Below are 460,024 nucleotides of genomic sequence, written 5' to 3' on the forward strand. Positions count from 1 at the left end.
TAAAAAGGCGGGGACTTATGGAAGACTGGGGAACGTACTGCACCGGTGCAAGCAATGCGTTCATGAATGTTCAGATTGAGAACGAAAGGCCTAATTCTGTTATTCTTTGTTCAGAGCCTAAAAAACCGGCTTAGGTTGGCGGAATAGGCCAACTGGCTTGATTGGCAACGATCAAGAGCTGGGCAGCAGCAGTCGCATGAGAGTAGTCTCAAGGCAACTGCAGCACCACACTCCCCTCGTCGAGAGGTGTCGCGGCGGTTCTCGTCTCGTTTGAGTGATTCCCAAAGGAAGTTCGCAGCATTTATGTTGTAGAGCGCCTTTTGGGAGCTGTTGCGGCTCTATTCCCCAAAAGGCGTTCGTTCTAAGGAGAGAACACCTTGACAAAGGAATTATGGAAACGAGCGGACCTCTTGAGAGTGCTCCGCTGCGGACGAACCTCTTTGTGGAAACTTGAGAACGACCCGACAGCTCAATTCCCCGAGCCATCTCGCCTGCTGTCTGCACAAGGCCTGCCAGGCAAAACCCGTTACTGGGATTCTGCTGATGTCCTCCAGTGGATAGACAGCCGGATGAAGGAATCCAAAAAGGGCTTCAAGCTCCCGGCCGAAATCGCTCAGCATGCAAATGCTGGCTTGTACGGCGCATTTCAGCGAATACACAGCAACAGCGATAGCGCCCCTGGAGAGCAAGGCATGGCCGACTAGCACTGGTACTCAATTCAGATGATAGAGATGAGGGTTGCAATCGAACCCTCTTCCCCCTCACAAAGAACTTGAGTCGAATGAGTGTGTAGCTATTTATTTTTCAGCTTTTTCAAAAAAGGTTGAAAAAACAATACACGCCACTCACACAACTCACCCCCCGCAGTCACAGCCTCAACTGAGGCACTACTGCACTTTCCTTATAGGAAAACAAATGACAACATCTACAGGCATGCTTAGTTGGGACGATGAGGTCGTACCGGCTTTTAAGAAGATGGTGAATGCCGTACATGGTCCAGATGTACCTTTCACCGTGGTTGCCATGGACCGTGATCAAGCCACCAAGCAGGTAAAGACCACGACAGCTTACTACGGCACTGGTGAAGAACACCTGCGCCGAATGAAACGGCACAAGCAGTTGATGCATGAGCAGAATGAGTCGCATGAGCTCTATATGTCGCTTGGCCTCACGTACAGCGAAGATCAGACTGTTCAGGGTGTCACCGGGTCTTGGGTCGTTGGCGTCGATTTTGACAACGGATTGCCTGACCTCTGCCGCCCCGGTCAGCCGTTGGCACCTACTTTGGTTGTGGAGACTTCGTTTGAGCGTTTCCATGCCGCCTGGGTCATGGACGCCCTGATGACGACCGACGAGATGCAGCACCTGTCCAAGGCCATGGCTGCACGGCTGGATGGTGATATGTCCTATGCGCGCGTCAATCAAAAGATGCGTCTGCCCGGATATGTCAACTATAAGTACGGTACACCCGTCCTCTTGCGTGAGGATCTGTCCAGCGGCAAAACCTACAACCACGCATGGCTCAGGCTGGCCATTGACGCGGATTTGTATGAAGCCTGGGTCAAAGCATCCAGCCCGAAGTTCAACCACCTGACCAAGAACCCCCTGTGCGACAAGCCTGAGGTGGCACTGAAACACCTTGAGTTCGCATTGGACCACCTCAAGAGCCGTGGTTACGCCGGACCGTACGAACTGTGGATCAAGGTCATGCTGAATCTGGCCGCGCTGGGCAGCCAGGGGCACGATCTGGCGCTGCGATTTTCCCAAGGCGCATCCAGCTTTGACCCGCAGGAGTTTGAGCGCAAGTGGGAAAACGTCCTGAAAACCAACACAGGAGCTGTTTCGACCATCATCTCCATGGCTATGCGCGAAGGTTGGACGAACCCCGGCTGGGCCGATGCGGAAGGTGGTGACATTGCCCGGCTGCCCTCCGACCGTGACTTCGGGGCTGAAATCGCCCGCCAAGCCTTAGACACGCTCGCAGCAGTTGAGCCACCTGAACTCAGCCGTCAGAAACAGCCGCCGACGTTTTCCGAGTGGACGGGCGATGGCTACCGCCCGCTCGATCCCCGTGCAAAACGCGCCCGAATCGCGGAAGTCGCAGCTACGGTGCTCAAACGCAAGAGCGAAGGCGGTGGAGCGCAGGCCTGGGCAGGCATGGCAAAAAAGCTTGGCAGCAACAAGTCGCTGGAAGAGGTGGCTGAGCACGTCGCGGAGGCACTGGTTCCGCTGTCGCAGCCAAGGGTGGTCTCCGGATACCCTCACCTGCCGGTGGCCAACGGTGTGCTCAATCTGCTGACGATGCAGTTGGTTCCACACCGCTACAAACCAATTCCGATGCAGTCCTGCCCTGTCGTTTTCGACCCTGCAGCCACCGCTGAACGCTTCGAGCGCTTTCTGGATCAGGTTCAGGAAGGCGACCAGGAAATGATTCGTTTTGTGCTGCGTACCTTGGGTTATGCGCTGTTGGGCAGGCCCGTTGAGCAGGTCATGATTGTCTTGCTCGGCCCCAGCAACAACGGTAAGTCCACGTTGATGGAGGTCATCAAAGCCATGCTGGGACCTTTCGCCATACGCATGAAAACTGAGTCGCTGATGCAGAAATCACACGTCAATGATGGCGCCAATCCGGCAATGTCTGGCCTTGCACATAAACGCCTGGTACTCATTGCGGAACCCAACCCGAACCACAAGCTGGACACTAGCCTCGTCAAACAGCTTGCCGGTGAGCGCTCGATTCCGGTGCGTGGCCTCTATTCAGACGGCAGTGACATGCAGATTGAATTTTGTATGTTCATGACGGCCAACTTCATGCCCTTTGCGACCGCGGATGACAAGGGCCTCTGGCGTCGAATGCTGATCGTGCCGTTTACCCGCGTGATTCCTGCGGACGAGATCGACAAGGACCTGGCAGATTCGTTGATCGCTGAAGGCTCAGGTGTCCTGAACCTACTCCTTGCGGGGGTTACAGACTACCAAGCGCAAGGGCTCAATCCGCCGACTAAGGTAACAGACGCCGTCAACGTGCGCCGACAGGAGTCCGATTCGTTTGAAATGTTTTTGCTGGGCTGCGCTGAATTGCAACCTCTGGCGGTCACTCCGCTGAAGGAGCTCTGGGCTGCGTATCAAGATTGGGCGAAGGAAAACCCCAAATTCCGCCCCATGCTGAAAAGTGAGTTGCAAGCCCGTTTGGAGGCCAAATTCGAGCGCAGGACAATCGGCCACTTGCCGGTCTTTATCGGGCTCAAGCTGGCTTCACCGATGAACTAAGAAATAGCAAAAACAGCATGCTCACGGTGTTGTAAGCACCGTGAGCATGCTACCAACGTCAATTTTCGCGTGTGTAGCCATTTGGCTACTCATGAAAGGATTCACGTGGTCACGCTTGGTCTCTGGAACGCGCACACGCTTGCGCTACGCATACCCCAACATATTGTCCGTGCGGCGTCGCTGCGCCCAGGTCTAACGGCATCCCTGCGCCTGAGGGACGATGGTTCTATCGTGGTAACCATCCTCGGCGCTGCCGCCCGCGCAAGTGCGGCCGTAGAGCCAGCCTCGCTGGCCGCGAGCCCGTCCATAGCGGGGGAGGCGCTTCAAAAATGGTAAACCCCTTCTTGCCTCAGCCCACTGACCGCCTTTGGATCATCGGGCAGAGTCCCTCTCAACAGGTCCAAGACGTGATTCACCTCGTGTTGCGGACCTTGCTGTTACTGACGCCTGCGGGAGGTTTTTGATGAGTTATGACCGGAACAAATCGTTCAGTGGGCATGATAGGAATTGCAGGAAGGCACCGCTTCGCAATGTCCAAACCATAGCTTTTTCTGGCCGACTACACCGCGTGTATTTGCTGGGTTGCGACCCCTGCAATATGGTGGAAGAGGAGCAGTGTTGGAACTTGGTTCACGACTGGCTTCGAGTGAATGTTCCTCCAGAGATTTGTCAACTGGAGCAGATTCAGCCACTGACTGACTGCACGCCAGCGGAACTCTTAGCAACAATGCCGAAACCCCTCTTTCACGTCAAGCTTCTGCCCGGTCAGGCGCGCGCCTTCCTGCGAGACTTTGCTGCGCCAGATCTCGCACGTCAGACTTCGTCGCTTGTTTTCGTCACGATTGATCTGCCGCCATGGCTTCCAAATGGCCGACGCATTGATCAAACGTCGGATAGCCCAACCTAACTACGCTTTTTTCGGGATTGGTTTGCGAAGAGGTTTCTTTCACGGGCTCTGCGGCCAAGTAGATGTCGTTGGTTTTCGGTGCGAGCCCGCCAGCTAGAAAGGGCCATGGTGAGCGCCGTCCTGCAACTGGTGGACGGGTGGTGGGTAGAACAGCCGAGCGGTTTGGTTGTGGATTTGAAGTCTGCAAGGATGCCCCCTCTTTCTTTTTCTTTCTTTCCTGAAATCGTATCCGGCTGGCGTATTTCAAGAACACGTCACAACGAAATAACCCTTCGATGCGCGCCGGCACCGCAGGCTGCGATAGGACCAGCCTCCAGCTTTACTACGCCCCAGTCCTGGATGACACTTTGATGCTACCGAAATGCGAGAACACCTTTTCTGCCGGCGTTTCGGGCACCAGGCGAACCTCGCGTGAATCGTCAACGCACACCGCTCCAGGATGCTCGCGCTTGATTGCTTCTTCGCTGAACCTGGTGTGGGTAAGCATCCAGCGAGCAGCCCAGCGGATTTGCCAGAAGTAAACTTCTTGTTTGATCATGGCCCAATATACTGTATTTTTATACAGATACCAAGGCGCTTAGAGCCGTCTTTGTGCGATGGTTTAACCCGTATTCATGGCGCACTCAGCGGAGGCATGCACTTTGCATGTGTTTCCATCAGGTGTCGCACGGCGCCGCTGAGATGCGGTTTTTGGCTCGCTATGACTATGACGTTGGTCAGCATCAACGAGAGTAGGTTTCGGTTTTGCAGTACCGAAACCAGATTCTCTGGCGGATACCCCCTCAACGAGTGAACAACAAGATGCGCTCCACCGTGCACAAAAGAGTGCATCACTTTTACGGTTCCGTAGAGCTTCCGAAGTTCAGATTCGGCCTGCGGTGCAGCAGGTTTGATCGCGTCAAGCATGGACGGTATCGGTGGCCCCAATTGCGGTTCGGCAGTGTCTCCATTTGGCACCGGCTTTGAGAAGTTTGTCAGCCACTCATCTTTGGCGCCGTGCAGGACCCAGGCCGCACGCACAACGGTTTCGTAGTGAAGCCGTATGAGGCTAAGTGCGGTGCCGTTCAGGCCTACTTCGATAAGAACTCTTTGACTGATCGCATGCTCGGTCGCTGCTTTGCAAAAAGCCATGCAGGTCGCCAAACGCAACGAGGAGGTGTTCCATGCTTCATCCAGGAGCACGCCGAGGTCATCATCAAATTCACCAGACGACTGCAGCATTAGAGCCAATGCCACCCTCCCCTCGTCCCCTTCCCCTTGCATAGCTCCTCCCGTTCCAGATTGCCAGTCGCGTCCATAATTCTCCTAGAGGAAATGCGCGCTCGACAGACCGTGTAGCTAACAACCTGAATTAATCACATCGCAGCCTTGCGAGCGCTTTCAGTTGCTAGAAACCGCTCGTGCCGAGTTCGAAGATTCGCTGCCGACGGCTGTTGCTCCATGATTGTCGGTAGCACGAGTAGGTCCACGCCATGGTACCTCCGGTACTCGCTCACTTCTAGAGAGTTGGAAAGATGGATGCGATAGCGGTCGTCGATGGACAGCAAAAGCAGGTCGTAGAGTGTGTGAATATCTGCACGCAGCAGCAATCCGTTGGAGGTTCGGTAGTTCGTACCTTCAGCATGGGGATGGATGTGCGCAGCTTCTAATAGATCGACTATGCGCGAGCCTGTCACCGCACATCTCCCGCCATATGCGCCGATCAAGGATGCCCTAAAATTCGCTTGGCCTCGACGGATTTTTATTGTGCCCAAGCGGCGAATGTCGTCGGCACCTGGTGACTGATCTCCGTCATCTGGTTGGATACTCCCTTCGTGGCTCGTCCCCAACGGCACGCCACGCACTAAGAGCCAACGGCCCTCGTTTTCTTGATACGCATGGACGTACCAGCGCTCCTCGTCTAATGCTCGCGATTCGACACTGGAGGCGGTGTCTGGGATCTCCTCGCGCAAACGCTGTCGCCCTTCGTTGACTATGACTCGCAACGGTAACCCTCTACGCCAAGATTGCTCAATAGCGGACTCGAAAGCGCGGGCACGCCGTATTTGTTGATTCAAGCGGCTCCGCTTGCGGGCATCACCTCCCGCATTGTTGCGGGCTTCTTCCAATACCTTGAGGTGGTTGCTCACCCAGTTGTTTGAGAAGACTCGGTCGTCTCCCTCCTCCAAGTCGCCGTGCCATAGACATAGTAGAAATCCCTCCTCTACTGTTCCAAAAGACCAGTCATAGCAGTAGTTGGGATTTGCGCGAGGGTTATCAACTACGCGGCCATCAGCAGTGAAGTGCCATTCGGATACGTCGATTCCCGCGCGCTCAACCAAGTCCATAACAGGCTCTCTGCCTATGGGCTTCAGGTCTGGAAGGCGCGACTTTAAAGCAGATGGAGCCGGCGCCACTACCTCCAAATCCTTTTGCTCACCGAAGGGACCAAAACGCATCATCAGTTTGTCTGAGGGAGCAAAAAGGGCATCGAACCGACGGTTCGGTTGATCAGCCAGGAGATCAATGAAACCCGCTCGAACAAGGTCGCTGGTCACCCCCATCCACGCCCCCATGCCAAAAACTCGCACCTCTCGGTAGATCGATTTCAGGTCTGATGCGACGAATCCAATCGCCATCTCATTCCCAGACATACCCCAGGGATCATGGTTTTCATCAAGTACAGCGTCAATGATCAAGTCGTACACCGGCCGGTCGGCTTGTTGTGCGTACCCATCGCTACCAAATATATGTGGCCCGACTAAATCAATTTGCAAATGTTGAAGATTCATCCCACGATTTTGCCCAGCTAAATGCAAAACGCGCAATGCAAACGACGACTGTCAAGTTTGATAGAACGACAATACATCTTCGCAGTTCACCCGAAACGTCTGCAAGCGCTCGTTAGCGACAAAGTTAAGACATTGTTTTGGGCGCTGCCGCACTAGATCCTTTTGAAGCTTCAGGCGTGGGTCACAGTGTGTACGCAATCCTCCCACGGCAAGACATGGCATCCGCAATGCGCCACCTCGACAATGGGTTTAGTTATGACGGCTGAGTCAACTACTCGCTGTGCAACGCTTTTCTTTCTCAGCCCTAGCGAGTGACTCGCCGATGCAGGGTCTCTAGCGGTGGCAGCAACGTTTGGAATCCAGCGCAAGAAAGGCGTAAGGTCATCAACATCGATGATGTACCACCGCTTTTGGACAGGGTCCCATCTAGCCCCGAGAGCCTTTGCCTCATCTTTTTCGGCGAAGGGCGTCACTAAATTGATTCTCATATGACGAATACCCAGAATGGCCACTTGAGCAGCCGTGCATCTTGAATACGACCACTAACTGCATCACCCGTTAAACTGCGAGGTTAGCTTAAAAAACAACACTTGCTTATGGCAACAAATCCCTACTCCAATATTCCACTAGATCACATGAAGGTCGAAGCTGCACTACTGCAGGCAGGAGTGGCTGATTTAACCGAGAAGCAGTTGAATGGCGGCAAGCTGATTCAATACGGGGGGACCTTTAAGACAGTCCGGTTCTTGATACAGATTTTTCTGAACAGCAAGGGCAAGTGCACAATCGGCCATAGCACCGGGTTCGATAAAGGCACTTTCGAAGCCCTTGCAGAGCTAATCGCGAAACACTGCCGATATGGTGAAAAGGAACGCCTTGAGCTGTCCGTACCGAATTTTGACCTAGCAAAGCAGGCCCCTTTTCTGGAATTCCTTGGAAGCTTAGGCGCAAAAGTCGAGACCGACGAAAATCACGGCCACTTCCGGCAACTTCGAATAAAGGGGCCGAATGGGGACATTTTGACGGTCAAGTTTTTCTCGAACTTGACCATTCAGCTTCAAGGTAGCCACGCCCAGTTGGCGGTATGGTCCCTGGATTTTCTACGGACAGTATTGCCGCTTGATCAAGTCCTAGAACAACAAAAAGCCGTTTACAAGATACCAGTAACCATCGCAGACATGAAAACTGCGCTTGTTGCGCGTATCCCAAATGCTCACGATGCTCTAGCAGATGAGGTGCGCATACAGCTATCGTCGGGTCTTGCGATGACAAAAGTAGGCATTGAATTGGAGGACTACGCAACCGTCGCGTTTCCTGCCTTGCGTGGGCTCGAAGGCTTTTGTTTTCAGCTACTGCGCGAAAAATGCAAACTCAATCCCCTACAGAACATGAAACTCGGGGAATATTTTGAAATGGCCAATGGCAATTGGGCAATGCGGACCCCACATTCGAATGGTGTAACAATTCTGCTGCAAAATTTGCTCGTTAAATGCTATAAAACATGGACAGAGCAGCGTCACAGACTGTTTCACATGGACGGCACGCTCGAAACGACTCGAATTCTTGAGGACCGAAATGTGGCCATTGCAATTGTGAACGACGTTCTAGATGCGATTGATCAAGGCTATGCTGCCATCCAAATGGCAGATCGAAAGCCATGAAACACTATGTTGTTTGTACCTCCCCTACCGACCAGTTTTCTGCGGTGGTAATTGCAACTGGGATTGCAGGTCCACAAGAGGAGTTGGAACACGTAGCAGCGGAGTTGCGTCGGCGCCACGTCAGCGGACAAGTTGTTTTCGACCTTCTCACGGCAAATGGAACTAGAACACGCCGGTTTTTTTCAATCGGTTTTGATGGCAATTGCTTCCCAACCATGCAGTTCCGAAAAGTTGAACCGGATGATGCCGTAAAACGAGCATCAGCTCGATTCTTCTGCGAGCATCTCAGTGAAGTAAATCTCTCGCTGCTGTCCCCAGCAATGCGGTTTGCGGTGAGTAACGGTATGGACGTATAAAACGTAGTCCAGTGCCAGTCTTCTCTGCCAGCAAGACCTCCAACCATACACCTGAGTGATCCTACAAAGATTGCACGGCCTGTCGCCTAGTCTGCTCTGCCATCCACCGGGGACTCCTTCTGATATCGACAGTCTCGGGTTATCGTATAGCCTCCACTTTGCCTGACGGAGCCTTCACGAACGATTTATCTCAACTACTGGATGTTGCATCGTTCGCGGCCCGGCGCCACTGGGATCAGCGCCGCAACGATGTGGAAAAGAGTGCAAGCCAAGTTGGTCAACGAAAGCTCTCAACTTGTTGCAGGAAAATGGGCAAGAAATGTTGAGCCGCTAAAGTCGATGCGCGCTACCGCTTTGACGCTACTATTCATCCAAAACCTCGTCTCCAACGCGGTAGGTTGCCGTGTACTCATTAGATTCGCCAAATTGTTGGTAGCACCTTTTTAGGAGATCGCAGAAGTTATTCCCGACGCGGTCAATGAACTTCATCTCACCCGAAAACTCCGCATCGCGAACCGCGTTAATAACCACAGAATCAAATTCGAATCTTTGTGTGTTGCGGAAGGGGAAATTCGGTCTCTTTGGCAGCGTGACGATGATCGTCGTTGCATTTCCGCTGTATTCAGTACCGTCAGGGTGAACGACTGCTGCCTGAAGATAAGACTGCATAAGTTCCACGATGGTTGCCATTTGGGTCTCCCTTGCATGAGCCCCCCAGTATGTCCGATTTCTTCATATCAGCGGACATCGCTGCAGCCAGCACAGTTAAACTTTTCCTGATTGCTAACTAACCATTAAGGGGAGTTAATGAAGGTATCAGCGCAATACAAAGTGAACAGTCTGCCGTGGTTGCTTGCCCGTTGCAGTGAAGGTTCTTGCTTACCAGGCGATATCCCACCCGAGCATCAAACAATTGTTTTAAGAAAATGCGCACGCGATGTTTGCGCACTTAAGGCAGATGAGATTGAGCTTGAGGTGACGGCGAAGAAGATGGCTAGGACATGTTCACGCAGGCCCACGACGCCGTAGCCGTTGCTCACCCCTTCGAACACGTTGCCGCAGGGCCGTGGCGAGGACGTCAAAGCGCTGCAAAGGGCGACGGTGCAGCATCGCGTATTGAAATGATGGTTGCCCGGCTAACTGCGTAGTTGATCGCCAAACTGCTAACCGTTGCACCTGCGGTCAACGCTTGACATATCGCCCGCCTTTGATCGACGGTGGTCTTTGATGGCCGCCCCATGTGTTTGCCCGCTGCACGGGCGCGCGCTTGACCAGCTTGAGTGCGTTCTACTATTAGGTCCCTCTCGAAGTCAGCGACTGCCGCAAGCATCTTGACCATTAATGCACCCGCCGAAGAAGTCAAGTCAAGGTTTCCAAGCTGAAGCACCACTAGTCTTATGCCCTCATCTTGGAACCGCTCAACAGTCTGTTGCACGTCAATAGAATCGCGCCCAATTCGGTCGAGTTTGGTAACAACCAAGGTGTCGCCCTCATCCATCCGCTCAAGAAGCCGCTGGAACCCGGGCCGTTGTGATGCTGGCACTGACCCGGATATCTGCTCCTCAATGAAGAACTTGGGTCTAATGCTGTAGCCCGCCATGGCGATTTGCTGGCGTTGGTTCTCAGTCAATTGCTCAACGGTGGAGACACGCGCGTACGCGAATACGCGTTGCGAACCGTCAGCAGGAGTGTTGGAAAGTGGTGTTGTCATGTTGGAGCATGTTGAAAATAGCCATAAGCTATGTTTCCAACAGTCAAGCGATGACTGTCAGAAAGTGGTCACTTGTTGACGCTATTAATTGCGCACTTGTGTTCTAGAAACACAAAAGCCACGACGGGTAAGGTCGTGGCTCAATTTGCTATCTGCAGCTTTTCGATGACCATCCAAAGCTCGGCATGGCACACATCGCTCAGTATGGTGAGCATACCGGGCCACGACAAAAGCTCAAAGCGCTGCATGACTTTGCGTAGGCGTCACGCAAGTCAAGCCTCACTGGCCTTGACGGAACACTGGCAGATGCATGACGACGGCGCTCAGCCAGTTAGATAAAAACCACTATCTAAGTATGGGATTGTGCTATCCGACCAATAGGAGTAATATTCACTCACTCATACAAATGAATGAAAGAATGAAAATCGTTGGACTCTGCGGTAAGAAGATATTCACCGGTGTATCCGGCGGCAAGAATATCTTGTCTAAGGTTGACCCGCTGCTTCAAGCCCACCCACTTGGCGCACCTGCAACCCTGGATTTTGCAGGGGTCGACGTTATCGGCGCAAGCTCGCTGCGGTATCTCTTTCACGGTATCCGCGAAATCCCTGCTTGCAGTCGGTCTGCACTGGTACTGGTCAATCTTTCTGAAGACACACAGGCCGATGCCGACGTGGTCGCTGAAGCTATGCACATACCGTACATCGTGGCACAGCTTGCTAATGGAACCCTGGTTAGGGCGAACGTCCGCGGCTTTCTAGATGAGAAGGCAGCTCAAACGCTGAGACTGGTCATCGATGCGAAAGAAGCCGATGCCCAAACCATCAGTGAAAAATCGGGTGAACGTACTGTTGTCACCGTTTGGAACAACCGCCTGGTTTCCTTGCATGCGATGGGCCTAATGCAAGAGCGCAAGGTAGGCAAACGAAAGTTCTATTCACCCATTATTGAGGGCATGACGTATGGGAACTGACTTCATCCGAAACAAGCGACAAGACCATGTCAAAGCATGGAGCCATCAGTATCTCCAGCGCGCTAGCGACATATTTGGGAACGCTGACCGGACTTCTGCATTTGTGTTTCGGGCCTCAATGGAGCAGGGTGTCGTGCTCCCCCCTAGTACCGAAGTGCTTATCCGCCGCCTCGACGACGGAACAGTTGCGATATCGCAGGATGTCTGTCAGGTTGGGCACGTTGCAACCCCTTCTCCCGACTTGCTGCACGCCCTAGAGGTCAGCGATGGAGTCCTCGCAGGTCATGTCTACGAGTCCTTTACGGACCTGGGCATCATGGACATTCAAATCGAGGAATAGCAAATGCTACCAGCGGAGGCACATGATGGCGTTTGGATACTCAAAGACATCGGTTCTTCCCAGGAGTTGATTGGATGCGGCAACTGCCTCGACCATAAACAATGTGGGGGGCTCCATCTGTCCAATGGAACGGCAATGCTGACGTGCATGGACCTATGCCGGTGCATTGACCAGAAAGCATGCGACTTAGTCTGTCCGAAAGCCCCCTCCCGCTTTACTCGCCGTGTTCACGAAGTCAGCGGTTTCTCACTGAACAACATTCCTCGTCGCAACCCCCTCGAACTGCCCAAGCTTCCCAATGTAGCTCCCATAGTCCAAGGCCGCATGTCCAAACGCCGCCCAGTGGAGATTGACTACGCGGCGATTCCACTATCTCATGCACTGACGGGAAAAGGCTTTACCCAACGCGCCAAGACAGCACAAGAACTCAAACTGGGCCATGGGCTCGCACCCAGAAAAGGTTGGCTACTCACCGGTACAGAGGATGACCGCTACGTGGAACGCTCGTGGCGGTTACCGAAAGTCAAAGAGACGTTCAAGGCGCTGGCGCAGGCCGGAGTCATCTTCGCTACTTCCCCAAACTACAGCCTATATGCCGACGTACCGAGGCACGACAACCTGCATGCAATCAAGAGAGTGGCATGGATGTGGTATCAAATGAACGAGGCGGGCCTGCCAACGGCCCTGCATGTGAACGCCCGCACGGACCATGATTTCGATTTGTGGGCACAATTCATAGCGGCACGCCCCGAAGTGACTTCGATTGCATTCGAGTTTCTGACCGGTGCAAAGCCAAGTGAAGACGCCGCGCGGTACATTGAACGTTTAGTTCGTCTCCGCCAACAGGTCGGGCGCCCGCTCCTTCTTGTTGTGCGCGGAGCAGCGAAGCATGCGAAGGAACTCGAAAACACCTATGAGCACGTTCTCTGGTTAGATACCGGCCCGTACTTCAAGGCCGTCAATCGCCAAGAACCTTCAATGAATTCGGGGCATGTCCCGAAGTATCACACCACGCAATGGGATGCATCTGTTGGTGCCCTGTTCAAGCAGTTGGCAACAGCTGCAGAACGCAGATACAACAACTATCACGCTGTTGTCATTCCCTCACCTCAAGGCAGCTTGGACCTGCAACCTGTCGAATTACCACCTCAAATGGGCGCTAACAACACATCCAACCAATGGGACTTGTTCACGGAATATCCACTTCCCGCCCAAAGCTAAGCCCTCAGTTTCTAGACTGCCGTCGCCGGTCCTGACGCGAAGAGATGCGTCCATAGAACTGAGAACGGCCAAAAGCTGGCGAAATCCCTGCCCTCGACCAGGCTCCCCAGTTGACGAACGGTGCTCTCTGACGGCAACCCTCAAGGCATCTCCAGTCGTTTTCACATCGTCGTGCGCCGCGTATGTCGCCAACATACCTTGGCCGCAATCACCAATGGCTATCCAAAGTGACTTGGCTTCAATCTGAAACGCTGCAATAGCATTCTCGCCTGGCCCTGCGTGTTGCCAGATGTTGTCGATCATTTCACCGGTGGCTCCGACAATCGCTTGAGCTGAAGTCGCTGCAACCTGCTCACTCCCCAGCCTTTTTCGCAAATCAAGCAAGAAGGTATGTTTAACGTCCTCGTCAGTGTCTGAGGCTTCGGAATGGGGCAAGCGTAGCACTCCAACTTGGCCGCTCCCAGTACATGCCCATTGGGCTCCAGTCGGAAGGAGCCTCAACGCTTTGAAGAAATCCGTTTTAGCGCCTTCGATTTTCAACTTGACCGACTGCGCAAGACTTCTCCGCCTAAACATCAATAGTTCAACGAGCGGTCCAAGCATTAAACGGGTACCGTCCAAGCGCACCTCACCAGAGGCAGCGGTGCAACTTAGGGTTGCACGGTCGACACCTTTGAAGTCAGAAATCATGCGGATATCTCATGTTTTTATCTACTACTCCCTGCATTTGAATGCTCTCACATGAAACAGAGTGTCAATACTTTGCCATCTTTACCCCAACCAAGTACGACGGTTGAGTCGTTTTCCCTGCCAAAATGGCCGAGACAACACGAACAGATTACGTGAATCTACATGACGCCCCTCTCCTCGCTGCTCGATCATTACCGCCAATCTTCCCAATCTGAACGCGAAAAGGGCACGTACTTCGAAGAGCTGATGCTCTGCTACCTACGCAATGAGGCAACCTACCGCGACCTCTACAGCGACGTCTGGACCTACGGCGAATGGGCGGCGCTCCAAGGCCTGGACAAACGAGATGCCGGCATCGACCTAGTTGCCAAGACCCAAGGCACAGGCGAAATCCACGCTATCCAGTGCAAGCTGTACGCCGAAGACTACCGGCTGCAAAAGAGCGACATCGACAGCTTCTTCACCGCCTCGGGCAAGAAGCCCTTCGCCCACCGCGTCATCGTCAGCACGACGAACCACTGGAGCACCCACGCCGAGGAGGCGCTGCGCGACCAGCAGCCGCCCGTCAGCAAGATCGACCTGAACGACCTGGAGAACAGCCAGATCGACTGGGCCAAGTACCAGCCCAAAGCCGCACCGGTGCTCAAGGTCAAGAAGCAGCTTCGCCCGCATCAGCAGCAGGCGCTGGACGGTACTCTGTCCGGCTTTCAAGCCTCCGACCGAGGCAAGCTCATCATGGCCTGCGGCACCGGCAAGACCTTCGCCAGCCTGAAGATCGCCGAAGCCCTGGCCGGCAAGGGCAAGCGCGTGCTGTTCTTGGTGCCCAGCCTGTCCCTGCTGTCGCAGACCCTGACCGAGTGGACCCAGGAGAGTGCCACGCCGCTGCACAGCTTCGCCGTCTGCTCGGACAGCGATGTCGGTAAGAAGCGCCTGAAAGACGACGACAGCGTCCAGACCTTCACCCACGAGCTGCGCTACCCCGCCACGACCGAACCAGGTCGCCTGGCCACCGAGATGGACAAGCGGCACGACGCCGCGCACATGAGCGTGGTCTTCAGCACCTACCACTCCATTGACGTCATCCACCGTGCCCAGCAGGGGCATGGCCTGGCTGATTTCGACCTCATCGTCTGCGACGAGGCGCACCGCACCACGGGCGCCACCTTCGGCGACGAAGACGAGAGCAACTTCGTCAAGGTGCACGACGCGGCCTTCATCCGTTCGGCCAAGCGCCTCTATATGACGGCCACGCCGCGCATCTACGGTGACAGCGCCAAGGCCAAAGCCGAACAGGGCAGCGTGGCGCTATGCTCGATGGACGACGAAGCCCTCTACGGCCCCGAGCTGTACATCATCACCTTCTCCGAGGCCGTCCGGCGCGGCCTGCTGGTGGACTACAAGGTTATCGTGCTGTCAGTGGAAGAAAGCCACGTCAGTCGCCGCATCCAGACCCTGCTCAAGGACCAGAACAACCAGCTCAAGGTGGATGACGCCGCCAAGATCATCGGCTGCTGGAAGGCGCTGGCCAAGCAAGGGCTCGCCGAGGAGCTGAATGGCGACCACGAAGCCATGAAGCGTGCCGTGGCCTTCTGCCAGGTCATCGAGGTGAGCAAGGGCGCGAAGACCCACAAGGTCAGCTCCAAGAACATCGCCGGCATGTTCCAGTCTGTTGTCGAGGCCTACCAGGCGACCGAGGAGGACGATGCCGCCTCGACGCTGGTCTGCGAAGCCGAGCATGTGGACGGCAGCATGAACGCCAGCGAGAAGGAGGCCAAGCTCGCCTGGCTCAAGGCCGACGCCGCCGACGACACCTGCCGCATTCTCAGCAACGTGCGCTGCCTGTCTGAAGGGGTCGACGTGCCGGCCCTGGATGCGGTACTGTTCCTGACGCCGCGCAACTCACAGGTAGACGTGGTGCAGTCGGTCGGTCGGGTCATGCGCAATGCGCCGGGCAAGAAGCGGGGTTATGTCGTTCTGCCTGTTGTCATCCCGACCGGCGTGGAGCCGCATGAAGCCTTGGCCGACAACAAGACCTATGCCGTGGTGTGGCAGGTACTGCAGGCTCTGCGCTCGCACGACGACCGCTTCGACGCGATGGTCAACAAGCTGGACCTTATCGGGCGCGACACCAGCAAGATGGAAGTCGTCGCCATCACCGACAAGATTCAGAAGAAGGCAGAGAAAGCCAAGGGGCCGAAGAACAAGGACGTCGGCAAGGGCGGCTTCACCATCGGCGAGCCGACGCCCAAGCGCTACGGAAAGGAAGACCAGACCTCCCTGCCATTCGAAATCGGAGAAATCGAGAAGGCCATCTACGCCAAGCTGGTGCAGAAGGTCGGCAACCGCCACCACTGGGAAGACTGGGCCAACGACATCGCCAAGATTGCCCGCACCCACATTGACCGCATCACCGGCATCGTCGCAGACCCGGCCAACGGGAAGGAGCGCGCCGCCTTCAACACATTCGCCGGAGAGCTGCGTGACGACCTGAACGGCAGCATCACCGATAGCGAAGTCATAGAGATGCTGGCCCAGCATCTCATCACCAAGCCAGTCTTCGACGCGCTCTTCGAGGACTACAGTTTCGCGCAGCACAACCCTATGTCACTGGCCATGCAGGGCGTGCTGGACGTGCTGCAAGAGCACCGGCTGGACAAGGAGGCCGACACCCTCCAGCGCTTCTACGACAGCGTGAAGATGCGCGCCGCGGGCATCGACAACGCGGCGGGGAAACAGAAGATCGTCGTCGAGCTTTACGACAAGTTCTTCCGCAACGCCTTCCCCAAGATGACCGAGCGGCTAGGCATAGTCTACACCCCCGTCGAGGTCGTGGACTTCATCATCCACAGCGTCGCCCACATCCTGCAGACCGAGTTCAGCCAGACGCTGGGCAGTAAGGGCGTCCACATCATCGACCCCTTCACTGGCACCGGCACCTTCATTACCCGACTGTTGCAGAGCGGCCTGATCGCGCCCGAGCACCTGCCGCACAAGTACAAGCATGAAATCCATGCCAACGAGCTGGTGCTGCTGGCGTACTACATCGCCGCCATCAACATCGAGGCGGTTTACCACGGCATCGTTGGCGGAAGCTACCAGCCCTTCGAAGGCATCTGCCTGACTGACACCTTCCAGATGTATGAGAAGGAAGACCTCGCGGACGCGCTGCTGGTGGACAACAGCGCGCGACGTAAGCGGCAAAAGAAGCTGGACATCCGGGTCATCATCGGCAACCCGCCATATTCCGTGGGCCAGCGCAGCGAGAACGACAACAATGACAACGTTTCGTACCCGTACTTGGATGGACGCATTCGTTCGACCTACGCCGAGCGTTCCGATGCGGTGCTGGCGAAGGGGCTCTACGACAGCTACATCCGCGCCATCCGGTGGGCCAGCGACCGAGTCGGAAGTAGTGGTGTCATCGGTTTTGTCACGAATGCAGGCTTCCTTGACGCCAGCACGGCTGATGGGTTGCGCCGATGTCTCGCTGATGAGTTCAGCAGCATCTACGTCTTTCACCTGCGCGGCAATCAGCGCACGGCAGGCGAACTGTCGCGCCAGGAGGGTGGAAAGATTTTTGGCAGCGGTAGTCGCGCGCCAATTGCCATCTCGCTTCTGGTAAAGAACCCGTCTGCCAAGCAGCAAGGGGAAATCCACTTCTACGACATTGGTGATTATCTGAGTCGCGAGGAGAAGCTTTCCAAGATCGAAACCTTGGGTAGTGTCTGTGGCATTACGCTAGCAGGGGGCTGGCAAATCATCGTGCCTGACGCCCATGGGGACTGGTTGAAACTACGCGACGAAAGGTTTGGTGAGCATATAGCGATAGGCGACAAAAGGGGTGATGCACCAAAGCTATTTGAAACATTCACGCAGGGGGTGCTAACGGCGCGAGATGCTTGGTGTTTCAACGCATCCAAAGCTAAAACGCGCGCCAACATGACCCGCATGATCGACTTCTATAACCGAGAGGTAGATCGTCTTGTTGGCGAGCACCCAGGGTTCGACAAGAAGCGACGAGACGCCCTGGTCGACGACTTTATTGATGCCAATGCGGCGTCGATTTCCTGGTCCCGTGCGTTGAAGCAGGACCTGGCGAAAGGTCGAAAGCATTCATTTGTTGCAAACGGGATGCGGCTTAGTCAGTATCGGCCATTTACGAAACAGTGGCTTTATTTTGATCGTCGGCTCAATGAAATGGTTTACCAGATGCCGCGCATATTTCCTACCGCTGAATCGGACAACATAGTCATCATGGTCAAGGCTCGGTGGCGGTTTGGGGAAGTTGCCCTCATCACGAACCAGCCTCCAGCGTTCTCTCCAGATGGCGGCGAACAGTGCTTCCCGCTCTACCTCTACGACGACCCGGAACCTAAGGCCGCAGAAACCGGCCCAGAGCAGTCCGTCCTATTCAGCGAAGCAGGTCAATCTGTACCAACCCCGGCCACCAGGCGCCGTGATGCCATCACGGCGGAAGGCCTGGCGCACTTCCAGTCGGCCTATCCCGGCGAAACCATCTCCCGTGAGGACATCTTCTACTACGTCTACGGCTTGCTGCACTCGGTCGACTACCGCGAGCGTTTCGCCGACAACTTAGGCAAGGAGCTTCCGCGCATTCCCCGGGTAAAGACGGCGCCTGATTTCTGGGCCTTCTCTCAGGCTGGCCGCAACCTGGCCGACCTGCACCTTAACTACGAGAACGTCGAACCCTACCCGCTAAAGATCGACAGCGGCGGTAGGAAGCTCGCTGACGCCGACTACCGCGTCGAGAAGATGCGCTACGGCAAGAAGGGAAAAGACAAGGACCTAACAACCTTGCACTACAACGATAAGATTACCTTGACCGGCATCCCGCTGGATGCCTTTGACTACGTCGTCAACGGCAAGCCGGCCCTGGACTGGGTGGTCGAACGCCAAGGCATCAAGATCGACAAAGACAGCGGCATCGTCAACGACGCGAACGACTGGGCGGTCGAGACCATGGGTAACCCGCTCTATCCTCTGGAGCTGTTTCAACGAGTGGTCACGGTCAGTCTGGAGACTCTGCGGGTGGTGAAGGGCTTACCTAAACTGGACCTGTAGTCAGCACGCCTCGCGCATGTAATCTGCACCCTCTACAAGGCTAGAAATACGCCATTTGGCATCGCAAATGGGTGATTCACCATGCGCGGCTACGTACCGTTTTAGCGACCGCTATGTGATTTTTTTGGTTTTGACGCAGCCTGCGCCGTTTTAGGCTGATGCCTGCGGCTTTTCAGCGGTGCTTGGCGCATCACCGGCCATGGCATAGTGTGTAAACGCGGCTGTCACGTCAAGACTAGTCGCCGCTAGCGGTCGGCCAATCTTTCAGGTTCACTAACTGTTTCAGGCTGCATGCGGCCGCTCAGTGTATAAACTCTCGGCGACCCGCTTACATGAGAGAGAGTTGACTATTGGGGCTGCTTGGCAAGTACCCGTGCGACCCTAAGCCGGCTTCCCGTCACGTTGGAATATTTGCCAGACCAACGAAAGGAAACATGACACGCATCCGTTACCTGGAAATTCGGAATTTCCGATCTATACAGAACCTGGATTGGGTACCTTCCAACGGCATGAACTGCCTAGTTGGCCCGGGTGACAGCGGCAAGTCGACCATACTCGACGCTATTGACCTATGCCTTGGAGCGCGGCGGAGCGCGCCTTTCAGCGATACGGACTTCTTTGGCCTGGACGTGACTCGGACCATTGTGATTGCAGTCACGCTCGGCGCGCTGCCAGATGCGTTGAAGAGTATCGACATCTACGGAGAGTTTCTTCGCGGATTTGACTCTGATATTGGGCTGATAGAAGACGAACCGCGGGCAGGTATTGAAACGGTTTTTACCCTGAGGCTGGAGGTCAAAGGGGATCTTGAACCGAGTTGGACACTCTTCTCGGATCGTGCCGCCCAACAGCAGCTGGAGCGGTCTTTGGCATGGAAGGACCGTAGCCTGCTGGCACCTGCCCGGATCGGCACCTACGCCAATACAAACCTCTCCTGGGCGAGGAATTCGGTGTTGAATCGACTCACAGAAGAGCGCGCTGATCTTGGCTCTGAGCTCGCCAGTGCGGCACGGGCGGCTAGGACTGCTTTCGGCGTGCAGGCCGGACCTCACCTTGCCCAGACCCTGCAGGTGGTGACAAAGACAGCTGCCGACCTGGGCGTAGCCGTCGGGGCGGGCGCCCAAGCACTGCTTGACGCTCATTCGGTGTCCATTGGCGATGGCGCTATTGCGCTGCACAGCGAGACCGGCATTCCTCTTCGGTCGCTGGGTACTGGTTCTGGGCGACTCCTTGTTGCGGGACTGCAAAGGGCTGCTGCTGCGGCGGCTACTATCGCCCTGGTGGATGAAGTCGAGTATGGGCTAGAGCCGCACCGACTCATGCGACTGCTCGACTCACTTGGTGCAAAGGACCCCTCCGAGCCGCTGCAGGTGTTTATGACAACCCATTCCCCGGTGACGCTCAGGGAGCTTGCTGGGGACCAGCTTTTCGTCTTGCGACGGAGTGCAGGGTCCCACATGGCCTTGTGCCCAGGCACAGACGACGGCATCCAAGCTACGTTGCGCAAGGCAGCGGAGGCTTTCCTGTCCAAATCAGTCATCGTCTGCGAAGGCGCGAGCGAGGTTGGGTTCGCCCGCGGTATGGACCAATGGTGGGTCCAGCATGGCGTGCCGTCATTCTTGGCTCACGGAGGCTCCTACGTGGACTCCGGCGGGGGTAGCCCAGACCAATGCTATACGCGGGGGGAGGCATTCCTCAAGCTGGGTTACCGCGTCCTAGTTTTTGTCGATGCTGACAAGCCTGTTACGACAGCCGGGCTGGTTGAGCGATTCTTGGCAGCTGGCGGCCAGTACATGATGTGGCGGCCCGGCCTGGCACTTGAGGATGAACTATTCCGCCATTCAAGCGATGACGCGGTGTTCGAGCTCCTGAAGAAAGCGGACAAGATGGTCGGACGAGAACTCATGGCCGAACACATCAAATCGAAGTCAAGTGGCCAAGTCACCTTGGAGGCCATTGAGGCCGAGCGGCTGAATGGCGGGTATACACCTGCGAGTCGAGCATTACTTGGACTTGCAGCCCGCAACAAACAGAATGGCTGGTTCAAATCAGTGAGTGGTTTCCAAGAAGTGACCAGAGACGTTGTTGGGCCTCACCTTGCAAACGCTGAACCTGGCTTCGTCCAAATTGTGAATGGTCAGCTCTGGGGATGGACGCGTGCCGCAGCCTGAAATCGACATCTTCCAAGCACGCCTCGGTTCAGTTACTGCTCCCGCCGGATGCGGCAAGACCCAGCTTATCGCGGATGCACTGAGTCAGCACACCAATACCAAGCCAATCTTGGTACTGACGCATACCAACGCTGGGGTCACAGCACTGCGCGCCAGGCTCCAGCGTGCTAGCGTCCCGAGTTGGGCGTATAAGGTGTCGACCATTGATGGTTTCGCGATGCGTCTTGCGGCCAAGTTCCCGCTCCGTTCGGGTCTCAACGCGGGGGTTCTTGCTTTGGCCAACCCGAACGCTGACTACCCAGCCATTCGACGTGCAGTGCAAGGCCTACTGCACGCAGGTCATATCAGTGACCCAATAGGCTCGACCTATTCGCGCCTGCTGGTGGACGAATATCAGGACTGCAACACCATGCAGCACGCTATTGTTTGCTCCTTGTCCCAGACACTGCCCACATGCGTCCTGGGTGACCCGATGCAAGCGATTTTCGGCTTTCGCGACCCATTGGTTCATTGGGAGGGCCAGGCTCAAGGTGCTTTTCCGCCCATCGGTGAGCTGCTGACCCCTTGGCGATGGCGCCTCGCAGGTATGGACGCATTGGGCGCCTGGCTGCTTCAGGCCCGTGCGCTTCTGCAAGCTGGCAAACCTGTGGACCTTCGAGGTGCTCCAGAAGGTGTTCAGTGGGTTCAATTGACCCGGGGCTTGGAAGTGCAGCAGCGACTGGTAGCCGCTCGGACGGAAGCCCCAAGTCGTGATGGCCGCGTACTGGTGATCGGCGACTCGATGAATGTCAACGGCCGCAATCAACTCACGATGCAGACGCCAGGTGCAACTTCCGTTGAGCCAGTCGATATGAAAGACCTAGTGGGATTCGCCCGGGCGTTCGACTTGGCGAGTCCCAATGCATTGCAACTGCTCGCCGAGTTCGCTGCGTCGATGATGACGGGTGTAGGGGTAGCGAATTTGCTTACGCGGGTCGATTCCTTTCGTGGGGGCCGGGCCCACAAACCCGCGTCTCCGGCAGAAGCTTCAGCGTTGGCGTTTTTGACAGCACCCAGCTATCCGGCCGTAATTGATCTACTTCAATCCCTTTCGGACCAAGCCGGAGCCCGCGTATACCGCCCCGAGGTTCTGCATTGCTGCATATCGGCTCTCAGGGCAGCAGGAGGCGACGGTGGGCTCATCGGCGCGGCGATGCAGGCACGTGAACGAAACCGGCATCTGAGTCGCCCGCTGGGCCGACGTGCGGTCGGCAGCACGCTGCTGCTGAAAGGGTTGGAAGCCGAAGTTGTGGTCATTCTTGAGCCAGAGCGCATGACGGCACAACACCTCTACGTGGCTCTCACGCGCGGCTCAAGGCGAGTAGTGGTTTGCTCATCGACGCCTTTGCTAACCGCCGCCGCAGGCCGCTAACGAGTGCTCGTTCAACAATCCAGCCCCGCTCCCACGCTGTTGCGCGCCTGCCGGCACTGCGCCGCCAAAGCCATCAGAAGCGCATTGAGCATGCCAAGCTCTGATAGCAGCCATCCAAGGGCTTCGACCGCATCTGAACTAACTGTTCCGTCCTCAATCGGCACTGCCGAATGTGCCATCAGTGCTCCAATGGCGGACAGGCCGAGATTCAGCGCCCCCGCTCCAGCTTCCGCATGCTCAGCCAGTTCAAGCAGTAGGCTCGGGGAACTGTGCAACAGGTCCAACTGGCCTGTGGCAGTTACGGCAATCAGCGGCAGATGGATCAATACCTGCTCAAGGGGATGGCCCACGTCATGAGCGGCCTCGCTGGTTTTCCTTGTAGCGAATGCGTACTGCGGTACTTTTCTTCCCATAGTGTTCATGCCGGACATCAGTGTTCCTCCGGGAACAGAATGCAGGAACTTGGCCGCTTCCCATCGTCCCCCACGGCTTCTGTCACGACCAACAGCCACTTTCCTTCCGTCCAGTACATGCTGAGAATTCGCCCACCGGACTGGACCGCCGCATCATTCTCGGCGCCGTCTGCTCCTTCAATGTATCCCCAGTCGCCATGCTGGTGACGGGACAACAGAGCCGCTGGATAAATCGCATGCTGCGCCAAGTGGTCAAGCACCGCTTTGCTAGCCACCACTTTTCCAAGTTGGAACAAGGGCCTGGTATTGGGAATGGGGTCTGGGGCGGGCACGTCTACTGTATCTTCAGGCATGGTTGCTCCTTGTGTTGAGAGTGGCTGGGTTAGAAAGAAGAAAAGCACGCTGACAGCATCCGGTGATGCCATAGCGTGCTTTTTGGGCGATGCCCGACCGTTGCTTACTGGACGGGCACGGAGAGGGAACGGTTAGCGGGCGGTGCTGACTGTACGGCTTGGGTTAGAGCTCATACCTACTTGGCCACCGGTTGTCATTGCCGCAGCTTGCGCTGAATGTCCGGCAATACAGATTCATAGTTGAAGCCGTTCTGCCCCGGCTTGATTTGCTGGGGAACACGCTGGTTCAGCCAGGCAACCAGGCTGGCGCGTTCAGCGTCCTGAACCAGCGGGTCGTGCGTCTTTCCGGGAACGATGACAACGGTAAGGTTCTGCGGCTGCGCGGTGAACTTGCGCTCGAAGGTCACATCCCGCACCGTTGATCCAGGCGGAACAACCCAAGGGTCATTCTCTTCCAGAGACTGCCAAAGTGGCAGTTGCGTGTTCCAGCGCCAAGTGTGCTCATAGTTGGGCTGGAGGCCCTGTTTGACGCAAATGCCGCCCACGACCTGCGGATCGGTGATGTGCATCGCATAGGTGGAACGGCATCCTTCGCTATGACCGGCAACCAGGATCGGCAGCTTGGTTTGTGGCTTGAGCCAAGCAATCAGGCCGGCTATGTCCTGGCCACGGGCAGCCAGCCGCGCCTGGTTGATGGCCTGATATGTCCCTTCGTTTGCACGCTGGCCCGCCATGCGCAATGCCTCTGCTTCATTCCCACCCGGGCAACCCGTCTTGTTGTCTTCGCGGCTCGGAAAGTCGGAGGTGATGACAGCAAAGCCCTGGCGGTACAGAAAGCTGGCTACCGTCGTTTCCCATCCCCATTGCCCTCCGCAACCGTGGTTGTAGATGATCACACCACGCAGGCTGGTCGGTGGCAGGGTCTTGAGCAGGACTTCGAACTTCTCGGGGAAGACTGCGCCAAACAGCGGCGTGAAGAAGACACTACGCCGCAGGACATTGGTTGCCTTGTCTGCACCGTAGGCTGGGGCATCTTTCCATTGCGTGGCTCCATCGGCGGTGGCCACGGTAGGGATGGCCTGTGCCTGGGCGGTGAATGCTGACAGGGCGGTGAATGCTGACAGGGCGATGGATGCTGCACCTAGCAGCAATTTTAGGATTGTTGTCATGTGTGTCTCTTGGTGCGAGTGGTTGCAGTGCGACAAGCTTTCTTGTTAGAGCTGAGTGTGCTCGTGGGGCCTTGCTACTGCGTGGTCGGCAGGCCACGGGCCTTGCGTTCTTCATAGAAGCTGAAGCTTGTAGAAGCAGAGTTCACCAATACGGCGTAAGCCTCTACGTCGATGCGGATTTCACCTTTGGGGCTTTCAAGCACCTGAATCCGATAGGGGGATCGAACACCCCTCTCGCCGTCTATGGGTGTACTTAGAACAAAGTCCGCAACACAAACTTGCCTGTTGCTCTTTGAGTCGAAGCCCTCTGTGGCAACGTTGCGCAAATCGAGTTTGACCTGCTTCAGGTACTCGTCGAGTGTAGCAAGCACTTCTTTGACCTTCTCAGGATCTGACTGCCAGATAGCTGTGCGCTCAAAGTTGCTGACAACCAGACCCTGCACGTCTTTGGGGAACAAGGCACTGATACGCTGAGCGATCTCCGGGCCGGAGCATGCGGGAGGCCTCTCACCGCACGCCGTCAGGAGCACCGCCATCGCACATGAAGTTGCCAATAGATGTTTTCTCACTTTGTCTCCTATAAACGATATAAGTTTGGTTGCTAGTTAGTTTGCCACATATCACACTCATATCGTGTGGTGCATATGAGTGTCTTTTTTGACACTTGATGGATGCCCCGCGTTACTGTTCCGAAGCTCCCCCTTGATCCCGTCTTGCAGAAGGAACAGGACAAATTGCTGGTCGAATTCGGGAAGGTACTGCGCAAATTCCGAAACGATCAAGAATTGAGTTTGGAAAGCACGGCAGACGCAGCCGGTGTGCACCCAAACTACTTGGGAGAAGTGGAGCGTGGACAGCGCAACATTTCTCTCTACAACATCTGGCGGCTTGCTGGTGCGCTGGACCTGCCGCCTTCTGCACTGCTTGAGGGGTTGCCCAAGCGCAAAACCAAACCTGCGGTGCTTCGTTGAGCAAGTTGCCCCACAGATCGAGCTACCTTTATTTCACCTTGCCGCTGTTACCGCCCTTGGGCGTGATCTCTATGTAGTGGGTTGGTGAAAAGCGCCTGTAGTCGGTTACGACCTGCTTTTCAGGTTCGGCTGCCCCATCCAGGCAATAGCTGAACGATGGGTACTTGTCGGGTAACCCCTTTACGTGGTGGAACACTATGGTTCTGCCCCATTCCAGGTCGCTTGGGTCTGCGTCAACCCAGAGCAAGGCTACGGTTGGCAGCGCGTCGAACGACGTGAACTCCTTCCAATGCGTTCCCACAAGGCTTCCGAGTTGCATCAGGAGCTTTGCAATGTGGTCCTCTGTTACGAAATACTGCCCGGCCTTGGGTAGGCCAATCTTGTACGCGGCAGCCCAGACTTCATCCAGGCTCTTGCCGGTCAGGGTTCCAACTGCTGCAAGTGCGCAATCGTGCCTGCTGGCTTGACTGACGACCTTGAATGGGGAGACAAAGCCCTCGGGTAGTTTGTCAGTTGTTGTGGGCTGAGATTTATTGGTTGCCATGGTGAAGTTCCTATCAGAGGTTGTGGAAGAAACGAGCACGCGCAGCAAAGCCACACCGGGACCCGGTGGGAATCCAAGAAAAGAAAGCTGAGGGGGTTGGATATGCAAAACGCGAGGTCAGAACCTCAGTTTGCTTCTAGCTGTGCAGTCGTGTGCTGGTCAAACCCAGTATTCGGCGAGCGAAAACTGCGATTCGGCAACTAAAGTTTAACCGCCTGCCCCGACTAGGGGGCGACAAAATAACTTTATCAGGCGTTGCGAGTTTTTCGCGTTCAACCTGCCCCACGAAAATGGGCAAAAAAAAGCCGCAAATTTTGCGGCTTGTGAGTCAGACTGTGAGTATCGCCAAATTTGACATCGTGAAAAATGACCTGTAAGCTAAAAAGCTTTATAAATCAATCACTTTTTTCAAATCGACTACCCGGCCAAACAGTAGGTTGGCGGAAACGGAGGGATTCGAACCCTCGATGAGGCTCTACACCCCATACTCCCTTAGCAGGGGAGCACCTTCGGCCACTCGGTCACGTTTCCTGAACAGCGCGCATTATCGCACGACTTTGCGCAGTTTTTTTAGTTGGAGGGCTGGTCCAGATCAAAAGCTTTGTGCAAAGCGCGCACGGCCAGCTCCATGTACTTCTCGTCGATGACGACGGAGGTCTTGATCTCGGACGTAGAGATCATCTGGATGTTGATGCCTTCTTCGCTCAGCACGCGGAACATGCGGCTGGCCACACCCACGTGGCTGCGCATACCGATGCCGACGATGGAGACCTTGCAAATCTTGGTGTCGCCCACCACTTCTTCGGCGCCCAGCTTGGGCAACACTTGGGTCTTCAACAGGTCCACCGTCTTGGTGAATTCGCCACGGTTGACGGTGAAGCTGAAGTCGGTCTTGCCGTCCTTGCTCAAGTTCTGGATGATCACATCGACTTCGATGTTGGCATCGGCCACGGCACCCAGGATCTGGTAGGCGATACCAGGCTTGTCGGGCACGCCCAGCACGGAGATCTTGGCCTCATCGCGGTTGAATGCAATGCCCGAAACAATGGCTTGTTCCATTTTCTCGTCTTCCTCAAAAGTAATCAGGGTGCCGGACTTGGCTTCCTCGTTGATGTCGATGTCCCAGTTGGTGAAGCTGGAGAGCACGCGCAGCGGCACCTTGTATTTGCCGGCAAATTCCACCGAGCGGATTTGCAGCACCTTGGAGCCCATGGATGCCATTTCCAGCATCTCTTCAAAGCTCACGGTGTGCAGGCGGCGCGCTTCGGGCACGACGCGGGGGTCAGTGGTGTAGACGCCATCCACATCGGTGTAGATCATGCATTCGGCCGCCTTCATGGCTGCTGCCACAGCGACCGCCGAGGTGTCCGAACCGCCACGTCCCAGCGTGGTGATATGGCCTTGTTCGTCCATGCCCTGAAACCCAGTGACGATGACGACCTTGCCATTGTCCAAGTCGGCGCGCACGCGGGCGTCGTCGATGGACTCGATGCGGGCCTTGGTGTAGGCGCTGTTGGTGCGAATGGGGACTTGCCAGCCGGCGTAGCTGACGGATTCCATGCCTTCGGCTTGCAAGGCAATGGCCAGCAATGCGCTGGAGGCCTGTTCGCCGGTGGCGGCCAGCATGTCCAGTTCACGGCCATAGGCCTCGCTCTGCTTGGACGGGGCCAGTTCCTTGGCCAGACCCAAGAGGCGGTTGGTCTCGCCGCTCATGGCCGAGGGTACGACCACCATCTGATGACCCGCGCGTGCCCATTTGGCGACGCGTTTGGCAACATTGCGGATGCGTTCCGTTGAACCCATCGACGTGCCGCCGTATTTGTGAACAATCAGTGCCATGAAAAAATGCGTAATTTTTGAAGCAAAACCTAGGGATTGTACCAAGTCAGAACATCGCTGCTGCGCTGCACAAAGCCGGTCCCTACTTTGATGTAGATACGGTGCCCGCGCGTAGTGCAATCCGCCACTTGGTCCAGCAGTTCCGACAGCTGCGCGGCGCTGGGTATGGCCTGCTGGCTTTGCTTGAGCCAATAGCGCAAGGCATTGGCCTGGCGCGGCCGGCTCAGGGTCTGCAAGGCCTTGATACGCGGCAGGCCGTCGGTGCTGCGGGCCACCGCCTGCAAATCTTGCGCAGCCACCTCATCCAGCACCTGCTGCCCCTGCGCGGCGTGGCTGGCGCTGCGGGCGAAGGTGTCCAGGAATTGCGGGAACGCCGCACGCAAGGTGGGCATCAGCCGCGCGCGGATGCGGTTACGCGTGAAATGCTCGTCTTGGTTGGTGGGGTCCTCGACAAAGGGGATGCCGCGCTGCGCCAGCCAGGTGCGGATATCGGCACCGGCGACGCCCAGCAAGGGCCGGTGGTAGTCCAGGCCATGGCGCTGCCAATGTGCCGGCATGGCGCTCAAGCCCGCCAACCCCGCGCCACGGCTCAGGGCCAGCAGCAGCGTCTCCACCTGGTCATCGGCATGCTGAGCGATTGCTATTGATTTAATAGTGGAAGTACCATATTCCACGAGGGTTAGCGTCGAGAAAGCCATATAGCGTGCTTGGCGGGCAGCATCTTCGGGGCTTTGGCCGGCCTGCTTACCGGCGTCCACCTTTTGCACCAGCAAAGGCACATTCAGTTGCGTGCACAGCGTGCGACAGTGGTCCTCAAACAGGGATGCTGCTGCTTGCAGACCGTGGTTGATGTGCATGGCACTCACCTGCCCCGGCCACTTCTCGGCGCAAGCCACCAGCAGGGCAACAGAATCGGCGCCGCCACTCAATGCCACGGCCAATGGCAAAGCGGGCTTGAAGCCCGCCATAGCTTGGTCAACGGATTGCGTCACAGCCGCCAGCCAACGCGCACGGTGCGCGCGTGGAAGGGCTTAGCGCCCAGCAGTCTTGGTGTCGGTAAAGCGCCCATAGCTTTGCAGGCGCTCGTAGCGGCGGTCCAGCAGTTCCTTGACCTTCAGGTCGCTGATCTGGCGGTAGGCATCGGCCAAGGCGCGCTTCAGGAAGGCGGCGGCCTGCTTCATGTCGCGGTGGGCGCCGCCAACGGGTTCGTTGACGATCTTGTCGATGACGCCGACAGCCTTCAGGCGGTGGGCGGTGATGCCCATGGCCTCCGCCGCGTCGGAGGCCTTGTCAGACGTCTTCCACAGGATGGAGGCACAACCTTCGGGGCTGATGACCGAATAGATGGAGTACTGCAGCATGATGACCTGATCGGCCACCGAAATGGCCAACGCACCGCCTGAGCCACCTTCGCCGATGATGGTCGTGATGATGGGCACTTCGAGCTGGGCCATCTCAAAAATATTGCGGCCAATGGCCTCCGACTGGCCACGCTCCTCGGCATCAATGCCGGGGTAGGCACCGGGAGTGTCCACAAAGGTAAACACCGGCAGCTTGAATTTCTCAGCCAGTTTCATCAAGCGCAGCGCTTTGCGGTAACCCTCGGGTCGGCTCATGCCGAAATTGCGCAGGCCACGCTCCTTGGTGTCGCGGCCCTTCTGGTGGCCCAGCACCATGCAGGGCGTGCCGTTGAAGCGGGCCAGGCCGCCAACGATGCTGAGGTCATCGGCAAAGTGGCGGTCGCCGTGCAGCTCGACAAAATGGGTGAACAACTCGTTGATGTAGTCCAGCGTGTAGGGGCGCTCGGCGTGGCGGGCGATCTTGGTGATCTGCCACGGCGTCAGATCGCTGTAGATGTCTTTGGTGAGCTGTTGGCTCTTCTTGCTGAGTTGCTCGATCTCGGCGGAAATGTCCACCGCAGACTCGTTCTGCACGTAGCGCAACTCTTCAATCTTGGATTCGAGTTCAGAGATCGGCTGTTCGAAATCCAAAAAAGTCTTTTTGGCCATGGTCTTTTCCTATTCAGTTTGGAGACAGCACACCGGGTTGGGTCCGTCTCGCAAGGTATCAGTAGTCCAATTGCACCGGGTCCAACGAGCGCCAAATATACCAAGTCGCTACGGTGCAATACGGAGCCCATGCGGCAGCCACTTCGCGCGCGTCGCTACGGCTCACCACATCGCCAGAGAAATAATTATGGCTGATGCCGGTGATCAGCCCCACATCGTCCAGTGGCAGCACATTAGGCCGCATCAGGTGAAAAATCAAGAACATTTCGGCCGTCCAGCGGCCAATACCCCGGATCGCCACCAGTTCGGCGACGATTTCGTCGTCGCTCATGGACTCCCAAGACTTGACGTGCAGGACACCATTGTCAAAGTGCAAGGCCAGGTCCACCAGGTATTCAACCTTGCGGGCGCTCAGGCCCGCAGCGCGCATATCGTCCACCTTGAGCTTCAGCACATTGGCTGGTGTCAGCTTGCGCGGCAGCAGCTCGAAGCGTTCCCACACCGTTTGCGCGGCCTTGACGGATATCTGCTGCCCAACGATGCTGCGCGCCAGCGTCACAAACGCATCGCCCCGGGTCTCCAGGCGCACGTCGCCAAACTGCGGAATCAGGCGCTTCATGACCCGGTCCTTCTTGACCAGGTGCTTGCAGGCTTCTTCCCAAAAATACGGCGTCTGTCGCTCGGCCGGCGGCTTCTTGACCGTCGCCATCACTGCACCGCTTCCCAGCTCGTTCCGGTAGGTGAGTCTTTCAGCACAATGCCCTGGGCCAGCAGGTCCTTGCGGATGCTGTCAGCCAGCGCGAAATCTTTGGCTGCCTTGGCAGCCGCGCGTTCCTGGATCTTGGTTTGGATAGCCGCCTCGTCCAGGCCTGCACCGGCCTGCAAAAAAGCTTTCGGATTGCCTTGCAGCAAACCTAGAGTCCCACCCAAGGCCTTGAGCAAACCAGACAGTTCCGCAGACTGGGTGCGATTCACTTCACCCGCCAAGTCAAACAGCACGGCCACAGCCTCGGGCGTGCCAAAGTCTTCGTCCATCGCCGCCTTGAAGCGGGCTGCGTAGCCTTGGGTCCAATCGATGCCGTTGGCCAGTTCGGCCGGCGCAACCAGGTCCAGGGCTGTGTAGAAGCGCTTGAGCGCATTGCGGGCGTCGTTCAGATGCGCATCGCTGTAGCCCAGATCCGAGCGGTAGTGGCCACGCACCAGGAAGAAGCGCACGGTCTCCGCGTCGTATTTGCTCAGCACGTCGCGAATCGTGAAGAAGTTGCCCAGGCTCTTGGACATTTTCTCGTTGTCCAGCTGCACCATGCCGTTGTGCATCCAGATCTGGGACATGGAGCGACCGGTCACGCCTTCGGTCTGGGCGAGTTCGTTCTCATGGTGGGGGAACTGCAGGTCAGCACCACCACCGTGGATATCGAAGGTCTCCCCGAGGGTCTGGCAACTCATCGCCGAGCACTCGATATGCCAGCCCGGGCGGCCCACGCCATAGGCATGGCCACTGGCGGCGCTGTCCCATTTGGCATCAGCAGGCTCTTCGGGCTTGGCGGCTTTCCACAGCACAAAGTCCAACGGGTCGTTCTTGCCGTCGTCGACAGCCACCCGCTCACCGGCGCGCAGGCTTTCCAGCGACTTGCCGGACAACTTGCCGTAGCCATCAAACTTGCGCACCGCGTAATTCACATCGCCAGAACTCGCCTTATAGGCCAGACCCTTATCTTCCAATTTGCGGATCATGTCCAGCATCTGCGGCACGTACTCGGTGGCGCGGGGCTCTACCGTGGGCGGCTCAACGCCCAGGCGGCCGATGTCTTCGTGCATGACGGCAATCATCTCGTCGGTCAGGGCGCGGATGGGGATGTTGCGCTCCAGCGCCCGGCGGATGATCTTGTCGTCGATGTCGGTGATGTTGCGAACATAGGTGACACGGTAGCCACTGGCCTTGAGCCAGCGCTGCACCACGTCAAAGGCCATGGCCATGCGGGCGTGGCCGATGTGGCACAGGTCATAAATCGTCATGCCACAAACGTACATGCGCACATGACCGGCTTCAAGGGGGGTAAAAGGCTCTAGCCCACGCGACAGCGTGTTATATATGCGCAAACTCATGGGTATTTCTCTGCCATTGCCCAGGGACAAAAGGTCTGGGAAACGGCTCTGCTCGTTCAGATCTGGTAAGGGTAAATCTCGGTCTCTCGCCTGGGGACGGGTCCACCCCCTCAGCTACAATTCAACGCAGTATAAAGCCCCTTCGACGCCCGTTCTGCGAGGGCTCTTCCAACGTCCCAGAATCTGAAAGCCGTATGACGCAATCCCGTTCGACTGTACTTGGCCCCCTGCGACTGATCGCTCTGGCTGCGGCCATGGTGTTTTCGGTGGCCCATGCCGATGAATATGCAGACGTTGCCCAATTGGTGCGAAGCGGCAAGCTGCCCGAGGCCTTGAGCAAGGCCGACCAGTATCTGGCCGGCAAGCCGCGCGACCCACAAATGCGCTTCCTCAAAGGCGTGATCCAGCGCGACGCCGGCAAGACCACGGACGCGATTGCGACCTTCACCCGCCTGACCGAAGACTTCCCGGAGTTGCCAGAACCGTACAACAATCTGGCCGTGCTCTATGCTGGTCAAAGCCAGTTTGACAAGGCCCGCACGGCCTTGGAGATGGCGATCCGCACCAACCCCAGCTATGCGACCGCGCATGAAAACCTCGGCGACGTCTACGCCAAGTTGGCCAGCCAAGCCTACAACAAAGCCTTGCAGTTGGATGCTTCCAACGCCGGCGTGCCGCCCAAGCTGGCCCTGATCCGCGAACTGTTCAGCCCGACGGGCGCCAAGAACCAGCGCCCCGGTGCGGCTCCTGCGGCCGTGCAACCCGTACCTACACCGCCGACGCCAGCACCAGCAGCCGCTGTGACCAAGCCGGCACCCGGATTGCCCGGCCCAGCCATCACCACGGCACCTGCCGTGAAGGCACCACCCACGGTAACCGCAGCAGCGCCGGTTGCCACGCAGACACCGGCAGCCGCAAGCACCACACCACCCGCGCCAACACCGTCGAGCACCACATCGGCGGCTACCGCGGCTTCTACGCCCGCCGCCACACCCGCACCGAGCAACACGTCGGCCAGCAGCGGCAATAGCTCCCGCGATGCCGAGAATGCGGTCATCGCCTGGGCCAAAGCCTGGGCCGCACGCGACGTCAAATCCTATCTGGCTGCATATGGCAAGGACTTCACACCGCCGGGCTCCTTGAGTCGCAACGCGTGGGAAGAAGAGCGCCGCCAGCGCATCACCAGCAAGTCCAAGATCACCGTGAAACTGGAGAACCTGACCGTGACCGCCTCGTCGGCCAATACCGCAGTGGCCAAGTTTCGCCAAGACTACAAAGCCAACGGCCTCGCAGTCTCCAGCCGCAAGACCCTGGACCTGGTCAAAATCGGTGACCGCTGGCAGATTGTCAAAGAATCCACCGGTACATGATGCCGCGATGGTTGGTGGTTGGCATGGATAGATTGCTTGTCAACGTTGCAATACTGGGTCTGGTGCTGGCCTGCGGTTTGCCCGCGCACGCCGTGAACGCAAAGCACAGCGCCACGAAGTACAAACCCGTACGCCAAGAAGTCCCGGTGGTCAAGGACCAGGACGGCGTCGCCGAGGCGCGCCTGATCGAAATCTACAAGCTCATCGGCCAGGCCCGCAACCGCGAGGCTTTGGCCAAGGCGGACCAGTTGGTGGCCGAGTTTCCGCACTTTCAGTTGGCGCAGTTGGTGCACGGCGATTTGCTGGCCGCGCAGATACGCCCCATCAAGACCTTTGGCGATCTGCCCGAATCCCTGGTGACGGGCAACAGCGCTGCCTTGGCCGAGTTGCGCGAAGAATCGCAGCGCCGTGTGCGGGCCCTGCGCGAGCGCCCTGCCCCCGGCACCCTACCGTCGCAATTTCTGGCGCTGTCGCAAAAGTCCAAACACGCCATAGCGGTCGATGCCTCGCGTTCGCGCCTCTACCTGTTCGAAAACACCGCCACGGGTTTGAATCTCGTCGCCGACTACTACATTTCGGTCGGCAAGGCCGGCACCGCCAAGACGGCTGAGGGCGACCAGCGCACGCCGCTGGGCGTGTACTACATCACCAGCAATCTGGATCCCAAGTCGCTGAAAGATTTTTACGGTTCCGGCGCCCTGCCCATCAGCTACCCCAACATGCTGGACAGCAAGCGCGGCAAGACCGGTGGCGGCATCTGGTTGCATGGCACACCGCCCAACCAGTTCTCACGTGCGCCACAGGCCACCGACGGTTGCGTAGTACTGGCCAACCCGGATCTGCAGCACATCATCCGCACAGTCGAGGTGCGCACGACACCCGTCGTAATCGCCTCGCAGTTGCAGTGGGTGGCACCGCAGAACGCGCGGGCCGAAAGCAAGCCGTTTGAAGACGCCCTGCTGGGTTGGCGCAATGCCAAGACCTCGGGAAACCTGCAGCAGGTGCTGACCTACTACACGCAAGACTTCAACAGCAACGGCAAAACGCTGAGCCAGTGGACCCCAATTCTGAAAACCGAAATCGACCAGACGCAAGGGCGTACTATCCAGCTCAAGGATGTGTCCTATCTGCGCTGGACCGACGCGGCCGACACCATGGTCGTGACCTTCGGTGAGGTAGCCGACGGTGCTCGCGTCGGCTGGACCAAACGGCAGTACTGGATTCGCCAGGAAAACCAATGGAAGATCTTTTTTGAGGGAGTGATTTGAGATGTCTATGCTTTGGAACACTTTGAGCCGCCGCGCCGCGTTGGCCGGGCTCGCACTGGCCACACTGACCGGTTCTGTTTTGGCCAATGAGGCCGCACCGCAGGTCAAGTTCGAGACCAGCCTGGGCAATTTCGTTGTCGAGGTCTATCCCGACAAGGCGCCCAAGACCGTGGAAAACTTTCTGCTGTACGTCAAGACCAAGCAATACGACGGCACCATCTTCCACCGCGTGATCCCCAACTTCATGGTGCAAGGCGGTGGCTACAACGCCAAATACGACGAGAAGATCGCACGCCCTCCCATTCCCTTGGAAGCGCAAAATGGTCTGAAGAACGAGACCGGCACCATCGCAATGGCACGCACCAATGACCCGAACTCGGCCCGCGCCCAGTTCTTCGTCAATGTCAAAGACAATCCCTTCCTGAATGCCAAAGGCCCTGCCGATGGCTACACGGTTTTCGGCCGTGTCATCTCGGGCATGGAAACCATCAACAAAATCAAGGACGTCCCCACAGGCTCCGGCGGCCCCTTCCCAACCGATGTGCCCAAGACCCCTGTTCTCATCAACTCCGCTACCCAGGTGAAATAAACCATGAGCAATCCACAAGTCGAACTCCACATCCATGACTACGGCGTCATCACGCTGGAACTGGACCAAGACAAGGCGCCCAAGTCGGTTGCCAACTTCCTGGCCTATGTCAACAAAGGCCATTACAACGGCACCATCTTCCACCGCGTCATTCCTGGCTTCATGATCCAAGGCGGCGGCATGGAACCCGGCATGACGCAAAAGCCTTGCGATGCGCCCATCCAGAACGAAGCCAACAACGGCCTGAAGAACGCCAACTACACCGTGGCCATGGCACGTACCGGTGACCCCCACTCCGCCACCGCGCAGTTCTTCATCAACGTGGCCGACAACGGCTTCCTGAACCACACCGCGCCCAGCAGCCAAGGCTGGGGCTATGCCGTGTTTGGCAAGGTGGTGTCCGGCTCCGAAGTGGTCGACAAGATCAAGACCGTGAAGACCGGCCGCAAGGGCTTCCATGATGACGTGCCCAAGGAAGACGTCGTCATCGAAAAAGCTGTCGCGCTGTAAATCGGGCAGCTTGCGGGATGGAACTGATCGCGCCGTCCCGTTGGAGTTGCATTGACTTCATCTCGGACTTGCACCTGCAAGCGTCCGAGAGTCTGACCTTCCAAGCCTGGAGCAACTACCTGCAGCACACCGCGGCCGACGCGCTCTTCATACTGGGTGACCTGTTTGAAGTCTGGGTGGGCGATGATGTGCTGTCATCCACAGAAGCCGGCTTCGAGCGGCAATGTGCCGAGGCTTTGCGTGCAGCGGCACGCCGCATGGATATCTACATCCTATGCGGCAACCGCGACTTTTTGATGGGCCAAGCCTTGATGGAGGCCTGCGGCTGCACGCTACTGGAAGAGCCCTGCGTTCTGACGTTCGCCCAGCAACGCTGGCTGCTGATCCATGGCGATGCCCAATGCCTGGACGATACCGATTACATGAAATTCAGAGCCCAGGTGCGCACGCCCCAATGGCAGTCCGATTTCCTGGCCAAACCCCTGACCGAGCGCCTGGCAATTGCCCGCGGCATACGCACCCAAAGCGAGGCCCGCAAACGCGACACCGAAACCGTCTATGCCGATGTGGACTTCACGGCTGCAAACGTGCTGCTGCAATCTCTGAATGCCAACCACATGGTCCACGGCCATACCCACCGCCCTGCCAAGCATGACTTGGGTGCAGGCCGCGAGCGTTTGGTACTGAGTGATTGGGATGTGGGTGCTCAGCCACCGCGTGCCGAGGTGCTGCGCCTGCGCAAGGCCGAAGAAACCCCGACTGCCAAGCACAACTTCACGATTGAGCGTATTCCGCCTGCCATGGCAACAGGCGCGCACGGCTAGTGCCTGGTTGTTCGACTTAAGTCCAGGCCCGCGCGTCCACCGTGTCGATCTGCCAGGGATCCAGGAACTGGTGGGCGTAGCGCAGATAAACGCCCTGCTCGACAAAGATATCGAAGAGATCCGGGTCGATATGCCCACCCGTCTTGAACTTGTGCATGATGCCCATGGCCTGGGATAGTTTCATGCCCTGCTTGTAAGGGCGGTCCTTTGCCGTGAGGGCCTCAAAGATATCGGCAATACCCATGATGCGGGCCTGCACCGACATCTGGTCCCGCGTCAGCCCCTTGGGATAGCCCTTGCCGTCCATGCGCTCGTGGTGGCCGCCGGCATACTCAGGCACATTCTTCAGGTGCTTGGGCCAGGGCAGTTGCTCCAGCATCTTGATGGTGGCCACGATATGGTGGTTGATGACATTGCGCTCCCCTGCCGTCAGCGTGCCACCACGGATGGTGAGGTTCTCAATCTCATCGGCGGTCAGCAGTTCAGACTCCAGGCCGTTGACATTGCGCCACGGCGTCTTGTGGCTGATGTCGCGCACGCGCTGCAAGTCGCCATCGTTCATCGACTCTGCGCCCTTGTTCACGTGGCGCAAGAAGTCGCGGTCCGCCTCCAGCGCGGCGATGTTGTCACGGCATTGCGCCCAGGCTTGGGCCTCGGCCGCTGCATCGGTTTGCTCGCGCAACTCCAGTTGTGCCCGCAGCGCGGCGATTTCCTGGTCGCGCTTCAAGACCTCAAAGCGCGTGTCGACCAGGTCAATGCGGTCAAACAAGGTCTGCAGCTTGGTGGCCTTGTCGACCACGTGCACCGGCGTCGTGACCTTGCCGCAGTCGTGCAATAGCCCAGCGATCTTGAGTTCGTAGCGGTCGCGGTCATCCATCGTGAAGGCCGCCAGCGGTCCTTCGCGGTGGGAGTTGACGGCCTCGGCCAACATCATCGTCAATGCCGGAACGCGCTGGCAGTGGCCGCCGGTGTAATGCGACTTTTCGTCGATGGCCAGATTGATGAGGCTGATGAAGGACTCGAACAGCGCCTCCAGTTGCGACATCAGGTTGCGGTTGGTGATGGCAATGGCCGCCTGCGATGCCAAGGACTCGGCCAAGCTCTGGTCGGCACTGGAGAACGACACGACTTCGGTGGAGTGCTTGCGCTTCGCGTTGATCAATTGCAAGACGCCGATCACATCGCCCTCGTGGTCCTTCATGGGCACGGCCAGGAAGGATTGCGAGCGGTAGCCGGTGCGCTCGTCGAACCTGCGCGTGCCGGAGAAATCGAAATTCGGCTCGGTGTACGCGTCCGAGATATTGACCGTCTGGCTGTGGATGGCAGCATAGGCCGCCACCAGCGAGTCATTGGGCCGCCCCTGGGCGTCGTGCAGCGGCAGATTGGGAAAGTCGATGGGCTTGCCCGACGTGCCACCCATGGCGATCTTCAGCGAATCGGTCTTGAGGATTTCGAAACGCAGCGCCTTGCCGTCTTCAGTGACGCGGTACAGCGTGCCACCGTCGGCATTGGTGATGGTTTTGGCTGCCACCAGGATGCTTTCCAGCAAGCGGGTGATGTCCCGCTCTTTGGACAGTGACGTGCCAATGTCGTTGAGTTGTTCCAGCCGCCGCAGCAGGTCTTCAATGGAGTCCACAGTTTCCCCTCGTACAAGAAGCCGAGTCCACCGCGGTGGACCGCCCATTCTTCCACAAACACCCGCTGCAGGGCAGTACTACTTGCTATTTCTTCAACAGAACCTTCAGCACATTTTGGACCCGGCGGGCGCTCTGGGCATTGAAAGGGCTGGCGAAAACAGCCGCTGTGTCCTGCCCCCAGGTTTGCACGGGTGCGGGATCGTTGCGACGGGTCAGCAATTGCAGCTGCAAAGCACGCCGTGCGCTCAGGTCTTCGGCTGGTGTCGGCACCTCGGCGGCCATTTCGAGGCGCAGCAGCGCAACGTGCGGGTCTGCCGCCTTGCCTGCCGCGCTGCCCGCGTCGCCCAGGGCTTGCAGCCAGGCATTGCGGGTTGCCGCAGGGGCCTTGCTGCCCAGGTCTTGTGCGCCCGGCACCAGGCTGGGGTCGCGCTTCTCCCAGGCGGTCAGCAGCTGGGTCAGTGCCTCGCCGTGGGCCTGCATGGCCAGTTTCTTCAAAGCCTGTTGGGCCTGATCCATTGCGTCGCGCTGGGCGCGGAAGGCCGCATCGCCCAGGCGTGGTGCTTCGGGCCGCGCCTCATAACCACCACGGCCACCGAAGCGGCCATCGCCGCGGGGGCCGCCTGCGCGGTCGTCCGAACGGGGGCCGGCCTTGCCATCGCGAGAACCACGTGCGGCACCGCCCTCTTTGCGATCACCCCACTTGCCAGCACCGCGCGGACCGGCGGTGGCAGGAGCTTCCTTCTTCATGCCAGGGCGGTCGTCGCCACGCATGGCAATGACGGGCTTGGGGGCAGGCTTGGCAGCGGGAGCGGGCGTTGCATCATCAGGCGCTACAGTTTCAGTAGCATCTGATGCAGATTCGACGAGGGCTGGCGCCGCATTTTCTGTGGCGTCACTGGCCTGCGCGGCAGCCTTGGCTTCGCTCTCCTGCGCGCCGGCGGTCTTCACGTCGGCTTGCGCTTGGGCTTGGCCTTGCAGCGCGGCTTCCAGCGCCGCCATAGCCGCGCGAATGGCCTGCGCGTCGCCGCCAGCGTTGGCGGCGTCCAGGGCCTTGGCCGCCTGCAGCACGGTGCGGTCACGTGCGCCCAGCGAGGCTTCAGCTTTTTCGCGGTCGGCGGTCTTGCGGTTAAAGGCATCGTCAATGGGCTTGCGGAAGGCATCCCATAGCTTTTGCTCCTGGCGGCGCTCCATGGGCACGCGGTGCGCCTGGGCTTGCCAGCGCTGCTGCAGCGCCTTGACCGCATCGATGCGCAGTTCGGGTGCGGCACCCAGAATCTTGGCTTCTTCAATCATGGCCTGGCGCAGGGCCAGGCTCTCGGCCTGCAGGGCCTCCAGCGGCGCGGCGGCATTGGCGATGGCAGCCTTCCACAGCGGCTGCAACTCGGCAAAGGCCTTTTCGCCCAAGTGTCCGGCTTCGCGCCAGCGGTCGCCGAATTGGTACAGGATGCGGTTGAAGCCCTTCCAGTCATCGTCCAGAGCCGTGCGGTTGGCGGCGGCCCAGGCATTGACCTCTTCGATCAGCGCCAGGCGCTGGGCCTTGTGCTCGGCGGATTCGGCGCGGACCTTATCCAGCCAGGCCTCCACCACTTTGTGGGCCTCGTTGCAAGCTTCGTCAAAACGCTTCCACATGGCGTGGTTGGGCGTGCCACCCTGGTCGGTCTGCTTCCACTGTTCGCGCAGGGAGCGCAGGGTCTCTTGCATCTTGCGGCCACCAATGGCCTGGCCTTCGGGGCGCTTGAGCAAGCCCTCGGCTTGTGCCACCAGTGCTTCGCGCAGTTGGTCGGCACGCCAGCGTTGCCAGCCCTCCAGCTCACCGGCGGCGGCCAGGGCTGCATGGGCCTGGTTTTCCAATTTGTCGTCGATCAGGCGACCGAATTCCTTGAGTGCATGGCGCAGCGCATTCGCAGCACCGGCACTGGCCTTGCCATGGCCTTCGGCAATTTCCTGCTCCAGCGTGGTCAGCACCTCGCGCACGCTGGCTGTGGCCTTGGCCCGCACTTCGGGGTCGATCTTGGGTTTGGCCGGCTTGGCCGCAGCGGTTTCCACCGGAATGCCGCGGGCAGCGCGCAACTCGTTGGCCCACATGGGCACGGGTGGCAAGGGGGCGGCGGCATCGGCCGCAGCGGCTACGGCCAGCCCCAGGGCACCCTGGAAGGCCTCCCACACCACGAGCAACTGACCGCGCGAGGCCTCCAGCAAAGGCGGGAATTTGGCATCGACACTGGTCCAGCTGGCATCGGCCACCAGTTGGGTAGCCTGGGTTTGCCATTGATCCACATCCACACGCAGGGCATCCAGCGCGGCTTGGGCGTCTTGTAGGGACTTGGTGGACAGCACTTCAATGCGCTGAGCCAGCAGCACGGCTGCTTCGCGCTGGACCTGGACCCGGCGTTGCAGGTCTTCGATGACGCGCACGCGGTCGGCCAATTGGGTTTTGAGCGACGTCAGCGGCTCGCGGCTCAAGGGCGCGCCGGCCTTGGCGGCATCGCGCTGCCAGGCGAGTGCATCGGCGATATTGAGTTTGGCCATGCCCAGCAGGGTTTGCGCCTTGCCAGCCCAGTCGGCCACGAGTGCCTCCTGGCCCTTAGCGCGCTTGGCTTCGTCGATCTTCTCGCGAACCAGCTTGGCGGCGCCCTTGTCCTTGACGCTCAGTTCTTTGAATACGTCAGCCAGTTGCTCGGCGCTGGGGCCGGTCAGCAGCCAGTCACGCACGCGGGCGGCCCGCTCCCCGGAGGTCTGGGCTGTGAAAGCGCCACCGGTCAGACTGTCTAGATGGGCAATATCGTTGTTTTTGGCGGTGGAAGTCGACGTCACGGTAGGCTCGAAATAGTTGGAATGGAAATCAGCAACCGCGTATTTTCGCCGCGAAATGAACCGGGGACCATGGTTTTTGTCCGTGTAGGGTCAAAGCGCCCGCGTACACCCCCTGTTTGACAAATGGCCACCAAGAAAAATCGGCTGTAGCCCTCGTCAAATCTATTTACATAGCTACTAAAAATATAGCATTCCAATTTTCAACCCAAGACCACCCCAATCTAGGTTTTCCCGCGCAGTCTCCTGGAGGCGCACAAACGCCCCATATATATAGTGTGCGCACCGTGCTTCTGGGGAACCCAACAAGAAGAAAGCCCGGCGCCCTAACCACAGGGTTAGGCCACCGGGCTCGACGGCTGACCAGAGGTCCATGCCGTCAGGGCTGGCATTGCGGGAGATTGAAGTCCCACACTGCACTAGAAGCAATAGATTGCCTCCTTAAGTTACCGGGGCCGCTTTATCACAGATACCTCCAAGGTACGGACTGGCTACTGCCGGAACAGAACCTGAATCAACAGGCAATGCCAGTCTAATTGGCACCCTGGGTGATTGCAAATAGGCTTTTCAATGGATTTTGGGCCGGTGATTGGGAGATTTTTCGGCTCCCGGCAACCCTCCGGCAGCCCGCGCCAGGCCTAGGATTGCCGCTATAAACGATGAAAAATAGAATAACAAACCTATTTAATATTGTTGACTCGGTATATTTGAGCCCCATAGAATCCGCCCCATTCCTAGTTTTGCCTAGGGATTACCCGCAACCGCTGCCGAACCCGGCATATTCAAATCGCTGCACATGTCGAACCGACGCCGCAGGATATTGATAGCGTACCAACCCAAACGTGGTGTCTGAAGTCTTGCCGCGCTGTTTCAACAGCGCGACGGAACCCAGGCGCCCGCCTAAGAAGGAAGAGCTATGACAGCGACCGAAAAATTCACCAAGGGCATGGCAACATTCGCCAGCGATATCGCCCAAGGTTTCTTTGAAATCACGCACAACGGTTTTGCCCTGCTGGGCTTGGCCGTGATGTTTGCCGTGATCACCCTGACCGCAAGGCCAGAAATCCGCCAGGCAGGCGAAGTCCAGTTGATGAGCTGGCTGCAAACCCGCCAGGCCAGCGTGACCGGCATCACGCCTGACACCATTGCCGTGGAGCGTACAACCGCTACCAACCCCCAAAGCCTGCCCAAACAGCAGGCTGCCGTAGCCTTCTGGCTCAGCAAAAAGTACAACGTGGCTCCCGAGCCGCTGAGTGCCTTGGTAGCCGAGGCCTTTGAGGTCGGCAGCCGTGTCAAGATTGATCCCACGCTGATACTGGCTGTGATGGCCATTGAGTCGGGCTTCAATCCTTTTGCCCAAAGCGCCGTCGGTGCCCAGGGCCTGATGCAAGTCATGACCAAGATCCACAGCGACAAGTACATGGGCTTTGGTGGCAAGCTGGCCGCCTTTGACCCCGTGTCCAACCTGAGGGTCGGCGTCAAAGTGCTGCAAGAGTGCGTGGCCCGCGCCGGTTCGATCGAGGGGGGTCTGAAGCTCTACGTGGGCGCGGGCAACCTGGACGACGACAATGGCTATGCTGCCAAGGTCATCGCCGAGCACAACCGTCTGTTGCAGGTAGCCAATGGTCGCAATGCGCCGATCACTGCACCGCAGATCGTGCCAGTGACCCACCCTGCAGCACCGCTGGAAGCCACTGAAACGGTTGCCAGCAACTATTTCAGCTCGTAATTCACGGGTATTCGCGAGCCATGGGCCCGGTTCACCGGGCAGCATCGGGTAAACTCCACAGCGCACGCGACTGGCGATAGGCGCCCAAACCCTGCGGTTCGGGGCGCTGACGTGGGTTCACCACGGGGAAGCGTGCCGCGGCACCTGCACAGGTGCATGCGTTCAGCCGTTCGCCTGGGCAGCCCTTGTCGTATTTCGTCTCACCGTTCGAATGACAACAAGGTTCATTGTCTTAAAGGACTGCCATGTACCACCGCAATATCCTCGTCGAGCAAGCTGACCCTGAACTCTGGGCCGCCATCCAGGCCGAGAACGCCCGCCAGGAAGACCACATCGAGCTGATCGCCTCGGAAAACTACTGCTCCCCCGCCGTCATGGCCGCACAGGGCAGCCAGCTGACCAACAAATACGCCGAAGGCTACCCCGGCAAGCGCTACTACGGCGGCTGCGAGAACGTGGACGTGGTTGAACAACTCGCCATTGACCGCCTCAAGCAACTGTTTGGCGCCAATTTCGCCAACGTGCAGCCCAACTCAGGCTCGCAGGCCAACCAGGGCGCGTTCTTCGCCTTGCTGCAGCCCGGCGACACCATCATGGGCATGAGCCTGGCCGAAGGCGGCCACCTGACACACGGCATGCCCCTGAACATGAGCGGCAAGTGGTTCAACGTCATCTCCTACGGCCTGGACGCCCAGGAAGACATCGACTACGACGCCATGGAAGCCCTGGCCCGCGAGAAGAAACCCAAGCTCATCATCGCGGGCGCTTCGGCCTTCGCGCTGCGCATCGACTTCGAACGCTTCGGCAAGATCGCCAAGGAAATCGGCGCCTACTTCATGGTTGACATGGCCCACTACGCCGGCCTGGTGGCTGCGGGCGTCTATCCGAACCCCGTACCCTACGCCGACGTGGTCACGTCCACCACGCACAAGAGCCTGCGCGGCCCGCGCGGCGGCATCATCCTGACGAACGACGAGGCGATTGCCAAGAAGATCAACTCGGCCATTTTCCCCGGCATCCAGGGCGGCCCGTTGATGCACGTCATCGCCGGCAAGGCTGTGGCCTTCAAGGAAGCGCTGACACCCGAGTTCAAGGCCTACCAGGAACAAGTGGTCAAGAATGCCAAGGTGCTGGCCGATACGCTGACCGAGCGTGGCCTGCGCATTGTCTCCGGCCGCACCGAAAGCCACGTCATGCTGGTCGACCTGCGCCCCAAGAACATGACCGGCAAGGAAGCCGAGGCCGTGCTGGGCCAGGCCCACATGACCTGCAACAAGAACGGTATCCCCAACGACCCGCAAAAGCCCATGGTCACCAGCGGCATCCGCCTGGGCACCCCGGCCATGACCACCCGCGGCTTCAAGGAAGACGAGGTGCGCGCCACCGCGCACCTGATCGCCGACGTGCTGGACAACCCGCATGATGCGGCCACTATCGACGCCGTGCGGGCCAAGGTGCATGCCTTGACCTCGCGCTTCCCGGTCTACGGCTGAGCCCATGGACTGCATGATCACTACATTTTTGATAGCTGATCATGCATGTTTGGCGAGGGCTAGCGCGAAGTTAACCATAACTGCCCTAGCCGACTCCCTATGAAATGCCCCTTCTGCAGCCACTCCGAAACCCAGGTCGTGGAGACCCGGATAGCCGAGGACGGGGACTTCATTCGCCGCAGGCGCCAGTGTGGATCGTGCGAGAAGCGCTTCACCACCTATGAGCGCCCCGACGTCAACTACCCTGCCATCGTCAAGAAAGATGGCCGCCGTATCGAATACGAACGCGCGAAGCTGTTGGCGTCATTCAACTTAGCGCTGCGCAAACGCCCGGTCAGCACCGAGCAAATCGACAGCGCTATTGAACGCATTGAAGAGAAGTTACTGAACCTGGGCCTGCGCGAAGTCCAGTCCGCACGCATTGGTGAACTGGTCATGCGCGAGCTGAAAAAGCTCGACAAGGTGGCCTATGTACGCTTTGCCAGCGTGTACCGGAGTTTTGAGGATATTGACGACTTCAAGACACTGGTGGATGAGGTGAGGCGGTAGGGGTTATTACCCACCCTGGACAGCCTCTCGCACTACTTCCAGCACTCTGCCACGGTGCCTGTACCTGACGTACCCTTTTCACCAGTGTGCTTCACCCAAAGCACTGCGCACTTGGTATCCGTCCCGTTCGGTGTTGCCTCCAACGCGTAGGCGTTCGCACTAACGGCTACACCAGAAGCAGAACTAGCCGTTCCCAACGCGATGGAGTATTTTGGTGACTCCTGCGGAACACTTGAAAATCGTGCTGGCAAGGCCGCTGAAGTAAACGAGTTGTTCGTCGCGTAATACCGCTCCATGAACTGCTGCGCCTCCAGCAAGGCGGACCGGGCCGCAGCACGGTCCCCACGCAGCACATACGAGCGATAGCTTGGCAATGCAATGGCCAGCAAGATACCAACAATGGCCACCACAATCATCAACTCGATCAGAGTGAAGCCCGAAATGGCAGGCTTCTTCATGCTACGTACTGTTGTATCGGGGTGAGCCATGATCAATCTCTTTCAGTAGGTTATCAGCGGATAGGTGGGTTGATGATACGACGCCAAACACGCGTTCCACCCGAGCCGACGGGAATACAAACCGGCAATCCCATCGTCGCAGATTGGATACTGGACAGACAAGTATTAGCCTCTGGGCACAAGGGACTGGCCACACACTTTTGGCCCTTCTTGGAGCAAACCGCACCTGTGCAATCACCCTCCGGACCACCACCACCTATATCGGTCAACCGATTGTTGCCGCTCACACCCGCACTGCTTACTACGGCGTCCACACCATCAGCTTTCGTCGTGTAACCAATACCGAGGTTATCGCTGCCATTGGCAATGCCGTCTCCATTGGTATCGAAACTGCGGTTGGTTGGGTTGCTCCCTTGCTCAACCGGCACCAGAAGATTCAATGCCGTACCGGTACCTGATTCACAAGCCAATGGCGTTCCCTGTACGGGGGCCACGGAGCTGACCAAGGCCGTTGTGTACCCAACGACCTGCGACGGATAGATCACACGGCCGCCGGTAATCGTCGGACTCAAATCCATATACCACCCGCGCGATGTGCTCGTATAGTCCACGGTTGCGCCCGTTGCGGAGACAAAGGTTGTGCCAGACGCAGCACCAGTCCCTGCGAACGTTGATAGGGTGCGCACAACAAGGTTCGACCGGGTCAACGGGCGAGGCACGGAGTCGGCAGCCGCCAAAGCACCTGCGTCTTTGTCCCATACACCATACACCGTCTGAGTAGATGTATCACTTGCATCCGCCGTGCTGAACAACTTTCCGGTGCCAAATATCACCATGTAGCCGCCCAGCGAATGCCTATAAACCACGGGGCTGGAAGTAATCGGCTGCGCTGCATTGAGTGAGTCTTTTGCAGCAAACAAACCAGACGTGCTGCTTGCGTCAACCTCAAACAAATTGGTTGTCGTGTTGTACTTGATCTTCCAAAGCTTGCCCTTCAGATCGCCCACATAAATGAATTCGGTGCGACCGGTAGTAATGTTCGGGGTGAGTGTCACCCCACCCAAGCCATTGCTGCCCGAGCTATCCAACACCAGCTTCTGTATGGCCGATGCACGGACGGCTGCACTGCTGCTAGCAGCGTTTTCTATATCAACCACAAACAAAACGGCTTTACCACTGCCGCTAGCATAGCCATTACCAAAAATAGCAACCCAACGACCGTTTGCAAGAACGCCCACTTTGATAGGAGTCAATACATACCCGATGTCGTCATCTTCACCATTGGACAGCTCCCAGCGCACGGAGCTTGCAGTCATACTGGTTGAATTTGTAACATCCAGGGCAAAGACAGCTCGGCCGCCGGAACCCAACGAACCGAACAAATAGTTGCGCCATGAGGCAGAAGAAGCTCCGGGTGCCTTTACATAAGCATCCGCTTCATGCAAAGGGCCATCGACAAAATATTGGTGCTGCAGCGCAGCCGTGGTGCCATAGTTGTAGTCTGTCAGCTTGTACAGATTAGGGTAAATCGTACGGGGCACATAGGCAAAAATCTCCTGCCCATCAGTTGATGCAGCAACCCCCTCGGTATCCTGGAAGGCATGCAGCATGCCATCATTACCGCCGGCGAAAAGCACCGCAGTACGAGCTGCCTTAGTGGTCTTGAAGCTTGCGTATGCACCTGTGCCACCAAAGGCAGGGTCTGTGTAGGCACCATCGAAGTTGCCTTTGATCAAGACGGGGTTGGAATTGACGATATCCCCCAAAATGAAGGGCTTCGCAGCCGAGTCCAAGCGCGTACGATACAGATTACTCACGCCTTCCTGGCTGTGATCGCCCTTCAGGTAATTCATGAACTCGGTTGGGTGCAGCGCGGCTACTGAGCCCATGGCAGTCTGACCAGTCAGCGGAATAGAGGCCCAGTCGAAAGAAATACCGGCCCAAGTGGATGCTGTGTTATCGAATGTCACGATATTGCGGCTGCTCCATACCGGCATTCTGGAAGAAGCTGTCCACTGAGCCGTCGTTACCTGACCTGTCGCATCCAATGCATACGCCGTGATATCGCCGTCCCAGTTTCCCGACTCGAATGTCGGAACATACTTCCGGTTACCGCTGGACAACAAGGTTGATGCCGTCGCCACGCCAGCAGTCGCGCCTGCGCCGCCCGTCGCACCTGCGAGTGCGGTACGAACCGCCGTGGCCAACTCTTGCGGATCCTTGGCACTAAAGTATTTTCCACGGCTATTGACAGCGGCGTGCCACAAATCGTCCACATTTGCCCCTGTGCCACCTGGCGTGGCTTGAGGCCATGTCTTGGTACCAGCAGTCAATGCAGGAAGGTCCGAATCAGGGTCCAGCGTTCCCTTTACACCCAAGCCCAGGGTAAAGACCGTCATGTTCTGCCAAAACGACGTGTTTTCTGCCACTGCAGGTACAGCATTGGTCGTGGAAGGTTGCAAATCGGCCTTCCAATACTTCATAGCGACGTCTGCAAGGGTATTGCTCCAATCATCCTTGTACGGCCTTGAAGCTATGTATTTATAGCTTGAACCTGTGCCGGTAATGGTAGTGCCGTCTGTGTTATCTACATTACCCACCGCTACGGTATCCGTCCAATAGCCGTCCGTCGACAAAATCGTGTAAGAGCGCCGGCAGGTTTTGTTGTTAGCCACCGTGTTACTGGAAACAGCGGGGTTGTCTGTCCAAGGCCCTTGGGTATCTGTGCGCGAGTAGTAAGTCCCAATCTTGTCCAGCGCCCCAACCAAGGGTGTACCACCACTGGCTGGCAGATCTTCCAGCCATTTGAACAAATTTGCCTTGCGAGCAAAATTGAAATCGCGCACCCCACCCCCGCCGTAGGTAGCACTGCTTTCAATGACCGCGGTGGACACACCATCTACAGTAGCAGCACCCTTATTGATTCGACCAAAGCCCAGGCGCATAGCGATCTGACGGGCAGTGCCTGTTCCTGTTCCCGCACCCGTGGCGGTAAAGACCGTATCGACTGTGTTAGCAGAAGCACCAATGGAAGTGAAGCTGGTTGTCCCTGTGCTGACGATGGCATAACTGGTACCCACGACAAAGGTCCCTGCTGTTACGGGCGCAGCCTCTACACCAAATGCCTCCATCAGCGCGCCACGTGCCAATAGATTTCTGTCGCGGTAGTACGTAAACCAGTTGGCAAAGTTTTGACGCTCATCGGCCTGGGTACAGGTGGCACCCGCGCAATCAGTACGATCAGTGTATTTTGTAAAGGCGTTTTGACTGGCTGTACCAGTGCCCGACCCGACTCCGGTTGCGGTGAAAATCGTACCAACCGCATTGGACGAAGCACCAATGCTAGTAAACGGGGTGGTCCCAGCTGTCGTAATCTTGTACTGGGTTCCAACCACGAAGGAGCCGGCCGGGACACTATTAACAGAAAACGGGGTGTAGTTGCTTGCAGTCGTGATAGGCGCATAGCCATTAGCTACACCGCTACCACTACCAACGCCGGTGGCAGTGAATGTTAAGCCCACCGTATTCGATGCGGCCCCCACAGCCATAAAGTTAGTGCTACCCACCGATACGATGGTATAGCTCTTACCAACGACAAAGCTACCGCCGGAAACGTCCTGTTTAGCCAGCCTGAAGTAAACGCCTGGATCGTTTTGAAATGTGCCGGTCGGGGCAGTACAGTCTGCATTGGCGGCATTGGCGAAACACCATGTAGCGTCGCGCGCAGTGCCCGTTCCAGTACCTACCCCAGTAGCCGTAAAAGTTGTACCAACATTATTATTAGCCGCCCCTATTGCAGTAAACGACGTAGTGCCCGAGGTTACGATGGTATAAGTTTTCCCCACAACAAAGGAGCCTGCCGCAAAAGTCCCATTCGTAGTTAAGGCCGTCAAATCAATAGTGGTGCCGGCCGCTAAAGTCCGAACCAGAGGATTAATATAGGCCGTGGCAACGGGAGAATTTGGCAAGCGGGTTACACCATCCGATGTCAACCAAGCCTTGTATTGAATTTCAGGGTTGTAGTAAATGGTGTTAGTGTCAGCAGAGCGTAGTGCTCGTAGCACGTAATTGGCGGACGTGATGATGCCTGGAACAACGCCCATTACGTTCGTCGTGTTCTGGTAATTGTCATTCTTATCCCAAAACACCGTGTTGCTATTTACCGGGTTGGCCGTTGCAAAGGTGCCGCCTGCAAAAACATTTTCGGGCATATGCCGGAATGCCATGGAGCCCGAATCATCCAGCGTCAGCATCACATTGGGAGCAACAGCCGCACCTGCCTTGGTCAGCAACGGCAACTGCGAGGGCGTCTGTGCGTGCACAACAGATGTGCTCACAATCAGCAAGGGCAGTAAAACGCGGGCTATGGTCTGGAGCCGGTTCGTGGGTTTAATAGCTGTCATGGGAAAACTCCTGTGTCAGGGGCACTGTTTCAATTTGTGATGGATTGCAGCCACACCACAGCACCTCCGGTAGTGGCCCCTGTTGTGGTGTTGTATGTGTAGTCAGGACTAAAGCCACGCGCGGTAATCACAACCCCAACACCGGTCATGTTCTCAGCCACACATTCAGGTCTTTTCGTCGGCAAATCAGTCGCGCTAGCGTTATCTTGTATGACCGAGTCCGGTACTGTGGTTCGAGAGCTAGAGGCCCGGCCGGTAGAGCCGGTCCAGGTAGCCGTATCTTCCCACCCCGAGGTCGAAGAAGTGTTTGTAGTGGTTGGAATATGGGCATTCTGCAAAGTCGCTGTACGCGCAGCGTCCGCTTTCTTCAACTCGTTTTCGCAGTAGCGAAGGGCTGCTTCTGCGTATTGCAGGGCCGTGGCTTCTACACGTTGGTTGTTGGTTGCACGCTGTTCAGACGTAGCGTTGCGCATCGCAGTGGCGGCGGTGATACCGATGATGATCATCATGATCAAAACGATGATCAACGAGACGCCCTGGCTAGCACGTCGCGTGGCAACAGAAGATATGTTTAAGGCCTTCATAGGAGTATCGCGTCGTTCAAGACGTCATCTTGGTGCGCACCGTGGCCGTAGTGAAATAGGCTCGGCGCAGGTACTTGTCATTCGAAGTTTGGGTTGTCGAACTGCAATCCGAATAGGTCAATGTATCCTCGGCAGTAAGAATAGGCTCGGGACTGCGCATCAACAAACAGATACGCACGCTGATGACGTTGCCCCATTCGGAAGCACCCTGGGCATTTACGGTATCAGCGGTCGTAGCATCCTTGCCCGCCTTGGCATAACGAACAATCTGCGTTGGAGCTGCCGACGTAGTGATGCCATACCACAACTGCATATCGTCAACGTTCTCAATCAGGGGCTGACCAGCGCTGACATTACTGGCGCAATAAAGCTCCTTGCGGGCTGTGGTGCCACTTCCAGTAGTGTTCAGAAAGTACCGATTTCTAGCGATGTAGAAACCTGAGGCCAAAGTCAACCCCAGTCCTTGACAGTCGGAAGGGATATTGGTTGATGTAGGAACCGTGGTCTTAGTATCCGCTTCGTACACAACCTCCAATCCCGACACTGTAGTACTGGAAGACGTATTACAAGTCAGGGTAGCCGTTGCGGCAGGATTGGTAAATGGCAGTGTCCCGCTCGTGGCATCACAGCCGAAGATACCGGAAGTCCCCAGTGTGTTGCCTGGGGCAACATAGCCCGCCAATTGAATCTCGCGCGACAACAGGTTCAAGCCTACTTGAGCCTCTTGGTTCATTTGCCCCACCGCCGCTTGATAACGGCTGGCTCTGCCAGACCCGATAAAACTGACTATGACGGCCCCCACCACCGCGATGCCAATGACCATAGAGATCATGAGCTCAATCAGCGTCAGCCCCTTGGCCTTACGAAAGGAACGCATGGCTTTCATATGTTGATCCTAAAGTAGACGCATCGAACACTCTGATCGGAGCTAAAACCACTCGGGCACTCTTTTGTGCTAGTGCCTCGCGCATCCGTCGTGTTTTCACTGGGGTTGGCGACAGCTGGATCACGCCAGGCGACCCACACATCGGCAGCCAAAACGGCAGTCGACGGCGTGATGAAAACCGACCCCTCGGGCAAGACGCTCCTTACCACCCGCCGCCAATTGGCCAAGTCATAAGCAGCAACGGAACTGCAAGTGCTGGAATACCCCTCGCAAGCGGTGCTTGCAGCGGGAAGACTGGCCTGAGTAGAAAAATTGTCAGACACAGCGTAATCTGCAAGCCCACCTTGATTGGAACGCATGCGCTCGGCCAAATCTGCCGCCAGCATGGTGGCAGTCGCCCGGTATTGGGACATTTTGGAGTACCGAATAGATACTACATTTGCCCCGGACAGGGCAAGTAGCCCAACGGAAGCCAGCAGCACAGATATCAAAACCTCGATCAGAGATGCCCCCCTTGCCCGCCCACGTTTGCGCAACTTTTCCCAACGATTAGATTTAAGAATTAGGGACATGCCGTGACTCCTTGTGCCTCCAAGTTGACGCGTCCAATAGGTCCTACACAAACCAATCGATCATTCACAGACGAACTCAACCTAGCTGGCTTAACTAATAGTGTTTCCGATGACGCTACCGCGATTCCATTGGATTGGTAGGTGAAAAAGCGCTTCGTGCTACTAGGAGTCGTAATTTGAGCAATAGAACCAATATTTGAAGGTGGTTGTTGCACCCGAACAATCTCCTCACCCGTTTCCCAGGTGCCTGGCGTAGCCCCTGTATCAACAAACACCATCCATCCATTTACCCATGCGGGTGAAGTAGAGCAAGTTGATGTACTGCCCGCCGCCAAACTGCAAATAGACACAGGAGCAGACCGACGCAACGCTTCGGATCGCGCATAGCGCATATCACTCACCAATGCAAGCGCCGCGCCCTGCGCCGACCGCTTCATTAGCATCGTAGTGAAGCTGGGTATGGCAATCGCAATGAGCACGCCGAGTATCGCAACAGTAATCAGCAGTTCAATAATAGTGAAGCCTGATGGGCGTTTTTTCATACCCTGGAGAGTAAACCAAGTACTTTTGCGCAGCAATCCAATCCGGACGTTCGGCGGCTCTACGCCGCCAAACGGTAAACTGCGCAAACTGCCTCCGAAGTACTCCCGTGCCCAATATTTACATTGAAAGAGCGCTTTCGCTCGCTGCCAATGCCCAAAATGCATGCCCACCAAATCCTGCAGTGGGCTGTGTGATCGCTGACAGCGACGGAGCCTTTTTGGGAGAGGGCCATACTCAACAGGTCGGAGGCCCCCACGCAGAAGTGATGGCATTACGCAATGCCCAAACGCTGGGAAACGACGTCACCGGCGCCACTGCCTATGTCACGCTTGAACCCTGCTCCCACCACGGACGAACCGGACCCTGTTGCGACGCGCTGATAGCTGCCGGCATCAAGAAGGTGGTTGCAACGGTGACCGATCCCAACCCCTTGGTCGCTGGGCAGGGCTTCGCCAAGCTACGCGCCGCCGGTGTGGAAGTTGAAGTTTTAAGCTCAACTGACCCACTGGCCATCCAATCCTGTGAGCTCAACATTGGCTTTTTCAGCCGCATGGTCCGCAAGACACCGTGGGTCCGCATGAAGATTGCAGCCTCGCTGGATGGGAAAACCGCGCTGGACAATGGCACCAGCCAATGGATCACCTCACCTGAGGCGCGGGCCGACGGCCACGCGTGGCGGGCCCGTGCTGGCGCCATACTGACAGGCATTGGCACTGTATTGCAAGACAACCCCCGGCTGGACGTGCGCGCCGTGCAAACCGACCGCCAGCCCCCAGTCGTCATTGTGGACAGTGCGCTACAGACTCCCATAGACGCCCCCATCATCATGGAAGGGCGCCCCACATTCATCTATGCTGCGATGCAGAATGACGCTCGCCAACAGGCATTAGAGGCATGTGGCGCCACGCTCATCCATCTTCCCGGTACGGGAGATGATGCCAGCCCTACAAACAAGGTAAATCTTGCTGCAATGTTGTTGGACTTAGGCCGCCGGGAAATTAACGAGTTGCATGTGGAAGCCGGCCATCGCCTGAATGGCTCACTGATCCGCGCAGGCTTGGTGGATGAGTTGCTGATGTATATGGCACCCAAACTGCTTGGCCAGGGTCGAGACATGGCCAGCTTTGGTCCCCTGGACGACTTGGGCCAAGCGCTGCAATTGGATTTTGTGTCCACAACCCTGGTCGGTCCAGACCTTCGGGTACTGGCTCGCGTACGCGGACGCGACGTTTTTTAAGCCCTTTTTCGGGCGCAGGTCCAATCCCTGCGAAAATCCCCCCATGTTTACAGGAATCATCACCGGCGTTGGACGCATTGCCGCCGTCAGCGCCTTGGGCGACTCGCCCACACACGGCAAACGTCTGACCATCACCTGCCCCGATCACTACTTGGACGATGTGGGTTTGGGAGACAGCATCGCGCTGAACGGCGCATGTATGACCGTCACCACACTGGACACTGCAGCCCGTCAGTTCACTATCGACATATCTGCTGAGTCGCTGGCAAAAACCGCAGGCCTGGATGATGTGGGCCCCATTAATCTCGAAAAGGCATTGCGCGCAAACGACCGATTGGGTGGGCACCTGGTATCCGGTCATGTCGACGGCATAGGATCCGTAACCCACTTCGCACCGGTGGGTGAGAGTTGGGAATTACGCGTTATGGCCCCCAAAGACCTGGCCAAATATCTGGCCTATAAGGGGTCCATCACGATCAACGGCGTCAGCCTGACGGTCAACCGCATCGCGGATTTGGCCGAAGGCTGCGAAGCCAGCATCAATCTGATACCGCATACCGTGGACAATACAGCCCTAGGCAACCTGAAACCCGGCTCCAGGGTCAATCTGGAAATTGATTTGATTGCGCGCTACGTGGAACGCATGCTTAGCAGCGACATGCCACCGTCAATTTGACATGCTAATGCGCTATACCGACACACAAATCCCACAAGGACAATAATGAAACGAGTAGACGACTTCCGCTTGCGGTTTGGAAAAAAAGAATACGTTCCCATCATGATCGGCGGCATGGGCGTTGATATTTCTACCGCGGAGTTGGCGCTGGAAGCAGCTCGTTTAGGCGGAATTGGCCACATTTCGGACGCAATGGTGCCAGATGTATCGGATCGGCGTTTTGATACTGACTTCGTCAAAGAGAAGACCAAGTTCTACAAATACAACATCGCCAATTCCGATAAGAGCGATATCAAGTTCGACCTTGGGCGCTTGGCCGAAGCGACCAAACTGCATGTAGGTAAGACCATGGAAGCCAAACGTGGCGACGGCATGATCTTCGTCAACTGCATGGAAAAGCTCACGATGAACGCGCCGCGTGAAACCCTGCAGGTGCGGCTGAATTCGGCATTGGATGCCGGCATTGACGGCATTACGCTGAGCGCGGGCCTGCATCTGGGCTCCTTTGCGCTAATGGCGGATCACCCGCGATTCAGAGACGCCAAGCTGGGCATCATTGTGTCGTCTGTCCGTGCCTTGCAATTATTCCTGCGCAAGACCTCGCGCCTGGGCCGATTACCGGACTACATCATCATTGAAGGCCCACTGGCCGGCGGGCACCTGGGATTTGGCATGGACTGGGCCGAATACGATTTGGCCACCATCGTGACCGAAATTGCCCAATTCATGAAGACCGAGCAATTGGACATCCCCCTGATTGCGGCAGGCGGCATCTTCACCGGCAGTGACGCCGTGTCGTTTCTGGAGATTGGAGCAGCAGGTCTTCAAGTGGCTACCCGTTTTACTGTGTCCAACGAATGCGGACTGCCTGCCAAGATCAAGCAGGAGTACTTCAGGGCCAGCGAGGAAGACATCATCGTCAACACCATCTCCCCAACAGGCTACCCGATGCGCATGCTGCGCAGCACGCCCGCCATTGGCGCCGGCATTCGACCCAACTGCGAAGCCTATGGCTATCTCCTGGATGGCAACGGTAGTTGCGCCTATATCACCGCCTACAACGAGCAAATCGTGATCCATCCAGATGGCAAAAACATCTCCGTGATGGATAAAACCTGCTTGTGCACCCATATGCGCAACTTCAATTGCTGGACCTGCGGCAGCACGACTTACCGCCTCAAAGACACTACGCGCAAGTTGGCCGACGGAACCTACCAAACCCTGAGTGCCGAACATATCTTCAAGGATTACCAGTTCAGCGTCGACAACCAGATTGCCCTACCGGACTAGTAACAGACGCGACGCTGTTTTGACAAGCCGCAGCCTGAGAATGGAATCCCACTGCGGCGCCCACTTCATCTGGGACAATAACGGGTATTCCCTGCCCTACCTTTGACACCATGAAACCCCAGACCCCTGTGCCTATTTCCCCAGTAGAAGACATCGTGGCAGACATGCGCGCCGGGCGCATGGTCATTTTGGTGGACGAAGAAGACCGTGAGAACGAAGGGGACCTAGTTCTCGCAGCCGACCACGTCACGGCAGATGCCATCAATTTCATGGCCCGTTTTGGCCGCGGTTTGATTTGTTTGACACTGTCCCGCGAACGCTGTGAAAAGCTGCAACTTCCGCCCATGGTTGCGCGTAATGGCGACAAAAAAGGTACGGCATTTACTGTCTCCATTGAGGCCGCAGAAGGCGTCACCACGGGCATTTCGGCTGCGGATCGCGCACGCACGGTACAGGCTGCGGTAGCCAAGAACGCGGTGCCTAACGATTTGGTACAACCTGGCCATATATTCCCCTTGCAAGCGGTGGACGGCGGCGTGCTCATGCGTGCTGGCCACACCGAGGCCGGTTGCGATCTGGCGACCATGGCAGGATGCTCCCCCGCGTCGGTGATCTGCGAAATCATGAAGGACGACGGCACCATGGCCCGTCTGCCCGACTTGCAATTGTTTGCAGGCGAGCATGGTCTCAAGATTGGCACGATTGCCGATCTGATTGCCTACCGCAGCCGCGTGGAATCCCTGATTGAGAACATGGGAACGCATGCCATCAACACGGCATTTGGTGAGTTCACTGCCCATGCATTCCGCGACACCACGGGTCGAGGCGTACACCTCGCCTTGGTTCGCGGCGAGTGGAATGCATCCGACACCATTCCAGTACGTGTGCACGAACCATTGTCGATACTGGACGCGCTCCAAGTGGGCCGCACCATGCACTCCTGGAGCCTGGACGCCACGTTGTCCCATATTGCAACAGAGGGCCAGGGCGTTGTGGTGCTGCTCAACTGTGGCGAAAGTGGTGAGCAGCTGTTAGCCCAGTTCGAAGGTACAGCACGCCCAGCACATGCGCCCGAGCGGGGCCGCATGGACCTACGCACCTATGGCATCGGTGCACAAATACTGCGCCAATGCGGTGTGCACAAAATGCGCCTGATGGGCAGCCCTCGACGCATGCCCAGCATGGCTGGCTATGGCCTCGAGATCACCGGTTACATCACGAAATAAATTGGCATGGAGATCGCTGCTAAGCCGTCTCCCATTGAAAGGAATTCTATGTTTGGCGCAGACAAGGGCCACGTTGCCACTACGGACGACCGCATGAATGGAAAGGGCCTCAAAATAGGCATCGTGCAGGCGCGGTTCAATGCCGACGTCACCAATGCTCTCACACAGGCCTGCAAAGCCGAGCTCATTGCGCTGGGCGTGGCAGAGAAAGACATAGAGCACTTGACCGTACCTGGCGCTCTGGAAGTCCCTGTTGCTTTGCAGGCTATGGCAGAAAAGACCAATTACGACGCCTTGGTCGCTATTGGCTGCATCATCCGCGGTGAAACCTATCACTTCGAGCTTGTAGCCAACGAGTCGGGCGCAGGCGTGACACGTGTTTCGCTGGATTACCAATTGCCAATTGCCAACGCAATTTTGACTACAGAAGACATGCCCCAGGCTGTCGCCCGCCAGATAGAAAAAGGGCGCGATGCCGCGCGTGTGGCCATAGAGATGGCGAACCTGTTGGAGGCCATGTAATGAGCACCATGAACGCCGCGTCCAAACGCCCTCCTCGCCAATCCCGTACCGGCCTTACCAGCACCGGCGCGCGCAAAGCCGGTAGCAAGTCAGACCGCAGCCGGTCGCGCGAGTTCGCGTTGCAAGGCCTTTACCAGCATCTGGTTGGAGGCAACGCAATTGACGACATCGACCGTTTTACCCGCGATCTGGCAGGCTTCAACAAGGCAGACGCCGTGCACTTTGATGCACTGCTGCAAGGCTGCATTGCGGAGGCCGTACAACTGGATGCCTTGATTACGCATTTGCTGGATCGGCCCATGTCGGAGATCTCACCCATTGAGCATGCGATTATGTGGATCGGTGCCTATGAATTGAGCCATTGTCTCGATGTGCCATGGCGCGTGGTGCTCAATGAATGCATTGAATTGGCCAAGGAGTTCGGTGGCACTGATGGGCACAAATATGTAAACGCCGTTCTCAATGGCATAGCGCCGACGCTGCGCGCAGTCGAAGTCGAAGCAGACCGCGCGCAAGCCAAAAAGCCGCGTAACTGATCGCGCACAGCCAATACATCCATGCAAATATCCTCGCGTGCACAAAAGATAGAACCCTTTTATGTGATGGAGGTGGCCAAGGCCGCCGCGAGTTTGGGCCAGTCAGTGGCGCACACCAATGCGCCCATGATTTTTCTGAACATCGGTGAGCCCGATTTCACAGCCCCACCCTTGGTGCAAGAAGCCGCAGAGCGCGCCATTCGTGACGGTCGCACGCAGTACACACCCGCAACCGGACTTCCGATGCTGCGTGAACGCATCAGCCAATGGTATGCCCAGCGCTTCGGCGTCGACATACCAGCCAGCCGGATTGTGGTGACGGCAGGCGCATCGGCTGCCCTGCACCTGGCATGCATGGCCCTGATCGAGCCCGGCGATCAAATCCTGATGCCCGACCCCAGCTACCCCTGCAACCGGCATTTTGTCAGTGCAGCGGAAGGCTATGCGGTGCTGGTGCCGACCACGGCCGAAGACCGTTTCCAACTCAGCGCCGATGCGGTGCGCTCTGAATGGGGTCCGCGCACGCGTGGCGTGCTGCTGGCGTCGCCCTCCAACCCCACAGGCACGTCTATCCACCCGGACGCCTTACGCGACATCCACCGCGTGGTGCAGATGCATGGTGGCATCACCATGGCCGACGAGATCTATCTGGGGCTGAGCTTTGAAGCCCAGTACGGGCAGACCGCACTGGCGCTGGACGACGACATCATCAGCATCAACAGCTTCAGCAAATATTTCAATATGACCGGCTGGCGCCTGGGCTGGATGGTGGTGCCGGAAAACCTGGTGCCCGTCATCGAGCGCCTGGCACAAAACCTGTTCATCTGCCCCAGCACCATTGCCCAGCATGCGGCTCTGGCCTGTTTCGAACCCGAAAGCCTGGCGCTGTACGAGCAGCGCCGCAGTGAATTCAAGGCCAGGCGCGACTACTTCATACCGCAGCTCAACGCCATGGGACTGACCGTGCCAGTGATGCCCGACGGCGCCTTCTACGCTTGGGCGGACTGTTCAGCGGCGTGCGCCAAGTTGGGGATCAAGGACAGTTGGGATTTCGCGTTTGAAGTCATGAACAAGGCCCATGTCGCCATCACCCCAGGGCGCGATTTTGGCTCTGCCCAAACACACAATTTCGTGCGCTTTTCAACGGCCAGTTCCATGGAACACTTACAGGAAGCCGTGGCACGTTTGCGCACGCTTCTGCTCTAATGTTGACCCAGTTACGGCCCCGCATCACCCTCCTGAAATTCCGCAATGAACCAAGACCTATCCATACTCCACCTGGTGCTCAACGCAAGTGTCGTGGTGCAAGCCGTCATGCTGCTATTGATGCTGGTGTCCATTACGAGCTGGGCAGCCATCTTCCGAAAATACTTTGCGCTGAACCGCGTGAAGTCACTCAACGAATCGTTCGAACGCGAATTCTGGTCCGGCGCCAGCTTGAACGACCTATTTACCGATGCATCCAAGCACGCCGGTAAAGGCGGTCCTATGGAGCGGATATTCGCCAGCGGCATGCGCGAATTCCAAAAGCTGCGTGAGCGTCGCATTACCGACATTGGTACATTGATGGACGGCGCCCGTCGCGCCATGCGTGCCAGCTTTCAGCGGGAGATGGATGTGATTGAAACCAACCTCTCCTTCCTGGCATCGGTCGGCTCAGTGTCACCCTACGTAGGTTTGTTTGGCACCGTGTGGGGCATCATGCACGCTTTTGTAGGCTTGGCCGCATTGACCCAGGTGACGCTGGCCACGGTAGCACCGGGCATTGCCGAGGCACTAGTCGCAACGGCGATTGGCTTGTTTGCCGCCATCCCAGCAGTTGTTGCATATAACCGCTTTGCCCGCGACATCGACCGCATTGCCACGCACCAAGAGACCTTTATCGAAGAGTTCTCCAACATTCTGCAGCGCAATGTTGGTGCGCAACCTACGACGAACACGCGGTAATCATGCCAGCCGTATCGCACCGTGGCCGAGGCCGCCGCACCATCAACGAAATCAACATGGTGCCCTTCATCGACGTGATGCTGGTGCTGCTGATCATTTTTATGGTGACGGCGCCTTTGATCACGCCCAGCATGATTGATCTCCCTAGTGTGGGTAAGGCGTCACGCCAGCCCGACCAGATCATTCAAATCGTACTGGGCAAGAATGACGGCCTGGAAATGAAGGTGAAAGACAAGACCACGGCCCTCAGCCTGAAGGAGCTCGCAGGTGCGGTCAAAGGTGCGCAGGGCGCGCGTGACGGAGTGACGGCCACCAATTCGGCTGTGGTGATTAGCGCCGATAAAAATGTGAAGTATGAAAGCGTAGTCAAGGTCATGGATACCTTGCAGCGTGCGGGTATTCAACGGGTCGGTCTGTCCGTGCAACTAGCCAATTGATAACTGATCTGACCCTCTGCAACCCGGTGCACCAGCCATGAATGCCGACCAAGCCCGCATGGAATTTGCCCCGCCGCCCACGCCGGGGCTGATGCGCGCCTTTGGCTTGGCCATCTTGGCGCATGCACTCCTGCTGGTCGTACTGTCCCTGGGAGTGCAATGGAAACGGGACACCACTCCGGTCACCGTGGCAGCGGAGCTATGGTCAGCACTTCCGGTAGAAGCAGCACCGCCGCCTATACCCGAACCACCACCCGAGACACCAGACCCGGTAAAAGCGCCGGTGCTCAAGGAAACTCCTGTACCGCCAACGCCTCTGCCCACAGTGCCCGACCCGAGCATTGCTATTGCGAAAGAAAAGGCACGATTGGAAAGGGAACGGCAGCAGGAGCAGGAACGCCTGGCTCTGGAAAAGCGTCAAAAAGAGGCCCTCAGAACCAAGAAGTTGGCCGAAGAAAAGGAAGCGCGTGACAAAGAGCAGCGCGAAAAATTAGCACGCGACAAGAAGGCACAGCAGGACCTGCAAAAGGCACAGGCCGCAAAATCAGAGACGGATGCCAAGCAAATCGCGGAGCTGCGTCGTCAACAAATCGAGCGCATGAACCGCATGGCCAACCAAGCAGCGGGTTCGGGTGATGCCAACTCCATGGGCTCTGCCAAGCAGTCCTCAGGCCCCTCCGCCAGCTACATGGGACGCATCATTGCGCGCATCAAACCCAACATCACTTACACGGAGTCCTTAGGTAGCAACCCCGTAGCTGATGTGGAAGTGCGCACCTCCCCTGATGGGACCATCATCAGCCGCAAATTGGTGAAATCCAGCGGCGTAAAGTCGTGGGATGACGCCGTCATCAACGCGATCGACAAGACTGAAAAGTTACCGCCCGACGTAGACGGTAAAGTCATACCGTGGCTGATTGTTGGATTCAGCTACAAAGACCGTTAGCTCAAGCTTGCACCACCGTCGTAACGCGCCGCCTGGCGCGCTCACGCAATGAGCATTCGCGCAGAGTGTCAGCCAGCTTTTCCAGATCTTGGACTCCGAAGATCACTACGGTTGAAAAATTGGAGTCGCTGGAACGCAATTGCAGCACGCAGTGACCCAGCAAGCGCATGCCCAGAGGTTTGAGCACATCGAAGTGATCAATGCGAAAAAGCTCCACGCTCTCTTTGGATTTGGAAAGGATGCCTTCTTCGATCCTGACCCGCTGTGTTGTGATTTCATACCGGGTCGACAGGCTCTGCACCCAGTAGTAAATGAAGGCGATGCCCACAGTCCCGACAACTACCAGCCATTGCCACATCGAAAAAATGATCGCCGGATGGGCCGCATATAGGACCCTTTCCGCCTCTGAGTCTTTGGCCGCAGCAAACGCTACCAAATCCGTATTGCAAAACCGACATTTGATGGCCGCCGATTTGATGGTTTCCGCACAAACGGGGCATGCCTTGGTATCGTCGCTCACAGGACTTCTCCTTGCATAAAAAAAGCCTGCTACCGTTTAGATAGCAGGCTTCATGTGTATCAGTTGGGGTGGCTGATGGGGCTCGAACCCACGACAACAGGAATCACAATCCTGGACTCTACCAACTGAGCTACAGCCACCGCGAGCACCAGATTATAGCCGGTGTTTTCCCCTATTCAACCAAAGTTTGTTGTCCGGTTGCACCGGGTGCGGGACGTGGGGCCTTGATGGCCACCTTGAATCGCTGGCTTAGCATCTTGTAGTAAGCCTTGTTTTCGGCGTTGGCTACCCATTGTGCATACTGTTTGCGCTCTTGCTCGGCGGTCGCAGCCACAGGCGCACTGCGGGGCAGCACCTTGCTGACACGCGCAACTACGTAGCCTTGAATACCCAGATCCACACCCACCCAGGCTGGCAACGTAGCGGTGTCTGCCTGCAATACTGCGTCCAACACAGGAGCGGGAACTGTTTGCGCGCCCTCACGTGAAACGGTCGCGGTTGCTGGCAGTTGCTCCGGCTCTTTGGTCTTCCACGCTGCGAGCTTCGCGGCGCCTTCCTTCTTCGCCAGTTCCGCGGATTGTTTGGCAACCAAACCGGCCTTCACAACAGCACGCACATCGGCCAAGGGTTGTGTGCTCGCGGGCGTGTATTGGGTGATGCGTGCAGCAGCCAATTGGTTCAAACCGACTTCAACCGCTTCGGTATTGCGTTTCTTCTCCAAGGAGTCCGCGCTGAAAACAGCCGCCAGAAACTTCGGATTGGCAAAGACACCTGTAACACCAGGAGCTGGTTTGCGCTGCAGATTGTTTGCCGTCTTGACCTCCAGTTTCAAACGCTCGGCAACGGACTTCAGGCTATCGGATTCTTCGTAGACGCCATTGGTGAATTGCTCGGCAACCTCGGCAAACTTGCGCTGCGCCTGTTGTTGCTTCAGATCGGCTTCTATGCTGGGGCGCAACTCTTCAAAACTGCGTTGCTTGGGTATTTTGGTGTCCGTCACCTTGATGATGTGGAAACCAAAGTCGGATTCCACTACATCGCTGATGTCACCCTTTTGCATAGCGAACGCAGCCTCTTCGAAGGGCTTGACCATGGCACCGCGGCCAAAGAAGTCGAGATCGCCGCCATTGGGCGCAGAACCTGGGTCCTGCGAATTCTTGCGCGCCACATCGGCAAAACTATCGGGTGCTTTGCGTACCTGGGCCAGCAAGGCATCCGCTTTTTCGCGGGCCTTTTTACGCTCATCTGCCGGCATATCCTTGGGCGCATTGATCAGAATATGGCTGGCACGGCGCTCTTCCTTACCACTCAGGCGTGTCACATTCTGGTCGTAATACGTCTTCACATCGGCTTCATTGAGGCTGATGGATTTCTTGACGATGTCCAGGTCGAGCACCACATACTCAATATTGGCAGACTCTGGCGACTTGAAGCTAGCCAAGTTGGACTGGTAGAAGGCTTCGATCTCCGCATCCGTGGGATTGACCTTGCTGGCGTAGTCTGTCGGGTTGAAACGTGAAATCTGCACTTCGCGCCGCTCATAAAACGCATTCAACGACACGTCAGGCAATGCTGCGGGAGAAAACGCGGTATTCACCACACCGGCTTCTACTTGCCGCTCAGACATTTGGCTGCGGACACGCGCTAGTAGGCCGTCCGAAGTCAGGCCCTGAGCCGCTGCCACTTGGCTGAAACGTTCGAGATCCAAAGCTCCGTCAGGCTTGCGTAGGCTGGAAAAAGCGGGGCTTTGTTGCAACTCTCGGGTCATGCGCGCATCGGCAATGTTGAGGCCCGCATCTTTGACGGCTTCGGCCAGCACACGCTCGCGCACCAGCCGTTCCAAGGTCATGTAGCGCGCCTCGGGCGACTCCAGCAACTTGGCATCCAGATTGGGCATTTGCTGGCGCAGACGATCCACTTCGTTTTTGTGGGCAGCGTCCCACTCGCCCTGTGTGATGCTGTGATTGGCTACTGTGGCCACGGCGTCACCGCCGGCACGAATGCTCTTGAATCCTTCAACACCGGTCACAACGAACGCGGGAATGATCAGCAAGAACATCAAAATCATCATGATTTTTGTGTGCTTGCGAACGTAATCGAACATGCGCTAACTCTCCAGTAAATAACAAAAAAGGCGAACACACTGTTCGCCTTTGTCTGAGTGCCGGTGGTGGGTGATGACGGGCTCGAACCGCCGACCTACGCCTTGTAAGGGCGCCGCTCTACCAACTGAGCTAATCACCCCACCTTAAACCAAAAAATCAATTCAGAGCATCTTTCAATGCCTTGCCAGGACGGAACTTGGGAACCTTGGCGGCCTTGATTTTAATCGCAGCGCCAGTGCGGGGATTACGACCGGTACGGGCCGCACGTTTTCCGACCGCAAATGTACCAAAACCTACCAGCGACACCGTGCCGCCTTTTTTCAAGGTGGTTTTTACCGCTCCAATAGTGGACTCCAAGGCGCGTGTCGCTGCGGCCTTGGAAATGTCGGCATGTTTTGCAATGTGCTCAATCAGTTCGGTTTTATTCACAAAGACCCCTTGTAGGAAGCAGAGTTAATCGAATTGTCTCTTCAAATATTGTTTTCACCGGACTCAGTTCTCTGGTTCTCTGCACATTGCGCAAACGGGCCGGAAGCTGGTCTGGATCACTTCAGTAGCAACCGCGGCTGCTGCTGCCCATTAAAGCCATGGGTCATTTCCATGTCAATACGCCATGCAGCTTTACAACGGTGCGGAGGCAGATTCTAGTCGCATTTGTTCTCAAAATTTGACCCAGAAATCAAGAATAAATGTGGTAATCGCGTGCGCACAAAAAGCCTCAAGACGGTGAGGCCAGCGCGGCAAAAAGGTGAGCGCTATTTGGCCCGCGCCCGGATTTCCGGCAAGGCTTTTTGCAGGTAATACACCATCGACCAGATGGTCAAAATCGCTGCCACCCAGATCAGCCAGACACCCCATTGATGGGTATGAACCAGACCAAACAAAACGCCGTCGAACAGCAGGAATGGAATTGCAACCATTTGTGCAACGGTCTTCAGTTTGCCAATCATGTGCACAGCCACGCTCTTGGATGCACCAATCTGGGCCATCCATTCGCGCAAAGCCGAGATGGCAATTTCGCGCCCGATGATGATCAGCGCTACGAACACATCGGCACGGCCCAAATGCACCAGCACCAGCACGCAAGCACACACTAGAAACTTGTCGGCGACCGGGTCGAGGAAGGCACCAAATGATGAGGTCTGGTTCAGCTTGCGAGCCAGGTAACCATCCAGCCAATCGGTGGCGGCAAACACCACAAACATGATGGTTGCCGTCAGGTTTTTCTCAGCTAGCGTTGCCACCGAATCGGGCAAATAGAAAACCCCCACGATGAGTGGGATCGCAAAGATCCGCGTCCACGTCATGATGGTCGGTATGGTCATAAACATGGCTTGATTGTGGCACGGCTTGCGTGCCGCCGGGCCGTCCCAAGACACGAAAGACCCCTTGGGGGCCGTGACCCGCGCAGCGACGGAGCGCAGGGGCGCTTCTATTAGTGCAAAGCGCGGTAGATTTCTTCCGCTAATTCTTTGGAGATGCCATCGACTGTTGCGATGTCGTCAACACTGGCCAGCGCCACGCCGCGCACGCCGCCAAAGCGCTGCAACAACTTGGCCCGCCGCTTGGGGCCAACTCCGGGGATCTCCTCCAACTTGCCTCCACCCACCCGCACCTTGGCCCGCGCGGCGCGCATGCCGGTGATGGCGAATCGGTGGGCCTCGTCGCGTATCTGGGCCACCAACATCAGCGCCGCGGAATCGGAGCCCAGGTAAACCTTTTCGCGCCCATCGGCAAAGACCAACTCCTCCAAGCCGACCTTGCGACCCTCACCCTTTTCCACTCCGACGATCAACGACAGATCCAGCCCCAATTGTTCGAATACCTCACGCGCCATGGACACCTGGCCTTTGCCGCCGTCTACCAGCACCAGATCAGGCAGTCGGCCCGTGCCAGATAGTGCCTGCCCCACATGCTTGGCCTCCTTGAGAGCTTCGGCCAATTTACCATAGCGGCGGGTCAGTACCTGCCGCATGGCGGCGTAGTCGTCCCCCGGCGTGATGCCATCGATATTGAAGCGCCGGTATTCAGAGTTCTGCATCTTGTGGTGGTGGAACACCACGCACGAGGCCTGAGTTGCCTCCCCTGCCGTGTGCGAGATATCAAAACACTCCACCCGCAAGCTGTCCAGGCTGTCCAACGTCAAATCCAACGCCTCGGCCAATGCGCGGGTACGGGCCTGCTGCGAGCCCTCCTCCGCCAGCAAGCGGGCCAGTTGCAAGGCGGCATTGGTTTGCGCCATTTCCAACCAGGCTCGGCGTTGCTCGCGCGGCTGGTGGATGGCGCTGACCTTGAATCCCACTTGCTCGGACAAGACCTTCAACAGTCCCTTGCTGACCGGCTCGCTGACGATGAGTGTGGGCGGCATGGCCACATCCACATAGTGTTGGGACAAAAAGGCCTCCAACACCTGAACTTCTACAGGTGGCAGTGGCGCATCACCCGCGTCATCGTCGGCCAGGCCGGCTGCATCTTCCACATGGACCGGAAAGTACGGCCTGTCGCCCAGATGGCGGCCGCCACGCACCATGGCCAAGTTGACGCAGGCCTTGCCGCCCTGCACCTTGACGGCGAGGATGTCCACGTCGCGGTCTTCCACGTTGTCCATCGCCTGCTGGTGCAGCACATTGGACAAGGCCGCCACCTGGTTACGCAGCTCAGCGGCCTGTTCGAACTCCAGCTTGTCGGCGTGGGCCATCATGCGGGCTTCCAAGTGGCGCAGAACCTCTTGCGCATCGCCGCGCAAGAATTTCTCGGCGTTGGCCACATCCTCGGCATAGTCCTGCGCCGAGATGTGACCGACGCAGGGCGCCGAGCATCGCTTGATCTGGTACAGCAAACAGGGGCGGCTGCGGTTGCTGAACACCGGATCTTCACAGGTACGCAGGCGAAAGACCTTCTGCATCAACAAAATGGCTTCCTTCACCGCCCAGGCACTGGGATAGGGGCCGAAGTAACGGTGCTTTTTTTCCACACTGCCGCGGTAGTACGAGACCCGTGCAAAGTCCGCGGCCAGTGCTGGGGCGGGTGCGGCGGTTCCGGGCATAGTCTCTACAACTGATCGCTTGGGCACGCCCGTCATCTTCAAATACGGGTAACTCTTGTCGTCCCTAAACAGAATGTTGTACTTGGGATTGAGCGTCTTGATGAGGTTGTTTTCCAGCAGCAAGGCCTCGGCCTCGGAGCGCACCACCGTGGTCTCCATGCGCACAATCTTGCTGACCATGTGGCCGGTGCGGGTGCCGCCGTGGTTCTTCTGGAAATAACTGGAAACCCGCTTCTTCAGGTTGATGGCCTTGCCGACATAGAGCAACTGGTCTTGCACATCAAAGTAGCGGTACACGCCGGGCAATGCAGGCAGCGCAGCGACTTCGCGCAGCAGTTCTTCGGAATGGGTTTCGTCAGCAAGCATGGGCAGTATTGTGCGTTCTTTGCCCCGGTGGACAATCGGACCCATGCAAAAACCCGCACCCCAAGATTCGCCAACGCCACCGCTGCTATGGGACGTGTTTTGCCGCGTCATCGACAATTTTGGCGACCTCGGTGTTTGTTGGCGCTTGTGTACCGACTTGGCCGCTCGCGGTCACCGCATGCGCCTGTGGGTGGACGACGCGCGCGGGCTGCAATGGATGGCGCCGAGCGCGCTGCAAGGCGCATGCGCGGGTATACAGGTGCTGGACTGGGCGGATTCGCAGGACACCAAGCATCTGGCCAACCTGCCGCCTGCGGATGTGTGGGTGGAAGGGTTCGGTTGCGAGATTGCTCCAGAATTTATAGCGCACTATTCAAGTATTACGAGGGCTATAGGCCAATCAGGCTTAAGCCAACCGATCTGGATCAACCTGGAATATCTGTCGGCCGAATCCTTTGTGGAGCGCTCCCATGGCCTGCCATCACCGGTCATGAGCGGTCCGGCCAAAGGCTGGACCAAGTATTTTTTCTACCCCGGTTTCACTGCACGCACCGGCGGTCTACTGCGCGAGCCGGGTTTGCAGCAGCGCCAACAGGCATTTGCCCAACCGGGATTTCGTGCAGCATGGTTGGAGAGGCAAGGCGTGCCGGATGCAACGGGCGAGCTGCTGGTGTCCTTGTTTTGCTATGAACCGGCGGCATTGCCTGCGCTGCTGTCCCAGTTGGATGCGTGGCCCGCACCAGTGCGACTCCTGGTCACGGCCGGGCGTGCGCAGGCGGCCATGCGGCAGGCCACTTCGAGCCTGCCAACAGGAAGCAACCTGCACATCCACTACCTGCCCGCCCTGACGCAGCACGACTACGACCACCTGCTGTGGGCTTGCGACCTCAACTTTGTACGGGGCGAAGACTCACTGGTGCGCGCCATCTGGGCCGACAAGCCCCTGGTCTGGCAAATCTATGCGCAAGACGATGCGGCCCACCTGCCCAAGCTGGAGGCCTTTCTGGACATGCTGGCCGCCCCACCTGGCTTGCGTGCTTTCCACCACCGCTGGAACGGACCGGCGGTTGCAGAGCCCCTCCCCGCCATTGATTTGCAGGCCTGGTCGCAATCCGTGCAGTCCGCACGCGAACGCCTGCTGGGCATGGACGATCTGGCCACGCAGCTGCTTCAGTTTGTGTGGAAAAAACGGTAAAATCCGAGGCTTTGCTGAATTTGCCCCGTAAACCGATGGCAAACCATGCTCCGCCGCCTGTCTATGGTGGCGTCTTCGCCGCCTTGTGCGGCCTATCACGCTGGCAGCACAGGCTGACAGTGACAACCGCTTAAAGCACATGAAAATCGCACAAGAAATCCGCGCCGGCAACGTCATCATGCACGGCAAAGACCCCATGGTCGTTCTGAAGACCGAATACGCCCGCGGTGGCCGCAATGCCGCCACCGTGCGCATGAAGCTCAAGAGCCTGATCGCCAACTTCGGCACCGAAGTCGTGTTCAAGGCCGACGACAAGATGGACCAGATCATTCTGGACAAGAAAGAGTGCTCCTACTCCTACTTCGCCGATCCCCTGTATGTGTTCATGGACACTGAGTACAACCAGTACGAAGTCGAAGCCGAAAACATGGGCGACGCACTGAACTACCTGGAAGACGGCATGACCACCGAAGTGGTGTTCTACGAAGGCAAGGCCATTTCCGTTGAACTGCCCACCAGCGTTGTGCGCGAGATCACCTGGACCGAACCCGCCGTCAAGGGCGACACGTCGGGCAAGGTTTTGAAGCCTGCCAAGATCGCCACCGGTTTCGAAATCGGCGTGCCAATCTTCGTTGCCCAAGGCGACAAGGTTGAAATCGACACCCGTACCGGTGAGTACCGCAAGCGCGTCTAAACTAGTGCCCCCGCGCTCCACCACTGCGTGGGTCGCTGCCCCCCAAGGGGGTGCGTTTCACCTTGGGGCGGCCCGGCGGTGAAACAACGCCCCGCTCTCAAAAAGGCTTCTTCGGAAGCCTTTTTTTATTTGTCACTGCGCAAACAGACGCTCCTGCAAGAAGGCTACAAAGGTGGCCGTCTTCAGAGCCAGCCAGGGCCGTGCTGGGTACACCGCATACATGGACTGCCCCGGCCGCAGGCCATAGTCACGCATGATCTCCACCAGTTCCCCACTGGCCAGTTCCTTGGCCACCATCAACCGGTCCGTTAGCAAAATACCGCCACCCGCGCAGGCCGCAGCAACAAGCGACATGCCGTCATTGAGTTGTATCTTGCCTTGCACGTTGACCAGCGTAGTCTGCCCGTCGTGGATGAACCCCCACTCGTCAAAGCTGCGCGCGCCATTGGTGTAGACCAGGCAATCGTGCTGGGCCAGATCGGCGGGCATGGTGGGCGTGCCACGGCGCTGCAGGTAGCTGGGCGCCGCCACCACCACGCGTGAGCTATCGGCCAGCTTGCGCGCCACCAGTGTGGAGTCCTCCAGATGGGCCACGCGGATGGCCACATCGATGTGCTCGGCAATCAGGTCCACCATGCGGTCCTCCACCATCAGCACCACATCCACCAGCGGGTAGCGCTGCGTGAACTCAACCAAGAGCGGCACCAGATAGCGCTGGCCCAATGGCATGGGGCAACTGACGCGCAGGCGGCCCTTGACCTCGCTCTGGTACTGCCCCGTCAATTGCTCGATATTGGACAGTGCGCGGTCGATCTGCTGGGCCTGCGCATAGACCTGTTCGCCAATCTCGGTCAGCGTCAGCCGGCGGGTGGAGCGCTGGATCAGGCGCGCACCCAACTCGGCCTCCAGCTTGGCCAATTGGCGTGACAGCACCGACTTGCCGCAGCCTAAGCCCAAGGCCGCCTTGCTGATGCTGCCCGCCTGCACGATGGCAGAGAAATTGGCCAAACGCTGGGGATTCATGACGGGTTTCATAATATTGTTGCCCTATAGACAACAATATTATGCATTTCAATGGTCTATTCAGCCAACTTATTGCTTTCTACACTTCAGCCCATGGTTTCAGCAATCTCGTTGAAAACCAAACAACCCCTTGTTTTCACACCCAGGAGATTTGCAATGAGCGCTACCGTCAACAACCAATTCAAACTCGCCGCCCGCCCCGCAGGCACCGTCAAAGCCAGCGACTGGAACCGCACCCAAGAGCCGCTGCGCGACCCAGTCGACGGCGAAGTCGTTGTCCAAGTGCTGTACATCTCGCTGGACCCCGCCATGCGCGGCTGGATGAATGACAGCAAGGCTTCTTACATCCCGCCCGTGGGCCTGGGCGAAGTCATGCGTGCGCTGGCCGTAGGCCGTGTCACCGCTTCCAAGAACCCCAAGTTCGCCATCGGCGACCACGTGACCGGTTTGCTGGGCGTGCAGGACTATGCCTATTCCAACGGCCAGGGTCTGACCAAGGTCGATCCCAAGCTGGCTCCCCTGCCCGTCTACCTCAGCACGCTGGGCATGCCCGGCATGACAGCCTACTTTGGTCTGTTGGAAGTGGGCCAGCCCAAGGCCGGTGATACGGTGGTCGTCTCCGGTGCCGCCGGTGCCGTGGGTGCGGTGGTAGGGCAGATCGCCAAGATCAAGGGCGCACGCGTCATCGGCATCGCCGGTGGTGCCGACAAGTGCCGCTACCTGGTCGAAGAACTGGGCTTTGACGCCGCCATCGACTACAAGTCCGAAGACGTGGCCGCCGCGTTGGCCAAGCATGCGCCCCAGGGCGTGAATGTGTACTTCGACAACGTGGGTGGCGACATTCTGGACGCCGTGCTGACCCGCTTGGCACGTGGTGCACGCATCGTCATCTGCGGTGCCATCTCGCAGTACAACAACACGACGCCCGTCAAGGGCCCAGCCAACTACCTGTCGCTGCTGGTGACACGCTCCACGATGACCGGCATTGTGGTCTCCGACTACTACGACCGCGCCATGGAAGCCGCGATGGTGATGGCTGGTTGGATCGCGTCCGGCAAGCTCAAGACACGTGAAGATGTGGTCGAAGGCCTGGACAATTTCCCCAAGGCCTTTGACATGCTGTTCACCGGCGCGAACAACGGCAAACTGGTACTCAAGTTGAACGCGAACTGAAGCCCGCGAACCGGGTGCATTCGGGTGTACCCTCGGGCCTGTGACGTTTAGCAAAAAGAAACTAGGACACCGCCCCTTGGATACCCCGAATACACCTGTACCCCGCACCCTGGCCGACGCATGGAGCGAACTCAAGGCCCATGCCGACGCAGGCACCCCACTGGAAGCCGACGCCTACCGCCTGGCCTTCGCCGACCCCGAATTCCTGCTGCGCCGCGAAACCCGCGGCATACGCATGCAGTTGGAAATGCTCAAGCCCGATCTGGCGCAATTGGAGCAAGGTATTGAAAACACGGTAGTCGTTTTTGGCAGTGCACGCTTCAGCTCCATGGAGGATGCACAGCGCATCATGGAACAGGCCCGCGCCAGTAAGGACCCGTCGGCCATCCGCTTGGCCGAGCGCCATCTGCGCAACGCGCACTACTACGAACAGGCCCGCGCCTTTGGCCACATCGTCGCCACGCACGGCGCCACGCTGCCCCCACGCGAACGCATCTATGTCTGCACGGGCGGCGGCCCCGGCATCATGGAGGCCGCCAACCGCGGCGCGTCCGAAGCCGGCGCCCCTACGGTAGGTCTCAACATTGCGCTACCGCATGAGCAGGCGGGCAACCCGTATCTCACGCCCTCACTGAGCTTCAAGTTCCACTACTTTGCGCTGCGCAAGATGCACTTCATGATGCGCGCCAAGGCCATGGTGGCCTTCCCCGGTGGCTTTGGCACGCTGGATGAATTGTTTGAAGTCATCACGCTGGTGCAGACCCGCAAGTCCCACCCCATTCCCATCATCTTGTTTGGATCGGAGTACTGGAAGCGCTTGTTGAACCTGGAGGTGCTGGTGGAAGAAGGTGCGATCTCGCCGGAAGACTTGGACCTGTTCCAGTACGCCGACGACCCGCAGCAAACCTGGGACATCATCCAGGGGTTCTACAAGGCCTGAGAGCTGTCGCCCGGCGCCCCCGGCCTGAGACGCCAGGCCATGGGGGCACCGGCGCCCACCATGCAGCCCACGGTCCAAAACACGACCGACACGCCCACCACCAGGCCCGCCGTACCAAACAGCATGGGCATCAGCACGCTGGACAGGTTCAAGGTCATCAGCCGCAGGCCGATGGCCTGACCATGCAGGGCATGCGGCGTGATCTGGTGCAGGGTGCTCAAGATCATGGGCTGCACGGAGCCCAAAGACAGGCCTAGCAGCACCGAGCACAAGCCCATACTCCAAGGCGAAAACATCAGCGGATAGATTGCAAACAACAAGGCCGTCACGACCATGGCACCGGTGACGACGACCCACTCGCGCAGGTTCGCAGCCACCAAGGGCATGGCAACCCGCACCACCGCGCCCGACACCGCCATGGAGCCCAGCAGCGTGCCGATGACCGACGCGCTGAAGCCGCGTTCATGGCCCAGCATGGGCACGACAAAGGTGTGCACGTCCCAGCAGGATGACAGCAGCCAGTTGACCAACAACAGGCGCCGCATCTGCGCATTGCGCAACAGATGCCAGACCCGGGCTTGCGTGGACCCTGGCGGCTGCTGAACTGGGGGTAACTCCTGCGTATGGCGCACCCAGAACCAGGTCAGCAGCGGCATGCACGCCATCAGCAGAAACGCGGCCCTGAAACCATTGCTGTCACCGGCCGTGCCACCCAGCAGCACACCCGCATGGTCGATCAGCAAACCGGCCGCCACCGGCCCCAAGAAGTTCGACACCGCGGGGCCAATGGCCAGCCAACTAAAAACTTGCTTGAGCTCGGTCGTGTCTTGTGCGGCCCGGCCCACGTGGCGCTGCAGGGCGATGATGGCCACGCCCGTGGCGCCGCCCATAAGCAAGGCGCTGAAGCACAACACAGCAAAGTATGGAAAGGCGGCGGCCAGCCCTGCGCCCAGCATGGCCGCGGCGACACCCAGGCCCATGGGTTTGAGCAAGCCATGGCGGTCCGCATAACGCCCGGCGGGAATAGCCAAAAACACCTGGGTCAGCGAAAACAAGGCCAGCAGCACGCCCACAGCCAGCGCGCTATAGCCCTCGCGCAGTGCCAGCAAGGGCGCGGCCATGCGCATGCCGGCCATGCTACCGTGCAGAAATATCTGGCCCAGTATCAACCGGGCCAGTTCCCAGGAGCGAGACGTGTCGGGTTCAGGCTGGGGTTCGGTTGCGAGGCTCATGCGCTGGCATCGGCATCGCGGTCAACGTCAGCATCACCCTCTGCCCGGTCAAAGTCCTTGTCGAAAGGGATCAGGGCTTGTGCTTGCGTATCGGGCAGGGCATCGACCTTTTTCAGCACCCGGCCCATGGCGCGGCTACGGGTCTCGGCACTGTCCAGCGTGTTGAGCACGGTCTGCGTTTGCGATTTGACTTTGGCCAGCACACCACCAAATTTCTCGAATTCGGTCTTCACCGCGCCCAGCACCTGCCAGACCTCGCTGGAGCGCTTCTCCAGCGCCAGCGTGCGGAAGCCCATCTGCAAGGAACTCAGCATGGCCAGCAAGGTGGTAGGCCCAGCCAGCGTGACACGGTGGTCGCGTTGCAGGCTTTCCATCAGGCCGGGGCGGCGCAGCACCTCGGCATACAAACCTTCGGTGGGCAGGAACAAAATCGCAAAGTCGGTAGTGTGCGGAGGCTCCACATACTTCTCGACCATGGACTTGGCCTCCAGCCGTATGCGCAACTCCAGCGCCTTGCCTGCAGCCTCGGCACCGGCCACATCGGCCCTGCCCTGCGCGTCCAGCAGGCGCTCGTAATCTTCATTGGGAAACTTGGCGTCAATCGGCAGCCACAGCGGCGCGCCCGAGTCGGACTTGCCGGGCAGCTTGATCGCAAAGTCGACGACGTTCTTGCTGCCAGGCCGTGTCGCAATCTGCACGGCGTACTGGTCGGGCACAAAGACCTGTTCCAGTAGGCTGGCCAGTTGCGCCTCGCCAAAAATGCCGCGGGTCTTGACGTTGGTCAGCAGGTGCTTGAGATCGCCCACGCCCTGGGCCAGCGTCTGCATCTCGCCCAGGCCTTTGTGAACCTGCTCCAGCCGGTCGGCGACCTGTTTGAAGCTCTCACCCAAGCGCGCTTGCAAGGTGGTCTGCAGCTTTTCGTCCACCGTGGCGCGCATTTCGTCCAGCTTGGCGGAGTTGGTGGTTTGCAGTTGCGCCAATTGTTGGTTCAAGGCGTCACGTACCGCCGTCATGCTGCGGGTATTGGTGTCGCTCAGCTCGGCCAGGCGGCGAGCCGTGGATTCGCCCATGCCGGAGAGTTGGGTATGCAAGGTGTCCGCCAGCGTCTTCTGCAGCAGCGACAGTTGCTGGCCAAAGGCGTCGATCTGCGTGTTTTGCGTACGCGTGGCCTCGGCCCCTTGCTGCGTCAGGGTTTGCTGGAAGGTGGCCAGGTTCTGCGTCAGTTCTTGGCGTGCGCCCTTGGACGATTCGGCAATCTCGCGGCGCAGTTCGCGCTCCAAGCGCTCGTTACTGGATTGCAGCAGGGTGCGCAGGTCTTGCAGCTCCTTGCGCTGCAGTTGCGCATCCATCCCGGCTTGCGTGTCACCTGCGCGTAGGCGACCCAGCGCGAAAGCCGTCCATGCGGCTACCGCCAGCGTCACCAATGTCAGCGCCAGCAGCGCCCAAACCATCCATCCATCATTCACCGTGAAACCGCCTTTTCAGCCAACATCGTATTGATAAAACTGGGCTCTAGCCCTCGTGAAATCTATGCATAGCGCTACCAATACAGTAGCAAATGCAAAGCTAGGCCGCCCCGCGCTGCGCCAACCTATCCGCATTGAGCGGCGTGACCGCCTTGTCATGCACCAGATAGCCGATCAGATTGTCCACTGCCAGCATGGCCATCGCGCGGCGCGTGCTCATGGTTGCACTGGCGATATGGGGCGTCAGCACCACATTGGGCACGGTCAGCAGATCCGGGTGGACCTTGGGCTCGCCCTCGTACACATCCAGCCCCGCGGCCGCAATGCGCTTGTCGCGCAGCGCAGCGGCCAGCGCGGCGTCGTCCACAATGCCGCCGCGGGCGATGTTGGTCAGCGTGGCGCTGGGTTTCATCAACGCCAGTTCGGCAGCACCTATGGTGTGGTGCGTGGCGGCAGAGTATGGCACCACCAGCACCACATGGTCCGCCGTTTGCAGCAGCTCTTGTTTGCTGACATAGCGGGCCTTGCATTCGGCCTCGATGGCGTCATCGAGGCGACTGCGGTTGTGATAAACAACCTGCATGCCAAAGCCCAAGGCGCCGCGGCGTGCTATGCCTTGGCCTATGCGGCCCATGCCGATGATGCCGAGCGTGGAGCCATGGACCTCCGCACCGGCAAACATGTCATAGCGCCAGTGCGTCCATTTGCCGGCGCGCAGAAAATGCTCGCTCTCGGCCATGCGGCGCGCGGTGGCCATCATCAGCGCAAAGCCAAAGTCGGCCGTGGTCTCTGTCAGCACATCAGGCGCGTTGGTGGCCAGCACGCCGGCGGCGCTCATCGCATCAAGGTCGAAGTTGTTGTAGCCAACCGCCATGTTGGCGCAGATCTTCAGGTCTGGACACTGGACCAGTAGCGCGGCATTGATGGGGACCGAGCCTGTCGTAAAGGCTCCCACCTTGCCCTGCAGGCGTTGAGCCAATTCGGCTGGGTTCCAGTTCGCATCCTCCTGGTTGGATTCCACATCAAAGTATTCGGACAGGCGCTCAATCACCTCAGGGAAGACGGCCCGGGTAATCAGTACGCGGGGGCGGTTTGGATTTGCAGCAGTCATGGCAGTAGTTCAGGTTGGAGCTTCGATTTCAAACACCTGGCGCAGATAGGCTAGGTATTTCTCGTCTTTGCACATGTTCTTGGCAGGCGTGTCCGACAGCTTGGCCACGGGCTGGCCATTGCAGTGGACCATCTTGATAACGATTTGCAGCGGCTCGTAGCCCAGGTCATTGGTCAAATTGGTGCCGATACCGAAGGCCAGTTGGCAACGGCCCCTGAACTGCTGGTACAGCTGTATGGTGCGGGGGATGGTCAAGCCATCGCTGAAGATCAGCGTCTTGGTGCGTGGGTCCACGCGGTTGCGCGCGTAGTGGTCCAGCATGCGCTCACCCCAGGCGAAAGGATCGCCACTGTCGTGGCGGGCACCATCAAACAGCTTGCAGAAAAACAGGTCGAAGTCACGCAGAAAGGCGCTCATGCCGTAGACGTCGGACAGTGCAATGCCCAGGTCACCGCGGTACTCCCGGGCCCAGGACTCGAAGGCATAGACTTGGCTGTCCCGCAGCCGTGGGCCCAAGGCCTGCGTGGCCTGCAGGTATTCGTGGGCCATGGTACCCAGCGGGGTCAGGCCCAGGCGCATCGCTGCCAGCACATTGCTGGTGCCAGCCAATTGGCCCGGTGTGCCACTGCCATGGCCTGTGCCTGGCACCGTGCCCAGGCGGGCCACCAGCACGCGCAGGACCTCGTCATGCCAGGCGCGGGAAAAGCGCCGGCGGGTGCCGTAGTCAGCAATCTTCAACTCGGCCAAGCCATCGGACCGCAGTTGGCTGATCTTGGTATCCAGGCGTTTGCGGCCCTCTTGGAAATCGGGCACGCTTTGGGTGTTGCGGAAATAGACCTCGTTGACGATGGCCAGCACAGGGATCTCGAACAGGATGGTGTGCAGCCAGGGGCCGACGATGGCGATCTCGATCTCGCCATTGGCTTGGGGAGTGACCGTGATGTACTTCTCGTTCAATCGAAACAGCGCCAAGAAGTCAACGAAATCGCTCTTGATGAATCGCAGCGATCGCAGATAGACCAACTCGCTGTCCTGGAAATGCAGGCCGCACAGGGAGCGTATCTCTTCACGGATGTCGGCGGCATGGGCCGCCAAGTCCACACCCGGGTTGCGGCACTTGAAGCGGTATTCCACCTGTGCACCGGGGAACTGGTGCAACACCGCCTGCATCATCGTGAACTTGTAGAGGTCGGTGTCGAGCAGGCTGGTGATGATCATGGTGTGGCCTCAGGGGCAATCGAGTGCGGCCCATCGCCGACGGGCCGCCCCAAGGCGATGACGGCCCCCTCGGGCGACAGGGAGCTACACGCAGTGAGTGACCGTGGGGGCAACATCTACTCCAGCCAGGTGGTGAAGTCTTGCGCTGGCACACGGGGCGTGTGGAAGCCGTTGACCAGTGCCGATTCATCCGCATGGCCCAGCGACATGCCGCAGACCAGCATCTCGTCCGGCCCCGCGCCAATGTGGGGCAAGATGATCTTGGCAAAGCCATTCCAAGCGGCCTGCGGGCAGGTGTGCAGGCCATGGCCGCGTGCAGCCACCATGATGTTTTGCAGGAAAGCCCCATAGTCCACGAGTGAGCCGCGCCCCAGCACGCGGTCCACGGTAAACATCAACCCAACCGGCGCGTCGAAGAAACGGAAGTTGCGCTGGTGCTGGGCATGCATCTTGTCCTTGTCGGCCTTGCCTATGCCCAGCAGGCCGTACAGGCCCCAACCGTTTTCGCGGCGGCGGTCGATATAGGGGCTGACCCATTTTTGCGGGTAGTAGTCGTACTCTTCCACATACTCGGCCGCCAGCGCCGGGTTGGCCCGGATCGCATCGTGGGCGGCGCATACTTGTTCCACCAGTTGGGCCTGCTTGGCACCCTGCAGCACATAGACGCGCCAGGGCTGGCAATTGGTGCCGGAGGGCGCGCGACTGGCCACCTGCAGGATGTGCTCGATCGTGGCGCGGTCGACCGCCTGCTTGGTGAAGGCCCGTACCGACATGCGGGAGGTGATGGCCGCGTCTACGGCGGCCGATGCTGTGGTCGTCATTGCAGGGCCTCCAAAACCGTTTTCAACCGTGCGGGCAGGGGCACCGGCCGGCGAGTCGCTTTGTCCACGTAGACGTGCACAAAATGGCCCTTGGCGGCCGTGGAATCCGAGTCCCCGAAGATGCCCACCTCGTAGCGCACGCTGGACGTACCCAGATGCGCCACCCGTATGCCCACCTGCACCGTCTGCGGGAAGGCCAGAGACGCGAAGTAGTTGCAGTGGGTCTCAATCACCAGGCCAATGGTCTCTCCACTGTGGATGTCTAGCGCCCCCTGCTCGATCAGGTAGGCGTTGACCGCCGTATCAAACCAGCTGTAGTAGACGACGTTATTGACATGGCCATAGGCATCGTTATCCATCCAACGGGTGGAGATCGGTCGGAAGGCCTTGTAAGCGCTTCGGGATTCGGGGCTGGGTTTGGGAGATGGATTCGGATTCGGCATGGCTTGATTCTGCCAGCCCCGTTTGCCCCCCATATTTGGTAGCTTGTGCGCGAGCCGCACAGCCTCGACACTTGTATGACCCGGTCATGACAAAGCCCGGTTTTAGAAAAATTGTTCTAAATTGTTGCAATGCAGCAAAAAAGACTTGCACTAGAGATCCGCATCCCTATAATTCGACTCATGCTGCGCTGCAACATAAATAAGCCATCAGGGTGGTTACGGAGCAGTGTTTATAGATTCTTACCCTAACTCTTGGAGATATTGACATGATGACCGTTGAACAACTGATTACTTCCCACAAGTCCAACATCGAAACACTGTTCGGCCTGACCAACAAGGCTTTCGAAGGCGTTGAGAAGATTGTTGAGCTGAACCTGACAGCCTCCAAGGCCGCTTTGGCTGAAGCCGGTTCCCACGCCCAGTCTTTGCTGAGCGTGAAAGACGCCCAAGAACTGTTGGCTCTGCAATCCGGCCTGTTCCAGCCCCTGGCCGAAAAAACCGCTGCCTACAGCCGTCATCTGTACGACATCGCTACCGGCACTTCCACCGAATTCGGCAAGGCCTTCGAAGGCCAAGCTGCCGATGCCCAGAAGAAATTCATGGGCTTGGTGGACAGCGCCGCTAAGAACGCACCGGCCGGTTCCGAGTCTGCTGTTGCCATCATGAAGAGCTCTGTGGCCGCTGCCAACAACGCACTGGAATCCGTGCAAAAGGCTGTGAAGCAAGCCACTGAAATGGCCGAAGCCAACTTCAACGCCGTGGCCGCTACTGCGACCCAAGCAACGAAGCAAGCCACCGCCAAGAAGCGTTAATTTCTGGCGAGGGCGCAAACCATCCCGTTTTGGAGCGCCTTCTCTAGCTGTCAAGGGAAAACCCTGACATAATTAATTCAATGCGGAAACACATGTGTTTCCACCGGTTGTCTCCTCGGGTCCTTTCGAAACCATCAGGTTCAGGGATCCCTTCAAGGCCTCGTTGCAAAACGGGGCCTTTTTTTTGGCCCTGCGCCCGCCGCGCCCCGTTTCTTCAGCGGGTCTTGGCGGCGATGGCGGCCCGCAGTTGGGGCATCGCTTGCAGCATGGCCAAACGCCCTGCTTCGATCGACTTTTTGCGGGAGCCAAAGTCTGCGCTGGACACGCCCAGCAAGGCGGGCTTGATCACCACATCGGCCTCCTTGAGCTCGAAGTAGTTGATGCTCTTGCTCATGATGGAAAAGGTCTGCAAGAGCACGTCCATGGCACCACCGGCCAGATTGCCCTCGGGTGGACTGGAAATGTCCACTGCAATCACCAACTCCGCACCCATCTGCCGCGCCGCCCGCACGGGCACGGGCGAGACCAGGCCACCATCCACGTATTCGTGACCAGCAATCTTGACCGGCTGAAAGACCGCAGGCACCGCGCTGGAGGCTCGCACGGCAGTGCCGGTATCGCCGCGCTGGAACAACATGCCCTGGCCGCTATTCAAATCGGTGGCCACAATGCCCAAAGGCAGGGCCATGTCCTCAATCAGTCGTGAGCTCACTTGGCCATTGACATAGCGTGCCAAGGCGTCGCCGCGCAACATGCCACGGTTGAACAGCGGCAGCGTCCAATCGGCAATTGTGGCTTCTTCCATGGTTTCGGCCACATGCTGGAGTTGTTTGCCGGTCTTGCCGCTGGCATAGAAGGCTGCAACGAGGCTGCCCGCCGAGGTGCCCGAGACCATGGAGGGGCGAATGCCCGCCTCTTCCAGCACCTGGATAACCCCCACATGGGCAAAACCGCGGGCCGCACCGCCACCCAACGCCAAGCCTATGCGCGGCGGAATCTTGGGCACCACCACAACAGGGGGTTGCACAACCGGTGGCTCCGGTGGGGTGGGAGTTTCCTTGGTGGGAAGGGAGACACAACCTATCAGCGCCAAGCTGAGGGCGATGGGGAACAAATACTTCATGGAAAGCCGAAATTCAACAAAACAGGGCTATTGTCGGCGAAGGCCTGACACTTATCGCAGCCCCTACAAACGACAAAGGCCCGGTTCACAAAGAACCGGGCCCTAAAGCCGCATCAACGTAGGCAAACCGCTTAGTCGGCGGTCGCTTCCTCCGGCTTGGATTTGCCCTTCTTCTCAGGCACGGGTTGTATATCCAACGTAACTTCAGTCTTGTTGGTGTCCGTATCGTCCAGGTCCACCGTCAGGCGTCCACCCTCGGTAAGACGGCCAAACAGCAACTCATCGGCCAAGGCACGGCGTATCGTGTCCTGGATCAGGCGCTGCATGGGTCGGGCGCCCATCAAGGGGTCAAAGCCCTTCTTCGCCAAGTGCTTGCGCAGCTTGTCGGTAAAGGTGACGTCCACTTTCTTCTCGGCCAGTTGGGTCTCCAACTGCAGCAGGAACTTGTCAACGACGCGCAAGATGATGTTTTCGTCCAGCGATTTGAAGCTGACGATGGCATCCAAGCGGTTGCGGAATTCGGGCGTAAACAGACGTTTGATGTCCGCAGCCTCGTCGCCTGCCTCGCGCGGGTTCGTGAACCCGATGCTGGCCTTGTTCATGGTCTCCGCGCCCGCATTGGTGGTCATGACGATGATCACATTGCGGAAGTCAGCCTTGCGACCATTGTTATCAGTCAGCGTGCCATGGTCCATGACCTGCAGCAGCACATTGAAGATCGCAGGGTGCGCCTTCTCGATTTCATCCAGCAGCAGCACGCAATGCGGCTTCTTGGTGATGGCCTCGGTCAGCAAACCGCCTTGGTCAAAGCCCACATAGCCCGGAGGCGCGCCAATCAGGCGGCTGACGGCATGCTGCTCCATGTATTCGCTCATATCAAAGCGAATCAGGTCTATGCCCATGATGTAAGCCAATTGCCGTGCGGCTTCGGTCTTGCCCACGCCTGTGGGCCCACTGAACAAGAAAGAGCCAATAGGCTTGTCGCCCTTGCCAATGCCAGAGCGTGCCATCTTGACGGCCGAAGCCAGCACGTCCAAAGCCTTGTCCTGGCCAAACACCACGTTACGCAGATCACGCTCCAGTGTCTTAAGCTTGCTCCGGTCGTCGTTGGACACATTCGCCGCAGGGATGCGGGCAATCTTGGCCACGATTTCTTCGACCTCTGCCTTGCTAATGGTCTTCTTTCGCTTGCTAGCCGGCAAGATACGCTGGGCAGCGCCCGCCTCGTCGATGACGTCAATGGCCTTGTCGGGCAAATGGCGATCATTGATGTACTTGGCGCTCAGCTCCGCGGCCGCCTGCAAGGCCGCCACTGCGTACTTGACGTTGTGGTGCTCTTCAAAGCGGGACTTGAGTCCCTTGAGTATCTCGACAGTCTGCTCCACGGTGGGCTCAACGACGTCGACCTTCTGGAAGCGGCGCGACAGAGCCGCATCTTTTTCAAAGATGCCACGGTACTCAGTGAAGGTGGTCGCGCCGATGCACTTGAGCGCGCCTGAGCTAAGGCCGGGCTTCAGCAGATTAGATGCATCCAACGTTCCGCCCGATGCAGCACCCGCACCAATCAATGTGTGAATTTCGTCAATGAACAGCACCGCATTGGGTTTATCCTTCAGTGCCTTGAGCACGCCTTTGAGGCGTTGCTCAAAATCACCGCGGTATTTGGTGCCCGCCAGCAAGGCACCCATGTCCAGCGAATACACAGTGGATTCAGCCAGGATTTCGGGCACGTCCGCCTGCGTGATGCGCCAGGCCAGCCCCTCGGCAATCGCGGTCTTGCCCACGCCGGCCTCACCCACCAATAGGGGGTTGTTCTTGCGGCGGCGACACAGAATCTGGATCACGCGCTCGACTTCGTACTCACGACCTACCAGAGGATCAATCTTGCCGTCCTTGGCCAGTTGGTTCAGGTTGACGGTGAACTGCTCCAGCGGCGAGGTCTTTTCGTTCTTCTCGCCACTGCCCTCTTCGCTTTCGACCGGGTTTTCGTTGGCCTTGGTCGACTCGGGCGGATCATTCTTCTTGATGCCGTGCGCAATGAAATTCACAACGTCCAGCCGGGTCACGCCCTGCTGGTGCAGGTAGTAGACGGCGTGCGAGTCTTTCTCGCCAAAAATAGCGACCAACACATTGGCTCCGGTCACTTCTTTCTTGCCACTGCCCGTGGATTGCACATGCATGATGGCGCGCTGGATCACGCGCTGAAAGCCCAGTGTGGGCTGGGTGTCCACGTCATCGGAACCAGCAACCTGGGGCGTGTTGTCTTTGATGAAATTCGACAGCGATTTGCGCAGATCGTCGATATTGGCCGAACAGGCGCGTAGGACTTCGGCGGCGCTGGGATTGTCCAACAGAGCGAGCAACAAATGCTCCACGGTAATGAACTCGTGACGCTGCTGGCGTGCCTCAACAAACGCCATGTGCAGGCTTACTTCCAATTCTTGGGCAATCATGTGATTTCCTTTAGCCTTGCGTTGATGAATAACTGTAAACCGTTTCCCGGCTGATTGTTCACTTGTTTCAATTTCACTCTACAACTCTACGGGTTCACAGATGCACTTGAGCGGATGCCCCGCCTTGTGTGCCGCATCCAGCACCTGGTCCACCTTGGTTACCGCGACGTCCTTGGAATACACGCCACACACCGCCTTTCCATCCAAATGGATTTTCAGCATGATGCGGGTCGCAGATTCCAAGTCCTTGCCAAAAAACTCCTGTATCACGACCACCACAAACTCCATGGGCGTGTAGTCGTCATTCAGCATGATCACCTGGTACATCTGGGGCGGCTTGACGCGCTGGGTCCGGCGTTCCAACACAACAGAGCCACCCTCGTCTGGGTTGGGCGGCTGAGCGGGCGGTTCTGGTGGTTTCGACGGGATATTTGTAGCCATGAAATCGATTCTATCGGTCACCCCAAAGGATTGCACCGCTCTGTTGAATTGGAGCCACTGTGGCCTGATTCAAGCCTGGACCCATAAAAAAACCGCCACGGACCCCAAAGGTCCTGGCGGCTACGCTAAACAGGCCCGCCGGGCGACCGCAAAGGCCGCCCTGCATCTTGTTTACATGTTGTCGATCATGACCTGTCCAAAGCCGGAACAGCTGACCTGAGTGGCACCGTCCATCAAGCGCGCGAAATCATAGGTGACTTTCTTGCTCTTGATAGACTTTTCCATCGAGCTGATGATGAGGTCAGCTGCCTCAATCCAGCCCATGTGGCGCAGCATCATTTCGGCCGACAGGATTTCGGAACCGGGGTTCACATAGTCCTTGCCCGCGTACTTGGGGGCGGTACCGTGCGTGGCCTCAAAGCAGGCCACGGAATCCGACAAATTGGCCCCGGGAGCGATGCCGATACCACCCACTTGGGCCGCCAGCGCGTCGGACACATAGTCACCATTGAGATTCAGTGTGGCAATCACGCTGTACTCGGCGGGGCGCAACAGGATTTGCTGCAGGAAAGCGTCGGCAATGCTGTCCTTGACGATGATTTCCTTGCCCGTCTTGGGGTTCTTGAATTTGCACCAGGGGCCACCGTCGATCAACTGCGCGCCGAATTCCTTTTGCGCCAGGTTGTAGGCCCAGTCACGGAAGCCACCTTCGGTGTACTTCATGATGTTGCCCTTGTGCACGATGGTCACACTGGGCTTGTCATTGTCGATCGCGTACTGGATAGCCTTACGCACCAAGCGCTCGGTTCCTTCCTTGGAGACCGGTTTGATGCCGATACCGGAGGTGTTGGGGAAACGGATCTTCTTCACGCCCATTTCATCTTGCAGGAACTTGATTATCTTCTTGGCCTTATCGCTCTCGGCTTCAAACTCGATACCAGCATAGATGTCTTCCGAGTTTTCGCGGAAGATAACCATATTGGTCTTGTGGGGCTCTTTGACGGGGCTGGGCACGCCGTCAAAGTATTGAATGGGCCGCAGACAAACATACAGATCCAGCTCCTGCCGCAGAGCCACATTCAGTGAACGAATGCCTCCACCCACCGGCGTCGTCAACGGGCCCTTGATGGACACCACGTACTCGCGCAGAGCTTGCAGGGTCTCTTCAGGCAACCACACATCGGGGCCATAGACGTTGGTCGATTTTTCGCCAGCATAAACTTCCATCCAGTGGATCTTCTTCTTGCCACCGTAGGCCTTGGCAACTGCTGCATCAACCACCTTCAACATCACAGGTGTAATGTCAAAGCCTGTGCCATCACCCTCTATAAACGGGATGATGGGCTGGTCGGGCACGTTCAAGGACATGTCCGCATTCACGGTAATTTTTTTGCCTTCGGCTGGGACTTTGATGTGCTGGTACATGGGGAAAGGGTCTCCGTTGATTTCTTTGGATCGCGAATACCTGAGAAGTTGTGCCTCAGACAGTGCGCAAATTCTATTCCTAAAAATTACTGCTTTCTGTCAAGTGTTTCAGTAGCGGGGCTGTGGCAAAAATCCCAATTGCAATGCGGAATAATGACCCACGGTTAGTACGTCAATTTTGAGGATATTTCAATGAACAAACTTCTTGCCACGCTGGTTGCTGGCTTTGTGTCCGTGGCTGCGTTTGCCCAAGCTGCAGCGCCCGTCGCGCCTGTTGCTCCTGCCGTCCAATCCGCGCCCGCCGTCACGTCAGCCCCAGAGAAGAAGATGAAGAAGCACAAAGCTGCCCACAAGGCCAAGAAAGCCAAGAAGGCCCACCACAAGGCTAAGAAAAAGAAATCCACCAAGAAGTAAATCATCTTTGGTGCTTTCCCTTCCCGGTGCCCGCTCACGCGGGCATTTTTCATGGTTCGGCCACAATAGCGCGATGAAAACCATTTTTTCTACCCTGTTGACCGCCCTGATGCTCTGCACCGCTGCTGCCCGTGCAGACGACGCCCCCCAGATGGATTTGCCACGCGAGAAGCTTTCAGTGGGCATCCACCAGATCGACACCCAACTGGCCACTACGTCCACCCAGCGCGAGGTCGGCCTGATGTTCCGCCAGGACATGCCGCAACACGAGGGCATGCTGTTCATTTTTGAGAGCCCCAGCCGCCTGTGTTTCTGGATGAAAAACACTTTGTTACCGCTGACTGCGGCCTTCATTGCTGATGACGGCACCATCGTGAACCTGGAAAACATGAAGCCTCAAACCACGGACTCGCATTGCTCAGCCAGGCCGGTGCGTTTTGTGCTGGAGATGAACCAGGGTTGGTTCACAAAAAAAGGCATCAAGCCCGGCACCAAGATTTCAGGACGCCCATTCAGTCCTTAGAGCAGGCGATGCATAAAAAAAAGCCGACCCAAGGTCGGCTTTTTGCTGTTTGGGTGCAGGGTACTCAGGCGAAATTGGCCTCTGCAAAGCCCCAGTTCACCAGCTTGTCGAGGAAGGTTTCAACAAACTTCGGACGCAGATTACGGTAGTCGATGTAGTAGGCATGCTCCCACACGTCCACAGTCAACAGCGCTTTGTCGGCCGTCGTCAGCGGTGTACCGGCGGCACCCATGTTGACGATATCCACCGAACCATCGGGCTTCTTCACCAACCAGGTCCAGCCGGAGCCGAAATTGCCGACCGCAGACTTGACGAACGCTTCTTTGAACGCGGCATAGCTGCCCCACTTGGCGTTGATGGCAGCAGCCAGCGCACCGGAAGGCTCACCGCCGCCAGCGGGCTTCATGCAGTTCCAGAAGAAGGTATGGTTCCAAATCTGGGCCGAGTTGTTGTAGATGCCGCCGCTGGACTTCTTGATGATGTCCTCCAGCGCCATGTTTTCGAATTCGGTGCCTTTTTGCAGGTTGTTCAAGTTCACTACATAGGCGTTGTGGTGCTTGCCATGGTGAAACTCCAGCGTTTCTTTGGAATAGGCGGGGGCCAGAGCGTCAATCGCATAGGGCAATGCGGGCAGGGTGTGTTCCATGGAGTCCTCTCGTTGGTTAGTAGAAAAACCGCTTGATTGTAGGAATTAATTAAGGCCTGGGCCGTCAACGGTCATGTCAACCGCGCCGTCAGCGAGGGTTGCTTTCACATGCTGGCCTGCAATTGCCTGCGCGACGTGCCCCAGGGTTTGGCCATTTTCCAGCGTTAGCCATGCATAACCGCGTTGCAATACCAGTGACGGGTCCAGCAGACCCAGGCGCAAGTCGGCACGCTGGCATCGCTCCCGCATACCCAACAATGCCCGTTGTACGCGGGGCTGCCAATCTTGTTGTTTGCGCAACAGGTCCGACTGGCGCACCTGAAAGGCCATGCGGGCGGCATGCTGCATGCGCTGCTCCATGGCCGCCAACAACATGCGCTGACGGTGCGCCAGTGAAGACGGCCGCCCCAAGCGCGATGCCGCCAAGTCCACGCGCTGAGACTGTTGGTCCGCGAAACGCCCCACCGCATCGCCCATGCGGGCTTGCATATCCTCCAGCAACCCCAACCAGACGGACGTGGGTTCTGACACCAATTCGGCCGCGGCGGTCGGTGTGGGTGCACGCAAGTCGGCCACAAAATCGGCAATGGTGAAATCCGTTTCGTGCCCTACTCCACACACGATAGGCACCGGGCTGCGGGCCATCACACGGGCCAGTTGCTCGTCATTGAAGGCCCACAGGTCCTCCATGGAGCCACCACCCCGCACCAGCACAATCACATCGATGGGGACCGTCGCATCTGCATTGGACGCCTGGGAGGCCAGGCTGTACAGGCTGGACAGCGCCTGCGCCAACTCGCGCGGGGCTCCGTCCCCCTGCACGGCCGCGGGAGCGAGCACGACAGGGATATGCGGCACACGCCGTTGCAAGGCCGTGACCACGTCATGCAAGGCTGCTGCGCCCAGCGAAGTCACCAGTCCAATGCCGCGCGGCAAAGGGGGCAAGGGCCGCTTGCGCGCTGCTTCGAATAACCCTTCTTGCTCCAGCTTGGCCTTGAGTTTGAAGAATTGCTCAAACAGCGTGCCCTGCCCCGCGGGACGCATGGCCTCCACGACCAATTGCAGTTCACCGCGCGGCTCATAAACCCCTAGACGGCCGCGCACCTCCACCCGATCGCCGTCGCGCGGGCTGAAGTTCAGCAAACTCGCTGCGCGGCGGAACATGGCACAGCGCAACTGGCCGGTTTCGTCCTTTAAAGAGAAATAGCAATGGCCGCTGGAGGCACGCGTGAAGCTGCTGATTTCGCCGCCGACAGTGACCGGGTTGAAGCGCGCATCCATGGCATCGGCAATGGCGCGGCACAACGCGCCCACCTGCCAAACACGTGTGGCGGAAGTGCTTGCTGGCTGCGGTTCAAACATATGAATATTTCCGCGGCCCAACACGGTAGTGCTTGCTAACGCTCCACAGATCGCGGCCAGCGGGGCCAGAGGAGCCTCTACCCCACGCAGTGCACGACGCGGCGTAATAAGTCTTTGATTTCATTGGATTTTTTATTGCTGCTTTTGTCATCAATCTGTCAAAACCACGCACAGATGCGGCTTCGCAGCCAGTGGGGGATTAGTTTTGCACAAACTTATCCACATGTTCTGTGGGTCGTCGCGTACGCCATAATCGCGGGGCATTGCATCTGTACGGAGTGACCATTTGTTTTCCATCATACAAGCCGCCGGTTGGCCCATCTGGCCCCTTATTGCCTGCTCCGTATTGGCCCTGGCCATCGTCATTGACCGCTTCATCAACCTGAAGGGCAGCAAGGTAGCCCCACCCCGTCTTTTGGATGAAGTGCTGAGTGTTACCCGCAACGCCATCCCCGCCCCCGACGTTGTAACCCAGTTGGAGAAAAATTCGGCCATGGGTGAGGTCTTGGCCAGTGGACTACGCGCCATCAACGCCGACCCCCGCTGTACCGAAGACGACCTGCGTGCCACCATGGAGAGCACCGGTCGCATCGTCGCGCACCGCCTGGAGTTGCGCCTCAGCGCCTTGGCCACCATTGCATCGGCCGCACCGCTGATGGGCTTGTTTGGCACCGTGGTCGGCATGATTGAGATTTTCGGCTCGCAGGCCCCGGGTGGCGCTACCGGTGGCAACCCTGCCCAACTGGCCCACGGTATTTCGATCGCGCTGTACAACACCGCCTTCGGTCTGATCGTGGCCATCCCCTCACTGATCTTCTGGCGCTACTTCCGCGGCCAGGTCGATGCCTACCTGTTGACGCTGGAATTGGCTGCCGAACACCTGGCACGCCATCTCAAGGTGTTCCGCAAGCCCTGAGCCCGCCATGAACTTCCGCGCCCGAACCACCGAAGAGCCCGAGATCAATCTGATCCCCTTCATTGACGTGCTGTTGGTGGTGTTGATCTTCTTAATGCTGTCCACCACTTACAGCAAGTTCACCGAAATGCAGCTCAAGCTGCCGGTTGCCGACACCGATGCGCAACGCGACTACGCCAAGGAATTGATCGTGGGCGTGAGTGCCGACGGCGCGTTCAGCATCAACCGCGTGCCCGTAGCCGGGCGCAGCCTGGAGAGCGTGGCCATGGCCATGACCGAAGGCGCCAAGGCTGGCAAAGACACGGTCGTCATCATTAGCGCCGACGCCAGTGCCAAGCACCAGTCGGTAGTGACGGTCATGGAAGCCGCACGCCGTTCCGGCCTGAACCAAATCACCTTCGCTACCCAGTCCTCCGCACAGGCCGGTGGCCGCTGAAGCCATGGCCGGTGCTTTGCGGCCCACGCTGCAAGGCAGGCTGCTGCGGGCCTGGACCCGGCGGACCGGTCTTGCCCTGCTGCTGTGGCCCCTCTCTCTGCTTTTTAAATGCCTGTCAGGGCTGCGGCGCCGGTTGTACCAATGGGGCCTGCTCAGGACGCAGCGCGCCGATGCCATCGTCATCGTCGTCGGCAATGTGGTGGCCGGCGGCGCAGGCAAAACCCCCACCGTCATGGCCCTGGTTCAGCACCTGCGTGCACAGGGGCACCCCGTAGGCGTGGTGTCGCGCGGGTATGGGCGCAAGAATGGCACGGTCTGCGCCGAGGTGCTGGAGGATGCCCACCCCGCCGATGTGGGGGATGAGCCTTTGCTGATCCGGCGCACAACCGGCATGCCGGTTTTCGTAGGTCCCACGCGCTATGCGGCCACTACGGCGCTGCTAGCCCGCTATCCACACACCCGCATCATCGTCTGCGACGACGGCTTGCAGCACTATGCGCTGTACCGCGACCTGGAGGTCTGCGTGTTCGACGACCGTGGATGCGGCAACGGTTGGCTGCTGCCAGCCGGCCCTCTACGCGAAGCCTGGCCCCGCCGCGCGGTAGCGCGTGTGGGCCAGCAATCCGATCGCCTGCTGGTGCTGCACACCGGCGCCCAGCCTGCTTTTGCCGGCTACACCGCGCGGCGCCAACTCGCGCCCTGGGTTGTCGAACGCGACGGGACGCAGGTGCCACTCAAAGACCTGAGTGCACCGGGCGCCAAACCCCTGCTGGCGCTGGCCGGTATCGCCCAACCCGAGACCTTCTTTGCCATGCTGCGCGCCCGAGGTCTGCAGCTGGTGCAGACGCTTGCGCTTCCGGATCACTATGATTTTGATAGCTTCTCATCCATATTTCACGAGGGCTACCGCCTGATTTGCACAGAGAAGGACGCCGCCAAGCTGTGGCCACTGGTACCCGACGCCCTGGCTATTCCATTGGAATTCACGCCAGAGCCCGCCTTCTTCCGCGCACTGGATGCGGCACTGCTGCCGCTATTGCCCGCGCCGCTATCATCCAGCCATGGACACAAGACTACTTGAACTCATCGTTTGCCCCGTGACCAAGGGCCCCCTGGAATACGACCGCGAAAAGCAGGAACTGATTTCGCGCAGCGCGCGCCTGGCCTATCCCGTGCGTGACGGCATTCCAGTTCTGCTGGAAAACGAAGCCCGCACGCTGACCGACACCGAACTCGGCCTGTGAACGCCACCAGCATGGGCTACACGGTACTGATACCGGCGCGCCTGGCCTCTACCCGTTTGCCCAACAAGCCGCTGGCAGATCTGGCTGGCGCACCCATGGTGGTGCGCGTAGCTGAGCGCGTGCGTTCGGGTGTGCCCGCAGGCACCCGCGTCGTCGTGGCCGGCGACCACCCCTCCATCGTGGAGGCTTGCCGCCAACACGGTATCGAAGCCATTCTGACCCGTGACGACCATGCTTCCGGCAGTGATCGTCTGGCTGAAGCCTGCGAACTGCTGGCACTGCAGGGTGAAGACATCGTCGTCAATGTGCAGGGTGACGAGCCCTTGATAGACCCGGCGCTGGTACAGGCCGTTGCCGACGTGCTGCGAACCCAACCTACGGCCAGCATGGGCACGGCTGCCCACGCCATCGCCAGCGTTGCCGATTTCGCGAACCCCAATGTCGTCAAGGTGGTGCTGGATGCCGCCGGGCTGGCGCTGTACTTCAGCCGTGCGCCGATCGCTTGGTGGCGTGATGGTTTTGCCCAAGGCATAGAGGCCCTGCCCCCAATCGCCGCACCCCTGCGCCACATTGGCATCTATGCCTACCGGGCCAGTTTTCTGCGCCAGTTCCCCCAATTGCCGCAGGCCCCCATTGAGATCATCGAAGCCCTGGAGCAATTGCGCGCCATGTGGCATGGGCACCGCATCGCAGTGCACGTAAGCCCCCATGCGCCGGGACCGGGTGTAGATACGCCAGAAGACCTGGAACGTGTGCGGGCCGCATTTATTGCCAATGCGGGCCGCGCTGTAAGTTAGCCAGGGGATGGTCCATGCTATTCTCGGGAGCAGCCGCGTGTCGTGGCGCGCCTGTAGGGCGCAGCCTGCCGGGCCAAAGGTTTTTTGTTCTATCCGAGGGTATCCATGAGACTTATTTTGTTGGGCGCGCCAGGCGCGGGCAAGGGCACGCAAGCCACGTTCATTTGCCAAAAATACGGCATTCCACAAATCTCGACCGGTGACATGCTGCGTGCCGCCGTGAAGGCCGGCACCCCGCTGGGCCTGCAGGCCGATGCGGTGATGAAGTCCGGTGGCCTGGTCAGTGACGACCTGATCATCAACCTCGTCAAGGAGCGTATTGCCCAACCCGATTGCGCCAAAGGCTTTTTGTTTGACGGTTTCCCCCGCACCATCCCCCAGGCCGATGCCATGAAGGCTGCAGGCGTGGCGCTCGACTATGTGGTGGAAATCGATGTCCCCTTTGACGCCATCATCGAACGCATGAGCGGACGCCGCTCCCACCCGGCATCGGGCCGTACCTACCATGTCAAGTTCAACCCACCCAAAGTGGAAGGCAAAGACGATGTGACCGGCGAGCCCCTGGTACAACGCCCCGACGATCAGGAAGAGACCGTCAAGAAGCGTCTGGATGTTTATAGCGCCCAGACACGGCCCTTGGTGGACTACTACTCCGGCTGGGCCGCCAAAGACCCGACTGGCGCCCCCAAATACCGCGCCGTCAGCGGCATGGGCGAAGTGGATGTCATCAAGTCGCGCGTTTTTGAGGCATTGGGCAGCTAACCGGCCGCATACGCGCTTCCAAAAGGCCGCCGATGCGGCCTTTTTTACGCCTGCATCAACTCCAGCATCAGGGCAATGCGGGCCTTGAGCGGAGACAGCCCCCCAGAATCCGGGATGTCCCCCTTCCCCTGGGCCGGGCCAACCACGATACTGCCGTATGCGCAGCGGCTAGCCCGCAACACCCGCACACCCTGGGCCCGAACCTCGTGCAGGGCTTTCTCCAAATCGCGGTGGATGGTGCCATTGCCGGTGCCCGCAACGATGAGGCCCCGCACAGCTTGCTCTGAGCCCACCGAAGGCGCCGCACACAGTGTGCGTACGGTGGCTCCGCATGCACCCGCGTAGTTGGTGACAATCTCAACGCGCGGCCATTGCGGATTGGACAGCGCTTCCATCGGAAAATCCTCAGCTTGTCCCTCCCGCACGGGGCTTGCGTGCAACCAACGTACCTTGCCCTCCTCCACATAGCCTAAGGGACCCGCATCGCCCGAATCAAAGGCATTGAGTCGATAGGGATGGACCTTCTGGACGTCCCGAGCAACGTGCACAACCCCGGCACACACCGCCAATACGCCTCGGGCCTGCGCCGACTGTGCCACCGCCACGGCGTCCAGCACATTCTGTGGCCCATCGGGTGACAGCGAAGACGCAGGGCGCATGGCACAGGTTAGGACCACAGCCTTCTCGGCCAACATCTGCCGGGGCAAAACCTGGGACAAAAAGAAGGCTGTCTCCTCCAGGGTGTCGGTGCCATGCGTCACCACCACGGCATCGATATCGGCCCGGGACAGATGGTGCTGAATGCTTTGTGCCAGTAAGCGCCACTGCTCCCATCCCATGTCCTTGCTGTCCACCTGCACGACCTGCTCGGCCACGAATGCGTGCGAACCCAGCGCCTGCTGCAGACGGGGAATGGCCTGCAGCAACTGGCCCACGCCCACCTGCGCTGCGGTGTACCCCACGTTGTCATCCGCCTGCGCAGAGGTGCCTGCAATCGTGCCACCGGTACCCAAAAACACCATCTTTTTCAACATATTTGCGCTTTCCACTTGCAAACAAAATAAAACTGGTTAAAAATACAGTCACTGGATGCCGAAACAGTGTGTATAGACCAACAGCCTAAGCGGCCCAGAACCAAGGAGTCAGCATGCTTGAAAGTCCCAAACTTACCGCACGGCAACAACAGATTCTGGACCTGATCCAAGGCGCCATCGCCCGCACCGGCGCTCCTCCTACACGTGCCGAAATCGCCAGCGAGCTTGGCTTCAAGTCCGCCAATGCCGCCGAGGAGCACTTGCAAGCCCTGGCCCGCAAAGGCGTTATCGAATTGGTCAGCGGCACATCCCGTGGCATCCGCCTCAGAGGGGACGCATTGCGGTCCATCAACGAGTCGCGCAGCAAACAATTCTCCTTGCCGATTCCGGGTTTGGCCCAATTAGCTCTGCCATTGGTAGGCCGGGTCGCAGCTGGTTCACCCATTCTCGCCCAGGAACATGTGGACCAAACCTATTACGTTGAAAACAGCCTGTTCCAACGTCAACCCGATTACCTGCTGAAGGTGCGTGGCATGTCCATGCGCGACGCCGGCATCATGGATGGCGACCTGCTGGCCGTGCAAGCCACCAAAGATGCCAAGAATGGCCAGATCGTTGTAGCCCGGCTGGGTGATGAGGTCACTGTCAAACGTTTCCGGCGCAACAAACATTTGATCGAACTGCACCCCGAAAACCCGGACTACCAAACCATTGTGGTCGAGCCTGGTGAGCCTTTTGAAATCGAAGGCTTGGCCGTAGGTTTGATACGCAACACCATGCTCATGTAATTCCGCACGAAAGCCATCCCATGAACACCGCTTTATTTGCCCATGCCGATTTCTTTGGCCCCTTGCAAGGCCTGATGCGCTGGTGGTCCGCCAGCCGGTTTTCGACTGCGGGGGTTTCATTGCCCAAGCGGGAGGCACCTGCATTTACTCCCAAAACTGTAGCAGCAAATGACCCATTGACGAGGGCTAGCGCTCCAATCATCAAAATGCCCAAGCCCCTGCGTGTAGTGCGCGTGGTCGAAAGCGGGCAGGCACGCGCCAGTGTCGGGCGCATGGTCATCTCCGGGCGCATGGCCGACGTCTGCGCCGAACTGGACCGTTTAGCTGCGCGAGAGGCTGCCCTCTCTTAAGTTGGCGGGGGTTTGCGCGCCGTACCGGCGCTTGGGCAGGGCACAATTGAGCCCATGAATATTGTGATTTTGGATGACTATCAGGATGCCGTACGCAAACTGGAGTGCGCAGCGAAGTTAGAGGCCTACCAAGCCAAGGTCTATACCAACACGGTGAAAGGCATTGGCCAACTCTCTGTTCGGCTCAAGGATGCAGATGTCATTGTCTTGATCCGTGAACGCACACATATCAACCGCCAGCTCATTGAAAAGCTGCCCAAGCTGAAGATGATTTCCCAGACTGGGCGCATCGGTGCTCACTTGGATGTGCAGGCTTGCACCGAGCGCGGCATTGCCGTCGCAGAAGGCCAGGGCTCTGGCGTGGCACCTGCGGAGTTGACATGGGCGCTGATCATGGCAGCGATGCGCCGTCTACCGCATTACATCGGCAACCTCAAGCACGGTGCATGGCAACAGTCCGGGCTGAAAGCCGGCTCAATGCCGGCCAACTTTGGCATCGGCAGCGAGCTGCGTGACAAGGTCTTGGGCATATGGGGCTACGGAAAAATTGGCCAAATGGTTGCAAGCTACGGGCGCGCCTTCGGTATGAAGGTTGTTGTCTGGGGTAGCGAAGCCTCGCGAGAAAAAGCCTTGCAAGACGGCTACGGCGCGGCCCCCAGTCGCGAGGCCTTTTTTGAGCACTGCGACGTCTTGTCCCTCCATCTGCGGCTCAGCGACAGCACGCGTAACCTGGTTGACCATACAGACTTGGCCCGCATGAAGCCCACCGCACTACTGGTCAATACGGCCCGCGCCGAGCTCTTGGACACCAACACCCTGATCAGCGCCTTGAACCGAGGCCATCCCGGTATGGCTGCCGTAGACGTCTTCGACAGTGAGCCCGTCCTACAGGGGCACGCACTGTTGCGGCTGGAGAATTGCATTTGTACGCCCCACATTGGCTACGTGGAGCAGACCAATTACGAAAAACTATTCGGAGCGGCCTTTGACAACGTGACCAATTTCATCAAGGGTACGCCCACCAATATCGTCAACCCCGGTGCCCTGCAGGTCCGGCGCTGAATCTTCACTCACCCGCGTTTCAGCGGGGCTTGTTCACACCGTTAGTCTGTGCCGATGATGACCAACCGCTGGCATCAAAGTCGATGAGGTTGTCGTCACGCGGCCGGGCAAGACCCGAGTCAACGTCAGCATCTCTCTCTGCTGCCATGTCCGTTGCGACGGGCACGGTTTTCGCAGCGCTAAAGGGCATAAAGCCCGAGTCGAACGATGATGAGGCGACGCGGCTAGCCACCCCGTGCAGCATCAGCAAGTCGCGGAAGGCTTCAAGGTCAAAGTCCTGGCTGCTGTTTTCCTTGGGGCCGCGCACCAAGCAGCTCGCAATATAGGACACAGCCTCTTCAGACGGCCATAGCGCGACGATGCGATTGCACACCGAGGGATAGGCCTCCAAGCCGCTGCCCGATTGGCTGAAGTCCGCATAGACCGGCAAGTGGCCATTGAAAATGGCATTGAATCCAGTGCGGTAGTGGTCATATTCCGCTTTGCGCCCCAAGCTGTGCAATACCCTGAACAACTCGAGGTAGACCAAAGGGTTGGCCTCGGCACCCGCATCCACACTCTCTCGTAGCAAGGTAATAGCCTCTTCATGCTGTCCCAAGGTCAGGAAGAACTCGGCCTGCTGGCGGACATCCAGCATCTCCTTGGTATTGACTGAGCGCAGGGTAGCCGACATGCTGTGGGCAAAGTCCATATGCCCCGACGTGGGCTGATGGTGTGCGGGCTGACTGCGGGTGGATTGCGCAGCGTGGACGGGCGCCGGTGGCAAAGCCGATTGCCCTGCGCCGCCTACCGGATCGTCCAGTTGGAGATCAATGTCCACCTCGGTAACGCCGGGCTGAGCCTTCGCAACTGTGGCAGCGGGACGCGGCGCAGCAGGCGGCGGGGTCAAATCATTGGCTCCCTCGCCCACACGGCCCAGCTTACTGGCTTGGGGCACGTCCGTGCCACCAAAATCCACGGTCTCCGACCTATCGCCTAAACCTTCACCTCTCCACCATGGCCCACCACGCGGCGCCTTATTCCACACAAAAGCTATCGCCAGGCCCAAAATAGCAGCTGCGGCCAGAAGTCCATAAACCAGCGGATTTGCGTAGCGTTCTGCCTCTGCCCTACCCAGGCGACGGCTCAGGTCCTCCAGAACCTGGCGGTTTTTGACCGTGATGTCGCGCAAGCCCTTGAGATCCGACTCCAGAGCCTGTTGGCGCCCTTCCGCCGCCAAGACTTCCTGCGGCGTTGCATTCAATGAGCGCCATAGTGCAACAGCGCGTGCGCGCTTCTGTGGGTCTTCGCCTTCTTCCGTAGCCAAGGTGTCGCTCGACTTCAATATGGGATCCCGGTCTTGGCCTAGGTCCAATGGAGTCAGCTTGAGATGCGGTCTGCGGACTTCCGCTTTCGGCGCTTTAAAGGCCTGCTTGATCGCCGGCACAGATGATTCCGGCTGCAGCTCAAGCGGAATGGGCTTGTTGCGTTTACGCGCCTTGGGCTCCGCCACATCTGCAGGGCGGCTCTCGGACGTGGGCACCACAAGTGGCGTACGCGGTGCAGACGAAACGATGGGAGCATGAACCGCGGCCGCTGTGGGTAGCGTGACGTTCGGCGCTGGCTCCGCCAGCATCACATAGCGCCGTGTGGTCTTGCCTTCACACCCTGCGCGCACATACACCGTTACCACCGGCTCATCAACCGCGGATCGGGCTACAACCGTCACCAAAGCAGCCTGCACCTGCAGTTCACTGCTGACGCTGACCCGGCTGGCGTCTTGGCGAGTATCGCCATAGAAGACGTCGGCTTCAAAACAGAGGGCGGAAGCTCCTTCCCCCATCTCCAACTGCACCGGTACGGTCAACTGGATTGATTGCCCCAAAAACACTGCGCCCTTGGCTCGCCCCAGCGTAAGCGCCGAACTGCTCATCGCAACACAGAAAGTTGCAGCGCCCAAGATCGCAAATAAATATTTTCTATGGGGTTTCATCTATACAGCAGATTTTCGCATAAGCACCTCGTGAACCCTACACCCTAAGCGCGGAAGAACGAAGCGAAAGGATCGCATTTCCGCCGCACTTGCCGTCGACGCAGATGCCCCTCTCAGACACGCAGGCGACAAACCCAGAGACAAGAGCCTGCCTCACAGGTGACAATGCCAGCGTCATACCCCACATGTGTAGTCACCAAAAAGACAAGCTATGGACGAACCCATCCTTACTATCGATGAACGGTCGGCAATCAATGGCGGCCGCTGGTTTTCTACATTGTCTCCCTCGCTCAAACACGACATTCTTCGATGCGCCTATGTCAAACGCCACAAAGACGGCGACCTGATATCCGCCCGCGGCGAACCGCCGGAGGATTGGATCGCCTGTGCCAAGGGCGCTGTGCGGGTGAGCTCCACCTCTATCTCTGGCAAGCAAATCACGCTGACCTATGTGGAGCCTGGTATCTGGTTCGGCGATGTGTCCATCTTCGACGGAGACCGGCGAACCCACGATGCCTATGCCCATGGGGACACCACCATACTGTGCGTCGCCAAGGCCGATTTCAAGAAGATATTGGCTACCCACGTCGAGCTGTACGAGGCCTTGCTGCGGCTACACGCGCGGCGCATTCGGCAACTGTACGGACTGGTGGAAGACCTCAACACGCTGCCCTTGCGTGCCCGATTGGCCAAGCAATTGCTGCACCTGGTGCGCAGCTATGGCGTGCCATCCCTCAGCGATGCCAGCGAAGTGCGCATAGGCCTTCAACTCGCCCAGGAAGAGCTGGCGCAGTTGCTGGGCGCGTCACGTCAACGGGTCAACCAGGAGCTGAAATCCATGGAACGCGATGGAGCGATCCGCATCGAGCAAGGTGGACTGGTGGTGCGCGATCGCGTGGCGCTGATGCACATCATTGATGCGGACAACTAACAAGCCTTTACGACTACTTGCCTGAAAGACCATGAGCGAATTTGACCACTTCCTGGGCACACGCCCTGTCAGCGAACAGCATGCATTTGACCTAGGTGCACTGAGTACATGGCTCGAAAAAAATCTCAGCGGCTTTGCTGGGCCATTGAGCGTGGAAATGTTCAAGGGCGGCCAATCCAATCCGACCTATAAGCTCAACACACCGAGCAGAAGCTACGTCATGCGGGCCAAGCCCGGCCCAGTGGCCAAGTTACTGCCGTCCGCCCACGCCATTGAGCGCGAATTCGCCGTCATGCAGGGGCTGCAAGATACCGATGTGCCTGTGCCGCGCATGTACTGCCTGTGCGAAGACGAGTCCGTCATTGGCCGGGCTTTCTACATCATGGAGTGCATGCAAGGCCGTGTGCTGTGGGACCAATCCCTGCCGGGCATGGACCGTACGCAGCGTGGCGCTATCTACAACGAAATGAACCGCGTGATTTCTGCTTTGCACAAGGTGGACTTCAAAGCGCGCGGCTTGGAGAGCTACGGCAAGTCAGGTAATTATTTTGAGCGGCAGATCGGACGGTGGAGCAAGCAGTACACCGCCTCCATCACCCAACCCATCGCCGAAATGGACCAGTTGATGGAGTGGTTGCCCAAAAACATTCCGGCCATGGCGCGCGACGACAACATGGTCAGCATCGTGCATGGTGACTACCGCCTGGACAACCTGATGTTCCACGCCGAAGAGCCGCGTGTGGTTGCCGTCCTCGACTGGGAACTGTCTACGCTGGGCCATCCACTGGCCGACTTCAGCTACCACTGCATGGCTTGGCACATACCACCGGGTGCCTTCCGCGGCATCGCAGGCCTGGATTTTGCTGAGCTGGGCATTCCCAGCGAAGACGAGTACATCCGCCTGTACTGCGAGAGAACTGGCTTGGCGACGCCTGCACAGTTGAAAGCCGATTGGAATTTCTACATGGCCTACAACATGTTCCGCATTGCCGCCATTCTGCAGGGCATCGCCAAACGGGTCGAAGCGGGCACTGCGTCCAGCGCGCAGGCCGTCAGCTCGGCGGCTGGCGCAAAGCCTTTGGCCCAGATGGCTTGGAAGTTCGCTCGCGCTGCATCCTGAACCCACCCGATTTTTTGAGACACCAACGGAGACCCCATGGACTTTGATTACTCCCCCAAGACGAAAGAGCTACAGGCACGTGTGCTGCGCTTCATGGATGAGCACATTTATCCCGCCGAGGCCGCCTACCATGCGGAAATCGCCGCGAACACTGCTGCAGGCAAACGCTGGACACCTTTGCAAACGATAGAAAGTCTCAAACCCAAGGCACGAGCCGCCGGTTTGTGGAACCTGTTCCTTCCCGTCGACAGCGCCCAGGCCTCCGGCTACGAAGGTGCAGGCCTGACCAACCAGGAATACGCACCTTTGGCCGAGATCATGGGCCGTGTCATGTGGTCCAGCGAGGTCTTCAATTGCTCAGCGCCGGACACCGGCAATATGGAGACCATCGCGCGCTATGGCTCCGAGGAAAACAAAGCCCGCTGGCTCAAGCCCTTGTTGGAAGGCCAGATCCGCTCCGCGTTTGCGATGACAGAGCCCGATGTCGCATCCAGCGATGCCACCAACATCGAAACCCGTATTGAACGCCAAGGGGACGAGTACGTCATCAATGGCCGCAAGTGGTGGACATCCGGTGCTGGCGACCCTCGCTGCGCCATCTACGTCACGATGGGCAAGACTGACCCAGAGGCGCCCCGCCATTCGCAGCAAAGCATGGTGCTGGTGCCCGCCGATACCAAAGGCATCACCGTGGTTCGCCCACTCAACGTCTTTGGCTATGACGACGCTCCCCACGGTCACATGGAAGTCTTGTTTGAGAATGTTCGCGTCCCAGTCAGCAATATTCTGTTGGGCGAGGGTCGGGGCTTTGAAATCGCCCAAGGTCGCCTTGGACCTGGGCGTATCCACCACTGCATGCGCCTTATCGGTTTGGCAGAACGCGCCCTGGAGTTGATGTGCAAACGTGCGTCGTCGCGCATTGCTTTCGGCAAGCCCATTGCTGCCCAGACCGTGACCCAGGAGCGCATTGCAGAGGCCCGCTGCAAGATCGACATGGCCCGTCTGCTGACGCTAAAGGCGGCATGGATGATGGATGTTGCTGGCAACAAGTTCGCTAAAAACGAGATCGCGATGATCAAAGTGGTAGCACCAACCATGGCCTGCGACGTCATCGACTGGGCCATGCAAGTCCACGGCGGTGGTGGCATGTGCGACGACTTCCCGCTCGCCTACAGCTACACCAATGCCCGCACGCTGCGTTTTGCCGACGGTCCGGACGAAGTACACCGCAACGCGATTGCAAAAGCGGAGCTGGGCAAGTACGCACTCAAGCCCCAAGCGGCCTGAGCCAAAGCGAGCGGGCCCCGTAACTGCTTGGCAAAGCCGGGCACCGTGCATGGCTTTGACTGGCTCACCAATGGGTCTTATTAAACCCCGACCATAGCTCATTGAGGTCAGCAAAACGCCACTTGGCGGGGTCCTCACGGCTCACGATCTTCTCCGTGACACTGGGGTGAGAGAGGTCTATCACTTCTGGTGGGATGCGCAGATTGGATTTAGTCGAGAAAAAGACCTTGACCGATGGCGTGGTCAACGACTTGCCCGTTTGCTCGACAACAACTCCCAAACGGCCCGAGGTTAACTTGACCAAGGACCCGATGGGATAGATGCCCAGGCTTTTGACAAAGGCCTGGAATACCTTGCCATCGAAGTGACCGTTGGCCCACTCCGCCATCTTGCGCAGAGATTCCGCAGGGTCCCAACCGGATTTGTAGGGCCGATTCGACGTAATGGCGTCATACACGTCACAGACCGCCCCCATCTTCGCGAACAAACTGATCTGATGTGCCTTGAGTCCCTTGGGATAACCCGATCCATCGGTTTTCTCGTGGTGGTGTAAGCACACGTCGAGTATCAGAGGATCGACATCAACCCCCGTCAGCAGCAATTTGTGCCCTGCCGATGGATGCGTCTTGATAACCTTGAATTCGTTGTCCGACAGCTTTCCGGGCTTGTTCAAAACCTCCATAGGCATCAGGGCCTTGCCAAGGTCATGCAGAAGCCCGGCCATGCCCGCTGATCGCGTCTGAGCCTCGTCCAATCCTAGTTGCTTAGACAGGCTCACCATCATGGCGCAGACCGCTACCGAATGCATATAGGTGTAGTCATCTGCCGTCTTCAAGCGCGCCAAACTAATCAATGCACCAGGGTTGCGTGAAACGGAATCCGAAATTTCCTCCACCATTTGTTTCGCCCCGCCAATGTCCACCGCCTTGCCCATGCGAGCTTCCTGGAACATCGAAATGACGGCTTGCTTGGACTGGTAGCAAATTTTTGCAGCCCGCTCCAGTTCCACACCAATCGACACGGGAGCCAGTTCGCGCTGCTCGGCGACAGCCAGCGTTTGCATTTGCGCTTCGACTTGGGCCTGCGATTCGACTTCCGATACAGCCGACTCGCCATCTGCGACATCAAAGCCCTTTCCGGTGTCTATCCATACTTCTTTGATACTGCTGCTGCGAACCGCTGCGATGTCTTTGGGATCCGAGATGACGAAACCTGTACGCCAAAAGGGATGCTCCATCCAGGATCCACAAAACTCCTTGAGGTGCATACCGACCATCAACTGTTCAACATGGATTTTTTTAAGCATGTTGAAAGTTCACAGCCTCAGCTCAAAGACTGGAAGGCCTGCGCCCGCCACCTATCACAGCAAAGGGGTTTGAAAGGCACAGATGACTCAGTTGGGTCATAGGCAAAACACTGTCAGTGCAAATGCCGTGGCTTGCGACCGCCACCATGACCACCACCGTGACCACCACCAGACCCGCTGGGAGGTTTCCCAAGTGCGAGCGAGCTGACCAAGGCGTCAAATCGCTGGGTGAACAACTTGTCAACCTCTGCAACCACCCCACTCAATTCGGCGCCATCGAAATGGCGCTCCATCAGACTGATGACGTCTTGCACCAACAAGTCACGCTGAACCTGCATGATCGCCGCGGGGTTGGGACCGACAAACAGCATCAGGAAATCGTCCCTAGACTCGTTGCCTGACTGGTTGTCTTCTTCGTCGAAGTCTGCGTCATAAAAGGTGACTTCTATGGCTGCCCCCGTATCAGCAATCTCATTCAGATTCATGCACAGCTCATCCAAGGTCTGGCGAAAATCATGATCACCAGCAACCGTCCAGCACATTTGCAACAAATGGTCTGGTGCGTCGAATTTGATGCCTGGCTCGTCTTCGTAAGAGCTATTAGCCCCATCACTCAGCGACCGCGCGCCTGCGTACTTCCATAGCGGTTTGAGCGCATCCTGCAACTGCTCAAACTGGACGTCCGAGCGCAAGGCAACCTGTCCATGGACATGGATCTCAAAGGGGGCGTTGTAGCGTGGCATAGGGTCAAGTGTACTGGTGCCCGAGACCGGAATCGAACCGGTACGCCCGTTATTCACGAAGCGGCGGATTTTAAGTCCGATGTGTCTACCTATTTCACCACTCGGGCACGTGTTCGGTCTATTGTGGAACAAAAATGCCCCGCCAGCGAACGTTGGCGGGGCATGCATGACCAAAATATTTGGAGGCGCGGTCCGGAGTCGAACCGGACTAACCGGATTTGCAATCCGGGGCATAACCGCTTTGCTACCGCGCCACTGTCTAGCTAGTGCAGAACCAATCTGGCCCTAATCCACTTAATGAAAAAGGGAAGCATGTCGCTTCCCTTTTCTGCAATATGGAGCGGGAAAAGAGTCTCGAACTCTCGACCTCAACCTTGGCAAGGTTGCGCTCTACCAACTGAGCTATTCCCGCGTTTCAAGCCTCAAATTATAGCGCGCTTTTTCACCTTTTTACTAGCCGGCTAAAAAAACCTTATTTTTAACCTTTAAGCGCGGCGCGATCAATGTTTAACTGATTCCTGCAAATCAACAACCGGGACGCTGGCACTCACAACCGGCTCGGTTGCTGCGGTTTCTTCTTCCGGCAAAGGCTCCGGTTTGGACTCCAACGCCAGCTCCAATACTTTATCTATCCAGCGCACGGGAATGATTTCCAGGCCATTTTTCACATTGGCTGGAATGTCTTGCAAATCCTTGGCATTGGCTTCGGGTATCAACACCGTCTTGATGCCGCCCCGCAGGGCAGCCAGCAGCTTCTCTTTCAAACCGCCGATCTCGGTTACTTCACCACGCAGGGTGATCTCGCCTGTCATGGCGACATCTCCCCGAACGGGAATGCCGGTCAGTGCAGACACAAATGCAGTGGTCATCGCAGCGCCTGCGCTAGGGCCATCCTTCGGCGTTGCCCCATCGGGCACATGGATGTGAATGTCCTTTTTCTCAAAGACCTCATCTTTGATGCCCAGGCGCCGTGCGCGGCTACGCACAACGGTACGGGCAGCTTCCACCGACTCCTTCATCACATCGCCCAGCGAGCCGGTGCGCGTGATCGCGCCCTTACCAGGTGTCAGGGCTGCTTCGATAGTCAGCAAATCGCCTCCCACTTCGGTCCAAGCCAAGCCCACGACTTGCCCTACCTGGTTCTGCTGCTCAGCGCGGCCATAGGTGTACTTGCGAACACCCAAGTATTCGTTGAGGTTGTCTGCTGAGACAATTACCTGCGGCTTAACTTTCTTCAGCAGCAAACCTTTTACCACCTTGCGGCAGATTTTGGACAGCTCGCGTTCCAGCGAACGCACACCGGCTTCACGAGTGTAGTAGCGCACGATGTCGCGAATGGCCTCATCGGTGATCGACAACTCCGTGTCCTTGACACCATTGCTCTTCATCTGCTTGGGCAGCAAATAGGTCGTGGCAATATTGGTTTTTTCGTCTTCCGTGTAGCCAGACAGGCGAATCACTTCCATGCGATCCAACAAGGCCGGTGGAATGTTCATCGAATTTGACGTTGCGACAAACATCACATCGCTGAGGTCGAAATCAACCTCTACATAGTGATCACCAAACTTGTGGTTTTGCTCCGGATCCAACACCTCCAGCAAGGCACTGCTGGGGTCACCGCGAAAGTCCGTACCCAGTTTGTCAATTTCGTCCAAAAGGAACAATGGGTTTCGTGTCCCCACCTTGGACAGGCTCTGCAACACCTTGCCCGGCATAGCGCCAATATAGGTGCGACGGTGACCACGGATTTCGGCCTCGTCCCGCATGCCACCTAGCGCCATCCGAACGTACTTGCGCCCAGTAGCTTTGGCAATGGATTGACCCAGCGATGTTTTACCCACTCCAGGTGGCCCGACCAAGCACAAGATAGGAGCCTTGAGCTTGTCAACACGCTGCTGCACAGCAAGGTATTCCAGAATACGGTCCTTAACTTTGTCCAAGCCGTAATGGTCTTCATTCAATACATCTTCGGCATTAGCCAAGTTGTGCTTGATCTTGGTCTTGGCCGTCCATGGCAGGCTCACCAGCACGTCAATGTAGTTGCGCACCACGGTCGCCTCAGCAGACATGGGCGACATTAGCTTGAGCTTCTTCAACTCGCCTTCGACCTTCTTCAACGCATCCTTGGGCATCTTGGCGGCCTTGATCTTCTTCTCGATCTCTTCGATGTCGGCGCCTTCTTCACCCTCGCCCAATTCCTTTTGAATGGCCTTGACTTGCTCATTCAAATAGAAGTCGCGCTGGTTCTTTTCCATCTGACGCTTCACGCGTCCGCGGATCTTCTTATCTACGTTCAGGATGTCAACTTCCCGCTCGATTTGTTCGAACAGGTTTTCGAGACGATCCTTGACACTGGAAAGACTCAACACCGCCTGCTTGCTATCTAATTTGAGCGGCAGGTGTGCAGCAATGGTGTCGGCCAGACGCCCCGCATCGTCGATGCTGGAAATAGACGTCAAAATCTCAGGTGGAATTTTCTTGTTCAGCTTGACGTATTGGTCAAACTGCTGCATAACGGCACGCCTCAAAGCCTCTACTTCGCTGGCCTTTCCTTTGCCCTTTTCAGGAAATTCTGGCAATACCGCAATAGGCGTGATGTTGGCAGAGAAAAAGGCCTCGCCTTCCTCGATCTTGTTGACCGTTGCGCGTTGATGGCCTTCAACCAGAACCTTGACCGTTCCGTCGGGCAGCTTCAGCATCTGCAATATCGTGGAGACACAGCCGACATCAAACATGTCAGACACCAAGGGATCATCTTTGGCGGCGGTCTTTTGTGCGACCAGCATGATGCGTCTATCGGTTTCCATCGCGGCCTCCAAGGCCTTGATACTCTTAGGTCGTCCCACAAACAGCGGGATGACCATATGTGGAAACACGACCACATCGCGCAATGGCAACAGTGGCAGATCAATGGGGGTGGCAGGCAGAGGGGAGTGGCCAGACATGGGGGACCTTTTTGTTACCTGTTGAATATGGACTGTGAATCCTGAATTTCAAGCGATCCGCCATTATCAAAGCTGCGACCACCCAAATACTCCGATATTCCGGCACAAAAGCCCGTCAAATCGGGCCATTGCGCTGAACAAGTATCACGCTTTCTTTGCAATCTCGCGGTAGACCAAGAGCGGTGGCTTGTTTTCGTCAATCGTAGACTCATCAACCACCACCTTTTCCACATTACTCGCGTTGGGTAGCTCGTACATGGTATCGATCAGGGATTGCTCGAGAATTGAGCGCAACCCGCGGGCACCTGTTTTCCGCGCCAAGGCCTTCTTAGCGATGGCCTTCAAGGCCGAAGGGCGAATTTCCAGTTCGGCGCCTTCCATTGCCAGCAGCTTCGTGTACTGCTTGACCAAGGCATTCTTGGGCTCAGTCAAAATTTGCACCAGCGCATCTTCCGTCAGTTCGGCCAATGCGGCCACTACCGGCATACGCCCCACCAGTTCGGGTATCAGGCCGAACTTGATCAGATCTTCAGGCTCTACTTCCTTGAACACATCAGTCAGGCTGCGTTGCTGCTTGCTTTTGACCGATGCGCCGAAACCCATACCCGAAGACTGCGTGCGGTTTTCGACAACTTTTTCCAAGCCCGCGAATGCACCGCCACAAATAAAAAGAATGTTGGTGGTGTCGATTTGTACGAAATCCTGGTTGGGATGCTTGCGCCCGCCCTGCGGTGGAACACTCGCCATCGTGCCTTCGATCAATTTCAACAATGCCTGCTGTACGCCCTCACCCGACACATCGCGGGTAATGGAAGGGTTGTCAGACTTCCGGGAAATCTTGTCGATTTCGTCGATATACACAATCCCGCGTTGTGCCCGCTCAACTTCGTAATTGCAGCTCTGCAGCAGCTTGAGCACGATGTTTTCGACATCTTCGCCCACATAACCGGCTTCGGTCAGGGTCGTGGCGTCGGCCATCACAAAGGGTACATCCAGCATGCGCGCCAAAGTCTGGGCTAAAAGGGTTTTGCCGGAGCCGGTCGGGCCAATCAACAAAATATTGCTCTTGGCAAGCTCAACTTCGTCCTTCTTGGCCTTTTCCTTGTGGCGCAGGCGCTTGTAGTGGTTGTATACGGCGACGGCAAGCGTTCGCTTGGCGGGCTCCTGACCAATGACGTAGTTGTCCAGGTTGGCCTTGATTTCGGATGGCGTCGGCAACTCACTCTTGGCGTCCTTGCCTTCGGTCGTGGCTGGCAACTCATCGCGAATGATTTCGTTGCACAGCTCAATGCATTCGTCGCAGACAAATACCGATGGGCCGGCAATCAGTTTTTTGACTTCGTGCTGGCTCTTGCCACAAAAAGAGCAGTACAGGGTTTTTTCGCTGGAAGAGCCTTTTTTTTCGGCCATGTGGTGCTCGCATTTTCGGTTGATGACCGAATGATACTCAAATAAAAAACGGTGCCCGCGTCCCGCAGAGCACCGCTGTCAAATGGGGGCAGTTCAATCAGGCGCGCTTGGCGATCACTTGGTCGATCAAGCCGTATTCCTTGGATTCTTCTGCCGTCATGTAGTAATCGCGCTCCGTGTCCCGGGCGATGCGCTCCAGGGGCTGGCCCGTACGCTCAGCCAAGACCTTGTTCAACTGCTCACGGGTCTTGAGGATTTCACGTGCCGCAATTTCAATCTCGGTCGCCTGGCCCTGGCTACCACCAGAAGGCTGGTGGATCATGACCTTGGAATTGGGCAGGCAGAACCGCTTGCCCTTGGCACCCGCAGCCAACAGGAAGGCACCCATGCTAGCCGCCATGCCGATGCACAGCGTAGACACTTCAGGTTTGATGAAATTCATGGTGTCAAAAATCGCCATGCCAGCACTGACCGAACCGCCAGGAGAATTGATGTAGAAGGAAATATCCTTGTCAGGATTTTCGCTCTCCAGAAACAGCAACTGGGCAACAACGAGGTTGGCCGTCTGATCATTGACAGGGCCGACCAAGAAAATTACACGCTCCTTCAGCAAACGGGAATAGATGTCGTAAGAGCGCTCGCCCCTGCCCGATTGCTCAATAACCATGGGGACCATGCCCAAAGCCTGCGTTTCCATACTGTTCGTGCGTCCGTAATTCACATTCATAGCGTCTCCAAAGAACTGTGTTGACTGTACCGAAAAATACCAAACCCTGAATGCAAATGGGGCTTGCCTGCAGGACTGCAAGCCCTGCCCAAGCCCCATCACACCAGAAATCTGTCCGCTGTTTTCAGCGAACCGACGCTCAGTTTTGACCCATCAACTCGTCGAATGTGATCGCTTTCTCAGTGACCTTGGCCTTCGCCAAAATGAATTCGGTCACATTGTTCTCAATCACGATACCTTCGACTTCCGCCATGCGGCGATTGTCGCCATAGTACCAACGAACGACATCAGCGGGCTTTTCGTAGCTGGCAGCCAACTCGTCAACGTGGGCCTTGATTTGCTCGGGCTTGGCATGCAGTGAGTTGGCACGCACCAATTCGGCGACAACCAGGCCCAAGCGCACGCGACGCTCAGCTTGGGGGCGGAAGATGTCGTCGGGGATAGGAGCCTTGTCGGCATCCTTGACGCCGCGTTGCTTCAGGTCTGCCCGTGCGCTTTCAACCATGCGGTCCAACTCAGCCTGCACACTGGATTTGGGCAAATCCAAATCAGCCTTGGACAAAAGCGCATCCATGGCGACTTGCTTGTTGCGCGACAACAAGCGGTATTTGACTTCACGTTCCAGGTTCTTGCGGATATCGCCACGCAGGCCTTCCACACTTGCTTCAGCAATGCCCAAGGATTTTGCCAAAGCGCCATCCACTTCGGGCAAATTCGCAGCTTCGATCTTCTTCAGCGTAACCATGAAGTCGGCAGTCTTGCCGGCGACGTCTTGGCCATGGTAGTCGGCGGGGAAAGCCAAGGGGAAAGTCTTGCTTTCACCCAACTTCATGCCGCGCACGGCCTCTTCAAACTCCTTGAGCATTTGGCCATCGCCAACGATGAACTGGTAGTCATCGGCCTTGCCACCGGCAAAGGGCTCACCGTCAATCTTGCCTTCGAAATCGACTACCACGCGGTCGGTGTCTTGTGCTGCGGCGTCTTTAGCGCGCAGAGCAAAGGTACGGCGCTGCTTACGCAGAATCTCAACGGTCTTGTCGATCGCAGCGTCAGTTACTTCGGCGCTGACCTTCTCAACGTCGGCACTGGCGAGATCACCGATCTTGACTTCGGGGTACACCTCAAAAATGGCGTCGAATGCCATCTGGCCCTCGGGAGACACTTGGCTCTCGGTGATGCGGGGCTGACCTGCAACGCGCAACTCGGCTTCATTGGCAGCGGAAGCAAATGCCTGGCCGACCTTGTCGTTCATGACTTCGTAATGCACGGAATAGCCATAACGCTGGGCCACCACATTCATGGGCACCTTGCCAGGACGGAAGCCGTCCATCTTGACGGTACGGGCCAGCTTGCGCAGACGGGAATCGACTTCGGTCTGGATGACACCAACCGGCAGAGTCAAGGTGATTTTTCGCTCCAGCTTGTCCAGAGTTTCTACAGTAACAGCCATGGTCAGTCTCCTAAAGGAAGAGTTTTAGACAGGGCGCGTCGCGATGCAACGGCGGACTGTCATTCATCAAATAAGTGGTGCGCGGGGGGGGACTCGAACCCCCACACTGTTGCCAGCGTCAGGACCTAAACCTGGTGCGTCTACCAATTTCGCCACCCGCGCAAAAAACAAAATGGGCGGTCAACCGTCCCTGTAGGAACCTACCCACAGGACGCCGACCACCCAATTGAAATTGGTCAACCCACTATTTTAGCCTGAGTCGCGGCGCCATTCCAAATTTCAAAATTGGCACCACTCGAACCTGCGGTTTGACGTTTTTTTAAGTCAAGCCCGAGCCGGCTTGGATTTGAAAATCCCCGTGCAACGTTGCCAATTGCGGCGAATAAAGGGCAGCACGTCAAAATGGCCGGCTGCATACATGGCCGGCAAAGCCAGCAGCGTGAGTACGGTCGCCACAATCAGGCCGCCCATGATGGCCACGGCCATAGGTCCCCAGAACACCGACCGCGACAGTGGAATCATCGCCAGAACAGCGGCCGCAGCAGTCAGCACGATGGGGCGCAGCCGGCGAACCGCAGACTCACGGATCGCATCCCAAACCGGCACGCCAGTCGCCCGATCTTGCTCAATCTGGTCAATCAGAATCACCGAATTGCGCTGGATCATGCCCATCAATGCAATCACGCCCAGCAAAGCCACGAAACCAAACGGACGGTTCAACACCAGCAAGGCACCTGCCACGCCAGCGATTCCCAACGGCCCGGTGATAAACACCAGCAAGGCGCGCAGGAAACTGTGCAATTGCAGCATCAGCAAGGTAAAAGTGATGAACAACATGATGGGCACTCCGGCCGCAATGGAGTCTGAGCCCTTGGAACTCTGCTCCACCGCACCAGCAACTTCCACACGGTAACCGCTAGGCCATTTCTTGCTGATCTCGGTCAACTTGGGCAACAACTCATTGGTCACCGTCGCACCCTGCATGCCTTCGATGATGTCGCTTTGGACCGTGATTGCGTAATCACGATTCTGGCGCCACATCACGCCCGGCTCCCAGGTGAACACCGGCTTGGCAATCTGCGTCAACGGAATGGACCTGCCAGAGGCAGTTGGCAAATAAGCATTACCAATGTCGGTAATGGCATTGCGTTCGTCCAAAGGCTGGCGCAACACGATGTCGATGAGCTTATCGCCTTCCTGGTACTGGCCAACAGTAGACCCCGTCAGTATGGTTCGCGAAGCTTGCGCGATGGACTGACTTGTCACGCCTAAGGCGCGGGCCTTGGCCTGATCTACTTCCAAACGTAACACCTTGACGGATTCGTTCCAGTTGTCATTCACGCCCCGTGTATTGGGACTGGTACGCATCGCCGCCTTTACCTCGTCGGCATAGGTCCGCAACGCGATCGGATCATCCCCCACCACACGGAACTGCACGGGGTATGGCACCGGCGGTCCGTTAGGCAACAGTTTGACGCGCCCGCGAATTTCGGGGAACTCCTGGGCCAGCAAGGCCGGCAGCTTCACCCGCAGCGACTCCCGTATCTTCAAGTCCTTGGGAATGATGATGAATTGCGACACATTGCTTTGCGGGAAAACCTGGTCCAGTGGCAGATAGAACCGCGGCACACCAGAGCCAACCCATGTGCTGACCGCCGTCACGCCTTCCTCTTTCAGGAAACGCGCCTCAACCCGCTTGGTCACGGATTCGTTCTCCTTGAACGAAGTGCCCTCCGGGAACCAGATGTCCACCAAGATTTCGGGACGGCTGGAATCCGGGAAAAACTGCTGCTGCACCTTGCCCATGCCGACGATGCCCAACGCAAAGATCAGGATGGTGATACCGATCGTGGCCCAGCGGTGGCCAATACACCAGTTCAGCACGCCCCGGAAGGCCTGGTAAAACGGAGTATCGAAGTGCTCATGCGGCCCATCATTGCCACCACTAGGATTGGCATGGGGCTTGACTTTGAGCAACAGCGTGCCGAGATAAGGCACAAAATACACGGACACCAACCAGCTCAGCACCAGCGCAATCACGGTCACCGCAAAAATAGCAAAGGTGTACTCGCCCACAGCGGAGCGTGCAATACCAATGGGCAGGAAACCGGCGGCCGTGATCAAGGTGCCCGTCAACATGGGCATGGCCGTTACTTCATAGGCGAAGGTAGCCGCACGCACCTTGTCGTAGCCCTCCTCCATCTTGCGCACCATCATTTCCACGGCAATGATGGCATCGTCCACCAGCAAACCCAGTGCGATGATCAAGGACCCTAGCGAAATCTTGTGCAGACCAATACCAAAGTAGTCCATGGCCAGGAAAGTCACCGCCAGCACCAGCGGAATCGTGATGCCCACTACCAGGCCCGGCCGCACGTCGACGTAATAGCGGCGCCACAGCGGGTGATTACCCTCACGACGGTGGAAGCCCAAGGCCACAAAGCTCACGGCCAACACAATCACCACGGCTTCAATCAGCGTGCGCACGAACTCGCCCACGGAGCCGGAGACGGCCTTGGGCTGATCCTGCACCTGTGTGATGGTGATGCCGGCTGGCAAATTCTTCTCGATCTTGGCGAAGGCAACCTTGAGGCTCTTGCCCATGCGAATGATGTCGCCGCCCTTGGCCATGGAGACACCCAGCGCAATCACTTCCTTGCCTTGGTGGCGGACCTTGATGGATGGGGGATCAATGTAGGCTTGCTTGATGTCCGCGATATCGCCCAGCTTGATTTGATTACCCGTGCTGCCGCGAATAGGCATGTCACGCAGTTGTTGTAACGCTTTGAACTGGCCCGCAACACGAACCTGCAATACATCCAGAGGTGCCTGCACTGTGCCGGCACTTTCCACCGCATTCTGCTGACCCAGCTGCTGCAGCACCTGGTTGAAATCCAGACCCAACTGCGAGAGGCGGCGCTGAGAAATCTCTATGAACACCTTCTCGTCTTGCACACCAAAGAGTTCCACTTTGGCCACATCGGTCACGCGCAACAATTGCTGGCGCACATCGTCCGCAAACGTCTTCAACTCAGCGCTACTGAATCCGTCAGCCTCTAGCGCATAAATCACGCCGTATACGTCACCGAACTCGTCATTGAAGAATGGCCCCTGCACGCCCTGGGGCAGCGTAAAACGCATGTCGCCAATCTTCTTGCGCACCTGGTACCACACATTGGGCACATCGCTGCCACGGGCGATCTCCTTGATTTCCAGAATGATCTGTGACTCACCCGGTTTGGAGTAACTGCGAATCTTGTCTGCAAATGGAACCTCCTGGATGGTGCGCTCCAATTTGTCGGTTACCTGCTCCGCCACCTGTTGGGCGGTCGCTCCGGGCCAATAGGTACGAACCACCATGGCGCGGAAAGTAAAGGGGGGATCCTCGTCCTGGCCCAATTGAAAGTATGCAGCTACCCCCAAAATCATCAACACCACCATTAAATACAGTGTCAATGGTCTGTGGTCCAGAGCCCACTTGGAGAGATTAAACCCCGATTTCGGCTGTTCCAGATTCATAGTCGGCTCACTTGGCGGGGGCTGTATTGTTGTTGGCATCCGCCACCTTGTCGGAGGCCGCTGGGGCCGGCGCGACTGCAGCAGCAGGCTCCTTGTAGAGGGACACCTTCTGATTGGGCGACAGAACGTGCACACCAGCAGAGACAACCGCCATGCCCGGCGTCAACCCGGAAACCACGACTACGTCGTTGCCATCCGCCGTGGCGATCTGCACGGGTTGCAGACGCACCGTCATGGTCTGCTTGTCCAACACCCATACCGACGACTTGCTGCCGTCCTTGATAAAGGCATTGGTGGGAAGCTTGATCACCGGGGTACCACTGCGCTCCATGGACTTAGGCAATACGGTGACCGTCGACCCCAAAGGAGGAGCCGTCGCAGCGTCCAGGCTGACCTTCACACTGAAAGTACGGGTAACCGGGTCTGTGCTGGCCGCCACTTCGCGCACCGTGCCCTTCAGCACGGTACTGGCCGCCCAGCCCTTGACATCGACCTCGGAGCCCACCTTGATCATGGAAATCTTGTCTTCGGGCACGGAGAACACAGCGTCGCGCGCGCCGTCTTGGGCAATGCGCACAACCGGCGTGCCCGCCGCAACCACCTGACCAGGCTCCGCGTCCACCGAGGTCACGACACCGGCCATATCCGCCACCAAGGTGGTGTAGCTAGCTTGGTTACCCTGCGCGGCCATTTGCGCCAAGGCCTGCTCCAGTTGGGCTTGCGCAGCCTTCAGCGTGGTGTCACGGCGCTCCAGCTCGGCGCTACTGATGAAATTCTGGTCGCGTAGGTCCTTGTAGCGCTTGAAGTCGGCAGCCGCCAGATCGCGGTTGGTCTGCGCGGCGGCAACCTGGGCTTTGGCCGCATCGGCAGCCAACTTGTAGTCTTGCGGATCGATCTGGGCCAAAACCTGGCCCACGCTCACCCTTTGGCCCAACTCCGCCTGGCGGCGCACCAGTTTGCCCGCGACCCGGAAACCCAGACGGGACTCTATGCGCGGCCGGACTTCCCCAGCAAACTCTGCACTCGATTGGATATTGCTTACACCCACCGTAACGATGCGGACGGCCCGGATGGGCTCCTCGGTAGGAACGGGTTTGGAGCAGGCGCTCAACAACAGTGCGGCAGCAACAAGCGTGAGCGCGGTGGGTAATTTTTTGGAGGGCATGGCAATACCACTAGGGAAAAGGTTGAAGATACCGAAATCAGTTTAATGACCAATCGGTTAGTAATTTAATCTAAACACCAAATTCTGTCAACCGCGGAACCTGCCCCATGACCTCATTCGTAGGCAATAACCGCCTTGCCTTGGTCCGCCTGAGCCCGCCATCCGGCCAGTGCAGCGTCGCTGGGGTAGAAGCGCGCACTTTCGCCCAATTGCAGTTCCGCCGTCGCACCTGTGCACGCCGCCGCATTCGCAGCGACCTGTTCGGCGCCGTCAATCACCCGCTGTACCGCCAAGCGCACAGCCAAGCCACGTACCAGTTCACCCTGCTCCGACATTTCGCGGCGTGCCGGGAATTCGCGCACCAAGCGCGCCACGTCGGGCGCTTGCGCACCACCCTCCGCGCTGACGGCCACGCGCAGGTACTTGCCAAAACGGCAGCGGGCCTGCTCCAGATCCCAGATCTGCTGCACGGTGAATTGCATGCCGCCCGAAAACCGGTCGGGTTGCGCCTTTCCCATGACGATGATGAGCTCGTCATCCTTCAGCAGATTTTTGTGCGTGTTGATCAGCGCCTCATCGGCCCGAGCCTCGATGACCGCGGACTTGTCGTCCAACTTGAACAAGGCCAACTTGCCGCGCTGGCCGTTGATGACACGGAAGTCGGTAACGATGCCGGCCAACAACTGCGGTTCGCGCGTATCCAAAATTTCTTCGATGGGGCGCTTGGCAAACCGGCGCACTTCCAGCGTCACCTCGTCAAACAAATGGCCGGACAGGTAAAACCCCACGGCCGTCTTCTCGAAGGTCAGCCTTTCCTTGATGCCCCATGGCATGGTTTCCACCAAATCAGGCTCTTGCGTGCTGGACCCATGGTCGTCCTCACCACCCATGTCAAACAGACCGACCTGGTTGGCATTGGCAGCACTGGCAGCCGCAAAATCAAAGGCCCGGTCTATGGACGCCGACAGCGCGGCCCGGTTGAGTTGTAGCGTGTCAAACGCTCCCGCCTTGATCAGTGCATCTACGCAACGCTTGTTCAGCCGGGTGCGGTCCACGCGACGGGCAAAATCGAAGAGGCTGGTAAACGGCCCATCCTCCGCGGTTGGGCCTTTGCCCTCACGCGCCGCCACGATGGCCTCAATGGCCTGCTGCCCCGTGCCCTTGATGGCACCTAGGCCGTAGCGGATTTCCTTGTTGGAAATAGGCTCGAAGCGGTAGACACCACGGTTGATATTGGGCGGCTCAAAGCTCAGCCCCATCTTCTCCGCGTCCTCAAACAAGACCTTGAGCTTGTCGGTGTCGTCCATTTCCACGGTCATATTGGCGCAGAAGAACTCGGCCGTGTAATGCACCTTGATCCAGGCTGTGTGGTAGGCCAACAGCGAGTAGGCGGCGGCGTGCGACTTGTTGAAGCCATAGCCCGCGAACTTCTCCATCAAGTCAAAGACTTCGTCCGCTTTTTCCTGCGGAATGCCGTGGGTAGCCAGGGCACCGGCACGGAACTTGGTCCGGTGCTCGGCCATTTCCTCGGCCTTCTTCTTGCCCATGGCCCGGCGCAACAGGTCGGCACCGCCCAGGCTGTAGCCGCCCAGAATCTGGGCCGTCTGCATCACCTGCTCCTGGTAGACCATGATGCCGTAGGTCTCGGACAGCATCTCGGCCACGGCCGGATGCGGATACTCCACAACCTCGCGCCCGTGTTTGCGAGCCACGAAGCTGGGGATCAGGTCCATGGGGCCGGGACGGTAGAGCGCGTTCAGCGCAATGAGGTCTTCCAGGCGCGTGGGTTTGGCATCGCGCAGCATGCCCTGCATGCCGCGGCTTTCAAACTGGAATACGGCTTCGGTCTTGCCCTCGCTAAACAGACGGTAGACCTTGGCATCGTCCAATGGCAGGTTCTCATAGGCAAACTTTTCTTGGCCCGCATGGCGCTTCATGATGAACTCGCGCGCAATCTCCAAAATAGTCAGCGTAGCCAGCCCCAAGAAGTCAAACTTCACCAGGCCGATGGCTTCCACGTCGTCCTTGTCGTATTGGCTCACCGCTGAGTCGCTGCCGGGCTGCTGGTACAGCGGGCAGAAGTCGGTCAGTTTGCCTGGTGCAATCAACACACCTCCGGCATGCATGCCGATATTGCGGGTCATGCCCTCCAGCTTGCGGGCCAGCTCCAGCAGGGTTCTGACGTCCTCTTCCTTGGATTCCCGCTCCGCCAATATGGGCTCGGCCTCGCTGGCATAAACATACTTGTCGTTCTTCTTGCCATCAGTAGGCGGCAATTGCAACGTAACGTTGGTACCCGGTTTGTTAGGAATAAGCTTGCTGATGCCATCGCAGAAGGTGTAGCTCATATCCAGCACACGGCCTACATCGCGCACCACGCCACGCGCAGCCATGGTGCCAAAGGTGGCAATCTGGCTCACCGCGTCCTTGCCGTATTTGTCCTTGACGTAATCGATGACCAGATTGCGGTTGGTCTGGCAGAAGTCAATGTCGAAGTCGGGCATGGAGACCCGCTCGGGATTCAAGAAACGCTCAAACAGCAGCTTGTAGCGGATCGGGTCCAGGTCGGTGATCTTCAGCGCGTACGCAACCAGCGAGCCGGCGCCTGAGCCGCGCCCCGGGCCCACAGGGCAACCGTTGTTCTTGGCCCAGTTGATGAAGTCCCCCACGATAAGGAAGTAGCCGGGAAAACCCATCTTTAGGATGGTGTTCAGCTCGAACTCCAGTCGCTCCACATACAGGGGCATCTGCTTCTCGCGCTCGACCGCATCCGGGTACAGATGCGCCATGCGCTCCTTGAGCCCTTCGTGCGAGGCGTAGCGGAAATAGTCCTCGGGCGTCATGCGCTCGCCATTGACCAACGGTGTTGGGAAATCCGGCAAGTAGTTCTTGCCCAGCACCAACGTCAAACTGCAGCGTTTGGCGATTTCCAGCGTGTTGGCCACCGCCGACGGCAGGTCGGCGAACAGCGCCTGCATCTGCTCGGCCGACTTGAAATACTGCTCCCGTGTGTACTTGCGCACGCGCTTGGCATTGCCAAGGATTTCGCCGTCGGCGATGCAGACGCGGGCCTCGTGGGCCTCAAAATCCTCGGGTGTCGTGAACTGTACGGGATGGGTGGCCACCACGGGCAACTTGACGCGGGCGGCCAGCTGCACCGCCGCCGCCACATGGGCCTCGTCATCTGCACGGCCCGCACGTTGCAACTCCAGATAAAAACGGTGTGGGAACAGTCCCGCCAACTGCAAGGCCACCTCCAATGCGCGGGCCTCATCCCCCTGCACCAAGGCCTGCCCCACCGGTCCCGCTTGGGCACCGGATAGGGCGATCAAGCCTTCGTTCAACTCCTGCAGCCACGCCAGCTTGATAACGGCCTGGTTCTTGACGATGTTTTGCGTAAACCCCCTCGCCAACAACTCCGACAGATTCAGGTAGCCCTGCTTGTTCTGCACCAGCAGCAGCATGCGCGACAAGGCAGTGGTGTCACCACCCAGTCCTTCCAGGAAAATCTCGGCACCGATCACCGGCTTGGTGCCCTTGGCGCGGGCCTGCTTGTAAAACTTGATGGCCCCGAACAGATTGCTCAGGTCGGTGATGCCGATAGCGGGTTGGCTGTCGGCCACAGCCGCGGCCACCACGTCGTCGATTCGGTTGGTTCCGTCAACAACGGAAAATTCGGTGTGCAGGCGCAGGTGTACAAACATGCGGAGATTGTAGGTTTGAAACCGCAAACAGCGGCTGTTAGCGCCCGCTATTCGCCCCATGCCTGCCTTTGCGTTTACCTATTGTTCGGGCACAGCCAGGAGCAGACCATGCCAACCCCAATGCCCACCCAATACGAGCTACGCTTTCAGTCTCTGTTCCACAGCGGACGCGCCTTTTCATTCCCCTGCGACAGCGAAGGGCATGTCAACCTGGACGACCTGGGCGACACAGCTCGGGAAAGCTACCTCTACGCCCGCGCCGTGGTCGGCCGCGAATTGGCCGCGCCAGCCGTGCTACCCAGTACGCTGCACTGAGCGGCAACGGCCGATCAGTCAGGCTGTCGCGCCCCAACGTGTAGCCAAAGCTGCAATCCGCGCACCAAACAAGCGGCCGGTTTCCAGGTCACCGGCATTCATTTCGGCGCCGCTGGCATCACCCGGCGTCTGCGCCATAGGCCCGGCGCTGGAGGCCAAATAGTTCACATCACTGCGCTGCGAGGCCTTGGTGTTGTTGTAGTTCAAGCCCGTTCCAGCCCACAAGCCGCCATGCTGCATGGCCAGCGTCATGAAATAGTGCAGTGTGGAATGCTTGTCGCCATTGACATTGGAACTCGCGGTAAAGCCGCCAAAGATCTTGTCCTTCCAGCTCTGCCGATACCAGGGCTTGCTACTGGCATCGGCAAATTTTTTGAACTGCCAGCTCACACTGCCCATGTAGGTGGGAGAGCCAAAAATGATGGCGTCCGCCGTGGCCAACGTCTCCCATGCGCCGTCTGGCAAATTACCGTCCGCATCAATCGCGATCAACTCCGCATCGGCCCCCTGCGCCACCGATTGCGCCAGGCGCTGGGTGTGGCCATAGCCCGAATGAAAAACCACCACTACTTTTGCCATTGGAATTACTCCTGAAAAGCACTAAGCCTGCAAATCAAAGAACAGAACCTCAGCATCCTTGGCCTGGTCCAGACGCACTTGCGCTTCGCTTTCCAGCAGCGCCGCGTCACCGCCCGAGAGCGCAACGCCATTGACCGACACAGCGCCCCGCACCACGTGCACATAGGCCTTGCGCGCAGGGTCCAGGTCCAGGCTGGCGGCCTGCGCACCATCGAACAGGCCGCTGTACAGCCGCGCATCGGCATGGATCAGCACCGAGCCCTCGGCTGCGTCGGGCGAGGCCACCAGGCGCAGCACGCCTTGCTTTTCGGCATCGCTGAATGCCTTTTGCTCGTAGCTGGGTGCGATGCCCGTCACATTGGGTTCGATCCAGATTTGCAGGAAATGCGTGGTGTCGTTGGGCGCATGGTTGAATTCACTGTGCTGCACACCACGCCCTGCACTCATGCGCTGCACATCACCCGGCGGAATGCCCTTGATATTGCCCATGCTGTCCTTGTGCGCCAGGTTGCCGGCCAGCACGTAGCTGATGATTTCCATGTCGCGGTGGCCATGCGTGCCAAAGCCCGTGCCGGGTGCAATACGGTCTTCATTGATGACGCGCAGATTGCCCCAACCCATGTGCTCGGGGTCGTAATAGCCAGCGAATGAAAAGCTATGAAAAGACTTGAGCCAGCCATGGTCGGCGTAGCCGCGGTCAGAAGATTTGCGTACGGTCAACATCGTGTATACCCCTTTCAATGCTTCGAATTTTGCGGCGGACACGCGCTGTTTCCATGCACCTTGATTGATGGCATCATTCAAATAAATTCAATTTATAAAAGCCCACCATGCAAACTGCTCGCGATGTCCTGACGCCAGACGCCTTGGCCATGCTGCAGGCCATTGAGGAGGCAGGCAGCTTCGCTGCAGCCGCCCGCGCCATGGGCATGGTGCCCAGCGCCCTGACCTACCGGGTGCGCCAGATCGAGGATGCGCTGGATGTGCTCCTGTACGACCGCAGCTCGCGCCAGGCCAAGCTGACCCGCGCCGGCGCCGAGCTGCTGCGCGAGGGCGCACGCCTGTTGCAAGACATCGATGCGGTGGCCAATCGGGTCAAGCGCGTAGCCACGGGGTGGGAGTCTCAATTGACCATCGCCGTGGACACCGTGATCTCCAAGGCCACCGTGATGGAGCTATGCGAAAGCTTCTTCAGCCTGAATCCGCCCACCCGCATCAAGCTGCGCGACGAAGCATTGACCGGCACGCTGGAAGCTTTGACCTCGGGCCAGGCCGATCTGGCCTTGGGCGTGGCCTTGGACGCCGCCAATATTGCCGGCATACAAGGCAAGTCCATGGGCAGCATGGAGTTTGTGTATGTGGTGGCTCCCCACCACCCTCTGGCCGAGGCACCAGAGCCTTTGAGCGACGCATTGATCCAGCAGCACCGCGCGGTGGCCGTGGCCGACTCCCTGCAGCGCGGCGCGGGTGCCACCTTCGGCCTGCTCAGCGGGCAGGATGTGTTCACCGTAGGGACCATGCATGCCAAGCTGGATGCGCAGCTGCGCGGCCTGGGTGGCGGCTATCTGCCGCACTGCATGGCGGGCCCGTATATCGAAACTGGCCGCTTGATCATCAAGAAGACCGAGCGTCCACAGCGCCAGGTGCCACTGAGTTTTGCATGGCGTGGTGCCACCACATCCACACAAGGCCGCGCGCTGCAGTGGTGGCTGCAGCAACTGGAAAGCCCGATGACACGCGCCGCACTGCTGGAGCAGCATCGTGGAAATTCCTGACCGCAGATCCCGAACCTCCGAAACCACCGTATAAACTGGCACAACAAACCAACAACTCTTGGAGACAACCCCCATGACCGCTTCCAGACACATTGCCATCGTTGGCGCCGGTATGGCCGCAGTCACTTGCGCGCGCACCCTGGTGCAAGCCGGCCATAGAGTCACCGTGTTTGAGAAGAGCCACACCGTAGGCGGCCGCATGGCCACCCGCAACAGTGCCTTTGGAACCTTTGATACCGGCGCGCAGTACTTCACGGTGCGCGACCCGCGCTTCATGCTGGCGCTGCAAACCACACCCGCCGTCAGCAAGCGCTGGAGCGCCAACACCGTCCAAGTGCTCGACGCCCATGGCCGTGTGGCCGCGGCCGGCTTGCCCGCACGCGAGGCCCATTGGGTACCCAGCCCCGGCATGAATACCCTGGTGCGCCGCTGGGCCCAACCCTTGGTGACCGCCCAGAGCCTGGAACTCAACACCCAGGTCACACAGATAGAGCACGACACGCTGAACAAAGCACAGTGGCAGTTGCGTACCACCGGAGCCGGCGACAGCACACATGTCTACGGCGGCTTTGATGCCGTGGTGCTGGCCATACCCTCCACGCAGGCCAAGACCCTGCTGGACACCGCGCCCAAGGCCGCCAATCTAGCGAAAAAGATCAGCAGGGTCACTGTGCACCCGTGCTGGACGCTGATGCTGGCCTTTCCCCAAGCCATGCAGCCGGGCCTGTCGGCACTGGGTCCACAGTGGAATGCAGCGCGCAGCACCCACCACCGCATCGCGTGGATGGCACGCGAGTCCAGCAAGCCCGGCCGCGGTGCCGTGGAGCGTTGGACCGTGCAGGCCAGTGCCGCCTGGTCGCAGGAACATCTGCACGACGACGCCAAGCGCGTACAGGCCAAGCTGACCAAGGCCTTTGCCGAAATCACTGGCATACGCGCCCAAGCAGCCCATGCCGACACCAAGCGCTGGCTCTATGCCAAAACCGACCAACCGCTGGGCCAGTCTCACCTGTGGGATGCCAAGGCCGGTATTGGCGTATGTGGTGATTGGTGCCTGGGACACCGTGTCGAAGACGCCTTCGTTTCGGGGCTGGAACTCGCTCTTTCCATCATTTGAGTCCTGCAACGATTTACCGAGGCCGATTCGCACCCTCCCCCACCGGCCCGCTGCATGAGGGCTCGCTGGTGGCGGCGCTGGCCAGTTGGCTGGACGCGCGGGCCCACGGTGGCCAATGGCTGGTGCGCATCGAAGACGTGGATGTGCCACGCACCGTGGCGGGTGCCAGCGAACGCATCCTGCAACAGCTCTCGGACTGCGGACTGGTATCCGACGAAGCCGCGGTCACTCAATCCATACGCTCAGCGCTGTACCAGCAGGCGCTGGACCAACTGATCGCCGCCGGGCAAGCCTACCCCTGCTGCTGCTCACGCAAGGACATAGCAGCCGCCATCCAGGCCCAGGGACACCACCGCGAGCGCCATGGCGAGCTGGTCTACCCAGGCACCTGCAGGCACGGTATGCGCCACCCATCTTCCGCAAGCCCTGCCTGGCGGTTCTTGACCGAGTCGCTTAAGGAAAATGAGTCTCCAGCCCTCGTAAAATCTACACATAACGCTATTAAAATAGTAGCAACCCAGGAAACACACTGGCAAGACAGGCTGTTGGGTGCGCAACACCAAGACGTAGCGCACGAGGTCGGCGACTTTGCGTTGAAGCGCGCCGACGGCTGCTACACCTACCAGCTCGCCGTGGTCGTGGACGATGGCGCGCAAGGCATCACCCACGTCGTGCGCGGCATGGACCTGGCAGACAACACGGCGCGCCAGGTCCTGCTGCAACAGGCACTGGGTCTGCCTACGCCACAGTACCTCCACACGCCCTTGGTGCTGGGCGCCAATGGCGAAAAGCTGTCCAAACAAAACGGCGCTCAGGCGCTGGATACCTCCAGCTCCGCAGCGGCTCTGGCCGCATTGCAGCAAGCCGCCCAGTCGCTAGGGCTATCGCCATACGACTATGCGGACATCCCCCAGGCCCTGGCTAGCTGGACGGCCGCCTGGCGGGATACCTACCGGGCGACCGCTGCGCGCATCGACCGCGCCACATAAAGCAGGCACAACACCGTCATCAGCGCGCCCACCAGCACCCCGGGCAGCACGCGGGCCAGTGTCAAGGCTTCCCCCTTCAACACCAACATCATCAAGGTGTTCTGGGCCAGACCGGGCACCCACAGGTACCAGGGCGCATCGCCCCCGGGATTCAGCATGCTGACCATGGGCGCCAGCCCCACCAGAGTGACCACCAGGGCGCTGCCAGCCTGCGCCTCCTTGAAGGTCTTGGAGCGTATGGCCAGGGCCATTAGCAAAGCTCCCAGGCCGGCCGCCAACGGCAATTGCAGCAGCAGGAAAGCCACTACCTCGGACCAACCGAACTGGAACATGGCTTGCAGGCTGTCACTCTGCAGCAGCCACTGTGCCGGTACAAAGCTGAGGTTGGCCAACAGCGCCACCGCCATACCCAACAAGGCCACCGCGCCCCACTTGCCCAGCACCAGCGCAAAATGCTGAACCGGGTTCATCAACAAAGGCTCCAGCGAACCGCGCTCGCGCTCCCCTGCTGTGCTGTCCAGTGCAGCCGTCAGTGCGCCATACAAAACGGCCATGATGATGAACATGGGAATGATGCCGGTCAGCCGCGCCGCACGGGCCTGGGTGCTGGCCAAGTCGCGCTCCTGCACATCCACCGCCTGCAGCAGGTCGACCGACACGCCGCGCAGGGCCAGGTTCAGCGTGGCCCGCTCGCGGTTGAAGCCCTGCAGCAGGCGCGCCAAGGTGGGCACACCGGCGCCAGCGCGCTGATTGGCACTGTCGCTGACCACCTCTACCGTGGGGCGCTCACCAGCGCGCAGTTCGCTCTCAAAGTCTTTGCCGATCACCATCACCGGCTCCAACAGCGTGGTTGCGCGCAAACGGGTCTCGTAGTCCGCTGGTGCCGCTTTGACGGTGTAGGTCTGGCGCTCCAAAAAATTGCGCAACGTGGGCGCATGCTCTATGCCGACCACCAAGACCTCGCGCTTCTCGGCCCGCTCCTCCAGTGACGAAATCAAGGCCGACAATGCCAGCAGCAGCAAGGGCCCCATCAGCACCGCGGGTACCAGTAAACGCAGCAGCGTGCGGCGGTCGCGCAGAGCGTCGGCCACCTCCTTGGACAACACAATCCAGAAACTTTTCAACAATACCCTGCTGTTCATAATGGCCCTTGATAGGGGTGTGCGGCAAAAGCCAGCTTGACGAAGGCATCTTCAAACTGGGTCTCACCAGCCTGCTCCAGCAACTCTGGCACCGTGCCCTGGGCCACACTGCGGCCCTGCGCGACCACGACCACGTGCTCACACAGCTGCTCCACCTCTTGCATGATGTGGGTCGAAAACACAATGCACTTGCTACCGCCCGCCGGGGAGCGCAAATGGCGCAAAGCCTCGCGCAGCGCGCGTGTAGCCAACACGTCCAGACCATTGGTGGGCTCATCCAGCACGATGTTGGCGGGGTCATGCACCAGGGCGCGGGCCAGCGCCGTCTTCATGCGCTCGCCCTGGCTGAAGCCCTCGGCACGCCGGTCCAGAATCTTGCCCATGTCCAGCAGGCGCGACAGCTCCTCGGCGCGGGCACTGGCGGCGTCGGCCTCCATGCCCTGCAGGCGACCGAAGTAGACGATGTTCTCGCGCGCCGACAGGCGGGGATAGAGCCCATGGGCGTCGCCCAAGATGCCCATGCGCGCCAGGGCCTGGCGCGGCGCCTGGTCCACTGCGATGCCGTCAACCACGATACTGCCTCCATCCGGCTGGAAGAGGCCACCCAGCATGCGCAACGTGGTGGTCTTTCCGGCACCATTGGGGCCTAAGAGGCCCGTGATGCAGCCGCTATCGGCTTGCACCGTGACACTCCGCACGGCGTGCACCGTCTGCTTGGGCGCACGCTTGAAGAGCGAACCACCGCTGCGCGACACAAAGTGTTTGCTGACATTGTGGATATGGATCATGGCTGCTGCCCTCCACGCTCGGACAGCGGTGTCACCGCAGCCGCCCCTCCCCCTTGGGCCGGCACAAACACCGAGGGACGTGGAATCTTGGTGGCGCAACTGGCATCCCGGGGCAATGCGGCGCTGTTGGCTTTGGCATCGATAAAGTGGAACAGCACTTCGGCCATACAGCCTACTGCAGCCACACCGTGGCCCGCCTGCGGCACGACGATGTGCTGCACCAAGGACCTGTCTTGCGCGCCCAGGGCCTGGGCTACACGCTCACCATGGCGCGGCGGCGTGGCGGGGTCGGCACCACCGCTGAGCACCAAGACCGGTGATCGTGTTGCGCCCACGGTGTAAAAACTCTGGGGCACATTACCCCGGGGCCAGCTCTGGCAAGCCTGTGCATAGAAGGCAGCATCGGCACTGCCAAAGTCCGCACCCGGCTTATCCGAGGCGCCCTGCAGGCGGGGCACATCCTCAGCACACACCACCGAGAAGTGCATGCCCAAGGCCACACGCATGCCCTTGCGGGCCCCCACGGAACTGCCGAGACCCAGCAAGCCCTCCCACCGCCCCTGGCTGGCCGCATCGATGGCGGCCGGCAGGGCCGCGGTCAAAGTGGGTACGTAGAGGGGCGCACGCAGGCTGCGCAGCAGCAATTCACGGGTCAGCGTAAAGCGTTCGGGTAGACCGGTGACGGGGTGGGTCACGCTGATGGCCTTGGGCAGGTTTTGCAGCAGGGTCGCCCACTGGGTGCGCAATTGGGGGTACTGTGTCTTGCATTGCGCATCTTGCTCACAGGCCAATACCGTGGCGTCCCAAGCGGACTGGCCATCGGCGGAGAAGCTGGCCGGTAACACCATGTCGGGCGGCGCCACGCCGTCCAGCACGGTACGCCGCACCTGGTCCGGGTACTGGCGCAGGTACTCCAGCGCCGCGCGCGTGCCGTAAGAGGCACCGACCAGATTCCACTGGGGCGCGCCCAATTGCTTGCGCACCGCCTCGAAATCCTGCATGGCGATGGTCGTGGTGTAGAAGCGCAAATCCCCATGCGGCAGGCGGCTGAGCGCCGTGCGGCATTGCTCCAGGCGACGGCTTTGGGCTACCGGGTCCAGCGCCTGCGCCACGGGCAGCTTGCTCTCGTCCTCACACTGCAGCGGAGCCGATTTACCGGTACCGCGCTGGTCGATGAAAACCAGGTCGCGGCGGTAGTTCAGCCGGGCGAATCGGGGCAGCACCGCCGGCGCCACACCGATCGCACTTTGCCCCGGGCCACCGGCCAGCAACAGTACTGGGTCGACTTGCTTGTTGCGGGCCATGGCAGGAACCACCAAGTAATGCACGTCGATCTGTACCCCCTCGGGGTGCTCGGGGTCCAGTGGGCGTTGGATGACGCCGCATTGCAACTCGTTGGGCATGCCCTCTATGCGGCAAGCCTGCAAACCGGCGGATGCGGGCTGCGTCGCGCATGCCGCACCGGACGACACCGTCAGCGCGGCCAAGCCGATACGCAAGAGAGATTGCAAAGAAGGTCTACAGGTAAGTGGCATGTCCAAACTGTTAGGGGTTGCAAAGGCACGCCATTATGTGGCGTGCCCAACGCCCTGCGCAGGCTGTCACTTCAACTCATCAAACAGAGAGGACGTGATGGGATAGTCCACGCCCTGGCGTTCCTTCCAACCCTCGGCCCACCGCAGCAGGTCTTCTGCCGGCATGGGGCGTGCAATGAAATAGCCCTGGGCCAGATCGCACCCGGTTTTTTGCAGAAAATCCCAATCGGCCCGGTCTTCCACACCTTCGGCCACCACCTCCATGCCCAGTTCCTTGGCCAAGCGCAGGCTGGCGAAAAAGATGGCCCGGTTGGTCTCGTTGTTATGCGCGCCATGCACGAAACTTTGATCGATCTTGAGCTCGTCAAAAGGTACGTCACGCAATTGCACCAACGACGAATGGCCCGTGCCGAAATCGTCGATGGACAGCTTGAAGCGGCGCATGCGCAAGCGTGTCAAGATTTCCAGCGGTGCCCGTATGTCCTTCATCAGTTGGCTCTCAGTCACCTCCAGCACAATGGACAGAGGCGGCACATCGGCAGCCAGCGCGTGGGCGGTTACCAACTCGGGAAACTCCAACGCCGTCAAGTTATCCATGGACACGTTGACAGCAACCTTGAGCTTCATGCCCTGGCTGACCCACAGCGCCGTGTCACGCAGGGCCTGACCCAACACCACATCGGTCAGCGCGTTGATCAGGCCATGGGACTCGGCCACGCCGATGAACTGATCGGGGAAAACCATGCCGTCTTGCGGATGGCGCCAACGCACCAATGTTTCCACACCGACCAATTGGCCACTGGCCACCGCGACCTTGGGCTGGTAGTAATTGACCAACTCGCCCTGGCGTATGGCCTGGTCCAGGCGTTCCGGGCCATAGCCTTTGTTGGGTGCACGCAAGGCCGCCTGGGCTCTGGGCACCCAATTTGCCAGCAGCTTGGACAGCATCTGGGGCGACACCGGCTTGTGCAGGCTGCCCAGCACCTGAATGTGATGCGCTTGCACCAGTTTCTGCGCGGATTGCAGTGTGCGCTCGTCTTCCCCGCTGACCAGAATCAAACTGCCGACATAGCCATGCTCCACCAGCTTGCGTATGAACTCCACGCCGTCCATACCGGGCATGTTCAGGTCGCACAAAATCAGTTGCGGTACATGGGCCGCATCGTCCACCAGATTCAGCGCGGTTTGGCCGTTGTCGCAGGTGACCACTTGGGAGAATCCCAGGTTGGCCAACAGATGCGCCAACAGCTTGAGCATGAATGGCTCGTCGTCCAATACGAGAACGGGGATGTCCGAGGGGCCAATCATGGATGTTGTCCTTCGTTATTGGTTTCGGGTAATAGCACCGCCAAATGGCCGTCGACGGTCGCCATCTCCAACTTGAAATGTTCAAAAGCCAGCGCCAGCGCATCCAACTGACCGGCTGATCCAGCCTGTTCCATGTCGGCACACAAGTCGCCCAATGCTATCGCCCCCACCGAGCGGGCTGCCGATTTGAGCTTGTGCACTTCGGCCACCGTCTTGGCGGCGTTGCCCGCACGGTAGGCCAACTCCACCTCGCGCGCAATGCGCGTGGCACTGGAGCGAAAGGCCTGCAGAAACTCCACGATGAACTGCGGATCATCCCCTACCAAGCTGCGCAACACCTGGAGGTCAATCGGCAATGGTGCTTTCCAGGCCGGGGCGGGCGTGTTGTCGGCGACTTGGGGGACATTGCTTGCCTGCGTCTTGGGCAACCACTTGTTCATCAGCGCCTGCAGATCGGCCAGCGGCGTGGGCTTGCACATGAAATCGTTCATGCCCACGGTCTTGCAGTGCTCGGCCTCGCTCTTCAAGGCATTGGCCGTCAGCGCCAGTATGGGTATCGGTGGACTCACCGGTTCTCCTGCACGCTGCTGCGCAATGGCGCGTTCGCTCTCCTCAGCCCGTATGGTTGTCGCCAAGGTGTAGCCGTCCATGCCGGGCATGTGCAGGTCGGTCGCTATCAGCGCATAGTCGCCGCTGCGCCAGCGTACCAGGGCTTGCAGGCCGTCACCGGCCAGATCTGCGGTCAGCCCGAGCAGGGCGAATTGCTGCATGATGACGCGCTGGTTGATGTCGTTGTCTTCCACGACCAGGATCAGGCGGCCCTGGCGGCGTGCCTCGTCGCGCGACAGCGCAACCGGTAGCGGCGGGGAGCGCATTGGCGCGGCGTCCTCTTGCTGATCGTCCTGGTACTGCAGGCGTCCTGCAGCTATGGCCACCGCCCGCAGCAGCGCGCTGCGGGTCAGCACATTGCCGTCTATCGACACCCGGTCGGCATCAAACTGCTGTGGGTAGCGGTGGGGGCCATGGCCTATGACAACGAAGCGGGTATCCAGGCCGGGGTTGGAACGTGCAATCGCCCGCAGGCTGTCCACCGACGTAGGGGCGTCCGCCTCGGTGTTGACTATCCAGATCCACAGCCCAGCAGGCAGCGCGGGTGCCAGTTGCATGGCCGCCGCCAGATCGGCAACCAAACGGGTCTGCGCGCCCGCATTGGCCAGGTAGGCCGCCAGATCGCTAGACTGGATGGCACCATGGCCCACGACCAGGCAGGACAGCCCAGACACCGTGCTCTCGGGTTGCAAGCCCTCTTCCGGCTGAGCGGCCACGCCAAAGGGCAGGCGCAGCGTGAAAGTAGCCCCCGCCCCCGGAGCGCTGACGACACTGATGGAGCCCCCCATCAGCCGGGCAAGGTTTTGCGAAATCACCAGGCCCAGGCCTGTCCCGCCAAAGCGCCGCGTTGTCGAGACATCGGCCTGACCGAAGGCTCGAAACAACCGGCCTTGGGTGGCGGCATCCATACCGATGCCGTTGTCCACCACCTGGAATTCGACCAAGCTGCGCGCGGCGTCCAGGCTGATCACCTGGGCACGCACCGCAACCCGACCTACCGTGCGGCCGTTGCCCGAGAACTTGATGGCGTTGTTGATCAGGTTGGTCAGCACCTGGCGCAAGCGCAGTGCGTCCCCCAGCACCACATAGGGTATGGCTGGATCGGTGAACAGTGTCAATTCCACGCCCTGCTTTTCGGCCAGCCGGTTGAGCATCGTGCAGACTTTCTCCACGACATCGGATACGGCAATGGGCTCGCTTTCAATCTCCAGCCGGCCCGCTTCTATTTTTGAAAAATTGAGGATGTCGTCGATGATGGTCAGCAGCGAAAAGGCCGATTCGCGTATCAGATCGACCATCGCCACCTGGTGCGTCTTCAGGCTGGACCGTGCCAGGACATCCACCATGCCGATGACACCATTCATGGGCGTGCGGATTTCGTGGCTCATCGCCGCCAGAAAATCGGACTTGGCCTTGGTGGCCGCATCCGCATCGTTGCGCGCCTGCTCCAACTCGGCACTGCGCTGGCGCTCCCGGCCATTGGCGTTGGCCAAGCCCAGGTAGAGGCGGCTGTTTTCCAGCAGCAGTACGACGAGGACAAAGGACGAGGCCAGCAAGCCGTACACGCGCCCGCCGTAAAAACCCAGGTCGAAGCGTTTGCCGTTCAGCACCGACGCCAAGCCGATGTCGAACAGCCAGGCGGTCAGGGTTACCATCAGCCACACATCCAATACGCTGTGGGGGCCTTTGCGCCACAGATAGACCAGAGCCACCAAGGAGACGGCCCAGGTGCACGCAGCCACCAGTTGCTTGCCCGAATCATCCAGGTTGCCCTTCATCAGCACCGGCAAAGCATCATGGCCTGCCGTAGTGAGCAGCACCAGCAAGGCGCTGAGGCCTAACGAGCCCAGTACCGCCCACACGGTTGAGCCGCCCCTCCCATCCGCAGCCCGTTGCGAACTCGGCACACTGCTGGCGGGGCCGTCTTTGCAGTAGGTATAACCCAGCACAAACAAGGGAAACCCTCCGTGCCACAGGAAATACAGCCAAGCCGTAGTCTGCGGCCCCGCACCAATGGCTCCGGTGGGCGCAAACAGCCCCGGAAAACTCAGAACATGGGCCGATGCCATGAAAGCGCAGAACAAATAGCCGCTGCCCAGCACCAAGAGCGCCCGCGAGCGTAAAAAAACGTATTGCCCCAGCAGCAACACGGAGGTGATGAGGTCATTCGTAACTAGCGCCGACTGGTAGATGGGAATAAAAGCCGGCACCTGCGGCAGGCTCACACGGGCGAATGGGGCAATTGCCAAGAAAATCGCAAAGGAGGCGCCCACGGCAATCTGCGCCATATGCCGATGGCGGGCATCGGCTGCCAGCGTAGACAGGAATTCCGAATGGTTTTCGGAAGGAATACCAAATGATTGCGCAATGGCCAACGCAGCCCTCCCCCTCTGCAGAAGATTCAGGCGCCGCCTGGACCTCTAGAGTGGGCCATCACGCACGCCGTGTGAGTTCGACTCTTCAACCAACTGACCGAAATCAGCTTAATACAAGTATTAGCTCGGGGCAAGGGAAATAAATACATGTTCCCAGGCGGACAGAGTCGCTGGGCTTGAGCCGGAAGCGCTCACTGCACGGTAATGCGCAGCATTTCGTATGTGGCGGCCTGCAAGGTCAGTACGCCATCGGGTACGGTGTCAAAGCCGAAGTACACGTCATAGCTGCCACTGGGTAGACGGGCATAGGGCAACTGCGAGATGGAAATGGCACTCATTGCACCGGTGTAGGTTGGAGCGATGCCAGTTTGCCAAGAGTTGGATGCGAGATCGAAGTGGTAATAGCTTCCCCCCGCTGCTGCGACCAACCACCAATCCACCATTTGGCCCGCCTGGGTGCCAGGCTTCATGCTGACTGACAGACGCAACAAATCGTTGGCGGCAGCAGCATAGGTCTGGCGATAACCATTGACCCGTACCTGCGGCGTGGCTGCGGTGGCGGGCGCTGCCAGCGTGACGTCCCACACGATGGGACGCCCCGTGGGCAGTTGCCCACCAGCACCCACGGTGACGGTGCCTGCATACCCGCCGCCTTGGCTTGTACCGGTAAAGGTGCTGGTGACATTGCTGACACTGGCCACCGTGGCCGAGCCGGTCAGGCTGAACGTCCCGTTAGCCGCAATGGTGCCGCTCAAGGGCAGCCAAGTCGCATTGCCATTGACAGTCATGCTGGTTCCGCTGACAGTTACCGAAAGCGTTGGCGGAGGCGCTGGTACACAGCAACTGTGACCCGCAGGGTCATCAGTGCGGGTAACCGTCTCAGTGACGGTGACCGGTGGTGGCACATATTTCTCGCACACCAATTGCCGCATCGTACGGTTGCGGAAGCTGTACTGGCCATTCGCATCTGCCGGCCCCAGGTACTCGAACTTCAGCCCCGCGGGGCCTGCCCCCTGGCTATCCGCATTGGGGTTGGCTGTGTCGGCCTGAATCAGGTCGGACGTGTGCAGGATCCAAGGCTGCCCTTTGTACTTGCCAGCGCCCACAATATCGACAGCATGGGCTCCTGCTGGGGGGCCGGTCCAACTGTAGATCATCTCGCAGTCCTGCCCCTCCTTCAGCGCAGCCAGCATCTGGTCGAAGTTGATGGTGTTGCCCATGGCGGTGGAAGTGGCGGTCACGCCATTGACGGTCACCGAGCCATTCATCCCAGCCCCATCAATGCCGAAGGAACCCCAATGCGTGGTGCTGATGCGCCCCACTAGATTATTCTTGGCCATGTAGGTCAGCTTGGGCGTCAACAAACCAGGCAATCCGTTGCCATGCTGCCTGTCGGTGACCGGCCGGCCCCCCGCTACATCGATCTGGCCCACCAGCGAGTCATCGCCGTTTTGCCCCGGCTTATGGGTATGCGGCAGGGACAAGCCCTGTGTGTCCTTGAGGTACTGCAGGCTATTCGCAATGGACATGGGCACGCATTGGTTCTTCGCCGTTTCGATATTCGGATGGTCCCATTGGATGGTGGAGTCGGTATCGCTGGGATTTGCGAACAAGATGTCTGTGAAGGTGGGCGGCACGACCGGCCCCCCTGCTCCGGCCCCGGCACCCCCTAACAACAGAGACAAGCGATTGACTGCGAATGGGGTTGCCGGTGTCACAGCGAAGCTGCTTACCGCGGTCTCAGCAAACTGCAAGGCCACGGGCAATTGCGTGACCGCGGTGCCCATCACATTGCCCAGGTCAAAGTCTGCATTGATGGAGGAATAAGGATAGGTGCTCTCAGCAAAGATTGGCAGATTTCTCACCACCCAGCCTTTGGCCGTAGCCAGGTTCAGATAACCTGAGGGAATGCCCGTCGCACTGCGAAGCATGTTGAGGTCGACGAACATGACGCCAATAGGCGTGTTCGCACTACTCGAATCATCTGAATAGCTGACCTGTGAAAAAGCGACGCCCTGACCCGGCACCACATCCACCGCCCATGCGGTGGGGCAACATGCCAGAAGACTCAAAAACAGGAAGAGTGTGCGAAGGACTTTCATGCTGACTCCTTGCGTTTGCATGCACAACCAAGGCCCGCACCCATAGCGGGCAGCGGTAGCGACGAACGGCATGCTGCCAAACCGGCAGGGCCAACGCTGGCATGGCGCTGAGTAAAGAGGAAGTTTATGGCGTGGTTTTCAAAAGTCAAAAAGCCGCGCGCACGTAGCACAGACGATTCGGCGCAACGCCGTGTAATTTCCCGTAATCGCCAAGCCCAGGTCCCATGTCCAGAATGGGGCGGTTCCATCAATTTGCGAGGGAACCGAGGACGCCGAAAATCGTTGAAGAGTAGGCATTGCGGAGACCGAAAAATGAAGAATGCAACGCTTGCTGCGCTGGCACTGCTACTAAGTGGCGCGGCCCTGGCCAAACCCAGCTATGACTTCCAACCCGGGTGGGATGACGATGGGAACAATGACCAGAACAACCCCGTGACTGCCCAGCCCTATACCGAAAGCGGCATCAAAACCTTCCTCGAGTCCAAGAAGGACAAGAATGCTGTCGATCTGGGCAGTCAACTACTGGCGGTTTGCGGTGAGGTTCAGGTACGCAAAGGCTGTCACCAAGCCGGTGCTCGCCATGTGACCATCCACGTGGACGCTCGCAAAAAAAGCAACCAGGTCAAAGCCTGTGCGGCAATCAACACGGACAGAGGCGTTCACGTGGACGGATGCTAGCTGGTTCAGCTGGCATCTCAGCGCCTGGCGCGCGTACAGGCTGCGGGGAACCGTATAGCCGCGTCCATAATGGGCGCGGCCATTCATCCACCCACCCCGTTTTTGACTGGAGGACCGTATGAACCCCCACACCACCCGCCTGAGCGCCCGCATCATCGCCACCCTACTGGGCCTGTTCTCCCTGGCTGCCCACGCCGAAGCCAGCAAAGAAACCGTGCACCTCGTCGTCACCGGTGGACCCAATGCGGGCACGTGGGAAGCCTCGTCAGAAAAAGGTGGTTGCTCGGCCGACTTGACTGGCCCTGGCTCCTGGGGAAACCAGCTGTCGCAGCCCAAGGAAAAAGATCCCACCAAGTTCAACAGCCTGCAGTTGATTGTTCCCGACGCCAAAAAGGCGGCCTCGGGCAGCAAGGAGTTCTTCATCCTGTTTCGCTTCGGGCCACTGATCGCCAAGAGCACCGAATACACCATTGAAACGCGACCCGCTGAGGCCAAGAAGAAAGGCAGCGGCACGGTCACTGTGGATGACAAGGGATCCACGGCCAAGGTCAGCTTCAATGTGACCAGCGCCGAAGGCTACAAATTCGAAGGCAGCATCGACTGCCATTCCGTAGCACGCGGCGGCTAGGCGCCAGCACCTTCAAGGCCCTCTGCCTTGCAAAACACTTCCAAGCTGACATACTGGCTTCAGCGCGGCATTCCATCGCCACGATAGACGCTCCGCGCAGATTGGATGTGTTGCTTCCATGGAGCCACGGCTAGCCCCTTTACAGTGCCTCGGTCGGCGGCCTATGCTGCTGGGTCGGTGGCTACGTCTGGGCGCCGCCGCTGGCCTAATCGAGTTCGCAATCATCATGGTGGTGCTGGGACTGAACACCCCGCCCGTCGCAGAATCAGCATTCGACACCAACAGCCACCGCATTGCGGTACCTTCGCCACCGGCTCCGTATCAGCAGGTGATGCCCCCGCCAGAGGTGGCAAAGCCAGCTGGTATTGCGCGCCTCCCTCTGAAGGTAGCTGCCACAGCCCTTCCGTACGAGCGCACAGAGGTCGAAGTGTGCGGCTACGGGACGGTAACGCTGCAGCCGGACAACCCCTACCCCCTGCAAACCATTCCCCAGGCCGTGCGCGAATCCGCACTGGACACTGCAGAAGCGCTGATGCTTGCCAGTGACGACATCCAGGTGCGCGCCGCGGCGTTGTGGATGGGCTTGCCGCGCGGCAAACGCGACGCCCGTGAGCGCATTGAGCACATGGCACGCCTGGCGACAGGCTCGCAAGACCCCGTGGTCTATGCGTTGGCTATCGAGGCTTGCAAAGGCTGGTCAGCAGACGAATCCGGAAGCTGCAGGCTTATAAGCCACGCACAATGGGCGCACCTGGATCCGGACAACGCCGTGCCTTGGTTGGAAGTTGCAGCACAGGCGCGACAAAACCATGAGCCCGACGCCGAAGAGACCGCCTCACGCATGGCCACCCACGCGCGCCACACCAACACGCAGGAGGGTCTATTGCCGACATTGGTGGACCGCGCCCTGGGCACGCGTGCCACGCCACTGCAACGCACCCTGGCGCTGAGCGAGAGCTGGAGCGCCCAGGCGATGTGGGCTTTATCGAGCGCGCAGCACTTGGGTGCGAGTATCACGAAGCCCGCGGAACGGCCGGCCGTTGACTTAGACCTCAGTTGCGCCACCGTAGACCGCATGCAGGACTGGATGCGCCAGCGGCAAAGTGCGGACAGGGTCCAGCTATCGCGCGCGCCCTGAGGTTCCTTGCGGCTGCGATTGCCAACGAAAATTGCCAGCCAAGCTGGCACCCAAAGGTTTGTTGCAATGCAAAGCTCCAACATAATGGGGCTCAACCCAAACTCGAAAAAGGTGGAGGGATGAACCGAGCGCGCCTTGCGTCAATCGTGGGCGGTATTTGCCTGTGCTTGCTGCAATCCACGGTGTCCGTTGCCGCGACGGCGCCTGAGCAGTCGCTTCTGGTCATTACAGAGGACTCCGGCCCCGGCAACCGGGTAGAAAACGGTAGACCAGCTGGTTTCAATGTGGAGGTCGTCCGGGAAATATTGAAGCGGGTGAACCACGTCGACAACATTCAGGTTTTTCCCTGGGCTCGCGCCTATTCCATGCTGCAGAACGACCCCGGCGTCGCGCTGTTTTCAACCACGCGAACGCCGGAACGGGAACAGCTATTCAAGTGGGTCGGCCCGACCAACATCAACACCTGGGTTTTGTACAAGAAGAAGGGCAGTACCTTGCGCATCACCAGTTTGGAGGATGCGAAAAAGGTTGGGGCCATCGGCGTGACGCGTGCCGACGCCAAGGAGAAGTACCTGCTGGACGAAGGTTTTACCAATGTGGATTCCGTCAATCTGGGCATGCAAAACGCGCAAAAACTGCTGCGCGGGCGGATTGACTTGTGGTTTACCGGCAACCTGGGTTTTTTAGCGGAGTCCGAGAAGGCCGGCATCGATAGGTCGGAGTTTGAACCGGTGCTGGTGTTGCGACGAAACTACCTCTATGTAGCCTTGTCCAAGGACACCCCGGATGCCACCGTTCACAAGTGGCAGGCCGCATTGGATGCCATGAAAAAGGATGGCACCTACAAATCCATACTATCCCGCGATCCAGCCGGTGTGCTGGCCATGACCTTTGACCCACCGACTGCTGCTGTGGCAGACGGGAAGAAATAGTGCTGGCATTTGGCCTGCGTTACCAACCGTTACCGATTCCACACCTCCAATACCTGGCGCAACAGCCTTCGTGGCAGACAATGCTCAGGCTCTGCATGCCTTGGGACAAGCCCTTGGGGCGATGTCAGGACTTCCACGATATTGAAGGGTGTCAGACCATGAGAATGATGATTTCAGCCCTGCTGCTGTTGACAATGTTGCCCGGCATCGCACACGCACAGGTGCGCAAGTGCATCCTCTCTGACGGCAAGGTGACCTACAGCGATGTCCTGTGCACCAAAGACACCGCAAAACAGGCTGATGTCAACCTGCTGGCCAACACGGTAGACAAATCACCCGAGCGCGCAGAGGCACGCAAATTCGCCATGGAAAGGCTCATCACCCAAGCCAGGGAGCGGGAGCCCAACCGGTGCCAGTTCAGCATAGAGCCTAGCATCCAAGGCGATGGCAAAGAACTGGCTGAAGCCGCCACGCATGAGTGCTTCTCCAACATAGTGGCCGAGCGAACAAGCCGCTCCACCCAGAACGAGGCGTTTGAACGCTGGTTTGAAAACCAGCAACTTGCAGAGGGCAAGCGCAGCGCCAGTGTTGCCGACCAGGCCCAACTGCTCCCTATTCAACGCGAAAAAGACCCCAACTGCAAGACCACCAAAGCCAATAGCGCTTGCAGCAAACGGGGAGCGCCGCGATCGTCATAGCCCGCCGCCATCACTGCTGGAATGACTGCTGTCAGGCCAATTGCCCCAGCGCCGCACGCACAATGCTGGCAGCATCCACCCCAAAGTAGCCCCGCAGCGCAGCCCGCGTATCGCTGCGGCCAAAGCCGTCCGTACCCAGCGTCAGATAGCTGCGGTCTGCCGGCAAGAAGGCGCGCACACTTTCCGGCACGGCGCACACATAGTCAGTGGCGGCGATAATAGGGCCGGCGCTGGCTTGCAGTTGTTGCTCGATGAAGGGCATGGGGGCCGACACGTCGCCGGCTATTTCGCGCTGTTGGCTGGTACGGCCATCACGTGCCAGCTCGCTCCAGCTGGTGACACTGAACACGGTTACGTCCACTCCCTGGGCCGCCAGTTGTTCAGCCGCCTTGATGACTTCGGTCAGGATGGCGCCGGAGCCCATCAGCGTGACAGCACTTTGTGATTTCGGCACCTTGCCCTCGTCAGCTCTACGTGAGTAGCTACCAAACTTGTAGCACCCCCTTACCACATCGCCCTTGGCACCCTCAGGCAGATCGGGCTGGGCGTAGTTCTCATTCATCAGCGTGACGTAGTAGAAAACGTCTTTCTGCTCGACCAGCATCTCGCGCATGCCGTGGTCGATGATGACGGCCATCTCGCCAGCAAAGGCCGGGTCGTAGGCCTTGCAGTTGGGTATCGTGGCTGCCACCAGGTGGCTGCTGCCGTCCTGGTGCTGCAGGCCCTCGCCACCCAGTGTGGTGCGGCCTGAAGTGGCGCCCAGCAGGAAGCCGCGGGCGCGCTGGTCTGCGGCGGCCCAGATGGCGTCACCCACGCGCTGGAAGCCGAACATGGAGTAGTAGATGTAGAAGGGCAGCATGGCCAGGCCGTGCACGCTGTAGCTGGTGGCCGCGGCCGTCCAGCTGGCGATGGCGCCGGCCTCGCTGATGCCCTCTTCCAGGATCTGGCCGTCCATGGCTTCGCGGTAACTGAGCACCGAGCCTATGTCTTCGGGCTCGTAGCGCTGGCCCACGCTGGAGTAAATGCCGACCTGCTTGAACAGGTTGGCCATACCAAAGGTGCGCGCCTCATCGGCAACGATGGGCACGATGCGCGGCCCAAGTTCCTTGTCCTTCAGCAGATTGCCCAGCATGCGCACAAAGGCCATGGTGGTGGACATTTCCTTGCCGGCCGCGGCCGTGGCAAAACCTGCATAGCCACCCAGCGCGGGCACCGGCACCACATCGGCCGCCGTCTCGCGGCGCGGCATATAGCCGCCCAGTTGCGTGCGTTTGCCGTGCAAGTAACGCATCTCGGCGCTGTCGTCCGCGGGCTTGAAGAATTCGAGGTTCGCAGCCTGCGCATCGGTCAGCGGCAGGTTGAAGCGGTTGCGGAATTCGATCAGCGCGGCCTCGTCCAGCTTCTTCTGGCTGTGTGTGGTCATCTTGCCCTGACCGGCCTGGCCCATGCCATAACCCTTCTTGGTGTGCGCCAGGATGACGGTGGGCTGGCCGGTGTGCTGGGCCGCAGCCGCATAGGCGGCGTGGATCTTGACGATGTCGTGGCCGCCGCGTTTGAGGCGGTCGATCTGCTCGTCGGTCATGCCCTGGGCCAGTTGCTTCAGCGCCTCGTTCTGGCCGAAGAAAGAATCGCGGTTGAAGCGGCCGTCCTTGGCGGCAAAGGTCTGCATCTGGCCATCGACCGTGTTGGCAAAGGCCTGCACCAGGGCGCCGGTGGTGTCGCGCGCAAACAGACCATCCCAGTCGCTGCCCCAGACCAGCTTGATGACATTCCAGCCAGCACCGCGGAACAGTTTTTCCAGCTCGTCGATGATGCGACCATTGCCGCGCACCGGGCCGTCCAGGCGCTGCAGATTGCAATTGACGACCCAGACCAGGTTGTCCAGTTTCTCGCGCGATGCCAATGTGAGCGCGCTCATGCTTTCGGGTTCGTCCATCTCACCGTCGCCAAACACGCCCCAGACTTTGCGGCCCGCGCAGTCCAGCAGCTGGCGGTGCGACAGGTAACGCATGAAGCGTGCGTGATAAATGGAGCTGATGGGGCCGATGCCCATGGAGCCGGTGGGGAACTGCCAGAAGTCGGGCATCAGCCAGGGGTGCGGGTAGCTGCTGAGGCCGCGTGCGCCCTGGTCTGGCGCGGTGATCTCCTGCCGGTAGTGGGCCAGGTCGGCCTCGTTCAAGCGCCCTTCCAGGAAGGCCCGTGCATAAACACCGGGTGCACTGTGGGGCTGGAAAAACACCAGATCACCACCGCGCGAACCTTTAAAGAAATGGTTGAAGCCCACTTCGAACAAATCCGCCGCACTGGCGTAGCTGGCGATATGGCCGCCCAGTTCGCCATAGGCGCCATTGGCACGGGCAACCATGGCCAAGGCGTTCCAGCGCATCAGTGAAGCCAACTTTTCTTCGATAGCCAGGTCACCGGGAAAGCTTCCCTGCTGCTCCACAGGAATCGTGTTGACATAGGGCGTGGCCAACTCGGGCGACCAGCCAACCTGCTCCGTGTGCGCCAGGCGCACCAGTTGGTCCAACACAAAGCGGGCGCGCTGGGCACCCTGGGTGGACACGACGGCCTGGAAGGCTTGCATCCACTCTGTGGTTTCAGTGGGATCAACGTCGATGGTATGTGTGGAGGATTGTGAAGTGTTCATGGGCTCTGACTATACAAATGCGGGCACCGAATGTGCTGCCAATCTACATCCAAAAAGCCAGGCTCAGCAGCACAAAATGCCAAAAAAGGTAGAAGCGTCAGCAGCATGCACCTGAAGTCGGTAGATGTGAAATCAAATGCCGCCGCTGTCTGGCGTAAAAAGTAATTGCACCGCATAGGGATGCGTCCTACACTGTTTTGCACCAGAACACAGTTTGCCTGGTCGCGCGGTACAACAACGAGCAAAGAAACCAACCTGCGTTGACCTCAACAGGAAGGGAGGCTATGTGCGTTGTCGTCCATTGTCTTACGCAGTCGTGTTGCTAGCTTGGCAACAACTGCCTGCGATGGCCCATGCGGCTTTGGTCGATACAAACGCGCTGGCCGACCTCAGCATTGAGGAATTGGCCGAGATTGAAATCACTTCGGTGTCCAAACGGGTGCAGCGGCTTTCGGACGCGGCTGCGTCTATCTATGTCATAACGGCGGAAGACATCCGTCGCTCCGGGGTCAGCAGCGTGCCGGAGGCCCTGCGCCTGGCCCCCAATTTACAAGTTGCCCAAAGCAGTTCCAGCGGCTACTCCATTAGCGCACGAGGGCTTGGTCAGAGCGCCAACAAATTGCTTGTTATGGTGGATGGACGGTCGGTTTACACGCCACTGTATTCGGGTGTGTTTTGGGACGTTCAGGACATGGTGCTGGAAGACGTGGAGCGCATTGAGGTGATCAGCGGTCCCGGCGCTACCCTATGGGGCGCCAACGCCGTCAATGGTGTCATCAATATCATCACGCGGTCCGCCAAGAGCAGCGTCGGCGGCCTGGTTTCAGCCGCTGCAGGCAACCGCGAATCGGGAGCCACGGTACGCTATGGAGGCAGCCTGGGTGAGAATGCCTATTACCGTGTCTACGGCAAGTATTTTGACCGCAACACCACGGAACTGGCGAATGGTAGATCGAAGGCCGACGGATGGTACAAGACACAGGTGGGGTTTCGGACCGATTGGGAACAGGCCACCGACCGTGTGATGCTGCAGGGCAATGCCTACGGCGGATCTGAAGGGCTCTTGAATGCGAGCCCGGTGACGGTGTCCGGCATCAACCTCGTGACCCGCTGGGACCGCGCCATGACCGACGGAGCCAGCCTTTCCGTTCAGGCCTATTTCGACAGAACCGAGCGAACCATTCCCGCGGTTTTTGGAGAACACCTCGACATCTTTGATCTGCAGGTGCTGCAGTCCGCTACGTATGCTGGCGTCCATGTAGTGAGTTGGGGACTGGGTTACAGGATTGCACAAGACCGTGTCACCAACACGCCGGTTTTTGCATTTCTCCCCGCAAACGTGGATCAGCAATGGTCCAGTGTGTTTGCCCAGGATGAGATCAGTCTTTCGAAGGACTTGCATTTGACCATTGGCGCGCGTCTGGAGCGCAACGACTACACCGGCAACGAGTCCCTGCCCAATATGCGTTTGGCCTGGAAGCTTGCTCCGGAACACCTGGTGTGGATGGCGGCCTCTGGCACCGTGCGAGCGCCTTCCCGTTTGGACGTCGACACCTACATACCCGGCAATCCGCCGTTTTATCTAGCGGTATTGGGCGGGCCCAACTTTGTCTCCGAAGTCGCCAAGGTGTTTGAGTTGGGATACCGGGGCCAATTCGGCCACTCCGTGACCTATTCCGCCACAGCCTTTCACGCGGACTACGATCGCTTGCGTACACAGGAAACTTCAGCGGACAAAACGTTCACGACTCTCGCCAATGGCATGCAAGGAACAGTGGATGGACTGGAGATGTGGGGAACCTACAAGGCCAACGACCGGTGGCGACTCAGCTTTGCCTGGAATACCCTGAGTGAGCACTTTCAACTCAAACCTGGCAGCAACGATGTAAAGGCTGTAGGCACGGCGGAGGGGGCCGATCCCAACCAGCGCTGGATGCTGCGATCATCGTTGGATCTTCTTCGAAACAGCGAGTTGGATTGCACGGTCCGTGGCGTCGCAGCCCTTAGCAACCCGGAAGTCCCTGCCTACGTTGCGTTGGATGTGCGATATGCCTGGCGCCCGCGTCCAGATCTGGAACTGTCGGTAACAGCCCGGAACCTGGGTGCTCGTCACGCGGAGTTTGCGAGCGAAACTACCCGCGCGCAGTTGTCCAGCGGTGTTCTCTTCAAGGCGGTAGCCCGATTTTGAGCAACCCGTATGCCTGATACCAGTCCACCTTCCGAGCCCATTGCAGGCCCCGACTACCACCGGCGCCTGCTGTGCCGGGCTTGTGTCGCGGTGTCTCTCGGGCTTGGCTTGGACGTCCGGAGCCTGGCACAGACCGAGAGCCAACTGGCAGAGAACAGGGTCAAGGCGGCCTATTTGTATAAATTTGCTGGCTACGTGCAGTGGCCCGCTTCTGCATTGGTCGAGCCCGACGGTGCCATCGTGATCGGTCTGCTGGGGGCCGACCACCTGGCCGACGAATTGGCCCAGATGGTCGCTGACAGGCATGTCGGTGCCCACCCGCTGCAGGTACGCAAATTGCGCCGCCGAGAGCCTATCACTGGCGTGCACATTTTGTTCATAGGGCGCGGCGAGGGCGCGGTTTTGAATGAAGTGCTGGGATCACTGCGCGGAAAGCCGGTGCTGCTGGTCACCGAAGTGGATGCAGGCTTTCCCGCAGGCAGCATCGTTAATTTTGTTCTATTGGACGACAAGATACGCTTCGACATGGCTCCCCGCCAAGGCGAATTGGCAAACCTGAAAATCAGTGCAAGGCTGCTGACCGTCGCGCGCAAAGTGATCGGAGACACATCATGAGTCTACGAACACTGAAAACATTGCGCACCAAGTTCTTGTTTGCCATTTTGTTGACAACCTTGGTCGCGGTCTTGGTGGCGCTGTGCGCGATGGTGGCCTACGATCTGCATCTCTACCACGACAGTTGGGTGTCGGACATGAACACGCAAGCCGAGTTGCTGGGACAAACCACAGCACCGGCGTTGGAATTTGACGACCCGAAGACCGCCTCGGAAAACCTCGTGTTGTTAAGACTCAGGCCGCAGATTCGATCTGCCGCCATCTACACGGCGCGCGGCACCCAGTTTGCGAGCTACGCCGCGGAAGCAGGTGGCGTGGATGCACCCAAACTGGCGGGATCAGACGGTGTCACGATCCAAGACCATATGCTGGTTGTCGTCAAACCCGTTCTGAAGAATGGTGAAATTCTAGGAAAAGTCTATGTGCGGGCCGACTATCCGCTGAACGACAGATTGTTGAGCTACGTCGGAATTGCCGCTGTGGCAACCTGCGTTGCGATGGTGATCGCCTATTTCATGTCAGCCCTGATGCACAGGGTTGCGACGAGACCGATCCTGGCCATGGGCGATGTGGCGAGAGAGGTTGAGCTCAGGCGCGATTATTCATTGCGTGCAGTCAAGACCAGCGACGATGAAGTCGGGCTGCTGGCTGACTCCTTCAACAAAATGCTGGCTGAGATTGAGGCCCGTGCCAACGAGAATCAGGCGGCATCCCATGCGCTGGCGTCGGAAATCGCTGAACGCCGGCGCAGTGAAGAGCAGGTCGTGCAACTCAATTCCCAACTGGAAGAGCGTGTTGCAAAACGAACCGCACAGCTTGAGTCCACGAATCAGGAGTTAATTGCAGCGCGGGAAGAAGCCGACAACGCCAACCAGGCCAAATCGGAATTTCTCTCCAGAATGAGCCATGAATTGCGCACGCCATTGAACGCCATCTTGGGATTTGGCGATATCTTGGTGTCCGAGCGAATAGCATCTACGCCGCAGCAGCGGACCGAGTTCACACAGCACATCTTGAAGGCGGGGCGGCATTTGCTCGCCCTGATCAATGAAATTTTGGACCTGGCGCATGTGGAGTCTGGCCGTTTGACGCTATCCATCGAACCGGTCTCGATTTTCGAGGTCTTGTCGGAATGTCAAGCGATCATGGAACCTTTGGGGAATCAGAGCAGCGTGCGGCTGATATTTCCAGATGACCATGGCTTGAATGTCATTGCTGATCGGATGCGGCTCAAGCAGATCATGTTGAATCTGTTATCCAATGCCATCAAATACAACCGCAAGGCAGGTGTTGTAGTGGTCGAGGCCGCACACGCGGGCTCGGATCGGCTGCGCATTTCGGTGCAAGACACAGGGAATGGCCTCCGCCCGGCGCAGGTGGAGGGTCTATTCCAACCATTCAACCGTCTAGGTCAAGAGAACGGAAGTGAAGAAGGCACAGGTATTGGCCTGGTGCTCACCAAACGTCTGGTTGAGTTAATGGAAGGAGAGATTGGCGTACATAGCAACCCCGGCATCGGAACCGTCTTTTGGATTGAATTGCCCGAAACGGCTCCCACTGCCTCCGTGGTCTCGGAGCTGCCAACTGCGCAAATCATACCCATTGCACGCGAAAACGACTTACCGATTCTCTTGTACGTGGAAGACAATCCCGCCAACCTCAAGCTGGTGCAGGAAATCATTGGATTTCGCGCCGACATTCGACTTTTGTCCGCGCCAGACGGAAAATTGGGTCTCGACTTGGCATTCGCGCACTTGCCTGATGTCGTTCTGCTCGACATCAATCTTCCTGGCATGAGCGGTTTTGAAATTCAGAAAATACTACAGACTGACCCGAGGACTTCCCACATTCCGGTTATCGCCCTCACGGCAAACGCCATGCAGCGTGAGGTGGAACGAGGGCTGGCAGCAGGCTTCTTCCGGTATTTGACGAAGCCCATCAATCTTGATGACTTCACGTCTGCGATTGAAGGCGCGCTGCTTGCTTCGGCCAGCGGACGTCCGCAGACGTCACCTGGGAGCGCGGCTGCATGATCACCATGGCCGACGTATTTGACGCCAAGATACTGATCGTCGATGACCAAGCGGCCAATGTCCTGCTGTTACATCACATTCTGGTTGGTTCGGGCTACAAGTCGGTTTCCAGCACCATGAACCCTTTGGAAGTGTGTGAGCTGCAACGTCGGGAGCGCTTCGATCTGATATTGCTGGACCTCAATATGCCGAAGATGGACGGCTTTCAAGTGATGGCCGCGCTGAAGGAGCAGTGCACCGACGACTACCTGTCCGTCTTGGTGCTGACCGCGCAACCCGACCACAAGTTGCGTGCGCTCGAAGCGGGTGCTAGGGACTTTGTTTCCAAACCCTTTGACCAGCTTGAAGTGCTGACCCGCATTCGCAACATGCTGGAAGTGCGGCTATTGCACAAGGAATTGCGCCACCACAATGAATTTCTGGAGCAGCGTGTTCGAGACCGTACTGCCGAGCTGCGCGAAAGCTACCGTGAAACCATTCATACCGTCGCGCGCGCAGCCGAGCACAGAGATGAAGACACGGGACTTCACATACAACGCATCAGTTACTACAGCCGTGATCTAGCCATGGTGTTGGGCATGGACGCCGAGTTTTGTGATCAGATCTTCTATGCCAGCCCGCTGCACGACATTGGCAAAATCGCGATACCTGACCACATACTGCTGAAACCAGGGGGGTTTACCCCTCCCGAATGGGAATTGATGAAGCAACACGTCACGACTGGGGCCGCCATACTGTCGGGCGGTCAATCGCCCTACCTCAAGATGGGGGCAGACATTGCACTTTGCCACCATGAACGATGGGACGGTGGTGGCTACCCGAATGGACTTTCCGGCACCGCCATCCCTTTGTCAGCCCGCATCATGAACATTTGTGACATCTACGATGCGTTGCGCAGCAAACGCCCGTACAAGGATGCGTTCGACCATGCGAAGACGATGAACATCATTTCGCGCGGCGATGATCGAACCGATCCATCCCATTTCGACCCGGAGATTCTTGCCGCCTTTGTACGCTGTGGTCAGATGTTCAACGACATATTTGAGGCACGGACCGAGCATCCTTAGGGTCGCTGCGAAATCCCTTTAGCTGGACATTCAGACGATCTGAGCCACCGGCATCACGCAGTTCAGTGCCTGCGTGATGTCGGCCACCAGGTCTTCAATGTCTTCCAGACCGATAGACAGGCGCACCAGGCCATCGCTGATGCCGTGGGCGGCGCGCTCTTCGGGCGTGTAGGTGCTGTGGGTCATGCTGGCGGGGTGCTGGGCCAGTGATTCGGCGTCGCCCAGGCTCACGGCGCGGGTCACCAGTTGCAGCGCGTCCATGAAGCGGATGCCGGCTTCCAGGCCACCCTTCAGTTCAAAGGCAATCATGCCGCCGAACTTGCGCATCTGGCGCTTGGCCAGGGCATGCTGGGGGAAGCTGGGCAGACCGGGGAAGTGCACAGCCGCCGTGGCGGGGTGAGCTTGCAGCAGCTCGGCCAGTGTTTGCGCGCTTTGGCAGTGGCGGTCCATGCGCAGCGACAGGGTCTTCAGGCCCCGCATCACCAGTTGCGCATCCTGCGCCGACATCACGGCACCGGTCATGTCCTTCAGGCCGACCAGACGCACCTTCTGGGCCAATTCAGCATCGGCAAACACGGCCGCGCCGGCGGTCAGGTCGCCGTGGCCGCCCAGGTACTTGGTCATGGAGTGCACGACCACGTCGGCACCCAGCGTCAGGGGCTGTTGCAGGTAGGGTGTGCAATAGGTGTTGTCCACCACCAGCTTGGCACCGCCTTGGCGGGCGATCTGAGCCACGGCCTCGATATCCACCAGGCGCATATTCGGGTTGGCCGGGGTTTCACAGTAGACGACCTTGGTCTTGGGGCCCATGGCCTGGGCCACCTGCTCGGGGTCGGTCATGTCCACATGGCGCACGGTGACGCCAAAACGGGTCAGGCCGTGGTTCATGAAAGCGAAGGTGCAACCGTAGAGCGTCATGTCGGCCAGCACTTCGTCACCCTGCTCCAGCAGGGACCACAGCGTGGCGGTGATGGCGCCCATGCCCGAGCCAAAGACCACGGCGCCGGCGCCCTGCTCCAGGCTGGCCAGCCGGCCTTCCAACAGCGCCAGCGTGGGGTTGGCAATGCGGGTGTAGAAGTAGCCCGGTTCGGTACCAGCGAAGCAGCGTGCGCCATAGGCCACGTCGGGGAAAGCAAAGGTGGACGAGGTGTAGATAGGCGGCACCAGCGCGCCATTGTGGTCGGCCGGGTTGTAGCCCCAATGGATGGCGCGCGTGCTGAAACCACCGGCCTTGGGCTTGGCGGCTGCGGGGATGGCATCGAATGGCAGGTCGTTGGCTTTCATGGGGCAGTCTCCTAAGCGTGGTGTTGTACGAATAGGAGAATTTTTATGCAGCACCGCTGGATAAATTTCGCAAAATCAGGGATCATCAACACCAATTGGGGTAAATTTCCTCGAAAAAACTAAATTCCAGGCAAAATTTACCCATGAAGCCTTTTGACAGCACCGACCAGGCCATCTTGCTCGCCCTGCAGCGCGATGCGCGCCAGACCATGGCCGAGCTGGCGGAGCACGTGTCGCTGTCGCAATCGCCCTGCTGGCGCCGCGTGCGCGCTTTGGAAGAAGCCGGCGTCATCACCGGCTACCACGCTGCGCTAAGCCGCAAGCAGCTAGGTTATGGCGTGACCGGCTTCATCCACCTGCAAATGCAAAACCACACGGCCGAGACCACGGCCGCCTTCGAGCGCGAGGTCATGGCCCTGCCCCAGGTGGTGTCCTGCCACAACCTGTCGGGCAACTATGACTACCTGATTGAGGCCGTGGAGGCCGATCTGGAAAGCTTCTCGGCACTGGTGCGCAACCAGATCCGCTGCCTGCCGGGTGTGAAGGAAATCGCCACCAGCTTCTCGCTGAAGGCCGTCAAATCCTCAGGCAGCTTGCCGGTGGGGGGCTAGCGCGGACCTGCGCTGCGCCGGCCTTCCCACCCACCTACTTACAATGCAGACCCGCCCGCAGACCACGCGGCGGCTCCTGAAAGACGACGAATGAGCAGCACCCAACTCACCCCAGCCGAGCCCCCCACCGAATCCCCCGCCACGCCTGACGCACCGGCACCCGCCGAAGCAGCCAAGCCCTTTATGCGCACCATCAAGAGCTTTGTGAAGCGCGCCGGCCGCACCACCACCGGCCAGGCCAAGGCGTTTGAGGAACTGGGGCCCAAGTTTTTATTGCCCTACCAACAGTCTACTATTGATTTTGAAGCGGCATACGCAGATTTCACGAGGGCTAGAGCCCAGAATGATCAAAGCCCCTCGCCCATCGTGCTGGAAATCGGCTTTGGCATGGGCGAGGCCACGGCCCATATCGCTGGCGTGCTGCCCGATACCCGCTTCCTGTGCTGCGAGGTGCATGAGCCCGGCGTGGGCGCGCTATTGAAGCGCATTGGCGAGCAGAACCTGCACAACATCCGCATCTGCGCCCACGACGCGGTCGAGGTCATCGACCACATGCTGCCCGAGCAAAGCCTGGACGGCGTGCACATTTTCTTCCCCGACCCCTGGCACAAGACCAAGCACAACAAGCGCCGCCTGATCCAGTCGCCGCTGGTGGCCAAGCTGGCACGCCGGCTCAAGGTGGGCGGCTACATCCACTGCGCGACCGACTGGGAGCCCTATGCGCAACAGATCCTGGAAGTGCTGACGGCCGAACCCTTGCTCAAGAACCGCGCGCTGGGCAGCAACCCTGAACTGCTGGGCTATGCCCCCAAGCCCCACTACCGGCCATTGACCAAGTTTGAAAACCGCGGCATCAAGCTGGGCCACGGTGTGTGGGACCTGGTGTTTGAACGCGTCTAACGCCCGGCACCGCACGCCTTCGGCGCGGGCTTGCTCAACACCATGAGCCTGCACCGTCCCAACCCACCACCGGATCGCCAGGGTGTCAGCCCCAGTTGCGTGGTCACGGTGCCTGGGCCTTGGGCCACGGTAAAGGCCTTCTTGGTTGAGCGCTTTGCCAGTGTGCCCGCCAGCGTATGGGACCAGCGCCTGGCCAACGGCGATGTGGTGGACGCACAGGGCCACACCATCACCACAATCACGCCCTTTGCGGTCGGCATGCGCCTGTACTACTACCGGGCGCTGGAGGCCGAGCAGCGCATCCCCTTCGAGGTGGACGTGCTGTGGCAAGACGAGCACCTGCTGGTCGTCGACAAGCCGCACTTCCTGCCGGTCGTGCCCTCGGGCAAATACTTGCAAGAAACCGTACTGATACGCCTGAAGAACGCTTTGGGGCTGCAAGATCTATCACCCATCCACCGCATAGACCGCGACACAGCAGGTCTTGTGCTGTTTGCCAAGCAGGCCGCCAGCCGCGGCGCCTACCAGCAACTGTTCCGTGCGCGCCAGGTGGACAAGACCTATGAGTGCGTCGCCCCGTGGAACCCTGACCTGCCCTGGCCGCTGACGCGCGAGAGCCGCATCGCCCCTGCCCCTCACTTCATGCAGCAGACCGAGGTGGATGGCGTGCCCAATGCCCTGACCCACATCACGCCCGTTGAGGTGCTGGGCAATCTAGCCCGTTATGCGCTCAAACCCGTAACCGGCCAGCGCCACCAGTTGCGTGTGCACATGGCAGCATTGGGCCTGCCCATCATTGGGGATGGCATCTACCCCATCCTGACGCCCGAAGGCAGCGCCGACTATGGCCAGCCACTGCAATTGCTGGCCCGCAGCATTGCCTTTGAAGACCCCATCAGCAGGGAGCCCCGCCACTTCACCAGCCAGCGGCGCTTGAGGCCACTGTCCGAGCTCGTTGGCTAAAACCCTGGCCTCGCTGCTCCGAAAAAACAAGCAGTGACAGCCGCCCATAAGCGCCGCACAATGTGTGTGAGCCCCAGGGTTCACAACCCAAAAAATAATGAATGAGGAGAGCACGCATGTTCCGTCTTCAGTCCATCTCCATCGCCCAGCGTCTGGGCTTGCTGATCGCCAGCTCCCTGCTGGGCATTGTGGTGTTGAGCGCCGTCTTCCTGTGGTCCGAACGATCGCTGGTCATGGAGGAACGCCAGTTGGGTGTGCGGCAGACCGTGGAAACCGCGCATGGCATGGTGGCCCATTTCCACACCCAGGTGGCCGCCGGCAAGATGCCTGAAGACGAAGCCAAGCAGCGTGCGCTGGCTGCACTCAAAGCCATGCGTTACAGCGGCAATGAATACTTTTGGGTCAACGACATGACACCGAAGATGGTGATGCACCCCATCAAGCCGGAGCTGGACAACAAGGACCTGACCGAGAACAAGGACCCCACCGGCATGCAACTGTTTGTGGAGTTTGTCCGCGTCGTCAAGTCCCAGGGTGCCGGCTTCGTCGTCTACCTGTGGCCCAAGCCCGGTAGCGACAAGCCGGTGCTCAAAGCGTCCTACGTCAAGGGATTTGAGCCCTGGGGCTGGATCATTGGCTCTGGCGTATATGTGGACACCGTGGACACAGCCATCGGAAAGCGTGTGCTGAATGCCGGTATGGGCACCGTTGTGCTGGCCGCCCTGCTGCTGGGCCTGAGCATGCTGATCACCCGCAGCATCCTGCGCCAACTGGGTGGAGAGCCGGGTGCCGCCGCTGAGATTACGCAGCGCATCTCGCAAGGCGATTTGACGGTGGACATTGCGCTCAAGCCCAACGACACGTCCAGCCTGCTGCATGCCATCGAAGGCATGCGCAACAGCTTCGCCGGCATCGTGGGCCAGGTGCGCAGTGGCTCGGAAAGCGTGGCCACGGCCAGCGCCGAGATCGCCCAGGGCAACAACGACCTGAGTGCCCGTACCGAGCAGCAGGCTAGCGCACTCGAAGAGACTGCCGCCTCGATGGAGGAGTTGGGCTCCACCGTGAAGCAAAACGCCGACAGCGCCCGCCAGGCCAATCAGTTGGCGCAGAGTGCCTCCACCGTGGCGGTCAAGGGCGGCGAGGTTGTGGGTCAGGTCGTAGAGACGATGAAGGGCATCAATGAGGCCAGCCGCAAGATTGCCGACATCATCAGCGTTATCGACGGCATTGCATTCCAAACCAATATCCTGGCGCTGAACGCCGCCGTGGAAGCGGCACGTGCTGGCGAGCAGGGCCGCGGCTTTGCCGTGGTGGCCAGCGAGGTGCGGTCCTTGGCCGGACGCAGTGCCGAAGCCGCCAAGGAGATCAAATCCCTGATCAACGCCAGCGTGGAAACCGTGGAGAAGGGTACGGCCTTGGTGGACCAAGCCGGTGAGACCATGACCGAGGTGGTCAGCTCCATCAAGCGCGTGACCGACATCATGGGCGAGATCAGTGCCGCCAGCAACGAGCAATCACTGGGTGTGTCGCAAGTTGGGGAAGCCGTGGGCCAGATGGACCAGGCTACGCAGCAAAATGCGGCGCTGGTCGAGCAGATGGCTGCGGCGGCGAGCAGCCTCAAGAGCCAGGCCCAAGACCTGGTGCAGGTGGTGGCGGTGTTCAAGCTGCGCTCCGATGGCGGCAGCGTCCACGGCGGTGGCGGCGGATTCGGCGGTGCACGGCCGGGCCCCAGCCGGGTTGGCGGCAGCAGCAGCTCAGCACCACGGCTCACCCGCGGGTAGTCCACTGACTGCGGATGGGCTTCAGTACCACCCAATAAAAAAAGGCCCCATGGGGCCTTTTTTTATTGGGTGACTTTGGGGCGTTTGATCAACCCCACTGCACCTTGTCCTTGCCACCATACCAGCCCTCTACCTTGGCGCTGACTTCGTTTTCGATACGGGCGCGGCGGATCTTCATCGTGGGTGTCAGCAGGCCGTTCTCAATGGTCCAGGGCTGCTGGGCCACAACGATCAGCTGCATCTTTTCGTGGCTGACCAGATCGGCATTCACTTCCTTCAGCAACTGCGTCAATTCGGCTTCGACATGCTTGCGGAAGGTGGCATCCTTCTGCTTGGGCCGCACATCTTCGGCCAGCACCACCAGGGCGTAGGCCGCGGGCTGGCCGGGTCCGGACACCATGCTCATTTCCACCAGCGGGTGCGCGTTCAGCTTGTTCTCGATGGGCGCGGGGGCCACGTATTCGCCCTTGGACGTTTTGAATATTTCCTTGACCCGGCCGGTAATCTTCAGCAGGCCATCGGCACGGCGTTCACCACGGTCGCCAGTGCGGAAGTAGCCGTCGGGGGTGAACACTTCGGCATCCAGGTCGGGGCGCTTGTAGTAGCCCACCAACTGGCCGGGTGACTTGATCAGAATCTCGCCCTCTTCGCTGATCTTGACCTCCACGCCCGGCAGTGGCAGGCCCACGCAGCCGGGAGCATTGATCTCGGGAGTGGAGTTGTGCGAGTAGGCAAAGTCTTCGGACATCGCATAGCCCTCCACCAGGTTCAGGCCCAGGCGGCGGTACCACTCGATCAGCTCGGCGGGAATGGGGGCCGAACCGCTACCGGCCAGCAGGGCTTCGTCCAGACCCAGGTTCTTCAGCACCTTGCGCTTGACGATGCCGCTCAAGATAGGGATCTTCAGCAGGCGGTCCAGCTTCTTGGGCGGCATCTTGGTGAACACGCCCTGCTGGAACTTGAGCCACAGGCGCGGCACCGAGATGAAGGTGGTGGGACGTGCACGGTTCAAGTCTTTGACAAAGGTGTCCAGCGACTCGGCAAAGAAGACGTGTGTCTTGCCATCGATCATGGATGCGCATTCCACCCAGGCCCGCTCGAACACGTGGGCCAATGGCAGGTAGGACAGGATGCGGTTGTCGTCGATGTCGCCGATGCGCGATTTGATGTCTTTGCTGATGTTCTCCGCCACCTTGGTGATGCGCTCAAAGCTGTGCATCACACCCTTGGGCGTACCGGTGGAACCCGAGGTGTAGAGCAGGATGGCGATGTCGCTGCCGGTGCGGGCCACGCGGCCGGTCATGGGTGCAGTGCGGGCGGTGACAGCGTCCCAACCCTCGTAGCTGGTCTTGGGCGCCAAGGGGAATGCGATGCAGGGCATGGATGGGGGCACACCGGGCTTCTGCTGCTCCCAGGTGTCCAGCTTGCCGACGAACAGCATGCTGGCGCCGCTGTGCTCCAGTACATAGCTGATGGTCTCGGCAGACTCCGTAGGGAAGATGGCGACCGTGGTGCAACCCGCCATCCAGATAGCCAATTCGGCCAGGAAGAAGTGTGCGCAGTTTTTGGACAGGATGGCAATGCGCGCACCCGGCTCGAAGCCCTGCGCCTTCAGGTGGGCTGCCATGCGGCGGGCCTGATCCAGGGTTTGCTTCCAGGTGTAGTCCACCACCTCGCCGCCACTCGTGGGCTGCGTCAGGTAAACCCGGTCCGCCAGTTTCGCTTCGTGGTCAAAGACATAGTCCAGAATCAATTTGGGTTTGGCCACCGCGTGTCTCCTTATTGGTTAAGACTACAGAATACCCGATTACATAACCACAACAGCTGTTAAAAGACTCCAAACAGTTTAGGTTCGAATCTCTGTGGCAGTGATTTGGTATTTGAACTGGTCGGGCTCGTAAGAATCGAGCCGGCCGGCGGCGTTTTCGGCCGTGGGGTACATGAAAAATCCCAGTACAGGGCCCTTGGATTGGGGTAGCCGCACGTCGTGGCCCATGTTGTAACCCACCCAGTTGCCCTCCCAGCCACCGAAAAGGTGGTGGTTGACGGGAGCCACCAATGGGTTCTGCGCCGACTTGATCCACTCCGGCGTCTCCTGGCGCATCACCTTGGCGACATCGGCCGGGTCCATGGCCACCCAGCCGTAGCCGGCCAAATAGACCTCGGCACGGCAATGCTGGGCGCCCTTGAGGCTGGCCGGATTGCCGCCCAGCTCGCGGTAGCCAAAGGCACTGGGGGCCAGACGCAGGCCATACACGTCGCGGGCGGGCAAGCCCACGGAGCGGCACAGACCAACGAACAGCGCGTTCAGGTCGGCGCACTTGCCGCCCAGGTTGCCGGTCTCCAGCATCGTGGCAATGTCGCCGGCACCGCAGCCGCGCACCTTGGGCTCGCGGTAGGTGTTTGTCACCACCCAGTCGTACAGCTTCTTGGCTTTCTCCACATCGGTCTTGGCGCCGCGGATGGCGGCTTGTGCGGTCTTGCGTACCAGGCCGTCGGTGGGGAGCAGCGCGGTGGGCCGGGTCCAGTGCTTCAGGTCGTCGGCGTCCTCTGCCCCAAACGCGCCTTTGCGGCTCCAGTCCTGCGCGCGGTTCTGGGTTTGCACAGCGCTGGTCAGCTCGATGAAGGGTTTGGCCTCGGTTTCGGCAAACTCCACGAACAGCATGCGCACGCCATGGCCATCGTCCACGAGACGAGCCGCGCCATTGCTGCTGTAGCTGCTGATCTGCGAGCGCTGCCAGTCGGTGTTGACCACGGGCACGGGCAGCCAGACCTTGGTCGTACCCTGGGGTTTGAGGATGTCCACCCGCGTTGTCAGCTCGAAAGTGCGCCAGCTGCCCGGCACGGGCCTAAAGCGGTGTTCACTTGGTGTCGGGTTTTGTGCAAAATTGATAGCAGGATATGCAGCACCGACGAGGGCTAGCGCCGAATTTTTCAAAAACGATCGGCGCCAGCCGGCCGCTGCCGGGGTGAAAACGGTGTTCATACAAAGAGCTCCGAATAGGGTGGACAGCGGGCGCAATCGGCGTAGGTCAAAATACCCCGAACTTGGCACGGGCCAACGCGGGGGATCAACCCCACGCTGACGGCGCATTATCACGCCGCACTTTCCCCGCATCTCTCTATTTTTTCTGGAAGCTTTTGGTTTGAGTTCTGACGATTTGGCCGGCCTGTCGCTGGCGGCTTTTGAGCGCGTGGTGGGCGCAACCCCCGGCTTTCGGCCCCGCGCGGGCCAGCATGCCATGGCCGCCTGCGTGGCCGACACGCTGGCCCGCGCCGATCTGGGCGAGCACCCTACCCCCACCAAGGCCATCGCCGTGGTGCAGGCCGGCACGGGCGTGGGCAAGTCGGCCGCCTATGCGTCGACCGCCATCGCCATGGCGCTGGAGCGCAAGACCCGGGTGTTGATCTCCACCGCCACCGTGGCGCTGCAGGAGCAGTTGATGAGCAAGGACCTGCCGGCCCTGGCCCAATCCATGGACCAGCCCTTTAGCTTTGCGCTGGCCAAGGGCCGCGGGCGCTATGTCTGCAAACTCAAGCTAGAGCGCCTGGTGGGCAGCGGCGGCACGGTGGACGACCTGTTTGATGCGGACGACGACGCGCCAAAACCCGCCAACACATTCGGCAGCACGCTGTCGGAAGAAGAAGCCGAAGAACGTCGCTTTCGCCTGTACGAAACCATGGCCGGCGGCCTGGCCACCGGCAGTTGGGATGGCGACCGCGACACCTTGGCCGAAGCACCCGACGGCCGCGACTGGGCCATGGTGGCGGCCGAGCGCCACACCTGCACCGTGCGCCATTGCCCGCGCTTTCGCGACTGCAGCTACTACGGCGCGCGCACCAAGCTGGCCGAGGCCAATGTCATCGTCGCCAACCACGACCTGGTGCTGGCGTCGCTGGGCATGAAGACCCTGCCCGACCTGGACAACTGCCTGGTGGTGTTTGATGAAGGCCACCACCTGCCCGCCGTGGCGCTGGACCAGTTTGCCAGCAGCATGGACTTGAGCAATCTGCGCTGGCTGGACAAGCTGCCCAAGATCGTCAACGAGGTCAGCAGCGCCCTGCACCTGCATGCCGGCGAAGACGTGGCCACGGTCACCAGCCAGCTCAAGGGTGCGCTGACCCAACTGGCACGCATGGCCATGGACTTGGTATGGGGGCAGACCGGCCAGAACGCGATGGGCGAAGGCCAGGATGGCACGCTGCGCTTTGCACACGGCGTGCTGCCGGAGGCGCTGACCGAGCCGGTCAAGCAGATCCAGGCCCAGGCCACGGGCCTGTCCAAGGTGCTGGAAGCCTTGGGCGTGGACATCAAGGCCATCGCCAAGGAAGACCCGGCCCAGGCCACGCTGTGCGCGCAGCTGTACGCCAAGTTGGGGGGGCTGGCCCCGCGCCTGGGCGCCATTGTGTCCACGGCCAACCTGCTGCTGGAGCATGGCGAGCAGCCCCTGGCCAAGTGGCTCAAGGCTGAGAGTGCGCACGGCTACCTGACGATGACCGCCCATGCCTGCCCCATCGTGCCTGGCGACCTGCTGCGCCAATTCTTGTGGAGCCAGGTGCGCGGTGCCGTGGTCACGTCGGCATCGCTGACCAGCTGCGGCAGCTTTGATTACTTTCTGCACGAAGCCGGTCTGGTTAACAAGCCCTATGTGCAGTCGCTGGAGGTGGCCAGCCCCTTTGACTACGCCAAGCAAGGCCTGCTGACTGTGGTGCAGACCGTGGCCGACCCCAAGCAGGCCGATGCCTATACCCGCGAGATGGTGGGCGAGTTGATGCAAGACCTGCAAGCCGTGGAGCGCGGCGCCCTGGTGCTGTTCACATCGCGCGCGCAGATGCGCACCGCGACCGAGGCCCTGCCCGCCAACCTGATGGAGGTGGTGCTGGTACAGGGCACGCAGTCACGCGCCCGCTTGTTGGCCACGCACATGGCACGGGTAGAGTCCGGCTTTCCTTCGGTCATTTTCGGCATGCAATCCTTTGGCGAAGGGCTCGATCTGCCCGGCAAACTGTGCGAGACCGTGTTCATCACCAAGCTGCCGTTCGCGCCCCCCTCCGATCCGGTGGACGAAGCGCGCGCCGAGTGGCTGCGCAAGGTGGGGCGCGACCCGTTCAACGAGCTGGTGATCCCTGCCACCGGCATCAAGCTCTTGCAATGGACCGGCCGCGCCATCCGCACCGAGGACGACCATGCCGCCGTCATCTGCTACGACAAGCGCCTGCTGCAGCAAGCCTATGGCCGGCGCATGCTGGCCGGGCTGCCGCCCTATCGCGTGGAGCAGCGCAGGAGTCGCGGTATTATTTAAACCACCTTCCGCGTTCCACAGGACCCATCCATGAAAAAACGCATTGCCCTGCTACCGCTGTTGCTTACATCCCTGCTGCTCGCGGGCTGCGAGTCCATGTCGGCCTCGGAGTGCAAGGTAGCCGATTGGGGCCGAGTAGGCCATGCCGATGGCACACGGGGTGAAAGCGACCGCCGCATCGCCGACTACACCGAAGACTGTGGCAAGGTCGGCATCGTGCCCAATGCGAAGCTCTACCGCTATGGTTGGGACCAGGGCATTGTGAACTTCTGCACCCCCGCCAACGGCTGGCGTGAAGGCACCGAGGGCCACTCCGGCAAGGCATCGGTCTGCCAGGGCCAAGCCGGCTATGCCGGGTTCTCGCGCTACCTGGAAGCCGGCTTGCAGGTGCACCGCACGCAGGAGCAAATGCACCGCAACACCCGCGAATCCGAACGCCTGCAAAAACGCTTGGAAGAGTCCAAGAGCGATGACGAGAAGAAAGACATCCGCAACGACCTGCGCCAGCTGGACCGTGACCAGGCCCGCCTGCGCAAGCAGTTGGCCGAGCAACAGTTGCTCGGCCCGTGAAGGATGATCAAGCTTTGTTGGTGTAGGCTGCGAAGCTGGCCTTGATGTCGGCCATGGTGTCCAGGCTCAAGCGATTGCCATACTGCGTGACGACGCGGCCTGCGGCCTGATTGGCCAGCCACGCGGCCTGGGCATGGCTGTGGGCGTGCGTCACGGCGTATAAAAAGGCTCCGGCAAACATATCGCCAGCACCATTGGTGTCCTTGGCGGTCACGGGGGCCGCCGGCACAGCCGTGTTTTTGTCACCCTCCAGCACCAGACAACCCTTGGCACCGCGTGTCAGGCAGACGGTGCGGGCCAGTTTGCTCAGGCGCGCGCAATTGGCCTCCAGGTCTTTGGAGTTGCACCAGACCTGGGCTTCTTCTTCATTGCAAAACAGATAGTCCAGTCCGTCGCCCAGCATGGCCTCCAGGCCTGAACGGCAGAAGTTGATCATGCTCATGTCGCTCAGCGTGGCGGCCAGGGCCACGCCCGCAGCCTTGGCAATGGCGCGGCCCTTCAAAGCAGCGTCCAGCCCTGTGGGGGAAGCGGCCAGGTAGCCTTCCATGTAGTAGACCTTGGAGCGGGCGATGTCCTCGGGGCGCAGCGACGTGTGGTCGATATCCGCCGTGGCACCCAGGAAAGTGCTCATGCTGCGTTCGGCATCGGGGGTGACCATGACCATACAGCTACCGGTCTGGCCAGCGGGCCACTGGCTGCTGGTCAGGTTGCTGGCCACGCCATTGGCGGCCAGGTCATCGCGGTAGAAGGCGCCCAATTCGTCATCGGCCACGCGGCAGGAGTAGAAAGCCTTGCCGCCCAATTGGGCCAGCGCCACAACGGTATTCCCGGCCGAGCCACCACCCGTGCGGCGTGAATGCATGCCCTGCACCTGCGACTGTAAATAGGCCTTGCGCTGCGCGTCGATCAGCGTCATGTGGCGCTTCTCGACCCCCATGGTCTGCAACTGCGCGTCGCTCACCTCGTATTCGGCATCGACCAGGGCGTTGCCGATGGCGTAGAGGTCATAGTGATGGGGGGTAGTCGTTGTCGTCATGCGGGCAGACAGTTCAGAAGGTAGGAGACAAATGAAAAGGCCCCGAAGGGCCTTTGGTATGGCTACGGAAGTAGCGAGTATCGCGCGGTTTCTGCGTGCTGGGCGCGTGTTTTACTGCTCAACGAAGGCGCGCTCAACGACGTAGTCGCCGGGCGATGTGGTGCTGCCTTCGACAAAGCCACGTGCGTCCAGCAGCTCACGCATGTCCTTGTTCAACGCTGGGCTGCCGCAGATCATGATGCGGTCGCGGGCGGGGTCCAGGGTGGGCAGACCCAGATCGGCCTCCAGCTTGCCGCTGGCGATCAGGTCGGTGGCGCGGCCGCGGTTCTTGAACGGCTCGCGGGTCACGCTGGGGTAGTACAGCAACTGCGCCTTGGCGAATTCGCCGAGGAACTCGTCGTTGGGCAGGTCGATGTTGATGAAGTCGGCGTAGGCCAGTTCATTGACTTCGCGCACGCCATGGAACAGGACCACCTTTTCATACTTCTCGTACGTAGCCGGGTCGCGGATCAGGCACAGGAACGGTGCCAGGCCGGTGCCGGTGCCGATCAGGTACAAATTTTTGCCGGGCAGCAGGTAGTCGATGAGCAGCGTGCCGGTGGGCTTGCGGCCGACCACAATTTTGTCGCCGACCTGGATGTGCTGCAGGCGCGAGGTCAGTGGGCCGTCCTGCACCTTGATGCTGAAGAACTCCAGATGGTCTTCGTAGTTGGCGCTGACGATGCTGTATGCGCGCAACAGCGGCTTGCCGTTCTCCTGGCGCAGGCCAATCATCGTGAAGTGCCCATTGGAGAAGCGCAGAGACTGGTCGCGGGTGGTTTTGAAGCTGAACAGCCGGTCCGTCCAATGGTGGACGCTCAATACGGTTTCTTCCTGGAATGCACTCATGGGTACCCTTGCAATGTGTCAAAACAACGAATTCGGGAAAACCCTTTAGTGTAAATCGTTCGGGAGTCCCTGCTGTCGCCAGGTTTACCGCGAGAACAACCGTTGTTCTGCATTCAACTCGCCCACAGAGGGCAAGACGGCTTGTTCACGACGGCGTGTCAGCAGTCGCCTACCGGCTCGCATGCCCGGTACTTCGACAAAAGAGTATGCCAAATGCGCCAAAACCAGGACCATCGCCATGGTCACACCACCCACCGCGAAAAATGCCCAGTCCCCTACGATGGCCTGCAAGGCAACGTACATTCGCTTGAGCCAGGGGTTGAAAACGCCAATCACCAGCGGATGCAACAGATAAATGCTGTAGCTGCGTTCTCCAACCCACAAAAGTGGGCGGGTTGCGAACCAGGGGCTTGGAAACAGGGCCTGCCAGATCGCTGTAGCGCCGAACAATACGCTCCAGACCATCAGATCGGGCCGACCAGGACTGGCCGCTGTGAAGCCGAAAGGCGCAAAGAGAGCGATGAGGCATATGCCGCAAACAACCGCACACACACCCTTCACGCCCCGCGCCGACCAGATACCGGTTTTTGTCTTTTCGCGGGCCAACTCGAACAACTTGAAACTAGCAAAGCCCGTCAGAAAGACGCCAATACTGGAAATGAATGCAAATTTTCCATAGTCGCCCGGTAGACCCGCGGTATCCAGCAGGGTTCTCGCACTGATGGATACGGCAATTCCGCCCAATGTGAGCACACCCAGCGCGCGCCGCCCCGGTAGCAGCAGAAAGACGGGGAACGTTACATAGAACAACATTTCAACACCGATAGTCCAGCTCGCCCAGACGATTCCTTCATGCTTTGCTGGGACAAGATTGAATAGAAAGGTCACATTCAGAATCCATGTGGCCAAATCAGGCTGAGCCCATCCTTTCAACGTGAAAAGCGAGATGTAAATTAGCACCATCAGATAGAAAAGCGGGGCAATGCGAAAGAATCGTTTTATCAAGTAATCCTGCACCCAACGTGCGCGCGACATGGTTGGAATGGTCGAAAAGGCCAGCGAAAACGCGCTGAGCACAAAAAACAGGATCACACCCGTAAAAAAGTGCCCGCCAACGGTGGCCTGCAGCGCGGGTGGCGGCAAGATGTCGGCGATATACCGGAGATGAAACAGCAGTATCGTCAACGCGGCAACTGCGCGGAGCGCATGGATGCCGGGAAGAAGCTGTGTGGCCGGAATGGAAGAAATACTTGAGCGCGGTGTTTTTGTCATCTTGTAATCCGTGCGGTAGTCTCGGCAACCCCCATAACCTCACATGCAGTTGACTGCCTCCCAGGCTGCCGTCCCCCGATTATTCCACTGCCACCGCTAGGCAAAAGCCGCGGCATTCGCCACAGCCAGCGCCGTCATGTTCACAACCCGGCGCACGGTGGCCGACGGCGTCAAGATATGCGCCGATGCTGCGGCGCCCAGCAGGATAGGCCCCACCGTCACCCCATTGCCCGCCGTCATCTTCAGCACATTGAACAAAATATTGGCCGAGTCCAGGTTCGGGCAAATCAGCAGATTGGCCTCGCCGTGCAGCGTGGTGTCGGCCAACGCCGAGCGGCGTACCGTCTCGGACAATGCTGCGTCGCCCTGCATCTCGCCATCGCATTCAATATCCGGCGCCATCTTGGTGAACAATTCGCGCGCTAGGCGCATCTTGCGGGCAGAGGGGCGGTCGGACGATCCGAAGTTGGAGTGCGACAGGAAAGCCACCTTGGGCGGCAGGCCGAAGCGGCTGACTTCTTGCGCAGCCATCAGCGCGATGCTGGCCAGTTGCTCGGCCGTAGGGTCCTCGTTCACATAGGTATCGGCAATGAACAGCGCGTATTTCTCCAGCATCAGCGCATTCATCGCAGCCAAGCCGGGGGCATTGGCGCGCAGGCCGATGATGTCGCGCACATGCTGCAGATGGACGTCGTACCGGCCCACCATGCCGCACAGCATGGCGTCGGCATGGCCCAGTTTGACGGACAGCGCGGCAATCGTGGTGTTGGAGCGGCGCACTGCGGCCTTGGCCGCCTCTTGCGTCACGCCGTGGCGGCCCATGATCTTGTGGTACAGCTCCCAGTACTGGCGGAAGCGCGGATCATCCTCGGGGTTGACGCAGTCCGCGTCTCGCCCCAGTTGCAGACGCAGGCCGGCCTTGGTCAGGCGGGCCTGGATGACGGCGGGGCGGCCAATCAAAATGGGATAGGCCAATCCTTCATCCACCGCCACCTGGGCGGCGCGCAGCACGCGTTCGTCTTCACCCTCGGCGTAGGCCACGCGCTTGGCGGCCGGCAGCACCGCCTTGGCGGAGCTGAATACGGGCCGCATGAACATGCCGGTCTGGTAGACAAAGCGCGACAGCTGCTGGCGATACGCCTCCATGTCCTGGATCGGTCTTGCGGCCACGCCAGAGTCCGCTGCAGCCTGCGCCACGGCGGGCGCTATGCGCAAAATCAGGCGCGAATCAAACGGTGTGGGGATCAAATAATCCGGCCCAAACACCAGCTCCTTGCCGGCATATGCATTGGCCACTTCTTCGCTGATGTCGGCCTTGGCCAGATCGGCAATCTGGCGCACGCAGGCCAGCTTCATGGCCTCGGTGATCTTGGTGGCGCCGCAGTCCAGCGCGCCGCGGAAGATGTAGGGGAAGCACAGGACGTTGTTGACCTGATTGGGGTAGTCCGAGCGGCCTGTGGCGATGATGCAGTCCGGCCGCGCGGCCTTGGCCAGCTCGGGACGGATTTCAGGCTCAGGATTGGCCAGCGCCAGGATGATGGGCTTGTCGGCCATCGTCTTGACCATTTCCACCGTCAAAACACCGGCGGTTGAACACCCCAAGAAGACGTCAGCGCCATTCACCACATCGGCCAGTGTGCGGGCCGTGGTGTTCTGCGCAAAGCGAGCCTTGGATTCATCGTAGCCACCGGGGCGGCCCTCGTAAATCACGCCCTTGGAGTCACACGCAAACACATTCTCCATGCGCACACCCAGGCCCACCATGACACCCAGGCAGGCCAGCGCCGCAGCGCCCGCGCCCGACACGGCAATCTTGACGTCCTCAATGCGTTTGCCAACCAGCTCCAGGCCATTGATCAAGGCGGCCGACGAGATGATGGCCGTGCCATGCTGGTCGTCGTGGAAGACCGGAATGCCCATGCGCTCGCTGAGCTTTTTCTCGATGTAGAAACACTCGGGCGCCTTGATGTCTTCCAGGTTGATGCCTCCCAGCGTGGGCTCCATGGCGGCGATGATGTCCACCAGCTTGTCGGGGTCGTTCTCGGCCAGTTCGATGTCGAACACGTCGATGCCGGCAAACTTCTTGAACAGGCAACCCTTGCCCTCCATCACCGGTTTGCCGGCCAGCGGGCCGATATTGCCCAGGCCCAGCACCGCCGTGCCGTTGGTGATGACACCCACCAGATTGCCGCGCGAGGTATAGTCCACCGCCAGCGATGGGTCGGCCTGGATGTCCAGGCAGGGGTAGGCCACACCGGGCGAATAGGCCAGCGACAGGTCGCGCTGGTTGGACAGCGGCTTGGTGGGTGTGACAGCAATCTTGCCGCGGGTCGGGGTGCGGTGGTACTCGCGGGCGGCTTCGCGCAGGGCTTTTTCGGCGGGGGACAGTTCGTTGTTCATGGTTTTTATTCTCCGGTTAATCGGGACGCAAGGTCAGGGGGACGGGGGTATGGGCAGGTACTTCGAGTCGGTACTAATCGCCCAGGCAGATGCCTAAATCGCGTGCGGTTTGCAGCGTGTCGCCATCCAGTGGTACGGCCTTCATGCGGCCAGCCACTTCTTCTAAGGGAACGTAATTTACATTGGGAAAGGCCAGCGCCACCATGACGCCAGTCAACCCGCTATCGAGGGCCCGCACGGCGGCGGCGCCAAAGCGCAGGGCGGCCAGGCGATCGAACGCCGTGGGGCTGCCGCCGCGCAACAAATGGCCCAAGACCACCACACGGGTCTCTTTGCCGGTGCGTGCCTCCAGGGCCTTGGCAACCTGCTCACCCATGCCACCCAGTCGCTCGGCATGGCCGGATTCGGCGGGCTCCTGCAGTTCGGCATGGCCGTCCCGGGGCGTGGCACCTTCGGCCACCACGACCACGGAATGCAGGCGCCCCTCACTGTCGCGGGCCTGGATGTGCTTGACCACCTTTTCCATATCAAAGGGGATTTCCGGCAACAGAATGGCATGGGCGTTGCCGGCTATGCCCGAGTGCAGCGCAATCCAGCCGGCATAACGGCCCATGACCTCCACCACCATGACCCGCTGGTGGCTTTGCGCCGTGCTGTGCAGGCGGTCCAGACACTCGGTGGCAAAGGCCACCGCGGTGTCGAACCCGAAGGTGGTCATTGTCTTGTCCAGGTCGTTGTCAATCGTCTTGGGGACGCCCACGATGCGCAGGCCCTTCTTGTGCAGCGCATCGGCAATCGTCAGTGAGCCGTCACCACCGACCGAGACCAGGGCATCGAGCTGGTGCTGGGCAAAATAAGTCAGGATTTCGTCCGAACGGTCCAGTTCATGTGTAACGCCGTCGGGCATGCGGGTCGCAATCTTGAACGGATTCCCCCGGTTGGTGGAGCCCAGCATGGTGCCGCCCAGGTGGCCTATGTCGCGCACCATGGCGCGCGTCAGGCGGGTCACGCCGCCCTCCACATAGCGCTCGGGGAACAGGATGCCGTTGAAACCATCGCGGATGCCATAACACTCCCAGCCCCGGTTGATGGCGGCCAGCACCACGGACCGTATGACGGCGTTCAGCCCCGGCGCATCCCCGCCACCGGTGCAGATGGCAATGCGACGAATGGGGGACGGGGGCATGCAGACGACTCCAACTCAAATACTGGATTATGGTCATGCTTGGGGCCGTATGGCATGCAAGTTGTTGATGACGCCATGCTCGGGTTTTACGGGTATTGTTCTGCGATCATTGTGCTATGCAGATTTCTTCGAATTCCACCCCACCAACGCCACCCCTGCTGGTGGCCTGCCTGTGCGCAGACTGGTGCGGCACCTGCCGCGACTACCAACCTAAGTTTGAGCAGCTCCAGGCCGCATTCCCCGGCATGCACTTCGTGTGGATCGACGTGGAAGACGAGTCCGAACTGGTGGACCCGATTGAAGTGGAAAATTTCCCCACACTGCTGATGGCCACGCGGGAGCGGGTGCAGTTTTTTGGCACCGTGATGCCGCACCTGGAGACTTTGCAGCGGCTGATAGAAACGCAGCTGGCGCCCGGAGCGCCGGCCCAGGCCCACGAGCCCATGCATGACGCGCTGGCAAAACGCCTGTGGGAGCGAATCGCTTAAGCCAAATTAGCCGCTAGCCCCCGTGAAATATATATACTTTGCTATAAATTCAGTAGCGCGCCAAATATCACCGAACGCTGCCCACTAAACCACCGGTTGGCGAATCGCTTTCTTTTCAATCTCTCGGCGCACGGCGGGGGACGGATTGTGGATGGACCGCTCCACCCATACCTTGAAGCGTATGTGTTCAGCGGTATGCGCCTTGCTCAACCACTGCAGCAAGGCATCGGCGCGCATGGCCAGGCGTTTGCCTGCCTCATCAAGCTCGGTGCGTTCGGGTTCTATCTGTCGCAAAGTGGCATCCTTGGGCAGGTCGTTCAATGTTCGCCGCACATCCGACACGCGCAGCCAGCGAAACCCCTCATCGTCTTCCAGAACCTTGATGGCGTTGCCGCGGTAGGCGAAGTAGTCCCCTTGCAGGTGGCGCAGAGCCAGCCAGCGTGCGGAACTGTAGCCAAAGGCCAGACCATCAAAAACCACTGGCGCCAGAAGCTTGCCAAGCACCGGAGCCACAAAGAGCAGCCCAATCCCGGTGTAGCCCTTGGACAGGTTCAAATAGGTCAGCAAGCTCGCCGCCAACCACCAGCCTCCGGCCAAGACTGCCGCAGCCAGCAAGATGCGGTAGACGTTGTCCCACTCGGTCGGCGATGGCAGTCGCATGGCCGACCCTGACGTCGGTGGCCTACAGTTTGCCGGCTACCCAGGCCTGCACACTGGCCAGGGCCGCGGGTAGCTTGGCGGGCTCGGTGCCACCGGCCATGGCCATGTCGGCCTTGCCGCCGCCCTTGCCGCCCACTTGTGCGGCGATGAAGTTGACCAGCTCACCGGCCTTGACCTTGGCGGTGGTGTCGGCGGTCACGCCCACGGCAATCTGCACTTTCTCGCCATCGACCACACCCAACACGATGACGGCGGTCTTGAGCTTGTCCTTGAGTTTGTCCATGGTGTCGCGCAGGGTTTTGACGTCCGCACCGTCCAGCTTGGCAACCAGCAACTTGATGCCGCCCAGGTCAATGGCTTGGCTCAGCATCTCGTCGCCCTGGGCGGAGGCCAGCTTGCCCTTCAGCGCAGCCACTTCCTTCTCCAGCGCCTTGACGTGGTCCATCACGTGGCCCAGCTTGTCGGTCAGCTCGGCCACGGGGGCCTTGACCACGGCTGCGGCCGCACCCACGGTGTCTTCCAGGTCCTGCAGGTAGGACAGCGCATTGGCACCGGTCACGGCTTCCACACGGCGCACGCCAGCGGCCACGCCGCTTTCGGCCACGACCTTGAACAGGCCGATGTCACCGGTGCGCTGCACATGGGTGCCGCCGCACAGTTCGCGGCTGCTGCCGATGTCCAGCACGCGCACGGTCTCGCCATACTTCTCGCCGAACAGCATCATGGCGCCGGTCTTCTGGGCGGATTCAATGTCCATGACGCGGGCCTGCGCTGCGGCGTTGGACAGGATTTCGGCATTGACGATGGCTTCGATGCGGCGGATCTGTTCGTCCGTCACCGGTGCGTTGTGCGCAAAGTCAAAGCGGGTGCGCTCGGCATTCACCAGCGAGCCCTTTTGCTGCACGTGCTCGCCCAGCACTTCGCGCAAGGCCTTGTGCATCAGGTGGGTGGCGCTGTGGTTGCGCACGGTGGCGGCACGCTTGGCGGCATCCACATGGGCAGTGACGGCGTCACCGACCTTCAGTGCGCCGGTCTTCAGCGTGCCGTGGTGGCCAAACACATCGGCCTTGATCTTTTGCGTGTCGCCGACTTCGAACAGGCCGGCATCGGAGAACACGGCGCCCTCGTCACCGACCTGGCCACCGCTTTCGGAGTAGAAGGGTGTGGTGTCCAGCACTACAACGCCGTTTTGGCCGACCTTGAGTTCGGACACCGGTGTGCCATCGGCGTACAACGCGACGATCTTGGCAGGCTGGGTCAGGTGGTCGTAGCCGACGAAGGTATTGCCGGCACCGCTGTATTCCAGTGCCTTGTCCATCTTGAATTTACCGGCGGCGCGGCCTGCGGCCTTTTGCTTGTCCATTGCGGCATCGAACCCGGCTTCGTCCACCGTCACATCGTTTTCACGGGCCACATCGTTCGTCAGATCCAACGGGAAGCCATAGGTGTCGTGCAGTTTGAAGGCCACGTCGCCCGGCAGCACTTTCACGCCACCAGCCAAGGCCTCGTCCAGGATCTGCATGCCGGTAGCCAGCGTTTCAAAGAAGCGCTCTTCTTCCACGCGCAGCACGTCGGTGATGCGGGCCTCCTGCGATGCCAGGTTGGGGTAGGCAGCGCCCATCACCTTGACCAGGTCAGCCACCAGCTTGTGGAAAAACGGTGTCTTCTTGCCCAGCTTGTAGCCATGGCGGATGGCGCGGCGCACAATGCGGCGCTGCACATAGCCACGGCCTTCGTTGCTGGGCAGCACACCATCGCTCACCAGGAAGGCGGTGGCGCGGATGTGGTCAGCGATCACGCGCAGGCTCTTGTTGTCCAGATCGGCGCAACCAGTCTCGCGGGCTGCGGCCTTGATCAGTGCGTCGAACAGGTCGATCTCGTAGTTGCTGTGCACGTGCTGCAGGATGGCGGCCAGGCGCTCCAGGCCCATGCCGGTGTCCACGCAGGGTGCGGGCAGCTTGACGATGCTGCCGTCGGCCTGCATGTCGAACTGCATGAACACGTGGTTCCAGATTTCGATGAAGCGGTCACCGTCTTCGCCGGGGCTGCCGGGGGGACCACCGGGGATGTGGTCACCGTGGTCATAGAAGATCTCGCTGCAGGGGCCGCAAGGCCCTGTATCAGCCATCATCCAGAAGTTGTCGGATTTGTACTTACCGCCCTTGTTGTCGCCAATGCGAATCACGCGCTCGGGTGGCAGGCCGATTTCCTTGGTCCAGATGTCGTAGGCCTCGTCATCGTCGATGTAGACGGTGGCGGTCAGTTTGTCCGCAGGCAGCTTGTAAACGGTGGTCAGCAGCTCCCAGCCCCACTTCAGCGAGTCGCGCTTGAAGTAGTCACCAAAAGACCAGTTGCCCAGCATCTCGAAGAAGGTGTGGTGGCGCGCGGTATAGCCCACGTTTTCCAGGTCGTTGTGTTTGCCGCCGGCGCGCAGGCAGGCCTGTACGGAGGCGGCGCGCACATAGGAACGCTTGTCGGTGCCCAGAAACACGTCCTTGAACTGCACCATGCCGGAGTTGGTGAACATCAGCGTGGGGTCATTGCCGGGCACCAGCGGGCTGCTGGCCACCACGGTGTGGCCTTTGGAGGCGAAGAAGTCGAGGAAAGACTTGCGGATTTCGGCGACGTTCATTACAGCTTGGGTCATGGCGTGGGCTCGTACAGGCAAATAGGGAATCGAAAGCTTTCTATTATCGCCGCGACTGGCAAGGTTACGCCCCTAGGCAGGGCCGGGTGTTGCGAAGTTGACTAACATTGCGACCTGACTTCGTTACAGTCAGCCCCCAAACACAATAAATCCTATATCCGAGAGACCCCATCCATGCCTGCAAACCTGTCCGGCCCTCTGGCCCCGCTCAAAGACCCCAGCATTTTCAAGACCGACGCCCTGGTCAACGGCCAATGGGTGGCCGGCGCCAGCCGCTTTGACGTGCTGGACCCCGCCACCGGCGAAAAGCTGGCCTCCGTCGCCAACCTGGGCGCTGCGGATGCCGAAGCGGCTATTACCGCCGCCAACGCCGCCTGGCCCGCCTGGCGCAGCAAGACCGCCAAGGAACGCAGCACCATCCTGCGCAAATGGTTCGACCTCTTGATGGCGAACCAGGAAGACCTGGGCCGCATCATGACCGCCGAACAGGGCAAGCCCTTTGCCGAAGCCAAGGGCGAAGTGGCTTACGCCGCCAGCTTTGTGGAGTGGTTTGCCGAGGAGGCCAAGCGCATCAATGGCGAGACCCTGCCCCAGTTCGACAACAACCGCCGCCTGATGGTCATCAAGCAACCCATCGGTGTTTGCGCAGCCATTACGCCGTGGAACTTCCCGTTGGCCATGATCACCCGAAAGGTGGCGCCCGCGCTGGCCGCCGGTTGCACCGTCATCATCAAACCCGCCGAGTTGACACCGCTGACCGCGCTGGCCGCGGCAGAACTGGCCCAGCGCGCCGGCATTCCGGCCGGTGTGCTGAACATGCTGTGCGCCGACAGCAGCAACTCGATTGCCGTGGGCAAAGTGCTGTGCGCCAGCGATGTGGTGCGCCACATCAGCTTCACCGGCTCTACCGAAGTGGGCCGCATCCTGATGGCGCAGAGCGCGCCCACGGTCAAGAAGCTGTCGCTGGAACTAGGCGGCAATGCGCCCTTCATCGTGTTTGACGATGCCGACGTCGACAGCGCCGTCGAAGGCGCCTTCGCCAGCAAGTACCGCAATGCCGGCCAGACCTGCGTCTGCACCAACCGCTTCTATGTGCAAGAAGGCGTCTACGACCAGTTCGTTGAAAAGTTCACTGCCAAAGTGAAAACCGCCAAGGTGGGCAATGGTTTCGAAGACGGCGTCAACCAGGGCCCGTTGATCGAGGAGGCCGCGCTGGTCAAGGTACAGCGCCATGTGGACGATGCGGTGGCCAAGGGCGGCCGCGTGGTGGCGGGGGGCAAGCGTTTGAAGTCATTGGGCTCCGGCCAATTCTTCGAGCCCACCGTGGTGGCCGATGCCACGTCCGACATGCTGTGCGCCCGCGAAGAGACCTTTGGCCCGTTTGCCCCGGTGTTCAAGTTCAAGACCGAGCAGGAAGCCATTGATGCCGCCAACGCCACCGAGTTCGGCCTGGCCAGCTATTTCTACAGCCGCGACATCGGCCGCATCTACCGGGTGGGCGAAGCGCTGGAGTACGGCATGGTGGGTATCAACGTGGGCATTCTGGCCACCGAGCACGTGCCCTTTGGCGGCGTCAAACAATCCGGCCTGGGCCGCGAGGGTTCACACTTCGGCATGGATGACTATGTGGAAATCAAATACCTGTGCATCGGCGATATTCAGAGCAAGGCCTGACTCGCAATTGCCCGCGTCCACGCCTATAACTCCATAGCAAGCAAGGGGATCAGCCGTGGCCACCAAGCGCAAGAATCCGACCAATACGCGGGACTACGACCAAGAGCCCAAGGTCTGGGTCACCGTACTGAAGCTGGTGGCCGGTGCGGTCGCGTTGATCGGTGCGGTGGGCTTGGCACTGTGGCTGGCGGCGCAGGGGCCCACGCACTCCCCCGCTCTGGAAGATGCCCTGCGAGACGTGCGCGCCAAGTCGTCCAAATCCTTGTCGCCAGACGGATCCTGGGGCATCTCCAAAGACTCTCCGCTGCGCAAATAGGGGATACCCGGGGGTGGCGCTAAGCGCCGTCGCCGCGCCCTACCCCATCCTATAATTTGGCCCTTGCGCGGGCGTCGTTCAATGGTAGGACTCTTGCTTCCCAAGCAAATAACGTGGGTTCGATTCCCATCGCCCGCTCCAGGTAGTGCCACAGGCTGCCACTACCCGCGTGCGACACACCGACCCCGCTTCTCTACGGCGCGTGCTGGCACCCCGAATTCCATCCACTGAGGACACATGATGATGGCTGATGAAACCCTTGCGTTTGACGCAAAGCTCGAACTATTTGACGCCAACCACGGAAGTTGCGCCCTGCTGACCATGCCTTCCCCCAGCGGCGTGAAGCGCATCATGATTGACTGCGGTCACAGTACGGCCAAGGGTGCGGTGAAGTGGTCGCCCGGGAGCTACCTTAAGAGCATTGGCGTCTCGCACCTGGACGTACTCTTCATGACCAACTACGACGAGGACCATGCCTCGGGTTATGTGGATTTGCTGGAAAACAAGATTGCGCTGGGCTGCATCTTCGGCAACCCGACCGTGCCCCCAGAAGCCATTTTGCAACTGAAGACCAGCGACGGCATGGGCCGCAACATCGCTACCCTGGCGGCATCGCTGGCCGAGCGCAAGAAGCTGGGCCATGCCGAGAATTTCCCTGTGGTGCCGGGCCTGGGCATTGGCTGGTGCTGCAACTCCTACCCCGAGTTCTCCGACGAAAACAACCTCAGCCTGGTTGTGACACTGGACATCCTGGGCATCAAGTTCTTGTTCACCGGCGACATGGAGCGCGCGGGCTTCAGCCGCCTGCTGCAAACCTATGAGCCCTTCAAGACCCTGGTCAAGGAGACCGACAACCTGGTGGTGGCCCACCACGGCCGCAGCAGCAATGTGTGTACCGAGTTGTTTGAGCAGCACGGCTGCAACCCCATCGTGGTCATCATCTCGGACGACTACCGCCAGTACGTATCGCAGCAGGTCACGAACTACTACGTCGACAAGGCCAAGGGTCTGAAGGATTTCCGAGGCAAAGGCCCTCGATCGGTGCTGACCAACCGCAAGGACGGCGTGATCACCTACACCTTCAACAAAGACGAAAGCTGCGTGATCAGCTGAAGCTCTTGCATCAAACCCAGCGAAGGGAGCAATATGCACACAGTCGTGGGGCGCCAGTCCATGGGCCGCCGTCTGGTGGCCAGTGGTTTGGCCTGCTTGGCGCTGCTGGTGCTGGGCCTGGCAGCAAAACCCGCCATGGCCAACGCCTGCGAGAAATCGCCAACCCTTGATGAATGGGTCAAGACCTATCTGGAGGGCCCCAGCGCCAGGGTCAAAGCGTTGGACGAGATCAGGCTTTGCATCACATCCAACACACAGGGGCAACTGACGCTGGACACCCTGGCCATCCTCAGCCTACAAGCGGCAGAGAAGGCGGAGGCGGGGACTCGGCGCGACAGTTTCATCCGCTTCAATGCGGACTTGCTCTGGATACTGGCCAAGAGCGGCTTTGCGGGTTCGCAACACAATCTTGCAGGCTTGCACAACGCCCGCCCCGGCACACCGACCCAGTTGGCCATCCGGCAGGACCCGCCACTCTTCCTGTACTGGACGCGAAAGGCTGCGGCACAGGGCGAGTTCAGAGCGCTCTTCAACCTGGCCGCACGCCTGTCCCGGGGCGTGCCCGAAGCAGACCTTCAAAAAGATACCGGACTGGCCTACAAGATTCTTCACAACCTCGAAGAAGGAGGCAAAGGCATTGGCGGTCAGATACCGGAGCTCTTGGCCGCGATACGCAGCGAGAAAGCCCGGGTGCTGGCCGAAGTTGGCAGTGTCAAGGCGGCAGAGCTGACCAAAGAGAGCTTGGACTTTGCGTCACTGGCACCCACCGGGCCACTGCCCTATTCGCAGTGGGACCACAAGTCCAACGCGGTCGAGAGCTTGCGCGCGCTGTACAAGCTGCGACGCAGCGAAGGCAGCGAAGCCGTTTGGAAGCAGCAACAGAAGTGCTACACGGAGTTGGAGGGCCTGAGAACCTTTACACGTGCGCATGAGGCCTGCATGCTCACGGACATCGCCAACACCCAGGTGGTAGCGGCGTTGCAAAGCCGCATGGATGAAGCAAACAAGAAAGCCCTGCCAGAGCAATACGAGAAGAAAGTCTTCGTCGAACGCCTGGCCCTTGCGCTGCTCAAGGCCGGATTTTCCTACACCGAAATGCTGGGGCAATTTGAAGCACTCAACGCCTTGCTGAACGGCGCCGCTGTCTCGGAAGCCGAGAAAGAAGCGAAAAAGTAACTCGGCACCACCGCATGGCGCAAGGCATGCGACGCTCTAGGACTGTTTCACATTCCTGAGCAGCAACACTGTCGGCATGAAGGTCATCCACGGCGACACATAAAACACCGTCAAGTACCAATATTGCAGCAGGTAGACCGCGCCGTGGCCCAGGTAGATGCCGCAGTACCAACTGTCCAGCACGGCAAAGGGCACGGTGTAATAGAACGACAGCCAGAAGGCCCGTGACATGCGGTGTTCGGGCCGCATGCGGGCCAGCAGAAAGATGGCCGCCAACGAGATCAGCACTGACAGCAAAACGCTGGCAACCCCCAAGGCTTCCGTTGAATACTGCTGGTAGTAGGCGGGCAGGCCCAATACCCAAAATCCTGCCCAGAGGCCGGTACCCTGGGCTAGCAAGCCGAGATGCTGGGTGAACTTCATATGGGCCACTCTCCTATAAATGGGCTGTCAACTGTGCCGCGTCAGACCCGCTCCAGCGCGCGGTGTGGCTCGGGCGGTAGCTGAACGCGTATCGCATCACCGGAGCTGACCATACCACCGGCCGCAACGACACCCATGATGCCGGCCTTGCGCACCAGCTTGCCATCGGCATCGCGATCCAGCACAGCGGCCGTCAAGCCTTGTTGAAAATTGTCCAATTGCGCACAAGGGTTGCGCAGACCGGTTATTTTGACGACGGCGGTGGCGCCGATATGCAGCTCCGCGTCAACTGGCAGAGCCAGCAAATCAATTCCTGCCGTTGTGATGTTCTCACCCAATTGCCCAGCCACCACCGCAAACCCCTTGGCCGTCAACTCGTCAAACAGTTCAGAGTGGATCAGATGAACCTGCCGCAGATTGGGCTGCGTGGGGTCTTGCGCGACGCGGGACCGGTGTTGGACCGTCACACCCAAGTGGGCATCCCCTTCTACGCCCAGGCCTTCGAGCAATTTGATGTGGTGAGCCCTGTCCTTGGAAAATGCATGCAGGGGGCTGAGGCTGACGGAGACAACGGCTGGCTGGGACATTCCGGGAATTTGCGCAAAGCCAGCATCTTAATGCGCGACCCGCCGAGGCCTATCGGTGCTACAGCTTGCCGAACTTCGACGAAGTGCCGCCCAGATGGTATTTCTTGAACAGCGCCGTGATCTCGGCCAGACACTCCTGTGCCACTTGCTCGCCTTGGGCGGCTGCCACCACATGCATCAGTTCGGGACGCAGGAACCAGAGTTCTGCGATCTCGCGGGCGAAGTTGATCTTCATGTCGAGGCGGTAATGGTCTTCGCCGCCATACTCTTCCACCACCAACAGCATGGCCTTGCGCACGCGCTCCAGCGCTACGTCTGGTGAATCTGACGTGTCACGACCCAATACGGCCCAAAAGCTATCTCGGATACCCATGCCAACAACAACTCGGGTGGTTGAAGCAACGGCAGAAGACCGTTGCGCAAACCGCCATTGTGCCCCCTTTGCATGACCGGTCGGTTACAGGGCTATCGGTGTACTGCTGGCGGCGCGCAAAGCACCTCCGCTGAAATGCCATTCCAACGGCACCAGCGCCAGCGTGGACGTCTTGTCCCCCATGCGCAATTGCACTGAACGGACACCGTCATAGCCCACTACTGTCAAGCGTAGTGGTTTCCAGCCGGTTTGCAAGGCCGAGACATCCAGTATCAGCACATCGCCCGCACGGCTGGCGGTCAGGCGGTAGACGCTGCGCGCGCCCCGCTGGTAGCCGTAGCTCAGGCCGTCGTCGGCCACATAGTCCAGCGTAGCTGTATCGATGCTGCCGGCGCCCAGGATCACATGGAGCTCGATGTCAGACAGATCATTGGCCGCCGTGGTGCGCACGCCAACCTGCATGGGGACCAGGCTGCCCTCTTTCAGGTAGATGGGCGTGCTTTCGGCATTGCTGGTCACATGGATATTGCGGCCACCGGCCAAGAAAGCGCCGGTGTTGACATCCATCCAACGACCGGTGCCAGGCAGCGCGACGGTGCGCTGCTGTTGGCCTTGCTGGACGATGGGTGCCTGCAGGATGGCCCGGCCAATCAGGAACTGGTCGTCGATACGGTCCAGCTCCATGGCGTCGGTGTTGGTGTAGTCGTGGAACAGCGGGCGCATGACGGCGGTGCCGTGTTGCTCCTGCTCATTCCATAGCTGGTACATATAAGGCAGCAGTTTGTAGCGCAGGCGCACATGGTGGCGAATGATCTGCAGCGCCTCGGGGCCAAAAACCCAGGGTTCTTGCCGCGCTGTGCCGGCATTGGCGTGGTTGCGCATGAAGGGGAACAGGCAGCCGGCCTTGTACCAGGCAACGGCCAGTTCCTTGTCGGCACTGGTGCCAAAGCCAGGTACATCTGGGCCATTGAATGGGATGCCCGACAGCGCCAGGTTCATGCTGCAGTGGATGCTGGTGCGCAGGTGGTGCCAATTGCTGTGGTTGTCGCCGGTCCACAGTGCGGTGAAGCGGCTGGAGCCGGTGTAGGCGCTGCGCGCCAGCAGGAAGGGCCGCTCGTCCGGCCGCGCGGCCAGGAAGCCATCGCGCGTGGCCTGGGCCATGCCGACGGCATATTGGTTGTGGTAGGTCCAGTGCGGCCAGATGCCGCGCTGGAACAGCATGTCGTCCACCTCGGCCGCGCCGGTGCTGGGGTCGTTCATGTCCAGCCAGGCACCGTCGAAGCCGGACTCACGGAAGGCTTTGGAATACTTGGCCCACCAGTCGCGCCCCTCGGGCAGCGAGTAGTCGGGGAACCAGGTGCGGCCCGGCCACACAAAACCCACGTAGGGCTGGCCTTCGGGGTTGTGGCAGAAGATGCCAGCAGCCGTGCCGCTCTCTGCCACTTCATAACCATCTTCCACCTTCACACCAGGATCCAGGATCGGCACGATGCGCCGGCCATTGGCCTGCAGTTTTTTCAGCTCGGCACCCAGGTCGCCAAAATGTTCGGGGCTGGTGGTGAAGACCTTGTAGCGGTCCATGTAGTCAATGTCCAGCCACAGGCCGTCTGCAGGAAATTCGTGTTCGGTGAAACCCGCATCCAGCGCATTCAGGTCCTTGGTGCCGGCGTAACCCCAGCGGCACTGGTGGTGGCCCAGCGACCACAGCGGTGGCAGCGGCGTGGTGCCCACCAGGCGTTGCAGGCGCTGGGTGACCGATGCGGCGCTGTCACCGGCAATCACATAGAAAGCGGGCACGCCTTCGTCTGCACCAAACCAGAAGGCCGGTGGCGCGTTCTGGTCGTCCTTGCCGGAGAAGAACCAGTTGGACCCCGTGTCCATAAACACCGCACCGGGATGGTCGACGAGGATACCGACCCAGCGCGCACCATGGCGCACCAGCAGGTAAGGCACGGCCGCGTATTGCGGGTCGGCCTGGCCGTTTTCAATAGTGTGCATGGCGTGGTCGGCCCACACGTCGGCGTTCCAGAACTTGGTGCGCTTGCCGGTCTTCTCCAGGCCGGTGGTTTTTTCACCCTGGCCGAAGAAGCGCATGTCGGTATTGCGTGCGAACTGCACCAGCCAGGCGCTGCCGCAGACGCCGATGCTGGCTTGGGCCACACCGCTGAGCAGTTCGGTGCCGTCAGCCGCTTTCAATGCCAGATGACCGGTGGAGGAAAGCGCGAGCTGGTATTGCGATTGTTTTGCTTTGAAGGCCGCGTCATGCAGCGGCAATACGCGCGCATCCAGTGGCCAACGCTTCGCATCGTTCAGCTCCAGGTGGAAGACGTCCTCGCCCAGATCGCGCACCATGGCCTGCACGGTTTTGGCACCCACGCTCAGCGTTTTGTTGGCATGTGCGGTGGCAAAGGTGAAGTTGGATGGGTGGCGGATTTTGTTGAAGTACATGGTCGCGGAGCGTGAGGGGTTGGGGCTAAGGATAGAGGCTGCGTTCAGGGTTGCAAGCGGTAGACCTGCACCGACTGCGCGGGCAAGCTCAGGCTGAGGGCGCCGCTTGCAGTGGCTGCAACAGGCTTGGCTTGTGCAGGATAGGCAGGCGCAAACGCCGCCTGCGGCTTCAGGTCTTTGAGCGTGAGCATGCTGGCTTTGGTGTCGTAGTTGAGAACAACCAGCGTGGTCTCCGCCCCCAGTGTGCGCCGGTAGGCCATCACCCTGCCCTGCACCACGGGCGCGTCATAACTGCCGCTGGCCAATGAGGGCAGGCTGTTGCGCAGCGCCAGCATGCTTTTGTAAAACGACAGCAAGGAGTTAGGGTCGGCCAGTTGCACCGCCACGTTGTAACGCGCCACATTGGGCGCGATGGGGCGGAAGGGTTTGTTGCTGGTGGTAAAGCCTGCGCCCTGCTTGTCCGCCGTCCAGCTCATGGGCGCGCGCAAGGGCTCATCACCGTCCAGCCCTTTGACGCCCGCCATGCCAATCTCTTCACCGTAGTAGATGAAGGGCGTGCCGGGCTGCAGCAGATACGACGCTGCGGCCAGCTTGTATTGCTCCAGGTTGCCGCGCAACTGGTCCCACAGCCGCTCACCGGCAAAGATGTCGTGGTTGGCGACAAAGGTGGCCATGGTCTGCGGCGCGGTGGTGAAGTAGTCCGCCACATAACGGATCGCCTTGCGGTCACCCTTGGCAGCGTTGACGATATTGCGCTCCAGCCCAAACGCAAAAGCGCTGCCGCAAATATCGGCCGCGGCATAGGCCTGCGGGTTGGCCGTGGCCTCACACACCACATGGCGCTGCGGGTAGCTGGTGATCAGCTTGCGCAGGTCACCGGTGACGCGGCGACTCTCAGGCTGGTCGTTCCAATCCTTGGCGCTGTTCTCCACCAAGTGCGGCACGGCATCCAGGCGGAAGCCGTCCAGCCCCCGGTTCAACCAGAAGCGCAGACTGTCCTGGTGGTAGGCCAGCACGGCCGGGTTCTTGAAATTGAAGTCCGGCATATGTTTGCCAAAGGTGCCGAAGTAGTAGCCGTTGTGCGTGCGGCTCCACGGGTAAGCGCCCCAGATATCCCAACCGGGGGGCGCATCCTTCTCCCACACATACCAGTCGTAAAACGGGCTGGCCGGGCCGTCTGCCAGCGCGCTGGCAAACATCGGGTGCGCGCGGGCACTGTGGTTGATGACGTAGTCCATGACCACACCGATACCACGCGCATGGGCCTGGCGCAGCAGCTCATCAAAATCTTCCAGCGTGCCGTAGGCCGGGTCTATGCCACGGAAGTCGGTCGTGGCGTAGCCGTGGTCGCCATCGGCGCTGGTGGTGATGGGCATCAGCCAGATGCCTTTAATGCCCAGGTCTTTCAGATAGTCCAGCTGCTGGGTCAGGCCCTTGAGGTCGCCCACACCGTCGCCATTGCTGTCCTTGTAGGCGCGGACAAAGATTTCCATGAAGGCGCCACGTTGCCAGTTGGTGGGTAGCGTGCTGGGCTGTATGGCTTGGGCGACGGGGCGGGTGTCGATGGCGGCACCGGAGACCTCAGCCGCAAAGCCGGACGCAGCACCGCACAGTCCCGCCAGCAATAGCAGCGCGGACCGGGCGGCGGCGCGCAGACCTGCGTATCGGGTAGTGGCAACCGTGGCTGCGGCTGAAGGCTGTGGCATTGAAACCTCTTTGTAGCAAAACTACTTATATGCATCAGGCCAAGAAAAGCCAAATACCATTGATTGTTCGGGTAATTCTACACAGTAGCGCGCCAATATGTAATCATACTACTCATACTTTATGAAATTCTTGTAGCAAAATTACCAAACTGCAGGCCAAAAGGAAACGCCCGGCGTTGGCATATATGCTATCCAATTGATAGCTACATCCGTATATTTGACGAGGGCTAGCGCCAGATTCTTTATATGACACTCGCCATAAACCCCAAATTGGGTATAAAACCCCCAAAAAAACCCTTGACCCATCTGGCGCACACCTGCTTGCTGGCGCTCACGGTGGCGGGGGGCGCCCAAGGTGCGGCGTCCACGCTCTCGGCGCCCTCTCCAACGGCTTCCGCTGCGCTGCTGGCGGCTTGCAATGGCGGGGATTTTCAAACCGCACTGCATACCTCGCCGCAGCCCGCCGCCGCTCTGGCACCGGCCCCACAGGCCGTGTGGCTGAACCGCCAACTGCTGCAATGGCCCGGCGCGGCCCAAGATGGGCGGTTCACGCTGTACCACTCGAGAGCGGGCCAACTGCGCGCGCCCACAGGCCAAATGGTCACCGGAGCAGACAACACCCTGGCGCTGGACCGCCACACGGGCGCCGTACCTGAGGAAGTGGCTCAGCGCTTTGCTTACGTCAAACCGGGTGCGCTGCTCGCCGTTCCAACCCACGACCTGCCACGCCTGCGCGCCCTGTACCAGGGCCAACTGCTGCTGGTGCAGGAGGATGCGGCCGGGCGCGTGCTGCACGCCACGTCCATCCAATCGGCCGGCGCCTTGGACGACGCATTCGCGGCCGCCACGCGCTTGACCGACCTGGGCGCCAGTGTTGGGACGCGCCGCACCCAACTCAAACTATGGGCGCCGACCGCCTTGCAGGTGCACGTCTGCCTGTTTGACAGCGCGCAGGGTGCGGCGGTGGCCGCACCGGCGCTGCAGCGCGATGCACTCACTGGCGCCTGGCGCTACCGGCACCGCGGCAACCTGACTGGCCATTACTACAGCTACCTGGTCGACGTGTTCGTGCCCGGCGTGGGCCTGGTGCGCAACCGCGTCACCGACCCGTATGCGGTCAGCCTGAATGCAGACTCCCAACGCGGCTATATCACCGACCTGGGCGACGCAAGGCTCAAGCCCGCGGGCTGGGACCAGCACGAGGCGCCGCAACGCATCCAGGCACCCGTGGACATGGCCATCTACGAGCTGCATGTGCGCGACTTCTCAATAGGCGACGCCACGGTGCCTGAAGCCCAGCGCGGCAAATACCTGGCCTTCGCCCACGCGGACTCCAACGGCATGCGCCACCTCCAAGTGCTATCGCGCGCCGGCATGACCGACGTGCACCTGCTGCCCATCTTCGACATCGCCTCGGTACCCGAGCGCGGCTGCACCACGCCCGCCATCGCCACACCCGAACAGGGCGACAGCGAAGCACCCCAAGCCGCCAGCACCGTCACCGCCGCCAAGGACTGCTTCAACTGGGGCTACGACCCGCTGCACTTCAACGCCCCCGAAGGCAGCTACGCCAGCGACGCCAACGACGGCGCCATGCGCGTCCGGGAACTGCGCCAAATGGTCATGGCCCTGCACGCCGCCGGCCTGCGCGTGGGCATGGACGTGGTCTACAACCACAGCAGTGCGTCGGGCCAACACGCGCAATCGGTGCTGGACCGCATCGTCCCCGGCTACTACCACCGGTTGGATGCGAACGGCATCATCGAGCGCTCCACCTGCTGCGACAACACCGCCACCGAAAACATGATGATGGGCAAGCTGATGGTGGACTCGGTCGTGCTGTGGGCCACGCAGTACCGCATCGACTCCTTCCGCTTCGATCTGATGGCGCACCAGCCGCGCACGGTGATGGAGACGCTGCAGGCCCGGGTGAACCAAGCCACCGGCCGCCATGTCAATCTGATTGGGGAAGGCTGGAATTTTGGCGAAGTGGCCAACGGCGCGCGCTTTGTGCAGGCCTCGCAACTGTCGCTGAACGGCAGCGGCATTGGCACCTTCAGCGACCGGGCGCGGGATGCCGTGCGCGGAGGCGGCGCGGGTGACAACGGCGATGCGCAGATCCGCAACCAGGGCTATACCAACGGCATGGTCTACGACCGCAACGCACTCTCCACCGCCACGCGAGAAGACCTGCTGCGCACGGCCGACATGGTGCGTGTGGGCCTTGCTGGGTCGATACGCAACTTCGAGATGGTGGCCTACACCGGCCAACGCAAAAAGCTCGCCGACATCGACTATGCGGGCCAGCCCGCGGGCTACGCCAGTGAACCATCGGAAGTGGCCAATTACGTCGAGAACCACGACAACCAGACACTGTTCGACAACAACGCCTTCAAGCTGCCCGCAGGCACCAGCACCGCCGACCGCGCCCGCGTGCAGATGCTGGCCATGGCCATCAATGCCTTCAGCCAGGGCGTGGCCTACTTCCACGCGGGGGGCGACATATTGCGCTCCAAGTCCATGGACCGCAACAGTTTTGATTCGGGCGACTGGTTCAACCGCCTGGACTGGGCCTACCAGACCAACTTCTTCGGCACCGGCCTGCCCCCCAGGGCCGACAACGGAGACAGCTGGCCGCTGATGCGTCCGTTGCTGGCCGATGCCAGTCTGCGCCCTACGCCGACGGACATCGCCTGGAGCCGCGACGTGTTCAAGGACCTGCTGGCCATTCGCGCCAGTTCCACGCTTTTCAGGCTGCGCACCGCAGATGACGTCCGACAGCGCTTGCACTTCCCCAACACCGGTCCGACGCAGAACCCGGTTGTGTTGGCAGGCCACATGGATGGTCGTGGCTACCCAGGCGCCAATTTCCAGGAACTGCTATACCTCATCAACGTGGACAAGGTGGCACAGACGGTCACGCTGCCCGATCAGGCCGGCAAAGCCTACCAATTGCACCCAAGGCAAGCGGCCGCTACCGCAGCCGATGCGCGGGTGCGCGACGCGGCGCACTTTGACCGCGCCAGCGGTGGTTTCGTGCTGCCCGCCCGCAGTGCCGTCGTGTTTGTTGTGCAATAAGGAACGCCATTTGCGGCACACTGTGTGCCATGCACTCTGACTCCACCCCAGCGGCCGATACCGGCGCCCAATTGCGTTCCGCCTATGCACCCCAAGGGGGCGTAGGCACCATCTTCTCAAACAAGGTCACCGACTATGTGGCGTCGCGGCCCGACTATCCCGCAGCGCTGTTCGACGTACTGCGCAGCCACTGTCGCCTGCAACTGGGCGCCGTGGTCGCCGACATTGGCGCGGGCACCGGCCTGCTAACCCAGGGACTTGTGGCGCAGGGATACCGTGTTGCGGCCATAGAGCCCAATGCCGGCATGCGCGCAGCCGCCGACCATGCCTTGGCCCACCACCCCGGCTACAGCAGCGCCGATGGCACCGCCGAGCACATGCCCCTACCCACCGCGAGCGTGGACCTCATCACCGCTGCGCAAGCCTTCCATTGGTTTGACGTCGCCGCCGCGCGGACCGAGTGCCTGCGTGTGCTCAAACCCCACGGCGCCGTCGCATTGATCTGGAACGACCGCCTGGGCAATGACCCGCTACACATCGCGTTGGACGGCATCTTTGCGCAATACGGTGGTTCCAAGCGAAGTGCCATGCTGGCGCATGACGAGCGCGGAGAAGTGCCCGCCTTCTTCGGGCGCCACACACCGCTGGAGTTGACATGGCCCCATGAACACCACCTCAACGAAGCCGCTCTACTGAGCCTGGTTTTCTCCCGCTCCTACATGCCCACCCGCGACTCGGCAGCCGGACAGCAAGCCAGCCAGCAGGTGAGTGCGCTGTTTCAAAGCCTGGCAGGTGACGGGCGCGTGTCTGTGCGCTACACCACGGTAGCGATCATCGGCAGGCCGCAGTGACGCATGCCCGTAGGCGCCACGACAGGTCTTACATCCTTTCACACTTACGCCCAGTAGCAGAAAGCGCAAAATAGCTATCATCTCTTTGAAACTTTTCCCGTCTTCGCACCTCGAACCTGCCATGCATACCCTATCCAAAGCCCTGGCCGCCGTTTCACTTCTGACGATGTTGTTTGGTCCCGCAAGCGCAGAAGAGGCTGCCGAGGCGCCAGCCGCGAAATCCTCGCCGGGCGTCGTCGACAAGGTGGCCCATGCGGTCAAACGGGGGGCCAGCGCCACCGCCAACGGCATAGAACATGGTGTGAAGGCCGCGGCCAAGGGCATTGAGCGCGGCGCAAAGGCCGCAGCCAAAGGCATCGAGCATGGCGCAGAGGCCACTGGCAAGGCCGCCCACCGCGTGGCAAACAAGATTGGCGGCTCGTCCGAGGAGCCCGCACCTGCAGCAGCAACCGGCAAGGAGCAATAGGTGATGAAACAGACAACACTCGTCGCAGCAGCAGCGTTGGTTGCCGGTTTGTCCTGGGTCGGCAACGCGTCGGCCCAATCCCTGGTTGGTCAGGCCGCACCGCAGTTCTCCGCAGTGGACACCGCCGGTAAAGCCGTGTCGCTGTCAGATTTCAAAGGCAAATACGTGGTGCTGGAGTGGACCAACCCCGACTGCCCCTTTGTACAGAAGCATTACAACAGCGGCAATATGCAGGCCACGCAAAAGCACGCCAATGGCAAGGGCGTGGTCTGGCTATCAGTCAACACCACTGGCGGAGCTGCGCCGGACCCCAAGCTGGCGATGGTGTTGGCCGAATGGACCAAGGCGCAAAAGTCGGCAGCCACTACGCTGCTGATGGACAACGGCAAGCTCGGCCATGCCTATGACGCCCGCACCACACCGCACATGTTCCTGGTGGACCCAACCGGCAAGCTCGTCTATGCCGGTGCCATCGACAGCAAAGCCAGCACCAACCCCGGCGATATCGCCGGTGCCACCAACTATGTGACGCAGGCCATCGACGAGACGGCTGCCGGCAAACCGGTCAGCAAGCCGGTGACGGCGGCCTACGGTTGCTCTGTCAAGTACGCCAGCGCTGGTTGACCCCTCCTCGGCATCGGCAGGCGACTTGTGTACCGTGGGTAACGCGCCTACCGTACCCAAACCAGAGTAGCAATAGCGGCCGCAGCACCTGCGAGCACCACCAAACGCCCCACGATTCGTGTTGGAAAGCGCGTTGGGCTTCATTGCGCATGGGACTCCTTTGTTGCTTCAACGCCCGGCACGCGCAGCAGGCGCAGGCCATTGCCCACCACCAGCAAGCTGGCCCCTACGTCGGCAAACACCGCCATCCACATCGTGCCCATGCCGGCTATGGTCAAGACTAGGACTACCGCCTTGATACCCAGCGCCAGCGCTATGTTCTGCACCAACAGCGCATGCGTGCGGCGCGACAGGCGCACAAAGCGGGGCAGCTTGCGCAGGTCGTCGTCCATCAGGGCCACGTCGGCGGTCTCTATCGCGGTGCCCGTGCCGGCTGCGCCCATCGCAAAGCCGATACTGGCGCGCGCCAAGGCCGGGGCGTCGTTGATGCCGTCCCCCACCATGCCCACCGTCCCGCCGCGATCCATCTTGGCTGCGATGGCCTGCACCTTGTCCTCCGGCAGCAGATCACCGCGGGCCTCGTCTATGCCGACCTGCGTGGCAATGGCCGTCGCCGTATGGGCGTTGTCGCCGGTGAGCATGATGGTTTGCAGGCCCAGTGCGTGCAATTCGGCAATGGCCTGGCGGCTACCGGGCTTGACCGTGTCGGCCACGGCAAAGATGCCGAGCACACGCTGCGCGTCGGCCAGCAAAACGGCGGTCTTGCCCTGCTGCTCCAGGGCAGTCAGCTGGGCCTCCAACGCGTCGGAGCACAGGCCGCGCGCATGGACCAGGCGATGGTTGCCCAGGCAGTACGGTATGCCACCAATCTGGCCCTGTATGCCGCGCCCAGGCAGGGCCTCAAAGCCCTCCACATTCTGCAGCGCAAGGCCCTGGGTCTGTGCCGCCAGGGCCACGGCCTGCGATACCGGATGGTCCGAACGCGCCGCCAGACTAGCCGCCAGCGCCTGCACCGTGGGCACATCCATGCCATCGCAGGCCACAGCATCCGTCTGCACCGGTCGCCCCTGGGTGATGGTGCCGGTCTTGTCCAGCGCCAGCCATTGCAGTTTGCGCCCCTCTTCCAGGTACACGCCGCCCTTGACCAGAATGCCCTGGCGGGCTGCGGCCGCCAAGCCGCTGACAATGGTCACCGGCGTGGAGATCACCAGCGCGCAGGGGCAGGCGATGACCAGCAGGACCAATGCCTTGTAGATCCATGCGAACCAGTCGCCCCCCATGAAAAGCGGTGGCAATACCGCAACGGCGATAGCGATGGCAACCACTGCCGGCGTGTAGACCTGTGCGAACCGATCCACAAAACGCTGCGTAGGTGCCCGTGCACCCTGGGCAGCCTCTACCGCGTGGATGATGCGGGCCAACGTGCTATTGCCCGCAGTGGCCGTGACCATGTATTCGAACGAGCCCGACATGTTGATGGTGCCGGCAAACACGGTGTCGCCTTCGGCTTTTTCGACCGGCAAGCTCTCCCCGGTAATGGGCGCCTGGTTGATGCTGGAGGCCCCGCTGGCGATGCGTCCGTCCAACGCGATGCGTTCACCGGGCTTGATACGTACACGCGCACCCAAGGCCACGGTCTCGGCGTCAACCTCGACCCATGTTCCGTCGGGCTGCAAGACCGTGGCCTGCTCGGGCGCGAGCTGCATCAGACCCTGGATGGCATGGCGTGCGCGGTCCAGCGAACGGACCTCGATCCATTCGGCCACGGTGAATAGCACCATCACCATCGCCGCCTCGGGCCATTGGCCCAACAGCAGTGCGCCGGTCACGGCAATGCTCATCAGCGCGTTGATGTTGAGGTTGGCGTTGCGCAGCGCAATCCAGCCCTTCTTGTAGGTGCTCAGCCCGCAGATCAACACAGCGGCCAAAGCCAAGACGGCGACCAGCGCAGTGGGTTGATTCAACCAATGGGCGACTTCAGCTCCAAGGCCCATGGCGCCAGCCAACGCCATGGGCCACCAGGGCTTGGCAGGCTCGTTGGCGGGCCGTACAGTTGCAGCCTGCGCAGGGAGAATCTCGGGCGTAAAGCCCAAGCTGCGGATAGCGGCCAGGATGCGGTCTGCGGCTTGGGGCGCGTGGGCCACGGTCAGCACGCGCTGCACGAGGTTGAATTGCAGACCCTCTATTCCTTCCACGCCACTGAGTTTTTTGCGCAGCAGGGCTTCCTCCGTAGGGCAGTCCATTTGCAAAATACGTATGGCCGTGTTGTCCATGCCCTCGCGCAGCGGTAGCAAAGCGTCCATGGGCTGCGGCGTAGGCGACGAGGCGCAGCAACTTCCATGGTCATGGTCATGGTCATGCAGCGTGTGGCCGTGCTGCGCGTCGTGGTCGTGATGGTGATGGTGGTTATGGGTGGACATGGTCTTTTGGCAAGCAACTCGTCCCATTACACAACCTGAAGTTACTATAGAGTCAACAACTTTCTGGAGCAGTCCCATGAAAATCGGGGAATTGGCGCAACGGGCCCAATGCACCGTGGAGACAGTGCGCTACTACGAAAAGGCCGGCCTGCTGGCCGAGCCAGAGCGCACGGCGGGCAATTTCCGCATCTATGGGCCAACCCACCTGGAGCGCTTGCGCCTGGTGCGCAACTGCCGCGCGCTGGACATGAGCCACGAAGAAATCCATGCCCTGCTGAAGCTGGCCAAAGACAGTGGCGACGACTGCACCGCCATCAACACCGTTTTCGACCAGCACATGACCCATGTGGACGAGCGTATACGCGAACTGACGCAGCTTAAGCAGCAATTGAGCGCGCTACGCCAGCGCTGCGAGAGCGGCACAGGGGTAGACGCTTGCGGCATCCTGCAAGGCTTGGCCGCGATGGAGACCGGCGCGCAACTGGAGCGCCATACACACCTCGGCTAGCCTTGGACGGCGCCCAACTTGGCCTGCACCAGTTGGGCGATCACTTCTTCGAGTTCGGATAATGCCATGGGCTTGACGAAGTGCCGGTCAAAACCCGCCTGCTGCGACATCTGCTTGTCGCCCGGCTGGCCCCAGCCCGTGATGGCAACCACCATGCGCACCTCACCGGCGGGCAATGCGCGGATACGGCGACAGACCTCATAACCGTTGAGCTTGGGCATTCCGATATCGAGTAGCACCAAGTCCGGGTTGACGCGAACCACTTCGCGCACCGCCGCCTCGCCGTCATGCACCTGGTGGACCGCATGCCCCATGGCCTGCAGCAGAAACGCCAGCGTGCCGGCACTGTCTTCGTTGTCGTCCGCAACCAATATGCACAGCCCGCCAGAGGCCGCCGTCTGCACGGCTGTGCTGTCCGGCGGCTCAACAGGTTTCGCATCTTGGCAAGCTGCCATTGGCAGACGCACCACAAATTCGCTACCGTGCCCGATGCCAGAGCTGATGGCCTGGATGCTGCCGCCATGCAATTCAATCAAGCGCCGCGTCAATGTCAAGCCAACACCCAGCCCCCCACGTGAGCGCTCCGAGGCCGACTCCACCTGCGCAAACAGGTCAAACACCCCGTGCAGGCGATCCGCAGCAATGCCTATGCCGTGGTCCTTGACGGTCACCAGCACATCTTCGTTTTCCTGCTGCACCCGCAGCTCGATGGACCCGCGCGCATCTGTGTATTTGGCGGCGTTGTGCAGCAGATTGGTAAAAGCCTGCGCGAGCCGAATGGGATCGGCGACAAGCCACATCGCCTGTTCCGGCATCTCTACCGACAACTGGTGCCCGCACTCGTCGATGAAGGGTCGGCAGGCGGTCACGGCATCCCGTAGCACAGGCGCTAGCTCGACACGCTCCAACTGAAGGTCAATCTTGTTCTGGGTGATGCGCGCTGCGTCCATCAGGTCGCCGATCAGACGGGTCATGGTCTGTATCTGGCGGTCAATGATCTCGGAAGCCCAAACCAATTGGGGCGTCGTCCCGCCCTCCTGCCGCAGTATCTGCACCGCATTGCGTACCGGTGCCAGCGGATTGCGCAGTTCATGGGCCAGCATGGCCAGGAACTCATCCTTGCGCCGGTCGGCCTCACGCAGCTGTGCCTCGCGGGCCAACAAGGCTTCTGTCCGCTCCTGCACGCGCCGGTCCAGTGTGACATTGAGCTCGCTGAGGCGCGCTTCGGCCAGGCGCCGCTCCGCAACTTCATCCACCAAGGCCGCATTGGCACGTTCCAGAGCCACTTTCTTTCGGTGCAGCTCCGCAAAGATGGCGACCTTGGAGCGCAGCACGGCAGGATTCACCGGCTTGTGGAGGTAGTCCACCGCTCCGCTGGTGTAGCCCTCCAGAATGTGCTGGTCCTCGTTGTAGTAGGCCGTCAGAAAAATGATGGGGACCCGGGCCGTCTTTCTGCGCTCTTTGACCATATGTGCCAGCTCAAACCCGCTCATGCCGGGCATGCGCACATCGAGCACCAGCACGGCGAACTCGTCTGCCATCAGTGCCAACAGGGCTTCGTCACCAGACGACGCCCTCACCAATCGGTAGGCCGGGTCGTCCAGCACCGCCTCCAGGACCGCGAGGTTACGTGGCTCGTCGTCCACCAGCAAGACATTGACCTGCATTTCCGCCAGATCGCCCGGTGTTCTTCTCTGCATGCTATTTGCCATTGCCGCGCACCCTCAGCGGTAGAGCCAGACCCGCATCAACGACAGCAGTTGGTCCGTGTTCACCGGCTTGGCGATGTAATCGCTGGCACCGGCGTCCAGGCATTTCTCGCGGTCACCTTTCATGGCCTTGGCGGTCAGAGCCAGAATGGGGAGTGTGCGAAAGCGTGGCTGCTTGCGTATCTCGCGCATGGTCTCGTAGCCATCCATCTCGGGCATCATGATGTCCATCAGCACCATTGACAACTCGGCTGTTGTTTCAAGGATGTCAATGGCTTGGCGCCCGTTGGTCGCACTGATCACATTCACTTCATGGTTCTCCAGCACGGACGTCAATGCAAAGATGTTGCGCGCGTCGTCATCGACCACCAGCACACTGCGCCCGCGCAATATTTCTGCCGAGTTGTGCAGCCGGTCCAGCATGGCCTGCTTATGGGGTGGTAGCGCGGTGACGACGCGGTGCAAAAACAAGGAGGTTTCGTCCAACAAGCGCTCCGGCGACTGCACATCTTTGAGCACGATGCTCTTGGCCATGGACTGCAAGCGGGACTGCTCGTCCTTGCTGAGGTCCTTGCCCGTGAACACCACCACCGGCACCGACGCCAGTTTCGGGTCGGCCTGAACCTGTTCCAGCAAATCAAAGCCACTCATGTCCGGCAGGCGCAGGTCCAGCACAACGCAGTCAAAACTCTTCGCACGCATGGCCGCCAAGGCCGCACCACCACTGCCCACTGCGACCGTCTCAATGTCGGCTTCGTCGAGCAACTCCACCACCGCATCGCGCTCAACACCATTGTCTTCCACCACCAAAAGGCGCTTGGTGCGTGGCGCGGTGAATTCCTTGATACGCTCGAAGGCGGCCTCCAGGTTGTCGGTCGTGGGCTCTTTGACCAGATAGGCATACGCCCCGTGTGAGAGACCATGCTGCCGCTCTTCTTCCAACGACAGAATCTGCACGGGGATGTGGCGCGTGTCCGGATCCAGCTTGAGCTGGTTCAGCACAGTCCAACCCAGCATGTCGGGCAGAAAAATGTCCAAGGAGATCGCGGTGGGCCGGTACTGACGGGCCAGCACGAGGCCGTGAGCGCCTTTGGTGGCAACAATGCCCTTGAAGCCCTTGTCGCGCGCCAGGCCCAGCAAGATGCGCGCGTAATGGGGGTCATCCTCAATGATCAGCAAGGACGGATCACCCGAGGACATATCGTCCCGGTCGTCCGCGATGTGCTCCTCCCGCGTCGACTGCAGTGCAATCACCGAGTGTCCCCCAATGGATGGCTCCTGCACGGTCTTTGCAGCCACAATGCCTTCCGCCCCGGCGTAGTGCAACGGCAGATACAGCGTGAACACGCTGCCCTCACCATGCACGCTGGTCAGCCGAATCTCACCACCCAATAACACAGCCAACTCACGGCTGATCGCCAGGCCCAGGCCGGTACCTCCGTACTTGCGCGATGTGCCGGCATCGGCCTGTTGGAAAGCTTCAAAAATGAGGCGCTGCTTCTCCGGTGCAACGCCAATGCCGGTGTCTTCCACGGCAAAGGACACCACCTGCTGTGCCTGCCGCAGTACCGGATGGTCGGCCGTCCAGCCCCGCGTTGCCAGCCCCACGCGCACCTCCACCTGCCCCTGCGACGTGAACTTGACCGCGTTGGACAGCAGATTCTTCAGAATCTGCTGCAAGCGCTTGGGGTCACTGTCCATGGCACGCGGCAGGTTGTCGGCGAAATTGATGTGGAATGGCAGACTCTTGGCCTCGGCAACGTGGCGGAAATTGCGGTCTATGTTGTCGCGCAGGCCCGAGAAGGAAATCTCTTCAATTTCCACCGTCACGGTGCCCGACTCGATCTTCGACAAGTCCAGGATGTCGTTGATCAGGTGCAGCAAGTCCGTGCCGGAGGAATTGATATTGCGCGAGAACTCAACCTGCTTGCCCGAAAGATTGCCCGGCGCGTTTTCCGCTAGCTGCTGGCTCAGGATCAAGATCGAATTGAGCGGCGTGCGCAGCTCGTGCGACATATTGGCCAGAAATTCTGACTTGTACTTCGACGTCAACGCCAATTCCGACGCCTTCTCTTCCAGCGCGCCGCGTGCCTGCTCCACCTCGGCGTTCTTGCGTTCCACCTCGGCATTCTGCTCGGCCAACAAGCGCGCCTTGGTGCCCAACTCTTCATTCGTTTGCTGCAACTCGCTCTGGCGCGACTGCAATTCCGCCGTCAATTGCTGAGACTGCGTGAGCAGCCCTTCCGTGCGCATCGTCGCTTCAATGGTGTTGAAGACAGCGCCAATATTCATTGCCAATTGGTCCAGAAAGTTCAGATTGACAACCGAGAACGGATGCAAAGAGGCCAGTTCAATAACCGCTTTGGTCTGGTTTTCAAACAGCACCGGGAGCACAACGACGCTGACCTCGCTGGACCGCCCCAGACTGGATGCAATGGTTACAAAATCGGGAGGCGCATTGGTCAACAGGATGCGCTTCTTCTCCAGGGCGCATTGGCCCACCAGCCCTTCGCCGAGGCGTAGCCGGCCCGCCAGACGGACGCTACCGTCCTGCGCATAACTCGACAGCAGTGCAAGCTCGCTGGTGCTTCCCTCTGTATTGAAGTGGTACACCGTGCCCTGGTGCGCACCCACCAGCGCGGCCAGTTCGGACAGCAGCATTTGCCCCACGGTGTTGAGTTCGCGCTGACCCTGCAGCATGCCGGTGAACCGCGCCAGATTGGTCTTCAGCCAGTCCTGCTCGCGGTTGCTTTCCGTGGTCTCGCGCAGGTTTGAGATCATCGTGTTGATGTTGTCCTTGAGTTCGGACACTTCGCCCTTGGCATCCACCTGGATGGAGCGGGTCAAGTCACCCTTGGTCACCGCGGTGGCCACCTCTGCAATGGCCCGCACCTGCGTGGTCAAGTTGGCGGCCAACAGATTCACGTTACCCGTCAAATCCTTCCAGGTACCGGCCGCGCCGGGCACATTGGCCTGGCCACCCAGTCGGCCATCCACCCCCACTTCGCGCGCCACATTGGTCACCTGGTCGGCAAAGATGGCCAGCGTATCCGTCATGCCGTTGATGGTGTCGGCTAGAGCCGCCACCTCGCCCTTGGCCTGCACGGTCAGGCGCTGCGTCAGGTTGCCGTCGGCCACAGCCGTCACGACCTTCACAATGCCGCGCACCTGCTCGGTCAGGTTGGAGGCCATGAAGTTCACGTTGTCGGTCAAATCCTTCCAGGTGCCGCCCACGCCACCGACCTGGGCTTGACCGCCCAACTTGCCCTCGGTACCCACCTCTCGGGCAACCCGCGTCACCTCGCCGGCAAAGGAGTTCAACTGGTCCACCATGGTGTTGATGGTGTTCTTCAGCTCCAGGATTTCACCCTTCACGTCCACGGTGATCTTGCGGTTCAAGTCGCCGCGTGCCACGGCGGTCGTCACCTCGGCAATATTGCGCACCTGTGACGTCAGATTGGCACCCATGGTGTTGACCGAGTCGGTCAAATCCTTCCAGGTACCGGCCACGCCCGGCACCACGGCCTGCACGCCCAGCCGGCCTTCGGTGCCCACCTCGCGGGCCACGCGCGTCACCTCAGACGCGAAGGAGCGCAACTGCTCCACCATGGTGTTGATGGTTTCTTTCAACTGCAGAATTTCACCGCGCACGTCCACGGTAATCTTCTTGGACAAGTCGCCATTGGCCACCGCAATCGTCACATCCGCAATATTGCGCACCTGGCCCGTCAGATTGGAGGCCATGGAGTTGACGTTATCGGTCAAGTCCTTCCACGTGCCGGCTACGCCCGGCACGGCGGCCTGGCCGCCCAGCTTGCCTTCGGTACCCACCTCGCGGGCCACCCGGGTCACTTCGGACGCAAAGGCCGACAGCTGGTCCACCATGGTGTTCATGGTTTCCTTGAGTTGCAGGATTTCACCTTTCACATCCACCGTGATCTTGCGGCCCAAATCGCCCCGCGCAATGGCAGTGGCCACGTCGGCAATATTGCGCACCTGGCCGGTCAGATTGTTGGCCATGGAGTTGACGTTATCGGTCAAATCCTTCCACGTGCCGGCCACGCCCGGCACCTGGGCCTGGCCGCCCAGCTTGCCATCGGTACCCACCTCGCGCGCCACGCGGCTCACTTCGGCCGCGAAAGAGCGCAACTGGTCCACCATGGTGTTGATGGTTTCTTTCAGTTCCAGAATTTCGCCGCGCACGTCCACGGTGATCTTTTTGGACAAGTCCCCATTGGCCACGGCAATCGTCACCTCGGCAATATTGCGCACCTGGCCGGTCAGGTTGGCGGCCATGGAATTCACGTTGTCGGTCAAATCCTTCCAGGTGCCGGCCACACCTTCCACTGCCGCCTGGCCACCGAGCTTGCCGTCGGTACCCACTTCGCGTGCCACGCGGCTCACTTCGCCGGCAAAGGCATTCAACTGGTCGACCATGGTGTTCATGGTCTGTTTGAGCTGCAGGATCTCGCCCTTGACCTCGACCGTGATCTTGGACGACAGGTCTCCCTTGGCAATGGCCGTGGCCACGTCCGCAATATTGCGCACCTGGCCTGTGAGGTTGGACGCCATGAAGTTCACGTTGTCGGTCAAGTCCTTCCATGTGCCCGCCACGCCCGGCACAGCGGCCTGACCGCCCAGCTTGCCTTCGGTGCCCACCTCACGGGCGACCCGCGTCACTTCGGAGGCAAAGCCGTTCAACTGGTCCACCATGGTGTTGATGGTGTTCTTCAGCTCCAGGATTTCACCCTTCACCTCCACGGTGATCTTGCGGCTCAAATCGCCGCGCGCCACGGCGGTGGTCACGTCGGCAATATTGCGCACCTGGCCCGTCAAATTGTTGGCCATGGAGTTCACGTTGTCGGTCAAATCCTTCCACGTGCCGGCCACGCCGCGCACCTGGGCCTGGCCACCCAGCTTGCCGTCCGTGCCGACTTCGCGTGCCACCCGCGTAACCTCGCCCGCAAAACCGTTCAACTGGTCCACCATGGTGTTGATGGTGTTCTTCAGCTCCAGGATTTCGCCCTTCACGTCCACGGTGATCTTCTTGGACAAGTCGCCGTTGGCCACCGCGGTTGCCACATCGGCAATATTGCGCACCTGGGCCGTCAGGTTGGACGCCATGGAGTTGACGTTGTCCGTCAAATCCTTCCAGATGCCAGCTACGTCCAGCACCTGGGCCTGACCGCCCAGGGCGCCCTCGGTGCCGACCTCGCGTGCCACCCGGCTCACCTCACCCGCAAAGCCATTCAACTGGTCCACCATGGTGTTGATGGTGTTCTTCAATTCCAGAATTTCGCCGCGCACGTCGGCGGTGATCTTCTTGGACAAATCCCCCCGTGCCACCGCCGTGGTCACCTCGGCGATGTTGCGCACCTGGCCGGTCAGGTTGGACGCCATGAAGTTCACCGAGTCGGTCAAGTCCTTCCACGTACCCGCCACGCCGGGCACAGCGGCCTGGCCGCCCAGCTTGCCTTCGGTACCGACTTCGCGCGCAACCCGCGTCACTTCCGACGCAAAACCATTCAACTGGTACACCATGGTGTTGATGGTGTTCTTCAGCTCCAAGATTTCGCCCTTCACGTCCACCGTGATCGTCTTGGACAGGTCGCCATTGGCCACGGCGGTGGTCACTTCCGCAATATTGCGGACCTGCCCCGTCAGATTGGATGCCATGAAATTCACGTTGTCGGTCAAGTCCTTCCAGGTGCCCGCCACGCCGGGCACCTGGGCTTGGCCACCGAGCTTGCCTTCGGTGCCGACCTCGCGGGCGACGCGCGTGACCTCAGACGCAAAGCCGTTCAATTGGTCAACCATCGTGTTGATGGTCTCCTTCAGCGCCAGAATTTCTCCCTTGACCTCCACGGTGATCTTGGAGGAGAGGTCGCCCTTGGCAATGGCCGTGGCCACACCCGCAATATTGCGCACCTGACCGGTCAGATTGGACGCCATGGAGTTGACGGAGTCCGTCAAGTCCTTCCAAGTCCCCGCAATGCCCGGCACTTGCGCCTGCCCGCCCAGCTTGCCCTCCGTGCCGACCTCACGCGCCACGCGGGTGACTTCGGCCGAAAAGCCGTTGAGCTGGTCCACCATCGTATTGATGGTTTCCTTGAGCTCCAGGATTTCGCCCTTCACATCCACGGTGATCTTTCGGCTCAGATCGCCACGTGCGACGGCGGTCGTCACGGTGGCAATGTTGCGCACCTGCAGCGTCAGGTTGTTCGCCATGGAGTTGACCGAGTCCGTCAAATCCTTCCAGGTACCGGCTACACCGGGTACGACAGCCTGACCACCCAGCCGGCCATCGGTACCGACTTCCCGCGCGACCCGCGTCACTTCAGACGCGAAGGAGCGCAATTGGTCGACCATCGTATTCGTGGCCTCCTTCAATTGCAGAATTTCACCGCGTACATCCACCGTGATTTTTTTGGACAAGTCGCCATTGGCCACCGCAATCGTCACATCGGCAATATTGCGAACCTGCGCGGTCAGGTTGTCGGCCATCTGGTTGACCGAATCGGTCAGGTCCTTCCACACACCGGACACACCCCGCACCTGGGCTTGCCCGCCGAGCTTGCCTTCGGTTCCTACCTCGCGGGCCACCCGCGTCACCTCGGATGTGAACACGGCCAGCTGCTCAATCATCGAATTGACGAGCTTGGCCGAGCGCAGGAATTCGCCTTTCAACGCGCGCCCGTCCACTTGCAAATCCATGGACTGGCTGAGATCACCTTTCGCCACGGCACCAATCGTGCGCGCGATGTCGATCGTGGGCCGCACCAGGTCGTCAATCAGGGTGTTCAGGGAATCGACTTGCTCCACCCATCCACCCGAGGCGCCGGGTACCGACATGCGCTGCGATAGCCGCCCTTCCTTGCCTACCGTGGCGCTGACACGAAAAGCCTCTTGCGTGATGCGTCTGGCATTGCCTATGGTTCTGTTGAACACCTCTGCAATGCGGCCTTCGGTGCCTGCCCAGTCCACCGGCAAGCGGACCGTGAAATCACCCTCCTCAAACGCCGTGAGTGCCGCCAATATCTGGCGCGAGCGCATCTCGCTGGGCTCTTGGGTCAATGAATGTGCAAGCGTTTGTGTCTCGCTTCCCGCAAGGGCTTTTTTGGCCGGCTTTGGGGGTGCCGTAACCGACTTTTTCTTTGGAATGGTCTTCTTGGGCTTTGCTTGAACGGCCTGATCCATAGCGTCTCCGTAGATAAAAGTGCCGGGGGTTCCGGCGCAGGCTCAGTCGGTGCCGGCTACAGGCCGCCCAGACGGGGCGACTGAACAAGGGACATCTTGACCAACCCATCGGGATGGCGCGTGAACCGAACGCCGTGGGCGCTCGCAAGCAGCTGAACGTCTTCCCACGTAATCAGACGGTAGGCCCCTTGCTGTGCACCAGACTCCCCGCCACCGGGGCACACATGCATGGCAATCTCCACGCCACTGGCGGCACCGGTCAGCGCCAGCTCTATGGTGTTCATGCCCTGGGCTTGGTCGGTGGCGGCAAACAACGCGGCCGTCACCACCTCGCGCAGCGCACATTGGTTCACCTGCACATTCATCTTGGGCTCTTCGTATTGGAAGACAAAGCCACGGAACGAGAAATTGCTGCGCACATTGGACAGGCACTCGTTGAAGCCCTGCACGGCATCGGCGGTCAGATCGGAATCGGCCGTCAACCAGGAGACCACATCCAGGCAGGATGCAATCGATGTATGCACCAGGCGATTGGCTTGGTCGACGGCATCGTGCATGGCCGCGACATCCACCGGAGCCGCGTTCAACCGGTGGTGCATGACCTGGCAGATCATGCTCAAGGGTTGCAGATTGACCACCAGATGGTGGCGGAATACAAAGCCCAACCGACGGATCAGTGCGTACCGAGAGGCCTCACTTTTGGTGGCATCTACGGACGGGGATATTTGCGCAAGCATGGCTCACCTCCCTTGTATCCACTCCACTTTACATCATCCACCGCGTTTTGCGCAGCGTGGCTTGTTTGCGGGCCACCAACCCTCGCCCGCTCAGCGCAAGCTCGGTGGTTCTGGTCGGCATCGGCTTGCACCGTGCAGCTACTATAAATATAGCAATATCATCAATATTGACGAGGGCTAGAGGCCTATTTTTAATATCAACCCGGTCAATAAACCCATAATGGGTAGAATTTACCCTAGGGCTAACCCCAGCGACGGGTTTGACAATGTAACAAGCCTCTTGAGCGCACCACGCAAGGCTACACTGCTCGCTTGTTTTGAGGAGTTCCATTGCCCCCGGTTCCACCCGCCGCCAACGGCTACGTCTACACCCGCCTGCGCCGCCTGGGCCTGTCGGAGGCGCTGGCTGCGCAGACCGCGCCCAGCGTGAAGGTGCAATCCTTCACGGCAGGCACCAAGATCTGGACCAAGGGTGGTGAGGTGCAGCACTGGCAGTACATCATGAACGGCCTGGTGTCGGCCGCCATCCCCACCACCAACTCCGAGTCCACCCCCATATCCATCTACGGCAAGGGCGCATGGTTTGGTGAACAGTCCATCATCAACCGCAAACCCAGCTTTGCTGACTATGTGTGCCTGACCGCCACCGAGGTCTTGCGCATGCCGGCCAGCACCTTTGACGCGCTGTTCGGCCAGGAGCCCGAGTTCGCCCGTTATGTGGCCAAGCTGATGGCCTGGCGGGTGCAGAAGACATCCGAAACACTGACGTTGATGAAGCTGGGCAACCCCTGCCTGCGCGTGGTGATGGGACTGGCCCAGTTTGCCGAGGCGCTGGCCTACCGCTCGGAGCGCCCTCCCACGGTGGCCATGGGCGAAGGGGTGGAGATTCCGATTGCGCAGAACACGCTGGCATCACTGTGCGGTGTATCACGCACCTTGTTTTCGGAATATGTGCAGCAATTGGCCCAGCAGGAATGGCTAAAGCTGCACTACGGCAAGCTGGAGATATTGAACATCACCACCTGGCACCGTTTTGCGCGCCGGCAGCGCGAGGACAGCGTCAGCAACCTCAACCCGACGATTGCCGAGTTGCTGGAAGTGCTGCGTGTGTTGAACCAGATGCAGCCCGCGCCTTAACTAAAAGCTCACAGCGGTCAGCACCGACTTGGCCCGCAGGTTCAGGCTGGTGATGGGGTCCGGCGCGGGGCTTCCCAGGAAGTAGCCCTGGCCCAGGTCCACGCCCAAGCGGCGCAGGGCGCGCAGTTCGGCCTCGACCTCTACCGCTTTCGCCAGCAGCAGGCATTCGTGGTTCTGGGCTTGGCGTACCAAGCTGGCCACCATGGCGCTGTTGTCGGCATCCGAATCCACCTTTTGCGTCCAACGCGGGGCCATCTTGACGATGGTGGGGAGCACTTTGGCCCACACCCGCATGCCCGACTCGGAGACCTTGAAGTCATCCAGCGAGACACTCATACCGGCCGCACGCAGGGGCTCTAATGCCTCGACCAGGGTCGTGACGCTGGAGACGCGGGTGTAGCCTGTGATGTCCAGTCCCATGCGCCGGGGTTGCAGCTTATGCTTGCGCAGCACTTGCAGCAGCATGTCGATACCACCTTCCGACTGCTTGAGATCGACCAGGGTCTGCGCGCTGAAATTGACGAACACCTGGCCGCCGGGCCGGTCGGCCAACCAGTGTTCAATGGCCAGCTCCATGCAGCCCATTTCGAATTCCCGCTGGCAGTGCTGCTGCTTGGCTGCACCCAGCAGGTCCTCGTAGCTCATTTCCCCCACGCTGCGCGGCACGCGTATCAGTGCCTCGTGGCCCATGACGGCGCCGGTGCGCAGGTCCACCATGGGTTGAAACACCACCGTCAGCGACTTTTTTTCCAGCAGCGCGCTGACCTTGGGTAGGCCATTGCTTTGCTCCCCGCCGCGGCGGGCGCTCCACCAGTGTTGAATGTTTTGGGTCCAGAGGCGCATGGAGGGAGTCTTCATTTCGGTCAGAGAGGTGAAAAAGTGAGCGGGGCCCGTGCGTGACAGCTTCAATGACACGATTACAAACAAATGCCCCACTGCCGACAAACCCAACCGTCCACCGCTGAACAATTCTGACAAAAATGTTCCAAAAAAAGCCAAAAATGGGCCGCTATGGACCGATTAGGTCCGTCCTGGCAGGGCTGCCGCCAGTTTTCCTAGCGTTTTGATGCCCTGCTCCATGTCACGACCCCAGGGGCGTGCCACATTCAGTCGCATAAAGTGACCAAATTTGTTTGCGCCCGAAAACAGTGCACCCGGCGTGAACGCAATGCCCCGCGCAACCGCCTGACGCAGCAGGGCCAAGGTGTCCGTGTGTTCGGGCAGCTCAATCCACAACCACCAGCCGCCCGCCGGGCTCACCACCTGGGTGCCCGCCGGGAAGTGCTGGCGCACGGCCTGCGCGGCCAGGGGCACATGGGTCGCCAGGTGGGCGCGCAGCTTGCGCAGATGCAGGGGCATGCCCCCACCCTGCATGAATTCGGCCAGCACGGCCTGGTCAAACAGCGGCGTAATCAAGGAGTTGCTGAGCTTCAGCGACTCGATGCGCGTCTGGTAGCGCCCGCCCGCTACCCAGCCCACGCGAAAAGCCGGCGCCACGCTCTTGCTGCACGAGCCGCAATAGATGACGCGGCCCTGCCGGTCCCAGGCCTTGATCGGCTGGGGGCGCTCTTGCTGGGGCGTGGTGGCATGCAGCAGGTCGCCAAATACATCGTCTTCAACCAGCGCGATGTTGTGCTGCTCGACCAGCTTGAGCAGGCGCTTCTTGTTCTTCTCGGGCATGGTGCAGCCCAAGGGGTTTTGAAAATTGGGCATGGCCACCACGGCCCGCACGCCGGGGTGGTGCTCCAGGGCATACTCCAGCGCCTCCAGGCTGATGCCGCTGCCGGGCACGCAAGGCACCTCTACCGCCTTCAGGCCCAGGTTCTCCACCATTTGCAGCAGGCCAAAGTACACCGGTGATTCGACGATGACCGCGTCCCCCGGCTGGGCCACGGCGCGCAGCGCCACGCTCAGGGCCTCGGTGCTGCCGTTGGTCACCAGCAGTTCCTCCTGCCGCAAATCCACGCCGCACTGGGCCAGGTTCTGTACCAATTGATCCTTGAAAACCGGCAGCCCCGTGCCGGTGGGATAGACGCCTATGGCCAAAGGGTCGTTGCGCAGTTGGCGCTGGGCAATGCGGGCCAGGGCCTCGCAGGCATACCACTCGGGCGCTGCGTTGGCCAGGTGCAGGCCCAGGTGCAGGGGCTGCGCAGTCAGCGAATACAGCTCGGTCATGCGGTGCTGCAAGGACACCAGCTTGTCGTATTCCACCGGCGCCCGCGCTGGGGGCTTGCGGGCCGCGTTGTCGGCCGCACGCCGCTGCGTTGTCTGCAAGGCCTTCCAGTCGGCCACATACATACCCGACTTGGAGCGGGCCTGCACCAGGCCCAGGCTCTCCAGGTAGCGGTAGCAACGGGTGGTGGTGGACACGCTGACGCCTTGCGCGGCGGCATAGCTGCGCACCGAGGGCAGGCGCTCGCCGATGGCGTAGCGGTGGGCCTTGATGTCCGCCATCAAGGAGTGGGCGAGTTGCTGGTAACTGTGCTGCATGACAGATTTTTAAATTGCGAATCTGTACAGCATATGCGATGGGCGTCTGCCCGCCCGCAATGGGGCGTTGTGCGGCACCATCCCCCGCATGACGACACCCACCACACCCCGCCATCCCTTTCCCGTCCCGGCCACTGGCCCGACCCCGAGCACCACAGGCTATGCGGGCGGCACGGGTCTGAGTGCCACCGCGCTGGACCTGTTCCCTGCTGTTGTGGCCGGCCTGATCGCCGTATTGATCTCCTACGCAGGGCCGCTGCTGCTGGTCTTGCAGGCCGCACAGGCAGCGCATCTGACGCATGCGCAGTTGGTATCCTGGGTCTGGTCCATCTCCATCGGCGCCGGCATTTGCAGCGCGGTGATGAGCTTCCGGCACAGGATCCCGGTCATCTGCGCGTGGAATACGCCGGGCGCCGCATTGCTGGTCACTGGCCTGGTCACCCTGCCCTACAGCCAGGCGATCGGTGCGTTTGTGGTGGCCGCCGCCGTGATGCTGCTGGTGGGTGTGACAGGCGTGTTTGAGCGCCTGATGGCCCTGATTCCCAAGAGCCTCTGCGCCGCCATGCTGGCCGGCATCCTGATGCGCTTTGGCGTGGATGCCTTTGCCGCGGCCCGCAGCACGGTCAGCGGCGCACCCTGGCTGGTGGGCACCATGTTCGTCGGCTACCTGGTGTTCAAGCAGCGCACGGCGCGCTATGCGATCCCATTGACCTTGCTGCTGGGCGTGGCGCTGTGGCTTGCCCTGGGCTGGGGTGCGGCTACCACCACCGCAACGCAGGCCAGCGCGCAGGGAGCGACCCTGTTAGCACTGACCCAGCCAGTGTGGACCACGCCGGAGTTCTCCGCCAACGCCATCATCAGCCTGGGTCTGCCGCTGGCTGTGCTGTGCCTGACCGGCCAGCAGGTGCCCGGCATTGCCGTGCTGCGCGGCGCCAACTTCGAGGCGCCCACCAGCAAGCTGGTGTCGGGCACGGGCTGGGCCAGCCTGCTGCTGGCGCCCTTTGGCGCGCATGGTGTCAACCTGGCCGCCATCACCGCCGCCATCTGCACCGGCCCCGAGGCCCACCACCAGCCCGGTAAGCGCTGGGTGGCGGGCGTGGCCTGCGGGGTGTTCTATATCCTGATTGGCAATTTTGCGGGCGCCATCACCTACAGCTTCTCCCACCTGCCACCGGCACTGGTGACCATGGTGGCCGGGCTGGCGCTGCTGGGCGCTATACAGGGGGGCCTGGTCAACGCGATGGCCGAACCCAGCGAACGCGAAGCCGCCTTGCTGACCTTCATCGTGACCGCGTCCAACGTCAGCTTGCTGGGCTTGGGCTCGGCCTGTTGGGGGATTGTGCTGGGGCTGCTGACGTACCTGGCCTTGCGGCCGCGTAACCGCACGGTGTAGATGTCTCTGGGCCTCTCTTGACCGAAAGGCCTTAAGAAAAATATGCCGCTAGCCCCCGTGGAATATGCTTGAGCAGCTATTCAATCAATAGCAATCCGACGGAGGGCGTTCTGCGCCAAACCAGGCATGCGCCAGTTTGACGACTTCGGCCGTAAAGCCCGGCTGTAGCGAGAAGTGGCCATAGTCGACCTCGGCATAGGCCCGCGGTCCGCCCAGGCGCTCGAATGACGCACGGGTCAGCGCGGGCCGCACCATGCGGTCGCGCACAGGGTTGATGACCAGCACGGGCACCAGTCGGTTCTGTTCGAACGCAATCGCTGCGGGCGTGTGCAGCATGCTGGCCAGGTAGCGCAGCGTCACCGTACGCAGCGTCAGCGGGTCGGCCCGCCACAGCTCATAGAAGCCGCTGGCCTGGTCCCGCACATCCACCATGGCGCGGAAGTTGGACATGGGCCGGTACGGCAGGCGCAGGCGCGGCAGCAGGCGGCTCAGCATGCGGGTGCTATGGCGTAGCAGAGTGGGCAGGCCTGGCACATGGGCCAGCCAGGCCATGCGCGTAAAAGCCAGCGCCGTGCGCGGATCACCAAAGTCATAGAGGTTGATGCACACGATGGCCTGGGGCGCCGTGCCTGCTCGTGCCAGCGCGGCCGCAGCGGCATAGGTCAGGCCACCACCGATGCTGCTGCCACCGATGAACAACGGGCCCAGGAAACACCCACGCGCCCAGGTGCAGACATTCACGATGTTTTGCACGGCCTCGGCCACCGTAAAGTCGCCCATGGCGCCGCCGGACCGGCCCTGCCCTTTCTGGTCTGGCACCACCACCGTGTAGCCCTCCGCATGGAAGGCCAGGGCCAAAGGCACAAACAGGCCGGCATGGCCGCCACCCCCGTGGTTGAAGACCAGCACCGGCGCGTCGGGCTTGGGCTGCGGGTAGACGTCCAGGTGCAGGTCCACACCCGTGGAACGCAGGTTGTGCGCCTGCACCACGGCCTGCATATGGGTCAGGGTGGTGGCGCAGTGGTAGCGGTGCCAGTGCGGTAAAGCAAAGGTTGGGATAGCGGCTTGCATGGCTTGCGGGGATCAGAGAAAAGGAAAGAACTGGTTTGCAGTAGTATGTGAATAATTATTCACATTGGCTATTCGCATTCCAACCCCATGCGCAAACCCTCGGCCAAGCCTCTGAAACAGCCGGTGCAGCAGCGCTCGCAGCACACGGTGCAGGCCATTTTGCAGGCCGCTATTCAGGTTTTCGAGCAGCATGGCTACGCGGCCGGCACCACCGCCCGCATTGCCGAACGGGCCGGTGTGTCGATTGGATCGCTGTACCAGTACTTCCCGAACAAGGACGCCATCCTGCAGTCACTGGCCGAGCAGCACCTGGCCGACGTGGCCGCGCTGGCGGCCTCCATGCTGCAGGCCGCACAGGTGCCCAACGCCGCGTTGGCGGACTTGGTGGAGCGCTTGGTAGAGGGTTTTGTGGCCATGCACACCCACAACCCCGGGGTGCATCGGCTGCTGCATGAAGACGGCTTGCTACCGGCCGACATGCAGCTCAAAGTCCGCCAACTGGAGGCCCACTACAGCGCCGAGTTGGCGACCTTCCTGGCCGCCCACCCGCAGGTGCGGGATGCTGATCCGGTGCTGATGGCCTACTTCGTGGTGCAAAGCCTGGAGCATTTCACACACCTGTTGGTCATCAACCCGCCACCCAAGACCATACGTGCCCAGGCAGCCCACGAGCTGCAGCAGATGCTGCTGCGCTACCTAGAGCGCTGACGTGCCCAGGCGCTGCAGAATGTGCGTCCAATGCGCCGGCTCCACCGGGGTGATGGACAGGCGATTGCCCTTCTTCAACACCAGCAGGTCTTGCAGCGCAGCATCGGCGCGCAGTTCGGGCAAGGTCAGGTTGCGCGTCTTTTGCACCACCTGCACATCCACCAGCAGCCAGCGCGGCGCCTCGGGCTTGGAAGCTGGATCGCAATAAGGCGACTTCGGGTCAAACTGTGTGGGATCGGTATAGGCACCCGATGCCACGCGGGCAATGCCGACAATGCCGGGTTCGGCGCAACTGGAGTGGTAGAACAGCACCCCATCGCCGATCTGCATGCCATCGCGCATGAAGTTGCGCGCCTGGTAATTGCGCACGCCGGTCCAGGGTACGGTGGCCTTGGGGGCGGCCAGCGCATCGTCCACGGAGACTTCGCCGGGTTCGGATTTCATCAACCAATATTTCTTCGTCATATCCTAGGTATCCCACCTGCTTTTTTTCTAGGCTCATTTATCCCACGGCCTGGCGCCTGCGCGCAAAGGCATGGGCACCGTGGGGCTGGTGGCGCGCCGCGGCCCTGCGCGCCTATCGTCATCCGGCCCGAGGACTGGCACCTTGGCCACCAGGGCCTTGCCAGTTTCCTTGTTGCTGACCACCCAACTGGCATGCAGCTCGTCGTACAGCTCTTCAATGCTTTGAAATTTGTCGGTGGCCTGGGCAATGGCCATATCCAGCACGATGGCGATGGGCTTTGCATCCGGCTGGTCTTTGCTGTGCACTTGGACCTCCACCTTGGGCGGGTCCCCCAACTGCTGCTTGAGCATGGCCGCCGCGCGGTCGGCCGTCACACCGGGCAACAGCAATCCGAATTCGACCGACTCGGTGCGCGCGGCAATGCCCTCACCCGACACGCCGGCCAAGCCACGCACCACTTGCGCAAACAAATCGTTGGCGACCTTGCGGCCCAGCAGCCCGGGCACATCCAGCAAATCGGCACCATTGAGCAGCACCATGCAAAACGGCCGCTGGCGCTGGCGACACTCGGCCATCAGCACTGCACCATGCACAAAGAAGCCGGCCTCGTTGTACAGCTGTGTGCGCTCATCGCGCAGCGTGGACTCGGTGCTTTCGTCCGACTGGCGCAGCGTGCGGCCGAACTCCATGGCCAGCGGCAAGACCAGCACCAGAAAGCCCGTGTAGGCCAACAACGCCTGCCACGGCACCGTGCTCAGGGTCAGCCAGCACGACAGGCCAAAGCACACCAGCACCCACAGCATCAGCACCGTAGCCCAGGCCGTGGACAACAAAAAGGCATAGAAGACCGCCGTCACCACCGGCAGCAAGGCATAGGGACCGACGGCAGCACCCGCCCCGGCAGACACCTGCAACAGCAGCGCGCCAGCCACCAGCAAGGCGGCGCGCACGAACATCACGGCCTGCTGGCGTGCCGGGTACACGCGGCTCCAGCTGCCCATGCAGGCCGCGCAAAACGCAACCAGCCAAAACGCCATGCCCGAGGCATTGGACACAATATTGAGCCACAGCGTGAAGCCCGCCAGCACCCAGGCCAGCAGGGGTTCCAGGCGCCGAACTCGGAAGGTCACGCCCGCGTAGCCCCGACCATTGCGATCCGACGATGCGCCCTGCTCCCTATCGCTGCGCCTGCGCCCCGGAGAGCGGCGCTTGTCGGCAGGAGACGTGGTGTCTTTGGCAGCAGCAGGCATGGCCGCAGTCTACCTGCTGGTGTGCGGCCTGCCAATGCGCTCGCTACAGATGCATCAACTGCTTGAAATCCACGGCGCGGCGGCGTGACATTTCGATGCGTGCACCATCGCCCAGCTGCAGCGTGAGCGCGCCGGTGCTGGACGGCGTGACGTTGGCCACGGCGTCGAGGTTGACGATGTGGCGGCGGCTGGCGCGGAAGAACAGGGCCGGGTCCAGGCGCTGCTCTAGTTGGTTCAGCGAGCGCAGCAACAGCGGCCGGTTGCCGTCGAAATACACGCGGGTGTAGTTGCCCTCGGACTCCAGCAGTGTGATGGTCTCCAGCTTCACAAACCAGCAGCGCTCGCCATCCTTGATGAATATCTTGCTGTCGCGCTGCACCGGTCGCTCCTTGGCACTACTGGGCGCGGCCTTGATCTTTTGCAGGGCCAATGCCAGGCGGTTGGGCTCTATGGGTTTGAGCAGGTAGTCCAGCGCATTGGCTTCAAAGGCCTGCATGGCGTAGCTGTCAAACGCAGTGGTGAAGATGACTTCGGGCGCGTCGGCCAACTGGCCCAGCACATCGAAGCCGGTGCCGTCGGGCATCTGGATGTCCAGGAACACTAGGTCCGGGCTCAGGTCTTCAATCATGGCTTTGGCGGATGCCACGTCGGCGGCCTCGCCCACGATCTCTAGGTCGGCATGGGCGGCCAGCAAGCGGCGCATTTCCATGCGGGCCAGGCGCTCGTCGTCGACGATGATGGCTTTCATCGGTTTTCCTCAGGTAAAGACAGGCTTGCAACCACCCAATCGTGGTCTTGTTGGATGTCCAGGCTGGCCTTGCCGTCAAACAGCAGAGCCAATCGTTTGGCGGTGTTGTTCAGGCCAAGCTGCGTGGAGTTGCCGGAGGTCTTCAACACACCCTGGTTGGCCACCGCGATACGTACCCGGCCGCTGCCTTCGCGCTGCGCGGAAATACGGATCTCGCAACCCTGGGCCCGCATTTCCACGCCGTACTTGACGGCGTTTTCCACCAGCGTCTGGATGGACAAGGCCGGCACGGCCATGCCGCCCAGTGTGTCGTCGATCTGCTCCATGACCACCATGCGGTCTTCAAAGCGCACCTTCTCCACCGCCAGGTAGCTGCGCACAGCATCCAGCTCGCGGGCCAGCGGCACCGTGTCGACCTGACCCATCTGCAGGTTGTAGCGCATCATCTCCGCCAGACGGTCCACTACCTGTGCGGCCGCGGGCACGTCCTGGTACATCAGCGCCCGTATGCTGTTGAGGCTGTTGAAGAAAAAGTGAGGGTTGACCTGGGCCTGCAGGGCGCGCAGCTCGGCGTCCTTGACCTGGATCTGCAACTGCAGTTGCTCGATCTCGGCCCGTTTGGCACGGCGTGCGGCCATCACCGCGCCGTAGAACACGGTCCAGCACACAAACATGAATAGCCAGAAGGCAGCCGCCGGTGGCAGCCATGCCAAATTACCCAGGCCCGTGTGCGCCGGCCATAGCATGAAGGCGCAGGCTACCGACGTGACCTGCAGAGCCGTCAACACCAGCAGACCCAAGGCCAGCCGCCCCAAGGGCAGCGCACGGCCGGGGGCAAAGACCGCATGGCGGTGCAGGTGGCGGCGCCAGCCATGGGACAGCACCACACCGCTGATACCACCCCATAGCGAGATCAAGATGAAGGGGTTGCGGATCTCGGGCGCATTGGCCAGCGAAAAGCTGACATTGAGCAGGGCCACCAGACCCCAGCCCAACACTTGGCACAGCCAATACCAGGGTGTGGCGCGCGAAGTGGCAGGCACCGCGGTTGCGCCAGAGCGCATTTTTTCGTTCGTCACAGTCACTTCAAGAATTCATCCATGCGGGCAAACATCCATTGTGGATCGTCGTACATGATGAAGTGTCGCCCAATGTCGGACATGGCCACCTGCACGCCTGGCAATTTGGCGTACTGGGCCTTGTAGTTGGCTTCAAATGCGGCCTTGGGCGCATAAGCCTTGTAGGCCACCCACGAGCCCAGCACCAGCGTGGGCGCCTTGATGCGTGCCACGCTGCGGCGCAGGTCGGTGGCAATGATGTCGTACATCGCATCGGCCACCACCGCGCGATCCGACTGCGTGCCCCAGGCGACGACACGGTCCACGTCTTGCGGGGCCGTGACCATGCCGCTGACAACGGTACGGCGATTCGCCTCTTGCGCGCTGGCGTCGCCAGCCAACATGCCTTCGCGCGTGCGTCGGGCCATGTCCTTCAACTGCTCGGGCGTGACATCGGGCATTTGCGCCGCACCCAGTGCGGGCAGTGAATCGACGATGACCAGCGGGCCTACCTTGTCCGGGAAATCGATGCCCAGCTTCAACGCCAGAAAGCCACCCAGGCTATGCCCCACGATGGCGGGGTGGTCCAAGTGCTGCTCATCGATATACGCGGCCAGCTCCTTCTCCACCGTTTCCAGCAAGGGCGCCCGCACGGCCGGCGCTCCGGCAAAGCCGGCCAGCTGCAGCACATAGCATTGGTAATGGGATGCGAAGTGCGCCACGGTGGAGTCCCACACCGCGCCCGACGAGGCCAGGCCGGGGATCAGGATCATGGGTTTGCCCTTGCCCGACACCTGCACCGAGAACGCCGTGGGCTGCGCTGCCTCGGCGGCCACACCCGCCGACAGCGCAATCACCATCATAAGACCCGACACCAATGGTTTCAAAACCCGCTTCACACTCAACATAGTCACTCCTTGGTTTGTTGATTGGTTGGTTGATGCGGGAATCGTATTTTTCGTGGCCTATGCCTTCCACTGGTTTGGGTTGAACGGTCGCAATCAGGGATGAGCGGATGCAGCAGCACATGCGCCATCTGCAAAGCAACTGCGCTAGGCCTTGAGCGGCTGCAGCGCGCGCCGTTCCTTAGCTTCTATCAGGCGTTGCACGACGGTGCACACCGTCTTGGCCTGGGTTTCGTTGACGTCGATATTTTCAATCACCGAGCGCTTGAATTTGATCCCACTGACGAAACCGCTGGTTTCAACAAAGCCCAGTGTCAAGGTGCGGTTCAAAAAGTAATAGATCAGCGCAACGACCAAGCCCGCCGCGCCGCAACCTAGCAGGATCGAAGCGCCGCTGCCGTGGGCGCCGTCTTGCATGGCGGCCGACATCATCGATGTGCCAAAGAACAGAAAAAACGCCACGATGCCGACCGCCGCCTTCCAGGGCTTGTGGTAGCCGTAGTAGGTGGAGCAGATGCTTTGCAGGGGGATCAGCCGCGACTGCGTACCCGCCAGCGACGAACTGGAAAACTCCACCCGGTCCATGCCCACGCGGATCGTGGTCGTGGGGTCTACGCCCAGCAGCGACAATATCCACGCAATAAGGCCGCTCTCACGGCCCGTGATGCTGACGTAGTTGTTCTTCTCGTCGATGGGTTTGCCTTCGGCTTTCCAGGCTTTGATGACCAGTGCGCTCATGGGTAAGGGTGTTTCTGTAGTCGGGTTAGATGGAATGGAGATTGTTTGGTCTGTTGGCGCGCCCACTCGCACAACAAGGGGCTAGAGGATAACCGGCCAATACCCGGACCGATGTAGCGGTCATACAGAGTTCAATATACGAACACCTAGGGTTTACCCTATACTGCACAGCAACATCACAACTTTCACAAAAAGGACCTGTTATGACCACCGCTACGTTGACGACCTCAACCATGGCCTCGCCCGAATCCGCTACCGTAGGATTTGCCCTGCAAGAACTCGGCACTGCAGCCCTGAACCTGGGCAAGGCGCTATGGGCCGCACTGGCCACCCGCTTCACCCGGGAACAGCACGAACCCACCGCCCAGGAAGCCGCCCAAGCCCTGCGCGTATTCGCCAGCTCCGTCGCGGCCAGCGACCCCGGCTTCGCCAGCGACCTGTTCGCCGCGGCTGACCGGCATGAGTTTGGCGACAACTCCTGATCGGCGTTCCAGCCGTCGGGACCCAAACTAAAAAACCAACCAATTGCTATAAAATTAGTAGCACTTTACGTATATTTGGCGAGGGCTACTGGTCAAGATAGCCACCATTCGCCTCACAGGATAGGCGATTAACCCCAATTTAGGGTTTTCAGCGGCTGTGCGACGTCAAGTGCGCCAGCGGCCCCGCGGCGCTGACACCCGGCCCCTTGCGCCGGGCGCCCTGTACCGCCTGCCCGCCGGGCGGCACCTCGTCCAACCCCACCGTGGCGTCGCTACCCAAGGCCGGCACGCTGGCGCCGCGGTGCAGCGTGACGCCCACCACCAGGATGTCCACCATCAAGAGGTGCAGGATGCGGCTGATCATGGGCACCTGGGTGGCGATGTCTTCCACGTGGTCGACGATCAGCGCCAGGTCGGCCTTGCGGGCCAGCGGCGACTGGCTTTCGGTGATGGCAATCACTTTGGCGCCGCGCTCCAGTGCGGTTTCGGCCACGGCCAGCAGTTCGGCGATGCGGCCGCTGCTGCTGATGATCAGCACCACGTCGTCGGATCGCAGCAGGCTGGCCGACAAGGTCTGCAAGCGCGGGTCGGTGTAGGCCACGGCGGACACTCCCACGCGCAGGAACTTGAACTGGGCATCGTTGGCGACTGCCCCATAGTGGCCCACGGCATAGATTTCCAGCCGGCGAGAGTCTGCAATCATGCGCATGGCGCGGTCCATGCTGTCGCGGTTCAGGTGGTCGCGCGCCTGCAAAATGGCCGATGCCGTGTTGCCCAGCACCTTGGCGCCCAACTCCAGCATGGAGTCACTGCCCGTAACCTGGGTGTGGGTGATAGGTATGGTGCCGGTCAGGCCCGAGGCCAGGCGCAGCTTGAAATCCGACAGCCCCTCGCAGCCCAGCGAACGGCAGAAGCGGATCACCGTGGGCTGACTGACATCGGCCGAGCGGGCAATGGTTGCAATCGGGTCGTTCAGCACCGAACGCGGCTGTGCCAGCACATGCTGGGCCACACGCTGCTCGGCGGGCGACAGGCTGGTCAATGCGCGGCGGATCTGGCCCAAGATGGCCGAGCCGTCGGCCCCATCCAAGCCGCGCAACTGCGAGGCCAAAATGACCGAAGCACCCACCAGCGTGGCATCTGTGGCCGTGATAACGAAGGTGGGGATGCCCTTCATGTAGTCGGTAAAGCGCCCCTTGTCCTCAAAACGCTGGCGGAATGGCGACTGGTCGAAATACAACCCCAGACGCGGCACGATGCCGCCGCCGATATAGATGCCGCCAAAAGCGCCCTGGCTGACCGCCAGATTCGCCGCCGCGGTGCCTAATATCGCGCAGAAAACATCAATCGTTTCCTTGCAGATGGCATCGCTGCCCTCCAAAGCCAGGCGGGTGATCTCGGGTGCGTCCAGCGTGCGCTGGGGCTGCCCCGCACGGTCGGTCAGCGCCTTGAAGATCAGCTCGATGCCGGTGCCGGACAACAAGCGTTCAAACGACACGTGGTCGTAGGTGCGCCAGGCGTATTGCAGGATGGCGATCTCGCGTTCGTCGTGCGGCGAGAAACTGGTGTGGCCGCCTTCAGTGCCCAGCGCGATCCAGCCATCATCCGCCGGGATCAGGCCCGAAACCCCCAGACCCGTTCCGGCACCGATCAGCCCCACGACGCTGCGCGGCACGGCAGCACCGCCACCGAACTGGCGGCGCTGTTGCGGCGTCAAACTGGGCAGCGCCATGGCCAGCGCCGTAAAGTCGTTGACGACCACCAGGTTGTCGAAATGCAGGCGCTCGCGCATCTGCTCGATCGAGAACTGCCAGTGGTAATTGGTCATGCGGACCTGGTCGCCCGATACCGGATTGGCAATGGCCACGGCCGCGTGCTTGATGTCGCCAGCGTTGACGCCCTTCAGCTTGGAGAGATACGCCGTGACCGCCGCATGGAAGTCTGCAAAGTCCTGGCAACGCAGGGATTCACTTTGCTCGAACACATGGGGCGCCACCTCCAGCGCGAACCGGGCGTAGGTACCACCGATATCGGCGATCAGGCGCGGGTGGTCAAAACGCGGTTCGGACATGTGAGCTTCCCTCTGTCAATTATTCGTCGGTCAGGGGTGGAAGCTTAACGGAAGAGAGGCCGCATTCTTGGCCTCCCCCCATGGCATCAAGACAGGGTGTCCAACGCGCAACTGGCCCCCACCAGCGCCGGTGTGGACGCGGTGATGACCCAGACCGGCAGCGTGGACAGCAGCTTGCGGTAGCGGCCCTTGTTCTCAAAGCTGCTGCGGAACACGGCAGCATCGAAGGCCGAGCCCAGGCGCGGCACAATGCCGCCGCCAATATAGACACCGCCCAGCGAACCCAGCGTCAGCGCCAGGTTGCCGGCCACATTACCCAAAAAACGGGTGAAGTAATGCACGGCCTGCACGCACTGCGCGTCGGTGCCGGCCACGGCCGCGTCGGTCACGTCGGCAGGCTCCAGCGCCTTGGCCGTGCGCCCCTCCATGGCGCAGATGGCCTGGTAGACATTGACCAGGCCCGAGCCGGACAGCACACGCTCGGCGCTGACATGCTCAAACTGCTTGCGCAGCAAGCCCAGCAATGCAGACTCCACATCGTCATTGGCCGATAACGTGACATGGCCCCCCTCGCCCGCCAAGGCGCTGTAACGGCCCGTCGCATCGGGCACCAGGCCGGACACGCCGAGGCCGGTGCCAGGCCCCAGCAGGCCGATGGTGGACCCCGCCACCGCTTGGCCGCCGCCCAGGGCGCGCAGGTCGGTGGGCTTCAGGGCCGGCAGGCTCATGGCCAGAGCCGTGAAATCGTTGACAACCAGGCAGCGCTCCAGCCCCATGGCTGTTTGGAATGCGGATATAGAGAAGCGCCAGCTGCTATTGGTCAGGCGCACATCGTCCCCGGTGATGACGGTGGCAATACCGATGCCCGCCCAACGCGGGTTCTTGTGGCCATGGGCCTGCAGGTAATTGGCCGCGGACTCCTGGATGGAGCCGCTGTCTTCGCAAGGCTGTACGGAGATGTCTTGCAGCTCGGCACCGGCCTCAGCCTGCCACGCCCAGCGGGCATTCGTCCCGCCAATGTCTCCCAACAACCTCGGATAACCCTGATTCATCCCATTACTCCCTTGTATTGCACGTGCAACACCGAAATGTAGTTAAACGACAAATAGTTTACAGCAGACCACAAACGACTACGCTAGGGAAAACGTTGATTTTTATAAATAAATCAACAAAATCCAGTTCTGCAGTGAATGTGCAATTTATCAAAACAACAAATTTATTCACTCACTTCTGTCAAAAACGCAGCAAGTCCACAGCAGCCATCGTCAAAACCGGCCTCCAAGCCAACACTCACCATGGCACAGACCACATTAAATGTAGCTTGACTACAGTTTTGATTTCAACTTCTGGAGCAAAGAAGGTTGTTGCACAATTTTTCAGCTAAATTTTGTTGCAATTTCGCAAAATTACCCTGATTTTGTGGCCAAACGATCATCTCAGCAGCAAAACTGGTACTAACCCCTATGTTTAGAAATATCTAGTTTTGATACAAACTGAGCTGTGAGTAGGGAAAACGCCGTCCCATTTACATGTTTTTTGCGCTCCCCCGCACAAAAGACGAATAGCCCGCCCCGAGACCAGGAGAAATATCAAAATGAGTTCAACCGTTCAGCGCTCCACGAGGACCACCCCCTCGCGCAGCTCCCTCTTCAAACTAGCCCCCGTGGCAGCCGGCTGTGCCGTGCTCATCGTGACCTCGTCTGCGGCCTTCGCGCAGTCAGCCGCGCCCGCATCCGACCTGAACACGGTGACCGTAGTCGGTATCCGCAAAGGTATCGAAGACGCGATCTCGGTCAAGAAGAACTCCACCTCCATCGTGGAAGCCATCTCGGCCGAGGACATCGGCAAGCTGCCCGACGTCAGCATCGCCGAGTCCATCGCCCGCATGCCCGGCCTGGCCGCCCAACGTGTGGCCGGCCGCGCCCAAGCCATCAGCGTGCGCGGTCTGTCCCCCGACTTTGCGACCACGCTGCTGAATGGCCGCGAGATGGTCAGCACCGGCGACAACCGCAGCGCCGAATTCGACCAGTACCCCTCCGAGCTGCTGAGCGGCGTCACCATCTACAAGACGCCCGATGCCGGCCTGGTCGGCCAGGGCTTGTCCGGCACGCTGGACATGCAGACTGTGCGCCCGCTGAACTTCAAAGAACGCACCGTATCGGTCAACCTGCGTGGCGAGAACCGCTCCATCGGCTCCATTGCCGACACCAAGGCCACCGGCAACCGCTTCAGCGTCAGCTACATCGACCAGTTTGCCGACCGCACCGTGGGCCTGGCACTGGGCTTTGCGCACCTGGACTCCCCCATCCTGGAAAACCAGACCGGTATTTACGAGCCCTGGAAGAAGGACACCCGCCCCGGCGTGCCCGCTGGCACCTACCTGCAAGACGGTATCAAATCCCTGGCCAAGAGCGGCAACATGAAGCGCGACGGCTTCATGGGCGTGCTGGAGTTCAAACCCTCCAAGAGTTGGACCAGCGTGCTGGATGCATACGCCTCCAGCTTCAAGCAGGTGGACACCAACAACCAGTTCGAAGTCAACTTGAGCGGTTACAACGGCACCAACCCCTACATCCCATTCACTTACGCCAACCCCGTCATCAGCAATGGCGTGCTCGGTGGCGCGCAGGCTATAAATGTCTACCCGCTGGTGCGCGGCCAGTACAACAGCCGCGAAGACACGATCAACGCCTACGGCTGGAACAACAAGTTCAAGTTTGACGGCTGGTCGCTGCTGGCGGACATCAACTACTCCAAGGCCAAGCGCACCGAGCTGTACAACGAAATCAACACGCAATTGGCATCCACACCCAATGGCGCGTCGTTGGACACACTGACCGTGAACTGGGCCAATGGCGGCTTCCCCACGATCAAGGGCGGCCTGAACTACAGCGACCCCACCAAGCTGTTCACCGGTAACTCCATCTATGGCCAAGGCTACGGCCGCAAACCCCAAGTGGAAGACGAGTTGAAGGGCTACAAGCTGGTCGGCACCCTGCCCATTGCCGGTGACTTCTTCAGCGGCGTGGACTTCGGTCTGAACCTATCGGACCGCACCAAGCGCAAGCGCCAGCCGGAAGGCCCGCTGGAAGCCATTGGCGCACCCAATATCTCCAACGACCTGTTGTACTCGCCCGTCGATCTGGGCTTCTCGGGAACGGGCACCATCCCGTCATTCAATGTGCCGGGCGTAGTGGCCAAGTACTTCCAGCCGTTCAACCCCTCCGAGATCAACCCCGGCGCCATCAGCCGTGCCTGGGACGTGAAGGAAAAGGTCACCACCTCCTTCGTCAAGGCCGACATCGACACCCAGTGGGGCTCGGTGGGCGTGCGCGGCAATGTGGGCGTGCAGGTCATCAACACCGACCAGTCCTCGTCGTCCGCCTACGTGGACAACGCCAAGGGCGGTGCGGTCATCCCATACACAAACGGCAAGACCTATACCGACGCGTTGCCCAGTATGAACCTGGCATTGGGTCTGTCCGACGGTCAGACCGTGCGTTTGGCGGCCGCCCAGCAGATCGCCCGTGCGCGCATTGACCAACTGCGCTCTTCGTTCGAATTCAACATCGACCAGACCACACGCCGTCCTTCTGCCAGCGGCGGCAATGCAAATCTGGACCCCTGGCGCGCCAATGCCTTTGACATCTCCTACGAGAAGTATGTCGGCAACAAGGCCTACTTCGCGGCTGCCGCCTACTACAAGGAGCTGAAGACCTACATCTACGAGGAGAGCCGTACGATGGACTTCTCACCCTTCATCCCACCGGGCAGCATCGCCATCACCAACGTGGGCCAGTACACCGCACCGTACAACGGCAACGGCGGCACCATGCGCGGCTTTGAGTTGTCGGCTTCTCTGCCCTTGAACATGCTGACACCGGCACTGGACGGCTTCGGTATCTCGGCCAGTATGTCGTACAACGACAGCGCCATCCGCGTGCCCACCAACGGCTTCAACAGCTCCACCGTGGGTACCGACACACCGCTGCCCGGCCTGTCCAAGAATGTGTCCAACATCACGCTGTACTACGAAAAGGGCGGATGGTCCACCCGTATCAGCCAGCGCAACCGTTCGGAGTTCATTGGTGAAATCGGCAACTTCGCTGGTGACCGCAGCCTGCGCTGGGTCAATGGTGAGAAGGTTGTCGACTTCCAAGTGGGCTACACCTTCAACGAAGGCAGGATGAAGGGCCTGGGCCTGGTGTTGCAGGTCAACAACCTGACCGATTCGCCATACAGCACCTACGCCGATGCACCGGACCATCCGTTGGAGTACATGAAGTTCGGAACCACTTACTTGTTTGGTTTGAATTACAAGTTTTAATTAGTCAGTTGGGTTCTCAATAGGTTTACCCCCATCGCTCACGCGGTGGGGGTTTTTTTACGTAGCAACTGTCAACGCGGTGCACCCCAGTCCAGCACGACTTTCAACAGGGCATTGGCCACTGCCGCCGAAGACACTGCGCTGTTCACTGCAACCGCCACATAGGCGCCCGCCGTAGGGTCGTAGGCCAGCGCCGCGTTGGCCGTGGGTATGCCGCCAAAGTGGCCCAGCCAGGTGCGTGAGCGCCCTGAGTCGTCGGTCCACTCCGTCAACATCACCCCCATACCAAACCATTGCATACCTTGCTGGGTTTCCACAGCCTGGGGCGCCAGCGCATGCAGTACCGCCCATTGCGATCGCACGGTGCCGGGAGCCAGCAGACGCCCCGACAACACCGCTTGCCAGAACACCGCCATGTCTTCAGCCCGCGCGACCACATTGCCCGCACCCAGGCGCGTCCACGCGGCGGGATCCGCTTGGGGCACTTGGCCTGCATGCGGTGTGGCCAGGGCCGCGGGCGCATTCTCACCCGGGCGCAGCATGCGCAGGTGCTGCAAGCCCAAGGGGCTGCGATGCGGCGCTCGACTGACCTGTATAAAGGTTGCTGCTCCATGGCCTCCACCACCAGGCCCAGCAACAGATAGCCGGCATTGGAGTAACTGACCTGGGTGCCAGGGCAAAACAGCAGCGGCGTTGTGGACAGCAGCACCAATTGCTGGGCAGGTGTCTCTGCACCCAAACCCGTCATGCTGTTCGCATTGCTTGGCAGGCCGCTAGTGTGGGACAGCAAATGCGCAATGCGGATGCGCTGCGCCTGCGGTATCTGCGGAAACCAACGCGACAAGGGGTCATCCAGTCGCAACCGCCCCTCTTCCACCAACTGCAAGACCAGCACCGCGGTCAGCGTCTTGGCGACACTGCCCCAATAGAACTCCGTATCCCCTGCAACGGCCTGTGCGGGCGCAGTCTGCGCCCAGCCTTGCGCGCTACTCCAACGCCCCAAGCCGGGCGCCACGATGGACGCCGTTATCGCCGGTGCGCCGGTCTTGCGCAGAACGTCGCGAAGCTGCTGGCCCAGCAAAAGGTCAAGCGCGTGTGGCATCGGAGCGTCCACATTCGCGGCATCGCTTGCAGCGACCGGGAAGGCATGGGCAGGCAGAGCAGCATGCGGCGCCTGCCCTACAAATGGCATGGCGGCCTGGCATGACGGACCGATAGCGCCCACGGCCACATGGGTGGCTGCGTCGCCATTGCCGCTACCACCACCGCAGCCCGCAGACGCCAGCGCGAGCAGCCATGCGGCAAAGGACCAGAATCGGGCCCTCACCGCTGTATCTCTTCAATGCTGTCTGCTGCATGCGCAGCGGCGGGTGGCGACGCGTTCTGCGCCTTGACACGCTCCTGCGTGTAGCGGTCATAGTCCAGCAGTTCGGCGCAGGGCGCATCGGTGGGTCGGCGTTTGAGCTGGCACTGCTCGTTGCCATAGCGCGCCCCCTGGTAGAAGGCCCGCTCCCAGTGCGTATCGGCGCAACCGGCCAGTGTCGCCAGTCCAGTAAACACCGCGAAAGCAGCGGATACCGCACGGCCTCCGTGAACCCAAACATGTGTGCCCCAAGCAAGCTTCTCCATGTGCAAACTCCCGATAAAATGAATGTAATATAGTAAATTATTATTGTTTTACGATAATTTTGTAAAGCCTTTTCTAGTATTTAGTTTTGGGGAGCACGCCATGAACATATTGCAGAACACCGCCGCCAGGGGTAGGCAGCAGGACCTGAGTCGGGTCTTGGCCTGGGCCTGTCTGGCCTTGGCCGTGTTATTGCCCGCGGCCACAATCACACTCGTGTTGCAGACCCCGCCAGTAGACATGCTGGTCCAGATGGGGGCACGCTTACCCCCGGGTACGCAGCCGAACAGCTTGGCCATTGTTGGTACTTGGCAGCATGCGCTGGCCGTCTGCATCAGCCTGCTGCCAGTCGGCGGTGTGGCCTATGCACTTTGGCGTGCGCACCAGTGTTTCAAGGGTTTTGCACGCGATGAAATATTCAGTCTGGCCACGGTGCGGCATTTACGCGGCTTTGCGGCAGGCCTGCTGGTGTCCAGCATTGCCGGCGTGGTCGTGCCCACCCTCGCTATCTTGCTGCTGACCGCGGGCTCGCCTGAAGGTGGGCAAGTGCTGAGCATCAACCTGGGGTCGCAGCAATTGCTGATGCTGTTGTTCTCCGGCATCGTGTGGCAGATGGGCCATGCCATGACGCGCGCGGTAGAGATCGCCGAAGACAATGCCCAAATCATCTAGACCGAACAGAACAGACCATCCCGCGCCGTGCCCATCATTGTCAAACTCGACGTCATACTGGCCGAACGCAAGGCCAAATCCAAAGACCTGGCCGAGTACATCGGCATCACGGAAGCCAATCTGTCCCTGCTCAAACAGGGCAAGGTCAAGGGCGTGCGCTTTGACACCTTGCAGGCCATTTGCGAATACCTGCAATGCCAGCCCGGCGACCTGCTGGTCTTCAAGCCGGACGAAGGCGATGGCTATAGCGATGGCGGCAAGGACAACCCCTGATCCGGGCCGCTACCATTGGTGGTTGGTACCTTGTCTATTCCACCACCCAGGAGTTGTATGAAACCCTTGTTCGTCTATGCGGGCCTTGCTCTAGCTTTCAGTTTGTCGACCGCCGCCGTGGCGCAGGTAACCGTTGTTCCACAAGCCAACCACGAGCAGCTATTGGCCGCTGCAGACACCCGTTTAGCAGCCAACAAGCGCTTGGTCTACGATTTCTGGCGCGAGGTCTTCGAAGGCGGCCACATGGAGCTGGCGGACAAGTACCTGGCCGAGGGCTACATCCAACACAACCCCAATGTGGCCACCGGCCGCGCGGGCTTCGTCGATGCCTTCTCCAAATGGGTCAAGCCCAAACCCATCGAGTCCAAGGTCAAGGCACCGCTGGTGGCCATCGCCGCGGAAGGGGACTTGGTCATACTGAGCTTCGTACGCGAAGCCATCGACCCCAAGGACGCATCCAAGAAGTACACGACCACGTGGTTCGACATGTTCCGCGTCGAGGCCGGCAAGATTGCCGAGCACTGGGATCCGGCACCCAAGTCCTAAGATGCACATCGGTCTTTGAACAGCACTACCCCTATGGACAAACAGGCATTCTTCTGGAAAATCGTGGCCGGCGAACTACCGGCCCCCAAGGCCGCCGAGACCTTGGGCATCGTCTTCCAACACATCGACGCCGAGGCCGGCACCATTGAAGTCGAGCTGCAAGGCAAGCCCGAGTTCACCAATCCGGCCGGCAACATCCAAGGCGGTTTTCTGGCTGCCATGCTGGACGACACCATGGGCCCCGCCCTGGCCGCCACGCTGAAGCAAGGCGAGTTCGCGCCCACGCTGAACCTCAACATCTCCTTCCATAAGCCCGCCAACGTAGGCCCCCTCACCGGCAAGGGCCGCGTTGTGCGCCGCGGTCGCGACGTGTGCTTTTTGGCGGGTGAGTTGTACCAGGGCGGTGAACTAATCGCCTCGGCCACCGCGACAGCCATCGTGCGTGCGATGGCGAAGTGACTCCCGTTCCGCGTTCTATTCAAGCATCCTCAGAATCACAAACACATGCCAACCGCTTCCGAACTCTCCGCCTTTCTCATCCAGGAATTCCCGCAAACCAAATGCACCATCGAAGCCGTTGGCGACATGGGGGCCACCATACGGCACCCAGTGGGGGCCGCCGAATTGCGACCTGGCGGCACGGTATCCGGCCCGGTGATGATGGCTGTGGCCGATGTAGCGCTGTATGTGGCCATCCTCGGTGAGATCGGCATCGTGCCCTTGGCCGTGACCACCAACCTGAGCATCAACTTCCTGCGCAAGCCTGCGGGTGACCGTGCCGTCATTGGCGTCTGCAAGCTTATGAAGGTGGGCAAGTCTTTGGCCGTGGGCGAAGTGTCGCTGTACTCCGAGGGTAGCGACGAGGTTGTGGCCCATGTGGTGGGCACCTACGCCATCCCCAAGGATCGGGTGCGGTGAGCAAAGCGCGTTCTCCACGGAGGACAATCCTGGCACCCAGGCTCGCATGGCTGGTGTTGTCTGCCTGCGGAATGCTGCTGCCGCAACACGACGCAATGGCCCAGGCCACAGGCGCCAACACCACGCTGCGAGAACGCATCAAGGAGCGCTGGCAGGCCAGGCAGCAAGCGAAATCAGCCGCGCAAACCGCAACGCCCGATACCACCGCCACGATAGACCAGCCCGGCGACTACAACTTCTCGCTGGTGCACGACGGTTTGCCGCGCAAGTACCGCGTGCATGTGCCGCGCAGCTACAACGCGGCCAACGCTACGCCGCTGCTGATGGCATTTCATGGTGGTGGTGGCGACATGGACCACCAGGCTTCGGACCAGCACTACGGGCTGATCGCCAAGTCCGAGTCTGCAGGCTTCATTGCCGTCTTTCCCAACGGCTTCAGCAAGCTGCCTTCGGGCAAGTTCGCCACCTGGAATGCCGGCAATTGCTGCGGTGATGCGCGCGACCGCCAGGTGGACGATGTGGGCCTTGTGCGCCAGATCCTGCGCAATCTGGACGGCCCGTTGCACATTGACCGCCGGCGCGTCTATGCCACCGGCATGTCCAATGGCGCCATGATGGCCTACCGCCTGGCCTGCGAGATGCCAGACACCTTTGCCGCCATCGCCGCCGTTGCCGGCACCGACAACACGGTGCAATGCACGCCCAAGGTGCCCATCTCCATCCTGCACATCCACGCCCAGAACGACGACCGCGTGCTCTACAACGGCGGCGCCGGCCGCAAGTTTGGCGATCCATCCCAGGTGACCGACTTCACATCTGTCCCTGCTACGGTGGCACGCTGGGTGCAACGCAACGGCTGCAGCAAACCCCAGGCGCAGCGCATCCTCACGGTAGCTGGCGCCTACTGCGAGCGCTATGCCCCCTGCCAGGGCCAGGCCGAAGTGCAACTCTGCGTCACCGAGACCGGTGGCCACTCCTGGCCCGGCGGATACAAGGCGCGGGGTGACGAACCTGCATCGCAAGCCATCTCGGCCAACGATGTGATGTGGGCGTTCTTCGCCCGGGTGTCGGATGCAAACGGTACGCAGCGCTAACGCTGGCGGCATCCAACAGGTGAAGTAGGCCAATTTATACCCAATATGGGGTTTTTAGGGTGTTTCAAACGGAATTCTTAGTAAAACCGGCCTATAGCCCTCGTGAATTGGTCACATTGCGCTACTAATAATGTAGCAGTGTCTACCCTCATCAATACCCATGAAGAAACCACCGCCCGCCAGACTCCACCTTCTGCCCGCCAAGGCCGCGCCCTACACCATCATCTTGCGGCGCAAGCCCACCGATTGGTTCCATGTGCTGCGCTGGAATACGCAGACCGATGCGCTGGAGCACGGCAGCTGGTACGCAGGCACGCTCTACCCCAAGCGGGCGGACGTGTCGTTCGACGGCAACTGGCTGGTCTTCCTGGCGATGGACCCGGGCTCCAACACCTTCAACCGCATTGTGCGGCCACCCTTGCTGACGCCGGTAGTCGAAGTTCCGGCGGACGGCACCTACCGGGGTGGTGGGTATTGGGCGTCTGCATCCGAGTTGTGCCTGAACGGCTGGTTCACCTATGCAAAGGGCCGACGTAAAAAGGTCGAAGACACACTGCCGCCGGGGTGGGATTTGGGTGAGTATGAAGACGAACTGGGCGACGACGGTGTGCTGTACCGGCGCCTGGCCCGTGACGGGTGGCAGCGCACAGGGGCTGTGGCCGATGCATGGTCGAACCAGCCAACCCCCGCCCACCCGGCCTTGCGCATGGAGTACACCGGCTACCAGAACGGAACCATGCAGTTCAGGTTCTGGCTAGTGGAGTTTCCGGCGTTGATTCCCGACACGGCGGAATGGGCCTGTTGGGACTGCGTGGGGCAGTTGCTGTTCGCTAACAAGGGGATGCTCTACAAGTTCAGGCCGGATTCGCTGGCGTCGGGCCAGCCGACAACCGTTATCGACCTGGAGCACTTGGCGCCCCCGCCTCCGCCATAGCACCGCCCAGGTAGTTCTTGGGCGTGGTCGCGTGCCGCTTTTTGAAATGACGCTGGAAATGCGCCTGGTCGGCAAAGCCTAACTGCAGTGCCACTTCCGCCAAACCGGCGCCCTGCTTGAGCAGCTTCTTGGCCCGGTTCAGGCGCTGGTCGATCTGGAAGGCATGGGGTGTTTGCCCGAAGGCTTGCTTGAATTTGCGAATCAGTTGGTAACCGCTCCAGCCGCTGGTCTGAGCCAGTTGCTCCAACGATAGATTGCTTTCCATCTGCGCGCAGATGAGGTCGCGCACCGCGTATAGCGCCTGGTCGTCCGCGCCGGGTGCTGCCGCGTCCCCCTTTGGCACCAATGCATGCTGGGCGATGAAGGTGAGCAGCCACTCGTCCACCTCCAGTGCGTCCCCTCCATGGCCGTCGGCCACCGCATCCGCAATGCGGCTCAGCGCCCGGTAGACCGCGGGCGCGTCGGTGGCGTGCTGGGCCAGTTTCAGGTGCGGCTTGTGCTGCTGTGCGGCCTCCACCGGCAGAAAGCTCTGGTGCACCCATTGCGCATCCACAAAGAGCATGCGGTAAGACCAGGCCTGGCTGGCATCGGGATTGCAGGCGTGGGCCAGGCCCGGCTCCATCATCACCGCCATACCGGGTCTTAGCGCTGTGCTGTGCTCGCCATGGCTGTAGATGGCCTGCCCCGCGTCGATGGCGCCAAACGAATACTCATCATGGGTATGGGTCTGGTAGCAATCGCGCGAACCGCTGGCCGTGCGCAGCTCCAGATGCGGCCACCGGGGGTCGCGGACAAAGTGGTGAGCGCTGAAGGGCTTTGGCATGCCCGGCATGCTAATCCCAAATGCGGGCATAACTGTGCCCCGCTAGGCCAGCATGCTGTAGACCGTGAACACCAGCAGCGCGGCCAGCACGCGGTTGAACAGCCTTTGGTAGGGTGCGTGGGCCAGCCAACGGCGGATGACCCGCCCCAGTGCCGCCCAGGCCGCTACCGACACAAAGCACACGACACCGGAAATGGCACAGAACGCCAGCAGACGCGCCGTACCATCCGCCCCCCGGGGCACAAACAGGCTGACACCGGACAGGGCCACGAGCCAGGCCTTGGGATTCAGCGACTGGGTCAGCACGCCTTGCAGCAGACCGCGCGACCAGGCCCTGAGCGAGCTTGCCGCGGGCGACTCCGCACCCGGTGCATCGGGCTGCGCCCGCGCAATGCGAACGGCCAAGTACAGCAGGTAGGTGGCACCCGCATACTGCGTGACCTGTGTAATCTGCGGATAGGCCAGCAACAGCATTTGCAAGCTGCTGCCCATCAGCCAGACCACCGCGCAATAGCTGAGCGTGGCGCCCAGCACATGGGGCAAGGCGCGCACAAAGCCCTGCGCCGCGCCCAGCGCCGACGCAATCACATTCACCGGCCCCGGGGAAATGGCCCCGGCCAAGGCGAACATCGCCATAGAACCCCACACCGCTTGCATATGCTGCCTCCACCCAAGTTGATCTGGTGGGCAGTATTGCGATGGGGCAGCTTTTTGTATTGAACGAAATTGCGTCTGGAGTTTTGCGCTCAGCCCTTGACCCCGCCCGACGTCAGCCCCGACACGATCCAGCGCTGCGCCGCCAAAAACACCAGTGTGATCGGCAAGCCCGACAGCACGGCCGCGGCGGCAAAATCGCCCCACAGGTAGCGCTGCTCGTACAGGTAGTACTTGGAGCCCACGGCGAGTGTCAGATTGGGCTCTTCGCGCAGTAGCACCGATGCAATGGGGTATTCGATGATGGTGCCAATGAAGGCCAGCACAAACACCACCATCAGAATGGGCACGGCCATCGGCAACAACACGCGGTAAAAGGCCTGCCAGGACGTGGCGCCGTCCACCTTGGCGCATTCCTCGATCTCGGTGGGTATGGTTTCGAAGTAACCTTTGATGGTCCAGATGTGCATGGCCACGCCGCCGATATAGGCCACGATCAGCCCACCGTGCGTCTCGATGCCCAGCCACGGAATGAAGCCACCAATGGCCTCAAAAATGGCATAGATGGCGACCAGCGCCACAGCCACCGGAAACATCTGCAAGAGCAGCATGCTGTTCAATATGGTGGACTTGAAGCGAAAACGCAGGCGCGCAAAGCCGTAGGCTGCGGTTGTCGAAATGCTGACGATCAGCAGCGAGGAAATGGTCGCGATCTTGATCGAATTCCACAGCCACAGAAGCACCGGGAACGGCGGCTGCACGACCACGCCGTCGGGCTGCGTGTGCGAGAAGCCCAGCGCCAGCTTCCAGTGCTCCAGGCTGATCTCGGTAGGGATCAGCGAGCCGGTCGAAAAGTTGCCGGGCCGCAGCGAGATGGACAGCACGGCGAGCAATGGGAACAGCGTGATGGCAATCAATACCCACAGCCCCACGTGGGCCGCAGTGATGCGCCAGCGCTGGCTCTTACCGGTAACAACAGCCATGGCTAATGCCCTCCCTTGCGTTGCGTGTCTTTGGACTGCGTCAGCTTCAGGTTGACCAGAGACATGATGGCCACCAGGAAGAAGATGACAGTGGAGATGGCCGCTGCCAAACCAAAGTTGGCCCCGGCATCGGTGAACGCAATGCGGTAGGTGTAGGACACCATGATGTCCGTGGTGCCGGCCGGCAGCTTGGTATTCAGGTAGTCAGGGCGGCCATCGGTCAACAGGCTGATCAGCACAAAGTTGTTGAAGTTGAACGCGAAGGCCGAGATCAGCAGCGGGGTCAGCGGCTTGGCGATCAGCGGCGCGGTGATGCGCCAGAAGTTCGTCAGGGGTTTGGCGCCGGCTATCGCGGAGGCCTCGTACAAGTCAGCGGGAATGGATTTGATCAGCCCCGTGCACAGCACCATGATGTAGGGGTAGCCCAGCCAGGTGTTGACGATCAGTATCATGACCTTGGCCAAGAGCGGGTCGGCAAACCACGCGGGCTTGACGCCGAACACGGCATTCAGGATGGCGTTGATCTCGCCAAAGTTTTGGTTGAACAGCCCCTTGAACACCAGGATGGAGATGAAGCCCGGCACCGCATAGGGCAGGAACAGCAGCGTGCGGTACAGCGTGCGGAATTTCAGTGCCTCCCAGTTCAGCAGTACCGCCAGCGTCATGCCAATGGCGGTGGAGAACAGCACGGTCAGGCCGGCAAAGGCCACGGTCCAGAAAAAGATGGAAACAAAGGGGCCGCGCATGTCGGCATCGCCAAACAGGCGGGTGTAGTTGGCAAAGCCCACGCCGACCTTGAAGCCGGGCTGCAGGCGGTCGCCGTGGGCGTCTTCAAAGTAACCGGTGTCGCGGTTGGGCTGGTACTGTGCACCATCGGCCAGGCGCTTCAGCCCCCCACCCGGCTCGGCCTGCCACAACGGCTCAAAGACGGCGAACTCGCGCAGACCGGCATACAGCAACGTGCTCGTCTGCATGCTCTTTGGGTTGGGCAGTTGCAAACGCAGGGCCATCAGCGCATCGCGGTGCTCTATGGTCTGGCGCAGCGTGTAGGCTTGGCCCAGGGTCTGGTCACCTTGCAGGGTCTGCATCACAACCGGTGTGCTGCTGGGCTTTTGCAGTGACAGCGATGGAGAGATGTAGCGCTCAACCGATTGCTGTGGTGCGCCCTCGCCCTGCGGGGCCAGCACCAGGCGCACCGTGTTGTCGCCATCGGCATGCACGCTGAAGGCATAGGCGCGTGACTCGTTGAATTCAGCCTGGTCCAGCAGGTAGCCGCGTGCGCGCTCTTCGCTGAGCAGGTTGTTGGCCGAGTAGTTGGTAAAGCCTATCTGTATGGTGTAGACCAGCGGAAAGGCCACAAACACCAGCATGGCCATGACACCGGGAAACAGGTAGCGCCAGGCCAGCGTTTTGGCCGAGACATAGACATACAGGCTCAGGGCGCCCAGACTCAGCACCAGGGCGGCCCAGACCGCCTGGCCGCTGGTGTAGATGGCAAACGTGAGCCACAGCAGGCCCAGCGCCACGCAGGCGGCCACGGCCTTGGAAACAGCAGAAGAGGAAGTGCTTGCAGTTGTCGTCATATCACTTCGCCAGCATGCGTGCGGCCGCGCCATCGAGTGCGTCCTTGGGGGATTGGCGGCCTTGGGTGATGGCCTCCAGCGCGGCGTCCACCGCCGTCATGAAGCGTCCCAGTTCGGGGATATTGGGCATGGGCACACCGGTGCGTGCGTTCTCCATCGTGGCGCGGATGTTTGCATCGCCCGACAGCTCCGCAAAATAGGCCTTGTTAGCCGGCGTGCCCAGCGGCACATCGGCAGAGATGGTCTTGAGGCTGTCGACACGCAGCATGTGGTTCTCGATGAACTCGCGCGCAATGTCCTTGACCTTGCTCGGTGCGGCCACCATGCAGCCCAACACCCCCACAAAGGATTTGGACGGTTTGCCGGGCACGACCGCCGGCACCGGCGCCACGCTGAAGTTGATCTTGGCCTTGCGCGCATTGTCCCAGGCCCAAGGGCCGGTGATCATCATCGCCACTTCGCCACGGGCAAAGCCAGCCTCCATTTCGGCATAGCGCGCACCGCGCGGCATGTAGCCCTCTTCGATCAAGCGCGACACCATCTGGGCGCCGACCACGGCCCCTTCGGAATTGACATTGACCACCGATGGATCGAGCTCACCACTGGGGGTGCGGCCGAATACTTCACCCGCGTTGCCGGCCAGCAGCGGCCACGTGAAATAGGCCTTGTTGTACTCCCATAGCAGGGCTTTCTTGCCGCGCTTGGCCAGTTCCTTGTCCAGCGCCATGACCTCGTCAAATGTCGTGGGCACGGTCTTCACCAGGTCGCGGTTGACGATCAGGCCCACGGCTTCGATGGCCAAGGGGTAACCCCAGACATTGCCCTTGTAAGTGAAGGCCTTCCACGCGGATTCGTCCACCGCATCGCGCACACGCTTGGGCGCATGGACGGGCACGATCAGGCCCGAGCGTGCCCACTCACCCGCGCGGTCGTGTGCCCAGCAAAAGATGTCGGGCCCCTTGCCGGCGGCGGCCGCGGCCTGGAACTTGTCTGGCGCGCCCTCGGGGTGCTGCACCACCACCGCGACGCCCGATTCCCTGGCAAAGGCGTCGCCCACCTTTTGCAGGCCGTTGTAGCCCTTGTCGCCGTTGATCCAGATCAGCAGCTGGGGGGCGTTTGCGGCGTGCGCCGGCAGTGCACACATAGCGGCCAGCGCGGCGGCCAAACCCATGGAAGCCAGCTTGAACATCATGCCGCCTCGTGCGCTGGAACAATGCGTTGGAAGGCCTTGCCGGCCACGTCGAACAGATAGCAGCGGTCCGGCTCCACGCCCAGCTCCAGCGTGTCGCCGGCCTTCACGCGCACCACACCGGTCAGTTCGCAGGTCAGGTCTTCCTGCACCCCGGGGAAGGCGCAATAGGCGTGGGTGACGCTGCCCAGGGATTCGACAAAGGTTACCTTCGCCACCAGGCGGTTGGCATAGGGCACACGGGTGATGTGCTCGGGGCGAATGCCCAGCGTGACCTTGTCGCCGGGTTTGGCACTTGGCGCTCTGACGGCGCACTGGATCAGCACACCATCGTTCAGGCGCACCGTCACGTCCGATGCGTTGCTGGATACAAACTCGGCGGCAATGAAGTTCATGCCCGGCGAGCCAATGAAGCCGGCCACAAACAGATTGTCGGGGTGCTCGTACAAATCCAGCGGCGACCCCACCTGCTCCAGCTTGCCGGCCGACAGCACAACGATACGGTCGGCTAACGTCATGGCCTCCACCTGGTCGTGCGTCACGTAAATCATCGTGGTCTTGAAATCGGTGTGCAGCTTGGCAAACTCATAACGCATGCGCACGCGCAACGCCGTGTCCAGGTTGGACAGGGGTTCGTCAAACAAAAACACCTCGGGCTTGCGCACAATGGCACGGCCAATGGCCACGCGCTGGCGCTGGCCGCCCGACAGGTCTTTGGGCTTGCGGTCCAGCAAGTGGTCTATGCCCAGGATCTTGGCCGCGTTGTGCACCAGGCGGTCCACTTCGTCCTTGGGCACTTTCTTCAATTGCAGGCCAAAGGCCATGTTGTCGTACAGATTCATATGCGGGTACAGCGCATACGACTGGAACACCATGGAAATACCGCGCTCGGCCGGTGGCACGTCGTTGACCAGGCGGTCGCCAATATGCAGCGTGCCACTGGTAATGTCCTCCAGGCCGGCAATCATGCGCAGGAGTGTGGACTTGCCGCAGCCGCTGGGACCGACAAACACGACAAACTCACCGTCACGGATGTGGAGATCAACGCCCTGCAATATCTTGGCGTCGCCAAACGACTTGCCCACACCCGATAACTTTACGTCCGCCACGTTGTACCTCCGTTCCGCACCCAGGCTGCGGTTTGCATTGATTCATCAGCCCGGTCGACGCGACACAAGGACAGCACTGAGTATACTCAGCAAAAAGTAGTAATACAACACAACAATAGTGCTGAATTTATGACGGAATTTCTGAAATTACACCGATAAATCAAGGGTTTTCCCTTATATTTTGTACTTAAACTACTCTACATCACAACAAATCACTACATCCCATGACACCAGCCCCCGCACCCCCGCCCCGCCACAAGCCCCATGTGCTGGCCATTGCCTGGCCACTCATGGCCGAACTGGTGCTGGGCTTTGGTGTGGGCTTTTTGGGCATGTGGCTGGTATCTACCGAATCCGACACGGCATCGGCCGCTTTTGGTTTGGCCAACCATGTGCAGGGTGCCTTTTTTCTGTTGTTTCGCATCATCAGCATGGGCGTGGGCGTGGTCATCACGCAAAACCTGGGAGCCAGCAATCGCCGCGATGCAGACCGCACCGCGCTAGCCAGTCTGGGCGCCAGCACCTGGCTGGGCCTGGGCAGCGCCGTCGTGCTGTTTGCCGCGACCGGGCCCTTGCTCAGTGCAATGCAGGCCACGGCTGCTGTGCGGGAATTGGCCACGCCCTATCTGCACCTGCTGGCCTTTGCACTGTTTCTGGACGCCTTCAATGCCAGCATGGCTGCTGTGATGCGCTCGCATCTGCACACGCGCGAAACCATGCTCAATATCCTGTCCATGCACGCGCTGCACATGGCTCTGTGCTTTCCGCTGATGCGAGGCGTGGGTGGCGCATGGGCGCCCATGGGCATGGTCGGCTTTGCGCTGGCCTTGGCCATCAGCCGCGGCTTTGGCCTGGGCGTGCACCTGTGGCTGTGGCGTACGGTGTTGGGTCTGTATCCCACGTGGCGCGATGCCGTGGCCGTGCGCTGGGCCACGCTGCGCAGCTCCATCGCCATTGGCCTGCCCGGCGCGGCGGAGAACATTGCCTACCGTGTCGCCATGCTGGTCTCGGTCACCGTGGTATCGATGATGGGCACGGCCGAGTTGGCCACGCAGGGTTATGCGATGCAGATCATGAATGTCATCGTACTGTCCACCGTGGCGCTGGGCTTTGCGGGCGAGATCCTGGTGGGGCATTTGATAGGCGCCGGCGAACTGCGTGCTGCCTGGAGGCTGGTGCGCAAATGCCTGCTGTGGGGACTGGTCGTGGCACTCAGCGTAGCCACTCTCACGGCCCTGACGGCGCCGTGGACACTGCGCCTGTTTACACACGACCCCGCCATCATTGCCCAAGCCACCACACTGCTGTGGATCACCGTGCTGCTGGAGCCGGGGCGCACCTGCAATATCGTGGTCATCACCGCGCTGCGGGCGGCGGGCGACGCGCGCTTTCCCGTTGTGGCAGGCGCAGCATCCATGGTGGTCGTGATGGGTTTTGGCTCATGGTTCTTGGGCATCCACTTCGGCCTGGGCCTGACTGGCGTGTGGATCGCCTACGCGCTGGACGAATGGGTGCGCGGCGGCATCATGGCGGCGCGATGGTTTGGTCTGGGTTGGGTCAAACAGGCGGTGGCTTCGCGCAGGCTGGTGAGCCGGCACGCTTAGGCCAGCAGCAGGCGCACGGCTGCGCATTTCAATCCAAACGCCTATAGAGAGAGATCTGCCCAACAACGTCCTGCTGGAAAAAGGTGTGGCGCGTGAGTTCGGGCCGGGTTCCATCGTCAGGGCGCAGCCGGTGCACGGGGATCTGAGTGCGCGCATAACCCGGCACAGCGGCGGGCGCCTGCGGTGCTTCGTGCAAAACCCATTTGGGACGCCCGCTGAAGCGCGACAACGCACCTTGTCCAATTTTTGCCCGCACTACGTTTTCTGCGGCACTACCCGGCTCTATGTTGGGGACAACGATGTATTCATCACCAAGGTAGAAAATAGCAACTTCTTGCAGCCACGAGGGAATGACCAGCAATGTGTCCATCCCATTGGTATTGTCGGCAGAGCCGCTGCGGATCGCAGCAGCGACCGCGTCCATCGCATCCGGCTGTGGGTTGAATATCTCTCGGTAGGTTGCTGGCCACCAGGAGACCGGGAGGCCCTTGTCGGCAGGGCTATTCCAAAAAGAGACCGAGGCCAGATTGGTCGCCGCGAGCGCCACACATACCAACGCAAAAATGCGCGCATCCTTAACCAGCTTACCCATCAAGATGTAGAGGGGCACCATGCCGAACACGATGAGATGCGGCATATAGCGAAGGAGCGAATGCTCTTCAGCGGTCTCCGTACCAAACAGCAGCGCCACTGCAAAGGTGTGCACCACCAGCGTTAGCACCACAAAGGACACCAAAGGATCCTTTGCGAATTCAACCAATCCACTCAGGCGCAATTTGAAAACCAGTCCCAGACCCAGCACCCAGGCCAGCAAAGGGATCCCTTGAACCGCGTCCAGATCGGCGAATGCCGCGCCCAGGTTACGCCCCAGTACCTTGAGCCACTCCATGGCTGCAAGGCCTTGAAAGTCCATGAAAAGTTGCGGGGCGACAAGGGTTGGGCCAACGGACACCGTCCACAGCCACCAGGAGGCAAACCCCGTTGCACAGGCAGCGAGATAGAGAGAGAAGAAATGGCGTCTCAGCCAAGCAGCATGAACCAACAGTGCAAGCCCACACGCCGACGCCGCTACAGGATGGACATGGAACAACAAAACCATGCAGACACTGGCCAGGCACAACCTTTTGGCTCTCGACAAGCCGTCAATACACACCAACCACACCAGCAGCGCAAAAACCAACGTCAGTGTCGAGTAGTAGCGGGCATTTCGATGGAACAACGCAACCTGAGGTGTGATGAGAATCAGCGTCGCAACAAAGAGGGGCAATGGCACCCTGGATCGCAAAGCTGCGCGCATGGGAACGAGGGCCGCCAGTCCCAACAACGCAAATACGGTGCGCAACCCTCCCGCGTCTTGGCCAAATACGTGTAGAGACAGCGCACCGAGATAAAACTGAACCCAGGGAATTTTTGCAACAACCAGATTCGCGTTCAGCTCCGCACCGCCGTCGTAGATAGACAGGTTACGCCCATCAAATCCTGTGGGGTAGCCAGAGTGCAGCACATTGCGGGCAAACAGGCCGGTACCTGCTTCATCGCCCCATAGCGGCGTTCCGCCCAACTGGTAGAGGTAGGCCGTACCCACCACCAGGATGGCCAGGGCCAGTGTGGCCCATTCTGTCCATGCCCAGCGCCTTCGTGTATCAGGCGCGGGCACTGCAATCCCGCTCAACCCATTGCAGCCGGCCCGCTCGCAGGCTTGGATTGCGCAGTGCTTCGCCCATTGGCGTTATTGTTCACCGACCAGGGAATGACCGTGGCCTGGTCCAGGGGTTTGGCCTTGGTGAACAGGGCCTGCCAGAAGAAGCCGCTCTGGAAGGCGATGACTTCAAAGAGGATGTAACTCTGCGAGCTGCTGGACAGCCACAGGTTGTAGGTGGGGTAGAAGACGATGGGCGACACCAGTAGCGGCAGGATGATGCGCTCCACCTGCACGGCGTCCAGGCCCTTGCCCATGTTGAACAGGTCCCAGTAGTAGTTGGAGAACATGCCCAGCGTCATCCAGCAGGCCAGGTGCCATACAAACACGATGCCGTGGTTGCGGGCCAAGAGGCCAATCCAGGGGGCGGAGCCTTCATCGGCATTCACGATCAGGACCATGAACGTACCCGTGGTCAGGAACACCACGAAGTAGATGAACATCAGGAATTTGAGTGCTCTAGACATGTATCCCCCGTGTAATAGTTCGCGCTATCTTACTCGGGGTTTTGACACCAAACAGGCATTCGGGAGGGGCCGACTCTAGTGGTCTTCCCCACCCACCTTCCCATCAACCAGACACATCAGATCAGCTTGACGCCCGTCTTGGCTTGCAGCTCTTCATGGCTCACGCCAGGCGCCAGCTCCACAACCTTCAGGCCTTGCGGCGTGACGTCCATCACGGCCAGGTCGGTGATGATGCGGTCCACGACGCCCACGCCGGTCAATGGCAGCGTGCAGTTGGGCAGAATCTTCAGGTCGGTCGTGCCGTCCTTCTTCTTGGCTACGTGCTCCATCAGCACGATGACGCGCTTGACTCCTGCCACCAGGTCCATGGCGCCGCCCATGCCCTTGACCATCTTGCCGGGGATCATCCAGTTGGCCAGGTCGCCCTTTTCGCTGACCTGCATGGCGCCCAGAATGGACAGGTTGATCTTGCCGCCGCGGATCATCGCAAAACTGTCGTGGCTGCCGAAGATGGACGAGCCCTTGAGCGTGGTCACGGTCTGCTTGCCGGCATTAATGAGGTCGGCGTCCACTTCGTCTTCGGTGGGGAACGGGCCAATGCCCAGCATGCCGTTTTCGGATTGCAGCCAGACCTCTTTGTCGGCGGGTACGAAATTGGCAACCAGCGTGGGGATACCAATGCCCAGGTTCACATAGAAACCGTCTTGCAATTCTTGGGCAGCACGTGCCGCCATTTGGTCTTGATTCCATGCCATGATCAAACTCCTGCCTTCTCTGTAATCGTACGTTTCTCGATGCGCTTCTCAGGATTGGCATTGAGCACAATACGGTGCACATAAATGCCAGGCAGATGCACCTGGTCGGGCACCATGGCACCGGTTTCCACAATCTCTTCCACCTCGACGATACAGACCTTGCCAGCCATGGCTGCGGCGGGGTTGAAGTTGCGCGCCGTCAGGCGGAACTGCAGGTTGCCGGACTTGTCGGCACGGTGCGCCTTGACCAGGGCCACCTCGGGCACCAGGGCGCGCTCCATGACATAGGTCTCGCCATTGAACTCGCGCAGCTCCTTGCCCTCTGCCACGATGGTGCCGACACCGGTCTTGGTGAAGAAGGCGGGAATGCCGGCGCCACCGGCGCGCAGCTTCTCGGCCAGCGTGCCCTGGGGTGTGAACTCCAATTGCAGTTCACCGGCCAGGTATTGGCGCTCGAACTCCTTGTTCTCGCCCACATAGCTGGAAATCATTTTCTTGATCTGGCGCGTCTCCAGCAGTTTGCCCAGGCCAAAGCCGTCGACACCAGCGTTGTTGGAGATCACCGTCAGGTCTTTGACGCCGCTGTCCTTCAGCGCATCGATCAGCGCCTCGGGAATGCCGCATAGACCAAAGCCGCCGACCGCCATCAACTGGCCGTCTTTGACAACACCGTCAAGCGCGGCCGCCGCGCTGGGATATATCTTGTTCATTGCACCTGTCTCCTGTGAAAAGATTCTCGACTGCCGTACGATACTACTTATCTATATACGTAGTTTTTCGTAAAGCCCAACCCTAGCTCGCTATGGATATCGACTACCGCCTCGCCTTCGACATGGCCCCCATAGGCCTGGCCCTGTCACGCAACCGCAGCATCATGGACTGCAACCAGCGCCTGTGCGAGATGTTTGGCACCACACGCGAGCAGTTGATAGGCCAATCCTTCCAGATGCTGTACCCCAGTGCCGACGAGTTCGAACGCACCGGCGCGCGCATCGCCCCCATCCTCAACCGCAATGGCACCTATGCGGACGACCGCATCATGCGCCGAATGGATGGGCGGCTCAAGGGGGAGGCCTTCTGGTGCCATGTATCGGGCCGTGCACTGAACCGCGACGCGCCGCATGAAGCCGGTATCTGGAGTTTCGAAGACCTGAGCGCGCAGCGCCCGGTCAGAGCCGAACTGACGGCCCGCGAACGCGAGGTTGCCGCCTACTTGCTGCAGGGCCTCACCTCCAAACAGATCGGCAAGACCTTGGACATCAGCCACCGCACCGTGGAAATTTACCGGGCGCGGTTGATGCGCAAGTACAAATCCTCAACGACCGCAGACTTGGTGCACAAGCTGATGGCGGGCTAGTATTGCGATTTCATGGTGTGCGTAGCATTGCCACTTCATCACCGGGTCAATTTAGAAACCACTTTTGCCCAACTACACTTTCGTCAGAATGGCTTCCATGCGATAACCCAACTTGTAGCTTAGCATCGATGAAACTAAAGGTAGAACCTCTGTGGGCCGGACTGGCCACCTTCGTTGCATGCCTCTATACATGGTGGGGCATGGAGCACATTTACGCGGACATGACCAGGGGTGGTGGCGCTGCCATCATGGTCTTTTACATTCTCTCCTTACTTATTTTTCCGGTGATCTTGGCCATCATTTTGTTACTCGCAATCGTGGTTCTGAGCTTGTCCGAGAACGTCCAGTTCAGGGCCATCGTGATTGCTGCGAGCACTGCCACGTTCTTCCTTCTGCACGGTGCGTTGGGGCCCATTGCCTTGCTGATCTGTGCCGCGATTTCTTGCTACATATACATTGACACGCGCAGAAAGTGGGAAGACGAGGAAGAGCTGAAAAGGTTTGAGTAAACCATGGCTGAAAAGAAAACTCCCCCCGAGGGCTTTCTAAGGCAGTTCAGCCATCCGCTGTGGAAGGCGGCCAAGCTCGACAATCTCCGAGCGCTGTCCATCGTCGAGGGCAGGCGTGATGCGTTCGCCTTTACGGTGCTCGAGCTTGAGCATTCCGGGACCGGGTTGCTTACCGATGAATCGAGCCGGGAAGTCTCGACAATCTTCATCATTGATCTCAACAAAGCGTCGTCTCTTTGGGCGATTACCCACACGCCGCCAGATGCCAAGGTCTGGGTAGACGATCGCCATGTCTACCTCTCCCACTTGGGCCAAAGAACACCCGTCAAAGACTGGTCGCACCTGCTTGAACAAGCCCTGTCTGTCGCCGAGACGCTGGTGGAGAGGCCGGCCGATGGTGTCAACGATGGAACTGCTTACAACCCGCCTCGGGTCAGCCAAGGCATGGATATCAAAACGGTCGCATTCTGGTTTGCTATCGCAGGAATCGTACCCTTTTTAGAGTGGATGATGGGTATCAACGTCCTCACCACTGTCTTGCAGAAAGGCTACTACGGCTACTGCCCTTCAGGGAGCCAGACCGCGGTATTGCGGGTGGGAGCCGATGCTTGGCTATTTGGGCTGGCACTGTGTTTGCCTTTATTGGGGCACTTCGCTGGCATAACTACAAGGGCTCGCTACTACGGTAGGCCTGGTTTCGGATGGCGCATGGCCATTGTCGGAGTGGCGACTGTGGTGCTGGCAATTGCCGGTATTGTTATTGCGTTAAAGCACACGGCTGAAGTGGATCATTTGAAGGACGGCACGACCGTGCCATGCTATCGCGTTGGCTGAGGCAAAGCCTTTTGATGCCACGTATCCGCCCCGCGCACTGAGCCGAGAGACACCGCACGTTCGAGACTCACCGGGCACGGTATATGCGCAAGTACAAGTCGTCAACGACCGGGGATTTGGTGCACAAGCTGATGGCTGGGTAGGGGTTTTTGTACGCGCCCGCAGCAGAGCTGGGGTAAGCGCCACCGTTCGTGTCCCCCGCCCGTTCCGGGCTCCTCCTTGACCTCACTATGGCGCTCACCCCAGCCCTGCCGCTCGAATCTCTTGTCCCGAGCTGGCACGCACGCCAACCAAGCCACGCCGTATCAGTCGGGTAGCGGGTTTTGCGTAGGTAAAAGGAGGAGGCCGAAGGCCGGGGGACACGAAGCAAAACCCGCTACCCGACTGATACACAACGAGGTCACCCCAATTCTGCTATCCGCCCCCTCTGTGTGGCCCAGCCGTAACTGCTTGGTACCAAAACCCCACAGCGCGAGGGGTTAGTTAAATCAAACGATTGATTTAACTAGGTTATCATCGCGCCCCATGTCCAAACCCCTGCCCTCGCCTGCTTCATCCAAGATCTTACGTAGCGACGGTGTCGAGGCGCGCAACCGCCTGCTGGACGCCGCGCTGGCCCTGTTTGCCGAAAAAGGTTTTGCCAAGACCTCCACCCGCGAGATCGCGCTGGCCGCGCAGATCAACATTGCCTCCATCAGCTACTACTTTGGCGACAAGGCGGGCTTGTACAAGGCTGTGTTCACCGACCCCCGCAGCAACCCCAGCGTGCCGCCCGAGCACATCGACAACCCCGACCACCCGCTGGAATGGGGCTTAAGCAACCTGATGCGCAGCTTTGTCGAGCCCCTCAAACGCGGCGACCTGATACAGCAGTGCATGAAGCTGCACTTCCGCGAAATGCTGGAGCCCACTGGCATCTGGCAGGAAGAGGTGGATTGCCACATCAAGCCGGCCCACGATGCACTGGCCTCCGCCCTGTGCCGCCACATCGGCGTGACCGAGGCGGACGACGAGATCCACCGGCTGGCCATGGCCATCAGCGGCCTGGGCGTGATGCTGCACATCTGCACCGACGTCACCAACGCCGTGCGCCCCGCATTGATCGCGTCGCACGCCGCACTGGACGTGTACTGCGACCGGCTGGTCGATTACGCCATGGCCCTGACGGAGGCCGAACGCCAGCGCCGCACGATCCCCAACACGCCCCCAGCCAGCAGTAACAAAAGCAAAGCCAGGCCCGCTGTAGAGAGCCCTGCTCATCCACCGCCGCTGTCACGGCGTTCCACCCGCAAGACAACAACACCAACATGATGATGAAGATGATGAAAAATAAGATGACGAAGAAGCCGCACACGTTTCGTACACTGATCCCCCTGGCCGCCGCACTGGCGCTGTCAGCTTGCTCCACCTTCATGCCGCCCACCCAGGTGGAGGCACCCACCCCCGCCCAATGGCAAGCCCCCCTGCCCCACCAAGGTAGTGTGGGCTCGCTGACCCAATGGTGGGACCAGCAGGGCGACCCGCTGCTGGTGGAGCTGATCGCTGCCGCCCAAACAGTCAGCCCCTCCATCTCGCAAGCGCTAGCACGGGTGGAGACGTCCCGCGCGCAGCAGGCCACCGCCCGCGGCGCACTGCTGCCCAACCTCAATGCCCAGTACGTAGCGAGCCGCGGTGTCAGCCAGCCCAACTTTCCGGTGACCACCACGCAGCAGCTTGGCCTGCAATCGGCGTGGGAGATTGACCTGGTCGGCGCCAACCGCGCCGTCAGCCGCGCAGCCGCCGCCAATGTGCAGGGCAGCCAGGCCCAGTGGCACGACGCCCGTGTGTCGGTGGCGGCAGAAGTGGCCAATCTGTACTACAGCCTGTCCACCTGCCGCTTGCAACTGGCACTGGCCCAACGCGACGCCGCCTCGCGCCAGGAGACGGCCCGCCTGACCGAGATCAGCGCCAAAGCCGGCTTCCAGGCGCCATCCGTTGCCGCCATGGCCCGCGCCAGTGCGGCCGATGGCAACAGCCGCCTGACCCAGCAAAGCGCGCTGTGCGACCTGGACACCAAGGCCCTGGTCGCGCTGACGGCCATTCCCGAGCCAACCCTTAAGGAAAAACTGGCTGCAGCCCCCGTGAAGCCAGTGCAGGCCGCTCCTATTTCCGTAGCAAGTGTCCCAGCACAGACGATTGCTCAGCGCCCCGACGTGTTCAGCGCAGAACGCGATGTCATGGTCGCCAGCGCCCAGGTCGGCAACGCCAAGGCCCAGCGCCTGCCGCGCTTGAGCCTCAATGGCTCGATCGCCGGCACGCGTCTGACCACGGACGGTGTCGACCAGAATGGCACGACCTGGTCTTTCGGCCCGCTGGCGATCAGCCTGCCGCTGTTTGACGGTGGCGCCCGCGCGGCAGCCGTCACGGCGTCCGAGGCCAATTACGCCGCTGTGGTCAGTGCCTACCGCGGCAAGGTGCGCCAGGCCGTGCGCGAGGTGGAGGAGGCTCTGGTCAACCTCAACAGCACCGAGGCCCGCACGCAAGACGCCATCGTCTCCACCAAGGGCTATGCCGAGTCCCTGGCGGCCACCCAGTCCCGCTTTGGCCGGGGCCTGGCCAGCCTGGTGGAACTGGAGGACGCACGGCGCAATGCGCTGGCGTCCGAGTCGTCCCAGCTCGCGCTGGCGCTGGAGCGCAACCGCGCCTGGGTGGCACTGTACCGCGCACTGGGCGGCGGCTTTGAGCCCGATGCCTTGACGGCGGCGACCAAGACCGCGGCCAACTGAGCCCCGGCCACCCCACTCCATCTCCTTTTATTTTTCGACGCGACACCACCATGAACCTCCAACAATCAACAACATCCATGATCCGCAGTCTCCCCGTCAAACCCGTCACGCTGGGCCTCATCGCCGCCAGCCTCATCACCGCGGCCACGCTGGGCCTGTCGGTTAGCCGCAGCTACGCGGCCGACAGCAAGCCCACCGCCTCCAAGCCCGCGCTGACCGTCACGCTGACCCAGCCCAAGAGCAGCATGCTGACCATCAAGCTCGCCGCCAATGGCAGCATTGCTGCCTGGCAGGAAGCCAGCGTGGGCGCTGAAGCCAATGGCCTGCGCGTGGCCGAACTGCAGGCCAATGTGGGCGACACCGTCAAGCGCGGCCAGGTGCTGGCCCGCTTTGCGGCCGAGAGCGTGCAGGCCGATGTGGCCCTGGCCCGCGCCGCGGTTGCCGAAGCCCAGGCCAATGCCGCCGAGGCCGTGGCCAACGCCGACCGAGCACGCGCCGTGCAGGGCAGCGGCGCCATCAGCGCCCAGCAGGTCAACCAATACCTGACGCAAGAGCAAACCGGCAAGGCCCGTGTGGCATCCGCCCAGGCCCAGCTCGACGCCCAGCTGCTGCGCCTGAAAAACACCCAACTGCTGGCACCTGATGACGGCGTCATCTCCGCCCGCACCACGACCGTGGGCTCCGTGGTCGGCGCAGGCACCGAGATGTTCAAGCTGGTCCGCCAGAACCGTCTGGAATGGCGCGGCGAAGTCACCTCCACCGAGATCGGCCGCATCACCGCGGGAACCGCCGTTGTTGTCACCGCGCCCAGCGGCGCGCAGCTCAAAGGCAAGGTGCGCTCGCTGGCCCCCACCGTGGATGCGGCCAGCCGCAACGGGCTGGTCTATGTAGACCTACCCAGCGCAGAGAAACCCATTGCCGCCAACTTCAAGCCCGGCATGTATGCGCGCGGTGAGTTTGAACTGGGCAGCTCGGGTGCACTGACCGTGCCACAAGCCGCCGTGGTGGTGCGTGATGGCTTCAGCTACGTGGTGCGCATAGGCGCCGACAACCGCGCGGCCCAGGCCAAGGTGCAGACCGGCCGTGTGGTCGGCGACCAGATCGAAATCCAAAGCGGCGTGAAACCCGAAGACAAGCTGGTGGCCAGCGGTGGCGGCTTCCTGAGCGATGGCGACCTGGTCAAAGTGGTGGATACCACCAAGCCCGCCACCCCTTCACAAAATAGTGCTCCAGCCCCCGCAAAACCTGCGTCGGCCGCTAGCAAATAAGGAGCAAATCCTATGAACGTTTCTGCCTGGTCCATACGAAACCCCATCCCGGCGGTCATGCTGTTTGTGCTGCTGACCCTCGCCGGCATCTTCTCCTTCAACGCGATGAAGGTGCAGCAATTCCCCGATCTGGAACTGCCCACCGTCACCGTGTCCGCCAGCTTGCCCGGTGCAGCACCCGCGCAACTGGAAACCGAAGTGGCGCGCAAGATCGAGAACGCCATTGCACCGCTGCAAGGCCTGAAAAACATCTACACCAATGTGCAGGATGGCATGGTCACCGTGACGGCCGAGTTCCGCCTGGAAAAGCCCACGCAGGAAGCCGTGGACGATGTGCGCAGTGCCGTGCAGCAGGTGCGCAGCGACATGCCCAGCGACCTGCGCGACCCCATCGTCAGCAAGATGAATTTGTCGGGCGCACCGATTCTGGCCTTCACCATCCGATCCGCGCGCATGGACGATGAAGCGCTGAGCTGGTTTGTCGACAACACCATCTCGCGCGCCCTCTTGGGTGTGCGCGGCGTGGGTTCGGTCGGCCGTGTCGGCGGCGTGACCCGCGAGGTGCAGGTTGCGCTGGACACGCTCAAGCTGCAAAGCCTGGGTGCCACCGCGGCTGACATCTCGCGCCAGCTCAAACAGGTGCAGACCGAGAGTGCCGGCGGCCGTGCCGACCTGGGTGGCTCCGAGCAACCCATGCGTACGCTGGCCACCGTGGCTACCGTCGAAGAGTTGTCCCGCCTGGAGCTGACGCTGAGCAATGGCAAGCACGTGCGCCTGGACGAGATCGCCACCGTCAAGGACACCGTGGCCGAACAGCGCAGCTTTGCCACACTGAACGGCAAACCAGTCGTGGGCTTCGAGATCACCCGCAGCAAGGGTGCCAGCGAAGTGGAAGTGGGCGCCGCCGTGCAAAAGGCGCTCGACGCTCTGAAGGCACAGCACCCCGATCTGGAGCTGACCCAGGCCTTTGACTTCGTGACCCCGGTGCAAGAAGAATTCGACGCATCCATGACCATGCTGTACGAAGGCGCCATCTTGGCGGTCATCGTGGTGTGGTTCTTCCTGCGCAACTGGCGCGCGACGCTGGTGTCTGCCGTGGCCCTTCCTCTGTCGGCGATTCCCGCCTTCATCGGCATGCACTACATGGGATTCACCACCAATGTGGTGACGCTGCTGGCTCTCTCATTGGTCATCGGTATTCTGGTGGACGACGCGATTGTGGAAGTGGAAAACATCGAACGCCACCTGCGCATGGGCAAGACGCCCTACCAGGCCGCGATGGAAGCGGCCGACGAAATCGGCCTGGCCGTGATCGCCACCACGTTCGCGCTGATCGCCGTGTTTTTGCCCACCGCCTTCATGAGCGGCGTGGTCGGCAAATTCTTCAAGCAGTTTGGCTGGACCGCCGTGTTTGCGGTGTTTGCATCGCTGGTGGTGGCCCGTGTGCTCACACCCATGATGGCCGCCTACCTGATGAAGCCATCCACCCATGTGCATGAAGAGCCAACCTGGATGCCGCTGTACCTGCGTGTCACCCGCTGGACGCTGAACCACCGCTGGATCACGATGTTCTCCGCCATCGGCTTCTTCATCGCATCGCTGATGCTGGTGCCTTTGATTCCCAGCGGCTTTATCCCGCCGGACGACAACTCGCAAACCCAGGTCTATCTGGAGCTGGCCCCCGGCACCACCTTGGCGCAGACCAGCGTGGCGGCCGAGCAGGCACGCGCCATGATCAGCAAGGTCAAGCACGTCAAAAGCGTCTACACCACAGCCGGTGGCGGCACGGTGGGTTCGGACCCGTTCCAGGGTGGTGCCAGCACCGAGGTGCGCAAGGCCACACTGACCGTGTTGCTGGACGAACGTGGCGAGCGCCCGCGCAAGCAGGTGATCGAGAGTGAAATGCGTACCGCGCTGGCCGAATTACCCGGGGCCCGCTTCAAAGTTGGCCTGGGTGGCTCGGGTGAGAAATACCAGTTGGCGCTGAAAGGCGAAGACCCAGTAGCTTTGGCCCAAGCCGCCGCCGCGGTGGAGAAAGACCTGCGCAAGATCCCCGGCCTGGGCAATATCTCGTCCAGCGCCAGCCTGACCCGCGCCGAAGTGGCTATCCGCCCGGACTTTGCCAAGGCCGCCGACATGGGCGTGACCAGTGCCGCCATTTCGGAGACGCTGCGCATTGCCACCATGGGTGACTACGAATCCGCCCTGCCCAAGCTCAACCTGAGCCAACGCCAGGTGCCCATCGTCGTCAAGCTGGCCACCGATGCCCGCAAGGATCTGGACCTGCTGGGCCGCCTGATGGTGCCCGGCGTCAAGGGCCCAGTCATGCTGAGCCAGGTCGCCACATTCGAGATGTCGGGTGGCCCTGCCATGGTCAGCCGTTTGAACCGCGTGCGCAATGTGAACTTCGAAGTGGAACTGTCGGGTGTGCCACTGGGCGAGGTGACCGAGGCCGTCGCCAAGATGCCGTCCATCGTCAACCTGCCAGCCGGCGTGCAGCAGCTGGAGATTGGCGACGCCGAGGTGCAGGGCGAAATGGTTGCCGGCTTTGGCATGGCCATGCTGACCGGCGTGCTGTGCATCTACATCGTGCTGGTGCTGTTGTTCAAGGATTTCGCACACCCCATTTCGGTGATCCCTGCGGTGATTCTGTCCTTCGGCGGCGCCTTCCTGGGCCTTTTGATCGCCAACAAGATGCTGTCCATGCCCTCCTTCATCGGGCTGGTGATGCTGATTGGTGTGTCGACGAAGAACTCCATCCTGCTGGTCGAATACGCCATCATGGCGCAGCGCGACCACGGCCTCAGCCGCTTCGACGCGCTGATGGACGCCTGCCACAAGCGCGCCCGCCCCATCATCATGACCACCATCGCCATGGTGGCCGGCATGCTGCCACTGGTGATTGGCCTGGGCCATGCCGACAACAGCTTCCGCGCACCGATGGCGGCGGCGGTGATTGGTGGTTTGATCACTTCCACGATTTTGAGTTTGTTGGTGACGCCCAGCTTCTTCTCCATCGTGGACGACATCGAGCATTTCATCGAGCGGGCCAAGGCCCGGCTGATGCCTAAGAAGGCGCTTCCCGCCGCGCAAGTGCCTGCCGCCGACGCGCACTAGGCACCTAGCGCTCCGCAAACCAAGCCGCCCCTGGGTCAACCAGCGGCGGCTTGGCTTTTTGGTGCAGGCTCGCTACACTGGTCCCGACGATCCAGCCCACTTTTAGGGGAGCACAGGATGTTTGAATTCCTTGGCCGCGGCAAACACAAGGCCGACAAGTCGGCCGAAGACCACGGCCCCTCCACGCTGTTGCAGACCGTGCAACTCAATGCCACGCAGATCGAAATGGTGCGCATGACGCTGCATGGAGTGCTCAAGCTACATGGCATTCCCGGTACCTGGATCAGCGGCGAGGTCATACCCGTGCGCATTCCGGGCCAGGGCGAAGCGCTGTTACTGCAACTGGAGGTGCGCCACTGGCACGATGCGCTGGTCTTGCACGCCCCGGCATTCCAGCAGGCCATGCTGGACGGGCTCAGGCGCTTTGACCCGCAAGCCGACCAGACCCACTACCTGTTCGCCTGGAAGTTCGCACCGGATTGCGGCTGCCCCCACATCCATTTGCCCGAGGCCAGCTTCTGGAGCACCAGCGAACGCGTGGTGTTGGCCCCCATCGCGGCGCCTTCGGCCGAGACCCTGGCCGCCCGCGCCCCGTCGACCGCGCATTTCGACCTGCCCGACGACCACAAGGACCGTGACGACGACCACGGCTTTGCTCCCACGCAGATCCGCGACATCGGCTGAGCGGGGCAGCGCTGCAGGCAATTGCTCCTCATTTAGGAGCACTACCGTGATATTTGACGAGGGCTGTCGGCCCGTTTAGTCTGAGGCACTTTCCTCGGAACCGCTGGTGCGCGGTGGCCGTGGTATTTTTTTGAAGCGAATGGCGCGGTCCAGTTCAATGGCGTCTTTCTTGACCTGGCGCTCGGCATCCAGTTTCTGGCCGTGGGCCAGCCATTGGGCGAACTCGGTCGGCGTCTCCAGTGTCGTGCGGCCGATGGCGCAACTGCGGAAGTCGTGTATCACCACCTCGGCTGCCTTCTGCTGGTTCACCTTGCCGCCGCTTTGCAGGGCGCCGCGCTTGCGGCCTATGGCATCGAGCAACTGCTCGTCGGTCTGTCCCGCTGCACCCTGCAGCTTGTAGCGCGCCTCCAACAGCGGAGCGTAGTGCTGGCGCAGGTAGTCCAGCAGCTCCAGTGCCACCTCTTGCTCGTCAAACGCGTTCTTGCCAATGGCGCCGCTGGCGGCCAGGTTGTAGCCGCTCTTGGCCACGATGATGCGCGGCCACAGCACGCCGGGCGTATCGAACAGGTAGAAGCCGTCTTGCAGCACGATGCGCTGCTCGATCTTGGTCACACCGGCCTCGTCGCCGGTCTTGGCGGCGCGCTTGCCTTTCAGCGTGTTGATCAGCGTGGACTTGCCCACATTGGGTATGCCGCAGATCAGCACCCGCATGGGCTTGGCCATGCTCTGGCCACGTGTGGGGGCCAGGGCGAAGCAAGCGTCTATCAAAGCGCGTGCGGGCGTCGTCATGCTGGCGTCCAACCCCAGAGCGCGGGTATCGGGCAAGGCGTTGTAGTGGGCTAGCCAGTCCTGGGTGCGCTGCGGGTCGGCCAGGTCCTGCTTGTTGAGCACCTTGAGCGCGGGCTTGCCTGCGGTCAGCTTGGCCAGCATGGGGTTGGCGCTGGAGCCCGGCAGGCGGGCGTCCAGCAACTCGATGACCACATCAATCTCCCGGATGCGCTCCTCGATCGCCTTGCGCGTCAGGTGCATATGACCTGGGAACCACTGAATCGCCATGTGCCTGAAACCTCTCTGTTGAATACCTACGGGGCAAGACTGGGATTGTCGGGCAGTTTGCAATAGGCCAAATGGCTAGACAGCGCACTCTAGGAAAACCCCCGGAATTAAGGTGCCCGCACTAGGACGACCCGACAGAATCCAAACCAGCAAAAAAGTTCTTCACCCCTTTTACTTTTCTTCAGGAGTATTCACATGGCCAATCCCAAACTCGCAACCGTTACCAACGAACTGATCGAATCCTATGGCAACACCGCCAAGAACGTGATCAACGCCTACCGCGTGGGCAACGAGCGCGCAGCAGTCTTCATGGACCAAAGCTTTGTGGCCGCCCTGGAAAAGGCCGGTTCGCGTCTGAGCGCTTCGGCCCGCAAGAACGCTTTGTCTGCAGAGCAAAAGCTGACCGCCTACTACGTCAAGGGCGTGGAAGTGACTTCCGCCAACGCCGACCTGGTCGTCAACAAGGCAGTTGAACTGGCTGGCAAGGGCGTGGAGCAAGTTGCTGCCAACGCAGGCCGCTTTGAAAAGTCCACCGGCGTGACCACGCTGAGCGCCCTGGCTACTGCCGCTGTGCCCGCTGCACAAGCCGTGACCAAGGTTGCCGCCAAGATCGAAGCCAAGTCCAGCGAACTGGCTACCAAGCTGGCTGGCAAGCCCGTGCGCGCCAAGGCTGCCAAGGCCGCGGCTCCCGTCAAGGCTGCTGCCAAGAAGGCTGCTACCCGCACCCGCAAGGCTGCTTAATCAGCGTCCCTGTTGCCGCCCCCGGGTGGCGACAGACACCAATTGAAAAAGGCCAACCGCACTGCGCGGTTGGCCTTTTTTATTGGTGCCGCCGGCTACGAACGGCCTCGCCGTGCTATTCGATGCGCTGCGGCTGGTGCGACACAAGGCTGTGGCCTTGCTTCGGCAGGGTCAGCGTCAGTACCCCCTGGGCGTAGTGGGATTGGATGGCCGTGGCATCTACCGCCTGGGCCAGGCCCACGCTGCTGGACACGCTGGAGCGGCTTTGCGACGTGGCGTTGCGTTGCAGTATCTGTGCCCGCAGCGTGACGCGGTTGCCCTCAATGGACACCTGCACATCCTCTTGCGCCACGCCTTCGGGTATGGTGGCCCGCAGCGTGTAGGCCCCCGCATCTTCCGTCATGCTCAAGCGTATGCTGGCCGCCGTCGATGTAGATGCGGCAGTGCTCACAGGGCCGCGCGAGATCAAGCTGTTGTTCATGGCCTGGCTCCTTCCATGTAAAGGCCAGCCTGCACCATTGGCGGCGCAGCTTGCCCCTCATACTCCCAGTATGGGGGCTGATCGGCGCCGCTTCAAGGCCTTCTTAGGCGGCTTTTGCGACGACCAGGCGCTTGTGGGACAAATATTCCTGTAAGTAGATGTCAAACGGCATGGTGTCGGATGCCTCAATCTTGCGCTGCGCGTCCCAGGATTCGCTTGCCAGAGTCTCAAAGTGCGCTTGCGACGCCGCAGACAAGGGCGTGGCCAGCATGGCCTGCTTGGTCTGCACCGATTGGGCCCGAGCAAAGGCGCCAAACGCCCCGTCGTACTCCCCGGTAATGGCTTGCAATACGCGGGCCGATGGCAGGATTTCGGCGTGCTGCAGACCGTGCAAGGCCGATTGCACGGCGGTGCTGTAGTCGGTGCTGCCATGGGCGGCATCCAGCTTGCGCGCGATGGGCACGAGTTGCTCGACCAATTCCAGCCCCCAGTCCTTCAGCGTGACCGTGCCCGCGCCGCGCTCCAGCAGCAGGCCCGGCTCGCGCCCACGTTCGGCGACGCGGTGCTGGTTCTGCGCCAGCGCGGCAATTTCTTGCGGAGAATCCGGGGGGCTGTCGCTGAACAGGCAGTGCAGCAAAAATACATCCAGAAAGCGCATGGTCTGGGCGTTGATGCCCACCGGCTCGAACGGGTCCAGGTCCATCAGGCGCACTTCCACATACTCCACACCGCGCTCACGCAGCGCATGCAAGGGGCGCTCGCCGGGGTAGATGACGCGCTTGGGGCGTATCGTGCCGTAGAACTCGTTTTCAATCTGCAAGAGGCTGGTGGCCAATTGGCGGTACGCACCGTCCGGGCCACGCACACCAATGGCCTCGTAGGCCGGGTAGGCTTGGGTCAGTGCCTCTTCCAACGAGCGGCCATAGCCCTGCAAGCTGTTGTAGCTGACCGCCAACGAGGCCTGGGCGTCGCTCTGGTAGCCCAGGCGCCCCATGCGCAACGAGGTGGCATGGGGCAGGTACATGGTGTGGGCATTGAGCGATTGCAACTGGTGCTGGCGCCCGGCCACAAAGGTGGAGCACACGGCCGGCGATGCACCAAACAGGTACAACAGCAAAAAGGCGTGGCGGCGGAAATTGCGGATCAGCCCGAAGTATTGTTCGCTGCGCACATCGGGCAAAGACCAGTTGTAGTGGATGCCCGAGATGGTCTGCATGCGCCGCCCGTAGCGGTAGCCCAGGCCCATGCGGTACACGGTCTTGGAGCGGCCCACGTTCGACGTGCCGTATTGCCCCAGCGGGATGGCATCGTCATCCGGCAATCGACAGGGCATGCTGGAGACCCACAGCATTTCATCCCCCAACGCCTGCACCGTGGCGCGCTGCACATCGGTCAGTTCGTCCAGACATTCCTGCACACCGGCATGCACACCGGTGATCAATTCCACTTGGGATTCACTGAAGTCGGTTGTGATGTTGGGGTGCGTCAGCGCCGACCCCAAAGCCTTGGGATGGGGCGTGGTGGCCAGGGCGCCATTGGGCGATGTGCGCAGGCTTTCTTTTTCCACACCGCGGCGTATGCCGTGTATGCGCGATTCTGTGAGCGACCCCAGGGCCTGTGAAAATGTGTGCATGGCGATGGCCCTTAGCTTTCTGTGGGGCGCAAAGTTACCACAGAGCAAAAATCGTTGCTGGCAAGGGATAAGTTTCACCATAATCCGCCATGAATTCTGCGGAACTCATCATCTGGTCGGCCATGCTGGGAGGTCTTGTCACACTGGCAGCCTTTGCTTTGGTCGACGCCGTGATACGGCGCAGCATCGCGTCGGGGCGGGCCGTTGTGTTCGTGGTGCTCAGCGGTACCGCCTGCCTGATGTTGACTGGGTTGCCACAGGTTTTGATCCCTTCCCTCTCCTTGCATGCACAGCATGTTTTGCAATGCAGCCTGGGCCTGTACAGCGGCGCACTGGCGCTGCGCTACCTGGGCCTGTGGATGGGCGTGGCAGCGGAGGACCGTGTGGTACGCCACACCGTGCGCTGGGGGGCCTGGGCACAGTTTCTGGCGGCCAGTGCCCTGGCGCTATGGGCGCTGATGAGTCCACCTGAGCAATGGCATGGCTTGTTGGTCATCACCGCGGCCATCCATGCCATGGCCGTGCTGCTGCCCTGCATCGCCTCGGCCCGCGCCGCAGCGCTGGGAGACCGCCTGGCCACCGGCATGCTGGCGGGCAATGCCTTGCTGGCCTGCATGGTGGTCGGCCTGTACGCGCATGCCCTGCACATCGACCTGGGCCTGACCATGTGGGTGGTCACTGCTGTTTGCACCGTCAGCTTCTTCATGCTGGGCACCTACCTGGGCCTGCGCCGTGACCGCGTCAACCGCAAGCTGGAACGCCTAGCGGGCCTGGCCCAGGGGGATGACCCGGCCACCGGCCTGCCCAAGGGCTCGGTGCTTTTATCCAAGATGGACGATGCCTTCTGGCGCAGCGCCCGCAAGAAGCAGGAGTGCACCGTGATCTGCCTGCACGTGCGCAATTTGTACGAGCTGGCCGAGGACGCGGGCCACAACGCCGACAAGCAGATCCTGTCGGCCATGACGGCACGTTTGCGCCGTTCGGTGGGATTTCGCAATGTCGTGGGGCTGTATCACCCTCGCTGTTTTGTCGTGGTGATATCCACCGACAGCACGACTCGCCTGGTAGAGAAAACCCTGCAGCGCCTGCACTACCTGATGGGCAAGCCGCTGCGCATCGTGGGGCCCGACGGCAACACCCACTCGTTTGTGCCCGTGTTTGGCATTGGCGCGGTTGCTGTTCACGCTGAGCAGGGCAACGCAGCCGAAATACTGGACCATGCAGAACACCTGGCCCTGGCCGCCAGCCAGCAGCCCGACGCCAAGCCCACCGTCGCCGGGCCGCTGGAGCCCGTATAACGCGCACCGGCCCAAGCAGGCGATCAAGCGCCACCCCACGGCGGGGGGAATTGTCACAATTCTCGTGTTCAATGCTGGCAGTAGCCCACACTGGCCCCTAGCCTTTCCCCATGTACAGCAGTCACGAGCGATTGATAGTCTTTGATGCCGATGGCACGATCATCGACGCATTCAACGCCATTGACCGCACCTTTTGCGCACACGGCATGGCGCTGGGCGACCTGGAGCGCTTTCAGAAGCGGCATAACTTGTTCAAGTACCTGGGCGGATTCAAAGAGTTCCCGTTCAATTTGAAACAACAGCTCGGCACGCAAAGCCGCAAGAAACTTCTGGCCACGCTGACCGAGGTCTACCGCGAAGAAGCCCAGCTCTACCCCGGCGTTGCGGACCTGCTGCGCACGCTACTGGCCACGCCCGGCATACGCGTGGGTTTGGTCACCCGCAACATCACCCATGAGCCTGAACAGACCATAGCCAAGCTGTTGGCACGCCACGCGATTGACCTGGATGCTTTTGACTTCATGGCCCATGTGGCGCTGAAGCTGGAGAAGACGGCGGCCTTCCAAACAGCCCGCAGCCGCTTCGATATCAACCCGGCGCGCTCCTTCGCCTGTGGTGACGAGCACAAAGACTTCAAGGCCGCCGTCGCCGCGGGCATGCACTGCTTCATGGTGTCCTATGGCTTTGAGGACTACGCCCGCCTGACCCAGAAATTCGGTGTACCCGAGGACGTGATCTCCCGAACACCGACAGAACTGTGCGCACGTGTTCTGCACGCGCTGGATATTCGGTAAAATCTAGGGTTTACCCTAATCTCGCTGCGCAAAACACATTGGAAGGCTTTCCACAGCCTCCCGCCCGCAGCGCAACCGATCCGCCCCGTGGCGGCAACCCCATGAAAACAGTTATTACCTCCTTGGCAATGGCATTGCTGCCCCTGTGCGCGATCGGTCAGACCGGAGCCAACGGCGCCGGAGCCACCTTTCCATCTGCCGTCTACCAACACTGGGCGCACAAGTATGAAAAGACCTTCAACAAGCCCGTCAGCTATGCCGCCACCGGCTCGGGCGACGGCATCAAGAAAATCATCGCACGCGAAGTGGTGTTCGGCGGCACCGACACCCCGCTGTCGGAATCGGAACTCAGCAAGAACAAGCTCGTGCAACTGCCCGTCCTGGTGGGCGGCGTGGTTCCTGTCGTCAACATCAAGGGCGTAACAGCCAATGAACTGCGCCTGAGCGGCGAAGTGCTGGCGGACATCTTCCGCGGCGACATCCGCACCTGGAACGACAAGCGCATTCAGGCCCTGAACCCCAACATCACCCTGCCCTCTACGGCGATTGCGCGCGTGGTGCGGGGCGAAAAATCGGGCACCACCGAGGGCTTCACCAAATACCTGGCCCAGGTCTCACCAGAGTTCAAGAAAGAAATTGGCGCCTCGGCATTGCCCGGTTGGAGCAAGTCCGGTACCGCCCTGCAGGCCGTGGAAGGCAGCGATGGCGTTGCCAAGGCGGTGCGCGAAACGCCCGGCGCCATCGGCTATCTGTCGTTTGACCGAGCGATCAAGAACGGCCTGAGCGCGGTACGCCTGCGCGCGGGTGATGGCACGGCGTTCGTGACCGCGAGTGAGGAAAGCTTCAAAGCCGCCGTCAAGGCGTCTGACATGAGCCGCTCCGGCGACGAGACGGCCAGTCTGTTGAATGCCCCGGCCGCCCACGCGTGGCCCATCACACTGGCCTCCTTCATCCTGGTGGATGCCCAACCCAAGACAGCCACATCGGTGGCCACGGCCATGCATTTTCTGTACTGGACGCAGCTCACCGGTGACGGGGCATTGAAGAACACCGGTTTTGCTCCGCTGCCAGCCGATGTGCAGGCCCGGTTTGCCACCCGCCTGATGAAGATCCAGGCGCAGGACGGCAAGCCGATAACGCTAATGTAAGAAAGCGCCTGCGGCCCAGGCCTCAGGCCAAGCGCTGCATCGCGCGGCTGACCTCATGCGTGCTCTGCGCGGAGCCGCTGCCCGGCACGGTCTCGCCCGTGCGGTCGCGCACGGCGTCCAGTTGGGCGGCCAGGCGCTCGGGCGCTTCGCTGCCCAGCCCAATCCAGTCGCCCTGGGTCATCGTGATGTTGGCGGCCTCTACGCTGCCAGCCCCGGCGCACAGGATAGTGCGCGTGGGCGCGTCCTCGGCCACCAAGACCAGCATCGCCGGCACCACAGCCTCGGGCTTGAGCGCGGCCAGCACGGCCTCGGGCATCAGGTCTTCGGTCATGCGGGTGGCTGCTGTGGGCGCCAGTGCATTGACGCGGATATCGGCCTTGGCACCTTCCAACGACAGGGTCTGCATCAGCCCCACCAGGGCCAGCTTGGCGGCACCGTAGTTGGACTGGCCAAAGTTGCCGTACAGGCCGGAGCTGGATGTGGTCATCAGGATGCGGCCGTATTTCTGCGCCACCATGTGCGGCCACACCGCCTTGCAGCAGTGCACGGCACCCATCAGGTGCACGTCCATCACCAGCTTGAAATCCGCCAGCTCCATCTTGGCAAAGCTCTTGTCGCGCAGGATGCCGGCGTTGTTGACCAGAATGTCCACGCGGCCCCAGGTGTCCACGGCCTGCTGCACCATGGCCTGCACGGCGTCCCAGTCGGTGACAGAAGCACCATTGGCAATGGCCTCACCACCGGCGGCACGGATTTCGGCCACCACGGCTTCGGCCGCGCTGAGCGAGCCACCTGAGCCATCGCGCGCGCCGCCCAGGTCATTGACCACCACCTTGGCGCCCCGTGCCGCCAAGGCCAAGGCATGTTCGCGACCCAGGCCACCACCCGCACCCGTCACAATGGCAACACGGCCTTTGAAATCTATCGTCATAGACACTCTTCCTTTTTTCTTGAAAAACGAAACACTGTAATTCACAGGGCCGCCCTGCCGCGTCAAAACCGAGACACCTGCACAACACCATGGAACTGAACTCCGAAGTCCCCACCGCCCCACCCCGTGACGCAGCCACCGTGGTCATGCTGCGCGATGCGCCCGCCGGCCTGGAGGTGTTTTTGGTCAAGCGCCACGGTTTGTCCGACGTGCTGGGTGGGGCCTATGTGTTCCCCGGCGGCAAGCTCGACGCCAACGACGGGCTGCTGGACGCTACCGCGCACCTGGACCAGGCCCCCGCATCCCTGCACGCTGCGCTGGGCGAGCCCACGTTGGCCGCCGCCACCGCAGCGGGCCTGTATGTGGCGGCGCTGCGCGAGGCCTTTGAAGAGTCCCGCGTATTGTTCACCGCCGACACCGCCAGCGCGCGCGCGGCGCTGCTGCATGACAAGGCCAAGCCCTTCAATGCGCTGCTGGCCGAGCTGAACGTGCGGCTGCAAACCCGCAACGTACTGCCCTGGAGCCGCTGGATCACGCCGCGCATGCCGTCCGTCACCAACAAGCGCTTTGACACGCGCTTCTTTGTTGCCGCCGTGCCGCCCGAGCAAGAAGCCACGCACGACGACCACGAGGCCACCGAGAGCGTTTGGCTGGCACCGCGCGCCGCACTGGAGCAATACTGGGCCGGCCAGATCGAACTGGCGCCGCCGCAGATCATGAGCCTGTCCCACCTGTCGCGCCACCGCACGGTGGCCAGCGTCATGGACGCCGCGCGCCAACAACCGCCGCCGCTGGTGCTGCCCGAGTCCTTTGACCAGGACGGTACCCGCGTGCTGTGCTACCCCGGTGACCCGCGGCACTCGGTACAGCAGCGGGCGCTACCGGGCCCGACCCGGCTGCTGTTTCGCAACAAGCGCTTCGAGCCGGAGCAGGGGTTTGAGGCGCTGTTGGGCTAAGGGGTTGGCAAAAGGCCTCCAAAAACCCCAAATAGGGTATTTTTAGCATCAAAAACTGAGACTCAGAAGAAAATTCGGCTATAGCCCTCGTCAGATATTCCTTGTTTGCTATTAAATAGATAGCAAACACAATTCCTAACCAACCACCACCAGCCGCGTTCCCGCAGCCTCCAGCCCCCTGGACATGTCCGCGGGCACGCCCGGCAGCACCAGCACCGCCGCGGCCTCAGCCACGGCCGCCACCACATAGGGTGATGCGGTGCCCAGCTTCTCGGTCGAGGCCAGCACGATGGTCTCGGCGGCCTGGGCATGCAGCGCACGCTTGATGGCGGCCTCTTCAAAGTTGCCCGTGCTCAAGCCCGCCGTGGTATGTACGCCGGTCACGCCCATGAAGTACAGGTCGGCCCTGAACTGGCCCACGGCCACCACAACAGCGGCGCCCACATTCACCATGGAATGCCGATACAGCGTGCCGCCCAGCATGACGATGTCCAGATGCGGTTTGGTGGCCAGCTCCACCGCCACAGTGGGGCTGTGGGTCACAAAGGTGGCGCGCAAATCGTGCGGCAGGTGGCGCGCCACTTGCAAGGCCGTGGTGCCGCCATCCAGAAACACCAGTTGCCCCGGCTTGACCATGGCGGCCCCGGCCCGGCCCAGGGCCTGCTTGTCGGCCGCCGCAATGTGCTGGCGCGCATCCAATGTGGCCAGCGCGGCCGAGGCCGGCAGCGCCCCGCCATGTACACGCTGTAGCTTGCCCTCTTGTGCCAGCTCGCGCAGGTCACGGCGAATCGTATCTTCGGACACACCCCACTCCTGGCTCAGGCTCTTGGCGATGACTTCGCCGGTTTGCAGCAGGCGCTCCTGGATCAGCTTCTTGCGTTGGGTGGTGAGCATGGTGTTTCTGGTTGAACTTGCGCTTGCACGAAATTATACTAAACTGCACGTTTTTGCACGAATCAACCGCCATGCCATCCCATACCGAAGATACCCCCTCCCGCGTCCGCATCGTGGATGAAAAGCTGTTGTCCGACAACTGGTATGTGCTGAAGACAACCACGTTCGACTACCTGCGTCGCGACGGTAGCTGGCAGCGCCAGAGCCGCGAGACCTATGACCGCGGCAACGGCGCGGTGCTGCTGCTGTTCAACGCCAGCCGCAATACCGTGGTGTTGACGCGGCAGTTCCGCTTTCCGACCTTTGTGAACGGCAATGCCGACGGCATGATGGTCGAGGCCTGTGCCGGCCTGCTCGATGGTGACGACCCCGAGACCTGCATACGTCGCGAGGCAATGGAAGAGACCGGCTTCCAGATCCGCAAGCCACGCAAACTGTTCGAAGCCTATATGAGCCCCGGCTCGGTCACCGAGAAGCTGCACTTCTTCGCCGCAACCTACGAGGCAGCCGACCAACTGTCGCAGGGCGGCGGCCATGCGCACGAAGGTGAAGACATCGAGGTGCTGGAACTGACACTGGCCGAGGCGCTGGCGCAGATTGGCACGGGCGCTATCCAGGACGGCAAGACCATCATGCTATTGCAGCACGCGGCGCTGGTGGGCTTAGATAAGCTGGGCTAGGTTTCATCGCAGGTGCGCATTCCGACTCCGGCGTGACTGATCACCCGTTCCGGAAATCATTGAGCGCCAGTCTTCAATTCTCTGCTTTGCGTACTGCTTGATCTTTGGAAGGTCCAAAGCAGGTGCGCGGCTGCTTCGGCCAGTAGCCGACATTGACCATCGTCCGCTTTCTAGAAGCGCAATCACTCGCGCCCAAGAAATACCGGAGTGGTAGGCAACAGACCCGCTTTTGGCGAAAACAGTCAAGATACCCGCACCAGCGGTCAAGTGTGAAGCACTCTAGGCAGGAGGGCGGGAGGCCCATTTGCGCTCACCGCTCCCTCCTAGATTCCCTCAAGCGTGAGTCTTAACGGCTATGCGCCGCGATATTGCCGTTTCCGACTTTGGCAGCTCGATGCGCAGTACGCCATCGCGGTAGCTTGCCTGGGTCTTTGCCGCCTGCACTGGCACGGGCAAGACCACGTCGCGACGGAAGTTGCCGTACGCACTCTGTACCAAACGCCACTGGCCGTGACCCAGCTCGCGGTCAACCCGCTTTTCACCCCAGACACTCAGCACCTCGCCATTTAGCGCGACGTTGAAGTCTTCTCTGCGCATTCCCGGTGCCTCAATGCGCACCGTCAGCTTGTCCGCGCTATCGAACACGTCGGCGCAAAGGAAGGCCCAACCGCCCATGCCAAGCCGTTTACCGGAAGGTGGCGTGTCCGGCCCTTTGTCCGCAGGGGCTTCCGCCGGCTGTGATGCTGTTGGCCAGAAACGTGTCAGCGCACCGGTAGCGCGAGAGCTGATCTCGCGCCACCCGTCCGACAACGACTCCCATGCCTGATCAGCTCCTTGCTTGATTTGCTGTGTAAGAGTGGTCATCGTCTCTCTCCTTTCATTCGAAGATATGGGAGGGTTTCCTGCCAAATGCCTCCTTCAACCCGCGGTAACGGCAATCCTGCGCGGCTGCGCGTGTGCCTGCTTCGGAATCCGCAAACGCAGGACACCATCCTTCAAATTGGCTTCTATACGAGTCGTATCCAACTCACGGCTCAACGTGAAGCTGCGGCGGTAGCGTGGCACCCTCACTTCCGCATAAATGGCCTCCAAGCCATCAGGCGTGCGTTGCTGCAGCCCACCTTCGATGAGCAGTGCATCGCCTTCGACATGGAGCTCCAGCTGCTCTTTGGATACGCCGGGCATATCGGCAAGCAGGGTAATGCCGGTCGCGTCCTCGAAGACATCGACCGCGGGTAGCACGGCCCGCTGCTCCTGCTCACTGCTTGCGGTGCGGGTGACTTGCTTGCTTGTGTTGGTGTTAGACATGGTCCTTTCTCCTTTGATTCGGTCTTTTTTCTTACTGCACAGCTATGCGCGTCGGTTGGCTCGACTCTCGACGCGCAATGGTGATTTGCAAAACACCATCGCGGTAGTTGGCATCCACTTTGGTCGGGTCGATGTCTTCTGGAAGGGAGACAGTTCGGGTGAAGCTGCCCGCCGTGCGTTCTCGCGCATAGATTTGTACTGGCGCGTCTTTTTGCGGGATTCCTGAGGCGCGCTCGCAACTGATCCGCAACACGCCGCGGTCCAAAGTGATATCAAGCTTGGACGAATCCAGTCCTGGAGCAAAGGCGTAAACCTCTACGCTGGTGGGCGTGCGGCCGACGTTAATCGCGGGAAAGGTTCCGGGCTTTACCGAGCGAATGCTGCTGGGCAGTCCGGAAACACCGAGCGCCTCATCCAGTTCTCGGCGCAGTAGTTCAAATTGGCCGAAAAGGGAGTTCGGCTGGTTCCACAAAGATACATACATGGTGCGTCCTCCTATGGTTTGAAATACACCGGCAGGAGACCCGTTCCTGCCGGTTCGAAACAAAAATTAAGGATTCAGAAAAGAATTTCAAGAGTGAATTTCGAGCGAGTTCAGGTGCCAATGCCGCTCCAAACTCATCCCTGAAAGCCAGGCTTAGCTACGCCCACGGAGGGTATAGCGCCGTGCCTGGACGGGCTATTTCAAGGCAGCACCGTGTCCACTGCGATTGCGGCCCACGGCTTGCCGGTCTTTCCGACAGGGTCGGAGGCCGTGAGCATGGTGGCTCCGCCAAGGGCAACCGCCATTGTCAGCAGGAAGATTTGGCGCGCTCGCAACAGCACTTTGTCGTTTTGCGAGGCCATGGTCAATCGTCCGGAAGCAATCGGTAGCCCATGTCGTGCCAACTTCTCGGCCCGACGGCCAGGGCTTTGATAGCCGCAACAAACTCGGCACGACTCTGTGCGAGTTGACCGGAATCCACCGCACGTTCCAGCAAACGATGCGCCTCAGCGCGTGTCAGCGCAATGTCACCGGCGAACCAGGCCGTCAGCCTATCCATGGCACCAGGCTGTATCGGAATCGGTTGGGAAACGCTATTCGAAGAAATGCTATGCCGACGCGTTGCATCGGCATGCGCGAAGGAATGGTTGTTTAACATGGCATTCACCCTTGGGTTTTGAAGAAGCCCGGGTGGAGGGCTCCTCCACCCGGCAGTTGCAGTACTACATTCAATAGTCCATATCGGCCGTCGCTGGCCAGAACCTTGTCGACAACGCACTGTCAGTTAGCCGAGGTTGATGGGGACGAAAATCCGATTGTTGTCCCGCAGCACAAGCACAGCCAAACGTTTGTCCGCACGATTGACCTTGGATCGCAGTTGCTCAACATTGGCAACCAGCTCACCGTTCACAGACAGAATGACGTCACCCGTCTGGATACCGGCCTTCTCCGCGGGACCTTCGTTAACCGTTTCCACGACCAACCCGGAAACCACCCGCGCCTCTTTACGCTCCTTATCGGTCAAGGGACGTACGGCAAGTCCCAGTTTGGCCTGGTCTTCGTTGGCGATGGCGGCCTTTGCCTCCGCAGTTTTTACTTCACCGACGGTCACGGTGATCTCCTTGGTCTTACCCTGCCGCAACAACGTGACCACGGCTTGCGATCCGGGTGTCACCTCGGAAACCAAGGGCGGTAGTTCTCCAGAGCGGTTGATCGATGTGCCGCCAAACTTGAGCAAGATGTCCCCTGGTTGGATACCGGCCTTGTCGGCTGGGCTGTCTCTCTCTACCGCACCGACAACGGCTCCCACAGGTTTGTCCAGACCAAAGGTATCGGCCAAGTCGGAGCTGACGTCCTGAACCGCTATGCCCAAAAGGCCGCGGCTTACCTTTCCGGTCTCGATCAGTTGACGCTCGACGTTCATCGCGACATCGATGGGGATGGCGAAGGACAGGCCCTGGTAGCCACCACTGCGACTGTAAATCTGGGAGTTGATCCCAATGACCTCTCCACGCATGTTGAACAGCGGGCCACCTGAGTTTCCAGGGTTGATGGCCACATCAGTTTGCAGGTAAGGCACATAGCCCTCGTCTGGCAAAGTGCGTGACTTGGCAGAGACGATCCCGGCAGTAACGGTATTTTCAAAGCCAAAGGGGGAGCCTATGGCCACCACCCATTCACCCACGCGACTCTCCTTGGGATTGCCTATCGTGACCGTAGGCAAACCTTTGGCGTCGATCTTCAGTACCGCTACGTCGGAGAGTTTGTCCACCCCTATCACCTTGGCTTTGAACTCGCGTTTGTCAGTCAACTTGACCGTGACCTCGTCGGCGTTGGCTACAACGTGCGCATTGGTCAACACTACACCGTCCTGTTTGACAATGAAGCCTGAACCGAAGCCCTGCGTAGGTACTTTCCCCTGGGGAGACGGGCCTTGGAATCGTTTGAAGAACTCCTGAAAGGGATCGTTGGGGTCCAGTTGTGGAAAGCCGGGGAACCCGGAGAGCCCGGTTTTTACCGTACCGGACACGCTGATGTTGACCACCGCTTGCCCTTGCCGAGCGGCAATCTCAGAAAAGTCCGGAAAAGACGTGCTTCTTGAGGCTGGCGACAGGCTGACCACTTCGGGCGCATGAGGCCTATCTGCATCGCTGGGGCGCGGGGCTTTTTGGGAATAGGCGTAGCCGCACAGCAGCGCGGTGGTTGTTAGGGCACCCAGGAAGACATAGCGAAATTTTTCAACAATGCTCCTCGACTCCATGGTGAATTACCTCCTTAAAGTTCACCAGACCATCTGGTGTTTCAAGGGCGAAATAGGGTCGCAGTTTTCTGTTTCAAGAGGGTTTTCTGGGTTGAAAGCCAGCCTGGAGTTTTGGCCTTGTTGTATCTGCAATTGGACGGAACTATTGAAATTTTTAGGCCCGCACCTATTTCGCGTTTTGACCGGCGGCGTGGTGCTGACCGGCACGAATCTACTGAATCGAAAGGGCACATCATGATGACGACATACATGCTGAGCCAACCGAACAGTGCATTCGGTTCATCCAATGGAACTGGCCGCGAGGGCTATGGCTGGCTACCCGCCATAAAGACGCTGGCTGCAGTTGCGCTGGGCGTTGGACTACTCGCGGCAGTGCCCTGCCTGGCCGCGGACTCACAATCTACAAGCAAGCTGCAGACGGGCTCCAATGCGGTGACCCAATCTGCAGTCGAAACGCAGACTTCTGCGGCCCTCGCAGAGAAACGGAAGCTGCTCTTGACCGATGCGGCTGACGCAATATCTCAGCCTTGGCAGGCGCTCAAGGCACTCGAAGACAAGAAAAGCGACGTTGCCCTGAATGCGTTGGCCGAGGCTACCGGCAAGCTTGAGCTCATTGTTGCGCGCGATCCAGCTCTGAGGTTTGCGCCAGTCGCGTCGGGGGTCGCGGTGCTTGACGTGTTTGCTGCCCCCCAGACGCTGAAGCTTGCCATCTCTGAAGCAAAGAAGACTCTGTCGGGCGGCGACATTCCAAAAGCTCGGGCAATGGTGGAAGCGCTGGCAAGTGAGACGCAGATCCGCACTACGAGTATTCCGCTTGCGACCTATCCCGCGGCGATCAAGGCGATAACTCCGCTGATAGATGCGGGAAAGATTGATGAGGCCAAGGTGCAACTACAAACTGCGCTCAACACAGTCGTGATCTCAAAGGACGTGATTCCGCTACCCAAGCTGCGCGCCGAAGCCCTTTTGAAAGAGGCGCAGGTACTGGCTGAGAAGAAGGACCGCAGCAAGAGCGACAACGACAAGCTCGCAGAGCAATTGCGATCGGTGCGCGAGCAGATACAGATGGCCGAGTTGCTGGGTTAGCGCGCCATAAGGGGGCCGAGAGCCACACGCTGTGAGCGAACGTGGGGGCTAAATCAGCTCGCCTGGCCCTGCGCTCAGCACACTCAGGTCCAGCGGACGTACCGCGCCCATCCACATCGCACGGTCGGTGTGGTCCATCAATTCGTTGTCGCTGATGGGGTGCACAAACACCACGAGGCCACCGCGGTGCATGGCCAGCCAAGGCACGACATCAGCAAACAGCGCCGGGCGAAAGGCCAACTGGCAGCTCCAGTCCGGGTGCGGCCCCACAGGCCTCTCGTGCACGCGGCCCATGGCCACATCAAAGCGCTGGGCCGCGGCCCCGCACAGCGTGCGAGCCTGGCCTACGGTTTCCGGTCCGAAGTAGATGTGGGCGTGGTAACCGCGGATAGTGGGTGTGGGCGCCTCTGCAAGTGGGGTTGTCATAGTCGAATCGTTCTTGGGTTTTCTCACCACATGATGACACGTTGCGCCGGCGGCACATACATCTTGTCGCCCGGCTGGATGTTGAAGGCCTCGTAGAAACCCGGCTGGTTGGCCACCGTACCGCGCACGCGAAACTCGCCGGGCGAGTGGGGGTCGGTCTTGACCTGCAGGATGGCCGCATCCTCGCGCTGCAGCGTGCGGTACTTGATGCCAAAGCCTATGAACAGCCGCTGCTCGCCGGTCAGGCCATCCAGCACGGGCGACGCCTTCCCATCCAGCGAGCGGCGATAGGCCTTGTAGGCAATGGCCACACCGGAGTTGTCGCCGATGTTCTCACCCAGCGTCAGCTTGCCGTTCACAAAGTAACCCGGCACAGGGCTGAAAGCCGAGTACTGCTGCACCAGGCCGGCGGCGCGGGTAGAAAAGTTGGCGCGGTCTTCTGCCGTCCACCAGTTGCGCAGATTGCCCAGGCCGTCGTACTGGCTGCCCTGGTCGTCAAAACCGTGGCTGATCTCGTGGCCGATGCTGGTGCCCACCGCGCCGTAGTTGACAGCGTCTTCGGCCTTGATGTTGAAGAACGGCGGCTGCAGCAGCGCGGCCGGGAAGGTGATGGCATTCTTCAGCGGGCTGAACTGCGCGTTGACGGTCTGCGGCAGCATGGACCACTCGCCACGGTCCACCGGCTGGCCCAGTTTGTTGACGCCGCGCTGGTAGGCAAACTGGTGCGCGGCGCGCACATTGGCCACCAGGTCGTTCTTGTCCGTCTTCAGGTCCGAGTAGTCGCGCCATTTGTCCGGGTAGCCGATGTTGGGCCTGAAGGCGGCCAGCTTGGCCTGTGCCTCTCGCTTGGTCTGTGGCCCCATCCAATCCAGTGCGTCGATGCCCTCGCGGAAGGTGGCCAGAAAATTGTCAACCATGGCCTGCACGCGGGCCTTGTTCTGCGGCGGGAAATACTTGGCGACGTAGAGCTTGCCGACCGCCTCGCCCATCGCGGAGTCCAGCCAGTGCTGCACCAGTTGCCACTGGGGCTCGTTCTCCGGCACACCGCGCAGGGTTTTACCGGTGAAGGCGAAGCGCTCTTCGACAAACGCCGTCGACAGGTACTGCGCGTTGCCGGCCAGCACATGCCAGCGCAGGTAGCTCTTCCAGGCATCGAGCGGCTGGCTGTTGACCAAGCCGGCCATGGCCGTGAGGTAGCTGGGTTGGCGCACCACCACAAAGCTGGTCTTGCCCATCAAGCCCGCAGCACCCAGATAGGCCTGCCAGTCAAAGCCGGGGGCCAGCTCGGCCAGTTGTTCGACAGGGACGGGGTTGTAGGTCTTGAGCGCGTCGCGGCTTTCCACGCGGGTCCACTGCGCTGCCGCCATTGCGGTCTCCAGCGCCAGCACCTCGGCTGCGTGGGCAGCGGCCTGCGCATCACCGCCCATGGTCAGCAAGGTTTCTACATGCTTTGCGTAGGCCGCACGCGCGGCCTTGAGCTTGGCGTCGTCATCCTTGAGGTAGTAGTCGCGGTCGGGCAAACCCAGGCCGCTTTGACTGGCATAGGCGGCATAGCGGGTGGCGTCCTTGGCGTCTTGGTACACATCCAGCACAAAGGGTGTGGCCACGCCGCTGCGGCTGAGGTAGGCCATCAGCGCCGGCAGCTCTTTCTTGTCGCGCAGCGCGGCGATACGGTCCAGGTCGCCCTGCAGGGGTTTGGCACCGCGGGCATCGCGCGCCTTCTGGTCGACAAAGCTCAGGTACAGGTCGGCGATCTTGCGGGTCTCGCTGCCCGCTGCACCGGGGTTCTTTACCGTGTCATCGAGGATGGTGCGCACCTGCTCTTGTGCCGTCTCGCGCAGTTGGTCGTAGGTGCCCCAGCGCCCCTTGCTGGCGGGGATGGGCGTGGTCTTGGCCCACAGGCCGTTGATGTGGCCGTAAAAGTCGTCCTGCACACGCACCGAGGTGTCAAAGGCCTTGGTATCTATGCCCGAGACCAGGGGTGCAGTCGATTGGGCCACTGCTGGCAATGACAGGCAAGCGGCGGCAAGGAGCAAAGACTTCTTCACAGGGGGATTCCTCCGGTGTGGGTGCGCTGGGTCAGCCGCCAGGCGGCATACCGCGGGCATTCTATGTCGGCCATAGTGGCAGCTGGCGCGTTCGACACGGTGGGGGCATGCGCCACCCCTAGCCCATCAACCGCTCTACCCGACCTCCGATGAAAAAAATCCTACTCTCCTTGGTTCTCGCCGGCTCCACCGTCTGCGCATCCGCAGGCCTGCTGGACTGGTACAACGGTGTCAAGCTGGACACGCCCCTGCCCGAGCACGATCTGCAGTTCATTGCCAGCACCAAGGCCCCCACCTTGGAGGGCAAGCTGGTGCTGATGGACTTCTGGGCCACCTGGTGCGCCCCCTGCCGGGACTCCTTCCCCAAACTCAACGCCTGGAACGCGGCCTACGGTCCCAAAGGCTTGGTCGTCGTCGGTGTGTCACCCGAAACGCAAGAGGTCGTCGCACCATTCGCCCAGCGTATGAACCTGCAATACGCAGTCGCAGTGGAAGGCAAGAAGAGCATCCAGAAGGCCTTTGGCATCAAGGGCCTGCCGTATGCCTTCTTTGTCAACAAGGCGGGCAAGATCGTGTGGCGCGGCCAACCGGCGGACATCACCGACCAGTTGATCGAGTCTTTGCTCGCGGGTTAAGCGCCCTACTCTGCGGAGCCGTTACTGGAGGCCGGGCAAGCGGGCAATTTACCGGGCGCGCGCATGGCCTTGACGGCCGCGGCATCCTCTGCGACCAGGTTGTTGTTGGTGAATTTGCAGCCGTACGCCGGATCGGCCACAGTCGATGCGGTGGCCACGTCATCGCCCGCAGGCTTGACGCCCTGCTCCACCCAGCGCGCCAGATCGGCAAAGGCGCGGGCCTGCTCCGCCACCGTGAAATCGCAATGGCCGGGTGCGCGGATGGCGCGCTGCACCAGCAGGTCCGCATGGCCCTTGGCGGTGGCCTTTGTCCGATAGGTTTTCTCCAGTCCAAAGGGCACATACATGTCACCCAGCGTATGGATGGTCAGCACGGGCACGCTGAAATCCCCGTGCACCTTGGGAATCCAGCGCAGGCCATCGCGGCGCAGGCGGTTGGCATCGGGCGCGGCCGTGGATCTGGCGATGGACGCGTTGAACGCAGCCACCACGGGCTCGGGCGCATCAAAGGTGTAACGCACATTGCGGGTATCGAAGACGCTGGCATTGAGCACGCCGCGCAGGGTTCCATCGTCGCCGAAGGCGCCCCAGACTACGTTCTGCAGGTAGTCGTTGGCAAAGCCCTGGTCGAACAGCGGCCGCTCGCCCCCGGTCAAATGCATGACCATGCTCTTGAGCAGCAGGCCCTGCTGTGTGGGTGTCGCAAAGGACGTGGTGCTGTTGAACATGCTGGTACGCACATGGCCCGCAATCTGTGGCCAGTTGCTGACGGGCACGGACGTGGCGGGCAGCCCCGCCAGCTGCTGTGCGGCCAACTGGTAGGCACCGAAGTAGGCCCACAGTTGCTCGTCGTCCAGCACACCGCAGGTGGGCACGGCGCCGTCGTAGCGGAACTTGTTCTTGGCAGTGGCCTGCGTCTCTGCTTCTACCGCGGCCGCGGCAATATGCCCGCCCATGGAGCGGCCAAAGATGTAGGTCTTGGTGGGTGGCGGCAGAGGGCGGCCATTGCGGGCGGCAATGTCGTTGAAGGCCAGGGCCAGCGCATTAGTGTCTTCCACGCCGGAGCGCACGTCGTAGTAATTTTTGCTGTAGCTGGACGCCGCCCAGGCGTAGCCGTTGTCGATCAGGTAACGGCGTATCGGCGGGTCTTGCACCGTGAGGTTTTTGCCGGTGCCGGTGTAGCCGTGCGCGTACAGGACCAGCTTGCCATTCCATCCAGCGGTGGGCACCTCGATGCGGTAGGCCGCGCCACCCAGCACACCGCTCCAGCGGTCGGTGGGCGTGGTGCTGTCGGCCATGGGGGCGAAATCGAAAACGGCGGGAGACGGCACAAAGTCATTGCGCGCATCGTGGGGCCGCGTCTCTTCAGCCAGGTTGCCGGTTTGTGCACAGCCTGCCAGCAGCAGGGACACGGTCGCGAGCAGTACAGCAGTTCTTGGAAACTTGGGCATGGTGGTCTCCCCGTTTTTTGTATATCGATGAAAAGCAGTGGCCATCATGGTACTGGCCCAGCCGTGATTCACGCGGCCGTGGGAGCCTGCAGCAAGGCCCAGTCGCGGGCCAGCAGGCCGTACAAGCCGGTGTCGGACACCTCACCATCCACAATCCAGCGCTCGCGCAAGTGCCCTTCTCTCTGGAAGCCCAGGCGCTCCAGGCTCTTGGCCGATGCCGCATTGCGCGGGTCTATGTCGGCCTCCACGCGGTTGAGATGCATGTCTGCAAACCCGTAGGTCAGTAAGGCGGTCAAGGCTTCGTGCATCAAGCCCTGGCCCTGGGCGGAGGAGCCCAGGCTGTAACCGATCTCTGCACGGCGGCACTGTTCCATCAGGTTGAACAGCGAGCACTCGCCCACCACCTGGCCATCGGCCTTGCGCTCCATCACCAGGCCCAGGTACTTGCCGCTGGGCAGGGCTTCGCGGTCACGGGCAATGCGCGCATGGGCAGCCTCCATGTCCGTCCAGGCAGGGCGGCTGAGGAAGCGCGCGACACGGGTGTCGGAGTAGATCGCAAACAAGGCCTCAGCATCCGCCTCGGTGGAGGGGCGTAGCCGCAATCGGTCGGTGTGTAGGATGGTGTGTTCAAACGAAGGCATAGGGTGTGGCGAAAATCCTTGGGCTGGGTATTCTGCTTCATGCCCGCCAAACACCCTGTTACCACCATGGGATGTACAAAGGCAGCGCAGGCGCAGTATATTGGCGCCGGTTCAAAAAAACAGACAGAAACAGGGAGTTTCTATGACACACAGCACACGCAGCTGGCGAGCCATTTCATCTTCTTTGCTGGCTCTCGCCGTCGGCACCACAACCCTCTTGAGCGCCTGTGGAGGCGGCGGTGATGACCGCAATCGTCCGGAAGCAAAAACAGGTGCCATCGACGAATTCCTGGTTGGCAACTTCGTGACCAACCTGGCCACCAAGGGCGGGACCTTTAATGCCAGCCGTACCGACGAGGGCGGCCGACGCATTGATACCAAAGTGGTCTACCGACCGGGTGCAGCCGGCTGGTTCTTGCGGGAAGAGACCGAGGCTATCAACGGCGTTGTAGCACCCACCACGACCACCAGCATCAACTACAGCCACGCGGGCAACGCGTTCCGTGTACTGGCATGGATAGACGACAAGAGCAACACGGCATCCAACTTGCAAAGCACGCCGCTGCCACAGGTGGGCAAGCCTGGCAACGGTGCAAAACTGTTTACAGCCGATTTGGTCATCCAGAACAATGGCCTGAATTTCTACGATATCGGCCGCACGCACAAGCTGACCTACGATTGGTCGGTAGCCAACCAAATTGCGGGGCTGGCCGATGTGTGCCTGAAGGTGACCGATACATCCGATGTCCTGACCAAGACTATCTTGGATTGCTTCCAGATTGACGGATCGGTCTCCGGCACGGTCTACGGGTTCAAGCAAAAGACGCTGCTGCTTGCAGACGGGGTCTTGGTGACCGCCCCGCAGTAGTAACACACGCCCTGCGCCGTGCCGCGATTGCCTGCTGCGCTGCGCAGTTTTTTAATTACCGATGCCCTGATCCAACTGGCTGAGCTCAGCGCGCTGGTGGTATTGCCCTGGTGGGTGACCAGCAGTGCCGGCGCCAGTGGCGTGGCCCTCTATGGCACGACGCTGGCCATCGCGATGCTGTTGGCGGTGCCGGTGGCATCACCCTTTGGCGACCGCATCTGCAAGGCCCGGCAAATCCAGTTCGGGCTGGCCGCGATGCTGTGCACTGCACTAGCCTATGGTCTGGTAGCAGCACTGGGCCTGTTCAGCCTGCCACTGCTGCTAGCACTGGTCGTTGCCCACGCATTGGCTGCAGCTTTAGTAGACCAAGCCCGTGCAAATACGCGGGTGGACGGCGGTGAACTTTGTGGTGTGGATCTTCCAAGGGCCGGCCGTCGGCATTCTGATCCCTATCAAAGTCCACGCCCTGGGCCTGGCCGGCAACTGGCTGGGCATCTGCCTGGGCGCGCTGTCAGCAGGCGTGCTCATGGGCAGCGTCTTTGGCTCGCAGGTATTGGTGCAACACTTTGGGCGCTACCGCGTGCGCCTGGGCTTGGGCTTTTGTGAGGGCATCGCCTTGGCCGTGGTCGGGTTTGCCACCACACCTTACCTGGTGGTTGCAGGCTTGGTGCTCACTGGCTTTTGCAATGCCTCCATGGGCCTGGTAGGCGCCACGCACCGCGCGCTGGCGATTCCGCAGACCCACCGGGTGCGCATCTTCGCGGCCTCGTCCATGGCCACGCAGGTGGCCGGTGCCCTAGGCCCTGCGGTGGTGGGCGTGGCCCTGGCGCATTGGCGTGTGGATACGGTCTACACCGCGTTTGGGCTGCTGATGGCGACTAGCGTGCTGGGCTTTGTATGGGTGCCGCGCCTGAAGGAGTTTTTGAGCCTGGGGCATGAGCAGGTGGTGGACTGGTATTTGCACCAGTACCCCGGAGCGTTTTCAAATAAATAGCCGCTAGCCCTTGTCAAATGGATCTAGTGCGCTACTAATTTTCTAGCACCCCATAGACGGACTTTTTTTCAGCGCAACTCCTTGCGCACCACGAGCTTGAGTCCCGACCACACCTCGGTGACCGCGCAGACTTTGATATCGACAAAACCCAAGGGCAATGCCAGCTCGCGGATGGTGTCTTCCGTCACCGTGGTCGGAACCTTGGCCGACTTCTTGGGCCAGGAGACCCACAGCGCCGCATCCACCTTCAGCGCCTTGCGCAGTGAGCCCAAGGCCTTGGCCAGCACGCCTCTGTCGGTGACGAAGATGTGCGCGATGTCGATGCTGGCATCCGCATGCCTGGCAAACTGCACACCGGGCGGCAACGGCGCCAAGAGCTTCTCGTAGTCCTCGGGGGCATCGGCCAGCAGGACGCGATACGCCTCCTTGATGCCCAGCTTTTTGGAAAGCGGGGTTCCGGAATAGCCGGGCGTGCCCGATGGCATATCAGACATGCCGGCGCGAGGGTTCGCGGACATGCAAGAACTTGGTCAGCAGATCGCGTGGCGGTGCCACCGAAATGTCTTTCAGTGTCTGGCCCACATTGCCGCGGTGGTATGACCCGTGGTTCAGCACATGGAACAGCATCTCCTCGCGGGTCATCGTCCCCGAGTCACCGTCGGTGAAGCGGAATACCAGGCCTTCCCGCAGCGCTTGATCACTCAAACCGGAAACATAGTTCTCGAACCAGGTATCCGTCTCGGCAACGGCGAAATGGAGTTCACCCAGTTCGGGTGTCTCGGGTGTGTTGGTAGCCGCATAGCCGTGCTGCTCGCCCAGCAAATGGGCGCGAAAGATCCGATCGACGACGTAGATGTGGTTGAGCGTACGAATCGCCTTGTGCAAGGGCTCGGCATGCGCGGTGGGTGATACCGAGGCCACCACATCAAACAGTTCACGATTGGCCCAGGCTTTCTGGGCAAAGAGAGACGACAGGATTTTCTGGGACATGTTTGTTCTCACTCCATGGTCTCGACAAGATGCGCCCGATTGGCTGGCGCTGCATAGGGTTCGGGCCAGTACTCGACCAGTCGCGTGATTTTGCCTTGTACGACGGTGAAGAAAGAAATCGCCTTGGCGGTCTGCACGCCATCGGTGACCGTGACCTCCGACACGGCCTCTGCATCCGAACCGAAGAGGCGATGGATCGTGAACCGCCAGGGGCCATGTGCTGGGTATTCGCTGTTCATCTGCGCAAACCGCTCTGCCCCGCGAATGCGCTCTTGGGATTGGGGCCATTCGAGCACGAAGCCGGGCGCCAGCACGGCCCCCACAGACTGAAAGTCGTTGGTAGCCATAAGGCGCCAGAAAGCTTGCGCAGCGTCAACTGCAATGCTGTGGGTTGTTGCTGCCATGTGTTCGTGTTGCGTTGGGCGCGTTGGTCTGCGCAGCCTACATCACTATCGAGAAGCGAAAGGCATTGTGCTCGGCGGGCAAGACCGCGTGCGCCACCGATGCGGCAAGGGGCATTCCGCGGTCGTTATTGGTGAAGATGGCGAATCCATCCTTGGACGCAACCGAGGCCATGGCGAAAGTGCGAAAGCCGGGGTTGTTACCCCATTGCCAAATGTAGGGGCCGCCCGGTGCGCGCTCTATGCCCCAGCCACGGCCCCACTGGAGCCCCAGCGCGGCGTCTACGTCGATGGGGCTCTCCAGCGTCAGGGCCAATATCTTGTCGTTCGCCAACAGCGCCGACATGAACTTCGCATAGTCCGCAGCCGTGGTGTACATCGAGGCTGCGGCCACAGCGTGCCGGAACCTGAGGCCCGGCCGAAACCCGAGTGCGGTCTTGCCGCGGACCAAGCGTTCTGCAAAGTCCTCCCGCCAAACCATGCTGGTATCGGACATGCCAAGTACAGCAAACACCTGCTGGCTGAGATAGGCCGAGAAGTCCTGGTTGGTGATGGCCTCCACCACCGCTTGCAACAGCACAAAGCCTTCGCCCGAGTAGCTCCAGCGCTTGCCGGGCGCCCCAGCGAAAGAGAGCGCGCCGCTGGCCCAGTTGGGCAGACCGGACGTATGGTTCAGCAATTGGGCGATCGTGACACGGCTAAGCGCATCGCTGGTGACAACATCGTGTGCGTCGTTCGCCGAGCGGGCCAATGCACTGTGAAAGTGTTTGTACCCCTGGGGTAGGTATTGAACAACAGGGGCTTGGAGGTCCAGCTTTCCAGCGAGCACCAGTTGCAGCGCGGCAAAGGCAGCGACTGGCTTGGTCAACGATGCGGCCTGGAATATGGCGTCGGCACGCGGACTCTCGGCATCGCACCCAGAGACGGCCATCGGCGCAGCGGGTATGCCAGCCCGTAGCACGGCATAGACCGACGCACACACGTCCCGGTCCTTGGCCAGCGCCGCGACCGGCTGTGCACGGAGCTGAGCGACATCACTTGCACAAGACGAGAACATGGGCACAGCGAGCCCGGCAAGCAACAGGTTTCGGCGATTGATATGCATAGGTAAGTGTGTGGAGGGATTGGCGTGGCAAGGCGTGGCTGAACGGCTATTGCGGCAGCACCAGTTGCTGAACAGAATCGACCAATGTGCGGGACCAGACATTGTCTCGGCTGCCGTTGTTCAGGTAAACAATAACGGTAGGGTCGTTGAGGTCTTTGCCAAACGCCAGACGCACGCGCACCTTGGCGCCACCATCGTGCCCGACCTCATGCCAGGCGCCGCTTTCGCCATATTCCCAGCCGGATGCGAAGTAGCCAGTGTTTCCGTTGGGAAAGGCATAGGGTTTCCACACGCGCATCAAGGTCTCGCGCGAGACAAATTGGCCTTGAACGACCGCGGATAGGAACGCAGCGATGTCGTTGGCCGTGCTGTAGAGATTGCCATGGGCACTGCTGTAAGCCGGCCAGGCGATCGGCACATCGGGCACCAGGCGCCCATTCTCACCGTGGTAGTCCGCCGCGAGTCGGTCACGCGGCACACTGTCGGGTCCGAGCCAGGTGTTGCGCAGACCGAGGGGAACAATGATGCGATCACGTACCAGCTGGCCGTAGCTGCGTCCTGTCACGGATTCGAGGATGGCCTCGATGACCAGAAAATTGGTGCCCGTGTAACGGGTCCGTGTGCCAGGTGGATCGACAAGCGGTTTATCGGCCAGATGCGCAAACACTGCGTGCAGGGATGGCGGGAATGGCTTGGCAAGGTCTGCGGCATCGTAGTACTCGGGGATACCCGAGACATGGCTCAGGAACTGCGCAACCGGTATGGCCCGCCAGGCGGACGGCAAGTCGCCTACGTAGCGCGAAGCAGGCGCACCAAGGTCCACCATCCCCTGCTCGGCAAGCTGCAAGAGCAGGGTTGCGGCGAACAGCTTGCTGACCGAAAAAACCTGAAAGATGGTTTCCGCATTGACCGGGCCTCCTCCGTCAACAGCGGTACGACCGGAAGCCAGGCGGTAGACAGGCTTGCCAGACCGCAGGATGACAACCGATTGCGCAGGGATGCCATGCTCCGCTGCATTGGCGGCGACCACGCGGTCGATAGCCGCATGCGTACTCGATTCGAGCGGCGCAGTGCAAGACGCCAGCGCCATGGCAACCACCCAGACCATCCCACATCCAACGGCTTTCGGCCAGCCGACGTGATGCGTGTTCATTCGTCCAAAAATTTCCAGGTGTCGGCGCCATCGAACTTGCGCACGCGGACCGATGCGATCAGCTTGGGATCGAAGTTGCCAAGGTTCACGCCATGTTTGCAACCCGGGGTTGGTTGCAACGGCTCCCAGTGTGTGACGCATCCGCAGGTCTTGCAATGGATGGTACGCAGCGTTTTGTCGCCCCAGATGTACTCTGCGGTGGCCTCCGGGTGCCCCGTGATTTCAACCGTGCCGAACTCAAAGTAAACCCACGGCCCACCGATGCGCCGACACTGCGAACAGTTGCAATCGGTAGCGACTTCGGGCGTGGAGGGCAATTTCATCCGAACTGCGCCACAGTGGCATGAACCTTCGTGCATGTGCAATCTCCCTGTGTGTAGAAAACCTGCCAATTAAAAACTACTGACCGCAACCGTTGTTAGCGGCCTGCGCCGATAACTGGCAAGTCAAGAAGTTCCGCAACGCGCTCCGCGTCTGCTAACGCCGCCTCCCAGTCGCTGACGTAGGCGCTGAAAGGCACCGGCTTCCCGCCTCCGCGCACGTTGATCCGAACAGCCGGATGGTAGCTCGTCCCCTTGGCACCAATCACCTTACGGACCTCCACGCTTTCCAGATCCTCGTAGGCCCATTGCGTTCGGGTGAAAGGTATGCCGAAGAACCTGCGCGTTTGTACCAAAGTTCGATCAGCCATGTTCGCGGTGTAGGCGGTTCGCACACCCGCAAACGCCAACCCCAAGCCGATCAGGAAGGTCTGAACCACCAGGGCAGCCACCCGCGTTCCGATTTCTGTTGATTCACCTTCCGATGCCTTGATAGTGCTGTAAGCAATGAACCAGAAGAACCCCGCGAGCAGCCAACCCCCAATCGAGCTGCCGGAGCGCCACACAATGACTTCGGGGTTCGATCTACGCATGACATTCTCCGATCAGCGCTGACAACTCAACGCGGGCTGGAGAAGGACTTTTGGAAAATAGCACCCCAGCCCCCGTCAAATATGACTATACCGCTACTGATTCAGTAGCACCTTCACTTTCCAATGCACCATGCAGCCGCAGCCACTGCGTCACCAACTCCGGGTCGTGCAGAGTACGCAAGTTGTCGTAGGCCTCCTGTGCCTCTGGGTACCGGTGGCGCATGAAATTGAGCCATTGCTTCAAGCGCCCGGCCTGCTGGCGGCGCTCCAGGCGGGCGACGACCAGTTGCCAGAAGCCGCCCATCAGCTGCAGTATGTCCGTCCAGGGCACCAGCGGTGCTGCGTCACCTCCCAGGTCACCACGAATGGCAAGTGCCAGCCCAGGGTCGGTCACCATGCCACGGCCCAGCATGATGCTGTCGCAGCCCGAGGCTTGGCGACAACGGCGGGCGTCGTCTACGGTCCAGATTTCGCCGTTGGCGACCACCGGGATCTTGACGGCCAAGCGGATGTCGTTGACGCGCTCCCAATACGCGGGCGGGCGGTAGGCGTCGGCCTTGGTGCGGGCGTGCACGACCAGCTCTTCGGCACCGCCCGCCTCCAACGCTTGCGCGCATTCCACCGCGCGCGAATCGTCGTTGAAGCCCAGGCGCATCTTGGCCGTTACTGGCATCTGTGCCGGCACGGCGCGGCGCACGGCACTGACAATGCTGTGCAGCTGTTCGGGGTATTGCAGCAGCATCGCACCGCCACCGTGGCGGTTGACCACCTTGGCCGGGCAGCCAAAGTTCAGGTCGATGCCATGCGGGCCAAACTCGGCCAAGCGTGCCGCGTTCTCGGCCATGCTCACGGGGTCAGACCCCAGCAGTTGCGCGCGCACCGGCACACCGGAGGGGGTGCGGCCGCCATTGGCCAGCTCGGGCATGATGCGTAAGAAGGTGCGCTCGGTCAGCAGCGTGTGGGTCACGCGGATAAACTCGGACACGCAGCGATCCACCCCACCCACACGGGTCAGGATGTCACGCAGGACAAAATCGAGAAGCCCCTCCATGGGGGCAAGATAGATGCGGGCGGGCAAGATGAAGGTGCGCTGACGGCGGTTTTGTTCTAAAGGAATGGCATGTGGGTTCTGACCCATTATCCTTTTGCCGGACTCCCTCTTCTCTCAGGTCTTCGACGTTGTGCACCATGCCAATCTCGCGTGGCGTGGCCAGATCATCGGTCTACGTCATAGTAGAAGTGATCGGCAGCAGCCCTATTCGTACCTTTCAACAAATCGCGAACCAATGAAGGATTGCGAAAGAGGTACCAATCGCCGAATGTGTCGAACTTGCGGCAGGAGGTGATGATGCCATACCTCCACAACGTGCCATAGCGGAGACCGAGCATGTTGCCGCGCCTCTTCAGGCGGGTAGCAAAGTCAAGGTCCTCAGCGCTAACAAGGCTCTCATCGAATCCGTTCAGTGCCTCAAATGTAGAGCGTTCGAACCAGAACATTCCAGCAGATACGCCCAGACGAAGCACATGTGGCACGACACGCGCCAGGCTGCAAACAATTCCAAATGAAAACCGCTCTGGAGTTATGGCACTTCCTCCGCCAACGAATCGGCCGCTATCAAATTTAGAGACCGCCGAAGAAATGGTGCCCCGCTTCACACGGCTGTCTGCGTCGATGGTGAGGACGAAGGGCTTGCTGGATGCGCGAACGGCCGCGTTTCGAACCGCAGCAATGCACTTCGAGTCTTCGACGACACACCGCGCGCCCATTTGCTCAGCAATCGCTCGGGTGCCGTCGGTGCATCGATTGAGTGCGACTACGATCTCAAGGGATACGTTGGCAAAACGGGCCGACTCGAGCAAGCTCTGGATGCAGGCACCAATCAATGCTTCCTCATTGTGCGCAGGGATGGCGACAGATACCGTGCGATCCATGTTGCTGGAGTAAAACACTTCAGGTTCAAAGTACAGGCAAACCAAGCCTGTCAATTAGGCAACCGCAGGCGTGCGAATCAGGTAATCAAAGGCACTCAATGCAGCCTTGGCACCATCACCAGCAGCAATGACGATCTGCTTGTACGGCACCGTGGTGCAGTCCCCCGCCGCGAACACGCCGGGCAGATTGGTGTGGCCTTTTGCATCTACCACGACCTCGCCGAACTTGCTCAGTTCCACCGTGCCCTTCAGCCACTCGGTATTGGGCACCAAGCCGATCTGCACGAACACGCCTTCCAGCTCCACCAGGTGCTCTTCACCGGTAGCGCGGTCCTTGTAGCGCAGGCCGTTGACCTTGCCATCGGCACCGGTGATCTCGGTGGTCTGGGCGTTGGTGTGGATGGTCACATTGGGCAGGCTCTTCAACTTGTTGACCAGCACAGCATCGGCCTTCAGCTGCTCGGCAAACTCCACCAGCGTCACGTGCGCCACGATACCGGCGAGGTCGATGGCGGCTTCCACACCCGAATTGCCGCCGCCGATCACCGCCGTGCGCTTGCCCTTGTATAGCGGGCCGTCGCAGTGCGGGCAGTAGGCCACGCCCTTGTTCTTGTACTCCTGCTCGCCGGGCACGTTGACATTGCGCCAGCGTGCGCCGGTGGACAAGACCACGGTCTTGGCCTTCAGCGTGCCGCCATTGGCCAGCTTGAGTTCGATCAGGCCGCCGGGTTGTGCTGCGGGCACGATCACGTCGGCGCGCTGCAGGTTCATGATGTCCACGTCGTAGGCGCGGGTGTGGGCTTCCAGGCCCATCGCAAACTTGGGGCCATCGGTTTCCAACACCGAGATGTAGTTCTCGATTGCCAGCGTGTCGTTCACCTGGCCGCCAAAACGCTCGGCCACGATGCCGGTGCGTATGCCCTTGCGCGCGGCGTACACGGCCGCTGCTGCGGCGGCAGGGCCACCTCCGACCATCAGCACGTCATACGGGGCCTTGGCCGACAGCTTTTCGGCATCACGCGCGGCGGCGCCAGTGTCGAGCTTGGCGACGATTTCTTCCAGGATCATGCGGCCGGAGCCAAACATCTGGCCGTTCAAAAACACCATGGGCACGGCCATGATTTCGCGCGCCTTCACTTCATCCTGGAAAGCACCGCCTTCGATGACCGTGGTCTTGACTTTGGGGTTCAAGATCGCCATCAGGCTCAGGGCCTGCACCACGTCCGGGCAGTTGTGGCAGGTGAGGCTCATGTAAACCTCGAAATTGAAGTCGCCCTCCAGCGCGGTGATCTGGTCGATGACGGGCTGCTCCACCTTGGGCGGGTGGCCGCCGGTCCACAGCAGGGCCAGCACCAGGGATGTAAATTCGTGGCCCAGCGGCAGACCGGCAAAGCGCAACGCGGTGTCAGTGCCGGTGCGTTGTACGGTGAACGATGGCTTGCGCGCGTCCTGGCCATCCAGTCGCAAGGTGATCATGTCGCTGCGCAGGCTTTGGATGGTTTGCAGCAGGCTCAGCATGTCGCGCCCGGTTTCGCTGTCGTCCAGCGATGCCACCATCTCAAACGGCAGTTTCACGCGTTCCAGGTAGCTGGCAAGCTGTGTCTTGAGTTCTTGGTCGAGCATGGTGGTTCCTTTTTCACTACTACTGTTTTGATAGCGATACACCCAGGTTTTACGATGGCTATCGCCAGTTTTTACAAACAACAAAGCCGGACGGCAAGGCGTTGCACGCCTTGACGCTGTCCGGCTTGTAACCGGGTCGAATGTTTGCGCCGACCCGCGATATTGGGGTCAGAGCCGTCTCCGCTTCGCTGCGCGGATCCGACCCCAAAATCGCTACTTAGATCTTGCCAACGAGGTCCAACGAAGGAGTGATCGTCTTGGCGCCTTCGTTCCACTTGGCGGGGCACACTTGGCCAGGGTGGGCGGCGGTGTACTGGGCGGCCTTCAGCTTGCGCACGGTTTCCTTGACGTCACGGGCGATTTCGTTGGAGTGGATTTCCAGCGTCTTGATCGTGCCGGTAGGGTCGATGATGAAGGTGCCGCGCAGTGCTAGGCCTTCTTCGTCGATGTGCACGTCAAAGGCGCGGGTCAGGGCGTGTGTGGGGTCGCCGATCAGCGGGAACTTGGCCTTGCCCACGGCGGGAGACGTTTCGTGCCACACCTTGTGCGCGAAGTGGGTGTCGGTGGTCACGATGTAGACCTCGGCACCGGCCTTCTGGAACTCTGCGTAGTGTTCAGCCGCGTCTTCCACTTCGGTGGGGCAGTTGAAGGTGAAGGCAGCGGGCATGAAAATGAACACGTTCCACTTGCCCTTCAGGGTCTCGTTCGTCACGGTGATGAACTTGCCGTTGTGGAAGGCTTCGTTCTTGAATGGCACGACTTGGGTATTGATCAAAGACATGGTTTTTTCCTCTTGAATTGCTTGTTCTGAAACTGAACAGGGTGAATCTTAGGCGTTCTGAATCATTTAGTGGGTTGATTGATCCAATGGTTTTGATTGCAAAAAGCTATTAATAGCCGTTTAGCCATGAAAAACCCGATGGTGCATGCGGCGCAGTGACCACCACACGCCGCCCGCGACCAGCGGAATGGCGGCTGCAGCCGTCAATTCGGCACTCCAGGGCCAACCCCAGTGCTGCGCGCCCTTGGCCAGGTAGCTGACCAGGCCGACGATGTAATAGGTGATGGCAGCCACCGACAAGCCCTCCACCGTGGCCTGCAGCTTGATCTGGATGTCTTGCCGGCTGTTCATCGTCGCCAGCAGGGCCTGGCTGCTTTGCTGCTGCTCAATCTCGACCCGGGTGCGCAGCAGGTTGCTGATGCGCGAGACGCGTTGCGACAGCGCGTCTTGGCGCCTTGCCGACCACGCACAGGTGCTGCGTGCGGGCGTCAGGCGCCGCTCCATGAATTCGCCGATGGTCTGCATGCCAGCCAGGCGTGACTCGGCAATGTCGGCTATGCGCTTGTCCAGCAATTCGAAATAGGCCGCGCTGGCGGAAAACCGTGAATGGGTCGCCGCATGCTGGCTCTCTACCGCGCCCGCCAGGCGGGTCAGGCGGTCCAACAGCAGGGGTTCGTCGTTGCGTGTGGCCGAGCGAATGGCCTGGGCCAGCTCGGCCAGTTCGCGCTCCGCGGAGGCCAGCACAACGGAGGCTTCGCGTGCGGCGGGCAGGCCCAACAGGGCCGCCATGCGGTAGGTTTCGATCTCCAGCAGGCACTGCACCAGACGGCCCAGGCGGCGCGGCGCCATGGTGCCGGCCAACAGCACCATGCGCGAAAAGCCGTCGGCATGCACGGCGAAGTCGGTGTAGACCTCGGCAAAACCATCGGCCACGGTAGAGGCAACCAGTGTGTCCTCGTACAACACGTTTTTGACCATGGCGCCCGACGATTCGAAGCTCGCGCTGGGCAGCACCCACAGGTGCAGGTTGGCCAGGCACTCGCCCGGCAGCGCGGCAAACCAGCGCTGGGGCACGGCGGCCAACGCGGTCTCGGGATCGCGCTCGCCAAATTGCGCCGCCGTGGGCTTGCGCATGAAGGTCCAGGTCACAAACTCGGTATGCAGCTCCCAGCGCACGCGGTAGGGGCCCATGTCCATGCGCACATGGGTGGACCCAGCCACCGGTTCGGGCAGGTGGTGGTCACGCGCCAATGCAGCCATATGGCCCCAGCTGGCCTCACGCTGGCTGGCATCACAGACCATGACCACGTGGGAAATACTGAGCGGGGCATCCATGGCCTCGGGCGGCCGGGCGTGGATCTCGTTGTGCAGCGCAACCCGCTGCGCGTGCTGGGGCATCACTTCAATCTTCAACAAAAGCTTCTTCCCGTTTGGATTTGACCGATGGCAGCAAAACCACCACCAAGAGCAAGACTGCCGCAAGCAATAGACCGGCAGAAATGGGGCGCTTGATGAACACGCTCCAATCCCCACGGAAAATCAGCATCGCGCGGCGCAAATACTCTTCCATCATCGGCCCCAGAATGAAGCCCAAGAGCAGCGGTGCGGGCTCGGCCCCCAGTTTGATGAACAGATACCCGATAAAGCCAAACAGGCCTACCAGCCAGATGTCGAAGGTGGTGTTGTTGGTGGAGTACACGCCAATCGCGCAGAACAGCACGATGGACGGGAACAACCAACGGTAGGGCACGGAGAGCAGCTTGATCCAGATGCCAATCAACGGCAGGTTCAAGATCACCAGCATCAGATTGCCGATCCACATGGACGCAATCAAACCCCAAAACAGCTCCGGGTTGTTGCTCATCACCTGCGGACCGGGCTGGATGTTGTGGATGGTCATGGCGCCGACCATCAACGCCATCACAGCATTGGGCGGAATGCCCAGTGTCAGCAGCGGGATGAACGAGGTCTGCGCACCTGCATTGTTGGCCGACTCCGGCGAGGCCACGCCGCGGATATTGCCCTTGCCCAATGGCAGTTCGCCGGGTTTCAACGGTGTCTTTTTCTCCAACGTGTAGGCGGCAAATGCCGCCATCACAGCGCCACCGCCAGGCAAGATGCCCAGCAGCGAACCCAGCGCTGTGCCACGTAAAACGGCGGGCACCATGTTCTTGAAATCTTCCTTGGTGGGCCACAGGCCGGTCACATTGGCGGTGAAGACCTCGCGCTCGCTCTCGTGCTTGCCCAGGTTGCTGATGATCTCGCCATAGCCAAACACGCCCATGGCAATGACGATGAAGCCAATGCCATCGCTCAGTTCGGGGATGTCAAAGCCAAAGCGCGGAACGCCCGAATTCACATCTGTACCCACCATGCCCAGCAGCAGCCCTAGAATGATCATCGCAATGGCCTTGAGCAGCGATCCCGATGCCAGCACCACCGCCCCCACCAGGCCCAAAATCATCAACGAAAAATACTCGGTCGGCCCAAACTGAAAGGCCAACTCGGTCAGCGGTGCCGCAAAGGCGGCCAGTATCAGCGTGCCCACGCAGCCAGCAAAGAACGAGCCCAAGCCGGCAGCCGCCAACGCAGGGCCCGCACGGCCATTGCGCGCCATCTGGTAGCCATCAATCGTGGTCACCACGGATGACGATTCGCCCGGCAGGTTGACCAGAATGGCGGTTGTGGAGCCACCATACTGCGCACCGTAATAAATGCCGGCCAGCATGATCAAGGCCGCGACCGGTGGCAGCGCATAGGTGGCGGGCAGCAGCATGGCAATGGTGGCCAAGGGGCCAATGCCGGGCAACACGCCAATGACGGTGCCCAGGAAGCAGCCAATGAAGGCGTACATCAGGTTGACCGGCGTGAACGCCACGCCGAAGCCCATCGCGAGGTTGTTGAACAAGTCCATGGAAGTCCTCGAATCAGATGAAGGCGGGCCAAACGGGGAATTGCAGATTGAGCAGCTTGATGAAAGCCAAATAGCTCAAGACCGCGAGGATGGTGGCCAGTAGAAAGGCCTCCTTGAATTTGAATTCGTCACCGGCCAGGCAGGATACGAAGGTCAGCGCATAGATACCCGCGATCAAGCCCATGGGGGGCAAATGGATGCTGGGCAGGCCACCGATCATGGCGCCAAACACCAAGTTGGCCAGGATGATGAAGATCAGCGGCTTCCACGCAAACGCACCTATCTTGTCACCGTCTTCCGTCTCCACCACCAGGGCCTTGAAGGTGATGATCCCCCCCAGCACGGCGAGCAAGATGCCCAGCACCAGCGGAAAGTAGCCTGGCCCCATCTTGGCACCGCTGCCAATGGTGTAGCCGCTGGCCCCCCACGCAAAGGCCACCCCTACACACATGAACATGAGACCGGAAAAAAAGTCTTTTTGGCTTTTGATATTCACGCAGGCATTCTCCTGAAGGTGTTCACAACGGCGTTGTACTTTTTTGCAGCGGCCCAGTGTGCCACAAAGGCCACCCCGATCCCTAAAAAAGCCGCCGCTTGCCGCCTTGTGGCTGTGCTACCCTTGCGCCCATTTCTGCAAACCCCAACCGCCATGCCCGACATCTTGCTCAGCGTCAACAACCTGCATAAATCCTTTGGCGAACGCCAGGCGGTCAAGGCCGTGTCGTTCCAGTTGGCCAAGGGCCAGACCCTGGGTCTGCTGGGGCCCAATGGTGCGGGCAAGTCCACGACGGTCAGCATGGTCAGTGGCTTGCTCAAGCCGGACCAGGGCGAAGTCACGCTAGGCGGCCACAAGGTCGCCCAGGGCAACAGCGCCGCCAAAAAAATGATGGGCCTGGTGCCGCAAGACCTGGCCCTGTATGACGACTTGTCGGCGCGCGAAAACCTGCGCATCTTCGGCGCGCTGTATGGGCTGACCGGCGCAAGCTTGAAGAGCCGCTGCGACAAGGTGCTGGACCTGGTGCAGCTGAGCGACCGTCTGGCCGACAAGCCCTCATCCTTCTCGGGCGGCATGAAGCGCCGCCTCAACATTGCCGCCGCGCTGCTGCACACACCCGAGCTGCTGATACTGGACGAACCCACGGTAGGCGTGGACCCGCAAAGCCGCAATGCGATCTTCGACAGCCTGGAAGAACTGAAGCGACAAGGCTGCGCACTGATCTACACCAGCCACTATATGGAAGAGGTGGAGCGTCTGGCCGACCACATTGTCATCATCGACCATGGTGTGGTGATTGCCGACGAATCCCCTGCCGCGCTGTACCAGCGCCTGCCGGCCCAGGCCGCGCTGCGCCTGACACCGTTGGCGCCGCTGGCCGAGCACACGCTGGATGCGCTGAAGTCGCTGGCGGCAGTGGCCGAAGTCACCGTGGACGGTGCAGACCTGCTGATTGGTTTGAGCGCCGCCGAACACGCGCAGGATGTGCTGCTGTGGCTGACCCAGCAGGGTTGCCGGGCAGCGCAGTTCTCCACCGCGCGCACCAGCCTGGAAGCCATCTTCCTGACCCTGACCGGCCGTTCGCTGCGCGACGCCTGATAGCGCCCCTCACCGCACCCCACATACCCAGAGAGCTCAACAACCATGACCGCCCTGATTGCACTGGTTCGCAAAGACCTGATCCTGTTCCTCGGTGACCGCCGCGCCCTGCTGCTCAACATCATCATGCCCATTGTGCTGGGCGCATTCTTTGGCTATTTGTTCGGCGGTGCCGGTGCCTCGAAAAATGCCAGGATCGAGATTGCCGTCGTGTCGCAAGACAACAGCACCACCAGCCAGAAGATCGTAGCCGGGCTCAAGGCCGACACCGCCTTGACCGTCGTCGAGTTGCCGCTGGAAGAGGCGCAGCAAAAGGTGCTCAAAGGCAAGCTCAATGCGGCGGTGGTCATACCCGCCGGCTTTGGCGATGCGGCAGGTGCGGCCCTGTTTGGCGTCAAATCCAAGCCTGAAATTGACGTCTATTACGACCCCTCGCAGTCCGCTGTCTTGGCCATGGTCAAGGGCATGCTGACCCAGCACGTGATGCAAACCGTCAGTGCCGAAATGTTCAGTGGCACCGGCAACCTGAAGCTCGTGGACGAAGGGATTGCAGCACTGGAGAAGGATGCCGCCAGCAACCCGCGCAGCGCCGAGGTGCAAGAATTTTTGAAGAGCGTGCGTACTTACCAAACCCGCAATGCCGCCGCACAAAGCCAGGTGGCTGCGGGTGGAACAGGTGATGGCAAGGCGCCCGAGACTGCCGGCCTGTCCATGCCCTTCAACACCGCCGACAAGCCCATGAGCGCCGGCCCCCATAAATACAACGGCTACGCCCACGCCTTTGCCGGTATGGCGGTGCAGTTCATTTTGTTCATGGGCATCGACGCCGGCATTGGTGTGCTGATGGCGCAACGCCTGGGGCTGTGGAACCGGTTGCTGGCCTCGCCCATCACGGTGCGCACGGTGCTGGCGGCGCGTGCCACGTCCGCCGCCTTGATTGCACTGGGCCTGTTGCTCTTCATCTTTACCGTGGCCAGCCTGTTCTTCCAGGTGGAGATTGCGGGCAGCATGCTGGGCTTCTTGGGTGTGGGTCTGAGCTTTGCGCTGGTGACAGCCACCTTTGGCCTGCTGATTGCCGCCTTTGGCCGCACGCCCGAGGCCGCGCGTGGCATGGCCACCTTTGCCACCTTGATCATGGTCATGCTGGGTGGCGCCTGGGTGCCGTCCTTCATGTTCCCGCAGTGGATGCAAAGTGTGACGCTGGCCGTGCCCACCCGCTGGGCCGTGGATGGACTGGATGCAATGACCTGGCGCGGACTACCGCTGGACGCGGCTATCGGCCCCATACTGGCGCAACTGGGTTTTGCGGCTCTGTTTGGTGCTTTGGCCTTGTGGAAGTTTGGCCGCCACAGCAGCAGTAGCAAGGCCTGATCCGCAGGCTTTTATCTGAATGTGCGCGAGGCACACAGCGTCAGCGAGAGGGATTGTTCTGCGTCTCTTCGCGCTTGCGCTCCATTTCCTTGAAGCGCGTGCATTCGCTGGTCTGGCGGAAGCGGTCTGTCTTGCACTGCTCGGCAATGCAGGCGATACGGAAAATGAAGACCTTATCGGCGCAGACCTGACCGGCTGCCGACGGCCCCGCACCGTTGCTGTGGGCAACGGCTGCCGGAGCCGACTCGCGCACCGGCGCCGGCCCGCTGGGCACCACCGTGGTAGCGGTCTGGGTTTGGCTGTCTGATCCCGCGGGTCCGTTGGTCTTGGGCTTGGACGCAGCCGGCTTGGACGCACTGGCCACCGCCGCCGAGGCCGCTGGCACAGGTTTCGATGCCTTGGCCGCGGGCGAAGACGCGGTAGAAGTGGTGGCCCCCGCCTTGGATGCCGCATTGGCAGGCTTGGCCACGGTCACATCGATGGAGTCCGATGCCGACTCCTCAATCATGGGTTCGGGTGGTTTCTGGGGGTGTGCCGCGGCAACCTGTGTAGGCGCGCGCGACAGCTCGGGGGCCGCGGGCGTGCTTGGCCTCAAAGCGACGCCCAGCGCCAGCACGCCAAGCACCACACCACCGGCCGCCAGCACGGGCCAGAGCTTGCGGCGCTGAGCAGGCTGTGCACCTGGCTGCGCCTTGGCGGCAGCTCCTTCTTTGGCGCCCTTGGACCCGGTAGCGGCTGAGCTCTTGCCGACTGCCGTCGCCTTGGGTGGCGGTGGGTCCGCAGGCAACGTGATGGCAAACGGTCCCATCGTCGAATCCAGGTCTTCCTCGTCGGGCGGCGGTGGCCGGAACTGTGGCTCCGTCCGCGCACGGGTTCCGGTGTTGTCCAGCGCCAACTGCTCCAGCCGCTGCTGCGCGCGGCGGGCATAAATGCCGGCCGGATAACGCTGCAGGTAGTCCAGAAAATTCTGGGAGACGGTGGAGTCCTTGATCCCGTTCCAGAAGCCCAGCTCTTCTTCGTGGTTGACCGTGGTTACCAGGGCCACATCCACCGCCGGACCAAAGATGCCGGTGCTGGAGCCGTCGCGCAGCGCCGCGGGCGAGGCAATCGGCAGGCGGTCGGCCATGATTTGGGACAACTCGGCCGCCACGTCGGCATTCGGGTTGCCAGACGTTGCGCCCATGTGCTGGGCCACAACACGCAGCGCCAGCCCGAACTCGCGTGCCGTGGCATAGCGCTCGTCAGGGTTCTTGGCCATCGCACGGGCAATGACCTCGTCCATCGCCGTGGGAATCTCGGCATTGAGCGTGCTGGGTGGCGCAGGCTCGTGGCCCACAATCTTGTGGATGACGGCAAACTGGTTCTCGCCATCAAAGGGCAGCGCGCCGGTCAGCAATTCATACAGCACCACCGCCGCCGAGAACACGTCGGAGCGGGAGTCCCCGCGCAAGCCCTTGGCCTGCTCGGGCGACATGTATTTGGGTGTACCCACCGCACCGCCGACCTGGGTCAGGTGGGTCTCGTCCGGCTCCTGGATGCGGGCCACGCCAAAGTCCGTCAGCTTGACCCGGCCGCTCTGCTCGATCAGCATATTGGCGGGCTTGATGTCCCGGTGCACCACGTTCTGCCGGTGCGCGTGGTCCAGCGCCATCAGCAGGTCGTGCACCATGACAATGGAGGAACGCACCGAAAAGCGGGCGCCGCACTCCAGGTGGTGCTTCAGGTCCTGGCCCTGGATGAACTCCATGACCAAGTAGGAGGTGTCGCCGTCCTGGCCCGAATCAAACACGCTGACGATGTTGGGGTGGTGCAGGCGGGCCGCCGAACGTGCCTCGGTGCGGAAGCGGCCGTCATACTCCAACGCGGCCTCGGGCGACAGGCTTTGCACCCGTATGGTCTTGATCGCCACCTGGCGGTCCAGGTTCGGGTCGCGCCCCTCATAGACCACACCCATCGCGCCCTTGCCCAGCACGCGGACGATGTCATATCTGCCTAATTTTTCAATATCCACCATATTTGGCTAGAAAACCTAGGAAAGCGTTGGAAAACAGCTCGGGTACGGGCATGCTAGCAGACAGGCTGGCATTCGATCCAGTTATATCCGGGCCACTGGGCGTTCTATTGCGCCGGGCAGTTGAACCGGATACGATCACCCAACCCTGCGCCAGTAGGCGCCATGCGCCTTACACCTCCCTGTCGAAAGCCCATTGATGCCTACCGTTGTCTTTGCCGATGTTGTTGGAAGCACGGGTTTGTTCGAACAACTGGGTGATGCCAATGCCTCGCTGCTGATGAACCGCCTGACCGGCCTGCTGGGCAGGGTGTTTGAGCAGCACCAGGGCCGGGTTGTCAAGCTGTTGGGCGACGGCGTATTTGCCGTTTTCCCGGATGCGGGCAGCGCCGTCAGTGCCTGCGTGACGCTGCAAACCCGGTTCAAGTCTGACCCAGTGATACCGGCGCCGGGGGCCTCCGCCATACAGATGCAGATGGGCGTGGAATCGGGTGAGCTGGTTGAAATCGACGGCGACTGCTTTGGCGATGCCGTCAACAGCGCATCCCGCCTGGCGGACCTGGCCGGAGCCGACCAGATTCTGACCACGCAACATGTATGGGAAGAATTGGTGGCGGCCCACCGCGCGATGTTGCGCAGCCTGGGGCCTATGCACCTGCGCGGCAAGGCGCAGACCTCTCACATATACCGCGTGGAGTGGCAGACCGACCGCGATCTGGACGCCACCGCGATGGGTATGTCCATGTACACCCCCAACCAACACCAGACCTTGGCGCTGACGCTGCAGGGCCGCACCCAGGTTTTCCAGCTCAATGCCAGCGGTATCACGATAGGCCGCTCCACCGAAGCCTCGCTGCCGGTGCTGGACCCGCGGGTCTCCCGCATCCACGCCACGATACGCAGCCGCGGCGGGCAGATCGTGTTGGCCGATGCCTCCAGCTTCGGCACCTGGGTGTACTTCGGCAACCAGGCCGAGGCGGTGGCGCTGCGGCGCACCGAATGCTTTTTGGTCGGCTTTGGGCAACTATCCCTGGGCTGCCAGATCCATGCGGACAAGGCGCCCTTGGTGTCGTTTGAGGTCAGCTAGCAGCCAGGCCGAGGTCGCTATACAAAAGGTAGCACTACAGGTTTATTTGACGAGGGCTAGCGTCCAGTTTTCCATAAGCCACTCCCGGAACGGCATCACACCAGCGGCGGGCGCGACTGGCTCACCCATAGCTGCACCGAGGGACGCTGCCATTGGTGGCGGGCATAGGCAAACAGCCTGTCTGGCACGGTATCCCCGTGCAGGGCCAGACGGTTGAGCATCAAGGCCAGGTCCACATCGGCGATAGACCAGGCTCCAAACAGGTTCTGCGCGCCCAAGGGCAACAGAGCCTCCGCTGCGGCAAAAAGCTTCTCGGCCGCCTGCGTGGCCGCCGCGGACAAGGCGGAGCCGGCAGCACCATAGAACACCACCTCGGTAGAGCGCTCTTGCCGAATCGACATCAGGTCGCTGCGCAGCCAAGCCTGCACCTGGCGGGCCCGGGCGCGGGCTTGGGGCTCGCGCGGGTACAGGGCCGGGCCGGGAAAGACCTCGTCCACATATTCAGCAATCGCCGACGACTCGGACAGGGCAAAGCCTTGGTGCACCAGGGTAGGCACCCGGCGCGTCAATGACAGGCCAGCATAATCCGCCATACGGTTGGCCTGGGCGGCCAGGTCCACCGTAGTCAACCCAAACGGCAACTGCTTCTCGTGCAGCGCGACGAAGGCCGACATCGCATAAGGGCTTGCGTACTGGGCGTCAACGTACAGGTGAAGGTCGTGGGGTTCCATGGGTGCGCAATGTGTGAGGGACAGCCAGTATAGAGACACCGACTCCCCAAATACCCTGTAGTCGGCCCTGCTGCCGGCATCCCCCGGAAGGCAGGGCCAAATCAGCTATCAGTACTGCCAGAAGATGCGTTGCAGTTCCTTGCTGTCCTGCGTCTGGGTCAACGCGACAGCGGCCAGAATGCGGGCCTTCTGGGGCTTCAGGTCATGGGCCACGACCCAATCGTATTTGTCATCCGGCTGCTCGGCATTGCGCAACACAAAGCCGTCCGGCACGCGGGACGAGCGAATGATCTGCACACCCTGGCTGCGCATCTCCTGCAAGGCTGGGACGATGCGGTCCGCTACCGAGCCATTGCCGGGTCCACCATGGATCAAAGCCTTGATGCCGGACTTGCCGGTGGAATCAAACAGCGTGCGCGGCACGTTGCCGTAGCTGTAGACAATGTCCACCGGGGCCAGTGTGTCGATGCTGTCGATGTTGAATTCCGACTGCGCAGTATGGCGCTTCACCGGCGCGCGGAACCAGTAGTTGTGTCCCTCCACCGTCATGCCCAGTGGACCCCATTGGCTCTTGAAGGCCTCGGTCTTGATGTTGACACTCTTGCTGACATCGCGCCCGCTCTGGATCTCGTCGTTCATCGTGACCAGCACGCCCTTGCCGATCGCGTCCTTGCTGCCGGCCACGGTCACTGCGTTGAGCAGGTTCAAGGCACCGTCGGCCGACAGGGCCGTGCCCGGGCGCATGGAGCCGACCACGACGATGGGCTTGTCGGTGTGGATGACCAGGTTCAAAAAATAAGCCGTCTCTTCCAGCGTGTCGGTGCCGTGGGTCACCACCACGCCGTCCACATCGGCCTGCTTGACCAGAGCCGACACGCGGCGGCCCAGCTTCAGCAGGTTGTCATTGGTAAAGCTCTCCGATGCGATCTGGAACACCTGCTCGCCCTTGACATTGGCCACGTTGGACAGCTCGGGCAGGCCGGCGATCAGCTTGTCCACTGGCACCTTGGCCGCGGCGTAGGTGGCGCTGTTGACGGTTGAGGCACCCGCGCCGGCAATGGTGCCGCCGGTGGCCAGTATCACCACATTGGGTTTGGCGGCCTGGGCCATGGCGCAACTGGCGGCGGCCGACAAAACGAGACCGGCAACGAGGTTTTGAACGTGTTGGGAAGATGTCAACAATTGGGTTTCTCCAGGTTTTTAATTGAGTTCCCTGCAGGCCGTGCCGCAGGGACGCCCATGGTAAGAAGCCTTTACTCCGGTAAACGCGGAATAATCGCCAGCAGGGTATGAGCAAAACTCACACCCCATTAGCGCCATGCAGCGGCACAATCCCGGGCATGAATCTGCGCCAACTCGAAGTCTTCCAGGCCGTTATGCAGACCGGCAATATGAGCGCAGCCGCGCGGCTGATCTGCATCACGCCCTCGGCCGTCAGCAAGACCATTGGGCATACGGAATTGCAACTGGGCTACAAGCTCTTCACCCGCAGCAAGGGGGCACTGCTGCCCACGCCAGAGGCCCAGGTGCTGTTCGCAGAGTCGGCCAGCATCCACCGCCAGTTGGACCAGTTGCGCAGCATTGCCGTCAACCTGCGCGAAGTGGACCAAGGCCAGGTGCGCCTGGCGGCCATTCCTTCCATCTCACATGAGTTTTTGCCCACGGTGCTGGCCCAGCACGCCGCACGCCACCCCCATGTGCGTCTGGAGGTGCGTACGCTGCACCAGGACCAGATGGTGGCCGTACTCAAGGACCGTAGCGTGGACTTTGCGTTGGGCTACTACCCCCACCCCCATCCGCAGGTGGAGAACCGCTTGCTGATCAGCGGGCGCCTGCACCTGGCCGTGACCCGCGAGATCTGGCTGCGCGCCGTGCGCGTGAAACGGGCCGACCCGATCTCCTTCATGTCCAACACGCCCTTGATACGCCTGGTGGGTGACGACCCTATGCGCGCCGTCATCGACGAGCTGGGCCAACGCCTGGGCGTCAATATGGCCTCGGGCATACAGGTGCAAACCTCGCGCTTGGCGCTGGAGTTGGTTCGCTTAGGGCTGGGCTGGACGGTCATCGATTTTCTGACCGCCAGCAACCTGGACCCCGCAACCATGGTGGCCGTGGAGCTGCACGAGCTGCCGGTCTTGCCGCTGTATGCGCACTATGCCAGCAGCGCACCGCCCGGGCGCCAGGCCGAACGCATGCTGGCCATGCTGCCAGGCTTGCTGACCCAGGCCATCAACCGCAAGCAGGTCCGAACTTAACTCAGCAGCTTGATCAGGAAGTCGGGGTGGATGCCCAGCCCCACCAGCCCCGACATGCCCATCAGCACACCAAAGCCGGACGGCACCAGGGCCACGGCAAACAGCCAAGGCAACTGGGTCAGCGAGGCCACGGCCAATAGTGAGATGGCGATCGCAATCAGCGCGTCGGACAGGTCGAACTGATCGTCTTTGAAATTGAGCGCATCGTAGGTAGCCTGGTCTTTCTCGGCCTGGGTTTTCAGCTCTTCCTTCTTCTGGTGCTGCTCCTTGGCCAATTGCTCGTAGGCTGCTATCTGCTCCTGGTAGGCCGCTTCCATCTTGGGCGGTGCGGACGCAGCCTGCAGGCGCAACTGCACCGCCGTGGACTTGGCGATTTCTTCGCGGATATTGCGGGCCTGGTAGAACTGCCAGTGGTCCAGCTTGTCGGCCTGGGCCTGCTGCATGGCCTGGACGATGTTGTCGTCCTTGACCTTGCAGATGCCCATGAAAGTGGCCAAGAGCGCCACAGTGATGGCTACGGCCGGGTTCAGCCAGGCGGCCTTCTTGGCCGCGGTGTTGGTGTTAGTGGGCTCGGGCTCGGCCTTGGCCGATTCCACGGCGCCCAGAGGATCGATGTCCATGCGTATCTCTGCCTTCCTTGCAATGCATGATGGTTAACCGGTGGCAAGCATAACCACAACCGCCACCGCCATGACGCCGGTCGCGGCCCAGCCAAAGATCCGGTGCCGCCGGGTGATCGTGTAGTCGCCCATCAGCCGCTGCGACTGCCCTATGCACATCAGCACCGCCATGATGGGCACCGAGATCACGCCATTGACAATGGCGCTCCAGACCAGCGCCTTCATCGGGTCCACCTCCAGGTAGCCCAGCAAGGTGCCGATGCCGGTCGCCGCCACGATGATGAGGTAGAAGCCCTTGGCCTCGTGGAAGCCGTGCGAAAGCCCGGCCTTCCAGCCATACAGTTCGCTGACCGCATAGGCGGCCGAGCCGGCCAGCACCGGCACCGCCAGCAGGCCCGTGCCAATGATGCCCAGCGCGAAGATGGCGAATGCAAACTCACCCGCCACCGGGCGCAGCGCCTCGGCCGCCTGCGCAGAGGTCTGGATGCTGGTGATGCCCTGGGCGTTCAAGGTCACCGCCGTCGCCACCACAATGCACAGCGCAATCACGTTGGAGAAGGTCATGCCCACCACGGTGTCCTGCTTGATGCGCGACAAGTGCTCGGCCGCGTACTCCGGGTGCAAGCGCAGTTCTTGTGCCTCGGGGCGGCGGTGGTTGTCCTCCACCTCTTGCGAAGCCTGCCAGAAAAACAGATAGGGGCTGATCGTGGTACCCAGCACCGCAACAACCATGGAGGCATAGTCTTTCAGCGAAATGTCCTTGGGCACAAAGGCCCAGGGCTGCACCGACTCGGTCAGGGCCACACGCCAAGGCACATTGACGCTGAGGATGACTGCTACATAGGCAAACAGGGCCAGCGTCAACCACTTGAGGATGCGCACCGTGCTCTCGTACGAGAAAAAGACCTGCATGCCAATGCACACTGCGCCAAAGGCAATCACATACAAGGGCAGCGAACCACCGGCAAACAGCCGCGCCGCCTCGCCCATGGCGCCAATGTCGGCCGCGATGTTGATCGTGTTGGCCACCACCAAGAGGGTCACCAGCGCCGTGGTCAGCCAGCGCGGGCACATCTTGTTGATGTTGGCTGCCAGGCCCTCGCCCGTGACCCAGCCAATACGGGCCGATAGCATCTGGATGCCAATCATCAGCGGCGTGGTGATCAGCAGCGTCCAGACCAGTGAGAAGCGGAACTGGGAGCCCGCTTGCGAATAGGTGGCGATGCCGCTGGGGTCATCGTCCGCCGCGCCGGTAATCAGGCCAGGCCCGAGTCTGCGAACAAATGCTTTTGCTTTTTGGGTCACCATTGCACATTCCCCTTGCGCCCTTGCACCATAGGCAAGGGCCAAAGACGCCCGTGCGAGCGTCTGGTTTTTTAACGACCTGGAGGAAATGCAGACTGGGGACCAACCCCTGAGCGAGCACATCGCCTGCCAGGCACATGAAGCGTGATGAAAGCCTCCGTGCCGGCGGGATGTACGTTGTAGACCACTACTCGGTGTCTAAGCGAACATCCACTGCGGTGGAGGCCTGGAACTGTCTGAGTTCATGGAAAAGGCCCGTTGTGGATAAGGGGCCTGAGTATAGGGAATACCCCGAAGATCGGGCCTCTTTTATTTGTAAACCGTGGGTAAAGTGGCTTCAAGTCAGGGGCGGCGTGGAGGTCAGCACCTCTTCGATGACGGTCTGCCCTTCAGCCACCCGCAGCGCGCCGGCCAGTCGCAGCGGACGCATGCCGTCGGTGATAGCCTGCTTGCGCAATGCGTCGATGCTGGGGTCGGCCGTGACCTTGGCCTTGAAGCCATCGGTCACCGTCAACAACTCATACAGGCCCATGCGGCCCATGAAACCAGTCATGCGGCAATCCACGCAGCCCACCGGCTTGTAGGGCTTGTAGCCGCCGTTGACCTGCCAGGGCTTGATCATCTCGGTCAGCGCATCACGGTTGGCCTCTTCGTCACGCACCTTGCAGTTCTTGCACAGCGTGCGCACCAGGCGCTGGGCCAACACGCCCAGGAGTGTGGCGTTGATCAGGTACTGCGGAATGCCCAACTCCATGAGCCGTGTCACGGCCGAAGGCGCGTCGTTGGTGTGCAGTGTGGAGAACACCAGGTGGCCCGTCAGCGCGGCCTGCACCGCCATCTCGGCGGTCTCCAGGTCGCGGATTTCGCCGACCATGATGATGTCCGGATCCTGCCGCATCAAGGCCCGCAGCCCCTGCGGGAAACCAAAGTCGATCTGCGGCTGCACCTGAGTCTGGTTGAAGGCGGTCTCGATCATTTCGATCGGGTCCTCCACCGTACTGACATTGACCTCTTCGGTGGCCACGCGCTTCAACGTGGAATACAGCGTCGTCGTCTTGCCCGAGCCCGTGGGACCCGTGACCAGGATGATGCCGTGCGGCCGCTTGACCAGCGCCTCCCAGCGCTGGCCATCGTGGCTGGAGAAACCGAGCGCGTCCAGGTCTTTGACCGTGGTCTCGGGGTCAAAGATACGCATCACCATCTTCTCGCCAAAGGCGGTGGGTAGCGTGGATATCCGCATTTCGACCTCATCACCGCTGGGGTTGCGGGTCTTGATACGGCCATCCAGCGGGCGGCGTTTTTCAATCACGTCCATGCGGCCCAAGAGCTTGATGCGCGCCGTCATCGCGTTGAGCACACCCATGGGCATCTGGTACACCGGGTGCAGCACGCCGTCGATGCGGAACCGGATCACGCCCTGCTCGCGCCGCGGCTCCAGGTGGATATCGCTGGCGCGCTGGTCAAAGGCGTATTGCCACAGCCAGTCCACCACCTGCACCACGCTCTGGTCATTGGCGTCCAGCTGTTTGTTGGACTTGCCCAGTTCCACCAACTGCTCAAAGCTGGCGCCGCTGTTGTTGCCAGCCTTGTTGGCAGCCTTGACCGACTTGGCCAGCGCGTAAAACTCGGCCGTGTAACGGTGGATCTCTTGCGGGCTGGCCAGCACGCGGCGCACACTGCGGCGCGACTGGCGCTCGACCTCGGCCACCCAGTCCACGACAAAGGGCTCGGAGGTGGCCACCGTGATCTCGCTGGCATTGAGGGCCACCGGCAGGATGCGGTGCCGCTCGGCATACACGGCGCCCATGGCATCGGCCACCTTGCTGACGTCCACCTTCAGCGGGTCGATGCGCAGATAGGGCATGCCCACCCGGTCGGCCAGCCACTGGGTCAACAGTTCAATATCCAGCACCTTGTTGTCGGACTCACGGCGCATGGAAACGGCCGCCAGGCGCACCATGGGGTGTTGCACACTCTCGGCCTGCGCGCAGCGGGCAATGGTCTTGCTGGCCTGCTCTTCCGAAATGATTCCGTCGGCATGCAACCATTCCACCAGCCGGCGCCAGTCTATGGGGCCGGCGTGGGTGCTGTGGTGCTTGGCGGTGGGCTGGTGATGGGGAGTATGTGTTTTCGTATTCATGTTGTCACCGGTTTAAAGACGCGGACCCACTTGTCTGCAGGCAAGCCCCACTGGCGCTGGATGGCTTCGGCCCGCTCCATCAGCACCGTGCGCGAGGGGCGCACCGGCGTGCGCTGCGCCAGCACCACGGTGTTGCCCTCACGCGTGGCCTTGAAGGCCCAGAGCGCGTCATCACCAAAGGCGGTAGCCATATTTTCCACACTTCGATTGAAGCTGGACGAGCGGCCGAACAGGTTGACCGTCATGCAGCCGTCGTCGGTCAGGGCCTTGCGGCAGTCGGCGTAAAACGCGGCACTGTCGAGCACTGGACCAGCCGCCTCCTGGTCGTACAGATCCACTTGCAAAGCATCTACTGCACCATGCCAATGGGCTTGCTTGATTTCCTGCTCGGCATCGGCCAGCACCACCTTCAAACGGTTGTCATCCGGCGGCAGCTTGAACCAGCCGCGGCAGGCGGCCAGCACCTGGGGGTTGAGCTCCACCGCCGTGGTCTTCATCCGCAAAATCTTGTGGCAAAACTTGGTCAATGAACCTGCCCCCAGACCTAATTGCAGGGCCTGGCGCTGGCCCACACTGGCAGGGTCTACAAACAACAGCCAGGCCATCATGCGCTGTATGTATTCGTGCACCAGCACCGTGGGGGCGCTGATCAACATGGAGCCTTGGATCCAGATGCTGTCCAGATGCAGGTGGCGTATGGGGCCTTCGTCGGAGAAATTGACTTCAGGCAGTGTGAGTAGTTCTTTTCTGACCATGGTTTTGGGGTTATACCAGCAGCCCTTGAAGTTTTGGTAAAGCCTGGCAGGCATTGTGGGTGCTGGCTTGCGCCAGGGTTTCTGCACTGATGCCGCGCAGGCCCGCCACTACCGCTGCTATGCGGGGCAGCTCACCCGGTGCATTGCGGCCCTGGGCAACACCGCGTTGGCGGTCCTGCTGGGTGGTGTACAGCCAGTGGGGCGGAATATCGGGGGCGTCGGTCTCCAGCACGATGGACTCCAGCGGCAGCGTCTGCGCCAGATGGCGCAGTTGTAGCGCCCGCTCAAAGGTGACGGCACCGCCAAAGCCCAGTTTGAAACCCAGCTTGATGAATTCCCGCGCCTGCGTCTCGCTGCCGTTGAAGGCGTGGGCGATACCGGACCATGCCGGACCGTTGCGGACCAGGTCGCGCAAATGCTTGAGCACACGGTCGGCCGAACGGCGCACATGCAGGACCACGGGCAAGCCAAACTGGCGGGCCAGCTTGAGTTGTGCGCGGTACATCAGCTCCTGCTGTTCGCGCAAAGGGCCTTGCGTCAGCTCCGGCACAAAATAGTCCAAACCAATCTCGCCCACTGCCACCAGGCGCGGATCAGCGTGGTGGGCCTGCAACTGGGCCTCAAGGGCCTGCAGATCCTCTGCAGTGGCGCGCGGGGTGCACAATGGGTGAATGCCCAAGCAGTAGCTATCACCGCCGACATGGGCCAGATTGCGCACCATGTCGAAATTGCTGCGCTCCACAGCGGGTATCACGCAATGGGCTACACCCGCCGACCGTGCAGCGGCGTGCACGGCAGCGCGGTCCGCATCGAATTCGGGGGCATCCAGGTGGCAGTGGGTATCGATCCAGAGGGGCATGGTGACCCCCTATTGTGATGGAGGTGCGCTGGCGCCGCCGCTGGCTAACCCAGCCGCCCCGTTCTCTGGCCTACAGGCGCTGACGGAACTGCAGGTAGTGCGCCAGAACCTGCGCCGGCGCCTCCGTCTGCGGGTAGTGGCCAATGCCTTCCAGCTGCACGCAGTCTGCACGGGGAATCAGCTCACGGTAGCGGGCCACCATGTGCGCGCCCGAGATGGGATCGACCGCACCGTCAATCACCCGCAGGGGCACCGTCGTGGCCTGCATGGCCGCCACCCAGCGGGCGCGCTGCTGTCGCCGCTCGGGGATGTAATGGATCAGGCGATGCATCACCCGCTGACCATGGTTGTGGGCAATGAGTTGCCAGAACGCATCCAACTCCGCATCACTGGCCTGGGTATGTGCCCCGAATATGGCGGAGAAATTGGCCGCCAGCCTGCGCCGGTCGAACTGCCGGCCCAGCAGCGCTCCCAGAGGACTGAGCAGCAGCTTCTGCGCCAGCACGGGGCGGTGCGTTTCGGGAAACAGCCCGCCGTTGAGGAACACGCAGCTGGCCAGACGGATGCCCTGCTCCACATGCCGTGCCACCAGTTCCTGCGCCACGCTGTCACCATAGTCATGGGCCAGCACATGCAGCGGTCGCGTTTCACCCAGGTGGGCCAGCAGGGCCTGCTGCAGGTCAGCCTGTTCCAGCAGGCTGTAGGCATGGCCTTGCGGCTTGGCGGAGTAGCCAAAACCCAGCATGTCGCAGGCGATCACCCGGTAGCGCTGCGCCAAGGGCTGCCACAGGTAGTGCCAATCCCAGCTCGCGGTCGGAAAGCCATGGATCAGCAGCAGGGGCTCGGCCGCCGGATCACCCGCCACCCAGTAGCGGATGGTGTGTGGGCCAAAGTGCAGCTCCTGGCCCTGGGCATACCAAGCGTCCAGCGCAATGCCCGGCAGCGACGTGGAATTGCTCACGCCAGGACCTCGGCAGAAGGCTTGTAGATGGTGTTGCGAGGTTGCGCCAGCACGCGGCGCACCAGGGGTTCGAATTCCGACAGCGGCAGCGTCTCGGCATGGGCGTCAAAGGCCGGGTCGTCGTACAGCGCGATGAATTCCTCGGTGCGTGCGTAGTGGGCATGGCCCTTGAACTGGTCGCGCATGTTGCGGTCCATGCCGATGTGGTGGAAGAAGTTGTAGCCCTGGAACACGCCGTGGTTCTGCACCATCCAATGGTTGGCCTCGCTAACAAAGGGCTTGAGGATGGCGGCGGCGATGTCGGGGTGGTTGAAGCTGCCCAGCGTGTCGCCAATGTCGTGCAACAGCGCGCAGACCACGTATTCCTCGTCGCGGCCATCGCGCAGCGCGCGTGTGGCGGTCTGGCGGCAGTGGCTCAGGCGGTCGATGGGGAACCCGCCGTAGTCGCCATCCAGCAGGCGCAGGTGGGCCAGCACACGATCTGGCAGTTTGCTGGCGAACTGCATGAATTCGCCGCCAATGAGTTGCCAGTCTTCGGCGGTACTGTCCTGCATGCGGGTAAAGTGGGCGCGGGCGTTCATGGCGGTGGTGTCTCCTGGGTTTCGAATGCTGCAATGTGCCGGGCAACGATACCCCCTACCACCCCATCGAACTGTCAGGTTTTGGACGATTTACGCGTATACCCTATATGAAACCCAACCCGACTGCGTTGCGTCAAACCCTGGCCACCAACCCCTGGTTTGCGGCTCTGCCGCTCACCGTGCAGGAGGACATGGTGGCCCGCTCCACGCTAGTGAAGCTGCAATCGGGCGAACAATTGTTCCGCCAAGGCGATATGCCGCGCGCTTGGTACGGCTTGCTGCGCGGTGCGGTGCGCCTGTCCACGCTGCGCGACGACGGCAAGGAGCACATCATGACGGTGGCAGAGACTGGCAGTTGGGTGGGCGAATCCGCGCTGGCCGTCCACCAGCCTTATCTGAACAATGCGACGGCCCAGGGGCCGGTGGAGGCGCTGGCGCTACCGGCCGAAGCCTTTGAAGCGCTGATGGAGCAAACCGCTTTCGCCCGAGCCATGGTGGCCCTGGTGACCGGGCGCTACCGCCTGCTGTATGAAGCCCTGGGCGACGTGGCGTTGCGCTCCACACGGGCACGCATTGCGCAGCGCCTGCTCTTGCTGACACGGGGTGATACGGCGGTAAGCGCAGAGCCTCGGCAGCGTGTGCCGGTGTCGCAGGAGTCCCTGGCCATGATGCTGGGCATTGCGCGCCAGACGCTGAGCAGCGAACTGCAATGGCTAGCCCAGCAGGGCATCATTCGCCTGGGCTACCGGAGCATTGAAATACTGTCCAGCGCGGAACTGCGCCGCATCAGCGAAGCTCCGGTTTAGCGAGGGGCTTCGGCCTGGGAGGTTGGGCGGCGGAGCGTTTTGCGCAGGTTAAAGGGGGAGCCCGGAACGGGCGGAGGACACGGAGCAAAACGCTCCGCCGCCCAGCCTCCTAGGCCAGCGCGAGCCGACCACCGTCCAAGCGCACCATGCGCCCACAACGTGCCGCCAACGCCGCATCGTGCGTGACCAGCACAAAGGCCGTCCCATGCACGCGGGCCAGCTCCAGCATCAGCTCGAACACACCGTCGGCCGTGCTGCGGTCCAGGTTGCCGGTGGGCTCGTCGGCCAGCACGCAATCGGGCCGTGTGACCAGCGCGCGGGCAATGGCCACGCGCTGGCGCTCGCCACCCGACAGCTCGGCGGGACGGTGGTGCATGCGGTCCTTCAGACCCACGCTTGCTAGCATTTCCGTAGCTGCACGTGTAGATTCTGCGAGGGCTACACGCCGAATCGTCAAAGGCATGGCGACGTTGTCCAGCGCGCTGAACTCCGGCAACAGGTGGTGGAACTGGTATACAAAACCCAGGTGCTTGTTTCGCAGACGGCCCTGCTGTGCCGCGCTTTGGCTGGCTAGGTCTTGCCCATGCAGGTGCACGTTACCGCTGGTAGGCGCATCCAGGCCACCCAGCAGGTGCAAGAGCGTGCTTTTGCCCGAGCCCGATGCGCCGACGATGGCCAGCGTCTCACCGCTGCGCACCTGCAGGTCTACGCCGTGCAGCACGGTGACATCCAACCGGCCTTCGCTGAAGCGCTTGGTCAGGCCCTGGGCGCGCAAGACCACATCGCCGATCTTGGCAGCGGGCGTTTCGGCGGCGCCGTTCAGGCCTGCCACCATGCGGTAGTGGGCAGCACCTACGGCCGCGGGGATGACAACAGTCTCATTCATAGCGCAGGGCCTCGGCGGGATTAACGCGGCTGGCGCGCCAACTGGGGTACAGCGTGGCGGCAAAGGCCAGGAACAGCGCAATGATGGCAATGGGAACGATGTCAGCCTGCTGCGGCTCACTGGGCATGCGGCTGATCAGGTAAATGTCTTTGGGCAGGAAGGTGGCGCCCAGCAACTGCTCCAGCGCCGGCACGATCACGTCGATGTTGAAGGCCACGCCCAGCCCCAGCAACAGCCCCACCAGCGTGCCGATGACGCCCACCATGGCGCCTTGCACCACGAAGATGCCCATGATGCTGCCCGGGCTGGCGCCCAGCGTGCGCAGGATGGCGATGTCGGCGCGCTTGTCAGTCACCGTCATCACCAGCGTACTGACCAGGTTGAAGGCCGCCACCGCAACGATCAGCGTCAGGATGATGAACATCATGCGTTTCTCCACCTGCACGGCAGCAAACCAGGTGCGGTTCTGACGGGTCCAGTCGCGTATGTAGAGCTCGCCGGTCAGCGTGCGGCTCAGTTCGTCGGCCACGCGGCGGGCGTCGTGCAGATCGCGCAGCTTCAGGCGCACACCCGAGGGGCCTTCCAGCCGAAAGACCTTGGCCGCGTCATCCACATGCACCATGGCCAGCGCCGAGTCGTATTCAAAATGGCCGGAGTCAAACGTACCCACCACCGTCATCTGCTTGAGCCGCGGCACCACGCCGGCCGGCGTGACCTGGCCGCTGGGTGCCACCAGGGTAACTTTGTCGCCCGTGCGCACGCCCAGGGAGCGGGCCAGCTCGGCCCCGAGCACCACGCCAAACGCACCGGGCCGCAGCTGGGCCAGCACGGCGGCCTGGGCGCCACTGGTCAGGTCGGTCACGGCGGGCTCCTGGGCCGGGTCCACGCCCCGCACCATCACGCCTTTCATGTCCTCACCCCTCGCCAACAGGGCCTGGGCTGCTATAAAAGGTGCAGCACCCACAACCTCAGGGTTGGAACGGGCCTGCTTCAGCGTCTGGGCCATATCCGGCAGGGCCTGGCCGTCCCGGGCGTAGACCTCGATATGGGATACCACCCCTAACATGCGATCCCGGACCTCTTTTTGGAAGCCATTCATCACACTCAGTACGATAATGAGCGCCGCCACACCCAAAGCGATACCGAGCATGGATACACCGGAGATGAACGAGATAAAACCGTTGCGCCGTGTGCTGCGTCCCGCCCGTGTGTAGCGCCAACCGATGGTCAACTCATAAGGAAATTTCAACATTCCCGGATTGTGGCATCCATGCGGGACAATCTAGCCATGCACCTGTTTATTTCCCATGCCGCCCCGACGGGCTCCAATTGCCAGGAAGCCATTGCCCAGCTGGCCGTGCCCAACCTCAATGAATTGCTGGCCCAACTCTCCCCCACCCCACCTCTGCTGGGTTCGCCCGACACGCTGACGCCGCTGGCCGAGCGCATACGCGCCAACAGCCTGGGCCTGCAGGGGCCGGACGGCCTGGTTCCCTGGGCTGCGACCGACGCACAACACCTGGGCCTGACCAAGATCCACGGCGATGCCGGCTGGGCCTGGATGACCCCCTGCCACGTGACCGCGCAGGCCAACCAGGTCTATATGGACGACCCACTGGATCTGCAGGTCAGCACATCCGAATGCGACACGCTGCGCGCCGCGATGAAGCGCTACTTTGAAGAAGACGGTGTCACGTTGCACCCGCTGACCAATGGCACCTGGCTGGCCTTTGGCAGCATCTTCAAGGACCTGCCCACGGCTTCGCTGGAGCGGGTGGCCTGCAACAGCATCGATGCCTGGATGCCCCGGCAAGAGCACGCCAAGCGCTTGCGCCGCCTGCTCAACGAGATGCAGATGTTGCTCTACACCCACGCCGTCAACGACAGCCGCACGGCCCGCGGCCTGGCCACGATCAACGCCTTCTGGATCAGCGGCACCGGCACCCCCGGCCCGGCCCCCGCCACGGCACCCGAGCGCATGGACCATGTGGACAGCCTGCGCAAGACCGCGCTGCAAGACGACGCCCACGGCTGGATGCAGGCCTGGCAAGAGCTGGACAGCACCCACCTGGCCGACATGCTGCGCCGCGTGAAGGCAGGCAAGGCCGAGCGGTTGACGCTGTGCGGCGAGCGCACGGCCGTCACGCTACAGACGCAAGACAAGCCCTGGTGGGGCCGCATCCAGCAACGCTTCTCGACCGCATCGTCGCAGCAACTGCTGCAAACCCTGTGAACATCATTCCCCGCGACATCCCGCCGCGCAGCGTCTGGGCGCTGGAGCAGGCGGGCATACACCCACTGTTGGCCCGCCTGTATGCGGCCCGTGGCGTTACCTCTACCTCCGAGCTGGACGACGCACTGGCCAAGCTGCTGCCCCCGTCCACGATGCGGGGCCTGCCCGAAGCGGCGGCATTGCTGGCCGACGCCATCGCACAGAACAAGCGCCTGTGCGTCGTGGCCGACTACGACTGCGATGGCGCCACCGCCTGCGCCGTGGCGATGCGCGGCCTCAAGATGCTGGGCGCCCAGCACGTGGCCTATATCGTGCCGGACCGCATTGTGGACGGCTACGGACTGACCGCACCCATCGCCCAGCGCGTCAAGGACAGCGGCGCCGATGTGCTGATCACCGTGGACAACGGTATTGCCAGCATCGACGGCGTGGCGCATGCCCGTGCGCTGGGACTGCAGGTGCTGGTGACGGATCACCACTTGCCTGCGGCCGAGTTGCCGAATGCCGATGTCATCGTCAACCCCAACCAACCGGGTTGCGAGTTCGCCAGCAAGTCCATTGCCGGTGTCGGTGTCATGTTCTATGTGCTGATGGCCTTGCGCGGCGAATTGCGTACGCGTGGGCTCTTTGACGCGGCGACCCAACCCAAGCTGGACGTGCTGCTGCCCCTGGTGGCCCTCGGCACAGTCGCCGACGTCGTCAAGCTGGACGCCAACAACCGCCGCCTGGTGGCCCAAGGGCTAAAGCGGGTGCGAGCCCTGGCCATGCCTGCGGGTGTAGCTAGCCTATTTGTAGCATCCGGCAGATCCGCCCCCGCGGCCACCACCTTTGATTTCGGCTTCGCCCTCGGCCCGCGCATCAACGCCGCCGGCCGCCTGAGCGACATGACGTTGGGCATCGAATGCCTGCTGACCGACGACACCGCGCGTGCCGATGAACTGGCCAAGATGCTGGACGGCATCAACCGCGAGCGCCGCGTCATCGAGGGCGATATGCGCGACCAGGCCATGGACATTGCCGAGTCCTTGTTTGACGAAGGTGACGAAGCACCGCCGGCCATTTGTGTATTCGACCCCGACTTCCACGAAGGTGTGGTCGGCATCGTGGCCAGCCGCATCAAGGACAAGCTGCACCGGCCCACCTTTGTGTTTGCCGCTAGCGCCGCGCCGGGCAAGGAACATGAACTCAAAGGCTCGGGCCGCTCCATCCCCGGTTTCCACCTGCGCGACGCGCTGGACCTGGTGGCCAAGCGCAACCCCGGCGTGCTGCTGCGTTTTGGCGGCCACGCCATGGCGGCCGGTTGCACCATCCACGAAGACGGCCTGGACGCATTTGAGCAAGGCCTGATCGAGGTCGCCCAGGAATGGCTGGACGCCGCCACGCTGACCCGCCGCCTGGAGACCGACGGCCCCCTGAACCCCGAGTACCGCCGCGTGGACCTGGTCGACACCCTGCACAAGGAGGTCTGGGGCCAGGGCTTTGCGGCGCCCACGTTCAGCGAAGAGGTCGAAGTGGTATCGCAACGCCTGGTCGGCGAGAAACACCTGGCTTTGAAGCTCAAGCACCAGGGTCAACCGGTCGACGGCATCTGGTTTGGCCATACCGAGCCCTTGCCAGCAAAAGTCACGCTCGCTTTCCGGCTGGATGCCGACGAATGGAACGGCGTGCGCCGTGTGCGCTTCCTCGTCGAAGGTGCGCAAATCTAGATTTTTTGCAACTAACAGGAGTTTCCCATGACCCGTGAAGTAGTCGTAGTCAGCGCCGTGCGCACCGCCATTGGTACCTTTGGCGGTAGCCTCAAAGACATCGCCCCCACCGAACTGGGCGCCCAGGTCGTGCGCGAATCGCTGGCCCGTGCCAATGTGGACGGCAAGGATGTGGGCCATGTGGTGTTTGGCCACGTCGTCAACACCGAACCCAAGGACATGTACCTCAGCCGCGTGGCCGCCATCAACGGTGGCTGTGGTGAAGGCACACCCGCCTACAACGTGAACCGCCTGTGTGGCTCCGGCCTGCAGGCCATTGTGTCGGCCAGCCAAAGCATTCTGCTGGGCGATGCCGACATCGCCATCGGCGGCGGTGCCGAGAACATGAGCCGCGCACCCTTTGCGTCGCTGAACACCCGCTGGGGTGCCCGCATGGGTGACACCAAGATGGTGGACATGATGATTGGCGCGCTGCACGACCCCTTCCACACCATCCACATGGGCGTGACGGCCGAAAATATCGCCGCCAAGTGGGGCATCAGCCGTGAAGAGCAGGACGCTATTGCGGTCGAAAGCCACAACCGTGCCCAGCGTGCCACGGAGGCCGGCTACTTCAAGGACCAGATCATGCCCGTCATGCTCAAGAGCAAGAAGGGTGATGTGGCCTACGCAACGGACGAACACTTCCGCGCCAACGCCACCATGGCCGACATGGCCAAGCTCAAGCCGGCCTTCCTGAAGGAAAACGGCACGGTTACTGCTGGCAATGCGTCCGGCATCAACGACGCGGCTGCGGCCGTGGTGCTGATGGAAGCCGGCGCCGCCAAGGCGCGTGGCGCCAAGCCGCTGGCCCGCCTGGTCGCCTATGCACACGCCGGTGTGGACCCCAAGTACATGGGCATTGGCCCCGTACCCGCCACGCAAGCCGCGCTGAAGAAGGCTGGATTGACCGTCCAGGACTTGGACGTCATCGAAGCCAACGAAGCCTTTGCCGCCCAAGCCTGCGCCGTGACGCGCGACCTGGGCCTGGACCCGGCCAAGGTCAACCCCAATGGCTCCGGCATCTCGCTGGGCCACCCCATCGGCGCTACCGGTGCGCTGATCACCGTCAAGGCCTTGTATGAGCTGCAACGCATCCAGGGCCGCTACGCGCTGGTGACGATGTGCATTGGCGGCGGCCAGGGTATTGCCGCGATTTTTGAACGCATGTAAATCGAGTCGCAGTGCATAGTGCTGCTATTTTTATAGCGCACTATTCAATGTATACGAGGGCTACAGCCCTATTTTCCGAATACGATCCAGGCCTGCACCCACCGCTGCAGGGGCGGGCGTGGGTAGCTCCGCCATCAGCGCGCGCAGGGTGTTCAAGCAGGTGTCCACATCCGTTGGCGCCACGCTCCCGTCCTTGGCCAGGTCATCCCACACACGCAGACGCCGCGCATCGCGCGCATGGGGCAAGGCGGCAAACTGCGCGGCCTCCAACGCAGACATGGGCCCGCCCTGCAACGCCAGACTGCGCATCGAATCTGCCGACAAACGCTCCGCATAGGCCGCCTGCGTAGCCACCAGGTAGCGCTTGGCCTGTACATGCAGTCGCACGGGCTCGGCTACGGCGTCGCCCCAGCGCTGGCGCAGTAGGACAGCGCCAAGGGCTTCATGCCCATCGTCCACACCGTGCAGCGTGGGGCTACCACTCAGGTCCGTCATCAGATGGCCGATGTCGTGCAACCAGCAGGCCAGTTGCAGGGCCGGCGCCGCACCCGCCTGGCGCGCCAACTGCCCGCATTGCCAGGCATGCTCCATTTGCGAGACCGCTTCACCGGCATAGGCCATGGAGCCGCGGCTGCGCAGCAGGTCCAGAATGTTGTCTACATCTACAGATTGCATGCGGCAACCCTAAGGTCGTGTTGAGACACGGCGATGACAAGCTCCACCAAACGCTTGTCATCAATGTTTCACAAGCCACCACGATGATGCCGGCCATGCAATCGTCCGCGTCCGTCGCCATCCGCATCCTTGATGCCAGCAAATCCTTTAACCGCCGCAGCAAGGCGCTCAATAGCGTCAGTGCCACGATACGCCCCGGCGAGTGCATAGGCCTGCTGGGCGCGTCGGGCTCGGGCAAGTCCACCCTGCTGCGCAGCATCTGCGGTCTGGAGCGCCTGGACGGCCACAACAGCAGCGTAAGCCTCTTCGGGGAGAACCTGCAGGCCGGGGGTCGGCTCAGCGGCAACATCCGCCAGCTGCGCCGCCAGACCGGCATCATCTTCCAACAGTTCAACCTGGTCGGCCGCATGGACGTGCTGCACAACGTGCTGACCGGCCTCTTGCCCCGCATGCCGCTGTGGCGATCACTGAGCGGCTACTTCACCCGCGACGAAAAACTGCAGGCTCTGGAGGCACTGGCCTCGGTAGGTCTGGCCGACTACGCCTTCCAGCGCGCGTCCACCCTGTCGGGCGGGCAGCAGCAGCGTGCCGCCGTGGCCCGCGCCCTGGTGCAGGGTGCGCGCATCCTGCTGGCGGACGAGCCCGTGTCCTCACTGGACCCCGAATCCGCGCGCCGTGTCATGGACCTGATGCACCACCTCAACCGCACACAGGGCATGACCCTGGTCGTGAGCCTGCACAACGTGGCAATGGCCCGCAAGTACTGCGACCGCATCCTGGCGCTGCGCGCTGGCGAACTGGTGTTTGACGGCCCGCCCATTGCGCTGGACGACGCCACGCTGCGCCACCTGTATGGCGCCAGTTCCGAAGAGTTGCTGGTCGATGCCCCCGCGCACGAAGCGCCTGCCGCCGTGCCACTGGCACCGGGCATGGCATTCGCCGCCTGAAATATTTTTTTCCCCCCTTGTCTTTGTATTGAACCCGGAGTTCGCACGATGAAAGCTTTGCACCTTGCCGCCGCCACCCTGTTGGCCACCCTCAGCCTGGGCAGCCTGGCCCAGGACATCAATTTCGGCATCATCGCCACCGACTCGGCCAGCGTGCAGCGCGAACGCTGGGAGCCCTTCTTCCGCGACATGGAGAAGAAGACCGGCCTGGCGGTCAAGGCCTTTTATGCACCTGACTATGCCGGCGTCATCGAAGCCATGCGCTTCAACAAGGTGCAGGTCGCCTGGTACGGCAACAAAGCCGCCATCGAGGCAGTGGACCGCGCCAGCGGCGAGGTATTTGCCCAGCTGATGTATGCCGACGGCACCTTTGGCTACCGCGCCCTGCTGATCACGCAAAAGGACAGCCCGTACAAGAGCCTGGACGATGTGCTGAAGAACGGCAAGTCCATCAACTTCGGCATTGGCGACCCCAATTCCACATCCGGCTTCCTGGTGCCCAGCTACTACGTGTTCGCGCAGAACAATGTGGACGCCCGCACCGCCTTCAAGACCATACGCAATGCCAGCCATGGCGCCAACATCCAGGCCGTGCTGGCCAACCAGCTGGACGTGGCCACCAACAATACCGAAGAGATGGACAAGCTCGAAGCCACCAAGCCCGAGCTGGCCGAAAAACTGCGCGTGATCTGGAAGAGCCCGCTGATCCCCAGCGACCCCATCGTCTACCGCAAGGACCTGGACCCTGCTGTCAAAGCCAAGCTCAAATCCTTCCTTATCGGCTATGCCAAGACCGATGCCGGCGAGAAAGCCGTGCTCAAGAACATCCTCAACTACGGTGGCTTTCGTGAGTCCAACAACGACCAGTTGATCCCTACCCGCCAGTTGGAGCTGTTCAAGGACCGCCGCAAGGTGGAGAACGACGAGCAATTGACCGCCGCCGACAAGAGCAAGCAACTGGCCGAGCTGGACAAGAAGCTGGCCGCCGTCGTCGCCAAGTAGACGGAAATACGGTCTCGCATGTCCTTCGCACACGCCTCCACAGCGCCGCAGCCCACGGCGCTGGAACTGCTCAACCAGCATGCCGCCGCCAACCGCGGCAGTTGGAAAGGCCCCCTGGTCTGGATAGGCCTGATCGCCATCCTGGCCTGGGCCTGGCGGGGGGCGGAGATCCGTCCGCTGGATTTGATACGCGACGCGGGCAATATGGGCACTTACGCCCGCGACTTCTTCCCGCCCGACTTCAAGGATTGGCGCCTCTACTTGGTAGAAATGGTGGTCACGCTGCACATCGCCCTGTGGGGCACGGTGCTGGCCGTACTGGCCGCCGTGCCACTGGGTCTGTTGAGCGCCAGCAATGTGGCGCCCGCGTGGATACACCAACCCACGCGCCGCATCATGGATGCCTGCCGTGCCACGAATGAGATGGTGTTTGCGATGTTGTTCATCGTGGCCGTGGGCCTGGGCCCGTTTGCCGGCGTGCTGGCCCTGTTTGTGCACACCACGGGCACGCTGGGCAAGCTGTTCTCTGAAGCGGTGGAGGCCATAGACCCCCGCCCGGTAGAGGGCATACGCGCCACCGGCGCCCACAAGCTGGCCGAGCTGGCCTATGGCGTGATCCCGCAGGTCATGCCGCTGTGGCTGTCGTATTCGCTGTACCGCTTTGAGTCCAATGTGCGTTCCGCCTCGGTGGTGGGCATGGTCGGCGCCGGCGGCATCGGCGTGATCCTGTTTGAGGCCATTCGCGGCTTCCAGTATGCGCAGACCTGCGCCGTGCTGCTGATGCTGATCGTGTCGGTGTCCTTGATTGACTTGTTCTCCGCATGGCTGCGCAAACGCTTCATCTGAACTGGTTCAACCCGGTTCGCATCCACTTCGGCCCCGGTACCCAGCAACACATTGCCACCGCCACCCAGCCCGTGGTGGTGCTGGCAGACCCGGTGGCGTTGGGCGCTGCAGGCAGTGAACGGGTGCACGCGCTGCTGGACGCCCGCTGCCTGGCCTGGCGCAACGTCGCGCCCGGGCTGTCCACGCTGGAGCAGGCCGAGCAGCATTGCCAGGCCCTGTGGCCCGAGTTGCAGCAGCACCCCGACGCGCTGGTGCTGGCCATCGGTGGCGGCACCACGCTGGACCTGGCGAAGGTGCTGCGCTGGCGCATGCCACTGTGCACAGCAGACGACGTGCGTGCCCATTGGCGTGCCAGCACTTTGCCCAAAACGGCCATGCGCCACACGCTGTGGTGCGTTCCCACCACGGCGGGCACCGGCAGCGAGGTCACGCGCACGGCCACCGTGTGGGACACCAGCGCGGAGCCGGCACGCAAGCTGGCCTGGGCACCCGAAATGGGCTTTGCCGATGTGGCGCTGGTGGACCCTGCACTGACCATAAGCTGCCCCGCATCCATCACGCGCGACTGCGCGCTGGACAGCCTGGCCCATGCGCTGGAGGCGTTGTGGAACCACCGCGCCTCACCGCTGACTACGGGTCTGGCGGTGCAGGCCGCGCAAGACATCGTGCGCGCACTGCCACAGGCCCTGGCCCAGCCGCAAGCGCTGGAGCCACGCACCGCGCTCAGCCGCGCCAGCCTGATGGCGGGCCTGGCCATGTCGCAAACCCAGACGGCGCTGGCCCATGCGCTTTCGTACCGGCTGACGCTGGAGGAAGGCCTGCCGCACGGCCAGGCCTGCGCCGTGTGGCTGCCCATGGTGTGGGAATTGGCCCTGGGCCATAGTGCCGAATGTGAGCATGCTTTGGCGCAAATATTTGCCCAGTCCGAGCCCTTGAGCAGCCGTGCCTTGCACGAGTGGCTGCGGGCGCTGGACATCACCCCGCGCGACCTGCGCACCGACGCGGCAGGCCAGCACCTGCTGCAGACCGAAATGCAATCACCCCGTGGAAGGAATTTCATTGCAAGCCCCGCATAAAACCGATGTGCTCGTCGTGGGCAGTGGCATGGTCGGCATGGCCGTGGCCTGGGCCGCGCGCCAGCAGGGCCTGAGCGTGCAGGTGGTGGAGCGCGACACGCTGTGCGTGGGCGCTTCCATCCGCAACTTCGGCTTCATCACCGTCACTGGCCAAGGCAGCGGCACCACGTGGCGGCGCGCCCTGCGCTCACGCGACATCTGGGCCGCCGTCGCACCCCAGGCGGGCATTGCCATCGAACACTCCGGCCTGCTGACACTGGCCCAGCGCCCTGAGGCCGAAGACGTGCTGCGCGAACTGCTGGACACGCCGGAGGGCCACCGCCTGGAGTGGCTGGATGCCGCTGCGCTGCGTGAACGCGCACCCCACCTGGCCCACGCCCATGTGCGCGGCGCGCTGTACAGCCCGCATGAGTTGCGCATCGAATCGCGCGTGGCCGTCGAGCGGCTGCGCCTGTGGCTGGCGGCCCAGGGTGTGCAGTTCCACATGGGTCAGGCTGTGCGCCAGGTCGAAAGCGGGCGTGTATACGTCGACAACCGCTACCTGGAAGCCGAGCGCATCGTGGTGTGCCCGGGGCCGGACATCCGCACGCTGTTCCCGCAGAGCTTTGTGCAGCGCCAGACCCAGCTGTGCCAGTTGCAGATGCTGCGCGTGCGCCCGCCCGCCGGCTACCGCCTGGGCGCCGGCGTCATGGGCGACCTGAGCCTGGTGCGCTACCGCGGTTATGCCGAGCTGCCCGGTGCCCAGCGCCTGCACGACCGGTTGCGCACCGAATGCGCGGCCGAGCTGCACCATGGCATACACCTCATCGTGGTGCAGAGCGCCGACGGCTCGCTGGTGGTGGGCGACTCCCACCACTACGGTGACGCCGTGCTGCCCTTTGCGCAAGAAGAAGTGGACACCCTGATCCGCGCCGAGATGCAGCGCCTGCTGTGCCTGGGCCACTACCAGGTGCTGGAGCGCTGGACCGGCATCTACCCCAGTGCGTCTTCACAAGACGCTTTCATCGACACCGTGCTGCCCGGCGTGCAGTTGCTCAGTGTGGTCAGCGGCACCGGCATGAGCACCGCCTTCGCGCTGGCCGAAGAAGCCCTCACGGGTAAGGAGACACAACCATGACCGTACGCGCCGTTGTATTCGACTGGGCCGGCACCATCATCGACTTTGGCAGCCTGGCACCCATGGGGGCATTCGTCTCGCTATTCGCCAGCCATGGCGTGTGCATCAGCATCGACCAGGCCCGCGTTCCCATGGGCCTGCCCAAGCTGGCCCACATCCAGGCCCTGGGCGCCATGCCCGAGGTGGCCGCGCAGTGGCAGACCGTCAAAGGCCGGCCCTTCACCGCCGCCGATGCCGATGCGCTGCTGCGCGAGTTCGAGCCCATGAGCGCCCGCGCGGCGCTGGAGCACAGCGACTTCATCCCCGGCTTTCTGGACACCTATGCCAGCCTGCGCGTGCAGGGCGTGGGCGTGGCCACCACCACGGGCTACACGCGCAAGATCATGACCCCGCTGATCGCCGAGGCCGCCTCTGCTGGCTTTATCCCGGCCGCCGTGGTCTGCTGCGACGACGTCACCCACAGCCGCCCCAGCCCCGAAGGCATGCAGCACTGCATGACCGTGTTGGGCGTGGCCGATACCCCTGGGCATGTCGTCAAGGTGGATGACACCGCGCCCGGCATCGCCGAGGGCCGCAATGCCGGCTGCTGGACCGTGGGCGTGGCCGCCAGCGGGAATGCATTGGGATGGTCGTGGGACGAGTGGGTGGTTGCCAGCGAAGACGAGCGCGCGGTGGCGATGGAGGGCGCGACCCAGCGTCTGCGCGATGCCGGTGCCCACGAGATCGTAGAGTCCGTAGCCACACTGCACCAGGCATTGCGTACCATAGAGGCCCGCATCCTCAATGGCGAGCAACCCTGAAATCCTCTTCCGATCACCCGCTTCCCGCTAGTGCTCTAGCCTTCCGCGACGCGCTGGGTGCCGCCGGGCGTTCCCACTTGGCGCAGTTGCTGGTCCAATGCCAGCAAGCCCCACCCACAGGCTGGGTGGCTTGGCGCACGCCAGACCAACACTTGGGTTTGCTGCCTCCCGACCGAGCGGAGTTGCTGCTGGCATTGCTGCCAAGCTGCCGACAAGACGAAAGCGGTTTGATCTGGGACTGCTTGAAGTGGAGCGGTGCTGAGCGCAGCGACTACTTGCAACAGTTCTTGCAAGCCTGCCATGCCCAAGGGCTGATCCCCGGCTGGCGCAACGAGCGCTTCGCCTTCTGGTACGACGGCTGCACCGAGCCCGCGCTAGCACAGCCCCCGCTATGGGCCGTAGAACGCGCCGGCTTTCGCTTTCTGGGGCTGATGAGCCATGCTGTCCACATCAACGGCTTCACACCCGACGGCAAGCTGTGGTGCGGGCGGCGCAGCGCCAGCAAGGCCACCGACCCCGGCCTGCTGGACAACATCACCGCTGGTGGCCTGCCAGCTGGCGAATCCCCGCTGGTCTGCGCCCGGCGCGAACTATGGGAAGAGGCCGGTTTGCACTGGCCGAAAGACGGTACTGCGCTGTTAGATTCCGGTTGGGTACGCACCCGGCGTGCGGAGCCCGAGGGCTGGCACGATGAGACCCTGTTGGTGTTCAACCTGACGCTTAAGCCGCAACAGCGACTGAGCAATCAGGACGGCGAGGTGCAGGAGTTTGTGTGCCTGGATGCTCAGGAGGTGCTGGGCCGGCTGCGCGAACAGGCGTTTACGCTGGATGCGGTTGCATCATTGGCGCGAGGGTTGGGGTTGTGATCAGATATTCCTACTGACCCACCACAATCTGATTCCGCCCCTGGTGCTTGGCCTTGTACAAGGCCTCGTCGGCCTGCTTGACCAGAGCTTGGGCGCTGATACCGGGCGCCAGCTGCGCAATGCCGCAAGAGAAAGTACAGGCAAACGATGTCGCTTTGACCGGGTGGTGGAATTTCGAGAAATCCACGCGGATGCGGTCCAGCAACTGGGCGGCCCGTTCCGCATCGGCTTGCGGCAGTATCACCATGAATTCTTCGCCGCCGTAACGGCCCACGGAGTCGGTCTTGCGCAAGCGCTGTTTGAGTAGCCAGGCCATGCTGCGTATCACCTGGTCGCCCATGGGGTGGCCGTAGGTGTCGTTGACCTTTTTGAAGTGGTCGATATCGATCATGGCCACGCACAGCGGCGTGTTGTCCGCCAACGCCGTGTTGACCGAGGTGTCCACCCGTTGCTTGGAGCTTGTGTGGTTCAACAGCCCGGTCAAGCTGTCCAAGTACATGGAGCGGCGCAGGATGCGGTAGCGGTCGATCTTGCTGCGAACCACCGCGTTGAGCACCACCGGGTTGAAGGGCTTGGTCAGAAAATGGTCGCCGCCCAGGCGCAGTGCATCCACCTGCAGTGCGATGCTGGTGTCGGCCGACAGATAGACCACCGGCGTGGACAAAAACTCTTCGTGCTGGCGTATCACACGGGTCACCTCCACACCGGTGCAGCCCGGCATGTACATGTCCATCAGCACCAGGTCGGGCTGGAACTTGGCCAGGGCCGTCAGCACCTCTTGCGGCTTGGAAATGGCCATGGATTCCACTCCGGATTCCTTCAGCGTGCGCTGAATCAACGTGCTGGCCGTCTTGGAATCTTCCACCACCAGCACCTTGTAGGGCGGCTCTTCCTCGCTGCCGCAGAGTTTGACGATGCGGGCCATAACGGCCGACTGCGCCGTGCCCACCGGGAAGCAAAAATCACAACCCACGCGCAAGGCGAGCTTCAAACCTTCAAAGTCCGACGGCAGGTTCAGGCCGACGATACTGCTGGCCGAAAACCGGCCGCGCAAGGCCTGGACCCGCACGATGAAGGCCGTAGGCTGCAAGCCATTGGCATCGACCAGCACGATGGTGGGGTCCTGTGTGGCCTTTTGGTCATAGACCGGGCCGCAGACCTCGACCTGGATATTGAAGTACCCCGCCTGGGTAACCACCTCTTTCCAGGACTCGGGCACCGACGTAACCAGCCAGATTTTTTTGACCGGCAACAAATCGGTGACGACCTCGCTCTCCTGGTGCAGGCGCCGCTCGGGGTTGGGATCGTTGTTCTCGTCCAGGAAGGCCTGGATGCGCAGGCTGAATTCGGTGATCTGGCCATCCAGGTCGCCCATGGGGGCGTCGGGTACGGGGTCGCTGTTCCAGCGGTCGAACTGTGACAGCACCTGCTGTTCGACGGCGCGTGCACTTTGGTGCAGGCCCGGCAGGCCCTTGGCGTCCAGAAACTCGGTGAAGCTCGATACGGCGACCGCAAACTCCACAAACCCGTCAATGCCGGGGTGGTCCTTGCAAGCTCTCCATTTGGATAAAAATTCGTCGCTTTTCTTCTTGAGCTCAGCGGGCGAACACGACATAGGGTTCCTCTTTTGACCGGTTATTCCGGCTCTGCAGACATTCTAGGGGGCCTATCGTCTTGGAATCCATGGGCGCGCAGGGTAATGACCAGCGTATCGCGGTGACCACCGACCTCCAGCGGCTGGATGGGTGTGGACTCGTGGATGACGCGGGCATCATCCAGCAATAGCAGCGACCAGGGCTCGGTCAAGGTGAACCGCTGGCCGTTGGGGCCTGCCGCTTCAAACACGCGGGTCTCGCCGCCCTTGACGCCATGGCGCCCCACCAGAAAGACCGCCACCACATCAACGCCGTCGCGGTGCGCGCCTTCGGGCGTGGGGCGACCAATGCCGTCGGTGGTATCAATGCGGAACTGGTGCGCCTCCACAAACCAGGTTTGGGCACCCTTGAGCGATGACGACACCCCGCCCAAGAACCGCATCAGGCCATTCCAGGCGGTCAACGCCGATGTATCCGCGGTCACGGGTTCAAACCAGCGCTGCATGCCGCCGTGCAGGGCGTTGTAGTCCAGCGGCTGCCAGTGGGCACGGTGGGGCACTGCCTGTACTGTGTCACCTTCCACCTGGTAGCTGGCATGGCGGCGGCGGCGGTAGCGGCCACCGTCCTTCAGGTACTGGTCCGGTGGTAAATCGTTCCAGCCGGGCAGCAAGGCATTGAGGTTAGCCAGTGACAGTTGGGCAAGTGTGGCCACGCTCTGCGCGTCAAGCACGGCATAGCCCTGCCGGTGCAGGGTTGGAATCAGCGCGTCGGGCGCAATACAGGGCGGCAAAAAGCTATTGGTCGTCATGCCAATAGCTTAACAAGAGCTTATAAAGCCTTGCGCCCAATCAGGCCACCAATGCGGCGCACCAGCCACTTGGGCGTGCCGCGCGACGCGATCATGGCCGCCTGGTTGATGACGCCGGGCACGCAGATGGCATCACCCTTCATCGTGGCGGCAAAAGCCATGTCGGCCACCTGCCGCACATCGCCGATCAGGAAGCTGGGCAATTGGCCCAGCTTATCGTTGGCGCCGGCCGCCTGGGTCAGCATATTGGTGGCCGTGATGCCGGGGCACAACGTGGTGACAGTGACGCCGGTACCGCGCAGCTCTTCTGCCAGCGATTCGGACAGCGACAGCACATAGGCCTTGCTGGCTGCGTAGCTGGCCAGCGTGGGCACGGGTTGGAATGCTGCGACCGAGGCCACATTCAGCACCCGCCCACGCCCACGTTCCACCATGCCGGGCACAAAGGCGCTGAGCATGGCCGTCAACCCAGAAATGTTGAGGTCGATGATGGCTTGGTGCTTGGCGTGGTCTATGCCCGTGAACGCGCCCTGCTCCAGCACGCCGGCGCAGTTGACCAGCACGTCAACGCCGCGGCTGTGCTTGCGCGACAGCGCGGCCAGCAATTGCGCGGCGGCTCCGGGTTGGGACAGGTCGGCAGGCTGCACACTCACCGCGACACCATGTTCACTGGCCAGCTTCTCCGCCAGGGCCTTGAGCTTGCCTTCGCTGCGGGCTACCAGAATGACGTCGTGCCCATCCGCAGCGAAGCAACCAGCCAAGGCCTCGCCAATACCCGACGAGGCGCCGGTCACCAAGGCGGTAGGCCGGGAAGAGGAGGAAGTACTTTTCTTGGGCATGGTGGAGCGTCCTTTGCGTGGGTGGAACTATACGGACGCATCTTAAACACCCACGCCGCCGGCCGCTCGGCCGCCCTTACAAGATATGGCAGGGGGCCTAGGCGCTACCCACCCGCCGCGGACCTTCGGCAGTGGACAAGGCCCGCTCGCCATGCATCGGCAGCACCGTGCCCAGTTGCGGGTCGACCACGGCCCGCGCGTGAATCTCCGGCGCGTGGGATTGCACCGTGCCGAATATCGTGGCGAAGGCCGCGTCAGCCGCGTCGCGCGCGGTGCCAAAGCGCACCAACCCCATCGGAATGGCCGTGCCCGACGGATCGAAGATATACCAGCGGTCGCCCAGATAGACCTCCACGTAGGCGTGGAAATCCGGAGGGCCTAGCGTGGGATCGGCACCGTAGTCGGTACCGGTGGTGAAGCGCGCCGGTATGTTCAAAGCCCGACACAGCGCCACCATCAGGTGGGCGAAGTCACGGCAGATGCCCACCCGCTCGACCAGCGTGTCCACGGCCGAGGTGTTGCTGGTGGAGCTGTTGGAGGTGAAGGTGACATGCTGGTGCACCCAGTCGCAAATGGCCCGCACCCGACCATAGCCACGCGGCAGCGCACCAAAGGTGTCGCTGGCCAGCTTGAGCAGCCGGTCGGATTGGCAATAGCGGCTGGGATAGATGTAGGCCATCACCTCAGCCGGCAAATTGCGCACCGGCACTTCATCCACCGTATCGGGGTCGGCGAAGTGGTGGGTCAGGTCTATCGTGGCGGCATAGGACACATTCAACTCCCCCGGCTGGGCATGCAGGCGCATATAGCGGTTGCCGCAGAAGGGATCGGTGTACATATAGGCCTCCACGGGCTGGCTCACGCGGATTTTTTCCGACACCACCTTTTGGCTCGCGGTTTGCGCGGCGTGGATGTTGAATACAAAGTCGGCGCCCCACTGGTCCACCTGGTAGTTCAGTGCAAGCTGTAGTTCAATTCGGACCATAGTGCCGCCCAGTATGCTCCGCGCCCGCTACCGGGTCTGTGGGCCCGCGCACCAACCAGGCAGCCCGTAAACGGTTTACGGCATACTTCAGGGCAGTGAGCCCTCTATCCGAATCCCCTGCCCTTGTTGCCGCCGTGCCAGAGCAATTGCCGTCCGTTCCTGACCTAGCCCATGCGCCCCGCAGCGCGATGCCCGGGCACTTCGACGAATTGCGGGAGCGGGTTTCCGCCGCAACCCCAGCCACAGAGGGCGCTAGCAAATCCATAGCGGAAGACGCAGATATCTCGGGGGCTTGGCAGCATTTTTTTGAGAAGGCCGAGTCCGACGGGCTGGGCGACATGAACCTGCGCTCGGACAATCTGGCGCGCCAGATTCGAGACAACGGCGTCACCTACAACGTCTATGCCGACGCCGAAGGCCCGCAGCGCCCCTGGTCGGTAGGTCTTTTCCCGCTGATCATTTCCGCCGACCAATGGCAGCATCTGGCCGCGGGCATTGCGCAGCGCATGCGCCTCTTGGACCGGATCATGGCCGATGTCTACGGTCCGCAAGAGCTGTTGGCCCAGGGCCTGATTCCGCCCGCCTTGGTGCAGGGCCACCCCGGCTACCTGCGCGCCATGCATGGTGTCAAGCCCGTTGGCGGCTCGCACCTGCACATCGCCGCCTTTGACCTGGCCCGTGGGCCGGACGGCAATTGGTGGGTGGTCTCGCAGCGCACGCAGGCGCCATCGGGCCTGGGCTATCTGCTGGAGAACCGGCTGGCGGTGTCACGCCTGTTCCCCCAGGCATTTGAGAGCCTGCAGGTGCAGCGCCTGGCCAGCACCTACCGCGCCTTGATTGACAGCATCAAGGCCATGAGCCCGGTGGGGCAGGACGCACACATCGCGCTGCTGACCCCCGGCCCCTACAACGAGACCTATTTCGAGCACGCCTACCTGGCCCGCTACCTGGGGCTGACGCTGGTGGAGGGCAATGACCTCATCGTGCGTGACCAGCGACTGTTCTTGAAGACCCTGCGCGGCCTGGTGCCGGTACACGGCCTGCTCAAGCGTCTGGATGACCAGTTCATGGACCCGCTGGAACTGCGCTCCGATTCCACACTGGGCGTGCCGGGCCTGCTGCAGGTGATTCGCGCCGGCAATGTGCTGGTGGCCAATGCGCCGGGCACGGCCTTTCTGGAGTCGCCCGCCCTGTTGGGTTTTATGCCAGCCTTGTCCCGCCACTTGCTGGGTGAAGAACTGCTGCTGCCCGCCCTGCCCACCTGGTGGTGCGGCGAACGCTCGGCCATGGAAGCCGTGCTGCCCCGCTTGCAAAGCTGCGCGATCAAGCCCACCTACCCCGGCTCGGCCGTGCATGGCAATTTCGACGCGGTGCTGGGCCGCAAGCTCTCGGAGCGTGAATTGGCCGAATGGGCCGGCCGCATCGCGCTGCATGCCGACGACCACACCGTGCAAGACTACATGCCCTTGTCGCAAATGCCCACCTGGCAGCGCGACGAAAAGGGCCAGGGCATCGTCCCGCGCTCGGTGATGCTGCGGGTGTTTGCGCTGTCGCAAGGGCCACAGTCCTGGGGCGTTTTGCCCGGTGGCCTGGCCCGGGTAGCGGGTGGCGCCGGGGTGGATGTGGCCTCCATGCAGCACGGCGGCAGCAGTGCCGACGTCTGGGCCATCACCGACGGCCCGGTCGACAAGACCACGCTGCTGCAGCCACCGCTGACCCCGGCCGCGCTGGCTTTGCGCAAGCGCCAGGTCACCAGCCGGGCTGCCGAAAATCTGTTCTGGCTGGGCCGCTACACCGAGCGTGCGGAGAACTCCGTGCGCCTGGCCCGGCTGACTCTGGAGAGCTTGGCCGGTGAAGACCAGTCGTCTCCCACCTTGCTGAACTGGCTGGGCCAGATGGCGCTGAACAACAACCTGGTGCTGGCTGGTGTGCCAGCCCCCACGCCCGCGCCCCAGGCCCGCCGCGTATTCGAGCGCTCACTGATCGCCAGCCTGGGCAGCAGCAATCAGGCCACCAGCGTGGGCTACAACCTGCGCGCCGTGCGCCTGGCCGGTGCCGCCGTCCGCGACCGCCTGTCGCAAGAGCACTGGAGCCTGATGCAGCGCACCGAAGTAGCCTTCTTCCAAAGCTGCGCCCACACGCCCACCGGTGCCGACTACTCGGCCCTGCATGCGCTGACCGCCCTGAAGCGCGCCAGCGACCATCTGGCCGCCGTCACCGGCCTGCAGACGGACCGCATGACGCGCGACGACGGCTGGCGCCTGCTCAGCATTGGCCGCCATGTGGAGCGGTTGGGCTTCTTGTCCCGCGCGCTGCAGACCGGCTTTGCAACCGAATCGGTGCACCAGGATGGCGGCTTTGAAGCCATGGTGGCGTTGTTTGACAGCACCATCACCTTCCACGGCCAGTACCAGCAAAGCCATGCCATTGCGGCCCTGGTGGAACTGCTGGTGCTGGACCGCGACAACCCCCGCGCCCTGGCCTGGGTGGCGCACACACTGCGCGGGCGCCTGGCCAAGCTGGCCGGCAGCGCGCCCGACCAGCTGGGCCTGCTGTCGCACAGCGTGCCCAACCCCAACCTGTGGGAACTGGAAGCCCTGTGCGAGGCCGGCCCCGGCCTGCAATACGCCGCCCTGACCGACCTGCTGCAGGGTTGCAACGAGGCGGCCTACCAGGTGTCCGAGGAAATCGGCGCCACCTACTTCACCCATTCGGGCGAAGGCGGCCAAAGCCTGGGCGCGTAGAGGGATCGGCCATGCAACTGCAGATCACCCACGAGACCTGTTACGACTACACGCCGGCGGTGGACATTGCCCAGCACATGGCCTACCTGCAGCCCCGCTCCACGGCCACCCAGCAGCTGCTGAGCCACGCGCTGTTCATCACGCCAGAGCCGGCCCAGCAGACCGCCACACAAGACGTGTATGGCAATACCCGGGCCTTTTTTTCGCTGCAGGCCGCGCATACCAAGCTGCAGGTGGTGGCCCGCAGCCTGGTGTCCACCCAGGCGCCGGCGGAGCGAGAGAACGCCATCGCGTGGGAGAGCGTGCGCGAGCACTTCCGCTACGGCGCAAAAAAGACCTTTGATGCCGCCGCCGACTTTGTTTTTGCATCGCCCTATGTGCCGCGCCACAGCGACTTTGCCACCTATGCGCGCCCCAGCTTTGCCAACCAGCCCAAGCTGCAACTGGCGGTGCGCGACCTGATGCAGCGCATCTACCACGGCTTTGAATACGACAGCCACAGCACCGAGGTCAATACCCCCGCCCTTCAGGCCCTGGGCCAGCGCAAGGGTGTGTGCCAGGATTTTGCCCACATCATGATTGCCTGCGTGCGCGCCTATGGCCTGCCGGCGCGCTATGTCAGTGGCTACCTGTTGACCCAACCAGCACCCGGCCAGCCGCGCCTGGTGGGCAGCGATGCGTCACACGCCTGGGTGTCGGTCTACCTGCCCGCACCCGAGGGTGCTGACTGCGGCGATGGTGCTTGGTGCGACTTCGACCCCACCAACAACCGCGAAGGCTGGGGCAGCCCCGGCGAGGACTATGTCACACTGGCGCTGGGGCGCGACTATGCGGATGTGTCCCCGCTGCGCGGCGTCATCCACGGTGGCGCCCACCACCGGCTCAAGGTGGCTGTGACCGTGGAGCCAGCCGACCACAGCGACTGGGCAGCCCCCGGCGCCAACCCAGACTCGGCCCCGGCTCAGAATCAGTCACAATCGCAGTCTCAGTCCACGTAGGGCCGCCGGCGCATTCACTATCAATTGGATAGCGCACCATGTATATCCGACGAGGGCTAGCGGCATATTTACCAAAACACACTTCGCCAAGGAGACCCCCATGAACGTTTACGACACCCTGTCCAGCCTGGGTATCACGCTGCCACCCGTGGCCATTCCCGCAGCCGCGTATGTGCCCTTCGTGCAGACCGGCAACCTGGTCTTCTTGAGCGGCCATATCGCCAAGAAAGATGGCAAGCCCTGGGTGGGCCAACTGGGCAAGAACATCACCACCGAAGAAGGCAAGGCGGCCGCCCACGCTGTGGCCATCGACCTGATGGGCACGCTGCACGCCGCCGTGGGCGACCTCAACAAGGTCAAGCGCATCGTCAAGCTGATGTCCCTGGTCAACTCCACACCCGACTTCACAGAGCAACACCTAGTCACCAATGGCGCCAGCGAGCTGATTGGCAAAGTCTTTGGTGGCGAAAAGGGCGCCCACGCCCGCAGCGCCTTTGGCGTGGCCCAGGTCCCGCTGGGTGCCTGTGTCGAGATCGAACTGATCGCCGAACTAGCCTAATCTGGTCATCCACGGCCGTTGCCACCCAGGCGACGGCCGGTGCCTTACTGCCGCCATAGGGCATTTCCATCCAGCGGTGAAACTGGCACACTGCTGCCATGCTCGCGAACTGCCTGGCCCTGCTGTTGTATGCGCTGGCACTGGCATTTGCGCAGCCGGTGGCCGCGAGCCCCAGCGCGGCCTTGGGCAGTGCCAATTTTCCGGCTTTTGAATTCAATTCCGACGGCCCCGGCCGGTTCGAGCTGGGCACCCGCATGGGTGTCCTGGTGGACGGCACGGGCACCAGGGACCTGGAGCGGGTGCGGGCCGAGAAGGATGGCTGGCAGCCCATCACCCGCCAATCCCCCAACTTTGGTTTCACTGCGGATAGCTACTGGTTTCGCTTCCAGTTGTACAACCGCGACCCGCGGCCGCTGGCCCGCTTCATCGAACTGCCCATCCCCTTTCTGGACGACGTGCGGCTCTACCACTTCGTCGGCAATACGCTGCAAACCCGCTACAGCCTGGGCGACGAGCAACCCTTTGTGCAGCGCGCCGTGCGCCACCGCAACTTCGTGATGCCGGTGCAATTGGCACCCGGCAATAACGAGATCTACCTGCGCCTGGCTTCCACCGGCACCATAGAGGCGCCACTGCGCATCTGGGACCCGGTGCAATTCCATGCCGCCAGCAACGACGAAAACCTGGCCCAGGGCGCCGTCATCGGCATCCTGCTGATCATGGTGGTCTACAACCTGTTTGTGTGGATATCCACCCGCGACATCAACTACTTCTACTACATCAGCTTTGTCGCCAGCTATTTGATGTTCCACCTGACGCTGACCGGCTACACCTTTGCCTATGTGTGGCCGGAGGCCGTGCGCTGGAACAGCTTTGCGATATCCACCTTCGCCGCCAGCTCGGCAGTCTTTACCTGCCTGTTCACCGACAGCTTTTTGAAGCTGCGCAGCTTCTCGCGCCCCGCCTACTACCTGGTACGCGGCCTGATGGTGCTGAGCGCCGCGCTGTTTGTGCTGAGCTTTGTGCTGCCCTATAGCTGGACCATACGGGTGGCTGCGGCCATCACCTTGCCCATTACCATCACCGCCCTGTTCCTGGGCTACTGGCGCTGGTTGCAAGGCGCCCGCTTCGCACGCTTTTACTGCCTGGCCTGGACCGCCATCTTGATTGGCATTGCCGTGCTCAATGCCAGCAAGTTTGGCTGGATACCGACCAATCTGTGGACCGAAAACGCCTCGCAGATCGGCATCGTCATGCTGGTGATGCTGCTGTCGTTCACGCTGGCCGACCGCATCAACAACGACCGCACGCTGCGCCTGAACGCCCAGGCCGTGGCCCTGGGCCATGCGCGCAAGGCCCGCGCCAGCCAGGCCGCGCTGATACGTGCCAAGGAGCAGGCCAACCAGGAGCTGGAGCAGCGCGTGCTGTCTCGCACCAACGACCTCAATGCCGCCATGGAGCAACTGCGAATGGCCAACGAGCGGTTGCAGCTGCTGTCCACCACCGACGGCTTGACACAAATCGGCAACCGCGCATTCTTTGACGGCGCAGCCCTGACCGAGCTGCGCCGGGCCGAACGCCAACAGGCCCACATCAGCATCGTTCTGCTGGACATCGACCACTTCAAACGCATCAACGACACCTTCGGCCACCCGGCGGGCGACGCCTGCCTGCGCGCGCTCGCCGACATGCTGCGCCCGCGCATAGACCGGGCCGGGGACATACTAGCCCGCTATGGTGGCGAAGAGTTTGTCATCGCGCTGACCCGGGTAGACCTGCCCGGCTCCTTGGCCTTGGCCGAGGAGTTGCGCAGGGCCACCGACCGGCTGCGCGTGGAATGCGACGGCAAACCCCTGCGCTTCACCGCCAGCTTTGGCGTGGTGTCCGTCATACCCCATGCCTCGCTGAGCCTGGAGGATCTGGTCGCAGCGGCCGACCGGGCCCTCTACGACGCCAAGCGCGACGGGCGCAACTGCGTGCGCCACACCAGCATCACCTGACCGCCAAGCCCCGCTGCTGCTGTTGGTGCTGCTCGGGCACGCGGAACACCGCCACTGCCTGCTTCATGCTGTCGGCCTGCTCGCGCAGGCTTTCGGCGGCGGCGGCACTTTGTTCCACCAAGGCGGCGTTTTGCTGTGTCATCTGGTCCAGATTGCCAATGGCCTCGTTGACGCCGGCAATGCCGACGCTCTGGGTATTGGCAGCCGACGTGATCTCGCCAATGACATCGGCCACGCGGCGCACCGATTGCACGATGTCTTCCATCGTGGCGCCGGCGTCGGTGACCAGGCGTGTGCCGGATTCGACCTTTTCTACCGAGGTATTGATCAGACCTTTGATCTCCTTGGCCGCCTCCGCGCTGCGCTGGGCCAGGCTGCGCACCTCGCTGGCCACCACGGCAAAGCCGCGGCCCTGCTCACCGGCACGCGCGGCTTCCACCGCGGCATTGAGCGCCAGGATATTGGTCTGAAACGCAATGCCATCGATGACGCTGATGATGTCGGCAATCTTCTTGCTGCTGGCGTCGATCTCCTGCATCGTGGTGACCACTTGGGTCACCACCTCACCGCCGCGCTGCGCCACCATGGATGCATTGGCCGCCAGCGCGCTGGCTTGGCGCGAGTTGTCGGTGCTGTGCTGCACGGTGGCAGTCAGCGCATCCATGCTGCTGGCGGTGGACTGCAGGTTGCTGGAGGTCTGCTCGGTGCGCTGGGCCAGGTCGTTGTTGCCGCTGGCGATCTCGGCGCTGGCGGTGGCGATGTTGTCGGTGCTCAGACGCACCTGGGCCACCATGCGCCCCAGCGAGTCGTTCATCGTCGCCAATGAGCGCAGCAGGTTGCCAAACTCATCCTGCCGCTGCGTGCTGATGCGGGCGCTCAAATCGCCTTGGGCAATACGCGCAGCAATGTCATTGGCCTGGTCCAGCGGATCACGAATGGAGCGCACCAACCAGACCGTGCCCGCCGCGATCAGCGCCACAACGATAGCAAGCCCCAACAGGATGCCCACGCTATTGGCCTGGCGGCGGCTCTCCGTTTCGTTCTGCACATCGACGACCCGCTTCTCTTGCATCTTCACCAGCTCTTTTTGCGCGGCGATGTAACTGGCCATGGCCGGCAGGTATTGGCTGTTGAGGACTTGCAGGGCGTCCTCCGCCTTGCCGTCCGCCCGCGCGGTTCGGGCCTTTTCGCGGAAGGCGATCACCGACTTGCGCAGCTCGGCAATCTTCTGCAGTTGTGCCTTGTCGGCATCGGTCAGCGGCAGGCTCTCCAACTGCTTTTGCATCTCGGAGATTTCATTGGTGGTGGCCGTGACCGCATCCTTGAAGGTCTGCCCCACCACCGGGTCACTGCTGACGATGATGGCCAGGTTGCGTGCCGCGTTGGTCTCGGTCAAACCATTCCAGCGCGTAGCCACCTGCACCATCTGGTAGGCCACCAACTGCTGCGCCCGCCCCTCGCCCAGGATGCCGGCACTACGCACCAGCCCCACACCCGCAATGCTGACCAGCAACAACAAGATCAGACCAATGAAGAGCCACAGCTTGGTGGCGATCTTGAGACGGTTGAGGTCCATGGTGTCTGCTCCTTGTAGGGCGCCTACGTGCGGCTTGTCTCTTCTTTTGCCGAGAATAGCACCATAGGTGTGCGGGGCACAACTGTGGGGTGGACCTCAAGGGATGGGAAGGCTAGGCGATACGATTTGGATTCCACGGATTCACATCGCGCCGGCGGCCTCGCCCAATTTGCTGCGCGGCGTCGGGGAAAAGGTACACCAATGGAACGCCCTTGCGATTGCTCAGCGATTCAACCCATGGGACCGCAGTGGCGGAACGCTGGACGAAGCGACGAAGCTCCCTCCACCAAGCGCTAGCGGCCGGATGAGCAGGTTTTCCTATCGACTTGTAACTATCGCCCGACCAAGAAAACTCCGACCTCGCAAGGCTGCCCGGAGCCTCGCATCCATCTTCAGCAATCGTAAAGCTATAGGGCCCCGGCAGATTACCTCCGAACCACGGACACGTTGCTCCGGAGTAGCCAAGTTCCTGACTCCACCCTTGAAATGGATCGTCTACCAGGGCATCGTCAACACCAACAGTTCCTGATGGCACGTTGAGAGGGCCGCTCTTGGTGTGCCACAACGCATACTGCTGCTGTCGCACCTGGTCTACTTCCGCCACTGCTCTCCATTGGTAGTGGCAATCTTTTTCTTGATCTTTTACGATCCACGCCACATCGATCGTTTCGTTAATCCAAGCGCGAATTGTGTCGGCGTCAATTCTTGTCGCATAGAGCATCAGACTTGGCATATTGGCCTATTTGAAAGCGAAAACGAACTCTTGCGTTGCCCAGACTACGCCGGGATCCCCTGTGCATTCGTAGCCCAAGATCGCGGCACGCACAGCTTCGTGAAAGACTCTCGGGCCCGAAATAATAAAAACTTCTTTCACCACACCATCAACGATCTTGATAGAGGCCTTTACGGTGCCCACAACACCCGCCTGGATAGCTTCTTTTGGTATTTCGGGAGAAACTTGTTTTGGGCACTGAACCCGTATATCAACACCTTTGCTGGGCGCAGCTATAACAGGAACGTTGTCTTCCGAGTGTGCAATAGCAATAGAGCAGTAGACGCTCAGCAGCGCTAGCACTGTAATGAACCGAGTCAAGTCCGAACTCCTAAAGAACAAAAGCCAAATAACACGAGCAGAGGGCGACTGGAGGCTCCTGGTGCTACCGCTTCCAAAGCCTTCCGCACATTACGACTGGGCTATTTCAATTTTTGAAATAGCCTGATGCCCCACTGTGCGCAACTGCTCCGCAGACACCCGTCGCGGTGCAACCTCCGCCAACGGCAACAACACAAAGGCGCGTTCCCACATGCGGGGGTGCGGAACACTGAGGCTGGGGCTTGCTATCTGTGCGTCACCGTACAAGAGGATGTCCAGGTCCAATGTACGCGGTGCATTGCGGTACGGGCGTTCACGTCCCGCGGCGGTTTCTATGCTCTGCAGACGGGCCAGCAGCGCAGGCGCCGTCAGCGAAGTGCGCACCTCAACGACGGCATTGGTGTAGTCCGGCCCGCTGGAATCGATAGGCGCAGTGCGGTAGTACGACGACTGGGCCGTGACCGTGATGCCATCGGTCGAATCCAGTTGCTGCACGGCAAGCGCCAGGGCCACTAGGGATTCGCCTAGGTTGGCGCCCAGGCCCACATACGCGGTAACGGATTCACGCATGGGTAACAACAACGCCGAAGCGCTTGCTCAAGCGCCGGAGGATTCGCCCCCACTATCGCCGCTATTCGGGCTACCGCCTGTGGCGCCCTTGGCCGCACCGGTGCGGCGGCGACGGCGGCGTTTGCGGGGGGCGCCTGCATCGCCACCACCTTCAGGGTACGGTGCAGATGCGGACTCTGAGGAAGCAGCTGAATGGTCTGAGATGGCTACGCCATCACCACCAGCAGGCGCATCCGTCCTGGGCGCGCGCACTACGCGCGCCGGGCGTGGGCGCTTTTGCTGCTCTTCACGCACTTGGTCCACCAAGTCCTGGCGCTGCACGTCAGAGGCCATGCTGAACTCTTGCCACCAGTCGGCCAGCACCTCTTCCACCTCGCCAATGTCGGCGCGCAGGCGCATGAAGTCGAACGCGGCGCGGAAGCGGGGTTGGTCGACCATACCGAATGGTGAACTGCCGACGCGCTTCTCGAAGCGGGGCTGCATGACCCAGATCTCGCGCATGTCGCCGGCCAGCTTGCCGCCGCCCGACACATCGCCAATTCGGGCGTGGAACACCTCGTCGATCGCCTCCATCAGCGCCGGATGCGGATGCTGGCGTTGCGCCAGGCGGCGATTCCAGCCCTCGCGCACATCAGCCCACAGCACGCAGGCCAGCAGGAAGCTGGGCGCCACCGGCTTGCCCTCGCCGACGCGGCGGTCGGTGTCCTTCAAGGCTGCGCTGACAAAAGGCTGCTCTGCGCGCTCCACCACCACGTCCAACAGCGGGTAGATGCCGCGCGCCAGGCCCAGCTTCTTCAACGTTTCGATGGAGGCCAGCGAATGGCCGGTCTGCAGCAGCTTGAGCATCTCGTCAAACAAACGGCTTTGCGGCACATCGGCCAGCAGCTCTTGCGACTTGACCAGCGGGGCCGAGGTCTTGGCTTCCAGCGCAAAGCCCAACGGGCTCAGCTTGGCGGCAAAGCGCACGGCGCGGATGATGCGCACCGGGTCTTCGCGGTAACGCGTAGCCGGATCGCCGATCATGCGGATGACCCGGTTCTTCACGTCCTTGAAACCATTGTGGTAGTCCACGACGATCTGGGTCTGCGGGTCGTAGTACATGGCGTTGATTGTGAAATCGCGGCGCACCGCATCTTCTTCCTGCGGGCCCCAAACGTTGTCGCGCAGCACGCGGCCGCTGCTGTCCACGGCGTGTTTCATGCCGGCCAGTTCGCTACGGCTGGTCTGCTCGTTGCCCGCAACCTGCTCGGCCGCGGCGTTGTCCAGGTATGCCCGAAACGTGGAGACCTCGATGACTTCATGTTCGCGCCCACGGCCATAGACCACGTGGACGATGCGAAAACGCCGACCGATGATGAAGGCGCGACGGAACAGGCCCTTGACCTGCTCGGGCGTGGCATTGGTGGCCACGTCAAAGTCCTTGGGGCGCAGGCCCACCAGCAGGTCGCGCACGGCACCGCCCACCACATAGGCTTCAAAGCCAGCATCTTGCAGGGTACGCACCACGTTGATGGCCCGCTCGTCCACCAAATTGGGGTCTATGCCGTGGGTTGCCACCGGCACGTCCACCCGCTTGCCAAACTTGGCCTTCTTGCCGCCAGCACCGCCCGTGGTCTTGCCCAGCAATTTGTCGATAAATTTCTTGATCATTCTTTTTTCTCTTGCGCAACGGATCGCTGCTGTATGTGTAGCAAGCTTGCGCCGCGACTGTCTTTCTTCCACCAACCGGGGCACAAGGCCCCTCAAAATCTATCAACTACTACCTAAAAAAGGTCGAGTATGCGCCATCCGCGCTCCTGGGCCAATGCGCGCAGCCGCGCGTCGGGGTTGGTGGCCACGGGGACCGTGGCCTTTTCCAGCAGGGGCAGATCGTTCATGGAGTCTGAATAAAAGGTGGTGTGGACCTGGTCCCAACCCAGGCCGCGCGCCTGCAGCCAGGCCTCGACCCGCACGACCTTGCCTTCGCGGAAAGACGGCACGCCGCGGATGGCACCGGTATACCAGCCGCTGCCGTCACCGGTGGCGCTCTCGCGCTCCAGCTCCACGGCAATCAGCTCGTCCACGCCGAAGGCCTGGGCAATGGGGCGGGTGACGAACTCATTGGTGGCGGTGACTATGGCCACCACGTCCCCCGCACGCTGGTGCTGGCGCACCAGCTCCAGCGCCTGCGGCTGTATGGATTTTTGGACGGTAGCCCTCATGAAATCTGCATGAGCAGCTATTGAATTAGTAGCACCTTGGCGACAAATGGCTGCCGTGGCAAAGCGCGCATAGGCGTGGACATCCAGCGTGCCGGCCTTGTACTGCTCGTAAAAGGCGTCGTTCTGGCGCTTGAACTCGGTCGCATCCACCCAGCCCCGCGCGATCGTGAACTCGCCCCAAGCGTGGTCCGAGTCAATGGGTATCAGTGTGTGGTCTAAATCAAAAAGGGCGACTCTAGCCCCCACGCTCCCCACTGCGTGTGGTTCGCTGCCCCCCGAGGGGGCCTTCGCGCCTAAGGGCGGCCTGTCGGCGCTCGAATTCGTCATCTCTGGCATTAGTTGTTGTCCATCATGGATTTGATCAGCGGTATGGTGATGGCGCGCTGAGTCTGCAGGGCGTAGCCGTCCAGCAGTTGCAGCAACTCCATCAGGCTGCCCAGGTCGCGGCTGAAGCGGGTCAGCATGTAGTCCATGACCTCGTCGCTGAGGAAGACCCCCCGCGCATCGGCGGCCTGACGCAGCACCGAGCGCCGCTCGGGCTCGCTCAGGGGTTGCAGGTTGAAAATGTGGCCCCAGCCCAGGCGGGTGCGCAGGTCGTCGCGCAGCTTCAGGTCCACCGGCGCCCATTCCCCGGCGGCCAACACCGGGCGCTGGTGGGTCTGGGCGTTGACAAACCAGTTGAAGGCGGCATGCTGCTGTGTGGCGGTGAACAGGTGCACATCGTCCATCAGCACAGCGGCCCAGCCTTCGTCGAACTCTGGCGGCTCCATCACTGCCGCGTCCAGCCAACCCACACGGGCACCCTGCTCGCGCAGGGCCTCGCGGGCGGCCTTCAGCAAATGGCTCTTGCCACTGCCCGAACCGCCCCACAGGTAGGTGGGAACGGGGGAGCGGTTGGCGGCACCGGTCTGGGCCTTGGCGCCTACCCACAGCTCCAGGTGGCGCAGGGCGGCCAGGTTGGGGCCGGCGCAAAAGTTCTCCAGGCTGGGCCCGGTTGCCAGGCCAATGTCCAGTGCCAGTTGCTTCATGGGGCCGCCATCAACCCTTGTACAGGCGGCTGGACAGGTAGCCGGTGCGGATGCGGCGCACGGCCACCAGCAGCACGGCACTGACTGGCAATGCGATCAGCACACCGACAAAACCAAACAACTGGCCAAAGGCCAGCAACGCAAAAATCACGGCCAGTGGGTGTAAGCCTATGCGCTCGCCCACCAGACGTGGCGTCAGGAAGAAACCTTCGACGATCTGACCAGCACCAAAGACCACCGCCACCATGGCCACTGTGTATCCCAGGCCCGACTCCGCGGAAAACTCCAGCAGGCCGGCCAACGTGGCCAGCACCAGGCCTATGCCAAAACCCAGGTAGGGCACGAACACGGCCAGGCCGGTGAAGATGCCGATGGGCAGTGCCAAGTCCAGCCCAAACAGGCCCAGGCCCACGCTGTAGAAGACCGCCAGTATCAGCATCACCAGCAGCTGGCCGCGCAGGTATTGGCCCAGCACCGAGTCGGACTCGGCCAGAAAATCGTCTACCGATTTGCGCATGCGCGGCGGGATCAGCTTGTGCAGCTGCGCCATGAAACGGCTCCAGTCCATCAGCAGGTAAAACAGCGCCACCGGGATCAGGATGGCATTGCCAATCACCGAGAACGCTACGCTGCTACCCAGCTTCAAGGACTTCAGCACCGAGCCCAGCACGTCTTCCATATTGCCGCTCAAGTGGGAGACGACAAAGGTTTTGATGCTGGTCATGTCCAGCGCAATGCGTATGCCCCACTGGGCCAGCCAGGGTTTGACCGAGCTGTTGAGGCTGTCCAGCATCTGTGGCAGTTGCTCGCGCACCAGCGGCAACTCCTTGGCGATGATAGGCACCATCAGCAACAGAACCGCCAGCACCGCGACCATGAACAACAGCTCCACGACCACCACCGCAAGCAGCCGGGGAATGCGCCCGCGCCCCAGGTTGTCCAGCCAGTCCACCATAGGCGTCAGCGCATAGGCCAGCACCGCCGCCACCACAAACGGTGTCAGCACCGGAGCCAGCAGCCACAGCGCACAGGCCAGCAGCGCCGCGATCAGGCACCAGGCGGCAAAAGTTTTTTGGGGAGGGGTGAATTGCATAGATTTGGGTGAAACCGTAAAACGCAGTTTCAGCGAAGACTGACAATTGCCCGGAGGGTTGGTCCAGTCGAAGCTAAAATCTAGGCAAATTCTATCGGGCTCGCCCAGGCGATCACGCCCACCCTTTCCAAATGACCGATTCAAGCACCCCCACTCCCCTGTCCTACAAAGCTGCCGGTGTTGACATTGACGCTGGCGACGCCCTGGTTGAGCGCATCAAACCCCTGGCCAAGAAAACCATGCGCGAGGGCGTGCTGGCCGGTATCGGCGGCTTCGGCGCCCTGTTTGAAGTACCCAAGCGCTACAAGGAGCCCGTGCTGGTCTCCGGCACCGACGGCGTGGGTACCAAGCTCAAGCTGGCCTTTGAGTGGAATATGCACGACACCGTGGGCATCGACCTGGTGGCCATGAGCGTCAACGACGTGCTGGTACAGGGCGCCGAGCCACTGTTCTTCCTGGATTACTTTGCCTGCGGCAAGCTGGATGTGGACACCGCCGCTGCGGTGGTTGGTGGCATTGCCAGGGGTTGCGAGCTGTCGGGCTGCGCGCTGATCGGCGGCGAAACCGCGGAAATGCCCGGCATGTACCCCGCCGGCGAATACGACCTGGCCGGCTTTGCCGTCGGTGCCGTCGAAAAGTCCAAGATCCTGACCGGCGCCAGCGTCAAGCCGGGCGACGTGGTGCTGGGCCTGGCCTCTGCCGGTGTGCACTCCAACGGCTTCAGCCTGGTGCGCAAGTGCATTGAGCGTGCTGGCGCCAACACACCCGCCACGCTGGACGGCAAGCCATTCAAGCAGGCCATCATGGAGCCGACCCGCCTGTACGTGAAGAATGTGCTGGCCGCGCTGGCCGCCCACCCCATCAAGGCACTGGCCCATATCACCGGTGGTGGCCTGCTGGAGAACATCCCCCGCGTGCTGCCCGAAGGCACGGCCGCCCACCTCAAAAAGGGTAGCTGGCCGCAGACCGAACTGTTTGCCTGGCTGCAAAAGACCGCGGCCATTGACGACATCGAAATGAACCGCACCTTCAACAACGGTATTGGCATGGTGGTGGTGATTGATGCCGCCAATGCTGAAGCCTGCGCCCAGACTCTACGCGCGTCCGGCGAGACCGTGCACGTCATCGGTGTGATCGCCGAACGCGACGACTCCGCACCTGTCGTCGTCGCCTAAAGCGGCCTGTCGACACCGGGGCTGCCTGTTGCGGCCCTGCACTTGCTAGGATATTTGTAGCTGCCCACGCCGTATTGACTGGACTTGCGGCGGTTTTTGATCCAGAATCCGGCCATCCATTGGTGGTGAAACGGATTCCATGCCGGTAATCGCAGTGATCAATCGCAAGGGTGGCAGCGGCAAAAGCACGATGGCCACCCACTTGGCCGCTTGGCTGGCACGCCAGGGCGCGGCCGTGATGCTGGGCGATGTAGACCGCCAACAATCCACCCGCACCTGGCTCAAACGCCGCAGCCCCACCCTCCCCGCCATCGCCCCCTGGGCCATAGACCAGAAGAATGTATTGAAGGTACCCGTGGGCGTGACCCATGTGGTGCTGGACACGCCCGGCGGCCTGCATGGCTTTGAACTGGCCAAGGTGGTGATGGCTGCCCATGCCATTTTGATACCGGTGTGCCATTCGGTGTTCGACCGCGAATCCGCAGCGGCCTGCATTGCCGAACTGATGGCCCTGCCCCGGCTGGCCACGGGCCGTTGCAAGCTGGGAGTCGTCGGCATGCGCATTGACGCCCGCACCCACGCCGCCCAGACGCTACAAGCCTGGGCACAGAGTCTGGACCTACCCTTTCTGGGTGCGCTGCGCGAAACCCAAGCCTACGTGCGCAGCCTGGACAGTGGTCAAACCATTTTTGACCTGCGCAACAGCCTGGTACAGGCCGATCTGGAACAATGGCTGCCCATCTTGCAGTGGCTGGAGCCTGTCACGCAACTGCCTGCCGAGCCGCCTGCTGTGCAACCGGCCACCGCTACGCCCATTACTGTGCCTGCCCCGGACCCCGCGTGGAAGCCAGCCCTGGTGTCCTCCAACCCAACACCGGTAGTCAGCCATGCGCAGCGCGTTGCGTCACCCCGCGCACCCAGCCTGATGCCGGCGCAAGAATCTTTGGTGCATGGCAGTCGCTTGTCGGTATTTGCCCAAATGCCACCGGCAGACCATACGGCGGCCACTCCATTACCGGTTGCCCGCCTGGGGCGCGACACCCAAGGCCTGGACACCCCAACCCGATTCCTGTTGCGGCAGTAAACCCATCCGAGGTGCTGCGCAGCGCGGCCCGTACGGGGGCTGTTGTTGAACATGGCCCTGGGGCCACATACCCCGTCTGTCCGCCAAAAGGAACCGCATTTCGCACCCAAATGCCATTCATCACATTGGGGGCGAAATATTCCGTAGGCTTGCCTACATTTCACCCAACGGACCGCTGTGGCCCGCCAATTAGGAGAAGACCATGCTGCACAACTACCACACCCAGTTCAAGCTTGCCGCCCTCGCCTTTTCTGTCGTCATGACACTGGCGGTCAACGGTGGGCTGCTGAAGCACTTTGACAATCTGGCACAGAGCGGTCCGGGTGCCCAGATGATCACCTTGCCGTCCGTGACCATCATTGGACGCCAAGCTTAATAACCACTACCACGATGAGACTGACCACCACCATGCCAACCCGCTCCCGCGCCACCAGCATTCCTTCCGTCCTCACAGCCCTGGCTCTGGCAGGCTTCCTCGGGCTCGCCGTGGCTCCGGCCCAGGCCAACTCTTGGGAATTTGGCGCCAAGCATGTGACGGGCTCCGGCCAGATCAGCAGCGTCAAGCGCGAGCTGGCCTCTTTCCGCGACATCGAGAGCAATCTGCCGGGCAAGATCGAGCTGGTGCAGGGCAATAGCGAAGGCATTGCCATCGAAGCCGATGACAACCTGCTACCGCTGATTGAAACGGTGGTCAAGAACGGGCAGCTCAGCATCCGCCCCATCAAGGGCGTCAACCTGCAGGGCAACTCCAAGATCAAGATCACGGTCTATGCCCGTACCGTGAACAGCGTCTCGCTGGCGGGTTCGGCCGACCTGTCGGCCGCACGCCTGCAGACACCCAAGTTGGCGGGCAGCATCGCCGGCTCGGGCAGTATCACGATCAAGGATTTGCAGAGTGATGACCTCTCTGTCTCCATCGCCGGCAGCGGCCGCTTCGAGGCCCAGGGCGCAGCCAAGGCCATGGAGGTGAGCATTGCCGGTTCAGGTGATGTCGTCACTAGCAAGCTGTCAACACAAGACGCCAAGGTCAGCATCGCCGGCTCCGGCGACGCCACGCTGTGGGTGCGCAAGGGCCTGACGGTCAGCATCGCCGGCTCCGGCGATGTGCGCTACTACGGCGAAGGCGCGCTGCGCGACCTGTCCACCGTGGGCTCGGGCCGCGTCAAGCAATTGGGTGCAACACCACCCGTCTGAGCCTGCTACGGATAGACATGAAAAAGGGCCTCGAAAGAGGCCCTTGCTTTTTGGGACGTACGCTAGGCGAAGCGGTTTAAACCTCGCCGCGCAGCATGGCCAGCAGCCGCCCCACCACGGCATTGCCATCGGCACGCAGCCCGTTGTGCTCGTACTCGTTGGTGACCCACAGCTTCATGTTCGGCACCTGGGCCGCCGTCTCTTCCGAGAACTCGCGGTGCACATACATATCGTCGTAATACACGGCGGCCGCCACGGGCACAGTGTTGCGCTTCAGGCGCTCCACGTCATACAACTGCGGCCAGTCGGTTGTGGTGGCCAGGATATTGGCAGCCTCTTTGAGCGGGCGCAGTTGCACATAGGCGTCCAGCATCCAGGGGTAGACCATTTCGCCGGTGAACAGCACGGGTTCAGTGCCTTGACCGAACGTGAATTCAGGGAACTCGGCCAATAGGCGCTGGGCCGACCAGTTGCTGGCCGCCTCCTGCGTGTAACAGGCTTCGTGCAGCAGTGTGTAGATGGGGTTGGTGTCGAAGTTCTGCATCTGCTCCAGGTGGAACAGAAAATTCCAGTTCAGCACCGTCTGGCCATCGGCATCGGCCACAAAGGCCTCTTCCAGCAGGTAGTGCACGGCCTCAAAGCCGCCGCTCATGCCGAACTGCAGACCCAGTTGCAGGAAGCGTTGCACCGACAGGTCGCCGCCACTGGGCAGGCGCACCGCGTGCTGCCTCAAGTGGGCCACGATCTTGCGCACCTGTTCCACATCACCGGGGTAGCGCCGGTAATACAAGCGGTTCTTGTCCACCACACGGCGGTAGGTAGCCCGATACACATCGTCCGTGGGGCGGGTCAGCGAGGGGATGCCACCGGTGATCAGCACCTGCTTGAGCCCCTCGGGCGATGCACTCAGGTAGCGCATGGCGCAAAAGCCGCCATAGCTCTGGCCCAGGATGCTCCAGGGCTGGTCGCCGATCAACTGCCGGCGAATGGCCTCTGCGTCGCGCACGATGTTGTCGGCGCGGAAATGCATCAGGTAGTCCGCCTGGGCCTGTGGACTCGCAAAGCCGGCCAGGGTTTGTGCCGTGATCGGCGTGGAACGACCGGTGCCGCGCTGGTCCAACAGCAGCACGCGGAAGTCTTGCAAGGCCCGCATGATCCAGCCGCTGTCCAGCGTGGGCCGGGGCGAGCCAGAGCCCGGCCCACCCTGGAAATAGACTAAGTAAGGCAGTTGGGCGTCTTCCTTGCCGGGTGCGACCACTTCACGGGCGTAGACCGTGATGGTTTTCTGATCCGGCTTGGCATAGTCCAGTGGCAACACAAAGCTGTGGTCGCGCAGGACCAAGCCCGGAATGCGCAACAGCGCGGTAGTGGCTTGTTGTGTCACGGTGATGGGCTCTCAGTGACCGGAGATTTCGCGGAAGAAGGCCTCGGACGAGGGCTTGCGCTGCAAGAAGGCTTCGACCAGGGCCGACGGGGGCTGCTCACCGCCCTGCTCCAGTATCAGCGAGCGGTAGCGGGCGCCCAGCTTGGTGTCCATCACATTGGTGCCAAAGGCCGAGCGCATGTCCAGCGCCAACACTTCGGACCACATATAGCCGTAGTAGCCGGCCTGGTAGCCGCCCATGATGTGGCCGAAGTTGGCCGGCACCATGGTGCCCGCTTCAAAGCCCAGCGGAGTCTTGCCTTCCAGCTCCGCCCAGGTCTGCATGGGGTCCACGACATTGGGTGTATGCAGGGCCATGTCCCAGGCCGCATAGAGGCGCTGGCGGGCATAGAGGATGCCCTTGCCAAAGGCGCGCGAGGCATTCATGCGCTCGATCAGCTTGGGGTCGATGGGCTTGCAGGTGGGGCAGACCTTGGCGAACAGGGCCAGGGCTTCGGGCCGGCGCGACCACTCTTCGTACATCTGAGATGGTGCTTCGACAAAATCACGCTTCACGCCGGTGCCGGCGTTGAGCACGTAACGAGTTTTGGACAGCACGCCGTGCATGATGTGGCCAAACTCGTGGAACAGGGTCTCCAGCTCGCGCTGGTCAAAGCCTTCGCGGCTGAAGTTCGTTACCAGCACCGACACGGGTGTACGACCAGCCACCATGGACACGCCGCGCACCGGGAAGGCCGCCGCATGCTTGTACTTGCCATCGCGGGGGAACAGATCGAGGTAGAAGCTGGACAGGTATTTGCCGCTGGCTGTGTCAAACACGTCGTAGCCACGCACGTCCGGTTGCCACACGGGTAGTGTCTTGTTCGCCTTGAACTGCACGCCGTACAGCGTGCTGGTCACTTCCATCATCCACGCAATCGTGGGGTCGGTGGGGAACTGGGCGCGGACTTCGTTTTGGTCCACGCTGTAGCGCTGCTTCTTCAGACGCTGCTGGTAGAAGGGCACATCCCAGCGCTTCAGAGCGGCATCCTTGTCACCAGTGAAAGCCACTTTTTCCACGCGCAGCTCGTCCAGCTCCTTGCGTTCCAGAGCCTCCACTTTGCCCTGCACATCATTCAGGAAGGTGGTCACGGCGGCAGCCTTGCCGGCCATCTTGCGTTTGATGGCCCAGTCGGCAAAGCTGGCATCACCCATCAGTTGCGCCAACTCCAGGCGCAGCTTGACGGCCTCTTGCAGCAGGCCCAGGTTCTCCTGGCCACCACGTTGCTGGAAGGCGGTCCAGAATTCCTTGCGGGTGGCCTCCACCTGCACGTTGTTCATGATGGCGTCGTACTCGGGGTAGTCCAGGCCGAACAGGTAGTTGCCCTGGGCATCCTTGGCGCGGTTGACCAGGGCGCTAGGCAACACGCCCTGCAGCGCGGCTTCGGAGAACGCCAGCTTGGTCTTGGTGTCGCGCACATTGCGGGCAAAGTCTTGGGCCAGCTTGTCCAGCCGCTCGAAGATGGCCTTGGCGCGCTCACGCTTGTCGGCCGGGAGGCTGACGCCGCGCTCTTCGAAATCATCCAGAATGCTTTGGCGGGCCATGGCATCCACCGCATTGGTGGTCTTCAGTGCCTTGACGCGCTGGAACAAGGCTTCACTTTGCAGGTACTCATTGGGCAAAGCCGACAGCAGCAGGTCGCAGGCCTCGGCGGCCTTGCGCACTTCGGGGTCGGGGCTGGTCTCGGCCAGCAAGCCCACAGGGCCGCCCATGTCTTGCAGGCCCATGTCCATGGCGTTCCAGGCCACCAGCACGGTCTTGGCATTGACTTGCGCCAAAGGCAGGGCCTTGATCTTCTCCACCCGGGCCCGGGCCTGGGCAATGCTTTGCTCACACAACTTGGGGATGGCCGCCGCCGTGGGCTGGGCGATCACGCCACGCGCAGCCTGCGTCGAAGCAGCGGCCATTGCGGAAGGGAGAAAACATGATGCGGCTAGGGCCGCGAGCACCGTGGTTTGAAGCTTCATGGCAATCCTGAAATCGGGTTGAGAAGGGATTGACCGGACGGGTCCGGCAGACGCGCGCAAACCTTCTGGGTAAGCGGGCTGCGGGATTATAGGCAGCGAACTCTAACGCGAGTTCAAGAACGCTTCAGGGCATCCACCCAGTCGGCAATGGCATCCAGATTGACCTGATCGTCAGCATGCAGCAGGTAGCACTCCAGGTCCGCCAAGGCCTGCTCGATATGGCCCAGCTCGGCATGGGCCAGGCCCCGGTCGCGGTACTCGGGCCAGGACTGGGGCAGCAAGATGACGAGGCGCTCCTGCACGGCCAGCAGGCGCTGCCAGTCGCTTTGCGACTTGTGGATTTCCTTGAGGTTGCGCAGCATGCGGGCCAGGATCTCGCGCGAGGGCGCCGTCTGCAGATACAGGCCCAGCGGCGTCTCCAGCTCATCGACCAAGCCACTGCGCTTGCGGTAGGGCTCCAACCGCTCCGACAACTCTTCGCGGCTCAGTGATTTGCCGTTCAAAGGGTCTATGACCACCTGGCCCATCGGCAGATTGACCTTGACCAGGAAGTGCCCCGGAAAACCCACGCCCCGCACCGCCAGCCCCAGGCCCTGGGCCAGTTCCATCCACAGCACGGCCAACGCGATGGGGATGCCGCGGCGGGTCTGCAACAGGCGGTGGATGAAGCTGTTGTCGGGGTCGTAGAAATCGTTGGCGTTGCCGCCAAACCCCAGGTCATGGAAGAAGAAATTGTTGAGCACACGCAGCTTTTGCACCGGCCCGGTATCGGCCGCCAGCCGCCTGCGCAGGCGCGCCAGCAACTGGTCCACCTCGTGCAGCACGGTCTGCACGTCCACTTCGGGGTATTCGTCGTGGGCCAGGCTGATGGCCGCCTCAAACAGCGCGAACTCCCCATCGCTCTCGACCAGCGAGGCGAAATACTCCAGAGGAGTGGGTCGTTCCAAGGACAGCTTCATCGTGCCAGACCTTCCCGCGCGTCAACGCCGCAACATGTGCCTTACATTCAGCCCTGCAGCCCAGACCGCTGCAAAATAGATAGCAACACCACCAGCAACGTAGAGGGCTAGCCACCCCGCACGCTGCATCTTCTCAGCCTTCAGCGCCATCCACGGCACCGAGCCATTGGCCCACATCAAAAACACGGCCAGCAGGGCGCTGGCGGCCAGCACCTGCAATGCGAAGCGGCCCCAACCCGGCTGGGGCACATAGGTCTTGCCCCGCACCAGGCCAATCAGCAGCCACAGGGCATTGACCAAAGCCCCCACACCAATCGCCAGCGCCAAGCCCGCATGGGCCAACACGGGCACAAACACGGCATTCAGAGCCTGGGTGATGACCAACACCGCAATGCCAATCAGCGCTGGTGTCTTGATGTTCTGGCTCGCGAAATAGCCGGGAGTCAGCACCTTGACCGCCACCAGACCCAGCAGGCCCGAGCCATAGCCCATCAGCGCCACCGAGGTCTGCAAGACGTCCGAATCCTTATAGGCCCCATTGTGGAACAGCACAGCCACCAGCGGTTGGGAAAATGTAACAAGCGCCACGGCACTGGGCACCGCCAGCAGCACCACCAGGCGCAGGCCCCAGTCAATCATTTCGGAGAATTTGTCATGGTCCTTGGCAGCCTTGGCCGCCGCCAACTGGGGCATCAGCACCACGCCCAAGGCCACGCCCAGCATGGCGGTGGGAAACTCCATCAACAGGCTGGCGCCATTCAGCCAGGTCACCGAACCGGTAGCCAGGTGGGAGGCGATCTGCGTGTTGATCATCAGCGAAATCTGCGACACGCTGACCCCCAAGAGGGCTGGCCCCATCAGATGCACTATGTTTTTGGTAGCGGGCTGTGCCCAAGCGGCGCGGGCTGCAGCCAAACTGAGCTTAACCCGAGGGGCCAGCCCCATGCGCCGCAGCGCCAGCAGGATAGCGCCCAGTTGCAGCACACCGCCCAGCATGACGCCACCCGCCATCGCGTAGATGGGCTCCACGCCCATCTGCTTGAACCAGGGCGCGCCCAGCCAGGCCGCCAGAATCATGGACACGTTCAGCAGCACCGGCGTGGCGGCCGGAATGGCAAAGTTCTTCCAGGTGTTGAGCACGCCAGCACCCAGTGCCACCATCGACATGCAGGCGATGTAGGGGAACATCCAGCGCGTCATCAACACCGCCGCATTGAAGCCGGCTGGCTCCAAGCCGCTGCCCATGGCATAGACCAGCACCGGCGCGCCCACAATGCCAACCACGCACGTCACCAGCAGGGCCATGGTCAGCAGCGTGGCCACGGCGTTGATCAAGGCATGGGTGGCCTCCTCGCCATCCTGCGCCTTGCTGCCCGCCAGCACCGGCACAAAGGCCTGGCTGAAAGCCCCTTCGGCGAACATGCGCCGCAGCATATTGGGGATGCGAAAAGCCACCCAGAAGGCGTCGGTCATGGCGCTGACACCAAAGATGGAGGCCATCAGCAGGTCGCGGACCAGGCCGGTGACGCGCGATGCGAGAGTCAGGATGGAGACGATGGAGGCGGATTTGATTAGGCTCACGCAGGGGAGTGTAAATGGGGAGTATTTGGACTTGTAGCACCTCGCTTTTTGGACTCCCCACTCTCCCCGCCCTCTCGCCCCCGTCGGGCGAGGGGCTGGGGAAGTGGGGAGTACGGCAATTGGCTGTTCACTGGCTGCTCAAAATTCAGTTGAGAAGCCCAACCCGCCAAAAATACCAAAAGTGGTACAATCGTGGGCTTTGCTGGCATCATCCTCAGACACAAGGAATATTTACTATGGCATCTGGAAAACCCAAGAAAAAGAACCCGCGCCTGGCGTCGGGCCGTAAACGCGTCCGTCAGGACACCAAAATCAATGCAGCAAACACTTCCCTGCGTTCCAAATACCGCACCGCGGTGAAGAACGTTGAGAAGGCAGTTCTGTCCGGCGACAAGACCAAAGCCGCTGAACTGTTTGCGAAGATGCAAGCTGTTGTCGACACTGTCGCCGACAAGGGCATCTTCCACAAGAACAAGGCCGCTCGCGACAAGAGCCGCCTGGCATCCAAGGTCAAGACCTTGGCCCTCGCCGCCTAATTTTTATTGGGCAAATCGCACGGATCCCTTCGGGGGTCTGCCGTTTGTAACGGGTGCGCTGTCAGCAAAGCAAAAAAGCCGTTCTTTGAACGGCTTTTTTGTTGCCTGAATGTCCACACGCAGTAGGCGAACCTGCGGGCGCGGGTTTTGCCGCCGGGCCGCCCCAAGGCCTCTGGACCGCTTGGCGGCCAGCCCCGCAAGGGAAAACGCCCCCCCTCGGGGGACAGAGAGTCACACGCAGTGGACGAACGTGGGGGCCTTACACCTCGGGCCGCGTCTCGCTGACCTGCAACTCATTGTCCTTGGCGAAGTTCAGGCAAAAATCCCAGGCCATGACGTCGTAGTCACGCAGGTCGCGGTGGACGATGACGCACTTCTGGTTGCCAATCGACGTGGGAATGCACCATGGCGAATACCCCAGATGGCTGCCAGGCTGCGGACCGCCGGGGCGGAACTGGCTCATGACGCCGGCCAAACGCTCCGCCCAGTCGCTGGGTCTGAAGGTCTTGCCGCTACGGGTCACTCCCAGGATAAAAATTTCTTTAGAAGACGTGTCGGGCATGGTGTTGTCGGCAACGGGTGGTTTGCGGCATGCAAACAGAGCGGTTGCGACGCGGCGTGATTTTATCTGAGGCAGGGCTACACATGGCTGACACGCGCAGCAAATAGCATGCCCAAGGCCACCGGTCAACGAGGCCGCCGCATAGCGCAAGCCCAGGCAGTGCGACATCACAGTGATGCCAAACTCTCAATGAACTGCTGCAGTGCAGCGCCTAGAATCCTTTTCAACAGCCCACAACCACCCCGTTGCGGGCTGCATGCCTTGATTGTTTAACGACGACGCCACTGGAGAGTTTCCACATGACCGCTGCTGCCCCCGCCACGCCCGCTTCACCCCACGTGATGAACACCTATGGCCGCCTACCCATTGCACTGTCGCATGGCCAAGGCTGCCGCGTGTGGGATGTGAACGGCCGCGAGTACCTCGACGCGCTGGGTGGCATCGCCGTCAACACCCTGGGTCACAACCACCCCAAGCTGGTGGCCGCGCTGCAGGACCAGGTCACCAAGCTGATCCACACCTCCAACTACTACCACGTACCGCTGCAGGAAGAACTGGCCAGCCTGCTGGTCGAACGCTCCGGCATGAGCAATGTGTTCTTCTGTTCCACGGGCCTGGAAGCCAACGAATGTGCCCTCAAGCTGGCGCGCAAGTTCGGCCACGACAAGGGCATTGAACGCCCCGAGATCGTTGTCTACGAAAAGGCCTTCCACGGCCGCTCCATCGCCACACTCAGCGCCACCGCCAACCCCAAGGTGCAGGCCGGTTTTGGCCCGCTGGTGGAAGGCTTTGTGCGCGTGGGCATCAACAACATCGACCAGCTCAAGGCCGCCACGGCCAACAACCCCAATGTGGTGGCCGTGTTCTTCGAAGCCATCCAGGGCGAAGGCGGCATCAACCCCATGCACATGGACTACCTGCGCGACGTGCGCAAGCTGTGCGATGAGCGCGATTGGCTGCTGATGATCGACGAAGTGCAATGCGGCATGGGCCGCACCGGCAAGTGGTTTGCCCACCAATGGGCCGGCATCCAGCCCGACGTGATGCCGCTGGCCAAGGGCCTGGGCTCCGGCGTACCGGTGGGCGCGGTCGTCGTCGGCCCCAAGGCCGCCAAGATCTTCAGCCCCGGCAACCATGGCAGCACCTTTGGCGGCAACCCGCTTGCCATGCGCGCCGGTGTCACCACCATCCGCACGATGGAAGAAGAAAAACTGCTGGCCAATGCGGAAGCCGTGGGCGAGCACCTGAAGGCCGCGCTGAAGAAGGGCCTGGCTGCAGAGCTGGCCAGCGGCGCTGTCAAAGAGATCCGCGGCCAGGGCCTGATGCTGGGCATTGATCTGGCCAAGCCCTGCGGCGTGCTGGCCCAGCGCGCGGTCGATGCCGGCCTGCTGATCAGCGTCACGGCCGACACCGTGGTGCGACTGGTGCCGTCTTTGATACTGACCACGGCCGAAGCGGATCAAATCGCGGCTATCCTGTGCCCCCTGATCTCCGCATTGTTGAAAGAAACGCCATGAATTCCCTCCTCACCGGCATTCCCAGCACGGTACCCAAAGGGGCGCCGCCCGTGCGGCACTTCCTGCAGTTCACCGATTTCACCAACGAGGAAATCCACTACCTGCTGGACCGCGCGGCCTTCATCAAGCACAAATTCAAGACCTTTGTGCGCCACCATTCGCTGGTGGACCGCACACTGGCCATGATTTTCGAGAAAGCCTCCACCCGCACCCGCGTGAGCTTTGAGGCCGGCATGTACCAACTGGGCGGCAGCGTCGTGCACCTGACCACGGGCGACAGCCAGTTGGGCCGCGCCGAACCCATTGAAGACAGCGCCAAGGTCATCAGCCGCATGACCGACATCGTGATGATCCGCACCTATGAGCAAAGCAAGCTGGAGCGCTTTGCCGCGCACTCGCGGGTGCCGGTCATCAATGGGCTGACCAATGAATTCCACCCCTGCCAGATCCTGGCCGACATCTTCACCTACATCGAGCACCGCGGCCTGATCGGCGGCAAGACTGTGGTCTGGATTGGCGATGGCAACAACATGGCCAACACCTGGCTGCAGGCCGCCGCCATTTTGGGTTTCCACCTGCGCGTAAGCACGCCGCCGGGCTATGAGGTCGATGAGAAAGTGGCCACTACCCCCCATGGAATGGGCGCAGGCAGCTACAAAGTTTATAGCGACCCGGTAGAGGCCTGCCAAGGAGCCGATCTGGTCACCACCGACGTGTGGACCAGCATGGGCTTCGAAGCCGAGAACGAGGCCCGCCGCAAGGCCTTTGCCAACTGGTGTGTGGACACCAAGATGATGGCCGCTGCCAAGCCCGATGCCCTGTTCATGCACTGTCTGCCCGCCCACCGCGGCGAAGAGGTGGCTGCCGACGTGATCGACGGCCCGCAGTCGGTGGTGTGGGATGAGGCCGAGAACCGCATGCATGTGCAAAAGGCACTCATGGAATACCTGCTGCTCGGTCGCCAGGAGTAAATGCGCCCATGGCCGAATCCGCCTGCACCAGTTGCGGCGCCTGTTGTGCCTGCTTTCGCGTGGACTTCTCCGTCCACGAACTCGACAGCATGGGCGGGCGTGTGCCCGACGGTTTGGCGGACGAAATCAGCAACAGCACGGCACGCATGCGGGGCACCGACTATGTGCCCGTCCGCTGCGCGGCCCTGAGCGGCACGCTGGGTCAACGGGTAGGCTGTGGCATCTACGAATGGCGCCCCTCGCCCTGCCGGGAATTCGAAGAAGGCAGTGACGCCTGCGCCCGCGCTCGCGCCAAGCATGGAATGGCGCCCTTATCTGGCTTTTAGGCCACCCCTTGTCAGAGTAAGCTTGCCCGCGTATGGCAAAGAAACATCCAAACGAAGAACCCAAAGTCTGGGTCACGGTCATCAAGCTTGTGGTCGGGCTGGTCGTGCTGATCGGCGGCGTGGGCCTTGCGCTGTGGTATGCCAAAGACCTGGACAACGGCTACTCGCAATCGTCCGGCAGTGGTTGGGGCGTGTCCAAGGACTCGCCCGTGCGCATGAAACGCTAATGACAAGCAATTTGCCGCCGGGCCGCCCCAAGGCCTCTGAACCGCTTGGCGGTCAGCCCCGTTAGGGAAATTAGCCCCTTTGGGGGGCAGCGACCCGCGCAGCGGCGGAGCGTGGGGCCAGGTCACTCATTCCGAATCCCCTGCCGCGCAATCACCCCGGCCAACAACGTCGCGTCCTGGCGCATGCGGTTGGCCAAGCCTTCGGGCGATGAGCCCACCACCTGCCAGCCCTGGGCGAACAGGCGCTGGCGCATCTCGGCGCCCCGTGCAATATCGCTGACCAGCGCGGCCAGCTTGCTGACCACGGCCGCTGGCATTGCAGTGGGTACGGCCACCGCATTCCACACCTCCAGATCGCAGCCCTTGATACCCAGCTCCGCCAGGCTGGGCAACTCCGGCACCAGCGTGCTGCGGCCGGCCGATGTGACGGCAATCGCCTTCAGGCGCCCCGCCCGCACCTGTGGCATCGCCAAGCCAGGCGGCAACAGCGCCAGTTGAATCTGGTTGCCCATCATGGCGTTGACCACCTGCGGGTTGCCAGGGTATGGCACATGCACGGGGCGCAAACCGGTCTTGGCCTTGATCAGCTCCATGCCCAGGTGCGCCACGGTGCCCTGGCCCGGTGTGCCATAGCTCCAGGTATCGCCGGCCTGCAGGCCGGTCTTGACGAAATCTTGTGCCGTGCCCGCATAACTGGCCTGCACCGTCAGCACCAGCGGCGCCGTGGCCACGAGCGACACCGGGGTCAGGTCCTTCAGCGGGTCATACGGCGTCTTGGGGTTTAGCAGCTTGGCGATGGTGAGGTTGCCATTGATCATCAAACCCAATGTGTGACCATCCGTCGCCTTGGCCACGACATCCGCGGCGATATTGCCGCTGGCGCCGGGCCGGTTGTCCACAATCACGGGCTGCCCCAGTGCCTTGGTCAGCGGCTCGGCCAGCGCACGGGCCGTCAGATCCGGGCTGGAGCCGCCGGGGAAACCCACGACGATGCGCACGGGTTTGGTGGGCCACGGCGCGGCACCTGCACTGGCTTGCGCATGGGCCAGGCGCCAAGGTAAGGCGGCACCGGCAGCAGCCAAGCCGCCCAGTGTCAACAGTCTACGTCGCATCGTTCGCATTACGTCCTCTATCCATTTCTCTATCCATTCTTTAGGCTTAGCCGCGGTACAGCCACGGTACATCCAACAGGCGTTCACCCAGCAGGCGCATGGAGATATCACGCCCCCAGCGCACCAAGCCGGTGGCGTGGAAGACATCGCCATTGCGAATGGATCGCGCTTGCACCCGCGCATTGCGCTGCCAGCGCTGCTCTGCATAGTGCTGCAGCCGATCGGCCATGGGCAATTGCGCCCCCACCGACAGCACCGCCTGCAAACAGGCCGCGTCTTCAATCGCCATGCCGGCGCCCTGGGCCATATACGGCCGCATGGGGTGGGCCGCATCGCCCAGCAGTGCCACGCGGCCCCTAGCCTGCTCATGCGCGCCCGCCATGGGTGGGCGGTCGCACAGCGCCCACAGGCGCCAGGTCTGGATGGCGCGGACCAGGTCTTGCAACGGGCCACAAGTGCTACCCATCGCTGCTTGCAAGTCGCGGCCATGGGTGGCGTGGTCCCAGTCCTGCACATCCCCGTTCACCGCACCTTCGACGATGGCCACTACATTCATGCACTCACCGGCGCGCACTGGGTACTGCACCACGTGCAGCTTGGCACCCAGCCACACGGTGACATCCTGGCTTCGCAACGCCTCTGGCAAATCACTTTGCGCGATCAATGCGCGATAGGCCAGGTGACCGGTGACGCGCGGCCGAGCGTCGTGCAACAGCTGCTGGCGCACGCCGCTCCACAAGCCGTCGGCCCCCACCAGGGCAACGCCTTCCAACTGCAGGCCTTCTTCCGTTCGCACTTGCACCACGCTGCCGGTGTCTGTGAGGGACGCCAGGCGCTGGCCCACATGCAACGCGGTGCTGCCCTGCTGCACCACCGCCGTCAGCAGCATGCGGTGCAGATCAGCGCGGTGGATGGTGGCATAGGGCGCGCCATACAGCGTGCGTGCCCGCTCGCCCAGGCGCAAACGCCCCAGCTCCGCACCATCGGCAGCCGAACGCACGCACAGCGCGGCGGGAAAGGCCGCTACTTGGCTTAACGCCGAGTCCAGCCCCCAGGCCTGCAAGCGCCGCACCACATTCGGCCCCATCTGTATGCCCGCCCCCACCTCACCAAATGCCGCCGCCTGCTCCAGCAACTGTGTTGACCGGCCCGCCCGCGCGCAGGCCAGCGCAGTTGCCAGCCCACCTATGCCGCCACCTGCGATGAGGATGTGTTTGTCGTCGTCTTCCATGGGGCTATTGTCATCGCTGAAATAGCCATGGTGCACTGCCTGATGCACCATGGGCTGGCAGTGAAACGGTGGACCCATGCGACGTGTTAAAACACGGTTCATACATGCTCACCACCCTCGCCCTCATCCTCTGCATCGGCGCCGGCACCATAGGCGGCGTGTTCTTTGCGTTCTCCAGCTTCGTCATGAAGGCTTTGGCGGAGCTTCCAGCGAGCCAGGGTATTACCGCCATGCAGCGTATCAACGTTGTCGTGCTCAACCCTCTCTTCCTGGGTGTCTTCATGGGCACGGCATTGCTCGCGTTGGCCAGCATGGTGGTGTCTTTTCTGCCGTGGAGCACGCCGCGCTCCGTATGGCTTGTGGCGTCGGGACTGCTCTACGCGATTGGCTCCTTCCTCGTCACCGCTGCCTGCAATGTCCCGCGCAATGACAGGCTGGCGCGCCTGGACGCGCAATCCCCCGAGGCCATTGCTTACTGGCCGGCCTACCTGCGGGAGTGGGCACGTTGGAACCATGTACGCACGGCCGCCTCGATCGCCTCTGCGGCCTGCGCGGCGGTGGCTTTGGTGGTGTAGGTCGTGACTGACTCAGGTGACTTGCTACGGATTTGAGGGAATGTGCGGCACTATATTTTTTATAGCGATATATGTAGACTGGACGAGGGCTAGAGGCGAATTTTCTATAAATCGTCCTTTTTACCCCATCAAAAACCCTGAAATGGGTATTTTCACGGCCTTTGCGCCGCTACGGCTGCAATCCTGCGCTTGAAAGATCGCCCCGCAGCAACGATACTGCGCAACGCTGCTCCCGCCCGTGCAGCCCACACCTGCCACCAACCCAAGGAAGGAACCCACACCATGTCCATCGTCTCCGCACACCCGCCCGGCGCCTTCTGCTGGGTCGAACTGGCCACCACCGACCAGGACGCCGCCAAGACCTTCTATGGCAGCCTGTTTGGCTGGAAGTTCAGGGACATGGACATGGGGCCTAACGGCTTCTACACCATCTTCAACCTCAAGGACCTGGACGTGGCCGCCGGCTACACACTCAACCCCGAGCAGATGCCTGGTGTGCCACCGCACTGGATGCTGTACATCGCCGTGGCCGACGCGGACGCGGCGGTGCGCCGCTGCACCGAACTGGGTGGCGAGGTCGTGATGCCGGCCTTTGATGTGTTCGACAAGGGCCGCATGGCGGTGCTGAAGGACCCCACGGGCGGCGTACACAACGTGTGGCAGCCAAAGGCCAACACCGGCATTGGCATCATCAACGAGCCCGGCGCGTTCTGCTGGGGTCAGCTCAACGCGTCGGACACGGCCAAGGCCGAGCGCTACTACACGGCCATGTTTAGTTGGGGCGCCAACACCGGCACAGGTGGAGGCATGACCTACACCGAGTGGACGCTGGCCGGCACGCCCATGGGCGGCATGATGGCCCTGCCACCGGGCACCCCTGCGCCCTCGCACTGGCTGGCCTACTTCGCCGTAGCCGATTGCGATGCATCAGCAGCCCAGGCCGCGTCACTAGGGGCCACGCAGTGCGTGCCACCCACCGACATTCCCGGCAGCGGCCGCTTCGCCGTATTTACCGATCCGCAAGGCGCCTTTTTTGCGATGTACAAGGCGTAGCAGGACCGTTCCTTAGGCCTGCCCGCGCAGGGTCCCGCTACGGGGGTCTAACCGCTGTTGTGCTAGCGGGCGGCGGCTGCAGTTGATCCGCATAGGCAGTGGCGGCCGCGGTGGCTTCGGCCCCGGCGGCGTTCAGCCGCGCCACCCAGCCACCGACGCGCTGGGCGTCGGTCCAATGGGTGGCTTCGGCCAACTCGGCCTGGGCCAGCAGGTCGGCCAGGGGCTGCGCCCCAACCGTTGCCGCCACGCCTTTCATGGCGTGCAGCGCCGCGTGCAGTGCCTTGCTGTTGTCGTCGCCATCATGACCCCCATCCTGTGCCAACGCCAGCGCGGCCAATGCTGCAGTGATGCGCTCCACCATGGTGGCGACCTGGGTCGCAAAACTGCGTAGCGCGCGCGCATAGACCTCGGTATTGCCGCCCAGGCGGTCCAGTGCGGCGTCAGCATCCAGCACGGCGGGCGCGCGCGAATGCGCGGTGGCAGCCCCAAGGGCCGGCGCTGGCGCAGGGCCAACCGCATAGGCCGAGCGCCCCATGCAGCGCAGGATTACGGCGATCAGGTGCGTCAGATCGAAGGGCTTGGCGACGTGGTCGTTCATGCCCGCCTCCAGCGCCGCGATGCGGTCGGTGTTCATGGCATTGGCGGTCATGGCGATGATGGGCAAATCCCGCAAGCCCAGGCGGTTGCGAATGTCCCGCGTGGCGGTGTAGCCATCCATTTCAGGCATCTGGATGTCCATCAGCACGACGTCGAATGGTGCAGCCTGCGTCGTCGCCGTGATCGCATCGATGGCGGTCAACCCCGTGTCGGCCAGGGTCACGGTGGCGCCCTCGCTTTGCAATAACTCGCGCGCGACCTGTTGGTTTGTCAAATTGTCCTCGGCCACCAGCACCCGCACGCCGGCCAGGCGTTGGCTGCTTGAGGGCTGCACCGGCTGGGGGGCGACGACACTCGCGCGCCGGCCGGCGCGCGCATCGGCGACGGTGTCGTACAGAATGGACGCGGTCACAGGCTTGACCAAAAATCCGTCCAGCACTGCAGGAAACTCCGTCTGACGCTGGGCCAGCAACTCACGGCCGTAGGCCGTCACCATCACGATCAGTGGCATTTGGCCGTCGGGGTATAGAGCGCGTATGTGCAAGCTGGTGTCCCAGCCGTCCAGGCCGGGCATGCGCCAGTCGATGAGGACCACATCAATCCGCAGGCCCGCCCGCCGGTAGCCGTCCAACTGCCCCAGCGCCTCAGCACCACTGGCGGCCAGCTCGACATGCCAGCCAAAGCTCTCCAGCAAACCCTTCATCACCTCGCGCGCACTGGCGTTGTCATCCACGGCCAACACCCGCAAGCCATGCAGTTTTTCACGCTCGGCGCGCGCAGATTCAACCAGCGTGTCTCGGGGCTCGAATGGGATGGTGAAGTGGAAGGTGCTGCCCACGCCCTGCGTGCTATCCACCGCCAACTCGCCGCCCATCAGGCGCACCAGACGCTGGCTGATGGCAAGCCCCAGCCCAGTGCCGCCAAAGCGTCGTGTCGTTGAAGCCTCCGCCTGCGAGAAGCCTTCAAAAATGCTGCCCAATTGCTCGGGCGCAATGCCGATACCGCTGTCGCGCACGGCAATGCGCATGCGCAGCACGCCGTCCGGTGCAGGCGGGCACACGCGGACCGACAGCACCACCTCACCATGGGCCGTGAACTTCAGCGCATTGCCCGCCAGATTGATCAGGATCTGCTGCAGACGCAACGCGTCACCCACAATCCATTTCGGAAGGGCGGGGTCTACATCAAACAGGACTTCGACATCTTTGCTGCCAACACTGGTCGACAAGATGACACCGATATTGCGCAGCATCTTGTCGATCTCGAACGGATGCGGGTCCAGGCTCATCTTGCCCGCCTCGACCTTGGAGAAGTCCAGTATGTCGTTGAGTATGTCCAGCAGCGTCTTGGCCGCCGCCTCGGCCTTGTCGATGTAGTCGAGCTGGCGCGGGTCCAGGCTGGTGTAATGCACCAGTTGCAGCATGCCCAATATGGCGTTCATGGGGGTGCGGATCTCGTGGCTCATGTTGGCCAGGAAATCAGACTTGGCGCGGCTGGCGCCTTCGGCCTGCTGCTTGGCCGACAGCAGTTCGGCCTCGGCCTGCTTGCGCTCCACTATGCTGTGCAAGAACGCGGTGAAGCGGTATTCGTCGTTCTCTTTGAGCGCGCTGATGGTGATTTCGACCGTGAAGCTGGCGCCGCTGCGGTGCAGTGCCGTCAACTCAATGCGCTTGCCCAGAACGGGCCCCTCCCCTGCTTGCATGAAGCGGGCCATGCCACGGCGGTGGGCTTCGCGCAGCCCCTCGGGAATGATCAGATCGGCCAGGTCCCGCCCCAGCGCTTCTTTGCGCAGCCAGCCAAAGGTCTGCTCGGCCTCGCGGTTCCAGTCCCGCACCACACCGTGCTTGTCCATTTCAATGAAGGCCTCATGCGAGCTTTCGAGGATGGCCGCGGTGCGCTGTTGTTCACTGACCAGCTGGCGCGCCAGCGGCTGCACCTGGGCGCGCAGCAGCCAGGTGCCAGCGCCTATCAACAGCACCAGCAGGCCGACAAAGCCATTGAGACGCTGGCGGATGGGTGCGAACAAATCGAGGGAGTCGGTCTTGAACACCATGCCCAGGCCCGAATCACCCAACGGCGCATAGCCGGCAAACACGGCCAGGCCACGCAAATCCTGGACCGCAAGCACACCTTTCTGGCCCAGTAGCGCGCGGGAGATGGCCAGGTAGGGCTTGCCATCCTTGTACATGGGGATGTGCATATTGACCTTGTAGAACCGACTGGGGAAGCACACGGCCTCATCCTTCTCGCGGCCGCAGACCAGGATGTCGGTCGACTGGCTTTCGCCATCGGCACTGCGCAGCAGCCCGGTCATCTCCGTCAGCCGCTGCTCGGCCACCACGCGGCCCACGGGCTTGCCATCGCGCAGCATCGTGTTCACCGTGCGCAGCACAAAGCCGTCGTGCCACAACATGGCGGCATCCAGCCCATGGCTGTGCACCGCGACGGACATCTCGGCTGAACCATTGACCATGGTGCCGACGTCCACGACCGGCTCGCCCTGCGCATTGAACAAACGCATGCCCGTGACGCCCGACGACAGAAAGCTTTGGCCGACTTCACGGGCCAGCCCCCTGGCCTCTTCGTCGCGTGGATTGCTGCTCAACCGGGCCAGATGCTTTTGCAAGCCCGGACGATCGGCAATCGTGCGGCCCAAACCGATGTGTTGGTCAATGATGGATTGGAACGCAGTCGCGCTGTTGACCGTGGTGCGCAGCAACGACTCCGACATGGATTCCTCGAACCCCTGCTTGAGGACAGCAAAGCCCCCCAGGCCGGCACAGACGACGACCAGGCTGAGCACGACGACCGCAGTGCGAACGATGCGCTTGTCCGGGCTCTCCAATGCATCGGCCGCGCGGGTCTGCGCCTGCGCACGCAACTTCATCCACAAACCCAGCCCCAGCACGGTCATGCCCACTGCCGTAGGTGCTGCCATGCGGTGGTAGGTCGCTATCTGGTACAGGGCCTCCAGGTTCAACACATAGCCCATCAAAGCCGTCACGCCGACCAGCAGCGTGGCAAAAACCAGGGCGTCCGCAATCCGCCGTCGCGCGAGATCGGCCCGGTTGCGCGCAAGCACGAGACAGGCCGCACCCGCCAGCATGAAACCCAGGCAGGTGTTTGCGGCCGATCGCCCGGGGTAGGCGTTGCCATCACTTACCTGCCGGTGCAGGGCCACCCAATCGATACCTAGGCTGGTGTCCAGCACCTGTTCGACCAGCATGGCAGAGGGCAACAGTACCATCAGCCAGGCGCAGAATGTGCGGCCCAGCGACAGTGCGCTGTGGCGGGCGACCGCGCTGTCTGGCTCCGGCCACAGGCAAATGGCACTGGCCATGAAGAGCAGGGCTGTGTTCAACGTCATAGCCACCGAGTTGGGCCATACGCGGACCATGGACTCAAGCCCCAAGGTCCAGCCCGACACAACATACAGTGCGAGACTGCCTATCAAAATCGCAACCATCTGCCGGGTGCGAAAGGCTGAGACTGGCATGCGGAGGCCTTTCGTAGAAGTAGTATCTGCAACGGCGCTATGCACAAACATTGTGTCACGGCTTCTTCTGAGGTCCAACGCCACGGTTTGCCACCCCACAGGGTGTCTTTTTTGCGATTTGCCAAGCTTGACATGGCGCCACAATCAGCCTGATCACCCCCCGCCGTCTCCCAAACCTGCCATGCAGCACCCTTTTGCCCACGCACTGACCGTCACAGCGCTTCTGTGCCTGGTGCCCACGGCCACGTGGGCCGAGAAGCTCAACCGTGTCGTCGTGCGCGGGGTGGTGCTCGACCTGACCATAGAGCTGCGCCAGGTCAAAGAAGGCCAGGAAGACCAGGACAGCCCCCAAGCTGGCAACGCCTATACCGTAGGCACCACCAACCGGGCCGTGGACTTTGCGCCCCAGCAGGTGCGGGTACGCAACGGCGAAAAAGCCAGCCTGCAGATCAACCAGTCCATGCCCATGCAGTGGGTGCAAAAGATCGAGTCACAAAGCGCCACACTCAGCGCGGCCGGCACCTCGGCCAGCCAAAACTCTGGCGGTGTAACCCAGGCCGTGACCTGGATGGAATCCGGGCAAAGCCTGACCGTTACGCCCCATTGGTCGGGCGGCAAGCAAGCCGTCAAGCTGGAGATCGAGGTGCAATCCTCCGCCGTAGACGAGCGTACCAGCTCCGACCTACCGGCCACCGCGCGCCAGCGCTACAGCACCACCGTCAGCGCGCCGCTGCGCCAGTGGGTCACCATTGCGACCAGCGGCAATGCGGCCAAGGCCGGTAGCTACAGCAGCGCGGGCTCGTCGGACGGGCGGCGGCTGATCCAGGTGCGGGTGCTGGGCAACTAGCTTACATAGCGGGCCTAAAAACCCGGAGCAGGACAGCCAGTCAGTCAGTCACCTGCGTTATAGACACTGTTGGCCCCCCATGCGTAAATGTGCTATCCGCCACTTCCGCTGCATGAGGAGCCTATGCAAGACACGACGACGACCGACACCACGGCAATCACCACCCACCACCGCATCTGCCCCCTGTGCGAGGCCTGTTGTGGCCTGGAGATCAAGGTGCAGAACCGCAAGGTCATCAGCATCCGCGGCCATGACGCCGATGTCTTCAGCGCTGGCTACATCTGCCCCAAGGGCGTGGCGCTGAAAGACCTGCACGAAGACCCGGACCGCCTGCGCACGCCACTGATCAAGCGCAACGGCGTGTTTGAGCAGGCCACCTGGGAAGAAGCCTTTGCCGAGATCGACCGCCGCCTGCCCCCGCTGATGGCCGAACACGGCCGCAATGCCACGGCCGTGGCCATCGGCAACCCCTCGGCCCACAAGATTGGCCTGCTGCTGTACTTCGCCAAGCTGGCACGCGCGCTGGGCACCAAGAACATTTTTTCAGCCTCCACGCTGGACCAGATGCCCAAGCAGCTTTCCAGCGGCCTGATGTTTGGCCACTGGCTGTCGGTGGCGCTGCCCGATATCAGCCGCACGGACTACCTGCTGGTGATGGGCGCCAACCCCCTGGTCAGCAACGGCAGCATGTGGACCGTGCCCGACTTCAAAGGCAAGGCCAAGGCCCTGCAGGCGCGTGGCGGCAAGATGGTGGTGATAGACCCCCGCCGCACAGAGACTGCAGCCGCAGCCGACACCCACCACTTCATCCGCCCCAACGCCGACGTGTTCTTGCTCGCGGCCATGGTGCACACCATCTTTGCCGAAGGCCTGGCGTCTCTGGGTACGGTGGCAAACTGGGTCAACGGTGTGGACGAAGTCAAGCAGGCCGTGGCCCCCTTCACGCCCGAAGCCGTGGCCGCGCGCTGCGGCATGAGCGCCGACACCATCCGCAGCCTGGCCCGCACGCTGGCCACCACGCCACGTGCCGCGGTGTACGCTCGCATCGGCACCTGCACGCAGGAATATGGCACGCTGTCGAGCTGGCTGGTGGATGTGCTCAACACCATCACCGGGCATCTGGACACAGAGGGTGGTGTGATGTTCACCAAGTCGGCCGCGTTTGCGTCCAACACCGCCGGCAAGCCCGGCATCGGCAAGGGCATATCCACCGGGCGCCACCATGCACGCGTGAGCGGTGCACCCGAGGTCTTTGGCGAGCTGCCCATGACCTGCATGGCCGAAGAGATCGAAACCCCTGGCGAGGGCCAGATCCGTGCCCTGATCACCGTGGCCACCAACCCGGTGCTGTCCAGCCCCAACGGCCCCCGCCTGTCCAAGGCACTAGACAAGCTGGACTTCATGGTCTGCATGGACATCTATCTGAACGAGACCACGCGCCATGCGGACGTGATCTTGCCGGGCGTGTCACCACTGGAAGACTTCCACTACGACGTGGCCTTTCCCCAACTGTCGTGGCGCAACCATGCCCGCTACAGCCCGCCGGTGCTGCAGGCCCCAGCCGGCCAACCCGAAGAGTGGCAGACACTGGCCAAGCTGGTCGCCATCGTCCAGGGCAAGGGCACGCAGTTGGATGCCGACGCGCTGGACGACGCCCAGTTTGCCGAAGACGCACAGCGCCTGTTTGGCGCCCATGCCGACGCCGTGGTGGCGGCCACCAAGGCCTACAAAGGCCCTCGGCGCGCGCTGGAAGTGGCCCTGCGCAGCGGCCCTTATGGCGATGGCTTTGGCACCAAGCCCGACGGCCTGACACTGGCCAAGGTCATGGCATCCAACAGCACCGGCGGCATTGACCTGGGTGAACTGCAACCCCGCATCCCCGAAATGCTGCGCACGCCCAGCGGCAAGGTGGAACTGGCACCGCCATCGCTGCTGGCCGATCTGGCACGCCCGGCCGCAGATTTGCAGCGCCCCGCCCCCGACCTGGTCATCATCGGCCGCCGCGACGTGCGCACCAACAACAGCTGGATGCACAACCTACCCATCCTGGCCAAGGGCCCGTTCCGCTGCACGGCCCTGGTCCACCCCACCGACGCCCAACGCCTGGGCCTGCAAGACGGCGCCCTGGCCGACATCCGCAGCGCCAGCGGCCAGGTGCGCGCCCAAGTGCACATCACGGCGGACATGATGCCCGGCGTGGTGAGCCTGCCGCACGGCTGGGGACACGATGCTGAAGGTGCCCAACTGCGCGTGGCGGCTGAGCGGCCTGGCGCCAACCTGAACGCGTTGCTGGACGACCAGTTCCGTGACCCGCTGTCGGGGAACGCGGTGCTGGGTGGGGTGGCGATTACGATGCAAGCGGCTTTGGCTTGATTTCGGCGAGGGCTATTGGTCAAATTGGCCGGTAGCCCTCGGATAGATTGAGTGAGGCGCTACTGAAACCGTAGTCAGGGCCCACCATCCTCCAACTGCTTCTTCAGTGCCGCGAGACCCAAGGCCGCGCGTTTTCCCATCACCCGACTGGCCAGCGGAAGCAAGGTGTACCGGACGATCAAACTGTTGCTCCTGCTGAACATGCGCCAAGTCAGTTCGCAGGAATTTGTCCCGGTTTCATTCAGCACGATTTCCATGCGTGGCATCAGCGGAGGAAACCGTCCCTCCGTGGCGAAGAATGTGTGGCCCCGCACCTCGCGCACCTCCAGTGTGACTTTTCGCTTTCCCTTGAACGGTACTAACACGGTTTCACGATATTCCTTTCCCTGCTGCCCGTGCTCGAGAGCGTTGGATGATGCGATGGAGATGACGCCCGGAAACCACTCTCCAAACTTCTCCATATTCGCCACATACTGGAATACGGCCAAGGCGGGGCGCTGGATGTGAATGGCCCTCTCAACAAGCAAATGCATAGGTGTACTCTTCTTTGAAAGTGAAGCGGGCTTGCAGTCGTTACATTCCGCCAAAAGCCATGCTAAGGTGTAGAGCAAGGTCTACAGTCAAGAGAAAAATTCATGCGCATTGCCGAACTGGAAAGCCAAACCGGACTGGGGCGCCACGCCCTTCGCTTTTACGAGCGTGAGGGCCTGCTGGTCGGCGTAAGCCGGGGGCCCAACAATTACCGTGACTACCCTGAGTCGGCGGTCAAAGACGCCACCCTGCTGCAACAACTCCAATCCCTGGGGTTCTCACTGCAAGAGATACGTGAAGTGTTAAATGCAATGCGTGCGCAAAGCATCGACTGCGCGCAAGGTGCGCGCCTGATGGCGGAAAAGCGCGCCGCGGTCGATGCGCAGATTGCGAACTTGCGTAAGGTGAGCAAGATACTGATGCGGGAACAGCAGCGTCTGGAAGACAGAGCGGCCAAGCACGGTCTGTCGCTTCGTTCCAAGGATTCCGTGCCCTAGCCCTCGTCAAATATACGCCATCCGCTATCTAAGCTATAGCATATTAACAATGCAAGCCATTGGGTATCAAAGACAGGCAATTGCGATGCACACATGCTGCGCAATACCGCTCCACGGTGGGGCCTTGCGTCGCCACACCAGGCGCCGTGTCCGCACTGCCCCTACAGACACACCGGCTTGGTTTCCAGCACCTCGAAGTGCACGCCACCGCTGTCGGTGACATTGCCCTGCGCGTCCAGTGTGGTGATGCTGACTGCGGGGATCAGGCACAGGCGCCCCACTCCGGGCAGGAAGGCTGAGGTCGTGTTGGCATAGGTATCGGACACCTGCCGCAGGGTATCGTCGTACGCATAGGTATGCCCGGTATCGGTCGTGCAAATGGGCGCCGCCACACCCGCGATGGGTCGCAACTTGGCGTCCCAGGCAGTGAACTGGATGCTTCCGCTGGCGAGTATTTTCCCGTTTGCGAAGGTATTGCTGCCCTGGATGGGGCGATCCGGAATCAGCGCGTAGAAACCGGAGCGGCTCACGCCATTGGCCGCCAGGGTATCACTGGCAAAGGCCTTGCTGGTCGTCATGCCGACCACACGGGCTTCGTTGACGAAATCAGCGACCGACCCATAGGTCCAGGTCTTGGTCTGGACCGCGGCCACTCCATCCGCATCGGTGAAGCTGGCACGACAGGTCAGCTGCAGAAGCTGGTTGCTAAATTCGCAACTCGCCACAACCGGGGCTGGAGCGCCAGCGAGCACCGTGGTTCTGGCCACTTTGCTGGCGAAGTTCCTGCACTGGGTCTCCACCGGCGCGCTGGCAGAAGTGCCTCCACTCCCACCGCCGCAACCCACTAAGGCCATTGCGCAGACCGCTGCGAGCGCGAAGTGCTCTGTTCTGCTTCGACCACTGCAAACTTCGTTCTTCAACACTGTGTTGCTCATGGAGCCATTATCAATGCGTGCCCCGATGGGGCCAATCGAAAAGTTCAAACTCCTTGCACGCCACAAAAATGCAACTACCCCGCCATCACTGCACCTCAGCCGGTGGCCGCAGCACCTTGCTGCCCGCGTAGCCATTGCTCGCCGCCTTGCGGTACCAGTCCACGGCCTTGTCCACATCTTGCGGCACGCCGTGGCCGTGGTCGTACAAGGCACCAATGTTGTGCTGCGCATCGGCATGGTCTTGCGCCGCCGCCTTGGTGTACCACTGCAAGGCCTTGGCGTAGTTCTGCACGAGGTTGCGGCCCTCGTCATAGGCCAGGCCCAGCGCGAACTGGGCATCCGCCTGATCCTGTTCGGCGGCCTTACGGTACCACTCGATCGCCCTCTCCGGGTCTTGGGCCAAGCCGCTGCCGGTCTCGTACAAGCGGCCCAGGTTGTACTGGGCGTCGGCCTGGCCCTGGTCGGCCGCCTTGCGGTACCAGCGCACCGCCTGCTCCATGTTTTGCGCCACGCCCACACCCCGCTCGTAGCGGGCGGCCAAGTTGTTTTGCGCCTCGACGTGGTCCTTGTCTGCTGCCTTCTGGTACCAGGCCACAGCCTGTGCCTGGTCTTCGGCAACACCCCAGCCGTTGGAGTACATAACGCCCAGATGGTGGTAGGCGTCGGCATAACCCTGGCCTGCGGCCTTTTGGTACCAGGCCAAGGCCTGTGCATAGTCCTGCGCGATGCCGAAGCCCGACTCATAGCCGTAGGCCAGCGCAACCTGGGCATAGGTATTGCCCTGCTCGGCTGACTTGCGATACCAGCTGATAGCCAGTGCCTGGTCTTGTGCCAGGCCGTCACCATCCCAATACGCGGCGCCCAGGCTGTATTGGCTCCAGGCGTAGCCTTGGTCAGCCGCTTCGCGGAACCACAGCGCGGCCTGCGCAGCGTCGCGTGCCACACCCCCGCCATTGGAGTACTGGCTGCCGACCTCGTTTTGCGCCTCGGCCAAGCCTTGCTCAGCCGATCGCATGAACCAGCCGAACGCGGCCCGTGCGTCACGCGCCACGCCCGTGCCGTCGCGCAGCATCATGCCCAGGTTGTACTGCGCGTCCCTTTGCCCCTGTTCGGCCGCCAGGCGGTACCAGTCCACCGCCTTCTCCAGGTTTTTCTCCACACCCTGGCCTTGCTCGTACATGATGCCCATGGCGTTTTGCGCCACGGCGTCACCCTTGTCGGCGGCCACGCGGTACAGCGCAATGGCCTTTTCGTACTCGCCGTTTTTGTAGGCCAGGTCGGGATCACGGTTCATCAGGTAAACCAGCACAGCAATGCCGATGGCGAGCAGCAGGGCCAAAACGCCCAGTGCGATCAGGATTTTTTTCAACAAATTCTTCATGGTGTATGTGAGATGGTGGCGCGCGGCGCCTGCCGGCGTTGGAGCCATGGGGAGGCCAAAGCCGCCAAGCTTAGCGCAGATGATGAGCCCAAGGACATGGGGCCGTTCTCAGGCGGGCGCTTGCTGAATCGCACTGACCAGTTCGCCGGCAAACTCCTGCGCCAGCGCGTTGTGCCTCGCGTCGTTGACCATGGCAACACCAAAAGACAAGGCAATCTTGGGCAGGAACGGACGTGTCACAAAGCCCATGCTCTCGCAATGCCGCGCAATGGAGCCGTTGACGATGGACACACCCAGGCCCTTGGCAACACAGGCGCAAGCCACGCCAACCGCATGCACTTCACACACCACGCGCGGCAGAAAGCGGACCTTGCGAAAGGCGTGATCTATTTCCTGCCGCACTTGCTGCTGCCGGCCGATCAGAACCAACGGAACGTCCTCCAGATCCGTGCAAGCGATGACCTTCAGCCGGCTCAAGGGGTGCTTGCGTGGCAGGATGCAAACCGCTTCCGACGTGAAGGTCTGCACGGTCGCCAGCCCAGGCAGGACCACAGGCGCGCGCACAATGCCGATGTCGACTTCCCGGCTCAAGATGGCTTTCTCGGTTTCGACGTACGACATGGACAGCACCTCGACCACGGCCGCCGGTTGCTTGTGGATGAAGTTGCCCACCACCGAGGGCATGAGTTGCAGGGCCAGCGTGTGCGGCACCGCCACCTTCAGCAGGTTGCGCCGAAAGCCCCCCAGCCGCAACTGATCGGCATGGCGGCGCAGGCACTGCGCAGATTCGATCATGCCCTGCGCATCGCGCAGCAATGCGAAGGCCTCGTTGGTAGGGAGCAGGCGCCCTTTGCTGCGCTTGAACAAATGCAGTCCCACCTCTTTCTCGAACTGCGCCAATAACCGGCTGACCGCCGATTGCGACAAGCCCAATTGCACAGCGGCTTCGATGGTGGACCCGTGGGTCATGACCGCGTGGAAGGCCTCCATCTGGCCGAAAGGAATGCTGGATGTGCGGGTGGACATGAACAAGCTCCGAAAGACGTGAAGTGTCACGCATGCAGGCAGGCCAGCACTGCGCAGCCTCAGTTTAAGCATAGGGCAATGCGGCCTGCTCATAGGGTTGTCGAGATCAGAGGCAAGGCCAAAAATCGCGCCGCATCGGGTCATGGCGGGCGCTGTGAATACAGCAGCAAATTCCAGAAGACCTGATACCGAGATGGCAGCGTTGAGCCGTGCAACTTACAACCAGGAAAAACTTTTATGAACACCAAACACATCCCTATGGGTTTCGCCATCGTCAGCGCAGTGGCCGCGCAAGGCTGCTGGGCACAAACACAAGTCGATGGCGTTGACATCTACGGCCGCATTGACCTCAGCATCGACAGCCGCGCCAACCCCAACGACTCCGTGTTGAGCCAGACCGACAACGCCTCCCGGCTGGGTGTGAAAGGTGCACGCCGCACCGACAGCGGCCTGACGCTGCAATACGGCTTTGAGCTGGGAGTGTCCGCCGACAGCGGCAACCTGACATCGCCCAACTTCCGCAACGTCTACGTGGGTGCCGACACGGCGCTGGGTAAATTTGCCATGGGGCGCCTGGACTCTGCCAACCCCACCGGATCCCCCCTCTACTCGCAGATCACCAAGCACGTTCCGTTTGTGGTGCACGATGCCGGTGCGACGGCGATTGGCACATCCGTACTGAACGCCCGCAACCGGACGTCCAATGCCATTGGCTACATGAGCCCCACTGTGGGCGGCTTTGACGTACGGGCGCGCTACTACTACTTTGGCAACGACGGCACATCAACCGTCACCAGCAGCGGCACGACCAGTGTGGCCTCACCGGGCACCGGGCTGACCGAGTCCGACCTGAAGCAGATGGATATCGGCCTGAACTACAGCCAGACCAACTGGGGCCTGGGCCTGGGCTATGGCTCGGACAGCAAGGCGGGCGGATTTGCCGTCAATGATTTCACCGACAAGTGGCAACTGGTGGGTTCTTATGACTTCGGCGGGCTGCGCTTGTCGGCCCTGGTGGGTCAAGACAATTACAACAGCACGGCCACCACCCGCAACGCAGTCCGCTACCGGCTGCTGGGTATCAGCGCACCCATTGGCAGCGCCGGGAGCATCGTGGCCAACTACATGGAGCGTGAAGTGCAGACGGACCGCAATGGCATGCTCACCCGCTTCCAGATCGGCTACAGCCACAAGATCGACAAGAACGCCCTGGTCTATGTGCTGTGGGATAGGCAGGACCCCAACACCAACGTCGGCTCCAACGAATTCAGCATCGTCAGCGGTGGCATTCAGTTCAACTTCTGATGCGCAAGCCTGCACCAGCCACTTCCCACAGGAGTTGATTTTGAAATTGACGAGACTGTTTTTTGCATTCGCCGTGGGCAGTGCGCTGAGCGGGCCCGCGTGGAGCCAGTTTGACGCATCCCAAGTCCAAGCCGAACCCGCACCCGTGGCGCGGCGCTACCCGGATCCGGTACTGCCCTACCAGACACCGGGACTGCGCCCAGATCGCACCGATCTGACCAGCCACAGCGAGGCCATGGACTACCTGCGGCAACTCGCGGCCAAAAACCCCACGCTGCGGCTGGAGACCGTGGGCAAGTCGCAGCAGGGGCGGGATATTCCGCTGGTACTGCTGTCGGCAGCTGGTCAGTTCCAGGCGGACAAGCCGACGGTGCTGGTGCTGGGCCAACAGCACGGCAACGAGCCCGCGGGAGGTGAAGCGGCGCTGGCCCTGGTGCAGCAATTGGCGACCAGCCAACGCCACTTGCTGGCGTCGGTCAATGTGCTGGTCATGCCGCGCGCCAACCCGGACGGAGCCAACAACTTCGTTCGCGCCAGCGCCAACGGGCTGGACGTCAACCGCGACCACTTGCTGTTGCAGACCCCCGAAGCCCGCGCCATCGCCGCCACCGCCCTGCGTTTTTCCCCGCAGGTGGTTATGGATCTGCACGAGTTCACCGTGGGTGGCCGCTGGTTGGAGAAATTCAGGGCCTATAGCCACTATGACGCCCTGCTACAGGCAGCAACGGTCGGCAACATGGACACGGCGGTGGGCGATCTGGCCTTGCGGGAATTCGTTGCCTCCGCGCGCTTGGCGTTGGAATCCCAGGGACTCAAAACCTTTTGGTACCACACCTCGTCGAATGATGCGAAGGACAAAGTCGTCAGCATGGGGGGGGTGCAGCCCGACACCGGCCGCAATGTCTACGGGCTGCGCCATGCGGTCAGCCTGCTGATCGAGACCCGCGGTGTGGGTATTGGCCGCGCCCACTACGCGCGCCGCGTGCACAGCCATGTGCAGGCCACACTGGCGGTGCTGAGAAGTGCGGGGGCGCTAGGCCTAGCCCTGGTCCAGGCCGTGGCGGCAGCCGGCCAGGCAACCGCGGACGCGGCCTGTAGGGGTGACATGGTGGTGCAGGCCCAGGCTGTTCCTACGCGGGAGCTATTGCACCTGGTCGACGCCAAGACCGGAAAAGACCGCATGGAACCCGTGGATTGGCGCTCGTCTCTCGCACTCAAGGTGCAACGCACGCGCTCCCGCCCCTGCGGGTACTGGCTGGCCGCCGGCCAGAGCGATGCGGTGGAGCGCCTGCGAGCACTGGGTGTCCAGGTCTGGCCCGTGCAACAGGATCGCCATATGCGGGTGGAGAGCTATAGGGTGCTGGCCGAGACCGGTGGGCAACGCCAGGACGCGCGTGGCGCCATCACGGCGGAGCGCGCCATCCGCGAGTTGACCGTGGACACCGCTGCGGCCGAGCGCTTGCTGCCTGCGGGTAGTTGGTTTGTTCCGCTGAACCAGGCTTTGGGGGCCTTGGTGGCTGCCGCACTGGAGCCGGACTCACAAAACAGCTTTGTTGCCAACCACGTGCTGGACGTGGACCCCGACGCCCTGCTCCGGGTCATGCAGCCGTGGAACAACTAACCGATGCACGCAGCACAACGACCATGCAAGCCTATACGACCGTGGGAAGCCTGGCGCAGCAACGATTTCCGCTGGTGGTCGACGCACCACACAGCTGGAAGTACTGGCCCGACACGCAACCCACGTGCGCCAGCCACAGCGAGTTGATGACCGCTTGCGATGCGTTCGTGGACGAACTGTGGGCCACCGCGCTACAGGGCCGTGCACCGCTGATGTCGGCCAACTTCCACCGTGCCTATATTGATGCAAACCGTGCACGCAACGATATCGACCCCGGCTTGCTAGGTGGTTCCTTGCCTTTCCCGCTGGAGCCCACGCAGCGGTCGGCGCGCGGCAGCGGACTGATAAGGCGCGACATCCTGCCGGGCGTGCCACTGTATACGCAGCCCTTGGGGGCAATGGACGTTCTTCGCCGATTGATTGACCTCTACGATCCCTACCACCAGGCATTGGGTTTCTTGGTGGAAAAAACCCGGCAGCGATTTGGCATGTGCCTGCTGCTGGATTGCCATTCTATGAAGTCCGCGGGAAATGCAATGAATGCAGACTGCGGGCGCCGGCGCCCGGACATGGTGGTCAGCGACCAGGATGGTACAACCGCGCATCCGGCCCTCAGCCAGTGGATTGCAGAACTTTTGCGCGCAGGTGGCTACTGTGTCCAGCTCAACGATCCGTATAAAGGTGGTGAACTGATACACCGCAATGCCCGCCCGTCGGAGCGGAAATTTGCGGTACAAATCGAAATCAATCGCGCCTTGTACATGGATGAGCGCACATTCACCAAGTCATCGCACTACCCAAGGCTTCTCCAGGATTTGACGGTGTTTGTGGATTCGTTGGCCCTTAACCTGATGGAGCGCGTTCGTGGTCTTTATGCCTGACCGCAAGCCAGCCTTGCGCCTGCGCCGACCTTGGCATGCGATCGCCATGGTGGTTGGTTTGCTGGCCTTTGCGCATACGGCCTGCTCCCAAACACCCTATCCCAACAGGCCCGTTCGACTGGTCATTCCTTTTCCACCGGGTGCCGCAATCGACAACACCATGCGCATCGTTGGGCAAAAAATGACCGAAATCTGGGGTCAACCTGTGGTCATCGACAACAGGCCACGGGTAGCGGGTATGGTGGCCGTGGCCAACGCCCCTGCCGATGGGTATACCTTGCTGGTATGCGCGGGTTCAAACATGGTCACCCTGCCACTCATCAACCCCAAACTGCCCTATGTTGCGACCGAAGACTTTGCGCCGATTGGGCGCGTTTCCACCAACGTACCCGTCCTGGTGACGACGCCCACACTGACACCCCGGACAGTGCACGAACTGGTGACCCTGGCCAAGCAAAAGCCTGGTGTCTTGAACTACAGCTCCAGCGGCATCGGAAGTCCCAACCACATTGCCATGGAAATCTTCCAATCTTTGACCGACACCCGGTTGGTTCACGTGCCGTACAAGGGTGGCGCACCGTCCGTCAATGAATTGATAGGAGGCCATGTCGACCTGGGCTTCTATGCATTGCCCACCATCAAGCAGCACCTGCACAATGGCCGCTTGCGCGCGCTGGCAGTTGCCAGTGCCAAGCGGGACAAAAATTTGCCGCAGGTGCCCACGCTGGCTGAATCCGGCATCACAGGGTTTGAGTATGAAATCTGGTACGGCGTCTTTGCGCCGGCCAAAACTCCGCGCGCCATCGTGGAGAGGGTCAACGCCACGCTGCAAAGGGCGCTGTCCGACCCGGTGGTTGCGAAGCAACTCACCGCACAAGGGGTCGATCCAACGCCCGGCAGCGCGGAGGAATTGGCCCACTATGTACGAAGAGACACCGAGCGTTGGAGGCGCATTTTGCAAGACCGGCGGATCAGCGATCAATAGATGAACGCCTAGACAGTTGGTATTGGAGGGTCCGTGGCTTGTCCTGCGGAATTGGTCCCTCGTGCACGGTGCGCGAGGGACTCTTTTTCATTTAGGCCAGTAGCCCTCGCCAAACAAGGGCTACCCGCTATAAATTAAATAGCATTCTTGCCCGCATGCGGGACGGCCAGACCCGCCAGGTAAGCCTCCAACGCCTGGGCGCCTACGGCCTCCAGGTCAAAGGACTCCGGGTTGAGCAGCCAATTACTCATCAGGCCGTCGATCAGCGCATGCAGGCCCATGGCGGCCACCTGGGTTGGCGTTTGGGTGGCCAAGTGGCCGCGCTCCACGGCCAGTACCAGGAAACGGTGCAAATCGCTGATGCATTGGTCGCGCTCGGTGATGTGGCGTTCACGCAGCATCTGCAGTTCGTCGACGTACTCCACCTTGTGCGAGGCAATCTCAAACACGCGGCGTACCTGCTGATCATGCACCGTCTGGTGGAAAGCGGTGGCCACATTGCGGCGCAGGTGTTGCAATGGATCGGCAGTCAGCGACTCGGGCTGGCTGTTGAGATTGGCCACCATGGGCAGGGTCACGCGCTGCATCATGGCGTCAAACAAGTCCGCCTTGTTCTGGAAGTGCCAGTAGATGGCGCCGCGTGTCAGGCCCGCGTCGGTGGCAATCTCTTGCAAAGAGGTACGCGAAACACCCCGGCGCTGGAACACGCGCTCCGCCGCGTCCAGTATCTGGTCGCGGGTTTCCAGGGCATCTTCCTTAGTGCGTCGGGCCATGGCTAAGGTCTGCTCAAAACGGTTGGGCCTGCATTTTCGGGGTTGTCAACATACATTCATCATTGTATGTATACTAGTTCCACATTTCCCGATTTCCAGTTTTTTTGTCGCCGAGACCGCAGCGCGCGGGCTCGGCACTTCTGTCACCCCCTGGCGTGGGCCAGGCCTCTCATCGAAAGAAAAAAAGGATTTCTCATGTCCACACCGATTACTGCCAACCAGCCCATCAAACCCTACTTTTCTTTCCCCCGCTCTGCCCTGTTGTTGACCCCGCTGGCCCTGGCTTTGGCTGCTTGCGGCGGCGGCAAGGATGGAGCACCCGCCGGTGGTGCAGGCGGCGGTGCCGGTGGTCCCCCCCCAGCCACCGTCGGCGTGGTGACGGTGGCCAATGAGACCGTGGCACTGCAAACCGAACTGCCAGGCCGTGTCAGCGCTGTGCGCGTGGCGCAGGTGCGGGCGCGGGTCAACGGTGTGGTGCAAAAGCGCCTGTTCCGTGAGGGTAGCGAGGTCAAGGCCGGTGAGCTGCTGTACCAGATCGACCCCGCCCCCTACCGCGCCGCGTTCGAGAGCGCGCAAGCCAGCGTAGCCAAGGGCCAGGCCAATCTGGCGCAGGCCGCAGCCCAGGTAGAGCGCTACAAGCCACTGGTGGAAGCCAATGCCGTCAGCAAGCAGGAATACACCACGTTGGTGACCGCCCACAAGCAGGCCGAGGCCGATCTGGCCACCGCCAAGGCGGCGCTGCAGACCGCGCAGATCAGCCTGGACTATGCCAGCGTCACCGCCCCCATCTCGGGCCGCATTGGCCAGGCCTTGGTGACCGAAGGCGCGCTGGTCAGCGCGGCCGAAGCCACGCAATTGGCGCTGATCCAGCAGACCAGCACGGTGTATGTGAACTTCACCCAATCCACGACCGATGTGCTGCGTCTGCGCAAGGCCATTGCCGCCAAGCAACTGCGCAGCGCGGGCGACGGCTCGGTGCCGGTGCGCGTGGTGCTGGAAGACGGCAGCGAGCTGCCCCGTACCGGCAAGCTGCTATTCACCGATTTGTCGGTGGATGCGAGCTCGGGCCAGATCACGCTACGCGCCGAGGTGCCCAACCCCGATGGTCTGCTGCTGCCCGGCCAGTATGTGCGCGTGCGCTTGTCGCAAGCCGAAGTGCCAGCCGGCATGCTGCTACCGCAACAAGCCGTGACCCGCACCAACCAGGGTGACACCGTGCTGGTGGTCGGCGCTGACAGCAAGCCCGTGCCCCGCCCGGTGAAGATCGGCAGTGCACAGGGCAATAAGTGGCTGGTGCTGGACGGTCTCAAACCCGGTGAGCAAGTCATTGTGGATGGCTTCCAGAAAATGATGGTGCCCGGCGCACCGGTCAAACCCGTGCCGTGGACACCAGGCGCTGCAGCAGCGGCCAGTGCGCCAGCGGCATCCGCACCGGGTGGCTCTGCGTCGGCCCCCGCCAGCGCGCCGTCGGCCGCTGCCAGCAAGCAATAAGGGGCACGGCACATGGCTCAGTTTTTTATCAACCGCCCCATCTTTGCGTGGGTGATTGCACTGTTTATCTTGGTGATGGGTGGCGTGGCGGTCACGCAGTTGCCCATTGCGCAGTACCCCACGGTGGCACCACCGACCATCGTCATTTCGGCCGGCTACCCCGGTGCATCGGCCCAGATACTGGAGGACAGTGTGCTGTCCGTCATCGAGCGCGAAATGAACGGCTCGCCCGGCATGATCTACATGGAATCCGTGGCGCAAGCCAATGGCACGGGCTCCATCTCGGTCAGCTTTGAGCCCGGCACCAACCCCGACCTGGCGCAGGTGGACGTGCAGAACCGCCTGTCGCGCGCCACACCGCGCCTGCCGGCGGCTGTGACGCAGCAGGGCGTGCGCGTGGAAAAAGCGCGCTCCAACTTCCTGCTGTTCACGATGCTGTCCAGCGACAACCCGGACATCGACGTCGTGGCCTTGGGCGACTATGCGTCGCGCAACATCGTGCCCGAACTGCAACGCCTGCCCGGCATCGGCCAAGCCCAGCTGTTCGGCACGGAGCGCGCCATGCGCATCTGGGTGGATCCAGCCAAGCTCAGCGGCTTCAATCTGTCTGCCGCCGAGGTTAACGCCGCCATCCGCTCGCAAAATGCCCAGGTGTCACCCGGCGCCATTGGCGACCTGCCCAATATCGCGGGCCAAGGCATCTCCGCCACCGTGGTGGTGGACGGGCAGCTCAGCAATACCGAGCAGTTTGGCAATGTGGTGCTGCGCGCCAATGCAGACGGATCCACGGTGCGGCTGAAGGATGTGGCCCGCATTGAACTGGGTGCGCAGACGTTCGCGACATCGGCACGCCTGAATGGCAAGCCAGCAGCGGGTATCGGCGTGCAGCTATCCCCTTCCGGCAACGCATTGGCGGCAGCCAAGGCGGTGCGCGACCGCATGGGCGAACTGCAGCCTTATTTCCCCAAAGGCGTGAAGTGGAGCGTGCCGTACGACAGCTCGCGCTTCGTGAAGATTTCCATTGGGCAGGTAGCGGAGACGCTGGTCATTGCGGTCGTACTGGTGTTCCTGGTGATGTTCTTGTTCTTGCAGAACTTCCGCTACACCGTCATCCCCACCATCGTGGTGCCGGTGGCGCTTCTGGGCACCTTTGCGATGCTGCTGGCGCTGGGCTTCTCGATCAACGTGCTGACCATGTTCGGCATGGTGCTGGTGATCGGTATCGTCGTGGACGATGCCATCGTTGTGGTGGAGAACGTGGAACGCATCATGAGTGAGGAAGGCCTCACGCCACTGGAGGCCACGCGCAAGGCCATGGGCCAGATCTCGGGCGCCATCGTGGGTATCACCGTGGTGTTGATTGCGGTGTTTGTGCCGCTGGCCTTCTTCAGCGGCTCGGTGGGCAATATCTACCGCCAGTTCTCGGCGGTGATGGTGTGCTCGATTGGCTTCTCGGCCTTCATGGCGCTGTCGTTGACACCGGCGCTGTGCGCCACGCTGCTCAAGCAGGTAGAGGCGGGGCACCACCACGCCAAGACCGGTTTCTTTGGCTGGTTCAACCGCGGCTTTGCCAGCACCGCCAAGGGCTATGAAAGCTGGGTGGCGCGCATCCTGAAGCGCGCCGGCCGCTACCTGATCATCTACGGCGCCATCATTGCCGTCGTGGGTGTCATGTATGTGCGCCTGCCCAAGTCTTTCCTGCCCAATGAAGACCAGGGTTATTTGCTGGTCAATGTGCAACTGCCACCCGGCGCCACGCGCGAGCGTACGCAAAACGTCATGGAGCAGGTGGAGTCTTTCATCTTGAAGCAACCCGAAGTGCAAAGCATGGTTGGCGTGCTGGGCTTCAGCTTCTCGGGCCAAGGGCAGAACGCTGCCCTCGTGTTTGTGACGCTCAAAGACTGGGCCGAACGCAAGGGTGAAGAGCACACGGCAGGGGCACTGGCCGGGCGCGCCTTTGGCGCTTTGATGGGCATACGCGATGCGTTCATCTTCCCCCTGAGCCCCCCCCCCATTCCCGAGCTGGGCACGGCCTCGGGCTTCAGCTTCCGCCTGCAAGACCGCGCCGGCAAGGGACACGATGCCTTGTTGGCTGCGCGCAACCAGTTGATGGGCATGGCATCCAAGAGCAAGGTGCTGACCCAGGTGCGCCCGGATGGCCTGGAAGATGCGCCGCAACTGCAGATCGACATCGACCGCGACAAGGCCAGCGCTTTGTCGGTGAGCTTTGACTCCATCAACAGCACCATCTCCACGGCGCTGGGCTCGGCCTATATCAACGACTTCCCCAACCAGGGCCGCCTGCAGCGCGTGGTGGTGCAAGCCGATGCGACATCGCGCATGCAGCCGGAAGACATCCTGCAACTGACGACACCCAATGTCCAAGGCAAGCCGGTGCCGCTGTCCAGCTTTGCCAGCACCCGCTGGATCAAAGGCGCCATGCAGACCGTGCGTTACAACGGCTACCCGTCCATGCGCATTGGCGGCTCGGCTGCACCGGGGTATAGCACGGGTGACGCCATGGACGAGATGGAAAAGCTGGCCGCGCAGTTGCCAGAAGGCTTTGCCTTTGAATGGACCGGCTTGTCACGCGAAGAAAAGCTGGCTGGCTCGCAGGCCATGGTCTTGTATGGCTTCGCCATCCTGGCCGTGTTTTTGTGCCTGGCCGCACTGTATGAAAGCTGGTCCATCCCTCTGGCGGTGATTCTGGTCGTGCCAGTGGGTGTGCTGGGCGTGCTGCTGGCCACACTGTTGCGCGGCTATGCCAACGACGTGTACTTCCAGGTCGGGCTGATCACCATCATTGGCTTGTCGGCCAAGAACGCGATTCTGATCATCGAGTTCGCCAAAGACCTGCAGGCCCAGGGCCGAAGCGCTATTGACGCCGCACTGGCCGCCGCGCATATGCGCTTCCGCCCTATCCTGATGACATCCATGGCCTTTGTGCTGGGCGTGCTACCGCTGGCGATATCCAGCGGTGCAGGCTCGGCCAGCCAGCGCGCCATTGGTACCGGTGTGATCGGCGGCAGCCTGATCGGCACCATCCTCGCCGTTTTCTTTGTGCCCATCTTCTTTGTCGTGGTGCGCAGCATCTTCAAAGGCAGTGAACGCCAACGCAAGTTTGATGCAGAGCACGGCCATGTGACAGGAGTGCAAACCCATGAATAAACCCAACATGAAACCCCGCCGCAGCCTGCCGCGCCTGAGCCTACTGTCGGCCGCCCTGTTGTCTTTGGCCGGATGCAGCTTCATACCCACGTATGAACGGCCTGCTGCACCCGTCGCCGAGCAGTTTGCAAATGACGGGACCGTCGCATCGGTCCGTACCGCAGCTGACATCGCCTGGCAAGACTTTTTCAAGGATGCCCGCCTGAAGCGCCTGATCGAACTGGCCTTGCAGAACAACCGCGACCTGCGCGTGGCAGTGCTCAACATCGAGCAAACGCGCGCCCAGTTCCAACTGCGCCGTGCCGATGAACTGCCCACGGTGAATGCTGGGGTAGCCGGCAGCCGCGGGCCCGTGGCATCAGGCGCCATCACCAGCACCTATACGGCGGGCTTCAGCGTCACCGCCTACGAGCTGGATTTCTTCGGCCGCGTGCGCGCGCTGAGCCAAGCCGCGCAAGCGCAGCTGCTGGGCTCGGAAGAAGCCCGCAAGACCGTGCAGATCAGCCTGATTGCTTCAGTGGCCAACACCTATTTGAGTCTGCTGGCCGACGACGTGCTGCTGGCTGCCACGCGCGAGACGCTGGCCACACGCCAGGAATCTCTGCGTTTGACGCAGCTCAAGTTTGACAATGAAGCCGCGTCCAAGCTGGAGCTGAGCCAAGCCCAGTCGCTATTGGAAAGCGCCAAGGCCGCGCTGGCCCAGACCACGCGCCAACGCGCGCAGGACGAGAATGCCTTGGTACTGCTGGTGGGCCAGCCCCTGCCTACGGATCTGCCTGCAAGCCTGGCCATCACGGCCCAGGGCATGCTGCCCGACCTGCCAGCCGGCGTGCCGTCTGAGTTGCTGACACGCCGCCCCGACATCCGCCAGGCCGAACAAACGCTGCTGGCCAATAACGCCAATATTGGCGCAGCCCGCGCGGCCTTCTTCCCCCGCATCACACTGACCGGCAGTGCCGGCGTGGTCAGCAGCGACCTGGATACGCTTTTCAACAACGGCACCACCGCCTGGACCTTCGCGCCGCAACTGCTGGTGCCCATCTTCGACTATGGCCGCAGCCAGGCCAACCTAGATGCGGCCAAGGCAGCCCGTGACATCGCGGTGGCCCAATACGAAAAAGCCATACAGACCGGTTTCCGCGAAGTGGCCGATGCCCTGGCCGGCCGCTCCACGCTGGGCGAACAACTGCGCGCTCAAAATGCGCAATTGGCCGCCGAGCAGACCCGCATGGAGCTGACCGACCTGCGTTTCAAGCATGGCGCGTCCAGCGCCTTTGACGTGCTGGACGCCCAACGCTCGCTGTTTGCTGCGCAACAAGCGGCCGTGCAAGTGCAATTGCTGCAGGTGCAAAATTTGGTGACGCTGTACAAAGTGTTGGGTGGTGGGTGGAAATAGCCGGGTATTTGTCAATTACATGCCGTTACATGGGCTATAGAATCAGAAGCAGGTTGCTGATCCCCGGCAACCCTTTCCCATTCATTCAAGGCCTCTGCAATGTCCAAACTACTTGACTACCTGAACCACCTCGATTCCAACGCCACTGCAGTAGCAGCACACAATGCCGACCCTGCAGCCGCCATGACGCAGTTTGGTTTGAGCGCTGTCGAGCAGCAGACTCTGATGTCGGGGGACAAGGCAGCTATTGCCACTTTGGCTGGTATCGATGCAGCAGACTTGCCAAAAATCAACATAACCAATATCGACGAGACATACTAGTCCTTGCCGGGCGAACACATCGCGACGCTGATGGTACGCAGTCATATCGTCAGGGCATTTATCTGTTTTGTCGTTGGACTGCTGTACTTGGTTGGTGCAGCAGCTGAGGAACAAAGTGGGTTTGATGCCCTGTATTCCGAGCTTGCCAGAACATATGGCTCTTCACAGCGTGACAAAGATGCCCTATTGGAAAAAATCAAGGCGCTGCAATCAACGTTCACGCCCGAGCAGAACGAAAGATATCAGTTGGCTTATGCCCACTCTCTAGGTGACAGAGGGAAACACGTAGAACGCATTGCATTGGTGGAATCATTCGTTGGTCAGGTCAAGACGCCTGCTCGGCGTGCGCGTTTTCTCTACGAACTGATTGATGGATACACTGCTTTAGGCAGATACGAGCTTGCGTTGCAAGCAATGAATGAGTCCATCCTCTTGCTGCCGTCAATTGAGAAAATCTCTCAAAAGATTGCTGTTTTGCAAGGTGCGCTCAACTTGTTGAGTTCGTTGCGTGCGTACGACGAAGCACTTGAATTGGCAGAGCGCATCTATGCACTAAGGGGGGATACCGCCGGCTCACAAGCAGCCTGTGTGGGTTTGGCCAACAAGGTAGAAACAAACTACATGCGCGCAGCTAGCACGCTGGCTCGTCCGCTGGTGCCTGAAGCCATCTTGGCTTGCGATGCAAATAAGAATGAGCTCCTAACGCTCATCGTTAAAACCCTCGCCGCAATTGATTTGATCGATTCCGGCAGCTACTCCCGAGGAATTGCCACCAGCATGCCGCTGCTACGGGAATTTGCGGTACTGAACTATGAATCCGACTACGTTACACAACTGGAAGAGGCTGTAGCACGCGCCCACCTTAAGACAGGAAGCATCGAGCGCGCCGAACACTATGGCCTTCTAGCCTACCAAAGGGCCCAATCGGGCCGCGTTCTCATATTGCAGGAGAAGACCAGTGAAACGATGGCCGCCATTAAGCGTGCCCAAGGCCAGTTGGCCGCAGCCATTGGCTATTACGACATCAATCTGGCTTTTAAAAACAAGATTTTGGACGACCAATTGCACAAGAACTTGGCGTACCAGCGCGTCAAGTTTGACGCCCAAGACAAGGCCAATCAATTGGCCTTGCTGGAGCAAAAGAATACAAACTTAAATACAGAAAAAGCCCTGCAGCAAAACAAGTACCAGAATTTGATTTTGCTGCTTACGCTGGGCTTGGTGGTGCTGGCCATACTCGGTGCCTGGCTCTTCAATACATTGCGACTGAAGAACCTCTTTCGTGCATCCGCCCAGGTGGACGGACTCACTCAGGTCAGCAACAGGGCACACTTTACAACCAGTGCGCACCAGGCATTCAAGAACACGAGGCGCGGTGTCAGTCTGGTCTTGTTTGATATGGATTTGTTCAAAAAAATCAATGACACCTATGGCCACGCGGTGGGCGACTGGGTGCTGAAGACCGTTTGCACCACCGTCAAAGCCCAGCTGCAAAAAGTAGATTTATTGGGACGGTTGGGTGGCGAAGAATTTGCGCTGTGTCTGCCAGATTTCAGTGACGAAGAAGCGCGTGCCCTTGCGGAGCGCTGTCGGGTCGCCATTGCCGCGATTGACACCCGGCCCAGCGGTTCCGACTTTCAAATCACAGCCAGTTTTGGCATCGCCGCGCGCGGCGCTAATCAAACCGCCAGTTTTGAAGAAATACTGGTGCAGGCCGACAAAGCCTTGTACCTGTCCAAAAACGAAGGGCGCAACCGCGTCACCGTCTACCAGCATTCAGGGACGTATTAGCAATGACTCCATCTCCACAAAAAGGCAAATTGATCTGCGTGGGCACCGGCATGCGCATGGCGGGCCAGATAACGCCGCTGGCGCAAAGCTACATTGAAACAGCAGACGTTGTTGTGTCAGCTGTGCCCAATGTCTTTACGCGCAAGTGGATACAAGGCATTGCAAAGGACTTCATCTGCGTGCTGGACCATTACGACGATTGCGATGTGGAAGGTAAAAGCCGCCGCGACACTTATCGGCGCATGGCCGACACCATTCTGGAGCAGGTGCGTGCCGGCAAAACAGTGTGCGCGGCCTTTTACGGCCATCCTGGCATCTTCGCCTGCATCTCACACATAGCAATCTCAGACGCGCGCGCCGAGGGCTTTAGCGCTGAGATGCTGCCCGGTATTTCGGCCGAAGATTGCCTGGTCGCCGATCTGGGACTGGACCCGGGCCGCACCGGCATGCAGTCCATGGAGACCACCCAGTTCATGATCTATGAACGCAAGATTGATCCGACGGCCATGTTGGTACTGTGGCAGCCGGCCTTGGCAGGCGAACTCAGCCTCAAGCGCTTTGAAACCACCACGGCACGTGTACAAATACTGGTGGACAAGCTTGCGCGGGACTACCCGTTGGACCATACCGTAATCTTGTACGAAGCAGCCACCAGTCCACTAGAGACAACGCGGATAGAAAAAATACGGCTGCGCGATTTGCCTACAGCACACATGGTGACAGCAACCACACTGGTCATTCCTGCCGCCTATGCGCTGAAAAAGGACGAAGCCATCATTGCACAACTCCATGCACTACCGGAGGCCCCGATCCTCGAAGCCGAAGCGATCTGAACCGTAGAATGACCTCGGCGCCAGCGCGCCAAGTGTCGCAAGCCTTGGGTGATTCATTACCCTGACTTGCACTGTGGGGCACCCCCACGGTTGTTGTTTGCTGAGGCATCTCGGTGCGTGCGCCCCATGCGCATAGTGCGCAGACAGCGCACGCGGGACCTGCTGGTTGACGCGCTGGTTGCCACCTATTCTTTCTTGTAAGGGCCATGCGCGACATTCCCTATCGAACCTGGATTGCACGCAGCCTGGCACGGGCTTTTTTAGCGGATGCTGACAAGCCCGGTGGCACCCGCTTCGCCGCACTGCAAGCCCGTGCGGTCGCCACTCTGGGGGAAGACCCGGTTTGGCTTGCATCGGTGATCGCACCCCTGGCCAAATGGTCACCGCTGCGTTGGCAATTGACAGATATCGATGCGCTGACGCAGCACATTCTGGAGCCACCACAAACGCGGCTTGCGAATGCACCCGGCGATGGCTCGCAAAGCGATGAGGATGGCGAGCATCTGGAACACTCTGGGGGCGATGACCAGCCATCCGAGGCAGGGCTCTCCTTTGCCAGTGACGAAACGCCCCACATCCGCCGCCTGATCCTACGCCCGTCAAGGATGCGCCCTCGCCCACTGGGCCTGGACACCTGCACGCTACCCGATCTGCCCACCGTCAAGGACTTGGCCCTGTGGTTGGATATGCCGTTGGACCGGCTGCTGTGGCTGAGCCCCGAGGCCCCCTTGGGCGTGGACCACTATCGATACAAACTGCAACCCAAGCGCACCGGCGGCCTGCGCTTGCTGGAGATTCCCAAGGCAGACCTCAAGCGTGTGCAACGCGCCATCCACACCGGTTTGCTACAGCATGTTCCTGTTCATGAAGCAGCGCATGGTTTTGTCCACCAACGCTCGGTCGCCACACATGCAGCCGCGCACGCGGGGCAGGCCGTTGTCATCAAGTTTGATGTGCAGGATTTCTTTGGCAGCATCCGTGCCGCACAGGTGGCGGCGGTATGGCGCACTCTGGGCTATCCGGCTGGCGTGGCAGGGTGCTTAGCGAACCTTTGCACCCACCGTTCCGCACGGATGATCGTTGAACGCCTACGCGAAGATGGCGGTGGTTTGGACTGGCTGGGCGCCAAACGCTTACGTGCTGCACACCTACCCCAAGGAGCACCCACATCCCCAACCTTGGCGAATCTCTGCGCCTTCGGGCTGGACCTGCGGCTGGATGGGCTGGCATGGGCCTTTGGTGCCACCTACACACGCTATGCAGATGATTTGGTGTTCTCCGGGCCCGAAGCACTGCGATCACAGTTCCGTGCACTGCAGGCTTGGGTGACCGCGATCGCCAACGCGGAGGGCTTTGCACTGCATCCGGGCAAGACCCAATGCTTGGCACAACACCGACAGCAGCGGATCACCGGCGTGGTGGTCAATGCGCATGCCAACACGCCACGGCGTGACTACGACAAACTCAAAGCCTGCCTGCACCAGTGTGTGCTCAAAGGGCCTGCCTCACAAAACCAAGAACAGTTGAGCGACTTTCGTGGGCACTTACTGGGTCGCATTGCATGGGTAAAGCAGTTCAATGCCGCCCGCGCTGAGAAGTTGATGACTCTGTTCAGGCAAATCCCATGGGAGACATAAAGGCGCAGACAAGAAAAAAGCCACCAATCTTGCGACTGGTGGCTTTTCCAATTTGGCGGAGCGGACGGGACTCGAACCCGCGACCCCCGGCGTGACAGGCCGGTATTCTAACCAACTGAACTACCGCTCCCGGTAGTGGTAACCATTCGCTCTTTCGAGCCAAGTCGCCTGCCCTTTCGGACTGGCTGTTACCAACTTGCGCTTCGATCATCTTGCGATGAATCTTGGCGACCCCACGGGGATTCGAACCCCGGTACTCACCGTGAAAGGGTGATGTCCTAGGCCTCTAGACGATGGGGTCAGTATCCTTGGACTAATCCGTTCTCAAAAGTTTTGGTGGAGGTAAGCGGGATCGAACCGCTGACCTCTTGCATGCCATGCAAGCGCTCTCCCAGCTGAGCTATACCCCCTAATCGCTACAGATTTCTCTGTAGTTTCCTGAGAAAGCTTTTTAAAGCATTCTCAACTTCCGAGCCTCAAATTATATACAAGTTTTTCAGGCCTTGGCAAGTCTGGTGATAACTTTTTCTCTTCCGCACATTTCCAGCACCGAATCCAGGGACGGTGTCTGGGCCGTGCCCATGACCAAGACGCGCACTGGCATGGCCAATTGCGGCATCTTCAAACCGTGGGCTGCGAGCACTTCCTTGATGACAGCCGCGATGGCAGCCTTGTCCCACGCGCATGCGGCCAGCTTCTCAGCCAGCAATGCCACGGCAGGTCGCACGGCGTCTGTCACGTGCTGGGTCAGCTCGGCAGCATCCGGCGTAATGTCGCTGTAGAACTTGGCTGCCCAGGTGGTCAGCGCTACTGTGGTGTCGCAACGGTCCTTGAGCAAGGCACACACCTGGGGCAAATGGGTTTCGACCGTGGTGGCGTCCAATGCGATGTCTTGCCGTGCCAAGCGTGCAGCAACCAGCGTAGCCAAGCGCGCGTTATCCGCCTGCTTGATGTACTGCGCATTGACCCACAGCAGCTTGGCCGGGTCCCACTGCGCGGGGCTCTTGCTGAGGTGCGTGCCGTCAAACCAGGCCACCAGTTGCTCGCTGCTGAACAATTCTTCATCGCCATGGCTCCAGCCCAGGCGGGCCAAATAGTTCAACATGGCTTCGGGCAGATAACCGCCCTCCTCGTACGCCGTCACGCTGACGGCGCCACGGCGCTTGGACAGCTTTTGCCCGTCGTCACCCAGGATCACCGGGCAATGACCAAACTGTGGCAGCGGCGCGCCCAGTGCATTGAAGATATTGATCTGCCACGGCGTGTTGTTGATGTGCTCGTCGCCACGGAAGACGTGGCTGATTTCCATGTCCCAGTCGTCCACGACCACGGCAAAGTTGTAGGTGGGCACGCCGTCCGTGCGGGCGATGATGAGGTCGTCGATCTCGCGGTTGCTGATGGTGATGGGGCCTTTGACCAGATCGTTCCAGGTCACGTCGCCATCGGGCGGATTGCAGAAGCGCACCACCGGCGGCACGCCAGCGGGAATGGGAGGCAGCGTCTTGCCTGGCGCGGGGCGCCAGCGGCCATCGTACAGAGGCTTTTCGCCACGTGCCTTCTTGGCTTCGCGCACGGCGTCCAGCTCTTCCGGTGTGCTGTAGCAATAGTAGGCCTTGCCTTCGGCAATCAATTGCGCAATGACGGCCTTGTAGCGGTCCAGGCGCTGCATCTGGTAGATAGGGCCCTCGTCGTACTCCAGGCCCAGCCAGCGCATGGACGCCAGAATCTGGTCCACCGAATCCTGTGTGGAGCGGGCCACATCGGTGTCTTCAATACGCAGCACAAATTCACCACCGAAGTGGCGGGCATAGGCCCAGGAATACAAGGCCGTGCGGGCCGTGCCCAGGTGCAGAAAACCGGTGGGCGACGGGGCGATGCGGGTGCGGATTTTTCGTGATGTCATTACAGGGTGTCCAGGCCACGCGCGAGGTCGGCCTTGATGTCTTCAATATGTTCTAGGCCCACGGCCACGCGGATCAGGCCCTGGCCGATGCCGGCCAATTGGCGTTGTGCTTCGGCCAGCTTGCCGTGCGAGGTGCTAGCGGGGTGGGTGCACAGGGTCTTGGTGTCGCCCAGATTGGTGCACAGCGACAGCACCTGCATGGAGTCCAGCACATGGAAAGCACGCACGCGCGCCTGCTCGGGCGAGGATGCCCGCACGTCAAACGACAACACCGCGCCGCCCAGGCCGGCCATCTGCCGCATGCCCAGTTCATGCTGGGGATGGCTGGCGAGGCCAGGGTAGTACACCTTGGCGACGCCAGGATGAGAGGCCAGCCACTCTGCCAACTGCAGGGTCTGCGCGCTCTGCGCCTTCATGCGCAGCTCCAGTGTTTCCAGGCCTTTGAGTACGACCCAGGCATTGAATGGCGACAGCACCATGCCGGAGTTCTTTTGCACCGGCAGAAACTTCTCGCGCACCATGGCTTCACTGGCACACAGGGCGCCGGCCATCACGCGACCCTGGCCGTCCAGGTACTTGGTGCCGGAGTGCATGACGATGTCGGCACCCAGGCGCAGCGGCTGCTGCAGCACAGGCGTGGCAAAGCAGTTGTCCACGGCCAATAGCGCGCCAGCATTGTGGGCAATGTCGGCCAGCGCGGCGATATCGCACAGCTCGATCAGCGGGTTGGTCGGTGTCTCGGCAAACAGTAGGCGCGTGTTGGGGCGCACGGCGGCCTTCCACGCGGCCAGATCGGCCTGGGGCACCATGGTGGACTCCACGCCAAAGCGTGCGAACTCGCTGCCGATGAGCTTGATGGTGGAGCCAAACATGGACTGCGAGAACACCACGTGGTCGCCCGACTTCAGCAGGCTGAAGCACATCAGCATGATGGCGGCCATGCCGGTGGATGTGGCCATGCAGGCCTCGGCGCCCTCCATGGCGGCCAGGCGGCGCTCGAAGCTGGTGACGGTGGGGTTGCCACTGCGGCCATAGGTGTAGCCGTCTTCCTCACCCGCAAAGCGCGCGGCCGATGCGGCGGCCGTGGGTTGGACATAGCCGCTGGTGAGAAACAGGGCCTCGGAGTTTTCGCCATAGGCACTGCGAGCCGCCGCTTCGCGAACCGCGAGCGTGGCCGGGTGCAGCCCTGGGGGCAATTGGGTTCTGTCAGTCATGGTGCAGTGCCCTACCAATCAGTCAGCGTGGTTGGGCAGGGCCAGGCGGGACGTGTCCTCTTGCCCTTCGTCACCACCCACGCGCTTTTCGTTCAGACGGCTGATGTCGTCGGACGTGATGTCACCAGTGACATACACGCCATCAAAGCAGGACGCATCAAAGCCCTTGATCTTGGTGTTGAGTGCGCCAATGGCCTTCTTCATGCCATCCACGTCCTGGTAGATCAGCGCGTCGCAGCCAATCAATTGGCGAATCTCTTCCACGCTGCGACCGTGGGCTACCAGCTCGCTGCTGGTGGGCATGTCGATGCCGTAGACATTGGGAAAGCGCACGGGTGGCGCGGCGCTGGCCAGGTAGACCTTGCGGGCGCCGGCGTCGCGGGCCATCTGCACGATCTCCTTGGACGTGGTACCGCGCACGATGGAGTCATCCACCAGCAGTACATTGCGGCCCTTGAATTCGCTGGCAATGGCATTGAGCTTCTGGCGCACCGATTTTTTGCGAACGCCCTGGCCCGGCATGATGAAAGTGCGGCCGACATACCGGTTCTTCACAAAACCTTCGCGGTACGGCAGACCCAGCAACTGGGCCAGCTGCGCGGCGCTGGGGCGGCTGGATTCGGGGATGGGGATGACCACATCGATCTCATTCGGCGGCACGGTGGAGATCACGCGTTTGGCCAACGACTCGCCCAGGTTCATGCGCGCCTGGTAAACCGAGATGTTGTCCATCACCGAGTCGGGGCGGGCCAAATACACAAACTCAAAAATGCAGGGGTTGAGCTGCGGGCTGTCCGCGCACTGCTGCGCATGCACCGTGCCGTCCAGCGCGATGAAGACAGCTTCGCCCGGGTCCACATTGCGCTCGAACTGGAAGCCCGTGCCCTCCAAGGTGACCGATTCGCTGGCCACCATGGTGCCGTCGGCGCCCTTGCCAATGCATAGTGGGCGAATGCCAAACGGGTCGCGGAAGGCCAGCACGCCATGGCCGGCAATCAGTGCGATGACGGCATACGAGCCCTTGACGCGCTTGTGCACATTGCGCACGGCGGCGAAGATGTCCAGCGGTTGCAGTGGCAGGCCGCGCGTGGTCTTTTCGATCTCGTGCGCCAGCACGTTCAGCAAGACCTCGGAGTCGCTCTCGGTGTTGATGTGGCGGTGGTCGGTGAGGAACAGCTCGCTCTTCAGCGCATGGGCGTTCGTCAAATTGCCGTTGTGCACCAGCACAATGCCGAAGGGCGCATTCACGTAGAAGGGTTGCGCCTCTTCTTCGCTATAGGCATTGCCCGCCGTGGGGTAGCGCACCTGGCCCAGGCCGCAGTTGCCGGGCAGCGAACGCATATTGCGCGTGCGGAACACATCGCGCACCATGCCCTTGGCCTTGTGCATGAAGAACTTGCGCTCTTGCTGCGTGACGATGCCCGCCGCATCTTGGCCGCGGTGCTGCAGCAGCAACAGGGCGTCGTAGATCAGTTGATTGACCGGGGCATGGCTGACTACGCCAACGATTCCGCACATAGTGTGTTTCTCACTTAAGAAGAAGGTAAATACTTTTCAAACGCTTCGGGCAGCACCGGCCGCAAACCCTGCAAGGCCACCGTGGCAATCTGCGCGCCGGTAGACTCCGTCCACCACAGGCTGTGGTGCATCGATGTCATGCCGACGATGACCGTAGCCGCCAGCAACACCACCACACCCCGCACAATGCCAAACACGGCGCCCATGACCCGGTCCACCGGGCGCAGGCCCACGGCCGCCACCAGCTTGCGCACCAGAAAGGCCAGCATGCCCCCGGCAAACAGCGCCGCAATGAACACCAGCACAAACCCGGCCGCCAGGCGCACCACCTCGGTCCCGCCCTTGATCGGCAACCAGTGCGCCGCATCAGGCCCAAACCATTGGGCCAATACAAAGGCGGCAATCCAGTTGGCCACCGACAAAATCTCATACACCAATCCGCGCCATGCACCCACCAGCATGGAGATCACCAGCACCGCCAAAAAAATCCAATCCAACGTGGGCATGCTGCTGACCGACACCGCTTGTGTTCGCTCGCTTTGGCTTACAGCTCAAGCACGGAGGCAGACAGGTCCAGCTTGCGAATCTTGTCAGCAACCTTGTCGGCCTCAGCCTTGGACCCAAACGGCCCCACGCGCACGCGGATGCGCTTGCCCTCTTGGGGGTTCACGACTTGGGTATAGGTCTTCATGCCAGCTTTTTCCAGTTTGACGCGGGCCTCGTGGGCCTTCACGCCATCGGAGAAGGCGCCGATCTGCACGACATAGCGGCTGGATGCGGCGGCCGAGGCGGCAGGCTTTTGCACGTCTTTGCCTTCCAACAAGGCCTGGGCCTTGGCGCCGTCATCTGAACGCGCCGGGGGTTTGTCGGCTGGCTTCTCGGCCGGTTTGGCTTCGGGCTTGGGTTCTGGTTTGGCGGCCGGTTTCTCTACCGGCTTTTCAACGGGCTTTTCAGCTGGTTTGGTCACCGGCTTGGCAGGCACCGAAGCCGCCGGGGCCGACACCGTGCCTGTGGCAGTACGGGATGCCGCAGGCGCCACAACGGCCGGCGCAACCGCCGCAGGGCGTGGTGCGGGTGGTGGGGGCGCTACAGGTGCCGGCGTAGAGGCTGCAGTGACATGCTCTTTACCCGCGTCAGGCTCGACGATGACATCGCTGCTACTGGGCTTGGCCTGTGGCGCAGCGCCCAGCGGCTTGACGGTGTTCTTGTCTGGAATTTCGATGGGGATGTCGACCGAGATGGGCCGCGGCTGGCTATCAAACAGCAGCGGGAAGCCGATGACCCCTACCAGCACCAGCACCGACGCGCCGATCAGGCGGTGGCGTGCGCGCGTGCGCATGGCCTCTACGCTTTCGGTGGCAGCTGCGGGAGCGGGGGTGGCGGCATGCTCGTCACCACCCTTGCGGAATTTGAAAAAAGCCATGGATGCGGGATTCTCAGGAATTCAGGTGTTTGGCCTGCAGCCGGGGCACGCCGTTTGCGAGCACGCCGCCCACGGTGTGGAACGATCCAAAGACCACGATTCTATCAGCGGGGTCCGCCGCGGCGATGGCCGCCTGCAATGCCCCCATAGGGTCTGCAAAGGCGGTGGCCTGGGCGTCTTTGCGGGTATTTTGGGCCTGCCACTGCGCCATCAGATCAACGCCCTTGGCCGCGCGCGGCAGCGGCAGATCGGTGAAATACCAGCGGTCCATCAGCGGATTGAGCTTGGCCAGCATGCTGGCGAGGTCTTTGTCGGCCATGGCGCCGAACACGGCATGGGTGGTGGGGTAGTAGCCCATGGCATCCAGATTGGCTACCAGCGCGGCCACCGAGTGGGGGTTGTGTGCCACATCCAGCACCAGCACCGGCTGGCCGGGCACGATCTGGAAGCGGCCCGGCAGCTCTACAAAGGCCAGGCCATTGCGCACGGCCTGGGCCGTGATGGGCAGGCGCTCGCGCAGCGCGGTCAGCGCGGCCAGCACGCCGGAGGCATTGAGCAACTGGTTGGCACCGCGCAGTGCCGGGTAGGCCAGGCCTGCGTATCGGCGCCCCCTTCCGGCCCAGCCCCATTGCTGCTTGTCGCCGGAGAAATTGAAGTCCACCCCCAGGCGCCACAGGTCGGCGCCGATTTCGCGCGCATGGTCCACTATGCTTTGCGGTGGCACCGGGTCGCTGACGATGACCGGGCGGCCCGTGCGCATGATGCCGGCCTTTTCGCGGCCAATGCTTTCGCGGTCCGGCCCCAAGATTTCCATATGGTCCAGGTCGATGCTGGTGATGACGGCGCAGTCGGCGTCGATGATGTTGGTCGAATCCAGCCGCCCACCCAGGCCCACTTCCAAAATGACCGCATCGAGATTGCTGCGCATCATGACCTCGAAGATGGCCAGCATCGAAAACTCGAAGTAGCTGAGGGAGATGGTTTCGCCATTCTGGGCTCTAGCCCTCTCCACTGCTGCGAATCCCGCTACCAAGTTTGTAGCATCCACAGATTCACCCAGCAAGCGCAGGCGCTCTTCAAAATGCACCAGGTGGGGCGACGTAAAGACGCCAGTGCGGTAGCCGGCCTGGCCCAAGATGGCTTCCAGCATGGCGCAGGTGGAGCCTTTGCCGTTGGTGCCGGCCACGGTGATCACCGGGCAGTCGAAGCGGATATTCATGCGCTGGGCCACGGCGCGCACGCGGCCCAGGCCCATGTCGATGGCGGTGGGGTGCAGGCGCTCGCAGTGGGCCAGCCAGTCTTGGAGGGTGTTGGGGGTTTCCATATCGCTGCCGATTGTCGCCCACTGCCTAGATCGGGTGGCAAAATCCAACCCCATGATCACCCTCTACGGCATCCCCAACTGCGACACCGTCAAAAAAGCCCGCACCTGGCTGACGGACCATGGCGTGGACTACACGTTCCACGATTTCAAGAAACAGGGCGTACCTGAAGCCCAGCTCGACAACTGGCTCGCCACCATAGGCTGGGAAACCGTGGTCAACCGCAAGGGCACGGCCTGGCGTGGTCTGGAAGAAGCCACCAAGGCATCCGTGGTGGACGCCGCCAGCGCACGCGCGGTGGTGCTGGGCGCGCCCAGCGTTGTCAAACGGCCCGTGGTGGCGTGGGCGGACGGCAAAGTCACCGTGGGCTTCAAGCCCGAGGCCTTCGCGGCACGTCTGGGCTGAAGAAGGCGGCAGAGCTGGCTACTTCGCCAGCGCCTGGGTCTCCAGCGCGCACTCTTCCGCCGGCGCAGCACCGGTGGCCGCCTTGCGTGCGGCTTCCACCTCGCCCCGCGCCAAAGCCAATTGCTCGGTAAAGACCGCGTTGCCATGCAGCTGCGCCACCACGGCAGAGGCCACCAAGCGGCCCGCGTCCACATCGCTTTGCCAATGCACACCACACAACGCACGGCTCTGGCCAAAGGCGGTGGCGCGCTGCATGATGGCGTTGCCGCGCTCTGGGGCCACCTCCGTCAGCACCAGGCCCCAGGCCCAGCCCAGTGCGGAGTGGCCCGATGGGTAGGACGGGTCTTTGCGCAGCGCCTCTTCGTCTTTGGGGGTGCAGATGGCCTCGTTATTTGCCATGAAGGGTCGCTGGCGCTTGTAAAAGTCTTTGGCCTTGTAGGTGGCCAGGCCGGCGTCGGCCAGCGTGCGCCGCATCAGCATGGCCAGGTGGGGCGTGGCCTCGGCACTGATGGTGACGCCCAGCGCGCACTGGAAAGCGCGCGGCGCCTGCGGAAAGCTCAGCACCGAATCCTTCTCGGCCAATTGCCAACGCGGACTGTCCTTGAGCGTGCGGGAGAGCTGGAACACCGCATCGTCGGCCGCCTGTGCAGGCGAACCGGCCGCAGGTGGCGGGGGTAGCAGGGCCAGGCTGTCGACCCAGGTGCCCAGGGGCAAGTACCCCTCCACAAAGCCGGGGCGGGGTTGTTTGAGCTGGCTGGGGTCGGTGGGTGGCGCAGCCTGCACAGCGTGCGCGGCCAGTAGTGCGGCGCAGACGGTGGTGGCGGCTTTGGCCAGGGTGGTGGCGGATAGGGTCATGGGGCTCCTCTTTCTTGTGGGGGTAGGCTTGCTGCGGTGGGCCGCATACAGGTGTGTATTGGCATTCTGCGGGCGAAGGCCGGGCTTATTTGTCACGGCGACGACAGCACCGGCCCATCGCCTAAAATCGTGGGCTGACCCCACACTCCCTTCCCCCCCCCTTCTTATCTCTGGACCGCTGCAACCATGACGATCACCACCCAGATTCCCGGCATCACCGTCTCCACCAAGGCCAATGTGTACTTCGACGGCAAGTGCGTGAGCCACAGCATCACCTACCCCGACGGCAGCAAGAAATCGGTGGGCGTGATCCTGCCCGCTACCCTCACCTTCAACACCGGCGCGCCCGAGGTCATGGAATGCGTGGCCGGTAGCTGCGACTACAAACTGGACGGCAGCGACGTGTGGGTGAAGTCGGCCGAGGGCGAAAAATTCAGCGTGCCCGGCAACGCCAAATTCCAGATCCGCGTGACCGAGGGCTTTGACGCCTACCACTACATCTGCCACTTTGGCTGATTGGTGGTTGATAGATCGCCACCCCGCCCCATTTTCAAACGCTACTCTTTTAATAGCTGCTCACCCTTATCCTACGAGGGCTAGAGGCCAAATATGTCAAACACCATCCTGCAAAACATCCCCGTCGGCCAAAAGGTCGGCATCGCATTCTCCGGCGGCCTGGACACCAGCGCCGCACTGTTGTGGATGAAGCAAAAGGGCGCCCTGCCCTACGCCTACACCGCCAACCTGGGCCAGCCCGACGAGGCCGACTACGACGAGATCCCCAAGAAGGCCATGGAATACGGCGCCATCAAAGCCCGCCTGGTGGACTGCCGCCCGCAGCTGGCCGCTGAAGGCATTGCCGCGCTGCAAAGCGGCGCCTTCCATATCACCACCGCTGGCCAGACCTACTTCAACACCACGCCGCTGGGCCGCGCCGTGACCGGCACCATGCTGGTCAGCGCCATGAAGCAGGACGACGTCAACATCTGGGGCGACGGCAGCACCTTCAAGGGCAACGACATCGAGCGCTTCTACCGCTACGGCCTGCTGACCAACCCCGCGCTGAAGATCTACAAGCCCTGGCTGGACCAGGCCTTCATCGACGAACTGGGCGGCCGCAGCGAGATGAGCGCCTTCATCACCGCCAACGGCTTTGGCTACAAGATGAGCGCCGAAAAAGCCTACAGCACCGACAGCAACATGCTGGGCGCCACCCACGAAGCCAAGGACCTGGAGTTCTTGAACAGCGGCATGAAGATCGTGAACCCCATCATGGGCGTGCCCTTCTGGAAAGACGACTGCGTGGTCAAGGCTGAAGAAGTGAGCGTCACCTTTGAAGAAGGCCGCCCCGTGGCGCTGAACGGCGTGCAATACCCCGACCTGGTCAGCCTGATCCTGAAAGCCAACGAAATCGGCGGCCGCCACGGCCTGGGCATGAGCGACCAGATCGAGAACCGCATCATCGAAGCCAAGAGCCGCGGCATCTACGAAGCCCCCGGCCTGGCCCTGCTGTTCATCGCGTATGAGCGCCTGGTCACCGGCATCCACAACGAAGACACCATCGAGCAATACCGCGACAACGGCCGCAAGCTGGGGCGTCTGCTGTACCAGGGCCGCTGGTTCGACAGCCAAGCCATCATGTTGCGTGAAACCGCGCAGCGCTGGATCGCCAGTGCCATTACCGGTACCGTGACGGTGGAACTGCGTCGTGGCAATGACTACTCGTTGTTGAACACCGAGTCGCCTAACCTGACCTATGCGCCTGAGCGCTTGAGCATGGAGAAGGTGGAAGACGCGCCGTTCTCGCCGTTGGATCGGATTGGGCAGCTGACTATGCGCAATCTGGACATTACGGATACACGGGCCAAACTGCAGGTATATTCCAACGCGGGGTTGTTGGAGTTGGGTAAGGGGGATGATTTCCTGAAGCTCGGAAAGTAAGTTGATTCAACACTCCTGCAGTTAAAAGGCCCGCTTTTGCGGGCTTTTTGCTTCACGCGCTTATGAGTAGCGGTTGCCCAAAGGAGTCCAGATTCACGCAGATGTGGCGCATAGCGGTTGGTCAACCATACGAGGACGGCTCAAATGTGGTGTATCAACATCATCGCGTTGATTTTGGCATATGAGGTCTTTAGAATGAACAGCGAAGTTTGGATAAAAATCTTGGTAGCTCGGCTTGCCGCAGGTTGTGCGCGCTTTCAAGAACTACATACCGACTGCAGGGGGGGGAAAGGTGCCTAAGGCTTCGGGCAATTGGTTGACTGCCGTTGATTTGTTTTGTGGTTCGGGCGCAGTTACTGCCGCTTTGAAACAGCATAATTTTCAAGTTGTCTCTGCAATCGACAATGATCCGGTGGCGTGTGAGACTTATCGACTCAATCATCCACGAACTCATTTAATAGAGCGCGATATCACGTGTGTCGATCCCATTGAAATTCAGCAACAGCTAGGCCGAAAACAGCTGGACTTACTCGTAGTTTGTGCGCCTTGCCAACCGTTTAGTCGTCAAAATAAGAAACGTAAAGGCGACAAGAGAAGCACTCTCATTCTTCAGGCTGGCAAGTTTGCGCGTGCACTTAAGCCAAGTCTTATCTTCTTCGAAAATGTCCCTGGTTTGGCGTCAAAGCAGCACAGCCCGCTCCTTAGAAAGCTTCGCAATTCATTAGGGGATGAGTATGAGCTCAATGCTCCGCAAAGCGTTGATGCAGCAGATTTTGGCGTACCCCAACGAAGAGTTCGTTGCATCATGCTTGCCACTAGACGGTGTCTACCGCCGGAATTGCCAAGAGCAACGACGCCAGAAGGCTCTCGATTTACAGTACGACAAGCGATTGGTCATTTGCGGCAACTAGCGACTGGGGAGCGCGACCCGAGCGACCCGTTGCATGCGGCAAGAAATCACCAAGAAATTGCGCTACGAAGACTGGCCGCTGTGCCTTCAGATGGCGGAAGTCGTAATGCACTACCAAAAGATTTAGTGCTCGCATGCCATGAAGACATCCAAAGTACAAAATACTCGGATGTCTATGGTCGAATGTGGTGGGACGATGTTGCTCCGACTCTTACAACAGGATGCACAGATGTCACTCGAGGGCGTTTTGCTCATCCAGTAGCCAATCGGGCCATCACTCTTCGCGAAGCAGCGCTACTGCAAACATTTCCTCCGAGATATGTTTTTGCAGGATCAATTTCCGATATACAGACGCAAATTGGAAATGCTGTGCCGGTGCAACTAATTAAAGCACTGGCACCTACACTGCGGCGTGGTATTCGGGGAACGCGCGGATGATAAAACTCACACTTGCACAGCAGCAGGCAATAAGCCATTCTGAAGGAAATCTTCTAATTGTTGCTTGTGCAGGTAGTGGAAAAACAGAGACCATCTCTCAGCGAATTGCACAAAAGGTGCGAGATGGAACCGCAAAGAGTTCAATTATTGCCTTCACCTTTACTGAGCACGCCGCTAACGAATTGAAGGCGAGAATTAGGCGGCATCTTGAGCTGTTTGTTCCAAATGAACCCTCGCTCGGCGATATGTATGTGGGGACCATTCACTCTTTCTGTCTCCGTGTCTTAAAAGAGCAGGATCCCAAGTATCGCACTTGGGAGGTGATGGATGAAGTGCGCCAAGCCGCACTTATTTCTGCAAACTTCATTCACTTTGAGGATTCCGGTAAGGGCATTGGCCTTGATCAATTACGAACGCTGACGAGGACGGGAACGTATTGGGAAACAGTACGCAAGTTCACGACAACATTGAGCGTAATGCATCAAAAGGGACTTCAGCCTGAGGAAGTCAAGGAAGTCAAATTGGCTAATGCAATAAGGCGATATGAAGGGATCGCCCATGGCTCTCCAAATTACTTCTTCGATTTTGATCGAATAATTAGTGAGCTTATTTCGTTGCTCAATTCGAATCCAGAAAAACTCCATGAGCTGCGGTCTCGTCTCACGCATCTAGTTGTTGATGAATACCAGGACGTCGATGATCGACAAGAGCAGCTTATCCATCTACTTACTGATGGTGGGCGTAAAGTAAGTGTTACTGCCGTTGGAGATGATGATCAGGCGTTATACGGTTTTCGCGGTGCAAGCGTAAAAAATATTCTGTCTTTTGAGACGCGTTACCCAAATGTCGAGCGCGTTGTCTTGAAAGATAACTTCCGATGCACTGCGGCGATTGTTGAATTGGCTGATGCAGCTATACGCCAGGTCTCGGTGCGTTTGGAAAAGGAGATGGTGGCGAGGAGGCATGACTCGTTATCTGAGGGGTTTGTAGAGCGAATGGCTGAGCCGGGTGACATCCAGGTTCAGAAATTTGGTTCCGAGGAGGACGAAGCGACGTGGGTGGCTGACCGAATTGAGGCGCTCAGAGGGGTGCTCTTTGAACAGAAGGACGGCTCACATCGCCCTCTCGATTACGCGGATATGTCTATCCTACTGAGGAGTGTGAAATCGGCGGGAACTGTCTTTGCGAGAGTACTACGTGAAAGAGGAATTCCGGTTGTTGTGACGGGCACTCGGGGATTGTTCAATAACGATGAAGTCAGGCTAATACAGGCTGGTTTTTGCCTTCTCGCGCGGGCCGATTTTGCAATGCCGGATGAAGAGGGCCAAACCCAAGTCTTGGGGACGGTGGATACGCGAGAGTTCATTCGGGCTGCAATTGATAGGCTTAAGAGTGGTCAGATGCCATCTGCCTCCGAGGGAAAATTCATTGCTTGGATCGACAGCAAACTGGAGGAGCTTGATCGCCGAAGTTTGGCACCAGCAATGCGGGGGCGATTGTCTAAACGTATCTATCCTCAAGACATATTTCAAGAAATGCTTTTTGAATTGGGGAGCCAGAGCGGAACATGGTCAATAGATGTTCTGTTTAACTTAGGAGCATTGAGTAAGCTCATTACTCAATTTGAGGCTGTGCATCAATGGGTCACGCCGGCAAATCTCAAAGGACTTTGTTTGTTTCTTGGAAACTGGGCTGCGAGTAACGCCGATGAAGGAGGTATTGATGAGGTTGCGCGGCTGAATTCTGTCCAAATCATGACAGTGCATGCAGCCAAAGGACTCGAATGGCCTGTTGTTTTCCTACCGCGCATATCAAGCTCCAATTTCCCAAGTAGTCGGCGGAATCAAGGACCAGACACCTTTCTTTCTCCATCAATTTTCAGTAGTTCCGAATACGCAGGAGGCGACGACGGTGAGCGACGCCTATGGTATGTGGCTCTGACTAGGTGCGCTAAGTTTTTGAATGTTTCCTCCCTGGATCGACCGAGAAAAAAGCCTACCGATTTTTATAAAGATCTTCATCACTTTGTGATTCGCCGAGACGGCAGCGATCCAACTGTGAGGACAAAAGGGCAGCCTCGCCCACCCGACGACGCAGAGATGCTCCCAACCAGCTTCTCTGATTTGACCTACTGGAGGCGATGTCCGTACGAGTATCAACTTAGATCTCTTATGGGGTTTGGGCCTGGTGTCGGCGAGCAATACGGATATGGCCAGCAACTTCATAACATCTTGGCCGAAATACATGAGCTAGCTCGATCTGGAAGAGTGTTGTCAGGTAGCGAGGTTGGGTCACTTGTGGACGCGCGCTTTCATCTTCGGTATACCCAAGGTGGCCCGCTGGAGGCGCTCAGAGATGCAGCAAAGGATGCATTGATCCGTTACGTCAACGAGAACCGCGCTAATTTGCCCCGTACCCGGGCCGTCGAGAAGCCGTTTGAATTTATTGACAAAGAAAGCGGCGCGCTCATTGCCGGCGTTGTGGATTTGCTTGAGCGAGTAGATTCTGGTCATGACGATGATCACCGTGAGGCTGTGGGAATTGTTGATTTCAAAGCGCACAAAGTTAAAACGCGAGAGCAGTTTGAAAATATTAAGGCTCTTGCGGAACAGCAGCTGCGGTTGTATGCCAACGCTGTTCGCTACGCTTTTCCCTACGAGCCAACGACTGCTACTGCACAACTCGTGATACCTAAGCCGATTTCATCCGAACTGATTGCGCAAGGGGTGAGTGAGAGAATCTCAGTCGATGTCTCCGCACCGTATAGAGAGGCTGCGTTAGAAGACGTGAGGGTGGCCGTTGCGGGAATCAAGCAAGGCATCAAAGAACAGAGCTTCTCTCGCCTCGGTCCCAAATGCAACCATTGCGGAAAATGTGATTTTCGTGTCTTTTGCCCAGGAACTCCTGAGTGGAAAGCTGAAAAGAAGAGTGCGCCTATAGCATTGAGTCCATCAGATGAACGAGACGTAGAGATCGACGAAATAGTGGAGGAGTATCGTGCCGGGAAGACGACTCAGTAATGATGAACAGCGCTTACTAGAATTCTGGCGGGCGCCACCACGTAATTTCCAATCACCGTTACTCCGCCAAGTTCGTATTAATTGCGATGCAGGTCTTCGCGGAATACAGAGACTTGTGGTGCCGATTCCCTATCCATTCACTGCAATTTGCGGTAGGAATGGCGTAGGAAAGTCCACAGTTCTGTCTCTCGCTGCGCTTTCTGCAAAGACGCCACAGGACTGGATTGTCTATTGGGGCAACACAAAGTCTCGTCCAAGTTCATCAGTACAGCCTGCTTATGGATTCGCTGACTTTTTCCCTCGTCGGTCGGGTGATCCAATTCTTGCGGGTGTGCGAGTAGATTGGGTGTCAGCGGTTGCTGGGAATGAAATTGAGTTTTCGCTCTTTCGAACAGGGGGGAGATGGAAGCAGGTAAGAGATGCAGGCCGACACCCTGAGCACCAACGTCAACCAGTTAGGGCGATTGACTTTCTCCCCATGTCTCGTGTTTTGCCTGCCAGTGAAATTGGAGCGATGCGGCATGTTTTTGGCCGTCAGCATGAATATCGGCAGGTGCCGCTATCGGAAGACTCTCGTCGAATGCTCTCATATGTTCTTGGAAAAACATACGAAGAAGCAGAGACACGGTTCGTTCGCGGCTTAGGCCTTCATAGCTGTCGTGCAGGTGGTACCTACAGTGCTTTTGATATGGGGAGCGGTGAAGCTGCCGTGATCGCCCTACTATCGAGAGTGCAAGGCTTGCCTACAGGGGGACTGCTCATCATCGAAGAGATTGAGTTGGGTCTGCACCCTGAAGCCCAGGAACGACTTGTTAAGGTTTTGCTTCTGCAGTGTCTGCAGAAACGTATACAGATTATTTGCACAACTCATTCAGCAGTCGTTCTCGATAGTCTTCCTCGACAAGCGAGGGTATTGTTGCGAAAGAGTGGAGTAGGGCATGAGGCACTTACGAATGTTTCGACACGCTTTGCGGTCCACGAAATGTCCGGTGATGTGCAGCCTGAGTTGGTGGTCTACACGGAGGACCAGTTCGCTACTACGCTGATTAATGAGGCACTGTCAGGTGCCGATCGGGCGCGTGTGCAATTTCGGGATATAGGTAGCAACACGACGCTCGCCAGACAAGCAATCTCTCATTTGCGGTCAGACAATCCACTGTGTGCTATCAGTGCTTTCGACGGTGACTGCACGGAAGCAATGATTGAAGGATGGGTGCGTAGTGAGCGCGGTGAGCGCAATGATCTCGCACCCGCATGGCTTATTTTACCGGGGGATGGTCTTCCGCCAGAGCGATGGGTGTTGCAAGAGCTTCAGCGTCAGGATTATCTAAGGCCTCTAAGTAGAGAGTTGGATTGCACTGAGGCAGCTGCGGCCGCGCATGTAGAAGCCATGCGAGTCCAGCTTGATCACCATGATGCCGCTCATACTCTAAGTAGACGCACCGGGCTAGATGCAGTTGTTGCACAAAGACTTCTTGCCCGGGCTGTCGCTAGAAACCATCCAGCGCTGATTCCCGTGCGGGATAGGATCCAACAGTTGCTTGACCAGTAACAGGCTGGTTGCCAACTGCCATCCGCGCTGTCTTGGTCTTAGCAAACTGCCGGGTTCAACTAGATCGCGGTCAACCACCCCAACAACTCCGCCTCAAACGCCTCCGGCTGCTCCACCATCACCCAATGCCCGGTCTGCAGCCCCACGGCGCGGCTGCCGGGTTTGGCGTTCAGTTCATCCAGCCACGCCTGGGAGTGGAACATGTAGGGTTTGCGTTCGCCAAACAAGTACAGCATGGGGCAATGCGGCGCGAACGGAGCCAGGCCACCCAGGCCGCCACCCAGGCGCAACCAGGTCATGGCGTAGGGGTAGTTCATGTACCAGTGGATGCTGTGCTGCGGCGTGGGGCTGCGCAGCAGGCGCGCCATCAGGCGGGTCCAGTAGTTGGCAAAGTGGGCGCTGACAAAACGGCCCAGCACCCAGCATTTGGCCAGCCAGAATTGGTAGAAAACAATCATCAGCTTCTGCTTGGCGCCCAGGGTCTTCAGGAATCTTGGCGAGCGAGCATCGCCAATGTCCACCGACGCAATGCGCGCCACGCGCTCGGGGTGGCGGGCGGCCAGTTCGTAGCCGAACACGCAGCCCCAGTCGTGCAGCAGCAGGGTTACAGGCTGCCCGGGGCTCACGGCATCCACAATGGCCAGCAGGCGCGCGGTCAGCTCGGCCTGCGTCAGCGCCTTCTGGCCCGGCGGCGGCGGGCCTTCAAAGCCGGGCAACGTGAAGCGCACGCAGCGGTAGCGCCTTTGCAGGGCCTGCACGGTGCGGTCCCACAGGCGGTGGGTGTCGGGCCAGCCGTGGATGCAGACGATGGTCTGCTCTCCCTGGCCTTCGATAAAAACTTCGGTGCCTTGGACGGCTATCGTGGTTGTCGTTGTTGTCTGGGTCACGCGCGAGCCTCTCTGTGATCTGTGCCCGAAAGTGTATTGCCTGCATTGCCGGGTGGCCGCAGGCCTTGCACCATTGCATAACCGGGTCAAAATGGCGGCATAACGAGGAGACAGCCCCATGGAATCCACCCCAGCCGCCCCCCAGGCCGATATCCGGCAAATGTCCACCTTCGCCGAGTTCTACCCCTTCTACCTGGGCGAGCACAGCAATCTGGCCTGCCGCAGGCTGCACTTTCTCGGATCAACCCTGGGCCTGGTGTGCGTGGGCTTCATGGTCGCCACTGGCAACCCGCTGTACCTGCTGCTGGGTTTGTTTTGCGGTTATGCCTGTGCCTGGATCGGGCACTTCGGGTTTGAGAAGAACAAGCCGGCGTCCTTCAAGCGCCCGCTGTACAGCTTCATGGGCGACTGGGTTATGTACAAGGACATGTGGATGGGCAACGTGAAGGTGCTCTAAGTCAGTGCTGGGTCAGGGTGTCGCTTTGAGCGTGTAAGCTTGCTGCTACTGTCGAAGGGTTTTCGGCAGACTCGCAATGGAGACAACGGCATGCAATACGTCTGGATGGCCATCATCGGGTTTTTTGTAGGTTTGGTAGCCCGCGCCCTACTGCCGGGAGACCAGAAAATGGGCATGCTCATGACTGCCGTGCTGGGGATTGCCGGTTCGTACTTTGCCAACTTTGCAGGTCAATTCCTGGGTTGGTATCGGGTCGGAGATGTTGCCGGTTTCATGGCCAGCGTGGTGGGCGCCATCGTGTTGCTGGTGGTGTATGGCATGACGACCAAAAAGGCCTGACGCAAAAAGCGCCTAGCGCGCGCGGATGGCGCCTTGGATCACACGACCACCGGCTCCGGCTCCAGCAGGATGCCGAAGCGCTCGTAGACGCTGGTCTGTATGGCCTTGGCCAGTGTCATCACCTCACCGCCAGTGGCGCCATTGCCATCCACGCCAGCACCGCGGTTCACCAGCACCAGGGCCTGCTTTTCATACACGCCGGCCTGGCCCACGCTCTTGCCCTTCCACCCACATGAATCGATTAACCAGCCCGCCGCCAGCTTGATGGAGCCATCCGCCAGGTGGTAATGCACGACCCGGGGTTCGCGGGCGATGATGTCGGCGCATTGCTCGGGCGACACCTGGGGGTTTTTGAAGAAGCTGCCGGCATTGCCGATGACGGCCGGGTCGGGCAGCTTGGCGCGGCGGATGGCACAGACCCAGTCGAATATCTGCTGGGCGGTCGGCTCGGTCACCGCCTGCTCGGCCATTTTTTTCTCGATATCGGCATAGCCCAGCACCGGCTTCCATGCCTTGGGCAGCGCAAAGCGCACGCGCAAGATCAGCGCACGGTCTTTGAGGCCCAGCGTCTGCTGGCCGCCCGTGGTGATGGTGCCACCGTGCTTGAAGATGGAGTCGCGGTAGCCAAAGGCGCATTGGGCGGCATTCAGCGTGAACACTTGGCCGGTCTGCAGGTCCATGGCGTCTAGCGATTCAAACCGGTCCTGCAACTCCACGCCATAGGCCCCCACGTTTTGCACGGGGGATGCGCCCACGGTGCCGGGGATCAGGGCCATGTTTTCCAGGCCGGGGTAGCCGTTGGCCAGCGTCCAGGCCACAAAATCGTGCCAGACCTCGCCGCCGCCGGCTTCCACGATGTAGGCTTTGGCAGTCTCGCCCACCAGGCGTATGCCTTTGACCTCGACCTTCAGCACCAGGGGTTTCACGTCGCCGGTGATGACGATGTTGCTGCCCCCGCCCAAGACGAATTTGGGGCTGCTGGCCCACTCGGCATCGGCCAGCACGGCCTGCACGTCGGCCTGGCTGGTGATGCGCACCAGGGCCAGCGCCTTGGCCACGATATGGAAGGTGTTAAAGGGCTGGAGCGGGACGTTTTTCTCGACTAACATGGCAGGGATTGTCGCATCCGTGAACCGGCGCACCTCCCCGGCACCGCCAGGCTGGCGCAGCCACTTTTTATTACGTAGAACCAACATGCCTTCTTTTGATACCGTCTGCGAAGCAGAACTCTCCAAGGTCAAGAACGGGGTGGACAACACCTCCAAGGAAATCACCACGCGCTTTGACTTCAAGGGCACGTCGGCCAGCATCACGCTGAAAGAGAAAGAGATCACACTGGTCGGCGACGCCGAATTCCAACTCGACCAGATCGAAGACGTACTGCGCAACAAGCTGACCAAGCAAGAAGTAGACGTGCGCTTTCTGGACAAGGGCGATGTGCAGAAGATGGGTGGCGACAAGGTCAAGGTCGTCATCAAGGTGCGCAACGGCATCGAATCCGAAGTATCTAAAAAGATACAGCGCCTGATCAAGGACAGCAAGCTCAAGGTGCAGGCCGCCATCCAGGGCGATGCTGTGCGCGTCACCGGCGCCAAGCGCGACGACCTGCAGGCCGCCATGGCGCTGATCCGCAAAGAGGTGGCCGACCTGCCGCTGAGCTTCAACAATTTCCGCGACTGATATATCGATGAACGCCGCCGTCCCGCTTGCCTTTGCTGTGGGCTGCCTTTTAAGCACGCTGGCAGGTGCGCAGACCGTGGGACTGTCAGGCATGCTGGGCGGCAAGGCGCTGGTCATTGTGGATGGCAGCGCGCCCAAGGCCGTGGCCGCGGGTGACAGCTACAAGGGCGTGAAGATCGTCTCCACCCAGGGCGACCAGGCCGTGGTGGAGATTGGGGGCAAGCAGCACACGCTGCGCGTGGGTGATGCCCCCGCCAGTGTGGGCAGCGGCGCTGGCACTGGCGCCGGTGGCAACCGCATTGTGCTGCAGGCCGGAAGCGGCGGGCATTTCTTTGCACTGGGCCAGATCAATGGCAAGTCCGCACAAATGGTGGTGGATACGGGGGCCACTTCGGTCGCGATGAGTGTCAACGAGGCCCGGCGCCTGGGCGTCGCATACACCGCCGGCCAACCCATTCAGATGAGCACCGCCAATGGCGTCGTGCGGGGCTGGTTGATCCGACTGAGCAATGTGCGGGTCGGCGATGTAGTCATACACGACGTGGAGGCCGCGGTGTCCGAAGGCTCCATGCCCGTAGTGCTGTTAGGCAACAGCTTCTTGACCCGCTTCCAGATGACCCGCACCAATGACCAGATGGTGCTGGAAAAACGCTACTAGGGCCGTGCCGTGAGCGTACGCAGCGAAAACGAGTACGAAGATCTGCTGGCCATGTGGTCCGACCTGGAGCTGGGCCTGGGCGTCATTCTGGGCAGCCCCGCTAGCACACAGGAGTTCACCCACCGCGTGCTGCAATACGACCGCTGGATGCAGAGCATGATGCAGCAGGATCCTGATGTAGGCCTGTATTTGCTGTTCCAGCTAGCTGGCAATTCGCCGGTGGGCTACAGTGCGTCCCACTCGCTGGTGTGCGCGGTGCTGTGCCACCTGATTGCCATTGAGCTGGCCATTGCCAAGCCCGAGCGCGACAGCCTGGTGCACGCGGCGCTGACGATGAATATTGGCATGACCACGCTGCAAGACGCGCTGGCCACACAAGCCGAGAAGCCTACGCCTGAGCAGCAAGAGGCCATTCGCGCCCATGCCGCCAAGAGCACACAGATGCTGGGCAATTTGGGCATCAGCGATGCGCAATGGCTAGCCATCGTGTCTAGCCACCACGACGACGCCATCGACAAGGCCGATCTGCGCCAGGCCCCACCCCTGACGCGCCTGACCCGCATACTGAAGGTGGTGGACCGCTATGCGGCGATGATCAGCCCCCGTATGTCGCGTGCCGGCCGCACGGCCACAGAGTCGGCCCGCTCGGTGATGGCTAATGCATCGGCCAAGACGGATGAAATTGGCCACGCCCTGGTGCGCTCCGTGGGGCTGTGCCCGCCCGGAACCTATGTGCGCATGGACAGCGACGAGACCGCCGTGGTGCTGCGCCGCAGTACCCAGCACAACCATCCCTATGTGGCGATCATTGCGGGTTCCGATGGCGAATTGCTGCACACGCCACGCCTGCACCGCACGGACGGCAGCAACAAACCGAAGATCAAGACAGCATTACCCGCCTCTGCAGTGCGGGCGCGTATCAACCACTTCCAGATGCTGCGCCTGGGTGCGCATGCAGTACAGAACCCTTAGGGGTACCTAGGCCCCAGGTTGGCCGGTTCAGGCCTTCTTCTTGCTGCCCAACTTGGATTCCGTGCCCTTGACCAGGCGCGAGATGTTTTCGGCATGGCGCCAGATCAGCAGCAAGGACATCACCGCGGTGCACAGCACCACGCTCTTGTCCATGGCCCAGACCACGCCGTCGCCAAACACGTAGTACACCGGCGCAAACACCGCCGCCACCAGCGAGGCCAGTGACGAGTAGCGAAACGCGTAGGCAATCACCACCCAGGTGACGAGCGTGGCCAAACCCAGAATCCAGCTGATGGCCATCAGCACGCCCAGCGCCGTGGCCACGCCCTTGCCACCCACAAACCGGAAGAAGACCGGGAACAAATGGCCCAGGAACGCGGCCAAGCCCACCATGGCCATGGTGCCGTCACCCAGGCCATAGGCGCCGCCAAACCACTTGACCAGCATCACCGGCAACCAGCCCTTGAAGGCGTCCAGGAGCAGCGTGACGATGGCCGCAGCCTTGCTGCCGGAGCGCAACACATTGGTGGCACCGGGGTTCTTGCTGCCATAGGTGCGCGGATCGTTCAGGCCCATGCTGCGGCTCACAATGACCGCGAACGATAAGGAGCCCACCAGGTAGGCGGCAACGACCGCCAGCAGCGGGTAAAAAGCGCGAAGGGAATCCAAAACCAGTTCTCCTGAATACGTGTCTGTAAGGCGGGCGGTCAATCAGCCAGTGCGCACTGTACCTGCTTTGCCCCCAACAATTGGACGCAAACGCTAGGCGAAATCCCTACCAGGTAGCCCCGGCGGCCGCCATTGATCAGGATTTTTGGCAGGGCCAGGATGCTCTCTTCGATATACACCGGCATGTCGCGCCGCGTACCAAAGGGCGACGTACCACCCACCAGATAACCACTGTGCCGGTTGGCCACGTCAGGCGCGCAGGGCTCTACCGACTTGGCCCCAATCTGCCGCGCCAGGTTCTTGGTGGACACCTTGCGGTTGCCATGCATCAGCACCAAGAGCGGCTTGGCGTCCTGGTCTTGCATCACCAGCGTCTTGACGACGGTGAATGGGTCAAACCCTAGAACCTGCGCACTGTGCTGGGCGCCGCCGTGCTCCAGGTATTCGTAGGGGTGCTCGGTATAGGCGACCTTGTGCGCCTTGAGCATCTGGGTGGCGGGCGTTTCGGAAACATGATCTTTTTTGGCCATGGCGGTATTTTCTCTGTAATGATTGGCCTCTTTGCCACGACGAAGCGCCATGAAGAACATCCTCATCTCTTGTCTCATCCCCCTGGCGGCTTTTTGCGCAAGCCCAGGGTTCGCACAAACGGCGCCTGCCAAGCAGTCGGCAGCTGCGCCCGCCATGCTGGAACTGCAGGCTTCTGGAATCCGTGGCGAGAAATTCACCCCGGAGCAGATCCGCGGCAAGGTTGCCATCGTGTTCTACTGGTCAACCTCTTGTGCCGTCTGCCGCGACAGCCTGCCGGAGCTACGCACCAACCTCAACGGCTGGCGCGACAAGCCCTTTGCCTTGGTAACCGTCAATGTAGACAAGAAGGCCAGCGACTGGCAGGCCTACGAGCAAATACAAGGCCAGACCCAGGCACAATCCAAAGGGCTGATTGCATTGCGTCTGGATGAAGGAAAGAATGGGCCAGCCAAGTTGCCGCTGACCTTGCTGGTAGATGCCAAAGGCAAAGTTGTGTCCCGCTTTGAGGGGCGCTTGGCCCCAGAAGCGTGGGATGGAGTGGCGGATTTGATGCCTTGACCGGGGCGTCGACTCGAAAGCCCGCCTTGGGCCCCGCCATACGGCAGGCTGGAGGAAGGGCTTAGGCCTGCAGTGCTTTTGCCTTGCGGCGGCGCACCGCCGCACCCACCAAGCCCAGGCCGGCCAGCATCAGGGCATAGGTTTCGGGCTCTGGAACGGCAACCACCAGGTTTTGCGACAGCAAACTGCCGGTGGACTTCTTGTCCGACAGGTTTTTGTAGAAATCGACCTTCAGGTGCGCCGCCGTCAAATCCATCACCGTATGGGCCGCCGGAACAAAGTCAATAGTCCAGGTCATGCTGTGGGTCAGCGTAGCCGGCGTGGCAAATGCGAAGCAGGCACCACCCGAGTTACCCCCAGAGCAGCCGTTGGCCGACAATTCACGGCCGCTTTCGATGATGGAAGCAAACGAAGGGCCGCTGACCACCGACGACGACGCGATGCGTCCAATGTCTTTCAGCGAAAACGCCTTAAGGTAGTGCACCCCGGTCCAGTCGCCCTTGGCGGTATCGGCACCGGTGATCGTGAAGCTCAGGGTATCGCTGTCCACCGCGTAGGTGCTGAAAGTGACGCCTTGGAAGGTCAGGCTGGACATCGCGAAAGAGGATGTCGAGGCTGCCAGGGTTACCAGCACGGAGAGGAGTTTTTGTTTGAGGTTCACGGTGGGTGGGACGTTCGAAGCGCTGTTACCAATTGTAATTCCCAAACCCAGGGCACCAATAGTCCATTTGGACTAGTCGGTGACAAGTCGGCGGGCATGTTGCCCCTACCGGGGCGCCTAGGCCCCCATGACAGCCGCCGAGCGCCAGCGCTTGCGGCTGGTGCGCAGGCGAAAGCGCTCGCGGTAGGCCGCGGGCATGACGCCGGTGTGGCGCGCGAACACACGGCGGAAGGTGCCCACATCCTGGTAGCCGCACATATGGGCCATTTGCTCCACGCCGATGTAGGTGGTCTCCAGCAGCACCCGCGCATGGGCCACGCGCAAGCCGTGCAGGTAGTCCAACGGGCTTTGGCCATACACCGTAGAAAACCAGCGTAACAGCGAGCGCGGGCTGGTGGCCGCTGCGCGCGCCGTGTCTTGCAGGCTGTAGGGCTCGCTGAAATGGGCCTCCAGCCACTGGCGCGCCCGCTCCAGCGCACCGGCCGATGTGATGGTGGCCGGGCCGCTGTGTGCGGCCTGCACTGCCGCGCGCTGGCGCTCGCCCGAGTGCAGCACCACAGGTGCGCCTGCCAGCGCCAGATCGGCCACCGGGGTGTGGCGCAGCATGTCCAGCACCACCTCGTAGGCAGCAGCAGGCGAGTCGCAGGTCCACACCCGCTCGTGCTCCAGCCAGGCCTTGTCATTTACCAGGCGCACGGTGGGTGCGCGCCGCAGCAAATGGGCCACGAAGGGCCAAGCCATCACCGCGCTGCGCTCGGCCAGCACGCCGGCATCGGCCAACAAAGCCGCACCGTTATAGATGCCGGCCACGCGCCCACCACCCGCATACACCTTGGCAACGCGCTTGGCGCCAGCAGTTGCCGCGCGGGTCACCAATTGGTCGAGATGGGGCACGCTCTGTGCGTGCCAACCTGGCACCACCAGCAGATTGGCCACACCGCGAAAACCCGCACTGCGCGGCAGCGCCAGCGGTGGGCGGGAACCATCGGCGCACCACCAGCGCCAGACGATGGGCGTGGCCTTTTGCGGGTCGCGCATGTTGGCCAGGAGGTTGACCATGCGCAGCACATCGGCCGTGGCCAGGGCCGCCCCGGCCAGCACGTCCGGCCCCCACAAGATATCGACCCGCACGCTTGCATTGGGAGGGGAATGGCTGTTTGATGGCATGGCGAAAAAACCACCTAAGTTGGCAATAGATGCACTGTAACCCAGGCATAAAAAATCCTACGATGCCGCTGTTCCGCATTCGACGCACAGGGGCCGACAACGCGCTCTTTGTGCCGACACAGACCACAACAACCGATCCAGGAGATTGCCTTGCAGACGACCACGATGACTCGCACCGCTTTGAGATTCACACCCCTCGCACTCGCCGCCATGCTGGCAGCCTGCGCCACCCAGGGGCCCGGCACCGTAGCCGCTACCTCAAGCGCCACGGCCACCATCACCCGCACCGCCAACGGCGTGCCGCACATCTCCGCACCCGACCCCGAGACGCTAGCCTATGGCATTGCCTATGCCTATGCGCAAGACAATGTGTGCCTCAGCGCCAACCAATTGGTCACGGCGCGCGGTGAGCGCTCCCAGTATTTCGGTGGGGGCAAGGCCAGTGCCCTGCTGGGGCGGCGCGTGCTGCCCAATGAGCAGATCGACCTCTTCATGGCCGCCCATATGGACGACGCCGTGTTGGCCAAGCAATGGGCCACCACCAGTGCCGAAGCCCAGGCCTTGGCCCGCGGCTATGTGGCTGGCTACAACCGCTACCTGACCGACAACAGCGGCAAACTGCCCACCGAATGCAATGGCCAGCCCTGGGTCAAACCTATGACCGTAGGCGAATTCCGCCGCATGGCCGAGCTGACCGCCGTGCAGGCCGGCATTGCCGCGCTGGCCGACGGCATGCTGGGCGCGCAGCCGCCCGCACGCCCTGTTGCCACCGGCGCTGCCAAGCCCCAGACCGGCATCAACCTGGCCGATGCCGCGGACGCCATGCGCGAGGCCGGGCTGCTGGATTCGCCACTGGGCTCCAACGCCTGGGCCTTTGGCAAGGACAGCACCGCCAACGGCAGCGGCCTGCTGCTGGGCAACCCGCACTTCCCATGGACGGGGGTCAACCGCTTCTACCAGATGCACCTGACCATCCCCGGATCTTTGGACGTCATGGGGGCCAGCCTGGCGCACTTTCCCGCCGTTTCCATAGGCTTCAACAAAGACATTGCCTGGTCGCACACCGTGTCCACCGGCAAGCGCTTCACGCTGCACGAGCTGGCCCTGCTGCCAGGCGCCCCCACCAGCTATGTGCTGGACGGCCAGCCGGTCAAGATGACATCGCGCAACGTCAGCATCACCGTGCGCGCCGCCGATGGCACGCCGCAGACAAAAAGCCAAACCCTGTGGTCCACCCGCTGGGGCCCGGTCGTGGTGGTGCCCCGCGCGGGCCTGAACTGGACTGACAAGGTGGCCTATGCGCTGCAAGACGCCAACACCGGCAATGTGCGCATGCTGGACTCGGCCATGGGCTTTGCACGGGCCACCAGCGTCAACGACATGCCCAAGACCTTGAGCACGCTGGGCACCATGTGGGTCAACACACTGGCTGCAGACCGGCATGGCAATGCCTTGTATGCCGATGCCAGTGCCGTGCCCGATGTGGATGCGACCCAGTTGGAACGCTGCACACCCAGCAAGCCGGCCGCCGCACTGCGCCAGGCTGCGGGTCTGGTGGTGCTGGACGGTTCCAAGAGCGCCTGCGACTGGCAGCGCGATCCGGCATCACCCGTGCCGGGCCTGATACCCATTGCCCGCATGCCAGTGGCCGTGCGCAGCGACTGGGTGCATAACAGCAATGACAGCTTCTACTACTCCAATCCGGCCCAGAAGTTTGGCGCGATCTCGCCCCTGGTGGGCGACGCCAGCGTCAGCCGGCCGCGCACCCGCGCGGGCCTGAGCGAGATACCCGAGATGCTGTCCAATGGCAAAGCCACGGCACAGCGCGTGCAACAGCAGTTGTTTGAGAACCGCAACTTCATGGCCAGCGTCATACTGCCCGACCTGCTGGCCGCCTGCGCCCAGGCACCTAACGCCGCCACACAGGATGGCTGTGCTGCGCTGAAAGGCTGGAACCAGCGCAACGACGTGGATGCCAAGGGCGCCCATGTGTTTCGCGAGTTCTGGCGCACGGCGCGCAACATACCCAGCGTATACCGCGTGCCCTTCGATCCGCAGCAACCGGTAGCCACGCCCAACGGCTTGAAGATGACCGATGCGGCAGTCGCCGCCAAGGTGTGGGAATCTCTGGGCCAGGCCGTCACCAAGACACGCGAAGCCGGCTACGCGCTGGACGCGACGCTGGGCAGTGTGCAGCGCCCCGCCATTACCGAAGAGGCCATCGCCCTGCATGGTGGCGACGAGATGGAAGGCGTGCTCAATAACCTGGGCCGCCAGGAACCCATGGGCATCAACAAGGAGGGGCTGCGCATCGACTATGGCACCAGCTACGTGCAAACCGTGACGTTCGACGCCAAGGGCCCGGTCGCCCAGGCGCTGTTGACCTACGGGCAGTCCACCAACCCCGCCTCACCCTTTGCCTATGACCAGTTGCGCCTGTTCTCCCGCAAGGAGTGGCCTAGCCTGCCCTTCCACGCGGCAGACATTGCCAAGGCCCGCGTGGGTGAGCCGCTGCGCTTGACGCGTCCCTGACAGCAATCGGTGGTCCGACGGTTGGGCATGGCGCCCAGCCGGGCTTGGCACGATCGGTGTATGCTGATGGCGTTTGTTGATGCGCCGCGCCACGGTTTGCGTACCGTGGCAGTAGCGGCCCCTATGAACCCGTTGGATGCACCGATGAAAAGAACCCACTGGTGGATAGTCATTGCCGTGGTGGCACTCGGCCTGCTGGCAGCCAGCAGCCGGGCCGACACCTTCACCGCGGCCGGTGACCCTTACCCTCCGTATGGCGATCCCAGCAACCCCAATGGGGGCTTGGGCCTGGAGATCATCCGCGCGGCCTTCAAGACCCAGGGTCATGAGATGACCATGGAGTACGTGCCCTGGGCGCGGGCGGAGAGCGGTATCAAGAACGGCAGCTACGACATATTGCCGTTCACGTGGCGCACCGATGCACGGGTCAAGGTGCTGCTGTTCAGCACGGCCTTTGCCGTGGGCAATGTGCGTTTCATCAAACGCAAGGGCGATGCCTTTGAATTCAACGGCCTGGAAAGCCTGAACGGCAAACTGGTCGGCACCATCCGAGGTTATGGCTACAGCGATGCCTTTGGCTCGGCCACCACCTTCCAGCGCGAAAACGGCAATGACTTGATGACCAATGTCAAGAAGCTGCTGCGCGAGCGCATCGACCTGACACTGGAAGACGAGATCGTGGCCCGCTCCATCATCAGCGCCAACGATCCCGACGCCCTGAAGCGCATCGAATTCGTCAAGGCGCCCTTGTCGGTGAACCCCTTGTACATCACTGTGGGCCAGCAAAACCCCAGGGCTCAGGAAATCATCAGCGCCTTCAACAAGGGCCTGGAGATCATCAAGGCCAACGGCACCTACGACCGCATCTTCAAAAAATACGGGATGGAGAAGGCGGGGCGCTAGTGGCGGTACCGCCACTAGCGCCCCCTCACTGCTCTTATTGGGCCGCCGTGGCCCCCAAATTGGCTGCCAAGAACGCATCCAGCTCCGAGTAAAACTGCATCTTGTGCTCGTAAATGCTCAAGTAGTGGTCACCACGCGCTTGCTTGATGAATTTATGGGACACACCGGCCTCGGTCAACGCGGCGTCCATGTATTCGCCCTGGTAGACGGACACATTGCGGTCTTCGGTGCCGTGGACCAGCAGCACAGGTGCCTTGATTTGCTTGGCTGCATAGCGGGGTGAATACTGGCGCAGGCGTTCGGTATCGCTTCCCACCTGGGCTTCGAAGACCTCCTTGCCGCTCATGTACTGACCGCGGTCACCCGCCATGGCCACCAGATCAGTCACCCCCGCAAAGCTCACCGCACACTTGAACGCATCCGGCGTCTTGGCGACGCCCATCAACGCGGCATAGCCACCGTAGCTGGCACCGACAATGCACACACGCTTGGGGTCAGTGATGCCTGCAGAGACCGCCCAGTTCAGGCCATCGCTCAGATCATCTTGCATCTCCTGGCCCCACTTCTGCAAGCCTGCTGTGCGCAGGGCACTGCCAAAGCCGGTGGAGCCGCGTGCATTGATCTGCAGAACGGCATAGCCACGGTTTGCCATGAACTGCGTCAATGCGTTGAAGTTGCCGTCGTCATGGCTTTGCGGTCCTCCATGCACCAGCAGCACAGTGGGCAACTTGCTGGCCGTGACCCCCAATGGGGTGCTGATATAGCCAGGCAAATCCAAGCCATCGCGTGCCTTCACGGTAATGGCTTTTTTGGGGACCAGATACTGTTCCTGCAATTGCGGATAAGTACCTACAAACAAGCCCAGGCTATTGGCGCTGCGATTACCCAAGAAGACTTCGCCAGCCACTTTGTCGCTACTGGAATAGACCAGATATTTGTTCTCGTCTTGGCTGGTGCTGATGACGCGGTTGTAGCGACCCGGCAAAGCCTCATTGACCGACGTATTGAGCCCGCGACGGTCGGCGTCCCAATAGCTGATCTCGGATTGGACAAAGGTATCCGAGCTCGCAAAGCCAATGGGTTCTCCCGTTGTCTTGGAATAGACGAGGCTGCCAGAGACGTCATTGGTGCCGCTTGCCAACTTGACCGTGCGTTTGAGTTCAGGGTCCTTCAGATTGACCGTCATCAAGGCATTGCGTCCTTCGTGTTCGGCAATGACATAAAGCTCGTTGGGGTCTTTGCCAAAGCCTATGGGGTACACACCACCAGACCCCACCAGCTTGTATGCCCACAGCTTGCGCCAATTGCCGCCATCGGGGTCGCAAGCGTGGATCTCGGCATCGCCCTTTTCCACGCGCAGACCGACACGCACCTGGTGGTTGCGATCCGTCATCCAGCTTCGGAAAAACTCCCGGGGCTTCATGATGGTGGTGCGGTCGCCAGTTGCCGTATCCAGGCTATAGACCGCCGGGTACATGCCATCAAAGGGGTCGGCCAAGGACAGCAAGATGTGCTTGCCACCGTCGACGTCGAAATCGATGACTTCATCCTGGAATTGGGCCTGTAGCGAACCCTTGAACGTATTGGGCTTGATCAGGTTGATGTTTTGCGTGCCGTCCGCCTTCACCGACAGCAACCGGCTTTCATAGGTGTCCACGCCACCAACACTCGACGATCCATGGCGCCGCTTGGCCGGAAACAACACTGCAACCACCAGCCGATCATTACCGACCCAGCGGAACCATTTGAACGTGAAGTCGCGGTTGTTGCTGTTCATCACAACGGCCGTCTTGCCGTCCGGTGAACCGATATCCCGCACCACGATGGCGGACGTGCCCGCATTGTTGGCCAGCATGGCCACCTTTTGACCGTCGGGTGACAGCGACACCCGCTGTGCGACCGGCAACATACCAAAAGCCTCGATCGGCAGCTTGGGCGCAGTTTGCGCAAAAGCTGGGGCGCCCAGTACGGCAAGGCCCAGGCACAGTGCGCGGGCGCGCAGACGCGGCAGCATCATTTTCTAACTCCCTTGTTTGTAACAAATCGTTTGGATCCAACGGGGCCAATACCCAGTTTGGGCAGGAGTTTATAGGCAATGCCTTGGATAGCAGCGCAAACACGGGGGCTGCACCGCCTTTCTTGCCCTTCGACAGGCTTGGAAATTGCCTTCTAAATCGGCTAACCTCGCCGATTCACAAAAGGGAGCAATTGTGGGTCACAACGTCTTCTTCTTACGAGCCTGCGCAGCCCTGTTGGCCACGGCGGCGCTCCAGGCGCAGGCCATCCAGATTGTCAGCGTCTCGCCCCAGGGCGAAGTAGCCCGCGTGCGCCAGGTAGTGGCCAAATTTGACGAGAGTGCCGTCAACTTTGGTGACCCCAAAGCCGAAGCGCCCTTGACGCTGAGCTGCAGCGATGCCCAGGTCACCAAGGGCTCTGGCCGCTGGGTCACCGACCGCAGTTGGGCTTACGAGTTTGAAAACGACTTGCCGCCCGGCGTCACCTGCAGCTTGGCCGTGAAGGCCGGCTTCAAATCCGCCAAGGGCGCGGAGCTGACGGGCAACACCAGCTTCAAGTTCAATACCGGGGGCCCGTTTGTACAAAACATCCAACCCTATTCCGGCAATCGCATCGACGAGCAGCAGTACTTCACGCTGCGGCTGAACGGCCCCGCCACCCTGGCCAGCGTGCAGGCCAATGTGTGGTGCTCCGTGGAAGGCCTGGGCGAGCGCGTCGCCATCCGCCTGATCGACGGCCCAGACCGTGCGGCCCTGCTGAAATCTCAAGGGCTGGAGGCAGCCGCCGCCAAGGACCCGCTGAGCGTAGTGACCCTGGCCTGCAACCGTACGCTGACGCCATCGACCAAGGTGCAGATCGTGTATGGCCAAGGCGTCAGCACACCTGCCAGCGGCAGCAATGCCAATGGGGTGGCCAATTCGGTGGAGAAACGCTTCAACTTCCAGGTGCGCGAGCCCTTTGCCGCCACCTTCAGTTGCGAACGTGAGAACGCACAGAGTGCCTGCCTACCGATACGCCCCATGCGCCTGAGCTTCAATGCGCCGGTGTCTGCCAAGCTGTTGCAAGACATCCGCCTGAAGTCCGACAAAGAGAGCTTCAAACCTTCTGCCGACGGCGACAACGAGGGCGATGCCCCGCAGGATGACGACCGCGTAGTCAATAGCATCAGCTTCAAAGGCATGTTCCCCGAGCAGACAGCCTTCACGCTGGAGCTGCCCAAGGGCTTCAAGGATGCGTCTGGCCGCACGCTGCGCAATGCCGACAGCTTCCCGCTGAAAGTCTCCACCGGCATGAAGCCACCGCTGGCCAAATTCGCGGCCGCGCCGTTTGGCATCGTCGAACGCTTTGCTGAACCCGATGGCGTGGCCATGCTGCCGGTGACACTGCGCAATGTGGAGGCCAACTTGGTGCCCAAGGGGCTGAAAGTGGAGCAGACCAAGACCCCTGCACCGGCCGAGGCCGGCAAGGTCAGCACCTTCACGCCCAGTACCGACGCCGACATCATGCGCTGGTTCCTGAAAGTGCAGCGCTATGACAACTTCACAGTGTCACGCCGCCAGGCCGCAAAAGATGTCAAGGGGCCTCTGCCCAAGGCCTTGGGCACGGACGGCCCCAATCAAGTGCAGTCCCGCATGGTCTCGCTGTTGAACGGCCAGGCCGATGTCAAAACCCTGGACCTGCCCAAGCCCGCCAACAACGACCCGCGCCCCTTTGAGGTGGTGGGCATTCCGCTGTCCGCAGGCTTCCATGTGGTCGAGATTGCGTCACAACGACTGGGCGCCTCGCTGCTGGACGAACGCCATGGGGACGGCCGCACCATGGTGGTCCGCACCTCGGCTCTGGTGACCAATCTGGGCGTGCACTTCAAGCTGGGGCGCGAGAACGCCGTGGCCTGGGTCACCACCTTGGACAAGGGCGCCCCGGTGGCCAATGCGCAAGTACGGGTGTCGGACTGCAACGGCCGCGAGGTCGGCACGGCCACCACCAACGCACAAGGGGTGGCCAACCTGAACGGCATCTCGCCCGAGCCCCCCAGCTGCAATATCGAAAACTCCTACACCCATGCCTACTTCGTCACCGCCCGTGCGCCCCAGCCCGCTGGCGACGGCAAGGGCACGGTCAATGACCTGGCCTTTACCTGGAGCGATTGGAACCGCGGCATAGAGCCCTGGCGCTTCAACTTGCCCACCAGCCGTGAAGCGCGGCCCAACGAGCGAGCCCACACGATATTCGACCGCACGCTCTTGCGCGTGGGCGAAACCGTGTCGATGAAGCACATCCTGCGCACCGAGACCAGCCAGGGCTTTGGCCTGACCCAGACCCAACCGATCACACTGGTCATCACCCATGTGGGCAGCGGCCAGCAGTACACGCAAGACCTGGTTTGGCGCAAGACGGCTACGGGCGGCCAAAGCGCCGAGAACACCTTCTCCATCCCACCGGCCGCCAAGCTGGGCGTTTATCAGGTGGAACTGCAGTCCGCCAGCAATGGAGAGCGCAACTTCACCACCGGTTCTTTCCGCGTCGAAGAGTTCCGCCTGCCGGTGCTGGAAGGCCGCGTGACCCCTGCCGACAAAAAGGCTTTGGTCAATGTGAAGACCGTTCCGGTGGACGTGCAGATCAACTATGTGTCGGGCGGTGGCGCGGCCAATTTGCCAGTCCGCGTGTCTGCCCTGGTACGTGGCAAATACCTGAACTACGCCGACTTTTCCGAATTCAATTTCCAGGCCCCGCGCGGCAACCGTGACAACCGCCCCGAGGGCGAAGAGGAGCCCGACGCCACCGCCGACGCCAAGGTCATTGCCGACAAGCTGCCCGTGACGCTGGACAAGAATGGCGCAGGCAAGGTAACGGTGGACAAAATCCCCGCAGCCCGCCAACCGCAAGACCTGCTGCTGGAGGCCACCTACTCCGACCCCAACGGCGAAGTGCAGACCATACGCAGCACGCAAACCCTGTGGCCCGCCGCCGTGGTGGCCGGCATCAAGACCGAGGGCTGGGTATCCAGCAGCCAGAAGATCAAGTTCCAGGCCCTGGCCTTAGATTTGAGCGGCAAGCCTCAGGCCGATGTGGCACTGGAAGTTAAAGCCACGGCCCGTATCGTCACCACCACACGCAAGCGCATGGTGGGCGGCTTCTATACCTACGACAGCAAGACCAATGTCAAAGAACTGGGCGCGGTGTGCAGCGGCAAGAGCGATTCGCGCGGGCTGTTGCTGTGCGAGACCAGCCTGAACGAGGCCGGTGAAGTGGAGCTGGTTGTCACTGCCAAAGACAGCGCCGGCAACAGCATCCAGGCGGCCAGCAGCGTGTATGTCACCAAGCAGGGCGAGCTGTGGTTTGGCGGCGAAAACACCGACCGCATTGACCTGCTGCCCGAAAAGAAGAGCTACCAACCCGGCGAGACCGCCAAGTTCCAGGTGCGCATGCCCTTCCGCTTTGCGACCGCGCTGGTGGCCGTGGAACGCGAAGGCATTGTCGAGACCGAGGTGGTACAGCTCAACGGCCAGGACCCTACTATTCAGCTGAAGATCAAGGACGGCTGGGGACCGAACGTGTATGTCAGCGTGCTGGCCCTGCGCGGCCGCCTGCGCGAGGTGCCGTGGTATTCGTTCTTCACCTGGGGCTACAAGTCGCCGCGCGAGTGGTGGACATCGTTCTGGTACGAGGGCCGTGAATACGTGGCACCCACCGCACTGGTCGACCTGAGCAAGCCCGCCTTCCGCCTGGGTGTGGCCGAGATCCGCGTGGGCACCAAGGCCCACCAGTTGGATGTCAGCGTCAAGGCCGACAAGGAAAGCTACGCCGTGCGCAGCCAGGCCAAGGTCACGATCAACGTCAAGCTGCCCAATGGCCAGCCCGCGGCACATGCCGAGGTGGCGCTGGCGGCCGTGGACCAGGCCTTGCTGGAGCTCATGCCCAACAACAGCTGGAACCTGCTGGACGCCATGCTCCAGCGCCGATCGTGGGGCGTAGAGACCTCGACGGCACAAATGGAAATCATCGGCCGCAGGCACTATGGCCGCAAGGCCGTGCCAGCCGGTGGCGGTGGCGGCCATAGCGGCGCGCGTGAGCTACTGGAAACCCTGCTGCTGTGGAACCCCAGCGTGAAGCTGGACGCCAATGGCCAAGCCCAAGTCACCGTGCCGCTGAATGACGCTCTGACTACCTTCAAGATCGTCGCCGTGGCCGATGCATCCACAGGTCTGTTCGGCACCGGCAGCACCAGCATACGGGCCACACAAGACCTGCAGATCATCAGCGGCCTGCCGCCTCTGGTGCGTGAGGACGACCAGTTCCGCGCACAGCTCACACTGCGCAACACCACCAAGCAAGCCATGAAAGTGGAAGTGACGCCGCGCGCCACGCTGCTGGACCTGCCCGCGCAAACCGTGGACATCCCCGCCGGTGATGCGCGCGAAGTGGCATGGATGGTGACCGCGCCGCCGCAACTGGCGCAGATCCGCTCAGAGGCCATCCTGTGGGAGATCGAAGCGAAGGACACTATCAGCGGCGCCCGCGATGCGCTCAAGGCCCGCCAACGCATCATCCCGGCCGTGCCGCTGACGGTGCAGCAAGCCACGCTGGTGCAACTGGACGGCCCCTTCAATCTGGATGTGAACGCACCGGCCGATGCAATCCCCGGCCGCGGTGGCCTGAAGATGTCGCTGCAGCCCAAGCTGGCCGAGGGCTTGCCCGGCGTGCGGGACTGGTTTGCCCGCTACCCCTTTGCCTGCCTGGAGCAAAAGACCAGCAAGAGCGTCGGCCTGCGCGACGGCAAGCTGTGGGAAGCCGTAGCCGCGCAAATCCCCAGCTACCTGGACAGCGATGGCCTGGCCAACTACTTCCCGCCGCGCGATGGTGAGGCCAACCATGGCAGTGACACGCTGACAGCCTACTTGCTGGCCGCCACACACGAGGCCGCCGGTGTCAACCCGGCCTTTGCGCTCAGCGATGCCGTGCGCGCACCCATGGAGCGCGGCCTGATCGCGTTTGTGGAAGGCCGCATCCAGCGCGAGTTCTGGAGCCCACGCAAGGACCTGGACATCCGCAAGCTGGCAGCACTGGAAGCCTTGTCACGCTACGGCAAGGCCCAAGGCCGCATGCTGGGCAGCATCACCATCGCACCCAACCAGTGGCCCACACATGCGGTCATCGACTGGCTGAACATCCTCAAGCGCGTGACCGATGTGCCTGACCGCGACAAACGCATCGCCGAGGCCAACCAGATTCTGCGCAGCCGCATCAGCTACCAGGGCACGAAAATGGTCTTCAGCACCGAGCGCGATGACTACTGGTGGTGGCTGATGCAAAACGGCGACGTCAACACCGCGCGCCTGATGCTCAGCGTGATGGACGACCCCGCTTGGAAAGACGATATGGGTCGCCTGGCCAATGGCTTCATCAGCCGCCAACAAAACGGCGCATGGCACACCACCACCGCCAACCTATGGGGCGGACTGGCGCTCGAGAAGTTCTCGGCCAAGTTTGAAGCCGTCACCGTTGCTGGCAGCACCAAAGCGGCTATGAGCACTGGCACTGCCAGCGTGGAATGGAGCAAGGTGGAGCGCGTCAAGCCCTCGGACACCTTGGGTGCCCCCAACCAGACCACGTGGTTCGGCGCCCCCGCGTCGCCCGGCAACCTGCGCAATAACGGCATGTTCCTGCCCTGGAACAAGACGCCGGGCAAGGACACGCTGAGCGTGACGCACCAAGGCCCTGGCAAGCCCTGGCTGACGCTGCAGTCCGTTGCGGCCATACAGCTCAAAGAGCCGTTCAATGCGGGCTACCAGATCAAGAAGACCATCACACCGGTGGAGCAGGCCAACAAGGGCCTGCCCGCCGGCAGCTACACCCGTGGCGACGTGCTGCGCATCACCTTGGAAGTGAACGCCAGCGCCGACATGAGCTGGGCCGTGATCACCGACCCGGTGCCGGGCGGCGCCACGATCTTGGGTAGTGGCCTGGGCCGCGACAGCGAGATCGCCACCCAGGGAGAAAAATCCGGTGGCGACGGCTGGGGGGCGTTCGAAGAGCGCAGTTTTGAATCCTTCCGCAGCTACTACCAGTTCATGCCCAAGGGCATGGTGAAGATGGAATACACGATACGACTGAACAACGTCGGTGAGTTCTCGCTGCCACCGTCCCGCGTGGAAGCCATGTACGCGCCCGAGATGTTTGGCGAATCGCCCAATGCGCGCATCAAGGTGGTGGCGGTGAAGTGAAGAAATGAAAACGGTGCCTAGGCACCGTTTTTTTTGCAGCTACCAATTTGATAGCGTATCGCGCTTATTTCACGAGGGCTACCGCCCGATTTACTTCAATGGCACCATTGCGGCACCATAGGTCCCCATGGGTTCAAACCTGCCATAAGCCAGCTGCGCCTGCAATGCTGGCAGGTCAAATTGGGTCGGCGACACGATGGCCATCACGTAGGCGGTTCCCTTCGGGCCGCGTGCTGGCATGCGCCAGTTGCCGCGGGGCAGGTCGATATAACCGCTGCCGATGAAATTGGCGTCGTCTTGCGCGTTAGGGAAGACCAGGCGCAAGGCGCGACCCTCGCAATCCAACTGCAATAGGTAGACAAAGCCTGCGGCGTTGGACGCCACCCGCATGGTTGTGCTGTCCTCGGATTGGGTTTGTTTGGCCGTCGCCTGGATGCTCACTTTCAGAGCCGGCGTAGCGCGGGCCATGGCGGCCTCCATGCGTGGCAGCCAGTTGGCGTCGGCCGAGCCCTTGCCCGAGGCACAGCCGCCCAGTGCGAACAATGACAGCACAGCCAGTGCGCACCCGGCAAGCATGGTGGGATTCTTTTGCATGCAAAAGGATACCATTCGCCCCTGAATACCCATGCGCTCCAAACCCTTACGCTCGCGTAGCCTGCTTATCCTGTCCACCATCGCCGTTGTGCTGGTCTGGCAGTTGCCCTATGGCCGTGAGCTGTTGTACCCGCTGAGCCTGCTGGCGACTTTTGCCCACGAGATGGGGCACGGCCTCAGTGCCCTGATGGTGGGTGCGGAATTTGACCAACTGCTGATGCACGCCGATGGCTCCGGCGTAGCCCAATGGCATGGCAACCCGGGGCGCCTGGCATCGGCCTTTGTCGCGGCGGGCGGGTTGGCGGGGCCGGCTGTTGCCGGTGCGGGCCTGCTACTGCTGTCTCGCCAGCCGCGCTTTGCCCGTGCGCTATTGCTGGCCCTGTCGGCCTTGCTGCTCATATCGATGGTGTTGTGGTCGCGCAATGCATTTGGCATGGTGTTTCTGTCGACCATGGCCGTTGCCCTGGGCATAGCCGCCAAGGCCCTGCCCGATGCCGCAGCCGCCTTTGTGTTACACCTGATCGCCGCCACGCTGTGCCTGTCGTGGTTCAACAACCTGGGCTATCTGTTTTCCGAGCAGGCCGTTGTCAACGGCAGGGCCATGCCTTCCGACAGCGCCGTCATTGCGCAAGCGCTGTGGCTGCCCTATTGGTTTTGGGGCGGTGTGGTGGCCACCTTTTCGTTTGCGGTGGTTGCACTGGGCATTTCAAAAACCTAGGCGGCCTTGGCGGTGGTGGGCGGGGCAGACAATTGCAGCAGGTCGTCCAGCAACAAACGCAGTGGCGTAGCCAGCATGTGGCCGCCGCCCGCAGCCCCCACCTCACAGCTTTGGGTCAGCATCTGCAGCGACTCCAAAGACGCTGGCCCCATCCCCGTCACCGCACGGGCCACCGCTGACAAGGCAGCGCTGGCAGCCTCTACCACCGCGCGCTCGCCCGGCCCGGCGTGCGTGCCACGCACCAGGTCCAGGCCGCGGTTCAACACCACAGCGTCTTGCACCACGCGTGCGGTCAGTGCGGCCATGCGCCGGTAATGCCGAGCAGGCAAGGCCCCGGCCTCTTGGGACCACCGTGACCAGGGGTATCGGCGGTCCGCACTGGCGGCCAAGGTCGCCAGGCCCAGCAAAGCCGCACGCATGGCCGCGGCACTGGCCTCCCCCTGCACTTCAGTCACCGGCGTGCGCAAGCCCCGTGTCTGCAGTTGCAGGGCCATGCGCCGCAGCACGGTTGCACAGCCTGTCTGCAATCGCTCTCGGGTTTTGAAGGGTGACGTGGCCTTCGCAACTGCTACCGACACGCCCACACCAATGCCAATCTGCACCATGCGCAGCACTGCGGCCTCCCACGCCGAATGACCGGGCAGCTCGCCGGCCATCAACACGATCAAGGCCGCCACCGCCCCGCTGCGCAGCATGGGCAGGGCTGCGCTGCCAAAAGCCAGCGCGCTGACAACCACCAGGGTCACCACCGTGCCATTGGCGCCCGCATGGTGCACCACCACCGTGCCCAACAGACCCAGCGCAACCCCTATCGCCGTGCCTTGCACGCGGTCCCAGCCGGCGTCCAGGGCTGAGCCTGCGTCGACACGCATCACGATCAGCACGGTAACCACCACCCAAAAACGCTCGGGCAAACCCAAGGCCACTGCAAGTCCGTAGCCCAACAGCACGGTGAGCGCCAATTGCGCTCCTTGGCGCAGCGCCTGCAAGGCACCGCCTGGCGCGGCCACCACCTGCAACAACATGGCCATGGTGCTCATAGCGCCCCCTTGCCGTCTTGCAAAGCATCGCCCAAGGTCGCCAACAGCGCACTGGCACGCAGCAGCAGCGCCTGGTCTTGCGCGTTCAAGCGGGTGCGAATGGCCTCGGCCAGCGGTGCGTCGGCCCCCTTGGCCGCGGCGCCCAGTCGCTTCTTGCCTGCGGGTGTGATGGTCAATACGGACTGGCGGGCATCTTCGGCATGGACGCTGCGCGCGATCCACCCCTGCGCATCCAGCTCGGCCAGCAAGCGGGTCAGCGACTGCAGCTTGACCGCCTCGCGCCGCGCCAGTGCCGTGGGCGTCAGGCTGCCGCCGCGGTGCAGATGGCTCAGCACACTGAGCATGGCGACCGACAGGCCATCGTGCTGCATGCCGGTGCGGATTTGGCGTGAGAGGTGGACCACGGCTGCGCGCAGCTGGACGGCGCACGCAGTGGAATCAAAGGGTGCTGTGGACATGGCAATCAGTAAGATAAGTCGTAGTAATTTAATACTAAGCTATTTCTTACCAATTGACAAGCAAGCCGCAGAAACAAAAAACCGGGCACACAGGGCCCGGTTGTAGGGAGCAGGTTTAAACCGGCGCCTGCTCCGGCTGCGCGCCCACCACCGGTGGCTGCGCATGGGCGACCGGTGCCACGCTGCCAAAGCGCCGCTTGTACCAGCGTGGCAAGTTGTCCAAGTAGGTATACAGCACCGGCACCACCACCAGCGTCAGCAAGGTACTGGTGATGAGACCACCAATGACGGCCCGGCCCATGGGGGCCTGCGCCTCACTGCCCTCGCCCAGGCCAATGGCCATGGGCAGCATGCCGAACACCATGGCCAGCGTCGTCATGATGATGGGGCGCAGCCGCACCTGGCCGGCACGCAGCACGGCGTCGTGCTGGCTCAGGCCTTCGTGCTGCGACTGGTTGGCAAAGTCCACCAGCAAAATGGCGTTCTTCACGACCAGGCCCATCAGCATGATGAAGCCGATGATGGAGAACAGGTTCAGCGTCGACCCTGTGAGAATCAACGCCGCCATCACCCCTGCCAGCGTGAACGGCAGCGATGCCATGATGGCAATGGGCTGCAAAAAGCTGGCGAACTGCGACGCCAATATGAAGTAGATGAAGATGACGGCCAGCACCATGGCTACCATCGCGGCACCACCGGCTTCGTCGTTCTGCTCGGCCTCGCCCTTGATGTCAAAGCGGTAACCCTGCGGCAGCGTGATGGCCTGCACCACTTTCTTCACCTCCTTGGCCACGTCACCTGTGGGGCGGCCTTCCACATTGGCATAGATGCCGACGCGGCGCTCCAGGTTCTGGCGCTTGATGACCTGCGGGCTGGTGGAGGGGATGAACTCCACCACCTGGCGCAGCGGCACCATGATGGGTGTGCCGTTCGCATCCACCTTGCTGCTGGAGATATACAGGTCGCCCAGGTCCGACAGCTTTTGCCGGCCCGAGCGCGGCAACTGCACATTGATCTCGTAGTTCTGCCCATCGGGCGCCAGCCAGTTGCTGACTTGGTCGCCGTTGACGAAGGGGCGCAACGCACTGCCCACGCGCTCCAGCGACAGGCCCAGGTCGCTGGCTACAGCCTGGTTCACCTTGACGATGACGGCGGGGTTGGCCTGCTCCAGGCTGTGCTCCAGGTCCACCACGCCCTTGACAGCGCGTATCTTGGTCATGACCTCATCCAACAAGCCAGGCAAGTCTGCGGACGCGGGGCCGATCAGGTTGATCCAGATGGGCTTGTTGAAGCCCACCGAGGGCTCGATGCCGGGGATGCTCTTGAGGCGCTGGCGCACGGCGTTCTCCACCTCGGTCTGGCTGCGCCGCGGCGTCTTGCGCTTGTCCACCAGCTTGATCAGCAGCTCGGCCTCGTTGCGGTTGTTGCCGCCCACCGTGGTGCTGACCAAATCGATCTCGGGGAAGCTTTTGATGGCCTCTTCCACCTGCAGCACCTTGTTGTTGGTGTACAGCAGGCTGGTGCCAACCGGGGTCTTGATCTTGAGCGCGAACACCCCCTCGTCCGTCTTGGGCATGAACTCGTTGCCCACCATGGGAATCAGCGCCAGGCTGGCGGCAAACACCGCTGCGGCCACAACCAGCGTGGTCTTGCGCCAGGCCAGCGTGCGCTCCAGCAGGCGGCCATACACGGCGTGCAGCCAATCGACGCGGTGCTCTATGCGCTCCATCAGGCGGCCCAGCCACGGCGCCCACGCAAAGCGCGACTCGACAGGGTCTTTCCACACCGACGACAGCATGGGGTCCAGCGTGAAGCTGACGAACAAAGACACCAGCACCGCCACCGTGACCGTGATACCGAACTGGAAGAATATCTTGCCGATGATGCCGCTCATGAAGGCCACCGGTATGAACACCGCGCAGATGGCCATGGTGGTGGCCAGCACCGCCAGGCCGATCTCCTGCGTGCCATCGCGTGCGGCGGCCACATGGCTCTTGCCCATGCCCACATGGCGCACGATGTTCTCGCGCACCACAATGGCGTCGTCGATCAGCAAGCCAATGCACAACGACAAGGCCATCAGCGTCACCGCATTGATCGTGAAGCCAAAGGCATACATGGCGATGAAGGTGGACACCACCGAGATCGGCAACGTGACACCGGTGATGATGGTGCTGCGCCACGAGTGCAGGAACAGGAACACGATGGCAATAGTCAGCAGGCCACCCTCCACAATGGTGTGCTTGACGCTCTCCAGCGACTTGCGCACAAAGCTGGCGTTCTCGGCAATGGAGCGAATCTCCACATCGGCTGGCAACTGCTTGCGCAGGCCCTCCACGGCCTTGGCCACGTCCTCACCCACGGCCACCAGGTTGGCGTCTTGTGTCTTGAATACGCTGATGGTCAGCGCCGGCTGGCCGTTGACGCGGGCAATGGACTGCTCCTCGCGCTCGCTGTCGGTGATGGTGGCCAACTGGTCCAACGTCACCGGCGTACCGGCGCGGCGGGCCACGATGATGCGCTTGAAGGCCTCCACACTCTTGAGCTTGCCCTCCACCCGCACCAAGCGCTCCTGCTCGGTGGCGCGCAACGAACCGGCGGGCATGTCCTGGTTGATCTGGCGGATGGCGTTGACCACCTCGTCCACGCCAATCTGGTAGGCCAGCATCTGCTGCGGCTTCAAGGACACCGACACCTGGCGCTGCACCGCGCCGTTCAGCGTCACCTGGCCCACGCCCGACACGCCTTGCAAGCGCTTGACGATCTGCTGGTCGGCAAAGGTGGACAGCTCACGCTTGCTGCGTGTCTCCGACAAGATGCCGAAGGTGGCTGTGGGCTGGGCGTTGTCGAACTGGCCGCGCACGATCAGCGGGTCTTTGGCATCGCGCGGGAAGCCGGGGCGTATCTGCGCCACCTTGTCGCGCACATCCTGGATCGCCTTGGTCATGTCGGTGGACAGCGCGAACTCGGTCCAGATCTCGGCGCGGCCTTCCAGCGAGTTGGTGAAGATGTTGCGCACGCCGTTGACGGTGTTGATGGCCTCTTCGAGCGGCTTGGCCAGGTCGGCCTCCACCTGCTCGGGTGATGCGCCGGGGTAGCGCACCTGCATCCACACACCGGGCACCTGGATATCGGGCATCTGCTCCACGCCCAGGCGGTTGTAGGAGATGACACCCAGCACCATCAGGGCCAACATGACCATGGTGGCGAATACGGGCTGGTTGATACTGGTCTTGGTGATCCACATGGTCGTTGTGCTCCCTGTGTTCTACAAATAGTCAGGAGGGCTTGGCCGCGCTGGACGCCGCGCCGGTCGGCGCACTGGCTGCGGCGCTGCTGCGCACCACGGCCGGAGCGCCTACCTTCAGGCTGCCCATGCGCACACGCACCACATCGGCGCCTTCGCTCAAGCCGCTGCTCACTTCGGCCAGGCCGCTGACATCGTCACGCTCGCCCACTTTGACGGCATGCTTGGCCAGCTTGCCGCCTTCCACGGTGAACACATAGCTCTGGCCCGCCTCTTCAAACAGCGCGGTGCTGGGCACCACGGGCACGGGTGTGGACTTGGACAGCATGATCTGCCCTTGTGCAAACATGCCGCCGCGCAGCAGGCCATTGGCATTGGGCACGGCCACAAACAGCTTGATGGCCCGCGAGCCGGCTTCGGCTACGGGGTTGATGCGCTCTACCTTGCCATCGAACGGGCGGTCGCCAAATCCATCAACCTTGAAGCGCACGTTTTGACCCAGCGAGACGCTGGCAATGTCGGATGCGGGCACGGTCACTTCCAGCTCCAGGCGCGACAGGTCCACGATGGTCACCATGGCTGCATCGGGCAGCACACGCTCACCGCCATTGACCATGCGCTTGGCCACCATGCCGCTGATGGGCGCGCGCACCACGGCGTCGTCCAGCGCCTTCTTGGCCAGTTGCACCTGGGCATCGGACCAGCGCAGCGCGGCCTCGCTACCCTGGTAGGTACTGTGCAATTGGTCAAAGGCATTTTGCGAGATGAAGTTCTGCTTGAGCAGGGCCTGGTTGGTGTCGCGGTTGCGTTCGGCGATGGCCAGCTTGGCGCGGCGCTCGGCCTGCTCGGCCTGGGCCGCGTCCAGTCGGGTGCGCAGGTCGGTGGTGTCCAGCTCGGCCAGCACATCGCCCTGCTGCACGGCCTGGCCCTCGCGCACCAGCACCTTGCGCACCTCGCCCGCCACCGTGGCTTTGACGATGGCCTGGGTCAACGGCGACAGCGTGCCCGAGATGGCGCTGGTGCGCACCAGCGGCTGCAGCGCCACGGTGGCAATGTCGTTGGTGGTGAATTCCAGCGTGACGGCGGGCGCATTCTTCTTGGCATCGTCTGCCGGGCGTGCCGTGGAGTTCTTGGATGCGAAGAAGGCCGCGGTGCCGCCCACAACGAGCACGGCGGTCAGCGCAATCCACACCAGCTTGCGCCGGGCGGGGTTGCGGTCAGAGGCTGAAAGGGCGGAGGAGAATTGCATGGTGTGGTGTCCTGCTAGGGGCGGCTGGGGGCTGCTATAAGGCCTCGCACATGCGAGGCCGGCGGTGGCCTAGGGGCCGGTCGTTGGTGTTCGTCAGAGACCAAAATTGTAGGCCTGTACCAGGGTGTTTGCGCGTGACCTTACGCCTGCAGCCCCCTCGCCGTTTGGCCTTTGCGATAAACACCCCCAAAGCGCGGATGAACTGCGCCGTGGGCGGATTGGCTGCACCCCAGGGGACGCAAAACGGCCCGCGCGGAGCCTGGCCTGGATTCACGGTATTCTGTGGCCCCCATACCATGGTCCGTCTCTTGCCACACTCCCCTCTTCCTGCCAATACGCCACGGCGCTGGGTTTATGCCGTCACTACTATTTTGATAGCGTCTCAGGCATATTCTGCGAGGGCTAGCACCACATTTGACCAAGTGCGATCCGGCTACCTGGCATCGGACACCCTGATTCTGGACCGCCACGGCGAGCTGCTGCACCGCCTGCGCACCGATGCCAGCGTGCGGCGCGGCCAGTGGGTGGCGCTGGCCGATGTGTCGCCGGCCTTGCGCACAGCCCTGGTACTGTCCGAAGACAAGCGTTTCTACGAGCACAGCGGCGTGGATTGGCGGGCGGTAACCAGCGCTGCCTGGGCCAATCTGTGGAACAGCAAGACGCGAGGCGCCTCCACCATCACGATGCAGCTGGCAGGCCTGCTGGACGAAGACCTCAAGCGCGGCAGCGGCGGGCGCAGCCTGGCGCAAAAGCTGGGGCAGACCGTGTCGGCCCAATGGCTGGAGCGCGGCTGGCGCAAGGACCAGATCCTGGAGGCCTACCTGAACCTGGTGCCGTTCCGCGGCGAGCTGGTCGGCATAGACGCCATGAGCCGCACGCTGTTTGGCAAGGCCGCCCATGGCCTGGATGCGCGCGAGGCCGCGGTGGCCGCGGCCCTGGTGCGCGCGCCCAACGCCAAGCCCCCCCAGGTGACACAGCGGGCCTGCGAGGTGCTCAAGAGCCTGCAAGACGGCCGCGCCGATTGCGAGGCGCTGGACCTCTTCGCCAGCGCCGCATTGCAGCGGCGTGACTACACGGCCAGCGAAGGCATCGCGCCCCACGTGGCTCAGCAGTTAGCCCAGCAACTGGCACGCGCGCCCGGCAAGGCAGGCCCCGGGGCCACAACGATCAAGACCACCCTGCACGCTCCGCTACAGCGCTTTGCCGTACAGACCCTGCAGCAGCACCTGCGCGAACTATCCGGTCGCCATGTAGAGGACGGTGCGCTGGTGGTACTGGACAACGCCAGCGGCGAGGTGCTGGCCTGGGTGGGCTCTTCGGGTGACGACATCAGCAACGCAGCCGACGTGGATGGCGTCACCGCGCTGCGCCAGCCGGGCTCCACACTCAAGCCCTTCTTGTATGCCCAGGCCATTGCCGAGCGGCGCATCACCGCGGCCTCGCTGTTGGAAGACTCGGGCACGCAGATCCAGACATCGGGCGGGCTCTACATCCCGCAGAACTACGACCACCAGTTCAAGGGCTGGGTGTCTACCCGCACGGCGCTGGCCGCGTCGCTGAATGTGCCGGCCGTGCGCACGCTGGTCATGGTCTCGCCCGATGCATTCCAGAAGCAGTTGGTCAAGCTGGGCCTGCCCTTCAAGGAGAACGGCGACTACTATGGTTACAGCCTGGCCCTGGGCAGCGCCGAGGTCTCACTGCTGAACCTGGCCAACGCCTACCGGGCGCTGGGCAATGGCGGGCGCACCAGCCCCACCACGCTGGCCCTGAACACCAAACCCGTCTGGAAGCCCGCACTAGACCCGGCTGCTGCCTTCATCGTCGGCGACATCCTGAGCGACACCAATGCCCGCGCCCGCACTTTTGGCACCGACAGCGTGCTGGCCACCCGCTTCTGGACGGCGGTGAAGACCGGCACCAGCAAGGACATGCGCGACAACTGGGCCATGGGCTGGTCACAGCGCTATACGGTGGGCGTGTGGGTGGGCAATGCCAGTGGCGCTCCCATGTGGGATGTCAGCGGCACCACCGGCGCTGCCCCCATCTGGGCGGCCATCATGAACCACCTGCACAGCCGCCAGACCAGCCGCGCACCCAAGCCCCCGGCCGGCGTGGTGCAAGCGGCGGTGCAGTTTGCCGCTCCCGACGCCAAAGCCAGCGCCCAGCCGCTGGAGGCCGCGCGCACCGAGTGGTTTGTGCCGGGCACGCAGCAGCCTACGTTTGCTATGCAATCAGGAGCGCTATATGCAGATTCGACGAGGGCTAGAGGCCAGAAACCTTTAGACGCTTCCGCCAGGCCGGTAGCCCGCATCACCGCGCCCACCACCGGCACCATCATCGCGCTGGACCCCGACATCCCGCCCAAACACCAGCGTGTGAGCTTCCAGGCCGAAGGCGCCAACCTGCGCTGGCTGATGGATGGCAAACCCTTTGCCAAAGGCGCCACGGCCCAGTGGCTGCCCTGGCCGGGGCGGCATGTGGTGCAGATTGCCGATGCCAAGGGCACGGTGCTGGACGAAGTGCGGCTGGAGGTGCGTGGGGCCGGCGTCCGTTGACCCAGCGGCTCTTCCCACCCCACCATGCAAAACGGGAACCGAAGTCCCCGTTTGAATCGAAAGCGTTTGAATCGCTCAGGCGGCAGCAGCAGCCTTGCGAGCACGGCGACGTGCCAGGCCACCGACCACGCCAAGGCCGGCCAGCATCAGCGCGTAGGACTCGGGTTCGGGCACGGCAGTGGTGATTTCGACCACGCCATGCTGCGGGAAGGCATAGCCCGACACATTGGCCAGGTCGTTCCATTGGCCATTGCTGTAGGTGTGCACGTAGTCTTCACCGCTGCAGCAGTTATTGGGTTCGCCGGGCGCAAAGTTGGTGTAGGTCACAGCCTGACCGCTGGTCCATGCAAAGGTGGGCGCATTGGGGGTGGTGCGGTACAGGCCGATCCACAGCGTCATCTGGGAGCCCCAGGTGTTGGTCAAAAAGGTGTTTTCAGCGGCGTTGTCGACGGCGACCAGGTGACCACCCAGCGAAACTGCATAGGCCTCGCTGTCGGTCCAGCTGGCTTCGGACAGTAGCTGGTAGGTATTGCCGTTGTAGGTGGCGGTGTCCAGTATGGAGATGGCGTTGGCGGCGCCGCAGGCCAGCACGCTGGCGGCGATGGCTGTCTTAACGAGGTTTTTGAGCATGGTGGGGCTTCCTAGGGTTCGCGAACAGGGATGAAAGCACCACAATTGGCGCTCCTGTGCGCGAATGTAGGTGGACCGCCCTGTCCTAACAATAGTCCATTCGGACTAGTCAGCGCTCCGTGTAGTAGTGGCTGACCGGGTCTTTGGCCAGGTGGGCGGCCAGCGTCGCCCAGGCACCGGACGACACCACCCTCTCGATATGGCTCTGGTGCTGCGCCGGTGAATCCCAGTGCTCCAGCAGCGTAAAGAGGCAGGGATTGCCGCTTGCGGCAAACAGCCGGACCGATTGGCAACCTGGCACGCTGGGCAGGTCATGTTTGACTTGGTCGAGCAGGGTTGCAAAGGCGATCGCCGACTCGGGTTTGGTTTCAAAAGTGATGATGATTTGGGTGCTGTGCATGCGATGCCTTGAAGTGCTAAAGCGGGTTGATGGATGCCGGAGACCAGCAACCAGCACTCTAGAGGCGGGAGGCGCGCCGGGACAGACCCAAAACTGCGCTTGTCTTGATCAGCACTGCAAAGCTGCAAAGCCGCAAAGGGGCGAGTTAGCGCGCCGTTTGATCCAGGCATTCGGTCGGAGACAGACCAAAGCGTCTTTTGAACTCGCGTGTGAAGTGCTCGGGGCTCTCGAACCCCACGCGGGCCGCCACTTCGCTGGCACGCAAACCGCCGCGCAGCAATAGTGCACGTGCGGCGTCCAGGCGCAAGCCCCGTAGATAGCGCATGGGGCTGATACCGACCACCTCGCGAAAGGTATGCGCATAGTGCGATGCGCTCATCGCACTGTGGCTGGCCAGTTCGGCGATGCCCAGCGCTCGGGTGTACTGCGTGCGGATGAACGCGATGGAGTCCTGCATCTTGACGGCCGAGCGGCTTACCACCGCGGCGTCGCGCAAGGCAAAGCCCGCAGGCGAGCGCAGCAGGCGGATGATGATCTCCTCCAACACCAGTGGCGCAATGGTCAGCCTATCGATGGGGTCCTCTGCGGCACCCAAGAGGCGGATGAATGCCTCCAGCACCTGCGGGTCCACTGGCGTCACGGCATGCGGCGCAAGCGTGGGGGAGGCAGGCAGCCTGGAGTGCAGGTCTTTCAACGCGACCAAGGCTTTGACCAAAGTGTCGGGCGGCAAGTCCAGGTGAAGAGCCAGGTAGGGTTGTTGCGGACTGGCCGTCACCACCGTGCCGTGGCAAGCGACTTCGCGCCCCAAGACCAGACACTGCATGGCACCGTATGCGAACACTCGGTTGTGCAATCGCGCCGTCTTGCACCCTTGCAACACCACGACCAGCCCCGGCATCAGGAGTTGCGTCTTGTGGTATTCCGTGGGCTGTGAAAACCGGTAGTAGCGCAAGCCGGCAACAGCGGCATCGGTGCGGCCTTCTGCAACGGCGTGTTGGGCCACCAGGGCACGCAAATGCAGTGCGGCGGGCGATTCAGGGGTTGGAGCTGGGTAGTCGGACGAAAGCAGCATGGTCACACGCAAAAACCTGGGGCGTTGATTGTGCATGGGCCGGCGTAGGCCGTTGCACAATGTGCACACGCCCACACCATACACACACATTCCCATGCGCCTCGCCGTTGTATCCGACATCCACGGAAACCTGCCCGCACTTCTGGCCGTCGTCGCCGACTTCACACGCCGTGGCGTGGACCAGGTCTTCAATCTGGGCGATAGCCTGTCCGGCCCCCTGTTGCCGCTGGAGACCGCCCAGTACCTGATGGCGCAGAAGGACTGGGTACAGCTGGCCGGCAACCACGAGCGCCAGATCCTCAACCTGCATGCCCACTCCGGCGCTTCAGATACCTATGCCCGTGCGCAGCTGTCGGCCACGGAGCTGGCTTGGATAGCCTCCCTGCCCCATAGCCGGCCCTGGGGTGAGGACGTGTGGCTGTGCCACGGAACACCCCACAGTGACATCACCTACTTTTTGCAAAACGACGACCAGCCCGCGTCGGCCGCCGAGATTGCCGAGCGCCTGGGCAGCGTCCAAAAATCCTTGGTGCTGTGCGGCCACAGCCATGTGCCGCGCAGCGTGCGCAGTGGCGCCAGCCTGATCGTCAACCCTGGCAGTGTGGGCCACCCCGCCTTCAGCAGTGACTACCCGCGGCCCCACCAGGTGCAAAGTGGCTCGCCCGATGCCCGCTATGCGCTGGTGGAGCAACATGGCAGCGCCTGGTCGGTGTCGCTGGTTTCAGTGCCCTATGCCTACGAAGACATGGTCCAGCTCGCCAAGCTGCGCCAGCGCCCCGACTGGGAATGCGCGCTGCGCACTGGCTATATGGCATGAGCGCGCTGCTGGGCTATTTCGCCACCATCACGCCGGTTTTTCTGGTCTATGCGGCACTGCTGTGGGCCGTGCCCCGCAACCAGACGGTGCTGCGCATCCTGCTGCACATTGCCTTCTTTGTGCTGGCCCGCGATGCGATGACCGGTGCCGGCTTCTGGCAGATCAGCGCTGGCGCCTTGCGCTTTACCGCACCACCGGCCACGCTATGGGGCCTGGCCGGTGTCTCGCTGGCGCTGTGCCTGGCGGTCTATGGCCTGGAGCGCCCGGCGCGCACCGGCCTGCGCTGGCGGGGCTCGGGTTGGTTGGTCTCCACCGCAACCGGGCTGGCGGGTGCGCTACTGATCTGCGCCGTGGTGGCCGCGCTGAAGGCGGTGTTCGCATTACCCGCCACGCTGCCACCGCCCGCAACTGGCATGCTGCCGGTCCTGCTGGCGTTTGCGCTGGCCGGCAATGCCTATGAAGAGCTGCTGTTCCGGGGGCTACTGCAAAACCACCTGGGCCAGTCCATGACGGCCCGCCGCGCAGCCCTGGTGTCGGGCCTGTTCTTTTGCCTGTGCCATGCCCACCTGGCGCTGATAGTCCCTGCCGCCAGCCTGCAAGTGCTGTTGTTCACGCTGCTGGAGGGCTTGGTGGCCGCCTTCGTCTATCTGCGGGCCGGCCTGCTGAGCGCCACCCTGACACACGGCCTGGCGATTGCGGCGCTGGCCTGCGGGCTGTAGCGGCGGTCTCGGTCATTGCAGCGAGGCCGTGTTGGCGGGACCGGTCTTCGCAAAGCCCGCGAAAACCCGCGCCGACAAAATGAAGGCGAAAACAAAGAAGACCGTTCGCCCCAGCACCAGCGCCTTGGCAGACTCTATGGGCATGACGGAGATCAGCACACCCAAGGGCACATAGCACCACAGGCTGAGTGCAGTCAGCCGGCCCAGCTTGCCCAACCGCCAGAAGCCCAAGCCGAACAGCACGACTGAGAAGTAGCTGGCGTGGAATTTGATCTGCGATGCAACCATTTGGAATTGCCCATCCGCCGCCGAGATGGGTAGGCCGCTTTCAATGGAGTGCAGCATCATCGTGATGTGGTGGTTTTCCAGCGCGTCCAGAAACGCGGTGGTCAGCATTGCACTGAGTGCAACCGTCACGGTGCGATCACCCAGCAGCGTGCGCATGCGAGCGGCAAGCAGCACGAAAAAAGATGCATAAAGAACCATGAACAGGTTGTCCAGGCCCAGGTTGATGCGCAGCCCCTGGGCCGCCATGGGGGCTGCCGACAGATGCTCGGTGAAGGCCTGAGCCGAACGCGCCGACTGGTAAAAATCCTGCGAGCTTTTGGTGAAGAGGATGCCGACGACCATCATGCCAACCACCAAGGCAGCCAACGACGCCAGCACGGCCAGAGCCCGGTCCAGCGAGGGAGTATTCATCGCGTAGGGCCCGTCCAGGTCGTATCCGGCGGGGGCGAGTAGTGAGTCCAGCGTTTTCAAGGCATTGCTCCTTCATGTATGAGATGGTCTTCATCATGAACAAGCCGCTTGGGCAGCGCATTAACATTTGTTGTGTGAGACGGCGGGGCCCCGTTTTTGCCTCGCCACTTCTTAGGCCCCGAAGGCCTTAGCGCTTGGAGGGTGGTTTGCCTGCGCCAGCAATGCGGCTCAGGTGCACGGCTGTGATGCCCAGGTAGCTGGCAACCATGTGGCGCGGCAGTTGTGCGTGGAGGGCCGGAGCACTCTGCACAAAGCGTTGGTAGCGCTCTGCGGCCGGCAGCGTCAACATCTCAAACTCGCGGTGCATCTTTTGTACGTACAGGCCTTCGGCCATGCGGCGCATCAGCAGCATCAGCGTGGGGTGCTGGTGGGTCAGCGCGTCGACCGCGGCCCAACTGAGTTCCAGCAACTCGCAGGGGCTCAGGGTTTCAATCGAAGCAGCTGCAGGCCTCTGGACCAGCAGGTCGGCCAGCGACCCCGAGAACTCTTTGGTGCCGCAGAAGCGGCGCGTGGCCTCCCGGCCCTCGCCATCCACATAGTATTCGCGCAACAAGCCGATGCGAACGAAGAAGATGCTGCGCGCCAGATCACCGGCACGCAGCAACTGCACGGCGGGCGGCACACTGCGCTGCACCGCCAAACGGGCCACGGCTTCAAAAGCGGCCGACGATACGGGGCTGATGCGCTCAACCGCATCGCGTAAATCTTGTAAGTGGTTGAGCTGCATAGACGGCCATTGTCAACCACGATGCATGACATGGGGCGCTGCTAAGCCTTCACCCCAGGATTAAGCAGCGGCTGCTGCGCCGCGCAGGTCACCAGGTGGTCCAGCAGCACCCGCACACGGGCAGGCATCTGACGGCTCTGGGGCCAGATGGCGTATACGGGGCGTGTGGCCGCTTCCCATGCGGGCATCCCCTCTACCAGGCGCCCTGCGGCCAATTCGTCCGCCACCTGGGTCAGCGGACACAGCAGCACACCAATGCCACTGGCCGCCATGTGCGCGGCCAACTGCATTTCATTGACACGGAAGTGGCCCTGGGGCACCAGAGACTGCACAGCACCGGTGGCCCGCTCGACAAAACGCCATTGCGTGGCAGGTTCGGCAACGATGAGCGCATGCTGTTGCAAGTCTTCGGGCGATTGCAACGCCGGGCTGCGTTGCAAGTACTCGGGTGACGCGGTCAGCACATTGCGCACCGTGCCCAGCCTGCGCTGGCCAAAGCTGGAGTCGGTCTGATCTCCGGCCCGTATCGCCAGGTCGGCCCCGCTGCCCAACAGGTCCTGGTTGTGGTTGCTGAGTTGCAGCTCCAGCCGAATGGCGGGGTGGCGCTGCATGAAGCTGCTCCAGCATGTGCGCAGCGGCCCGTTGGCCAGGTTGATGGGCGCCAGCACGCGGACCGAGCCACTGAGCTGCGTCAGATTCGCATCCAGCGACTGCGTGGTCTGCTGCAGCGCCAGCAGCAGGGGCCGGCACTGCTCGTAGTACTGCAGGCCCTCTTGCGTGGGCACCAGGCGCCGCGCACTGCGGTGCAGTAGTTGGCAGCCCAAGGCCTCTTCCAGCTTTTGCAGGCGACGGGTGACCGTCGCTGCGGGCACATCCATGGCGCCAGCCGCAGCCCGCAGGCTACCCGCTTCGACGATGCGCACAAACAGGGCCAAGTCATCCAACATTATTGCATTTTTGTAATTTGATATTCTATTTTCAAGTGTAGTTTCATTTATCGGCAATCTGTAAGCTCCAAACCTTGCTATTTTTTGGAGAAACAGAATGTCGGAAGCCACCCGTTTGCGTTTGGTATTTGCCCTGTTGATGTCCTTGCTGATGTCGCTGTTGATGACGGGCTGGGTGACGTGGATCAACGTCGGTCTGGGCGAGCGTTTCATGGCGCTGTGGGGCCACGCTTTTTTGCTGGCTTGGCCCGCGGCCTGCATCATCGTGCTAGCCGCAGCGCCCAGTGTGCAGCGCCTGTCCAAGCGCCTATTGGGTGCTATCTGACATACGCAAAAGCAGCGCCCTGACAGCAACCTGTCGGGGCGTGAAAACCCCGACGGTTGGCGCCGCGTCAAAGGTCTATAGTGGCTGGCACAGGCAGTTGGGCCTGGCATAACGACAAAGGTAGACCGTTGAATCCAAAAAAATTCATGCGCCTGTTGGCCTTCGCAAGCGCGCTCCTGGGCCTGTGCGCCCTAGGCCATGCCGAAGACGGTGTCAGCAAGACATCGGTCGTGTTGGGCCAGTCGGTCGCTCTGACCGGGCCCTCTGCCCAGATGGGGCAGTCGTTCGCCCAAGGCGCCAAGCTGTACTTTGACCGAATCAATGCTGCCGGGGGTGTCAATGGCCGCAGCATCGAACTGGTGACGCTGGACGATGGCGGCGCGCCCGCCAACACCGTGGCCAATACCCGCAAGCTGCTGACCCAGGGCGTGTTGTCGCTGTTTGGCTACTACGGCTCGCCCCAGCTTACGGCGGCCTATGCCAGCGTCAAAGGCAACGACGTGATGTTTTTTGCCCCCATGGCAGCGGCAGACGAGTTCCGTGGCTCGCTGTACCCCAATGTCTACTCCGTGCGCCCCGGCTATGCCGAAGAGGCCTCGGCCATCACCCACCATGCCGAGACCCTCGGTGTGCGCCGGCTGGCCATCCTGCATTCGGCCGATGGCGAATCCTTGGCCGCACTGGATTCGGCTGAGCGCACCATGACCGGCGCCGGCGCCAATCTACTGATCAAGACACCCATTGAAAACGTGGAGAAGGCCTTGCAGACCAAGCCCGAGTCGGTGCTGGTCATCAGCGACCCGGCCGGTGCCGCCGCCGCCATCAAGGACCTGCGCAACCGCCAGTTCCGCGGGCCGGTCTATGGCTTTTCCAATACGGGCGAAAGCCTGCTGGCCGACCTGCTGGGTACGGCCGGTGCCGGTGTCGTCGTGGCCCGGGTGGTGCCCAAGAGCGACAACAGCAAGTTCGCACTGGTGCGTGAGATGCTGGCCGATATGGCGAATGCCAAGCTGGGTAAGCCCAACGTCTATTTGCTGGAGGGCTATATCGCCGCCCGCGTCTATGCATTTGCACTGGCCAATGCTGGCAAGGACCCGACGCGGGCCAAGCTCAAGCGCGCGCTGGACGCTCTCAATGACGTCAGCATCGGCGACTTCCGTGTGCACTTTGCACAGGACCGTGTGGCCTCGCGCCTGGTGCAGTTGGGCGTCATCGATTCCACGGGCCGCGTGCGGGAATAGAGAGGAGAGCCGTGCCCGCCACGCTGGCCTATGCCGTCTTCCCTACCGCACTGGGCCATTGCGGCATCGCCTGGAGTGCAGAAGGCCTGACCTGCGTGCAATTGCCCGAGGTGGACGAGGCGGGCACCCGTGCCCGCATGGCCCGGCGCTTCCCGAAGTGCCGTGAGGAGAACCTGCCACCGCCCATGGTGCAGGAGGCCATCGCCGCTGTCGCCGCGCTGCTGCAGGGCACTCCGCCAAAGCCCGCAGATTTGACCCACCTGGTGCTGGACATGGACGGCGTGCCGCCGTTCCAGCAACGGGTCTATGCGCTGGCCCGCCAGATACCGCCAGGCCAGACGCGCACCTATGGCGAGCTGGCCCAGCAACTGGGCGAGCCCGGTGCCGCCCGCGCCGTGGGCCAGGCCTTGGGACACAACCCCTTTGCACCGGTCGTGCCCTGCCACCGCATCCTGGCAGCCGGTGGCCGCTCCGGCGGGTTCTCGGCCAACGGCGGTGTGGACACCAAGCTGCGCATGCTGCTGACCGAGCGCGCGCAGTTCAACGGACCGGGACTGTTTGACGAATAGGCTGCCCGAGCCAACAATGGGGGCAGCAACAATTGAATTGGGGCCAACCACGGGGGACTTGCCATGATTCCACGCCCGCCCGATGAGCCGCAGCGGCTGGCTGCGCTGCACAACTACATGCTGTTGGACACGCAGGCCGATGACGAATTCGACCTGCTGACCGAACTGGCCGCCGAGCTGTGTGGCGCGCCCTACTCCTTTGTGTCGCTGGTCGACGAAGACCGCGTGTGGTTCAAGAGCCGCTACGGCAGCGACAAGGACCAGATGCCGCGTGACCAGGACTACTGCGCCTGGTCGATCCTGGAGGACGAGGAGCTCAGCATCCCGGACCTGACGGCCGATGCCCGCACCGCATCGCTCGTCTCCACAGTATCCGGCCCCCAGTTCCGCATGTACAACGGCGTCAACCTGGTCAGTGCAGACGGCTACCGCGTGGGCGTGCTGTGTGTGATGGATACCCAGCCCCGCAAGCTGACGCCCAACCAGCACCGCCTGCTGCGCCGCCTGGCACGCCAGGTGATTGCGCTGATGGAGCTGCGGCTGATGCAGCGTGAGCTCAAAGACGCGCTGGTCAAGGTCAGCCGCCTGGCGAATGAAGACGAACTGACCGGCCTGCTCAACCGCAGAGCCTGGTTGGCGCAAGCGCGCAGCCAGATGCAATTGGCCATGCGCCTGGACAAGCCCTTGAGCGTACTGATGCTGGACGTGGACCACTTCAAAAGGGTCAACGACGACTACGGCCACCCGGCGGGCGACGCCGTGTTGCGCGCGCTGGGGCAATTGCTGGCAGGCTCCCTGCGCGGCACCGACGTCGCCGGGCGCCTGGGCGGTGAGGAATTCGCCATCCTGCTACCAGGCTCCGACGCCGCAGGCGCCGCCCGCGTGGCCGAGGGCCTGCGCCAACTGGTGGAGCAGGAGACCATTCAGGACGATGAGTTGGTGCTTCAGGTCACGGTGAGCATAGGTACGGCCAGCTTTGGCCAGACGACACCCGATGCGGCACAGGACTCACTCGGGGCACTGCTGCGTGCTGCGGACCAAGCCCTCTACACCGCCAAAAGATCCGGGCGCAACTGCGTGGCCGCAGCAGCCCCCTCGGTCGCCCTGGCCTAGTTTTCTTTGTAGCCGGCGTAGATGCGGGCCAGCTCGCCCCGTTGCGCCAGCTTGGCCAAAGCCGCCTCCAGCCGTTCACGGTGAGCAGCAGGCCAGGTATTGGCCACGGCGAACAACAGGGATTCGGATTTGAAGACGGTGGGCAAGAGCTTGACCTTGTCGCCCAACTGCCCTTCGTCGATGTAACGCAGCAAGGCGTTCTCGGTGTGGTAGAGAAAGCGGCCACGCCCACCCACCAGCATGCGCAGGTTGACATCGGTGTTGCCACTGCTGGCCTCCAGCACCAGACCGCCTTGGCCCTTCAAATAGCCCTCATGCGAAGTGCCCTTGCCGACAATGACCACGCCGTCTGCACCCAGCTTGCGGATGTCGTCCAGGCTGTTGATCCGCACCGCGTCATCGGCCCGCACGGCAATGCGGTGGTGCACGGTGTAGATGGGCACGTCGATGAAGCCGAAGCGTGCCTCACGCTCCGGGGTTTTAATCAGCGCGCAAAAGGCATCCAGTTGCCCCTGAGCCAAGCGCTGCTCCACCCGGGGCAAGGCCGTGGGCGTGGTCCCGCCAAAGAACTTGATGTCGGGGTCTTGCCGCTCCACGGCCCGCATGACCTCCACGCAGATGCCGGGCTTGCTGGGGTTGGAACGGTTGAACTTCAGCACGTTGTTGTCTTGCGCCGCAGTTCGGATAGGGATGGGCTGCGCCCAAGTGCAGAGGGCGCCACCCGCCAGCCAGCCCAAGGCCAGCAGCGAGTGGAGTGGACGGCGCAATAGCATCCATCACAGGCTAGGCAATTGCGCCGCACCTGTCAATTGGTATCACCAGACGGTGTAGACCTGCCCCGTCTGCAGGCCGTCCACACTGCGCGCATAGGCCAGGGCCACCCGGGCGGCGGGGGCCGGCTCAAAGCCCACGAAATACGGCCCGAATGCGGGCATGGACTCCTGCAACACGGTAGGGCTCACCACGTTGATGCGCAAGCCGCGCGGCAACTCGATGGCGGCCCCCACCACAAAGCCTTCCACCGCCTTGTTGACCGATGCGGCACTGGCGCCATAGCGAATGGTCTGCGCGCCCACGATGCCGCTGGTCAGCGTGATGGAGCCGCCATCGTTCAGATACTTTTGCGCGGCAAAGACCAGCTCCACCTGGCCCATCAGCTTGCTGTTGAGGCCAATACGGAACTGTTCGCTGGTCATCTCGCCCAAAGGGCCAAAGTGCACATCGCCCACCGTGGCCACGACTGCATCGACCTTGCCTACCTTTTGGAACAAGGCCTCCACGCTGGCGGGCTGCGTGAAATCCACCGGGTGGGTGGCACTGCTGCGGCTGGCCGCAATGACGGTGTGGCGAGCCGACAACTCCTTGACGACCGCATTTCCGATGGCGCCGGTGGCACCGATGACGAGAACTTTCATGGCAAATCCTTTGGGTTAGATGGCATGCCGGTGTGGCATGGGTGCAATTGTTGATTCAATCCCATAGAGAATAAATACCATATCATTTACTTCATTACTAACCATCAGTTTTTAATACCATGGACCGCTTGGAGAGCATGGCCGTGTTTGTGGCCACGGTGGACAAAGGCAGCCTCAGCGCGGCGGCCGAGGCCTTTGGCATGTCGGCGCCCATGGCGGGCAAGCACATACGCCATCTGGAGGAACGCCTGGGCGCCCGCCTGATGACACGCACCACCCGCCGCCAAAGCCTGACCGAGATTGGCCGGGCCTACCTGGACCAATGCCGTGCCATCCTGGACCAGGTACAGGCGGCAGAGTCCGGCGCCCAGGCGCTGCGCAGCACGGCACGCGGCCTGCTGCGCATCAATGCGCCGGTGACCTTTGGCTCGGTGATGCTGGCGCCCGCGTTGACACAGTTCCTGGACCAAAACCCCGAGGTGCAGGTGGAGCTGACGCTGAACGACCGCATCATCGATCTGGTCGACGAAGGTGTGGACGTGGCCGTCCGCGTGGGCACGCTCGCCGACTCGGGCCTGGTGGCGCGGCCGCTCCAGTCGTATGGTGTGATGATTTGTGCGGCGCCGTCTTACCTGAAACGCGCCGGCACACCCCAGCACCCCGAGGAGCTAGTCCACCACCAATGCCTGGGCTTCACGCACTGGACCCGCCGCGGCGGCTGGACGCTGGGCCGTGGTGACCCGCTACCGCGCGGCTGGCCGGTGAGCCGCTTCCAGAGCAACAACGGCTTGGCCCTGCGCATGGCCGCGCTGGAGGGCTTTGGCATCGTCATGCAGTCTTCGGTGATGCTGGGCGGTGACGTAGCCGCTGGGCGCCTGGTGGAGATACTGCAGGAGCACCGGCCACCGCCCTTCCCCATCCACCTGGTCTACCCCAAGGACCGCCAGCCCGTGCCCAAGCTGAGCCGCTTTGTGGATTTCATGCTGGCTCGCTTTGGTGCGTCGTGAGCGCTGGCAACGTCTTTTGCATGAACACGCTCAGCGGGTCGTCTGCGTAACTGCCATAGGGCCCGCAGACTGCATAGCCAAAGCGCGCATACAGCGCCAGCGCCTCCGGCTGGCCTGGGCCTGTCTCTAGCTTCATCTGCTGGCAACCGGCCGCGACCGCCGCATCCTCCAGCATCTGCAGGATCTGCCGTGCAACGCCCTGGCCACGCGCAGCAGGGCGCACATACATGCGCTTGACTTCGCCATAGTCCAGCCCCAGCACCACCGCGCAGCAGCCCACCGCTTGGCCGGTGTCATCGCGGGCGACGGCAAACAGCATTTGCTCCTGTGCAACCGTGCTCAGGTCCAGCGCATAAACGCTTTCGGGTGGGTACAGGGTTCTCTGGTAGTCATCCAGCTCGGCAATCAGGGCAATGGTGTCCGCCTGGTTGGGAGATTCAAAGGCAATGCGCATGGTGTGGGGTCTGCTCGATTTAGGGGTTGATGAAGGCGGTGCTGATGACCACGGCATAGCGCGCGGCGCGCTTGCTGGTGTTCTGGAAGACGATGTGCTGGTTTTCTTCCATCGCCAGGCAATCACCCGTGTTCAGGCGGTGGTGCTGGCCATCAAAAATGAGCTCCATGGCGCCTTCCAGCATCCACACCTGCTGGTGCACGCCCACGTCGCGCAGGCCCGCCGCATAGCTGACCTTGGCACCGGCTGGAAAGTCGATCTCGACAATCTGCAGCGGTGAACGCACATGCGGCGGCGAGACATTGCGCCGCCGGTAGCCAGACTCTGGATCGGTCCATTGCAATTGGTCCGCACGCCGTACCACCGGGCTGGCGTCTGTCTGCGGTGCCTCAAACAGCGAGGCCAGTGTCACACCCAGGCCAAAGGCCAGCCGGTCCAGTACCACGGCCGTGGGGCTGCTTTCACCCCGCTCGATCAGCGAGATCATGGAACGGCTGACATCGCATTGCCTGGCCAGCGCATCCAGCGACAAGCCGCGCTCCGCACGCAGGGCACTGACGCGCTGGGCGATGCGCTGGTTGATGTCCTGCATGGCGGGGTTTGTTGTTGAATCCTTCATACTGGACAAATTATCCAATATGGTGGAAATGGCGTCAAGTGCCGCACGCCCCCACCTGGCCTGTGCGGCGCAGCGGCGGTTTTAGCCGCTGGCGCGTCTAGGAAAAGACGATGGCCGTCTTGTGCTGGATGCTGAGCCGGGCAGACTCATACAGCAACAACCACGCGGCCATTTCACGGCAGAGACCATCGTCGCTACAGGCGATGCCGTCTATGCGCGCGGCCTCTGTATCCGACAACTGCCCGTCGTGCAGCGCGATACCCAGTGCGGGCGCCACCAGCACCAGTTCCTCCAGCAAGCGGTAGGCCGACCCGAGCAGCTCACCCGGCAACTCCGCCGCATCCTCATCATCACCATCCGCGATCAGCACATCCTCGAAATCGACGGGAAGGTAGTAGCCTTCTGCGTCGGAGTGGAAAAGCAGATGGCTCTCGAACTGCTCGGCCACCGCCTGCAGCGTCTCGTCCTCGGTGGGGTCTTCGCCATCGTCCAGGGGCGTGGCCATCCAGTCGGGAGATTCACTGCGGTAGGCATAGGCCCGCCGCAGGTAGTGGATGAAGGAATAAGGAAACGCATCCAGCGACGCGCGGCTCTGCAGCGGGGGCAGCACCCGCGGCTCCGTGTGCGGCGGCAGACCTGCTGCGGCCAGCAGGTGATTGGCCGCGGCCAGGCCCTCCTCCATCCATTCCGCCCCTTCGGGGTCGTTGTCCAGCAAATCCGCCAGTACGCCTACGCTGATGGCAAGTCCCAAAATAGCTCTCCTTTGTTTGTGTGAGTAGGTATGTGTGTGTGGCTGGTTGATGTGCCGGGTCATGCAGGCTGGTGGCGCTCCATGAAGCGCCAACCCGCGTGCAGCACGACCGGCACCTCCAGCCCTTCATAGGGCCCGCGGTCCACGAAACCAGCCGCCGCATACAGGCGGTGGGCCGAGTGCATAAAAGGGGCCGAGTCCAGCCGCAGCGTGGTGTAGCCAAAGGAAGCTGCGTCTGCCATCAGCCGCTGCAAGATGGTCTGGCCCAGGTTCATACCCCGCGCGGTGGGCCGCACATAGATGCGCTTGATCTCGCCAACGCCAGGCCCCAGGGGTCGCAGCCCGCCCATGCCGACCAGCGCACCCCCCACGTGGACCAGGTAGAAGGCGCCGCGCGGCGGTGGTTCGCCACAGACCTTGTCGATGGCGCCGGCCACGTACTCGGCCAGCGGCATGCCCAGCAGGGCCTGCGACGTGAGCCCAAAGGTCTTTTCAATGCCATCGGCAACCCAGGCCATGTACTCCATGTTCAGCGCTAGCAGCGCGTCGCGGTCGGTGAGTGGGTGGGCCAGGCTGAAGACAGGCAAAGGGTTGGCGTTGTTGCTCGCGGAAGGGCTGTTGCTGCTGTTGTCGTTCTGCATGGATTGGAATGGTGGCCACAGTCACTCGGCCAGAGCATAGGTTTCGAGCACCCGCCAGGGCTGGCTGGCCTCTTGCTGTTCGATCAAGTAAATGCTGGGCAGGCGCACAAGCAGTGGGCTGGGTAAGCGCAGCGCATGCTCGGCGCAATTGCCCGCCGCCTTGGGATTGCGCGGGTGGGCCAGCGTCATGTGGGCCTGCAGGTCACGGATCTCCTTGCTGCCCAGCACGTATTCGCGCAGTTGGCGAAAGGGCTGTACGCCGGCCGTGCAAGGCAATAACCAGCCGTGGGCAAAGAAAGGCTCGGGCACGCCAAACTCCAACACCAGCGGCCCCAACGGCAGGCTGGCCAAGCGGCTCTGGATAACGGCCCAATCGGACGCCAGTTCGTCTTCGCGGCACAGCGTCACATGGGCGGGTATCAGCCGGTGCTGCACAGGGTCCAGCAACAGGCGCACGGCCTCGATGGCCTGCGATTGCTCGCTGGGCACATACAGGCTCAGTTGGCGGCGCACGTACGGCACGGCTGCTGGCGCAGAGTGGGCTATCTACGCCGCGCCGCCGCCCACATAGGCCATGGCTGCCGTGGCCAGCGCCTGGAACATCTTGGACGCCGCCGCCGGCAGCGCCACCCATTCCTTCATCGGCCTGCCCTTGCCCGACGGGTCCCACAGCACCGCGCCCGGCACGGCCAGCGCTTTTGTGTGCTCAGACCCGCTGAGCTTGAAGACCACCGTATCCAGGTGTTGGGCCACGAACGCTTTGCCGTGGACTTTGAGGCAGGGTTTGCCAAACATTTGCGATGCGATGACGGTGTCGCCATCACCCCATTTGGCCAAAAGTTTTTCGTATTCGGAAACCGCCGTTGCCATATTTTTTGCCCTCCTCTTTTTGAATCACTGCCCAACGCTACAGGCTGGCCGCCGCAGCCCGTGCCAACTCCAGTAGCTGGGCGTTGCTGACCGCCAACGCATCCGACAGCGGCTGCATGGAGGTGACACAGATGCCCTTGTCGGCCTTCTTGAAGCACACCAAGGCCGGATCCTTGGCCAGGAAGGCCTCAGCGCCGATACCTGCAACCGGCTGCGCGTTAGGACCGGCATTGTTCTTCCACACGTCGTACGCAAACGCGGCCTGCACCTTCAGCGCGACCACCGGTTCGCCCTTGGCACCCACAAAGGTGGTGCCACCCTTGTCGTACTTGGAGGGTTTGGTCTGCACACCGCTGATGCCCACAATCTTCTCGACCTGGGCGGGTGTCAATATTTCCGCAGCCGTCGCACAGAGCGGGGCGAGGGTCAATAGGGCGACAGCGGCGGCGGTGCTTACAAACTTCATAGTCATGCGTATTCGGTTGTAGGGTTGCGTCCGCTCAAATGGGCTGGAGGAAGAGCAGGCTGCGCGAATATACCGCCTGCAATCCGTATGCAGGGCCGGTCGGGTTCGGCCGTTTACGCTTTCGAACACTTTTTGGACGGTCAAGTCAAACAAAATACCTATTTTGGGTTTATTGGATGCTTTCCCTGCGAAATTTTAATAAAACTGGCCTCTAGCCCTGCCCCGCTCAAAAGTGAAGTGCAACACACCGATTGAATTTTCAATAAGGTGTGTCCATGAAACAGAAGCAAGAATACAAACAGCTCGACTACCAAGAACGTCAAACCATCGCCATCTGTCTGGAGCTGGCCTTGAGCGTGCGAGCCATAGCTCGGATACTTAACCGTGCTGCCTCAACGGTAAGCCGCGAGATCAGTCGAAACTGCGGCGGTGGCGCCTACAGTGGCAGCTTTGCCCACCAACGCTTCGTGCGCCGACGCCGCCACGGCAGACCTGCCCCCAAGCTCGTGGTTGGCAACGCGCTCTTTGCCTCTGTGCAGACCCTGCTGCATCAGCGCTGGTCGCCCCAACAGATTGCCTCTCGTCTGGCTACACTGCACCCGCACGAGGCAGCCAAACGCGTCTCGCACGAAACCATCTACAACGTCATCTACGCCCAACCCCGAGGTGAGCTTCGCCGAGAACTCATCACTTGCTTGCGCCTGGCGCGTACCAAGCGTTGGCCCCGTTCACGCGGAGAGGACCGCCGCGGTCAGATCGCCGACCTCTTGAGCATCCATGTGCGCCCTCCTGAGATTGAAGATCGCCAGTTCCCGGGGCACTGGGAGGGCGATTTGATCAAAGGAGCGGGGAACCTCAGTGCGGTTGGCACCTTGGTGGAGCGCAGTACGCGCTTTGTGATGCTGATCAAGCTGCCGCACCCTAATCCAGCAACGGCTGCCCATGTTCTGCAAGCGTTTACAGACAAGTTAAACGGCATTGCCAAGCCGATGCGCCAAACCCTGACCTATGACCGAGGCCGAGAGATGGCGCACCATCAGCAGTTGACTGCCAATACAGGCGTGGCGGTGTACTTCTGCGATCCGCATAGCCCTTGGCAGCGGGGAACCAACGAGAACACCAATGGTTTGATCAGGCAATACCTACCCAAGGGGGCCGATCTCTCACAGGTCAGCCAGGAGCAGCTTGATGCGATTGCTGATCAGATGAACGGCCGGCCACGCAAGACGCTGGGCTGGTTTACTCCGTTTGAGGTCTACAGTCAGTGGCTCGCGCGGCTTGAGCATTCCCCTGACGTTGTCCAATAAGCTCTGCGTGTGTTGCACTTGGGTTTGAGACCGCCCCTCGAATAATATAGATGAATCGCTATCAAAATATGAGCACAATCAGGAACCGCATTACCAACGAAACCACTACAGCGCAGCCAACTGCCGCGCCACGTCCGCCATAACCGGCCGGGCCAAGGGCTGGGTATCCAGGCAAGCCCGCGCGACGGCCGCCATACCCGCCAGCAACGCGCCCGGATCAGCTGCATGCGCTGCCAACTCCTCCAACAGGTAACCAAACGCCCGCACGTCCAGCGCCTGCAGCGCGCGGCTGAGCTGGGGCTGGTCCGTGGGCAGCAGTGTGCCCGCACCCAGGTCGCTGAGCAAGGCCCGGCCGGTGGCGGGGTCCCACAGGATGTTGTGCGCGTACAAGTCGCCATGCAGGATGCCGCGCTGGTGCAGGTGGTCCACGGCCTCGGCCATGTCCTGTGCCAGGCGTAATGCCAGGGGCGCCGCGATGCGCAAGCCCGGTGCGTAGACATCGCGCGTGCAGCTGTCCAGGCTGGGCGGACCGGCCAGGTTGGCGTAGTGCGGAGGTATCAGCGGCAACAGCAAGCCACGCGTGCCCTGGGGATGGTCCGCCAGCTCTGCGCTGGGGGTGCACAGCGCAGGGTGTTGGCCGGCGGCCAGGCAGGCGGCCAGTTCGTGCTCGGGCAGACCGTCGCTGGTGATGGCGCCCTTGAACAGCTTGAGCGCCAGACTTTGCGTGCTGCCCTCTTGGTGCACGCGGTAGATGTGGCCGGATGCACCCTCACCCAGCAGGCCGTCCAGACGCAGTTGCGACCACGACACGCGGCCTAGGGGCGCAGGTGGCGGGTGGTGCCAGCCCTCCAGCGGATTGCCCGCCAACGCCAGCCAACTCAGGTGTGGCAGCTGTGTCAGCCACGCCGGCAATTGCGCAAAGGCGTTGGCCGACAGGCGCAGCAACTCCAGCTTGCGGGCGTCGGCCAGCGTTTCGGGTACCTCGCGCAAGCGGTTGCCCGCCAACATCAGCTTCTGCAACGCGAGGCGCTGGCCCAGCTCGGGTGGCAGGCGGGTGATGGCGTTGTCGGTCAGCGTCAGCCAGCGCAATTGCGGTGGCAAGGCCGCGCCGGGCACATCGCCAATGCGGCAGGACTTGAAGCCCACTTGCTGAAGGCCCTTGCAATCGCCCAGCACCTCTGGCAATTGGGTAAAGGGGTTGTTCGAGCAGAAGATGACCTTGAGCCGGTGCAGGCGTGGCAGGTCGTGCGGCAGCGTGCTCAGTTCATTGTCGGAGAGGTTGAGCACCTCCAGCGTGTCGGCCAAATCAAAAACTTCGGGCGGCAAGGTCTGCAGCCCGCAAGCCAGGTCCAGACGACGGGTTCCCATCAGTGCGCCACTGCGCAGTTGTTCCAAGGTGTGCATGGGCGCTGATTATCCGGTCCGCTGTAATGCCCGGTAATGGCCTGTTGCCGGCTATGCGCCCAGAATGCCCCAAGCCTTGCTGCCGTGTCCACGCAAGGCACTTCACACGACACCAAAAAAGGGGGAACACCGATGAAAGTTGCAATCATTGGCGGCGGCCTGGCCGGCATCAGCGCCGCCTACACGCTATTGGCCGGCCGCAATGTGACCGAGGTGCATATTTTCGAATCGTCGGGCGGCTACGGCGGCCGGGCCCGCACCGACAGCACCTCCATACCCGGCTTTGCGTTCGACATGGGCGCCCAGTACATCCAGGACCCCAACATCAACCCCCTGGTGCAGATTGCCAAAGACCTGAAGTTCACAATGGTCGAAGAAGACGCCGACTACATGCTGCGGGTGGATACCGATGACGGCTGGGCCGACGAGCCCACTACCACGCCCGATGTGCAAGAGGTCGTGGACAAGATACAGACCTCCTACGATGCGGCGGCAGTCCAGCCCAATGTGATCGTCGCGCGCAAGCCCAGCTTCGACACCCAGGTGGAGATGTTCGGCCACGCCACGTCCACCTATGGCCCCTTCACCGAATCCGCCGAAACCTGGCAGTACATCGCCGCGGACCGTGCCCGCGAGAGTGACGAGGGAGAGGGCAACAACCTCTTCGTCATGCAAGGCATCGGCACCCTGGTGGCGAAATACGGCCAGCAACTGGCCACGCTCTACCCCACCCGCTTCACCGCGCACTTCAACGCCACGGTCAAGGCAGTCAGCTATGGCGACGACAGCGCCACGCTGACCTGGGGTAGCAACACGCTGCAGGTGGACGCCTGCATCATCACCGTGCCGGTCTCGGTGCTGGGCAATAGCACCATCGCCTTCACGCCGGCGCTGCCCAAGGCCTATACGGATGCGCTGAAGGCCCTGCGCCTGGGCTCGTACAAGAAGCTGGCGCTCCAGCTGCGCACCGAGCCGGCCAGCATAGTCCCAGGCACCAACTACTACCTGATCGAAACCCAACCCGAAGGCGTGTGGCAGTACTACCGCCTGCCCTACGCTCCGAAGGTTCTGATTGCCCATGCCGCGGGCGACTTTGCCGCGGCGCTGGATGGCATGTCGGACAGCGATGTGTTCGCCCTGTTCAAAAACAGCATCCAAGCCGCCTGCGATGACGTCTACTTCAGCACCGGCAAGGCCATCACCAACTGGAGCAAGGCGCCTGGCGTGAATGGCGCTTACTCCTACACCGCTTTCATCGGCGGTGGCCCCACCGACCCGAGCACGCTCAAGGCCCGCACCCAATTGGGCACGGCACTGAAGACCCTGCACTTTGCCGGCGAGGCCACCAACCTGGAGTACTACGGCACGCTACAGGCAGCCTTCTTTGAGGGCGAACGGGCGGCCAAAGAAGTCTTGGCTTGACCCTGACGTTGCGTGAGGGTTGATACTGCGGGTCTGGGTGGTGCCACCGTGGCCCACCCCCATCCCAGGAGCCCCGCGCTGTGTCGTTGTTATTGAAAGTCGGCGAATTGGCCGCCCGCACCGGTCTGACCGTGCGCACCCTGCACCATTACGATGGGATCGGGCTGCTCAAGCCCTCGGCCCGCTCGGACGCGGGCTACCGGCTCTACAACCAGGACGACGTGGCGCGGCTGCACACCATCCAGGCGCTGCGCCACCTGGGGTTGTCGCTGGCCGACGTGGGCGGCATGCTGGAGCGCGACGGCGAGGGCCTGGGCGACACCATTGCCCGGCAGATCCGCGGGCTGAGCCACGAGATCAACCAGGCCACCGAGCTGCGCGCAAGGCTGCAACTGCTGCAGGAACGTCTGGCCACCGGCAGCGAGCCCGACATGGCGGACTGGCTCTCTACGCTGTCGCTGATGACCACCTACTCCAAATACTTCAGTGCGGCCGAGATCAAGCGCATTCTGGACAATCGCAAGGCGCAGGCCGCGCTGTGGGAGCCCTTGATTGCCGACGTGCGCGTGGCCATGGACCAGCAGTTGGCCCCCGACACCAAACGCGTGCAGTCACTGGCCCTGCGCTGGATGAACCTGACGCTGGAGATGATGGACGACGACTTCAAGCTGATCGAACGCTGGGGCCAGATGTACAACGCCGAGCCCACCAACCAGTTCAAGAACGGCCCCGGGCCTGAGGTGATCCGCTACATCAATGCCGCCATCGCAATGCGCATGGAGGCCATGCTGCGCCACATGACGCTGGCCGAGCTGCACACGCTGCGCACCATCAATGCGGCGGCCGTACAGCACATCACCCAAGAGGCCCATGCCCTGCATGCCGCCCAGGCCGACCTGACATCTGAGCCCGCCAAGGCCCTACTGGCCCACTGGGAGCGGGTGATGCTAGACCTGTGCGGCAACAAGCCCGCGCTGTTGCAGAAGCTGATCACCGCCTACAACGCCGAGCCCCTGCTACAGGGCACCACGGTCTTTGACGACACCACATTGGGCTTCATCAAAAGCGCACTGGCTGCGCAAGGCCACCAGTTGGGAATACTAAAGACGCGTTGAGGCAATCGCGGTTTCCGCCGCACACTGCTCCAGCAACCAATGGGAAAACGCAATGACCGATGGGTCCTCGTCACGGTGCGCTGGCACGAACAGGCTGTAGGCTTGGCTATCGCGCAACACATAAGGATGTGATTGTTGTAGCGCACCGCTATCCAATTCACGCTGCACCGCGAAGCGCGGAACCAGGCCAACACCCAGCCCCGCCAAAGCAGCCTCCACCACCATCGAAAACAGATCGAAACGGTGCCCGGCCAACGGATTGGAGGAGTTGAACGCCAGCTTTGCGTCTCGCAACCAACCGCTCCATGCTTGCAGCCGGGTGCTCAGATGCAACAGCGGGACATTGCGGAAATCGCGCTTCGCCAAGTCCCGCCGAAAAGGCGCGTCGGGTGCATGAACGGCAACGCAGGTTTCCGCGAACAGAGGCGTACTGTTTGCCTGCGGCCAGACCGCGTTGTGGTACTGGATGGCAAGATCAAACCGCGGGTCGGCAATATATGCATTGGTTTGAAAAACTTGGCACTGTATGCGCACATTGGGGTATTGCCGTGTGAACAGCGGCAACCGCGGAATCAGCCAGCGATCGGCCAGAACCGGCAATGCGCCCAACAGCAGGCTGCTGTCCGTTCGGCCCAAAGCCATCACATCCAGGGTATGGTGCTCCAGTCTCAGCAAGGCGTCGGCAACTTTCGCCCGGTACACCTCGCCCGACGCATTCAGCGTGACGCCACGGCCACCGCGTTGGAAAAGGGGTTGTCCCAACAAGCTCTCCAACAACCGCAGTTGCTGGCTGACAGCGCTGTGCGTAAGGTTCAGTTCATCCGCCGCTTTGCTCATGCTCAGATGGCGCGCAACGGCATCGAAAACGATCAGGCTGCGGGTGGAGGGGATTTGTCGGCGCATAGGAAATTGGCAGCCCAATGTTAGAAAAACTTACAACTCACAAGAATATCCGTTTGCACCGGCCCATGCAACTTGCAACAATCGTGTTCCCTTCATTCAGCACCTTCGGCCGCCATGAAAACACCCCGAGCCCTCTGCCTGGACCTACCCAAAGCACCTACCGGTGTGCGATCCGTCTTCAGCCATCTGCCCGTTGCACTGGCCTGCTTGTTGCTGGCAGGCACAGCAAACGCACAACTGTTCAAGCCCGGGCCGATCACGCCCGAGGTCGAGCACACGGTGACCACGCTTCTGGCAAACCCGAAGGTAAAAAAGCTCATGGAGGACGTCAAGAACGACCATGCGCGTTCCTTGGACGACTTGAAGGCATTGACGGAGATACCTGCGCCGCCCTTCAAAGAACAAAAGCGCGCCGAGGCCTTTCTCAAGATGATGCAGGCATTGGGTTTGCCGGACGCCAGGATCGACTCCGAAGGCAACGTCGTGGGGCTGCGCAAAGGTTCCGGCAATGGCCCCTTGCTGCTGATCTCCGCGCACCTGGACACCGTCTTCCCTGAAGGTACGGACGTTGCCGTCAAGGTCAAGGAAGAAGGCCGTTGGTACGCGCCCGGCATTTCCGACGACACGCGCGGCCTGAGTGTCTTGCTCTCCTGGCTCAAGGTCCTCAACGACAACCATGTGCAGACCGTGGGTGACCTGATGATTGTCGGAAATACCGGCGAAGAAGAATTGGGCAATCTGCGCGGCATGAAGGCGATATTCCGCGACAACAAGTCCATTGATGGCATGGTGGGCCTGGAACCCGGCGACGGCGGTTCCATCCTCATGCAGGGGACGGGCAGCAACCGCTACGAATTCACGTTCAAAGGCCCCGGTGGCCACAGCTTCATCGCCTTTGGCACGGCCAGCGCCATCCACGCCATGGGCCGCGCGATCGCCAAGATCGGTGACGTGCGCACGCCGCAGATTCCCAAGACAACTTTCACGGTGGGCGTCGTGGGGGGTGGCACATCGGTCAACACCATTTCACCGGATGCCCGCATGCTGGTGGACATACGGTCGAACGAAATGGCCAGTCTGCTGGCGACAGAAAAACTGATCATGGCCGCTGTCGCCGAAGGTGTGGCTGAAGAAAACAAACGCTGGGACAAAGACCAGGAGAAGGATGTCATCACGGTCAGCACCAAGCTCATCGGTGACCGCCCCGCCGGCATCACGCAGCCAGATTCCAAAATGGTGCAAATTGCCGTGCGCAGCCTGGCGGCCTTCGGCAAAACACAACCGCTGTTGCTGGGGGCCAGCACGGATGCCAATGTGCCCATGCACCTGGGCATACCAGCGGTGATACTGGGCAGCGGCGGAAAGACGGGCGGCTTCCACACCATGAATGAGTGGTTCGACCCCAAGAACGCCTGGGAAGGCGCACAAAGCTCGCTCGCAACGGTGCTGGCCTTGGTGGGTGTCCAGGGACTCACAAAACCTTTGCTGGAGAAACAGCCACCACGGCGTTGAACAAAACGCTTGACCCTGACGCAGGGTGAGGCTTGAGCATGCAGGGTTTTACGGAGAGCCCCTCATGAACACTACAGACGCCAGCCGCACCGCCATGGTCACATCCCTGATGCGCGCTGTGCACACACGCCACGACCCTGCCCCCTTGCTGGACGACACCTGGGGCGAGCGGCTGGTGCCGGCCCCTGCCCGCGCGGCCATCGTCGAGTCCGCATTGGCGCGCCTGCCCGCGAGCCTGCGGGAGCAGGCCGACGCCGCCCCGCCCGACGTGGTGCTGCACCGCATACTGCGGGCCAGCAGCGCCTACGCGGACGTCATACTGCGTGCCCGCTATGCCGAAGAACAACTGCAGGCCGCTATGGCGCGGGGCATCACGCAGTACGTCATCATTGGCGCGGGCTTTGACAGCTTTGCACTGCGCCGCCCGGCCTATGCCCAGACGCTCACCGTTTTTGAGGTGGACCACCCCGCTACACAAAAGCTCAAGCGCCAGCAGTTGGCCGCCAGCGGTCTGGCCGATGCCAAGCACCTGCACTGGGTCGCCGCCGACCTGTCCACCGAGACACTGGCCGCGGCCCTGGCCCGCTCGCCGTACGACCCCACCGAGCCCACATTTTTCTCCTGGCTGGGCGTGACAATGTACCTGACGCGCGACGCCAATCTGGCCACGCTGCGTGCCATTGCCAACGGCGCATCCGCGGGCAGCGAAGTGGTCTTCAGTTACGTGGACGAAGCGGTGTTCGATGACAGCCACGCGGCCGCCCCGGCCTTCGCCGAACTGCGGCGCCAGGTGGCCTCGGTGGGGGAGGCCTTTCAGAGCGGCTTTGACCCGCATACCCTGGCCGCCCAGTTGCAGGAGACGCAGTTGCAACTGCTGGAAGACAGCGGTGGCGACCAGTTGCTGGCCCGCTACGACGCCGCGGGCGTGAACGGCCTGCAGGCGGCGGCCACCGCACGTATCGCCCATGCGCGCAGCCTTGCAGCAGCAACACTCCGTTGAATAAAAAACTGTTGACCCTGACCTAGCGTCAGGCCTCAGCATGGCATGCATTGATATTGAATTGAGGAATTGATCCATGGCTTCACGCCCGCCCAACCCCGCGCGCGCCGCACTGATGCGCGACAAAAACTTCGTCTGGCTGATGGCCGGCGCCATCATCTCCATGCTGGGCGACCAGTTCACGCTGGTCGCACTTCCCTGGCTGGTGCTGCGCATGACTGGCGATACGCTGGTGCTGGGCACCGTGTTGGGCCTGATGAGCCTGCCACGCGCCGCCTTCATCCTGATCGGCGGCGCCATCGTCGACCGCTATTCGCCCAAGAAGGTGCTGATGGTCACCAAATACATCAACACCGGGCTGCTGGCGGTGCTGGCCGTGCTGGTGCTGGCGGGCGGCCTGACACTGTGGACGGTGTATGCACTGGCCTTCGCCATCGGCCTGGCCACCGCCTTCAGCATTCCGTCGGCTACGTCCATGTTGCCGCACGTGATGCAACGCGCCCAGTTGCCCGCCGCCAATGGTGTGATGATGGGCCTGCGCCAGTTTTCGATGTTCCTCGGCCCGCTGTTGGCCGGTCTGCTGATCGCCATCTTCGGTGACGGCCCCGCAGGCAGCACCACCGCGGGTGCGGTGACCGACGCACGCGGTCTGGGCATGGCCTTTGGCTTCGACGCGCTGACGTTCCTGCTCTCCGCATGGACGCTGGCCCAGGTGCGTCCCCATGGCCAAGTCGCCGGTCAGGTTTCCGGCAGCGCAGCAGCGAACCAGCCAGTCTTCGCCGCCGTAGTGGCGGGTCTGCAGCATTTGTGGAACGACCGCGATATGCGCCTGTGCTTCCTCTACTGGGGTGCGGTGGCCGTGCTGATCACCGGACCGGTGCAGATTGCCGTGCCCGTGCTGGCCACCACGTTGAACCTGGGTGCCGCGGCGCTGGGCATTCTGCTGGGGGCGCACGGCGCCGGCACGCTGGTGGGCATGGCCGTGTCGGGCGCCCGCCCAGGCCTGCGCCTGGGTACGCTGGGCATGACCATGCTGGTCGTGGACGTGGTGGTGGGCCTGCTATTCGTACCCATGGGGTTGATCTCGGCCACCTGGCAGGGTGCGGCACTGCTGGGCACCATTGGCGTGCTCGGCGGCTTCATGCAGGTGTCCATCTTTAGCTGGCTGCAACAGCGCACGCCACCGGCGCTGATGGGCCGGGTGATGGGCATGTTCATGTTCATCTTCCTGGGCCTGGCTCCGCTGTCAGGCGCGGTCACCGGCTGGATGCTGCGCTCCATCACGCTCAGCCAACTCTTCGTCGGCAGCGGTGGCCTGCTGGCCTGCATCGCGCTGCTGGCCCTGGTGGCTTCACCGGTGCGTGAGGTGACAGATGGGCCGAGGCCAGCTACGCTATAGGTTCAGGAACAAGTGATTCTCCTGGTCGCCCCGTGCCGGCCTGGTTCAGCGCTTGGATGCCACGACCCGGATCTTGCCCACCATGCCGGCTTGGTAGTGGCCGGCGATCAGGCAGGCAAAGTCAAAGTCGCCCGCGCGGTTGAAGTTCCAGATGATCTCGCCCTTGGCTGCGGGTTTGACATGGGTCATATAGGGCTCGTCGTGTTCCATGTTTGGAAACTTCTGCATCAGCGCCGCGTGCGCATCCAGCGTATCCCTGGTTCCTATCACCATTTCGTGCAGCATCCGGCCCTGGTTTCGGATGACGAATTTGACGACTTCCCCCTGGCGGACTTCGATGCGGTCGGGCGTGAAACGCATGCTATCGGTCATCGTCATTTCTACCGTGCGCCGGACGGCTTTGGCGTCGCCGGCAATCCCCCATTCCGTTTGTTTCTTGTGAACAGGGCCGGTCTTTTTGTGGTCGGCGCCCTCATGTGCAAAGGTCCCCAACGGAGCGGCGAGTAGAGCTACGACCAGCAGTGCATGGATTCGATGCATGTCAACTCCTTTCAATGGCCAGCATGGCCCATGGGTTTGCGCACCTGAACCTCCACCGCCTGTTGGGGCATGTTTGTGCCCGGCATGGCGCCCTTGCCATCGCTCTGCAATCGTGCAGGCTTGGCCACGTCGCCGGTGAACTCGTAGGCCACTGTGCCCGCTGGATGCTTGAACCAGCCGGGGTTGGAATAGTCGCCCGGCTTTTGCTCGCGCCGCACCTTGAGCACGCTGAACATTCCGCCCATCTCGACCGAGCCAAACGGCCCCTCGCCGCTCATCATGGGGGCAGTGTTGTCGGGCAAGGGCATTTGCATCTGGGCCATGTCGGCCATGCCGCGTTCGCCCATGACCATGTAGTCCGGTATCAGGTCGGTGATCTGGCGCGCAATCTTGCGGTGGTCCACGCCAATCATGGTGGGCACGTCGTGGCCCATGGCATTCATGGTGTGGTGGCTCTTGTGGCAATGGAAGGCCCAGTCGCCCTCCTCGTCGGCGACAAACTCGATCTGCCGCATCTGGCCCACCGCCACGTCGGTGGTCACCTCGGGCCAGCGCGCGGTCTTGGGCACGGCCCCGCCATCGGTACCCGTCACCGTGAACTCGTGGCCGTGCAAGTGGATGGGGTGGTTGGTCATCGTCAGGTTGCCGATACGGATGCGCACCTTGTCACCCAGGCGCACGTTCAGCGAATCGATGCCCGGAAACACCCGGCTGTTCCACGACCACAGGTTGAAGTCCAGCATGGTCATGGTCTTGGGCGTGTAGGCGCCGGGGTCGATATCGTAGGCGTTGAGCAGGAACACAAAGTCACGGTCCACGCTTGTTATCAAGGGGTGCGGGGTCTTGGGGTGCGTGACCCAAAAGCCCATCAAGCCCATGGCCATCTGTGTCATCTCGTCGGCATGCGGGTGGTACATGAAGGTGCCGGGCCGGCGCGCCACAAATTCGTAGACAAAGGTCTTGCCGGGTTGAATGGCCTTTTGCGTCAGGCCGCTGACGCCGTCCATGCCATTGGGCAGGCGCTGGCCATGCCAGTGCACGCTGGTGTGCTCAGGCAGCTTGTTGGTCACGAAGATGCGCACGCGGTCCCCTTCGACCACTTCGATGGTGGGGCCTGGCGACTGGCCGTTGTAACCCCACAGGTGGGCCTTGAAACCCGGGGCCATTTCGCGCACCACAGGTTCGGCCACCAAGTGGAATTCCTTGACGCCGCCCCGCATGCGCCAGGGCAGCGTCCAGCCATTCAGCGTGACGACCGGGTTGTAGGGGCGGCCATTGCCGGGCAGCAGCGGCGCCATGGTGTCGGGCGTGGTTTGCGTCACCGGCTCGGGCAGTGCGGCCATGGCCACTTTGCTGACCGAGGCGGCCAAAACCGCCGTGGTGATGGCGCCGGCGCCGCCTAAGAAATTGCGTCTGTTGTTGTTCATGGTGTGTTGGTGGTTTGGGGTTTGCCCAGTAAAGCGGCGGAAAGACTGGCATCGGCCAGCCAGAACTGCTGCTGGGCCTGGATGGCGGCCATCACGCTGGCGATTTGCTCGCGTGTCTCGGCCAGCAGCTCGAACACGCCTATCAGCATGCCGTTGTAGCGCAACACGTTTTCCTCGGCCATGGTCTTGCGCAACGGCACGATCTCGTCGCGGTAGTGTCGGGCCAGGTCGTAGGCCGTGCGGTATGCGGAGTAGGTCTCGCGCAGTTGCGGCGCGGCGGCACGGACCACGCTGTCATAGTGGTTGGCAGCGGCCAGTGTTTGAGCATCCATGGCCGCGCGTTGCGCACCACCCGCATCAAACAGGGGCAGGCGGATGGCCAGCTCCAAACCATTGCGTGGTGCGGATTGACCGCTGTCCTGGTCGGTGACAGTGTCACGCCGCAGGCCCAGCTGTGCGTCGGCTACGGTGCCCAACAGGCCAAGGCCCTGGGCCTTGCCAGCGCCCTGCAGTTGCAGGCGGGCCTGTTGCACGTCCAGCCGCTGCTGCATGGCCGTTGTATTGAGCTCCGCGGCGGCGCGAGGTTGATCGGGCAGGTCCGGCAAGCGATCCGGCAATTGCAGTAGGGCCGTCTGTGCTTCATCCAGGCCCAACTGGCGCACCAGTTCCTCACGTGCGGCTGTGGCGGCATGCCGGGCCAAGGCTAGTTGCGCAACGGCGTCGGCGTAAAACACGTGTTGGCGGGCGCGCTGCAGCTTGCTGAAGTTGCCCACCTGCAGCATGCGCCTGGCCAGCTCGGCGCTGGCCTGGGCCGCCCGGTTGACCTGCTCGGCATAGCGTGCGTTCTGTTCGGCCGCCACGGCACGCACCCAAGCCTGGCGCACCTGGGCCACGCTGTCTACGACCCTGGCACTGAGCTGGATGTTGGCCTGCGCCTGCTGGTTGCGGGCAATATCCTGGCGCAGCGGCAGAGTCAGGATGTCCAGCAGCCCCACGGACAGTAAGCGGTTCAACTCCACGGTGTTGCCCGACTGCGTGCGCCCAAAGGTCAGCAGCGGATTGGCAATCCGGCCTGACTGCTGGATGGCAGCCATGTCCGCCCAGCTTTGGGCCAGCAGGGTCTGCAGTGCCGCACTATTGGCCAGCGCCAGTTCCACGGCATCGTCCATGGAAAGCGGTTGGGCCAATAGCTGTGTACTGCGCCGCAGGCTGGTCTGGCGCTGTTCGTCGGTGCGGCGCAGCTCCAGGGCGTTGGGAATCAAACCCTGGCCGGCCTGGCGGGTCGCTGTCAGAGCTTCGTCAAAGTTCGGCGTAGTACAGCCGCTCAACAGCAGCAGTAGCGCGACGCCGCTTGCCTGGAGCCGTCGATGCTTTTTTATGATCATCGCCATTCCTCTCAGTGTTTGTGGCCAGCGTGCGGGTCGACGGGCTTGGCGGCCGGGGCCGCCTGTTGGTCACCGGCTACGGGTTCTGGGGGTGCCTCCTGGGCATAGGTGCGCCAGCCGCCGATTTTTTCAACGGTGGCGTTGCTGTCCTTCCAGGGCAATGGCTTTTCGTCGATGTAGGGCTGGTAACCGGTGAACGCTGACCGGTACGGTGGAGGCTGAAGGGTCTGCGATGTTTTTGGAGGCGCCGAAGTTTTGGGCGTTGACGTAGATGTTGCAGGTGTTGCAGGTGTTGCAGTATCAAGTTGGGCCGACGCCGGCAACGCGGCAAGCGCTGCCAGAGCGAACAGCCAAGCCTGGGTAAAAAAAGATGACATGGAATCCTCGCGCAATGACGAACAGGATGGCGGACACCATGGAACCGCTGATGGTTCCCATGGCGGGCGAAGCATGGGTATGTTATGTGCGACCCGCAGCCTGGAAACGGCGGGCCGGCAGGCGCTTCAGGCGCGAGGCGGTTTGTCGGGGACGGGTGACGGCCGGGCGTGGAGCCGCACCACGGGTTCGCTCAATCCGGACTGCGGAGCCGGCGCAAGGGCCAGGGTGTATGGCATCCCGACAATCGCCACGCCATTGCAGCAGGCGGCGCAGATGCTACAGGTGTGCGTGGCATCCGCAGCCTTAGCACTGCCGTGCGCCGATGCCGCGGCGTGGCCGTGTTGGGCATGGTCATGCGGAGCAGCCGCTTCTTGCAAGGTTTGCACCGACGCAGCGGTCAGGGCCGTTGCATGTCCATGCTGCGCGCCCATCTCGCACAACAGCATGGTGGCCGCGGCGAATCCCTGCAGGGGAAGCGCAGCCATCAGCAGCCAGGCAAACAAAATGCGCAAACGGAACATGGTGTGGCGATTCTATCGCTGGCACGGCAGCACACTCAACCGTCCAAAGAGAAGCAAATTCAACCCAATTTAGGTATTTTTCTCAGGGCTACAAGGAAAAACAGCCTCCAGCCCTCGCAAAATCTACGAATATAGCTATCTATTTAATAGCAAATCGATTCACGTTCTGGCACACCACGCCCGCTCACGGGTGTCTTGGCGAGCCCGTCAAGGCGTCCCATCACCGCACTGATCGCTTCCGCCACCGCCTCCACATTGTGGGCATTCAGACCGGAGATGCAGATGCGGCCGGAGTTCACGATGTAGACCGCATGCGCGTCGCGCAAATGGTCTACCTGCGCCGGGCTCAGCTGGGTGTAGCTGAACATGCCGCGTTGGCTCAGCAGATAGGCAAAGTCGCCGTCCGGGCACCTGCGGCCCAGCGCCGCATGCAGGCGCACCCGCATGGCCCGGATGCGATCGCGCATGGCGTTCAGGTCTTGCTCCCACGACGCACGCAACACCGGGTCACCCAGGACCTGGGCCACGATCTGGCCGCCGTGGGCGGGAGGACTGAAGTAGCTTTGGCGCACCGTGAACTTGATCTGCCCCAGCACGCGCGCGGCCTGCTGTGCGTCCGCGCACACCAGGCTGAGTGCGCCGCAGCGCTCGCTGTACAGGCTCATGCTTTTGGAAAACGAATTGGCCACCAAGAAGTTCACGCCGGCCCGGGCCAGCGCACGCACGGCAAAGGCATCGGACTCGATACCATCGCCAAAGCCCTGGTAGGCGATGTCCAAAAAGGGGATCAACTGCTGTCTCTGGATCAGTGCAATCAGAGCGATCCACTGCGCCGTCGTCAGGTCGGCCCCGGTGGGGTTGTGGCAGCAGGCGTGCAGCAACACCACGCTGCGCGGTGGCAGTGCGCGCAGGCACTCCAGCATGGCGTCAAAACGCACGCCACCACTGGCCGGGTCGTAATAGGGGTAGGTGTGGACGGTTAGCCCTGAGCTTTCGAACATGCTGCGGTGGTTGTCCCAGGATGGGTCGCTGATCCACACGCCGCTGGCTGAGAACCACTGGCGCAGGAATTCGGCGCCCGCCTTCAACCCGCCGCTGGAGCCCACGGTTTGCACCGTGACCACCCGGCCGCTGGCCAGCGCCTCATGCCGGGCGCCAAACAGCAGGGTCTGCACGGCGCTGCGGAAGTTGGCCGCGCCCTCCATCGGCAGGTAGGGCTTGGGCTGCTGGGCCGCCGCCAGGCGCAGCTCGGCCTGGTGCACCGCGCCCAGCGCCGGCAGACGGGCGTTGTCGTCGCAGTAGATGCCAATCGACAGGTTGACCTTGTGCGGCCGCGGGTCGCGCTGAAAGGCTTCGTTCAAGGAGACGATGTGGTCGCCCGCGAAAGGTGCTACGTGTTCAAACACGGTACATGCCCGCCGTATCAGCTCAAGCCCGCCACCGGCAAGGCCGCGCCATGCACGGCGCGGGCCGCGTCCGAACCCAGGAAGACGATGGCACTGGCCAGGTCGTCCAGGGCCACCCAACGCGAGGGATCGGCGTCGGGCATGGCGGCGCGGTTCTCCGGCGTGTCCAGGATGGTGGGCAGCACGCAGTTGACGTTGATGTTTTGCTCACGCAACTCGGCGGCCATGGCTTCGGTCAGGCGGATCACACCACTCTTGGCCGCACAGTAGGCGCCCATCTGCGCCACGCCGCGTTGGGCTGAGGCCGCGCCAACGTTGATGATCTTGCCGCCGCCGGATGCCAGCATCTGCGGCACTACTGCGCGCGCCATGTGCAGCAGCGTGCGGGCATTCAGGTCCATCAAGAAGTCCCATGTGTTGTCGGGCGTGGTGTGCACGGCATCGCCCATGCGAAAGCCGCCGGCCAGGTTGCACAACACGTCAATGCGGCCAAAGCGCGCCACCGCGGCTTGCACGGCCGCCTGCACCTGGTCTTGCTCCAGCAGGTTGGCGGACGCGAACAGGCGCTGCGCATCTTCCGCGCCATAGGCCCGCTCCAGGCTCTCGCGCTTCAGATCGACCAGCACCAGCTTGGCGCCTCGCGCCGCAAAGGCCTGCGCCACGGCACGGCCCAGATTGCCGGCCGCGCCTGTCACCACCACGGTTTTGTTCTGCATGTCCATTAGGTTGTCTCCACAAAAGTCCTGATTGTGGCGAATTGCCGATGCAAAGAGTGTGCAACTTGGGGCTGGCTGCAGCGCAGGCGTGCACGATTTGTGTGTGGCGGCATGGAATAGCGTCTGCGCGTTGTGCTGATAATCGACACCAGCACATGCACCAGGAGGCACATTGAGCCAACCCGTCATCGAGGTCCAGGACCTCACTTTCGACTATCCCGGCTTTCGCGCGCTGGACCGGGTCAGCCTGTCCATTGCGCCGGGCAGCGTCACCGCCCTGGTCGGCCCCAATGGCGCAGGCAAGACGACGCTGCTGCGCTGCATCGCCGCCCTGGATACGCCCTTGTCGGGCACGGTGCGGGTCATGGGCCTGGACGTGTACGAGTCGCCACGCGAGGTCCACCGCCAGATGGGCTACCTGTCGGACAACTTTGGCCTGTACAGCGACCTGACGGTGGCCCAGGGCCTGGAGTACGCGGCCTGCTCACAGGGCTTGCCAGCCGCCGCCGTGCCCGATGCCGTGCGCACCACGGCCCAGCGCATGGGGTTGAGCGATAAGCTGGGCAACCTGGCCAGTGCGCTGTCGCGCGGTCAACGCCAGCGGCTGGCAATCGGCCAAGCCATCATCCACACACCCCGCGTGCTGTTGCTGGACGAACCGGCCAGCGGTCTGGACCCCGAGGCCCGCAGCGCACTAGCCCATGTGTTCAAGGCCTTGCAGGCCCAAGGCATGAGTCTGGTGGTGTCCAGCCACATCTTGGCTGAGCTGGATGAATACTCCACCCACATGCTGGCGCTCAACCACGGCCGGGTGCTGGAGCACCGGGCCTTGAACGGCGCGGCAGCCGGTGACGGCGGCACCCCGGAGCGCTTGCTGCGCCTGGAGTTTGTGCAGGACGCGCACGCCATTGCGCCCTGGTTGCAAACCCAAGCCCATGTCAGCCTGTATGGGGTAGAAGGGCAGGCTGTGGAAATAGGCTTTGGCGGAGACCGCGTGGCCCAGGCCGCGCTGGTGGGGGCCTGTGTGGCAGCCGGGCACGCCGTGGTCAGCATCGCACCCGTTACCGAGAACCTGCAACAGTCGTATCTGAAATCACTGGCTGCTGAACGCGCCACGAGCCGCAGCAACACCAGGAGCGCGCCATGAACCCGGAATTTCGCCGTCAACTCTGGTTGCAGTTCTCCGCGACGCGCACGGCCGTAATGCCGCTGCTGCTGGCAGCCATTTTCTTTGCCGTCTACCTGTCGGTGCCTTCCGCACCGGCTGTTCCATTGACTTTCACCGGCGCACTGCTGTTCACCCTGCTGGTGTTGGGCATGGGCACCTTTGCGGTGGGCAGCAGCGTCATGGACGAGGTGACCGATCGCACCTGGGACCAGCAGCGCATGAGCGCCATGCAACCCTGGGCCATGATGTGGGGCAAGCTGGCAGGTGCCAGCGCCTATGGCTGGTACGGGGGCGCCCTGTGTCTGCTGGTGGCCCTGCCCTGCGCGGTGACGGTGGAGGCACCGGCATTCGTGCTCACGCTGACATTGCTGGCCATCGTAGGAGGCGTGTTTCTGCAGGCTCTGCTGATTGCCATCAACCTGCAGTTGCTCAAGACCGGTAGCCGGATCTCGCGCCGGGGTGGTATTTGGGTCATGCTGCTGGTCTTGCTGTGGGGCGGCGGTGGCGTGATGGCGACCTTGCGCGGGGAACACATTTATTGGTGGAACCACGCGGTCGAGCGGTCGGACTTTGCGCTGGCGTCGGCGACCCTGTTCGCGGCATGCGCCCTGGTGGCGGCCTGGCGCTCTATGGCCGAGGTGCTGGCCGTGCGGCAATTGCCGTGGGGCTGGCCGGCACTGGCCTTGACGGTGACCGCCTATATGAGCGGCTTTGCGTGGCCCCAGCGCACACCCATGCTGGGTATCGTAGGCTTGATCACCTGCGCCGTGCTGAGCTATTTCGCGCTGCTGACCGAACCCCAGCACCGCCCGCTGTGGCAGCGTGTGGTCAACCGCGTGCGCAGCGGCGAATGGCGTGCGGCCCTGCTACAGCTGCCGCGCTGGCCTACGACCGTGATCCTGGCCCTGCCCTTTGCCGTGCTCACCACGGCGTCCTTGACTCCACACGCCGACATGCCCTGGTCTTTGTCAGAAGCCGTGTTGCTGCAACCCGTGGCCTTTGCACTGCTGCTGGCGCGCGACTGTGCCCTGGCTTTGTACTTTGCGTTCTCGCCCAAGGGGCGCCGGCCGGTTATGGCCTTCGCCGTGCTGATGCTGGTTCTGTACGTACTGCTGCCCTGGCTGTTACGCGCCACCGGCAGCACGCCGCTGCTGGGCTTGGCACTGCCCTTGCTGGCTGCCAGCAGCCTGTCGATCGTATTGGCTGCCGTGCACCTGGGCGCGGCCCTGGTGCTGCTGCGCCAGCGTTGGCGGACGACGGCGCCCTGACCGGCAAATCCGCGCAGCAGATAAGCGCGACAGGGCGCGGCAAGTGGCTGATAATTCCTCTTCAGACGCGCAAATTGAGGTGAACCACGCTATGCATTGCAGAGTGACTGCTACAAGGCTTGCCGCATGCGCTGGCTGAGTTCCCTGTCGCTAAAAGGGGCCATCGTGCTGGGCATGGGCCTTGGCATTCTGCTGCCGGTACTGGTGGTGGGGCCGGTATTGGCCCTGGACTCTTACCAGCGCGAGCTGGACGCCCGCATCACCTCGCTGCTCAAGCAATACAGCACCATGCTGGCGCAAAGCATGTCCACGCCGATCTGGCATGTGGATCTGCCCACGGCGGAGTCCTTCGTCAACTCGCTGATGACCAACCCTGATGTAGTCCGGGTGCGGGTCGAAGACGCGGCTTTGGGTCAATTCATTTTTGTGGAGAAGCCCGTTCCCCCCGGTAGCACGGTGGTGCAAGAGGTGCAGCCCGTCGTGCGCGATGGCGCCACCATTGGCCGGGTCACGGTGGAGATGACCACCACCTATGTGCAGCAGCAGTTTCTGGGCAAGCTGGTCACGGCCGCCGTGGCCTTGCTGCTGCAGGTGCTGATCTCGTTTGCCTTCCTGTTCCTGCTGTTCGAGCACCGCCTGATGCGGCCGCTGCGCCAGTTGCTGGGCGATGCCAAGCGCTTGTCCAGCGGCGAACTGACCGCGCCGGTGACCGTGCTACGCCAGGACGAGATGGGTGCGTTGGCCCAGGGGCTGGACACCATGCGCGAGAACCTGAGCGAGCAGATCTCCCACGTGCGCGACCTCAATGCCACGCTGGAGCAGCGGGTCAGCGAGCGCACACAGTCGTTGAACACCGCCAACCAGGAATTGATGACCGCCATGGCGGCCCTGAAAAATGCGCACGATGAAATCCAGCGCTCGGAGCGCCTTGCGGCCCTCGGCGCCTTGGTGGCCGGTGTGGCCCACGAGCTCAATACCCCCATTGGCAACTGCGTGACGGTGGCAAGCACGCTGCAAGACATCACCACGCAATTTGCGCAGACCAGCGCAGCGGGCGTCACCCGGTCCGGCTTGGCGAGCTTTGTCGACAATACCCAGCACGCCAGTGAACTGCTGGTGCGCAACCTGAATGTGGCGGTAGAACTGATCCGCAGTTTCAAGCAGGTGGCGGTTGACCGCACGCGGGCACAGCGGCGCGAGTTCCAACTGGATGCGATGGTGTCGGAAACCCTGCTGATCCTGAGCCCCTCGTTCAAGCGCAGCCACCACCAGATCCAGGTGGACGTGCCCACCGGCATCACGATGACCAGCTACCCGGGGCAACTGAGCCAGATACTCACAAACCTGATCAACAACGCCGTGTTGCACGGCTTTGCTGACGAAAGGCCAGGCGTCATCCACATCAGTGCGCGCGCACTGCCGACCGATTTCGTGGAGTTGGTGGTGGCAGACGACGGCGTGGGCATACCCGAGGCCAATCTGCGCCGCATCTTTGACCCATTCTTTACCACCCGCCTGGGGCAAGGCGGCAGTGGCCTGGGGCTCAACATCGTCTACAACTTGATGAAGGATGTGCTGGGTGGAACGGTGCAGGTCAAGAGCACACCAGGCAGCCGCACCGAGTTCATCCTGCTGATGCCCCGCGTGGCGCAGGACGCTGAAGCCTGAAAGTTATTGCCCCTAGGCTATTTACTCGCGCTGGCCCCACTCCAGCCCGATGGGCATTTGACCTGCGACAGTATCTTGGCGTATTCGGGCGAGGCTTTGAGTTTCTTCAGGCCGTTGTTGAAATCAGCCACGCGGGTCGCACTGTCGGCCAATGCGCGCGGCAGCAGCACGTGGGACGTGAAGGTGTCGGTCATCTGCTTGGGGTCTACCGAGAGCTTGGCAGCGTCGGCATCGCTGAAGTTCTTTTGCAGCACGTCGCAGGCCACATTGCGCTCCATCGGCGCAACGTCCACACGTTCCAGCAGCAGCATCTTGATGGCAGACAGGTCGTTGGGGATTTTGTCGCTCTTGAAGTCCCCTGCATTGGCCATGCTCCATATCTCGGGGGTGTAGGTGTAGTCCTGGATCAGCGCCACGCGGTAGGGCTTGAGATCGGCCAGGCTGTTCCAGCTGAACTTGACGGCATTGCGGTAGACAAACACCCACTTTTCGGTGACCACGTTATCGCTGACAAAGAAGGGTGGGTTGCGCTCGGGGTTGTTGCCCCAGGCGGCCGTGGCATCCCACTTGCCCAAGCGGGTCTCGGCCAGCGCACGGGACCAGGGTAAGAAGGTGTACTCCACCTGGTAACCCGCCAGCTCGAAGGCTCTGCGCACCACACTGAGCGAAATGCCTTGGTCCGCTCGGGCGGCCGTCATATAGGGCGGCAGTTCACCGGTGGCAATCTTCAGGGTATGGGTTTGCGCCAACACCGGTAAAGACGCAGCCATTGCCACTACCACCCCCAACCAACGCATGCCCGCAACTTGCATGGTGCACCTCCAAAACCAGACATCCCGGACTACAGCCTAGCACCCATTTCCCCAACTGGAAACAATTACTTTTGGCCTTTACACCAGGACGCTGATGGCTGGCAATGCCGGCATCTCAAGCCGTCCGGCGCAGTGTCAGCGATGCAATGGCAGCCACCGCACTCAGCACGGCCGTGGCCACAAATACGCCGTGGTAACCCTGTAGCAGAGCCAGATGCTCCGCCTGTGCGGCCCCTGCCCCTTGCGCCAACGACTGGGCCAAGGTGGACAGCCCGGCAATCCCCAGCGCCGCGCCCAATTGGCGCGCGGTGTTGAACAGGCCGGACGCCAGGCCCGCGTCTTGCGGTGGCACGCCATCCATCGCGGTGTGCGTGGCCGTCATCAGCATCAGGCCCAGCCCCAGGCCCATCAGCAAGGTGGGGCCCAGCACATGAGCCAGCCATACGGGCTGCGCCGGGACGGTGCTCATCCACAAAAGCCCCGCCGCGCTGATCAGCCCACCGAAGAACGGCAGACGGCGCACACCACCATCCATCAAGGGACGCGACACAATCGCCGCTGCGGCCAGTGTCAGCCCCATCGGCAGCATGGCCAGGCCGGTGTCCAGCGCGCTATAGCCGGCAATGCCTTGCAGGACCATTGACGTGAAGAAGGTAGATGCAGTCAGCGATGCACCCAGGCACAGCACCACAATATTGCCCATGCGCACGTTGTGCACATTCCAGATGCTGGGCCGCACCAGCGGATGCTGCACCCGGGTCTGCATGGCAAAGAACGCGACGATCAACACCACGGCAACAGCCAGCGCTGCCATGACTGTGGAAGAGCCCCAGCCCTGGCTCACCGATTGCGACACGCCGTACATCAATGCCCCCATGCCCACGGTGATGGCAGCCGCGCCGGGAATATCGAGGCGCGGGCTTTGGGCGTTGGGCCGCGAAGGCGCCAAGCACAAGGCCACCGCCGCCATCAAGGCCGCGCCAATGGGCACGTTGACATACATGACCCAGCGCCAATTGGCCTGGGTGGTCAGCACACCGCCTATGACTACGCCCAGGGCCGAGGCGACGGAGCTGGACGCCGCCCACAGCGAAATTGCCCGTGCCCGGGGTGCCCCGGTCGGATGCACGGCCACGATGATGGCCAGCGTGGACGTGGCCAAGGCCGATGCGCCAAAGCCCTGCAGCGCGCGCGCCGCCAACAGCAAGGGCGCGCTGCTGGCCATGCCGCCGGCCAGGCTGGCCAGCGTGAAGACCAAAAGGCCATATTGCAAGACGCGCTTGCGCCCAAACAGGTCGCCGGCGCGGGCGGCCAGCAGCATGAAGCCCCCCAGCATCAGCAAATAGGCGTCCACCACCCATTGCAGAGCGACCGGACTCAGGCCCAGATCGGCCTGCATGGCAGGTAGAGCCACGTTGACGATGGCGCCGTCCATGACAACCATGAAAGAAGCCGTGCAGGCAATGGCCACGGCCGTGCCCGGCGCGACATGCGGATAAATGAGCCCGGACACACCAGGCTTTAAAACTGCGGATGCAGTGCTAGACATAAAAAACTCCCGTCCAAGTGAATGCGTAAATCGCTTGCGGAGCGCACCTGCAGTGCACTCCACGGGCGCTAGTTTTGTGCGGGACGGGCAGTTTCTGGTAACGTTGTTTGGACTAAAAATATTGAAAACCAGCCAACCCCCGCGCCATGCAAAAAGAGCAACAGAAGGAACAGCGAGAAGACAGCGAGCGTGCCGACGGCCCCGCCGTCATCGCCTTTCTAGGCCACGACGCGCCCGACAGCCAATTCCAGCTCGGCACGCGCGAGCACGACTGGCACAGCCATTTGCGCGGCCAGTTCTTCTGCGTGGAAAGCGGCCTTGTGCATGTGCGCACCCACCATGGCTCCTGGATGCTGCCGCCCCACCGCGCGGGCTGGATTCCGCCGGGCGAGCCGCACAAGGTCAGCATCAGCGGTGTAATGAGCGGCTGGGGTGTGCTGGTCGCGCCGGTGGCCCGCGGCCTGCTGCCAGACAAGCCCTGCGTCATCAGCACCACAGAGTTGATGCGCGCGCTGGTCAGGCGGGCCGTCTCCTGGGCCGAGCAAGACAAGCTACAGCCCGACCAAGAGCGACTGATCAGTGTGCTGCAAGACGAGATACGCCGCGCCCCGCATGAGCCATTGCACCTGGCCATGCCCAAGGACCGCCGGCTGCTGCGCATTGCCCAAGCCATTTTGGAAAACCCGCACGACGACCGCACGCTGGAGGCTTGGGCCGAATGGGCGGGCCTGTCCGCGCGTACCCTCAGCCGCCTGTGTTTGGCCGAGACCGGCAGCAGCTTTGCCCAATGGCGCCAGCAGGCGCGGCTGACCCACGCGCTGGAGCGCCTGGCGGAAGGCGATGCGGTGGCCGACGTGGCCGATGCGCTGGGCTATGCCTCACCCAGCAATTTCATCGCGATGTTTCGCCGCTGCTTTGGTGATTCGCCCGCGCGCTACTTTGCCAAGCGGGCCACTTAGCACCTGCGCAGCCCCGTTACCATTGCGCCCATGCAAGAACTCAAAGCATTGCAATCCATGGGCTTTGTATTGCCCACGCCGGCCTATCTGCTGGGCGCCATCATTTTTGGCTTGGTGGGCATGGCGACCTTCAGCCGTGGCCGCAAAACACAGCGCCCCGCACTGACCTGGACTGGCGTTGTGCTGATGCTCTACCCCTATGCCGTCGGGCAGACCTGGCTGCTGTGGAGCCTGGGCTTGGGTCTAAGCGCTTGGGTGTTTGCCAATTGGAACTGAATCCACCCTCTTTGTGGTCCGCCGGCGCCTGGTCCATGGTCTTGGTGGACGTGGCGCTGCGTGGCGCGCTGATCGCGCTGCTGATCGTGCTGGCGACGGTGATGCGCCGCGATCGCCCGCAATTGGCGCCTGCGCGCGTTGGCGTGGCCATGGCCTTGGGGCTGTGCGTGCAGGTCATAGGCGCAACGCCGCTGTTTGAAGAAACGGTGCCCCGCCTGTGGCAGGCGCCCTGGGTGGCGGTATCGGTAGGCAATGCCGTGCTGTTCTGGATCTTTGTACAGGCCTTGTTTGACGACGAGTTCACACTGCGCACGGTGCATGGGGTTGCGTGGTCAGCCGCCGCTGCCCTCAGCGGACTCAACTGCGCCGCATTGGCCAACAGCGCATCCATCGTCGCGCCCGTCACCATGGGCCTGCAACGCGCCGTGCCACTGGTCTTTGCCGTGCTGGCCGTCATCGCCGCTGCCAAGCACTGGCGCGCCGATCTGGTGGAAGAGCGCCGCCGCCTGCGCATCTTCATCGTATGTACCGGTGTGCTGTATTCCGTCGTCATGCTGGCCGTGCGGCTGGGCTCACCCCACGGCAGGTTGATCGGCCTGAGCGCAACCATGGACGTGACGGCGCTATTGGCCATCGCCATCATCCTGGTGTCCAAACTGCTGCGACTGGGCAGCTCCAGCCTGTTTCCCCTGCCCGCTTCGGCCGCGCCACACCATCCAGCGAGTCTGGTCATCCCAGAACCGGGGCACGCCGTGGCTGAACCGGCCGAGGCCCTGGCGGTGGCCGATGGCACCGACGACCTGGCCCTGCCCCCACCTGACCCCGCCGAAGAGCGCCTGGCCCAGGCCCTGCAACACCTGATGACGCAGGAGCACGCCTACCGGGCCGACGATGTCAGCCTGGCCAGCCTGGCGAACAAGCTCAATGCACCCGAGTACAAACTGCGCCGCCTGATCAACCAGCGCATGGGTTATCGCAACTTCAATGCCTTTATCAACGGTTTCCGGCTGGATGCGGTTCGCGCCGCGCTGCTGGACCCGAAGCGGCGCGACCTGCCGGTTTTGACCTTGGCCTTGGACGCGGGCTTCCAGTCGATTGGCCCCTTCAACCGCGCTTTCAAGGCGGCAACCGGCCTAACCCCAACCGAATTTCGTAAGAGCAATGAACTAAATAGCACCGATTCTTGAAATCGGCCAGCCGAAATCTGCATTTCCAGGCTTTGGCAAGACGTCTCCGATCGTGGACGGCACAGTCCCGTCCAGCAAACGGCATCCCCGCCGTTGGCTTTACTTTCAGGAGAGAGAAATATGCGTTCATTTGGTTTTATCCTGGCGACTTCGCTGGCGCTGATGGGCGGCCTGGCCCAGGCCGAAGTCGGACTCAGCAGCATTGCCGCGACCGACACCGACGGCCCCGTCACGTTGTACTACCCGACCCAGGCCACGGCGGTGCCGGTCCAGCGCGGCCCATTTACGCTGCAGTTGGCCGAGCAAGCGCCTCCCATACGCGGCAATGGCCGCTTGATCGTCATCTCCCACGGCTCGGGTGGTGGACCCTGGGTGCATGCGGACCTGGCCCGCAGCCTGGTAGAAGCCGGCTTTGTGGTCGCCATGCCCCAGCACTATGCGGACAACAACAAGGATGGCAGCAACCCCGGCCCGGACAGCTGGGCCATACGCCCCCGCGAGGTGTCCCACGCGATTGACGCGGTCAGTAGCGATGCGCGTTTCGCACCGCTGCTATCGCTGGACCAGGTCGGCGTCTACGGCATGTCGGCCGGCGGCCACACCGCGCTGTCCATGGCCGGCGGGCATTGGTCTGCGGCCGGCTTCAAACAGCATTGCGAGGCCAATCTGGTCGATGACTTCCAGGCCTGCGTGGGCCTGATCACCCGATTGACGGGTGGTTTTTTGGATGGCATCAAGAAATGGGTGGCCCTGGCCATCATCCGCCACCGTTTCAGCGACACCAGGATGCTGTCCCACCACGACCCGCGCGTGGCGGCCGTGGTCGCCGGTGTGCCTGCAGCGGCCGACTTTGACATGGACTCATTGGCCAAACCCGCGGTGCCGCTGGGCTTGGTCACCGCGCAGCAAGACCTTTGGTTGGTTCCGCGCTTCCACAGTGACCGCGTGCTGCAGGCCTGCACCACGTGTGAACATATTGCCGACCTGGCAAATGGAGGCCATGGCGCATTGCTGTCACCGCCCCCACCCGCGCTGAGCGGTTTGGTAGGGGACATGCTCAACGATCCACCCGGCTTTGACCGCAGCCAGATGCATGGCGTGGACCTGAAGATCACGGCGTTCTTCGTACGCCATTTGGTGCAGTAGAACGCTCCAGGAAACGGTGCGCGCTCTGGCAGAATGAAATGCCATGGACCCGCGCACCGTTTTCATCATCTCCACCATCATGATGCTGCTCAACGGTGGCATGCTGGGCCTGTTGCATGGAGGGTTGTCCAACGATCTGCAGCCCGCCGCCAAGGACTGGCGCATCGGTACGCTACTGATAGCCGGTGGCTCCATCTTGGTGGCGGTCCAGGACATGGCACCGCCTTGGCTGGTACTGCCGGTGGGCAATGCCTGCCTGATGGTGGGCGGCGCACTGTACTGGCGTGCGCTGCGCCGTTTCGATGCCAAGCCGGAGAACCCGTGGATTTTTGTGCCCGCTGCCATTGCCGCCCTGGGCGTGGTCTGGTTTTCGGTGGTGGCACCCCATTTCACAGCGCGCGTGGTGCTGGTCAGCACGGCCTGGGCCATCACACTACTGGGCGCGGCCATCGGCTTTTACAGCGGCCGCCACCACCAGCGCGAAGTCAGCCGCAATGCCATGGTGGGCATCATGCTGGCAACCACCGCCTTCATGCTGTGGCGCGCCGCCTACTTTGTGGTGGGCACACGCAATGTGGATTCCATCCTGGAACCTGGCAACTGGCTCAACACACTGACACCACTGAGCGCAACCGTGCTGCCCGTGGTCGGTACCACCGTTTTCCTGGTGCTGTGTTCGGAGCGGCTGCGTGCCGAGTGGGAGCGCGCGGCAACCATTGATTTTTTGACCAGCCTGCCCAATCGGCGCACCATCAGCAGCACCGGCGTGAGCCGCTTCCATGCTGCCCAGCGCTCGGGTGCAACCTTTGCCGCCGCGGTGGTCGACATCGACCACTTCAAGTCGGTCAACGACCGCTTTGGCCACGACGTGGGTGACCGTGCCTTGCAACACGTGGCCACCGTGCTGGCGCACAACTGCCGCGGCCCCAATATGGTGGGCCGCCAGGGTGGTGAAGAGTTCGTGGCCCTGCTGGAGGCCAGCAGCATTGACGAGACCGTGGTCGCCGCGGAGCGCATGCGTGCCGCCATAGAGGGCTTGCCCCTGCTGCTGGAAGACGCCAAGCTGCCGCCCGCGCTGCACATCACCGTGTCCATTGGCATTGGCTACATCGCCGCCACCGACCAGAGCTTTGAGGACATGCTGCGCCGCGCCGACAAGGCCTTGTATGTGGCCAAGGAAGGTGGTCGTAACCGCGTGGAGCTGTGCGCCTGAATAGGTGACTGAAAAGGCCGGTCTACTCGATGACTGCGCCGTTCTCCAGCAACAAGGCCCGCAGCAGCGAACGGTGGCAGCGCGCCTCGTTCTGGCAATAGCAGCCCATGGAGAAGTTGCTACTTTGGGATAGCTTGGCCAGCAGTTCAATGGTGCGCGCCGTGTCGGGCTCTTTCATCTCGCTGCGGTAGCGTTTGGCAAAGGCGTTCCACTGCGCATCCGTCTCCACCGCCTGGCCCAGTTGCATGGTCTCTGCGCTGGGGGCCAGGTTGGGGTACCACACGTCATACCAGTTCTGGCTGGCGAATTCGGCCTTGGGCACGCCGCGTGGCGGACGGCGTACCGTGCCCAAGCGCAGGCCTTCGTCGGGTGCGCGTTCGCTGCCCAATCGAACAATGCGTATTGCCATCGTCATGTCTCCTTGTTGTTGCGTCCGGTGTGTTAGTTTTGTTGGTTTTTACTTGAACCCATAGCTTAGCCCGGCAGGGCCATGGCTTGAACCTGCCCACGCACCCAATTCAGGAACACAACGCCGTTGGCAGGCAGGCTGCCGAGTGCATCCGTCACAGCGTAATAGGCATAGGCGGCGGGCACATGTGGGCCTGGCAACACCCGCAGGCGCCCCGCCACCACATCGTCATGCGCCAGCACTGAGCGCACCAGCGCAACCCCCTGGCCAGCCAGTGCCGCCTGCAGCAACAGACCTGCATCGCTAAAGGCCACGGCCGGAGCCGGTATGGCGTCGCGAATGCCGGCCGCCCGAAACCAATCCCGCCATGCATGCGTGGACTCGTCGCGCAACAGCGGATGGCGCAACAGGTCGCGCGGACGTGTCGGCAACTTACCCTTGCGGTAGGACGGGCTGCACACCGCCAACATCTCTTCACCCATCAGGCGCTCGGCATGCACGCCGGGCCACTGGCCGGGGCCGTAGCGCAGCGCGATGTCGATGCCGGCGTTGCGCAGGTTGACCAGGCCCAAATTGGCGTCCAGCGTCAGCGCAATGCCGGGGTGCGCTGCCATGAATGTCGGCAAGCGGGGCAACAGCCACTTGGCCGCAAAGGATGGCAGCACCGATATGCGCAGCGGCTTTTCGCCCGACTCGGCCTGCACCGCCTCCACCACCTGGGCCAAGCGCGCCAGGGCATCGCTGAGTTGGGGCGCGAAGCGTTGTCCCGCGGACGTGAGTGCAACGCCCCGCCCCTGGCGCTCGATCAACTCCACGCCCAAGGCCTCTTGCAAGAACTTGATCTGGTGGCTGACGGCCCCAGGGGTCAGGCTGAGTTCATCGGCCGCCATGCGCAGGCTACCCAGGCGAGCCGTGGCCTCAAAGGCCCTCAAGGCCGGCAGCGGTGGTGTGCGTGGTGGCATGAACTAGTGAATTTTTTTAATGAATGAGTGCAAGCGATTTCGATTGTCCTAAAGCTTCAGTTTATTCACAATTCCATCAAA

408 protein-coding genes, 11 tRNA genes, 3 pseudogenes and 1 riboswitch (1 of these 423 running past the window's edge) are annotated in these 460,024 nt (G+C 61.2%); of the genes and pseudogenes, 193 read left to right on the plus strand and 229 right to left on the minus strand.

Translation table 11 applies throughout. From position 1 onward, the window contains the following. The 3 genes from AC07OO_RS00500 to AC07OO_RS00510 form a co-directional block, all read left to right on the plus strand. Positions 1–134, plus strand: the 3' end of a protein-coding gene (locus AC07OO_RS00500) for a tyrosine-type recombinase/integrase (RefSeq protein ID WP_495080101.1). Its footprint begins 1,189 nt before the window's first position; the window shows 134 of its 1,323 coding nt (coding positions 1,190–1,323); its start codon lies off the left edge, out of view; it ends in the stop codon at positions 132–134. A 243-nt stretch (positions 135–377) separates the two neighbouring features. Then, entirely contained in the window at positions 378–704 is a 327-nt protein-coding gene (locus AC07OO_RS00505; protein ID WP_495080102.1) for a helix-turn-helix transcriptional regulator, read from the plus strand. Positions 705–915: 211 nt separating this feature from the next. Next, positions 916–3,270 carry a phage/plasmid primase, P4 family gene (locus AC07OO_RS00510; protein ID WP_495080103.1) on the plus strand — a complete coding sequence of 785 codons (2,355 nt, stop codon included), beginning with the start codon at positions 916–918 and terminating at the stop codon, positions 3,268–3,270. Between the two features lie 836 nt (positions 3,271–4,106). On the opposite strand, the gene AC07OO_RS00515 is transcribed toward AC07OO_RS00510, so the two are convergent. The 5 genes from AC07OO_RS00515 to AC07OO_RS00535 all read right to left on the minus strand — a co-directional run bounded on the left by AC07OO_RS00515 (position 4,107) and on the right by AC07OO_RS00535 (position 7,436). Next, positions 4,107–4,424, minus strand: a complete 318-nt coding sequence (locus AC07OO_RS00515) for a hypothetical protein (RefSeq protein WP_495080104.1) — start codon at positions 4,422–4,424, stop codon at positions 4,107–4,109. A gap of 75 nt (positions 4,425–4,499) precedes the next feature. Further along, complete coding sequence (locus AC07OO_RS00520; RefSeq protein ID WP_495080105.1) at positions 4,500–4,715, minus strand: hypothetical protein; 216 nt, start codon at positions 4,713–4,715, stop codon at positions 4,500–4,502. Positions 4,716–4,789: 74 nt separating this feature from the next. Beyond that, positions 4,790–5,398, minus strand: a complete 609-nt coding sequence (locus tag AC07OO_RS00525; protein ID WP_495080106.1) for a DUF6988 family protein — start codon at positions 5,396–5,398, stop codon at positions 4,790–4,792. Between the two features lie 134 nt (positions 5,399–5,532). Then, entirely contained in the window at positions 5,533–6,948 is a 1,416-nt protein-coding gene (locus AC07OO_RS00530; protein ID WP_495080107.1) for an HNH endonuclease, read from the minus strand. Between the two features lie 170 nt (positions 6,949–7,118). Then, positions 7,119–7,436 (minus strand): DUF5710 domain-containing protein, encoded by a 318-nt coding sequence (locus tag AC07OO_RS00535; protein WP_495081748.1) that lies wholly within the window; start codon positions 7,434–7,436, stop codon positions 7,119–7,121. A 108-nt stretch (positions 7,437–7,544) separates the two neighbouring features. Here AC07OO_RS00535 and AC07OO_RS00540 point away from each other — a divergent pair, with 108 nt between their 5' ends. Both AC07OO_RS00540 and AC07OO_RS00545 read left to right on the plus strand, forming a co-directional pair. Beyond that, on the plus strand, positions 7,545–8,609 hold the full coding sequence (locus AC07OO_RS00540) for a type II toxin-antitoxin system RnlA family toxin (RefSeq protein ID WP_495080108.1): 1,065 nt from the start codon (positions 7,545–7,547) through the stop codon (positions 8,607–8,609). Continuing rightward, positions 8,606–8,965, plus strand: coding sequence for a type II toxin-antitoxin system RnlB family antitoxin (locus AC07OO_RS00545; RefSeq protein ID WP_495080109.1), 360 nt, complete (start codon positions 8,606–8,608; stop codon positions 8,963–8,965). The genes AC07OO_RS00540 and AC07OO_RS00545 overlap by 4 nt, the downstream gene beginning before the upstream one ends. Positions 8,966–9,328: 363 nt before the next feature. Here the strand turns inward: AC07OO_RS00545 and AC07OO_RS00550 are convergent, their stop codons facing one another. Together AC07OO_RS00550 and AC07OO_RS00555 are read right to left on the minus strand one after the other, a co-directional pair. Next, entirely contained in the window at positions 9,329–9,655 is a 327-nt protein-coding gene (locus tag AC07OO_RS00550; RefSeq protein WP_495080110.1) for a hypothetical protein, read from the minus strand. A 388-nt stretch (positions 9,656–10,043) separates the two neighbouring features. Beyond that, the gene (locus AC07OO_RS00555) at positions 10,044–10,676 is read right to left on the minus strand and encodes a recombinase family protein (RefSeq protein WP_495080111.1); all 633 of its coding nucleotides are present in this window, start codon (positions 10,674–10,676) and stop codon (positions 10,044–10,046) included. 310 nt (positions 10,677–10,986) lie between these two features. Here AC07OO_RS00555 and AC07OO_RS00560 point away from each other — a divergent pair, with 310 nt between their 5' ends. The 5 genes from AC07OO_RS00560 to AC07OO_RS00580 all read left to right on the plus strand — a co-directional run bounded on the left by AC07OO_RS00560 (position 10,987) and on the right by AC07OO_RS00580 (position 22,564). Further along, positions 10,987–11,649 carry a hypothetical protein gene (locus AC07OO_RS00560; RefSeq protein ID WP_495080112.1) on the plus strand — a complete coding sequence of 221 codons (663 nt, stop codon included), beginning with the start codon at positions 10,987–10,989 and terminating at the stop codon, positions 11,647–11,649. Positions 11,650–12,313: 664 nt separating this feature from the next. Beyond that, a complete protein-coding gene (locus AC07OO_RS00565) occupies positions 12,314–13,210 on the plus strand; it encodes a hypothetical protein (protein WP_495080113.1) in 897 nt (298 codons plus the stop codon). A gap of 852 nt (positions 13,211–14,062) precedes the next feature. After that, the gene (locus AC07OO_RS00570; RefSeq protein ID WP_495080114.1) at positions 14,063–18,982 is read left to right on the plus strand and encodes a DEAD/DEAH box helicase; all 4,920 of its coding nucleotides are present in this window, start codon (positions 14,063–14,065) and stop codon (positions 18,980–18,982) included. 434 nt (positions 18,983–19,416) lie between these two features. Then, the gene (locus AC07OO_RS00575; protein WP_495080115.1) at positions 19,417–21,153 is read left to right on the plus strand and encodes an ATP-dependent nuclease; all 1,737 of its coding nucleotides are present in this window, start codon (positions 19,417–19,419) and stop codon (positions 21,151–21,153) included. Continuing rightward, positions 21,140–22,564 carry a UvrD-helicase domain-containing protein gene (locus tag AC07OO_RS00580; protein WP_495080116.1) on the plus strand — a complete coding sequence of 475 codons (1,425 nt, stop codon included), beginning with the start codon at positions 21,140–21,142 and terminating at the stop codon, positions 22,562–22,564. The genes AC07OO_RS00575 and AC07OO_RS00580 overlap by 14 nt, the downstream gene beginning before the upstream one ends. A gap of 11 nt (positions 22,565–22,575) precedes the next feature. On the opposite strand, the gene AC07OO_RS00585 is transcribed toward AC07OO_RS00580, so the two are convergent. The 4 genes from AC07OO_RS00585 to AC07OO_RS00600 form a co-directional block, all read right to left on the minus strand. Continuing rightward, a complete protein-coding gene (locus AC07OO_RS00585) occupies positions 22,576–22,995 on the minus strand; it encodes a hypothetical protein (protein WP_495080117.1) in 420 nt (139 codons plus the stop codon). Next, a complete protein-coding gene (locus AC07OO_RS00590) occupies positions 22,995–23,330 on the minus strand; it encodes a hypothetical protein (RefSeq protein ID WP_495080118.1) in 336 nt (111 codons plus the stop codon). Before AC07OO_RS00590 ends, AC07OO_RS00585 begins: the two co-directional genes overlap by 1 nt. A 194-nt stretch (positions 23,331–23,524) precedes the next feature. Then, positions 23,525–24,499, minus strand: coding sequence for an alpha/beta hydrolase (locus AC07OO_RS00595; RefSeq protein ID WP_495080119.1), 975 nt, complete (start codon positions 24,497–24,499; stop codon positions 23,525–23,527). Positions 24,500–24,573: 74 nt separating this feature from the next. Next, the gene (locus AC07OO_RS00600) at positions 24,574–25,068 is read right to left on the minus strand and encodes a hypothetical protein (protein ID WP_495080120.1); all 495 of its coding nucleotides are present in this window, start codon (positions 25,066–25,068) and stop codon (positions 24,574–24,576) included. 102 nt (positions 25,069–25,170) lie between these two features. Between AC07OO_RS00600 and AC07OO_RS00605 the strand changes: the two genes are divergently transcribed. Further along, complete coding sequence (locus AC07OO_RS00605) at positions 25,171–25,470, plus strand: helix-turn-helix domain-containing protein (protein WP_495080121.1); 300 nt, start codon at positions 25,171–25,173, stop codon at positions 25,468–25,470. Between the two features lie 28 nt (positions 25,471–25,498). Here the strand turns inward: AC07OO_RS00605 and AC07OO_RS00610 are convergent, their stop codons facing one another. The 7 genes from AC07OO_RS00610 to cysS all read right to left on the minus strand — a co-directional run bounded on the left by AC07OO_RS00610 (position 25,499) and on the right by cysS (position 31,968). Continuing rightward, positions 25,499–26,014, minus strand: coding sequence for a hypothetical protein (locus AC07OO_RS00610; RefSeq protein ID WP_495080122.1), 516 nt, complete (start codon positions 26,012–26,014; stop codon positions 25,499–25,501). Positions 26,015–26,452: 438 nt separating this feature from the next. Continuing rightward, positions 26,453–26,545: transfer RNA gene (locus AC07OO_RS00615), tRNA-Ser, on the minus strand. A 39-nt stretch (positions 26,546–26,584) separates the two neighbouring features. Next, on the minus strand, positions 26,585–27,853 hold the full coding sequence (locus AC07OO_RS00620) for an aspartate kinase (RefSeq protein WP_495080123.1): 1,269 nt from the start codon (positions 27,851–27,853) through the stop codon (positions 26,585–26,587). 29 nt (positions 27,854–27,882) lie between these two features. Further along, positions 27,883–28,845 (minus strand): tRNA lysidine(34) synthetase TilS, encoded by a 963-nt coding sequence (gene tilS, locus AC07OO_RS00625; protein WP_495080124.1) that lies wholly within the window; start codon positions 28,843–28,845, stop codon positions 27,883–27,885. 39 nt (positions 28,846–28,884) lie between these two features. Further along, entirely contained in the window at positions 28,885–29,862 is a 978-nt protein-coding gene (locus AC07OO_RS00630) for an acetyl-CoA carboxylase carboxyltransferase subunit alpha (protein ID WP_495080125.1), read from the minus strand. Between the two features lie 58 nt (positions 29,863–29,920). Continuing rightward, entirely contained in the window at positions 29,921–30,571 is a 651-nt protein-coding gene (locus AC07OO_RS00635) for a DNA-3-methyladenine glycosylase family protein (protein WP_495080126.1), read from the minus strand. Beyond that, positions 30,571–31,968 (minus strand): cysteine--tRNA ligase, encoded by a 1,398-nt coding sequence (gene cysS / locus AC07OO_RS00640; RefSeq protein ID WP_495080127.1) that lies wholly within the window; start codon positions 31,966–31,968, stop codon positions 30,571–30,573. The genes AC07OO_RS00635 and cysS overlap by 1 nt, the downstream gene beginning before the upstream one ends. 194 nt (positions 31,969–32,162) lie before the next feature. Between cysS and AC07OO_RS00645 the strand changes: the two genes are divergently transcribed. Genes AC07OO_RS00645 through AC07OO_RS00665 form a run of 5 tightly spaced genes read left to right on the plus strand, consistent with a single transcriptional unit; the run spans position 32,163 to position 36,529 of the window. Then, entirely contained in the window at positions 32,163–33,338 is a 1,176-nt protein-coding gene (locus AC07OO_RS00645; protein ID WP_495080128.1) for a L,D-transpeptidase Cds6 family protein, read from the plus strand. 23 nt (positions 33,339–33,361) lie between these two features. After that, entirely contained in the window at positions 33,362–34,606 is a 1,245-nt protein-coding gene (locus AC07OO_RS00650) for a L,D-transpeptidase family protein (protein WP_495080129.1), read from the plus strand. A gap of 1 nt (position 34,607) precedes the next feature. Next, on the plus strand, positions 34,608–35,195 hold the full coding sequence (locus tag AC07OO_RS00655) for a peptidylprolyl isomerase (protein ID WP_495080130.1): 588 nt from the start codon (positions 34,608–34,610) through the stop codon (positions 35,193–35,195). 3 nt (positions 35,196–35,198) lie between these two features. Beyond that, entirely contained in the window at positions 35,199–35,705 is a 507-nt protein-coding gene (locus tag AC07OO_RS00660) for a peptidylprolyl isomerase (protein ID WP_495080131.1), read from the plus strand. A gap of 17 nt (positions 35,706–35,722) precedes the next feature. Further along, a complete protein-coding gene (locus AC07OO_RS00665; RefSeq protein ID WP_495080132.1) occupies positions 35,723–36,529 on the plus strand; it encodes a UDP-2,3-diacylglucosamine diphosphatase in 807 nt (268 codons plus the stop codon). A 16-nt stretch (positions 36,530–36,545) separates the two neighbouring features. On the opposite strand, the gene AC07OO_RS00670 is transcribed toward AC07OO_RS00665, so the two are convergent. Then, a complete protein-coding gene (locus AC07OO_RS00670; RefSeq protein WP_495080133.1) occupies positions 36,546–38,165 on the minus strand; it encodes an HD domain-containing phosphohydrolase in 1,620 nt (539 codons plus the stop codon). Between the two features lie 85 nt (positions 38,166–38,250). After that, a complete protein-coding gene (locus AC07OO_RS00675) occupies positions 38,251–40,980 on the minus strand; it encodes a DUF349 domain-containing protein (protein ID WP_495080134.1) in 2,730 nt (909 codons plus the stop codon). Between the two features lie 913 nt (positions 40,981–41,893). On the opposite strand from AC07OO_RS00675, the gene AC07OO_RS00680 reads away from it, so the two are divergent. The 3 genes from AC07OO_RS00680 (at position 41,894) to nrdR (ending at position 44,748) form a co-directional block, all read left to right on the plus strand. Beyond that, the gene (locus AC07OO_RS00680) at positions 41,894–42,706 is read left to right on the plus strand and encodes a lytic transglycosylase domain-containing protein (RefSeq protein ID WP_495080135.1); all 813 of its coding nucleotides are present in this window, start codon (positions 41,894–41,896) and stop codon (positions 42,704–42,706) included. Between the two features lie 56 nt (positions 42,707–42,762). Then, positions 42,763–42,893: riboswitch (ZMP/ZTP riboswitch) on the plus strand. Between the two features lie 58 nt (positions 42,894–42,951). Then, the gene (gene glyA, locus AC07OO_RS00685; protein WP_495080136.1) at positions 42,952–44,199 is read left to right on the plus strand and encodes a serine hydroxymethyltransferase; all 1,248 of its coding nucleotides are present in this window, start codon (positions 42,952–42,954) and stop codon (positions 44,197–44,199) included. Between the two features lie 99 nt (positions 44,200–44,298). Continuing rightward, entirely contained in the window at positions 44,299–44,748 is a 450-nt protein-coding gene (gene nrdR, locus AC07OO_RS00690; protein ID WP_495080137.1) for a transcriptional regulator NrdR, read from the plus strand. 32 nt (positions 44,749–44,780) lie between these two features. Here nrdR and AC07OO_RS00695 read toward each other — a convergent pair whose 3' ends face one another. Genes AC07OO_RS00695 through AC07OO_RS00720 form a run of 6 tightly spaced genes read right to left on the minus strand, consistent with a single transcriptional unit; the run spans position 44,781 to position 52,358 of the window. Next, the gene (locus tag AC07OO_RS00695) at positions 44,781–45,206 is read right to left on the minus strand and encodes a type IV pilin protein (RefSeq protein ID WP_495080138.1); all 426 of its coding nucleotides are present in this window, start codon (positions 45,204–45,206) and stop codon (positions 44,781–44,783) included. A gap of 53 nt (positions 45,207–45,259) precedes the next feature. Continuing rightward, the gene (locus AC07OO_RS00700; RefSeq protein WP_495080139.1) at positions 45,260–49,609 is read right to left on the minus strand and encodes a PilC/PilY family type IV pilus protein; all 4,350 of its coding nucleotides are present in this window, start codon (positions 49,607–49,609) and stop codon (positions 45,260–45,262) included. Positions 49,610–49,638: 29 nt separating this feature from the next. Further along, positions 49,639–50,193 (minus strand): pilus assembly PilX family protein, encoded by a 555-nt coding sequence (locus AC07OO_RS00705; protein WP_495080140.1) that lies wholly within the window; start codon positions 50,191–50,193, stop codon positions 49,639–49,641. 16 nt (positions 50,194–50,209) lie between these two features. Continuing rightward, complete coding sequence (locus AC07OO_RS00710) at positions 50,210–51,079, minus strand: PilW family protein (RefSeq protein ID WP_495080141.1); 870 nt, start codon at positions 51,077–51,079, stop codon at positions 50,210–50,212. Then, positions 51,076–51,651 (minus strand): type IV pilus modification protein PilV, encoded by a 576-nt coding sequence (gene pilV / locus AC07OO_RS00715; RefSeq protein ID WP_495080142.1) that lies wholly within the window; start codon positions 51,649–51,651, stop codon positions 51,076–51,078. Before pilV ends, AC07OO_RS00710 begins: the two co-directional genes overlap by 4 nt. Beyond that, the gene (locus tag AC07OO_RS00720; RefSeq protein WP_495080143.1) at positions 51,642–52,358 is read right to left on the minus strand and encodes a GspH/FimT family pseudopilin; all 717 of its coding nucleotides are present in this window, start codon (positions 52,356–52,358) and stop codon (positions 51,642–51,644) included. Before AC07OO_RS00720 ends, pilV begins: the two co-directional genes overlap by 10 nt. On the opposite strand from AC07OO_RS00720, the gene ribD reads away from it, so the two are divergent. From ribD to tolA, 10 genes are all read left to right on the plus strand, one after another. Next, on the plus strand, positions 52,301–53,431 hold the full coding sequence (gene ribD, locus AC07OO_RS00725; protein WP_495080144.1) for a bifunctional diaminohydroxyphosphoribosylaminopyrimidine deaminase/5-amino-6-(5-phosphoribosylamino)uracil reductase RibD: 1,131 nt from the start codon (positions 52,301–52,303) through the stop codon (positions 53,429–53,431). The two genes, AC07OO_RS00720 and ribD, sit on opposite strands and share 58 nt — an antisense overlap. Positions 53,432–53,474: 43 nt before the next feature. Then, on the plus strand, positions 53,475–54,107 hold the full coding sequence (locus AC07OO_RS00730; protein ID WP_495080145.1) for a riboflavin synthase: 633 nt from the start codon (positions 53,475–53,477) through the stop codon (positions 54,105–54,107). A gap of 45 nt (positions 54,108–54,152) precedes the next feature. Beyond that, positions 54,153–55,397 (plus strand): nitronate monooxygenase, encoded by a 1,245-nt coding sequence (locus AC07OO_RS00735; RefSeq protein WP_495080146.1) that lies wholly within the window; start codon positions 54,153–54,155, stop codon positions 55,395–55,397. A 110-nt stretch (positions 55,398–55,507) separates the two neighbouring features. Then, complete coding sequence (gene ribBA, locus AC07OO_RS00740) at positions 55,508–56,623, plus strand: bifunctional 3,4-dihydroxy-2-butanone-4-phosphate synthase/GTP cyclohydrolase II (protein ID WP_495080147.1); 1,116 nt, start codon at positions 55,508–55,510, stop codon at positions 56,621–56,623. Between the two features lie 48 nt (positions 56,624–56,671). Next, complete coding sequence (gene ribH, locus AC07OO_RS00745) at positions 56,672–57,145, plus strand: 6,7-dimethyl-8-ribityllumazine synthase (RefSeq protein WP_495081749.1); 474 nt, start codon at positions 56,672–56,674, stop codon at positions 57,143–57,145. After that, positions 57,145–57,681, plus strand: a complete 537-nt coding sequence (gene nusB / locus AC07OO_RS00750; RefSeq protein WP_495080148.1) for a transcription antitermination factor NusB — start codon at positions 57,145–57,147, stop codon at positions 57,679–57,681. The genes ribH and nusB overlap by 1 nt, the downstream gene beginning before the upstream one ends. 21 nt (positions 57,682–57,702) lie before the next feature. After that, a complete protein-coding gene (locus AC07OO_RS00755; RefSeq protein ID WP_495080149.1) occupies positions 57,703–58,887 on the plus strand; it encodes a pyridoxal phosphate-dependent aminotransferase in 1,185 nt (394 codons plus the stop codon). Positions 58,888–58,932: 45 nt separating this feature from the next. Then, complete coding sequence (gene tolQ / locus AC07OO_RS00760; RefSeq protein WP_495080150.1) at positions 58,933–59,628, plus strand: protein TolQ; 696 nt, start codon at positions 58,933–58,935, stop codon at positions 59,626–59,628. A gap of 2 nt (positions 59,629–59,630) precedes the next feature. Continuing rightward, positions 59,631–60,065 carry an ExbD/TolR family protein gene (locus AC07OO_RS00765; protein ID WP_495080151.1) on the plus strand — a complete coding sequence of 145 codons (435 nt, stop codon included), beginning with the start codon at positions 59,631–59,633 and terminating at the stop codon, positions 60,063–60,065. A 37-nt stretch (positions 60,066–60,102) separates the two neighbouring features. Beyond that, the gene (tolA, locus tag AC07OO_RS00770; RefSeq protein WP_495080152.1) at positions 60,103–61,011 is read left to right on the plus strand and encodes a cell envelope integrity protein TolA; all 909 of its coding nucleotides are present in this window, start codon (positions 60,103–60,105) and stop codon (positions 61,009–61,011) included. Position 61,012: 1 nt separating this feature from the next. Here tolA and AC07OO_RS00775 read toward each other — a convergent pair whose 3' ends face one another. From AC07OO_RS00775 to uvrC, 7 genes are all read right to left on the minus strand, one after another. Next, a complete protein-coding gene (locus tag AC07OO_RS00775; protein WP_495080153.1) occupies positions 61,013–61,531 on the minus strand; it encodes a PH domain-containing protein in 519 nt (172 codons plus the stop codon). A gap of 64 nt (positions 61,532–61,595) precedes the next feature. Next, positions 61,596–61,671: transfer RNA gene (locus tag AC07OO_RS00780), tRNA-His, on the minus strand. A gap of 32 nt (positions 61,672–61,703) precedes the next feature. Beyond that, the gene (locus tag AC07OO_RS00785) at positions 61,704–63,635 is read right to left on the minus strand and encodes a SurA N-terminal domain-containing protein (RefSeq protein WP_495080154.1); all 1,932 of its coding nucleotides are present in this window, start codon (positions 63,633–63,635) and stop codon (positions 61,704–61,706) included. 64 nt (positions 63,636–63,699) lie between these two features. Continuing rightward, positions 63,700–63,775: transfer RNA gene (locus AC07OO_RS00790), tRNA-Val, on the minus strand. A 17-nt stretch (positions 63,776–63,792) separates the two neighbouring features. After that, positions 63,793–64,065 (minus strand): HU family DNA-binding protein, encoded by a 273-nt coding sequence (locus AC07OO_RS00795; RefSeq protein WP_066709320.1) that lies wholly within the window; start codon positions 64,063–64,065, stop codon positions 63,793–63,795. A gap of 326 nt (positions 64,066–64,391) precedes the next feature. Then, positions 64,392–64,967, minus strand: a complete 576-nt coding sequence (gene pgsA / locus AC07OO_RS00800) for a CDP-diacylglycerol--glycerol-3-phosphate 3-phosphatidyltransferase (protein WP_495080155.1) — start codon at positions 64,965–64,967, stop codon at positions 64,392–64,394. 104 nt (positions 64,968–65,071) lie between these two features. Further along, positions 65,072–67,048 carry an excinuclease ABC subunit UvrC gene (gene uvrC / locus AC07OO_RS00805; RefSeq protein WP_495080156.1) on the minus strand — a complete coding sequence of 659 codons (1,977 nt, stop codon included), beginning with the start codon at positions 67,046–67,048 and terminating at the stop codon, positions 65,072–65,074. 43 nt (positions 67,049–67,091) lie between these two features. Here uvrC and earP point away from each other — a divergent pair, with 43 nt between their 5' ends. Further along, positions 67,092–68,243 carry an elongation factor P maturation arginine rhamnosyltransferase EarP gene (gene earP / locus AC07OO_RS00810; protein WP_495080157.1) on the plus strand — a complete coding sequence of 384 codons (1,152 nt, stop codon included), beginning with the start codon at positions 67,092–67,094 and terminating at the stop codon, positions 68,241–68,243. A 139-nt stretch (positions 68,244–68,382) separates the two neighbouring features. After that, positions 68,383–68,937, plus strand: coding sequence for an elongation factor P (efp, locus tag AC07OO_RS00815; RefSeq protein WP_495080158.1), 555 nt, complete (start codon positions 68,383–68,385; stop codon positions 68,935–68,937). A 132-nt stretch (positions 68,938–69,069) separates the two neighbouring features. Here the strand turns inward: efp and AC07OO_RS00820 are convergent, their stop codons facing one another. Continuing rightward, complete coding sequence (locus AC07OO_RS00820; RefSeq protein WP_495080159.1) at positions 69,070–69,960, minus strand: LysR family transcriptional regulator; 891 nt, start codon at positions 69,958–69,960, stop codon at positions 69,070–69,072. 156 nt (positions 69,961–70,116) lie between these two features. Here AC07OO_RS00820 and AC07OO_RS00825 point away from each other — a divergent pair, with 156 nt between their 5' ends. Next, the gene (locus AC07OO_RS00825) at positions 70,117–71,133 is read left to right on the plus strand and encodes an NADP-dependent oxidoreductase (protein ID WP_495080160.1); all 1,017 of its coding nucleotides are present in this window, start codon (positions 70,117–70,119) and stop codon (positions 71,131–71,133) included. 76 nt (positions 71,134–71,209) lie between these two features. Continuing rightward, positions 71,210–72,073, plus strand: coding sequence for an LOG family protein (locus tag AC07OO_RS00830; protein WP_495080161.1), 864 nt, complete (start codon positions 71,210–71,212; stop codon positions 72,071–72,073). Here the strand turns inward: AC07OO_RS00830 and AC07OO_RS00835 are convergent. From AC07OO_RS00835 to AC07OO_RS00860, 6 genes are all read right to left on the minus strand, one after another. Next, positions 72,061–73,305 carry an MFS transporter gene (locus AC07OO_RS00835; protein WP_495080162.1) on the minus strand — a complete coding sequence of 415 codons (1,245 nt, stop codon included), beginning with the start codon at positions 73,303–73,305 and terminating at the stop codon, positions 72,061–72,063. The genes AC07OO_RS00830 and AC07OO_RS00835 overlap by 13 nt on opposite strands. Continuing rightward, the gene (locus AC07OO_RS00840; protein WP_495080163.1) at positions 73,302–74,771 is read right to left on the minus strand and encodes a DNA recombination protein RmuC; all 1,470 of its coding nucleotides are present in this window, start codon (positions 74,769–74,771) and stop codon (positions 73,302–73,304) included. The genes AC07OO_RS00835 and AC07OO_RS00840 overlap by 4 nt, the downstream gene beginning before the upstream one ends. 100 nt (positions 74,772–74,871) lie before the next feature. Further along, complete coding sequence (locus tag AC07OO_RS00845) at positions 74,872–75,882, minus strand: 2-hydroxyacid dehydrogenase (protein WP_495080164.1); 1,011 nt, start codon at positions 75,880–75,882, stop codon at positions 74,872–74,874. Between the two features lie 9 nt (positions 75,883–75,891). After that, positions 75,892–77,100 (minus strand): nicotinate phosphoribosyltransferase, encoded by a 1,209-nt coding sequence (pncB, locus tag AC07OO_RS00850; RefSeq protein WP_495080165.1) that lies wholly within the window; start codon positions 77,098–77,100, stop codon positions 75,892–75,894. Between the two features lie 116 nt (positions 77,101–77,216). Continuing rightward, positions 77,217–77,921, minus strand: a complete 705-nt coding sequence (locus AC07OO_RS00855; RefSeq protein ID WP_495080166.1) for a nitroreductase — start codon at positions 77,919–77,921, stop codon at positions 77,217–77,219. After that, positions 77,918–78,364, minus strand: a complete 447-nt coding sequence (locus AC07OO_RS00860) for an acyl-CoA thioesterase (protein ID WP_495080167.1) — start codon at positions 78,362–78,364, stop codon at positions 77,918–77,920. Before AC07OO_RS00860 ends, AC07OO_RS00855 begins: the two co-directional genes overlap by 4 nt. A 266-nt stretch (positions 78,365–78,630) precedes the next feature. On the opposite strand from AC07OO_RS00860, the gene AC07OO_RS00865 reads away from it, so the two are divergent. After that, entirely contained in the window at positions 78,631–79,176 is a 546-nt protein-coding gene (locus AC07OO_RS00865; protein ID WP_495080168.1) for a phasin family protein, read from the plus strand. 214 nt (positions 79,177–79,390) lie between these two features. On the opposite strand, the gene AC07OO_RS00870 is transcribed toward AC07OO_RS00865, so the two are convergent. The 4 genes from AC07OO_RS00870 to icd form a co-directional block, all read right to left on the minus strand. Next, positions 79,391–80,299, minus strand: coding sequence for a patatin-like phospholipase family protein (locus tag AC07OO_RS00870; protein WP_495080169.1), 909 nt, complete (start codon positions 80,297–80,299; stop codon positions 79,391–79,393). A 131-nt stretch (positions 80,300–80,430) separates the two neighbouring features. Beyond that, complete coding sequence (clpA, locus tag AC07OO_RS00875; RefSeq protein ID WP_495080170.1) at positions 80,431–82,752, minus strand: ATP-dependent Clp protease ATP-binding subunit ClpA; 2,322 nt, start codon at positions 82,750–82,752, stop codon at positions 80,431–80,433. 78 nt (positions 82,753–82,830) lie between these two features. Continuing rightward, on the minus strand, positions 82,831–83,202 hold the full coding sequence (clpS, locus tag AC07OO_RS00880; protein ID WP_495081750.1) for an ATP-dependent Clp protease adapter ClpS: 372 nt from the start codon (positions 83,200–83,202) through the stop codon (positions 82,831–82,833). Between the two features lie 162 nt (positions 83,203–83,364). Beyond that, positions 83,365–84,618, minus strand: coding sequence for an NADP-dependent isocitrate dehydrogenase (gene icd, locus AC07OO_RS00885; protein ID WP_495080171.1), 1,254 nt, complete (start codon positions 84,616–84,618; stop codon positions 83,365–83,367). A gap of 192 nt (positions 84,619–84,810) precedes the next feature. On the opposite strand from icd, the gene AC07OO_RS00890 reads away from it, so the two are divergent. Both AC07OO_RS00890 and AC07OO_RS00895 read left to right on the plus strand, forming a co-directional pair. Continuing rightward, a complete protein-coding gene (locus AC07OO_RS00890) occupies positions 84,811–85,032 on the plus strand; it encodes a hypothetical protein (RefSeq protein ID WP_495080172.1) in 222 nt (73 codons plus the stop codon). Between the two features lie 73 nt (positions 85,033–85,105). Then, the gene (locus AC07OO_RS00895; protein ID WP_495080173.1) at positions 85,106–85,555 is read left to right on the plus strand and encodes a DUF192 domain-containing protein; all 450 of its coding nucleotides are present in this window, start codon (positions 85,106–85,108) and stop codon (positions 85,553–85,555) included. Positions 85,556–85,619: 64 nt separating this feature from the next. Here AC07OO_RS00895 and AC07OO_RS00900 read toward each other — a convergent pair whose 3' ends face one another. Both AC07OO_RS00900 and xseA read right to left on the minus strand, forming a co-directional pair. Next, on the minus strand, positions 85,620–86,201 hold the full coding sequence (locus AC07OO_RS00900; RefSeq protein WP_495080174.1) for a superoxide dismutase: 582 nt from the start codon (positions 86,199–86,201) through the stop codon (positions 85,620–85,622). Between the two features lie 45 nt (positions 86,202–86,246). Next, the gene (xseA, locus tag AC07OO_RS00905) at positions 86,247–87,563 is read right to left on the minus strand and encodes an exodeoxyribonuclease VII large subunit (RefSeq protein ID WP_495080175.1); all 1,317 of its coding nucleotides are present in this window, start codon (positions 87,561–87,563) and stop codon (positions 86,247–86,249) included. Between the two features lie 286 nt (positions 87,564–87,849). Here xseA and AC07OO_RS00910 point away from each other — a divergent pair, with 286 nt between their 5' ends. From AC07OO_RS00910 to adk, 6 genes are all read left to right on the plus strand, one after another. Further along, positions 87,850–88,479 (plus strand): MotA/TolQ/ExbB proton channel family protein, encoded by a 630-nt coding sequence (locus tag AC07OO_RS00910; RefSeq protein WP_495080176.1) that lies wholly within the window; start codon positions 87,850–87,852, stop codon positions 88,477–88,479. Between the two features lie 7 nt (positions 88,480–88,486). Beyond that, complete coding sequence (locus tag AC07OO_RS00915) at positions 88,487–88,915, plus strand: ExbD/TolR family protein (RefSeq protein WP_495080177.1); 429 nt, start codon at positions 88,487–88,489, stop codon at positions 88,913–88,915. A 4-nt stretch (positions 88,916–88,919) separates the two neighbouring features. Beyond that, positions 88,920–89,996 (plus strand): tetraacyldisaccharide 4'-kinase, encoded by a 1,077-nt coding sequence (gene lpxK, locus AC07OO_RS00920; protein ID WP_495081751.1) that lies wholly within the window; start codon positions 88,920–88,922, stop codon positions 89,994–89,996. Continuing rightward, positions 89,977–90,159: a Trm112 family protein gene (locus tag AC07OO_RS00925; RefSeq protein ID WP_495080178.1), complete on the plus strand. Its 183-nt coding sequence runs from the start codon at positions 89,977–89,979 to the stop codon at positions 90,157–90,159. Before lpxK ends, AC07OO_RS00925 begins: the two co-directional genes overlap by 20 nt. A gap of 11 nt (positions 90,160–90,170) precedes the next feature. Continuing rightward, on the plus strand, positions 90,171–90,956 hold the full coding sequence (gene kdsB / locus AC07OO_RS00930) for a 3-deoxy-manno-octulosonate cytidylyltransferase (RefSeq protein WP_495081752.1): 786 nt from the start codon (positions 90,171–90,173) through the stop codon (positions 90,954–90,956). Between the two features lie 105 nt (positions 90,957–91,061). Beyond that, positions 91,062–91,718 carry an adenylate kinase gene (gene adk / locus AC07OO_RS00935; protein ID WP_495080179.1) on the plus strand — a complete coding sequence of 219 codons (657 nt, stop codon included), beginning with the start codon at positions 91,062–91,064 and terminating at the stop codon, positions 91,716–91,718. A 44-nt stretch (positions 91,719–91,762) separates the two neighbouring features. Here the strand turns inward: adk and AC07OO_RS00940 are convergent, their stop codons facing one another. Next, complete coding sequence (locus AC07OO_RS00940; RefSeq protein WP_495080180.1) at positions 91,763–92,752, minus strand: asparaginase; 990 nt, start codon at positions 92,750–92,752, stop codon at positions 91,763–91,765. 113 nt (positions 92,753–92,865) lie between these two features. Here AC07OO_RS00940 and lexA point away from each other — a divergent pair, with 113 nt between their 5' ends. From lexA to AC07OO_RS00955, 3 genes are read left to right on the plus strand one after another with little or no spacing between them, the layout of a single operon-like run. Further along, positions 92,866–93,540 (plus strand): transcriptional repressor LexA, encoded by a 675-nt coding sequence (gene lexA, locus AC07OO_RS00945; RefSeq protein ID WP_495080181.1) that lies wholly within the window; start codon positions 92,866–92,868, stop codon positions 93,538–93,540. A gap of 20 nt (positions 93,541–93,560) precedes the next feature. Then, entirely contained in the window at positions 93,561–93,890 is a 330-nt protein-coding gene (locus AC07OO_RS00950) for a hypothetical protein (RefSeq protein ID WP_495080182.1), read from the plus strand. A 54-nt stretch (positions 93,891–93,944) separates the two neighbouring features. Then, on the plus strand, positions 93,945–94,952 hold the full coding sequence (locus AC07OO_RS00955) for a D-2-hydroxyacid dehydrogenase family protein (protein ID WP_495080183.1): 1,008 nt from the start codon (positions 93,945–93,947) through the stop codon (positions 94,950–94,952). Between the two features lie 19 nt (positions 94,953–94,971). Here AC07OO_RS00955 and AC07OO_RS00960 read toward each other — a convergent pair whose 3' ends face one another. Then, positions 94,972–96,864 (minus strand): type IV pilus assembly protein FimV, encoded by a 1,893-nt coding sequence (locus AC07OO_RS00960; protein WP_495080184.1) that lies wholly within the window; start codon positions 96,862–96,864, stop codon positions 94,972–94,974. Between the two features lie 271 nt (positions 96,865–97,135). Here AC07OO_RS00960 and AC07OO_RS00965 point away from each other — a divergent pair, with 271 nt between their 5' ends. From AC07OO_RS00965 to AC07OO_RS00975, 3 genes are read left to right on the plus strand one after another with little or no spacing between them, the layout of a single operon-like run. Next, positions 97,136–97,855, plus strand: coding sequence for a Crp/Fnr family transcriptional regulator (locus tag AC07OO_RS00965; protein WP_495080185.1), 720 nt, complete (start codon positions 97,136–97,138; stop codon positions 97,853–97,855). A 31-nt stretch (positions 97,856–97,886) separates the two neighbouring features. Continuing rightward, complete coding sequence (locus tag AC07OO_RS00970) at positions 97,887–98,975, plus strand: phosphotransferase (RefSeq protein ID WP_495080186.1); 1,089 nt, start codon at positions 97,887–97,889, stop codon at positions 98,973–98,975. A gap of 36 nt (positions 98,976–99,011) precedes the next feature. Beyond that, positions 99,012–100,262, plus strand: coding sequence for an acyl-CoA dehydrogenase family protein (locus AC07OO_RS00975; protein ID WP_495080187.1), 1,251 nt, complete (start codon positions 99,012–99,014; stop codon positions 100,260–100,262). A gap of 64 nt (positions 100,263–100,326) precedes the next feature. Here AC07OO_RS00975 and AC07OO_RS00980 read toward each other — a convergent pair whose 3' ends face one another. From AC07OO_RS00980 to dnaE, 13 genes are all read right to left on the minus strand, one after another. Beyond that, on the minus strand, positions 100,327–101,568 hold the full coding sequence (locus AC07OO_RS00980) for a cyclic di-GMP phosphodiesterase (protein ID WP_495080188.1): 1,242 nt from the start codon (positions 101,566–101,568) through the stop codon (positions 100,327–100,329). A gap of 113 nt (positions 101,569–101,681) precedes the next feature. Continuing rightward, the gene (locus AC07OO_RS00985) at positions 101,682–102,311 is read right to left on the minus strand and encodes a DUF6806 family protein (RefSeq protein WP_495080189.1); all 630 of its coding nucleotides are present in this window, start codon (positions 102,309–102,311) and stop codon (positions 101,682–101,684) included. Positions 102,312–102,325: 14 nt separating this feature from the next. Next, positions 102,326–102,418 (minus strand) — tRNA-Leu (locus tag AC07OO_RS00990). Positions 102,419–102,491: 73 nt separating this feature from the next. Further along, positions 102,492–102,565 (minus strand) — tRNA-Cys (locus AC07OO_RS00995). Positions 102,566–102,647: 82 nt separating this feature from the next. Next, positions 102,648–102,723 (minus strand) — tRNA-Gly (locus AC07OO_RS01000). 88 nt (positions 102,724–102,811) lie between these two features. Continuing rightward, positions 102,812–105,256 carry an endopeptidase La gene (lon, locus tag AC07OO_RS01005; protein WP_495080190.1) on the minus strand — a complete coding sequence of 815 codons (2,445 nt, stop codon included), beginning with the start codon at positions 105,254–105,256 and terminating at the stop codon, positions 102,812–102,814. A 144-nt stretch (positions 105,257–105,400) separates the two neighbouring features. Continuing rightward, positions 105,401–106,666 carry an ATP-dependent Clp protease ATP-binding subunit ClpX gene (clpX, locus tag AC07OO_RS01010; RefSeq protein WP_495080191.1) on the minus strand — a complete coding sequence of 422 codons (1,266 nt, stop codon included), beginning with the start codon at positions 106,664–106,666 and terminating at the stop codon, positions 105,401–105,403. Positions 106,667–106,763: 97 nt separating this feature from the next. After that, a complete protein-coding gene (clpP, locus tag AC07OO_RS01015; protein WP_495080192.1) occupies positions 106,764–107,393 on the minus strand; it encodes an ATP-dependent Clp endopeptidase proteolytic subunit ClpP in 630 nt (209 codons plus the stop codon). 139 nt (positions 107,394–107,532) lie between these two features. Then, the gene (gene tig / locus AC07OO_RS01020) at positions 107,533–108,843 is read right to left on the minus strand and encodes a trigger factor (protein ID WP_495080193.1); all 1,311 of its coding nucleotides are present in this window, start codon (positions 108,841–108,843) and stop codon (positions 107,533–107,535) included. A 75-nt stretch (positions 108,844–108,918) separates the two neighbouring features. After that, positions 108,919–109,005 (minus strand) — tRNA-Leu (locus AC07OO_RS01025). Positions 109,006–109,167: 162 nt separating this feature from the next. Then, entirely contained in the window at positions 109,168–112,362 is a 3,195-nt protein-coding gene (locus AC07OO_RS01030) for an efflux RND transporter permease subunit (protein WP_495080194.1), read from the minus strand. Between the two features lie 7 nt (positions 112,363–112,369). Next, entirely contained in the window at positions 112,370–113,527 is a 1,158-nt protein-coding gene (locus AC07OO_RS01035) for an efflux RND transporter periplasmic adaptor subunit (RefSeq protein ID WP_495080195.1), read from the minus strand. A 113-nt stretch (positions 113,528–113,640) separates the two neighbouring features. Continuing rightward, a complete protein-coding gene (gene dnaE, locus AC07OO_RS01040; protein WP_495080196.1) occupies positions 113,641–117,231 on the minus strand; it encodes a DNA polymerase III subunit alpha in 3,591 nt (1,196 codons plus the stop codon). A gap of 108 nt (positions 117,232–117,339) precedes the next feature. Between dnaE and AC07OO_RS01045 the strand changes: the two genes are divergently transcribed. Continuing rightward, entirely contained in the window at positions 117,340–117,546 is a 207-nt protein-coding gene (locus tag AC07OO_RS01045) for a hypothetical protein (RefSeq protein ID WP_495080197.1), read from the plus strand. Positions 117,547–117,564: 18 nt separating this feature from the next. Here the strand turns inward: AC07OO_RS01045 and AC07OO_RS01050 are convergent, their stop codons facing one another. Both AC07OO_RS01050 and AC07OO_RS01055 read right to left on the minus strand, forming a co-directional pair. Then, on the minus strand, positions 117,565–118,125 hold the full coding sequence (locus tag AC07OO_RS01050) for a flavodoxin family protein (protein WP_495080198.1): 561 nt from the start codon (positions 118,123–118,125) through the stop codon (positions 117,565–117,567). Positions 118,126–118,146: 21 nt separating this feature from the next. Continuing rightward, positions 118,147–118,848 (minus strand): pirin family protein, encoded by a 702-nt coding sequence (locus tag AC07OO_RS01055; RefSeq protein ID WP_495080199.1) that lies wholly within the window; start codon positions 118,846–118,848, stop codon positions 118,147–118,149. Positions 118,849–118,955: 107 nt separating this feature from the next. Between AC07OO_RS01055 and AC07OO_RS01060 the strand changes: the two genes are divergently transcribed. From AC07OO_RS01060 to gluQRS, 3 genes are all read left to right on the plus strand, one after another. Next, a complete protein-coding gene (locus tag AC07OO_RS01060) occupies positions 118,956–119,900 on the plus strand; it encodes a LysR family transcriptional regulator (RefSeq protein WP_495080200.1) in 945 nt (314 codons plus the stop codon). A 73-nt stretch (positions 119,901–119,973) separates the two neighbouring features. Then, a complete protein-coding gene (locus tag AC07OO_RS01065; protein WP_495080201.1) occupies positions 119,974–121,017 on the plus strand; it encodes an NAD(P)/FAD-dependent oxidoreductase in 1,044 nt (347 codons plus the stop codon). Next, positions 121,014–122,006 (plus strand): tRNA glutamyl-Q(34) synthetase GluQRS, encoded by a 993-nt coding sequence (gluQRS, locus tag AC07OO_RS01070; protein WP_495080202.1) that lies wholly within the window; start codon positions 121,014–121,016, stop codon positions 122,004–122,006. The genes AC07OO_RS01065 and gluQRS overlap by 4 nt, the downstream gene beginning before the upstream one ends. On the opposite strand, the gene AC07OO_RS01075 is transcribed toward gluQRS, so the two are convergent. From AC07OO_RS01075 to AC07OO_RS01100, 6 genes are all read right to left on the minus strand, one after another. Continuing rightward, complete coding sequence (locus tag AC07OO_RS01075) at positions 121,967–123,130, minus strand: ABC transporter permease (RefSeq protein ID WP_495080203.1); 1,164 nt, start codon at positions 123,128–123,130, stop codon at positions 121,967–121,969. The two genes, gluQRS and AC07OO_RS01075, sit on opposite strands and share 40 nt — an antisense overlap. Positions 123,131–123,144: 14 nt before the next feature. Next, on the minus strand, positions 123,145–123,936 hold the full coding sequence (locus AC07OO_RS01080) for an ABC transporter ATP-binding protein (RefSeq protein ID WP_495080204.1): 792 nt from the start codon (positions 123,934–123,936) through the stop codon (positions 123,145–123,147). Continuing rightward, entirely contained in the window at positions 123,933–125,447 is a 1,515-nt protein-coding gene (locus tag AC07OO_RS01085) for an alpha/beta fold hydrolase (protein WP_495080205.1), read from the minus strand. The genes AC07OO_RS01080 and AC07OO_RS01085 overlap by 4 nt, the downstream gene beginning before the upstream one ends. Before the next feature lie 90 nt (positions 125,448–125,537). Further along, the gene (locus AC07OO_RS01090; RefSeq protein WP_495080206.1) at positions 125,538–126,779 is read right to left on the minus strand and encodes an EAL domain-containing response regulator; all 1,242 of its coding nucleotides are present in this window, start codon (positions 126,777–126,779) and stop codon (positions 125,538–125,540) included. Next, on the minus strand, positions 126,776–129,763 hold the full coding sequence (locus AC07OO_RS01095; protein WP_495080207.1) for an MASE4 domain-containing protein: 2,988 nt from the start codon (positions 129,761–129,763) through the stop codon (positions 126,776–126,778). The genes AC07OO_RS01090 and AC07OO_RS01095 overlap by 4 nt, the downstream gene beginning before the upstream one ends. Positions 129,764–129,954: 191 nt before the next feature. Continuing rightward, complete coding sequence (locus tag AC07OO_RS01100; protein WP_495080208.1) at positions 129,955–131,865, minus strand: hypothetical protein; 1,911 nt, start codon at positions 131,863–131,865, stop codon at positions 129,955–129,957. A 312-nt stretch (positions 131,866–132,177) separates the two neighbouring features. Between AC07OO_RS01100 and AC07OO_RS01105 the strand changes: the two genes are divergently transcribed. The 5 genes from AC07OO_RS01105 (at position 132,178) to AC07OO_RS01125 (ending at position 135,939) form a co-directional block, all read left to right on the plus strand. Continuing rightward, a complete protein-coding gene (locus AC07OO_RS01105) occupies positions 132,178–132,543 on the plus strand; it encodes a hypothetical protein (RefSeq protein ID WP_495080209.1) in 366 nt (121 codons plus the stop codon). Positions 132,544–132,661: 118 nt separating this feature from the next. After that, positions 132,662–133,171 carry a hypothetical protein gene (locus tag AC07OO_RS01110; RefSeq protein ID WP_495080210.1) on the plus strand — a complete coding sequence of 170 codons (510 nt, stop codon included), beginning with the start codon at positions 132,662–132,664 and terminating at the stop codon, positions 133,169–133,171. Between the two features lie 163 nt (positions 133,172–133,334). Beyond that, entirely contained in the window at positions 133,335–134,309 is a 975-nt protein-coding gene (locus AC07OO_RS01115) for a hypothetical protein (RefSeq protein ID WP_495080211.1), read from the plus strand. A gap of 167 nt (positions 134,310–134,476) precedes the next feature. Beyond that, positions 134,477–135,241, plus strand: a complete 765-nt coding sequence (locus AC07OO_RS01120) for a substrate-binding periplasmic protein (protein WP_495080212.1) — start codon at positions 134,477–134,479, stop codon at positions 135,239–135,241. After that, on the plus strand, positions 135,241–135,939 hold the full coding sequence (locus tag AC07OO_RS01125) for a hypothetical protein (protein WP_495080213.1): 699 nt from the start codon (positions 135,241–135,243) through the stop codon (positions 135,937–135,939). The genes AC07OO_RS01120 and AC07OO_RS01125 overlap by 1 nt, the downstream gene beginning before the upstream one ends. A gap of 31 nt (positions 135,940–135,970) precedes the next feature. Here AC07OO_RS01125 and mdeB read toward each other — a convergent pair whose 3' ends face one another. After that, complete coding sequence (mdeB, locus tag AC07OO_RS01130; protein ID WP_495080214.1) at positions 135,971–138,589, minus strand: alpha-ketoglutarate dehydrogenase; 2,619 nt, start codon at positions 138,587–138,589, stop codon at positions 135,971–135,973. 346 nt (positions 138,590–138,935) lie between these two features. Here mdeB and AC07OO_RS01135 point away from each other — a divergent pair, with 346 nt between their 5' ends. The 4 genes from AC07OO_RS01135 to AC07OO_RS01150 are packed head-to-tail and all read left to right on the plus strand — an operon-like array spanning position 138,936 to position 144,492. Then, a complete protein-coding gene (locus tag AC07OO_RS01135) occupies positions 138,936–140,777 on the plus strand; it encodes a TOL_0244 family TonB-dependent receptor (RefSeq protein ID WP_495080215.1) in 1,842 nt (613 codons plus the stop codon). Between the two features lie 9 nt (positions 140,778–140,786). Beyond that, positions 140,787–141,392, plus strand: coding sequence for a TOL_0243 family YfiR-like periplasmic protein (locus AC07OO_RS01140; protein WP_495080216.1), 606 nt, complete (start codon positions 140,787–140,789; stop codon positions 141,390–141,392). Beyond that, the gene (locus AC07OO_RS01145) at positions 141,389–143,425 is read left to right on the plus strand and encodes a sensor histidine kinase, YfiR-like protein-associated (RefSeq protein WP_495080217.1); all 2,037 of its coding nucleotides are present in this window, start codon (positions 141,389–141,391) and stop codon (positions 143,423–143,425) included. Before AC07OO_RS01140 ends, AC07OO_RS01145 begins: the two co-directional genes overlap by 4 nt. After that, entirely contained in the window at positions 143,422–144,492 is a 1,071-nt protein-coding gene (locus tag AC07OO_RS01150) for an HD domain-containing phosphohydrolase (protein WP_495080218.1), read from the plus strand. The genes AC07OO_RS01145 and AC07OO_RS01150 overlap by 4 nt, the downstream gene beginning before the upstream one ends. 30 nt (positions 144,493–144,522) lie before the next feature. Here AC07OO_RS01150 and AC07OO_RS01155 read toward each other — a convergent pair whose 3' ends face one another. Further along, positions 144,523–145,776, minus strand: a complete 1,254-nt coding sequence (locus AC07OO_RS01155; RefSeq protein ID WP_495080219.1) for a methionine gamma-lyase — start codon at positions 145,774–145,776, stop codon at positions 144,523–144,525. A gap of 143 nt (positions 145,777–145,919) precedes the next feature. Here AC07OO_RS01155 and AC07OO_RS01160 point away from each other — a divergent pair, with 143 nt between their 5' ends. The 4 genes from AC07OO_RS01160 (at position 145,920) to AC07OO_RS01175 (ending at position 150,031) form a co-directional block, all read left to right on the plus strand. Continuing rightward, on the plus strand, positions 145,920–146,387 hold the full coding sequence (locus AC07OO_RS01160; protein ID WP_495080220.1) for an Lrp/AsnC family transcriptional regulator: 468 nt from the start codon (positions 145,920–145,922) through the stop codon (positions 146,385–146,387). A gap of 90 nt (positions 146,388–146,477) precedes the next feature. Further along, positions 146,478–147,287: a tRNA (guanosine(46)-N7)-methyltransferase TrmB gene (gene trmB, locus AC07OO_RS01165; RefSeq protein ID WP_495080221.1), complete on the plus strand. Its 810-nt coding sequence runs from the start codon at positions 146,478–146,480 to the stop codon at positions 147,285–147,287. A gap of 42 nt (positions 147,288–147,329) precedes the next feature. After that, positions 147,330–148,250 (plus strand): pseudouridine synthase, encoded by a 921-nt coding sequence (locus tag AC07OO_RS01170; protein ID WP_495080222.1) that lies wholly within the window; start codon positions 147,330–147,332, stop codon positions 148,248–148,250. A gap of 116 nt (positions 148,251–148,366) precedes the next feature. Then, positions 148,367–150,031: a methyl-accepting chemotaxis protein gene (locus AC07OO_RS01175; RefSeq protein ID WP_495080223.1), complete on the plus strand. Its 1,665-nt coding sequence runs from the start codon at positions 148,367–148,369 to the stop codon at positions 150,029–150,031. Between the two features lie 88 nt (positions 150,032–150,119). Here the strand turns inward: AC07OO_RS01175 and AC07OO_RS01180 are convergent, their stop codons facing one another. Together AC07OO_RS01180 and AC07OO_RS01185 are read right to left on the minus strand one after the other, a co-directional pair. Then, on the minus strand, positions 150,120–151,799 hold the full coding sequence (locus AC07OO_RS01180; protein WP_495080224.1) for an AMP-binding protein: 1,680 nt from the start codon (positions 151,797–151,799) through the stop codon (positions 150,120–150,122). A 78-nt stretch (positions 151,800–151,877) separates the two neighbouring features. Continuing rightward, positions 151,878–153,017, minus strand: coding sequence for a transglutaminase-like domain-containing protein (locus AC07OO_RS01185; RefSeq protein WP_495080225.1), 1,140 nt, complete (start codon positions 153,015–153,017; stop codon positions 151,878–151,880). Between the two features lie 160 nt (positions 153,018–153,177). Between AC07OO_RS01185 and dinG the strand changes: the two genes are divergently transcribed. Together dinG and AC07OO_RS01195 are read left to right on the plus strand one after the other, a co-directional pair. Further along, positions 153,178–155,334 (plus strand): ATP-dependent DNA helicase DinG, encoded by a 2,157-nt coding sequence (gene dinG, locus AC07OO_RS01190; RefSeq protein WP_495080226.1) that lies wholly within the window; start codon positions 153,178–153,180, stop codon positions 155,332–155,334. Positions 155,335–155,364: 30 nt separating this feature from the next. Further along, on the plus strand, positions 155,365–155,904 hold the full coding sequence (locus tag AC07OO_RS01195) for a DUF2799 domain-containing protein (RefSeq protein ID WP_495080227.1): 540 nt from the start codon (positions 155,365–155,367) through the stop codon (positions 155,902–155,904). A 7-nt stretch (positions 155,905–155,911) separates the two neighbouring features. On the opposite strand, the gene AC07OO_RS01200 is transcribed toward AC07OO_RS01195, so the two are convergent. The 5 genes from AC07OO_RS01200 to AC07OO_RS01220 all read right to left on the minus strand — a co-directional run bounded on the left by AC07OO_RS01200 (position 155,912) and on the right by AC07OO_RS01220 (position 162,686). Beyond that, a complete protein-coding gene (locus AC07OO_RS01200; RefSeq protein ID WP_495080228.1) occupies positions 155,912–156,940 on the minus strand; it encodes an adenosine kinase in 1,029 nt (342 codons plus the stop codon). Positions 156,941–157,051: 111 nt separating this feature from the next. After that, a complete protein-coding gene (locus AC07OO_RS01205; protein WP_495080229.1) occupies positions 157,052–157,828 on the minus strand; it encodes a ferredoxin--NADP reductase in 777 nt (258 codons plus the stop codon). 84 nt (positions 157,829–157,912) lie between these two features. Further along, on the minus strand, positions 157,913–159,100 hold the full coding sequence (locus tag AC07OO_RS01210; RefSeq protein WP_495080230.1) for an acyltransferase family protein: 1,188 nt from the start codon (positions 159,098–159,100) through the stop codon (positions 157,913–157,915). A gap of 96 nt (positions 159,101–159,196) precedes the next feature. Next, complete coding sequence (locus AC07OO_RS01215; protein WP_495080231.1) at positions 159,197–161,500, minus strand: NADP-dependent malic enzyme; 2,304 nt, start codon at positions 161,498–161,500, stop codon at positions 159,197–159,199. Between the two features lie 73 nt (positions 161,501–161,573). Continuing rightward, positions 161,574–162,686: a 6-phosphofructokinase gene (locus AC07OO_RS01220; protein ID WP_495080232.1), complete on the minus strand. Its 1,113-nt coding sequence runs from the start codon at positions 162,684–162,686 to the stop codon at positions 161,574–161,576. Positions 162,687–162,802: 116 nt separating this feature from the next. Here AC07OO_RS01220 and AC07OO_RS01225 point away from each other — a divergent pair, with 116 nt between their 5' ends. Continuing rightward, the gene (locus AC07OO_RS01225) at positions 162,803–163,174 is read left to right on the plus strand and encodes a thioredoxin family protein (RefSeq protein WP_495080233.1); all 372 of its coding nucleotides are present in this window, start codon (positions 162,803–162,805) and stop codon (positions 163,172–163,174) included. An 84-nt stretch (positions 163,175–163,258) separates the two neighbouring features. On the opposite strand, the gene AC07OO_RS01230 is transcribed toward AC07OO_RS01225, so the two are convergent. Together AC07OO_RS01230 and alaS are read right to left on the minus strand one after the other, a co-directional pair. Next, positions 163,259–163,834, minus strand: a complete 576-nt coding sequence (locus AC07OO_RS01230) for a hypothetical protein (protein ID WP_495080234.1) — start codon at positions 163,832–163,834, stop codon at positions 163,259–163,261. A gap of 22 nt (positions 163,835–163,856) precedes the next feature. Next, entirely contained in the window at positions 163,857–166,481 is a 2,625-nt protein-coding gene (gene alaS / locus AC07OO_RS01235) for an alanine--tRNA ligase (protein WP_495080235.1), read from the minus strand. Positions 166,482–166,655: 174 nt separating this feature from the next. Between alaS and AC07OO_RS01240 the strand changes: the two genes are divergently transcribed. The 5 genes from AC07OO_RS01240 (at position 166,656) to AC07OO_RS01260 (ending at position 170,760) form a co-directional block, all read left to right on the plus strand. Beyond that, on the plus strand, positions 166,656–168,155 hold the full coding sequence (locus AC07OO_RS01240; RefSeq protein ID WP_495080236.1) for an NAD-dependent succinate-semialdehyde dehydrogenase: 1,500 nt from the start codon (positions 166,656–166,658) through the stop codon (positions 168,153–168,155). Between the two features lie 55 nt (positions 168,156–168,210). Then, complete coding sequence (locus AC07OO_RS01245; RefSeq protein ID WP_495080237.1) at positions 168,211–168,471, plus strand: hypothetical protein; 261 nt, start codon at positions 168,211–168,213, stop codon at positions 168,469–168,471. 67 nt (positions 168,472–168,538) lie between these two features. Further along, positions 168,539–168,612 (plus strand) — tRNA-Gly (locus AC07OO_RS01250). A 102-nt stretch (positions 168,613–168,714) separates the two neighbouring features. Then, positions 168,715–169,584 (plus strand): ComEC/Rec2 family competence protein, encoded by an 870-nt coding sequence (locus tag AC07OO_RS01255; protein ID WP_495080238.1) that lies wholly within the window; start codon positions 168,715–168,717, stop codon positions 169,582–169,584. A 33-nt stretch (positions 169,585–169,617) separates the two neighbouring features. Continuing rightward, positions 169,618–170,760, plus strand: a complete 1,143-nt coding sequence (locus tag AC07OO_RS01260) for a hypothetical protein (protein WP_495080239.1) — start codon at positions 169,618–169,620, stop codon at positions 170,758–170,760. Between the two features lie 36 nt (positions 170,761–170,796). On the opposite strand, the gene AC07OO_RS01265 is transcribed toward AC07OO_RS01260, so the two are convergent. The 5 genes from AC07OO_RS01265 to AC07OO_RS01285 all read right to left on the minus strand — a co-directional run bounded on the left by AC07OO_RS01265 (position 170,797) and on the right by AC07OO_RS01285 (position 176,297). Further along, complete coding sequence (locus AC07OO_RS01265; protein ID WP_495080240.1) at positions 170,797–171,183, minus strand: hypothetical protein; 387 nt, start codon at positions 171,181–171,183, stop codon at positions 170,797–170,799. 41 nt (positions 171,184–171,224) lie between these two features. Next, positions 171,225–171,770, minus strand: coding sequence for an MOSC domain-containing protein (locus AC07OO_RS01270; protein WP_495080241.1), 546 nt, complete (start codon positions 171,768–171,770; stop codon positions 171,225–171,227). Positions 171,771–171,828: 58 nt separating this feature from the next. Further along, complete coding sequence (locus AC07OO_RS01275) at positions 171,829–172,143, minus strand: hypothetical protein (RefSeq protein WP_495080242.1); 315 nt, start codon at positions 172,141–172,143, stop codon at positions 171,829–171,831. 84 nt (positions 172,144–172,227) lie between these two features. Continuing rightward, positions 172,228–174,591: a glycoside hydrolase family 31 protein gene (locus tag AC07OO_RS01280; protein ID WP_495080243.1), complete on the minus strand. Its 2,364-nt coding sequence runs from the start codon at positions 174,589–174,591 to the stop codon at positions 172,228–172,230. A gap of 44 nt (positions 174,592–174,635) precedes the next feature. Further along, positions 174,636–176,297, minus strand: coding sequence for an alpha-amylase family glycosyl hydrolase (locus tag AC07OO_RS01285; RefSeq protein ID WP_495080244.1), 1,662 nt, complete (start codon positions 176,295–176,297; stop codon positions 174,636–174,638). 297 nt (positions 176,298–176,594) lie between these two features. Between AC07OO_RS01285 and AC07OO_RS01290 the strand changes: the two genes are divergently transcribed. From AC07OO_RS01290 to AC07OO_RS01305, 4 genes are all read left to right on the plus strand, one after another. After that, positions 176,595–179,375, plus strand: coding sequence for an alpha-1,6-glucosidase domain-containing protein (locus AC07OO_RS01290; RefSeq protein WP_495080245.1), 2,781 nt, complete (start codon positions 176,595–176,597; stop codon positions 179,373–179,375). A gap of 29 nt (positions 179,376–179,404) precedes the next feature. Further along, the gene (locus AC07OO_RS01295; RefSeq protein WP_495080246.1) at positions 179,405–180,226 is read left to right on the plus strand and encodes a class I SAM-dependent methyltransferase; all 822 of its coding nucleotides are present in this window, start codon (positions 179,405–179,407) and stop codon (positions 180,224–180,226) included. A gap of 121 nt (positions 180,227–180,347) precedes the next feature. Continuing rightward, positions 180,348–180,692 (plus strand): hypothetical protein, encoded by a 345-nt coding sequence (locus AC07OO_RS01300; protein ID WP_495080247.1) that lies wholly within the window; start codon positions 180,348–180,350, stop codon positions 180,690–180,692. Positions 180,693–180,695: 3 nt separating this feature from the next. Next, positions 180,696–181,316, plus strand: a complete 621-nt coding sequence (locus AC07OO_RS01305; protein WP_495080248.1) for a redoxin domain-containing protein — start codon at positions 180,696–180,698, stop codon at positions 181,314–181,316. Positions 181,317–181,456: 140 nt separating this feature from the next. Here the strand turns inward: AC07OO_RS01305 and AC07OO_RS01310 are convergent, their stop codons facing one another. Next, positions 181,457–183,763 carry a heavy metal translocating P-type ATPase gene (locus AC07OO_RS01310; protein ID WP_495080249.1) on the minus strand — a complete coding sequence of 769 codons (2,307 nt, stop codon included), beginning with the start codon at positions 183,761–183,763 and terminating at the stop codon, positions 181,457–181,459. Between the two features lie 49 nt (positions 183,764–183,812). Between AC07OO_RS01310 and cadR the strand changes: the two genes are divergently transcribed. After that, positions 183,813–184,244: a Cd(II)/Pb(II)-responsive transcriptional regulator gene (gene cadR / locus AC07OO_RS01315; RefSeq protein WP_495080250.1), complete on the plus strand. Its 432-nt coding sequence runs from the start codon at positions 183,813–183,815 to the stop codon at positions 184,242–184,244. On the opposite strand, the gene AC07OO_RS01320 is transcribed toward cadR, so the two are convergent. From AC07OO_RS01320 to AC07OO_RS01330, 3 genes are all read right to left on the minus strand, one after another. Further along, complete coding sequence (locus AC07OO_RS01320; RefSeq protein ID WP_495080251.1) at positions 184,241–185,944, minus strand: response regulator; 1,704 nt, start codon at positions 185,942–185,944, stop codon at positions 184,241–184,243. The two genes, cadR and AC07OO_RS01320, sit on opposite strands and share 4 nt — an antisense overlap. Positions 185,945–185,968: 24 nt before the next feature. After that, entirely contained in the window at positions 185,969–193,006 is a 7,038-nt protein-coding gene (locus AC07OO_RS01325; RefSeq protein WP_495081753.1) for a HAMP domain-containing protein, read from the minus strand. Between the two features lie 200 nt (positions 193,007–193,206). Further along, entirely contained in the window at positions 193,207–193,887 is a 681-nt protein-coding gene (locus AC07OO_RS01330) for a hypothetical protein (protein ID WP_495080252.1), read from the minus strand. A gap of 330 nt (positions 193,888–194,217) precedes the next feature. Between AC07OO_RS01330 and AC07OO_RS01335 the strand changes: the two genes are divergently transcribed. Next, positions 194,218–195,024: a Crp/Fnr family transcriptional regulator gene (locus tag AC07OO_RS01335; protein ID WP_495080253.1), complete on the plus strand. Its 807-nt coding sequence runs from the start codon at positions 194,218–194,220 to the stop codon at positions 195,022–195,024. Here the strand turns inward: AC07OO_RS01335 and AC07OO_RS01340 are convergent, their stop codons facing one another. Beyond that, entirely contained in the window at positions 195,025–195,867 is an 843-nt protein-coding gene (locus tag AC07OO_RS01340) for an EAL domain-containing protein (RefSeq protein WP_495080254.1), read from the minus strand. 177 nt (positions 195,868–196,044) lie between these two features. Further along, positions 196,045–197,514, minus strand: a complete 1,470-nt coding sequence (locus tag AC07OO_RS01345; RefSeq protein WP_495080255.1) for an aminotransferase-like domain-containing protein — start codon at positions 197,512–197,514, stop codon at positions 196,045–196,047. 88 nt (positions 197,515–197,602) lie between these two features. Here AC07OO_RS01345 and AC07OO_RS01350 point away from each other — a divergent pair, with 88 nt between their 5' ends. Continuing rightward, positions 197,603–198,907, plus strand: coding sequence for a benzoate/H(+) symporter BenE family transporter (locus AC07OO_RS01350; protein ID WP_495080256.1), 1,305 nt, complete (start codon positions 197,603–197,605; stop codon positions 198,905–198,907). A gap of 84 nt (positions 198,908–198,991) precedes the next feature. Here the strand turns inward: AC07OO_RS01350 and AC07OO_RS01355 are convergent, their stop codons facing one another. Beyond that, entirely contained in the window at positions 198,992–199,978 is a 987-nt protein-coding gene (locus tag AC07OO_RS01355) for an alpha/beta hydrolase (protein WP_495080257.1), read from the minus strand. Between the two features lie 87 nt (positions 199,979–200,065). Between AC07OO_RS01355 and AC07OO_RS01360 the strand changes: the two genes are divergently transcribed. Then, positions 200,066–200,686, plus strand: a complete 621-nt coding sequence (locus AC07OO_RS01360) for a TetR/AcrR family transcriptional regulator (protein ID WP_495080258.1) — start codon at positions 200,066–200,068, stop codon at positions 200,684–200,686. Here the strand turns inward: AC07OO_RS01360 and AC07OO_RS01365 are convergent. From AC07OO_RS01365 to AC07OO_RS01390, 6 genes are all read right to left on the minus strand, one after another. Next, positions 200,675–201,130, minus strand: a complete 456-nt coding sequence (locus AC07OO_RS01365) for an EVE domain-containing protein (RefSeq protein WP_495080259.1) — start codon at positions 201,128–201,130, stop codon at positions 200,675–200,677. The two genes, AC07OO_RS01360 and AC07OO_RS01365, sit on opposite strands and share 12 nt — an antisense overlap. A gap of 54 nt (positions 201,131–201,184) precedes the next feature. After that, a complete protein-coding gene (locus tag AC07OO_RS01370; protein WP_495080260.1) occupies positions 201,185–202,402 on the minus strand; it encodes a GGDEF domain-containing protein in 1,218 nt (405 codons plus the stop codon). 43 nt (positions 202,403–202,445) lie between these two features. Further along, complete coding sequence (locus AC07OO_RS01375; protein WP_495080261.1) at positions 202,446–203,150, minus strand: LytR/AlgR family response regulator transcription factor; 705 nt, start codon at positions 203,148–203,150, stop codon at positions 202,446–202,448. Next, the gene (locus tag AC07OO_RS01380) at positions 203,147–204,229 is read right to left on the minus strand and encodes a sensor histidine kinase (protein WP_495080262.1); all 1,083 of its coding nucleotides are present in this window, start codon (positions 204,227–204,229) and stop codon (positions 203,147–203,149) included. Before AC07OO_RS01380 ends, AC07OO_RS01375 begins: the two co-directional genes overlap by 4 nt. A 2-nt stretch (positions 204,230–204,231) precedes the next feature. Then, positions 204,232–205,116 carry an alpha/beta fold hydrolase gene (locus tag AC07OO_RS01385; RefSeq protein WP_495080263.1) on the minus strand — a complete coding sequence of 295 codons (885 nt, stop codon included), beginning with the start codon at positions 205,114–205,116 and terminating at the stop codon, positions 204,232–204,234. 144 nt (positions 205,117–205,260) lie between these two features. Beyond that, positions 205,261–205,851 carry a hypothetical protein gene (locus AC07OO_RS01390; protein ID WP_495080264.1) on the minus strand — a complete coding sequence of 197 codons (591 nt, stop codon included), beginning with the start codon at positions 205,849–205,851 and terminating at the stop codon, positions 205,261–205,263. Positions 205,852–206,054: 203 nt separating this feature from the next. On the opposite strand from AC07OO_RS01390, the gene AC07OO_RS01395 reads away from it, so the two are divergent. Continuing rightward, entirely contained in the window at positions 206,055–206,333 is a 279-nt protein-coding gene (locus AC07OO_RS01395; RefSeq protein WP_495080265.1) for a hypothetical protein, read from the plus strand. A gap of 148 nt (positions 206,334–206,481) precedes the next feature. Here AC07OO_RS01395 and AC07OO_RS01400 read toward each other — a convergent pair whose 3' ends face one another. After that, positions 206,482–208,404, minus strand: coding sequence for a glucokinase (locus tag AC07OO_RS01400; RefSeq protein ID WP_495080266.1), 1,923 nt, complete (start codon positions 208,402–208,404; stop codon positions 206,482–206,484). A gap of 86 nt (positions 208,405–208,490) precedes the next feature. Beyond that, a complete protein-coding gene (glk, locus tag AC07OO_RS01405) occupies positions 208,491–209,456 on the minus strand; it encodes a glucokinase (RefSeq protein ID WP_495080267.1) in 966 nt (321 codons plus the stop codon). A gap of 542 nt (positions 209,457–209,998) precedes the next feature. On the opposite strand from glk, the gene AC07OO_RS01410 reads away from it, so the two are divergent. Further along, the gene (locus AC07OO_RS01410; protein WP_495080268.1) at positions 209,999–212,731 is read left to right on the plus strand and encodes a TonB-dependent receptor; all 2,733 of its coding nucleotides are present in this window, start codon (positions 209,999–210,001) and stop codon (positions 212,729–212,731) included. Positions 212,732–212,802: 71 nt separating this feature from the next. On the opposite strand, the pseudogene AC07OO_RS01415 reads toward AC07OO_RS01410, so the two are convergent. Together AC07OO_RS01415 and AC07OO_RS01420 are read right to left on the minus strand one after the other, a co-directional pair. Beyond that, a pseudogene (locus AC07OO_RS01415) lies at positions 212,803–213,923 on the minus strand (serine hydrolase domain-containing protein). Between the two features lie 131 nt (positions 213,924–214,054). Continuing rightward, positions 214,055–214,291: a hypothetical protein gene (locus AC07OO_RS01420; RefSeq protein WP_495080269.1), complete on the minus strand. Its 237-nt coding sequence runs from the start codon at positions 214,289–214,291 to the stop codon at positions 214,055–214,057. A gap of 169 nt (positions 214,292–214,460) precedes the next feature. On the opposite strand from AC07OO_RS01420, the gene AC07OO_RS01425 reads away from it, so the two are divergent. From AC07OO_RS01425 to AC07OO_RS01455, 7 genes are all read left to right on the plus strand, one after another. Beyond that, positions 214,461–215,030 (plus strand): DUF2975 domain-containing protein, encoded by a 570-nt coding sequence (locus AC07OO_RS01425; protein WP_495080270.1) that lies wholly within the window; start codon positions 214,461–214,463, stop codon positions 215,028–215,030. Positions 215,031–215,057: 27 nt separating this feature from the next. Next, a complete protein-coding gene (locus AC07OO_RS01430; RefSeq protein WP_495080271.1) occupies positions 215,058–215,303 on the plus strand; it encodes a helix-turn-helix domain-containing protein in 246 nt (81 codons plus the stop codon). Between the two features lie 57 nt (positions 215,304–215,360). Next, positions 215,361–215,849 carry a nuclear transport factor 2 family protein gene (locus tag AC07OO_RS01435; RefSeq protein ID WP_495080272.1) on the plus strand — a complete coding sequence of 163 codons (489 nt, stop codon included), beginning with the start codon at positions 215,361–215,363 and terminating at the stop codon, positions 215,847–215,849. 33 nt (positions 215,850–215,882) lie between these two features. Further along, positions 215,883–216,308, plus strand: coding sequence for a PaaI family thioesterase (locus AC07OO_RS01440; protein ID WP_495080273.1), 426 nt, complete (start codon positions 215,883–215,885; stop codon positions 216,306–216,308). Between the two features lie 45 nt (positions 216,309–216,353). Further along, on the plus strand, positions 216,354–216,767 hold the full coding sequence (locus AC07OO_RS01445) for a PaaI family thioesterase (RefSeq protein ID WP_495080274.1): 414 nt from the start codon (positions 216,354–216,356) through the stop codon (positions 216,765–216,767). Between the two features lie 71 nt (positions 216,768–216,838). Beyond that, positions 216,839–217,861 carry an extracellular catalytic domain type 1 short-chain-length polyhydroxyalkanoate depolymerase gene (locus AC07OO_RS01450; protein ID WP_495080275.1) on the plus strand — a complete coding sequence of 341 codons (1,023 nt, stop codon included), beginning with the start codon at positions 216,839–216,841 and terminating at the stop codon, positions 217,859–217,861. A gap of 160 nt (positions 217,862–218,021) precedes the next feature. Continuing rightward, complete coding sequence (locus AC07OO_RS01455) at positions 218,022–218,795, plus strand: hypothetical protein (protein WP_495080276.1); 774 nt, start codon at positions 218,022–218,024, stop codon at positions 218,793–218,795. Here the strand turns inward: AC07OO_RS01455 and AC07OO_RS01460 are convergent. The 6 genes from AC07OO_RS01460 to AC07OO_RS01485 all read right to left on the minus strand — a co-directional run bounded on the left by AC07OO_RS01460 (position 218,755) and on the right by AC07OO_RS01485 (position 225,136). After that, complete coding sequence (locus tag AC07OO_RS01460) at positions 218,755–219,618, minus strand: AraC family transcriptional regulator (RefSeq protein WP_495080277.1); 864 nt, start codon at positions 219,616–219,618, stop codon at positions 218,755–218,757. The genes AC07OO_RS01455 and AC07OO_RS01460 overlap by 41 nt on opposite strands. Positions 219,619–219,660: 42 nt before the next feature. Then, on the minus strand, positions 219,661–220,275 hold the full coding sequence (locus AC07OO_RS01465) for a LysE family translocator (protein WP_495080278.1): 615 nt from the start codon (positions 220,273–220,275) through the stop codon (positions 219,661–219,663). 89 nt (positions 220,276–220,364) lie between these two features. Further along, the gene (malG, locus tag AC07OO_RS01470) at positions 220,365–221,255 is read right to left on the minus strand and encodes a maltose ABC transporter permease MalG (protein ID WP_495080279.1); all 891 of its coding nucleotides are present in this window, start codon (positions 221,253–221,255) and stop codon (positions 220,365–220,367) included. 2 nt (positions 221,256–221,257) lie between these two features. Continuing rightward, positions 221,258–222,838 (minus strand): maltose ABC transporter permease MalF, encoded by a 1,581-nt coding sequence (malF, locus tag AC07OO_RS01475; RefSeq protein WP_495080280.1) that lies wholly within the window; start codon positions 222,836–222,838, stop codon positions 221,258–221,260. Between the two features lies 1 nt (position 222,839). Next, positions 222,840–224,030, minus strand: a complete 1,191-nt coding sequence (gene malE / locus AC07OO_RS01480; RefSeq protein ID WP_495080281.1) for a maltose/maltodextrin ABC transporter substrate-binding protein MalE — start codon at positions 224,028–224,030, stop codon at positions 222,840–222,842. Further along, a complete protein-coding gene (locus tag AC07OO_RS01485) occupies positions 224,027–225,136 on the minus strand; it encodes an ABC transporter ATP-binding protein (protein WP_495080282.1) in 1,110 nt (369 codons plus the stop codon). The genes malE and AC07OO_RS01485 overlap by 4 nt, the downstream gene beginning before the upstream one ends. Positions 225,137–225,360: 224 nt before the next feature. Between AC07OO_RS01485 and AC07OO_RS01490 the strand changes: the two genes are divergently transcribed. After that, positions 225,361–226,740, plus strand: a complete 1,380-nt coding sequence (locus tag AC07OO_RS01490; protein ID WP_495080283.1) for an MATE family efflux transporter — start codon at positions 225,361–225,363, stop codon at positions 226,738–226,740. 28 nt (positions 226,741–226,768) lie between these two features. On the opposite strand, the gene AC07OO_RS01495 is transcribed toward AC07OO_RS01490, so the two are convergent. The 4 genes from AC07OO_RS01495 to AC07OO_RS01510 all read right to left on the minus strand — a co-directional run bounded on the left by AC07OO_RS01495 (position 226,769) and on the right by AC07OO_RS01510 (position 230,371). After that, entirely contained in the window at positions 226,769–228,397 is a 1,629-nt protein-coding gene (locus AC07OO_RS01495; RefSeq protein WP_495080284.1) for a hypothetical protein, read from the minus strand. Between the two features lie 11 nt (positions 228,398–228,408). After that, on the minus strand, positions 228,409–228,906 hold the full coding sequence (locus AC07OO_RS01500; RefSeq protein ID WP_495080285.1) for a hypothetical protein: 498 nt from the start codon (positions 228,904–228,906) through the stop codon (positions 228,409–228,411). A 116-nt stretch (positions 228,907–229,022) separates the two neighbouring features. After that, positions 229,023–229,661, minus strand: coding sequence for a CoA transferase subunit B (locus AC07OO_RS01505; protein ID WP_495080286.1), 639 nt, complete (start codon positions 229,659–229,661; stop codon positions 229,023–229,025). Positions 229,662–229,663: 2 nt separating this feature from the next. Further along, positions 229,664–230,371 carry a CoA transferase subunit A gene (locus AC07OO_RS01510; RefSeq protein ID WP_495080287.1) on the minus strand — a complete coding sequence of 236 codons (708 nt, stop codon included), beginning with the start codon at positions 230,369–230,371 and terminating at the stop codon, positions 229,664–229,666. A gap of 92 nt (positions 230,372–230,463) precedes the next feature. Here AC07OO_RS01510 and AC07OO_RS01515 point away from each other — a divergent pair, with 92 nt between their 5' ends. The 9 genes and pseudogenes from AC07OO_RS01515 to AC07OO_RS01555 all read left to right on the plus strand — a co-directional run bounded on the left by AC07OO_RS01515 (position 230,464) and on the right by AC07OO_RS01555 (position 240,195). After that, the gene (locus AC07OO_RS01515) at positions 230,464–231,018 is read left to right on the plus strand and encodes a LuxR C-terminal-related transcriptional regulator (protein ID WP_495080288.1); all 555 of its coding nucleotides are present in this window, start codon (positions 230,464–230,466) and stop codon (positions 231,016–231,018) included. Between the two features lie 200 nt (positions 231,019–231,218). Continuing rightward, a complete protein-coding gene (locus AC07OO_RS01520) occupies positions 231,219–231,527 on the plus strand; it encodes a hypothetical protein (protein WP_495080289.1) in 309 nt (102 codons plus the stop codon). Between the two features lie 3 nt (positions 231,528–231,530). After that, complete coding sequence (locus AC07OO_RS01525) at positions 231,531–232,361, plus strand: hypothetical protein (protein ID WP_495080290.1); 831 nt, start codon at positions 231,531–231,533, stop codon at positions 232,359–232,361. A 50-nt stretch (positions 232,362–232,411) separates the two neighbouring features. After that, a pseudogene (locus AC07OO_RS01530) lies at positions 232,412–232,504 on the plus strand (helix-turn-helix transcriptional regulator); the annotation flags it as partial. 382 nt (positions 232,505–232,886) lie between these two features. After that, positions 232,887–233,672: a CerR family C-terminal domain-containing protein gene (locus AC07OO_RS01535; protein ID WP_495080291.1), complete on the plus strand. Its 786-nt coding sequence runs from the start codon at positions 232,887–232,889 to the stop codon at positions 233,670–233,672. Continuing rightward, positions 233,669–235,126, plus strand: coding sequence for an efflux transporter outer membrane subunit (locus AC07OO_RS01540; RefSeq protein WP_495080292.1), 1,458 nt, complete (start codon positions 233,669–233,671; stop codon positions 235,124–235,126). The genes AC07OO_RS01535 and AC07OO_RS01540 overlap by 4 nt, the downstream gene beginning before the upstream one ends. Before the next feature lie 50 nt (positions 235,127–235,176). Next, the gene (locus tag AC07OO_RS01545) at positions 235,177–236,394 is read left to right on the plus strand and encodes an efflux RND transporter periplasmic adaptor subunit (RefSeq protein WP_495080293.1); all 1,218 of its coding nucleotides are present in this window, start codon (positions 235,177–235,179) and stop codon (positions 236,392–236,394) included. Positions 236,395–236,406: 12 nt separating this feature from the next. After that, positions 236,407–239,511: an efflux RND transporter permease subunit gene (locus tag AC07OO_RS01550; RefSeq protein ID WP_495080294.1), complete on the plus strand. Its 3,105-nt coding sequence runs from the start codon at positions 236,407–236,409 to the stop codon at positions 239,509–239,511. A 117-nt stretch (positions 239,512–239,628) separates the two neighbouring features. Further along, positions 239,629–240,195 carry a hypothetical protein gene (locus tag AC07OO_RS01555; protein ID WP_495080295.1) on the plus strand — a complete coding sequence of 189 codons (567 nt, stop codon included), beginning with the start codon at positions 239,629–239,631 and terminating at the stop codon, positions 240,193–240,195. Between the two features lie 75 nt (positions 240,196–240,270). Here the strand turns inward: AC07OO_RS01555 and ylqF are convergent, their stop codons facing one another. Continuing rightward, complete coding sequence (gene ylqF / locus AC07OO_RS01560; RefSeq protein ID WP_495080296.1) at positions 240,271–241,251, minus strand: ribosome biogenesis GTPase YlqF; 981 nt, start codon at positions 241,249–241,251, stop codon at positions 240,271–240,273. Positions 241,252–241,446: 195 nt separating this feature from the next. Between ylqF and AC07OO_RS01565 the strand changes: the two genes are divergently transcribed. Then, entirely contained in the window at positions 241,447–241,992 is a 546-nt protein-coding gene (locus AC07OO_RS01565) for a hypothetical protein (RefSeq protein ID WP_495080297.1), read from the plus strand. A gap of 115 nt (positions 241,993–242,107) precedes the next feature. Here the strand turns inward: AC07OO_RS01565 and AC07OO_RS01570 are convergent, their stop codons facing one another. Further along, positions 242,108–242,473, minus strand: a complete 366-nt coding sequence (locus AC07OO_RS01570) for an Hsp20/alpha crystallin family protein (protein ID WP_495080298.1) — start codon at positions 242,471–242,473, stop codon at positions 242,108–242,110. Between the two features lie 103 nt (positions 242,474–242,576). Next, complete coding sequence (gene gshA / locus AC07OO_RS01575) at positions 242,577–244,106, minus strand: glutamate--cysteine ligase (RefSeq protein WP_495080299.1); 1,530 nt, start codon at positions 244,104–244,106, stop codon at positions 242,577–242,579. A gap of 89 nt (positions 244,107–244,195) precedes the next feature. Here gshA and AC07OO_RS01580 point away from each other — a divergent pair, with 89 nt between their 5' ends. From AC07OO_RS01580 to pstS, 3 genes are all read left to right on the plus strand, one after another. Next, positions 244,196–245,404 (plus strand): diguanylate cyclase domain-containing protein, encoded by a 1,209-nt coding sequence (locus AC07OO_RS01580; RefSeq protein WP_495080300.1) that lies wholly within the window; start codon positions 244,196–244,198, stop codon positions 245,402–245,404. Between the two features lie 110 nt (positions 245,405–245,514). Further along, positions 245,515–246,198 carry an HAD family hydrolase gene (locus AC07OO_RS01585; RefSeq protein WP_495080301.1) on the plus strand — a complete coding sequence of 228 codons (684 nt, stop codon included), beginning with the start codon at positions 245,515–245,517 and terminating at the stop codon, positions 246,196–246,198. A gap of 101 nt (positions 246,199–246,299) precedes the next feature. Continuing rightward, on the plus strand, positions 246,300–247,346 hold the full coding sequence (gene pstS / locus AC07OO_RS01590; protein ID WP_495080302.1) for a phosphate ABC transporter substrate-binding protein PstS: 1,047 nt from the start codon (positions 246,300–246,302) through the stop codon (positions 247,344–247,346). Between the two features lie 22 nt (positions 247,347–247,368). Here pstS and AC07OO_RS01595 read toward each other — a convergent pair whose 3' ends face one another. Beyond that, a complete protein-coding gene (locus AC07OO_RS01595) occupies positions 247,369–248,277 on the minus strand; it encodes an SDR family NAD(P)-dependent oxidoreductase (protein WP_495080303.1) in 909 nt (302 codons plus the stop codon). Positions 248,278–248,366: 89 nt separating this feature from the next. Between AC07OO_RS01595 and AC07OO_RS01600 the strand changes: the two genes are divergently transcribed. Continuing rightward, a complete protein-coding gene (locus AC07OO_RS01600) occupies positions 248,367–249,233 on the plus strand; it encodes an NUDIX hydrolase (RefSeq protein ID WP_495080304.1) in 867 nt (288 codons plus the stop codon). 135 nt (positions 249,234–249,368) lie between these two features. Here AC07OO_RS01600 and AC07OO_RS01605 read toward each other — a convergent pair whose 3' ends face one another. Beyond that, complete coding sequence (locus AC07OO_RS01605; RefSeq protein WP_495080305.1) at positions 249,369–250,127, minus strand: DeoR/GlpR family DNA-binding transcription regulator; 759 nt, start codon at positions 250,125–250,127, stop codon at positions 249,369–249,371. 71 nt (positions 250,128–250,198) lie between these two features. On the opposite strand from AC07OO_RS01605, the gene nudK reads away from it, so the two are divergent. Continuing rightward, positions 250,199–250,807, plus strand: a complete 609-nt coding sequence (nudK, locus tag AC07OO_RS01610; protein ID WP_495080306.1) for a GDP-mannose pyrophosphatase NudK — start codon at positions 250,199–250,201, stop codon at positions 250,805–250,807. A gap of 333 nt (positions 250,808–251,140) precedes the next feature. Here nudK and AC07OO_RS01615 read toward each other — a convergent pair whose 3' ends face one another. The 6 genes from AC07OO_RS01615 to AC07OO_RS01640 form a co-directional block, all read right to left on the minus strand. Continuing rightward, complete coding sequence (locus tag AC07OO_RS01615) at positions 251,141–251,671, minus strand: Hsp20/alpha crystallin family protein (RefSeq protein ID WP_495080307.1); 531 nt, start codon at positions 251,669–251,671, stop codon at positions 251,141–251,143. A 54-nt stretch (positions 251,672–251,725) separates the two neighbouring features. After that, complete coding sequence (locus tag AC07OO_RS01620) at positions 251,726–252,115, minus strand: Hsp20/alpha crystallin family protein (protein ID WP_495080308.1); 390 nt, start codon at positions 252,113–252,115, stop codon at positions 251,726–251,728. A gap of 31 nt (positions 252,116–252,146) precedes the next feature. Beyond that, a complete protein-coding gene (locus AC07OO_RS01625; protein ID WP_495080309.1) occupies positions 252,147–252,599 on the minus strand; it encodes an Hsp20/alpha crystallin family protein in 453 nt (150 codons plus the stop codon). A gap of 200 nt (positions 252,600–252,799) precedes the next feature. Beyond that, a complete protein-coding gene (locus AC07OO_RS01630) occupies positions 252,800–252,961 on the minus strand; it encodes a hypothetical protein (RefSeq protein WP_495080310.1) in 162 nt (53 codons plus the stop codon). 2 nt (positions 252,962–252,963) lie between these two features. After that, positions 252,964–253,257 (minus strand): hypothetical protein, encoded by a 294-nt coding sequence (locus AC07OO_RS01635; RefSeq protein ID WP_495080311.1) that lies wholly within the window; start codon positions 253,255–253,257, stop codon positions 252,964–252,966. 126 nt (positions 253,258–253,383) lie between these two features. Next, on the minus strand, positions 253,384–254,859 hold the full coding sequence (locus AC07OO_RS01640; protein ID WP_495080312.1) for a DegQ family serine endoprotease: 1,476 nt from the start codon (positions 254,857–254,859) through the stop codon (positions 253,384–253,386). 117 nt (positions 254,860–254,976) lie between these two features. Here AC07OO_RS01640 and AC07OO_RS01645 point away from each other — a divergent pair, with 117 nt between their 5' ends. Next, complete coding sequence (locus AC07OO_RS01645; protein ID WP_495080313.1) at positions 254,977–255,945, plus strand: YfdX family protein; 969 nt, start codon at positions 254,977–254,979, stop codon at positions 255,943–255,945. Positions 255,946–255,993: 48 nt separating this feature from the next. On the opposite strand, the gene AC07OO_RS01650 is transcribed toward AC07OO_RS01645, so the two are convergent. After that, on the minus strand, positions 255,994–256,371 hold the full coding sequence (locus AC07OO_RS01650) for a DOPA 4,5-dioxygenase family protein (RefSeq protein WP_495080314.1): 378 nt from the start codon (positions 256,369–256,371) through the stop codon (positions 255,994–255,996). A 23-nt stretch (positions 256,372–256,394) separates the two neighbouring features. Next, the gene (locus AC07OO_RS01655; RefSeq protein WP_495080315.1) at positions 256,395–258,419 is read right to left on the minus strand and encodes a M13 family metallopeptidase; all 2,025 of its coding nucleotides are present in this window, start codon (positions 258,417–258,419) and stop codon (positions 256,395–256,397) included. 149 nt (positions 258,420–258,568) lie between these two features. Here AC07OO_RS01655 and AC07OO_RS01660 point away from each other — a divergent pair, with 149 nt between their 5' ends. Next, positions 258,569–259,054, plus strand: a complete 486-nt coding sequence (locus AC07OO_RS01660) for a TlpA family protein disulfide reductase (RefSeq protein ID WP_495080316.1) — start codon at positions 258,569–258,571, stop codon at positions 259,052–259,054. 5 nt (positions 259,055–259,059) lie between these two features. Here AC07OO_RS01660 and AC07OO_RS01665 read toward each other — a convergent pair whose 3' ends face one another. Both AC07OO_RS01665 and AC07OO_RS01670 read right to left on the minus strand, forming a co-directional pair. Beyond that, positions 259,060–260,505, minus strand: a complete 1,446-nt coding sequence (locus AC07OO_RS01665) for an alpha/beta hydrolase (RefSeq protein ID WP_495080317.1) — start codon at positions 260,503–260,505, stop codon at positions 259,060–259,062. Between the two features lie 68 nt (positions 260,506–260,573). Further along, the gene (locus AC07OO_RS01670) at positions 260,574–261,146 is read right to left on the minus strand and encodes a GNAT family N-acetyltransferase (protein WP_495080318.1); all 573 of its coding nucleotides are present in this window, start codon (positions 261,144–261,146) and stop codon (positions 260,574–260,576) included. 142 nt (positions 261,147–261,288) lie between these two features. On the opposite strand from AC07OO_RS01670, the gene AC07OO_RS01675 reads away from it, so the two are divergent. Further along, entirely contained in the window at positions 261,289–262,014 is a 726-nt protein-coding gene (locus AC07OO_RS01675) for a hypothetical protein (RefSeq protein WP_495080319.1), read from the plus strand. A 373-nt stretch (positions 262,015–262,387) separates the two neighbouring features. Continuing rightward, on the plus strand, positions 262,388–263,008 hold the full coding sequence (locus AC07OO_RS01680; RefSeq protein ID WP_495080320.1) for an MFS transporter: 621 nt from the start codon (positions 262,388–262,390) through the stop codon (positions 263,006–263,008). A gap of 68 nt (positions 263,009–263,076) precedes the next feature. Here AC07OO_RS01680 and AC07OO_RS01685 read toward each other — a convergent pair whose 3' ends face one another. The 14 genes from AC07OO_RS01685 to AC07OO_RS01750 form a co-directional block, all read right to left on the minus strand. Next, the gene (locus AC07OO_RS01685) at positions 263,077–263,526 is read right to left on the minus strand and encodes a DUF3052 domain-containing protein (RefSeq protein WP_495080321.1); all 450 of its coding nucleotides are present in this window, start codon (positions 263,524–263,526) and stop codon (positions 263,077–263,079) included. Beyond that, complete coding sequence (locus AC07OO_RS01690; RefSeq protein ID WP_495080322.1) at positions 263,495–263,998, minus strand: DinB family protein; 504 nt, start codon at positions 263,996–263,998, stop codon at positions 263,495–263,497. Before AC07OO_RS01690 ends, AC07OO_RS01685 begins: the two co-directional genes overlap by 32 nt. Before the next feature lie 8 nt (positions 263,999–264,006). Beyond that, positions 264,007–264,402, minus strand: coding sequence for a nuclear transport factor 2 family protein (locus AC07OO_RS01695; RefSeq protein ID WP_495080323.1), 396 nt, complete (start codon positions 264,400–264,402; stop codon positions 264,007–264,009). Positions 264,403–264,439: 37 nt separating this feature from the next. After that, the gene (locus AC07OO_RS01700) at positions 264,440–265,504 is read right to left on the minus strand and encodes a serine hydrolase domain-containing protein (protein ID WP_495080324.1); all 1,065 of its coding nucleotides are present in this window, start codon (positions 265,502–265,504) and stop codon (positions 264,440–264,442) included. Between the two features lie 46 nt (positions 265,505–265,550). Further along, positions 265,551–266,657: a serine hydrolase domain-containing protein gene (locus AC07OO_RS01705; RefSeq protein WP_495080325.1), complete on the minus strand. Its 1,107-nt coding sequence runs from the start codon at positions 266,655–266,657 to the stop codon at positions 265,551–265,553. Further along, on the minus strand, positions 266,654–267,016 hold the full coding sequence (locus AC07OO_RS01710; protein WP_495080326.1) for a GFA family protein: 363 nt from the start codon (positions 267,014–267,016) through the stop codon (positions 266,654–266,656). Before AC07OO_RS01710 ends, AC07OO_RS01705 begins: the two co-directional genes overlap by 4 nt. 59 nt (positions 267,017–267,075) lie before the next feature. Beyond that, positions 267,076–267,570 (minus strand): hypothetical protein, encoded by a 495-nt coding sequence (locus AC07OO_RS01715; RefSeq protein WP_495080327.1) that lies wholly within the window; start codon positions 267,568–267,570, stop codon positions 267,076–267,078. Positions 267,571–267,655: 85 nt separating this feature from the next. After that, on the minus strand, positions 267,656–268,621 hold the full coding sequence (locus tag AC07OO_RS01720; RefSeq protein ID WP_495080328.1) for a tRNA dihydrouridine synthase: 966 nt from the start codon (positions 268,619–268,621) through the stop codon (positions 267,656–267,658). A gap of 164 nt (positions 268,622–268,785) precedes the next feature. Further along, positions 268,786–269,502, minus strand: coding sequence for a glycosyltransferase family 2 protein (locus AC07OO_RS01725; RefSeq protein ID WP_495080329.1), 717 nt, complete (start codon positions 269,500–269,502; stop codon positions 268,786–268,788). A 54-nt stretch (positions 269,503–269,556) separates the two neighbouring features. Further along, entirely contained in the window at positions 269,557–271,125 is a 1,569-nt protein-coding gene (gene ahpF / locus AC07OO_RS01730; RefSeq protein ID WP_495080330.1) for an alkyl hydroperoxide reductase subunit F, read from the minus strand. A 217-nt stretch (positions 271,126–271,342) separates the two neighbouring features. Then, a complete protein-coding gene (ahpC, locus tag AC07OO_RS01735; protein ID WP_495080331.1) occupies positions 271,343–271,906 on the minus strand; it encodes an alkyl hydroperoxide reductase subunit C in 564 nt (187 codons plus the stop codon). A gap of 120 nt (positions 271,907–272,026) precedes the next feature. Then, complete coding sequence (locus AC07OO_RS01740) at positions 272,027–273,304, minus strand: DUF3422 family protein (RefSeq protein WP_495081754.1); 1,278 nt, start codon at positions 273,302–273,304, stop codon at positions 272,027–272,029. A gap of 4 nt (positions 273,305–273,308) precedes the next feature. Continuing rightward, the gene (locus tag AC07OO_RS01745) at positions 273,309–274,820 is read right to left on the minus strand and encodes a tripartite tricarboxylate transporter permease (protein ID WP_495080332.1); all 1,512 of its coding nucleotides are present in this window, start codon (positions 274,818–274,820) and stop codon (positions 273,309–273,311) included. A 13-nt stretch (positions 274,821–274,833) separates the two neighbouring features. Further along, the gene (locus AC07OO_RS01750; RefSeq protein WP_495080333.1) at positions 274,834–275,316 is read right to left on the minus strand and encodes a tripartite tricarboxylate transporter TctB family protein; all 483 of its coding nucleotides are present in this window, start codon (positions 275,314–275,316) and stop codon (positions 274,834–274,836) included. 153 nt (positions 275,317–275,469) lie between these two features. Here AC07OO_RS01750 and AC07OO_RS01755 point away from each other — a divergent pair, with 153 nt between their 5' ends. Together AC07OO_RS01755 and AC07OO_RS01760 are read left to right on the plus strand one after the other, a co-directional pair. Further along, entirely contained in the window at positions 275,470–276,414 is a 945-nt protein-coding gene (locus AC07OO_RS01755; RefSeq protein ID WP_495080334.1) for an ABC transporter ATP-binding protein, read from the plus strand. Positions 276,415–276,459: 45 nt separating this feature from the next. Beyond that, positions 276,460–277,785 (plus strand): ABC transporter permease, encoded by a 1,326-nt coding sequence (locus AC07OO_RS01760; protein ID WP_495080335.1) that lies wholly within the window; start codon positions 276,460–276,462, stop codon positions 277,783–277,785. A 40-nt stretch (positions 277,786–277,825) separates the two neighbouring features. Here the strand turns inward: AC07OO_RS01760 and AC07OO_RS01765 are convergent, their stop codons facing one another. Further along, positions 277,826–279,799 (minus strand): serine/threonine-protein kinase, encoded by a 1,974-nt coding sequence (locus tag AC07OO_RS01765; RefSeq protein WP_495080336.1) that lies wholly within the window; start codon positions 279,797–279,799, stop codon positions 277,826–277,828. A gap of 196 nt (positions 279,800–279,995) precedes the next feature. Between AC07OO_RS01765 and AC07OO_RS01770 the strand changes: the two genes are divergently transcribed. Further along, positions 279,996–280,883, plus strand: coding sequence for an adenylate/guanylate cyclase domain-containing protein (locus AC07OO_RS01770; RefSeq protein ID WP_495080337.1), 888 nt, complete (start codon positions 279,996–279,998; stop codon positions 280,881–280,883). A gap of 95 nt (positions 280,884–280,978) precedes the next feature. Here AC07OO_RS01770 and yfcF read toward each other — a convergent pair whose 3' ends face one another. After that, the gene (gene yfcF, locus AC07OO_RS01775; RefSeq protein ID WP_495080338.1) at positions 280,979–281,614 is read right to left on the minus strand and encodes a glutathione transferase; all 636 of its coding nucleotides are present in this window, start codon (positions 281,612–281,614) and stop codon (positions 280,979–280,981) included. 108 nt (positions 281,615–281,722) lie between these two features. Further along, positions 281,723–282,724, minus strand: coding sequence for an asparaginase (locus tag AC07OO_RS01780; protein ID WP_495081755.1), 1,002 nt, complete (start codon positions 282,722–282,724; stop codon positions 281,723–281,725). Between the two features lie 230 nt (positions 282,725–282,954). On the opposite strand from AC07OO_RS01780, the gene AC07OO_RS01785 reads away from it, so the two are divergent. Beyond that, entirely contained in the window at positions 282,955–283,872 is a 918-nt protein-coding gene (locus AC07OO_RS01785; protein ID WP_495080339.1) for a LysR family transcriptional regulator, read from the plus strand. Here the strand turns inward: AC07OO_RS01785 and AC07OO_RS01790 are convergent. From AC07OO_RS01790 to AC07OO_RS01820, 7 genes are all read right to left on the minus strand, one after another. Beyond that, positions 283,869–284,492, minus strand: coding sequence for a DUF4337 domain-containing protein (locus AC07OO_RS01790; RefSeq protein ID WP_495080340.1), 624 nt, complete (start codon positions 284,490–284,492; stop codon positions 283,869–283,871). The genes AC07OO_RS01785 and AC07OO_RS01790 overlap by 4 nt on opposite strands. 33 nt (positions 284,493–284,525) lie before the next feature. Beyond that, positions 284,526–285,800 carry an NRAMP family divalent metal transporter gene (locus tag AC07OO_RS01795; protein ID WP_495080341.1) on the minus strand — a complete coding sequence of 425 codons (1,275 nt, stop codon included), beginning with the start codon at positions 285,798–285,800 and terminating at the stop codon, positions 284,526–284,528. A gap of 334 nt (positions 285,801–286,134) precedes the next feature. Next, positions 286,135–287,937: a type IV pilus assembly ATPase TfpB gene (gene tfpB / locus AC07OO_RS01800; RefSeq protein WP_495080342.1), complete on the minus strand. Its 1,803-nt coding sequence runs from the start codon at positions 287,935–287,937 to the stop codon at positions 286,135–286,137. After that, the gene (locus tag AC07OO_RS01805) at positions 287,934–288,692 is read right to left on the minus strand and encodes a class I SAM-dependent methyltransferase (protein WP_495080343.1); all 759 of its coding nucleotides are present in this window, start codon (positions 288,690–288,692) and stop codon (positions 287,934–287,936) included. The genes tfpB and AC07OO_RS01805 overlap by 4 nt, the downstream gene beginning before the upstream one ends. A gap of 10 nt (positions 288,693–288,702) precedes the next feature. Then, positions 288,703–289,551: a TatD family hydrolase gene (locus AC07OO_RS01810; RefSeq protein ID WP_495080344.1), complete on the minus strand. Its 849-nt coding sequence runs from the start codon at positions 289,549–289,551 to the stop codon at positions 288,703–288,705. A gap of 70 nt (positions 289,552–289,621) precedes the next feature. Next, positions 289,622–290,512 carry an alpha/beta fold hydrolase gene (locus tag AC07OO_RS01815; RefSeq protein WP_495080345.1) on the minus strand — a complete coding sequence of 297 codons (891 nt, stop codon included), beginning with the start codon at positions 290,510–290,512 and terminating at the stop codon, positions 289,622–289,624. After that, the gene (locus AC07OO_RS01820) at positions 290,509–291,093 is read right to left on the minus strand and encodes an HD domain-containing protein (RefSeq protein ID WP_495080346.1); all 585 of its coding nucleotides are present in this window, start codon (positions 291,091–291,093) and stop codon (positions 290,509–290,511) included. Before AC07OO_RS01820 ends, AC07OO_RS01815 begins: the two co-directional genes overlap by 4 nt. 107 nt (positions 291,094–291,200) lie before the next feature. Between AC07OO_RS01820 and AC07OO_RS01825 the strand changes: the two genes are divergently transcribed. Continuing rightward, entirely contained in the window at positions 291,201–291,899 is a 699-nt protein-coding gene (locus AC07OO_RS01825) for a Crp/Fnr family transcriptional regulator (RefSeq protein ID WP_495080347.1), read from the plus strand. Positions 291,900–292,008: 109 nt separating this feature from the next. Here AC07OO_RS01825 and lolD read toward each other — a convergent pair whose 3' ends face one another. Next, positions 292,009–292,734 (minus strand): lipoprotein-releasing ABC transporter ATP-binding protein LolD, encoded by a 726-nt coding sequence (gene lolD, locus AC07OO_RS01830; RefSeq protein ID WP_495081756.1) that lies wholly within the window; start codon positions 292,732–292,734, stop codon positions 292,009–292,011. 43 nt (positions 292,735–292,777) lie between these two features. Then, on the minus strand, positions 292,778–294,034 hold the full coding sequence (locus tag AC07OO_RS01835; RefSeq protein ID WP_495081757.1) for a lipoprotein-releasing ABC transporter permease subunit: 1,257 nt from the start codon (positions 294,032–294,034) through the stop codon (positions 292,778–292,780). Between the two features lie 39 nt (positions 294,035–294,073). Between AC07OO_RS01835 and AC07OO_RS01840 the strand changes: the two genes are divergently transcribed. Genes AC07OO_RS01840 through bktB form a run of 3 tightly spaced genes read left to right on the plus strand, consistent with a single transcriptional unit; the run spans position 294,074 to position 297,936 of the window. Then, positions 294,074–295,018: a phosphoglycerate mutase gene (locus AC07OO_RS01840; RefSeq protein ID WP_495080348.1), complete on the plus strand. Its 945-nt coding sequence runs from the start codon at positions 294,074–294,076 to the stop codon at positions 295,016–295,018. Continuing rightward, a complete protein-coding gene (gene recJ / locus AC07OO_RS01845; RefSeq protein WP_495080349.1) occupies positions 295,015–296,724 on the plus strand; it encodes a single-stranded-DNA-specific exonuclease RecJ in 1,710 nt (569 codons plus the stop codon). Before AC07OO_RS01840 ends, recJ begins: the two co-directional genes overlap by 4 nt. Positions 296,725–296,751: 27 nt before the next feature. Continuing rightward, complete coding sequence (gene bktB / locus AC07OO_RS01850; protein WP_495080350.1) at positions 296,752–297,936, plus strand: beta-ketothiolase BktB; 1,185 nt, start codon at positions 296,752–296,754, stop codon at positions 297,934–297,936. A 60-nt stretch (positions 297,937–297,996) separates the two neighbouring features. Here bktB and AC07OO_RS01855 read toward each other — a convergent pair whose 3' ends face one another. Further along, positions 297,997–298,611 carry an HD domain-containing protein gene (locus tag AC07OO_RS01855; RefSeq protein ID WP_495080351.1) on the minus strand — a complete coding sequence of 205 codons (615 nt, stop codon included), beginning with the start codon at positions 298,609–298,611 and terminating at the stop codon, positions 297,997–297,999. 95 nt (positions 298,612–298,706) lie between these two features. Here AC07OO_RS01855 and phnC point away from each other — a divergent pair, with 95 nt between their 5' ends. The 7 genes from phnC (at position 298,707) to AC07OO_RS01890 (ending at position 305,265) form a co-directional block, all read left to right on the plus strand. Continuing rightward, positions 298,707–299,558 carry a phosphonate ABC transporter ATP-binding protein gene (phnC, locus tag AC07OO_RS01860; RefSeq protein ID WP_495080352.1) on the plus strand — a complete coding sequence of 284 codons (852 nt, stop codon included), beginning with the start codon at positions 298,707–298,709 and terminating at the stop codon, positions 299,556–299,558. A gap of 48 nt (positions 299,559–299,606) precedes the next feature. Then, complete coding sequence (phnD, locus tag AC07OO_RS01865; RefSeq protein ID WP_495080353.1) at positions 299,607–300,560, plus strand: phosphonate ABC transporter substrate-binding protein; 954 nt, start codon at positions 299,607–299,609, stop codon at positions 300,558–300,560. Positions 300,561–300,578: 18 nt separating this feature from the next. Continuing rightward, positions 300,579–301,406, plus strand: a complete 828-nt coding sequence (gene phnE, locus AC07OO_RS01870) for a phosphonate ABC transporter, permease protein PhnE (protein ID WP_495080354.1) — start codon at positions 300,579–300,581, stop codon at positions 301,404–301,406. Beyond that, positions 301,382–302,482, plus strand: coding sequence for an iron-containing alcohol dehydrogenase (locus AC07OO_RS01875; RefSeq protein ID WP_495080355.1), 1,101 nt, complete (start codon positions 301,382–301,384; stop codon positions 302,480–302,482). Before phnE ends, AC07OO_RS01875 begins: the two co-directional genes overlap by 25 nt. Next, positions 302,466–303,599 carry a TIGR03364 family FAD-dependent oxidoreductase gene (locus AC07OO_RS01880; protein WP_495080356.1) on the plus strand — a complete coding sequence of 378 codons (1,134 nt, stop codon included), beginning with the start codon at positions 302,466–302,468 and terminating at the stop codon, positions 303,597–303,599. Before AC07OO_RS01875 ends, AC07OO_RS01880 begins: the two co-directional genes overlap by 17 nt. Beyond that, a complete protein-coding gene (gene phnX / locus AC07OO_RS01885) occupies positions 303,596–304,399 on the plus strand; it encodes a phosphonoacetaldehyde hydrolase (RefSeq protein ID WP_495080357.1) in 804 nt (267 codons plus the stop codon). Before AC07OO_RS01880 ends, phnX begins: the two co-directional genes overlap by 4 nt. Positions 304,400–304,476: 77 nt before the next feature. Further along, on the plus strand, positions 304,477–305,265 hold the full coding sequence (locus tag AC07OO_RS01890; RefSeq protein ID WP_495080358.1) for an NUDIX hydrolase: 789 nt from the start codon (positions 304,477–304,479) through the stop codon (positions 305,263–305,265). A gap of 10 nt (positions 305,266–305,275) precedes the next feature. Here AC07OO_RS01890 and AC07OO_RS01895 read toward each other — a convergent pair whose 3' ends face one another. The 4 genes from AC07OO_RS01895 to AC07OO_RS01910 all read right to left on the minus strand — a co-directional run bounded on the left by AC07OO_RS01895 (position 305,276) and on the right by AC07OO_RS01910 (position 309,492). Further along, the gene (locus AC07OO_RS01895) at positions 305,276–306,880 is read right to left on the minus strand and encodes a GGDEF domain-containing response regulator (RefSeq protein WP_495080359.1); all 1,605 of its coding nucleotides are present in this window, start codon (positions 306,878–306,880) and stop codon (positions 305,276–305,278) included. Between the two features lie 20 nt (positions 306,881–306,900). Further along, a complete protein-coding gene (locus AC07OO_RS01900) occupies positions 306,901–307,668 on the minus strand; it encodes a 2OG-Fe dioxygenase family protein (protein WP_495080360.1) in 768 nt (255 codons plus the stop codon). Positions 307,669–307,688: 20 nt separating this feature from the next. Beyond that, positions 307,689–308,507 carry an SDR family NAD(P)-dependent oxidoreductase gene (locus AC07OO_RS01905; RefSeq protein WP_495080361.1) on the minus strand — a complete coding sequence of 273 codons (819 nt, stop codon included), beginning with the start codon at positions 308,505–308,507 and terminating at the stop codon, positions 307,689–307,691. A 97-nt stretch (positions 308,508–308,604) separates the two neighbouring features. After that, entirely contained in the window at positions 308,605–309,492 is an 888-nt protein-coding gene (locus tag AC07OO_RS01910) for a transglutaminase-like domain-containing protein (protein ID WP_495080362.1), read from the minus strand. Between the two features lie 95 nt (positions 309,493–309,587). Between AC07OO_RS01910 and AC07OO_RS01915 the strand changes: the two genes are divergently transcribed. The 4 genes from AC07OO_RS01915 (at position 309,588) to AC07OO_RS01930 (ending at position 315,793) form a co-directional block, all read left to right on the plus strand. After that, entirely contained in the window at positions 309,588–312,236 is a 2,649-nt protein-coding gene (locus AC07OO_RS01915) for a circularly permuted type 2 ATP-grasp protein (RefSeq protein ID WP_495080363.1), read from the plus strand. A gap of 11 nt (positions 312,237–312,247) precedes the next feature. After that, positions 312,248–313,234, plus strand: a complete 987-nt coding sequence (locus tag AC07OO_RS01920) for a transglutaminase family protein (RefSeq protein ID WP_495080364.1) — start codon at positions 312,248–312,250, stop codon at positions 313,232–313,234. Positions 313,235–313,334: 100 nt separating this feature from the next. After that, positions 313,335–313,793, plus strand: coding sequence for a RidA family protein (locus AC07OO_RS01925; RefSeq protein WP_495080365.1), 459 nt, complete (start codon positions 313,335–313,337; stop codon positions 313,791–313,793). Between the two features lie 98 nt (positions 313,794–313,891). Then, positions 313,892–315,793: a sensor domain-containing diguanylate cyclase gene (locus tag AC07OO_RS01930; RefSeq protein ID WP_495080366.1), complete on the plus strand. Its 1,902-nt coding sequence runs from the start codon at positions 313,892–313,894 to the stop codon at positions 315,791–315,793. Here the strand turns inward: AC07OO_RS01930 and AC07OO_RS01935 are convergent. The 8 genes from AC07OO_RS01935 to AC07OO_RS01970 all read right to left on the minus strand — a co-directional run bounded on the left by AC07OO_RS01935 (position 315,786) and on the right by AC07OO_RS01970 (position 323,354). After that, positions 315,786–317,369, minus strand: a complete 1,584-nt coding sequence (locus AC07OO_RS01935; RefSeq protein WP_495080367.1) for a methyl-accepting chemotaxis protein — start codon at positions 317,367–317,369, stop codon at positions 315,786–315,788. The genes AC07OO_RS01930 and AC07OO_RS01935 overlap by 8 nt on opposite strands. Positions 317,370–317,481: 112 nt before the next feature. Then, positions 317,482–318,102, minus strand: coding sequence for a hypothetical protein (locus tag AC07OO_RS01940; protein WP_495080368.1), 621 nt, complete (start codon positions 318,100–318,102; stop codon positions 317,482–317,484). Between the two features lie 6 nt (positions 318,103–318,108). Continuing rightward, the gene (locus AC07OO_RS01945) at positions 318,109–318,462 is read right to left on the minus strand and encodes an energy transducer TonB (protein WP_495080369.1); all 354 of its coding nucleotides are present in this window, start codon (positions 318,460–318,462) and stop codon (positions 318,109–318,111) included. 90 nt (positions 318,463–318,552) lie between these two features. Next, positions 318,553–319,032: a 2-amino-4-hydroxy-6-hydroxymethyldihydropteridine diphosphokinase gene (folK, locus tag AC07OO_RS01950; RefSeq protein ID WP_495080370.1), complete on the minus strand. Its 480-nt coding sequence runs from the start codon at positions 319,030–319,032 to the stop codon at positions 318,553–318,555. 27 nt (positions 319,033–319,059) lie between these two features. After that, entirely contained in the window at positions 319,060–320,682 is a 1,623-nt protein-coding gene (gene pcnB / locus AC07OO_RS01955; protein WP_495080371.1) for a polynucleotide adenylyltransferase PcnB, read from the minus strand. A 113-nt stretch (positions 320,683–320,795) separates the two neighbouring features. Then, positions 320,796–321,479 carry a histidinol-phosphatase gene (locus tag AC07OO_RS01960; RefSeq protein WP_495080372.1) on the minus strand — a complete coding sequence of 228 codons (684 nt, stop codon included), beginning with the start codon at positions 321,477–321,479 and terminating at the stop codon, positions 320,796–320,798. An 89-nt stretch (positions 321,480–321,568) separates the two neighbouring features. Then, positions 321,569–322,261: a DnaA regulatory inactivator Hda gene (gene hda, locus AC07OO_RS01965; RefSeq protein WP_495080373.1), complete on the minus strand. Its 693-nt coding sequence runs from the start codon at positions 322,259–322,261 to the stop codon at positions 321,569–321,571. A 10-nt stretch (positions 322,262–322,271) separates the two neighbouring features. Next, complete coding sequence (locus AC07OO_RS01970; protein WP_495080374.1) at positions 322,272–323,354, minus strand: AI-2E family transporter; 1,083 nt, start codon at positions 323,352–323,354, stop codon at positions 322,272–322,274. 131 nt (positions 323,355–323,485) lie between these two features. On the opposite strand from AC07OO_RS01970, the gene purM reads away from it, so the two are divergent. The 4 genes from purM to AC07OO_RS01990 all read left to right on the plus strand — a co-directional run bounded on the left by purM (position 323,486) and on the right by AC07OO_RS01990 (position 326,807). Further along, positions 323,486–324,529, plus strand: coding sequence for a phosphoribosylformylglycinamidine cyclo-ligase (gene purM / locus AC07OO_RS01975; RefSeq protein WP_495080375.1), 1,044 nt, complete (start codon positions 323,486–323,488; stop codon positions 324,527–324,529). A gap of 139 nt (positions 324,530–324,668) precedes the next feature. Then, positions 324,669–325,613, plus strand: coding sequence for a ParA family protein (locus tag AC07OO_RS01980; protein WP_495080376.1), 945 nt, complete (start codon positions 324,669–324,671; stop codon positions 325,611–325,613). Between the two features lie 202 nt (positions 325,614–325,815). Further along, positions 325,816–325,989 carry a hypothetical protein gene (locus AC07OO_RS01985; protein ID WP_495080377.1) on the plus strand — a complete coding sequence of 58 codons (174 nt, stop codon included), beginning with the start codon at positions 325,816–325,818 and terminating at the stop codon, positions 325,987–325,989. 32 nt (positions 325,990–326,021) lie between these two features. After that, positions 326,022–326,807, plus strand: coding sequence for a head GIN domain-containing protein (locus AC07OO_RS01990; protein ID WP_495080378.1), 786 nt, complete (start codon positions 326,022–326,024; stop codon positions 326,805–326,807). A 76-nt stretch (positions 326,808–326,883) separates the two neighbouring features. On the opposite strand, the gene AC07OO_RS01995 is transcribed toward AC07OO_RS01990, so the two are convergent. From AC07OO_RS01995 to murJ, 4 genes are all read right to left on the minus strand, one after another. Further along, entirely contained in the window at positions 326,884–328,191 is a 1,308-nt protein-coding gene (locus tag AC07OO_RS01995; RefSeq protein ID WP_495080379.1) for an alpha/beta fold hydrolase, read from the minus strand. A 12-nt stretch (positions 328,192–328,203) separates the two neighbouring features. Continuing rightward, positions 328,204–330,138: a M3 family metallopeptidase gene (locus AC07OO_RS02000; protein WP_495080380.1), complete on the minus strand. Its 1,935-nt coding sequence runs from the start codon at positions 330,136–330,138 to the stop codon at positions 328,204–328,206. 173 nt (positions 330,139–330,311) lie between these two features. Then, the gene (locus tag AC07OO_RS02005; RefSeq protein WP_495080381.1) at positions 330,312–331,157 is read right to left on the minus strand and encodes a SirB1 family protein; all 846 of its coding nucleotides are present in this window, start codon (positions 331,155–331,157) and stop codon (positions 330,312–330,314) included. A gap of 21 nt (positions 331,158–331,178) precedes the next feature. Continuing rightward, positions 331,179–332,738, minus strand: coding sequence for a murein biosynthesis integral membrane protein MurJ (gene murJ, locus AC07OO_RS02010; RefSeq protein WP_495080382.1), 1,560 nt, complete (start codon positions 332,736–332,738; stop codon positions 331,179–331,181). A 236-nt stretch (positions 332,739–332,974) separates the two neighbouring features. Between murJ and rpsT the strand changes: the two genes are divergently transcribed. Continuing rightward, complete coding sequence (gene rpsT / locus AC07OO_RS02015; protein WP_495080383.1) at positions 332,975–333,274, plus strand: 30S ribosomal protein S20; 300 nt, start codon at positions 332,975–332,977, stop codon at positions 333,272–333,274. Between the two features lie 259 nt (positions 333,275–333,533). Here rpsT and AC07OO_RS02020 read toward each other — a convergent pair whose 3' ends face one another. Beyond that, complete coding sequence (locus AC07OO_RS02020) at positions 333,534–333,836, minus strand: DUF3579 domain-containing protein (protein WP_495080384.1); 303 nt, start codon at positions 333,834–333,836, stop codon at positions 333,534–333,536. Between the two features lie 299 nt (positions 333,837–334,135). Between AC07OO_RS02020 and AC07OO_RS02025 the strand changes: the two genes are divergently transcribed. From AC07OO_RS02025 to AC07OO_RS02040, 4 genes are read left to right on the plus strand one after another with little or no spacing between them, the layout of a single operon-like run. Continuing rightward, positions 334,136–335,353 carry an aspartate aminotransferase family protein gene (locus AC07OO_RS02025; RefSeq protein WP_495080385.1) on the plus strand — a complete coding sequence of 406 codons (1,218 nt, stop codon included), beginning with the start codon at positions 334,136–334,138 and terminating at the stop codon, positions 335,351–335,353. Further along, entirely contained in the window at positions 335,350–336,324 is a 975-nt protein-coding gene (argF, locus tag AC07OO_RS02030; protein ID WP_495080386.1) for an ornithine carbamoyltransferase, read from the plus strand. Before AC07OO_RS02025 ends, argF begins: the two co-directional genes overlap by 4 nt. 8 nt (positions 336,325–336,332) lie before the next feature. After that, positions 336,333–336,650 (plus strand): YkgJ family cysteine cluster protein, encoded by a 318-nt coding sequence (locus AC07OO_RS02035; RefSeq protein WP_495080387.1) that lies wholly within the window; start codon positions 336,333–336,335, stop codon positions 336,648–336,650. 32 nt (positions 336,651–336,682) lie between these two features. Beyond that, complete coding sequence (locus AC07OO_RS02040; protein ID WP_495080388.1) at positions 336,683–336,877, plus strand: hypothetical protein; 195 nt, start codon at positions 336,683–336,685, stop codon at positions 336,875–336,877. Between the two features lie 122 nt (positions 336,878–336,999). Here AC07OO_RS02040 and AC07OO_RS02045 read toward each other — a convergent pair whose 3' ends face one another. Both AC07OO_RS02045 and AC07OO_RS02050 read right to left on the minus strand, forming a co-directional pair. After that, positions 337,000–337,989: a Bug family tripartite tricarboxylate transporter substrate binding protein gene (locus AC07OO_RS02045; RefSeq protein ID WP_495080389.1), complete on the minus strand. Its 990-nt coding sequence runs from the start codon at positions 337,987–337,989 to the stop codon at positions 337,000–337,002. Positions 337,990–338,035: 46 nt separating this feature from the next. Continuing rightward, positions 338,036–339,220 carry an FAD-dependent monooxygenase gene (locus AC07OO_RS02050; RefSeq protein ID WP_495080390.1) on the minus strand — a complete coding sequence of 395 codons (1,185 nt, stop codon included), beginning with the start codon at positions 339,218–339,220 and terminating at the stop codon, positions 338,036–338,038. 104 nt (positions 339,221–339,324) lie between these two features. On the opposite strand from AC07OO_RS02050, the gene AC07OO_RS02055 reads away from it, so the two are divergent. Then, entirely contained in the window at positions 339,325–339,795 is a 471-nt protein-coding gene (locus tag AC07OO_RS02055; protein WP_495080391.1) for an anthrone oxygenase family protein, read from the plus strand. A gap of 282 nt (positions 339,796–340,077) precedes the next feature. Further along, positions 340,078–340,848: a VOC family protein gene (locus AC07OO_RS02060; RefSeq protein WP_495080392.1), complete on the plus strand. Its 771-nt coding sequence runs from the start codon at positions 340,078–340,080 to the stop codon at positions 340,846–340,848. A 37-nt stretch (positions 340,849–340,885) separates the two neighbouring features. Here the strand turns inward: AC07OO_RS02060 and AC07OO_RS02065 are convergent, their stop codons facing one another. Beyond that, entirely contained in the window at positions 340,886–344,941 is a 4,056-nt protein-coding gene (locus tag AC07OO_RS02065; protein ID WP_495080393.1) for a response regulator, read from the minus strand. 181 nt (positions 344,942–345,122) lie between these two features. Here AC07OO_RS02065 and AC07OO_RS02070 point away from each other — a divergent pair, with 181 nt between their 5' ends. Together AC07OO_RS02070 and AC07OO_RS02075 are read left to right on the plus strand one after the other, a co-directional pair. After that, the gene (locus AC07OO_RS02070; protein WP_495080394.1) at positions 345,123–345,788 is read left to right on the plus strand and encodes a secretin GspD/PilQ domain-containing protein; all 666 of its coding nucleotides are present in this window, start codon (positions 345,123–345,125) and stop codon (positions 345,786–345,788) included. Between the two features lie 123 nt (positions 345,789–345,911). Next, positions 345,912–348,161: a molybdopterin-dependent oxidoreductase gene (locus tag AC07OO_RS02075; RefSeq protein WP_495080395.1), complete on the plus strand. Its 2,250-nt coding sequence runs from the start codon at positions 345,912–345,914 to the stop codon at positions 348,159–348,161. A 74-nt stretch (positions 348,162–348,235) separates the two neighbouring features. Here AC07OO_RS02075 and AC07OO_RS02080 read toward each other — a convergent pair whose 3' ends face one another. Next, positions 348,236–348,694 (minus strand): SRPBCC family protein, encoded by a 459-nt coding sequence (locus tag AC07OO_RS02080; RefSeq protein ID WP_495080396.1) that lies wholly within the window; start codon positions 348,692–348,694, stop codon positions 348,236–348,238. Positions 348,695–348,796: 102 nt separating this feature from the next. Here AC07OO_RS02080 and AC07OO_RS02085 point away from each other — a divergent pair, with 102 nt between their 5' ends. After that, a complete protein-coding gene (locus tag AC07OO_RS02085; protein ID WP_495080397.1) occupies positions 348,797–349,189 on the plus strand; it encodes a MerR family transcriptional regulator in 393 nt (130 codons plus the stop codon). Between the two features lie 161 nt (positions 349,190–349,350). Here AC07OO_RS02085 and AC07OO_RS02090 read toward each other — a convergent pair whose 3' ends face one another. From AC07OO_RS02090 to AC07OO_RS02100, 3 genes are all read right to left on the minus strand, one after another. Continuing rightward, entirely contained in the window at positions 349,351–350,043 is a 693-nt protein-coding gene (locus AC07OO_RS02090) for a hypothetical protein (RefSeq protein ID WP_495080398.1), read from the minus strand. A gap of 166 nt (positions 350,044–350,209) precedes the next feature. Then, the gene (locus AC07OO_RS02095) at positions 350,210–351,505 is read right to left on the minus strand and encodes an SEL1-like repeat protein (protein WP_495080399.1); all 1,296 of its coding nucleotides are present in this window, start codon (positions 351,503–351,505) and stop codon (positions 350,210–350,212) included. A gap of 108 nt (positions 351,506–351,613) precedes the next feature. Next, positions 351,614–352,531, minus strand: a complete 918-nt coding sequence (locus tag AC07OO_RS02100; RefSeq protein ID WP_495080400.1) for a LysR family transcriptional regulator — start codon at positions 352,529–352,531, stop codon at positions 351,614–351,616. 237 nt (positions 352,532–352,768) lie between these two features. On the opposite strand from AC07OO_RS02100, the gene AC07OO_RS02105 reads away from it, so the two are divergent. From AC07OO_RS02105 to AC07OO_RS02120, 4 genes are read left to right on the plus strand one after another with little or no spacing between them, the layout of a single operon-like run. Continuing rightward, positions 352,769–353,836, plus strand: a complete 1,068-nt coding sequence (locus AC07OO_RS02105; RefSeq protein ID WP_495080401.1) for a porin — start codon at positions 352,769–352,771, stop codon at positions 353,834–353,836. A gap of 40 nt (positions 353,837–353,876) precedes the next feature. Then, positions 353,877–355,457 carry a M14 family metallopeptidase gene (locus AC07OO_RS02110; protein WP_495080402.1) on the plus strand — a complete coding sequence of 527 codons (1,581 nt, stop codon included), beginning with the start codon at positions 353,877–353,879 and terminating at the stop codon, positions 355,455–355,457. Between the two features lie 23 nt (positions 355,458–355,480). Continuing rightward, positions 355,481–356,338, plus strand: a complete 858-nt coding sequence (locus tag AC07OO_RS02115; protein ID WP_495080403.1) for an N-formylglutamate amidohydrolase — start codon at positions 355,481–355,483, stop codon at positions 356,336–356,338. Further along, on the plus strand, positions 356,331–357,323 hold the full coding sequence (locus AC07OO_RS02120) for a Bug family tripartite tricarboxylate transporter substrate binding protein (RefSeq protein ID WP_495081758.1): 993 nt from the start codon (positions 356,331–356,333) through the stop codon (positions 357,321–357,323). Before AC07OO_RS02115 ends, AC07OO_RS02120 begins: the two co-directional genes overlap by 8 nt. 134 nt (positions 357,324–357,457) lie before the next feature. Here AC07OO_RS02120 and AC07OO_RS02125 read toward each other — a convergent pair whose 3' ends face one another. Continuing rightward, the gene (locus AC07OO_RS02125) at positions 357,458–358,096 is read right to left on the minus strand and encodes a TetR family transcriptional regulator (protein WP_495080404.1); all 639 of its coding nucleotides are present in this window, start codon (positions 358,094–358,096) and stop codon (positions 357,458–357,460) included. A 195-nt stretch (positions 358,097–358,291) separates the two neighbouring features. Here AC07OO_RS02125 and AC07OO_RS02130 point away from each other — a divergent pair, with 195 nt between their 5' ends. From AC07OO_RS02130 to AC07OO_RS02160, 7 genes are all read left to right on the plus strand, one after another. Continuing rightward, complete coding sequence (locus tag AC07OO_RS02130; protein ID WP_495080405.1) at positions 358,292–359,587, plus strand: efflux RND transporter periplasmic adaptor subunit; 1,296 nt, start codon at positions 358,292–358,294, stop codon at positions 359,585–359,587. Positions 359,588–359,599: 12 nt separating this feature from the next. Beyond that, positions 359,600–362,755: an efflux RND transporter permease subunit gene (locus AC07OO_RS02135; RefSeq protein ID WP_495080406.1), complete on the plus strand. Its 3,156-nt coding sequence runs from the start codon at positions 359,600–359,602 to the stop codon at positions 362,753–362,755. Further along, on the plus strand, positions 362,748–364,151 hold the full coding sequence (locus AC07OO_RS02140) for an efflux transporter outer membrane subunit (RefSeq protein ID WP_495080407.1): 1,404 nt from the start codon (positions 362,748–362,750) through the stop codon (positions 364,149–364,151). Before AC07OO_RS02135 ends, AC07OO_RS02140 begins: the two co-directional genes overlap by 8 nt. Before the next feature lie 99 nt (positions 364,152–364,250). After that, entirely contained in the window at positions 364,251–364,472 is a 222-nt protein-coding gene (locus tag AC07OO_RS02145; protein ID WP_495080408.1) for a hypothetical protein, read from the plus strand. Between the two features lie 3 nt (positions 364,473–364,475). Further along, on the plus strand, positions 364,476–366,263 hold the full coding sequence (locus AC07OO_RS02150) for a GGDEF domain-containing protein (RefSeq protein WP_495080409.1): 1,788 nt from the start codon (positions 364,476–364,478) through the stop codon (positions 366,261–366,263). A gap of 2 nt (positions 366,264–366,265) precedes the next feature. Continuing rightward, the gene (locus AC07OO_RS02155; protein WP_495080410.1) at positions 366,266–367,096 is read left to right on the plus strand and encodes an SAM-dependent methyltransferase; all 831 of its coding nucleotides are present in this window, start codon (positions 366,266–366,268) and stop codon (positions 367,094–367,096) included. Between the two features lie 206 nt (positions 367,097–367,302). After that, positions 367,303–368,733 (plus strand): reverse transcriptase family protein, encoded by a 1,431-nt coding sequence (locus tag AC07OO_RS02160; RefSeq protein ID WP_495080411.1) that lies wholly within the window; start codon positions 367,303–367,305, stop codon positions 368,731–368,733. A 53-nt stretch (positions 368,734–368,786) separates the two neighbouring features. On the opposite strand, the gene AC07OO_RS02165 is transcribed toward AC07OO_RS02160, so the two are convergent. The 9 genes from AC07OO_RS02165 to folC all read right to left on the minus strand — a co-directional run bounded on the left by AC07OO_RS02165 (position 368,787) and on the right by folC (position 376,115). Next, a tRNA-Asp gene (locus tag AC07OO_RS02165) sits at positions 368,787–368,863 on the minus strand. A gap of 95 nt (positions 368,864–368,958) precedes the next feature. Then, positions 368,959–369,034 (minus strand) — tRNA-Glu (locus AC07OO_RS02170). A gap of 33 nt (positions 369,035–369,067) precedes the next feature. Further along, positions 369,068–369,143, minus strand: a tRNA-Ala gene (locus tag AC07OO_RS02175). Positions 369,144–369,229: 86 nt separating this feature from the next. Next, positions 369,230–370,636 carry a glutamate--tRNA ligase gene (gltX, locus tag AC07OO_RS02180; protein ID WP_495080412.1) on the minus strand — a complete coding sequence of 469 codons (1,407 nt, stop codon included), beginning with the start codon at positions 370,634–370,636 and terminating at the stop codon, positions 369,230–369,232. Then, entirely contained in the window at positions 370,636–371,850 is a 1,215-nt protein-coding gene (locus AC07OO_RS02185) for an O-succinylhomoserine sulfhydrylase (protein ID WP_495080413.1), read from the minus strand. Before AC07OO_RS02185 ends, gltX begins: the two co-directional genes overlap by 1 nt. An 18-nt stretch (positions 371,851–371,868) precedes the next feature. After that, the gene (gene purF, locus AC07OO_RS02190; protein ID WP_495080414.1) at positions 371,869–373,368 is read right to left on the minus strand and encodes an amidophosphoribosyltransferase; all 1,500 of its coding nucleotides are present in this window, start codon (positions 373,366–373,368) and stop codon (positions 371,869–371,871) included. A gap of 14 nt (positions 373,369–373,382) precedes the next feature. Further along, positions 373,383–373,874, minus strand: a complete 492-nt coding sequence (locus AC07OO_RS02195; protein WP_495080415.1) for a CvpA family protein — start codon at positions 373,872–373,874, stop codon at positions 373,383–373,385. 38 nt (positions 373,875–373,912) lie between these two features. After that, a complete protein-coding gene (locus AC07OO_RS02200) occupies positions 373,913–374,791 on the minus strand; it encodes an SPOR domain-containing protein (protein WP_495080416.1) in 879 nt (292 codons plus the stop codon). Positions 374,792–374,804: 13 nt separating this feature from the next. Next, the gene (folC, locus tag AC07OO_RS02205; RefSeq protein ID WP_495080417.1) at positions 374,805–376,115 is read right to left on the minus strand and encodes a bifunctional tetrahydrofolate synthase/dihydrofolate synthase; all 1,311 of its coding nucleotides are present in this window, start codon (positions 376,113–376,115) and stop codon (positions 374,805–374,807) included. 52 nt (positions 376,116–376,167) lie between these two features. Between folC and AC07OO_RS02210 the strand changes: the two genes are divergently transcribed. Next, a complete protein-coding gene (locus tag AC07OO_RS02210; RefSeq protein WP_495080418.1) occupies positions 376,168–376,518 on the plus strand; it encodes an ArsC family reductase in 351 nt (116 codons plus the stop codon). Between the two features lie 18 nt (positions 376,519–376,536). On the opposite strand, the gene AC07OO_RS02215 is transcribed toward AC07OO_RS02210, so the two are convergent. Next, on the minus strand, positions 376,537–377,373 hold the full coding sequence (locus AC07OO_RS02215; RefSeq protein ID WP_495080419.1) for an acid phosphatase: 837 nt from the start codon (positions 377,371–377,373) through the stop codon (positions 376,537–376,539). A gap of 186 nt (positions 377,374–377,559) precedes the next feature. Here AC07OO_RS02215 and ppnP point away from each other — a divergent pair, with 186 nt between their 5' ends. The 5 genes from ppnP (at position 377,560) to AC07OO_RS02240 (ending at position 385,234) form a co-directional block, all read left to right on the plus strand. Beyond that, entirely contained in the window at positions 377,560–377,889 is a 330-nt protein-coding gene (ppnP, locus tag AC07OO_RS02220; RefSeq protein ID WP_495080420.1) for a pyrimidine/purine nucleoside phosphorylase, read from the plus strand. A gap of 93 nt (positions 377,890–377,982) precedes the next feature. Continuing rightward, positions 377,983–379,314 carry an argininosuccinate synthase gene (gene argG, locus AC07OO_RS02225; protein ID WP_495080421.1) on the plus strand — a complete coding sequence of 444 codons (1,332 nt, stop codon included), beginning with the start codon at positions 377,983–377,985 and terminating at the stop codon, positions 379,312–379,314. Positions 379,315–379,606: 292 nt separating this feature from the next. Further along, positions 379,607–380,662 carry a DNA cytosine methyltransferase gene (locus AC07OO_RS02230; protein WP_495081759.1) on the plus strand — a complete coding sequence of 352 codons (1,056 nt, stop codon included), beginning with the start codon at positions 379,607–379,609 and terminating at the stop codon, positions 380,660–380,662. Continuing rightward, positions 380,659–383,682, plus strand: a complete 3,024-nt coding sequence (locus AC07OO_RS02235) for an ATP-dependent helicase (RefSeq protein ID WP_495080422.1) — start codon at positions 380,659–380,661, stop codon at positions 383,680–383,682. The genes AC07OO_RS02230 and AC07OO_RS02235 overlap by 4 nt, the downstream gene beginning before the upstream one ends. A 478-nt stretch (positions 383,683–384,160) precedes the next feature. Then, entirely contained in the window at positions 384,161–385,234 is a 1,074-nt protein-coding gene (locus tag AC07OO_RS02240) for an ATP-binding protein (protein WP_495080423.1), read from the plus strand. Between the two features lie 59 nt (positions 385,235–385,293). On the opposite strand, the gene AC07OO_RS02245 is transcribed toward AC07OO_RS02240, so the two are convergent. Next, positions 385,294–386,121 carry an alpha/beta fold hydrolase gene (locus AC07OO_RS02245; RefSeq protein ID WP_495080424.1) on the minus strand — a complete coding sequence of 276 codons (828 nt, stop codon included), beginning with the start codon at positions 386,119–386,121 and terminating at the stop codon, positions 385,294–385,296. 118 nt (positions 386,122–386,239) lie between these two features. On the opposite strand from AC07OO_RS02245, the gene AC07OO_RS02250 reads away from it, so the two are divergent. Together AC07OO_RS02250 and AC07OO_RS02255 are read left to right on the plus strand one after the other, a co-directional pair. Next, positions 386,240–386,578: an Mpo1-like protein gene (locus AC07OO_RS02250; protein ID WP_495080425.1), complete on the plus strand. Its 339-nt coding sequence runs from the start codon at positions 386,240–386,242 to the stop codon at positions 386,576–386,578. Positions 386,579–386,668: 90 nt separating this feature from the next. After that, positions 386,669–386,917, plus strand: coding sequence for a GlsB/YeaQ/YmgE family stress response membrane protein (locus AC07OO_RS02255; protein WP_495080426.1), 249 nt, complete (start codon positions 386,669–386,671; stop codon positions 386,915–386,917). 38 nt (positions 386,918–386,955) lie between these two features. Here the strand turns inward: AC07OO_RS02255 and murB are convergent, their stop codons facing one another. Further along, on the minus strand, positions 386,956–388,026 hold the full coding sequence (gene murB, locus AC07OO_RS02260) for a UDP-N-acetylmuramate dehydrogenase (RefSeq protein WP_495080427.1): 1,071 nt from the start codon (positions 388,024–388,026) through the stop codon (positions 386,956–386,958). Between the two features lie 85 nt (positions 388,027–388,111). On the opposite strand from murB, the gene AC07OO_RS02265 reads away from it, so the two are divergent. The 3 genes from AC07OO_RS02265 to AC07OO_RS02275 are packed head-to-tail and all read left to right on the plus strand — an operon-like array spanning position 388,112 to position 390,227. Beyond that, positions 388,112–388,597 carry a YajQ family cyclic di-GMP-binding protein gene (locus AC07OO_RS02265; protein WP_495080428.1) on the plus strand — a complete coding sequence of 162 codons (486 nt, stop codon included), beginning with the start codon at positions 388,112–388,114 and terminating at the stop codon, positions 388,595–388,597. Positions 388,598–388,604: 7 nt separating this feature from the next. Beyond that, positions 388,605–389,255 carry a retropepsin-like aspartic protease family protein gene (locus tag AC07OO_RS02270; RefSeq protein ID WP_495080429.1) on the plus strand — a complete coding sequence of 217 codons (651 nt, stop codon included), beginning with the start codon at positions 388,605–388,607 and terminating at the stop codon, positions 389,253–389,255. 9 nt (positions 389,256–389,264) lie between these two features. Further along, positions 389,265–390,227 carry an HD-GYP domain-containing protein gene (locus tag AC07OO_RS02275; RefSeq protein ID WP_495080430.1) on the plus strand — a complete coding sequence of 321 codons (963 nt, stop codon included), beginning with the start codon at positions 389,265–389,267 and terminating at the stop codon, positions 390,225–390,227. 27 nt (positions 390,228–390,254) lie between these two features. Here the strand turns inward: AC07OO_RS02275 and plsY are convergent, their stop codons facing one another. Continuing rightward, positions 390,255–390,896 (minus strand): glycerol-3-phosphate 1-O-acyltransferase PlsY, encoded by a 642-nt coding sequence (gene plsY / locus AC07OO_RS02280; protein WP_495080431.1) that lies wholly within the window; start codon positions 390,894–390,896, stop codon positions 390,255–390,257. Between the two features lie 38 nt (positions 390,897–390,934). Next, complete coding sequence (gene ybaK / locus AC07OO_RS02285) at positions 390,935–391,426, minus strand: Cys-tRNA(Pro) deacylase (protein WP_495080432.1); 492 nt, start codon at positions 391,424–391,426, stop codon at positions 390,935–390,937. 49 nt (positions 391,427–391,475) lie between these two features. On the opposite strand from ybaK, the gene AC07OO_RS02290 reads away from it, so the two are divergent. Next, positions 391,476–391,985, plus strand: coding sequence for a TlpA family protein disulfide reductase (locus tag AC07OO_RS02290; RefSeq protein WP_495080433.1), 510 nt, complete (start codon positions 391,476–391,478; stop codon positions 391,983–391,985). Between the two features lie 61 nt (positions 391,986–392,046). Here the strand turns inward: AC07OO_RS02290 and AC07OO_RS02295 are convergent, their stop codons facing one another. Both AC07OO_RS02295 and AC07OO_RS02300 read right to left on the minus strand, forming a co-directional pair. After that, positions 392,047–392,646 (minus strand): PEPxxWA-CTERM sorting domain-containing protein, encoded by a 600-nt coding sequence (locus AC07OO_RS02295; RefSeq protein ID WP_495080434.1) that lies wholly within the window; start codon positions 392,644–392,646, stop codon positions 392,047–392,049. A gap of 117 nt (positions 392,647–392,763) precedes the next feature. Beyond that, positions 392,764–393,813 (minus strand): GlxA family transcriptional regulator, encoded by a 1,050-nt coding sequence (locus AC07OO_RS02300; RefSeq protein WP_495080435.1) that lies wholly within the window; start codon positions 393,811–393,813, stop codon positions 392,764–392,766. 150 nt (positions 393,814–393,963) lie between these two features. Between AC07OO_RS02300 and AC07OO_RS02305 the strand changes: the two genes are divergently transcribed. Next, a complete protein-coding gene (locus tag AC07OO_RS02305; protein ID WP_495080436.1) occupies positions 393,964–396,345 on the plus strand; it encodes a penicillin acylase family protein in 2,382 nt (793 codons plus the stop codon). 144 nt (positions 396,346–396,489) lie between these two features. Then, positions 396,490–397,248, plus strand: coding sequence for a substrate-binding periplasmic protein (locus AC07OO_RS02310; RefSeq protein WP_495080437.1), 759 nt, complete (start codon positions 396,490–396,492; stop codon positions 397,246–397,248). A gap of 34 nt (positions 397,249–397,282) precedes the next feature. Here AC07OO_RS02310 and AC07OO_RS02315 read toward each other — a convergent pair whose 3' ends face one another. Then, complete coding sequence (locus AC07OO_RS02315) at positions 397,283–399,265, minus strand: alpha/beta hydrolase family protein (protein WP_495080438.1); 1,983 nt, start codon at positions 399,263–399,265, stop codon at positions 397,283–397,285. Positions 399,266–399,458: 193 nt separating this feature from the next. Between AC07OO_RS02315 and AC07OO_RS02320 the strand changes: the two genes are divergently transcribed. After that, the gene (locus tag AC07OO_RS02320; protein WP_495080439.1) at positions 399,459–405,488 is read left to right on the plus strand and encodes an alpha-2-macroglobulin family protein; all 6,030 of its coding nucleotides are present in this window, start codon (positions 399,459–399,461) and stop codon (positions 405,486–405,488) included. Between the two features lie 90 nt (positions 405,489–405,578). On the opposite strand, the gene AC07OO_RS02325 is transcribed toward AC07OO_RS02320, so the two are convergent. After that, on the minus strand, positions 405,579–406,064 hold the full coding sequence (locus AC07OO_RS02325) for a DUF4384 domain-containing protein (RefSeq protein ID WP_495080440.1): 486 nt from the start codon (positions 406,062–406,064) through the stop codon (positions 405,579–405,581). A 49-nt stretch (positions 406,065–406,113) separates the two neighbouring features. On the opposite strand from AC07OO_RS02325, the gene AC07OO_RS02330 reads away from it, so the two are divergent. Then, positions 406,114–406,800, plus strand: a complete 687-nt coding sequence (locus AC07OO_RS02330) for a M50 family metallopeptidase (protein WP_495080441.1) — start codon at positions 406,114–406,116, stop codon at positions 406,798–406,800. Here the strand turns inward: AC07OO_RS02330 and AC07OO_RS02335 are convergent. The 4 genes from AC07OO_RS02335 to AC07OO_RS02350 form a co-directional block, all read right to left on the minus strand. Continuing rightward, positions 406,797–407,840: an FUSC family protein gene (locus tag AC07OO_RS02335; RefSeq protein WP_495080442.1), complete on the minus strand. Its 1,044-nt coding sequence runs from the start codon at positions 407,838–407,840 to the stop codon at positions 406,797–406,799. The two genes, AC07OO_RS02330 and AC07OO_RS02335, sit on opposite strands and share 4 nt — an antisense overlap. Further along, positions 407,837–408,298: a MarR family winged helix-turn-helix transcriptional regulator gene (locus AC07OO_RS02340; protein WP_495080443.1), complete on the minus strand. Its 462-nt coding sequence runs from the start codon at positions 408,296–408,298 to the stop codon at positions 407,837–407,839. The genes AC07OO_RS02335 and AC07OO_RS02340 overlap by 4 nt, the downstream gene beginning before the upstream one ends. A gap of 115 nt (positions 408,299–408,413) precedes the next feature. After that, positions 408,414–411,545 carry an efflux RND transporter permease subunit gene (locus AC07OO_RS02345; protein WP_495080444.1) on the minus strand — a complete coding sequence of 1,044 codons (3,132 nt, stop codon included), beginning with the start codon at positions 411,543–411,545 and terminating at the stop codon, positions 408,414–408,416. 31 nt (positions 411,546–411,576) lie between these two features. After that, positions 411,577–412,794 (minus strand): efflux RND transporter periplasmic adaptor subunit, encoded by a 1,218-nt coding sequence (locus AC07OO_RS02350; RefSeq protein WP_495080445.1) that lies wholly within the window; start codon positions 412,792–412,794, stop codon positions 411,577–411,579. 296 nt (positions 412,795–413,090) lie between these two features. Between AC07OO_RS02350 and pbpC the strand changes: the two genes are divergently transcribed. Further along, on the plus strand, positions 413,091–415,349 hold the full coding sequence (pbpC, locus tag AC07OO_RS02355; protein WP_495080446.1) for a penicillin-binding protein 1C: 2,259 nt from the start codon (positions 413,091–413,093) through the stop codon (positions 415,347–415,349). 75 nt (positions 415,350–415,424) lie between these two features. On the opposite strand, the gene AC07OO_RS02360 is transcribed toward pbpC, so the two are convergent. The 3 genes from AC07OO_RS02360 to AC07OO_RS02370 form a co-directional block, all read right to left on the minus strand. Then, complete coding sequence (locus AC07OO_RS02360; RefSeq protein WP_495080447.1) at positions 415,425–415,979, minus strand: lectin-like protein; 555 nt, start codon at positions 415,977–415,979, stop codon at positions 415,425–415,427. Between the two features lie 109 nt (positions 415,980–416,088). Beyond that, positions 416,089–416,379, minus strand: a complete 291-nt coding sequence (locus tag AC07OO_RS02365; protein WP_495080448.1) for a putative quinol monooxygenase — start codon at positions 416,377–416,379, stop codon at positions 416,089–416,091. 145 nt (positions 416,380–416,524) lie between these two features. Next, on the minus strand, positions 416,525–417,451 hold the full coding sequence (locus AC07OO_RS02370; protein ID WP_495081760.1) for an AraC family transcriptional regulator: 927 nt from the start codon (positions 417,449–417,451) through the stop codon (positions 416,525–416,527). Positions 417,452–417,545: 94 nt separating this feature from the next. Between AC07OO_RS02370 and AC07OO_RS02375 the strand changes: the two genes are divergently transcribed. Beyond that, positions 417,546–418,268, plus strand: coding sequence for a metallophosphoesterase family protein (locus AC07OO_RS02375; RefSeq protein WP_495080449.1), 723 nt, complete (start codon positions 417,546–417,548; stop codon positions 418,266–418,268). Then, a complete protein-coding gene (locus AC07OO_RS02380; protein WP_495080450.1) occupies positions 418,265–418,987 on the plus strand; it encodes a CPBP family intramembrane glutamic endopeptidase in 723 nt (240 codons plus the stop codon). Before AC07OO_RS02375 ends, AC07OO_RS02380 begins: the two co-directional genes overlap by 4 nt. Before the next feature lie 12 nt (positions 418,988–418,999). Here the strand turns inward: AC07OO_RS02380 and AC07OO_RS02385 are convergent, their stop codons facing one another. From AC07OO_RS02385 to AC07OO_RS02395, 3 genes are all read right to left on the minus strand, one after another. Next, entirely contained in the window at positions 419,000–419,746 is a 747-nt protein-coding gene (locus AC07OO_RS02385; RefSeq protein ID WP_495080451.1) for a hypothetical protein, read from the minus strand. 127 nt (positions 419,747–419,873) lie between these two features. Continuing rightward, positions 419,874–420,473: a Crp/Fnr family transcriptional regulator gene (locus AC07OO_RS02390; protein WP_495080452.1), complete on the minus strand. Its 600-nt coding sequence runs from the start codon at positions 420,471–420,473 to the stop codon at positions 419,874–419,876. A 41-nt stretch (positions 420,474–420,514) separates the two neighbouring features. After that, positions 420,515–421,420: a LysR family transcriptional regulator gene (locus tag AC07OO_RS02395; protein ID WP_495080453.1), complete on the minus strand. Its 906-nt coding sequence runs from the start codon at positions 421,418–421,420 to the stop codon at positions 420,515–420,517. A gap of 97 nt (positions 421,421–421,517) precedes the next feature. Between AC07OO_RS02395 and AC07OO_RS02400 the strand changes: the two genes are divergently transcribed. The 4 genes from AC07OO_RS02400 to AC07OO_RS02415 all read left to right on the plus strand — a co-directional run bounded on the left by AC07OO_RS02400 (position 421,518) and on the right by AC07OO_RS02415 (position 424,668). Beyond that, positions 421,518–421,745, plus strand: a complete 228-nt coding sequence (locus tag AC07OO_RS02400) for a DUF2798 domain-containing protein (RefSeq protein ID WP_495080454.1) — start codon at positions 421,518–421,520, stop codon at positions 421,743–421,745. A gap of 128 nt (positions 421,746–421,873) precedes the next feature. Then, positions 421,874–422,986, plus strand: a complete 1,113-nt coding sequence (locus AC07OO_RS02405; RefSeq protein WP_495080455.1) for an ABC transporter substrate-binding protein — start codon at positions 421,874–421,876, stop codon at positions 422,984–422,986. Between the two features lie 11 nt (positions 422,987–422,997). Beyond that, positions 422,998–423,555 (plus strand): methylated-DNA--[protein]-cysteine S-methyltransferase, encoded by a 558-nt coding sequence (locus AC07OO_RS02410; protein WP_495080456.1) that lies wholly within the window; start codon positions 422,998–423,000, stop codon positions 423,553–423,555. Positions 423,556–423,618: 63 nt separating this feature from the next. Further along, positions 423,619–424,668: a sensor domain-containing diguanylate cyclase gene (locus AC07OO_RS02415; RefSeq protein ID WP_495080457.1), complete on the plus strand. Its 1,050-nt coding sequence runs from the start codon at positions 423,619–423,621 to the stop codon at positions 424,666–424,668. Here the strand turns inward: AC07OO_RS02415 and AC07OO_RS02420 are convergent. Both AC07OO_RS02420 and AC07OO_RS02425 read right to left on the minus strand, forming a co-directional pair. Next, entirely contained in the window at positions 424,665–425,435 is a 771-nt protein-coding gene (locus AC07OO_RS02420) for a substrate-binding periplasmic protein (protein WP_495080458.1), read from the minus strand. The genes AC07OO_RS02415 and AC07OO_RS02420 overlap by 4 nt on opposite strands. Positions 425,436–425,483: 48 nt before the next feature. Next, positions 425,484–426,083: a short chain dehydrogenase gene (locus AC07OO_RS02425; RefSeq protein ID WP_495080459.1), complete on the minus strand. Its 600-nt coding sequence runs from the start codon at positions 426,081–426,083 to the stop codon at positions 425,484–425,486. Positions 426,084–426,202: 119 nt separating this feature from the next. On the opposite strand from AC07OO_RS02425, the gene AC07OO_RS02430 reads away from it, so the two are divergent. Continuing rightward, entirely contained in the window at positions 426,203–427,090 is an 888-nt protein-coding gene (locus AC07OO_RS02430; protein ID WP_495080460.1) for a LysR family transcriptional regulator, read from the plus strand. On the opposite strand, the gene AC07OO_RS02435 is transcribed toward AC07OO_RS02430, so the two are convergent. The 7 genes from AC07OO_RS02435 to AC07OO_RS02465 form a co-directional block, all read right to left on the minus strand. Next, a complete protein-coding gene (locus AC07OO_RS02435; RefSeq protein ID WP_495080461.1) occupies positions 427,062–427,544 on the minus strand; it encodes a GNAT family N-acetyltransferase in 483 nt (160 codons plus the stop codon). The genes AC07OO_RS02430 and AC07OO_RS02435 overlap by 29 nt on opposite strands. 19 nt (positions 427,545–427,563) lie before the next feature. After that, the gene (locus tag AC07OO_RS02440; protein ID WP_495080462.1) at positions 427,564–428,136 is read right to left on the minus strand and encodes a helix-turn-helix domain-containing protein; all 573 of its coding nucleotides are present in this window, start codon (positions 428,134–428,136) and stop codon (positions 427,564–427,566) included. A gap of 124 nt (positions 428,137–428,260) precedes the next feature. After that, on the minus strand, positions 428,261–428,914 hold the full coding sequence (locus tag AC07OO_RS02445; RefSeq protein ID WP_495080463.1) for a putative DNA-mimic protein: 654 nt from the start codon (positions 428,912–428,914) through the stop codon (positions 428,261–428,263). Between the two features lie 59 nt (positions 428,915–428,973). Continuing rightward, a complete protein-coding gene (locus tag AC07OO_RS02450) occupies positions 428,974–429,555 on the minus strand; it encodes a GNAT family N-acetyltransferase (RefSeq protein ID WP_495080464.1) in 582 nt (193 codons plus the stop codon). Between the two features lie 21 nt (positions 429,556–429,576). Further along, positions 429,577–430,068, minus strand: coding sequence for a 2'-5' RNA ligase family protein (locus AC07OO_RS02455; protein WP_495080465.1), 492 nt, complete (start codon positions 430,066–430,068; stop codon positions 429,577–429,579). A 33-nt stretch (positions 430,069–430,101) separates the two neighbouring features. After that, positions 430,102–430,425, minus strand: coding sequence for a hypothetical protein (locus tag AC07OO_RS02460; RefSeq protein ID WP_495080466.1), 324 nt, complete (start codon positions 430,423–430,425; stop codon positions 430,102–430,104). A gap of 37 nt (positions 430,426–430,462) precedes the next feature. Then, a complete protein-coding gene (locus tag AC07OO_RS02465) occupies positions 430,463–430,891 on the minus strand; it encodes a hypothetical protein (protein ID WP_495080467.1) in 429 nt (142 codons plus the stop codon). Between the two features lie 275 nt (positions 430,892–431,166). Here AC07OO_RS02465 and AC07OO_RS02470 point away from each other — a divergent pair, with 275 nt between their 5' ends. Then, entirely contained in the window at positions 431,167–432,198 is a 1,032-nt protein-coding gene (locus AC07OO_RS02470; protein ID WP_495080468.1) for an IS30 family transposase, read from the plus strand. A gap of 105 nt (positions 432,199–432,303) precedes the next feature. Here the strand turns inward: AC07OO_RS02470 and AC07OO_RS02475 are convergent, their stop codons facing one another. Next, positions 432,304–433,602 (minus strand): leucine-rich repeat-containing protein kinase family protein, encoded by a 1,299-nt coding sequence (locus tag AC07OO_RS02475; RefSeq protein WP_495080469.1) that lies wholly within the window; start codon positions 433,600–433,602, stop codon positions 432,304–432,306. A 132-nt stretch (positions 433,603–433,734) separates the two neighbouring features. On the opposite strand from AC07OO_RS02475, the gene AC07OO_RS02480 reads away from it, so the two are divergent. Both AC07OO_RS02480 and AC07OO_RS02485 read left to right on the plus strand, forming a co-directional pair. Beyond that, complete coding sequence (locus AC07OO_RS02480; RefSeq protein WP_495080470.1) at positions 433,735–435,024, plus strand: flavin monoamine oxidase family protein; 1,290 nt, start codon at positions 433,735–433,737, stop codon at positions 435,022–435,024. A gap of 80 nt (positions 435,025–435,104) precedes the next feature. Further along, complete coding sequence (locus tag AC07OO_RS02485; RefSeq protein ID WP_495080471.1) at positions 435,105–436,139, plus strand: MerR family transcriptional regulator; 1,035 nt, start codon at positions 435,105–435,107, stop codon at positions 436,137–436,139. Here AC07OO_RS02485 and AC07OO_RS02490 read toward each other — a convergent pair. After that, on the minus strand, positions 436,125–437,042 hold the full coding sequence (locus tag AC07OO_RS02490; protein WP_495080472.1) for a LysR substrate-binding domain-containing protein: 918 nt from the start codon (positions 437,040–437,042) through the stop codon (positions 436,125–436,127). The two genes, AC07OO_RS02485 and AC07OO_RS02490, sit on opposite strands and share 15 nt — an antisense overlap. 114 nt (positions 437,043–437,156) lie before the next feature. Here AC07OO_RS02490 and AC07OO_RS02495 point away from each other — a divergent pair, with 114 nt between their 5' ends. The 3 genes from AC07OO_RS02495 (at position 437,157) to AC07OO_RS02505 (ending at position 440,953) form a co-directional block, all read left to right on the plus strand. Beyond that, positions 437,157–438,554 (plus strand): M20/M25/M40 family metallo-hydrolase, encoded by a 1,398-nt coding sequence (locus AC07OO_RS02495; RefSeq protein WP_495080473.1) that lies wholly within the window; start codon positions 437,157–437,159, stop codon positions 438,552–438,554. Between the two features lie 64 nt (positions 438,555–438,618). Next, a complete protein-coding gene (locus AC07OO_RS02500) occupies positions 438,619–439,554 on the plus strand; it encodes a class I SAM-dependent methyltransferase (protein WP_495080474.1) in 936 nt (311 codons plus the stop codon). Between the two features lie 76 nt (positions 439,555–439,630). Then, positions 439,631–440,953 carry an MFS transporter gene (locus tag AC07OO_RS02505; protein ID WP_495080475.1) on the plus strand — a complete coding sequence of 441 codons (1,323 nt, stop codon included), beginning with the start codon at positions 439,631–439,633 and terminating at the stop codon, positions 440,951–440,953. Positions 440,954–440,998: 45 nt separating this feature from the next. Here the strand turns inward: AC07OO_RS02505 and AC07OO_RS02510 are convergent, their stop codons facing one another. The 7 genes from AC07OO_RS02510 to AC07OO_RS02540 form a co-directional block, all read right to left on the minus strand. Further along, on the minus strand, positions 440,999–441,493 hold the full coding sequence (locus AC07OO_RS02510) for a cupredoxin domain-containing protein (protein ID WP_495080476.1): 495 nt from the start codon (positions 441,491–441,493) through the stop codon (positions 440,999–441,001). Positions 441,494–441,504: 11 nt separating this feature from the next. Next, on the minus strand, positions 441,505–442,920 hold the full coding sequence (locus tag AC07OO_RS02515) for a multicopper oxidase family protein (RefSeq protein ID WP_495080477.1): 1,416 nt from the start codon (positions 442,918–442,920) through the stop codon (positions 441,505–441,507). After that, a complete protein-coding gene (locus AC07OO_RS02520) occupies positions 442,917–444,299 on the minus strand; it encodes a TolC family protein (protein WP_495081761.1) in 1,383 nt (460 codons plus the stop codon). Before AC07OO_RS02520 ends, AC07OO_RS02515 begins: the two co-directional genes overlap by 4 nt. A gap of 17 nt (positions 444,300–444,316) precedes the next feature. Continuing rightward, positions 444,317–444,682, minus strand: a complete 366-nt coding sequence (locus AC07OO_RS02525) for a hypothetical protein (RefSeq protein ID WP_495080478.1) — start codon at positions 444,680–444,682, stop codon at positions 444,317–444,319. A 126-nt stretch (positions 444,683–444,808) separates the two neighbouring features. Then, positions 444,809–445,204: a hypothetical protein gene (locus AC07OO_RS02530; protein WP_495080479.1), complete on the minus strand. Its 396-nt coding sequence runs from the start codon at positions 445,202–445,204 to the stop codon at positions 444,809–444,811. A 143-nt stretch (positions 445,205–445,347) separates the two neighbouring features. Then, complete coding sequence (locus AC07OO_RS02535) at positions 445,348–446,610, minus strand: amino acid aminotransferase (RefSeq protein ID WP_495080480.1); 1,263 nt, start codon at positions 446,608–446,610, stop codon at positions 445,348–445,350. A 17-nt stretch (positions 446,611–446,627) separates the two neighbouring features. Then, positions 446,628–447,332: an SDR family NAD(P)-dependent oxidoreductase gene (locus tag AC07OO_RS02540; protein WP_495080481.1), complete on the minus strand. Its 705-nt coding sequence runs from the start codon at positions 447,330–447,332 to the stop codon at positions 446,628–446,630. A 166-nt stretch (positions 447,333–447,498) separates the two neighbouring features. On the opposite strand from AC07OO_RS02540, the gene AC07OO_RS02545 reads away from it, so the two are divergent. The 4 genes and pseudogenes from AC07OO_RS02545 to AC07OO_RS02560 all read left to right on the plus strand — a co-directional run bounded on the left by AC07OO_RS02545 (position 447,499) and on the right by AC07OO_RS02560 (position 451,430). After that, a complete protein-coding gene (locus AC07OO_RS02545) occupies positions 447,499–448,473 on the plus strand; it encodes an ABC transporter ATP-binding protein (protein WP_495080482.1) in 975 nt (324 codons plus the stop codon). After that, a complete protein-coding gene (locus tag AC07OO_RS02550; RefSeq protein ID WP_495080483.1) occupies positions 448,470–449,762 on the plus strand; it encodes a hypothetical protein in 1,293 nt (430 codons plus the stop codon). Before AC07OO_RS02545 ends, AC07OO_RS02550 begins: the two co-directional genes overlap by 4 nt. Positions 449,763–450,401: 639 nt before the next feature. Beyond that, a pseudogene (locus AC07OO_RS02555) lies at positions 450,402–450,527 on the plus strand (HAMP domain-containing protein); the annotation flags it as partial. A gap of 192 nt (positions 450,528–450,719) precedes the next feature. Further along, positions 450,720–451,430: a sensor histidine kinase gene (locus tag AC07OO_RS02560; RefSeq protein ID WP_495081762.1), complete on the plus strand. Its 711-nt coding sequence runs from the start codon at positions 450,720–450,722 to the stop codon at positions 451,428–451,430. Between the two features lie 17 nt (positions 451,431–451,447). Here AC07OO_RS02560 and AC07OO_RS02565 read toward each other — a convergent pair whose 3' ends face one another. Next, the gene (locus AC07OO_RS02565; RefSeq protein ID WP_495080484.1) at positions 451,448–452,242 is read right to left on the minus strand and encodes a substrate-binding periplasmic protein; all 795 of its coding nucleotides are present in this window, start codon (positions 452,240–452,242) and stop codon (positions 451,448–451,450) included. A gap of 115 nt (positions 452,243–452,357) precedes the next feature. Further along, a complete protein-coding gene (locus AC07OO_RS02570; RefSeq protein WP_495080485.1) occupies positions 452,358–453,791 on the minus strand; it encodes an MFS transporter in 1,434 nt (477 codons plus the stop codon). A gap of 146 nt (positions 453,792–453,937) precedes the next feature. Between AC07OO_RS02570 and AC07OO_RS02575 the strand changes: the two genes are divergently transcribed. The 5 genes from AC07OO_RS02575 to AC07OO_RS02595 all read left to right on the plus strand — a co-directional run bounded on the left by AC07OO_RS02575 (position 453,938) and on the right by AC07OO_RS02595 (position 458,572). Further along, complete coding sequence (locus AC07OO_RS02575; RefSeq protein WP_495080486.1) at positions 453,938–454,750, plus strand: AraC family transcriptional regulator; 813 nt, start codon at positions 453,938–453,940, stop codon at positions 454,748–454,750. Positions 454,751–454,780: 30 nt separating this feature from the next. Next, on the plus strand, positions 454,781–455,026 hold the full coding sequence (locus tag AC07OO_RS02580) for a hypothetical protein (RefSeq protein ID WP_495080487.1): 246 nt from the start codon (positions 454,781–454,783) through the stop codon (positions 455,024–455,026). Next, complete coding sequence (locus AC07OO_RS02585; protein WP_495080488.1) at positions 455,017–456,213, plus strand: AraC family transcriptional regulator; 1,197 nt, start codon at positions 455,017–455,019, stop codon at positions 456,211–456,213. The genes AC07OO_RS02580 and AC07OO_RS02585 overlap by 10 nt, the downstream gene beginning before the upstream one ends. Positions 456,214–456,333: 120 nt before the next feature. Next, complete coding sequence (locus tag AC07OO_RS02590; protein ID WP_495080489.1) at positions 456,334–457,359, plus strand: alpha/beta hydrolase family protein; 1,026 nt, start codon at positions 456,334–456,336, stop codon at positions 457,357–457,359. A gap of 43 nt (positions 457,360–457,402) precedes the next feature. Further along, on the plus strand, positions 457,403–458,572 hold the full coding sequence (locus AC07OO_RS02595) for a GGDEF domain-containing protein (RefSeq protein WP_495080490.1): 1,170 nt from the start codon (positions 457,403–457,405) through the stop codon (positions 458,570–458,572). A gap of 22 nt (positions 458,573–458,594) precedes the next feature. Here the strand turns inward: AC07OO_RS02595 and AC07OO_RS02600 are convergent, their stop codons facing one another. Next, positions 458,595–458,981: a DUF488 domain-containing protein gene (locus tag AC07OO_RS02600; RefSeq protein WP_495080491.1), complete on the minus strand. Its 387-nt coding sequence runs from the start codon at positions 458,979–458,981 to the stop codon at positions 458,595–458,597. Positions 458,982–459,046: 65 nt separating this feature from the next. Further along, a complete protein-coding gene (gcvA, locus tag AC07OO_RS02605) occupies positions 459,047–459,943 on the minus strand; it encodes a transcriptional regulator GcvA (RefSeq protein WP_495080492.1) in 897 nt (298 codons plus the stop codon). Between the last annotated feature and the right edge of the window lie 81 nt (positions 459,944–460,024).

This window comes from Rhodoferax sp. GW821-FHT07G04 (assembly GCF_059418585.1).

What these genes read in the sequence shown, in the direction of transcription:
- AC07OO_RS00510 (WP_495080103.1), top strand. Translation starts at nt 916, where the DNA reads ATGACAACATCTACAGGCATGCTTAGTTGGGACGATGAGGTCGTACCG.
- AC07OO_RS00520 (WP_495080105.1), bottom strand. Translation starts at nt 4,715, where the DNA reads ATGATCAAACAAGAAGTTTACTTCTGGCAAATCCGCTGGGCTGCTCGC.
- AC07OO_RS00525 (WP_495080106.1), bottom strand. Translation starts at nt 5,398, where the DNA reads ATGCTGCAGTCGTCTGGTGAATTTGATGATGACCTCGGCGTGCTCCTG.
- AC07OO_RS00530 (WP_495080107.1), bottom strand. Translation starts at nt 6,948, where the DNA reads ATGAATCTTCAACATTTGCAAATTGATTTAGTCGGGCCACATATATTT.
- AC07OO_RS00535 (WP_495081748.1), bottom strand. Translation starts at nt 7,436, where the DNA reads ATGAGAATCAATTTAGTGACGCCCTTCGCCGAAAAAGATGAGGCAAAG.
- AC07OO_RS00540 (WP_495080108.1), top strand. Translation starts at nt 7,545, where the DNA reads ATGGCAACAAATCCCTACTCCAATATTCCACTAGATCACATGAAGGTC.
- AC07OO_RS00545 (WP_495080109.1), top strand. Translation starts at nt 8,606, where the DNA reads ATGAAACACTATGTTGTTTGTACCTCCCCTACCGACCAGTTTTCTGCG.
- AC07OO_RS00550 (WP_495080110.1), bottom strand. Translation starts at nt 9,655, where the DNA reads ATGGCAACCATCGTGGAACTTATGCAGTCTTATCTTCAGGCAGCAGTC.
- AC07OO_RS00555 (WP_495080111.1), bottom strand. Translation starts at nt 10,676, where the DNA reads ATGACAACACCACTTTCCAACACTCCTGCTGACGGTTCGCAACGCGTA.
- AC07OO_RS00560 (WP_495080112.1), top strand. Translation starts at nt 10,987, where the DNA reads ATGACGACGGCGCTCAGCCAGTTAGATAAAAACCACTATCTAAGTATG.
- AC07OO_RS00565 (WP_495080113.1), top strand. Translation starts at nt 12,314, where the DNA reads ATGTCCAAACGCCGCCCAGTGGAGATTGACTACGCGGCGATTCCACTA.
- AC07OO_RS00570 (WP_495080114.1), top strand. Translation starts at nt 14,063, where the DNA reads ATGACGCCCCTCTCCTCGCTGCTCGATCATTACCGCCAATCTTCCCAA.
- AC07OO_RS00575 (WP_495080115.1), top strand. Translation starts at nt 19,417, where the DNA reads ATGACACGCATCCGTTACCTGGAAATTCGGAATTTCCGATCTATACAG.
- AC07OO_RS00585 (WP_495080117.1), bottom strand. Translation starts at nt 22,995, where the DNA reads ATGTCCGGCATGAACACTATGGGAAGAAAAGTACCGCAGTACGCATTC.
- AC07OO_RS00590 (WP_495080118.1), bottom strand. Translation starts at nt 23,330, where the DNA reads ATGCCTGAAGATACAGTAGACGTGCCCGCCCCAGACCCCATTCCCAAT.
- AC07OO_RS00595 (WP_495080119.1), bottom strand. Translation starts at nt 24,499, where the DNA reads ATGACAACAATCCTAAAATTGCTGCTAGGTGCAGCATCCATCGCCCTG.
- AC07OO_RS00605 (WP_495080121.1), top strand. Translation starts at nt 25,171, where the DNA reads ATGCCCCGCGTTACTGTTCCGAAGCTCCCCCTTGATCCCGTCTTGCAG.
- AC07OO_RS00610 (WP_495080122.1), bottom strand. Translation starts at nt 26,014, where the DNA reads ATGGCAACCAATAAATCTCAGCCCACAACAACTGACAAACTACCCGAG.
- AC07OO_RS00620 (WP_495080123.1), bottom strand. Translation starts at nt 27,853, where the DNA reads ATGGCACTGATTGTTCACAAATACGGCGGCACGTCGATGGGTTCAACG.
- AC07OO_RS00630 (WP_495080125.1), bottom strand. Translation starts at nt 29,862, where the DNA reads ATGGCCAAAAAGACTTTTTTGGATTTCGAACAGCCGATCTCTGAACTC.
- AC07OO_RS00635 (WP_495080126.1), bottom strand. Translation starts at nt 30,571, where the DNA reads ATGGCGACGGTCAAGAAGCCGCCGGCCGAGCGACAGACGCCGTATTTT.
- cysS (WP_495080127.1), bottom strand. Translation starts at nt 31,968, where the DNA reads ATGAGTTTGCGCATATATAACACGCTGTCGCGTGGGCTAGAGCCTTTT.
- AC07OO_RS00645 (WP_495080128.1), top strand. Translation starts at nt 32,163, where the DNA reads ATGACGCAATCCCGTTCGACTGTACTTGGCCCCCTGCGACTGATCGCT.
- AC07OO_RS00650 (WP_495080129.1), top strand. Translation starts at nt 33,362, where the DNA reads ATGGATAGATTGCTTGTCAACGTTGCAATACTGGGTCTGGTGCTGGCC.
- AC07OO_RS00655 (WP_495080130.1), top strand. Translation starts at nt 34,608, where the DNA reads ATGTCTATGCTTTGGAACACTTTGAGCCGCCGCGCCGCGTTGGCCGGG.
- AC07OO_RS00660 (WP_495080131.1), top strand. Translation starts at nt 35,199, where the DNA reads ATGAGCAATCCACAAGTCGAACTCCACATCCATGACTACGGCGTCATC.
- AC07OO_RS00665 (WP_495080132.1), top strand. Translation starts at nt 35,723, where the DNA reads ATGGAACTGATCGCGCCGTCCCGTTGGAGTTGCATTGACTTCATCTCG.
- AC07OO_RS00680 (WP_495080135.1), top strand. Translation starts at nt 41,894, where the DNA reads ATGACAGCGACCGAAAAATTCACCAAGGGCATGGCAACATTCGCCAGC.
- glyA (WP_495080136.1), top strand. Translation starts at nt 42,952, where the DNA reads ATGTACCACCGCAATATCCTCGTCGAGCAAGCTGACCCTGAACTCTGG.
- nrdR (WP_495080137.1), top strand. Translation starts at nt 44,299, where the DNA reads ATGAAATGCCCCTTCTGCAGCCACTCCGAAACCCAGGTCGTGGAGACC.
- AC07OO_RS00695 (WP_495080138.1), bottom strand. Translation starts at nt 45,206, where the DNA reads ATGAAGAAGCCTGCCATTTCGGGCTTCACTCTGATCGAGTTGATGATT.
- AC07OO_RS00700 (WP_495080139.1), bottom strand. Translation starts at nt 49,609, where the DNA reads ATGACAGCTATTAAACCCACGAACCGGCTCCAGACCATAGCCCGCGTT.
- AC07OO_RS00705 (WP_495080140.1), bottom strand. Translation starts at nt 50,193, where the DNA reads ATGAAGGCCTTAAACATATCTTCTGTTGCCACGCGACGTGCTAGCCAG.
- AC07OO_RS00710 (WP_495080141.1), bottom strand. Translation starts at nt 51,079, where the DNA reads ATGAAAGCCATGCGTTCCTTTCGTAAGGCCAAGGGGCTGACGCTGATT.
- pilV (WP_495080142.1), bottom strand. Translation starts at nt 51,651, where the DNA reads ATGTCCCTAATTCTTAAATCTAATCGTTGGGAAAAGTTGCGCAAACGT.
- AC07OO_RS00720 (WP_495080143.1), bottom strand. Translation starts at nt 52,358, where the DNA reads ATGCATTTTGGGCATTGGCAGCGAGCGAAAGCGCTCTTTCAATGTAAA.
- AC07OO_RS00730 (WP_495080145.1), top strand. Translation starts at nt 53,475, where the DNA reads ATGTTTACAGGAATCATCACCGGCGTTGGACGCATTGCCGCCGTCAGC.
- AC07OO_RS00735 (WP_495080146.1), top strand. Translation starts at nt 54,153, where the DNA reads ATGAAACGAGTAGACGACTTCCGCTTGCGGTTTGGAAAAAAAGAATAC.
- ribBA (WP_495080147.1), top strand. Translation starts at nt 55,508, where the DNA reads ATGAAACCCCAGACCCCTGTGCCTATTTCCCCAGTAGAAGACATCGTG.
- ribH (WP_495081749.1), top strand. Translation starts at nt 56,672, where the DNA reads ATGTTTGGCGCAGACAAGGGCCACGTTGCCACTACGGACGACCGCATG.
- nusB (WP_495080148.1), top strand. Translation starts at nt 57,145, where the DNA reads ATGAGCACCATGAACGCCGCGTCCAAACGCCCTCCTCGCCAATCCCGT.
- AC07OO_RS00755 (WP_495080149.1), top strand. Translation starts at nt 57,703, where the DNA reads ATGCAAATATCCTCGCGTGCACAAAAGATAGAACCCTTTTATGTGATG.
- tolQ (WP_495080150.1), top strand. Translation starts at nt 58,933, where the DNA reads ATGAACCAAGACCTATCCATACTCCACCTGGTGCTCAACGCAAGTGTC.
- AC07OO_RS00765 (WP_495080151.1), top strand. Translation starts at nt 59,631, where the DNA reads ATGCCAGCCGTATCGCACCGTGGCCGAGGCCGCCGCACCATCAACGAA.
- tolA (WP_495080152.1), top strand. Translation starts at nt 60,103, where the DNA reads ATGAATGCCGACCAAGCCCGCATGGAATTTGCCCCGCCGCCCACGCCG.
- AC07OO_RS00785 (WP_495080154.1), bottom strand. Translation starts at nt 63,635, where the DNA reads ATGTTCGATTACGTTCGCAAGCACACAAAAATCATGATGATTTTGATG.
- pgsA (WP_495080155.1), bottom strand. Translation starts at nt 64,967, where the DNA reads ATGTTTATGACCATACCGACCATCATGACGTGGACGCGGATCTTTGCG.
- uvrC (WP_495080156.1), bottom strand. Translation starts at nt 67,048, where the DNA reads ATGCTTGCTGACGAAACCCATTCCGAAGAACTGCTGCGCGAAGTCGCT.
- earP (WP_495080157.1), top strand. Translation starts at nt 67,092, where the DNA reads ATGCAAAAACCCGCACCCCAAGATTCGCCAACGCCACCGCTGCTATGG.
- efp (WP_495080158.1), top strand. Translation starts at nt 68,383, where the DNA reads ATGAAAATCGCACAAGAAATCCGCGCCGGCAACGTCATCATGCACGGC.
- AC07OO_RS00820 (WP_495080159.1), bottom strand. Translation starts at nt 69,960, where the DNA reads ATGAATCCCCAGCGTTTGGCCAATTTCTCTGCCATCGTGCAGGCGGGC.
- AC07OO_RS00825 (WP_495080160.1), top strand. Translation starts at nt 70,117, where the DNA reads ATGAGCGCTACCGTCAACAACCAATTCAAACTCGCCGCCCGCCCCGCA.
- AC07OO_RS00835 (WP_495080162.1), bottom strand. Translation starts at nt 73,305, where the DNA reads ATGAGCCTCGCAACCGAACCCCAGCCTGAACCCGACACGTCTCGCTCC.
- AC07OO_RS00845 (WP_495080164.1), bottom strand. Translation starts at nt 75,882, where the DNA reads ATGACTGCTGCAAATCCAAACCGCCCCCGCGTACTGATTACCCGGGCC.
- pncB (WP_495080165.1), bottom strand. Translation starts at nt 77,100, where the DNA reads ATGATCATCACCAGCCTGCTCGACACCGACCTCTACAAGTTCACGATG.
- AC07OO_RS00855 (WP_495080166.1), bottom strand. Translation starts at nt 77,921, where the DNA reads ATGACGACCACAGCATCGGCCGCCGTAGACGCGGCCATCACCTCCCGC.
- AC07OO_RS00860 (WP_495080167.1), bottom strand. Translation starts at nt 78,364, where the DNA reads ATGCCGAATCCGAATCCATCTCCCAAACCCAGCCCCGAATCCCGAAGC.
- AC07OO_RS00865 (WP_495080168.1), top strand. Translation starts at nt 78,631, where the DNA reads ATGATGACCGTTGAACAACTGATTACTTCCCACAAGTCCAACATCGAA.
- AC07OO_RS00870 (WP_495080169.1), bottom strand. Translation starts at nt 80,299, where the DNA reads ATGAAGTATTTGTTCCCCATCGCCCTCAGCTTGGCGCTGATAGGTTGT.
- clpA (WP_495080170.1), bottom strand. Translation starts at nt 82,752, where the DNA reads ATGATTGCCCAAGAATTGGAAGTAAGCCTGCACATGGCGTTTGTTGAG.
- icd (WP_495080171.1), bottom strand. Translation starts at nt 84,618, where the DNA reads ATGTACCAGCACATCAAAGTCCCAGCCGAAGGCAAAAAAATTACCGTG.
- AC07OO_RS00890 (WP_495080172.1), top strand. Translation starts at nt 84,811, where the DNA reads ATGAACAAACTTCTTGCCACGCTGGTTGCTGGCTTTGTGTCCGTGGCT.
- AC07OO_RS00895 (WP_495080173.1), top strand. Translation starts at nt 85,106, where the DNA reads ATGAAAACCATTTTTTCTACCCTGTTGACCGCCCTGATGCTCTGCACC.
- AC07OO_RS00900 (WP_495080174.1), bottom strand. Translation starts at nt 86,201, where the DNA reads ATGGAACACACCCTGCCCGCATTGCCCTATGCGATTGACGCTCTGGCC.
- xseA (WP_495080175.1), bottom strand. Translation starts at nt 87,563, where the DNA reads ATGTTTGAACCGCAGCCAGCAAGCACTTCCGCCACACGTGTTTGGCAG.
- AC07OO_RS00915 (WP_495080177.1), top strand. Translation starts at nt 88,487, where the DNA reads ATGAACTTCCGCGCCCGAACCACCGAAGAGCCCGAGATCAATCTGATC.
- lpxK (WP_495081751.1), top strand. Translation starts at nt 88,920, where the DNA reads ATGGCCGGTGCTTTGCGGCCCACGCTGCAAGGCAGGCTGCTGCGGGCC.
- AC07OO_RS00925 (WP_495080178.1), top strand. Translation starts at nt 89,977, where the DNA reads ATGGACACAAGACTACTTGAACTCATCGTTTGCCCCGTGACCAAGGGC.
- kdsB (WP_495081752.1), top strand. Translation starts at nt 90,171, where the DNA reads ATGGGCTACACGGTACTGATACCGGCGCGCCTGGCCTCTACCCGTTTG.
- adk (WP_495080179.1), top strand. Translation starts at nt 91,062, where the DNA reads ATGAGACTTATTTTGTTGGGCGCGCCAGGCGCGGGCAAGGGCACGCAA.
- AC07OO_RS00940 (WP_495080180.1), bottom strand. Translation starts at nt 92,752, where the DNA reads ATGTTGAAAAAGATGGTGTTTTTGGGTACCGGTGGCACGATTGCAGGC.
- lexA (WP_495080181.1), top strand. Translation starts at nt 92,866, where the DNA reads ATGCTTGAAAGTCCCAAACTTACCGCACGGCAACAACAGATTCTGGAC.
- AC07OO_RS00950 (WP_495080182.1), top strand. Translation starts at nt 93,561, where the DNA reads ATGAACACCGCTTTATTTGCCCATGCCGATTTCTTTGGCCCCTTGCAA.
- AC07OO_RS00955 (WP_495080183.1), top strand. Translation starts at nt 93,945, where the DNA reads ATGAATATTGTGATTTTGGATGACTATCAGGATGCCGTACGCAAACTG.
- AC07OO_RS00960 (WP_495080184.1), bottom strand. Translation starts at nt 96,864, where the DNA reads ATGAGCAGTTCGGCGCTTACGCTGGGGCGAGCCAAGGGCGCAGTGTTT.
- AC07OO_RS00965 (WP_495080185.1), top strand. Translation starts at nt 97,136, where the DNA reads ATGGACGAACCCATCCTTACTATCGATGAACGGTCGGCAATCAATGGC.
- AC07OO_RS00970 (WP_495080186.1), top strand. Translation starts at nt 97,887, where the DNA reads ATGAGCGAATTTGACCACTTCCTGGGCACACGCCCTGTCAGCGAACAG.
- AC07OO_RS00975 (WP_495080187.1), top strand. Translation starts at nt 99,012, where the DNA reads ATGGACTTTGATTACTCCCCCAAGACGAAAGAGCTACAGGCACGTGTG.
- AC07OO_RS00980 (WP_495080188.1), bottom strand. Translation starts at nt 101,568, where the DNA reads ATGCTTAAAAAAATCCATGTTGAACAGTTGATGGTCGGTATGCACCTC.
- AC07OO_RS00985 (WP_495080189.1), bottom strand. Translation starts at nt 102,311, where the DNA reads ATGCCACGCTACAACGCCCCCTTTGAGATCCATGTCCATGGACAGGTT.
- lon (WP_495080190.1), bottom strand. Translation starts at nt 105,256, where the DNA reads ATGTCTGGCCACTCCCCTCTGCCTGCCACCCCCATTGATCTGCCACTG.
- clpX (WP_495080191.1), bottom strand. Translation starts at nt 106,666, where the DNA reads ATGGCCGAAAAAAAAGGCTCTTCCAGCGAAAAAACCCTGTACTGCTCT.
- clpP (WP_495080192.1), bottom strand. Translation starts at nt 107,393, where the DNA reads ATGAATGTGAATTACGGACGCACGAACAGTATGGAAACGCAGGCTTTG.
- tig (WP_495080193.1), bottom strand. Translation starts at nt 108,843, where the DNA reads ATGGCTGTTACTGTAGAAACTCTGGACAAGCTGGAGCGAAAAATCACC.
- AC07OO_RS01030 (WP_495080194.1), bottom strand. Translation starts at nt 112,362, where the DNA reads ATGAATCTGGAACAGCCGAAATCGGGGTTTAATCTCTCCAAGTGGGCT.
- AC07OO_RS01035 (WP_495080195.1), bottom strand. Translation starts at nt 113,527, where the DNA reads ATGCCCTCCAAAAAATTACCCACCGCGCTCACGCTTGTTGCTGCCGCA.
- dnaE (WP_495080196.1), bottom strand. Translation starts at nt 117,231, where the DNA reads ATGTTTGTACACCTGCGCCTGCACACCGAATTTTCCGTTGTTGACGGA.
- AC07OO_RS01045 (WP_495080197.1), top strand. Translation starts at nt 117,340, where the DNA reads ATGCCAACCCCAATGCCCACCCAATACGAGCTACGCTTTCAGTCTCTG.
- AC07OO_RS01050 (WP_495080198.1), bottom strand. Translation starts at nt 118,125, where the DNA reads ATGGCAAAAGTAGTGGTGGTTTTTCATTCGGGCTATGGCCACACCCAG.
- AC07OO_RS01055 (WP_495080199.1), bottom strand. Translation starts at nt 118,848, where the DNA reads ATGTTGACCGTACGCAAATCTTCTGACCGCGGCTACGCCGACCATGGC.
- AC07OO_RS01060 (WP_495080200.1), top strand. Translation starts at nt 118,956, where the DNA reads ATGCAAACTGCTCGCGATGTCCTGACGCCAGACGCCTTGGCCATGCTG.
- AC07OO_RS01065 (WP_495080201.1), top strand. Translation starts at nt 119,974, where the DNA reads ATGACCGCTTCCAGACACATTGCCATCGTTGGCGCCGGTATGGCCGCA.
- AC07OO_RS01080 (WP_495080204.1), bottom strand. Translation starts at nt 123,936, where the DNA reads ATGATCCATATCCACAATGTCAGCAAACACTTTGTGTCGCGCAGCGGT.
- AC07OO_RS01090 (WP_495080206.1), bottom strand. Translation starts at nt 126,779, where the DNA reads ATGATTGGCCCCTCGGACATCCCCGTTCTCGTATTGGACGACGAGCCA.
- AC07OO_RS01100 (WP_495080208.1), bottom strand. Translation starts at nt 131,865, where the DNA reads ATGAAAGTCCTTCGCACACTCTTCCTGTTTTTGAGTCTTCTGGCATGT.
- AC07OO_RS01105 (WP_495080209.1), top strand. Translation starts at nt 132,178, where the DNA reads ATGAAGAATGCAACGCTTGCTGCGCTGGCACTGCTACTAAGTGGCGCG.
- AC07OO_RS01110 (WP_495080210.1), top strand. Translation starts at nt 132,662, where the DNA reads ATGAACCCCCACACCACCCGCCTGAGCGCCCGCATCATCGCCACCCTA.
- AC07OO_RS01115 (WP_495080211.1), top strand. Translation starts at nt 133,335, where the DNA reads ATGCTGCTGGGTCGGTGGCTACGTCTGGGCGCCGCCGCTGGCCTAATC.
- mdeB (WP_495080214.1), bottom strand. Translation starts at nt 138,589, where the DNA reads ATGAACACTTCACAATCCTCCACACATACCATCGACGTTGATCCCACT.
- AC07OO_RS01135 (WP_495080215.1), top strand. Translation starts at nt 138,936, where the DNA reads ATGGCCCATGCGGCTTTGGTCGATACAAACGCGCTGGCCGACCTCAGC.
- AC07OO_RS01140 (WP_495080216.1), top strand. Translation starts at nt 140,787, where the DNA reads ATGCCTGATACCAGTCCACCTTCCGAGCCCATTGCAGGCCCCGACTAC.
- AC07OO_RS01145 (WP_495080217.1), top strand. Translation starts at nt 141,389, where the DNA reads ATGAGTCTACGAACACTGAAAACATTGCGCACCAAGTTCTTGTTTGCC.
- AC07OO_RS01150 (WP_495080218.1), top strand. Translation starts at nt 143,422, where the DNA reads ATGATCACCATGGCCGACGTATTTGACGCCAAGATACTGATCGTCGAT.
- AC07OO_RS01155 (WP_495080219.1), bottom strand. Translation starts at nt 145,776, where the DNA reads ATGAAAGCCAACGACCTGCCATTCGATGCCATCCCCGCAGCCGCCAAG.
- AC07OO_RS01160 (WP_495080220.1), top strand. Translation starts at nt 145,920, where the DNA reads ATGAAGCCTTTTGACAGCACCGACCAGGCCATCTTGCTCGCCCTGCAG.
- trmB (WP_495080221.1), top strand. Translation starts at nt 146,478, where the DNA reads ATGAGCAGCACCCAACTCACCCCAGCCGAGCCCCCCACCGAATCCCCC.
- AC07OO_RS01170 (WP_495080222.1), top strand. Translation starts at nt 147,330, where the DNA reads ATGAGCCTGCACCGTCCCAACCCACCACCGGATCGCCAGGGTGTCAGC.
- AC07OO_RS01175 (WP_495080223.1), top strand. Translation starts at nt 148,367, where the DNA reads ATGTTCCGTCTTCAGTCCATCTCCATCGCCCAGCGTCTGGGCTTGCTG.
- AC07OO_RS01185 (WP_495080225.1), bottom strand. Translation starts at nt 153,017, where the DNA reads ATGAACACCGTTTTCACCCCGGCAGCGGCCGGCTGGCGCCGATCGTTT.
- AC07OO_RS01195 (WP_495080227.1), top strand. Translation starts at nt 155,365, where the DNA reads ATGAAAAAACGCATTGCCCTGCTACCGCTGTTGCTTACATCCCTGCTG.
- AC07OO_RS01200 (WP_495080228.1), bottom strand. Translation starts at nt 156,940, where the DNA reads ATGACGACAACGACTACCCCCCATCACTATGACCTCTACGCCATCGGC.
- AC07OO_RS01205 (WP_495080229.1), bottom strand. Translation starts at nt 157,828, where the DNA reads ATGAGTGCATTCCAGGAAGAAACCGTATTGAGCGTCCACCATTGGACG.
- AC07OO_RS01210 (WP_495080230.1), bottom strand. Translation starts at nt 159,100, where the DNA reads ATGACAAAAACACCGCGCTCAAGTATTTCTTCCATTCCGGCCACACAG.
- AC07OO_RS01215 (WP_495080231.1), bottom strand. Translation starts at nt 161,500, where the DNA reads ATGAACAACGAACTGTCCCCCGCCGAAAAAGCCCTGCGCGAAGCCGCC.
- AC07OO_RS01220 (WP_495080232.1), bottom strand. Translation starts at nt 162,686, where the DNA reads ATGCCCCCGTCCCCCATTCGTCGCATTGCCATCTGCACCGGTGGCGGG.
- AC07OO_RS01225 (WP_495080233.1), top strand. Translation starts at nt 162,803, where the DNA reads ATGCAGATTTCTTCGAATTCCACCCCACCAACGCCACCCCTGCTGGTG.
- AC07OO_RS01230 (WP_495080234.1), bottom strand. Translation starts at nt 163,834, where the DNA reads ATGCGACTGCCATCGCCGACCGAGTGGGACAACGTCTACCGCATCTTG.
- alaS (WP_495080235.1), bottom strand. Translation starts at nt 166,481, where the DNA reads ATGACCCAAGCTGTAATGAACGTCGCCGAAATCCGCAAGTCTTTCCTC.
- AC07OO_RS01240 (WP_495080236.1), top strand. Translation starts at nt 166,656, where the DNA reads ATGCCTGCAAACCTGTCCGGCCCTCTGGCCCCGCTCAAAGACCCCAGC.
- AC07OO_RS01255 (WP_495080238.1), top strand. Translation starts at nt 168,715, where the DNA reads ATGGCTGATGAAACCCTTGCGTTTGACGCAAAGCTCGAACTATTTGAC.
- AC07OO_RS01260 (WP_495080239.1), top strand. Translation starts at nt 169,618, where the DNA reads ATGCACACAGTCGTGGGGCGCCAGTCCATGGGCCGCCGTCTGGTGGCC.
- AC07OO_RS01265 (WP_495080240.1), bottom strand. Translation starts at nt 171,183, where the DNA reads ATGAAGTTCACCCAGCATCTCGGCTTGCTAGCCCAGGGTACCGGCCTC.
- AC07OO_RS01270 (WP_495080241.1), bottom strand. Translation starts at nt 171,770, where the DNA reads ATGTCCCAGCCAGCCGTTGTCTCCGTCAGCCTCAGCCCCCTGCATGCA.
- AC07OO_RS01275 (WP_495080242.1), bottom strand. Translation starts at nt 172,143, where the DNA reads ATGGGTATCCGAGATAGCTTTTGGGCCGTATTGGGTCGTGACACGTCA.
- AC07OO_RS01280 (WP_495080243.1), bottom strand. Translation starts at nt 174,591, where the DNA reads ATGTACTTCAACAAAATCCGCCACCCATCCAACTTCACCTTTGCCACC.
- AC07OO_RS01285 (WP_495080244.1), bottom strand. Translation starts at nt 176,297, where the DNA reads ATGCCACAGCCTTCAGCCGCAGCCACGGTTGCCACTACCCGATACGCA.
- AC07OO_RS01295 (WP_495080246.1), top strand. Translation starts at nt 179,405, where the DNA reads ATGCACTCTGACTCCACCCCAGCGGCCGATACCGGCGCCCAATTGCGT.
- AC07OO_RS01300 (WP_495080247.1), top strand. Translation starts at nt 180,348, where the DNA reads ATGCATACCCTATCCAAAGCCCTGGCCGCCGTTTCACTTCTGACGATG.
- AC07OO_RS01305 (WP_495080248.1), top strand. Translation starts at nt 180,696, where the DNA reads ATGAAACAGACAACACTCGTCGCAGCAGCAGCGTTGGTTGCCGGTTTG.
- AC07OO_RS01310 (WP_495080249.1), bottom strand. Translation starts at nt 183,763, where the DNA reads ATGGGACGAGTTGCTTGCCAAAAGACCATGTCCACCCATAACCACCAT.
- cadR (WP_495080250.1), top strand. Translation starts at nt 183,813, where the DNA reads ATGAAAATCGGGGAATTGGCGCAACGGGCCCAATGCACCGTGGAGACA.
- AC07OO_RS01320 (WP_495080251.1), bottom strand. Translation starts at nt 185,944, where the DNA reads ATGCAGAGAAGAACACCGGGCGATCTGGCGGAAATGCAGGTCAATGTC.
- AC07OO_RS01325 (WP_495081753.1), bottom strand. Translation starts at nt 193,006, where the DNA reads ATGCGCTCGCGCCAGATATTGGCGGCACTCACGGCGTTTGAGGAGGGT.
- AC07OO_RS01330 (WP_495080252.1), bottom strand. Translation starts at nt 193,887, where the DNA reads ATGCTTGCGCAAATATCCCCGTCCGTAGATGCCACCAAAAGTGAGGCC.
- AC07OO_RS01340 (WP_495080254.1), bottom strand. Translation starts at nt 195,867, where the DNA reads ATGCGCCTCTGGACCCAAAACATTCAACACTGGTGGAGCGCCCGCCGC.
- AC07OO_RS01345 (WP_495080255.1), bottom strand. Translation starts at nt 197,514, where the DNA reads ATGCAGCACAGTTACCAGCAACTCGCCCACTCCTTGATGGCGGACATC.
- AC07OO_RS01350 (WP_495080256.1), top strand. Translation starts at nt 197,603, where the DNA reads ATGACGACACCCACCACACCCCGCCATCCCTTTCCCGTCCCGGCCACT.
- AC07OO_RS01355 (WP_495080257.1), bottom strand. Translation starts at nt 199,978, where the DNA reads ATGCAAGCCGCTATCCCAACCTTTGCTTTACCGCACTGGCACCGCTAC.
- AC07OO_RS01360 (WP_495080258.1), top strand. Translation starts at nt 200,066, where the DNA reads ATGCGCAAACCCTCGGCCAAGCCTCTGAAACAGCCGGTGCAGCAGCGC.
- AC07OO_RS01365 (WP_495080259.1), bottom strand. Translation starts at nt 201,130, where the DNA reads ATGAAATCCGAACCCGGCGAAGTCTCCGTGGACGATGCGCTGGCCGCC.
- AC07OO_RS01370 (WP_495080260.1), bottom strand. Translation starts at nt 202,402, where the DNA reads ATGCCTGCTGCTGCCAAAGACACCACGTCTCCTGCCGACAAGCGCCGC.
- AC07OO_RS01375 (WP_495080261.1), bottom strand. Translation starts at nt 203,150, where the DNA reads ATGAAAGCCATCATCGTCGACGACGAGCGCCTGGCCCGCATGGAAATG.
- AC07OO_RS01385 (WP_495080263.1), bottom strand. Translation starts at nt 205,116, where the DNA reads ATGTTGAGTGTGAAGCGGGTTTTGAAACCATTGGTGTCGGGTCTTATG.
- AC07OO_RS01390 (WP_495080264.1), bottom strand. Translation starts at nt 205,851, where the DNA reads ATGAGCGCACTGGTCATCAAAGCCTGGAAAGCCGAAGGCAAACCCATC.
- AC07OO_RS01395 (WP_495080265.1), top strand. Translation starts at nt 206,055, where the DNA reads ATGACCACCGCTACGTTGACGACCTCAACCATGGCCTCGCCCGAATCC.
- AC07OO_RS01400 (WP_495080266.1), bottom strand. Translation starts at nt 208,404, where the DNA reads ATGTCCGAACCGCGTTTTGACCACCCGCGCCTGATCGCCGATATCGGT.
- glk (WP_495080267.1), bottom strand. Translation starts at nt 209,456, where the DNA reads ATGAATCAGGGTTATCCGAGGTTGTTGGGAGACATTGGCGGGACGAAT.
- AC07OO_RS01410 (WP_495080268.1), top strand. Translation starts at nt 209,999, where the DNA reads ATGAGTTCAACCGTTCAGCGCTCCACGAGGACCACCCCCTCGCGCAGC.
- AC07OO_RS01425 (WP_495080270.1), top strand. Translation starts at nt 214,461, where the DNA reads ATGAACATATTGCAGAACACCGCCGCCAGGGGTAGGCAGCAGGACCTG.
- AC07OO_RS01435 (WP_495080272.1), top strand. Translation starts at nt 215,361, where the DNA reads ATGAAACCCTTGTTCGTCTATGCGGGCCTTGCTCTAGCTTTCAGTTTG.
- AC07OO_RS01440 (WP_495080273.1), top strand. Translation starts at nt 215,883, where the DNA reads ATGGACAAACAGGCATTCTTCTGGAAAATCGTGGCCGGCGAACTACCG.
- AC07OO_RS01445 (WP_495080274.1), top strand. Translation starts at nt 216,354, where the DNA reads ATGCCAACCGCTTCCGAACTCTCCGCCTTTCTCATCCAGGAATTCCCG.
- AC07OO_RS01450 (WP_495080275.1), top strand. Translation starts at nt 216,839, where the DNA reads ATGCTGCTGCCGCAACACGACGCAATGGCCCAGGCCACAGGCGCCAAC.
- AC07OO_RS01455 (WP_495080276.1), top strand. Translation starts at nt 218,022, where the DNA reads ATGAAGAAACCACCGCCCGCCAGACTCCACCTTCTGCCCGCCAAGGCC.
- AC07OO_RS01460 (WP_495080277.1), bottom strand. Translation starts at nt 219,618, where the DNA reads ATGCCAAAGCCCTTCAGCGCTCACCACTTTGTCCGCGACCCCCGGTGG.
- AC07OO_RS01465 (WP_495080278.1), bottom strand. Translation starts at nt 220,275, where the DNA reads ATGCAAGCGGTGTGGGGTTCTATGGCGATGTTCGCCTTGGCCGGGGCC.
- malG (WP_495080279.1), bottom strand. Translation starts at nt 221,255, where the DNA reads ATGGCTGTTGTTACCGGTAAGAGCCAGCGCTGGCGCATCACTGCGGCC.
- malF (WP_495080280.1), bottom strand. Translation starts at nt 222,838, where the DNA reads ATGACGACAACTGCAAGCACTTCCTCTTCTGCTGTTTCCAAGGCCGTG.
- malE (WP_495080281.1), bottom strand. Translation starts at nt 224,030, where the DNA reads ATGATGTTCAAGCTGGCTTCCATGGGTTTGGCCGCCGCGCTGGCCGCT.
- AC07OO_RS01490 (WP_495080283.1), top strand. Translation starts at nt 225,361, where the DNA reads ATGACACCAGCCCCCGCACCCCCGCCCCGCCACAAGCCCCATGTGCTG.
- AC07OO_RS01500 (WP_495080285.1), bottom strand. Translation starts at nt 228,906, where the DNA reads ATGTCTAGAGCACTCAAATTCCTGATGTTCATCTACTTCGTGGTGTTC.
- AC07OO_RS01505 (WP_495080286.1), bottom strand. Translation starts at nt 229,661, where the DNA reads ATGGCATGGAATCAAGACCAAATGGCGGCACGTGCTGCCCAAGAATTG.
- AC07OO_RS01510 (WP_495080287.1), bottom strand. Translation starts at nt 230,371, where the DNA reads ATGAACAAGATATATCCCAGCGCGGCGGCCGCGCTTGACGGTGTTGTC.
- AC07OO_RS01515 (WP_495080288.1), top strand. Translation starts at nt 230,464, where the DNA reads ATGGATATCGACTACCGCCTCGCCTTCGACATGGCCCCCATAGGCCTG.
- AC07OO_RS01520 (WP_495080289.1), top strand. Translation starts at nt 231,219, where the DNA reads ATGGAGCACATTTACGCGGACATGACCAGGGGTGGTGGCGCTGCCATC.
- AC07OO_RS01525 (WP_495080290.1), top strand. Translation starts at nt 231,531, where the DNA reads ATGGCTGAAAAGAAAACTCCCCCCGAGGGCTTTCTAAGGCAGTTCAGC.
- AC07OO_RS01535 (WP_495080291.1), top strand. Translation starts at nt 232,887, where the DNA reads ATGTCCAAACCCCTGCCCTCGCCTGCTTCATCCAAGATCTTACGTAGC.
- AC07OO_RS01540 (WP_495080292.1), top strand. Translation starts at nt 233,669, where the DNA reads ATGATGATGAAGATGATGAAAAATAAGATGACGAAGAAGCCGCACACG.
- AC07OO_RS01545 (WP_495080293.1), top strand. Translation starts at nt 235,177, where the DNA reads ATGAACCTCCAACAATCAACAACATCCATGATCCGCAGTCTCCCCGTC.
- AC07OO_RS01550 (WP_495080294.1), top strand. Translation starts at nt 236,407, where the DNA reads ATGAACGTTTCTGCCTGGTCCATACGAAACCCCATCCCGGCGGTCATG.
- AC07OO_RS01555 (WP_495080295.1), top strand. Translation starts at nt 239,629, where the DNA reads ATGTTTGAATTCCTTGGCCGCGGCAAACACAAGGCCGACAAGTCGGCC.
- ylqF (WP_495080296.1), bottom strand. Translation starts at nt 241,251, where the DNA reads ATGGCGATTCAGTGGTTCCCAGGTCATATGCACCTGACGCGCAAGGCG.
- AC07OO_RS01565 (WP_495080297.1), top strand. Translation starts at nt 241,447, where the DNA reads ATGGCCAATCCCAAACTCGCAACCGTTACCAACGAACTGATCGAATCC.
- AC07OO_RS01570 (WP_495080298.1), bottom strand. Translation starts at nt 242,473, where the DNA reads ATGAACAACAGCTTGATCTCGCGCGGCCCTGTGAGCACTGCCGCATCT.
- gshA (WP_495080299.1), bottom strand. Translation starts at nt 244,106, where the DNA reads ATGCACACATTTTCACAGGCCCTGGGGTCGCTCACAGAATCGCGCATA.
- AC07OO_RS01580 (WP_495080300.1), top strand. Translation starts at nt 244,196, where the DNA reads ATGAATTCTGCGGAACTCATCATCTGGTCGGCCATGCTGGGAGGTCTT.
- AC07OO_RS01585 (WP_495080301.1), top strand. Translation starts at nt 245,515, where the DNA reads ATGTACAGCAGTCACGAGCGATTGATAGTCTTTGATGCCGATGGCACG.
- pstS (WP_495080302.1), top strand. Translation starts at nt 246,300, where the DNA reads ATGAAAACAGTTATTACCTCCTTGGCAATGGCATTGCTGCCCCTGTGC.
- AC07OO_RS01595 (WP_495080303.1), bottom strand. Translation starts at nt 248,277, where the DNA reads ATGACGATAGATTTCAAAGGCCGTGTTGCCATTGTGACGGGTGCGGGT.
- AC07OO_RS01600 (WP_495080304.1), top strand. Translation starts at nt 248,367, where the DNA reads ATGGAACTGAACTCCGAAGTCCCCACCGCCCCACCCCGTGACGCAGCC.
- AC07OO_RS01605 (WP_495080305.1), bottom strand. Translation starts at nt 250,127, where the DNA reads ATGCTCACCACCCAACGCAAGAAGCTGATCCAGGAGCGCCTGCTGCAA.
- nudK (WP_495080306.1), top strand. Translation starts at nt 250,199, where the DNA reads ATGCCATCCCATACCGAAGATACCCCCTCCCGCGTCCGCATCGTGGAT.
- AC07OO_RS01615 (WP_495080307.1), bottom strand. Translation starts at nt 251,671, where the DNA reads ATGACCACTCTTACACAGCAAATCAAGCAAGGAGCTGATCAGGCATGG.
- AC07OO_RS01620 (WP_495080308.1), bottom strand. Translation starts at nt 252,115, where the DNA reads ATGTCTAACACCAACACAAGCAAGCAAGTCACCCGCACCGCAAGCAGT.
- AC07OO_RS01625 (WP_495080309.1), bottom strand. Translation starts at nt 252,599, where the DNA reads ATGTATGTATCTTTGTGGAACCAGCCGAACTCCCTTTTCGGCCAATTT.
- AC07OO_RS01630 (WP_495080310.1), bottom strand. Translation starts at nt 252,961, where the DNA reads ATGGCCTCGCAAAACGACAAAGTGCTGTTGCGAGCGCGCCAAATCTTC.
- AC07OO_RS01635 (WP_495080311.1), bottom strand. Translation starts at nt 253,257, where the DNA reads ATGTTAAACAACCATTCCTTCGCGCATGCCGATGCAACGCGTCGGCAT.
- AC07OO_RS01640 (WP_495080312.1), bottom strand. Translation starts at nt 254,859, where the DNA reads ATGGAGTCGAGGAGCATTGTTGAAAAATTTCGCTATGTCTTCCTGGGT.
- AC07OO_RS01650 (WP_495080314.1), bottom strand. Translation starts at nt 256,371, where the DNA reads ATGACAACCCCACTTGCAGAGGCGCCCACACCCACTATCCGCGGTTAC.
- AC07OO_RS01660 (WP_495080316.1), top strand. Translation starts at nt 258,569, where the DNA reads ATGAAAAAAATCCTACTCTCCTTGGTTCTCGCCGGCTCCACCGTCTGC.
- AC07OO_RS01665 (WP_495080317.1), bottom strand. Translation starts at nt 260,505, where the DNA reads ATGCCCAAGTTTCCAAGAACTGCTGTACTGCTCGCGACCGTGTCCCTG.
- AC07OO_RS01670 (WP_495080318.1), bottom strand. Translation starts at nt 261,146, where the DNA reads ATGCCTTCGTTTGAACACACCATCCTACACACCGACCGATTGCGGCTA.
- AC07OO_RS01675 (WP_495080319.1), top strand. Translation starts at nt 261,289, where the DNA reads ATGACACACAGCACACGCAGCTGGCGAGCCATTTCATCTTCTTTGCTG.
- AC07OO_RS01685 (WP_495080321.1), bottom strand. Translation starts at nt 263,526, where the DNA reads ATGTCCGCGAACCCTCGCGCCGGCATGTCTGATATGCCATCGGGCACG.
- AC07OO_RS01690 (WP_495080322.1), bottom strand. Translation starts at nt 263,998, where the DNA reads ATGTCCCAGAAAATCCTGTCGTCTCTCTTTGCCCAGAAAGCCTGGGCC.
- AC07OO_RS01695 (WP_495080323.1), bottom strand. Translation starts at nt 264,402, where the DNA reads ATGGCAGCAACAACCCACAGCATTGCAGTTGACGCTGCGCAAGCTTTC.
- AC07OO_RS01700 (WP_495080324.1), bottom strand. Translation starts at nt 265,504, where the DNA reads ATGCATATCAATCGCCGAAACCTGTTGCTTGCCGGGCTCGCTGTGCCC.
- AC07OO_RS01705 (WP_495080325.1), bottom strand. Translation starts at nt 266,657, where the DNA reads ATGAACACGCATCACGTCGGCTGGCCGAAAGCCGTTGGATGTGGGATG.
- AC07OO_RS01710 (WP_495080326.1), bottom strand. Translation starts at nt 267,016, where the DNA reads ATGCACGAAGGTTCATGCCACTGTGGCGCAGTTCGGATGAAATTGCCC.
- AC07OO_RS01715 (WP_495080327.1), bottom strand. Translation starts at nt 267,570, where the DNA reads ATGCGTAGATCGAACCCCGAAGTCATTGTGTGGCGCTCCGGCAGCTCG.
- AC07OO_RS01720 (WP_495080328.1), bottom strand. Translation starts at nt 268,621, where the DNA reads ATGGAGGGGCTTCTCGATTTTGTCCTGCGTGACATCCTGACCCGTGTG.
- AC07OO_RS01725 (WP_495080329.1), bottom strand. Translation starts at nt 269,502, where the DNA reads ATGGATCGCACGGTATCTGTCGCCATCCCTGCGCACAATGAGGAAGCA.
- ahpF (WP_495080330.1), bottom strand. Translation starts at nt 271,125, where the DNA reads ATGCTCGACCAAGAACTCAAGACACAGCTTGCCAGCTACCTGGAACGC.
- ahpC (WP_495080331.1), bottom strand. Translation starts at nt 271,906, where the DNA reads ATGTCTTTGATCAATACCCAAGTCGTGCCATTCAAGAACGAAGCCTTC.
- AC07OO_RS01740 (WP_495081754.1), bottom strand. Translation starts at nt 273,304, where the DNA reads ATGCCCCAGCACGCGCAGCGGGTTGCGCTGCACAACGAGATCCACGCC.
- AC07OO_RS01745 (WP_495080332.1), bottom strand. Translation starts at nt 274,820, where the DNA reads ATGGACTTGTTCAACAACCTCGCGATGGGCTTCGGCGTGGCGTTCACG.
- AC07OO_RS01755 (WP_495080334.1), top strand. Translation starts at nt 275,470, where the DNA reads ATGCCCGACATCTTGCTCAGCGTCAACAACCTGCATAAATCCTTTGGC.
- AC07OO_RS01760 (WP_495080335.1), top strand. Translation starts at nt 276,460, where the DNA reads ATGACCGCCCTGATTGCACTGGTTCGCAAAGACCTGATCCTGTTCCTC.
- AC07OO_RS01765 (WP_495080336.1), bottom strand. Translation starts at nt 279,799, where the DNA reads ATGGTGGATATTGAAAAATTAGGCAGATATGACATCGTCCGCGTGCTG.
- AC07OO_RS01770 (WP_495080337.1), top strand. Translation starts at nt 279,996, where the DNA reads ATGCCTACCGTTGTCTTTGCCGATGTTGTTGGAAGCACGGGTTTGTTC.
- yfcF (WP_495080338.1), bottom strand. Translation starts at nt 281,614, where the DNA reads ATGGAACCCCACGACCTTCACCTGTACGTTGACGCCCAGTACGCAAGC.
- AC07OO_RS01780 (WP_495081755.1), bottom strand. Translation starts at nt 282,724, where the DNA reads ATGGCCCAGGCCGCCAAACCCAATGTGGTGATACTGGCCACCGGCGGC.
- AC07OO_RS01785 (WP_495080339.1), top strand. Translation starts at nt 282,955, where the DNA reads ATGAATCTGCGCCAACTCGAAGTCTTCCAGGCCGTTATGCAGACCGGC.
- AC07OO_RS01790 (WP_495080340.1), bottom strand. Translation starts at nt 284,492, where the DNA reads ATGGACATCGATCCTCTGGGCGCCGTGGAATCGGCCAAGGCCGAGCCC.
- AC07OO_RS01795 (WP_495080341.1), bottom strand. Translation starts at nt 285,800, where the DNA reads ATGGTGACCCAAAAAGCAAAAGCATTTGTTCGCAGACTCGGGCCTGGC.
- tfpB (WP_495080342.1), bottom strand. Translation starts at nt 287,937, where the DNA reads ATGAATACGAAAACACATACTCCCCATCACCAGCCCACCGCCAAGCAC.
- AC07OO_RS01805 (WP_495080343.1), bottom strand. Translation starts at nt 288,692, where the DNA reads ATGGTCAGAAAAGAACTACTCACACTGCCTGAAGTCAATTTCTCCGAC.
- AC07OO_RS01810 (WP_495080344.1), bottom strand. Translation starts at nt 289,551, where the DNA reads ATGCCCCTCTGGATCGATACCCACTGCCACCTGGATGCCCCCGAATTC.
- AC07OO_RS01820 (WP_495080346.1), bottom strand. Translation starts at nt 291,093, where the DNA reads ATGAACGCCCGCGCCCACTTTACCCGCATGCAGGACAGTACCGCCGAA.
- AC07OO_RS01825 (WP_495080347.1), top strand. Translation starts at nt 291,201, where the DNA reads ATGAAACCCAACCCGACTGCGTTGCGTCAAACCCTGGCCACCAACCCC.
- lolD (WP_495081756.1), bottom strand. Translation starts at nt 292,734, where the DNA reads ATGGTGGCAGGCCTGAACGGCGCCGCCGAAACGCCCGCTGCCAAGATC.
- AC07OO_RS01840 (WP_495080348.1), top strand. Translation starts at nt 294,074, where the DNA reads ATGCACCTGTTTATTTCCCATGCCGCCCCGACGGGCTCCAATTGCCAG.
- bktB (WP_495080350.1), top strand. Translation starts at nt 296,752, where the DNA reads ATGACCCGTGAAGTAGTCGTAGTCAGCGCCGTGCGCACCGCCATTGGT.
- AC07OO_RS01855 (WP_495080351.1), bottom strand. Translation starts at nt 298,611, where the DNA reads ATGCAATCTGTAGATGTAGACAACATTCTGGACCTGCTGCGCAGCCGC.
- phnC (WP_495080352.1), top strand. Translation starts at nt 298,707, where the DNA reads ATGCAATCGTCCGCGTCCGTCGCCATCCGCATCCTTGATGCCAGCAAA.
- phnD (WP_495080353.1), top strand. Translation starts at nt 299,607, where the DNA reads ATGAAAGCTTTGCACCTTGCCGCCGCCACCCTGTTGGCCACCCTCAGC.
- phnE (WP_495080354.1), top strand. Translation starts at nt 300,579, where the DNA reads ATGTCCTTCGCACACGCCTCCACAGCGCCGCAGCCCACGGCGCTGGAA.
- AC07OO_RS01875 (WP_495080355.1), top strand. Translation starts at nt 301,382, where the DNA reads ATGGCTGCGCAAACGCTTCATCTGAACTGGTTCAACCCGGTTCGCATC.
- phnX (WP_495080357.1), top strand. Translation starts at nt 303,596, where the DNA reads ATGACCGTACGCGCCGTTGTATTCGACTGGGCCGGCACCATCATCGAC.
- AC07OO_RS01895 (WP_495080359.1), bottom strand. Translation starts at nt 306,880, where the DNA reads ATGTCGTGTTCGCCCGCTGAGCTCAAGAAGAAAAGCGACGAATTTTTA.
- AC07OO_RS01900 (WP_495080360.1), bottom strand. Translation starts at nt 307,668, where the DNA reads ATGACGACCAATAGCTTTTTGCCGCCCTGTATTGCGCCCGACGCGCTG.
- AC07OO_RS01905 (WP_495080361.1), bottom strand. Translation starts at nt 308,507, where the DNA reads ATGCCCAAGAAAAGTACTTCCTCCTCTTCCCGGCCTACCGCCTTGGTG.
- AC07OO_RS01910 (WP_495080362.1), bottom strand. Translation starts at nt 309,492, where the DNA reads ATGGTCCGAATTGAACTACAGCTTGCACTGAACTACCAGGTGGACCAG.
- AC07OO_RS01920 (WP_495080364.1), top strand. Translation starts at nt 312,248, where the DNA reads ATGCAACTGCAGATCACCCACGAGACCTGTTACGACTACACGCCGGCG.
- AC07OO_RS01925 (WP_495080365.1), top strand. Translation starts at nt 313,335, where the DNA reads ATGAACGTTTACGACACCCTGTCCAGCCTGGGTATCACGCTGCCACCC.
- AC07OO_RS01930 (WP_495080366.1), top strand. Translation starts at nt 313,892, where the DNA reads ATGCTCGCGAACTGCCTGGCCCTGCTGTTGTATGCGCTGGCACTGGCA.
- AC07OO_RS01935 (WP_495080367.1), bottom strand. Translation starts at nt 317,369, where the DNA reads ATGGACCTCAACCGTCTCAAGATCGCCACCAAGCTGTGGCTCTTCATT.
- AC07OO_RS01940 (WP_495080368.1), bottom strand. Translation starts at nt 318,102, where the DNA reads ATGCCAAGTCTGATGCTCTATGCGACAAGAATTGACGCCGACACAATT.
- folK (WP_495080370.1), bottom strand. Translation starts at nt 319,032, where the DNA reads ATGCGTGAATCCGTTACCGCGTATGTGGGCCTGGGCGCCAACCTAGGC.
- pcnB (WP_495080371.1), bottom strand. Translation starts at nt 320,682, where the DNA reads ATGATCAAGAAATTTATCGACAAATTGCTGGGCAAGACCACGGGCGGT.
- hda (WP_495080373.1), bottom strand. Translation starts at nt 322,261, where the DNA reads ATGAAGCAACTGGCACTGGACATTGGCCTGGCAACCGGGCCCAGCCTG.
- AC07OO_RS01970 (WP_495080374.1), bottom strand. Translation starts at nt 323,354, where the DNA reads ATGCAATTCACCCCTCCCCAAAAAACTTTTGCCGCCTGGTGCCTGATC.
- purM (WP_495080375.1), top strand. Translation starts at nt 323,486, where the DNA reads ATGACCGATTCAAGCACCCCCACTCCCCTGTCCTACAAAGCTGCCGGT.
- AC07OO_RS01980 (WP_495080376.1), top strand. Translation starts at nt 324,669, where the DNA reads ATGCCGGTAATCGCAGTGATCAATCGCAAGGGTGGCAGCGGCAAAAGC.
- AC07OO_RS01985 (WP_495080377.1), top strand. Translation starts at nt 325,816, where the DNA reads ATGCTGCACAACTACCACACCCAGTTCAAGCTTGCCGCCCTCGCCTTT.
- AC07OO_RS01990 (WP_495080378.1), top strand. Translation starts at nt 326,022, where the DNA reads ATGCCAACCCGCTCCCGCGCCACCAGCATTCCTTCCGTCCTCACAGCC.
- AC07OO_RS02000 (WP_495080380.1), bottom strand. Translation starts at nt 330,138, where the DNA reads ATGGCCGCTGCTTCGACGCAGGCTGCGCGTGGCGTGATCGCCCAGCCC.
- AC07OO_RS02005 (WP_495080381.1), bottom strand. Translation starts at nt 331,157, where the DNA reads ATGAAGCTGTCCTTGGAACGACCCACTCCTCTGGAGTATTTCGCCTCG.
- rpsT (WP_495080383.1), top strand. Translation starts at nt 332,975, where the DNA reads ATGGCATCTGGAAAACCCAAGAAAAAGAACCCGCGCCTGGCGTCGGGC.
- AC07OO_RS02020 (WP_495080384.1), bottom strand. Translation starts at nt 333,836, where the DNA reads ATGCCCGACACGTCTTCTAAAGAAATTTTTATCCTGGGAGTGACCCGT.
- AC07OO_RS02025 (WP_495080385.1), top strand. Translation starts at nt 334,136, where the DNA reads ATGACCGCTGCTGCCCCCGCCACGCCCGCTTCACCCCACGTGATGAAC.
- argF (WP_495080386.1), top strand. Translation starts at nt 335,350, where the DNA reads ATGAATTCCCTCCTCACCGGCATTCCCAGCACGGTACCCAAAGGGGCG.
- AC07OO_RS02035 (WP_495080387.1), top strand. Translation starts at nt 336,333, where the DNA reads ATGGCCGAATCCGCCTGCACCAGTTGCGGCGCCTGTTGTGCCTGCTTT.
- AC07OO_RS02040 (WP_495080388.1), top strand. Translation starts at nt 336,683, where the DNA reads ATGGCAAAGAAACATCCAAACGAAGAACCCAAAGTCTGGGTCACGGTC.
- AC07OO_RS02045 (WP_495080389.1), bottom strand. Translation starts at nt 337,989, where the DNA reads ATGCGACGTAGACTGTTGACACTGGGCGGCTTGGCTGCTGCCGGTGCC.
- AC07OO_RS02050 (WP_495080390.1), bottom strand. Translation starts at nt 339,220, where the DNA reads ATGGAAGACGACGACAAACACATCCTCATCGCAGGTGGCGGCATAGGT.
- AC07OO_RS02055 (WP_495080391.1), top strand. Translation starts at nt 339,325, where the DNA reads ATGCTCACCACCCTCGCCCTCATCCTCTGCATCGGCGCCGGCACCATA.
- AC07OO_RS02060 (WP_495080392.1), top strand. Translation starts at nt 340,078, where the DNA reads ATGTCCATCGTCTCCGCACACCCGCCCGGCGCCTTCTGCTGGGTCGAA.
- AC07OO_RS02065 (WP_495080393.1), bottom strand. Translation starts at nt 344,941, where the DNA reads ATGCCAGTCTCAGCCTTTCGCACCCGGCAGATGGTTGCGATTTTGATA.
- AC07OO_RS02070 (WP_495080394.1), top strand. Translation starts at nt 345,123, where the DNA reads ATGCAGCACCCTTTTGCCCACGCACTGACCGTCACAGCGCTTCTGTGC.
- AC07OO_RS02075 (WP_495080395.1), top strand. Translation starts at nt 345,912, where the DNA reads ATGCAAGACACGACGACGACCGACACCACGGCAATCACCACCCACCAC.
- AC07OO_RS02080 (WP_495080396.1), bottom strand. Translation starts at nt 348,694, where the DNA reads ATGCATTTGCTTGTTGAGAGGGCCATTCACATCCAGCGCCCCGCCTTG.
- AC07OO_RS02085 (WP_495080397.1), top strand. Translation starts at nt 348,797, where the DNA reads ATGCGCATTGCCGAACTGGAAAGCCAAACCGGACTGGGGCGCCACGCC.
- AC07OO_RS02090 (WP_495080398.1), bottom strand. Translation starts at nt 350,043, where the DNA reads ATGGCCTTAGTGGGTTGCGGCGGTGGGAGTGGAGGCACTTCTGCCAGC.
- AC07OO_RS02095 (WP_495080399.1), bottom strand. Translation starts at nt 351,505, where the DNA reads ATGAAGAATTTGTTGAAAAAAATCCTGATCGCACTGGGCGTTTTGGCC.
- AC07OO_RS02100 (WP_495080400.1), bottom strand. Translation starts at nt 352,531, where the DNA reads ATGTCCACCCGCACATCCAGCATTCCTTTCGGCCAGATGGAGGCCTTC.
- AC07OO_RS02105 (WP_495080401.1), top strand. Translation starts at nt 352,769, where the DNA reads ATGAACACCAAACACATCCCTATGGGTTTCGCCATCGTCAGCGCAGTG.
- AC07OO_RS02115 (WP_495080403.1), top strand. Translation starts at nt 355,481, where the DNA reads ATGCAAGCCTATACGACCGTGGGAAGCCTGGCGCAGCAACGATTTCCG.
- AC07OO_RS02120 (WP_495081758.1), top strand. Translation starts at nt 356,331, where the DNA reads ATGCCTGACCGCAAGCCAGCCTTGCGCCTGCGCCGACCTTGGCATGCG.
- AC07OO_RS02125 (WP_495080404.1), bottom strand. Translation starts at nt 358,096, where the DNA reads ATGGCCCGACGCACTAAGGAAGATGCCCTGGAAACCCGCGACCAGATA.
- AC07OO_RS02130 (WP_495080405.1), top strand. Translation starts at nt 358,292, where the DNA reads ATGTCCACACCGATTACTGCCAACCAGCCCATCAAACCCTACTTTTCT.
- AC07OO_RS02135 (WP_495080406.1), top strand. Translation starts at nt 359,600, where the DNA reads ATGGCTCAGTTTTTTATCAACCGCCCCATCTTTGCGTGGGTGATTGCA.
- AC07OO_RS02140 (WP_495080407.1), top strand. Translation starts at nt 362,748, where the DNA reads ATGAATAAACCCAACATGAAACCCCGCCGCAGCCTGCCGCGCCTGAGC.
- AC07OO_RS02145 (WP_495080408.1), top strand. Translation starts at nt 364,251, where the DNA reads ATGTCCAAACTACTTGACTACCTGAACCACCTCGATTCCAACGCCACT.
- AC07OO_RS02155 (WP_495080410.1), top strand. Translation starts at nt 366,266, where the DNA reads ATGACTCCATCTCCACAAAAAGGCAAATTGATCTGCGTGGGCACCGGC.
- AC07OO_RS02160 (WP_495080411.1), top strand. Translation starts at nt 367,303, where the DNA reads ATGCGCGACATTCCCTATCGAACCTGGATTGCACGCAGCCTGGCACGG.
- gltX (WP_495080412.1), bottom strand. Translation starts at nt 370,636, where the DNA reads ATGACATCACGAAAAATCCGCACCCGCATCGCCCCGTCGCCCACCGGT.
- AC07OO_RS02185 (WP_495080413.1), bottom strand. Translation starts at nt 371,850, where the DNA reads ATGACTGACAGAACCCAATTGCCCCCAGGGCTGCACCCGGCCACGCTC.
- purF (WP_495080414.1), bottom strand. Translation starts at nt 373,368, where the DNA reads ATGTGCGGAATCGTTGGCGTAGTCAGCCATGCCCCGGTCAATCAACTG.
- AC07OO_RS02195 (WP_495080415.1), bottom strand. Translation starts at nt 373,874, where the DNA reads ATGCCCACGTTGGATTGGATTTTTTTGGCGGTGCTGGTGATCTCCATG.
- AC07OO_RS02200 (WP_495080416.1), bottom strand. Translation starts at nt 374,791, where the DNA reads ATGGCTTTTTTCAAATTCCGCAAGGGTGGTGACGAGCATGCCGCCACC.
- folC (WP_495080417.1), bottom strand. Translation starts at nt 376,115, where the DNA reads ATGGAAACCCCCAACACCCTCCAAGACTGGCTGGCCCACTGCGAGCGC.
- AC07OO_RS02210 (WP_495080418.1), top strand. Translation starts at nt 376,168, where the DNA reads ATGATCACCCTCTACGGCATCCCCAACTGCGACACCGTCAAAAAAGCC.
- AC07OO_RS02215 (WP_495080419.1), bottom strand. Translation starts at nt 377,373, where the DNA reads ATGACCCTATCCGCCACCACCCTGGCCAAAGCCGCCACCACCGTCTGC.
- ppnP (WP_495080420.1), top strand. Translation starts at nt 377,560, where the DNA reads ATGACGATCACCACCCAGATTCCCGGCATCACCGTCTCCACCAAGGCC.
- argG (WP_495080421.1), top strand. Translation starts at nt 377,983, where the DNA reads ATGTCAAACACCATCCTGCAAAACATCCCCGTCGGCCAAAAGGTCGGC.
- AC07OO_RS02235 (WP_495080422.1), top strand. Translation starts at nt 380,659, where the DNA reads ATGATAAAACTCACACTTGCACAGCAGCAGGCAATAAGCCATTCTGAA.
- AC07OO_RS02240 (WP_495080423.1), top strand. Translation starts at nt 384,161, where the DNA reads ATGTCTCGTGTTTTGCCTGCCAGTGAAATTGGAGCGATGCGGCATGTT.
- AC07OO_RS02250 (WP_495080425.1), top strand. Translation starts at nt 386,240, where the DNA reads ATGGAATCCACCCCAGCCGCCCCCCAGGCCGATATCCGGCAAATGTCC.
- AC07OO_RS02255 (WP_495080426.1), top strand. Translation starts at nt 386,669, where the DNA reads ATGCAATACGTCTGGATGGCCATCATCGGGTTTTTTGTAGGTTTGGTA.
- murB (WP_495080427.1), bottom strand. Translation starts at nt 388,026, where the DNA reads ATGTTAGTCGAGAAAAACGTCCCGCTCCAGCCCTTTAACACCTTCCAT.
- AC07OO_RS02265 (WP_495080428.1), top strand. Translation starts at nt 388,112, where the DNA reads ATGCCTTCTTTTGATACCGTCTGCGAAGCAGAACTCTCCAAGGTCAAG.
- AC07OO_RS02270 (WP_495080429.1), top strand. Translation starts at nt 388,605, where the DNA reads ATGAACGCCGCCGTCCCGCTTGCCTTTGCTGTGGGCTGCCTTTTAAGC.
- ybaK (WP_495080432.1), bottom strand. Translation starts at nt 391,426, where the DNA reads ATGGCCAAAAAAGATCATGTTTCCGAAACGCCCGCCACCCAGATGCTC.
- AC07OO_RS02290 (WP_495080433.1), top strand. Translation starts at nt 391,476, where the DNA reads ATGAAGAACATCCTCATCTCTTGTCTCATCCCCCTGGCGGCTTTTTGC.
- AC07OO_RS02300 (WP_495080435.1), bottom strand. Translation starts at nt 393,813, where the DNA reads ATGCCATCAAACAGCCATTCCCCTCCCAATGCAAGCGTGCGGGTCGAT.
- AC07OO_RS02310 (WP_495080437.1), top strand. Translation starts at nt 396,490, where the DNA reads ATGAAAAGAACCCACTGGTGGATAGTCATTGCCGTGGTGGCACTCGGC.
- AC07OO_RS02315 (WP_495080438.1), bottom strand. Translation starts at nt 399,265, where the DNA reads ATGATGCTGCCGCGTCTGCGCGCCCGCGCACTGTGCCTGGGCCTTGCC.
- AC07OO_RS02325 (WP_495080440.1), bottom strand. Translation starts at nt 406,064, where the DNA reads ATGCTTGCCGGGTGCGCACTGGCTGTGCTGTCATTGTTCGCACTGGGC.
- AC07OO_RS02330 (WP_495080441.1), top strand. Translation starts at nt 406,114, where the DNA reads ATGCGCTCCAAACCCTTACGCTCGCGTAGCCTGCTTATCCTGTCCACC.
- AC07OO_RS02335 (WP_495080442.1), bottom strand. Translation starts at nt 407,840, where the DNA reads ATGAGCACCATGGCCATGTTGTTGCAGGTGGTGGCCGCGCCAGGCGGT.
- AC07OO_RS02340 (WP_495080443.1), bottom strand. Translation starts at nt 408,298, where the DNA reads ATGTCCACAGCACCCTTTGATTCCACTGCGTGCGCCGTCCAGCTGCGC.
- AC07OO_RS02345 (WP_495080444.1), bottom strand. Translation starts at nt 411,545, where the DNA reads ATGTGGATCACCAAGACCAGTATCAACCAGCCCGTATTCGCCACCATG.
- AC07OO_RS02350 (WP_495080445.1), bottom strand. Translation starts at nt 412,794, where the DNA reads ATGCAATTCTCCTCCGCCCTTTCAGCCTCTGACCGCAACCCCGCCCGG.
- pbpC (WP_495080446.1), top strand. Translation starts at nt 413,091, where the DNA reads ATGGTCCGTCTCTTGCCACACTCCCCTCTTCCTGCCAATACGCCACGG.
- AC07OO_RS02360 (WP_495080447.1), bottom strand. Translation starts at nt 415,979, where the DNA reads ATGCTCAAAAACCTCGTTAAGACAGCCATCGCCGCCAGCGTGCTGGCC.
- AC07OO_RS02365 (WP_495080448.1), bottom strand. Translation starts at nt 416,379, where the DNA reads ATGCACAGCACCCAAATCATCATCACTTTTGAAACCAAACCCGAGTCG.
- AC07OO_RS02370 (WP_495081760.1), bottom strand. Translation starts at nt 417,451, where the DNA reads ATGCTGCTTTCGTCCGACTACCCAGCTCCAACCCCTGAATCGCCCGCC.
- AC07OO_RS02375 (WP_495080449.1), top strand. Translation starts at nt 417,546, where the DNA reads ATGCGCCTCGCCGTTGTATCCGACATCCACGGAAACCTGCCCGCACTT.
- AC07OO_RS02380 (WP_495080450.1), top strand. Translation starts at nt 418,265, where the DNA reads ATGAGCGCGCTGCTGGGCTATTTCGCCACCATCACGCCGGTTTTTCTG.
- AC07OO_RS02390 (WP_495080452.1), bottom strand. Translation starts at nt 420,473, where the DNA reads ATGCAGCTCAACCACTTACAAGATTTACGCGATGCGGTTGAGCGCATC.
- AC07OO_RS02395 (WP_495080453.1), bottom strand. Translation starts at nt 421,420, where the DNA reads ATGTTGGATGACTTGGCCCTGTTTGTGCGCATCGTCGAAGCGGGTAGC.
- AC07OO_RS02400 (WP_495080454.1), top strand. Translation starts at nt 421,518, where the DNA reads ATGTCGGAAGCCACCCGTTTGCGTTTGGTATTTGCCCTGTTGATGTCC.
- AC07OO_RS02415 (WP_495080457.1), top strand. Translation starts at nt 423,619, where the DNA reads ATGATTCCACGCCCGCCCGATGAGCCGCAGCGGCTGGCTGCGCTGCAC.
- AC07OO_RS02425 (WP_495080459.1), bottom strand. Translation starts at nt 426,083, where the DNA reads ATGAAAGTTCTCGTCATCGGTGCCACCGGCGCCATCGGAAATGCGGTC.
- AC07OO_RS02430 (WP_495080460.1), top strand. Translation starts at nt 426,203, where the DNA reads ATGGACCGCTTGGAGAGCATGGCCGTGTTTGTGGCCACGGTGGACAAA.
- AC07OO_RS02435 (WP_495080461.1), bottom strand. Translation starts at nt 427,544, where the DNA reads ATGCGCATTGCCTTTGAATCTCCCAACCAGGCGGACACCATTGCCCTG.
- AC07OO_RS02440 (WP_495080462.1), bottom strand. Translation starts at nt 428,136, where the DNA reads ATGCAGGACATCAACCAGCGCATCGCCCAGCGCGTCAGTGCCCTGCGT.
- AC07OO_RS02450 (WP_495080464.1), bottom strand. Translation starts at nt 429,555, where the DNA reads ATGCAGAACGACAACAGCAGCAACAGCCCTTCCGCGAGCAACAACGCC.
- AC07OO_RS02460 (WP_495080466.1), bottom strand. Translation starts at nt 430,425, where the DNA reads ATGGCAACGGCGGTTTCCGAATACGAAAAACTTTTGGCCAAATGGGGT.
- AC07OO_RS02465 (WP_495080467.1), bottom strand. Translation starts at nt 430,891, where the DNA reads ATGAAGTTTGTAAGCACCGCCGCCGCTGTCGCCCTATTGACCCTCGCC.
- AC07OO_RS02470 (WP_495080468.1), top strand. Translation starts at nt 431,167, where the DNA reads ATGAAACAGAAGCAAGAATACAAACAGCTCGACTACCAAGAACGTCAA.
- AC07OO_RS02475 (WP_495080469.1), bottom strand. Translation starts at nt 433,602, where the DNA reads ATGCACACCTTGGAACAACTGCGCAGTGGCGCACTGATGGGAACCCGT.
- AC07OO_RS02480 (WP_495080470.1), top strand. Translation starts at nt 433,735, where the DNA reads ATGAAAGTTGCAATCATTGGCGGCGGCCTGGCCGGCATCAGCGCCGCC.
- AC07OO_RS02490 (WP_495080472.1), bottom strand. Translation starts at nt 437,042, where the DNA reads ATGCGCCGACAAATCCCCTCCACCCGCAGCCTGATCGTTTTCGATGCC.
- AC07OO_RS02495 (WP_495080473.1), top strand. Translation starts at nt 437,157, where the DNA reads ATGAAAACACCCCGAGCCCTCTGCCTGGACCTACCCAAAGCACCTACC.
- AC07OO_RS02500 (WP_495080474.1), top strand. Translation starts at nt 438,619, where the DNA reads ATGAACACTACAGACGCCAGCCGCACCGCCATGGTCACATCCCTGATG.
- AC07OO_RS02505 (WP_495080475.1), top strand. Translation starts at nt 439,631, where the DNA reads ATGGCTTCACGCCCGCCCAACCCCGCGCGCGCCGCACTGATGCGCGAC.
- AC07OO_RS02510 (WP_495080476.1), bottom strand. Translation starts at nt 441,493, where the DNA reads ATGCATCGAATCCATGCACTGCTGGTCGTAGCTCTACTCGCCGCTCCG.
- AC07OO_RS02515 (WP_495080477.1), bottom strand. Translation starts at nt 442,920, where the DNA reads ATGAACAACAACAGACGCAATTTCTTAGGCGGCGCCGGCGCCATCACC.
- AC07OO_RS02525 (WP_495080478.1), bottom strand. Translation starts at nt 444,682, where the DNA reads ATGTCATCTTTTTTTACCCAGGCTTGGCTGTTCGCTCTGGCAGCGCTT.
- AC07OO_RS02530 (WP_495080479.1), bottom strand. Translation starts at nt 445,204, where the DNA reads ATGTTCCGTTTGCGCATTTTGTTTGCCTGGCTGCTGATGGCTGCGCTT.
- AC07OO_RS02540 (WP_495080481.1), bottom strand. Translation starts at nt 447,332, where the DNA reads ATGGACATGCAGAACAAAACCGTGGTGGTGACAGGCGCGGCCGGCAAT.
- AC07OO_RS02550 (WP_495080483.1), top strand. Translation starts at nt 448,470, where the DNA reads ATGAACCCGGAATTTCGCCGTCAACTCTGGTTGCAGTTCTCCGCGACG.
- AC07OO_RS02565 (WP_495080484.1), bottom strand. Translation starts at nt 452,242, where the DNA reads ATGCAAGTTGCGGGCATGCGTTGGTTGGGGGTGGTAGTGGCAATGGCT.
- AC07OO_RS02570 (WP_495080485.1), bottom strand. Translation starts at nt 453,791, where the DNA reads ATGTCTAGCACTGCATCCGCAGTTTTAAAGCCTGGTGTGTCCGGGCTC.
- AC07OO_RS02575 (WP_495080486.1), top strand. Translation starts at nt 453,938, where the DNA reads ATGCAAAAAGAGCAACAGAAGGAACAGCGAGAAGACAGCGAGCGTGCC.
- AC07OO_RS02580 (WP_495080487.1), top strand. Translation starts at nt 454,781, where the DNA reads ATGCAAGAACTCAAAGCATTGCAATCCATGGGCTTTGTATTGCCCACG.
- AC07OO_RS02590 (WP_495080489.1), top strand. Translation starts at nt 456,334, where the DNA reads ATGCGTTCATTTGGTTTTATCCTGGCGACTTCGCTGGCGCTGATGGGC.
- AC07OO_RS02595 (WP_495080490.1), top strand. Translation starts at nt 457,403, where the DNA reads ATGGACCCGCGCACCGTTTTCATCATCTCCACCATCATGATGCTGCTC.
- AC07OO_RS02600 (WP_495080491.1), bottom strand. Translation starts at nt 458,981, where the DNA reads ATGGCAATACGCATTGTTCGATTGGGCAGCGAACGCGCACCCGACGAA.
- gcvA (WP_495080492.1), bottom strand. Translation starts at nt 459,943, where the DNA reads ATGCCACCACGCACACCACCGCTGCCGGCCTTGAGGGCCTTTGAGGCC.